The sequence below is a fragment of the Synechocystis sp. PCC 7509 genome (genome assembly GCF_000332075.2).
Classification (GTDB): domain Bacteria; phylum Cyanobacteriota; class Cyanobacteriia; order Cyanobacteriales; family Chroococcidiopsidaceae; genus Aliterella.
Map to the genome: position 1 here is coordinate 2,694,492 of NZ_ALVU02000001.1, position 461,373 is coordinate 3,155,864.

Sequence of the window (461,373 nt, forward strand, 5' to 3'; positions counted from 1 at the left end):
TCACTAAAATCCCTCCCTCAGATTTGAGAGAGGGGAGTTTGAACTAAAAAATGCGACCGCCGATGGGATTAGGGGAGGAGAGAAGTTTTAGTTAGTTGCCGTACAACAGGAAACTAAGGGTTCTCTAGCAATTTGATCTAATCCCACCGAATCTAACAAATCTGCCCATTCATTGACTAATGCGGCATTATTTGGACTGGATTTGCGGGTTTCAAAGAGCGCCGCGAGGCTATCATACCAAATACCATTAACAGCGTACAGAGAAGCGCGATCGCTAGGCGATGCTTGTTGCAATTCGGTTTGTAAGGCGGGGTCGGGTTTGATTCTTTGCACCCAACCATCTACAAATATATCTGCCGAACGGTCTTGAGTGTTACACACAATCGATAAATACCAGTGGTAACTTTTATTTACTTGCAAGGGTTTTAAACCAGGCAAAGTTGAAAAATTTATACTAGCGATACCCCCACTTTTATTCGGTGTGAGGTTTTTTTGATAAATCTCGTTATCGTTTTCATCTAGTAGTGATAGTTCTAAGGTATCGGCAGAAGTTTGTGGTACATAAAAGAAAATTACCGGATACTGGGTTGTGGTCATGCCTAAATTATTGGCAGGAACTAATGCTGTTAAAGTGCGATCACTACTAGAACACCCTCCTCTAGTTGCACCACCTTGTCTTGTGCCAGGTGCGCCTCGGTTTGAAGCGATAAATATAGTTTTTGATGTACCGCGACGAGCGTACTTACTGACATTATTGATTGCAGCCGTAGCATAGGGATCGCCAGGACGAGAACTTAAAGCGCGTCTAAAATTAACCAAAGCCTGGCGATAATTTCTTTTAGCCGTTGCTGAGTAGCCTTGCCGCATATACTTGTTATATTGCGATGAGGTAGATTGAGCAATTGCCGTTGGCAATTGGGGAACTGCCAAAGTTGGCACTATGGGCATTAAACAAGTTGTTGCTAAAATTGCCGGTAAGTATTTCAACCAATAATTGCGTTTCACGTGCGATCGCCTCTTAAATTATTTTTATTGAATTTATCTGTAATGATTATTAGAAAAGATTGTATTAATTCTTACCTTACTTTCATTATATCTTCTACCGAAACTTAGAATTTAGTTTCGTTAAGAGGGTGATATTAAATTAAACATTGTTGTCATCGCAAATTTCGGACAAACAGTATATTTAATCTCATATTATTTTGCAGGGCTATTTAATTGAAAGTTGGGAAAAAAGGCTCAAAGAGTTCTAGTTTGCCACTTTATCCAATCGGTAGTTAGCACTAAGGTAGAAGCTATTATACTAAAAATTGTTCCCGCCGTCGCTTAAATTAATAGTATAGAAGCGCCTAATCTAGCCTTAAAACTCAGTAATTCCTAAGTAAAACTTTTGTACTAATGTTTGGAGAAGGGATTGAGCCAAGGTGAAGTTGGATTGCTTTAGGTGTGAATGCTGGAGCAAAAAATACTTTGGCTAGTTTATGGTGTGTTAAAGTTCTAGCGATAACAGACATGATATGACTTAGGTTGCTCGGTATTTAATCCTAGCTTCCGTTCAGCCCAAGCTGCCGATTAAATACTGTGGGACAAGGGTTGCAAGACTCCGTCTCTGTTCTCAATTTTGGTCTTGTTTAAAGCTAATTATCAAGTTTTGGTAGCAGCAATGAAGAACCTTAAAATCTGCTTTTCACAAGGATTAACAAAATCTTTAACATTTAATCAAGGTTTATTCAACTAGACAACGGTATATTTTTAGTTTATACGTTGTTGTAGTGCGTTTAAGCTTGTAAACCTTGAGGATTTGAGGAGATTGATCAAAAACAATTAACAATCATTGCCTTTTAAAAAAAGACTATTGCAAGCAGCGCTGGGTCAAGTGCGATCGCAGTTTTTGGTTTATTTCAGGAATTGCCGCCCAGGTAGTTGAATAACTTAAATAACGAATAATCAATCACTGCCGATAACTTGCCCACATAAAAACACTTTTGGGAGCATCTCACATTATGCACAAGATAGCTTTGGAATGGGTAGAAGAAGGGCGCAACCGTTCTCAAGCCTTTTCTTTTGACAAACCAAACGAGCCGCCCATCCGCATTGGCAGAGATGAAAGTCAGTGTGATGTTATTGTCAAAGATCCAGCAAAAACCGTCTCTGGCTTGCACGTAGAAATATTTTTTGACTTAGCCAAACATACTTTTTACTTACGTAATCTGACTAAAAATAGAGATAAACCAAATCCTGCATGGGTAAACGGACAAAAAGTTGTGGGAGAGGATGCAGCGCTCTCTCGTCGCGCCATGATTCAACTAGGCAAGATAACACTAACGGCTAATGTTACTTCCGATGCCCCGGAAGATGCGCCCGTACACGGATTAAAGTGTCATGTATGCGGTCATGTTTCTCCCCAGGCAAGTTTGTCGTTAGTGTGCCAGTGGTGCGGAACTTCCTTAGCCTCAGCGCCAACGGCTGTTTACTTTCCCGACGAAAAACCCTAGTTAAATTTTTGCACTAATACACCCTTATGGAAATTCAATTAAGCTGGGAAGACCCCACTTCCGGGGAGTTATTTGAACCACGTTTATCAGCGCCGATTGCTTTTGGTAGAGAATCAAGTCAAATTCCGCCAACGATTAACGAGCAGCCAGTTTCGCCAATTATTCTTGCCAGCAAGCAAGTTTCGCGCTTTCATGCCTTAATTACCGCTAGTAACGGGCAACTGACCATTGAGGATCGCAGCGCCAATGGTACGCTAGTAAATGGACTTCGCATTACCCAATCGAGCCAGGCTTTAAATAGTGGCGATACCCTCAAACTAGGGGCTTACGAAATTACCGTAACTATTGAGTCGATGGTAAATAATATCGAGGCGACAGAAGTTGTCATCGGCGACCCCTCAGCGACGGAATTTATCGTTCCTTCTTCTACCATTGTTTTCAATCTAGAAACAGACATTCTAGAAGCTCAAGCTATTATCCCGCAAGAAATTAGCACTCCTGGGAGCGCTTTTCCGCCAGCGTGTTTTGCCGCCGAAAGAGTATCCATTGCTGATATTAATGCCGCCGGGCTACCCATTGAAGAAAGCGACTATGTAAGCTTAGGGGCGGGAATGGGTAGTTTTACTTGGGTTGATACCATGCGCTGCTTTGGTGTCAAAGCCGATCAAATTGTCGTGTTAGGGATTGAGCAAAAGCCCTACGGTCGCTATCAGCGTTTGTGTCAAAATTCGCAAATTCCCGCCCACGAGCGGCTGCGATCGGGTTCAGACTCTTGCCCAGACAATATTTGGGGCTGGCCAGGGTATGCGTGGAGAGAGTCGTTTAAAGAATTTTTTAGAGGACAAATTGGTTCGTCAATTAAACATCTGTGGCAGGTATTTTCTGAGCCAGTATTGGCAGATACTTATACGCCAAAGTCCGGCGATGTATTTGCCTCCGTAGACCGGGAAGCGACAAGAATTGGCTGGGAAAAAATGCTGCGTTACGGACGTTTCCGGGCAATTCGCAAAACCGAAGATGGGCGTTATGTTATTGCTTATTCTCGCACCCAGGGAGATCGCCAAGATCACCGCTTTTTAATCACTCGTTACATCCAGATGGCTCCGGGTTATCCAGCGATTAAGTTTCTCCCAGACTTGCAGGCTTACCGGGAAAAATATCGCGATTTTAAATCTGTAGTCAATGCTTACGAAGAACACGAACACGTTTACAAACATTTAACTACCAAAGGGGGTAGTGTAATTATTCGGGGTCGAGGCATTGTAGCCTCCCGAATTATTCAGCGCATATCAGAAATTCGCCGCCAAAATCCCAATATTACAATTTTGCACTTAATGCGATCGCCAAAACCTGAAGGTAATAAGTTTGGAGTTGCCCAGCGCAAAACCGAAAATCAGTGGGAATTTCAGCCCTACAACTGGCCTAAAGGTACTTGGGGGGGTGACATGAAGAAACGCTTAGAGGAAGGCAGTCCTGTCGAACGCCAGCGCTTGCTTACCGATTGGGGCGGGACTACTACCGCCGATCGCACAGACTGGAAAAAGATTGTGAGTGGTGGATTGCAAGAAGGATGGTACTCGATTGCGTTTGGTAAAGTTGACCGAGTTGAGCAAGACGATAAAGGGCGCTTAGTTACTTATTTAGAAACTAGCAATATTAAAGGTGAAAGCAAGCTCAATGCTGACTTTGTTATCGACTCTACAGGTCTTGATGCCAAGCCATCGGAAAGTCCTTTTCTCAACGATTTGGTTACTCATTACAACTTACCGCTCAACCCTTTAGGACGGTTGCACGTTGCTAATGACTTTGAGCTTGTAGAGATGCGAAATGATCGCGCGCGGATGTATGCAGCCGGGGTAATGACTTTAGGTGGACCCTACGCGCCCGTAGATACGTTTTTAGGGTTGCAGTATGCGGCGCAGTGTGCGGCGGATGGTTTAGCCAGAAATCGCGCACCAAAAGCAAGTCGCCTCAATGGTTTGGGTTCTTTCATTCAATGGATTAAGTGGGCAACTAATCAAACACCATGACACCTATTTTATTTGGACGTTGGCAAACGCGAATATTTCTGCTTGCCACAATTGGATTAATTGTTAGCTTACCTTTTGCTTTTGGCTTAATTGGCCCGGCGGCGGGTAACTATAGTTTTCACCCAATTTTCTTTTGGGTCATTTTTTGGGTAGGCGTTTTAGGCTTACTTTGGGATATTCTTTACAACTACTTGCAGCAGTATTTGTGGGATCACGACTGGCCCGGTGCTTTTCAATTTTTTGCCTGCATTGCCGAAGGCATTGTTTTAGGATTGCTACTCAAGTTTGTCGGCTTACCTTTTATAGACCGCACCGTATTTGACTTACCTTGGTTTATTGTCCACTATACGGCAGTTTCTATAGTCGCTTATTTCTTATCTTGGGCTGTTATGCGGATACTATTCCCCCGATGGCGGTTTAGAGGCGGTAAATGGATCTAAAAACAAGGTTTTAATACTTTGAAAGACGTACTACGGTGCGTCTTTTTTTCTATCCATAGCGGAGTAGTTACACGCCGCTATGTTAAAAAACCTTAACTATATTAAAGTTTTTATACTTTTATGTGTAGAGTTGCAAGTAATCTGATAATTTAATAATATCAGTAAAATTACTTAAAAGTCATCATGAAAACTACACAAAAACCAACCAACTTAGGCTCCACAATAGCTATGGGCGTTGCAGTGGCTTTAACAAGTGTCAGTATTATTACAATCATGGCTTCTTTTTAAAGCTGAACAGTCTAATATTATTAATAATGCTTTACAAAACCTTCTTATTTATGAGAAGGTTATTTTTTTAGAGAAGTCGTAGCATTTTTAAAGGCGCTGAAGTAAGTTGCGTCCGTGAGTATCAGTACCGCAAGTACTTAACAAGCCATGAATAGCAGCAAGGTTTTGTACTTGTTGGGTTTCGGTGGGGCTAGGTTTCCAAGGATTGGGGTTATTGTAAGCATAGTAGGTTTCTACTCCATCGATACCTAATTGGGCGATCGCCGGGATTAGCTCGAAGTGAGACTTTTTGTAACGCGCTGGGTGAGCAAGGACTGCAAGCCCTCCTGCTTGGTGAATAGAAGCAATAACATTCGCCGCTTGATAGCCCTCTCCTTTAACTGCGCCTCTTTGCAAATAAGGCTGTAAGCTTGGGTGGGATGGTTCAAAGCCGTAACCAAGAATATGTACTTCAATGTTGAGAATACGGGCATTAATTTCTACCCCACTCCACAACTGCGGTGCGGGATTCTGCGTTTGGGGGTGACTCCATTTCCAGTCTTCTAAATAACGTTGCGCCGTTTTATAGCCTAGAATCGTATGGTGATCGGTAATTGCTAAACCTTGCAAACCAATAGCAATAGCGCAATCAATTAATTCTTCTGGCTGAAATTTGCCATCAGAATATACCGTGTGCATATGAAAGTTGAAGTGATGGGGACAACTTTCAGCATCGATAGTCGTAAAAACTTGCTGCAAACATTGAATTGAAGTAGAAGTTCGGGCAAAATTGACCGCCATAACCGCCTCTGAAGGAATAAATACCTCCCTCTACTAGCTCTAACACTCTGCTTTCTGGCAAAGATTGGCGGGGTAATTATTCCGCCGCCCAACAAGTGCGTTGCAAACCTTTGTGGCAAAGGCTAAATACAAATAACTAAGTCATCTGAAAACGCGAAGTCAAGTATTAGGGTAAAGGTTTATATATTTTAATAACTATATCTATTCTAAGAGGTCTGATAAGCAACTTCTCAGGGTAGATGCGAAAAGTTGTCAGCCTCAATAGGCTTTTTTTGGTATGGGTGGGAGTTGTAAGCTAAAAAAATATGAAAATATTAGTATTAAACGCGGGTTCTAGCAGTCAAAAAAGTTGCTTGTACCAAATAGGCGATAATCTACCAGATTTGGCTTTAAAGCCATTATGGTCAGCTAAAATTGATTGGACTTACTTTGAAGGGATAGCAGAACTTAAAGTTAAAAGTAATCAAGGTGAGTATAGAGCAGAGTTATCAAGTAACGATCGCACGGCGGTAATGTCTCATCTGCTCGATACTTTATACAAAGGCGATACACGAGTAATTGACAATTTATCAGAAATTAATATAGTTGGTCATCGGGTAGTACATGGCGGGGAAGATTACCGTGAAGCAACGATAGTTACTCAAAGAGTGAAAGAAGCAATTTCTCGTCTTGCTAGTTTTGCACCCATCCACAACCCAGTTAACTTAGAAGGAATTACTACCATTGAGCAAATATTACCAGAAGTGCCGCAAGTAGCAGTATTTGATACAGCTTTTCATAGTCAATTACCAGCAAAAGCGGCGGTTTATCCGATTCCTTACTCATTTTTTGAGCAAGGTATTCGCCGCTATGGTTTTCACGGGATTAATCATGAATATTGCGCCCATCGTACTGCTCAATTGTTGAATAAAGATATAGAGTTTTTGCGTCTAATTACTTGTCATTTGGGCAATGGCTGCTCAATTGCGGCGATTCGCGGCGGAATAAGCATTGATACAACGATGGGTTTTACTCCTTTAGATGGGTTAATGATGGGTAGCCGCTCCGGTAGCGTCGATCCAGGGATTTTAATTCATCTACTACGCCAAGGTTATAACGCAGATAAGCTCGATGAAATGCTAAACATTGCTTCAGGATTAAAAGGTATTTCGGGCTTATCAAACGATATGCGCCAAATTATTGCAGCTAAAGATAATACTCGCGCTCAATTAGCTTTTGATATGTACGTGAACTCGCTTTGTCAGCATATTGGAGCTATGTTAGTTACTTTAGGTGGCGCTGATGCGATCGCTTTTACAGGCGGTGTAGGGGAACATCAGCCACCAATAAGAGCCTTAGCTTGTGAAGCCTTGGGATTTATGGGCATAAAAATTGACGCAGAAAAAAATGTTAATTCGCCTGTAGATGTTGATATTGCTACTAATGATTCAGTAGCGAGAGTTTTAGTTATTGAAGCTCAGGAAGATTGGGCGATCGCAAGTCAATGTTGGAAAATAGCTAATAATGTCTAACCAAAATAGTGGTGTATGAATGAACTACAAATAAAATTACCAATAGATACTTGGATTGACTGCACTTGGAAAGAGTTTAGCCAGCTTATTCAAGCGCCAGAGTATGAAAAGGCTAAATGTTACTACGACAATGGACAGTTAAGGATTGAAATGCCACCAGTTGGATCTGACCATTCCCGCGATAACGGAATAGTTGTAACTTTAGTCAATCAGTTTGCGATCGCTAAAAACATACCATTGAATTTACTGATTAACTGTAGCTATCAAAAACCAGGGGAAAAAGAAATTCAGCCAGATGTATCTTACTACTTGGGAGAACGAGCTAAGTTAGCTCCTACAGGAAGCTCAGTAGCAAATCTCGATAATGTAGCACTCCCCGATTTGGTGATTGAAATTGCCAATACTTCCTTGGCTGACGATTTGGGACAAAAACGTTTAATTTATGAAGATTTAGCCATTGCTGAATACTGGGTAGTAGATGTTAACAAGGCGCGAGTTACTGCCTTTAAAATCGTTCCTAGTGGTGGTAGTCAAAGAATTAGCAAGTCTGTGGTATTGCCAAACCTAAAATTCGCCTTACTCGAAGAAGGTTTACAACGTTCCCGTCAAACCGATCATACTTCTGTTGCTGCTTGGTTTTTAACCTATATTTGAGCAAAATTGCTAGGCTATTTACCAATGTTGCCAAAATAAACTCATGCTCTGTACTCAAGAGTTGTTAAAGCTAGAGTTGTTTCAAGTATTGCCTACTGAGCGAATAGATTGGGTATGTGATCGCGCTGAAGCGATTGAAGTGAAAAAGGGAGATGTATTAGTTCGAGAAGGGGATTCATCGCTGGGCTTTTATATTTTAACGGAGGGACGCATTGGGGTAACTCGTCACAGTGAAGGTGTGGAAATGCCCATCGGACAAATGGAAGCACCAGCATTTTTTGGGGAAACGCAGATTCTTACAGGCGAATTAGTCCCAGTTACGTTACGAAGTTTTACCGATGGTCGCTTACATCGACTTAGTGAAGAAGATTTCTTGAACTTATTGCATGAGTGTCGCGCTTTTGAAAGAATAATTTTTCAAGCTGTAACAGCACGATCGCGCGGGTTAGAGTCTTTTATCCGCAGTCGGGAAAAAATGGCAGCTTTGGGAACTTTGGCGGCGGGACTTGCTCACGAACTAAATAACCCCGCCGCCGCCCTAGTACGCGCTCTTAAAGACGTGACTCCGGCTTTAATTGAATTGCAACGGATGAATTTAGTTACTGGACAAGCAGGGCTTAGTGAGGCAGAAATTAAGCAATGGACTGGGGTACGCGATCGCGGTTATGAGGCAATTGTAAATCGGCTAGTCGATCCTGTAACACTAGGCGATCGTGAAGATAAGCTTTCACACTGGCTAGAAGACTACGGAATTGAAGACGCTTGGAACTTAGCAACACCCTTAGCCGAATCGGGGATTGAGATTAAGACTTTAGAACAATTAACCGCACCCTGGCGCAACGATCCCACCGAACTAAAAGACATGGGGGTGCGCTGGCTAGGACTATCTTTTGAGGTTATGTCTACTATTAAAGGCGGCTTACGGAGTGCTGAACGGATTTTGGAACTGGTGCAATCGATGAAATCTTACTCTCATCTTGACCAAGGAGCGCAACAACTTGTAGATATCCATCAAGGAATTGAAGATACGCTGCGGCTTTTTTCCTGCAACCTAAAGCAAGGCGTTACGGTGAAACGGTCGTATGACAACACAATTCCCAAAATTTTGGCGTATGGTAGCGAATTAAATCAAGTTTGGACAAATTTAATTGATAATGCCGTTGATGCGATGGATAACAAAGGCATTCTCGAACTAGCCACTAAAAATAAAGGCAACTTCTTAATAGTCACAATTACTGATTCGGGTACGGGAATTCCTGAAGAACTGCGATCGCGGATTTTTGAGCCATTTTTCACCACAAAACCCGTAGGTAAAGGTACAGGACTAGGATTAGAGATGGTGCGCCGCATTGTCGAAAATCGACATCACGGCTCAATTACTATAGACTCTAACCCTGGTAGAACTAGCTTTAACGTGTGTTTGCCTTTGCCTTAATAAATTTTGCTTGACACTTTTACTCAAAACTTATTACCATCAAGTTAACGTTAACGTCAATGTTGTTGACCAAGCAAAGTGACCGATAAGATGCGGATTGGAGAATTAGCAGCAATTGCTGGGGTAACTCCAAGAACAATTCGCTACTACGAAAACTTAGGGCTATTAAGTCCTAACGAGCGGGAAGGCAAAGGTTTTCGGTATTATACGCAAACTGAAGTTGCCAAACTGCAAAAAATCGATTGTCTGAAGTCGCTGGGATTGACACTAGAAGAAATTACCACCGTTATTGACTTGTATTTTGAAGACCGGACAGGTATAAAAGGTAAACAGAAAGTGTTAGAAATTCTGCAATTTCATCTCCAAGAAACGGATGAAAAGATTGCCGCCCTGGGAAATTTTCGTTCGGACTTAGAGACAAATATCCTTAGAATCAAGCAGCAAATTAAGGAACTTAGCAGCTAGTAATTTTTTTGAGGGCAAACTGACGTTAGCGTTAAGGTTAATAAAAGGTAAAGTACCAATGAAAGCATTTGAGATTCAAAACAGCTTCGGCTTAGACTCTCTAAAACTCATAGAACGACCCGATCCAAGTCCAGGATACGGACAAGTATTAGTTAAATTGCAGGCAGTTTCCTTAAATTACCGGGATTTAATGGTAGTAAAGGGCTTGTATAATCCCAACTTACCATTGCCGTTAATTCCTTTTTCGGATGGAATGGGGGAAGTTGTGGCGCTAGGAAAAGGGGTAATGCGAGTAAAAGTAGGCGATCGCGTAGCGGGGATATTTTTTCAAAAGTGGCTAAGTGGCAAATTTACCGAAGCAAAAGCGCAATCGGCATTAGGTGGAGTGATAGATGGTTTACTGGCAGAGTATGCAGTGTTAGACGAGGATGGAGTTGTTCCTGTACCCGAACATTTGACCGATGTTGAAGCAGCTACCTTACCTTGTGCGGCGGTGACAGCTTGGAATGCTTTAGAAGGAAACGTAAAAGCTGGGGATAGCGTTTTAATTCAGGGTACAGGGGGAGTTTCGATATTTGCCTTACAGTTTGCCCAAGTATTAGGAGCAAAAGTTATTGCAACTTCCAGCAGCGACGAAAAGCTAGAAAGATTGCAAAGCTTAGGAGTCACAGAAACCATTAACTACAAACAAACACCAGATTGGGGTAAAAAAGTCCAAGAAATAACTGGAGGCGTTGATCATGTAGTAGAAGTAGGCGGCGCGGGGACATTAAACGAGTCGTTAAAGGCGGTTGGTTATGGGGGACAAATTAGTATGATTGGCGTTTTGACAGGTGGAAAAGGAGAAATTAGTACCGGATCTATTTTAATGAAAAGCGTGAGAGTGCAAGGTATTTATGTAGGTTCTAGAGAGATGTTTGAGGACATGAATAGAGCTATAGCCTTGCACAAAATTCGTCCAATATGCGATCGCGTGTTTCCCTTAGAATCTGCCAGAGAAGCCTTGACATACATGGAAAGTGGCGCACACTTCGGCAAAATTTGTATTCAACTTTAAGAGGAGTAAATCAATGAAACAACGTAAACTAGGCAATCAAGGATTGACCGTATCGGAACTAGGACTTGGATGTATGGGGATGTCCGAGTTTTACGGAAAAAGAGACGAAAGCGAATCTATAGCGACAATTCACCGCGCTTTGGAATTGGGAGTAAATTTTTTAGATACCGCAGATATGTATGGACGGGGTGAAAACGAGGAATTAGTGGGGAGAGCGATTTCTCAGTATCGAGAGCAAGTAATACTGGCAACAAAATTCGGCATTCAACGGGGCGAAGACAATAGCTTTCGGGGAATTAGTGGAAGTCCTGAGTACGTTCGTAATGCTTGCGAAGCATCCTTAAAGCGTTTGAATACTGACTATATAGATTTGTACTATCAGCACCGAGTAGATCCCACCGTGCCAATTGAAGACACTGTAGGGGCAATGGCGGAACTTGTAAAGCAAGGGAAAGTACGTTACGTCGGGTTATCGGAAGCCAGCGCCGCCACAATTAGACGGGCTGCAAGCGTGCATCCAATTAGTGCATTGCAGTCAGAGTATTCATTGTGGAGCAGAGATATAGAAGACGAGATTATCCCCACAATTCAGGAATTGGGAATTGGGTTAGTAGCGTATAGCCCGTTAGGGAGAGGATTTTTGTCAGGAACAGTAACAAGCTTGGATGATTTAGCCGCCGACGATTACCGAAGAAACTCGCCAAGATTTCAGGGAGAGAACTTCAAAAAAAACTTGCAATTAGTAGAAAAAGTTAAAGAGATAGCGATAGAAAAAGGAGTAACCCCAGGACAACTAGCATTAGCGTGGTTGCTGGCAAAAAGTAAAGAAATTGTGCCGATTCCCGGAACAAAACGTCGTATTTATTTAGAGGAAAACATAGCTGTCACCAAAGTTGAATTGACAGCAGGGGAATTACAGAGTTTAGAAGAAGTAGCGCCAAAAGATAGTGTAATGGGCGATCGCTACTCAGACATGAGCGCAGTAAACGGTTAAAGCCCAAAGCACCGAAAGACCAGACTTACAGAGAACTCCCGTACCCACCAAAAAAAGAGGTCTATTGCCGACATTTGCCGTACACCAAGACAAGACCCTTGCTACTCAGACCTGAGCTTAGTAAACGGTTAAAGCACCAAGACACTACTAAAAACCAGAATTACAGATAACTCCCGTACCCACCGAAAAAAGAGGTCTATTGCCGACATTTGCCGTACACCAAGACAGAACACTTTTGCAGGGGGTTTGGGGGAGGCAACTCGTCCCCCAATGGGGGGTTTGGGGGGCAGACCCCCCATATTCGGTTTTTCCTAAGATAAACCTTGTAAAACAAACCCAAACACAAAAAGAACAATGACAAACCTATTCGATCCTTACAAACTCAAAGACATCACCCTCCGCAACCGCATCGGAGTTTCCCCAATGTGCCAATACAGTTCTATTGATGGCGTAGCCACAGACTGGCACTTAGTAAACCTAGGTTCTCGCGCCGTAGGGGGAGCAGGACTTGTTATCGCCGAAGCCACCGCCGTAGAAGCAAGAGGAAGAATATCACCAGGAGATGCCGGAATATGGGCAGACAAGCACGTAGAACCACTGTACCGCATCAACAAATTTATTAAAGAACAGGGAGCAGTCCCAGCAATTCAAATTGCCCATGCCGGGAGAAAAGCCAGCACCGCGCGCCCTTGGGACGGCGGACACTCCCTCAAAGACGACGAACAAGGATGGGAAACCATAGCACCAAGTGCGATCGCCTTTGGGGAAGAAATATGGCGTATTCCCAAAAAAATGACCATGGAAGACATTCTAGAAGTACAAAAAGCCTTTCGTTCTGCCACTGTGAGAAGCCTAGAAGCAGGTTACGAGTGGTTAGAGTTACATTTTGCTCACGGTTACCTAGGACATAGCTTTTACTCACCACTATCAAACAAACGCACCGACGAATACGGCGGTAGCTTTGAGAATAGAATTCGGTTTATTATTGAAACCACCCGCGCCGCCAGAGAAGTTTGGCCCGAAAGATTGCCATTTACTGCCAGGTTATCCTGCTCAGATTGGGTAGAAAAAGGCTGGACAATAGAAGACTCCGTAGAACTCGCCAAAAAACTCAAAGCCGAAGGAGTAGACTTAATTGATTGTAGTTCTGGCTTTAATTCTCCCGACTACAAAAACTATCCTATTGGGCCCGGTTGGCAAGTACCATTTGCCGAAAAAATCCGCACCCAAGCCCAAATAGCCACCGCCGCCGTAGGTTCGATTACCGAAGCCAACCAAGCCGAACAAATTATTCAAAGCAACCAAGCAGATATTGTACTTTTAGCAAGAGAAATGCTCCGCGATCCTTACTGGTCGTATCATGCAGCTTTACAACTGCAACCAAAAGAAACCGCCAAAGCCTTATTACCCGTTCAATACGGAGGGCGAGTATAAAACGAGATTGTAGGCAATAAGATTTGTATTGCCTACAATTTTTTCCCTAAAAATTCTATCTTAAGAAATATCTTGGTATGGAGGATGTTGAATTGCTAATTATCTGTAAAGATCGTAATGTGTGGCGCAAATTGTTAAATTGTTTATTTCTATCTTTTTTTTAAATTCCTCCTCACATCCACGAACTAAACTGATATGCACTCAAACTCCTTAAAAGTATTCGATCATCTACCAATAACTTTAGAGCCAATTCCAAAAGATAATATCGATATCCAACCGAATACTGACTTTCTACAATCCACACCACCAGCTAATATTGAAACTGCGTCTCATACAGGACAGCGTTGCAGCTTATTACCCAGCCAGAAAATAGACGCGCTTCGGCAAACCTTTGAAAGACATCAACACGATCGCCAGTTAGTAATTCTCCAAGATTTTCCCGATCCTGACGCTCTATCCTGTGCTTGGGCGTATCAACTAATCGCCGAACAATACGATATTCAGTGCGATATTGTCTATGCTGGTACTTTGAGCCATCAAGAAAATATTGCCTTAGTTAAACTGACAGGTTTACCCGCCCAACGGTGGACGCTACAAAACGCTAAAAACAAAGACTTATCGGTTTATAATGGTTACGCGCTTATTGATAACCAGGGAACAACTAGCCAATTAATGCCCTTGGTACAAGAAGCAAGAATTCCCTTAACAGTATTAGTAGATCACCATAGCTTGCAAGGCGAACTTAAAGCTGAGTTTAGCGACTTGCGCCCCTCAATTCGAGCTACTGCAACAATTTTTACTCAATACTTGCAGGCGGGATTGCTGACTTTAGATAGTAGTATCAACAATCACGTCAAATGTGCTACAGCTTTAATGCACGGTTTGCGATCGGATACTAATAGACTGATGCAAGCTCAAGAAGAAGACTTTTTAGCTGCGGGTTATTTAAGTAGGTTTTACGACTCTCAATTACTCAACGCCGTACTCCAAGCAAATCGCTCTAAACGAGTAATGGATGTAATCGAGCGCAGTCTGAAAAATCGGATTGTGCAAAATAACTTTTCTATTGCTGGCGTTGGTTACTTGCGCTACGAAGACCGCGATGCAATTCCCCAAGCGGCGGACTTTTTAGTTACTGAAGAAAACGTCCATACGGCGGTAGTTTTTGGCATCGTTCACGATGAAGATGAGGAATTAGAAGTTGTAATTGGTTCTTTGCGAACTACTAAACTAACTCTCGATCCCGATGAGTTTATTAAAGAAGCCTTTGGGCAAGATAGCCAAGGGCGATTTTTTGGCGGTGGACGTACTGGAGCGGGTGGGTTTGAGATTCCAATGGGCTTTTTATCTGGCTTTAATGAAAATTCTGCTTATGCGCGGATGAAGTGGGAAGTGTTTGACGCTCAAATTAAGCAAAAATTGTTGAGGTTAGTTAGTCCTAGAGATAATCCAATTCAAACCGAGTAAATGGAACTATATTTAATTCGTCACGGTATAGCCCAAGAAAGAAACTTGACAATTAATGATGACGATCGCACTTTAACAAAAGTTGGGCAAGATAAAACAAAAGAAGTCGCCAAACGTTTGTATAACTTGGGTTTGCACTTTGATGTAATTTTAACAAGTCCGCTCGTGCGAAGTCTTCAAACGGCGGAGATATTTAGCTTTTTGCAGCCAAAAGGCGAATTGCAAGTATCTACCGATCTTGCCCCCAATGGCAACATTCATGCTTGGCTCAATTGGCTAGAAGTACAACAATATCCATCAGCTACCAAACTAGCCTTAGTTGGTCATCAGCCAAATTTAGGGGAATGGGCATCAATGCTTGTTTGGGGGGAAGCTAGGGAAGCTTTGATTTTAAAAAAAGCCGGAATTATTGGTTTAAATTTACCAACAATGCGATCGCCTATCGGTAATAGTCAAATGTTTTTGCTGACACCACCTAAATTTTTGGTGGGTTAGTAGGGGCGCAATGTATTGCGCCTCTACTATTCTATCTATCTAGATTAATCTGTAACGACGGTGTAGTAGTTGTAGTTTTACTGTCTATCGTACCAACTTGATTGGGATTTTGAATACGCTGCTGTTGTTTTTTTCTAAACTCCGCCGCCGCATCGTTTAAACTTTGATTTTTTTCAGTGTTAAATTCCTCGGCGCTACGGGAACTTCCTAGTTGAGCGCGATGGATCAAATCAAACAAACTCCCCGTAGGATTATCATTTCTAGAGGAAAAAGGATCGCCCTGTTGGGGTTGAAAGTCTTGTAAAGGATTGACATCAGTTGATTGCGCCTTGGCTAATTGGGGCGTTATTAACGTAAAAAAGCCTAAAGCGGCTATAGCGACAAGTGGTAATTTAGCTGTAAGTTTCATAAGTTTTTAGAAGGTTGCTAAGAAAGTGATTTCTTTAATAGAGGTTGAATGCTAATTAACGCTATAAAACTAAAGCCTAGCAAAACTAGCATCGCTCCGCCAAAACTAACAGATGCCCAAGGAGTTTGCATTACTATACTATTCAAAGCCCAATCGTTATTTAGGTACAAGTAACGAATCGGCTCAATGGCATAGCTGAGAGGATTTAGACTTGCTATTACTTGTAACCATTGAGGCATAAATGATAATGGTGCAAGGGCGGTACTGGCAAATAATAAAGGTAAATTCGTTACAAAGATAACGGCAATTAATTCAATATGTCCGGGTAACGCAAAAGCTAAACCCAAACTAATAGCTGTTACGCCCAATGCTAGTAAAAAGACCATTAAGGCGATCGCACTTAACCCAGCTAGATTCGGCAAACCCGCCCCTAATAAGGCTGCTGCACCCACAATTACCGCCGCTTGCAACAAGCTTTGACTAACAATAAATAAAGCTGAAGCTAGAACAATAGAGTATCTAGAAGCTAAAGGCGCAACTAATAAGCGGTTCAAAAAACCAAACTCGCGGTCAAACATTACAGGTAAACCCGCATTTAAAGCCCCCGCAAAAGCTGTAAACACAATTACCCCCGCACCGAGAAACTGTCCGTAACTGTGACTGTTGCCAAATAATCCTGATGGCGCATTTTGAAATAACGCCCCAAATAAAACTAGCCACATTACAGGCTGAATAATTCCAGCGACTAAAGTTGATGGGCGACGCTGCAATTGAATAAACAAGCGGCGAGTTAAAGCTAAAGTTTCTTGAACTAAATCGGCAAAACCGTTAGAGCTTGCAGTATCTAATTGAGAAAATGCTCCTGGTTGAGCAATTATTTGAGGCTTAGGAGGTGTAATCGTACTACTCATTTATAGTTATCTCTACTTAGGAAAAACTTTTATCATCTACTTCATATTTTGCTTGCGTTCTGCTTTCAAATCCCGACTACCTGCCGCCGCAAGCTCTGCATCCATCAACGTGCGCCCCGTAGCTGCTAAGTAGACATCATCTAAACTAGGGCGCGATTGGGCAATGCCAAAAGTAGGTAAACCCGCCTCAAGTAGCGATTTTTGGATACTACTTAGTGCGTCCGCTTGGGGAGTAACGACTAAGTTTAAAGAATTACCTTGAGCGCTATTGATTATTACTTCTTGCACAAAAGGTAAGGCTTGCAGTAAATCTTTGGCTTTCTCAGCTTCAGGATTTGAGGAAAACTCTCGGATACGGAGTGTAATGCGATCGCCTCCTAGTTTATCTTTTAATTCTGTGGGCGTTCCTGCCGCAATTACCACACCGCGATCGATAATGGCTACTTTGTCGGCTAAAGCGTCAATTTCTTCTAAATAATGACTGGTAATTAATACTGTAGTTCCGGCGGCTTTGAGTTGGCGCAAAAAGTCCCACACTACAAAGCGGCTTTCAATATCTAACCCTACCGTTGGTTCATCCAATACTAAAACATCGGGAGCGTGAAGCAATCCGGCGGCTAAATCTATACGTTTTTTTACCCCACCAGAATAAGTACCAGTACGTTTATCCGCCCATTCCCCTAAACCTAATAAGCCGATTACGTCATTAATGCGTTGTCTTGCGGACTTATTGGGCAAATGATACAGCGATGCTTGCAATTGCAAGAGTTCTCGCCCTGTTAATACCTTATCTAAAGCTACTTCTTGAGCTACATAACCTAATTTTTGCCTAGCAATTCTGGGATTATCAACAACGGAAACACCCGATACTTCAACCTTTCCCGCGTCTGGAGTAGATAATGTACACAATACGCGCAAAGTTGTGGTTTTTCCTGCTCCATTTGGACCTAAAAGCCCAAATATTTCCCCTGGCTCAATTTGCAACGAAACATTTTTAACTGCTTCTACTGAGCCATAGCTTTTCTGTAAGTTTTCAATTTTTACGGCGGGAGCCATCAGCCTTTCTCCCTAAATATACATTTCTAAACAATTTCTATTTTAACGGGATTGGATATTTAATTTACGCTTTTTCTTTTCCGCCATCTTGACGGAGCTTGTTAAGAAACTCAGGAATATTGTCTAAATCTTCCACTGATGTTAAAGCTGGAAACGTTAACCAGTTGGATTCTACTCTCAATTTTTCAATATAAGCACTGACAACTTCGCTATCTTCTCGATGCTGAAGCAGGTAATCTCGCAATTCTTTTTTATTCATTGATTCAAAGTTTGGCTTCATAGTTCAAACCTCCATTTACCAGTACGATCGATCAAGATTTGCATTTCTTCGCCTGCTAAAATAAATACTTCACCCGTAGGCTTATCTAAACAGACAAGATAAAGAGGACGGTACATCATTGTCAGCCGTTGGCAAAGAATAAAACAAGTTAGTATCTGAGCATCTGTAGGAATAACTGTCTATCCTTAATATTTTAGATTTATTTTTTATGTAGAGCGATCGCACTTCCAAAATTAAAAGCGCGATCGCATCTCTCATTAAAAGGCTGTGGCTATTGCATTAACCAAGTAATGAGTAAAAGGTAAAGAGTCTACAATCATCGCCGCGCAAAGAGCCATCATGTAGATAATTGAGTAAAAGAACAAACTTCTAGCTAATTCTTTACTATCAGGTTCAAGCCGCAACGCCCAAGCTTTTTTGATAAAAATAGTTGCCAAAAATGCCGCCAAAGCGCCGTAAACTATCCCAGAAACATTTAAGGGATAAATGAGCAAAAAAGTAGCAGGGATCAAAACCAAGGTATATAACCAAATTTGCTTAGTAGTCTCCTCATTACCTGCAACCACAGGAAGCATCGGTACGCCAACTTTGGCATAATCATCGCGGATCATTAACGCCAGCGCCCAAAAATGGGGAGGAGTCCACAAAAACACGATCGCAAATATTACCCAAGCCGCCCAACTCAACGTACCTGTAACCGCCGCCCAACCAACTAAAGCAGGAATTGCCCCCGCCGCGCCACCAATGACAATATTTTGGCTGGTATGGCGTTTGAGCAAATGCGTGTAAATAGCCACATAGAAGACGATGCCAGACATCGCGAGTAGTGCGCTGAGTAAATTGGCAAATACTGTAAGTAGAGTAAAAGAAAGTATGGTCAGAGCGATCGCAAATATCAACGCATCGCGCGGCTGTACCTTACCGGAAGGCAAAGGACGATGGCGGGTACGTTCCATAGCATAATCAATATCGCGATCGTAAATGCAGTTAATAGTTTGAGCCGCCGCCGCCGCACTTGTACCACCACTAAGAGTTACTAGCAGCAATAAAGGATCTACTTCTCCGTTGCTTGCAATCCACATACTACTAGCCGTCGTGATTAACAATAGCGGGATAATTCTCGGCTTTGTCAACTGGTAGTAGCTGCGAACAACTTCGGCAAAATTTTCATGGCGGCGAGAAATGCTAGTCCCGATCATGCTCACACTCAATCCTTAATCATTGAAACAACAAACAGAAAGTAAATATCTAAATCAACGTGCTGTCACCAAAGAAGCGCGATCGCGCCATCCCAAAACGGCAAAAGTAACAAGAGATCCTAATAATGCTGCTCCTACAACTTGATGAGCTACTGTTAAAGGCTCTATTTGGAGATGTAAGCGCAAGGTAGCAATCCCTAACAAAATTTGCAATAGTAATAACCCACCCGCCATATTAGCCAATAGCCGTAAAGTGGGGTGTAAAGCCGGAGTTCGCCAAGACATCCACACTACAGTAATGATCGCCAAACTAGGTAAGACTACAAAGCCGATATGACTGTACATCACACTACACAAAGCTTTAACTGTTAAACACTGATGCAGCGCCCACCGCGACGCAACCAAAGCGCCGAGCAAACTTTGCAAATATATTAAAATCGCTGCCGTAAAGCCCAGCCAAGGCAATTTACCCGCCGTCCCCGTCCCTTGATACGGAGTTAGCGCCGTACCCATAACTAACAGCGTGATAAAAAATAATAATGCCGTGCCTAAATGGGCAGTTACGATATCAAAACGTAGTAATTGCGTAACTGTTAAGCCGCCGAGTACGCCTTGAAACATAATTAAACCCAAGGAGAAAGTAGCCGCCCAAGGTAGCCAATTGGGTAATTGACGGCGATTCCACCAAGAAGTAACGGTTAATGCGATCGCTCCCACCCCAATTAACGCCGCATCTAAGCGATGAAACCACTCTAAAAATACTTGTAGATTCATTTGCGCTCTTGGCACGAGCGTACCGTAACACAAGGGCCAATCAGGACAAGCTAAACCTGCATTCATCACGCGGGTAGCGCTACCAATTGCCATCAAAATTAGCGTAGCAATACACAACTTCCATACCCAGCGCCGGATTCGATCTTGCGGCGTTGAGCGGTTTTGCCTCTCAGCGCTAGTTTGCGGAACAATAAATTCTGTCATGGACGATACCTTCTGCCCATCTGTATAAGCCATTAAAGTTTATTATTTTAAGATTTCTGGCTTGCTTCCACCCTAACGCATAGTCTTTGAGAGGGTAAAAATTTATTTTGATTTTAAAGCTTTAATTTGCAGCTATTCAGGATCTTTTATATTTGCCTGCCTCCTCTAGGGCTGTAAACAATCTTTGCGTTTCTTAACAATAGCTCAAAGCAAGAGTTAGTAGGAGAGACAGGAAAAAAAAGTAGCGATCGCCAAGAAAATCAGTAAAAAGTATTTTAACCAACTCACTAAGCCCAATAGCTGCACTAACGTGGTAAGTGAGTAAAACTAGAAATAGTAGTAAATTCGTAAATATAAATTACAGACCCGTGAAAATCCCAAGTTCTATTTGGACTTTACTTATAGGCATCGTACTGACCTTATTCAGCCTCTGGTATGGTCAAAATCATGGACTACTACCCGTTGCTGCTACCGATGAAGCTGTACTTGTAGACGGTCTGTTTAATACGATGATGACCGTATCTATCGGTCTATTTTTGCTAGTTGAAGGCATTTTAATTTATTCAGCATTTAAGTATCGCCGCACTCCTGGCGACAACACCGACGCAGCGCCAGTATTTGGCAACGTCCCCTTAGAAATTCTCTGGACAGCAATTCCAGCGATCGTTGTACTAGGCATCTCAATTTATAGCTTTGATGTTTACAACTCCATTGGTGGGTTCGATCCCCACGATATGCAAGCAGCAACCCAGTCTCAAGCTGTGAAAATGCCTGGAAGTGCGATCGCGGCAACATTGAGCGACAACGCCAATCAACAAAAGTCTGACGCAGCGATGCAAGACCCCGCAACAGCAGCCGTTCGCAACTCAGACCAAATTCCGCAAAAAAATGATGCCCCTGGTTTAGGGATTGTTTCGCCCACTATTGGCGCAAGTCCAGATCGAGAAGGCAAGTCACCAGAATTTGCCGTAAACGTTACCGGGATGCAGTACGCCTGGATTTTTACCTATCCTGATACGGGAATTGTTTCTAGCGAACTGCACGTACCGATTGGGCGAGAAGTAATCGCCAACATGAGCGCCAACGATGTAATTCATGCGTTTTGGGTTCCAGAATTTCGTTTAAAGCAAGACGTGATCCCCGGTCGCCAGACTTCAATCCGCTTTACTCCCCGCGTGGAAGGAACTTATCCTTTAATTTGTGCGGAACTATGCGGACCCTATCACGGCGCTATGAATACTAAAGTTATTGTCGAACCGCAGCAAGTTTTTGACCAGTGGGTAAAAGAGCAGCAAGTCGCCCAGGTAGATACATTGAATAGCGCGATCGCTCTTAATCCTACAGAAAAGTCACCCAACGACTTTTTAGCACCTTATACTAGCGATTTGGGCATCAATTCAGAAATGCTTAACCAAGTTTCTAGCCACCACCACTGATGCAAAATTTGACATAAATTTCTATGACTCAAGCACAGTTACAAGAAAGAGCCAACATACCCGCTCATAATGAAGACGCAGCCAATAGAAATTGGCGCGATTTCTTTACCTTCAACACCGACCATAAAGTAATTGGCATTCAGTATTTAGTTACAACCTTTGTCTTTTACTGTATCGGTGGATTGATGGCGGATTTAGTTCGCACCGAATTAAAAACCCCAGACCTAGATTTTGTCAGCGCCGAAGTATACAACAGCTTGTTTACACTCCACGCTACGGTAATGATTTTCCTCTGGATTGTTCCCGCCGGAGCAGGATTTGCTAACTATCTAATTCCGCTCATGATTGGGGCGAAAGATATGGCATTTCCCAAGTTAAACGCCGTAGCTTTTTGGATGGTTCCCCCAGCAGGATTATTGCTAGTTTCAAGTTTAGCTATTGGCGATGCGCCCGACGCTGGTTGGACTTCCTACCCGCCTTTGAGCCTAGTAACAGGGCAAGTAGGCGAAGCCATCTGGATTATGAGCTTGCTATTACTGGGGACATCCTCAATTTTGGGTTCGTTAAACTTCCTAGTTACACTGCTGAAAATGCGAACCCCAGGAATGGGAGTATTTCAAATGCCCTTATTTTGTTGGGCAATGTTTTCTACTTCTGCCTTAGCTTTGTTATCAACTCCGGTATTAGCTGGCGCTTTAATCTTGTTGGCGTTTGACTTGCTGGCGGGGACAACGTTTTTTAACCCCACTGGTGGCGGCGACCCAGTAGTTTACCAACATATGTTTTGGTTTTACTCCCACCCCGCCGTATATCTGATGATTTTGCCGTTTTTTGGGGTAATTTCGGAAGTTATACCAGTCCACGCGCGTAAACCCATATTTGGCTACAAAGCGATCGCTTATTCCAGTCTAGCTATCAGCTTTTTGGGCTTAATAGTCTGGGCGCACCATATGTTTACTAGCGGTATTCCCGGCTGGTTGCGGATGTTTTTCATGATTACCTCCATGATTATCGCCGTACCTACAGGCATTAAAATATTTAGCTGGTTGGCGACCTTGTGGGGCGGCAAACTCCGCTTAAATAGTGCTTTATTGTTTGCAATGGGCTTTGTGGGAATCTTTGTAATTGGTGGAATCAGTGGCGTAATGTTAGCTGCTGTCCCCTTTGATATCCACGTCCACGATACTTATTTTGTAGTCGCTCACCTGCACTATGTACTGTTTGGCGGTAGTGTATTAGGCATCTATGCAGGTTATTACCACTGGTTTCCGAAGGTTACAGGGCGGATGATTAACGAATTTTGGGGTAAAGTTCATTTTGCCTTAACAATCGTTGGTCTAAACCTTGCCTTTTTACCCATGCACAAATTAGGCATGATGGGTATGAACCGCCGGATTGCCATGTACGATCCCAAGTACGAAACGCTAAATTTTATCTGTACAATGGGCGCGTATTTGCTGGCAATTTCTACTTTCCCCTTCATAATTAATGCAATTTGGAGTTGGCACTACGGGCCAAAAGCTGGCGATAATCCTTGGGAAGCCTTAACTTTGGAATGGATGACAACTTCACCTCCAGCCATTGAAAACTTTGATGGGTTTCCTGTACTAGCTACCGGCCCTTACGACTACGGCATGAACAACAAAAAAGCTGTAGATGTACCATTAGCCGATGAACGAGAGCCAGCTTTAGCAGCAGGGCCAAGCTCTGTATTACGAGCCGATCCCGATCCCTCTGTGGCTGCTAATCCAGAAGATCGCAAATAAATAAAAGCTAAAAGATGGATTCTTTATTAATCATCTTTTAGCTTTTAACTTAATTACCTTATTGAGTAAAAGATTCATGCAAATTCAAACTATAGATCCAGCTAAAACGGAACTCAATCATCACCATACGGCGGAAGTAGCCGGACACCACGCAGAACACCCCGACCACCGCATTTTTGGCTTAATTATATTTTTAGTTGCCGAAGGGATGATTTTTCTAGGAATGTTTGGCGCTTACCTAGCTTTCCGTTCTATATTACCTGTTTGGCCCCCCGCAGGAACACCGCGTTTAGAATTGTTGCTACCTGGAGTTAACACAGTTTTGCTAATTTCTAGCAGCTTTGTCATGCACAACGCTGATGTCGCGGTGAAGAAAAACGACGTTAAAGGAATGCAAAAATGGTTGGCAATTACCGCCGCAATGGGGGCAATTTTCTTAGTTGGGCAACTATACGAGTACAGCCATTTAGAATTTACCCTAACTACAAACTTGTTTGCTAGTGCCTTTTACGTTTTAACAGGGTTTCACGGATTGCACGTATTTATCGGCGTGAGTGCGATCGCCGCCGTATTATGGAGAAGTCGCAAGGCTGGACACTACAGCAGCGAAAAGCACTTTGGCGTAGAAGCTGCCGAAATTTATTGGCACTTTGTAGACGTAGTGTGGATTATTTTGTTCGGCTTGTTGTACTTGCTATAATCGCTGCAAAACTAACTATAAAAGAGCCTCCAATTGGGGGCTTTTTTAATTAATAAACATAGCTGATTTGGTCTATAGGTATTAGAAAAAATCTGCATATTATGCCTGTAAAGGAATGTGACACTTATACTACAGAAACATGAAGTAAAAGATTGTGTGGAGATTTTTATTATAATCAATAGTTACATGGCTTTGTAATTTATTATATTTACTTTGTAGCTAAGTATGAAAAAAATATTTATTGATGCAAACATATACTTGAATTTTTTTGATAGTAATAAGCCAGAGCTAAAAAAATTACTTTGTTCTCTTTTAGAGAGTAAAAATAGTTTATTTATAAATGCACAAATTGTTAATGAAGTCAACAGGAATAAGCTTGGAATAGCTCAGAAGAGCTTGATAAATCATTTTACTAACTTATCCAATATTAAATCAAGCAATTTGCCCGAACATTTAGAAATGGAAAGTACAAACTTACAAAGCTGGAACAGCCAAAGTAAGAAGATACATCAAGAACAAGAAGCTCTCCAGAAAGAGCTTGAAGCTCTAATACACAAAACGCTTGAAGAAATAATGTTTTCTAACGATCAAGTTTCACGCACTTTTTCCCTTCTTTTTGAAGGCGCTCTAGAAGCATCTGAGCCTGAATTTCAAGCAGCAAGGCTTAGAAAAGAGTTAGGTAATCCCCCAGGTAAACCTAATGATCCTTTAGGCGACCAAATATCTTGGGAGCAATTTTTGAATTTCTCAAGAGGCTCAGAAAAAATATGGATTATTACTAATGATTTAGATTACTACACAGTATTTAAAGGTAAGAGATACCTAAATTCATTTTTATATAATGAGTTATTTAAAGCTAAAGCTAATCCTCCCTCAATTTTTTGTTTTGCAAGTTTGGCAGAGGGATTAAGGCATTTCAACGAAAATAGCTTAGAAAAAATCGATAATTTGCCTACTGACGAGGAGCTTAAACTTATTACTGAAGAGGAACTTTCTAGCTCAGTAGCTCAAACAGAAGCTTCAAGGTTTTTTCCTGTTTTTGAACAAGGGAAGCTTACATATGTATATTTGCCACCTGGATTCAAATCTCCTAATCATTATATTCAGTATCTTAGAACATATGATTCAGAAGAATGGTAGCAGTAGCAATTCAAAGTTGCAAATCTTACTTATGATTTTATCAGATATTAAGTGATGAATATGCAATATAGCAAGCCTGTTGGAGTGGATATATTAATGGTATTACAAAGGTTACTTACAGCCGCTCAACAGGAACGTTAGTGTAAATACTTTCTGGGAAGAAGTGCGAAGTCTTTTTATAGTGCTTATTAGTTGCAAAGACTTCGCCCTACCATAAAACTATTTGATACTATCTAACTAAGGCGATTTGTGAGAGATGTTTTTCATCAAGTAGTTAAAGTTGCATTGCAAAAAGATGGATGGACTATAACTCACGATCCCTTGTCGATTAGCTCTGGTGGTGTGAATATGGCAATTGACTTAGGGGCTGAAAAGATGATTGCGGCAGAAAAAGATGATGTAAAAATAGCAGTAGAAGTCAAAAGTTTTTTAGAATATTCCTCAGCAATTTCTGGCTTTCACATGGCGCTAGGACAATTCATTAATTATCGTGGAGCATTGAGGAAAGAAGACCCAAATCGCTTGTTATATTTAGCTGTACCTCTAACTACATACAATACATTTTTTCAGTTAGATTTTCCGCAGTGGATAATGCAAGAAAATCAAGTCAAATTAGTTATTTACGAGCCAGAAAGTGAGGTCATTGTTGAATGGAGAGAATAAAAATATACCAGCAGCACGTACAACAGCTACTTTCAAAATATGCTCAATATAAGCCTGCTTATGGAGAAATTGAAGTAGAAACAATTTTTGATGTAGAACGAAACCACTATCAAATTGTGCATATAGGATGGCATCAACAACGCTGGATACATACTTGCATAATTCATATTGATATTAAAAACGATAAAATTTGGATTCAGTGGAATGCAACAGAAGCAGACATTGCCTCAGAGTTAGTAGAATTGGGCGTACCTAAAAAAGATATTGTCTTAGGATTTCAGCCGCCTTTCATGCGCCAATTTACAAGCTATGCGGTGAGTTGAAACTTTGGTTATAAAATGCGATCGCGCATCCAAAAATAAAAGTATTAAGTTGAGGATAAAGTCTTTTTAAAGTGCTGATTAGTTAAAATGCGATCGCTTAAACACTTCAAGCTCTATTACCGAATTTTTCCGTATAGTGAGAAAATAGGATGGAACACCAAAACAATCTCCACGCCCAGGAAGATTCGCGAGTTAAAATCTCAGATTGCGCGTGAAGGATTTATTTACTTGCCCAAGCGCGGTAAAGGTAGCCATGAGCGTTGGCGGCATCCTCAACTTAGAAAAACACTGACAATCTCTGGCAAAGATGGAGATGATGTGCCACTTTACCTAGAAAAACAACTAGCAAATTTACTTGCTGCACTAGAAGAGTTAAGGGAGGACGAGGATTTATGAATCGGTACAGCATGATTGTTCAATGGTCTGATGAAGATCGGCTTTTCCTAGTTACGATTCCAGAATTTGCCGATCTTGTTGTAATGCCTTGTACTCATGGCAAAAATCGTGAGGAAGCAATTCACAACGGTGAAGAAATTATTGAAATGTATTTGGAAGCTTGGCAAGCAGAAGGCGAACCTATTCCTGAACCTAGGACGCAACAGATTGCCTAATGGTTGCAGTTAATTTAATAAATATAGAAAAACTAGCAATACACTGATGGGAGAAGTGCGGAGTCTTTTTATAATTCTAATTAGTTAAAAAGACTTCGCCTCAACAGTTCAAGATTTATTAAATAAGTTTTCCGTATAACACCGCTTACAAGGTGGATACGCAGAAAAATTCCGTATACTTTCCAAATATGGATGTTATACAGACAATTTCTTCTTATCATGCCTAAAAATGACTAGGATGCTTGTATATTGTGCTTTGTCAAAAGATTATGTGCAAAATTTCAGTATAATGAATAGTTTTTCTGCCTGATTTTAGAAAATGTTACTGCTTAGTTAGTTTATTACAAGAATAATACGTAAGATTTATGAGTCGAAGCGGTGCTTTTTACGCAGAAATTTGGCGAAATGATCAATGGAAGCCGATTCCTACACCTAAATTCTCAAAAGGCAAGGAAATTCCAATTCCTTGTGTAAGCCCTGGGACAGCGTATGAACTATATGCTGCTCTTGCTGGATATGAGCGTTGGGGTATGTATCCACTCTGGCATACTGAACCGATAGTACCATTATCCGAACCTCGCGGCTTTCCTAATGATCTGAATCTTATTTATAAAAAATATTTTGGCTACAATGAATATCCAGAAAGTAATAAGTCGGCAATAAAAAATGCTCTATTCCATACCAATCAGCAGTATCTTACTTGGTTTCTAGTTCAAGAAGTCAATGATTATGATTGGGACAGAAAATTTCCCCCTTGGATAGGTTATGTAAAGAGTCAGTATGCTTTATTGTTTGGTGATTTATCTTCTTTTCCTGAGAACTTTCCAGAGGATGAGGGAATCTATATATTCGACGGGGAAGGCAGGACAGAAATTTCTTGGGTGGAAACTTATCGTGAGTTTGTTGGCTGTATAGATTGGTTTATTGAAGAACTCCTAAAATTAGGAAATCCAAAGGAGGTGAGGATTATTTTCTGGCTGGACTATTAGGGTACTAACTACTGCATAACAACACTATGCAAGAGACGCTCGAACGGCTCCTGTCAGTTGGACTTTTTCCAATTACTGTTCGCGCCCCTGATAGCTCAGTCGTTATGCCGCCAGAGGATTCAAGTATTTTGGTGAGGGTCAGTTTCAGTGCGATCTGTTAGTTGCGGCTGGGGTTGGGGTTGTTTGTGCTGGAATTAGTGGGAAGTTTAGGTCATTGGGGCGGTCGCGCTTGAGGTGCTAAAATTCACTCACCACCGCTAACTTTCAACGTTATACTTAACCGATACGCTTATTGAGTCCGCCCTTGATTATTTGAAGTGCGATCTGCTTGTAGTAGCGCTTCGCGATCGCAAATAGGTAAGCAAGACGCATCAACCGTTCCCAAATAGGCACATTTTTAAGAGGCTTGCGAGTTTTTTTAGTAAAATTGATGCGATCGTAGCAGAATTGTTGATTTCTTAGCTCTGTTACCCATAGACTTGAGATGTTGAAAGACGCTGCATAACAACACCCATACACGCCAACCGCCGAGAGTTAATTGGCGATAACAGAGGTTATCTGCGGCGGGTAATAGGCAACGTTTGTATAAATACTTTCTGGGACGAAGTGCGATCGCTTTTTCGGGTATGCAACGAGGAAGCCGAAATTTTAGTCTTGGTTGGAAATTACGGTAAACTCAAGTTGCTCAAAAGAATCTTTGGCAATTTATGAACTTGGCATGAGCGAAAGTATATATATTGAAACTAGCATTTTGGGCTATCTCACAGCTAGATGGACAAAAGACCTGATTATGGCTGCAAATATTGAAATAACTAAAGACTGGTGGGAGTCTCGTCGAAATACCTTTACCCTCTTCACTTCAGAGGCGGTTTTAGAGGAAGTAGCACTAGGAGATCCAGCGATTGCGGCTCAACGACTAGAAATTTTGCAGAGTTTTTCCTTGTTATCCCTAAATCTTGCTGTACAAGGTTTAGCGGCACAATTCCTGACTCGAAGCAACTTACCTCCAAAAGCAAAAATTGACGCAATTCACATTGCCGCCGCCACCATTCACGGCATGGATTATCTGCTAACGTGGAATTGTAAGCATATTGCGAATGCTCAAATCCAGGGAAAGTTGGCGGAGATTAGTCTCGATTCTGGCTATGTACTGCCTGTCCTCTGCACACCAAACGAACTGATGGGATATTAGGTCATGTGGCAAGATGAAATTGTTGAAGAAATCCACCAAATCCGCGAAGCGTATGCAAAGTCGTTCAATTATGACCTAGACGCAATATTTGAAGACTTACGCAAAAAGGAAACTGAAAGCGGCAGAGAAGTTGTACGTTTGTCGCGAAAGCGCGATCTAAAAACACGTTGGAGTGGACGAGCGAGAGATATTGGTGAGGATTCACCAGATACTAGCCGCCGCTCAACTTAGCCGTTAGCGTAGATACTTTTTAGGAAGAAGTGCGAAGTCTTTTCTCACTATAAAACCCTTTGATCTACCTTTAAGAGCGAAAAGCACACAGTTACTAAAAAGTCTCTAATTGGAGACTTTTTAACCAATATTTTTTGATCTACTGGCTTTTTATTCTACTTTGAGACTCAAACTCCCTTAAAATTAAAGTTGTTAGCTATTTTTTTGCGCCCAACCTATGGGCAATAAATCTTAACCAGTTGATAGAATTGCTGTTTGAGCAATACAAAAGCTAGTCGCTTTCATGGGCAAAGTAATTTTTATATGACATCAAAAGACCAAAAATCAATAGAAGCGCCTTTATGGCTACGGGTTTGGCGCTCCCAGCAAGAGAATTTTCAGCTAATTTTTATTGCTTTGTTTTTAGCGCTGCTAATCCGTGCCTTTGTTGCCGAACCTCGCTATATTCCCTCGGATTCTATGCTACCTACTTTGCACACAGGCGATCGCTTAGTAGTAGAAAAACTTTCCTATCATTTTCACCCACCCGCGACGGGAGATATTATTGTTTTCCATACTCCCCAACAATTACAAGCTGCCTATGATAAAGAACAAGCCTTTATTAAGCGCGTGATTGCCACTCCCGAAGAAACCGTAGGCGTTACCAATGGCAAAGTATATCTAAACAACCATCCCCTACAAGAAAACTATATTGCCGAACCTCCGGCTTATCGCTTATTACCCCAGCAAGTTCCCGAACATAGTGTTTTTGTGATGGGCGATAACCGCAACGATAGTAACGATTCTCACGTTTGGGGCTTTTTACCGGAGGAAAATATCATTGGGCGGGCAACTTTTCGTTTTTGGCCGCTTAGTCGCATCGGTTTTGTTTAAAACTGTAGGTAATACATCAACTGGCTAATTAAAGCCCCAGGTAGCGATAGCCGCCGTTGAAAATCTACTAAGTTGCGGTACGCACCTTGTAAATCTCGATTGTGAACTATAGATTGAGCTAAACGCAAATCAATGGCAGGAATTTCTGTTAATTGCTCAATGGTGGCAATATTTGGGCTAAGAGGGGCAATGGTGAGAATTTCATCGTAGTAACAAAACTTGAGTACCGGGACTAAAGGTTGCAAATGCTGGACAGAAATACTCAAAGCTGCGGCAATATCTTCTATACAGCAAAATTGTACTCCCGCTTGACATAATTGCACCAAGTTCCGCGCTTGATGAATAGACAACCCAGGAAGCCGCAACCAATCGTCTACCTTGGCTTTATTCACATCAATTTGAATGCCTAAATCTGCGGCGATCGCAATTTCTGCCCTTGACTGTAGCCGATAATAAGGATCGTTTAATAATTTAGTGCGAATTGATTGCGCTGAGGGTAGCCATTGCATGATTTGGTTGATTATAAATAGCTTCTCAATCAATTTTATCCAACATTTGGCGGCGTTTCTGCTCAAACTCGTATTCAGAAATTAGCCCGTCTTCCCGCAAACCGTCTAACTGACGCAGGTCCTCAGAAATTGTTTTAACATTATTTGGCTCTGTCACTACTTTAGATGAGTAATTTTGCCCATTTTGGTTAAAATTATCGTCAAATTCTGCTTCATTTTGCAACAAGTACCATAAACCCTCAATAGCACTAGCCGCACGAGGTATAGGTGTCCAAGATAGTAGCAAGTATACTACTCCCCACAAAGGCTGACCTAGATAAAACTTATGCCATCCAGCAATCGGGCTGATAGTTCCCGTCAAAGCTAAAACTGCGGCAATTTTTCGACTTTTTGACCGATCGCTCATGTTTCGGCAACTCTAAATTCTTCTCCAGCAAGATTGATTATACACAAAATTGTTTATTAGTCAAGTGTAGAAATCTCACCGATCGAGATATTTAAGCCAAACCTTAAGTCTAGACTAGAATGATATTAAACGCCAAAGTGAAAATATTTTGGGCGATCGCACCTTTGTTATCCAAAAGCGCTATGGGATTTTTTGATTCTGAGATAGTCCAACAAGAAGCCAAACAACTATTTGAAGAATACCAAGCTTTAGTAAAGCTGGGTAATAGTTACGGCAAATTTGACCGCGACGGCAAAAAGCTGTTTATCGAACAAATGGAATCAATGATGGAGCGCTATAAAATTTTTATGAAACGCTTTGAGTTATCAGAAGATTTTATGGCTCAGATGACGGTAGAACAACTTAAAACTCAGCTAAATCAATTTGGTGTTACGCCGCAGCAAATGTTCGATCAGATGAACTCTACTTTAGAGCGGATGAAAGCTGAGTTAGAAAAGGGAGTGTAGAGACGTTGCACTGCAACGTCTCTACGATTATCGAGGGCGATCGAAATCCGAAGCCGGACGGAAGTTTTGTGCGGGCGTACCTTTCAAAGCTTTGGTCATAAAGTCCCGCCAAATCGGAGCAACAAAAGTACCACCAGTAGAACCATAACCCAACGGACGATAGTTATCATTTCCTACCCATACAGCCGTTGCTAATTGTGGCACGTAGCCCACAAACCAAATATCCCGCTCGGAAGATGTTGTTCCAGTCTTTCCGGCGGCGGGGCGACCAATTTGGGCAGCTTTTCCCGTACCGTTATTAATTACGCCTTGCATGACACTGGTTAGCGAAGCGGCAGCCCAAGGTTCGAGGACTAATTGAGGTTTGGGGGTATTATCTAATAAAACATTGCCATTGCTATCGGTAACACGGACAATCACCGTAGGCTCTGATTTCCAACCATAATTAGCCAAAGTGGCATAAGCATTAGCCATCTCTAGAGGAGTTACACCAATTGCACCTAAAGGCAAAGAGGTTACAGGCTCCATCGGGCTATTAATACCCAAAGTCCGGCAAGTTTCGATCACTTTATTCATTCCTACCGCCCGCCCAATTTTGATCGCCGGAATATTGCGCGATACTTCTAAAGCTTTACGAATCGACATTGCGCCGCTAAAGGAACTATCGTAGTTTTTGGGATAGTAATAACCACTAGCTTCTCGATACCGGACGGGGGTATCGGAAACAATAGAATTAGGGGTGTATTTGCCTGTGGCAAAAGCTGTGTAGTAAACAAAGGGTTTAAAAGCCGAACCCGGTTGACGGATAGCTTGAATGGCACGGTTAAATTCGCTCTTCTTGGGATTTACACCTCCCACCAGCGCTTTAATAAAATGCGTGCGCGGATCGATGGCTACGAGCGCCATTTGGTCAGCACGGACACCTTGACGGCGCAATCGGCGATGGGAATTAACTACTGTTTCTTCTGCCATAGTTTGCATTTTGGCATCAATTGTAGTTTGTACCCGCATTCCACCTTTTAAAACTGCGTCACGCCCAAAACGTTTGATTAACTCGGTGGAAGCTGCATTAGTCACGTAAGGACTTGCACTACCTTGAAACGATTTAATCTTGCCTAGTGTAATTTTTTGGGCGCGGGCTTTGGCTTCTTCTTGGGGTGTAATCCAGCCTAAATCGCGCATTCGTCGCAACACCGTATGTTGTTGCTCAATGGCTTGTTTCCTGTTCACAAACGGACTGTAATCTTGGGGGGCTTTGATTAAACCTGCCATCATTGCTGATTCGGCTAAAGTTAAAGTTCCTGCCGATTTGTTGAAATAGCTACGGGCGGCAGTTTGTACGCCGTAGTTGTTGTGACCCCAATAAATTTGATTGAGGTACAATTCTAAAATTTGGTCTTTGGTCAAAATTTGTTCGATCCGGATTGCCAGCACTCCCTCGGCGAGTTTGCGGCTAAAAGTACGCTGGCGAGAGAGAAAGACATTTTTCATCAACTGCATAGTTAATGTTGAGCTACCTTCTCTAACCGAACCTTTTTGATAGTTGACTACGAGCGCCCGTCCTACACTAATGGGGTTAATGCCTTTGTGGTAATAAAAATTGCTATCCTCGATCGCAATTACGGCTCTTTTTATGTCCGGGGAAATTTTATCTAGGGGTGCAACTTCTCGGTTAGCTTCTCCATGAATACTAGATAAAAGCTTGCCTTTGATGTCGTAAATATAGCTCGTCTCGGCAGGAATATAGGTGCGTAAAACTCTGACATCGGGCAAGTTACGGAAACTGAGGGCTAAACCAACTAATCCCCCGGCGGCGATCGCACTTCCTAACATTGTTATTGCTAGGAGAGTTCCCCCCGTTACTTTGGTAATATCTTTAACAAACTTAAAACTAGGACTAGAACCTTTATCTTTTTTGTGAATAATACTAGATGACACAGTTATGTAACTTCCTCACTTTAATAATTAGGACGGGTAACGGTAGTAACAAAGGATTTTTTAATATTTGGGGAAAGAAATCTTCTTCAGATTTCCAGCGACAATAGAGTTAATTTTTGCAATTATAGTAGTTTGACGAGGCAAACAATATCAGTAAATTGCTAGTGAATGTACTTAATTTAGCTAAAAAATCGCCAATAAGTGATTTGGAAGTATTAAAAAAATTGACTTTTAGGCGGATGCAAAACCTAGAAACAACCAATATCAAAGCCATTTCCCAACTTGCAACCAAAAGTAATAATTGGCTGCGTCGGGGGACGAGTGAGATTTTCCCCGATCGCACCGATAGTAATAATCCCCAAGAGAACCTCGAAAAGCTGCTTAAAACTACTGGTACTTTGCGGATAAAATTGGGCATCGATCCAACGGGGGCAGATATTCACCTTGGTCATAGTATACCAGTGCGGAAACTAAGAGCTTTTCAAGATGCGGGACATACAGCAGTTTTGATTATTGGCGATTTTACTGCCAGAATTGGCGATCCGACGGGCAAATCTGAGGTACGCCGTCAGCTAACCGAGGAAATAGTAGCCCAAAATGCCCAAAATTATCTGGACCAAGTTCGACCAATTTTAGATTTTGATACGCCCGGAAGGTTGGAAGTACGTTACAACTCTGAGTGGTTGGCAAAACTAGATTTGGCAGAAATTTTAGGATTGTTGTCAACGATGACAGTAGGACAGATGTTGGCAAAAGAAGGATTTAGCGATCGCTTTACACAAGAAAACCCGATTTATCTGCACGAATTTCTTTACCCGTTGATGCAAGGCTACGATTCAGTGGCAATTGATGCGGATGTAGAATTAGGCGGGACAGACCAAAAATTCAACATTGCTGTAGGGCGAGACTTACAAAAACATTTTGGTAAAACTCCCCAATTTGGGTTATTAACACCAATTTTGTTAGGGACAGATGGCGTACAGAAAATGTCTAAGTCGCTGCACAATTATGTAGGCTTATCGGAAGATCCGTTAACTATGTACTCAAAGCTTGAAAAAACTCCTGATAGCTTGCTAGAGCAGTATTTTGAGCTATTAACAGATTTATCTTTAGACCAATTGCCAGCAAATCCGCGCGATCGCCAGAAACTCCTAGCTCTTGATATTGTTACTCAATATCACGGTAAAGAAGCCGCCCAGCAAGCTCAAAGCGCAGCTTTATCAATAACCAGTGGTAGTACGACGCGATCGGATTCTGTACCAGAGTTTTCCCTTTCCTCAATCCAGTTTCCCACCAAGTTAGCAAATATTTTAAGTGGGAGCAGCTTGTGTAAAAGTAATGGAGACGCTAGAAGGCAAATTCAGGGGGGCGCTATCCGCTTAGATGGAGAAAAAATCGAGCAAGCTGATTTAGCATTTGATGAACCCAATCTTTTGTATGACAAGGTTTTACAGTTTGGCAAAACCAAATTTATCCGCTTAGTACCGTAATAATTTACTATGCCTTTATCTCAAATCATCGTGCCGCTAGACGTTGCTACCGAAACAGATGCGATCGCATTAATCGACAAGTTGCCAGAAGTTACTTTTTGGAAAGTAGGTTTGGAGTTATTCGTTAGCACTGGCGCTAAAGTGGTAAAAATCCTCAAAGAACGGCAAAAACAAGTGTTTTTAGACCTCAAGCTGCACGATATTCCGAATACCGTTGCCGGAGCAAGTCGGGCGGCGGCGCGGTACGGGGTAGATTTACTCACTATTCATAGTACCTGTGGTAGAGAAGCGCTGAAGTTAGCCCACAAAGCAATTCAACAAGGCGCTCAAGAATCTGGGGTTGCACCAACTAGATTAATTGCCATTACCGTATTAACCAGCCTGTCATCGCGGCAACTTGCCTTTGACTTGAAAATTCCTTTAGAATTGCCAGAATACGCTTTGCAAATGGCTTTAATGGCGCAAGAATCGGGGCTAGAAGGGGCAGTTTGTTCGCCTCAAGAAGTAGCACAACTAAAAGATAGTTGCGGTAAAGATTTTTTGCTAGTTTGTCCTGGTGTGCGCCCAACTTGGGCAGAAACTGGAGATCAAAAGCGCAGTATGACACCCGCTCAAGCGATCGCATTAGGAGCAGATTATTTAGTTATTGGTCGTCCCATTACGGCGGCGGCTGACCCTAAAGCAGCTTGGCAGCGCATTTGTGACGAAATAGCCCAAGCATGAAATTACTAGGGATTGTAGCTTGTATTTTATCGCTTACAGATTGTGGTGCGAAGGCTCAAGTTCCTTTATCTAACTGCCAAAAACAAGATATAGAAACCCTCACAACCCAATTAGTCAAAGACTTACCCAGCTATACTAATCGCGTCAATCAAAAGTCTCGCCGTTTAAAACGCAGCGTAGATATTTATAGTTACGTGCTGATAGCTGGAAAAGCAGAATTTGCCCCTTTATCTCTTGGCCCTAGGGAGTATTTGCCAACGTTACCAGTTTCCGAGCAGCCCCAGCAAGTATTTATCACAACTCTAGAGCGCCAATACAGCACTGGAAAATTAGTTCAATTGCAACAGTATCATTGGCTATTTTTGACCCAAACAACGGGCGGTTGGCGGTTGGCATTTATGTTTTCGCGGACGGGGACTTATCCTAACTCTCAACCACCCACGCCACCAAGAGAAAGCAGTAATGGCTCTGTTGCTCAAGCTGTAAAAACTTGGCTGCGCGACTGCCAAGCAGGAACACTGAGATAATTAGGCGGAAAAAATAGGGTGTGGCTTTGCCTCCCCTATTGTTTTCCAAGAAAGGCGATGCTTGCTAAACTCAAAGCAGCAATCTGTACCTAAAAAGTAGTTATGTCTGTTGCCAAAGACTTTGAAATTATTGAAAGTACCGCCGAAGATGTTATCTTTCCTCCAGGAGAATTAGATAGCGACGAGCCACCATTGGAAACCGAATTGCATTTGCGGCAAATTATCCTACTGTTACAGTGCCTTGAATTGTGTTGGCAAGACCGAAACGATTTTTATGCTGTAGGTAATTTAACTATTTACTACAGCCAACGGCAGCGCAAAAGTGAGGATTTTCGGGGCCCAGACTTTTTTGTCGTTTTAGGCACAGAGCGCAAACCTCGTAAAAGTTGGGTAGTTTGGCATGAAAACGGCTTGTATCCTAATATAATTATCGAATTATTGTCTGACTCAACAGCTAAAGTAGATCGAGGCTTAAAAAAGCAGATTTATCAAGATACTTTCCATACTCCAGAATACTTTTGGTTCGATCCAGAGAGTTTAGAATTTGCCGGATTTCGTTTAATAGACAGCACGTATCAGCCTATAGAACCAAACGATCAAGGCTGGATGTGGAGTCAGCAGTTAGAACTGTATTTAGGTATTCACGAGCAAAAATTACGCTTTTTTACAGTAGTTGGGTTGTTAGTTGCGACACCGATGGAAGTTGCTCAACAACAAACTCAAAGAGTAGAAATCTTAGCCGCCAAATTGCGCGAATTAGGTATAGATACAGATAATATTTGAGCTAAATTAAACAGGCGATCGCGCTTTGGCGTTGCTGAAACAATGATTTTACGAAATCTTTAAACCAATGCTAGAGACGTTGCACTGCAACGTCTCTACTTAGATTAATATATTTAATCGGCTTATACTATTCTTCAGGATAAACCCACTTGGGCGGCTCGGTCATTTTTTTCCTCAGCCTTTCTTCGGCAATTTCTAACATCCGATCTAAGGAAGTTTCTTGAATAAATTTTGCTGACTCTTGCTTGTATTCTAAGTTGGGGCATTTATCGCCTAAAACACAGCCATTAATACAGGCGGTAGCACAGTCAATCGTAGTTTCTGGCATATAAAAGTACGAAAATTGTTGTATTGGTAACTGTTTTTGATTATAAAACTTCGTTTAACGCGATCGCACTTCGTCACTTATAGCTAGGATAGATATTTTAAATGCTGGCAACTAATGAAACTATAGCTGCGATCGCCACGGCGGTTGTTCCGACTCAAGGTAGTGTGGGAATTGTCCGCTTATCGGGAGTTACGGCGTACAAAATTGCTCAACAGATTTTTCAATCTCCCGGTACGCAAGTATGGGAATCCCACCGTATTGTTTACGGCTATATTCGCCATCCCAAGACGCAGCAATTAATTGATGAGGCATTGCTACTAATTATGCTCTCTCCCCGCTCCTACACCCGCGAGGATGTAATAGAGTTTCACTGTCACGGGGGAATTATGGCAGTACAGCAAGTTTTGCAACTATGTTTAGAAGCTGGTGCTAGGTTGGCGCAACCAGGAGAATTTACTTTAAGAGCGTTTTTAAACGGAAGGCTGGATTTAACTCAAGCTGAAAGCATTAACGATTTAGTAGGGGCAAAATCTCCCCAAGCAGCACAGGCGGCTTTAATGGGATTAGAAGGGTTCTTGCGATCGCCTATTATTCAATTACGCGCTACTTGCTTAGATATATTAGCTGAGATTGAAGCGCGGATTGATTTTGAGGAAGATTTGCCACCCCTTAATATTGAAGATATTACAGCCAAAATTAGCCAATTATTAGTAAAAGTAGGTGAAATTCTAGAAACAGCTAACCGAGGCGAACTCTTACGCAGTGGATTGAAAATAGCTATAGTTGGTAGACCAAACGTAGGTAAATCTAGCTTACTAAATGCGTGGAGTAAATGCGATCGGGCGATCGTTACAGATTTACCCGGTACAACCCGCGATGTAGTAGAGTCTCAGCTAGTTGTTGGCGGTATTCCGGTGCAAGTATTAGACACGGCGGGAATCCGAGAGACAAGCGATAAAGTTGAAAAAATTGGTGTAGAAAGAAGTCTTACCAGCGCTCAAGGTGCAGACTTGGTATTGCTGACAATAGATGCTTTTGCAGGGTGGACAGAGGAAGACGCAGACATCTACACCTCAGTACAACATCGTCCGGTAATTTTAGTAATTAATAAAATTGATTTAGTAGAAACCAAACCTCAACTACCCGACAATATTACGCTGACGGTAGAGACGGCGGCGGCGCAAAATAAAGGTATTGAGAGATTAGAACAAGCAATTTTGACTACCGTACAAACGGGAAGCGTCAAATCTGCGGATATGGATTTAGCAATTAACCAAAGACAAGCGGCGGCGTTGACACGAGCCAAAATTTCGTTACAACAAGTAATTGAAGCTGTAACTGACACCTTACCGCTAGATTTTTGGACAATAGATTTAAGGGGAGCAATTCAAGCCTTGGGAGAAATTACTGGGGAAGAAGTCACAGAATCAGTGCTTGACCGAATTTTCAGCCGTTTTTGTATTGGCAAATAATTTCTAAGGTGCAAACTCCCTCTTGTTCTGGCTGCAATACAAAACTAAAAGTGTAAATATAATAATTCCCACTAAATATTTAATGGCGGGGTTGACACTGGGACTAGGGGAAAAAAAACCCTCAATAGTACCAGCAATAACTAACATTGGCACGACAGCAAATAATAACTGTACTGCCTTAGAACCATAAAAGCGCAAAGCATCCAAGCGGCGATACTTACCAGGAAACAAAATGGCTTTAGCAATTAATAACCCCGCACCGCCAGCAAAAAATATCGCTGGTAATTCCAAAGCACCGTGAGGAAAGACAAACGCCCAAAAGGGATAAGCTAAATTATTTTGACCAACTAAAGTAGCGATCGCCCCAATACTTAAGCCGTTATAGCCCATAATATAGGCTGTATATAATCCGGCGCTCAATCCTCCAGTTATCGCTGCAAAGGATACAGAAATATTGTTGACTGTGATACCACTAGAAGCTAATGGCTCAATCCCTACAATTGAACCCATCCATAGCTCGTGTTTGTCTCGAACCTTAGTAATTAATTCCTGCGGCACTACAAGGGGCAAAAATGCCGGATCTTGCCAAGCATACCACCAGGCGATCGCACTCCCAAATAAAAATATCCCTGTCGCCAAGGCAATATAGCCTGATGTTTCCTGAATTAACAACGGTAAGCCAGTGCGATAAAACTCTTTTACCGCTTGCCATTCTTGTCGCCTTGAACCCTGATAAATTTGGTTGTAGGCGCGAGTTGTTAATGATTGTAAATTTTGGGTAATTAAAGTTCCCGCTTGTTGGGTACGAGCGCGGGCAAAATCTGCGGCTACCGAGCGATACAAGCTTGCTAAGGTGGCTATTTCCTCAGCTTCTAGCGATTTAATCCCTTTTTTCTCTGCCTGCCCTAGCAAGGCATCTAGACGCTTCCAGTCTGTTTCTCGTCTGGCAATCCAACGTTGAATGTTCATTAAGTTTGTGGTCAATAAGACTTTGCTAACTTAAGATAGCGCTATTCCCCTAGATAGATATAAAATTACCGGAGACTTGTTATGGCTTTGAGTTCTACGCAGCCTCTAAATGTTGGCAATGTTGTTACTACTGCCTTTCAACTTTATAAAAATCGTTTTAAGCCTTATTTTCTATTAGCACTAAAAGCTTACTTTTGGTTGCTAGTTCCGGTTTATGGTTGGGCGAAGTTTTGTGCAACTTCGGCGCTGATTTCTCGTTTGGTTTACGGCGAGTTAGTAAATCAACCAGAAACAATTAAGGACGGGACGAGATATGTCAATTCTAAGCTGTGGGAGTTTTTAGTTGCAGCTATAATTTTAGGCTTGATTGTTGTCGGTGCGTACATTGTGTTTGCGATCGCTGCGGGGATTGCGGCGGTGTTTGGTGGGTTAGTTTTCTCCACTGGAGGTAATGGTGCGCTTACAGGGATCGCTTTTGTTATTGCTGCGATCGCTTTTATTGCCCTTTTTGTAGTATTTTTGTTGATTTTAGTCCGCTTTTATGTGTATGAAGTACCTTTAGCAATTGAAGATAATATTAATGCGACTTCAACTATCAGTCGTAGTTGGGAGTTAACTAAGGGCTTTGTAGGGCGCATTTTATTAATTTCTTTTGTAGCGTTATTAATTACCCTTCCCATATTAATTTTAGGGCAGGTTGTTAGTGCAACCCTTCAATCTTCCTTTGCCGTCTTAATCGAACAACAATCAATTCTTAGCTTACCCCTGGTTATTTTGAATCTGGGCTTAAATTTTGCGCTAGGTGCTGTACAGTTGCCTTTTACACAAGCCGTTAAAGCCGTAATTTACTATGATTTACGGACTCGTAAAGAAGGCTTAGGTTTAAACTTACGCGATCGCAATATTTAACATAAAAACTATTATGGCTCAAAATTCATTGCAGCTTTTAAATGTTGGTAACGTTGTTACAACTGCCTTTCAACTTTTTAAAAATCGTTTCAAACCTTACTTTTTGTTGGCGTTTAAGGCTTATTTTTGGTTGCTAGTTCCGGTTTATGGTTGGGCGAAGTTTTTTGCAATTTCGGCGCTAATTTCTCGTTTAGTTTATAGCGAATTAACAAATCAACCTGAAACTATCAGTGGTGGGGAAAAATATGTAAATTCTAAACTATGGCAGTTTTTAGTTACATCCGTATTACTCGCCTTTATTGCTCTAAGTATCTGGATTGTTTTACTAATTGTACTTGCTATTATATTTACGGTTATAGTTTTAGTATTTAGTGGATCAATTTCAAGCTTGCAGCCAGGTGAAATTACTAATACAGTTATTAGTATAATCATGGTAATAATTAGCACTATTGGGTCGATGTTGCTCCTGATACGATTTGTTATATCTGAATTACCCCTAGCAATTGAAGATAATATTAATGCAACTTCAACTATTCGTCGTAGTTGGAAGCTAACTAAAGATTTTGGCAGTAACATTCTCTTGATTTATTGTGTAGCTTTTTTAATTACTTTGCCTTTATTAGCTTTGTCAGGGAGCGTTTACTATTTAATGTTTCAAGATTTTACTGGTAGTTTTTTAATTACCTATCCTTTATCAGCTTGGATACTTTTAGCGGTTATTGTTCGTAGGATATTTGAATTTTTGCTAGGCGGAATAATCAACAAAGCCCAAATAATTAATCTGCTACTTATTATTTTAAGTCTTTGCTTGAGTATCGTAGTAGGTGCTATACAATTACCTTTTTGGCAGACAGTTAAAGCAGTAGTTTACTACGACTTGCGAACCCAAAAAGAAGGGTTAGGATTAAATTTACGCGATCGCAATATTTAACTTATTTATGCACATTTTTAATCGAGTTACTCACCAAACGCCCGAAAGCGTAGAATTAGAATTTACTTTAGCAGGGATTGGTAGTCGGGCTTGGGCATTGGTAATTGATTACAATGTTTTGGCGGCGATTTTAATCGGCTTTTTGCTGATTATCTGGGTAATTTCTAGTTTATTAGTGGGAAGTTGGGGTAGTTTTTTTGGGACTCGGAATATAGAACTATGGTTAGGTGCGATCGCATTTATAACTATATTTGCAATTTACACTGGCTATTTTGTCTTTTTTGAGACTTTGTGGCAAGGACAAACGCCGGGAAAACGGTTAGCAAAAATTCGCGTTATTCAAGATGATGGCAGATTAATCGGACTGCAACAAGCCACTTTAAGAGCCTTAATCCGTAGTGTTGATGATACTTTTTTTGTTGGAGCATTGTTAATTATGCTGACAAAAAAAGAAAAACGGTTAGGGGATTTATTAGCGGGAACTATAGTTATTCAAACCGAAGTTTCAACCAACTCTGCAAGTTTTCCCGTATCTAGTAAGGCGCAGGAAATAGCGATGCAATTACAACAAAGTCAGGCTAATTTTAGTCAACTATTACCCGATGAATTTGCCACTATCCGCGACTATCTCCAGCGACGATCGCAAATGACCCCAAAAGCAAAAAAGGAGGTAAGTTTGCAACTCGCCAAGCAGACTAAAGCAATTATTGGCTTAGATAAACTACCTACACCCGTTGAACCGGATGTATTTTTGGAAGCCGTTTATTTGGCGTACCAACAGCAATAGGTCTAATAGATATCTCCAAATTTCAGGATTTGACCTAGAGTTTTCAAGGGTTTCAGACTCGTTTCTGGAGAAGTTTAATAGATATTTTCCCCCCTTTTTAAGGGGGGTCAGGGGGGATCGCACCCTCTACACTATCCGCCCATACCAGGAATCAAACTACCACTAAGACGCTTAAGAGCGCGTCCCGCCACTTCGCTGTAACCCATCTCTCCACAGAGAATTTTACCCATCCGTTGAGTAGCCGTAGGGCGTTTAACCCCGACTCTGTAACCAATTCCGGGAACTCGGTAAAATACCGCCGCCAAACGCTGCGCCCAAATCATTTCCGATCCCCATTCTTCGGTAATAACTTGGGTGTATTTTTCCAACGCATCCAAATCGCCACCAATAGCACGATCGATTGATTCTGCTGCCTTTAAACCGCTAAAAATTGAGGGACGAATCCCTTCGGCGGTCATCGGATCGACTACACAAGCCGCTTCCCCAGCTAAAACTGCATTTTGCGTATGCAATCTTTGATTTCCATCCCATAAACACAAAGGATGCCCGTATTGTTTGGTAGTTTTCATATCAATGCCAAACAAATGACTATATTCGCCTAAGATTTTCTTAAAATCTTGCCCTTCACCCCCGCGAAAAGTACCAATCCCAATCGAGTAACCGTCAGCTTTAGGGAAGTTCCAAATATAGCCATTTTTGACCATACCAAACTCAAAATGAGCAATATTACTGTTTTCTACCTTGGCTACAGCCTCCGCTTCTAAAGCTGCTCCCAAACGGCGCTGACGCTCTTTAAAGCCTAGTAACTTTGCCATTGGCCCTTTAGCGCCATCCGCCGCAATCAAAAATCGTCCGCTAAACTCGCCATTGCTAGTATTAACTTGCCAAGAATCGTTTTTAAACTCAATACTCTTAACTTCGGTACTGTCTTTGAGTTCTGCGCCTTGTTTTTGTGCCTGCTGGATCAAAAAATGGTCGAAAACATCGCGCCTTACCATCCACATTGGCTCTGGTGTATTTAATTGCGCTTGTACCGGATCGCCCATTTTCCAGGTGTAGCGAATAGTATTAACCTTGACAGAAATTGCTGGGGAAAAGTCAAAATCAAACCACTGGGCGATCGCCGGAGAAACCCCACCACCACAAGGCTTATATCTTGGGAGCGATTCTTTTTCTAACACTAAAACGGAACGCCCTTTTTTGGCTAAATGATAAGCAGCCGTGCCACCTGCGGGGCCTGCTCCGACAATAATGCAATCGTACATATTACTAAATTTAGCTCCAATTTATACTTAGACTGGTAGATAGCCTGAGAAGACTTTAACTAATTTTGTCTCCTTCTTCACAGACCTATTGGTAGCAAATAAGCATTTTACAAAATCAACACAATTGGTAAAAAATCGCTAAATGCTTCTATATCTTGGACGTGCTAAGGGCTGAGAGAATATTAATTATCCTGTTTTGAGTAAGATCGATTGTGAAATTGCCTATAAGCTCCCCCGACCAAACCCAAACCCGCAAAGCCGATCACCTGCGAATCTGTCTAGAGGAGGATGTGCAGTTTCGCGCCAATACTAACGGATTAGAATGCTATCGTTTTACTCATTGCTGTTTGCCCGAACTAGATCGCAGCGAAATCGATTTAACTACAACATTTTTGGGCAAACAACTATTAGCGCCATTATTAATTTCTTCGATGACGGGTGGTACAGAAGAAGCAGGAATTATTAACCAGCGTTTAGCTACTGTTGCCCAACACTATAAAATAGCTATGGGTGTAGGTTCTCAAAGAGTCGCGGTAGAAAAGCCGATGGTTGCTTCTACCTTTGCTGTGCGATCGCACGCTCCTGATATTCTCCTATTTGCTAATCTAGGTGCAGTGCAACTTAACTACAACTACGGTTTGGATCAATGTCTGCGTATAGTCGATTTGCTTCAAGCTGATGCCTTAATTTTGCACCTCAACCCCTTGCAAGAGTGTATTCAAACTACAGGCGATACTAATTTTCGTGGTCTGCTTGATAAAATTGGGATTTTATGCGAAAAGTTACCCGTACCAGTAATTGCTAAAGAAGTAGGTAACGGTATTTCGGCAGGAATGGCAAAAAAACTCCTAGAAGCGGGAGTAAAAGCAATTGATGTCGCTGGCGCGGGAGGGACATCTTGGGCAAAAGTAGAAAGTGAAAGAGCCGAAACCCCATTACAAAGGCGTTTGGGAATGACTTTTGCCGATTGGGGTTTGCCTACGGCGGAGTGTATTACAAGCATTCGCAGCGCCGCGCCAAAAGTCCCGCTCATTGCCTCTGGTGGATTGCGTCATGGTTTAGATATCGCCAAAGCTTTAGCACTAGGCGCAGATATTGGAGGGATGGCATTACCCTTTTTAGCGGCGGCGGCTCAATCGGAAGCGGCGCTTGATAGCTTAGTTGAGGTATTGATTGCCGAAATCACGACAGTATTATTTTGTACGGGAAATGCCAATATAGAACAGCTAAAATCATCGTCAGTTTTGCAAGCGTTAAGTTAGAGAAGTCGCCTAACCTACGAATTTGCAAAAGTTTAAGTTAGATTGGGAATCTATCTTACTTGAAGCAATCTGGGAAAATAAGGTTAGCTGTTAGCTACCTGCTAGGAATATCAAAAATGCGTAATTTTATTAAACAAACTTTTACAAGTGCGATCGGTAGCTTGCTAGGATTATTTATTTTCTTTGGACTAGGGACAATAGGACTGATTGGACTACTAATTGCTGTAGGTTCTCAAGATAACAGTCCGCAAGTAAAAAACAAATCGGTATTAGTATTAGATTTAGCGTTAAATATTACCGATTCTAAGCCCAACTCTACCAGCAGCGCCGCTTTGCAAGAAGCCCTATCAGGAGAAGATAGAAATAGAGTTACGCTGCGTACTGTCTTAAATACTTTAGAAAAAGCTAGGCTCGATCCGCGAATTATCGGTATTTATTTAGATGGCAGTAGAAGTAGTGAAGAAAGTACCACAGGGTTTGCCACCCTGAAAGAAGTAAGATCCGCTTTAGAGAAATTCCGCGCCGCCGGAAAAACGATTGTTACTTACAATGTGGAATGGAGCGAACGAGATTATTATCTTAGTTCCGTAGCTAACAAGATTGTGATCAATCCTTTGGGAGCAATGGAGCTTAACGGCTTAAGTTCTCAGCCGATATTTTTGGCAGGAGCTTTAGAAAAATATGGTATTGGGATTCAAATTATCCGTGTGGGTAAGTTTAAAGCCGCCGTCGAACCACTAATACTTACTAAGTTAAGTCCAGAAAACCGCCAGCAAACTGAGAGATTATTAGGCGATGTGTGGGGAGAATGGCAAAGTGCTGTTAGTACGAGTCGCAAGGTAAGTATAGATAAATTGCAACAAATCGCCGATAATCAAGGACTACTAGAAGCTACTGCCGCAAAAAGTAATGGTTTAGTTGATGAAGTAGGGTATTTTGACGAAGTTTTGGGCGAACTTAAAAAGTTAACGGGTAGCAAAGCGGACGAACGAACATTTAAACAAATTAATTTAGTAGACTATGCTGGCGTTTCTGGGAAATCCTTGGGTGTAGAGCGCAATTCAAAAAATCATATTGCCGTTGTCTACGCCGAAGGTACGATTGTGGATGGACAAGGTGGAGTTGGACAAGTAGGAGGCGATCGCTTTGCGCGTCTATTTCGCCAATTGCAGCAAGATAAAACTGTAAAAGCGATCGTTTTGCGCGTCAATAGTCCGGGGGGTAGTGCGACGGCTTCAGAAGTGATGCAGCGCGAAATTAAAATTGTCGGCAAAACTAAACCTGTCATTGTCTCTATGGGTGATGTGGCGGCGAGTGGTGGTTACTGGATTGCAACCGATGCTAAACGTATTTTTGCCGAACCAAATACAATTACTGGCTCTATAGGCGTGTTTGGAGTGTTGCCAAACTTCCAAAAACTAGCAAATAATAATGGCATTACTTGGGATGTAGTCAAAACGGCAAATCTTGCTGATAGTCAAACGGTTGCTCGTCCTAAGTCTCCTCAAGAATTGGCAGTTTATCAAAGTTCTGTCAATCGACTTTATAGTTTATTTTTGAGCAAAGTTGCCGAAGGGCGCAAAATCCCCGCCCAAAAAGTAGCCGAAATTGCCCAAGGGCGGGTATGGTCGGGGGTAGCAGCAAAAGAGATTGGTTTAGTTGATGAAATTGGTGGTATTGAGTCCGCGATCGCCTATGCCGTTAAACAAGCCAAGTTAGGCAACGATTGGCAAGTCACCGAGTATCCCACCGCCCGCAGTTTTGAACAACGTTTACTTGGACAATTGGGCAACGAAGCGCGGGTAAGATTAGGGGGTGAGGCTATAAGCAAGTCACCAGATTTGCTGACGGCGGAGTTTAAAAAACTCCAACAAGAGCTAGAAGTATTGCAATCAATGAACGATCCCAGAGGCGTTTATGCTCGTTTGCCGTTTACCTTAAAAATTGAATAAACAGCTATCCAAAAAGTAGTAAGTGAAAACACGGTTGCATTTTAAAAACATCCCGATAAGATTAGGGAAAGTTTAAATATATAAATGCGATCGCACACATCTACCTATGGACATAAAAACTAAGCGCCTTGCTCTTTTGGTCGTTTCCTGTAGTGCTGTGGGGGTAATTCTCGGCGGTAGTGCTAGTTTGGCAGACAGCAATCAATGTTGGGCAGCTAAAGAGGTTACAAATGATTGTCTAACTACTGAACCAGTAGTTAAAACTATGCAAGGCATGAGTACGGGTTTAATTGCTGGATTTACCGCCGCCATAGTAGCAGCTTGGCAAATCAAACACGACGAATAGTAGCTAACCTTTGACACTAATTATCCCCGCGATCGCTGCCGAGGCTGCGGAGGTAAAAGCCGAAGCAAATAACCACCAAACGGCGGTTTCTGCTACCTTTTGGGTAGCTTTTGCTTGAATAGTCGCTTGTTGTTTGCGGGTTTGCTCGATTAGTTGCTCTAATTCTTGGCTAAGTTGAATTGATTTTTCCTCTGATGAGGTAGGTTGAAGTACAGCAAGTACAGTTTCTGGGGCGGCTTTTAGCGGTTGTTGTCCCCAAAGCTGCTGCCAAAAAGTTTCTAACTGTTCCATCGCTTGATTGACATCGTTTTTAGAAAAGTCTGTGCGGCTGCTAACTAAGTCTACAAAAGTTTGTCGCCCGATATTTTGGATATGGTTATCGCGGGCGATGGTTTGCATTTCGGGTTCAACAATTAACTGTTCAAATTCTGCTTGGAGTTGATGGCGATCTTCTTCGGGGATTCTTAGCTGATTTAGGTAGCTTGAAATTGCTTCACGGCTGCGAGCGTGATCTATGGCGGTACTAAGTTCGCGGCGTACCGTAGTAGCGGCGGCTTCGGCGGTAGAAACAACGCGATCGCTTACTTGTTTTGCCCCAAGAGCGATCGCTGCTGTACCAATAATTCCTTGCAATCCAGAAGTTGCCGAATTAACTACTGTACCAATTACTGAACCTACCGTAGTTAAGCTAATCCAAACTAACAATGTAAAGTACGTTGCCCAAATTGTTAGCCCAAAAATTGCTCCTAAAATTGCATCGTTTACTAAGCTGAGTTTTACCGCCAAAAAACACGCCCCAAACAAGGTAATGCTAAGAGTTCCCAGTGTTCTTAAGCCTACTATTGTGCCGATTTTGTCAATAGTATCGTCTAAAGATTCTCCTTCCTTAGATTCCTCATCAGAATCTGAATAGGAAATACCCAAAGCAATAAAAAAGTTGGCTAGTAGTAGCTGAAAGGCAAAAGCTAAAACTAATCCCGCCACTAAGACTAAAAAGCCTTGAGAGCCTGAAAACACGGTATTAGAGACGCTTCCCAAAGGTAAATAGGCGAAGCCCGTAACCGGGCGCGCTGGCGGTATCGCCCCGTCAAAAAATTGAACTATTCCCACCCACTGAAACATAGATTTTTGTTAAGTTTGCTTCTATAAACTGATAATACTTTTGCCTCCTTCGATGTCTCTCTCTAATGAGCGAAAAATAGCTCTTAATTGCAAAGACTAGACTTTTAGCTGATTAAAAGCGGTAGTTGCGATCGCGTATCCATAGACTAACGGGTACGCCATTCCCTTGTTTATCAACTTTTATTTCCATTACAAGAAGTTGCGATCGTCCTCTTTGCGCTTGACTAACAGCTTGGTTAATTTCTTGCTGTTGAGATTCGGGAAAGTAATAAGTTTCTAACCCGTAACGAATCGAATTACCTGCGCCTCTGCCCTTCAGAGCTATCTGGTTGGCTGGTAACGGTGTCGGCGGGCTGCCACTTACTCTTACAGGTTTCCAAGCTAAAGGGGGCTGTTTTGCTCCATCTGGTGGCGATTCTAAGACTACATACAACTGTGTACTTGAATCTAGATAGTTGTCATTTGTAATTTTTTGCTGTTTTTTTATTTCTTGCCAACCTGGAAGCTTTCGTAAGTTTTCTAAGCGGGAAATGTCATAACTTAGGGTTTGCGAATAACCCCGTAATGGATCGTAAGGATCTACAGGAATCGTCTGCAATATCACAGTTTTGCCTGTAATGTGCGTATACACTGATTGGGCAGGTAGAGCTAAAATTAGCCCAACTTGAAATAGTAAAGGTACAGCAAACCGCCATATTGGTAAAGGCGATCGCGTTTCTTCATTTTGTGACATAAAAACCTCTTAACTTTTAATTATTTGTATTACCAAAAGTTCGGACGTACTTCTCAAACCAAAGTCCGATCGCAATTACGCCAACTCCACACAAAACAAAGACTAAAGATTTGAAAAACAATCCCGTATTAGCTAAGAAAAACCAATTCAAAATTCTTAAAACTAACAGCAACAATCCAAACCAAAAAGCCCGTCTTTGTCCGTGAGTTAAACCTTCGCGCATTAAACCAATAGATAAAATAAACAACAGCGCGTTAAAAGCAAAGGTGGCAAATTCAGGAATTGGTGCAACATAAGTATGCCAACTAGAAATTGAAACGGGAATAACTATTAATAAACCAATAACAATTGTTGTCAAGTCTTGAGATTGCATTGGGCGATGTCTAGATATTCTATTTGCTAGACGCAACCATTGCCAAACACCAATTACGATCAAAATCAAAAGGTTTATGAGCGGAAACAAACTTACTTTTTCTAAATCCGTTTCTGAAGATTCGCGCGACCAATTATTCCACAAACTATAGAATGAAAAAGAGTAAAATATACCTGCTAAATAGATAAGTGCAAGGTTTTGAGAAATAGCTTTAAAAGACTTTGATATTGCTCGATTTTCTCTAAAGTCGTCATAACTCCATAATAGTATTGGCGGTAGTGTAAAAAGAAGTGCGATCGCCCAACCGGAGATTTGTAGATTAGATAAATTAAATAGCCTTCCTATTCCATAAGCGTAGAAGTAGTGATTACTTATTAAAGCTGATATAATTGCGATCGCACTAAAAGCAAATACCCAGCGCGACTTGCATAAATAGGCTAAAGGTATAAACATTACACAAGCAAGAATTGGCATATGTTCCCCTAGCAAAGATGACCAAGAAAGTTGTTGATACAGCCAAGAATTATTAAATAAACTATCTATAGCAAATCCCCACTGACCGATCCAAATTAATAAAATAGATAGTAAACTTAATGATGTTAAGCGCAAGCTATAAGCCATTGCTAGTACACCAATTCCCCACGCAAGCATTAATTCATAAAAGGGATTATTGACTTGATAAATTTGCCCCATTAGTGCCATGTTTGCCCCTAGTATCAATGCACCTAGTAGCAACAATCCAGTACCGAGGCGCTGATTAGAATCGTGAGATTTTCTCCAAATATAAAAACCTGTAGTATTAACACTTACAAACAAGCTTAGTAACAATAATATCTTGGCAATTTTTGATAAATCTTGCCAGTTTGCAGCTACAAAAGTAATTATTCCTAACCCGATTAGAATACTTCCAAGTCCAATCAAAACCATTACAAATAGATTTCGAGAAGATGTATCAATAGCATTAAATTGATAGCGTTGTGCTAGTTGTTCATGTTGAGAATCATTAATTAATCCTTCGGTGCGCCATACTTCCGCTTCCCGGCGTAACTGGCTGCGAAACTTGTCTGTAATCAAAATAAGTGCCTCCTTTTTTATCAACAAAATATTAATAAATTAAAAGTTTTATTAAACTAAAGGCTATATCAGTTTTATTATCAAATTATAATTAGCAAACAAATATACTTGCTGTGACACTTTGTTTGTTGGTATGTTTTTTAACATAAATTATTTAATCGAAATATTCTTGAGTTGCTAAGATTTCTAACTCCTTGTATCCTGTTTGTGCATCTATGGTTCTAGCAAAAATAAAATCTTCACTTACGCCAATAACAATTTCTGCTGTTGTGTAGATAATGCAACCAGTTTCTAAATGTCCACCGATAGTTTTACCTTGGCAATCGGCTATTGCTATATGTAAATGAATGCCAGTTTTAGATAATGTGCCGTTTAGGGAAAGTATTTCAAATTTGTCTTGTAAAAATGCTGCTTTATTTTGATTGGCAAAACGAATATTTGCCTGTTTTAAACTACCTATTGCTGTTACTATAAATCCAGCTTTTATATCTTTTTCTTGAGTAAATGTTTCTAAAGCTTGGCGTAAATCTTGTTCGGGTTTTAACCTGATTGCAAAAGTTTTCATAACAGCTACAAGAGTATATATACGGGTAAATTTGAATAAAATATAAATATATCCGTATTTTCACTATAACTTGTCTCTAAATATGCTTCATAAAATAGTTGTAAATAGCTATTTTTAGGATTTATATAATGACTGAACCTTTAACACAGTGTCAAAATTTGCAAGCGCAAGTTGAAAGCATACTTCAGTTATCCCATCAAGAAGCAAGTTTGCGATCGCAAGATATAACCCCAGTACAATCTAGTTTGAGAAAAGCTGTTTCTCCTACCTTTGAAATTGTCTTTGCTGGTGCTTTTAGTGCGGGTAAGTCGATGCTAATCAACGCCTTACTAGAAAGAGAGTTATTGTACAGCGCAGAAGGACACGCTACGGGTACTGAATGCTACATTTTTTATGCTGAAGCGGAACAAGAAAAAGTTATTTTAACTTTTTTAAGTGAAGTAGAAATTAGAGAACAAGCAGTAGCACTATGTCAAAAATTGGGATTAACAGCACCCAGTAATATTAACGATACTGAAATGGTTAATTTGTTACGTCAAGGATGCGTATTAATTATTCAAAAAGAAGGCGGTGAGAGTAAATCGGAACGCGCCAAACAAGCAAAGGCTTTGATACTTTTATTAGAGGGATTTGAAACAAACCGCGATCGCATTCATTCGTTAAATAATGCTACATATTCGATGGAACAGTTTAACTTTGCCAATCTCAAAGAAGCCGCCAGTTTTGCGCGTCGTGGTAGTAATAGCGCCGTCTTAAAGCGGATTGAATACTATTGCACTCATCCCTTATTAAAAGATGGAAACGTAATTATTGATACACCCGGAATTGACGCACCCGTACAAAAAGATGCGGAATTAGCTTATCGTAAAATTGAACATCCCGATACTTCCGCCGTTGTCTGCGTATTAAAGCCAGCTTCTGCGGGAGATATGACGAAGGAGGAGACAGAATTAATTGAAAAAACTAACTCTAATATAGGTATACGCGATCGCTTGTTTTATGTATTTAACCGTATTGACGAAACTTGGTTTAAACCAGAGTTAAAACAACGATTAGATAGATTGATTAATAGCGAGTTTCAAAATACTACTAGAGTCTACAAAACCAGTGGTTTACTAGGATTTCATGGTAGCCAGGTTAAACAACATACAAATAAGAGCGATCGCTTTGGTTTAGATTCTATCTTTGCTGAGAGTGTTGGGGGTTTGGAGGGACAAGAAGAAACGCCACAATTTGTTAATGCTTTAATGCAATATTGCGCGTTGTCGGGTAAATTACCTCCTACATTTCGGATTGATGTGCGCGGATATGAAACGCCAAATCAAAACTACGAGCGGATTTTAAATGATTATGGAATGCCATTAATCGATCAATTGATTATCGATAGTGGAATTGAGGAATTTCGCTCGGCTATTACTCGTTATTTGACAGAAGAAAAACGTCCTCAATTGTTTTCAAACTTAGCTGACGATTTACAACCAGTTTGTATTAACTTACGCAATAATTATCTTGCAAAGCATCGAGAACTAGATAGCCAACCCCGCGAAATTGAAGCTATGAAGGCGCGGGAATTGGAACTATTAAGTAAAGAGTTGCAAGACTTGGGAGAGCATTTTTTTGAGCATATCGAATTAGAAGTTAATCAATTAGTAAACAATAAATGCGAGAATTTTGAAAAAGATTTTCTATTGCTACAAACTCGCATGATTGGCAAATTAGACGAGTTATTAAATACTTTTTCTGTAGCAGATGCTTATAGCCGCGCTACTCTCAGCCATCGCCGCAATGCTACAGCGCCATTAATTGCTATTTTAGTAGAAGCACTTTATTATCTATCTAACGAATTGGAAGATGTTTTAGTAAAATCTTGCCAAGAAGTGATTAATAGCTTTTTTCAACGCTTAATTGAAAGAGTACAAAAAGCAGAGTATTACAGTCATTTGTATAGGTTGCTAGGCAATGATGCCGGAATTGTAGAACAGATAAAAGCATTAGAAACTTTGGTACAACATTCTTTAATGGATGCAGCAAAAGTAGAGTGCGATCGCTTTGTGCGAGAAAGTCCCAGATTTTACGATGAGGGGACATTTTCTATCTATCAATTTCGTCAAACATTGGCGCAAACATCCCAAGGTTACGACAGCGAAAGTATGGTACAAGCACAGCCAGCAATTAGGCAATTATTGAAGTTAGATTTTGAGCCAAAAGTCTCCGAAACTATCCGCAAAAACTTCCGCGCTAATATTAACGCTGTTCTCAAAAATGGTTTATTACCCCTTGCAGAAAAACAAGCAAATCAGATTTTACAGCAATACAATAATGCTCGCAATCATTTAGAGCAAACGTTGGAGAAAGAGGCGGAAGAAAAGATTGCTGGTAATATGCGATCGCAAAAGGAAGTAGAAAGTAATATTTCTGCTTACAATCAAGCAGTTTCGGGTATTAACGGTTGCTTGCAAGCCATGCAATTACATACTCATTTATTACCTTTAATTGCAGATTCTGATTTTAAATCGGTTATTGTTGATACAGAAGTTGTAAGTCTTAGTCATTTTAAAGTTTTGGCGATTTGATTATTAACTTATTAGTGCGGTTACATAAGTGTTTGAGTATACTTTTGCAAACTTTGGCGCTTGTAGCCGCTAATGAAATTCGCTAAAAATGTCGAGTCACCTAAGTTAGTCAATTTATCAACATAAGGTATTGAGGAAAATATGCAAAACAAATTTAAGCCATTGAATGATGAATATCAAGATACTGTTTTATCATTTGCCACATCTATGTTTAAAGTAGGTGAATTGATAGCAGAAATCCGAAAAGTATGGAAAAACAACGGTTTAAATATACTAAGAAATACATTAGTCAATCGAGGTGATATACCAAGCAATAGTGAGGAATGGTGCAATCAAGGCGTAAACTGTGAAATCTTAAAGCCTGGTGATAAAAGTTGGAAAAAAGGGAAAATTAGAATCAATATTAGCTTTGAGTTTTGTCCTGATGAAATTGAGATTGAGGAAATAACACAAAGTAAAGATGCAGAAGTCAGTCAAATAAGTTCACCCCTTGATGATATTCGTCAAATGATGAATCAAAATAGCTAATATAACAGTTACAAAAAATATAAGTCAAAATGAATAATAGATTTGTGCGGCTAACTTTTGATGAGGTAATATCACCTACAATAACGGGTCTAAATTTATCTAGTACCTTCAAGGTGAAGGAGCTGCTTGCAGTAGTTAAAAATCAATTTCCTGGTGAAAGCAAAAAGTTGTTTGAGGAAGAAGGTTTAGAATTGGAAGTTTTGAAACTGGATGCTAAAGGTTGGAAGAAGGGAAAAGTTCGATTTAGCATAGAATTTTGTCCCGATGAGCCTGAAATTGAAGAAACAACACAAAGTAATAATGTAGAAATTAATCAGACAAGTTCACCCCTTGACGATATTCGCCAAAGGATGAGTAAAGATCAGCAAAATAATTCATGAGCAAAACGCCACGCATTCCCCTACCGCCAGAAGTGAGAAAATATGTTTTTGAGCGCGACTTACACCATTGCCAAAGTTGCGGTAAAACTGACACAGAAGCTAACCTTAATATCGATCATATTATTCCTCTAGCTCGTGGCGGCAAAAACGATCTTAGCAATTTGCAAACTCTTTGTATTACCTGCAATCAACGTAAACGCGATCGCCTAGATCCCCGATTTAGACGTTATTTTGACAAATGAGTTATCATCGAGTCTTGCTTTTACTAAGCTTATGTCTAAAAATTCTAGTAATAAATTAAACAGTAACTTTAACTACTCTGTAGAAAAGGCTCAAAAGCCTTACTCAAAAATATTATTTCGCCTGGTGTTAGCAGTAGCTATTTTAATCACAGCTTTTCCCCTACTTTATGAATTTAAGTCGAGAGTTGGGATTGATATAGTTCATGGAGTACACGCCGGAACTTTTTTTGAAAAACACACTGGCGGACTAATTAAGTGTCAATGATTGTATCCTTATCATTGTCCGAGCGATCGCATGACCTAAGATTGTTCTCATTCTACGATTAAAGCATTGTAGCGGCTTTATTGATGATATTTTTGTTAGCGCGATCGCACCGTCTATTTACAAAGACAAATTCCATCGCTGGCGCATTATCCACACCATTTTAAACTGCTTTGAAAACAGCATTATATAAGCTGTAACTCTTGATGTGTATGTCTAAATCCGTCTTTTGGCGTGACTGTAGATATAAATAAAGTATTAAGATTAGCTAAAAAGTGCGATCGCCATGACTTATCTTGAAACCGCCGCCCAGTTTTACAGTGACGTAGCCGAAACGCCCCAAGTCGGGCTATGCTGCGTTCAAAGTACCCCTTTGCAATTGCCAGGGTTAAATATTCCCGACCAAATGCAGGAAATGAATTATGGCTGCGGTACTACCGTCCACGCTGCCGAACTTACAAACCAACCAACGGTGCTTTATGTGGGGATTGGTGGCGGCTTAGAAGCCCTGCAATTTGCTTATTTTTCTCGTCGTGCGGGGGCAGTCATTGCTGTAGAACCAGTTGCTGCTATGCGCGAAGCCGCCGCCCGTAATTTACAAATTGCCGCTCAGGAAAACCCCTGGTTTGAAACAAGTTTTGTAGAAATTCGCGCCGGGGATGCTTTTAAATTGCCTGTGGCTGATGCTTCGGTGGATATAGTCGCTCAAAATTGCTTATTTAATATTTTTGAACCGGCGGATCTTTCTATCGCCCTGCAAGAAGCTTACAGAGTCTTAAAACCTGGTGGGCGCTTACAAATGAGCGATCCGATTGCGACACGTCCTATTCCTTATCATCTGCAACAAGACGACCAATTAAGGGCAATGTGTCTATCGGGGGCGTTGACTTACGAGGAATATACAGCCCGGATTATTGATGCAGGCTTTGGACAAGTGGAAGTGCGATCGCGTCGCCCTTATCGGCTTTTAGATAGTCATACTTACAACTTAGACGATCATTTACTTTTAGAAAGTCTTGATTCTGTCTCTTTTAAAGTTCCAATTCCTGAAGATGGTGCTTGTGTTTTTACCGGAAAAACTGCTATTTACACCGGAAATCAAGCAATTTTTGATGATAATGCGGGGCATATACTTCAGCGCGGTATTCCCGCCGCCGTCTGCGATAAAACTGCCGCAAAACTTGCCTCCAAAGACGTAATTGTTACTAATTCTACTTGGTATTATGACGGTGGCGGCTGCTGCTAGAAAACTTGAAATAGTTTAGAAAAATACGTTCAAATTGATATTTTTCCTTCTTGTTATGGGGGAGATTTTTCCACAGCAAACATACATAGCTTAAAAGCGATCTCTTCAACATCTAGTTAGAAATTATGGTACAAACACTCATAACACCCTTCAAAGATAAACTAGCTTTACCCTTAACTAAAAAAGCAATAAACACCTTACAAATTAATTTAGGTAAACGCTGTAACCTTGCTTGCAATCACTGTCATGTAGAAGCTAGTCCCAAAAGGACAGAAGAACTTAGTCCAGAAATTTGCAATCAACTAATTGAAATTATTAATACATTTCCTCAAATTGAAGTTATCGATCTTACTGGTGGTGCGCCAGAAATGAATTATGGATTTAAACCTTTAGTAGAAGCAGCTAGAAACCAAGGTAAAAAAGTAATTGTTCGCTCTAACTTAACGATTTATTTTGTAGATGGATTTGAAGAATTGCCAGAATATTGCGCTAAATATCAAACTCAGATAGTTGCTTCTTTGCCGTGCTATTTAGAAGATAATGTTGATAGAATGCGCGGCAAAGGTGTTTACAATGATTCAATTGCAGCTTTGCAATGTCTTAATCAATTAGGTTATGGGAACAATCCTAATCTAATCTTAGATTTGGTATACAATCCGCCAATACCATCTTCAGAAAAGTTTAGTCTAACCCCAGAACAAGCAAAGTTAGAGCAAGATTACAAAGCTTATTTACAAGAACATTTTAATGTTGTTTTTAACAATTTATATACAATTACAAACTTACCAATTGGACGAACTAAATTTCAGTTAGAAAACAAAAAATTACATAAGCCTTATTTACAATTTTTGGAGTCAAGCTTTAATTCCAGTACCGTTGAACATTTAATGTGTAGAAACGAGCTTTCCATTGATTATTTAGGCAATGTATACGATTGTGACTTTAACCAAATGGAAAATCTACCTGCAAAAACTCGCAATGGTGAAGTATTGACGGTTGCCAAATTACTAGAAGCGGGAAATTTAGACTTGATCAACAAAATTAAAACTGCGCCTTATTGTTACGGTTGTACGGCGGGAAGTGGTTCTAGTTGTGGCGGCGCTTTGGTATGATTTCGCTAAAATTTGTGACTATAGATAGAATAATTACGCCCAACAGAAATGTTATCTGTATATTGACAGTTAATAAGTAAGTTAAAAGCAATGAACGATCGCCAAGATAATATTGAAAAGCTGCACGACATGATTAAAGACATCAGGTTTGCCATGTTAACTACTGTCGAAGAAGATGGTACTTTACGCAGCCGCCCGATGGCAACTCAAGAATTTGAATTTGATGGCGATTTATGGTTTTTTACTAGCGCTGATGCGACCAAAGTCAATGAAGTAGAACACGAGCATCATGTTAATGTTAGCTACGCCGAACCAAAAGATCAAAAGTACGTTTCGGTATCGGGTACAGCCCAACTAATCCGCGACAAATCAAAAATAGAAGAACTATGGAATCCATTGCTTAAAGCTTGGTTTCCTGACGGTTTAGACGATCCTCAACTGGCGCTATTAAAAGTTAGTGTAGATAAAGCTGAATACTGGGACTCTCCATCAAGTAAAGTAGTGCGTTTGTTGGGATTTGCAAAAGCTGTAGTGACGGGTAAACCCATCGGTAATCCGGGCGACAATGCCAAAATTGAAGCCCTTTAGAAGTTGGGTATCACCACTTTTAAAATGACACAGTTGTTAAAGGTGATAACTGCGCCATTTTTTACAGCTATTAGACCTATTAAAAGTAAGATAGTAAACCTTTGATAGAAATCAAAGGTTTACTTTTTCTTAGCTATATTTACAGTTTGGAAGTCTTACTGATAGTTGTTTGTATAGATTGCAAGCCTGTCAATATGATTTCTTGATTAGGGTTAGAGTTTTTAAATTCGCCGTTTATTTTATCTAAACTTTCTTCAATGGCATTGTAATTGTCCTTAGACTTGGCTTTGATGCCATCTTCGACGGGTTTCCAATTATCTTCAAATTTGGCAAATTCTGTTTTTCCCTGAGCGTAATCGCCAGCTTTAACGGCGGCGGTAGTTGCAGACACTACTGCTAGCACTCCTGGATAACCTGCGCCGAAAGATGCGGAGACTGGAGAAGGGCTACTTTCTCCTGGTGATGATTGGGTAGTTTCGGCATTATTGCACCCAGTTAGGGCAAAAATACCAATTGCCCCAATTATCAAGACTTTATTAAAATAGCTATTCATAATTTTCTTAAAAAACAGTTGTTGTAAGTTGTAAATTATACTCGATCGCCATCCAGTAAGAAATATCACCTGGATGTCGGTTAAATTATCTAATGTTATGAACTAGCGTCTTGCAGTCGAAAAGGGAAATCAAGCGATCGCGCTCTATTGCAAGTTAAACTTAAAATTTCCCAACCCTATGAAACGTTTAGCCCGCAAATACCACCGAATTATAGCGCCCATTGTTGCGATACCCCTAATGTTAACGGTACTAACTGGAATGTTGGCAACAGTTGTTCGAGAATGGCCAATTAATACCGGACTCACATCTGGCTTGATTTTGAGCATTCATACCGGGGAATTATTTCATCTTCAAGCAGTTTATCCAATTTTGAACGGGCTAGGATTGATTGTATTAGTAGTAACAGGGATAAGTATGTCGGGGATATTTGGCAAAAAAAAGCGGGAAGGACAGCAGTAATATTGTTGAAATGCGATCGCAATTATTCATAATATATTTTAAACTATGCTAAATATCCGTGTTGGTAATGGCTACGATATCCACCAACTAAGCACCAATCGCCGCTTAATTTTGGGCGGGGTAGAAATTCCCCACGAGTTAGGTTTGCTAGGACATAGCGATGCAGATGTTCTTACTCATGCAATTATGGATGCAATGCTTGGGGCTTTATCTTTAGGAGATATTGGGCTATATTTTCCCCCTAGCGATGCTCAGTGGGCGGGGGCGGATAGTTTAGTATTACTGAATAAGGTAAATCAACTAATACGCGATCGCGGTTGGAAAATTGGCAACATTGATTCAGTAATTGTCGCCGAACGTCCGAAGTTAAAGCCGCATATTTCTAGTATGCGCGATCGCTTGGCAAATGTTTTGCAAATACCCGCCGATTGCGTCGGTGTTAAAGCCACCACAAACGAACAATTAGATGCAATCGGACGAGAAGAAGGAATTGCAGCCCATGCGGTAGTTTTATTAGTAGCTAGTTAACTATGTCTAACCCCTTGCGTCAGCTTAAATATTTACCTTGGCGATCGCTATTTATAATTGCTGGCATGACTTTTGTAATTGTCACAACGGTAGAATGGTTACTGTGGATGACTTACAATCAGTTAGACGAGGGGACGCAGTTTACAATCGTCAGGATATTAGCAGCAACTTTATATTCGCCATTATTATCGTTATTTACTGTTGGTGCGATCGGTGTAGGTGTTGGCGCTTTAGGTGTATTTTTACTAGAAAGATTAGAAAAGCGAGTTTTTATTAATGCTGGGATACTTTGGGCATTAATTTTATGTTTAATTGTTGGTTTAATAATTAGAAGTTACATCCCTATACCAGCCCTTTTCACTGACGTGAATCAACTACAGTTAGTTGGGATGATTTTAGGAGTGTTTTGGCAAGGTAAGCGTTATTGGAGGTAAAACAATGAATAGTACAAAAATAAAGTGCTGCAAAGATAACGGTAAGACAATTTATTCATTTCAAGATGAATTTTTGGTACATTGTCCTCGCTGTAATTCTTGTGCTATTGTCCGCCGCATCGATCCTGAAAATACTGATTGGTTTACTCCTCGCCGATTTTCCTGTATGGCTTGTAGTTTTACAAAAGATTGGACTGAAAAAGAAATTGCTAGACCTTGGTATGGTGAACCAGTAGATGACTATTTTCACTATCCTTTGTGGCTTCAAATGTCCTGTTGTAGTCAAACGCTTTGGGCTTACAATCTTACACATTTAGACTTTATTGAAGAATTTGTTAGCGCAAAATTAAGAGAACGCAAGCCCGATGAAAACTACGGCTGGTCAAATCGCAGTTTGTTTTCTCGCCTGCCAAAATGGATGCAATCTCGTAAAAACTGGGAAGAAATTTTAAGTGCGATCGCCAAAATCCGCAAATCAATATAAATAAACTTTGCAGTGTTGGATGTATTAAGCTTGATTTATAGATTTTCTAATGGACACCCAACAATATGACATTAGCTGAATTACTTCCTGCGGTGCGATTGCTCTCTGTACAGGAAAAACTTAAGTTAATTCGCCTTTTAGCAGAGGAATTAGATACGGCTGAAGAAATTGCACCCTTAGAACCCTATAAAACCTACAAATTACCAACTCCATACAATAGTTTTGAGACTGGTGCAATTTTGATAGAAACATTGAAACAGGTTGACTTTGAGCATTAAAGCCTATGATGTTTATGTATTCAACGATTAGCTCAAACCAGTATTGTATTGGTATTATTTAAAACTTTCTTTTAATAATATACCTATATTAAATAAGTTATGACTTTTTATAATTGGGGGCGTAAATGGATAGCTTTTATATTAACTGTAGTAATTGCGATCGCCTTTTCTGGCTGCAACCCTACAAACTTCAAGTCTCAAGCGGCGCAGACATCCCAATTAGTTCTTAGTGTCCTTAGCGATCCGCAGACCTTTAACTATGCTTTAAATCAACAATCACCGAATATTTTTGGCTTGACGTTTAAAGGTTTAACATCAATTAATGGCAAAGGTGAAATTGAGCCAGAGTTAGCCGAATCTTGGACGGTATCAGCAGATAAAAAAAGAATTGTTTTTAATCTCAGACCTGGGTTGAAATGGTCAGATGGCAAACCGCTAACATCAGATGATGTTGTTTTTACTTATAACGATATAGTTTTTAATCAAGAAATTTCTACCGATCTTAGAGATTACCTTAAAATTGGTGTAAGTGGAACTTTACCTAAAGTTCAAAAAATTAGCGATCGCCAAGTTGAATTTATTTTACCTGAACCCTTTTCGCCTTTTTTAAGTACCACTATCGGCGACTCTAGTAGCGCGATCGCAATTTTACCAAAACACGCCCTAGAAGCATCGATAAAAGCTAAAGATTCTGAGGGAAATTCTCGTTATATGTCTACTTGGGGAACAGATATCGATCCCAAGGAAATTGTCACAAATGGCCCTTATAAGTTAGAAAGTTATACCCCTAGTCAGCGATTAGTATTTCGCAAAAATCCTAACTATTGGCGCAAAGATAAACAAGGAAATTCTCAGCCATACATTGAAAGAGTTGTTTGGCAAATTGTCGAATCGACAGATACATCTTTACTTCAATTTCGTTCGGGTGGATTGGATATAGTGGGCGCGAGTCCTATTAGCTTTTCCTTGCTTAAAAAGGAAGAAAAACGAGGAAAATTTACAATTTATAATGGTGGCGCTGCTTACGGGCAAAGTTTTATTAGTTTCAATCTCAATAAAGGTAAAAGAAACGGTAAACCTTTAATAGATCCAATTAAATCGCGGTGGTTTAATACGGTGGAGTTTAGACAAGCGGTATCTTATGCTATTGATCGCCAAAGTATAGTTAATAATCTTTTTCGCGGCTTGGGACAACCTCAAAATTCCCCGGTTGATGTGCAGAGCAAATATTATCTTTCGCCCAAAGATGGATTGAAAGTTTATAATTATGAGCCAGAAAAAGCCAAGGAATTATTATTAAAAGCCGGATTTAAGTATAATGATAAAAATCAACTGCTAGATGCGGATAACAACCGCGTCCGTTTTACATTGTTATCAAACGCTGGAAGTAAGACAGGGGAAGCAATGAGCGCCCAAATTAAGCAAAACTTAAGCAAGATTGGCATCCAAGTAGACTTAAACGCGATCGCATTTTCAGTAATTGGCGAAAAACTACACAATACCCTCGATTGGGAATGTTATTTTGGCGGCTTAATTGGCTCAGGAGTAGACCCCAATGAGGGCGCAAATGTTTGGCTAACGGAAGGTGGATTGCATAGCTTTAATCAAGCTGCACAAGTCGGAGAAGAACCTATAGAAGGGCGCATCGTATCAGATTGGGAAAAAGAGATAGCTGATTTATATATCCAAGGGGCGCAGGAATTTGACGAAGCTAAACGTAAAGTTATTTATGATGAAACTCAGCGCATTACTCAAGAGTATTTACCTTATATATATTTAGTTAATCCTTTATCTATGGCGGCGATCCGAAACCGCATTCAAAACGTTAAATTCTCGGCTTTAGGTGCATTTTGGAATATCTATGAACTTAAAGTAGACGAGTAGTAGTCGGGAAACCTTGTAAACTAGAGAGATTTAGTAACTTTGCTAGAGATGTTTGCAATGTTTCCTTTGATGCGGCGGTGGTTGGTGGGATTATTCACAGTGGTAATTGCGATCGCTCTTTACGGTTGCAATCCCACAGATTTCAAGTCTCAAGCCGCGCAAGTAACCCAAATAGTTGCTCGAACTCCTGGCGATCCGCAGAGTTTTAATTATGCCTTAAACCAATCATCTCCTAGTGTTTTTGGGTTTATTTATGAGGGAATGACTGTAGAAAATGGCAAAAATGGCGAAATAGAACCAGGAATTGCTCAATCTTGGGAAACTTCAGAAGATGGCAAACAGATTGTTTTTACTCTTAGACCGGGCTTAAAATGGTCGGATGGAGAACCTTTAACCGTTGATGATGTTTTATTTACTTACAACGACATTTACTTAAACGAGCGGATTCCTACAGATTTTCGAGATGTTATCCGCGTTGGTGAAAGTGGCGCTTTACCAAAAGTCCGCAAAATAAGCGATCGCCAAGTAGAATTTACAGTACCCGAACCCTTTGCACCTTTTTTAAGAACCGTTGGTGGAGTGGCAATTTTACCTAAACACTCCCTGCAAAAATCTATAACTACAAATAATAGCGAGGGAAAACCTCAGTTTTTATCAACCTGGAGTACCGACGCAGATCCCAAAAAAGTTGTTGGGAATGGCCCTTATGTGCTAGAAAGCTACGCTACAAATCAAAGGGTAGTATTTCGACGCAATCCTTACTACTGGCGCAAAGATGCTCAAAATAATGCTTTACCTTATATTGAGCGATTAATCTGGCAAATTGTCGAATCCCCTGATACAGGTTTAATTCAGTTTCGTTCTGGTGGCTTAGATATTTTAGAAATTGGCCCCGCAACTTTCCAATTGCTCAAAAAGGAAGAAAAGCGCGGAAAGTTTACAATCTACAGTGGTGGCCCGGATTTTGGCACTAATTTTATTACCTTCAATCTCAATAAAGGCAGTAGAAAAGGTAAACCATTAGTAGATCCTATTAGATCCCGTTGGTTTAATACTGTAGCTTTTAGACAAGCTATAGCTTACGGACTCGACCGCCAAACGATGTTAAATAATGTATATCGGGGGATTGGTGACTTTCAAAATTCGCCCATTTCTGTGCAAAGCCCTTATTATTTTTCACCTCAACAAGGGTTGAAAGTTTACGATTACAACCCCGAAAAATCAAAAGAATTACTACGACTAGCAGGATTTAAGTACAACAATACAGGACAATTGCTGGACGCTAAGGGTAATAGAGTACGTTTTACAATGCTAAGTCAAGCGGGAAATCGAACTGTAGATGCGATCGGTTCTCAAATCAAGCGCGATATGAGCAAGATTGGTATTCAAGTAGATTTTAATCCAGTAGACTTTGGGGTACTTGTAGACAGAGTTACTAACTCTTTAGAATGGGAATGTTATTTTGGAGCAATTACAGGCGGTATTGAGCCAAATGGTGGTGCTAATGTGTGGCTACCCAATGGTGGATTTCACCCCTTCAATCAACAACCACAACCAGGACAACCACCCATAGAAGGACGAGAAGTAGCGCCTTGGGAAGCAGAAATTGGACGCTTGTATATTCAGGGTGCAAAAGAAGTAGATGAAACCAAGCGCAAAGCTATCTATGCAGAAACTCAGCGTTTGACGCAAGAGAATTTACCTTTTATTCATTTAGTTAATCCTTACGCTTTAGCTGCAATGCGCGATCGCCTAGACAATACAAAATTTACCGCTTTAGGGGGAACTCTTTGGAATATCTACGAAATGAAAGTTGCCGCAGATTAGTCGCACTGTGCGATCGCATCCAAGGAGTAGAATACACCGCTCTCGGCTCTCAAGGCGGTACATTGTGGGATAAATATAAACTCAAAGTAGTAACAAAACAACTAAATTAACTGTGACTCAAGCTAACAATCTGCAAAGTCTGCTCGAATCTGTAGCTGCGGGGGAAGTAGATCCCGCCGTTGCTTTAGAAAAATTCAAACACCTTGGTTATGAAACTGTAGGGGATTTTGCTCGAATAGATAGCGATCGTACTCGTAGAACTGGCTTCCCAGAAGTCATATGGGGTCAAGATAAAACCCCCGATCAAATTGCTCAAATTATGGAGACAATGCGCCTCCATAGCCCGGTAGTCATGGCTACGCGCATAAATAGTAACGTCTACGCACAGTTAGAAACTCTAGTTACAGGATTGCAGTATTACCCCGCCGCGAGAATTTGCGCCCTTTCACCAGAAACAGTTACACCCCAATATCCCGGAATTATCAGTATTTTAGCGGCAGGAACAGCAGATTTACCTGTAGCCGAAGAAGCGGCGGTTACAGCGACTCTTTGCGGCTTTCAAGTACAGCGTTTATGGGATGTGGGAGTAGCAGGGATTCATCGCTTACTCAACAATCGTCATGTAATTGATTCGGCTAATGTGTTAATTGCGGTGGCTGGAATGGAAGGGGCTTTACCAAGTGTAGTTGCAGGTTTAGCCGATTGTCCGGTGATTGCTGTACCTACTAGCATTGGCTACGGGGCTAATTTTGGTGGACTTGCACCTTTACTTACAATGCTCAATTCTTGTGCGGCGGGTGTAGGCGTTGTCAATATTGATAATGGCTTTGGTGCGGCAATTTTGGCAGGGCAGATTTTACGGACAGCGGCGAAGTTGAATAAACTTTAACTTGCCGATTCTATACTTGTAACCAAGGCATTAATTAGCGGTGCGATCGCATTTAAAGCCGAAGGTATTATCACCGCCGCCACCGCCGCTACAATTATCGTAGTTGCAAGGCGTACCATTGCATCCGACGCTTTTTGATAAGTGTCAAATTTATAATCGACTTTCTCAAGGTTTAATTCTAATTGGTCTAACCTCTGGTTAATTTGACGCAATTCCGATAAAACTGTTGCCTCAAAATTATTTTGTGCATCTGGTTGGTTTGTTGTCATTTTTTTTGCTGCAAAGCCTGTAATTTTATTATGACTTAATTAAAATATGCCAAAACGCATCATTTCTATGCCAAAACGCATTATTTCAGAACTATCACCGGAACAAGAAGCAATGCTTCCTAGCTATCGAGACAAGTGGCGATCGCTATCTATATTAACTGAACCGATTAATAAAGAAAAAGTTACAGCAGTTATTAAAGCCGCTTATGCGGTAAGTGGCTATGGTGAGCCTGAAATTTTATTTTATAGCAGTCCTATGGAGTCAATTAAAAAGGTTATTGCGGTTGAGAATTTTAAGGATTATTTAGGACGTAATATCAATATTAAATTTATTAAAAGAGTAATAGATCACCTTCAACATCAAGTTATGCAACAGTTTGAGGAGCAATTATTCATTAGTAGACTGCTTAATCAGATTAGCATTCCAGAATTTCCCCATTATTCAACCCAGAGTCATCCACGAGTTTCATACTTTCCGTCGTATAGTGTAACAAGCTGCACTGAACAACAATTAATTGCCGATTTCGACCAATCGAAAATTGAATTTACTGACTATTCATACTTTACACGCAACCTTACTAGACCAGCAGAAGGGGCAATTTGGGGTTGTATGTTTGATTTCTGTATCTCGGTTCTCAAACTACAGCATGATCGTCAAAAATGGCAAGTTCTTCAAGAATTAATGCAACACTCTGGTTTCATCTTTCAATATGAGAAAGTTTGCATAGTTTGCGATCGCCCTTATAAGTTATCTTTTGACCAAGAAAATAGACTTCATGCCGAAGGAGAACCCGCTATGCAATTTACTGACGGTTATAGTGTTTATGCTTGTCATGGTAGTAATCCTTTTGAATTGAGATGAGTTTAAAGCGATCGCATAACTTCCCACAACAAGCTTATACTTGTATTTAATAGTTAGACAAATTTGCAAGTAAATTTATGCTATTACAACTTAATCAATTCGTTGTAAAACCTGGGCAACAATTATTACTAAAAGATGTTCCTTGGCAGATGTATGAAAACATTTTAGAGGAATTGGGAGAAAGGCGTTCAACTAAAATTAATTACTTCCAAGAAATTCTAGAAATCATGACTCCGTTACCAGAACATGAAGATGACAAAGTAATAATTGGTGACTTAGTAAAAGCGCTGCTTGAAGAACTAGATATTGAAGCTAGAAGCCTTGCGTCTACAACATTTAAAAGTGAAAGCATGAAAACTGGAGTAGAAGCAGATGACTGTTTTTATATTCAAAATGAAGCAGCAATTAGAGGCAAAAAACGGATAGACCTAACTATAGATCCGCCGCCAGATTTGGCACTTGAGATTGATATTACTTTCCGCACTCGTCTTGATAATTACGAAGCTTTGGGAGTGCCGGAGTTATGGCGATACGATGGTCAAAGTTTAGAAATAAATGTGTTGGAAAACGGCAAGTATGTTAAATCAAATATTAGCCGCAACTTTCCTAGCCTGCCTCTAATTGATGTTATTCATCAGTACGTTGAGAAAAGTAAGATTAAAGGTAGAAACGCCACAATTAAAGCTTTTAGAAGTTGGGTAAGATCCCAAATAAAAAAATAAGTTTTCAGTGAAAAGATCCGCCGCGATCGCACCTTGTTACCCTGTAAAATTGACAAGGAGCGATTATCCAAGGGGTAGCGCCAGGGGCGATCGCATTAGACTAAAACCTACGCTGGACGATAAACGCGGTAATTGATTTCGGGGAAAATATTATCTATTTCTTCGACTTTTTCCAGCCAACCGCTATCAATTTTGCCGATGTTGATGTCTTCGTAGAGCTTATTAAACCGCATTAAGTGCGATCGCGTTCTGCGTACAGCATAAGGAACCATTGTCCCTGTCCGCATAATAAACGCCCAATCGGAAGATTGCGCGAGTAATACTTCTCTAGCGGCTTGATTTAAAGCTTTCCACTCCAACTCATCGGCGGGTTCTCTGCGCCCTAATTCAATCATCCTTTCGGCGGCTTTGTGCAAATGGGGATAAACCCAAGCATTAGTTTCATTTAGCCAATATTCGTGAAAGCCCTTAAAGCCCCAGCTAGATTGAGAAGGACGACAAACTTGTTGGCTGGGATTTTCCCGCAAGTAGTCTGCTAAGTGAGTCATTTTGTAAGTTCCCTGATCGTACCAAGACTTGCGGTACAAGTAATCAATAAACCAAGGGCCTTCATACCACCAATGACCAAATAACTCTGCATCGTAAGGAGAAACAATTATGGGTGGGCGTTGCATCATTCCATGCAAATTACTAACTTGCTGCTCCCGATTGTACATATAGTTGGCGGCGTGTTCGGCGGCTTTTTGTTTTGCCCAGTAAGGATCGTAAAGAGATTTATCCGATAGTCCCAAACCTCGCCCAGTAATTTTATGGTATTTGACCCCGGTATTTTTGCGCTGACCGTTGGGCATAATGAAGGGTTTAATGTACTCGTACTCTGCCTCCCAGCCCAAATCCTTGTAAAATTCGCGGTATTCCGCCGCGCCAGGATAGCCAACTTCAGACGACCATACTTGTTGAGACGATTCGTGATCACGCCCAAAAACTGCTACGCCAGTTTCGGTAAAAATCGGCGCGTAGCTACCAAAACGCGGACGCGGACGGGCGTAGAGAATGCCATGCCCATCGGTAAGGAAATATCGCAAGCCAGCATCGGCTAACATCCTTTCTAGCCCTTCGTAGTAGGCGCATTCGGGCAACCAAATACCTTTAGGAGGGCGACCAAAAGTTTGCTCGTAGTGTTCGCAAGCTACTTGAAGTTGCGCCCAAACAGCCTGGGGGTACATTTTCATGAGTGGCAAATAGCCGTGAGTCGCACCGCAAGTAATAATTTCTAGGTTGTTAGAGTCTTGAAATTGCTTAAAAGCAGTAACAAGATCGCCTTTGTAGCGTTCCCAGAGTTTACGAGCGTTGCCAAATTCTTTAACGTAGTATTCAGCTAGATAGCGGATATGACCATTATTGCTGTTGCGATCGCTTTCTAGGGCTACTAATTTCTCTAACTGGGCTAAATGTAGGTCATAGCGCTCTTGCAGCAGTTTATCGCGCAGCATGGATACCAAGGGCGGTGTCATGCTCATGGTAATTTTGAAATCGATGCCGTCTTGCTTTAAGCCTTCAAATACTTGCAGTAAGGGAATGTAGGTTTCGGTAATAGCTTCATAAAGCCATTCTTCCTCTAAGACATAATCGCTTCCAGGGTGACGGACGTAAGGTAAATGAGCGTGGAGGACAAGAGCGACATAGCCAGTAACCATAGGAATCTCAATGATGGGGTGTAATAGTTTGGTGCGATTACCCAGGGGGTAGCGCCAGGGTAATCGCGTTTTATAAACTAGATATTTTATGAATTTTATGCCGAAACAGGTAGCAGGAGAAATAGTAAGTTGCGAAGTTTCAAGGTCTTACTTTTGATAAAGGGTAATCAAGCAAAGTACAAGCATTAGATAGATGTTTTTCAGCTTACTTTTTTATTACAACTATGGCTAGAGATGTAGTCAAAGGCGATCGCCCCATTATGACCAATTTGCAAAAACAACCAAAAACTCCGCCTTCTTTATTCGATTATGTAACTAAAAGTGTTACAGAAACTTTCCGCATTGCTTTTGACGCGGGACAAGAAGCGGTGGATCGCACCCACGATTTGCTCTCCCAAGTAACTAAAGGGGCGGGAGAAACTATCGATAATGTCGGTAGTAATTGGTTTGTGCGGCGGTTAACTCGCTTTCTTAATCTCGATTGGCTTCTGGGTGCAACTGATAGTGTTGATGTTGCCAAAGCCCAAAGCGTGGTACAAAAGCTTAAGCAAAAATATCCTCACGAATCACATAGCCAACTCGCGCACCATATTATGGTAGAAAAAGCTACCCAAGCCGGGGGTATTGGGCTTGCTACCAGTTTTTTACCAGGAATAGCGATCGCTCTGTTAGCGGTGGATTTGGCAGCCACAACGCGCTTGCAAGCAGAGATGATCTATCAAATTGCCGCAGTGTATGGGCTGGACTTAAAAGATCCAGAGCGTCGCGGCGAAGTTTTAGGGATTTTTGGTTTAGGTCTGGGTGGGAGTCGATTACTAAAAGCTGTCGGTTTGGGGTTGCTTAGAAATGTACCTTTTGCTGGGGCAACAATTGGCGCAAGCACTGACGCAGCAATGGTTTACTCTTTGGGTTATGCTGCCTGTAGATTTTATGAAACTAAGTTAAAGTCCCCCCAAGAAGTTAAAGCGAAAACCATTAACGACTTGCAGAAACAAAGCCAGCAATATCTAGAAGTTGCGATCGCGCAGCAAGTTATTATGGATCGAATTTTAGTCCATACAATCTTAGTTAGTCATCCCGTCAAGTCTTGGGAAGAACTTTTACCCCAACTGCAAGCTATAAATATTAGCCCAACTTCGCTTCAAGTCATTGCTGAGGATTTCAAGTCGCTGCAACCTTTAAGTGAGCTACTCAATCAACTCAACCGCGACTTTGCAATTCCTTTATTAGCTCAATGTTACCGAATCGTTGAAGCTGATGGCGGGCAAACCCCTGTGGAAACTGAAGTTATAAATGCGATCGCGAATAAGTTCGATCTCGATCTTAATTCTATTAAGTCAATGGTTGACAATCCAGTAAATTGAACTTTAGTTTGTTGTCAACTTGGCTATATTTATAGCCAAGCCTATTTACTTATTGAGCGGATTTCTAATATTAATCTAAACATTTCATAAAACTCACAAAATTACTAATTAACCTCAGACAACTGACGAATAGTATTTAACCTTTTAAGTAATATTAGGTCGTAGGGCTTCCAGATAATCTTTTTTTCTTTAGTGTTAACTTGATTGTTCAGCTTTTCAATTTTTATTGGGGAGCGATTCTTAATTAAATTGTGTTTAAATTCTACCCAAGAGCGGTGATTTGACCATATTAAAGATGTAATTGGATTAACAGCAATTTTGATTAAGCAAACCACTATCATTATATATACTCCAGGGCGTACAAGAGTTGCCCAGTCTGACTTTACAGTTTTAAATAAGCAAAGCAATGTACTCCAGTGAGCGCCCGAAGCATAAACTTTTCCTAATAAATAATTGTAGTAAAAAGTATTAGATAGACGATAAATATTAACGGGGATGGCTGGGTGAATTCGCTGGACATCTGCCATCACTAAATTATAAGATTTTACCATTGACTTATAATTTCCCGCCATACTTCCTATGACTTGCCGATAACCGACTAAAAATTCTGGTACAACCCTAAATTCATAATATTCAGCAATTCGCAAATACATATCCCAATCTTCACAGCCTTGAGCAGCTTCTTGCTTTAATTGATAATTGTAGCCACCAATATGTTTAAAACAAGTACGTCGAATTAGAGGGGTACTAGCATTACCAACAAAGTTGGTACATAGTAAAGCTGTATAAACTTTTCCTTCTGGCTTAAATATAAAATTGTCAGAATACTGACCAATAATTAAATCATTTTCATCAATATTAGCCGACAAAGAATATACTAATCCTACAGATTCGCCTGCTTCTAATATACACTTGACTTGTTTTTCTATTTTACTAGGATACCAAATATCGTCAGCATCAATGGGTGCGATATATTCTCCTTGAGATTTTTCAATAGCTAAATTACGAGCGGTGGCAACCCCGGCATTTTTTTGTTGAATTAGCGTCACACGAGAGTCTTTTTGCGCGATAGATTGCACAAGCTCAAAAGTTTTATCTTTTGAGCCGTCATCCACAACTAAAACCTCTAGGTTGTTGTAAGTTTGACCGAGGACAGAGTTTAAGGTTCGTTCAATAAAAGCCTCGGCATTGTAAGCAGGGATAATTACAGAAACTAGAGGAAACTGAAAATTGATTTTACTCATATAGCAATCCTAAATTAGTCTTTAAAAAGTGAGACTTGTTCGCCCCTAGTCCCCTTGCGTTGAGGAAACCAGACTTTTAGCTACCTCCAATTGGGGGTTTGGGGGCAAGTAAATATTTCACTGGCTCAAAACAGATTGCTATATTTTTTGAGTTATTAAATAAAATAAATATTGCAATATTTGAGTAAATATAATACTTACTCAAAGGTTTTTTTGTAGGTGAAATAGATTAGAGCAATGTAAGTATAAATTTGAGCTTGTAATTGTATATTTTAATGCAAGAAGACAAAGTTGTATAAATATTTTATAAAGTTGCCGCTAATAATGATTAAAGTTATGACAAAGCTATTTAAAGTGGAAATACAAAAAAACTAAGAAATTGTTTAAATTTTTAGATAAAATATTTATTGAAAGTTTTGCTAAATATCTAGAGTCAAAACTGGAATTGCCTGACAATAACTTGAAGTAGATAAATAACGTTGAGTACCTGTAGAACTGAAAGCTTATTAATGGATACTGTGGAAGACTTAAGCTTAGAGATAGGAATTTTAAGCTAAGTAGTGCTAAGTTTTCCCCCCAAATTCCGCAACTACCTTGACAGACAGAAGTTATTGAAGGAATCATCATTAAGACACATCGGATTATTCCATTTGAGGAAACTATGAACGCAGTTGCTATTGTTCTAGTTGAGGTGCTGATTGTAATTGGACTTTCGCGGCTGGTGGGGCTAGGATGCCGAGCAATCAAGCAACCGTTAGTAATCGGCGAAATTATTGCCGGGATTATGCTAGGTCCTTCTTTATTGGGCTTAATTGCCCCCAGTTTAGCTACAACTTTATTTCCTGCCGAAACAATCCCTTACTTATTTGTCCTATCTCAGATTGGACTAATATTTTTTATGTTTCTGATTGGCTTAGAGCTAAATCCTAAATATTTAAGCGGTCAGCTTGAAATCGCAGTTTTAGTATCGCACGTTAGTATTTTAGCCCCTTTTTCTCTAGGAACTCTACTAGCGGTAGTGCTGTATCCTCAGCTTTCTAACGGGGATGTATCGTTTACTGCCTTTGCCTTGTTTTTGGGAGCGGCGATGTCAATTACCGCTTTTCCGGTACTAGCGAGGATTATCACCGAAAATAACTTACAAGGTACGCGCTTAGGGACTTTGGCGCTAACTTGTGCGGCGGTGGATGACGTTACCGCGTGGTGCGTACTAGCTTTAGCGATCGCTGTAGCTAGAACTGGGACAATTAACGGAGCCATCCCCACAATCATCTATTCGTTGATTTATATCGGCTTGATGGTGACGGTAGGGCGTTGGTTTTTAAAGCGTGTTGCTAGGTACTATCAACGTGTGGGGAAAATGAGTCAGTTACTTTTAGCAGGTATTTATGCTGGGGTAGTTGCATCCGCTTTAATTACCGAATTAATCGGTATTCACTTCATTTTTGGGGCATTTTTATTAGGCGCAGTCATGCCTAAAGATGAAGGGTTGGTAAGAGAAATAGCGGAAAAAACCGAAGACTTTGTATTAATTTTTCTGTTACCAATATTTTTCGCCTATAGCGGTCTGCGGACGCAAGTAGGATTGCTCAATCGTCCTGAATTGTGGTTGCTTTGCGCGGGGGTTGTCGCGGTGGCAATTAGTGGTAAGTATTTTGGTACTTACATCGCGGCGCGAGTAAGTGGAATTGAAAATCGCGAAGCTTCAGCCCTCGGTTGGCTGATGAATACACGCGGATTAACGGAACTTATCGTATTAAATATTGGCTTGAACTTGGGGGTAATATCGCCGCTTTTGTTTACGATGCTGGTAATTATGGCGCTAGTTACTACTTTTATGACTTCGCCCTTATTGGAGTGGACTTATCCCAAACGGCTAATTAGATTAGATACGGTTGAGCCAGAAACCGAGATCGGACTCAAAGCCGAAGTTACTTATCGGGTGCTTGTTCCTGTTGCTAACGTAGATACCCAAAAAGGACTAATTCAATTAGCGACAGCGATCGCTCTCAATAATTCCCAAAGTGCTGTAGTTCATCCCCTCAGCTTAGTGGAACTTGAGGAAGATTACGCTTTTCAAAGTATGCCCGCCGAAGCTGATAGGTTGATGGATAAACGCCGCCAACAGCTAGAGCAATTAATTACAACTTTAGAACCCCCAGATATCCGCGCCTTTGTGCAGCCTCTAGTTCGCGTTACTAATGATGTTGCACGAGCTACAGAACAAATTACAAGTCAAAATAAAATTGATTTAATGCTAGTAGGTTGGCATCGCCCAGCTTTTAGCACCAATCGTTTAGGCGGACGTGTGGGGCAAATTCTGAGTATGGCTCCGGTAGATGTAGGAGTTTATGTTGATCGCGGACAATCAGCTATTGAGAAACTGTTAGTAGCTTATTCGGGTAATATTCATGACGATTTGGCGTTAGAACTAGCTTTAAGAATGCTCGTTAGTTCCGAAAGCCGGACTTTATCAATTTTGCGGGTAGTCCAAGCGGGGCAAACCAATAGTGAATTGAGCTATGAATTAAGTGGAGTCATGCAAAACTTGTCCCGTAAAGTGCGCGATCGCATTGATATCCAAGTCCAACAATCCGCCGAACCCATTACTGTAGCGGTGGAAGCTTCCACCCACGTTGATTTAACTATTGCTGGAACAAGCCGCGCTTGGGGAATCGAGCGGCAAACTTTGGGGCGTTATACCGACCAACTAGCGATTCAATGCAAATCTTCCTTGCTCATAACTCGCCGCTACAGCCAAGTTACATCTCATTTGGCTTCGGTAGTTGCGCCTAGCACGGATACAGATAAATCAGGAGTTTAATTGTGAGTAGCCATTTTAATGTTAAATCCTTAAGCTTTTATGCGATCGCCATTGGTTCGGTACTATTACTGTTCAACGTCGTTACAGCCTATGGAGAAAGCAAGCTCAAAGCACCTAAAACTATTGGTGGTAGGTATCAACTTACTTTAGCTAATAGCTTGCCTGGTTGCCCGCAAATAGCGCCGTTAATGCTCCAACTCGATCAGTCTGGCACTTATGTTAATGCCGCCATTTTAAAAAAAGAAGTGCTTAACTCAATGTCCGCCGAAGAAAAACTGACGCTGACGGGTTTATTTAAAGAGCAACAGCTAAGTCTTACGGGTAATGTTGCTAATTCAGTGCTATGCGATCGCCCCCAAGCATCAGGAGAAAGTGCGATCGCTCTTACAAGTCAAATTGAAGGAGATGATTTAGTTGGGACGATTTCTGTCAATGGGGAAGCAGCAAAAACTCCCTTCACTGGCAAAAAAGCTGTCTTACCTAACGCATCGCCATCTTCTGGTCACTAGAACTGTTCGGTATTAGTGGGAGCATTAACTGCTCCTGGTTGATTAATAAAAAAGTTCTGTGCGTCTTCACTTTGATAAATACAGCTAATGGCGGGAGAATTCCCCAAATCTCCCGTAAACCCAAAGGTATTTAACTTTTGCCGACAATCACGCACTTGATCCCCTGTTACTAAGTTACGTTGCTCCAAAACTGCCCAGTTAGATTGGCGCAGTACGCAGCCGGGGCGCATATTTGGTTGGGAAACATAAACTTTAAAAGGTCGCAAAGTGACAAATAAACGTGCATCCATCACCATCGCACTAGCACCGTACTGGACACATATATCGGGGTTAGGAGCTTTTTGATCGATCTGAATACTGGAACTTACATTATTTTCTCCGCCGCCTGTATCCGAGGCAAACAGCGTACCAATCCCAATTCCCAGAATTAATGCCGCCGCCAAAATGGCGATGGTAGCGTAGTTAACGCTGGCGGGTAAGAATGCAAAGGGTTTTTTGTCTGTCACCGTAGACCTACCAGATTTACGTCTCATTTTTACTTAATCAATTTCATCTAGTTTTGTAGGGAGGGTTAGGGACTCTCCTGTTTTATTATTGCTTGATGTCGTAACAGCAATGGTTATTATGTAGCAAGTAAACTATTGCCTAAGTTAAATGCGATCGCCTTCTCTAACCAAAACTAACAATTCTTCTCAATGGCGAACGCTGTTTGCCGATAGTCTGACAATATTTTGGGGCGATTGGCTAGATTTGCGCGTCCGCATTACTCAAGTAGCAGCTTCGGGGCTAATTTCTCCGCTTATATATATTTTAGCTTTTGGCTTAGGTTTGGGTAGTTCTTTGCCTAAACCTGCTGTTGGTGACAGCTATTTAGAATTTATTTTGCCGGGAATGGTGGCGCTGTCGTCAATGACAATTAGTTTTGGGGGGACGACTTTTTCTATTTGTGGCGATCGCTTATTTACTAAAAGTTTTGAAGAATTGCTCTTAGTCCCCATTCATCCATTGGCTTTACAAGTGGGTAAAATGCTGGCAGGAATTGTCAGAGGCTTGATGACATCAGGATCGGTAATTTTAGTTGCGGTGCTATTTACAGGCAAAATTTGGAGCTTTATTAACCCGTTGTTTTTGCTGATATTGGTGCTAAATTGCGCGGTGTTTTCAGCTTTAGGGATAATTGTCGGGTTAAATGTGCAAAGTCTTGAAAGTGTAGGTTTGTATAATAATTTTGTGATTGTCCCCATGTCATTTTTGGGTGCAACCTTTTTCGATCCAGCTTCTCTACCTATTGCCTTAAAAGCCATAGTGTATTTACTCCCGCTAACTTATACAGCTATTGGGCTTCGGGCGGCGGCTTACTTACCTATAGCTCAGTTTCCTTGGTATAGTATCCCGATATTGCTAGTAAGTGCGATCGCGCTTTCTATAATTGGTGCGCGTCAGTTTGCCAGCCAACAAGACTAATAATTATAATTCTGGTTCTATCCCCAACGCTCTCAATTGCGCGGCTAGTTTTTCCGCCCTTTGAGCTTCAGTATTTGCTCTTTGAGCTTCAGTATTTGCTCTTTGAGCTTCAGCATTTGCTCTATGAGTTTCAGCATTTACCCTTTGTAACTCTATTTCTGCTCGTTCTGAGCCAGTTAGCAATAAATTGCCTTGAGGGTCCCACCACCGCAGCCAGGGTAACTCGGTATTAGAATAATGTCCTTGCCAGATGCCTAATTCTGCGCCTAACTGAGGGATAAAGTAATGTCCGCGATCGTTTGCTTCTAAAAGGTGGTAAGAATTTTCAATTAAATGATAGATTTCTACCGCAGCTTTTTCAACTTCATAAATGCCATAAAATGGCACTCTAATCCCTTGCTCGTATACCCAAAACTTGCCTGTAACGGGAGTGCGATCGCGTTCGGCTGCACCGTTTCCACTGACAAACTCTAAAACAATTAAGGGTGCAACGTATTCTTGCCACAATACATAAGAACGCCGCATTTGACCTTTAAGAGTTGGGGGTACACGAGGTACATAAAACCAGTCGGGGGCTAAAACACCTCTTTCTAATGGCTCTGTCAAGCGCCAATAGATGCCGCTATCTTGACCGATACAATATTGGTCATCGGGATGTATTTGTTTCAGTATTGGCTCGATTGAATCGGTCAGCAGTACGCTTTGAGGATGTTCTTGAAAGTTCTTCACAAATGTACCGTCAGATTCTGGTAGCTGCGTATGGTCGGGTAAAGTATTAGGAAAAGTTTGTGATTGGAAAAGCCCTGTCATAATTGGCATCCTCAAGCAGTGAACTTAAGTTTATTTTAGCGAGTGCGATCGCTCGTCTACTAATTAAGCAACCTATGTCTCTAATATTTGATTAAACAGTAGATTTTCTCTAATTGGGTCGAAAATCTTTTTAAACAAGAGAAGCGCACGTCTACAAAATTTATTTTATATTGGTAGGTAATTTGTTGGAGAATACTAAACTTACCAATTCTAGGCTCACCCCAAATCATATTAATAATTTGAGGTTATTTTTGATTGGATTATTGAGATATTTATCAAGTTCCTTAGAAGTAATTTTTAATTCTGTTGCTTATTAATGAGTTTTCCAAACAAGTGTTTGGGTATATTATGATTTTGAGCCAAATTATGGCGAACTTTCTTATTTTCATCGTTGACTAATTTTTGAAAGATCGCAACAGATAGATTTGGATTTAGTGCAAGTTTCCGGCGTACCCAAGAATCATCAGAATTTGATAACTTTTCTAGAATCTTAGTGGGAGTATTTAGATTTGCTGCAACTGAAGACATTAACAAAGGTATTTCTACTAAATATTCTAATGCGATTGCAGGAGTATTTAAGTGTTGAGCAATAGCTTCCAGAGTTCGAGTTTTTATGCCATGCGTATCTTAGCAAGTTTAGTTAACTCCAATGGTGAAGTATTTTTATTGGCGGCTAATTGTTCGGGAGTTAGTTTCATAAATACGATCGCTTTGTTTACCTTGCACCTAGACTCAAGTTACCCAAAAAGGCGATCGCTCTAACATATTATTGCGCCAGTTATTTCAGTTTTTATTTAGATTTATCTTGGCGCGATCGCATCTAATGACGTGCGATCGCCCTATTCTCCCTACAAAGTACCGAAACCTTTTTTCTTTTTCTCTTTCTTCTTCTTTTTACCCCCAGGATCGCTATAACCGCGCCAACCTGCCTGAGCCGGACGATTACCCACTGCTGCGGGGTTTTCCATCCCCCCAAACATTCCCGGCATCCCCGGAAAGCCGCCCTGAGTCATCTGTTGCATCATTGTCCGCATTTTTTGAAAATCGCTGACCAACTTCGCTACATCGCTTTCTTTATAACCCGACCCGCCCGCAATTCGCCGCCGCCGACTGGGAGAACTTGCCAAAATATCCGGGTCTTTGCGCTCCTTAGTTGTCATGGATTTAATCATCGCTTCGCAGCGTTTTAGCTGGGTTTCTCCCTGCTTTAACTGGTCAGAATTAAGCTTATTCATACCGGGGATCATTTTCATTAACCCCCCCAGCGAACCCATATTTTTCAACAACCGCATTTGCTTAAGAAAGTCGGTAAAGTCAAACTTTGCCGAGAGCATCTTCTGCTGCATTTGCTCCGCATCAGCAAGATCGATTTCTTCCTGGGCTTTTTCCACCAGGGTTAGCACATCTCCCATGCCCAAAATTCGCGATGCCATGCGATCGGGATAAAAGGGCTGCAATGCTTCTACTTTTTCCCCTACCCCCACAAACTTAATTGGCTGACCAGAAACTTGACGCACCGAAAGCGCCGCCCCACCTCGACTATCGCCGTCTAGTTTGGTTAAAATTGCTCCCGTAATCCCAATTTGCTCGTGAAAGGTACGAGTCAAATTTGCCGCTTCTTGACCCGTCATCGCATCTACTACTAGGAGCGTTTCTTGGGGTTGTACGGCGGCTTTAATCCGGGCTAATTCTCCCATCATGTCTACGTCAATTTGCAAGCGTCCCGCCGTGTCAATAATTACGGTGTCAACTCCTTGCTCTTTAGCTTGTTCTACACCGCGCTTGGCAATTTCCACTGGGTCAGCGTCGCTACCCATTTCAAAGACAGGGACTTGAATTTGCTTGCCCAAAGTTACCAATTGGTCAATCGCTGCGGGACGATAAATATCTGTGGCTACTAATAAGCAGCTACGATTAATTTTCTTGAGATGAAGCGCTAACTTGGCTGTGGCGGTAGTCTTACCTGTTCCCTGCAATCCAGCCATTAATACAATTGTTGGGGCTTGATCGGCTTTTGCCAAGGGGACGTTAGTTTCTCCCATGACTTCTAGCAGTTCGTCGTAGACAATTTTGATAAACTGCTGATCGGGTCTAACTCCCGATACTACTTCTGCTCCTTGGGCTTTGGTTTCCACCCCAGCAATAAAGTCTTTAACTACTTGCAAGTTAACGTCTGCTTCCAAAAGAGCGCGGCGGACTTCTTTCAGCGCTTCTTGAATATTTGCAGAGGTAATTTTGTCTTGACCTCGTAACTTTTTCCAAGCAGATTCTAAACGGTCAGATAGTGCATCAAACATAGTTCGTCTAATACGTTTATTAATAGGTATTTGGCAGGCATCAAATTTTTGCCCACTATATATAAGGTTAAATCCTTTGTTTGTCTAATTGTTGGCTGTGGGTTTATTGTAAAGTTTTGTTAAAGTTTTGATTTGGTAGTTTATGTTACAGAAGTTATTTGTTATATTTAATTTATAAGCAAAAAGTTAAAAACACTTCCCTAGAAAAAAGGAATCTCGATTATGTCTACACAAGAACAAGCTCGTGCTTTGATGATGCGTCACCACCACATCGTTAAGAACCGTCAGCAATCAATGCTCAATCGTACTGCCACTGAAGTAGGTCTTGACGCTCTAGAAAACTCCATTGACGATCGCAATAATTCTAATCGCAACAATAGCGATCGCCCTGGTACAGCTACAAATTAGATTTAGCCTGTTATTAGGCTTATAGATGTCATCAACAAAAATTAGTTTCAGTTATTATTTCAAAAAGCTTGTCGTCATAAGTTACCGTTGACGACAAGCTTTTTAGGTATATGTCCTGTCAAAGTTCTTGGTAATCCTCCTGTTTGAGAATTCCACAACTTTACTGTGTTGTCGTCGCTGGCGGTGGCAAAGGTTTTATTGTCGGGACTGATAGCTACAAACCAAATTCCTTTGGTATGACCGTTTAAGCTTTGACTTTGGATATTTTGCCAATTATTTATTATTGCCATTGGTATGTCCCGTAAGTGCCTGCACAAAGCAACAAAATACCTAATATACCCAGAGTAAGCGGACGTTTAGTGTTACGAATAGGAGTATTCCTAACATGATTGTGCTTGCTACTCAGCATAAATTTGTATCCTATGTTTGGTTTCAACTTGGTTTTAAAGGTGCTGTGTTTAAGGAAACTGTTTTTATAGTGGCTATTATAAATTTTGTAAAATAAAACTTGCGATCGCCTTCAATAATAAAAACTATATTTTGCTAACAAACTTAATGTCTATTTGAAGTTAATTTTTAAGTTGCAAATACATTTCAACTATCTCTGCATCTAGCTAACGAGGTATCTTTATCACACGCAAAAGAGGGAGAAATTATTTCTCCCCCTTTTTTTGTTATTAGCTTAAATTAGGTAAAGCGATCGCTCATTTCCAAGCAATTTTAGTTAGAACTTGCTTCTACAGGAATTTTACTGGAATTTGGCTTGTTACCGTCGGCGGAAAGGGCTTCACCTTCAATAAACGAGCGTAGCATCCAAGCCATTTCTTCGTGCTGCTCCATCAGTCCGGTTAAAAAGTCGGCTGTACCTTCGTCGCCGAATTTTTCCGATGATTGGTCTACGTGTTCGCGCAAGTTACGGATAATTTCCTCATGGTCATCTACTAGCTGAGATACCATTTCGGTTGCTAGCGGAATATTGTCGGATTGTTCTTTGATAGAACCATATTCTAAAAAGCCTGCTGCTGTACCTACAGGGAAAAATCCCAAGGTGCGGACGCGCTCGGCTAAAGAATCTATATTAATTGTTAATGCTTGGTATTGTTCTTCCCATAGTTGGTGCAAAGAACGGAATTGAGGGCCAACTACATCCCAATGGAATTTTTTGGTTTTGATTAATACTAGGTAAGCGTTTGCTAAATCACTGTTCAATAGTTCGCTTACGCCCGATCGTTGTTCTTCTGATAGACCAATATTGATTTTACGCATGGTTTGTTTTACTTTTTGCTTCAATATTTAGTGGAACAAATCTATCTATAAAACAACATCAGCCAAAGGGGAGATTGTCTGCTTTGAATGGGTAATTGGTAATTGGATTATTCAACTAAGCTCACTTTGGCTCGGTATAGTAGCTTCTCGCCTTGAATATAACCAGTGTAGCGGACGATAACTAAGTCACTAGGTTGGGCGTTTCCTGATAAAAGCTGGTGCAGTTGAGGGTTATAAGGTATTTTTTCTCCCACTGGCGCGATTTGTTCTATTCCCCATTGTTGTAACAATTGCTGCAACGGGCGGATTAATGGTAATAATTTTGTGGCGCTGATTTCGGGATGCTCTTTGACTTTAAACTCAAAGGTAGGTAATTGTAATAAGCAAGATTCCAAAACTTGCAAAGTTGATAGTTGAAACTCTTGCAACAAAGTTTGCTTTTGTTGTTCTAATTGATGTTGCAGTTTTTGGTATTCTTGTTTTAAAGTCGCAATGGTTTTGTCTTCTGTCGGTGGTTGTGCTATTTCAGAATTTAAAAATGTTCTCATAAGAACATTTATAGGCACTTTCAGCACTTGAGCTAACTTGAGTATTGTCTCTACTCGCATCTGTTCTACTTCTCCCCGCCGCAATCGCATTATTTGCTTTTGCGAAACTCCCGACGCACTAGCTAAAGCTTTAAAACTAGAAATACCGACTCGTTGCATTAATGTTTGCAACGAGTCGGTATAATTTGGCTTTGATGACTTAGACATCACTTGCGCCTAACAATGGTTATTCTTCTAACAAGCTTCTCAGCATCCAAGCATTTTTTTCATGAATTTGCATTCTTTGAGTCAATAAATCGGCGGTTGGTTCGTCGCTTACTTTGTCTACAGCCGGAAATATAGACCGAGCGGTTCTAACTACTGCTTCTTGACCTTCTACTAATAGGCGGATCATTTCTGTAGCTTTGGGAACTCCTGGAGTTTCGGGAATTGAACTTAGTTTGGCGTAATCGCTGTAAGTTCCTGGTGCTGGATATCCTAGCGCTCTAATTCTTTCTGCAATTAAATCTACTGCTAAAGCTAATTCTGTATACTGGGTTTCAAACATCAAATGCAAGGTTTGAAACATTGGCCCTGTAACATTCCAATGAAAGTTATGAGTTTTGAGATACAGCGAATAGGTATCAGCAAGCATCCGTGACAATCCTTCCGCAATTAGCTTGCGGTTTTCGTCATCTATACCGATGTTAACTGGAAAAACCGAACCTTGAGCTTGCATAAATTCTCCTAATTTAGGTCAAATATAAACGTATTTCGCTGTTTTCTGCCTATAATAATTGCCTAAAACCAGCTTACTGTAAATCTCTTTATGCTAGGTGCATTTTTAAGACGGCGCGAGGAGCTTTACGTACTCTAGCTAAAATTGTTTCTTTACCCAACCTCTGACAAGCTTCGTAACGATGACAACCCGAAAATCCGTAGTATTGCCCATCCACTTCTAGCACGTCTATGGGTTCTTGTTGACCCATTTCGGCGATGGATTCCATCAAAGACGCAACTTTTGCGCTGTCGTTGGCTCGCGGTAAAGGTCTATAAATCTGCTGTAGCGGAATCTCTTGTATTTTTATCATAAGAAAAGTGCGGGATGTTGGAAAACCCATAGGCTTCAGAGAAAGAGGGAGGAACGACGACACGAGCGGTTAAAACCGCCCACTGTCTTTAAACCTTAGAATATCCTTGTTTTTCAATAGTTTTCGCTATATATTAAAATAATAGCGAAATAATAACTATGTACTTAACTCAGAAAAACCAAATACGCGATCTTAGCAAGACCGAGTTCTTGGCTCTGAGAGAGTTGTGTCGATTGAGTAAGAACCTCTACAATGTGGGGCTTTACACCATTCGACAATACTATTTTCAAGAACATAAGCACTTGCGCTATGAATCTGCTTACTATTTGTGTAAAGACAATGAGAACTATCTTCTTCTCAACACTGACATTGCACAGCAAACACTGAAGGTAGTAGATAGAACGTTTCGCAGTTTCTATGGATTGATTAAGGCGGTTCGATTTGGAACATTTCAGCAGAAGGTGAGGCTTCCTTGCTACTTGCCCAAAGAGGGCTATTTCGTGCTGATAATTCCTCGAATTAAGGTTAAGGATGGTTCGTTTAAAGTACCAATGTCGAATTCTTTTAAGCAGAAATTTGGTGAGATTGTAATTAACTTTCCCGAACGTCTTGACAGTGCCAAAATCAAAGAAGTGAGAATTCACCCCAAGTACGATGCCAGGTTTTTTGAAGCTGAGTATATCTCCTCTGGTGAAATCGAAGCTGTAGAAACAGTCCCTGACAGTGCTTTGGCAATCGATTTCGGGCTTAATAATTTGGCTACTTGTGTTGACACCAATGGGGCATCCTTTATTATGGATGGTCGCAAACTTAAATCTATTAACCAGTGGTTCAACAAAGAAAATGCCAGACTGCAATCGATTAAAGATTTGCAGGGAATTAAGCAACTTACCTGCCGTCAATCGAGACTGTACATTAATCGTAGTAGTCAAGTTAGAGACTATCTGAATAAAGCGGCTAGACTGATTATTGACCATTGCATCAATACTAAAATTGAACGCCTGATTGTAGGATTCAATATTGGAATGAAGGATGGCATCAATATCGGTAGTCGGAACAATCAAAACTTTGTCCAAATTCCCTTTTATTCTTTGAGAAACAAACTTAAATCTCTCTGCGAGCGATACGGGTTGATCTATCTTGAACAAGAGGAGTCTTACACAAGCATTGCGAGTGCTTTGGATGGTGACGACCTGCCTATCTACAATGCTGACAAACCAGCTACCTACCAGTTCTCTGGCAAGCGGGTACGCCGTGGATTGTATAGAAGCAAGGAAGGACATTTGATTAACTCAGATACTAACGGTGCTGCGAATATCGGACGTAAAAGTAAGCAGAATGGTTTTACCGGACTGTCTAGAGGCTGTTTGGCACAGCCATTAAGAATCAAGGTCTACTAAGACTTTGCCGTCTTAATAATCTCCGTCTCGAAGAAGCGGGGAGTGTCAAAGTGATGCTACTTTATTTGTCTTCTTCTATATCGTACTCATTATGACTTTAAGTTGCAACCTTTTGCATCGGATTTAGTCGGAAAGCTTAGGATAGTTAGGAAAAAATATTTATATGAATTTTCAGCAACGGAATTTGGCATTTAGGGCTTTAACAGTATTTTGTGTACTGGGATTGACTGCAACATCGGTTAAAGCAGCGCCTTTAGTAGAGCAAGAGTTAAAGGTGGGTGTGGTACAGCGTTTTGGCGATGAAGCAACAGAAGAATTGTTGATAGAATCTCTACCGGGCGATCGCCTAACTCTAAATTTTACCACTGGTACAAAGCCACAAACTTTGCAAACAAAGAGTGTCAAGCTGGAAATAGCTATGCAAAGTTTGCCAAAACCAGAGTTGGCGGAGCGGGTAGTTTTGGGTGTATTTCGCAGCTTTGAAACCGCCGAAGAAAGCGCCCAAAGGTGGAAAGCGCAGGGTATAGAGGTAGAAGTTGCTCAACCGGAGCGTTGGGAAGTTTGGGCAAAAAGAGACGTTTACAATACGCCTTTATTGCGGCGGTTACTAATGGGGAGTTTGCAAACCAAAGGTAACAAAACTGCCTATTTGGATAGTAAAGTTGTGGAGCAATCACCAAAACTTAGTTGGATTGTAGGAGGAAACCGTTACAGTCGGGACAAGTTAGATATTTCTGCAACTAAAAATTTAATTCAAGTTAGTCAAGCTAAAAATAAATCTGATACGACTTCCTATCCGGGACGTTTGCGCTTGCAGGGGAACGCCTACGGTAGTTATACGCTAATTAATCATGTCCCCATTGAAAGCTATTTGCGGGGCGTAGTACCCAATGAAATCGGCGCTAAAGCCCCTTATAACGCTGTAGAAGCGCAGACAATTATTGCTCGAACCTATGCTTTACGAAATGTACGCCGCTTTGCAATTGATGGTTACGAATTATCCGCCGACGTTCATTGTCAAGTTTATAAGGGATTGAGCGGTATAGATCCAAATAGCGATCGCGCAATTTCGGCGACAAAAGGACAGGTACTTACTTATAACAATCAATTAGTAGACGCTTTGTATTCCTCAACTACGGGAGGAGTGACGGCAAAGTTTAGCGATGTTTGGAATGGACAAGATCGCCCCTACTTAAAGCCTGTAGTAGATTCGGCGGCGAGTGTGTGGAATTTGGCGCGTCAAAGTTTAGCCGATGAGCAAAACTTTCAGCAGTTTATTAATATCAATCGTGGATTTAATGAGGTGGGGTGGAAAACCTTTCGCTGGCGCAGAGAAAGCAGTATTGAGCAATTAACGACTGATTTGCAGAAATATTTAGAAGTTAATAGAAGTCCCTTTGCAAGTTTTCAAAAACTTAACAGCTTGAAGGTTGTAGAGCGAAGTCCTGGGGGTAGAATTTTGAAGCTATCGGTGCAAACAGATATGGGGACGTTTAATTTACTCAAAGACGAAGTTCGCAGCGCCTTTTCTGCACCTAGAAGCACATTGTTTTATTTAGAACCTGTCAAAAAAGATAACAATCCTTTATGGGGTTACGCCTTTGTGGGTGGCGGTTTTGGGCATGGAGTCGGCTTAAGTCAAACAGGATCTTATCGGCTAGCAGATTTGGGCTGGACAAGCAAGCGGATTTTAAACTTTTATTATCCGGGGACAACAATTCAGGTTCTAGATCCAATAGTCAAGTCTTAATAAAGAAGGCAGGAACAATAATTAGTAAGTCCTGCCTTAAAACTTTTTTTAATTAGTGCGATCGCATTAATTAGTAAAGTTCTTCTTCCTTGTGAGTTTCGATTGTGCAATCTGAACTTGGATAAGCTACGCAAGTCAAAACATAACCAGCTTCGATTTGATCGTCATCTAAGAAAGACTGATCGGATTGATCGACTGTACCTGACTTGATTTTACCAGCGCAAGTAGAACAAGCACCCGCACGACAGGAGTAGGGTAAGTCTAGTCCAGCTTCTTCCGCAGCATCTAAAATGTATGTGTCGTCATCAACTTCAATCGTTTGGTTTAAGCCTTCGGCTTCGCTGATTAAAGTGACTTTGTAAGTTGCCATTGGTGTATTCCTCTCTCGATCGCGGCATTAATAAGTTTTTCTAAAGCAAAATAATGATTCGCTAATCAAAACGAATGGTCTATTTATTTTGCCCCATTTTAGATACTACGAGAAAAACCGCCGATTTCAACCGCTCTATTGAAAGCAATTAGTAATGGAATTTAGGTATTTAATCCTGATTACTTATACTTATTTGACAATCTAGGGTTTAAAGGGTAACGTTTACTCAGTTTTGAGGCAATATTGCTTAACAACACTTTGTCCAACTCCATTGTCCATCTTCGTACCATTCTTTTTTCCAAATGGGGGCATTGTCTTTGAGGGCATCAATAGCATACTGACAAGCCTCAAACGCTTGTAATCGGTGAGGACAACCCACCGCAATCAAAACGCTGATTTCGCCAACTTGCAAGCGTCCAACGCGATGATGTATGACTATACGGTTGACATCGCTCCATTGGTGGCGAATTTCTGAAGCGATTTGTTTAAATACTTGAATTGCCATTGGTTCGTAAGCTTGATATTCTAAAGCAACCACTGGTTGTCCCCCCGTTTGATTGCGAACCATCCCACTCATGACTACAATTGCGCCATTAGCGCGATCGTCTGCCAAATCGTAGACTTCGCTTAAGGATAAGGGAGCAAAAAAGATTGCAAAATTATCCTTAGTGTTTGCGGTAATTGGATAGTTTAAAGACGTTGGGACTTTAGAAGTCATAAATAAATTCAATAAAAGGATTAATTCTATTGTGAAGGAGAAATTATTTTAAAATCCCACCGTAGGGGCGCAATGCATTGCGCCCCTACTACACCGTTTTATACGGTTATCTTGTGTTTGGTGCGATCGCCCATACCTTTTTAACCAATACCTGTAATTACTGGATGGTAATAGAAAGCCAAGCCCAAAACTACATAAGCGGCTAATAACATTGTGCCTTCTAGCCAATTGGAGCGCCCATCGGAACTAATAGAATTAGCAATTAGTACGGATACGGCTACAGCAACTAATTCAAAGGGATTAAAATTCAAATCCATTGGTTTACCCATAAACCGACCCGCTAAAACCAATACTGGAGCAACGAATAAGGCAATCTGCAAGCTCGATCCCACTGCTACGGAGACTGAAAGATCCATTTTGTCTTTCATAGCTACTGTAACTGCCGTAGTATGTTCGGCAGCATTACCAATAATGGGAACGAGGATAACTCCGGTAAATAGGGAAGTTAAACCTAGTTGAGATGTTGCAACTTCCAGCGATTCTACTAATAATTCTGATTCCACCGCTACAAGCAAAGTTGCTCCTAGCAATACGCCAACCCACAACCATAAATTGACCCCAGGAGCGCCACCAATTAAATTTGCCTCGGCTAACTCTACTTGGTCAGTTTCTACTAAACCCACATCGTAAAGGTAAGAGTGAGTTTTCATCGAAAATAATAGCGTTAAGCCGTAAACCAAAATTAAAACGATCGCCACAGCAATAGATAAGTTCTGCAAAACACTCTCAGGAATCCCCGAAGACGTAAAATTTACAGCAGTAGGCATCAAAATTGCAATTACAGCCAAGTTCATTAGTGAAGCATTTACCCGCGCCACGAAGGAGGGAAACTGTTGTTCTTTGTAGCGCAAACCTCCTAACAGCATTGAAAAACCCATAACCAAAAGTAGGTTACTAATAATCGATCCGGTAATACTTGCTTTAACTACATCGACAAGTCCAGCATTGAGGGCGATTAAAGCAATAATTAGCTCGGTAGCATTACCAAAGGTAGCGTTTAAAAATCCTCCTAAAGTTGGCCCAACTACTACGGCTATTTCTTCTGTAGCGCTACCCATCCAAGCGGCTAAAGGTAAAATAGCTAACGCCGACGTGATAAATACTGCTAGTTCTCCCCAGTGTAAAAAGTGAGCCGCCGCAGAAATTGGGATAAATATTAATAAACCTAAAAACAAACCATTTTTAAACGACATTGAGAATTTTGTCCCTAATTCCTTGTACTAACTACCTTTACCTCCCCATAGGTTAACCTCAAGCTTGGGAGAAAAGTTTGGAGACTTACAACTTGTAAATAAAAATGTAGCTTTGTAACGCGATCGCCCAAAATATTAAGTTGACTTAACTTAAGGCTTTATTTACGGTTTAATAATAAAAGTTGCGTTTGCGACCACAGGCTGAGGCAATCTCCCTAAATGAGTTACTAGAATAAGCCTCGAAAGATAAACAACGCAAACGTTAGAAATTTCTATCTTTCCCTAACTATCAACAGCCCCAAACTCATTGTTATTTAGATTAACCTTCAATACTTGGGTTTTAAGGAAGCTTGATTGACAACTATAATTTTGGACTAATAATACATGACTTCTGCTGCCGATCTCCCCGTTAGTGCTGTTACACAATACCAAGGTAACGATGTTATAGCGATCGATCCCCTAAAAACAGCGACAGGTGTTTACGTTACAGTTCACGGTCATTTTTACCAACCACCCCGCGAAAACCCTTATTTAGACGCGGTGGAGCGTCAAGCGGGGGCGGCTCCCTTCCACGACTGGAACGAACGCATACATCACGAATGCTACCGCCCTAATGCCTTTGCAAGAGTGCTAGACGAATGGGGCGATGTGGTGGGGATCGTTAATAACTACGAGTATTTGAGCTTTAATATCGGCGCAACGCTGATGTCGTGGTTAGAAAGATACGATGTTGAGGTGTATCAACGCATTTTGGAAGCCGATCGCAAAAGCTGCGAAGTCTTAAATGGTCATGGAAATGCGATCGCCCAAGTATACAATCACATCATCATGCCTTTGGCGAACGAGCGCGACAAACATACACAGATTCGCTGGGGTAAAGAAGACTTCAAATCCCGATTTAAGCGCAATCCCGAAGGAATGTGGCTGGCGGAGGCGGCGGTAGATTATGCAACTATCGTTGCATTAATTGCTGAGAAGATTCGGTTTATAGTCTTAGCACCTTCCCAAGCGCAACGTTGTCGGATGCTACCTAACTCTGAGCAGGGTATTGGGGAATGGTATGAAGTAGGAGGTAGTCAAATTGATGCTACTCGCCCTTACCGATGTTTCTTACCCGGCGGCGATCCCAATAGCGATTATATAGATATTTTCTTTTACGATGGCCCAATTTCCCGCGATATGGGCTTTAACGATGATTTGTACAGTGCCGATCGCTTAAGTGGCAGAATTGGGCAAGCAGTACGCGGGGATCATCGAGAATCGCAGTTAATTTCTGTGGCTACTGATGGCGAAACTTTTGGACATCACAAAAAAGGTACGGAAAAAACCTTAGCCTACGCCTTTTTAAATGAGTTTCCCCACCGTAATTGGACAGTAACCAATTACGCCCACTACTTAAGTATCAATCCGCCCAGTTGGGAAGTGGAGTTAAAGCCCGTCACCGCTTGGAGTTGCGCTCATGGGGTGGATCGTTGGCAAGATGATTGTGGTTGTGGTGGTGAAGGTGGCGTATGGCATCAAAAATGGCGGAAACCGTTGCGCGAGTCCCTAGATTGGCTGCGGGATGAATTAACTAAGGTGTATGAGGAGACAGGAAAGCTATTTTTCCGCGATCCCTGGTTGGCGAGAGATGAGTATATTCAGGTAATGCGCGATCGCTCGATTGCCAATGTTAGCCGTTTCCTCAATAACCACCAATCCCACAAACTCACCCCTTTAGAGAAAGTAGACGCTTTACGTTTACTGGAGATGCAGCGTCACGCTTTGTTGATGTATACAAGTTGTGGCTGGTTTTTTGAAGAAATTTCTCGCCCGGAAGGTACGCAAATTTTACGTTATGCGGCTCGTGCTTTAGAATTGGCGGGAGATGTAGCGGGAGTACAGCTAGAAAAAGCTTTTATTGGGCGCTTAACCCAAGCACCAAGCAATGTTGAACTGTTTAAGCACGGCGCGGAAATTTATCGACAATTGGTAATAACAGCGCAAATTGGGTTTAGACAAGTAGCCGCTCAGTACGCCATTAGTTCGTTATTTGGCGACAGATCGGCTAATCAATCCATCCAACGCATTTATTGCTACACCGCCCATCAAGTCAATTACCAAGTGCAACGGATGGGATCGCTAACTTTGGCGGTAGGACAGTTGCGTTTAGTTTCTGATATTACTTGGGAAAGCCAACATTTAGTATTTGCGGTACTGCATTTAGGTGGTTGGGATTTTCATTGTTGCATTCAACCCTTTACCGGGCGCAGAACTTACAGCCAGTTAAAAGAGAAAGTATTTGGCTCTTTAGAACAAGCTAGTGCGGCGCAGACTATTTTGGCAATCAATCAAGTATTTGGGGATCAAACCTTTAGCTTGCAAAATCTGTTCGCGGAAGAAAGACATCGGATTATGGAGCTACTAAGTCATGAAACTTTAACCAGGCTCGATCAGCTTTATACTCAGGTTTACCGCGATAATTACGGCGTATTGATGGCATTTCATCGAGATGAACTAACTGTACCCCAAGAGTTGCAAGTAGCGGCGGAGATTGCTTTAAAGCATCGTTGCGTCAATGTTTTAAAGCTGCTGTGGGAAGAAATCGGCGAACCGCAAGCAAGTTTGCATCATTTGGCAGAATTGGAAGCAACGGCGACAGAAGCCAAGCATCTGCGTTGTAATTTGCATATACCCGAAGGTAAGCAGACAATGGAGCAATTGATTTTGCGATCGCTTTGGCAACTATTGCACGATAACAATTTGGCTACGATAGAGGCAATTCAACAAGTTGAGCGCTTAATTAATGTCGCAAATCAGCTAAACCTTAGCTTGTGTTTGGGTAAATCTCAGGAGCTATATTTTAGCCAGTTACCGCAACTAATTAGTTTGTGTCGCCAAGCGGTTGCAAGTCAAAGTCAGGCAGCTGGCGATTTTGGTCAATTACAACAATTGCTGCATTTAGGACAAAAGCTCGGTATCGGTGTGAATAATTTGCTGGAACAACTAGCTTAGATAGTTAGTGAAAATGCCCCTAAGAGCGATTCTTAAGTAGAGATTGAGAGAAAGGGCAAAGATGCACCAGAAACAACGTTTATCTAAGGCTGATTAATTCATCCTTAGATAAACCTCCTAAGACAACTGGATTAAGGTTTAATTTGAAATGTCTTTTTAGTGTAAAAAGTGTCGAATTCCAGTAAATACCATAATTAACCCTAGTTCGTTAGCGGCTTTAATAGAATCAGCGTCGCGCATACTTCCCCCCGGTTGCGCGATCGCTTTTATCCCGGCGGCGGCGGCGGCTCTTACGGAGTCGTCAAAGGGAAAAAAACCATCGCTGGCAAGAAAACCACCCTTGGCGCTTTCGCCAGCTTGCTCTAAAGCAATTTTTACTGAGCCAACGCGGTTCATTTGCCCTGCTCCGATGCCTTTTGTAGTTTGGTTTCCAGTTACAACGATCGCATTTGATTTGACGTGCTTGCAAACATTCCACGCAAACAGTAATTCGGCTAATTCTGTAGAATTGGGAGTGCGATCGCTCACTACTTGCCATTTGCTAGAATCAGCAGTGTAATTGTCCGCATCTTGAACTAAAAAGCCACCAGCGATTACTTTTACGGTCTTTTCAATGCTAGTGCGATCGGGCTTAATTAAAACTCTAAGTTTAGATTTGGCGGCGATAATTTCTTTGGCTTCGGCTTCAATTTCGGGTGCCACCACACATTCAAGAAAGGTTTGAGTTAACGCTTTAGCTGTCGCCGTATCTATAGGACGATTTAACGCCACAATTCCCCCAAAAGCAGAAATAGGATCGGCGTTGAAAGCCTTGTTGTAAGCTGATTCTAAACTATCTGCCAAAGCTACCCCGCAAGGATTGGTATGCTTGATAATGACGGCGGCGGGGGTATCCGTAAACTCGCTAACTATACGCTGTGCTGCTTCTAAATCTACTAAGTTGTTATAACTAAGTTCTTTACCTTGCAATATAGTTGCAGTCGCCCAACCTGTAGGCGTATCGCCTCTTTGATACCAAGCGGCGGATTGGTGGGGGTTTTCACCGTAACGCAAGGGTTGTAATGTTTGTCCCGTAAGAGTAAAACTTTCTTTGGTTGGGTAAGACGCGAACTGACCAGTCAGCGCTTGCGCTATCGCACTATCATACCCAGCAGTATGTAAAAATGCTTGTTGAGCGCACTGTAAGCGAAATTCTAACGTTACTTCCCCTTGATTTTGGCGCAACTGTTCTAAGTAAGAATCGTAACTTGTGGGATTGCTGAGAATAGTAACATGAGCGTAGTTTTTGGCAGAGGCGCGAATTAAAGTCGGCCCGCCAATATCTATTTGTTCGATAGCTTCAGCTAAAGTTACGTCTGGAAGTGCGATCGTTTCCTCGAAAGGATATAAATTAACTACAACTAAATCAATCGGGCGAATTTGATTATTTTCTAAATCTGTTAGGTCTTGGGGTACATCTCGCCGCGCTAAAATACCGCCATGAATCCGAGGATGTAGGGTTTTGACTCTCCCGCCTAATATTTCTGGAGAACCTGTATAATCGGCAACTTTAGTAACGGGGATACCCTCAGCTAGTAAGGCTTTGGCTGTCCCGCCACTACTGATAATATCAAAGCTAAATTTTTCTACTAATGTTCGGGCAAATTCGATTAGTCTGGTTTTATCAGATACGCTGAGAAGTGCTAGACGTGCCATATATTAGGGTTTTTGTAATTGGTAATTGGTAAGAAAATCATCATACTTTCAGCAATGCTAAAAATACTTAGGGTGAAGAATTAGTTATTATTACAATAGATTAAGAGAATTTTTATAATAGGAGAAAGTCTCAGCCCATGCAAGTTATTAATATTGCGCCAACTACAGGTAAAAAACCTGCGGGTTTAGTTGTGGTTTTGCATGGCTGGGGTGCAAATGCTCAAGATTTGGCGACAGTTGTGCCTTTTTTGAATTTGCCTGATTATCAGTTTGTTTTACCAGATGCGCCTTTTAATCATCCTCAAGTAGCTGGCGGTAAAGCTTGGTACGATTTTCAAAAAAATAATCAAGGATATTATGAAAGCAAGCAATTATTAAACGATTGGCTGCAATCTCTAGAAAAAGAGACGAGTATTCCTTTGTCCAAGACAATTTTAAGTGGTTTTTCCCAAGGTGCGGCGATGACTTTGGATGTTGGGTTGCATCTACCATTGGCGGGTTTAGTCGCATTAAGTGGTTATTTGCATCCAATTACAGAATCACCAATTAGCCATATTTCGCCGATTTTGCTAGTACATGGTAGACAAGATTCGGTTGTTCCCCTGATTGCCGCCCAAAAAGCGCGAGATAGTTTGCTTACTATGGGCGCAAAAGTACAGTATCAAGAATTTGATATGGGTCACGAAATTCGCCCCGAAGTTATTGCTTTAATTCGCACATTTATTGTGGCGCAACAAAAAGTTTCTTAGCTGTGTTCTGGAAAACGGTCTAAGCCTTGATCTTCCCAGGATACCGGATCTTCTAAGGGTTCTAAATGGGTAATGATGTGCGTGCTAGGTAAAGCCCTACTAATTGCTAGTTCAATTTCTTCAGATAAGTCATGTCCGCGCTGCACCGTCCATTCTCCAGGGACAAGGATATGGAAAGAAACGAAGCGGCGCGAACCTGCAACGCGCGATCGCATAGCATGAAATAATATGCCTTGGCGGTCGTAAGGTGCTAGCAAATCGGTAATAATTTTTTGGTCGGATAGGGGTAGCGCAGTATCTAATAATCCATACCCAGTCTCTTTTAAAAGTCTAAACCCTGCCCAAACTATATTTGCAGCAACAATTATGGCAATAATTGGATCTAAAATTAGCCATCCGGTTAGTTGTACTAACAATAAACCAACTACCACCCCTACGGATGTCCAAACATCTGTAAGTAAATGGTGCGCGTCTGCTCTTAAAGTAATCGATCTTAAGCGTTTTCCCGCCCGTAATAAAATAAACGCTACTCCTCCATTAATAGCGGCGGCGATTAAAGAAAGAACTAAACCCAAGTCTACTTTTTGGATAGGTTGAGGGTCGATTAATCTACTTAAGGCAGCTACACCAATACTTAGGGCAGCAACTAGGATTAACGCCCCTTCTAAGCCACTAGAAAAGTATTCCGCTTTAGAATGACCAAAAGTGTGTTCTTCGTCGGGTGGTTGGGCGGCGAGAGTGAGCGCCCACACTGCTACAACGGCGGCGACTAAGTTTACAACTGATTCGGCGGCATCGGAAAACAAACTTACAGAGTTTGTAAGTAAGTAAGCGCCAAACTTTAAACCGATAGTTGCGATCGCCGCAGCAATCGATAAAATAGCATAGGAACGAGCAGATTTGTGACTCATAGCATTATCTACAATTTACGGGCAATTATCGTTCTATGACGGGGCGTATTGCTAACAATTGTAGGAGTTGCAAAGCCAGCAGCAGCTAAAGCGCTCTCAATATCTAAACTAAAATAATCGTCTAAATAGGGTTCGGTACTTTTGAGCAAAGTTAAGATATAAGGCGGCATTTTTGCATAGATTTCCGATTTAGGATTCATATCCATAATTGTCAAATACCCACCCGGCTTTAATAACCTTTGCGCCTCCTGGAATATTTGCCCTGTAGCCGATTGGGGCAATTCGTGAAACATCAGAAAACTCGTTACTAAATCAAAAGAATTAGCCGCTAATGGTGTGGCTTCGGCGGTGGAGTGAACCCAGTTTATATTTGTATCGCGCTCCAGCGCGGAGTATTTGGCAACGGCGAGAAAGTAAGGAGATAAATCTAACCCCGTAATTGCTGCATGGGGGTAAACTTCTTGTAATGCAAAGGTACTCATCCCCACACTACAGCCCAAATCGAGAATAGTTTGGGGAGTTGTGGGAATTTCCCTCGTAATAATTTCATGATAGCTAGAACGTAAAAGGCGATCGCCTTTAGCGCCAGATTCCTTCCAAATCCCTGCATGAACAGCATGGGCTGCAACTTCTACTTCTAAGGCTGCTTCCCAATTGAGATTTCCTTGTTCGTAAGCATGAAAAGATTTGAGGTAATAATCGGGGTAGGCAATTTGCGGATTTTGAACTTGGGCTAAATCAGTTTCCCAATCGCGGGTTTTTAATTCTTGTACTCTTTTTGTCCAAGGTACACCGATTTTTTCTGCCCGTTTAATCATCATTTGCCTTGCTTGGTGCTTGGCTAAGTTTGCCAAAGGTTTAATTGCCAGTACCCTATTTACCAAGCGCGAAGCTAACCCAGGATTATTATCTACAGTCGCCGTCATAATAAAAGCTGCTAAATTATCTGTTCTTATTTTGCAAGCATTAGCGCCTGTTTGCACAAAGAAAAATCCGCGATCTCTAAAAGCATCGCGGATTAAAAGCAGATTCATAATCATTTTCTGTAGGGGCGCAATGCCTTGCGCTCCCTACAACTCTACGAATTACTTGCCAAGAAATTAGTTAAAGGTGTACCACCATTACGCCCAACGGCGGGAATTTCTCGCATTTCTGTTATTGCTTTACCAGCACTATCTTTAATAATCGCTGTTCCCGTGCCAGAATGTCCATTAGTAACAAACAGTTGAGGATGGTCAAAGGGTGCTTTTTGGTAACGGACTCGCTCATCGGTTAATCCTTTCATAAAGGCAACAAGAGCATCTTTTTCCTCATTACTCAGTCCCAAGTTCTCAATATCTGGATCGAGATCGTCGATATTTTGCTCGTGGAAGTCACCACCGCGATTATAGAAATCAACTACTTGACGCAGTGTCAATTGTCCGCCGTTATGGAAATAAGGGGCTGTAAGCTCTACATTTCTTAGTCCTGGCGTTTTAAAAGCTCCATCGGCGGCTACGCGCTCGTTAGGACTTACTGGCGGTTCGAGGTGAGGATCGTTAAACTTTCCTTGTTGAGCTAGACGCGATTCCGATAAAGGATTGCCAAAAGGATCTTTACCTCCTACGCCTAAATCTTCTCTAGTTGGTCTTACGCCAATGTTATAAAAACCGTTGTCGTAAACTGCAACTTCATTGTTGCCCATGACCATGCGCTCAAGTCTTTCTTTTTTAACATTTTTGACGGAGGCGTTGGTAAATTCTGCGCCACCATGACAGCTAATACACTTAGCTTTGCCTTCAAATAGCTCTTTTCCAAGCTTCTGTTGGCTAGTTAAAGCATTAGAATTACCATCAAAGTATTTGTCAATCGGTGCATCGTTGGAAACTAACGTTGATTCGTACATCTGTACCGCTAGTCCAAAAAATAATGGAAAATTGTACTCCATTAACGAAAACTGCGTAGCCGAATTAGGATCGGATGCTCCCACTAGCCCCGTAAAGGTTGGCTTACCATTGGTATCAATAGTAATAATGCGATCGCTATTCCACCACTGAGGTCTAAAAGCAGCTTGCACTAAGGTTTTGTACTTCGACCTAACCCCTGGCATGGGCGACTTACTATAAGTACCTAGTATGCTGTCATCAGGATGTACTTTTTGCTTGTTCAAAGGAATTAAAGGCAGCATTTTCTTACCAAGTAAACTAAATGGCTTGCCTTTAAAGGACATTTCAACTTCACTTACAGGTGGCCCTACAGCTTGGGAAGCAAGACTAGCATTATTTAAACTAATCTGCACCTCTTTCAAGTCTCCAAAGGCTTCAGCTTTAATCACTTTGGCATTAACATCTCTAGCGCCAAAAGGGTTAACGCCATTAAAGTCATTTTGCGCTCTACCATCCCAGAAGTTGCGGAAGTTGAAGACGGCATTAATTGCACTAGGCGAATTGCGGGCGGTGACTCGTAGTAAGTTTGTGTTGTCAACGTTGAATACTGGATCTACTACTGGAACGCCTGCTTCTTGGGCTTTACGCAGAAAAATGTTGGAAAATATGAAGCCAAATAGCCCTTGGGAGCCTGTAACATCGTTACTATCAGATATTACTTCTGACTTGCGATTGTTGATGTCTGCAAGTTTGTGAAATGGGTAGTCACCGGGTTTAAGTTGGTAGTTTAGCCCGCCAATCTCAAAGTTGGTGTCTGGGTTAGGGCTACCATCAGCATTGACTCTCAGTAAACCAGGGCTAAGTTGATGTTTTGAGCGGTTGTCTGCGCCAGCGTGGAAGTGGCAACTAGCGCACGATTGAATGTTATCGCTGCCAGTTTGCATATCCCAAAACAGTGATTTTCCCAAAACCAAGGCTGCGGTTTTATCGCTAATAAATTCTCCTAAATTTGAAGGTTCGGGAATTGATACGGTTTTTAGGGATGTTAAGGGCTGTGATGGTGCTACTGAAGGCACTTCTTGCGCTTGTAATGCTGAAGACATACTTTGCCCCACGATCGCGGCGATCGCAAACAACACTACTATTTTTAGTCGTTTTTTGAGTAAATTTGATACTGCTATTTTTAGCCAATCGAAGATTGAAGTCCCTCTTAGAGGTCTTCTTTTTGGGTATTTATTCATGTTTTACTTTTACTTTTAGCTGATAGGTAGGTCTTGTGGCTTTATGTTGTTTTTACTCACAACCATTGCAGTTGTTTCAGATATCAAACTGTGAAACCTGTGTAAATCACAATTTTTGGCACTTAAAACTATTCAGTATTAATACTGGTAGCGCTCTATGTACTCTCCAAGTTCCTAAGTAATCGTTATTTACTCAAACCTAGTTTTAGGTTTGAGTGCATTTTTTGTATAAACCATGTAAAAAGTATTTTAACCGTCTCAGTAAAAATACTAGGTTTGTAAATTGAATGTACCATCAAGCATTTAAGTTTGAAAATAGTCTTTACAAAAAAAAGTCATAAAAACTACATTGTATTAATTAGATAAAATATTTTTTCAAAAAAGACAATTATATTTTTTAGTGCAACTGTCTGTAAATGAGTTTTTGGCGGCAAATTTCCTAACTAAAAACTGAAATTACTAAATAAAAGAATTAGCACCTCTTGTTTCCTAGCTATGCCAACGTAAATATTTATACTTTGCTTTAAGCTAACTTTATATAAGTAAGTATGTATTTAAGTACAATTTTTTACGTAAGCTCTAAGAGCAGTAAGCAATATGACGTAAAAAATTGAAGTATTATTAATAACTTAATTTATATTTTTTTAGTGAATTTACTTAGAAATACTGGCGGATAAAATCAAGGGTATGCCAAGCTGCTACACAGATGATTACTGAAGACATTATCTCAGCAATATCCGCAAATTTTAAGTATTTATTAATACCTTAAAATTTTTGCCGCACTAATTAGTTCGTTCCCATATACACCTATTTAGGGAAATTTTCGTATGCTTACTTTTAAATTTGTCCAGCATTCTGCCGTAGCAGGTATTGTGGGTTTACTGGGGCTATTGAATGCTCATAGCTCTCAAGCGGGGGTTATGAATGGTGATTTTGAAGATGGATTTGCAGGGTATAGCACCATCGGTGACACGATTGTTCATACAGGCTCTTTTGAGAGCAATTATGGCGGGGGACATTCTGAAGCCGTAATATCAAACACCCCAGGAGCGGAAGTTGATTTCACTTTTTCCGGTAATCCTGCTGTATCTACCGCCAACCTAGAAACATTCTTAGGATTGAGTGCAGGCAGTTTTGATGCGATCGCCAGTGATAGTGTAATAGAGGGTTCGGCAATCCAACAAACTTTCTATGGCAATGCCAACGATATTTTGTCCTTTGATTTTCAGTTTCTTACGGATGAAGATGTATTTGCAGGCTCTAACCGTCCCAACGCTAACTTCAACGACCTTGCCTTTTTTACAGTGCAATTTAACAATTCGCCAGCTTATATATTTCAATTAGCTGACACTTTTTCTAATTTTTCTAACTCCAATACACCTTTTATCTATGAAACCAATGGTCAAAATACAGCTTTGTCTCTAGCGCAAAGTGGGTACTACACAATAGGGTTTGGCGTTCTAGATGTAGGTGACGAAAGTTTTGCTTCTAGCTTGTTACTTGATAATATCGGAGTTACTTCTAGCGAACCTGTCCCCGAACCAGCTACTATGCTAGGTTTGACAGCTTTTAGCTTTGGGGCATTTATGAAACGTCGCCAAAAACAAAAAGCAAAAGCGTAATCAAAAGCAAAATTATTAAGCTTGTCGCGATTCGATAGTAGTTGTCAGTCTCTCTAAAGCGCTAGTTAATCTCTCTTGAGAAATCATTGCCGGATCGGGGGGGGCTGCTTCTGCGGCGGCGGCGGCTTCCCCACTGCGAACAAATTTTCTTTGGGCTTTTTCAAAGGCTCGAATGAGGAGGAAAATACAGAAAGCAATTACTAAAAAATTGATAATTGCCGCTAGAAATACACCGTATTTGATGCCATTGATTGACAAAAGCTGCAAGTCTTCAACCCTAGCAGCTTTCAATGCAGGGGTTAAAAGTACCGGGGTAATAATATCTTCTACTAAAGAAGTGATAATCTTACCAAATGCGCCGCCGATAATTACAGCAACGGCTAAATCGATGACATTACCGCGCATCAAAAATTTGCGAAAATCGGCTACAAATCCACTGTTAGCACTGCTCATAAGGTTTTGAGTCCTAATTTAGGTTCAATCAGGGGATTATACAGTTTTTTTGTTCAATCGCTAAAGAGATCGCAATAACTTAATATTTCCGCCTCCATAAGGCTATTTGCTACTTGGTTTTAAGGCTAACAACAGCTCAAATTGGCTAGTAGAATTATTGGGGCTACTGGCGCTCATGCCAATACCGCGAATCGAATCTAAAATAGCTTTGGCTTCTGGGGTAATAGCACCTGCTTGGGCGTTAGCGTTGATTAAGGCTACAGTTTTATCCATATCTAGATAAAAGTACCCAGCATTCGATTTAGGTAAAGAACTTGTAGCCGCCTTAAAACTATCGCTGGTAGTTAATAACTGACTTGGCTTGGTTGCCACTACATCGGCAATTGGCCCGCCAAAAGCAATAAACACTGTATCTTTATCTAACCATCCATGCCCTAATAGTGCGCCTTGTCCTGGTACTGTCCATTCTGTTACCGCCGTTGCCCCAATGTTTCTGGGTGCGATGCCGATAAAAGAGGTTTTAGCAATACCATCCAACTTAGTTAAAGTAGCTTCGGCGGTAGGGCGGTTTGTAGTATCAATTAATAATGCGCCACCAAAGCCAATCGGTGCGAGGAGTCCTTGTTTGGAAGCAATAGCGGCGATTGCAAACTCCCCATCCATCCAGCCAAAAATATCTTTATCTAAATCTAGATTGTAGTTTTGTAGTTGGACTCTAGCTAAATCTAAGCCCAAACTTACTTGAGGAATATCTTTTGCTTGTTTGCTAAAAGCCAGCCAACTTTTGCTAATTCCCGCGCCAGTAATTAAAGCTATGGTTTCGGCGGGTAGAATATTTACTAACTTTCCTGAAGACGCTTGATACTGATTTTTTAATAATTGCGAATCTACATCAGCAAGAACTTTTAGCCGCATTCCATCGTTATCTACTCCCACACCCGCAATTACAGATTTGATTTGTTTTAACTGCGCCAAAGTTTCGGGGGAAATTTGCGAGGCATTGGGGCTACTAGCAATTAGTTGTTCTACGACTGCGCCATAATCGGGAAGATAAACTTGCGCGATCGGGTTAGTTAAATCTATACCTTTAGCTAACAGGCTATTTGCACCTTTTTTAGTAGCAAAAGATGGTTCGCCCTTAAAAGTATCAATGGCTTTTTGTACGCCAATTTTCTCTGGGGCAACTACTACATACTCGTTATTTAAAATGCTGCTGTAAACTGGAGCGCTAGAACCTTCAATACTTTCAGTAATTTTTTGTCCTTTATATTCTGTCTCAGTGTTTTTAACGTTTTTGCGCTCTTTTAGCTTATTCGCAAAATTTAAGGCATTTACTTTGTCTTTGATTTTTACGACCATTAGCACATTAAAGCTTTCTGCTTTGGTCTGAGTTGGTTTTGTTGAATTTGGGGGCAAAACTGCAATCATTACACCACCAACCCAAGGTTTTAGGTCTTTTTCGTAATCGATGTTAGATTCGGCTAAAGCTTGTTTATTAGCGTCTTGTAAGCTTTTGTTGATTAAGTTTTTGGCTTCAGGAGTGCCAAATTTTTGCAATTGCTCCCAAGCTTTAGAATCGGGGGAGATAAAGCTTGCCATGAGCGCTTCATCGGGAACAATTTTTGCACTAGCTAAAGGACTTGCACCGTCTCCAAGCCCGCCACGAAAATAAACGTAAGCAGCGATTCCACTAGCTACAACTACCGCCGTAGCTAGGGCTGGAAATAAAAAATTAGATTTTTGTGCTGACATTTCAATTAAATTTAATAAGTTGTGACTACGCGACTATAGCTTTACTTCACAAGCCGCAGCCAAAAATCCGCAAACCATGAGCGATCGCTATTTTGACAGCTTGACTTTTAGCAGAGGCTCTTTAGTTTTAGTATTCCCGAATTATTTGTAAATCTATAGCGATGCTCAAGCAAATACTTCTCCTATGGGCGGCAAAAAGTCAAGACTTTTGGGTAGAGGCGAATAGAGAAAGCCTCTATCTATAGCGCAAAAATCTAAATATTTCAATTCTTGTCCGCTATATCTAAATGCCGTATAGTCTTAAGTCTGTCCTTCAAAATATCAGACTTTTCCTATGGTGAGAGATTTAGAGCGGGTGCAAAAAAGTAATAAGTTTCCTGAATCTGCCCCGGCTGGCGAAGCGGTATTTTATCGGACTTACAGCCGTCGTCAGAGTACCGGAAGGGAATCTTGGCAACAAGTAGGCGATCGCATTCTCGATGGATTAGTAAGTTTAGGTAAGCTTACCCCCGAAGAAGCCGCTTTAACTGCCAAAATGCAGCAACAACTCAAATCTCTCTCTAGCGGTCGTTGGCTGTGGGTAGGTGGGACGCAATGGCTAGAAAAGCCAGAGAATTTTTCCGGTGCGTACAATTGTACTAGCACAAATGTATTAGATTGGCGAGCTTTTGGGCTGATGATGGATTTGGCAATGATGGGTTGCGGCACGGGCGCAGTGCTAGAACCTAAGTATATTAACCAATTGCCAGCAATTCGCAATCGCTTGAAAGTTGAGTTACAGGGGAAAATCGGTACAACTCCAGCCTCATCACGGCGGGAGAAAACAGAAATTAATATTAATAACAATATTGTTACAATTTACGTCGGCGATAGCCGTGCTGGGTGGGTTAAGTCTTATCAAACTTTATTAGAACTTTCCAGCGATGAAAGATTTACAGGGGACGTAATAGTTCAAGTAGTTATTGATGATATTCGCGGCGAAGGAGAGCGTTTAGAAGGCTTTGGCGGCGTTGCTAACCCGGTTAAACTACCGACATTGTACGATCGCTGTGCCAGTATCCTCAACAAGGCTATAGGACGACAATTAAATTCAGTGGAATGCTGTTTATTAATCGATGAAGCGGCTGTAGTCGTTGTTGCAGGAAATGTCAGAAGATGTATCGCTTACGGGGAAAGGGTTTCAGCAATTTCGGGGATGAAGCCGATTCAAGATATTGCCATCGGTGAATTGGTGCTGACTTCTTCTGGAGAATACAAACCCGTTACGGATAAGTTTCTGCAAGGAGTACAAGATGTAGTCGAGATTCGGACTCCCGAAACTTCTATTCGTTGTACTGCCAACCATCGCGTTGCTGTTTACAATGGCTTGCAATCTTATACTTGGAAATATGCGGGTGAATTACGATCGGGCGATCGCCTAATTTCTGTTCCCCACCGCAAAGGAATACCCTGTTCTACGGCTGATTATGCTTGGCTGGTGGGATTCTTTATTGGTGACGGTCATGCAGATATTGCTTCTTTAAAGCGTCGTAACGGTGGCGGCGGATGCGTTACTTTTGCCTTTTCTAAAGCGCGACTAAACGGCGCTCTCGGTCAAAAATGCCTCCGTATTCTCCAAAGTCTGGGTTACACACCAGCGATCGCTCTAAACGAGAATCACGCCTGGATTAAAGTTCACCGCAAACAATTAGCTGACGAACTCATTGCGTACAAACAACCTTGGAAAACTCCTGTAATTCCCGAATTCGTTTGGTTGGGAACGGAAGAAATTCGGGGTGCTTTTCTGGCGGGTGTGTCCGATGCTGATGCTGGCCCATCGCGGAATGTTTTATTGCACTCCAACAAACTAGAATTTTTACGTCAAGTTCAAAAGTTAGCTTTATCTTTAGGAATTGCCACAACCTTACACGAACGCAGCCCAAAAAGGATCGGAGGTCGCGATACCGTTTATAAGGGTTGTCATTGGCTAAAAATTCGGGGAATTCAGTCTCAAGTCAATGCAGTTGCTCTCGTAAACCCATACATGGGGCGTACGGGATTCCAGATTTACGGACAGAAAAAAAACGGATTGAGTTTGCCCCATCAGTTCATTGAAGAAGCAATGGTTAGCGGTTGGAGAGCTACAACTGTTAGCGAAACTAAGAACATTATTAAACCCAGCCATCAAGGTGGTTCAATGCGCGATGCCAACTGGGATACTTTGCTCTCTGAGGGCATTGTTAATCCTCATTGGCTACCCTTAGAAGTGCAATTAGTTGTACCCGCAGGACAAGCTGAAACCTTCGATATTGAAGTTGAGAGCGATGGCGAATTTATTGCCAGTGGTTTGCTGGTGCATAACAGCGCCGGGATGCGCCAGGGGGTAAGCGAAGACGAGTTATTTGCTAATGCTAAGGGCAATTTATGGAGTCAAGATGAAAATGGTAATTGGCGCATAGATCCCGAAAGAGATGCGTTAAGAATGGCAAACCATACAAGAGTATTTCACCGCAAACCCACCGAGGAGGAATGTATTAATGCTGTAAGACAACAGTATTATTCAGGAGAAGGGGCGATTCAATGGGCGGGAGAAGCGATCGCACGGGCAAATGTAGATATAGTAAATACTCCCGAACTAAAAAAAGATTTTCTCAAAACCTACACAAATTCCGAAGCATCGGCGGCGGATTGGTTGCTTAGTCGCGCTCCCCAAATGCCAGCAACAGAAGTAGAACATCGGCTTTCTAGATATGCTTTAAATCCTTGCGTTACTTCAGATACTTGGATTCATACAGAAATTGGTGCAAAGCAAGTTAAGGATTTAATCGGCGTACAACATGGTACTTATGTTAACGGCGAATTATTTAGTACAACGTCTCAAGGATTCTTTTTTACAGGAGTTAAGCCTGTAGTTAAGTTGCGGACAAAAGAAGGTTATAGCCTGCGACTCACAGAAAATCATCAACTGTTAAAAATCACCGCCCAAACTCAAAATAGTCAGTATACAGAATGGGTTGAAGCGGGTGCATTGCAAATAGGCGATCGCATTTCAATCCACAATCACCGAGAATTGCGACCTTGGGATGGAAAAGGGACAAAAGACGAAGGCTGGCTATTAGGTAACTTGGTAGGCGATGGCTGTTTCAGTCATAATCCTGCAAATTATAGTTATCAGGCTCATTTGAGATACTGGGGTGATAGCCAAGTAGAGATGAAAGAGTATGCTCTTGGTTTGGTTAAAAACTCTGTTCAAAGTAGTAACAAATTACAGGGAGTTTACAGCAAACAACATAAGTATTATCAAGTAAGTTCTGCGGGTTTAGCCGGGCTTGCTCGTAATTATGGAATCACCATTAGACACAAAACAATTACACCCGAAATAGAGCAAGCAAGTTTTAATTTCTACTGTGGTTTTCTGCAAGGAATATTTGATGCTGATGGTAGTGTCCAAGGTACGCAAGAGAAAGGTACAAGCATTCGATTAGCTCAAAGCAATTTGCCATTACTTGAAGCTGTACAAAGAATGCTACTGCGCTTAGGAATTGCCTCTAGTATTTATCAAAATCGCCGATTAGAAGGCGTAAGAATGCTACCAGATTCTAATCGGGAACTAGCAGAATACTTTTGCAAGGCACAACATGAATTAGTTGTAGCTAATGATAATATTGTTACCTTCCAAAAGCTAATTGGATTTGCTGAACCCAAAAAAGCTGAACGTTTACAAAGTTTGTTGTCAGGATACAAGCGAAATATTAACCGCGAACGTTTTAGCGTCACAATATCCAGCATTGAATCTGACGGTCAAGAAGCTGTTTATGATTGTACGGTTCCTGGTGTAGCAAGATTTGATGCGAATGGTTTAGTTGCTCACAATTGCGGTGAAGTAATCGGCGCTAATTTTCACTGCGTTTCGGGAGAAACTCAATTAATTACCCGCGATAGCATCCACAAAATTAAAGATGTAGTCGGAGAACAAATCGAAATTTGGAACGGTAAGCGCTGGAGTAAAGTAGTACCTTTCCAAACCAATATAGAACAAAAGTTATATAGAGTTCGCTTTGCTGATGGTTCTTACTTAGATGCTACAGAGTACCATCGCTTCTTTGTCAAAGATAGATTTGGTAAAGAATACAAAGAGGTACAAACCAAAGACTTATTAAGTTACAGCAAGTACAGTATCCACACAGAACCTTTTACTATTGATTACCTTGATGGAGTTAAGGTAGATCCAGCCTATGCTTACACTCTAGGCGTAGCCGTAGGTGATGGCACAATAGATAGTAATGGTAATGCAAAAATCCGTTTTTATGAGAAAAAGGCGGAACTTGTGGTTGCAGGGAAAAAATCCCCCGCAAGAAACTACAGTTACTTACCTACCTTTGTAGATGTTACAGATTTAGGGTTTTCAGGGGAACTATTACAGCGATTAAAAAATGACCCAGACTCGTTAAATGCGATCGCGTGTTGGCACAAAAAAGCTATCCTGTCCTTTATTGCTGGACTTGCAGACACTGATGGCTCTAACACTGATAGCAACGGCATTAGAATCTATGTTTCCGATTACCAAAGGGCAAATCGTTTACAACTTCTCTTGGCTAAATGTGCGATTAGGTCGTCTGTAAATATCATGGCACGACGTGCAGATACAACAAATTTAGGTCAAAGAGCCAAAGATTTGTACTATTTGCAAATTACTGATTGTGGGGAAATTCCTTGTCAGCGTTTAGATACAACCAAAGGACATAAGCCTACAAATAAAGGCAAATGGCAAATTATTCAAAGCGTTGAAGAATTACCAGGACAACACGATACTTATTGTTTCAACGAACCAGAATTTAACAAAGGTGTTTTTGGCAATACGTTAACAGGAAACTGCAATCTTGCGGAAATTCACCTCAATCAAATCGACCCCCACAACTACCAAGAACAAAAAGATGCTTTTACCGCCGGAGCGCTTTCGGTTGCTTCTTTATTGAACCATCAATTTATTGAAGAAAGATACCAATCTTCGCGGGAATTAGATCCTATTGTGGGCGTATCTTTTACCGGATTATTTGACTTTTTTGTCAATGCTTTTGGTACGCAGTGGCTGCGCTGGTGGGAAGCTGGAAGACCGCAAACCGAGGCAGGATTGGAGTTTAAACAGCAAGAAGAAGCCTATTTAAGTCGGTGGAAAGAAATTGTTAATGAGGTAGTGTGGCACTATTGCGACGAGCATAATCTTAAGCGCCCAAATCGCTGTACAACGGTGCAACCATCCGGCACAAAATCTTTACTCACAGGCGCGTCTCCGGGCTGGCATCCCCCCAAAGCCCAACGTTTTATTCGCCGAATCACTTTTCGCAAAAACGACCCCGTAGCCTTGGCTTGTATTGATTACGGCTACAATATTGTGCCTTCGCAATCTGATAAAGATGAAAATGGCAACTTGCTAAACAATCCTTTTGACGATCGCTGTACAGAATGGCTTGTAGAAATTCCCGTTGCTGTACCTTGGGCAGATTTTCCTGGAGCGGATGAAATAGAGATTAGTCAGTTTAGCGCGGCGGCTCAGATGGACTTTTATATGCAGGTGCAAAAGTATTATGTCGCTCATAATACCAGCGCCACTATTGAGCTAAGAGAACACGAAATTGAAAGCTTGGGGACGCGCATTTACGAAGCAATCCGCGATGACGAGGGTTATATTTCTGCGGCTTTATTGGCTCGATTTGACGCGCATCAAACCTTCCCGCGTTTACCTTTTGAACCGATTACTAAGGAAACTTACGATCGCTTAATGCAGGAAGTAAAAAGCCGCCGCCAAACCGATGATTTTTACGCCGCGTTGAGTCGCTATGATTCTGGGGAAATGCCTGAAGCTGGTCCGGCGGGTTGCGATTCAGATAAATGTTTATTTGCGGCGGAAGAACCCAAGTAGATAAGCATTTTCCCTCAGAGGAGGAGTTAACGAGCCTTGCGAATACGTTAAAATTTCAGCCAATAGTACAAGGAGACTTAGATCATGTTTTTAGACGAACTAACACCCCTTTTTAAAGAATTGACTCAGCACCCAGTCTCGTTTTTAGGTGGGCTTTGCTCCGGCTTTTTGCGGCTCAACTTAAATGACGACCCAGTTAAAAGTTGGCTTTCTCAGCAAGGCGGCACTACAGCTTATAGTAGTTTTAGTGTTGATGGCGATCGCAATGGCAATAGTAAAGGGCCTCAGTCTATTTCTATTGACTAATTATTTTTGGCGGTAAGCAGACGTTGCTTACCGCAATCAGTATTTTTGTATTCCAGATAACCTTGGAGTCAGGTAAAGATAAGCTATTATGGGGCGGTATGTTTAAGTTCAGCCGCATCTTTGGTCAAAATCTAGACTTGCTGACTATTTAACTAGACAAAAATCTAGACTTGCCATTGATTAATTTAGATAGATTTTATTAAGGTGTTATCTATCGGTCTGAAGCTTTTGCTAATCGTCTAGACTAAACTTGCGATCGCGTTATGACTATTTACGTTGGAAACCTCTCTTACCGTGCTACCGAAGAAGACTTAAGAACAGTATTTGCGGAGTACGGCGCAATCAAAAGAATTGTTTTGCCTACAGACCGAGAAACCGGACGGCTGCGAGGTTTTGCCTTTGTTGATATGAATGAAGATGCCCAAGAAGACACCGCCATTACCGAGTTAGATGGCGCAGAATGGATGGGCCGTCAGTTGAGAGTAAATAAAGCCAAGCCGAAAGAGGACAACCGACGGGAGGGCGGCGGAGTTTCTAGGAGAAGCGAATATTAAGTAAAATAGTTTTTCTCAGCACAGACTAAAACGCCATAGTATTGCACAGCCGACTTGCTAGGACAAATTAAGTAAATGTCCCAGCGAGTCGGTATTTTTGATGGGTTGGCGCGATCGCACTTTTTCAATAATTCAACTACAGTTTAGGTTCTAGTTGATAGTATAAATTAAGAATTTTTAGACAGTAATAAATAACACAAAGTCTTACTTAAGAGATGAAGTTGCAGAGATAATCTTGATAAAGCGATCGCTTTATATATTTTTTGGGAATACTAAAATTGTAGTTTGATTTATTTTCAACGCAATGATGCGATCTGCAAGCGATGTGGTTAAGTTAATTGATAATACGCGTAGTCAAAAATTTTCTTCAGGGTCATGATACGCCAGAAGGTCGCGGCAAGAAAAGAGTCCGCAAAGCTGCTCTAACTGGGGTAGCAACTTTGGCTGTTAGGGGAGTAACTATTGGCGCAGGTCTAATTTCAATTCCCCTCACAGCCCGTTATCTTGGCACTGAGCGCTTTGGTTTGTGGCTAACATTAAGTAGCTTACTAAGCTGGATTAGTATCGCCGATCTGGGATTGGCAAATAGCTTAACTAATGCACTGGCAACCGCCGATGGTAAGCAAAATCAGCAGCAGGCGCGGGAAGCAGTTTCTAGTGCTTTTTGGTTAATGATGGGTGTAATGGGCATAGTTATTCTAGTTTTTACTCTAGCTTACCCCTTAGTGCCTTGGGAAAAAGTATTTAATGTCACTTCAGAACAAGCCAAGGTAGAAGCCGGACTTGCTGTTTTAGCTGGCTTTATATTTTTTGCTCTACGTTTGCCTTTGTCGATTCCCAGCCGTATTTATGGGGCTTATCAAGAAGGATATTTTTATCAAATTTGGAGCGGTATAGGTAGTCTTTTATCAATAGTGGCTTTGCTGATAGCTATCAATTTTAAAGCTGGCTTACCGCAATTAGTGGGGGCTTTTTTTGGTACTTCATTATTAGCAGATTTATTAGCAGCAGTGCATATATTTGGTTGGCAACGACGCTGGCTAAAACCTAATATTCAAAACTTTAACTGGATAACATCAAAGTGGTTGCTTAAAACTGGGGCGCAGTTTTGGATTGTGCAAATAAGTGCGATCGCTTTTCTCCAAACCGATCTAATTATCGTTGCTCAGTTATTTGGAGCTAGTGCTGTTGCCAGCTATGGCGTTTTGCTCAAATTATTTTCAATAATTGGTATTGTCCAAACTGCTTTCCTTGCTCCTTTTTGGCCTGCTTACTGTGAAGCATTAGCTAAAAAAGATACTAATTGGATTTTTCAAACTTTTAAAAAATCTATATTTTTGAGCTTGTTATGGTCATGCCCTATGGGTATTTTGTTACTGTATTTAGCACCAAAAATAATTCAAGTATGGATTGGCTCGGAGTCCGTGCCAAAGGAGTCTTTAATTATAGCAATGCTATTTACAGTTATAATAAGCGCTATTGCTCAGTGTATTGGCACACTTTTAACTGGGATGAATCAAATTATGATTCAAGTTATTTGTGCTTCACTAGCAGCGACATTTAATATAGTAATTGCTATATCTTTAGCAAAGTTAATTGGTTTACCAGGGGTAGCGATCGCCACAGGAATAACATTATTTATATTCTCAATTTTAATCGGCGGTCTTTATATAAAAATCAAAATTAAAAATTTTGTCACTACATAACTCAAAACATACATTTTTATTACACAAACAAAAGTAAATTCACACTTATGTTAGAAAAAATACTTGCTAAATTTAAGTCAAATGATAGTCAGCTTTGGTCTAAAACAGAGGAATTTGATGCAAGCTGGAAAACCCGTATTGCTTTAATGGCATCTTATATAGACGTTCCAGGTACTGTAGCAGATTTTGGCTGTGGCATGATGTGGTTAGAAGCATACTTAAGCAAAGATAATCCTTACCTGCCAATTGACTATATTCAGCGAGATAGCCGCACCATTGTACTTGATTTGAATCGCGATTCTATCCCTAATTTGAATGCTGACATAGCATTTTTAAGTGGAATTCTAGAATATATAGAAGATTTAGATAGTTTTTTACAGCAATTAATTGAGTGTAAGTTCAAAAAAATATTAGTCTCTTATTGTACTATTGAAAATCTCAGTAGTATCAAAATACGTAAAAAATTAAATTGGGTAAGTCACGAATCAATTTTTATAATTCTCTCTGTTTTTTGTAAAAAATATACGTTGGTTCACATAGATCGTATAAGCAATAACACTATACTTATTTTTAATAATAAACTATGAAAATTTGTTTGTTCGATCCAGGAATAGAAAATCATACTGGTAAACCAAGCTCAAATTTAGGAGATTTAATTATTCAAGAAGCTGTTAATAGGGAAATCAACAATATATTTCCAAATAGCAATATTATTCGCTACTCAACGCAGCAGTTTTTAGAAAAATCTCATGTAACTGATATTGTTAGCTGTCCTTTAATTTTAGTTGGAGGAACTAATTTACTATCATCGCATATATTAAAATATCAACAGTGGAAATTGTCCCTTATTGATGCTATCCGAATAAAAAACGTTGTTTTACTAGGAGTTGGTTGGTGGCAATATCAAAAATCCCCCGACTTGTATACAAAGTTTTTTTTAACATCTGTTTTGAACAAAAATAAATTTCATTCAGTTAGAGATGATTACACAAAATCTATGCTAGAAACAGCAGGAATCAGAAATGTAATTAATACTGGATGCCCTACTATGTGGGGTCTTACAGATATGAAATCCGATGATATTCCCACTACTAAAGCTGATAATGCTCTATTAATGCTTACGGACTATTCAAAAAATATTGACTTAGACAAAAAGCTGATACAGCTATTAATTAATAATTATCAAAAAGTGTATGCTTGGCCTCAAGGAAGAAGCGATAAAGAGTATCTATCTAATTTGGGATTTTCTGGAATATTTTTAGATCATTCCTTACCTGCTCTTGATGAATTTCTTAATTCAAAAATATCTTTTGATTACATTGGGACAAGATTGCATGGTGGAATCAGATGTATTATGAATAAAAGACGCTCCTTAATACTGGAAATAGACAATCGTGCTAAAGAAATAGCCAAAAATACTGGACTTCCTACAATCAATAGAGCAGATTTTGACTATATTAAAAATTGGATTATACAAGGTTCAATTACAAAAATAAATATAGATCCATTTCCAATTAAACAATGGAAACAACAATTTTTAGTTAACTAGGAATTAATTGATGTTTAAATTCATATTAGAAAAAGTAAAGATTTTTTATTTTAATGCAAAATGCAATATTTTATTGCGTAACCGTCAAGACGTTTTGATGGTAGTTAAAAAAGTTATTAAAGGGCATTTAACTTATTTAGATATTAATGCGCTTTATGATATTGTTCAGACAGTTTTTGCTATTGAACAAAAGAACCTAAATGGAATATTAGTTGAAACTGGCTGCGCTCTAGGTGGCTCGGCAATAGTGATAGCAAGTGCTAAAAACAAAGAGAGAAATTTGCTAATTTATGATGTGTTTGATAGGATTCCTCCTCCCTCAGAAAAGGATAGCCAAGATATTCACGATCGTTATGAAATAATTGCTAGTGGACAATCTAAGGGACTTGGAGAAAATCTTTATTATGGTTATGAAAACGATCTTTATCATAAGGTGTTGCAAGCACTTAGTAAATTTAGAGTTGAGGCTAATGAAAATAATATTCAGCTTATAAAAGGATTGTATCAAGATACTCTTAAAATTGATTCTCCAGTAGCTTTTGCACACATTGATTGTGATTGGTATGATTCGGTGCTAACTTGTTTGCAACAAATTGAGCCGCATTTAGTTAGTGGTGGAGTATTAATAATTGATGATTACTATACGTGGTCAGGCTGTAAAAAAGCAGTAGATGAATATTTTTTTAATAAAAACAACTATAAGTTTATTAATAAAACCCGTTTGCATATTATCAAACAATGAAGCTTTTAAATATTGGCTGTGGCTCGGTTTTTCATCATTCATGGAGCAATATTGATGTATTATCATCCTCGCCAGAGGTGCAAACTTATGATATTAAAAAAGGTTTGCCTTACGCCGATAGTTACTTCAATGCTTGTTATAGTTCACATCTGTTAGAGCATTTGACTCAAACTGAAGCTGAAAAGTTTTTGCTGGAATGTTGGCGTATTTTGCAGCCTCAAGCTGTTATTAGAATAGTAGTGCCTGATTTAGAAGCTATAGTTATTAATTACCTTGAAGTATTAGAAAAAAGCCAGACTGATAAGAGTGAAGAAGCAAACTATAAATGGATAATATTAGAGCTTTACGATCAAGCAGTACGATCATTTAGTGGTGGCGAAATGGGTCATTATCTAAGTAACAATAATATTGAGAACAAAGAATTTATAGTTGCTCGTATTGGTCAAGAAGCTGAAAAATATTGGTGGCAGCAGGAAAATAATATTAAGACTTCTATTTGGGAGAAAATTAAATCTAAAAAACCTGAGTGGTTTTTTAAAACTTTTAGAATTGGGGTAGCTAAAGTTTTAGTTAAATTAGTTGCAGGTCAAGAAGCAAAACAAGCTTTTGAAGAAGGTTTATTTCGTAATACAGGAGAAATTCATCGTTGGATGTACGATCGCTTCTCTCTAAAATGTATGCTTGAACAATCTGGATTTGTAGATGTGAAAGTTTGTCGCTCTGATGAGAGTCAGATCCCCAACTTTAATAGCTATGGCTTAGATATGGTTGATAATAAAATCCGCAAGCCAGATTCTTTATTTATGGAAGCAATCAAACCATGAAAACTTTAATTCTTAGTACCTCCGATATTGGTGGCGCAGGACGTGCGGCTTATAGACTGCATCAGGGATTGCGGGGAAAAGGGATTGAGTCTCAAATGCTTGTGCAAGATAAATTTGGCGATGATACAACAGTAATTGAGCCAAGTAATAAGGTAAACAAAGGAATTGCTAAACTAAAGCCAACTCTAGATAAAATACCTTTGCAATTTTATCAGCAGCGCGATCGCACAACTTATTCTGTACAATGGTTTCCAGATAAAATTGCTACCCAAGTTGCCCAATTTAATCCAGATATCGTCAATTTACATTGGATAAATGAAGGTTTTGTTCAAATAGAAACTCTAGCTAAATTAAATAAGCCTATAGTTTGGACATTGCATGATATGTGGGCATTTACAGGCGGATGTCATTACAATCAAGAGTGCGATCGCTTTACTAAGTCCTGTGGTGAGTGTCCTCAATTGCATAGTCATAAAAATTGGGATTTGTCGCGCTGGATTTGGCAGCGTAAAGCTAAAGCTTGGCAGAATTTGAAGTTCACAATTGTTACTCCGAGCCACTGGTTAGCTAAGGAAACTATTTCTAGTTCTCTGTTTCAAAATCAACAAGTAACAGTTATTCCTAATGGTGTCGATACGCAAATTTATAAGCCAATTGATAAAAAATTTGCCCGACAAATACTTAACTTACCTGAAGATAAGCAGCTAATTTTGTTTGGAGCAATGAATGCTACTAGCGATGTACGCAAAGGGTTTTATTTATTACAACTAGCTTTAAAAAACTTACGTCAATCTAGTTATGTAGATCAATTTGAATTAGTAGTTTTTGGAGCATCTGCGCCAGTAAATGAAGTTGATTTGAGTTTTAAAACTCATTACTTAGGGAGATTAAACGATGATATTTCCCTCTCGCTTGTCTACTCCTCTAGTGATGTTTTTGTTGCACCTTCATTACAAGACAACTTACCGAATACAGTCATGGAATCCTTAGCTTGTGGAACACCTTGTATTGCGTTTAATATTGGTGGTATGCCAGAGATGATCGAACATCAAAAAAATGGTTATTTAGCCCAACCTTTTGATACAGAAGATTTAGCAAAAGGCATTGTTTGGGTTGTAGAAAATAGAGAACGATATCAAAAATTAGCTGCTAGAGCGCGGGAAAAAGTACAGCAAGAATTTACTTTAGACTTACAAGCAAAACGCTATTTGTCTTTATTTAATGAAATTACGAAGATTTGATTACTATGCTTGACAAAGAACCTGTGTATGTAATTATTCCCGTTCATAATCGTAAAAGTATCACACTTAGTTGCTTAGATAACTTAAAAAAATCTGGTGATTTAGAGCGTTATTATCTAATAGTTGTAGATGATGGTTCAACCGACGGTACTACTGAAGCAATCAAAGATTTATACCCAAAAGTAATAATTTTACCCGGAGATGGTAATTTGTGGTGGACTGGCGCAATTAAAAAAGGAATGGAATATGCTTTTGACAAAGGAGCAGAATTTATTGTTTGGTTAAATGATGATTGTCAATTTTCTGAAGGTGCGATCGCTAAATTGGTCAATTGTAGTCAAAATAATCAAGGTGCGATCGCAGGTTGTCAGGGTTTTGAATTGAATCAGCCTACCCAACTTGCTTTTGGGGGAAAAATTAAAACTTGGAAAGGATACAAATTTATAAATGCTCCCTCTGGTGCAATTGTACCGTGCGACCTTTTGAGTGGTAACTTAGTTTGTATTCCTCGCGCTGTTATTACCCAAATTGGTTATCCTACTCCTGATGTTACGCCGCATTATGGTGGTGATTCTTTATATTTAATTAGGGCAAAACAAGCAGAATTTAGCCTTTTAGTTGATGCTAGAAGTACAGTTTTTAATCATCCAGGAGAACCAAGACTTTATCCTACTTCTTGGTTATTAACGGAAGGAGAACCCTTAAAAATAATTAAATTGGTATTTGTACCGCAGTCAGGTTTAAGTTGGCGTGTTTGGTGGAATTTAAACTACCAAGCTTATTCTTATTGGGGTATCTTCATGTTTTTAAAAAAATACTTATTTATTTTAGCAATTACAATAATTAGATTTTTACCAATCTCCTTTAGAATGAGTTTATTTAAAAAGACAACATAAAATGCTGAATAATAATACTATTAGTATAGTTATCACTTGTTTTAATGAAGGTTTACTAATCTCCGATGCTGTAACTAGCATTTTAGAACAATCATTATTGCCTTTAGAAATTATTATTGTTAACGACGCATCCAAAAATGAATTGACAATTAGCACTTGCAAAGAGCTTGAGCAGAATTCGTTAATTAAGGTTATTTGGCGCAGCCTTAACGGAGGTACAGCCGCCGCGAGAAACGATGGATTTCAAGCAGCAAAGGGAGAAATATTAGTGCCTCTTGATGCTGATGATGTTCTACCTAAAGATGCTTTGAAACTGATCTCTACATCCTTTGCAGCACACCCAGAAGCAGGGTTTGTTTATGGTGATTATATCAGGCAAGATAAACCCGATAGTCACTTAAAAATAAAAATGAAGCTCGTTTCACTAGCAACAATGCTAAGTAGTAAAAAGTTTTCCTTTAGCTCTCAATGGACATTAATCGGAACTACACCCTTAAAGCGAAGTTTATGGGAATCTATTGGTGGTTACGATCCTGATTTTGGCAATCAAGACTTACATGATGTAGAATTTTGGCTCAGAGCGCTGGCGACTAATTGCAGTTACTACTATATTCCAGAAAATATTTATACTTGGCGCAAATATTTGGGTAGTAATAGTCGTCGCGTTACTCTACTTTCTTGGGATCGAATAGTCAAAAAACACTTTGATATATATTGCCAATTAGGGCTAGAATATCGTGCTTATGAGTTACTATTGCTAAGTAGTAAGTGGTTGAATAACAAGGAAGAAGTAAAGCTATACACAAAAAGAATAATTGGCTGTGTCAGACAAGGAAAGTATCAACTATCGACTTTAATTGCCTTGGCGATTCCAACTTGGCTTTTACAATTTCTTGCTCAACGTGCTAGTTTGAGACGCTAAATAAGAATATGGATAGTCACAATATACCTACAAAATCTGTTCTTATTCTAGGTGTTGGCGTTCATGCAACAAGCTATAAAGATACTTGCGATCGCATTATCATTTGGGCTAGAAATAAAACTTCTTGCTACATTGTGGCGGCAAATGTTCATGTAGTGATGACAGCTTACTGGCAACCACGCTATCAACAAATTATCAATAAAGCAGAAGTCGTAACACCCGACGGAATGCCCTTAGTGTGGGCGTTAAGGCTACTGGGAGTCTCTGGACAGACGCGAGTGTATGGGCCGGATTTGATGTTGGCATTGTGCGAAAAAGCCGCTAATGGGGGGATTCCGATTTACCTATACGGCGGTACGGAGGCGGTGCTTATTAAATTACAAACCAATTTATTACAACGTTTTCCTAGTTTGGAGATTTCTGGCGTTCATTCTCCTCCTTTTCGAGCTTTGACACCAGAAGAAGAAACTTTTGATATTAACCGCATTCATGCTTCCGGTGCGGCGATTGTATTTGTAGGTTTAGGTTGTCCAAAACAAGAAGAATGGATGACAAGACAACAAGGAAAATTACAAGCTGTAATGGTGGGAGTAGGTGCAGCCTTTAGCTTTCATAGTGGCGACGTTTCCCAGTCTCCGCGCTGGATGATGAATTTGGGTTTAGAGTGGCTTTACCGCTTTGCTACCGAACCTGGGAGGTTGTGGCGACGATATTTAGTCAATAATCCAGCTTTTGTAGTTTTGTTTGGACTGCAACTGTGCAAACATCTTTTTTCTGCCAAAAAATCGGGTGTTGCTGATTGAACCTATGAATTTTGGCAAGGAGACGTTGCATTGCAACGGCTCTAATATTGGATTTGCAAAACAGTTTATTTCTAAGTCAGATTTTCTAAGCTTTTGGGGAATACTAAGGTAGTCGCTCCCAATAGTCAGCCATGCAGTTATGAATAAACTATGTAGTAAGCCGCGCTACAAAAATGATATTCGCGCCCCCGGTAAGTTTCAACTACAGCAAATATTTAACAGCTTTGCTTACCAAGTAATGGCATTGTTATTAAGCGATTTACTGGCGCTGGCTTTGGCGTGGCGATTTGCAGAACATTGGAATAAATTGTACTCTCCAGTTCCGCCTCAACTAGCTTGGTGGGAATGGCTGGGGTTGCCTAGTTTATTTTGGCTATTTGCAGCTTGTACATTTTTACTATTTGCTTACCGAGGGCTTTATAGCTTCTCTACCCAACAGAAAAACTATATCCTTTCTGGTCAATTGGTGAGCGTAGTTTACCTAATGTCTTTGGTGCTTTGCTACTTCTACGATCCTAAATTAGATCCACCGCGATCGCTCTTTTTTACGGCTTGGTTTAGTAGTATCTTTTTAGTAATTGGTTTGCGGCTAGTTACAACCTTGATTTTGCGGCAATTTGATAGGTATCATCCGCCAGTTTCTGTATTTTTGATTGCTAATGGCGATCGCCTTCCCATTTTGGGTAAAGTATTACAAAGGCGATCGCAATATATTGTAGTAGGGGCAGCTCTTGCTTGTACTGCCAATGCTACAACTACTATTGAAAAAATCAAAGCATCCCAAGCACGAGAGGTATTAGTTGAAAACTTACCGCCAACGGAGTTAGCTTCTACTTTATATTGGCAATTGCGGCGGCTAGGAATTACTATGCGTTTGATTCCCTCTAGCTTGGAAATGCTGCATCGGCGTGGAGTTCCTGAAGTTTTTGCCGGATTACCAACGTTACTATTAGAGTTTCCCTTAATTAGCGGTTGGGATTACAGGTTTAAGCGGTTGTTAGATATTTTTGGGGCGTTATTGGGCTTGATTATATTATCGCCGATATTTATTGCTAGTGCGATCGCTATCAAACTTTCTTCCCCTGGTTCTATCTTCTTTTGTCAAGAACGAATGGGTTTGCATGGCAAAGTATTTCAAGTCTGGAAGTTTCGCACTATGGTAGCTAATGCTGTTACTTTGCAACAAACTTTAGAACAAAATAATGAAGTAAATGACGGTGTGATGTTCAAAATCAAAAACGACCCGCGAATTACTTTTGTTGGTCGTTTTCTAAGACGCACTAGCATTGATGAATTACCACAATTAGTTAATGTTTTATTAGGGCAAATGAGCTTAGTCGGCCCGCGCCCTTTACCTTTACGAGACGTGGAACGTTTTGCAACTTGGCATCATATTCGCCATCAAGTTTTGCCTGGTATTACTGGACTTTGGCAAGTTTCGGGGCGTTCTAATATTAATGATTTTGCTGATGCTGTACGTTTGGATCTTTATTACATTGATAATTGGTCGTTTAACTTAGATTTAGATATTTTAGTCGATACTGTAAGAATTGTTCTGTTTGGCAAAGGTGCTTATTAGAGGTAGTTATGAAAGATGAAATGCGCCTTGATAGTCAAAATTCTGAAGGTAAAATAATTGGGTTATTAGTAGCGGTTTTTTATGGCATACTTACACTTTTACCTGATAGCAATACTCAATTTGTAACTTGGTCTTGGGTTTTCTTATGGCAAGCAGGTTTGATGATACCTTGCTTTTGGCTATTGTGGCAGTTATGGCAACAAAAAACAATTCAATTATTAGGTAATAAATTAGACTGGATTGTGGGGGTTTTAGCTATTATATTAATAGTTTCCGCAGCGATCGCAAATTATCCAAATCAAGCCCGATGGTATAGTTGGGCAGCTTTAGGTTTTTTGGCGGCTTTATACGCTGTTAATAATTGGCTAGGGCAATCATCAGGACGCTATTACAAATTATTAGTATTACAAGGTTATTTAAACTTAGCATTTATTATTATTAGTCTGCTTTTATGGTTCAGCCAAATAGTATCACCTGAATTAAACCGTTTAAGTGAAATTAACCAACAATATAACATCAGTTTGCCCTTTGATTTTTCGATAATTGAGTTACGAAATGGCTTTCCAATTGGACATCAAAATTATGTTGCTGGCTATTTAGTTTTAGTAATTCCTTTACTAATTGCTCTAAGTATGATTCAAACTGGTTGGCGACGCTTAACGTGGATAAGCGGCGTAATTTTAGGTTTAATCGATTTGTACTCTACCAGTTCTAGGGGTGGATGGCTGGGGTTAGTTGTGGTTGTTTCTATTAGTTTTATTGTTTTAATAATACATAGTAGATTACCGCGACTTTGGCTTGCTTTAGGTGGTGCGGTAATATTAGCTATACTGACGCTTTTGGTATTAGCAAACAATCGTTTAAATACTTTAATCACAGCAATATTTACTGGTTCAAGTAGTGGAGAATTTGCTTACCGAATAATTACAGCAACTACAGGCTGGAAAATAGGGACTAGCAATCTAATTTTTGGCGCAGCGCCGGGAAGCATACCCTTACTATATCAACAATATCGTCCTTCTTGGGCGGGACGAGAAGCAGAACTTGCTTATCAATTACATAGCACTCCGGCGCAACTTTGGGCGGAATTAGGATTAAGTGGAATTGTAATATTATTATGTGCGATCGCACTTTTATTTTATCTTGGTTGGAAATGGCTTCGCGCCTCCAATTCCTCAAATACCGAGCAAATTTTTGTTTATAGTATCTATGCTGGTTTAACTGCTTACGGCATAAATAGTCTCACAGATTATCAACTAGATAATGTTTGTATTAGCGGCACAATTATAATTTATATTGCCATATTAGCTACAATTTTTCGTTCAAGTTTAGTCAAAGAGCAATTATTAATTCAACCTCAAGTAGCTTACGGATTGACTTTAGGCGGATTGGGAATACTTGTAGCAATAATAGTTTGGTCATTTCCCATTCATGCTGCTTGGAATTCTTCTAGTATTGGATTTTTGGCTTTAAGTTCCCAAACAAATAATCAAACTCCTGAAAAAAGAGCGCAATTAGTAACAGAATTTACCCAGCAACTAACTAAAGCAAATCAACTAGCGCCTTGGGAATCTTATTACCCCTATCAACTAGGCTGGAATTTGGGCGATATGGGCTTACAAACTAGCAACCCCCAAGAAAGACAAAAATTAATTACTTCGGGAATTGATTGGTTTAATAAAGGCATAGAAGTTTCCCCAAATCAAGAATTTGGACATACAAATTTAGCTTGGTTGTTGATGGCTAAAGGCGATGTATCAACAGCTACAAAAGAATTTGCACGTTCCACTCAATTAATGAGTGCAAAGCGGGGTGTATTTTATGGATTGGGTTTAAGCTTATTAGCCCAAGGAAAAACCGATTTAGGCATTGAAGCTATTACTTTAGAAGCCTTGCGCGATCCAATTATTATTACTAGCCCAATTTGGCAATCACCACAGTTAAAACCAGTTTACGATCGCGTTCTTAGCAACCTAACAGTAAAATATGCCACCTTACTTCAAAAACCTTCCTCATTAAACAGTTACTTGCGTTATTGCTTAGGTGGATTGCATTGGTGGCAAGGCAATTATCAAGCATCTCGCGCTGATTGGGAAGCTTCCAAAGCAGTTTTAGGTTTGCAAGTATTAGATTTAGCCGAAGGTAAACCAATATTAGCAAACCAAGCAGCAAATAAAGTAATCGCCGCTTGGCTAGATCCACCCAACAGACAAACATTATTACAATCGGCTCTAATTACTGCTAGTTCTACTATTCCATCACCGCAATTAGTTCAACAATTAGCTGCTAGTATGGATGCTTCTACAACCTTCGAGCAGTGGCTAAAACAAAAAGCTCCAACTCAACAATATCGCCGCAGTCGTGCGGGTTTTGGAGTGATTAGCCGTCACAATGACGGCCCATCGCCAGTAGATTTTTTGCCCGTGGTTGAAAACGGAGTAGTAGCGAATTTATTTACTGAACTATTCCCCTCAACCGTATACGAACCCCAACTAGACAAAGCATTGCAGCCTTGGCGGGATACGTTACTAAAAAATATTTCTGTAAATCCTTAAATTTAGATAATTTGTCTAACTCCAGATTCCATCTTTAAAATAGAAATCAGAAACATAATAACGCCTACGCAAGTTCCGTAAATAAGCAAAGCGATCGCACTTGGAGAACAAAATAATGGCTGACGTGCAACAACTACAAGAGGATGGGTACGCCTTAGATCGCGACTGTACAACCTTATCGCGTCACGTATTAGAGCAACTGCAAAGTTTTGGCGCAGATGCTCAAGACCTTAGTGCTTTAATGAATCGGATAGCTTTAGCTGGAAAGCTAATTGCTCGTCGTCTCAGTCGCGCGGGACTAATGGAAGGGGTACTCGGATTTACTGGAGAAACCAACGTCCAAGGAGAATCTGTAAAAAAAATGGATGTTTACTCCAACGATGTATTTATCTCCGTATTCAAGCAGAGCGGGCTTGTATGTCGCCTAGCATCGGAGGAAATGGAGAAACCCTACTATATCCCGGAGAACTGCCCAATCGGTCGTTATACCCTTTTGTATGACCCTATAGACGGTTCTTCCAACACCGATATCAATCTAACTTTGGGTTCAATTTTTGCAATTCGGCAACAAGTCGGTACAGATAGTGACGGTACAGCCCAAGACTTGCTTCAAGATGGACATAAGCAAATTGCCGCCGGGTACATCTTGTACGGGCCAAGTACGATGTTAGTTTATTCTATTGGCAAAGGAGTTCATTCTTTTACCCTCGATCCCAGCCTAGGGGAGTTTATTCTTACTGAAGAAAACATTACAATTCCAAGTCATGGTGCTATTTATAGTGTCAATGAGGGAAATTTTTGGCAGTGGGATGAATCTTTTAGAGAATATATCCGCTACGTCCATCGCACGGAAGGCTATACCGCTCGTTATGGTGGCGCTATGGTAGGAGATATTCATCGAATTTTGGTACAAGGGGGTGTATTTCTCTATCCTGGTACAGAGCAAAAACCTGAAGGTAAGTTGCGATTGTTATACGAGTCTGCACCGTTAGCTTTTTTAATTGAGCAAGCTGGAGGGAGAGCAAGTACAGGGATTCAAGAAATTATGGATGTAGTACCCGAAAAATTACATCAACGCACGCCTTTGATTATTGGCAGCAAAGACGATGTAGCTTTGGTAGAGTCGTTTATTGAAAAACAAACTCAGCACCAAATGCGCGAAAGATCCCGCATACCTCAGTAAAACGTGACGCTAGAATTACAAAAACCAACTTAGGAATTAATTATGGCAACCAATCATTTATTAGAGATCAAGCAATTCGGTCAAAGTATCTGGATGGACAATTTGAGCCGCGACTTGGTAAAGTCCGGGGAACTCAAAGATATGGTAGAAAATAAAGGAATTTGTGGGATAACTTCCAATCCAGCTATTTTTGAAAAAGCGATCGCCGGAAATGTTATCTACGATGCAGACATCGAAGCTGGGATCAAAGCTAAGTTACCAACTTACAAAATTTATGAGCAGCTAGTATTTGACGATATCCGCAACGCCTGCGATATTTTGCACCCCGTTTATGATTCCTCGGAGAAATTAGACGGTTATGTAAGCATTGAAGTACCGCCAACTATTGCCCACGATACCGAAGCGACAATTAAAGAAGCCAAACGCTACTATGCAGAGCTTGGACGGGAAAATGTGATGATCAAAATCCCCGGTACAAGTTCGGGATTACCCGCCGTAGAGGAAGTTATCGCTGAGGGGATCAATGTCAACGTTACTTTGCTGTTTTCTGTAGAAAGCTACATCGAAACCTTTTGGGCTTACATTCGGGGTTTAGAAAAACGCGCCGCCGAAGGGAAAGATATTAGTAATATTGCCTCTGTTGCTAGTTTCTTCTTGAGCCGGATTGATAGCAATATTGATGCCAAAATTGACGCAAAACTCAAAGGCGTTGATGATGCTAATTTGAAAGAGAAGCTGACCGCCGTTAAAGGTAAAGTGGCGATCGCTAATGCTAAAGTTGCCTACCAAGAGTACAAAAAGATTATTAGTAGCGATCGTTGGAAAGCATTATCAGCTAAAGGCGCAAAAGTACAGCGCTTACTATGGGCAAGTACCAGCACCAAAGACCCCAGCTACAGCGATGTCATGTATGTAGATGAATTAGTCGGACCCGACACCGTTAATACCTTACCTCCAAATACTATCGAAGCTTGCGCCGATCATTGCGACGTTGATAGTCGAGTAGAAACTAAAGTTGATGAAGCTTATCAGCTAATTGAAAGCCTCAAAGATCCCGATATCAATATTGACATCGACAAAGTAATGGAAGAATTGCTCGTTGATGGGATTGATAAATTTGTCAAACCGTTTGAATCGTTGATGAGTTCTTTAGAAGATAAAGTTAGCAACTTATCACCCGTGTAAACAACCGAGGGAAGGAAAAAAACCTTCCCTTACCTTCCTTTGTCCCTTCATCACTCAAACAAATATGATTAAGTTGCTAGAAAATCCTTTGCGCGTAGGGTTGAAGCAAGAAAAACTACCCGAACCGCAAATAATCGTAATTTTTGGCGCTTCAGGAGATTTAACTCAACGCAAATTAGTTCCCGCCCTTTACAAACTACGTCAACAAAGACGTATCTATCCAGAAACTACCATTGTTGGCGTGGCGCGTCGAGATTGGAGCGATCAATATTTCCGCGACAAAATGCGCGAAGGAGTCGAACAATTTTCTGACGGTGTTGGCTCAGAAGATTTATGGCAAGATTTTTCTCAAGGACTATTTTACTGTTCTGGAGACATTGACAACCCGGAAAGTTATCAAAAACTTAAAAAACTCCTCAGCGAACTAGACGAGAAACGCTCCACCAAGGGAAACCGAATGTTTTATCTTTCGGTGTCGCCAAACTTCTTTCCCGAAGCAATTTCTCAACTGGGAAAAGCCGAAATGCTGGCAGATCCGGTTAAGACGCGCTTATTAATTGAAAAACCCTTTGGACGCGATTTGAGTTCGGCGCGAGTTCTCAACCGAGTAGTGCAGCAAACTTGCAGAGAAGAACAAGTTTATCGCATCGACCACTATTTAGGTAAAGAAACCGTCCAAAACTTGCTCGTATTTCGCTTTGCTAATGCAATTTTTGAGCCGTTGTGGAATCGCCAATTTGTCGATCACGTCCAAATTACCGTCGCTGAAACCGTCGGCGTAGAAGATCGGGCGGGATATTATGAAAGTTCTGGCGCATTGCGAGATATGCTGCAAAACCACTTAATGCAACTATTTTGTTTGACAGCAATGGAGCCACCAAACTCCCTAGATGCGGATAGTTTGAGAACAGAAAAAGTAAAAGTAATTCAAGCTGCTCGTTTAGCTGACGTAGAGAACTTACAAAAATCTGCTGTACGCGGTCAATATAGTGCTGGCTGGATGAAAGGTAAAAAGGTAGCTGGCTATCGTCAAGAACCAGGAGTAGATCCAAATTCTACTACACCTACTTTTGTAGCGATGAAGTTTTTGGTTGATAACTGGCGCTGGCAAGGCGTACCCTTTTATTTGCGTACAGGTAAGCGGTTGCCGAAAAAAGTTTCAGAAATATCAATCCACTTTCGGGAAGTTCCCCATTTAATCTTTCAATCGGCGGCGCAACAAGTAAATGCAAATATACTAGCAATGCGGATTCAACCTAACGAAGGTATTTCTTTGCGGTTTGAAGTAAAAATGCCAGGTACATTAGTTAGTACGCGATCGGTAGATATGGATTTTAGCTATGGTTCTTTTGGTATCCAAGCAACAGGGGATGCTTACGATCGCTTGTTAATGGATTGTATGATGGGAGATCAAAGTTTATTTACTAGAGCCGATGAAGTAGAAGCCGCTTGGCAACTGGTTACGCCAGCAATGACTGTTTGGGATTCCCCCAGCGATCCCGCTCAAGTGCCTCAATACGAAGCGGGAACTTGGGAACCAGCCGAAGCTGAACTACTAATCAATCAAGATGGTCGCCGTTGGCGCAGACTTTAAAAAATTGCCCTAGAAAACTTCGTAATAATTATAGTTTTACCATCGTAAAACTTGGCTAATACTCAATTTTTTTCAAGCTTTCCTACTCCTAACGCAGCAAATATATATGTCTACAAAATCTGCTCCTATTGTTTCCTTACAACCGCCTAAAGATGTTTCTTTAAGCGATATTGAAGCGGAATTGAGTCAAATTTGGCAAAGCTACGGGATGGCGGGGGACAATGCTGGAATTCCTCCCGCTACACGCGCAACTACTTTTAGCTTAATTGTTTACGAACCGGAAGAAACTCAACAATTATTAGCAGCTTTGGGCGTATATAGAGGACCCATTGATGGCATTCCTGGCCCGCAAACCGAGGCAGCACTAAGGGAAATCCAGAAAAAATATGGATTGTCGATAACGGGAACTGGAACCCCCGAAACTTTGCAAAAATTGCGCGAAGAAGTAGCTAAACGCGGTGGTAATGAAGATACCAATGACGGCTCAAAGGGTTCAATTGACCTAGCTTACAGCCTCAGCAATCAAAATCCTACCATTGCCGATGCGATCGCCCTGCGTAATCCTTGTCGCATTGTGGCACTATGTCCGATGGCTGGAGAAGATGAAGGGGTAAAAGTTCAAGTATCAGCTTATTGCCCTTTGCAAAAGCAAGCAACAAATACCTTAATTTGCTGCGAATACATTACCCTCAAAGGTACAGCCACCGCCTTAGAAAGAGTTGGGGGTTTAGTCTCTGCTTTATTAATTGGCGACTTGCCTAAGTTTTTGTGGTGGAAAGCAACGCCCGATCCCAATAATGAGTTATTTAAGCGTCTAGCCGAAGCTTGTAATTCAGTAATTTTTGACTCTAGCAACTTTACCGAAACCGAGGCTAATTTAGTCAGGTTGCAAGCATTACTCAAAGCGGGTACACCCCTTGCCGATCTCAACTGGCGGCGCTTATCGGCTTGGCAAGAATTGACGGCGGAAGCTTTCGATCCCCCAGAGCGTCGCCTAGCCTTAAGAGAAGTCGATCGCGTTACCATTGACTACGAAAAAGGCAACCCCGCTCAAGCTTTGATGTATTTAGGCTGGTTAGCAAGTCGGTTAAACTGGCATCCTACAGGGTTACAAGAAGAAAGCGGAGATTACGATCTCAAGCGCATTCATTTTGTTGCTGACGATCAGCGCCTGGTAGAAGCGGAGATTGCTGGAGTCCCAATTACCGATGCGGGGCAAATTCCAGGGGATTTGATGGCTTTGCGCTTGACTTCAACAAACATAGAAGCTGATTGTTGTACGGTACTGTGTTCGGAAACTAGCGGTTGTATGCGGATGGAATCGGGCGGCGGCGCTCAATCTTGTCGGTTTCAGCAAGTATCTTCTTTAGCTGACCAAAAAGCCGAACTTTTACTTAGCGAGCAGTTGCAACGCTGGGGTAGCGATCCTCTGTACGAGGAGAGTTTGGCGATCGCGGCGGAAATTTTGGCCCTGGGTAAGTATTAGGGTAGCGACTTCTAAATTATGGTCGTAATTGCTGGAGAACGCAGTGGGGTAGGGAAAACAACTGTAACCCTCGCCCTACTGTCTTTTTTGTGTCGCCAGGGTCATCGGGTACAGTCTTTTAAGGTTGGGCCAGATTACATCGATCCGATGTTTCATCAGCACGTTACCGGGCGCTTTTGTCGCAACTTAGATCCGGTACTTACTTCTATTGATTACCTTCAACAGTGTTTCGCCTTTCATACTCAACAGGTAGATTACGCCTTGGTTGAGGGGGTAATGGGCTTATTTGATGGCGCAAGTGGAGACTTTTTTGCTAGTACCGCTCATGTCGCTTTATCGCTCAATTTACCTGTTGTATTAGTTATTGATTGCAGCCGTTTGTCGGGAAGTGTCGCCGCGATCGCACATGGTTATCGATCTCTAGATCCGCGATTGCAAATAGCTGGAGTTGTGTTAAATCGGGTGGGTAGCGATCGCCACTTGCAACTACTTCAAGACGCGTTGCAGCCTCTAGACTTGCCCGTTGTGGGAGTTTTAAGACGGCAAGACGATATAACTATTCCCGATCGCCATTTAGGTTTAATTCCTACAGGTGAAATCAACAAAATTGATCGCATTATTGAGCGGTTGGCGACTATTGGCGAAACTTGTTTTGATTGGGAGAAATTATTACCTCTAGTACGAGCGCCACGTATTGCGCCTCTCCCCATTGCACCCCGGATTGCGCCCCTCCCCATTGCACCCCGGATTGCGATCGCCCGCGATCGCGCTTTTAATTTTTACTATCAAGACAATTTAGATATTCTGGTACAACTAGGGGCAGAATTAGTTTTTTGGAGTCCGCTTACTGAATGCGTACCCAATAATGTTCAAGGATTATATTTTGGCGGTGGTTTTCCTGAAGTTTTTGCCGCCGAATTAGCTGCAAATCGCCCAGGTTTAGAGTCGGTTAAGCAAGCAATAAGCGCAAAAATGCCTACTTATGCTGAGTGTGGCGGGTTAATGTATTTGTGCGATCGCCTTGTAGATTTTGAACAGACTGCCCACAACATGGTAGGAGTTATCCCCGCAACGGCAATTATGGGAAAACGCTTAACTTTAGGTTATCGCCACGCCACAGCCTTGCAAGCTACGCCTTTAGTCACTCCTGGCTCGGTAGTATGGGGACACGAATTTCATCGTTCTAGTTTGTCGGTAGAGCCACTAGAGCCATTGTTTCAAGCGCGAGGCTACGAGGCTTTATCACCGATTTTTACCGAAGGATGGCGATCGCCCGATCTCCATGCTTCCTACATTCATACCCATTTTGGCAGTAATTTAGACTTGCCTAAAAGATTTATCGAGCGCTGCATCCAAGGATAACAAAACTTTTTAGCAAATTTTCCGAAATTTCCTCAGTGCGAGTTGTATCTATTATCAAGCTTTGTAAGAGATAAATCCCTAGTTTAAGTAGGCGCTCTAGTAGCCAAAATTCCAATAGCTATAACTTTTGCTATCAGACGTATTAGGTAAGCTGTATCGGGGTATTGTTACTAATTTTTTTTAATTGAGCAACAAACAATGAATACTTCAATACTGGTTGTAGGTAGTTACGAATTTTACCAAGCATTGCCAAAGCAAATTCGTCAACAAACAAGTTTTAGTGTAGAAATCGCCACCAGTGTAGATGAAGCTTCATCGTGGGCGCAAATTCGCCCGCCAGATATTTTATTAGTGCAAGCAAGTGTACATAACAGTGAAAAATTTTGCCAGTGGAGCAAAGCTCAACCGAGCTTAACTTATTCTTACTGCGTATTGGTAGAAGATCGTTTTGAAGCGGATCTTTTAAACTGCACTGGGGAAATTGAACAAACCGCCGCCATGCTAGAAAATATTGCTGATGCTTATGTACACTTTTTTTGGTTAAAAAGCAACGAAGCCCAACAAATAGTAAACAATCGGCTGCTTTTAGCCCATATTCAAGTAGGACAACGCCATTGCCAGAAGTACAAAGAATTAATTGACAAAAACAATACTCTATCGACGATCGCTTTAGCCGATCCTTTGACACAATTAAGTAATCGTCGGGCAATGGAACGAGATTTACCAGCACAGATTTTAGAAAGCCGTACCAACACCAACCCTTTAAGTTTACTAATTTTAGATGTAGACCGTTTCAAAATAATTAATGATACCTACGGTCATTTAGTTGGTGATCGCGTTTTACAGTTGCTCAGTTATCGGTTAAAGCACAACTTGCGATCGCAAGATTTGCTATTTCGCTACGGCGGAGAAGAATTTGTAATTGTCTTGAACAATACCGATTGCCAACAAGCTCTATTTATCGCCAATCGTTTGCGTCGTCTAATCGAAGAGCAAGTTTTTACTTTAGACTCCGCACTCAACTTAAATATAACTATCAGTATTGGATCGGCTTGTTTGCAAAGCCTAGACGATCGAGGGGGAATCACCTTACTTACTCGCGCCGATCGCTGCTTGTTGAGTGCCAAAGTTGCCGGACGCAACTGTGTTATGGGTTGTACAGAACAATTGTGCGAACCTAAAAAATTGGCGATCGCCCGATAAGGCTTTCTAAAGAGCGTTTGGTAGCTCGTTGGTTGCTAAACGAAAAATCTTAACTAAATATCAACTACTGGCTAGGTGAGGTTTCTGTAGGTGTAGGTGTAGGTGGTGTTTCCGGCACACTTGGCTCAATTATTGGCTCCGGGGCTTTATCTTCTACACTCAAATTAAGCTGATAATCCATCGGTGCAGAAGCGTTTGTTACTACTACTATTTCGTAGTAACCATCTTCAGGTAAAGTTTCTGACCAAGCACGAATTGCTGAGTCTTCTAATAATACGGTTTTACCTGTAGGAGAATAAACAGAAATTAAAACTTGAGCCTCTGCTTGCAAATCAATTTGCATCAATTGCCCAAGAGCTAATTGAGCCACAAAAACCTTCCCTTCACCGGGGTTGAGGCTGCCACTTAATTGAACGCTGGTAGAGCCAGGAGCAAAAGCTATTTTTTCGTAAGCTGTACCAGCAATAATATTACTAGCTTTGTCTTGGGCGATCGCATTCCAAATTTGCCCAATTGGTTGATTTGCAAAATTTTTGCCTTTTTGGTCGGGAAATAAACCAAAAAAAGTAGCGTCAGTAAGATCGTACAACGAGCGACTGCCTACAAAGACTTGATTAATTGCTTGCACCGCGCGATCGCGATCGGCTTTAGTATAACTCCCCAATTTTTGCCGCGATGTCACGCTAATTGTTTCTAGTTTAGTTAGCAGTTGGTCAGCGATTTTGTACCATTGAACTCGGTTTTGAGAGTCGGCTGGTTCGTTCGTCAGCTTGCGCCCTTGCGAAGAAGTTGGGTATTTTGCCCAAAATAGCTGATTTATGACGTTAAAGTAATAGTTTTCATCAATGCCTAAATTCTGCCTTCTAGCAATTAAAGCATTGGCGATCGCGCTTTCGGCGGCGGATAATTGGGGTGATGGGGATGGGGTTGGTGTAATTGACGGGCTAATACTAGCTACTGGTGGGGGCGTTTCGATTATTGGTGATGGGGATACATTAGTAGACTGCAACAAGCTACCGACTCCCCAAAAAGTCGCACTTGCTAAACCAAATAACATTAAAAATCCGAGGATAGTTTTGCCAATCGGAAATCCGGCATCATCAGGAGCGCTACTAGATATTGGTGCTTGATAAGTATTAATTACCGACGCACCCGTATAAACTGGGGCAACAGCTAAAGTATGTTCAGGGGTAGAATTTAATGCTTGCCAAACTTCGCGCGCAGTTTGGTAGCGATCGCTCATTTTTGGCTGCAACATTTTATTTAATATAGTAGCTAAGGTGTTGCTTACATTTACCTCTTGTTCCCACTGCCAAGACAACGTGCGCGGATCTATCAAAGATTGGGGTTCAATTCCTGTTAGCAATACCAAAGCTGTCACTGCTAAAGCATACAAATCGCTGTGAGGGTAAACTGTACCCGTCCGCATTTGCTCGTTAGGGGCGTAGCCTACTTTACCTAATAATGTTGCTGGCGGTGCGGCTTTTCCGGCTTCTGACTGGGCCAATTGCGATACAGTAGCGACGATTTGCTTGACTCCACCAAAATCTATTAGCACCGGGCGCGAATCAGAATCTCGCAATATTAAATTATCCGGGGAAATATCCCGATGAATTACACCTCTTGAGTGGATGTACTCTAAAACTGGCAAAATATCTAGCAATAATTGCGTTACTTCCGCTTCCAGCAATCGCGGTGGTTGACGGGAGTGCAGCAAGGAAAATAAGTTTTTGCCTTCTACATAATCTTGAACTAAAAATAAGTAGTCTTTGGCTTCCACATTGACGCGGAACAATTCGCGGAAACGGGGAATTTGGGGGTGTTGCAGTTGATAAAGTACCCCAGCTTCACGGGCAAATAGTTCTTCAGCTTTTTGTAAAACTGCGCTAGTTTGGACTTGGGGAGCAAATTCTTTCAATACGCAGTATTCATTAAATCGATTGACATCTGCCGCTAAATAAGTTCGCCCAAAACCTCCCTGTCCTAATTGCCGAATAATTCGATAGCGATTGCCTAAAATTAGTCCTGAATATATACCTTGGGGTGCGGTTGCTGACAGCATTTGTTCGCCACAATGAAGGCAAAAGCGACTTCCTGATGGGTTTTCATGTCCTTTGGTGCAATATTGAGGAGTTGTGGGCGGCATTGGCAGTCAAGAAAACATCACTAATTTTTTATTATCGCTTTTCTAATTTGCTAACTTGATCAAAAGCGATCGCTTCCCAAATTTGACCATAAGTATAGGGATTAAGTTTCTTGCCTCGCCTTTGGGGAAACCATTGATAAAACTGGCGATCGATTTCTGGCTTTAACCGATGGCGGGTACTTTTACTATAAGTGCCAAGTTTTAGCCGCGCAGAGGGCGATAGACTATCTAATTTATTGAGCAAATCGTCTGCAATATTATACCAATCTGTCCTTAAGTCTGCGTCTTGGGGGGCAGGCTTCAAGCTTCTTCTATTTAACTGCGGATGTTTCTGATAAAAAGCCTCGTTGACAGTGGTATTAAAAAACCTAGAAGTAATTTTAAGGGCTTGGCGACGACGGACTAAGTTAGCAACTTGAGCGTCTGTAACCGTTGTAGTAGGAGTAACAACAGGTATTAAAGACTTTAAAGAACTTAGTAAAGGTAGAACATTTATAACTATTAACACTAATAAACCTGTGCCTGCTACTTTCAAAAACAGGGGTTTTAGCCAACCAAAACTTGGAGTAGCAACAAGCACTTGAGTATTTCCTTGAGGCTGGCTAGGAATTGGTGGTAAGGTTTTTCGCCCGATGACATTAACTGTAGCGATCGCCGATATATTACTTATTTCTGGTAAATTATTGGGTAACTTCAAAGCTTTGGCTACATCTAACGCACATTTGTAGCGATCGCTCGGTTTGTAAGCAAGCATTTTTTTTAAAACTTTTTCTAACTTGGCACTAACTTTAATTTCTTTCCCCCAGCGCCAAGTTCCCTTGTAGCTATCGTATAGTTCATCAGGTTCTTTACCTGTAACTAATACTAGCGCCGTCACCGCCAACGCATACAAATCGCTACTAGGCAATACTTCCCCCGATCTTAATTGTTCTTCCGGGGCGTAGCCTTGCTTGCCCAACTTAGTTAAAACCTGTCCGTTTTGGTTCAAACTAGCGGTGACTAATTGCTTGACACCGCCAAAATCAATTAAAACTGGAGTGCGATCGCTCTTGCGTAAAATTAGATTATCCGGAGAGATATCGCGGTGAATTGTCCCTTGGGAGTGAATGTAAGTTAATACTGGCAGTAATTGACTAATTAATTTAGTAATTTCTTCTTCACTCAAAGGCTTAGGTAAATCGCTGTAAGTTGTGCCTTCAATGTAATTTTGGGCCAAAAACAAGCCCGTTGCCCCCTTGCCCAAGTCGGCGGTAAAAAACTCCCGAAATGCTGGTAACTGACCGTGTGAGAGCTTATAGAGGGCGCTGGCTTCCCGTTCAAACAACATCTTAGCTTTTTCTAACTGACTACTTGCTTGTTCTTGGGGGGCAAATTGTTTGAGTACGCAGCGCTCGTTAAAACGATGCAAATCTTCGGCTAAATAAGTCCGTCCAAAGCCACCATGTCCGAGGTGTTGAACGATGCGATAACGGCTGGCGAGAGTATACCCAGCAAGCAGCCACAAAACTTCGCCGCAACTGGTACAAAAGCCGCTTCCTGACGGGTTTATATGGTTTTTGGTGCAATATAAGGGCATAGGTTAAAGAGATTAATTAACCAACAAGGGCGATCGCGCTGAAAGCTAACGTTATCCTATCAAGCGACAACGGTTAATTACCAAATTAGCAGCCTCACCTGATACTGAGCCAAAAGGAGGTGTTTATAAAATTAATATCGAAGTGATATGATATTGGGTCTAAGCAAACACAGGTAGATAAACAGGAGCTTGACGCTACTGTAGTTAACCCTTCCCCATGTCCTTCCCCCTACAAGACGACTACTGGGTTCAAGTTCGCGACTTTTTGAAAGCGCTTGTTCAGCCATTGGACGCTATTCTTGCTCCCAATGAGTTTATGGAGTTTTTTCCTGGGAACTACTCCTATAATGTCACCTATCGGCTGCGATCGTCGCATTTTGAGTATGTCTTGTTTCATAAGGCAATGCTGGCAGAGATTGAACCCCCCTTTGGGTTAGAGGTACTGCGGACATTTCAACCGATTTTTGCCAATGAGGTGTTTGTAGTATTTGCTAAACAGCTGCCAGAAACTCTGCCACCTTTGCCGGGGGTGCATTTGCAGCCACTGTTGGATCAATTTGTTGCCGTCGCGACACAGCAGCGAGGACTGGTAAAGCGCCCTCAATATGCGGTAACGATGACTACCTACAATCGACCGGAGTGTTTGAGGCGATCTCTCCCTCAAGTTTTGAAACTGGGTGCGCCAGTGTTAATTGTAGATGATGCCTCTAAGCCAGAAAACGCTGCCGAAAATCAACGGCTTGCAGATTTCCACCAAGTACCCCTAATCCGCATACCCCAAAACCGGGGGCTGCCTAATGCAATGAATGTGGGGATTAGCTACTGGCTAGCCGATCCTGAGATTGACTGGATTTCCTATTTTCAAGATGACGTAGATGTGCATCCCGACCTATTCCACATTCTAGAAACCATTCAAGATGCCACCGAGCGACCGATCCTCACCGGGCGTGATGCCGCCGAACACCCCACTTTTGCAACAGGCAACCTGGCTGGGCATAACGTATTATTTAAACGCTCCATGCCGGGTCCTCACCTCCATGCCCACCGTGATTATTGGACAGGAGTAATACCCATACCCACTCCTTACCTCGGTGCGCCTAAACCTGATGGTGGCAAACCAGGACAGGGCGCAGATGAAGACTGGTGGATTACGTCATGGTCGCCTCAGTCTATTGCAAAGCAGGGTAAGTATGGGGTCTGTGTGCCAGGGTTGGTAAGATGTTTCCAACTTACAGAGGAAGGTTCGACTTGGAACAACCTCGGCGTGCGGCGAGAGGACGAGCCACCCATCGTAGAACCCCACTAACTGATGAATTGCTGGCTTGGTACAATGCTGGGATGCAGCATCCATATTGATAAAATAGAAATTTTGTGTAAGGCAATAGCTTTAATTGTATATGGCAGTTTGCCGTATATGAAACCCTTTTCTACTCAAAAAACCGCCCCACAGAACAAGTAAAATCAGGCAACAAGGGCGAAATTAATTCATCCTCATTTGTTAGGGTTGCTACTAACACTAAGGCGGCATTTTCTCGGCGATAAATCTCCACTGTTTCCAACCGCCAGTCTGCAATCCAATACTCCTGTACTCCTCTTAAAGAATAGAGTTTGAGTTTAATTTCCCTGTCTCTACGCTCTTGTTCTGCACCAGGAGATAATACTTCTACTACTAATTCTGGTGCGCCTGTCAAATGTCCCACCTCATCTAGCAAAACTTCTAATCGTTCTTTACTTGCCCAAGCTACATCGGGAATTACGTTGTCAGCATCTGTAAATATGATGCCAGGATTAATAGTAGCTCGCCCTAAACCTTTAGCTCTTGACCAATTTTGTAACTCTGTGTAAATATTGCCACAAGTTTCTTGGTGCATCCAGTGTGGCGATTTAGTCACAAACAATTCTCCGTCAACAATTTCGTAGCGCGTACCATCGTTATTGGCTAAGAGGTCTATGTCTGCTGTAGTCCAGCGCACTCTATCGGTTGTAGTCTGGCTCATGGCGAAACTCCTGATCCTGGCATTCTATCTTCTAGGATAATGCAGTTAGCTTGTTGCTATTTGTACTCTATCCTCTACAACTCTCGCTGCATAGGTAGCTATGCTAACCGTTTCATCGTCTAAGCATTGTCCGGTTGCGAGGTTAAAGTTTTGCTTGTAGATTGGGGATGCTACTTTAGTTATGCCATTGCGATCGCCTACAATTCCTCTAGATAGCACAAACGCTTTGCTAAATGGATCGTAGTTACTTAGCGCGTACACATCGTTACTATCTCCCACTCTAAAAATTGCTACTTGTTCGCCGCTAACTAATGCACAGACCCCGGTATTTGGGGCGATGTCTGCAATTGAACAAATATCAACCCATTTGGTTTTGGGTAAAGCTTGAACCATTTTTATGTCTCCTCTAATTTTTCCTAACAATACTACGAGATTTGAGCTGTTAGTTTCTCCGACTCGTAAGCAGGGCGTTTTTGTTCTCTTTCTTCTACATAAACTAAGCTTGGATCTGGTGTGTCGGAATTAACAAAATGGCGGAATCTCTTGAGTTTTTCGGGATCTTCGATAGTAGCTTTCCACTCGCATTCGTAGGTATTTACTAAATGCTGCATTTCTTCTTCTAATTCGGCGGCGATTCCCAATGAGTCGTGAATCACTACTTGCTTAAGATAGTCAATTCCACCTTCTAGCTTGTTAAACCAAGTTGCAGTTCTTTCTAATCTATTGGCGGTACGAATATAGAACATTAAGAAGCGATCTAAATACTTAATCAAGGTTTCTCTTTCTATATCTTCAGCGAGTAAAAGTGCGTGTTGTGGCTTCATTCCGCCGTTACCACAGACGTACAAATTCCAACCTTTTTCGGTGGCGATGATGCCAAAATCTTTACTTTGAGCTTCTGCACACTCCCGCGTACAGCCAGATACAGCCGATTTTAGCTTGTGGGGCGATCGCAATCCACGATAACGTAATTCTAAATCAATTGCTAGTGTTGTAGAATCTTGTACGCCAAATCTACACCAAGTGCTACCTACACAGGATTTGATTGTTCTTAATGCTTTACCATAAGCGTGTCCCGATTCAAAACCAGCCTCAATTAATTTGCGCCAAATATGCGGTAATTGATCAACTCTTGCGCCTAATAAATCAATTCTTTGTCCCCCAGTAATTTTGGTATAAAGCCCATATTCTTTTGCTACTTCTCCTAAGACAATTAGTTTGTCTGGAGTCAATTCGCCGCCAGGTACTCTAGGAATTACTGAATAAGTACCATCTTTTTGAATGTTTGCTAAAAATGCGTCGTTGGTATCTTGCAAACCTAAATGAGGTTGATTTAAAATGTAGTCATTCCAGGTTGAGGCGAGAATTGAAGCGATCGCAGGCTTACAAATTTCACAACCTTTACCTTGTCCGTGCTTTTCTAGCAATTTGTCAAAAGTAATAATTTTGTGAGTGCGGACTAAATGGTAAATTTCTTGTCTAGAATAAGCAAAGTGTTCGCAGAGATAATTTTTTACTTCTATCCCGGCTTTTTTCATTTCGTACTTAAGTAAATCTGTTACTAATGGTACGCAACCGCCGCAACCAGTACCTGCTTTAGTACACTTTTTGACGCTACCTATATCAGTAAAGTCGTTTTCTTGAATAGCGCTACAAATTTGACCTTTACTAACATTATTACAAGAGCAAATCTGCGCTGTATCTGGTAAGTTTTCAACCCCCATTGCGGTTGTTGCTTTACCTTCGCGGGGTGGTAATAATAAATCTTCTGGGTGGGGTGGTAAAGCGATATTATTTTGCACAAATTGCAGCAAAGTACCATAATTCGCCGCATCGCCTACTAAAATTCCGCCTAGCAAACGGCTTCCATCAGAACTAACAACGAGTTTTTTATAAACTCCGGTAACTGTATCTGTAATTGCAATCTCTTTCGCATCGGAGGTTTTAGCAAAAGCATCGCCAAAACTAGCTACATCTACTCCTAAAAGTTTCAACTTTGTAGACATATCAGCGCCTTCAAAGGTGCTATTCGGAATATTGCTGATTACTTTAGCCGCTACACTTGCCATTGTATATCCGGGCGCAACTAAACCATATATTCTATTTTGATAAAGGGCGCATTCACCGATCGCATAGATGTCAGCATCGGAAGTTTGACAATACTCGTTAATTACAATACCACCGCGATCGCCCACTTTGATGCCGCACTCTCTAGCAATTTCGTCGCGGGGGCGAATCCCTGCCGAAAATACTATCATATCTGTCTGTAATTCCAAACCATCAGCAAAGGTCATTTTGGTAACTTTACCGTCAATGCTGACAATTTCTGTAGTGGATTTGTTGATGTGGACGCTAACACCTAATTCTTCTATTTTATTGCGAAGAACATTACCGCCAACATCATCTATTTGCATGGGCATTAATCGCGGTGCAAACTCCACTACATGAGTTTTTAAACCCATGTTTTTCAGCGCGTTAGCACATTCTAAGCCTAATAAACCGCCGCCAATTACTACCCCTGTTTGGCAATTTTTGGCATACGCAGACATGGCTTCTAAGTCTTCAATCGTGCGATAGACAAAAGTCCCATCAGTATCTTTTCCTTTAATTGGCGGTACAAAAGGATAAGAACCTGTAGCTAATACTAATTTGTCGTAACTAATTGCTAAACCGTTAGCACTATGAACTATTTTTTGTTGACGATCGATCTCTATTATGCGATCGCCTATATGAATGTTAATATTATTTGCTTGATATAAGCCGGGTGTAACTAAAGTTAAGTCTGCGGCGGTTTTACCAGAAAAATAACCGCTTAAATTAACGCGATCGTAGGCTACGCGGGGTTCTTCGCAGAATGTTATGATATTCCAAGAATCCTTTGCCCCATTAGCAATAATTTCCTCTAGAAACTTATGCCCTACCATGCCATTTCCAACTACAACAAGGTTCTTTTTGGCTATCATTGATTTTGTTTGTATTGACTTTTTCTTATCCTAATAAGACATTTAGAATAATTCCCTAATTAATTTGTATCAAAGACAACACAAAACCCTAATTGATGCAGAAGTTGAGATTTGTTAATTCGTTTTCTGCATTTTACCGATTTTTAAGAGTCTTCTAATTAGCATCTAATAGATTTTTTAAAATCACAATACATAAGTTCTGTCAGCAGTTTTTTATCATACAACTGTAAAATGTGCATTTTTTTGGGCGACTGCACTGGTAATTTATCGAATAAATGACTTTTTGCGCATTCATCCCGATAATGTGGTGGCGATGCAGTCATGTTTTCGGGAGCATTCTTTAGACTGTAAAGTTGTGGGAGAAGTGCAATCAGGTCAAAAACTCGTTCTCACTTCCTCTACAGAATCGATTAGACATCTCCAAAATCTATCAAACAGTTGCTGGCAAAGAGTTTCATCTAGAAATATAAGTTTAAGCAAATACCGAAAATCGACGCTACAATCGAGTCTTGAGATATTTAATGTTAATATCAAGCTAAAAAATAATCGGTTGCCTCCTCAATTATTCTTGTTCCTAACCTCAGAATTAATATTAGGTAATCTTAATCCTCCAATCCTTAATCTTACAATTCTACAAATGGTGAGAATTATTTGTTTGTATTTGTATATATTTAATCTAAATCTTTCTTTGGCTACGCGGAAGATTTGTACTAGACGAATTAAATGTTCCACAAATATTCTTTGATAAGATAGCTTTTTATTCTGGTTTTTTTGTCCAGCCGTTAACTCAAGTCTGGACTTTTTCTTTTGTGGAGTTCTAATGAACGGCTCTCCAATATAAGCCTTGTCTCCTTTAAACTTTTGCTCTCTGTTAAAATTCTTCTGCTGTTGCCATGAACAAATTAATATCACTTTTTGTTCCCGGACTTCCTGGGATAACATCTACTATATCTATTCCCGATGGTAAGACTATAATCGTAGTTTTTAAAGTATGGTTCTTCTTTTTACCTGAGTAATATTTCTTTTGTTCTTCCTGTTCCGATGGTTTCTCTTTTGGCTGCTCCCAGCTATCTACTATTAATTCATACTCTGCAAGAAGTTCCGTAACAATCTCTTTATCACCGGAGTTTTTTACCTGCTTTAATATACTTGAAGGTAATATTTCTCTAAGAATTGGAAACCAATAGTTAAATGTATCATTGGCGCTGGTTTCATTCACTCCAAACTTATACCGAATAGCTGAAAGGTTGTCAGGTGTCTTAGATAAATTAAAGTTAAAATTATTTGCTCTGACACGGAGAGCTTAATCTTTCCTCCTCCTCCTGCTTTTATAACTCTAGGGTTTTCCTGTTCAATTTCTGCTGTCTTTTTGTTATGAAGTTCTTTAGCATTATTTAATAGCTGTTGTAGTTGCTCGTACTTGAGACTTACTAATCTTTGTGATTTTTTGGGTTTTTGCTGACTGTACTCTACTATATTACTCATAGTTTCCTGGCGTTAAAAGCTCATTTAATATCCTTCTATTATAAAATACATATATTTCGGAGATGTCTAAATAGAAAGATAAAAAAACAAAAACAATATTTCAGTGGTAGAAAGAAAAAGCATACTTTAAAAGCCCAAATAATTATCAATCAAAAAAACAGACAAAATTTTATGTGCTGCTTATGGAAAAGGGAAAGAGCATGATTTTAAATTATACAAAAAAGCAAAACAAGCATCAAAAAAGAAATTAAATGTTTAGCAGATAAGGGATATCAAGGTATTCAAAAATACCATCTCTTTAGTCAAATACCTAAAAAGAAGCCGAGCAAAAGTAAGCTGTCTCCTTTAGATAAAAAAGCTAATAGAGAGCTAGCTATTGAACGAGTATTAATTGAAAACGTATTTACACAGTTGAAAAAATTTAGGATTTTACAGGGAAGATATCGGAACAGAAGAAAAAGATTTGAATTGAGATTTAATTTAATAGCTTACCTTTATAATTATGAGCTTACTCTAGGTTTAAATCCTATTCTAACTTAACTTTTGCAAGAGGTTTACTGTTGTAGTTTTGACCAGCATAATTCAATCGGTGACAAATCTGGTCAATAAGGAGGCAAAAAGACAACTCTCGTCTCTAATTTGCTGTTTTAAGTCTTCTAGCTCCTTCGGGGCTGGTTCTTTATCTTGAGAATAGGGGATAATAGGATGGGAGAAAGTAATCGCTCTCGGCTGCCAGTAATGCTCTTTTAGAGTGGATTCCTGAACTTGAGCCGCGTTGGCTGCGATACTTTGACCAATATCTAGCTTTACACCGTCAAATAACAAACGTAGAGGTTTGAGACTATCCGTTGAGGATACATCGCCCGACTTTAATATTGCCTTCGCTTGGGTAGTAGCAGTACAATCTGCTGAAAATGATCCTCGTTTGGTAAGTTGACACCCGCCCACTTTGCCAAAACCCATATAGCTTGCTGAACAATTATTAAGGCTATATTATCAGCGTCAGCTTGAGAATTTTTCATTTATGTAAAAAATATTTGTTGATAAAACTCTTTTCTAAAATCAGGGTAGCGCCTCTAAACCAAAAATCTCGTCACTAAAATCTGTCAACGCCAACACACACGGTTGTAGATTTAAACCAAATTTAAGTTCCCCTTATGATTTCCATACCTCAAGCTCCTAGCAATCAGCAAATCAAGCTTAAAGCCTTAGAAATTGGATTCCATAAAGTAGGAATTGCCAAGGTAGAGAATACGGATTTAGAAGTTTCGCACTTGCAAGAATGGCTAAACAAAGGTTATCAGGCAGAGATGGCGTGGATGAATAACCTCAAACGCCAAGATATTCGCGCCCTTATGCCTGAAGTTAAAAGTATTATTTGTGTAGCGTTAAACTATTACACCCCTCATCAACGCCCAAATAGTCCTGAATATGCCAAAATTTCCCGCTATGCTTGGGGACGAGACTATCATAAGGTGATGGATAAAAAGCTCAAAGCTTTAAATAACTGGCTGCAAACTTATCCCGATGTGCGATCGCGTTATGCTTGTGATACCGCCCCAATTCAAGATAAAGTGTGGGCGAAAAAAGCTGGGATTGGCTGGATTGCTAAAAATGGCAATGTTATAGCAAGAGAATACGGATCTTGGTTGTTTTTGGGTGAAATTCTCACAAATCTAGACTTAACGCCCGATATCCCTCATACTGAACACTGTGGTAGTTGTACTCGTTGCCTTGATGCTTGTCCGACAGGAGCTTTCGCCCAGCCTTTTGTAGTTGATGCCAATCGATGCATTGCTTATCATACGATTGAAAACCGCGCAGAAAAGTTACCCGAAGCAATTTCTGCTAATCTTCAAGGTTGGGTTGCTGGTTGCGATATCTGCCAAGATGTTTGTCCTTGGAATCAGCGTTTTGCTAAAGAAACTGATATAGTCGAGTTTCAACCTTACCCAGAAAATATTGCGCCGAAGTTAACCGATTTAGCAGAAATTTCTAATGATGAATGGAATAGACGGTTTACAGCTTCCGCATTGCGACGGATTAAACCCCAAATGTTGCGACGAAATGCCAAAGCAAATTTATCAACAGCCACTCAAACAAACGATTAACACCTTTTTTAACCACCATGAATCCAAAAGTAATTATTTTTGATTTTGATGGTACTATTGCTGACTCTTTAGAAGTGCTAGTAAACATTAGTAATCGTTTGGCTGTGCAATTTGGTTATAAACAAACTAGCATTGACGAACTTGCTCAAATTCAAAACTTAACTTCTAGAGAAATTATTAAGCAGTCTGGTATTTCTATTTTTAAAGTTCCCTTTTTAGTTAAAAAAGTTAAAGCTGAGTTGAGTTCAGAAGTTAAAAGTTTAAGCTTATTTCCGGGAATGAAAGAAGCTTTAATTGAACTACATGGATTAGGCAATAAGCTAGTAATTATTAGTTCTAATTCTAAGCCTAATATTGTGGCATTTTTAGAACACAATAATTTAGCAGAAATATTTTATTATATTTATTCTGGCTCTACTATTTTTGGGAAAGACAAGGTAATTAATAGATTCATTAGGCAAGAAAATATTGATGTCGATGATGTGATTTATGTAGGAGATGAGACTAGAGATATAGAGTCGGCTAAAAAAAGTAAAGTAATTGCGATCGCCGTTAGTTGGGGTTTTAATACTAAAGAGGTATTGGCAAAACAACAACCAGATTTTTTAATAGAGCAACCGTCTGAATTAATAGATATTCTGAAAAAGCAAGAAGTTACGGCTGGGTAATAATTGCGCTTAGTTTTTACGATCCATAGCGCAATTATTCACTAAAAGCTTACTTACCAGGTTGACCTTTTTCTAAAGCTTTTTGGATCAGATCGTCATCAACATTACCTGCCGCACCAGTGGAAGTGCCAACATCTTTTGCCATAGCCATGTAATCGCTAGGATCGCCGGTGGACAATGATTCTGTTGTGGTGTCAGAGGGAGTTGTAGTTGCAAATTGATTAGCAGTAGCTTTATCCGCAGCTTCTGCGCCTTCGTTAGTGCGATCGATATCGCTAACACTGAATTGTTGAGCAGCGGCGTAATCTGCATCAACGTCAACTTTAGGCATTTTTTCTTTACCTTCAGTCATACTTTCGGCAGCTAATTGAGCATCTTGAGTTGTAGCTTGGGTAGCATCGGGTTTTATTTCGTTGGTCATAGTAACAACTCCGAGAATGATTTTTGTGAGTGAAATTATCTTACAAAGCGATCGCCTCTGCCCATAACCCTACTAAGATAGATTTTTTGATGCTGGATAAAGTAATCGCCTAACTAATAAAATCTCTCTCTTGGAGGGGGAATTAAAGCATTAATCTCTGCTAATTCTAAGCTTAAGTAATTGAATGTAAAGTAGGAATAAATTATGGCTTCAAGTCATGCAGCAAATCAGCCTCAAGCACTTACGGGCGAAACTCAAGACGCGGTTAAAGCCTTTGAAAGCTTGGATACCGATCCTAAACTAGCTGTGTTTTATTATATTTATGAAAAGATGGGAGATTCAATTACTCCGGCTGCTCCGGCGGCAACAGAGCCAGAATTAGCGCCTAGATTGTTGGGTGATTATTACAATTTATCAAAAGATGAGCAATTGGCAATTATGCGGCAAATTGTCAATAGTGAAGACACAGAATATTCGCGGGCTTATGGAGCTTTGAAAGAGAATAATCAATTAATGGTTTGGTATGCTTGGGCGCAAGCGATGGGGGATTCCGTAGTAGGGATGCCCCAAAATCATGAGAAAACCCAAACTCTTAGTGGCGTATTGTCGCAGATAGAAGCATTGAACTTTGACGATCAAATTTCGGTCTTGCGAACCGTTGCCGGAAACATGGGTTGTAGCGATGTGCAGCCAATTGAAACTCAGGCGCAGACAGGGAAAACTTCGAGTTTTTAGGGAATTAGAAATTGGGAATTGGTCAATTGGAAATTGAAATTATTACCAGTTACCAATAACCCATTTACTAGGAAGCCGCAACTTGGGCAATATCTGCGGGGGTAAGGTGGGAGTGGACAACTTGTCCATCGCGAAACCAAACTATGCGCCGAGTTTGACGTGCTACATCGGATTCGTGAGTAACCATAACAATAGTGATTCCGGTAGCATTGAGTTCAGTGAAAATGTCCATTACTTCAGTAGTAGTGCGGGAATCGAGAGCGCCTGTAGGTTCATCAGCAAGGAGGAGGACAGGACGATTAACGATCGCTCTTGCGATAGCAACACGTTGTTGTTGACCGCCAGACAATTGATTGGGGCGATTATTGAGGCGATTATCTAAGCCCACACGTTGGAGAGCAACAGTTGCGCGATCGCGTCTTTCTTTACCATTAATGCCTGCATAAACCATAGGTAGCATGACATTTTCTAGGGCGCTAAGTTGGGATAAAAGGTGAAATTGTTGGAAAACGAAGCCAATTTTAAGATTGCGAATACTTGCCAAATCGCCGTCATCTAAAGCAGCGACATCGACAGTATCGAGGTAGTAATGACCGCTTGTCGGGCGATCGAGACAGCCAATCACATTCATAGCTGTAGACTTTCCCGAACCCGAAGCGCCCATAATCGCGCAATATTCGCCAGCTTCCACAACCAAATTGACATCCGCCAGCGCTCTTACTTCCGTTTCGCCAGCACCATAAATTTTAGAAATATTTTCGAGGCGAATAATCGTCGTCGAGGCAGAAGTAATTGGTGGTATTTGAGCTATAAATTTGTTGTCTAACATTAGTTTAAATAATTTTATTTACGACGGATTTTACTGATTCCCAATAGCCCTCACCTGAATACTGCTAGGACGCACAGGACTTGCCTCCTCACAGATATGACATTGTTTGCAGGGGGTTTGGGGGAGGCAACTCGTCCCCCAATGGGGGGTTTGGGGGGCAGACCCCCCAAGTCTTGGTTTTTCTTAGCAAAAGATATCAACTTCAAGCACTACGCAAAGCCACAATCGGGTCAAGTTGAGCCGCACGTCGAGCGGGAATAACGCCAAAAAATAAGCCAATCCCACCAGAAACCCCCACAGCTAAAGAAATTGCTACTGGAGAAATCCCCGCTTGCAAAGGAGTTAGCGCCCCAACCAACAAAATACCGCCAACACCCAAGCCCGTACCAAGTAAGCCCCCGGCGGCGGAGAGAATCACAGCTTCAATCATAAACTGCACCAAAATATCTTGTTGAGTAGCACCAATAGCTTTACGCAGTCCAATTTCTTGAGTGCGTTCAGTCACCGAAACTAGCATAATATTCATAATGCCGATACCACCGACAAACAGAGAAATAGAAGCGATCGCACCGAGCATAATAGTTAAAGCGCCAGTAACTTTACCCACCGTTTCTAGAGCATCTTTTTGGGAACGAATTGTAAAATCATCTTCCCCATTTAGCTTGTGGCGCAGCCTTAGTAAATTGCGTAGTTGAAACTCCGCCGCTTCCACGCTTTCGGTATTTTTGGCAGAAGCCACCAGATAAGTTAAGGGAATACCGTAGGGAGAAGTGCGCCCCACAATGCGATTTGCCATCGTGGTAATGGGGACAAAAGCTGCATCATCGTAATCTGTGCCAAAGCCCGATCCTTTAGACTCTAATACACCCACTATTTGATAGGTAGCATTTTTGAGGCGTATTTGCTGACCAATGGGGGAAGAAGTAGCAAATAGTCTAGCGGCTAAGTCTGAACCTAACACAGCTACTTGATTGCTGCGGTTGATGTCTATTTGGGTAAGAAATCGCCCTAACCGAGTTTCAAAATCGCGCACGGTGAGAAAGCTGGGGGTAGTGCCAATTACATTAACATCAGTGTTTTTGTTTCGGTAGGTAACTATAGCTCTACTATTGACTTCGGGGGCGACTCCTACCACTGTTGGGACTTGATCGGCGATCGCTTCTGCGTCAGCTAGTACCAAAGTTTTCGGCAAATCGAAAGTAATGCGCTGAGTTTCACGATTTCCAGGAATCACAAATAAAACATTTGGACCCAACGATTCTAATTCCCCAGCAATGTACTTTTGCGCCCCTTCACCAATGCCAATCATGGCAATTACTGAAGCGTTACCGATAATAATGCCTAGCATTGTTAGACTACTACGCAATTTGTTGGCGAGGAGAGTAGTCACCGCCATTTTGACGCTTTCTACAGGATTCATTTATTCGTTACTCTCTAGTTTGTAATTGGGGGGAGGAGAAAGAAAAATGCGATCGCCCGTTTTGACTCCCGATACAATTTGAGTTTTATCTTGAATTGCCGAACCAATTTCAATCGGGCGAAACTGAGCTTGGTTTTTCTCACCGGGAATTAGTACCCCAGTTTGTCCTTGCTTATCGGTAACAATGGCGGCGGTAGGAACTACCAAAGCATCTTTTACGGCGGCTCCCACAATAGTTAAATCGACATTCATGCCCGATTTTAATTGTTCTTGACCTGTCGTTAAGGCAATTCTGACTTGAAAGGAAGTTACATTTTGCTCTACTACCGCCTCTGGGGAAATTAGCCGTACTTGTCCTTTAAATATTTGATTTGAGTAAGCATCGGCGACAATTTCTACCATTCTGCCTTGCTTAACTTGTCCGATATCGACTTCGGGAACTTGGGCGAGAACTTCTAAGCCGCGAGATACGGCAACAATTGAGCTAGAAGTTGCTGAAGCTGTATTAGAGGCGGAAGTTGTGGGGGTAACAAACGCGCCCACGGTGGCGTATTTTTGGGTAATTATCCCAGAAAAAGGAGCGCGAATAATCGTGTCATCTAGCTGCACTTGGACGGCTTTAAGTTCGCTTTGGGCGGCGGCTACTGATGCCTCAAGTTGATCTATTTGTTCGGGGCGCGAACCATTTTGAAGTTGTTGCAATGCTTGCTCTTGTTCGGCTACGAAAGCTTGCCTTTGATCGATTTCTTCGGTGCGGCTACCGCTTTTTAGGTCTACAAGCCGTCTTTGAGCTTCAAGTAAGTTTGCTTTGGCGCTGCTGTCGTCGGCAATTACTTCCTCTAGAGCGTCTTGGGAAATCGCTCCCGAATTGGCTAAGTTTCTGTTGCGTTGCACTCGGCTAGAAGTCAGGTTTACTCGCGCTCTAGCGGCTTCTACTTGAGCTTGTGCCTGGGCTATTTCTTCAGGACGATTCCCTGCACGAGCTTGGTTTAGTTGCGCCCGCGCCCCGTTTAGACGCGCTCTAGATTGGGCAATTTCTTCGCTTCGAGTCCCGGCGCGAGCTTCGGCTAGTTGGGCTTGTACTTGGGCTAGACCCGCGCGGGCTTTGCTTAGTTGCGCTTGCAAGTTAGAGTCGTCCATCCGGGCGATAATTTGCCCTTGCTCTACGGTGTCTCCTTGCTCTACAAGTAGTTGTGCCAAAACGCCGGAGTTTTTGGGGCTGAGGTTGACGCTTTGGACTGGTACTACTTTGCCACTGGCGCTAATGCGAAGGGTGACATCGGCGGCGGCTACGGGGACGGTTAAGGCGGCTATATCTAGTTTGGGCGAGGCTTGCCTGTTTAGCGTCCAGTAGGTCAGTCCGCTTACTAAAATACCAGCGCTTAATAGCCCAATTAACCACCGGGACGGATGTTTGACTTTGCCAATTAAAGGAATTTGAATCGGGGTGGTCATGCAATAACTCACTTAAAAATGAGCAAGCAGTAGCGATTGCTGACTCCTCAAGGGCTTTTTAGGAAAAACCAGGACTTGGGGGGTCTGCCCCCCAAACCCCCCATTGGGGGACGGTTGCGTCCCCCAAACCCCCTCCAAAAGGGTCTTGTTTGTGGAGAGTTGAGGAGGGCTTGAGGTATTCGTATTGTTGCTTTGTATCTTTATTTTAACAAGTTGTACAGCCCTATGTGCTTTCTAGGCGCGATCGCACGAGAACGGTGATAACTATTTTTCTTTTAATAAATTGTGGTAGTTACAATAAAAAAAAGAACGTAGTAATGTGGTTGAATGACTATTTCTGAGCATTGGCAACAAAGGGTTGGTTTTCAACGCGATTGGATCTGGCGTGGCTGGCAAACTCGTTATACTTATGTGCGATCGCTTCAAAAAACAAGTACACCACTAATTTTGTTGCACGGGTTTGGCACTTCTATCGGTCATTGGCGCAATAATTTAACGGTTTTGGGTGAGTCTCATACCGTCTATGCTCTCGATATGCTGGGTTTTGGCGCTTCGGAAAAACCCACGATTAATTACAATGTCGAGCTTTGGGTTGAGCAAGTTTACGACTTTTGGCGGACTTTTATTAATACTCCAGTAGTATTAGTTGGTAATTCTACGGGTTCATTGGTAACTTTGGCGATCGCTCAAGCTTACCCGGAAATGGTTGCAGGTATCGCTATGTTGAGTTTGCCCGATTTGTCTGTGCGTGAGGAGGCTGTACCCAAATTTCTGCGCCCAATTGTTTCTACTCTTGAAAGTTTGGTGGCTTCAAAGCTGTTGTTTAAAACCGTTTTTCGCGTTGTCAATAGACCGGGAATTGTCAAAAAGTGGGCGGCTATGGCTTATTCTAATCCGGCAGTAGTGACCGATGAATTAGTTGATATTTTACTCGCTCCAGCCCAAGATCGAGGTAGTGCTAATGCTTTTGCAGGAATTTTAAAAGCAATGGTTGGCGCGGGGTTTGCTCCTAGAGTAAAAAATGTGTTGCCCAACTTAAAAGTACCGATATTATTAATTTGGGGTCAGCAAGACCGGATGGTTCCTCATAGTTTTGCGCGTCAGTTTGCAGATTACAATCCTCAATACGCCCAGCTAGTTAGTCTGGAAAATGTCGGGCATTGTCCCCATGATGAATGTCCTGATACTGTTAATCAAGCACTTTTAGACTGGATTACTGGTTTTAGTGATAAAAATGATCTTGGCGCATTGGTGCAAAGTGTACCTCAAGGAAATTAAATATTAGGCGATATTAGCTCTTTGGGTTTCGGCGACTTTTGCCGCAAGTAAAAGGCTGAGGCTGTCGATAATGTGGTTGCTTTCGGCTATAGCTTGATTTGCTCCTTGGGCAAAAGTGCCAGCAGTAGCTTCAAATTCACGCTTTAAGCCTGCCCCGTCTTTGTTTTCTACTAATTGCGCTAGACGAGTATAAGTTTCTACTAATCTCGAAATCGCTTGACGGCGTTCCTCGGCAGTGAGCATGATATCTACATACAAAGCCGGATCTTGAGCAAATAAGCGGCTAACTATATCAATTTCTAAGCGGTATAGCGGACTAGAAAAGTCTAGACTGCGATTAATATCAATGCCTTCTTCCGCTAAAAATACGCCTAAGCTAAAGGTTGTAAAATGACGGATTGCCTGAATTGCTACCATCATGCGATCGTGTTCTTCGGGCGTACAGGCGATTAGTTTACCGCCACTATTTTCAATTAAGTCTAGTAGCCATTTAAAGACTTGCTCTTGCCGACCTGGACAAACTATAACGTTTTGCGATAAAAATGATTGGACTCCTGGCCCAAACATTGGATGCAGGCTTAAAACTGGCCCAAGATGTTGCTTGAGTAATTCTTGAACTATGGGGGTTTTGACGCTGGTAATGTCTGCTAAAGCTGTATCTGCTTTGAGGTAAGGGGCGGCTTGTTGAATTACGCTGATGGTGTATTCGATGGGAACGCAAACTAATACTAATTCGGCTAATCCTAATAGTTGTGGGGCTTTGTCCCAGTTATCATGTTCGAGGATGCTAATGTTATGTCCAGCATTGGCTAGTTGTTGGCTAAAAAAACGTCCTAGTTTGCCATTACCACCAATTATCGTAACTTTTCGGGGTTTAGCTGGGAGAGAAGCAGTAGAGGAAGCGATCGCCGCCGCGCAGCTAATTGTAATACTTTTCCAGACAAATTCTGGTACTCCAGCTTGGTCTAAAAGTTTGGTTGTATCGCCCGATTCTGCTTGTAACGATAGGTTTGAGTTATTTAAAATCGCAATTCTTTTACTAAGTAAGTTAATTATTTCTCGATCAATTTCTTTGAGAATCAAAGGCATCATGATTAAATTGCGAGGCTATGGTGAATTAGCAGAAAAAGGGGAAATTAATCCCCTAATTTTCGATCTCTTTGAGCAATTAGTGCATAAACTTAACTAATTGCTCTAGTTTTGACCAGGCTGCACCACTGCGGAGAATATCACGCGCGATCGCAATTCCCTTGACATAATCCTCAGAAGTAATTGCTTTTCCTACACACAGTGCTAAGGCGGTGTTTAAAGCAACTACATTTTGTTGCGCTTCTGTGCCTTTCCCTTGTAATACGTCTTTGAGAATTTGAGCATTTTCGCTTACATTTCCCCCTCTAATCTCGGCGGTGGCGGCTTTTTGCAAACCGAGTTCTTCAACGTCTAACGTCATTAAGCGCACTTTATTGTTCTCTAGTATCGCTAAATCGTTAATGTCTGCTAACCCAGCTTCGTCTAGCTTTTCTCTACCGTGAACAACGATCGCTCTTTCTATCCCTAGCTGCGATAATGCAATAGCGATCGTTTCCACTAAATTAGGATCACAAACTCCAATAATTTGCCCCGTAGGTTGCATGGGATTAACTAATGGCCCTAGTAAGTTAAACACTGTACGCACTTTTAAGGTTTTGCGTAACCCTGCTACACTCTTTAACGCTGGATGCCACCCCGGTGCAAATAAAAATGTAATCCCTACTTCCTCTACGGCGGCGGTTACTTTCTCCTGTTCGGAATTAAGGTTTATTCCCAGGGCTTCTAATACGTCAGCAGAACCTGTTTTACTAGAAGCAGAGCGATTGCCGTGTTTGGCAACTCTCACCCCGGCGGCGGCGGCTACAAAGGCAACGGCGGTTGAAATATTGAAAGTAGATGCTCCATCTCCTCCCGTCCCGCAGGTGTCAATCAACGGTGTGGAATTGGGGATGTTTTTGGCAATGGCTGATTGAGCGTGTAAAACTTGCGCCATCCCTACCAATTCGGCGGCGGTTACTCCTTTAGTTTGGATGGCGGCGAGAATTGCTCCCGATAGTACGGGTGGGATTGCCTCGGTTAACCAACCTTGCATCAAATCCGCCGCCGTCGGAATGCTGAGACTTTGTCCTGCTAGTAATTGTTGCAGTAACAAAGACCATTCAATTTCGCTCGGTACAATTACATTGTCAACGGTTGCTTGGGTTACAGCTATCATGGCGCTTTTTTATTATTTAGTTAACCGTCTTTGTGTAAAGCTTTTGCTACTGTCTGTACGTCTTTGTCCCCGCGTCCGGAACAGTTAATCACAATTTTGGGGCTACCTGTTAGCTGAGGACAAAGAGTGTCTAAATAGGCGATCGCATGAGCGGTTTCTAAAGCAGGAATAATCCCTTCTCGTTGCGATAGTAATTGCAATGCGTCTAATGCCTGCTGGTCGGTAACGCTGTAGTATTCTACCCGTCCTAGTTCTTTGAGGTAACTATGCTCTGGGCCCACTCCGGGATAGTCTAACCCGGCGCTAATAGAGTGTGCCTCTATTACTTGTCCCTCATTGTCTTGCAACAAATAACTCATTGCCCCGTGCAGTACGCCAACTCGTCCTTTTGTCAAGGTGGCGGCGTGTTTATCTGTGTCTACACCTTCTCCGGCGGCTTCAACGCCAATCATTCTAACGCTGGAATCGCTGACAAATTCATGAAATAGTCCCATTGCATTAGAACCACCACCTACACAAGCAAGTAAAATGTCTGGCAATCCGCCCCATTTTTCCTCAGCTTGCCAACGAGTTTCTTGTCCAATTACAGCATGAAAATCGCGTACTATCATCGGGTAAGGGTGAGGGCCAGCTACCGAACCTAAAATATAGTGAGTATTTTCGACGTTTGTTACCCAGTCTCGGATTGCTTCGGAAGTCGCATCTTTAAGCGTTCCAGTCCCCGCAGTTACGGGGCGAACTTCTGCGCCCATTAGTCGCATCCGAAAAACGTTAAGGCTTTGACGTTCCATGTCTTGAACGCCCATATAAATTACGCACTCAAAACCAAACCGAGCGCATACGGTGGCTGTAGCAACTCCGTGTTGTCCCGCTCCAGTTTCGGCGATAATCCGCTTTTTACCCATGCGTTTTGCTAATAATACTTGCGCTAAAGCATTATTAATTTTGTGTGCGCCTGTATGGTTTAAGTCTTCGCGCTTGAGGTAAATTAACGGGTTGCTGTTTGGGCTGGCATAGTGGGCGGTAAGGCGTTCGGCAAAATATAAAGGTGTTGGGCGACCTACATAATCTTTGAGCAAACCTTGCAATTCTTCTTGAAAGCCTGATTCGTTGCAATACTTATCAAAAGCTGCTTCTAGCTCCTCCAAAGCAGGCATTAAGGTTTCTGGAACGTACTTCCCACCAAATTTACCAAACCTACCTAAAGCATCGGGTCTTTTGGGGTCGGAGGCTGTTACATTGTAAATTTCTTGAATGCTGACCATTAGTTAAAATCCTCTATATTTTTACTTAAAGTGATGCAACAGGTTGTTTTACGGGCGCGATCGCACTTTTTAATTCTTGACACAGTTTTTCTACGGCTTGCAATCCCTCTGTTGGCGTTCCGGTTTCTAACGCTCTAACAAAAGCACTACCAACAATTACCGCGTCTGCGCCCCATTCCATTACTTGCTTTGCTTGTTCGGGTTTAGAAATACCAAAACCAACGCCAATTGGCTTATCTGTAACTTCGCGCATTTCCACCAATAAATCTTTGACTCGGCTTTGGATTTGACTTCGCATTCCCGTTACTCCAGTAACACTAACTAAATAAATAAAGCCTTGAGATTTAGCTGAGATTGCTTTAATTCTAGTTTCCGAACTTGTCGGCGCAACTAACAAAATTACTTCAATTCCCACTTTAGCCGCAGCTTCTAATAACTCGTCTGCTTCTTCTAAAGGTAAATCTGGTACTACTAAACCTTTAACCCCCACTTTAGCGATTTGCTCTAAAAATGGTTTAATTCCCCGGTTCAAAATTGGGTTGTAGTAAGTAAATAAAATAATTGGCGCTTGAATTTCGGGGCTAACTTTGGCAACTATTTCTAGTACCTGTTCTAATTTTGTACCTTTGTGCAGAGCGCGAGTGGCGGCGGCTTGAATTACTGGGCCATCGGCTAAAGGGTCGGAATAGGGAACACCTAATTCAATTAAGTCTGCACCGTTACGATCTAGCACCTTTAAAGCTGCGGCGGTGGTTTCTAAATCTGGATCTCCTGCTGTAATAAAGGGAATTAAAGCGCATTGTTTAGCTTGGCGTAAAGTTTTGAGGCGTTGGGAAATAGCATTCATGGTCATAATTTACCTAAAAAGTAAGAAGTAATTAGAAATTACAAGACTTACGAACCTTCCTTTTCACAAACTTGATTGCTCAGAGACAAGACCCTTTTGCAGGGGGTTTGGGGGAGGCAACTCGTCCCCCAATGGGGGGTTTGGGGGGCAGACCCCCCAAGTCCTGGTTTTTCTTAAATAAATTTGTTAGCTTGTTTTATTGTCCAACAAACTCCGCACCGCTTGTTCAACATCGGGTTGTTTGATCAAAGATTCACCTACTAATACACTCCGAACCCCAGCAGAGGCGACAAAAGCCAAATCTGCGGACGAATACAAACCAGATTCACTAACAACAGTTAGACCTAAGCTTGTCAAAGGCTGGGATCTTTCTTGCATTAGCTGGCTAGTTGTTGCCAAATCAACGTTAAAGGTTTCCAAGTTTCGGTTGTTTATTCCCATTAAACGCAAATCAGCAAGCTTTAAAACGCGATCGCATTCGGCTAGTGTATGCACTTCTACTAAGGCATTCATCCCCAATGAATGAATTAAGTACAAAAATTCTTGCAGCTTTTGGTCGCTTAAAATAGCTGCAATCAAAAGCACCGCATCCGCGCCCGCTACTCGCGCTTTATAAATTTGATATGGGTGGATAACAAATTCTTTGCACAATAGCGGGACTGCTACAGTAGGGCGGATGTTTTGCAGATTTTCAAAGCTACCTTGAAAAAATTTGCTATCAGTAAGCACCGATAAACAAGCTGCGCCGCCACGCACATAACCTGTGGCAATTTCTACCGGATCGAAGTCTTGGCGAATTATGCCTTTACTTGGAGATGCTTTTTTTACTTCCGCAATTAAGCTGGGGTAGTTGGGACTATTTTGTAAAGCATGGAGAAAGTCGCGCACCGGAGGGGCAGCTTTTAACTGACGTTGCAAATCTCCGAGCGTCAACTGCTGGCGCATTTGGGCTATTTCTTGCTCTTTGTGTTGAACAATTTGGGCGAGAATCTGGCGTGGATTTATCTGCGTCGCAGTCACTTCATAACTCCTGTGGGATTGGCGAATAAAGGAAATAAACGGTGTGTTTTAAGAAGAATTTTTTAATTGGGCAGGGGCGCATATTCTAGGAATTGGAAAACACTATACCGTTTAATACTTGGTGTTGTGGAGGTCTGTCTTTGGCGTAAGTGCAAACAATATTGGCAATAATTGCTAATCCAACTTCTCCAGCTAGACTCATAATTGATTCTGGATGAAACTGTACCGCCGCAATGGGTAAGGTTTGGTGTTCAATGCCCATAATTACGTCGTCATGGGAGATTGCGGTTACTTTTAGTTCTGGGGGAAGTTTTTGCGGTAAAGCAAATAAAGAGTGGTATCTACCTACTTCAAAAGATTCTGGTAAACCTTGAAATGTCCCAGAGTCTGGATCTGTGACTATAATCCGCGATGATTTGCCATGTTGAGGATAATCTAAAACTCCCAATTCACCGCCGAAAGCTTCCACAATTCCTTGCAAACCCAAACAAACCCCAAAAATTGGCAATTGCCGACGAACGCAAGCTTTTACAGTATCTGGTACGCCAAAATCATCAGGTCTACCAGGACCCGGAGATAAGACAACTAAATCGGGATCTTCGTCGTCCAAAACTGACTCAGCAAAACCATGACGTAAGGTAGTTACTGTTGCCCCAGTTTGACGCAGGTAATTAGCTAAGGTGTGAACAAACGAGTCTTCGTAGTCAATTAATAAAACACGCTTGGTTTTTCCCTGAACCCCAGGATCGCTAATACTTACATATTCATTGTTAGGTAAGCTGCTGTTGGGGATAATCTTGGCGCGGCTAATTGTCTCAAATAAGGCGGCGGCTTTGGTTCTGGTTTCTTGTTCCTCTGCTTCGGCTATAGAATCATAAAGCACCGTAGCCCCGGCTCTAACTTCCGCGATGGAGTCTTTTAGTCTAATTGTGCGCAAAATTAAACCTGTATTCAAGTCGCCATTAAATGTCAAACAGCCTACCGCCCCACCGTACCACCGCCGGACGCTATGCTCGTGCTGTTCTAAAAATTGCATTGCTGCTCGTTTTGGTGCGCCGGTAACCGTCACTGCCCAAGTGTGGGTCAAAAAAGCATCTAAAGCATCAAATTCCGGTCTTAGTAAGCCTTCTACGTGGTCTACCGTGTGAATTAAGTGGCTATATAGTTCAATTTGTCGTCGTCCAATTACTCGTACTGAACCTGGTTCGCAAATTCTTGATTTGTCGTTGCGGTCTACATCCGTACACATGGTTAATTCGGCTGCGTCTTTGCCAGAGTTGAGTAAGATCAAAATTTGATCGGCATCATCGATCGCATTTTGTCCCCGGCTAATTGTGCCGCTAATCGGGCAAGTTTCAATTCTTTTTCCTTCTACTCTGACAAACATTTCTGGCGATGCGCCAATTAAATACTCTCCCCCCAAGTTAAATATAAAACCGTAAGGGCTAGGATTGATTTGCTGTAATGTTTGAAATAACTTACTGGGTGCTTCTTCACAAGCGGCGTAGAAGTTTTGACTAGGGACAACTTCAAACAAATCGCCTCGGCGAAAGTATTCTAAGGCTGTATGCACTTTGCTTGCATATTCGCCGGGTGCGTGATCGACGTTGCGCTCTACGATCGCGCGACTTCCTCTATAATCAATTGCTTCCCCTAATCTTGGCAACCCTGTTGTATTTCCGTACTGGGTTTCAAATTCGTACTGCAATAGATAAGCACTTTGCAAGTAGTAATCAACTATTACTAATTCATCGGGCAAATACAGAACTAAATCGCGCTGATCTTCTGGTCTAGTTTGGGTTTTGGGTACAGACTCAAATTGATAAACTAAGTCGTAACCAAACGCGCCGTATAGCCCCAAATGTTCGTCTTCGTGACTATAAAAAGCATGGAGAATTTCGCGGACAATGCTAAAAGCAGATGGTTGTCTGCTACGTTCTTCTTCAGCAAATAAGCGATCGCTTTGTACAATTGAACCTGCAATACAATTTGCGTCTACAGTAATAGTTTCAAGTTGGGACTTTTTGGTTAATTTCTCCGCTAAAAAAGCAATTAGAATTTTACCGCGTTTGTTTAGAGCTTTAATTGTAAAATTGCGATCACACGTACTTAATTCCAAGGGTGGGTTTACAAATCCCATCGCCCATCTTTTGTATCTTCCTGGATATTCGTAACTACTACCTAATAAGCCTCCTCTTTGAGAGTTGAGACTCCATAAAATATCTTCTAAAGCTGTCTCTAGCGCTACTTCAGTAGCTTTGCGCGATACATTAATGCCGCTTTTGGTTGTATAGCAGTGGGAGTCAAACATCATAGAAATTTTCTCACAGATTTACTGCTTAAAGGTATTGGCAATTACTTTTTTATAAAAATGCTGACAAAAAACGCAATTTACATAAATATTTTGTTCGTAATTATAATTTAATGACGATAACTAATTTGTTTTGCAGTCTTTTTGCAAGAGATCGGCTATAAAGTAGTTGCTCTCTTTGCCAGAATAATTGTTATCAATAAAGATTAACAATGAATTTTCTTTTGATTGACTTGCCAATTACTTTGATATTGAAAATTTAATCCTCTATCAAAGAATACAAAAAATAAAAACTGATTTTACATCTTTCTTTAGAGATATCTTAGTAAGAATAAATTAGTTTATAAGCTAGAAAAAATGCGATCGCACTTAATTATTTATTCGGTAAGATGCCGGATAAGTAACTTACATACATCGGTGGCAGCAATAGTATTTACATCTAACAAATTAGACTTTTGAGTAATAAATATTGGCTGATCTTGAGGGGAAACATTAATAGCACCATGAGAACCACGTACTAAATTAGCATCCATTGGTATAACATCCATTAAGTAGCGAAAACCTAGCTTTTTTTGTAATAGTTTTAAACCAACTTTAAGTTGAGGAACTTTGATTTGTGGATCGATAAATAATTCCACCGGATCGTAGCCTGGTTTGCGGTGAATATCGACAGTAGAGGCAAAATCAGGAGCGCAAGCGTCATCTAACCAATAATAATAAGTAAACCAACTATTTGAAGATGCGATCGCTACCAATTCTCCAGAACGAAAATGATTGAGATGATAAGCTGTTTTTTCATCTTCTAGAACCTGCGCCACACCGGGGGTTGATTCTAAGATATCGCGGACTTTGGGTATATAACTAGGGTCATTTACATAGATATGGGCAACTTGATGATCGGCAACCGCAAAAGCCGAACTAGCACCAGGATCGAGCAATTCGCGCCCTAATTCTTCTCTTACTGCTAATAAACCATTTTCTCGCAACACGCGATTTAGGTGGACTGGTTGCGAAACATCGGTAATACCATATTCTGATAGTACAATTACTTGAGCATTTCGAGCTTCATAGTAAGCAATCAAATCGCCACAAATAGCGTCAATTTCTTGCAAATCTTGGTGAATTAAGCTGTTTTTAGTGCCAAGACGCTGCAATACGTAATCTAAGTGAGGTAAATAAACTAAAGTTAGCGTCGGATTGTAACGTTCTTCCGTCCACTTAGCACTATCTGCAATCCACTGACTAGAAGTTATGTTTGTATTGGGTCCCCAGAAGTTAAATAAGGGAAATTGACCTAAATCATTGGTAATATGCGATCGCATTTCCCCAGGTTGGGTATAAATATCGGGAATTTTGCGACCATCGGCGGGATATAAAGGGCGCGGTGTAATAGCGTAATCTACCGAGGAGTACATATTGTACCACCAGAACAAATTAGCACAGGTAAAAGACGAATCGAGCGATCGGGCCATATCCCAAATTTTCGGCGCTTGGACTAATTTATTTGATTGTTTCCAAAATTTCACTTCGCATTCATCGCGGAAGTACCACCCATTCCCAACAATGCCATGTTCGTCAGGTAATTTGCCAGTTAAATAAGTTGCTTGTGCTGTACAAGTAACTGCTGGGAGTACGGGTTTAATATTGGCTAGTTGTCCATTTTTTGCCCAACGGGATAAATGAGGGGTGTGTTCTCCAAGTAAGCTAGGGGTTAAGCCAACGACATTTAAAACAACTGTTTTTTGCATAGTTTTTATGGGAGTTAATTTAAAAAATTGCGGTTTGTAGGGGCGCAATGTATTGCGCCCCTACGCTTTTTGGGGGGAAAACATGGAATAATCTTGTTTAGAAAATCCTTAGGAGATCGCAGCAGGTTGTGGTTGAATCGCCAAGCCTTTTTGTAATACCCACTCATACTCTCTTTGGATAGATGCGAGTATATCGATTTTCATTTCTGGTGGTAAAACATCCCAAGTATAGGTTTCAATTTCTAGATGCTGACAAACAGGATTTGCTTGGAGTAATTGCAAAACTGCCACAATATCATCTTGGGTAGATTGCAAAAGTTGATAATCGTGGATAAAAATAGGTACGTGAAAATGCGATCGCCATTCTTGAGCTTTTGAATTTTTTAGATGTGGTAAAGCTGTAACTAAATCGGGGTAATGATGCAATGAACCATCTGAGTAACGTTCGATAACTTGATGCAAGTAAGTAGATTCAGCAAAAGGACACAAACGTGCTAGTAAAACCTCTCTATTTGTAGGTAAAGCAACTTTTATTGCTGCACTTAGCTGAATTTTACCGATTTTGATGTCAGAGTCCTGAAAACGAGCAAAAACCGTAGCCGGGTTTTCGTATTCCACTGCAAAATGACAAGTATCGTAGCAAATACGAATATGTTCGAGTAATTGCGTCTTGGCTAATTTGGGAGAGATACCCAAAGATTTAGATAGAATTGCGCCGCTAACTGGGAGTAACCAGTTAGTAAAAAAATCAATTACTTCTGTTGTATTTTCGAGCAATCCATCGGGTTCAGGTTCTATATCTAGATGTATGAGTTTCCCGGTTTGCTGGCGAATTGTGATTAATTCAGCAGTGAGGGAAGCAAGATTAAGACAACTAGAATTGAAAATGTGACTTTCGGCAATGCGATCGCCTTTCCACCAGGGTTTGTAAGATATAGGTAAAGTAGAAATCCCCCCTTCCATACCTTGAGGTAATAAAGCGGAGAGAATTTTAGCTAAATTGATTGTGTAATCTAAACGTTCTTGTGTAGACCAATCCGGCGAATAAACGGCATCTTTGACAACTTGGTGATGAAATCCGCCATAAGGAAAGCCATTGAGAGTAAATACATACAAGTCTTGATTTGTTAACCAAGACTGAAATTGAGTTAAATTATCTTTTTCTAATAGTTCTTTTGCAGCAATGTTTGCTAAACGCAGTCCAATCCCAAAAGAGTTTTCTGGAGATAAGCGCGACTTTAGAACAGGGATATAATGCTTTAAATTGGCAAAAACTTCATTCCAACCTTCGCCAGGATGAATATTAGTGCAGTAAGTTAGATGGATATTGTCTTTACCGATTTGCATAATTTTTGTTTTCGATCGTAAAAAAGTCGATATAAAAGGCGGAAATTTTCTAAACCCTCACCTAACTACTGCTAGGACGCACAGAGATCGAACATTTACAGATAAGACATTAATTTTCTAAACCCTCACCTAACTACTAGCTAGGACGCACAGAGATCAAACATTTACAGATATGACATTAATTTTCTAAACCCTCACCTAACTACTAGCTAGGACGCACAGAGATCGAACACTTACAGATATGACATTGTTTGCAGGGGGTTTGGGGGAGGCAACTCGTCCCCCAATGGGGGGTTTGGGGGGCAGACCCCCCAATATTTGGTTTTATATTGAAAATTTAGAAAAGCATTTTAAAGCGCCAACAGTTCCCTAATAGCGTCCAAATAAATAGAGACATCAACCTCATGCACCTCGACCCCTTGACCGATTCCTTCTAAAAGCATCAAAGTCAATTCGCCCCCTAAATGCTCTCTAAACTCCATCAACCCGCCAAGTAAACACCGAGAAGTAGGAGGAGAATTTAGTTGTTCAGCAAGTTCTGGAACAGATAAAGTAAACCCAATAGCCACAAGCGTATTAATAATTTGTTGCCATTCGGTTCGAGATAGCAGCCCAGACAAGTAAGAATAAGTGCTATCAAGGGCAATACCAATTGCTACCGCTTCCCCATGCCGCAAGCGAAAATCAGTTAATTGTTCTAACTTATGCGCCGCCCAGTGACCAAAATCGAGAGGACGAGAAGAACCCATTTCAAAAGCATCGCCGCTAGTAGCAATATGTTCTAAATGTAACTGAGCGCAACGATAAATCAATTGCTGCATAACTTCCATGTCTCGCTGCGCTAACTGTTTGGCATTAGACACAATAAAATCAAAAAAGTCAGCATCTTTAATTAAAGCTACCTTAATTGCTTCAGCAATGCCCGATCGCCAATCGCGATCGCTCAACGTAGTCAAAAAGTTAAAATCATTGAAAACTGCGTAAGGTGCGGCAAAACTGCCTAAAAAGTTCTTCTTTCCAAAAGCATTAATTCCATTTTTTACCCCCACACTCGAATCATTTTGCGCCAATGCAGTTGTAGGAATGCGAATAAGCCTAACACCCCGATGAGCGGTAGCGGCGGCGTAACCTACCATATCTAACACTGCGCCACCACCAATTGCTAAAACGTAGGAATGACGACACAACCCAACATTGTTGATAACTTCGTGAATCTGCGTTAATAACTGGGGGTCATTTTTGGCTGATTCTCCTCCAGGAACTACCATTGGTTCGGTAGCTAAAGTTAGTACCTCGCCGTAAAAATTGATGTAGTCAGTGATTTGAGCAAGTATCTGGGGATGATGCTCCATTAAACCAGAATCTACAACTGCGATCGCTCTAGTGGTTTCCCCACCCTCAGCAACAATCGTTTGCGCTAGTAATGGATTTCCTACTTGAAATAGTCCATTTGTAAACAGAACATCATAACGAAAACTAACCGGGACGCATTGCTCAATTGGTTTTAAATTGTAAGAGATTTTTGATTTAGTATTAGTCGCCATAGTTATTAAATAGCGGAAAATTCCGGTTGCATTGCTTGGATAAATACTTCTACCGATTGCGAACCACTGATGCTAACTTTGTTGTTGATGACAAAAAATGGCACGCTGCTGATACCTCGATTTCTTGCGGCTTCTGCTGCTGTCATTACTTCAGCTAATGCCGCATCGCCGCTTAATTGCTGCTTTAGCTTGCTTTCGTCAAAGCCAAAATCTTTACCTATACGCGCTAAAACGTTAACATCGCCAATATTTAGCCCATCTTCAAAGTAAGCTTTATAAACGGCTTCAACAATGACGTTTTTATGGGTTTTTGGTGTCAGCGCAATTAGCTGATGAGAAAGCGTTGTATTGACAGCCAAAAGAACTTTGTCAAAATCTAGCTTGACTCCAGCTTTTGCCCCCGATTGGGTTGCATAGTTAAATAGCTGCGTCAATTGATTTGCACCTATACCTTTTCGCAGCTTCATAAAGGAGCGAAACCCTACACCTTGAGCCGGAATTGTGTCATCTAAAAGAAAAGGATGCCAACGTATATCTATTGTCTCGTGTTCTATAAGCGCGATCGCATCAAACAGTTGTTTTTTGCCAATCCGACACCAAGGACAAGCCGTATCGTGAAAAATGTCAATTAACATGATTTAAGTTACAGCAAAGACTTTTGCTAAAGCTATAGAACCAAAAGACAAACCCAGCACTAGCAAGCCGTAGACAAAGCCAGCAAAACCCGCCGCCATACTCGCATCTAAAATAATTAGCGACAAAACCCCAGCTTTTACAGCTTTACGGATAATATCGGCACTGGGATTGTAAGTAGCAGCAATAAAAGGCGGAAATACTCGCACTGTTAATAAAGCTAAAAATGGTAAAACTGCCAAAATAAAGTAGTTTGGCAACAATCCTAAAGCCAAAACTCCACAAAGCGCGATCGCCAGTAATAATAAAGCTAGTTTCCCTGTGCTACTTTTACCGCCATGTACTTCGCCGCGACTAATGGCTGTAACTGCGGCAATATAAAAAATAGGAATGAGTGCTAAAAACCATAGTTCCCCAACCATTGCAGGGGTTGCACTCACACCCAAGAGTAAATTGCCACCACGACAAAGACCCATATTTATAGGACTTGCGATCGCATTGTGTTTGTTCCAGGCATCATAAATTAATGCCCCCATTGCCACAAATGCCGCAATTACCGCGCTAATTAACGAAACTTGCGCCGCCGCCACTATACCTATAGTTAAAAGTACAACTCCTAATATAGTTGCCCCAAAAACCGAAGCTTTACCCGTAGGAATTGGTCTTTCGGGGCGCTCTATTGCGTCTAACTGGGCATCAAAAACATCATTAAACACCACTCCGCCGCCATAAAGTCCCGTTGTAGCCAGGATTAGCCAAGCTAGAGGAGTATCTATTGCTGCGCCGGAAGCTGCAAAACCTGTAAGAATATCCGCCCAAGCTGTAACAATATTTGCCGGACGCATTAGTTGCAAATACGCCCAAATACGAGTATTTAAGCGGTAATTAGGCTTTAATACAGTAGTCATTTAGTACCTCTACTCAATTAAGGCGTAATTACTCGCCGTTTCTACTACTGGCTCTTGTCCGCGCAGGACGGAGTTATCATTAAAAGATTGACGTTGATCTATTGGTTGCGGGTTTAACCAGTCCGATTCTTTCATTTGTCCGCTTTGACTGTAAGCTGTTAAAGCATTTTTGTAACAAACAGTATTGACATAGTCGGCAGAAATATCCCGATCTAACATTAACTGCGCTGTTTTTGGCACTGCTAAGGGGTCGCTAATGCCCCAATCGGCGCTGCTATCAACAATAATGCGATCGCATCCATACTGACGTACAACTTCCACCATCCGCGCATTACCCATCTTTGTATGCGGGTAAATTGTAAAAGCTGCCCAAAAACCCCGATCTAAAACTTCTTTGACCGTTTCCTCATTATTGTGGTCAATAATTACTTTAGTTGGATCTACCCCATGCTCTATGCAGACATCCATACTCCGGCTTGTCCCAGCTTTTTTATTGCGGTGGGGAGTGTGAATTAACACCACCATATCTAACTCTTTGGCAAGTTCTAATTGCGCTCGAAAACATTTATCTTCAGCTTGGGTCATGTCATCGTAGCCAATCTCACCAATGGCAACTACACCCTCTTTACAAGCAAATAAAGGCAATAATTCCAATACCTGCGCCGCCAAGGCTTCATTATTTGCTTCTTTGGGATTTAAGCCCATAGTGCAGTAATGTTGAATCCCAAATTGGTTAGAACGAAACCGCTCCCAGCCTACCAAGCTACTAAAATAATCTTGAAACGATCCGGCATTAGTGCGGGGTTGTCCTAGCCAAAAAGCCGGCTCAATTACTGCCACAATGCCTGATTCGCGCATAATCAGATAATCGTAAGTTGTCCGCGCGGTCATGTGGATATGAGGATCTATAAACATAGTTGTTATGGTTTTGATTTTATAAGTTCTACTAATTGCCAAAGTTCCGGCGATACCGTGCGATTAGCTGCCAATCGTTCGTTGGCGTAGTCGGTTAACATTTGACCAAGGGTTGGATTAGCGCGAAGTTCTAAGCCTTGAATATCTCGCAAAGGACTACCTACAAACAGCGCTTTGAGTACCATTTGATTCCACGCCAATTCGTCAAAATAATCTTGCGGGTAAGGATTGTATAATGCGATCGCATTAAATACGGGAATCATATTACTACGCACCCCTTCAGTTGCCCGAAATCGGTACTGTTCGGGGTATGGTAAAAGCGGCAAAGCTTGATAAAGGGCGACCAATTCCCCCATATCTGCGGTGGTAAAAAGCTGCTCCAAAACTTTTAAATATTCTGCCGCGTCATTGTGAGGTAGCGCTAATAATAGTAAAATTCGCGCCGCTCCGTCGCTAGTCCAAAATTGCGGATGCCAATGCGATCGCACTTTTTGGGCTGATTGTAATTGCTCCATTGTTAGCGATAACTTTTCTTTGCCTACATAGCGAGGTACAGCGCTAAAAGCTGTGAAAAATACCCGCAATGCTGCACCATCAACAATTGGTTGGCATTTACTATCTAGCCAAGCCAAACCTTGAGTAGTGGTATGCTGGGCAACCCAGTCACGAAGTAAATTGCTAGTGGTAGCGATCGCAGTTTTCATTAAAGTACCTCGAACTACTAAAATAGTTACTGTTTGGGCGCGTTTAAGTTAAAACACTAATTTTTATCAGTAAAAATTAGTGTTTACTCAACAAAATTCCTAACTCTTAGTTATTCAACTTAAGCTTTTCTTTTGCCTTAAACTTCTTCGCCCATAGAAAATAAACTAATCCCAACCCAAGAAGCGATAGCGCCGAAGATGGTTCGGGAACGGGTTTTGTCGGTACAGAACCACCGCTATCAGGACAGGCTATAAAGCACCTAGGATCGCCCTTGGGAAAGTCACCAGAAATCCCATTTAAGGAAGCAAAAAATTGTGACAAATCGCTTTCAGAAAAAGATTCTAGCGTCGAGCCATTACCTTGAGAAAGGATAAGTTGCTCCAAAGTTTTGCTTTGGGCGGCATCAAAATCAGTAGTAAAGCCAGTGAATTCTTTGCCAAATTCGCCCATTATCGAACCAACTAGACTATCAACATCTGACTTCAACTCTGGAAACAGTGTTTTTAAGGTGTCAATATTTTGACTTGCGGTAGATTTACCATCTAAAAACCAGTTGCCATTACCAATAATTACGTTGTTATCAGTAAATAACCAATTGCCATTACCAATAATTACGTTATTTTTACCAAAATTCCAATTACCATTGCCAATGGTTGAATTATCTTTGCCAAAACTCCAATTACCATTACCAAGAGTGGAATTTTTGCTACTAGAGTTCCAATACCAGTTGCCATTACCAATAGTTGAATTATAGCTTGCCTCATCTCGAAGCCAATTCCCATTACCAATAGTACCGTTGTAACTTGCTGAATCTATATTCCAATTACCATTACCAATAACGGCATTGTTACTACTCAAGTTCCAATTTCCATTACCAATAGTGGCATTGTTGCTGCCCAAGTCTTGGTTTGCCCCAAAAGGATTTTCACCATTAGTAAAGGGGTTTTCACCATTAGCAAAAAGGTTATAAATATCGCCGTTAGCAAAAGGATTTTCACCATCAGCAAAAAACTTAGAAATATCACCATCAGTCAAAGGACTGCCACCACCAGCAAAGGGATTACTACTACCCCCACCATTGCTGTAAGGATTGTTATTACCATTGCCAACAAAAAAGTTACTAATGCTAGATTCATTAGTTGCCATAAGTAAGAGTCCTCCTATTTGCCAATTATGTTATCGAACAAATCAAGATTAAAAAGACAAATTATTTATGTCTTTGGATACATTTATTATTTGTCTTTTAATCTTTTAGTTGCGTTTATTTATTAAAGACTCTTGCCGTCCGTCGTTGATGTTGCTTGAATTTAGTTGCAGCAATTCCTAAACCAATTACTGCTAAACCTAGTACAGAAGAAGGTTCGGGAACTGGGGTACTTGAGCCATTAGTAGGAAATCCTTGGGGGCTGTTACCACCAGCAAAAATAGGTATGTTATTGCTAGAAAATTCTGCTGGATTTACGCCGCCACCAAAAATCTCCCAAAAGCTGTCATCATTAGCAAAAGGATTGACTGGAGTACCATTACTACCACTAGGAATTCCACCGCCAGCAGGAGCGTTACCTGTAGTGTTAGAAGGGTTAACACCGCCAGCAAACAAGTTCCAGAAATTGTCACCCGCAAAAGGATTACCACCGTAGGGCGAATTTCCACCAAAACCAGCGCCACCAGCAAAAGGATTACTACCACCGGGCGCACCAAGATTACCAAAAATATCCCCTACTGTAACCTTACTACCATCAGCTTTTTCGATATCTAACAATGGGCCAAAGGGTGATTGCCGTAGGAGTTCATTTAAGTCTTGAGTATTGCTACCTGTAGTCGTGTTATCAGCCATTTGTCTTACTCCTATTGGGTTGGATTCAAAAAATTGTGCAGACAGTTAATTTGAGCGCAATAGACTTCTTGTATAAATCCAATATCGCCCCCCTAAATCCGGGACTTCCGATCCGATTCTCCCCAGAATTGGGGGGCTAGGGGGGCAAAAGATCGTTTACGCAAGAGGTCTAATAGCATCTGCTCTTTTTTGTCGGAGCAAAGGAATTCAAGTTATCTTAGGATGCTCCTCTTTTTGGATGGCGCTTAAGCTTTTACTGCTTTTTGCTTTTGACGTTGCTTTAATTTGCCCATTAATGCACCACCACCTAAAACAGCTAAACCTAACATCGAAGTAGGTTCAGGTACGGGTTCAGTTCTATTGACGTTTAATACTTGAACGCGACCTTGGAAGAAATCGCCTACATAAAGCTTGTCATCTACTAGGTCTGAACCTGCCGTCCAATTAAACTTCCCTGGTTCGAGGTCTAGGGGATCGCCATAGGGAGAGGGTGCGCCCAACGCTAAAGGTGGTACGACATTTCCTTCTGCATCACGGGCAGGTTCGCCAAAGGCACTCAGAAAGTTACCACTTTTATCGAATATTTGGACGCGGCTATTGATAGAATCCGTCACGTAGATGTTGCCTTCCTCGTCTACTTCAGCATCAATCGGCTGATTGAACTCTCCGTCTCCAGTGCCTTGTTTGCCAAAAGTTAGCAGCGCCTTGCCTTCTTGATCGATCACTTGAATGCGGTTGTTGAACTGGTCAGTTACGACTAAATTTCCATCAGGCGTGATTCCTACGCCTGATGGTCCTTGAAATTGTCCTGGCGCAGTGCCGTTGCTACCAATAGAACCAGTTACTTCGCCACTTGATGAATTAAATTTCAAGATGCGATCGCTACTATAATCACCCACGAATCCATTGCCGTTATTATCAAATACAATCCCCGATGGGCCGTAGAAAGGTCTGCCTTCAACTAATCCGCTAAATTGACCTTGAGCAATGGATTTGAGATAGTTACCTTGGGGATCGAATATATTAATGCGGTTGTTGACAACATCACCCGCATAGAAATTTCCAGTATTCGGTTCAAAGGCGATCGCTGATTGCCCGTCAAATTGCCCAGGCCCGCTACCCTTACCGCCAAAGGCTTGAAGAAAATTACCCTCAGAATTGAACACCTGGATTTGATCGGTTACGTCATTAGCCACGAAGACGTTTCCTGTTCCTTCCTGTACCGCAATGCCTTGGGGGATGGCAATCGTACCTGGAGTAAACGGATTTTCTCCGGCGGCGAAGTTAGCTGGTCTACCGATGGAACTATCGTAAGATAAACTTATTGATGCTGCTTGAGCTTGGGTTGTAACTAAAAACATTAGTCCCGAACTTACGATCGCAAATGAGAGATTTTTTACTAATTCCATGATTTTCAACTCCTATTTGTGTATGGTTTATGCGGACTAAGCCTAGTGCGATCGCCCAAAATTTATTAAGGGCGATCGCCAGTTATTGACTAGGCTTTGAATTTTTGCATTTGCATTTTCAACTTGCTCTTGAACTTAGAGCCAAGTCCCGCCGCACTCAAAGCTAATATTCCCAACACAGAAGTAGGTTCGGGTACGGGTTCTGCGCCTCTATTTACCCGCACGACGCTGCCGTTACTGGGTCCAACGCCACGAGTTGTAACGTAAATCTGGTTATCGGGCCCAATCGCCAAACCATCCGCCGATTCTAGTCCTTCTCCCGCCGATACTAAAGTTGTGCGCGTTCCATCGGGAGCTAGTTGGATCAAAGAACCTGGTAAGTTGGTGATATCTGGACTGCCAATTTGGGAAACGTCGCTAAATTGGAGAACTAGCAAGTTGCCATCCTTGTCAAAAGTTAGTTCCGTAATCGCGTTAAACCCTTCAGCAAAAACTTCGGGTACACCGTCTTCATCAATGCGGAAGATCCGCGCCTGGTCTTGGGGATAAGGAAAGCCTGAATATTCACCAACATACAATGCTCCATCCGGTCCAATCGTGCCACCAGTGGGTACAGATTGAATGGTGATCCGAGGATTACCGTTTTCATCAGGAGGCAAGAAGTTGATTAGTCCTGGTGGCAATTCTGCTCCTGGGGGAAGTTCTGGAAGTTGCGGGTTGGTAATAACGTTTAATGGTAGTGGGGTTGCTTTCACTTCACTGCTATCGAGCTTAATGTTGTAAGCCACGTTGCCGCCGCCATCAATCACGTAAGCTGTATCACCACTAATAGTTAGATCGTAAGGATTAGTAACTATATCCCCACCATCAGGATTATTAGCAATTTCGTATTTGGCAAAGTCAAATATTTCTGTCAGCGCTCCAGTTTCTAAGTCAGCCTTAAATAGTTTTGCTAAGTTTGGGGTGTTTAAAACACTGTCCGGTGTTGATGGAGGAAAAGTAACAAGTTGTGTTTCTGGGATGGGATATTTTGAACCTAAAGCTAAAGTTTCGGTGTCACGGTTTCCTGGATAGCCAGCAAATCCACTAAGTAAGTAAGCATTACCAAAAGAATCAAATTGTAGGTCTTGTGGCCCTGCTCCCTGGTTGCCCGAAGGTTGTTCGGCTAAAGACTGAAAACCATTAAATATGCGATCGGTTTGACCGTCAGTTTTAACTCTGACAACCGAACCAGAATTGCCCGCACAAATTGGCTGAAACAGCGTACTAGGAGAAGGTTGGCAATTTCCACTACCGCCAATACCTGGTTCTGCGACGTAGAGCGTACCATCAGGCCCAAAGCTTACACCCCGCGCGTTACTAACTCCAGAAACAATGGTAGTTAGAGAAACCGCTTGAGCTGTGGGTCCACTAACAACCGTAGCAAAACAGAAAGACAAAAAGGTAAAAGCAGATAACTTGAAGTTCATATTTTCAACTTTGATGTACTGATAGGTTGAGAAATTTGGTTAATGAGAAAACTTCTACAAAGCTATATTCGCCAGTGGCGATTAAAAAGTCGCTTTTTGTGCCACTGTTTAAGTCCCAAAGCGCTAAAAGCTAGTACGCCGAGAACGGACGTAGGTTCGGGAACTGGCTTCGGGTTGTCAAGTTTGAGAATTTGGCTTAAGCCTGGGCGATCGCTTTGATTGGTGATATAAACTTCACCATCGGGGCTAACCGCCAAACTAGAAGGCGACACTAGCCCTTCTCCACTCAGGAGCGTTGTCTGTGTCCCATCGGGGGATATTTGAATGACTGAGCCATCAAAATTCCCCTTCCAGGCTGACTCGTTGGCGTACTGCAAGGCATACAAGTTGCCTTCAGCATCAAATTCCAAGTCAGTCAGTTGAGTAAATCCGTCAGCATAGATGCTGGTTTCCCCCTCCGCATCGATGCGATAGATCCTCGCTCCACCTTCAGGAAAAGGAAAGCCAGTAAACTGACTGACATAGTAAGCACCGTCGGGGCCTTTGGCTACGCCAGTGGGTGTAGCTTGAATGGCAAATTCTGCGGCGGGTGGCGCTGCTTCCGGTGGTGGAACTTGAGTAGGATCAAACGGGACAGAATCCGTTGGGGGAAAGAGGGGATTAGTTAAGACTTCTTGAGCAAAAGTAGCAATTGGTTGTAAGTTGCTACCATTGATTCCGACGCTGAGTAGAGCGTTTGCTCCCGCATCAACGGCGATCGCACGGTTTCCATCAAGAACAAAAGCTGTAGGATTGCTGCCAACATCTGCGTTATCGGGATTATTAGCTAATTCGTAGTTAGAGAAATCGGCAACAACTTCCCACGAATTAGTAGTAAAGTCTGCTGCAACTAGCTTGCCCAAGTCAGGACTATTTAAAGCTGTGTCTCTCAAAGCTGGATCGGCGGCGTAGCCAATCAGCACATAAGGATTGCCCGTCAGAGAATCGAACTTAATGTCTTGAGCGCCAAAGGAGCTAGTACCATCAGCTAAAGCTATAGAAGGTAGATTTGTCAAAACGCGATCGCTTTTACCATTAGCAATTTTGGTAACGGCACCGCTAGTTCCGTAGCACAAATTGCCACCAGTGGGCGAGGGAACGCAAGCCCCCGTACCACCCGATCCGGCTTCAGTAACGTAGAGAGCGCCATCGGGAGCAAAACTCAAACCTCTAGCATTATCTAACCCCTCTACAACTACCGAGAAGGTTGCAGCTAAGGCATTTTGCGGAAACAAAGCCGCAAAGATAGCTAGAATGAGTAACTTCTTTCTGCTCATCATCCTACTTTGCACCTACTAAGGAGCGAGGAATATAGCTCATCCCACGCGCAAAAGTTTCGGTATTACCTGCTTTTGCTTCGAGAGTGCGCTTGATATTCATGCTTTCCGCGCCATAGTCTTCAATTTGAAGCTTGCCATGAGGCAGAGTTTCGCCTACTTTCCAAAAACTAATCCGATGCTGAATAAATCCCGATGCGGAAGGATCGTTAAAAGCATAAGCACAAGGAATCAAAATCGCTGGCGACTTCTGGTAATAGTTGTAGTCAGGATAAAAATATTCCTGTTCGAGTAGGTAGTATTTACTCAAATTATTTATACGGAATTTAACTTGGACTTTTTGCCCGTATTCATCGACAAATTCTCCTGATTCGGGCATAATTTCGCCCCTAGGATGCAATAAGTGCGCCCACTCGTCTAGATTGCGGACATCTTTTAAATATTCAGCTCCCATTTCTACGGGTGCATCAATATACATAGTGTCTACATCAATGTAGTAGCGCCCCTTGGCTGCTTGAGTAAGTCCAGCTTTGCGCTCTAAGTTGCCCTTCAAAGAACGACACTCGGAACTATGCACCGTATGAATCCCTTCCATAATCATCTGTGGGCGACGAATCGGATCGACAAAGCTCAACCAGTGAAAGTAAACTCCTTGCTCGTCAGTTCCCGGTTCTATATATTCGGGAGGAAAAAGCAACACGGGGTAAACTTGAAAGTATTGGTTGTACTCAACGCCACAGTGCCACTCAATGCCGTAAAAAAGCGGGTGCTGTAACTTTTTGATGTGATAATACAAATTGTTTTGATAGCCAGAAGCTGTACCCAGCCAGGTATCTGCGTCAATTTGTTCGATCATGCGGCTAAATAATGTCCACTCGTCTAGGTTCTCCAACTTAGACAGGTAGTCAAAAGCCGTTTCTGGGGTTGTGGCGATAAAAGCAGAGGTAGCAAATGTATTTTTTTCCACCGATCACTCCTGTGTTTTTAGACTTTTAGCTTTAGCAATCCGCTCCTGGGCTAAACGCCGAGAAGCTTCATAGGTAGTAATTTCTGCATGATGGGCGATCGCAAAAATCTCTGACAAGGTGTCGTAAATGTTGTTTAGTTGTTGAAAAGCTTTGGTTTCGTCATAACCAATCATTTCGTTGTAAACATTAATCAGTCCGCCGCCATTGATCACGTAATCTGGGCAATATAAAATGCCCATTAATCTCAATGCTTGGCTGTGCTGTTGCTCGTTTTCTAGCTGATTATTTGCCGCTCCAGCAACAATGGGCGCTTTGATTTGCCCGATAGTCTCGCTATTTAAAATCCCTCCCAAAGCACAAGGGGCAAAAACATCAACGTCTAAGCCATAAATTTCGTCAGGGTCAACAACTTTAGCTGCGTACAATGAAGCTGCTTGTTCTGCTTTTTCCCGGTTGACATCAGTAACGTATAGCTCCACCCCATGCTCGTGTAGGTACGCACACAGATTTCCTCCCACATTCCCCAAGCCTTGGACGGCAACTTTTAGCCCTTCTAGACTTCGGTTTTGCAAGCGAAAATTGACGGCGGCTTTGATGCCTAAAAGCACTCCTCTAGCGGTAATTGGCGCTGGGCCTCCAGATTTTTCGGAAGTCCCCACTACATAGCTAGTTTGGCGGCGGATTGTGCAAACATCTTGAGGGGTAATATTGACATCTTGTCCGGTGATAAAACGCCCGTTCAGATTCTCAATAAATCGCCCGTAAGCCTCAAATAACTCATCGGATTTTTCGGCGGGATTGGCAATAATTACCGCTTTACCGCCGCCGACAGGAATGTTGGCGCAAGCAGCTTTGTAGGTCATACCGCGACTTAGACGCAAAACGTCTTTTAAAGCGGCAGATTCATCAACATAAGGCAGCATCCGGGTTGCTCCCATCGCTGGCCCTAAGCTCGTATCGTGGATAGCAATAATTGCTTTGATGTTTGGGTTTTGTCCGTGGCAAAAAAGAACTTGCTCGTGACCCATTTCTTCAACAGTTTCAAAAAGCTTCACGATAGCTCTCCAATTAAAAGCAAAACGAATGATTAAACCAAGGGAAAGGAAACTTGTTTAGCAGTATTAGTTGCTTTAACGCCTTGCGCTGCTAATCCTTGATTGCGCCCTTTAGAGGGTGCGGGACGGCTCGGATCGATAAGGACATCAATTACAAATGGGCCATTGCCAGCGATCGCTTTTTCCAACGCCGCCGTCAAATCTGCTTCCCTGGTAACGCGCACGCCATCCGCACCCATTCCCCGCGCTATAGTTACAAAATCTGTTTCGGGAATTAAAGCATCCGCTCCTGTTAATCCCAAAAGCTTCATGCCTTGGAAGCACATATTGTAGCGAGCGTCGTTGAGGACAATCCAAATTGCCGGAACTTGGTATTTTACGGCGGTACTAATTTCGTTGTTCATTAGCATTGCCCCATCGCCAACAATGGCGACAGCAAGACCCTGACGCGCGATCGCTGCCCCCACTACTCCCGTTACCGCATGACCCATTGCTCCTACTCCCGTACTTACCCGGTAGCGCCCTGTTTGATCAAATCGCAACAAGTTAGTTGACCAAGTAAAGGAGTTGCCCGACTCTGCCATAACTACCGCATCTGTGCCTTCAACTAGGATTTTTTGAATCTCTGACATCAGCACTTCTGGACGCACTAAGTTATCTGTACCCGGTGCTATAGTTTCAATTTCGGGGTTTGGGAAACAGCTATCAGTTGTCTCTATTGCTGGCATTTGCGCTAGTAACTCTTGCACAAAAACCTCTATATCTGCCTGGATGGGCAAGGTTTCAACGTGAGGATAAGCTACTCCCGGAACTTGGGAATCGATATCTACATGGATAAATCCACTTCTAGGAATCATTGCTTGACTCCAAAATGAAGTTGGTTCTCCTAAACGAGTTCCCAGTACCAATACGTATAAAGGTTTATGCTCCTGCATATAGGTCATTACTGACGAATGACCGCCTAAGCCTGTGACTCCAATAAATTGCGGATGATTTTCTGGAAAAATACCTTTGGCGCGGGGCGAACACATTACCGCCGCTCCCGTTTTTTCGGCAAGGGCGAGAATTTCCTTGGCGGCATTTCTTGCCCCAAAACCTACCCAAATCGCAAATTTTCCCTCCGTTAATTTGCTGACGCACTTAGAAATTGTGTTAAGGCTGGGAATCGAGCGATCGCATTGCAAGTCTAATCTCGGCAACTCCTGCTCCACCAAGCTTGTTTGTACGGCGGTAGGAATGCTCAAATGCGCTACAAATCCCCCTGGTTGCGATAACCCTAAAGCAAGCCTACGGAAAATTTGCGGTAATTGTGCCGCGCATTCTACAGTCGTTGCATAGTTAAATAATGCTCCAGATGTAAAGATACCTTCACTAGGCAGGGTGTAAGCTGTTGTCTCTTGAATTGCCCATTTACCGCGTTGTGGCGCAGAGGTGCAAGCCGACAAAAAAATTACCTTCGCTCCTTCTCCACGAGCCGCAAATAGCCCCGTCAAAGCGTTAGTAATTCCTGGCCCAGCAGTTGTAAACACTACCGTTGGGCGATTGGTTGCAAAGTGAGCTTCAACGGCGGCAAAGGCTGCACCTCCTTCATGGCGAAAGTTCAATACTTGCATGAGGCTGTTTGACAAAGAACCCCAAAGAGTCGCCATTGCTCCCCCAGCAACTCCAAAGGCACAGCCTACCCCTAGTTCTTCTAACATTGCCACTACTGCCGCCGCTACAGTAAGCGATGCGTCAGATTGAGCTACATCATTGCTTACTTCTTCCGGTTGAATGTAATCATAAGTAGAATCGATTTGCGGGGATATTTCAAAGTTATTTGATTCAAATTCTTTGTAAGTTATATTGTCAAGTGGAGTTGCGTGAGTATAGTTTTCAGTCATTGCTTTTAATTACTCATAAAATTTGTAGCCGAACTTAGGACAGGGGCTAGTAGCACTTGCTAACATCGAAAATAAGTAATATCAAAAACTCAGTTTGAGGTTGAGTTACTGAGTAGTTTTGCTAATGCAAAATAGTTAACAGATGTCAACGGGTGTGACCAATGATTTTTACGGTAGAGGCAAATCTAACGCAGTGCTTCCGGTAACAAATTTACGGTATCTGCCTTAGTCGCGGCAATGAATATTTTATCGATCGCTATAGCAATTCTTTTGATCCTCTTGAGGCTGAAAACCTTGTCTATGCTTAAGTTTATGATTTATTCCTTTTGATAGATACTTAACAGAAACCATCGATTTTACGGTGTAATTAATTTGTATTTTTTACTACATAGAATCGCTACCAAGCTCAAATGTTAAGCTTTATAAGGCAATCTGCATAACATTTTTAGCGGTATTTGCAGATCCTCAACTAATTAATACTGTTTGCATCTTTAGAGAGACGATAGTTCTACTTTTAGTAGGATAAGTTGGTGAAAAAATTATGATTGTAAGTTTAAGTCTGTTAGGAGAATAAATTTAATCTTAATCGAAGCAAAAAGGGCAAATATCAATTTGGACAAAAGTCTTGGATACAAAGGGATTATTTAGTAACACAGAGTATTTATGACAGAAAACTTAATCCTTTGATCGAGCGAAACAAAGTAGGGGTAAAGCTTTCAATAAATATTGTCCTACGGATTTGCTAAAACTTATACTCATAGAACATTGACAAACCAACGCTTTATTGATAGGGTCAAAACTTTTAACAGAAGCGAATTTCTAAGTTACACACATATTAGACACAAGTTTTACTAAGAGAAAATAATTATATGTAAAGATTTATGAAATCGTAATAGGATAAAGGAAACAAATCAATTGGAGTTCATTGAGAGATAAATTAAAAACGCATTATTGCCCATTGAAATAATCCACAGGAGTGAATAGAACTGTGAACAGTAATTATATTTCAGTTCGATCCAACTCAAAAGAATTAAACCAACTGCAACTTATAAAAGCGTTGATAGAGCGATCGCCAAACGCCACTTTTTGTGTAGGAATAGAAGGACAATTGCTTTACGTCAATGAGGCAATGTGTAAGTTGACACAATACTCGCGCCAAGAGTTGCTATCAAAGACATTGGCAGATATAGAACCAAGTTTTGAACTCGCTCAATGGTCAAAATGCTGGCAATCTTTACAGCAAAAAGAGCGCCTAAATTTAACTTCTCGCTACAAAGCAAGAAGTGGGAAAATAATTCCGGTAGAACTTATCATCAACTCCGCTCAAGAAGATGGAGATTTTTGTTGCATCTTTGCTAAACAAACTATCGATGATAACTTAGCGCCGAAAGTACAAGAATGCACCACAAAATTACTGGAAACAAACCAATATCTGCGTCAGGAAGTTTCGCAACTAAAACAAAGCCAAAACCAATTAGCTAATTCTGTTTCCTTGCTGCAATCTACTTTAGAATCAACAGCAAATGGCATTGTCGCTCTCAGTTTTACAGGCGAAATTCTTAGCTACAACCAGAAATTTATAGATATGTGGCAAGTTCCCCAAGGAGTAATACTTTCAAAAAAATGCCCCCACAGTCTAAAGTTTTTTGAAAACAAAGTAAAAGATCCGGAAACCTTCCGTAAAGCCGTATGGGAAGCACCAATTCAAGACGATAGTGAGCGCTATGACATTTTAGAACTACTTGATGGTAGAACTTTTGCTCACCACTCAAAGCCGCAATTATTAGAAGGAGAAATTATCGGTAGAGTGTGGAGTATATGGGATATTAGCGAATTTAGCTTGACAATAGAGGCGTTAAAACAAAATGAAAATGGTTTTGCCACCTTAGCAGAAAAAACTGAGGCAATTATTTTTATAATCAGAAACTCACGCCTGTGTTATGTCAATTCGGCAACAGAAGCGATCGCTGGATATACAAAACAAGAGCTATTAACCGAGAAATTTAACTTATCACAGCTAATAGTTCGACTTACGCCTACACAGCAAAATGGTTATCCACAGTATCAAGAAATGAAGCTTGTAACCAAAAATGGTGACACGCGTTGGCTAGCTTGTTCTGTAGGATTACTGGAGTTTGAGGGCAAACCAGCCGAACTTGTAACCGCCATTGATATTACTAATTGCAAAAATGCCGAAGCAGAAGTTAAGCAAGCTTTAGAGCAAGCAAAACAAGTTAGCGAACTAAAAGAGCGTTTTGTTTCCATGTTGTGCCATCAGTTTCGCACACCATTAAACATTGTTTCTTTCTCCGCCGACTTACTAAAACGCCATATTTCCCAATGGAGTGAAGACAAAAAGCTCCCGTATTTGGCGCATATTCAAGTAGCCGTAGAACAACTAGATCGGTTGCTAGAAGAAATCATGACTTTTAGCAAGCTAGAAGTAGCAAAATTAAGTTTTGAGCCTACGGAGATAGATTTAGACCAATTTTGCCGCGATCTGGTGTTGCAGGCTCAATTAGCTAGTAACGATCGCCCGCAGATTGTCTTAATTAATAATTGCGATCGCCAAGTTTACTTAGACAAAAAATTGTTAGAGCCAATTATCACTAATTTGCTCTCGAACGCAACCAAATATTCACCAGCCAATAGCATCGTCAAATTAGAGGTGACGCAAATAGACGCAGAGATCGCTTTTCAAGTTACAGATTGCGGTATCGGCATACCAGAAGGCGACTTCACCCAACTATTCGAGCCATTTTATCGCTGTAGCAATGTTGGCAAATTGCCAGGTACAGGACTTGGATTATCAATGGTGAAAATGCTTGTCGAAGTGCATGGCGGGAATATCTCTGTAGTTAGCCAAATAGGTAAAGGAAGTACATTTACCGTTGTTCTCCCCACATAAAAAATACACACTAAATAACTTAAGTAATTTTATGAGTCAACAATCGTCAGCAAAAATATTAGTAATTGAAGATGATGCAAGTACCCGCAACATCTTTATGGACTGCTTAAACTGCGAAGGTTACTATACCATGGGTGCAGAAGATGGCTTAGAAGGAATTACCCAAGCTCAAAAGCACTTACCTGACTTAGTAATTTGCGATGTTGCCATGCCCAAACTTGACGGTTATGGAGTGCTGACAACCTTACGTCAAAATCCACTTACAGCAATTACTTCGTTTATTTTCTTGACAGCAAGTGTAAGCAAAGCTGAATTGCGTAAAGGCATGGAATTGGGCGCAGATGATTATTTGACAAAGCCAACCACTATAGGAGAATTGTTAAAAGCGATCGCGACTCGATTGGAAAAGCGGGCTTGTTTGCGATCGTGGTACGCCAATACTTCGGCTCAAAAGCCAGTAACAGAAAAGGTAAACCCGTCAATTTTTCCCTCAGCGCCCGAACTACAGGAAGTGTTTAAATTTATTGAAGCAAACTACCATCAGCCGATTACTTTATGCGATGTTGCTCAAGCTGTTGGTTATTCCCCAGCATACTTAACTAACCGAGTAGGGAGCCAAACAGGACAGACAGTAAATCGGTGGATTGTCGAGCGCCGCATGGTAGCAGCGCGTTCTTTACTCCAAAATACCGACCAATCAGTAGAACAAGTTGCTAACGCTTTGGGTTATCAAAACACTTGTCATTTTTCTCGCCAGTTTCGTCAGCATCACGGCGCACCACCCCAAGCTTGGCGCAAAGTCCAGCAAAAGCCTTCTGTACCAGTGTTGAGCATGGTTTAAGTAGTTATGGTCGCAATTATCCAACTGCTAGGGCTGTAGTCTGTCTGTATTGACTTTTTCCGGCACTATCCAAGTCTATTAGGCATTTTCCCTAAACCTCGTCTCCAAAGGTACACATTCTTTGGTACGACAGCGTTTGGGGAAATAGTTATTGCTACTACTATTCTTAATTAACTTAGTGTTGAAGTCCTCAATTTAACTTTTTTAACGTTTTTCACTAACTTAGCAACATAAGTTCAATATATGTGTTAGCTTCTTATAGAAGATTACATTCGGTTGTGCAGTTTATTTTTATCTATAATGATAAGTCTCTCTCCGAATCTAACTCTCATCAACCTATGATTCTAGAGACCTCTTATGTCAATTTACGTCGGTAATCTATCCTATGAAGTAGGACAAGATGACCTCAAACAAGTTTTCGCTGAATACGGAACTGTCAATCGCGTTCAAGTTCCCACAGATCGGGAAACTGGTAGAGCGCGAGGCTTCGCTTTTGTAGAGATGGGTACAGAAGCAGAAGAAACAGCAGCAATCGAAGCTCTAGACGGCGCTGAATGGATGGGTCGGGCATTAAAAGTCAATAAAGCCAAACCCAAAGAAGATAGAGGCGGTTCGTCTGGTGGTAGACAAGGTAACAATAGCGGTGGATACTCTCGCCGCTACTAAAAATTGCTTGAGTTAAATTAATGTACTTCGATTCCGACAGGAACTAGGACATTAATTTAACCCCATCACAGCTACAAATAATATCTGTGATGGGTTATATCTCACTCAAACAATTATTTTTAAAGAGCAGACTCCTAGTCTGCTCTTTGCGTTTGTACCCTTGCTTAAGCAAGTGCTACCAGCTTTGCACTTAGCTCCCACAAACGCTTAGATTTGAGATCGTCGCTAGCTTCGTTAGAGACTTCTTGCACAAACGATTGGCGATCCTTTTGCTGGCGATTCCCCCAACTCCAATAGACACCCGATTGATTGTATTGAGGTTGTGCCACGACGGCGGCTACTCTTTCCCCAGCTAGTTCCTCCGACACAAATCCACCAGTAATATTTTTTTGAAAAAGTGGGAAAAGTTTTTGAAATAAAGGATAGTGGTGGCGGAAAAGTCCTGTAGTTGCAACACAACCAGGATAAACACAACTAAAAATAATACCTGTAGATTCGTGATAGCGCCGATGCAATTCACGCATAGTCAAAACATTACAGAGTTTGCTATCTTTGTAAGCTTTACCCGGTTTGAACTTTTTGCCGTCAATCATCGCAATGGGATCTGTAAATCCTGCCTCAAAACCTTGAAGCGCTCCTAAGTCGGGAGGTGCAGGGATGGGTATTTTGCCACCTAATTCTTTGGGGTTAGCCGTGACTGTGCCTAAAATGATTAGTCTTGGTGCGAAAGAATCTGAAGAATTTTTGAGATCCTCAAGCAGAAGGTTACATAACAAAAAGTGTCCTAGGTGGTTAGTAGCAACACTCAATTCGTAGCCGTCAACGCTCCGCAAGGGTTCTTTTAGTAAAGGTAGGTAAACCGCAGCATTGCACACCAAAGCGTCTATGGCTTTACCGCTTTCTCTTAGGTTTTGGACAAACTGACGCACGCTTTCTAAATTAGCCAAGTCAAGTAGCATCACCGTGTAATTGTCTTGGGGCATTCCTAATGCTTGGGCGGCATCTTGGGCTTTGGTTAAGTCTCTACAAGCCATCACTACATCCCATGTTCCCATTTGAGCAAGAGCTTTGGCTGCTTGCAAGCCAACACCTGAAGACGCACCAGTAATAACAACTGTTGACTTTCGATCTTGTTCCATTGTGTTTAAAGTTTATTGACTGCCGTTGATTGTCTAATGGACGCTCGAAAAACGCACAGTCTCTATATTACCTACAATTAGCTAGTCTCCCCAGTAAATATATTTATTTTTACGCTCGAAAAGTAGGGGCAACGTAAATAAACACGAAGTAGATATTTTTAAGCTAATAAGTATTTCGGCAAGCAAATTATAATAAATACATCGATCGCCAGATTAAGGATTTTCTTGGGCTTGGAGTTGTTCTAAAGCGTAACGCGCGATCGCCAAACTAAACTTTGCTTGCTGAATTTCTGATAAATTTGCCCATTGTTCGGGTGTAATCTCTAGCGGCATAGTTCCATTGCTGGGATTGCTACGCATAGCATAAGCATAGGGACGAGCAAGGACTAGCAAATCTTCCTCTAAACAATTGGGTACTAACTCTTTTACACACTGTACCAGTTGTGCGCCTAGGGATTTTTGGTTGTTAATTACTTGACTTGCTTGCCGAGAGATTGCTTCTAACCACTTTTGCGGCACGTGGGCGGCAAATTGTGCAGATAACTTAGTTTGCAAATCTTGTTTTGGTGTATTTGCCAGCCAAAGCCCGTCTAGTTGACTTAAAAAGTTAGGTGCTTTGGCGATTAACTCTTGTTCTAGTTCATTGCTTATTGCTAATTGTTGTTCGGCTTCACTAAAATAAGCTTCGGCAGCCAATGTTGTTGTATCCCAAGGATAAATCTCATCTCCTGATTCTATTAATAGCGATAATATTTCTAGTTCTGCAATGGACATTGGGGGGTTTGTTGGTTCGTGCATCATGTGTTGTAACTCCTAATACATTCTTACTCTAAAAACATCCTAAGAATAGATACAGCGATGGTACGGCTATTTCCGTAACAGAAATGAAATCTTTAGGCAGATATTTAAGAAATTCTTTAATTATCCACTACCTCGCTATAAGTAGATGTATGTTATGGCTCAATTTTCTAGCGGTAATATGACTGACAATCAAGGATTTAGCTGGTTCACGTTTCGACTATAAATTCAAACGTCTCGCCTTGAGAGCAACCAAACTTTATTTGCATTCCCGATCGCAAAGGAACTTCTTGCCGATGAATGTTTTGCCAACCATCGCGATCAAAGATCAGTGTGCCGAAACGAGAATTATCGCTAATAAAGAAAGTTGGTACAGTTTTGCCATCTTTCTTTTCATTGCGGCAAAAAATTTTGGCGTGTTGTTTGCTAATCCAAGGTTCTTCAATCGCAATATCGTTGTTTTCATTAATTCGACCTAAAAGCGCAAACCCAGCTTGCAAAGACCAGGTTTTTTTGGGGACACTAAGCGATCGCAAAGAAGCTTTGAGGGGTCTTGTTCTAATTCCTGAAAGGGAATTTTCTGGGAGTTGAGTGATTTCCTCTTGTGCTGGGCGGACAAGTTCGCCGTCAAATTCTGGATGTAAGTACAGAATCGGCAACGTCCAAGCAGGGAAGTTAAATTTATAGATAGTTAATAGTTGCTGTCTGGCGATCGCTACGGCTCTATCAATGGAATGTCTAGCTGCTAAAGCTTGAGCAAAAGTTTGAATAAAAGTTAGCGCTTCTTCATCGGTAATTTGGTCGCGCATTCCCAAAACTGCGGGTACGCCATGATGAATTAATACTTCAGCTAGGGAACTATTTTGTAAGGCTTGGCGATTGCTAATTGCTGGTTGAGCTAACCAACAGGCATTAAATACACACAGTTTTACTTGGCAACGAGTTAATACTTGCCCTAGTTCTGTACCATTAATTGTTCGCTCTGGCTGTAAATATATGATGCCGCCATCGGGCCCACTAAGTCCATGACCTGCATAAAAGAAAATATTATAATTTTTAGTTTCTAACTGGGTTATTAGTTGTTCTGGGGTGGGTTGGATTAAGGTATCAACCTCGCACTTGACTCCTGCACCCCTACTATTCTCGTAGCCATAACCCGTAAGCGCTTTAATTAGAATATCGGCTTCTTTTTCTAAATGCAAGTACTGATTAGAGGCGTTTAGTTTGGTTGGGGCGGAAGTATTTGCGCCGATCGCCAGTAAAACATTTAAACTTTGACTAACAGGTAAAGTCGGTAGCGATTCAACATTATTGGTGGTGCGGCTAAATAATAAGTGCGGCGATAGTGATATTGATGGTTTACCAGGAAAAGATTGCATAATTTCCCAAGGTAAAGCAATCAAATCGGGATCGCGAATATCTAGACGCAACCTTAAAGGTTTATTTTTGCCGTTAGCTATGCCAATGCTGTGTTCTAAAGTATTTAAAATTGAGCCTTGAAATAGCCAATTCGATAGATTAATGCCCAAGTCTTGCATTAATCGACTGCTGTAATTATTACTTTGACCGTTTTTTGAGGCAACAGGACTAAGGGATGGTAGCATTTCGATTAAGGGATTAAAGGTATGATCAATTAATCGATCGAGAGCGAACATTTCTTGCCATGCTTGCCAGGACTGCGTTAGTTCTGGCGACCAAAAGCAGTCGTTTAAAATCGAGCCTGCCACGTAGGGAGCATTGACTACCCAAATAGCAAAGCTTTGATTGCCAATAGTAGAAAGACGGGCGATCGCCAAATTTAGGCATGGATCAGACACAGCCATTAGCACCCATTAAATTTATACTGGCATTTATAAACATTTTTTCTTAGTTTAACGAGTTTTTACTTAATTTTCCGAGAAACTTTTTGTTTATTTTGCAGGCAATTTAAGTTAACGGCGGTCAACCCAGGTTAAGCATAAAATTAAAATTTTTAGTTAATTTGGCAATTCTACGCTGGAATTATTAGCGGGGGATTGCTGGGTATTTGAGGAGACAAAACAGGTATTTGCGGGAGCTTTTTCAATAACGGCGACAAGCTCAGTTTCTGGAATCCAACCGCTCAAATCGTCTACTTGGGTAGTGCTGGCGCAGACTTTGAGCAACAGCCATTTTTGCCGATCTAAGGTGATTTTGCGATCGGCAACTTGGACGATATTACCAGGAGAAATCGCCCCTACTAAGGCGTTACTTGCAGTTGTTTCCGGTTCTTGGCGCAGTGGTAAGTTATTTACTTGGTCAACGGTTACTGCTGTTGATGTTTTAATTTGAAATACCGATTTTAAGTCTATTTCCAGCGCAGTCTCGGTAGGTGAAATCTTGTCCGTCTTCGTAGTTAGGGGATTAGAGCGAACTTCGGGTTTAAATAAGTTATACACTGGCTTCATAAATAAATAAGCTAATCCACCCAAGCCCAATAATAACGTTAGCCCCAAAATAATTTTTGTAGACGCGGATTTTTTGGGTGCGATCGCTAATATCTCTGTAGGAATGGTAGCAGGCTCGACAATTGGTTCGGGAGTTTCGGGAGTTTCCTCTGTAATAGCTTCTTCCTGCACCGGATTTGAGTCTACAAGCGCCAAAGAGGGGCTAAGGTGATCAGAGGGTTCTACAAAGTTGCTTTGGTAATGAATAATGCCTACGGTTACATTGTCGTGACCGTTGCGAGTATTAGCAATTTCAATTAGTCGGGCAGTGACGTTTGTAACTTGAAATTTGCCTTCAAGAATGGGGAGAATTTCTGTGTCCCAATATTGTTCGACGCGATCGTAATCGCTCAAACCATCCGAACACAGCAAAAATACGCAATCTTCGTCTAGGATAAATCGATTTACTGTCGGGTGCAGGGCTAAATTCATGCCGAGAGCTTGAATTAACGAGCCAGAGGAAGGCGCAAGCACAGCAGTGCTGTAAAGGGAATAGCCAAGACGCACTTCTCGCGCGGCTACATCGTCATCTAGAGTTACTTGATGGCAACCAGTACGAGTAATCAAGTAAGCGCGGCTATCACCTACATGAGTGATATACATTTGTTGCTGGTACGCTACAGCCATCACTAAAGTTGTTCCCATGCGTTGACGACCAGTGCGATATTCGCTATCGTTGCGATCGCTAATCCGGTCATTGGCGACGTGGGTTGCCTGTTCTAGAGCGCCAATTAGGGGGTGATCATCGCTTGTTGGGGCTAAACTTAGTTGCTCTGCTTGCTGGACAATAGTTTCAATAGCTAAGTTTGAGGCAACATTTCCACCTTCGTGTCCGCCGATGCCATCGCAGACAATTGTTAAAGTTGAGACAATTGGTGCGGCTTTTTCGTTAGTTTTTGTAGTCCCGCTCGCTGGAAAGCAAGCATCTTCATTGCGTTGACGGCTGGGACCTTGGTCGGTTAGGGTGCTATTAGTTATTTTGTAAGAGAGTGACCTTCCGCACTCAGCAATCGCTTTTTCTAAGCTAGTAATTAAATCGTCTGGGTGGCTGATTTCTCCCGTTATTAGCCCATAACAAACTCGTTCTAAATACTCGCTAATTGCTGGCTTGGCTTCGGGTATCAGTTGATGCCATAATTCGCCTAATTGAGATAGGGTTGGCGACTTTGTTTCCCCATCAACAAGTTGCAATTGCAAGAGGTGGACAATGGATTGTTCTACTCTGATTAGTTGAGAGTTAAGTAAGCTAGAAGCTACCCCTTCAGAGCTTAGAGGTTGCCATAGACCCGCAATTTGCCACAGCCAATGCAATTGGCGCAAAGAAGTAGCATCTTGCCATACTGCGCTTAATTGTGGCATTAGCTGCCCTGCCCTTTCGGCATCGCTATAAATAGCCGCGTTTTCTAGCAGCAATATTTTGGTTTTTTCTGGCTCTTGTGGTAGTAGCCAAGCGTAGACTTGAGGTATTTGTAGGCGATAGGAAACCAGTCTTAAGTAAGGTTTAATATCGTGAGAAATGTCTGTAGAGCGAGAGTCTGGGGGGTTACTGGGCAATGTATCCAAAAAAATGCGATCGCCTAGCAGCAAATAGCGTGATTGAGCCATGTCGCCAACTTTGTAGTCTGATCCTGCGCCTACAGCCCACAAGTAACGTTTGTTTATAGGCGTACCGCATTGCTGACAATATTTATCCGTGTCATTATTAGTTGCTTTGCAGGCTTCATTGGAACATTGAATTGTTATCGCTACATCATTTTGCATAGGTTTCGCATCGATCGGGAAAAAACATTCAGGTAAAAATCGCTCTCTATAGCTCTAGTTTTCTTGCCCAAGTCCCAAACTACTTATTATATTTACTACCTAGTTTTGTAGTTTAGCTATACTTGCCTCAACATCAATAATATTTTGGCAACAGTTTTAGCTATTAATTTGTCTTGTTTAGCAACAATTACAGTGGGTATCGCATGGGAGTAGGTAAACCAAGTAGGGGTAAAAGGCAGGTTTTTAGGAAAGTAAAGCAAGCGACATTGATTTTAATGGCGATCGCTTTAATTTGGCGATTTCTTCCTTATATCTTTCCCATTTATGCGACTAATCTAACTCAAGAAGGTCAAGCAATTGAACTAATAAGTCGGCAAAGGCTGCCTTTGGGAACTTTACTGACTCAAAGCCAAGACCAGACGGCGGTTGTCCCTCTTACTGACGTTTCCTCACACTTTATTCATGCCATTATAGCGGCAGAAGATGGACAATATTATCAGCATGGGGCGATAGAAATCCGGGCTATAGGGCGAAGTATGGTAGAGGCAATTCGCGCCCGCAAGCTTGTTTCTGGGGCTTCTACGATTACAATGCAACTGGCAAGGATGTTAGAGCCGCATCCACGTAATTTGTGGGGAAAAAGTCAAGAAATTTGGCTCTCTTGGCGATTAGCCGCAGGCATGAGCAAAAACGAAATTTTACACGCCTATATTAATCGTCTACCGATGGGAGGCAATATTTACGGTGTGGAAGCAGCCTCTCAAGTTTATTTTGCTGTGCCATCAAGGGATCTTAATCTTGCCCAAGCTAGTATTTTGGCGGCTTTGCCTAACGATCCTACGGATCTCAATCCTTATAGCCATTGGGAAAAGCTGAAAAAGCGTCAAGTATACGTACTTAATCGCATGGTCAAAGATGGTTATATTAGCCGCACTCAAGGCGATCGCGCTTACACTGAAAAAATCGCCCTTTCGCCCCGCCAGCAAGGAATTACTGCCGCCCCACATTTTTTATTTTGGTTAGCAAGTAAATTACCAAAAAATCACCCTTCTCAAATTCGCACAACTATCGACAGACCTTTACAGCAGTTTGTGGAAGCGCAAGTTCGCCAAGTAGTCCGCAATCTCGCCGCTCACAATGCTCATCACGCGGCGGCGCTAGTAGTTGATAATCATTCTGGGGAAGTTTTAGCTTACGTTGGTTCTCCAGACTACTTTGATTTGACAGCTACAGGGCGTAATGACGGCGTACAGGCATTACGGCAGCCAGGATCGACGTTGAAGCCGTTTTTGTATCAATTAGCTCTAGAAAAGCGCGTAATTCGCCCCAATACTGTGTTGGCAGATGTTCCGGCTCATTATGCCATTGATGGAGCAAGACTTTACAGTCCCAAAGATTACAGTGATTTTCAAGGGGCGGTTCGAGTCCGGGTAGCTTTGGCTAATTCTTTGAACGTTCCCGCCGTTAAAGTATTGCAAAAAGTAGGTGTACCAAATTTTTTAAACTTTTTACATCAGCTAGGTTTTAACCAGTTGAATCACCCGGCGGGTTATTACGGGTTGGGGTTGACTTTGGGTAGTGGGGAAGTAAGCCTTTGGGAATTAGCAAGAGCTTATGTAACGATGGCAAGACAGGGGCAAGCAATACCCTTGGTGACTACGTTTACAGACGCTGCGCCTGCTACTGTTCTGGCTGCGTCGCCTACTTGGGGATTAGTTACAGATATATTAAGCGACTTCCACGCCCGCGCCAAAGCTTTTGGGGTGGATTCGATATTAAGTTTACCGTTTCCGGCGGCGGTCAAAACTGGCACTTCATCCGATTTTCGCGATACTTGGACGGTGGGGTTTACTACCGATTACACTGTAGCGACTTGGGTAGGTAATTTTAACGGCGAACCGATGAAACAGGTTTCCGGGGTAATGGGTGCTGCGCCTTTGTGGAATCGAATCATGTTGCGCCTACACGAAAATAAAGAGCCTGCGGCTTTTGCGCCGCTAGTAGGTTTAGTAAAGCGTCCCATATGCGCTGTTTCGGGATTAAAGCCTACATCGGCTTGTCCTACAGTGGTGCAGGAGTATTTTTTCCCGGAAGATTTGGGGGAATACGATCGCAATTACGATACTTTTTACCGCCTTGTTAATGGCGAGTCTCAGCTTAATTTGCCTAGAGAGTACGATCAGTGGTTAGCATTGCGATCGCCTTCTACCATTGCAGATGGTTTAAAAATTGTTTCTCCTAGTAATGGCGACAACTTTTTAGTGTATCCAAATTCACCACAGCAGAAATTGGAATTAAAGTTAGCTGCTTTACAAGCACAGCCTGTAGAGTGGTGGATCAATGGCGAAAAGTTAGCAGATAATACAATGTTTTGGGCGTTGCGTCCGGGTAGTTGGACGTTGGAAGTTAGAAGCGGGGAAATGCGCGATCGCGTTACTTTTCAAGTAGAGATGGCGGGAAATACATCTATTCGGCGGGGTTTTTCTGTAGCACCGAAGTAAAAAATTCTACTTCTGCTTCTGCAACGCTGGAAATCTCAATTCGATAACTCATGAATCAACAGATAGGTTGTATTTATAGCGTTGTTCTTCCGCGAACTCCTCAAAGGAGCGCGATCGCCCTGTGGCAAAATCATCTAAGCCGCTTTGAATACCTTTAATTGCTTCAGTGGAATCCTGTAATTCCCACTCCAAAATCTGAGACAGCAATTGGGCAGCTACAACGCTGATATCTTGACCCTGCTGAATTGCTTTTTCGCGGAGTTGCGCTTCTATCTCTGGACTAAGAGAAATAACAATTGACATAAAGTCGCTTCCTGTGCCGAGCTATTAATTTGTTACTTTGTTGACAACTACAAGATTTCTAAAATACACGCCAAATCTCGATCGTTTGATCTTGATTGTAACTAGCAAGCCACTTTCCGTTTGGACTGAGAGCAATTAGTTCAATCTTTGCTGAACTTTCATCTAACGTACAAAGATGTTCATTATTTTCTATGTTTTGCAGAATAATTTTCTTCTCATCGTAACAATTTACCAAAAACCGACCATCAATCGACATGGCGATCGGCAGGTGTCCATCTACTGAACAGATAACATTGTTAGTATGAACATCCCATACCTGTACCTGTTGCGATCTCCAACCACAAGCAAGTACCTTCCCTAAGTTTTTTACTGCAAGGCATTCCGCGATTCCCGAACTTGAGTTAGCAAATGTACGAATCAATTTACCTGTTTGTAAATCCCACAAGCGATGAAAGCCGTAACGTATACTCACCGCTTGACTGAGTAGAATATTGCTATCTGGACTAATCAAAACCGATAAGTTGCACGATGGATATTTTTCCGGTTGCCACCTAAAACTTTGAATTGGTAGCCTTACTACACCTTTCTCTTTACTGATAGGTTTTGCTAGTAAGTTGTAAACTGCGACATTTCCTGTTTCAGGCGCTCTATAAACAAAATCTCCACAGACAATAATCGGTTCAAACGGACTAATAGCAACAGGCGTAACATTATTCTCCAGGTAAGATAAGCAGCGTGATGGTGCAGCATCAAGAATTAAATTGAATTCCTCCGTCTCTAGATTGAATGTCATAACTACATTCGCATTACTTACAATTCCGATAAGCCACCTTTCATAACAGCCAACGCCGATGCGATCGTGCAAAAAATCAATGGTTCTAATCAAATTACCTGTGGATAGATCCCAGAAATTTACCTTTGCATACCGCCCTTCACCATTATCCAGGCTGTGTGCATTGCTAATTAGAGTTGTGCTATCTGTGCTGATGGAAAAATAATTAGGTTTTAATTCACTTTTGCCAGAGATTACATGAAGGCGTTTCATTATTTAGCCGATCGCACTGTTACCCCATTTGCAAACCAGTATCAAATGTTCAGCGAACCTTGTGAGAGCGCAATACATTGCGCCCCTACGGAAAATGATTATGAATTAAATAGCGATCGCTATAGTCAAGACTGCCTTTGTTGACGATTTTGTTGCTTCTGCTGGCGCATCTGTTCTAATTCTTGTCTTTGAGACGCAGTTAAAACTGCATCCATCTTCGTTTTAGTATCGTTGCGAATTGCCTCAATTTGGGCTTTTTGCTCGGCGGTGAGAACTGCCTCCATTTGTTGACGGGTAGCAGTACGAATTGCTCTCATTTGAGTTTTTTGAGCATCAGTTAAGCCACTGATTTTAGGCATACCCCGACCTTTTCCTTCACTATTAGCTGGAGATTGTGCTAATTGTTGTCTTTGTTCAGCAGTCAAAATAGCTGCCATTTTAGTTCTGGCATCATTACGGATTGCTGCCATCCGGGCTTTTTGCTCGTTGCTTGGGATAGCTTCAATCTGTTGTCGACTGGCAGATTTAATTTGCTGTAGTTGGGTTTTTTGGGCTTCAGTTATGCCGCTTAGACGTTCAAACTTTCCCCCGCCTCGCATTCTTTCCCCTGGTTGTCGTTGTTCAGTAGGTGGCGCTGCATTTTGGGCTATTGCTTTGCTGGCGATAAAACCGCCGCCGCCAATCAGTATAGACATAGCAGAAACTATTAACAAGCGATTAATTTTCATGAGCGTCAAACCTTTTGATAAGTGTCATGTTTTAATTAAGCCCTATAAAAATTACAATTTGACCTAAATCTAAATTACATTTTTGTAATTTTTATGGGGAGTTGAGGAATATACAATAGTGAGATTATGCATATTCTATTTGTGGAAGATGAGGCAAAGATCGCTAACTTCGTCAATGCTGGACTGAGGGAATACGGGTTTGTTGTTGACTACTGCGATAATGGCGATGAAGGCTATAACCGCGCCATAGATAATGAGTATGACGCTCTGGTGCTGGATATTATGGTTCCCGGCAAAGATGGGCTGGCAATTCTCAAAAGCTTGCGTAGAGCAAAAAAGAATGTTCCGGTGATTTTATTAACTGCTCGTAATGAATTAGACGATCGCCTTGAAGGGCTAAATCTGGGCGCAGATGACTATATTGCTAAACCGTTTTTTGTTGAGGAACTGGTCGCCCGCATTCATGCAGTAGTACGTCGCAGCAATGGCGATCGCCAAAATGTCCTGAGTGCGGGTTCTCTAAAGTTAGATTGTATTACGCGAGAAGTAACCTGCGATCGCCAAGTAGTAGAACTAACTAGCCGCGAATTTAATCTTTTAGAATATTTAATGCGATCACCGGGACGAGTTTTTACCCGTACGCAAATATTAGAACACGTCTGGGGCTACGACTTTAACCCCACTACAAATGTCGTAGATGTCTGCGTCCAACGGATTCGCAAAAAGCTCGATCCAATTGGGGGAGCGCCTTGGCTTGAAAGTGTGCGAGGGGTGGGATATCGGTTTCGCCGAGGGGAGAATCCATAAAAGTGATGCGTTCTTTTCGGATTCGTTTAGCTTTAGCATCGGCGGTACTAGCGGGTAGTGCGCTGGTAGGATTTGGGATGACTTCTTGGTGGCTGATTTACCAAGCTAAAGTTAGTCGTCTTGACGAGGCGATCGAAAGCCAGTTAATGAGAGCAAGTCGTCCACTGCGGCGCTTTCCTTCCTCACCGCGAATATTTGGCATTGATGAGGATACGCCGACAGCTATATTAGTAACCGATCTAGAGGGAAAAACTGTTTACAAGTCCGATAATTGGTCAAGGGAAATTAAAGTTAATAACCTCTGGCGCTTACCTTCTAGACAACCAAGCCCAATAGAGCCGGATTTAGCAAAACCGCGATTTGGTTATGTTTCTCCACCTCGATTTAACACACAATATACCTCTACCCAAACCTGGCGGGTTGGGGCGGCAAGTTTTCCCTATACTCAAATTGCGGTTTCTGTTAGTCTCCAAACCATCGATGGCGAAATGGTAGCGATACGCAACATCTTTTTAATTTCTATACTTATTGTCCTATTTTTGATTACTGGGGGTGCATGGTGGCTATCTGGCAATGCTTTGCGCCCTATAGGGCAATTGACAGAGGCAATTAAGCAAGTAACAGTCAAAGGCTTGGATCGGCGTGTTCCTATGGGCGAAACTGATGTGGAATTTGTAGAATTAATTGCCGTATTTAATCAAATGCTGGAGAACTTGGAACGTAGCTTTAAGCAGGCGTCTCGCTTCAGTGGTGATGCTGCTCACGAATTGAAGACACCTTTGGCAATTTTGCAAGGAGAACTAGAACGCAACTTGCAGCAAGCTGAACCGGAATCTCAGATTCAGCAAAGTTTGAGCAGTTTACTAGATGAAGTGGGGCGCTTGAGTGGGATTGTGCGAAAACTTTTATTGCTTTCTTTAGCCGATGCTGGACGGATGAACTTGCATCGAGTGGAAGTAAACTTATCCGAGATTTTAGCGCAAGTAGAGGAGGATATAGAATTACTAGCGCCGCAATTAAAGGTACAAACAGAGATTACGGCTCAATTGCACGTAATGGGCGATCGCGATTTACTAATTCAAGTTGTCCAAAACTTAGTTAGCAATGCCATTAAATACAATCTTGCCAATGGCTGGATACGCGTTTATGCAATACAACAGGGAGCAACAGTATTAATTACGATTACTAATTCCTCCAAAAACCTCTTACAGGGCGATCGCGAACGGATTTTTGAGCGGTTTTATCGGGGCGACCCGGCGCGGACACGCACCAAAGAAGTTGAAGGTACGGGACTTGGACTTAGCCTAGCTAGAGAGATTGCCAGAGCGCATGGGGGGGATTTAATCCTTGACTTCACTCCCTCTAACCAGACGGCATTTACCTTGAACTTACTGGCTTTGACACGAGATCGCCCAACTTACTAGCGTCGGTGGATCTATTCCTTGTCTTTGCCCTTTGGCTATTAGTGATTACAGGTTGTTGTTCGCGCGATCGCTATTTATTGCCGTCTAAAAATAAAAAGCAACATCTTAAATATACGACGTTGCCTGTTATTTTTAAATTTTAGTTTTAATAGGCGAGAGTTTCCAATGTTTCGCGTAAATAAATACGTACTTGACGATCTAAGCTCAAAGATTGGAGTTGATTGTCAAGGCTTTGGCGTTCTAATTGCCAACGTTGAAAACCAGAACTAGATGCGATCGCAGATTTTAAACGCTCCCAGATATGGGGTTGCTGATCGTCAGGGTTTAGAAAACGAGCCATATATATTTAGTCCTCAGTTTTCGTATTTTGTCATTGAGTGGAGCAAAAATAGAGAAGTAATATTAAGTATTTACTTCTTTATTTTTGCTGTCATGCCTCTAGAGGCATGACAGCAAACTTTACTTACTAGCTGCCGCCACCATAGTTAGCGTCCGGCGCTTAGTTACCATTTGATAGGCATCAATGATGTCACCTTCTGCCCAGTCATTGAACTTATCAATTCCAATACCGCATTCGTAGCCAGCATTGACTTCGCGCACGTCTTCCTTCATCCGCTTGAGGGAATCAAGCCCGCCTTCAAATACAACTTTACTGCCTCGATTGACACGCACTTTGCAATTGCGCACTAGCTTCCCTGACAACACATAACAACCAGCCACCGCGCCACGTCCAACGGTAAATACCGCCCGTACTTCGGTTTGCCCAAGAGATTCTTCAACTAGCTCTGGTTCTAGTAGACCTTCCAAAGCACCTTGGATGTCTTCCAAGAGTTTGTAGATGATGTTGTATTCGCGCACATCTACCCCCGCTTCATCGGCGGCTTGTCTAGCACCACTTGCAAGAGTTGTGTTAAATCCGACAATTACGGCGTTACTAGCGGCAGCTAAGTCAATATCTGTCTCGGTAATTTCCCCCGGAGCGGCTAAGAGTAAGCGAATTTGAACTTCGTTTTGTGGCAGTTGCTTGAGAGAGCCAATAATTGCCTCTAATGAGCCTTGAACATCGGCTTTGACAATTAAGTTGAGTTCTTTGAGTTCGCCTTCTTGAGCTTGAGCCGAAAGGGTTGTGAGCGTGGCTCGTCCTTGCATCAAGCGTGATTGCCGTTGTTTGTCGGCTCTCACTCCGGCGATCGCTCTTGCTTCTTTTTCGTTCTCAAATACGTCAAATTCGTCACCCGCCGCCGGAACTTCGCTCAATCCCAATACTTCCACAGCAAAAGAGGGACTAGCCGCATCTACTCGTTTGCCTCGGTCATCAACCATAGCGCGGACTTTACCAAAGGCAGAACCCGCCACTAAAACATCTCCCACTCTCAAAGTTCCATTTTGAACCAAAAGTGTAGCGACCGAGCCTTTAGCTTTGTCTAAGTGAGCTTCAATTACCGTCCCTTTTGCCAAGCGATCGGGGTTAGCGGAAAGTTCTTCTACTTCTGCTACTAGCAAGATCATTTCAAGTAAAGTGTCTAAATTCTCGCCTTTAATCGCACTCACGGAAGTCATAACCGTATCACCGCCCCATTCTTCCGGTGTCAAGTTGAACTGAGTTAGTTCTTGCTTAACGCGGTCTGGTTGAGCGCCTTCTTTATCAATTTTGTTAATGGCGACCACAATTGGCACTTTAGCCGCTTGAGCGTGGCTAATTGCTTCAATAGTTTGCGGACGCACGCCGTCATCGGCGGCTACTACTAGCACGGCAATATCCGTTACCCTTGCTCCCCGCGCCCGCATAGCTGTAAAAGCTTCGTGACCTGGGGTATCTAGAAAAACAATCGGCATTTTCTTGCCATCATGCTCTACTTCCACATGGTAAGCGCCGATATGTTGGGTAATTCCTCCCGCTTCTCCTTGAGCTACTTTTGTTTTGCGAATCGAGTCTAGTAAAGTCGTTTTGCCATGATCTACGTGACCCATAATTGTGACTACTGGTGGACGACGCTGGAGAAAGTCTAAATCCTCAGCTTCGACCATTTCTGTTACTTTACGAGCTTCAGCTTCCGGCGCTTGAGTTTCAACTTCTGTGCCTAACTCACTAGCTACCATCTTAATTGTGGCAATATCCAAGTTTTGGGTGATATTAACCGCCATTCCTTTGATAAACAATATCTTGACGATATCGGTATCGGGAACTAATAATTCTTGCGCTAGTTCTTGAACGGTCAAGTTTCCCGTAACTATAATTTTTTCTGGACGTTCTTGTTTTGCTTCCGGTTCGTTGCGACGGCGGTTGTCACTACGAGAGGAGCTAGATTTTCTGCTTCTAATTGCGGCGCTAGTTGTTACCGGGCTACCCGCAGGGGATACACGGGCTGCTTTTTGTTTAGGTGGACGGGCAACGGAGAGGCTAACTTGAACGGGCGCGTCCAAATCGAGAGCGTCGTCTAAGTCTTCCTCGTCTTCTAGATCGATAATTGGCTTGAGGCGCTTAAGTTTTGTTGCTGCCTTGCCTGTTTTAACTGAATCTTGTCCGTCGTCGATGATTTCTTCTTCTTGCCATTTCTTCGCTCCGCCCTTAACTGGACGCGGTAAGGTGGGGCGCTTTAGCAATTCTTCGGCTTCATCGAGCAATGGTGCTGTATCGAGATCGTCTTCCGAGCGGTCTATATCGTCACCAATTGCTGTTGCTTTCGGGCGCATTGGTTTGGGACTAATAGCATCGCTACCCCTAATTGGTCTAGGTCTATTGAGTTCTACACCTGGTTGTCCTCTGGGGGTTAGGTCGGCTCTCGCCCCTACAGGACTAGAGCTAGTGCGCCGAGTTGGGCGCTCTGGAAGTGCGTCCGTTCTGCCGCCGGGGGTTGCGTCTAAGGCGTTTTGCTGTTGATGTTTTCTTAAAACTGGTCGCTCTGGTGCGTTTGCCGATAGGTTGGTTTGAGCTACTTTTTGGGTAGATGGTCGGCTGGGCGGTTCAAATTGTCGTGGCGCAGCGTTTAAACTTGGAGTTTCAGAAATATCTTGGGTTTCTGTCCCATCCGCACTCAACGACGACCTTGCTGGTCGCGCTTGTACGGGTCTAATCGGTACTGTTGGTGCGCTACTACGGGGTGCGGAGGGGTTATTTAGTTCTGATTCGGGTTCTGTCGCTTGCTGGTCTTGGTCATCGGCGTTGACACGGTCTATTTTGGGTTTACGAATTTCCAAAATTTGTTGTTTGTTAGGAGCAGGTTTTGGTTTAGTAACGTTGGACATTTGTAAATTTGCCTTTGAACTAGCTGTTGATTCTTTGCGTTGGGGAGCTATACCTACGGTTTGTTTTATTTGTTTTTCTGCGGCGGTCCTAATACGTTCTGCTTCATCTTCTGAGATCGTGCTACTGTGGCTTTTGACGCTGATATCGAGCTGTTCGCAAATGGCTAGTAGCTCTTTGTTATCCAAATTCAATTCCTTTGATAAATCGTAAATTCTAACTTTAATGTTGTTCATCCACTCTTCCTCTTTACTTAACAGGTGTAAATGAATGGTTGCCATAGATTTTGGCGTTGTTGCCATTCATTGAAGTTCTGGGTTATTGGTTGCGGTTCATTTTTTTGCCCGTGCCTCCAACCAAGAAAGAGAGATGTGTTCGTTGTTTGGCAGGCACACTGCCAAGCAATTTGTACCTATAATTTGTAAAGGTATAGCTTTGCTTGGGGTAACGCCTCCCGGAGTTGTTTTACCAAGTATTGAGCAATACTGCTCTTGGTGAGAGCTAGGTTTGCTTAATAATGGTAGTTGCTTCCGCTTTAGGGAACTTGTTTTGTATGTATGGCTGTTTTTATTTTCTTGCACTAGCCTACTTTAAAAAATTTGCTGTCAATTTGTTGATGTAAATCAATTTATCTCGATACTCTATTATTTTACTATTTTGGCACTAACCTACTGTGAAAGTGGTTAACATCTATTGACAAGTAATTCTGTGGGTGGGATGCCAAAATGCTTAGTGTCATTAATAAAATAATAGTTGGGCTTTTGAGGCTTAGTCAGTATTGGGCGTTGACTTGAAGACGTTGCAACAGGGTGTGATAAACCCCTGGTGGTATCGATGTCCGAAGACTTCGCCCTAATCGATTTTTCTTTTGCGCCGCTAAGAGACAATCCACTTGCGGGCAAAGATAGGCAGAACGCCCCATGCCTCGATCTAATTGTAACTGCCCGGAGGGATTGACGCGGATAATTCGCCAAAATTCTTGTTTTAGTGCCACACGGCGGCAACTAATACAACGGCGATAGTTGGGTTTCATGAATGTTGTTGTGGGGTCAACCGATAAGACAATTGTATGAGTGCTATTGTGTTTTAACTGGTTTATTTATCAGACGGGAATATCTGTAGGTTCAATTTCCTCAATTTGTAGATATTCTTGCTCCTCATCTTCGTCATATTCTTCCTCTTGTTCGGCTTGGGCTTGGTATTGGGCGGCAAGTTGGGCAAATTTAGCGTCTTCAGCTTCGCGATCGTATTTGTCGCGGTCTTTAATATCAATTTTCCAACCTGTTAATCGGGCTGCTAGACGGACATTTTGCCCTTCTTTGCCGATCGCTAAACTGAGTTGATCTTCAGCGACTAAGACGTGGGTTTGACGGTTATCGGTATTCATCAAACGTACTTCATCGACTCTGGCGGGGCTAAGGGCGTTAGAAATATAAGTAGAAGGATCGGGCGACCAACGAATCACATCGATTTTTTCCCCGCGTAATTCATTGACTACTACTTGAATTCGCGATCCCCTAGCACCAATACACGCGCCTACAGGGTCGACATCGCGCTCTAGAGTATCGACAGCAATTTTAGTGCGGGGTCCAACGTAGCGCGATGGGGGATTGGCTTCTCTTGCTACTGCCACAATGCGGACTACTTCATCTTCTATTTCTGGGACTTCGTTATCAAAAAGATAGACAACTAAGCCCGCATCAGCACGAGAAACCATTAGTTGCGGGCCTCTTTGCTGACCGGTGCTAACTTTTTTGAGGAAGACTTTAAACGTAGCATTGGCGCGATAGTTGTCGTTGGGGAGTTGTTCACGCTTGGGTAATTCTGCTTCAACTTCTGGCTGACCAAAACCGCTATTGACGGACATAATTACCGATTGGCGTTCAAAACGTAGCACTCTTGCTTGGAGTACCGCGCCTTCGAGGTCTTGAAATTCCTCTTGAATCATCTGGCGCTGGCGATCGCGCAATTTTTGGGCTAATACTTGTTTAGTTTGCATCGCCGCCATGCGCCCAAATTCTTGTTTGTCTGGGGTTACGTCTAAGATGACTTCATTGCCAATTTGCGCATCTGCTTCAAATTCCTGTACGTCACTTAAAGCGATTTGGTGGTCTGGCTCGCCAACTACATCGGCGATGGTTTTAGTTGCCAGCACCCGGAAGCCGCCGTACTCAACATCAAGTTCTACTTCAAAGTTGTCAAAGTATTCTTCATCAAAAATACGTTTATCAAAGTTTTGGGCGCGGCGATAGCGCTCGTAACCTTTAATTAAAGCTTCTCTTAAAGCTTCTTGGACAGAATGCTTGGGTAAGTTTTGTTCTCGACTGATATTTTCAATCAAGTCTTTGAGTCCGGGAATGCTAACCATTGACATAATAAAACCTTTATAAGGAACAGTTTTTACTTTTTAATGCCGCTCGTTTAGTTGTACTTTGGCGACTAAAGAGCGGGGAATTTCGACTTCTCGACCTTTGATATTTAGGTAAAGTGTGGTATCGTCGCGGCGAATTAATTGCCCTGACCACTCTTGTTGTCCTTTGTGGGGACTTGTGGCGCTAACAATAACAGCAAACCCTTTAAATGATATAAATTCGCGATCGCCCTTTAATTCTCTGGAAATCCCAGGGCTAGATATTTCTAATACATAGGCATCAGGAATAATATTTGTTTGGTCTAAAGTTGCCTCTATTGCCCGACTCATCCGTTCGCAGTCGTTTAACCCGGTGTCTTGCTGGGGATTGCGAATATCAATTCTTAGTACGGGCGGGTTTTGATTAGTATGAAAAACCACTCCAACTACTTCCAGTTGCAATTGTTCTGCTACTGGTGTCGCCAATTCGATAATTTGGGGAATTAAGGGGTGAGCCATTTTAGGACACAAAAAAAGCGGGCAAATACCCACTTCCTGAAACACTATTTGTGACATTCGCATCTACGCTGAAACAAGTATGCTTACAGCGAGGGTTTCTCAAGATTGCTCTCAAGACTTTGCTGCTTCACGGGAACCCCCTAGGCGGTCAACCTCCACAGCCAACACCACCGTCTGTCCAACGGCTGTTTGATTACCAGAGCATTTCCCGAATTATGGAGGTTCTTATGGTTTACTCTCAGTCGGCAGGCTGCTTAGACCATCTATACTATAGCACTTTTTCTGGCAATGACTGGCATTTCTTCTCCATCACCTCTCCTATTTGGCGAGCATTACACATCCTTTGGTAATTACCCAAAGTATTAGTAACGAATCCGGGGATCGATATAAGCATTAAGAATATCGATCGCAATACTGGCTAGGACTACTATAGTGGCAAAAAATACTAATATTCCCTGTACTGTAGGATAATCTCGCAAGGAAATCGCTTCGTAAAGTCGATTTGCTAACCCCGGCCACGAAAAGGTTACTTCTGTAAGCACCGCTCCCCCTAATAAAGATGCAAAGGTTAAGCCCAAAATTGTCACTACGGGAATTAAGGCATTTTTTAAGGCGTGAGCTATTAAAATTTGCCGCTCGGAAATGCCTCTAGCTCTTGCTGCTTCTACATAATCTGCGCGGAGGGTTTGCTTGAGATTGACGCGCACAATCCGCTCAAAAATGCCGCTTAATAGTACGCCCAAGGTCAAGCTAGGCAAACATAAATAGTACAATGCTGTAAAAAAACTGCCTAAGTCGCCATTGACTAAACTATCAACGGTATAAAGTCCGGTAAAACCTACGGGAGTAGCCGCAGAGGCGGGAAAGCGCGAACCTAAAGGAAACCAGCCTAGCTGTACGGAAAAGACTAATTGTACGAGCATTCCTACCCAAAATAAAGGTAGGGCGTAAGTAATAATGCCAAACAATCGCCCCCCCACATCTAACCAAGAATTGGGACGAGAAGCGGAGATTGCGCCTACGGTAATTCCTACGATTAAAGCTGTTGCCATACTAAAAACTGCTAGTTCTACCGTCGCTGGGAAATATTGTTTAATGGTGTCCCAAACTACTTCGCCTTGGCTGGTAATCGAAGTTCCTAAATCTAAGCGCAGCAGGCTACCTAGATAACGCACGTATTGCAGCCACAGGGGGTCTAGTAGCCCCAGTCGCTGGCGGTACTCTTGTTTGACGCTTTCAGGGGCGCGGACTCCTAACACCGCATCCACGGGATCGCCAGGGGTCGCACGCAAAAGTAAAAATACTACAGTGGTAATTGTTAGCAGCATGAGCGGTACTAACATCAGGCGGACGAGGATGTAGTATTGCAGGGATTTGGATCTTGACATGATTTTAACCTTTGCTCATTTGCCAGAGGGGAAGCTTTAAAATCGGGTCTATTTGCAAGCCTTGCAATCCTTGTTGAGCAAAAGCGTAGTCTTTCGTTTGTACTAAGGGAACGACGGGGACATCGGTGGCGACTAATTCTTGAATTTCAGTAAAGATTTTTTGTCTAGCTTCGGGGTTTTGTTCTTGGCGCTGTTGGGCGATAAGTTTGTTCATGCGATCGCTATAATAAAACGATCCTTGACTTTGACTTGCGCCTTCGCTGCAACCACCAGCTTCGCTACCTTTGGTGCAACCTAAAAAGGGTTGAATATAATTATCGGGATCGCCAAAATCGGGATACCAATCTAATAAAGCTATTTGATACAGTCCTTTACCGATATTGCCGAAAAATGCCGTTGATTCTGCTGCTTGTGGTTGAATTTCAACTATCCCGGCTAATTTTTGGCTGGCGTATTCTCTCAACGTACTGGCAATTTGTTCTCTAGTTAAAGAAGTCGCCGGATAAAATACTTCTAGCTTTAGCGGATTGCTGGCGTTGTATCCGGCTTGAGCTAAAAGTTCTTTGGCTTTAGCGATGTTGCCATCGCCGTATTTAGTTTGAAAAATTGGCTGGTAGCTGTCAAAGGTACTAGGAATCATACTGTACAGCGCTTCTGCTTGCTTTCTGTACACGCGATCGGTAATTAGCGATCGGTCAATCATGGCAGCTATTGCTTGTCTAACTACTAAATTATCTAAAGGTTTTTGTTTGACATTGAGCATCATGTGGGTGACAACGTTGCTTTTTTCTTCTAAAGCTTGCCATCCCTTTTGATTTGCTTGTTGTTTAAGACTTTCAACTTGATCGGGACTAAAGGCTAGGTAAGCAATATCTACCCCACCTTTGATAAAAGTATTGTACAAGTTAGCTGAACTACTAAGAATTTGAAAGTCAATGCCTGTATTGGGTGGTTTTGCTCCCCAATACTTAGGAAAAGCATCCATTTTGACTAATTGCGGCGAAAATTGTACTAATTTGTAAGGACCAGTACCGACAAAAGTACCGGGTTTAAACTTACCTACGCCTAGTTCGTAAGCCTTGGGAGAAACGGCGCACATTCCTGGAAAAGCGAGTAGGGAAGGAAAAGCTGCAAAAGCTGTTTTGAGTTTGATTGTTAGTTCGTACTCCGCCGATGCTGTAACCGATTGCACTACATCAGATAACAACGAAGCAGGTTTGCCGCCATTACCAATAAATCGATTTAACGAAAATGCCATTGCTTCGGCATTAAACCGCGTGTCGTCGTGGAAAATAACCCCTTGACGCAGGGGAATTACATAAGTTAATCCATCGGCGCTAATTGTGGGTAAAGCTGTGGCTAGTTGGGGTTCGAGATCGCTTGTACCTAGCTTGTAAGTGTAAAGGCGATCGCTCAAACTTGTCATCACGTTATTACCCGCAAGTTCGTAATTATCCGCCGGATCGAGAGTGCGCGGTTTTAAAGTTGTTCCCACGCTCAAACGATTGTTATTTGCAGCGCTGGGAGCGGTAGTTTGACTTGTATTTGGGCGACCATTACAACTAACTACAAGCAAACAGCATATAGACGCTAAACCTAAAACTTTGACTATAGATATCCATTTTTTAACAGACAAAGGCAGATCGATCATGTTTTAAATTAACTACTCAATTAAATACAAGCAACAGCTTAGTTAAATTGAATAGTACAACGGAAATGATTTAGCATCTTTGGGCTTGACGTAAACTCGCTGTTCTGGTTCTAGGTGCAGTTCGTCAAACCGTTCGCGGCTAAGGTGAGCAGTGACTACTTGACCGTCATCTAAAGTTAGTTCTACCTGAATTTCCCAGCCTAAATGAATCAGCCGACTAATTCTGGCGGGGACAGTAGTACCGTTAGGTTCTCTTTCGACAATTACATCTTGAGGGCGCAAAAAGACTTCTGGAGAGGCGGAGTTAAACCCGTTACCTTGAAACATTCTAGAGTTACTAGGCAATACATTCACCGGGCCGATAAAACTCATTACAAACGCTGTAGCTGGATGGTCGTAAATTTGGGCGGGGTTTCCTACTTGTTCGATACTGCCTTTATTCATAACCACAATTTCGTCGGCTACCTCCATCGCTTCTTCTTGGTCATGGGTAACAAATACTGTAGTTACGTTAACCTCATCATGCAACCGCCGCAGCCAAGCTCTTAAATCCTTACGGACTTTGGCATCAAGAGCGCCAAAAGGCTCGTCTAAAAGTAATACCTGGGGTTGGACGGCTAAGGCTCTAGCTAAGGCTACTCGCTGCCTTTGACCGCCGGATAATTGCGATGGATAGCGATCGCCAAGTCCTGCTAATTGGACTAATTCTAGTAATTCATTCACCCGCATTTTGCTTTTTGCTTTGCTTGTCTTGCGAATATCCAAGCCAAAAGCGATATTTTGACGCACTGACAAATGTTTGAACAAAGCGTAATGCTGAAATACAAAGCCAATATTGCGTTCTTGGACGCTTTGATCTGTCGCGTCTTTACCTGTCAGCCAAATTTTGCCGCGATCGGGCATTTCTAGCCCCGCAATCAGCCGCAGTAAGGTAGATTTTCCCGATCCCGATGGTCCTAATAAAGCAACTAAAGAACCACTTTCAATTTCTAGGCTCACTCCATCAACAGCTTGGAAATTGCCAAACTTTTTGGATACGTTTTCAACAACTATGCCCACGGCAATACCTCTTTATACAGTAGAAGAAGATTAAGTCTAAAGGCGCGAATAATATGATCCTTCAACTCGATACTGCGATCGCCTTTGAGCCTTAGCTTGTAATTCCCGGTTTATCTGTAGGGATACAGTAGTTTTTATAACATATATCCTGGAGGTGAAAAAAGATTAACCCTTAAAATATAAAATTTGCAACTTCAAACTACAGATCGTTACTTAACTTTTATATAAAGTTGTTAAGCTGTATTGCAAAATAGGCGGATTGGGGGCTTACATAGGTAGACAAGCAAAAAGTACGTGATACCATACTTTCCTAGCTGTAGAAGATTGGGAGAATGGCTTTGACTTTACGAGTTGCGGTGGTTGGCTCTGGCCCAGCAGGTTCCTCTGCTGCGGAAACACTGGCGAAAGCAGGAATTGAGACTTTTTTGTTTGAACGCAAGCTAGACAACGCCAAGCCTTGCGGCGGGGCAATTCCTTTATGTATGGTTAGCGAGTTTGATTTGCCACCACATATCATTGACCGCCGGGTGCGGAAAATGAAAATGATTTCCCCTTCAAACCGCGAAGTAGATATTAATTTAGTTAATGAAGACGAATATATTGGTATGTGCCGCCGCGAGGTACTAGACGGCTTTATGCGCGATCGCGCGGCGAGCTTGGGGGCAAAATTAATTAATGCCACCGTACATAAACTTGATATTCCCACTAATAATAACGATCCTTATACCATCCACTACATAGACCACAACGAAGGTGGTTCGCAAGGGGTAGCTAAAACTTTAAAGGTAGATGTAATTATTGGCGCAGATGGTGCTAATTCACGGATTGCTAAAGAAATTGACGCGGGAGATTATAACTATGCGATCGCTTTTCAAGAGCGCATCCGTTTACCTCAAGCGCAAATGGACTACTACAACGATCTTGCAGAAATGTATGTAGGCGATGATGTTTCTACCGATTTCTACGCTTGGGTGTTCCCCAAATACGACCACGTAGCCGTAGGTACGGGAACTATGCAGGTACACAAAGCTAGTATCAAGCAATTGCAAGCTGGTATCCGCGCTCGTGCGGCTAAAAAATTAGTCGGCGGCGAAATTATCAAAGTAGAAGCTCACCCCATCCCCGAACATCCCAGACCCCGCCGGGTAGTTGGTAGAGTTGCTTTAGTCGGCGATGCGGCGGGTTATGTTACTAAGTCTTCGGGGGAAGGGATTTATTTTGCAGCTAAATCCGGGCGGATGTGTGCCGAAACCATTATTGAAGTTTCCAATAGTGGCGCAAAAATTCCTACCGAAAACGATCTTAAGCTTTACCTCAAGCGCTGGGATAGAAAGTATGGCTTGACTTACAAAGTTTTGGATATTCTGCAATCAGTGTTTTATCGTACCGATGCTACCCGCGAGGCATTTGTTGAAATGTGTGCGGATATGGACGTACAAAAGCTAACGTTTGATAGTTACCTGTACAAAACTGTAGTTCCAGCTAATCCTTTTACTCAACTCAAAATTACTGCTAAAACTCTTGGTAGTTTGATTCGCGGTAATGCTCTTGCTCCTTAAACATGGAGAGTTTAGACCTGCGGAAAATTGAGCGATAAAAATAAATTTTTAATTGGGGTAGGCTTCTCGCCTGCCCTTTTTGCTAGTTAGTTTCTAGATAAAATAGCAAAGAGACTCAAACTACTAGAGCTTTTGTTGAAACACTTTCGCGGACATTTTTATTGCGGCAATCTAAATAATGTTGAACGTTACTGTTGATGAAATACAAAGCGACCCGTTGAAATATATACGTCAAGTAGAGGCAGGTGAAACTTTAGTTATTGTTGAAAATGATCAAGCGATCGCAGAACTTAAACCTATTATTAGCAATAAACTATTGCCGCAGGCACGAGCTGCGCAACAAATGATGGAAATAGAACTGCCACCTATTACTAGCGGTAAACAATTACGACCCTATGGTTTATGTGCGGGCGAGTTTACCGTTCCAGATGACTTTGACGCTCCTTTACCAGAGGATCTGCTCAGTGCATTTGAGGGCAAATGAGGATTTTGTTAGATACTCATATCTTTTTGTGGTTCATCAGTGGTAGTACCCAATTATCAAAAGATGTTCGAGATGCCATTCGCGATCCAGGGAACGAGGTTTATCTGAGTGCAATTTCAGTTTGGGAAGCAATTGTCAAGTATCAGTTAGGCAAGTTACCTCTGCCAGCGCATCCCGAAACGTACTTACCCAAACAGCGCGATCTTCATCAAATTGCTAGTCTTGAGCTTGACGAAAGTAGTGCGATTCAACTAGCTACACTGCCACCATTACATCGCGATCCATTTGACAGAATGCTTATTTGTCAAGCTTTACAAAATGGTTTGACAATTGCGACAGTAGATGCAGCAATTCGTGCTTACTCAGTCAGCATCATATAACAGCCCAAACTGGTGAGACATATACTTTTTAGAATTGCGATCGCTTTTCCCACCAATTCTTAGTAAAAAACCCTTATGGATGACTCAATATTTATTATTTTCATTGCTTTTGGCTGTCTTTGGGCAGTAATGGGGACGGCGATTGTATTTTTATTTTTTAAAAGTGACGGACAGCAAGAAGTTAAAATTGGCAAATGGGGATTAATCGTAGCTTTACCGATTGTAATTCCGATGGCGATCGCTTTTATTTATGCTGCCGTCCGTAGATAAGCTTGTGACATTAATCCATTATTGGTTGTCACTTGACAATTGATGACTAAAGTTTTAGCCTATATGTATAAGGCTATAAATATATAAAGTTGATATGGCAAGGAGAACTCACCCAAAGCCAGAAATTGAAGCGGCGCTGAGGTACGTCGAACAAAATGGATAGCGTGTGGCGATTGGGGGATCTCATGCTTGGGGCAAAATTTATTGCCCCTATAATGACAAAGATTGTAGATGTGGGACTTATTGTATCTCTAGTATCTGGAGTACCCCAAAAAACGCTGGCAATCATGCCAAACAGATTCGGCGCACAGTTGATAACTGTACAAACCACAAAAGTTTAGACGATCCTTGTGAACAAGAGGAATGAGAGATGAAAGAGTATGATTTTACCCTAAAGTTTAATCTTCAAGATCCCCAAGCCGATGCTGATGATTATATTGAGAGACTATATGCAGGCGGCTGTGATGATGCCTTAATTGGAGTTGGATTGAAAGGATTTATCTCGCTAAATTTTATTCGTGAAGCATCATCAGCCCATGAAGCTATTTCTAGCGCTATTCATGATGTGAAATCAGTGATTCCATCAACTATTTTGATTGAAGCATCACCAGATTTTGTTGGTTTGACAGATGCAGCTAAAATTGTTGGCTGCTCAAGGCAAAATATGAGAAATTTGATTGTGAACAGCGACGGGCAATCCCCGCTTCCTGTCTATGGAGGTACACCTTCGATTTGGCACCTAGGGGAAATTTTACGTTGGTTGCGCGTAGTCAAAATGTACTCAATTGATGACTCGTTATTAGAGGTTGCTGAAACCACTATGAATCTTAACATTGCTAGAAGTTATCAAAAAATCGCTCCTTCTATCCAGGAAAATATTAAGTCTCTAGTTTGTTAAACAATTTATTGAGAGTTTTGGATGTTGGTCTACCCTTGTGCAAATCAAGGGTAGATTTGTAGATAGTGCGATCGCTCTTACTATTTCATGACTACAGGTTTTGCGCCCGGAATAGTCACATCTATCGGCGTTACTTGGGTTGCTAGTTCATTTAAAGGCGGTTGAATTGCGGTAGTATTGCCTACAACTAATGTCACCAGATTTTCGGGCTTGAGATAGGTTTTAGCTACTCTTTGGACATCCGCCGCCGTTGTTGCTTCTACGCCGCGCTGGTAGCGAAAGATAAAATCTGCCGGATAGCCATAATATTCATAACGCATCAGGCGCGATAATGTTTGGGCTGGATCTTCAAAATTAAATACAAAAGAGTTTAAAGTTGAATCCTTTGCATAAGCAAGTTCCGCCGGGGTGACAAGTTTAGATTTTAAGCTGGCAATTTCTGCGCCGATCGCTTTAATAAAAGGTACGGTAGCATCAGAACGAGTTTGTCCGCCAGCAAGGAAAGTTCCGGGATAGTCGTACTTAGGACTCCAGACACCGTAAACAGTATAAGCAAGTCCTTGGCGCGATCGCACGGAATTAAACAATCGTCCGCCAAAACCGTTTAATACTCCACTTAGCACATCTAAGGCTGCATAATCTGGGCTATCTAATTTTCCGCCTAAGTGACCAATTTGCACGTAACTTTGGGTAAGTTGCGGTTGATTGACGACAAAAACACCGCCGGTTTTTGCTTGAGAAACTGTTGGTAAAGTGGGCTTAACTAGCTTGGGGTTAGCTTGCCAATCTCCCAAGTTTTTTTGAATAAGCGATCGCATTTGCGCCGAATTAAAGTCGCCTACAATCCCCAAAATCATATTATTGGGGTGAAAATATTTTTGATAAAACCCAATTAAATCATCGCGGGAAATATTATCGATAGTTGCATATTCAACTGTACGGGCATAAGGACTCGTATCGCCATAGAGCAGCTTTTGAAACTCTCGCCCTGCAATATCTTCGGGATCGTCATTACGCCTTGCAATCCCACCTTTTACCTGAGTTTTGGCTAATTCTAGCTGTTGCTGGTCAAAAACCGGAGTTTTTAATACCTCGCTAAATAACTCAAATACTGTGGGCAAATCTTCACTTAAAGCACTAAAGCTTGCACTACCAGACGTTGTATTAATACCCGTTTCTACACTAGCAGCCCGTTGTTCTAATAACTGATTGAGTTCGTCGGGGGAATGGTTTGTAGTCCCGCCAGTACGCATTACTGTACCCGTAAGCCCTGCTAAACCTATCTTATCAGCACTTTCAAAGCGATCGCCTGTGCGAATTAATGCCGTACCGCCGACTAAAGGCAATTCTCGATCTTCTAACAAGTACACAACTATGCCATTATCTAGGACAAATCGCTCGTACTTGGGCAATTTTATTTCTGGTAAGGGTGCAAACTTCAACTCGTCGTAATGTTGAGCTGTGGCTGCCATACTAGGCAAACCCAGCAATACAACTAGCAGCATTGAAACTACTGCTACTGTCCATTTAATAGTTATTTTCATACTTTCCTTTAATTCTCTTTTGGCAACAAACGCCCAATTGTGCGATTTTCTGGCTTAAAAGTAGCTACCGCAACTCTCTGCACATCCGCCGCCGTTACTGCGTTCAAACGCTCTAATTCTTTAAATAAATTGCGCCAAGAACCAGTTTTTACTTCGTATTCCATTAGCAACTGAGCCATGCCAGCATTAGAATCAAGACTTCTCAATAATCCGGCTTTTGCTTGGGTTTTTACCCGATCTAATTCTATAGCTGATACAGGCTCGGTTTTTAACTTCTCAATTTCGGCTCTTAAACCCGTTGCTACTTGATCTAGTGTCTTATTAGGAGCAGTCAGAGCATAAAACAACATCAAATTCGGGTATTTATCCCCAGGAAAACCGCTAAATCCTTGAGCATTGAGGGCTAATTGCTGCTTTTCTACCAAAGAACTATATAACCTAGAAGTCCGTCCATCACTTAGCAAACTGCCAATTAGTCCATAAATTACATTGTCTGGATGGGTAATTGCTGGACGGTGGTAAGCTTCTAAGTACCAAGGCTGAGAAGGTAATTTTAATTCAACTTCTCTAACTTCTGTTTGTTTTGGTTCTACAGCTTTAAGTTTAGGTGGTGAAGGTTTTGCTTTAAATCGTCCAAAGTAAGATTGAGCGAGTTCTTTTACCTGTTTGGGGTTTACATCTCCCACAAGGGCGATCGCAATGTTACTAGGAACGTAATAAGTATCAAAAAATTGTTGCACATCTTGCCGCGTTAGATTGCGTAAATCCTGCTCGTAGCCAATGGTAGGACGTTTATAAGGATGCGTAGTGTAAGCTTTGTCTAGCAACGCCTCAACCATTTTACCAATGGGAGAATTATCTACTCGCAGTCTTCTTTCTTCTAAAATTACATCTTTTTCTTTGTAAAACTCTCTAAATACTGGATCTAAAAACCGTTCTGATTCTAGAGACATCCAAAGTTCTAACTTATTGGAAGGAAAGCTATAAAAATACCGTGTAGCTTCTACAGAAGTAGAAGCATTTAAGCCTACTCCCCCAGCTTGCAATACAATTTGTCCTAATTCATTTTGTTCAACTAATTTCAGGGCTTCAGCTTGGACTTTATCAAACTCTGCTTGCAATGCTGGTACTTTGTCGCCGCCCACTTTAATTTGCTCTGCTAAAGTATCTAAGCGGTTAAGCAAAGGTTTTTCAGCTTTATAGTCTTTCGTCCCGATACGCTGCGTACCTTTAAACGCCAAGTGTTCGAGAAAGTGCGCTACGCCAGTTTTACCCGTTGGCTCATTTGCTCCCCCCACATCCGCGTAAGTGAGAAAAGATACTACTGGCGCTTGGTGGCGCTCTAAAACTAAAAATTTCATCCCATTATCTAGGCGAAACTCTGTTAGTCTATTGGCAACGCGATCAAAGTATGGTGCAATAGACTTGTTAGGAGCGGGAGTTTTAGGCAGGGCGATCGCACTATTTGACTCTAAACCGCATCCCAGCATTGTTACTACTAAAAAAATTATTAAAAGCCGATACCATATGTAAGGCATGGCTAATGGACGAAAACGACTAATCGGCTGACTCATAAGTAAATGTTTGCAGTACGATGTAACAATAAAATCCGTTGAGTTTGCGGCGACTTTAGCGCAATATTAAAATGCTTCTGTAGCATTGGGTAATCTAAACATACAACTATATGCAAGTTTTCCACCGTCCTTCTCAATTTGAAGATTCTTCGCGCGATCGCATCAAAAAAGCTGCTATCAAGTTGTCTGCTGCTAAGGGCTTTGATAGCACTACTACTCGCGAGTTGGCAGAGGCGGCGGGGGTTGGCGGAGATTTTTCTTAATGGTATTTTAGTCAAAAACTAGGCAGTACAAAGCTTACTATAAGAAAAACCAAGACTTGGGGGGTCTGCCCCCCAAACCCCCCATTGGGGGACGGTTGCCTCCCCCAAACCCCCTGCAAAAGTGTCTTATCTTTTTGTACGGCAGTTGTTGGGCAATAGACTTCTCTACAGATGGTGTGAACTAAATCTGTGTAAACTTGTAAATTCTGGTAAGTGTTGTAGTTGTCGCAATCATGACGTTAATTGATACTTTACGCGATCGCCGTCAAAAATTAGCTAAACTAATCGATTTTCCCGCTATTTTATGGTCTGGTAAAAGTACACCACGTAATTTTGCCGCGAATACCTTTCCTTTTCGCGCTAGTAGTCATTTTCTCTACTTTGCTGGGCTAAATCTAGAAAATGCGGCAATTCGTCTAGAAAATGGCAATTTAGAGCTATTTATGGACGATCCCCCTAGTAGTAATACTCTATGGCATGGAGAAATCCCAAAACGCGAGGAAATAGCGGAAAGAATCGGCGCAGATTCTGTCTATCCTTTTGCCAAATTAAGGCAAAGTATCTATAAATCTGCCACACTTCCGGTACAAAATATTGTTACACGGCAACAACAAGATAAATGGCTACAACGTAAGGCTAGTTTAGAAGGTGTTGATTTAAAGTTAGCAAGTGCGATCGCCCAATTACGTCTTATTCACGATAAAGGCGCAATAGCCGAAATCAAACAAGCAGCAAATGTAACTGTAAAAGCTCATCTTGCGGGGATAGAAGCAACTAAAAGCGCCAAAACTGAGGCAGAAGTCCGCTCGGCGATGGAGCAGGTAATATTAGCTCATAATATGACTTGTGCTTACTCTAGTATCGTTACAGTACGCGGCGAAGTTCTCCATAATAATCATTACGACAATAAGTTATCTGCCGGAGATTTGCTATTAGCAGATGTTGGGGCAGAAACCACTAACGGCTGGGCTTCAGATGTAACGCGCACTTGGGCAGTTTCGGGTAAATTTTCCCCTACCCAAAAAGATATCTACGATGTCGTATTAGCGGCGCACGATGCTTGCATTGCGGCAATTGCTCCTGACGTAGAGTATCAAGAAATTCATCTACTTGCAGCTTCAATAATTGCTCAAGGATTAGTAAATTTGGGCATTCTACGCGGAAATCCAGAGGATTTAGTTGCTATGGATGCTCACGCACTCTTTTTTCCTCACGGTGTGGGGCATCTGTTAGGCTTAGATGTTCACGATATGGAAGATTTGGGAGATGTTGCGGGATACGAAGCGGGAAGAAAAAGGAGCGATCGCTTTGGGTTATGCTATTTACGTTTAAATCGTCCTCTACGTCCCAAAATGGTAGTAACAATAGAACCTGGTTTCTATCAAGTACCCGCAATTTTAAATAACTCCGAAACTCGCACCAAATACAAAGATGTTGTCAATTGGCAACAGTTAGATAACTTTGCCGATGTACGTGGGATTCGCATTGAAGATGATGTATTAGTCACAGCCCAAGGTAGCGAAGTGTTAACAGCCCAATTGTCTACAAACATCAATGAATTTGCCTCCTAACAATGAACCTCCTGCACGAATTTTGGAAAGCCCCCTAAATCCCCCAACCTTGGGGGACTTTAAATCTAGTCCCCTCCAGAATTGGGGGGTTAGGGGGGCAAAAACTCGTTCGCCCAAGCAGTCTAACGAATTAATCTCCTGCGATGTCTTAGTTGTTGGCGGTGGTACGGGCGGAACATCCGCAGCAATCCAAGCAGCAAGGAAAGGGGTTAAAACTATCCTGGTTAGCGAATTTGAATGGCTAGGCGGAATGCTAACTTCGGCGGGGGTAGCAGCCCCCGATGGTAACGAATTACAAGCTTTTCAAACCGGGCTTTGGGGTGAATTTCTCCACCAGTTACAGCAAAGACAAGTAGGCGGATTAAATAACAGTTGGGTAAGTTTTTTTAGCTATAATCCCCGCTTGGGTGCAGAAATATTTAAGGGTTGGGTAAAAGAATTACCAAATCTTCACTGGATTGCGGGAAGTGTACCATTAGAAGTTATTAAGGATGGTAATGCAATTACTGGAGTAAGATTTAGCGATTTTACTGTTAAAGCCAAAATTACCCTAGATGCAACAGAACTTGGAGACTTATTAGAATTAGCCAAAATTCCCTATCGTTGGGGTTGGGAATTACAAGCTAAATGGGGCGAAGCTAGTGCGCCCGTTGCCGAAAATAAATTAACTAAAACTTACCCAGTGCAAGCGCCAACTTGGGTAGTAATTATGCAGGAATTTACAAGTGCGATCGCGCCCTTAATTCCCCCACCACCAAATTACAACTCCACAAAGTACACTGATGCTTGGGCAAACTATGGACAAGAGGAATTTCTAAACTACGGACGTTTGCCAGGTAATTTATTTATGATTAACTGGCCCTTGCATGGTAATGATTATGCTGAAGGTGTCGAACGTCTAATAGAGTCAGAAACATCAAAACAGGAATTTTTACAACATAGTCTTTGGCACACTCAAGGATTCGCCCACTTTATCCAATCTCAATTCGGGCGCAAATACGGACTAGCCAACAATATTTTCCCCGTTGGTGACGGTGCTTATGCTATACATCCTTACTACCGCGAAAGTCGCCGCCTAGTAGGAATAACTACCGTTACAGAACAAACTATTTTACCTATACCTGAAGGAAATGTCGCCCAGTTACAACCGGAAAGTATTGCAATAGGCAACTACGCAAACGATCACCATTACCCCGGTGTAGATTTTCCCCTCCAGCCTAAATCTATTCGTTGGGGAGGACGCTGGACAGGTACGCCTTTTACTATTCCTTTTACTTGCCTCATACCGTTACAAACTGATGGTTTGTTAGCCTGTGAAAAAAATATCTCTGTTTCTCACATTGCTAATGGTGCAACTAGATTGCAACCTGTAGTAATGAATATCGGACAAGCGGCGGGAATGGCGGCGGCGCTGTGCGTAGAATTGGACTGTCAACCGCGAGATTTACCTGTAAGAAAGTTACAAAACGCTCTATTGCAAACTAAAGCTTCTATTATTCCCTTATTCAATTTGCCTGCTAATCATCCTGATTGGTGGCACTGGCAAAGCTATTATTTAGACCATTTAGAAGCTTATCCTATTAGCGGCAACTGCCCTTGTAGTCAAAATGCCTCACCACCATTACAACCTGATTCTCGCAGCTTTGAAGGTATCTTTAACCATCATAGCGAACAAAATTATACGCTTACTTTAACCGAATCAATGCAGACATGGCAATTAGTCACAATGCGATCGCACATTCACGATCAATTACAGATATGTAGCGATAATCAACTTCTCAAAGTGTCGGGAACTATCAACTATTCAGGAAAATGGTTATTAGTTGAAGAAATCAGGTAAAAATGAAACAATTTATAACTCTAGAGTGCGATCGCCTTGCTACAGAACTATCTCAAGAAATACTTTTATCTCAATCATACCCAACACTTAAAATTGAAGGTTTGGAAACGATTCTCTATATAAAATTTCTCCCTAATTTGTTGCAGGAAACAGCCCAGTTTATCTATGGCGATGTAGAGGTTCAAAGCAGTAGAGGATTTGAGATTATTCCTTATTCAAAGCTTGGTAAAAACTCTAGTTTTAGATTATTTGATGTAACAAACAATCTCATTGGATTAGGGCGCGTTGAAAAGAGATGGAATCAATCAGCAATTGCAGAGCAATGGAAAACAGTTTTCATGCTGGAGAAAATGATAAAAATTGATTTTATACGAGTGTTTTCGTAATAGGAGTTTGAGCGAATAAAGCTAGGTATCTTACCACTATCTATGGATGATAAATGGTTTATTTATTTTGAGAGCGGACACTTGTATTGTCATCGTAGCTGGATGGGAATTTGTATTTTTGATGTTCAAATAGAAACTATTGGTAATGAATCTATAACTACTCAAGTTTTAGCAAATAATCATGAATTTCAAAAATCATCCATTAGTTTAGATCGGCATAATTATATTTTAAATTTTATTTTTAACCTAATGTGTGAGGAGGCAAAAGTGCTGTATAGCTGAATGCCATTTAAGAAATTCGGAGATGTTGTAAAATTGTTGATTAAGTATTAAATTAACAAACCAAACTCGTAGCGGTTAATAAATAGTCCAATTACAAGATCGTGCATAAGCACCGTCTTAGAAAAGCAAATCGTTTTCCGTGCTAAACGTTCAATTCGTGTTCGTAAATTCAAATGCTTGTTTTCTATTTTTTGAGTGTTTTGTTTGCCAATTTTATGCAATTTTTGGTCTAAATGCCGCGAATAAGCTCCCCAATCATCGGTGTAAAAACGGGTAATTCCAAAGGGATCTAATAAAGCTTTCAATTGTACAAAAGCTTCATCAGAACGTCTACCTCTGGCGGAGGCTAAAATTTTTCCGCTCTTACGCTCAATGGCGTGCCATAACAACCTCTGATTAGATTTATTGGTAACGAAACGACCCATCTTCATCGAGTTCAGATTCCAAATCTGATGATATTTTCAAAGCCTTAAGCAAGCAAATATCAATCACCATTGACTCGCAATTGCGTTGTTTTAAAACTGATAAATTCACTGATTGCAATTGGTTTTATTTTTTTTTATTTCTTTAATAACGGTGCTAGTGCTAACGTGTAATACTCGCGCTGTATCTCGAATTCCACTGCCGTTAAGTGCCATGTCCACAATCTGTTGTTTTACTTTTCGGGATTGACCCGGATAAGCATACTCTAAAATGAATGTTCGACCATCACAAGCTTGTTCTCGACATTGATAACGTTGCTTTCCTTGAGGAGTCTTTCCATTTTTTACAATATCTACTCCCTGACAGTAAGGACAATGTAATACTTGTGTAATCATAGCTACTCTTGATGCTGTTGATTCTACTATTTTTCTGAGTTTAGTTTAGTATATCAACAATTTTACAACAACTAATAGTTAAAGGAAAACGCTTATTTACAGTAAATATTTCGATGTTAATTTGCATAAGAAAAGGGAAAGTGCGATCGGGAGCATCTCACCTTTTTGATAAATATTTATACTTATCAAAATAAATCTTATATCAGGGCTTTTGGCAAAAATAGGGTTTTCAAATTGGGATTCCAAAACCAGATTTGTTTCCAACTGATACCTGAAAAAGCTTAATTTTGCGTTTGAGTATTTGTACTCATTGCAAAATTGAGATGCTCCCGATCGCGCAAAATTGAGATGCTCCCGATCGCACTTTCTAGGAAATATGCAGTTTTGCCTTTAGCGAAACATACTACTTACTGAAGTATCTTCATGAACCCGCCAAATAGTTTCTCCTAGCAAATTAGCCACCGAAAGCACCGTTAGCTGCTCAAAGTGATTTTCTAAGGGAACGGGAATTGTATTTGTAACAATTACTTCTTCAAATAAGCCACTCGATAGCCGCTCCACTGCGGGAGGAGAAAACACTGCATGAGTTGCACAAGCGTATACTTGACGCGCTCCTTCCTCTCGTAACAGTTTAGCCCCCGCCGCGATCGTACCACCGGTATCAATCATGTCATCTACTAGCACGGCAGTTTTACCCGCCACATCGCCAATGACGTTGAGGACTTCTGCGACATTATGAGCTTGACGACGCTTGTCAATAATTGCCAAAGGCGCATCATTTAGCTTTTTAGCAAAGGCTCTGGCTCTAGCTACACCCCCAACATCAGGAGAAACTACCACAATATCCGATAACTGTTTACTAGCTAAATAATCAATTATTACTGGCGAACCGTAAACATGATCGAAAGGTATATCAAAATATCCCTGAATCTGGGCTGAGTGCAAATCCATTGCTATAACTCGGTGTGCGCCGCCTTGAGTAATCAAGTTAGCCACCAATTTAGCTGTAATCGACTCTCGCCCCGCAGTTTTGCGATCTGCCCTAGCATAGCCGTAGTAAGGAATTACTGCGGTAATCTGCCGCGCGGAAGCACGACGACAGGCATCAATCATAATCAGTAATTCCATCAAATGGTCATTTACTGGATTGCAAGTAGGTTGAATAAGATAAACATCACAGCCCCGAATCGACTCTTGAATTTGAATGTAAAGTTCTCCATCGGCAAATCGCTTACGAATCATTGGACCCAAGTCCATGCCCAAATAACGAGCAACTTCTTGAGAAAATGGGACGTTGGCAGAACCAGAGAACAAACGCAAGCGGTTATTGTCAGTCATAACCGAACTTTGAGTTGACGGAAGCGTCAAAGTAGTTGCAGATCGTAGCACAACAGACCCTCTAAGCGGCTTCATGGCAATCCTATCATCACGAGTTTATATACTTCCTCAGCAATTGTAGGGAAATTTAATTATAAGCTTGGATAAAGTTATTAATTAACAATAGTTTAAGCCTTTTAGGCAAATACTTTGTATAACTAGCCTTTCCACCCGTATTTTGAATTTATTTGTTAAACAAGTATGTAAGCAAAATTACTTAGTTATAAAATAGCAGGAGACGGACTTAGTGGTTTTGAGACAACTTTAGAAATTTTAAGAGCGGTCAATTTATGTCTTTACAGCTTGAAAAGCTAATGCGATCGTACGATTAAAAGCAGAATCTCCAAATTCTTCTTAGTCTCATAACTAACTGTTGAACTAAATTTTTTTATATTCGTCGCAATGCAACCACCTATTTCCCTGCAAACAGTTCTCCAAAATCGCTATCGTTTAATCAAAATTTTAGGTGAGGGGGGATTTGGTCGTACCTATTTGGCAGCAGATTTAGGTCGCTTTAACGAGCTTTGCGCCCTTAAGGAGTTAATTCCTTTTCAAAATACACCGGAGTTTTTAGCCAAGGCAAAGCAGTTATTTCAAAAAGAAGCAAGTGTTTTATACAAAATTCATCATCCTCAAATTCCGCAGTTTAGAGCCACTTTTGAGCAAGATGAACGCTTAGTTTTAGTCCAAGACTACATAGAAGGTAAAAGTTATTTGCAATTACTCCAGGAAAAGCAGGCAATAAATAAAACTTTCACGGAAGTAGAGGCAATACAACTATTACAGCAATTATTACCTGTACTTGCTCACTTACACGTTAGGGGCATAATTCACCGTGATATCTCCCCCGATAATATTATTTGGCGCGAAATTGATTCTAAGCCTGTATTGATTGATTTTGGTGTAGTTAACGAAATAGCCAGCCGGATTCAAGCGATTAATCCTCAATCTGTGACAACAACGGTAGGGAAATTAGGCTACGCGCCCATCGAACAACTGCAAACGGGTAGAGCTTACGCCAGTAGCGATCTGTACTCATTGGCAGTGAGTATTATAGTTTTACTTACAGGCAAGCAGCCTTTAGAATTATTTGATGACGAGCAATTTATCTGGAATTGGCAAGGGTGGACAAAGGTAAGTCAAGAATTTGCTTGCTTGCTCAATCGGATGCTAAGTTACAAGCCAAGCGATCGCTATCAATCCGTTGCCGAAGTTGCCAAAGCCCTACAATTGATGCTAGAATCCGCTCCCCAAACGCCATTACCAAATAGTCTTCAACCTGTAGCTGCACTGCCACAAATAGAGCAAAATTCCCCTCCTCATCTCCCCGTTACTGCCCCATCTCAAATAAATACAATGGCAATTGGTCGTCGTCCCGATGAAATCAAACCCATTGCTACCAAACAATTGCAACCAACGGTTACTAAGCTTTCTATTTGGGAACGCTGGTGGGCGATCGCATTTATTTTTGTGGCGGTGGCTTTGATTGCTGGCGGTAGTTCTTTGTTATTTGTAAGTTGGTTATTAAATAATAATCAGAAAGGAGAACCGCAAACTTTCCCTTCGCCGCTAATTGCTGAACCACCTTCTAAATCTAATTAACAGGATATTTTGAACGCACTACTAATTACAGGTACAGATACCGAAACAGGTAAAACTGTTTTAACCACCGCTTTAGCTGCTTATTGGCAAAGGTTTGTTTCTCCAAAAAAGCTGGGGATAATGAAACCAATTCAAGCGGGAACTGGCGATCGCGAATTATACGCGCAATTATTTACTCTCCATCAATCTATCGACGAAATTAATCCTCTATACTTTGATGCCCCTTTAGCACCCCCCATTGCTGCCGCCAAAGAAGGACGCACTGTAGACTTAGGTATAGTATGGCAAGCGTTTCAGCAGTTGCAAAGGACACGAGATTGGGTGCTAGTAGAAGCTTTAGGCGGACTTGGATCGCCGATAACTTATGAATTTACCGTAGCTGACTTAGCTGCCGAATGGCGATTACCAACAGTTTTAGTTGTTCCGGTAAAACTAGGAGCAATTGCTCAAGCCGTTGCTAATGTTGCTTTAGCTAGAATGACGGGAGTTGATCTTAAAGGCATTATTTTAAATTGCGTACAGCCAGTTTCAAGCGAGCAAATTACCGATTTGACACCCATAGGCTTGATTCAATCGCTGACTAATATACCTGTATTAGGTTGTATGCCTTATTTAGATGATCCAAAAGATTTAGATAAACTGGTACAAGTAGCAGCAAATCTAGACCTAGAAATATTATTGCCGTTTACTCTAGCTAATACTAAGAGAAAATAAGTTATCAGCGATCGCCTTTTCATCGAGCAAATACAGTTGATTGAAAATTTAGTTAAATCTTTATTCAAAACATGGTTGCTACTTCAATAAATCCTCTTAATATCGATTTATCCAGCATTCGGGCGGAAATTCAAGCACTACAGCCGCAAATTGTCCAATGGCGGCGAAAAATTCATCAATACCCAGAATTAGGCTTTAAAGAACAATTAACGGCGCAATTTATTTCGCAAAAACTTCAAGAATGGGGAATTGAGCATCAAACAGAAATCGCCCACACGGGAATAGTGGCAACTATCCGCAGCCACAAAATCGGGAAAGTATTGGCAATTCGGGCGGATATGGATGCTTTGCCAATTCAAGAACAAAATCAAGTAGATTATTGCTCCAAACATGATGGCATCATGCACGCTTGCGGACACGATGGACACACTGCGATCGCTCTTGCTACAGCTTACTACTTAGCCCAACACCGCGATGATTTTGCAGGCAGTGTCAAAATCATCTTTCAACCCGCCGAAGAAGCCCCAGGGGGTGCTAAACCAATGATTGCCGCCGGGGTATTAACTAATCCTGATGTTGACGCAATTATTGGCTTGCATTTGTGGAATAATTTACCCCTAGGTACGGTAGGAGTGCGAGAAGGGGCATTAATGGCGGCGGTGGAGTGTTTTCGCGCTCGGATTCTAGGTAAAGGCGGACATGGTGCAATGCCGCATCAAACTGTAGATTCTGTTGTCGTTGGAGCGCAAATTGTCAGCGCCCTGCAAACCATTGTGGCGCGAAATGTCGATCCCATAGAGTCCGCCGTTGTAACAGTAGGAGAATTCCATGCAGGTACAGCTTTAAATATTATTGCCGACACGGCGCAGCTAAACGGCACAGTTCGTTATTTTAATCCAAAATTTGCTGGGTTTTTACAGCAAAAAATCGAACAAATTATTGCGGGGATATGCAGTAGTTACGGCGCTAAGTACGACTTAGAATATTGGCAACTTTACCCGCCAGTAATTAATAATGCCGAAATTGCTCAATTAGTGCGAAGTCAAGCTATGAAAGTTGTTGAAACTCCCCTGGGAATTGTGCCAGAATGCCAAACTATGGGTGGCGAAGATATGTCATTTTTTCTGCAAGAAGTACCAGGTTGTTACTTCTTTTTGGGTGCTGCCAATCTTCCTAAAAACTTAGCTTATCCTCATCATCATCCTCGCTTTGATTTTGATGAAACCGCACTAATGATGGGAGTAGAAATATTTGTCCGTTGCGTAGAAAATTTTAACTGTTTATTTGTTCAAAACTAACTGTTAGTACAACCGTAAGTAACACAGTCTGTTATCAAGCTATGTTGTGAACTAGGCGACAGGAAACGCCGACAAGAATAATGAGCAGCACTTACCGCCAAACAATCATCAGCGCTAGGCAACAAATTGCCAATACTAACAGTGCAGTCTGTGATAGTAAAAAGCGGATTAATAAAAGCAACGTAACTATGACTGCAAGCAAAGAAACTCTCACAGATAGTAATTGTTACTTTACTTTGCTTTAAGTATTAGCTTTTTAATTAGTAATCTCAAAGAACTTATAAGTTTTCTTGAGATAGAGAGTAAGCAAGTTCACCACAAAAATACTCAAGACAAATTTTACTTAACGCCTAAAGAAAATTTGCAACAAATTATGACTCACCCTTTTAAAACAAGTTTGTGTCCCACTTGCGGTCATTCTTTTCCCAAAACAAGCAATCTGTTAGTAAGTTGGAATTGTCTAGGTTGTAAATGGGTTGATAGCTTATTTGGCTGCTAAAATTTAGCAATGGTTGGGGTTAATAATAAAAAAAATTCTAGATTCTAGAGTTAGCATTAATCTTAGGGTTGCTCGAATTACTGAGTAACCCCAAACTTGAGGGAGAAATTGCGAGGATGATAATTGCGGACTTAATTAAGTGGTTTGAAGCTTGGGCAAATCCTGCTTGGCAAGAAAAATGGGATAATTGCGGCTGGCAAATTGAACCTGGGGTACTAAACCAGTCAGCACGAGTGTTAGTATGCTTAACACCTACTTTAGCAGTAGTGGAGGAAGCGATCGCCCTTTCCACTTCCGGTACAGAAGTCAATCTAATTTTCGCCCACCATCCGCTAATTTTTAACCCTCTCAAATCTCTACGCACGGGAGATGCAATAACTGAAATAACTCGGTTAGCTTTTAGCCATCAAATCGGCATTTATACCGCTCACACCAACTTTGACCAAGTACAGGAAGGTACAGCAGATATACTTGCAACTATGTTGAAATTACAAGAAGCCATGCCTATAGTACCAACTCAAAGCAATTTAGGCTATGGGCGAGTGGGAAAATTAAACCCAACTTTGACTTTAGCGGAGTTACTTGTACAAATTCAAACTCTTTTAAAGCCGCCAAACTTAATTATTTCTCCTACCGCCGATTTAGCGCAAATTATTCAAAAAGTTGCAGTGTTGGGCGGAAGCGGTGCTAGTTATATTTCTGACGTAGTCAAGACAGGGGCGCAAGCTTACTTAACTTCCGATTGTAAATTTCATCAATTTCAAGAAAGTCGCGATCGCGGTTTAATATTAATTGATGCTGGACACTATGCTACCGAACGTCCAGCTTGCGAGTCCTTGGTAACTAAATTTACAGCTTTGGGTCTAGATTGGGTAAAATTAAGCCAAAATGATGAAGATTTTCGCTGTTTTTTTCCAACCTAATAACTTTTTTTCTTAAATTCTTAGCTGTGCTTGAAAACCCTCTAAACTCCTCAACTTCTATATAGGAATTAGCTCCTAATTAATTTAAGAATGTGTTGTTGTTTTATTAAAAAAACACATCATCTTTATAAAAAAAACTTATTTATAAAGGTTACTAAGCTGCTTTTTAACTGATAATCGGTAAAGCAAAGCTAAAAATATACTTGTTTAACAATCAAGTACAAAACTGTGCGACCACTCAAAATTTAACTAACATCAGCAAAGATTTAAGTATGTCCTCCCCGGTATCAAGAGTTTTAGTTTTATCAATGAGTAACTTCGAGTTTCGTGTCGGTCGCACTACCTTATTTGAATTTGAGTATGCTGTAAATGATTTTGAAGACGTTGATATACTCGCTCCCAGTTACTCACAAAATAAGCTTAATAAATTAGCCAGGAACATTTCACGGTTTTCTTTTGCAAAGACAGGCAAAGCACTTCCTATTAGCCCTACATTTAATCAATTTTCCTTAGATAAAGAATACGATTTATTTTTGTTTATTTGTCAATATCCTAAAGAATTACGTTACTTAAATTCTATTAAAGATTGGCGTAAAAAATGCCGGAAAGCTGTTTGCTGGTTAGACGAAATATGGTCAAAAGATGTAACTAAGTTTAAGCCTCAACTAACAGCATTAAAAGACTTTGACCATGTTTTCATGAATCTAAGTTCTAGTATTGAAAAAGTTGCTGAGATTATTCAAAAGCCCTGTTCTTATATGCCTCCAGGAATTGATGCTATAAAGTTTTGTCCCTATCCTTTACAGCCACAAAGAAGCATTGATGTATGCAGTATAGGTCGCCGTCCAAAGTTACTTCATGAATCACTATTGAATTTAGCAGAGCAAAATAACTTCTTTTATATGTATGACACAATGAGAGAATTATTTGTACGTGATTACAACGAACATCGCAACTTATATAGAAATATAGTTAAAAGAAGTCGTTATTTTATTGCTTACAAACCCAAATTCGACTTATTAAATCAAACGGGCGGTCAGGAGGAACTAAATATTCGTTTCTTTGAAGGTGCAGCCGGTGGTGCAGTAATGTTAGGAATACCGCCAAATTGTCAGGCTTTCCACCAAAACTTTGATTGGTCAGATGCAGTAATTCCTTTGGCTGAAGATTCAACTAATATAGCTGAAATAATTTCTCAACTTGATTCTCAGCCAGAGCGTTTAAATAAAATTCGTACTGACAATGTCGTCAACTCCCTTCTGCGCCACGATTGGGTATATCGCTGGGAAAAAATCCTGGATACTATTGGTATACACCCTTCTAAAGGAATGCTTCAAAGAAAAGATAAATTAAAAGAACTAGCTGCAATTGCTACAAAAAATAGTAATATGAGTGAATAACTTTATAGAAAAAGTAACTTATTTTTAACTCGATTGCTCGTTTGCGAATTTTGCTTTTATCCCTGCGCTAACTGAACTTAAACTATCTTTTAAATAAACTTAACTAATTGTTTTTTAGGCAGCTCAAAAAAAGGTTGTTTTACTGCATATATTTTTTTAAATACCTGGTGCAATTTGTGAACTAAAACCATTTGTTTACGATCAAAATTATGAATTATTATCTATCTATTTTCTGTCAGTTTCCGAAGTAAGTCTTGCTTTAAAAGAGTTACAACCATTAATTGAGCAAGCTGATTTTTATTATTAAAAAACCGTGCTATTGCTTTCTCTAGAAGTCTTTTAGGATTCAGGCATGACCAAAGTTCTCGAAGCCTGACAGAAGATGGATAGTATTGATATTCAACTTACATAAGTAAGCTAAAAGATTGTATTCATCTTTGGAGTGAGAAAAATAAACTGAGTCGAGGAAGCTGAAAAAGCTACCGAATCGTTTTAATATTGAGTAAGGTGCAAACGACGATCGCACATTTTATTAAGCGCATCTTGGCATTAAAGCCGCTATTGTAGGCTATTGAAACTATTTTAAGAGTAAATAGAGCGTTGAATTTAGGCTATTACCCAAGTGTTGTGGTAGCATAATAAGTTGCTGCATTATCAAAATAAATTGAGTTTTTATGGCACTGACACAACAGCGCAAACAAGAATTAATCACCAGCTACCAAGTTCATGAGACTGATACTGGTTCTTCTGAAGTCCAAATCGCCATGCTGACTGATAGAATCACCCGTCTTAGCGAACATCTCCGGGCAAATCAACAAGATCACTCATCGCGCCGAGGATTGTTAAAAATAATCGGTCAACGCAAACGTTTGTTATCTTACGTACAGAAGCAAAACCGCGAGAAGTATCAAGCTTTGATTGCTAGATTGGGAATTCGCGGTTAAGGAGTAGTTATTATGGCTACCGAACCCGAACGCCAATCTTTACCCTTTGAACCAAGTAAAAAAGCTCCCAAAGCAGCTAAAAGCACCGAACAACCTGCGGCTAAACCAAAAAGCGTAAAAAGCAACTACAAGCCACAAAAAGCCCCGGTAAGTACCAAAAATCAAGCAAATAAGCCACCTTTTACAAAGGAAGAAATGGCACTACCAAAAGTAGTAAGCGATCGCATGGCGCGGCGAATGGTAGTATTTTGCGGCGTACCAACAGTTTTAGGGATGGCAACTTTAATTGGTGGCTACGTAGCTATTAGTCACGGCATTAAACCGCCGGGAGTATTAGTCTTACTATCGAGTATGGGTTTTTTGGGTTTAAGTGTTTTGGGGCTAACTTATGGCATCCTCTCTGCCTCCTGGGAGGAGGAAGTGGCTGGAAGCAAATTAGGGGTACAGGAATTTGTAATAAATTGGGGCAGGATGCTGACAGCTTGGAAATCGACACGACAGAAAAACCCTTAGTGATTCTGGTTTTAGCGTGCAAGTTATCAACAGAGCGATCGCAAACTTGAGACAATAAAAAATATCAATTTGCGCTTGCTCCCCTTTAAACAAAAGTGTTTCTAAAATTAAATAACTACCTTCGATCGAGGAATTTAACATGATTGTAGTCATGAAAGCTGGTTCGCCAGAAATTGAAATTGCCCGCATCAGTGAAGAATTAAGTAGTAGAGGACTCAGCGCCGAAAAAATTGTTGGCAAGCATAAAGTAGTTCTGGGCTTAGTGGGGGAAACTGCTAGTCTCGATCCGTTACAAATTCAAGAAGTCAGCCCCTGGATTGAGCAAGTAATGCGCGTAGAACAACCATTCAAACGCGCCAGCTTAGAATTTCGACACGGACAAGCAAGTGAAGTCGTAGTTGATACCCCAAATGGCGCGGTACATTTTGGGCAAAATCACTCAATTGTCACGATCGCCGGACCCTGCTCGGTAGAAAATGAAGCCATGATTATTGAAACCGCCCAGCGCGTCCAAGCCGCCGGAGCGCAATTTTTACGTGGGGGTGCTTACAAACCCAGAACATCGCCCTACGCTTTCCAAGGACACGGAGAAAGTGCGTTAGAACTATTAGCCGCAGCCCGCTCGGCAAGCGGACTTGGCATTATTACCGAAGTAATGGATACCGCCGATCTTGATAAAATTGCCGCCGTAGCTGACATAGTTCAAGTTGGCGCTCGAAATATGCAAAACTTTTCTTTACTCAAGAAAGTTGGAGCGCAACCAAAACCTGTATTTTTGAAACGGGGAATGTCGGCAACTATTGAAGAATGGCTAATGGCCGCCGAGTATGTTATGGCGGCGGGCAACCAAAACGTTATTCTCTGCGAGCGTGGCATCCGCACCTTTGACCGTCAGTATGCCCGCAATACTTTGGACTTATCAGTAATTCCTGTACTGCGAGGTCTTACCCACTTGCCAATTGCCATCGATCCAAGTCACGGTACGGGTAGAGCCGAATATGTCCCCTCAATGGCTTTAGGTGCGATCGCTGCGGGTGCAGATGCGCTAATGATTGAAGTTCACCCCAACCCTGCCAAGGCGTTATCTGACGGGCCGCAATCTTTGACACCTGATCGCTTTGATAGTTTAATGTCAGAGCTTGCCGTAATTGGTAAAGCTGTAAATCGCTGGCAGCGACCCACCGCGATCGCTAACTATTAAAATTATGTCTAAAGAATTTGTCATTGGTGAAAAAGTTAAAGTCACCACCTTACCGCCTTATCTCAAAACTGCCGATCCGATGCCAATGTTGCGTCCTCCTGATGTCGTGGCATTAGGGGAGGAAGGTATTGTTAGCGATCGCCGTCCCGCAAATTATTGGGCCGTACGGTTCACTAATGGTACTTTTTTAATTGATAGTCAGTACATTGAAACTGTAACCCACACTACCGAACAAGTCGATCTGGGTCTAAATCCTCAAGACTTATAAAAAGTAGACTGATATTAATTACTTTTGGTATATAAAGGCGATCGCATTTGTATACCAAAATTTTTCAGTTACCAATCTGTAGATTTATCTTAGGTTGAACTAACTATTGCTTGTGCTGTTTGCGCCTCAGATTCGTTATTAGCCAAATGTTGCACAACTAAAACTGAGCAAGAAGCATGATGAAGAACATAATTGCTTACACTTCCCAAAATTAATTCATTTATCCCCGATCTCCCCCTGCGCCCCATAACTATTAGATCGGCTTGCCAATTAATAGCAAAATCGCAAATAGTTTGACCTGGACTTCCATAATTTTGACTAAATTCGGCATTAACTCCAGCAGCAATTGCTTGAGTAGAAAGATTTTGTAATAGTTTTAAACCCCGCTCTTCAAACTCTTTATATTGTTGTTGATAAATTTCCAGAGCTTTGCTATTTAAGCCTGTATAGTATTCTCTACCAAAACTTGTAGGCAGATTGGGCATCCCTTCTTCATGGGATAGAACGTGCAGTAGCATGACACTAGCTCCGGTAGCTTTAGCTAGATCGAGAGCTTTATCGAAAACTGATTTATTAAGGGTAGAGAAATCAACAGCTACTAAAACTTTTGCAAACATAACAAATTGTCTCCAATTATTTTAATTGAATGTAGAATTTGCTCAGTAGATATGGGAAAATCTGACCATCATTACTAATAATCCCACTAACATACAAACCCAGATTATTAACGAACCCCAGCTAACAGACTCACCTAGCCAAGGTTGCTGTGTATTCCTAGTTGTTTTTTTGAGGATAGCCATTTGCATACCTCCGTACTTATATATTCTTAATTTTTAATTTAATCTAAAGGCTGTTCTGACAACGTTAATTGCAATGAAAATTAAATACTATCAACAATAATATAAATTTAGGCATTAAAATCACTCTCAATCAGCCCTATTGATACAAAAAAGCAACACTTGAACCTAACAGCCCTCTCAATTTGCTGGTTGAAGTGTCTAGCGGATTTGTTTAAATCTGGCATTTAGGAGCTTAATTTACGATCAATTATTGCGGTGGTTATTATCATAATGAACCCTCGCCCCTGCCCATTGGAGTTTTTCGCGCAGGGTGTGATAGTAAGAATAGTTTTCTTCCAAAATAATAAACTTAGCTTGATGCTCCGACATTCTGACATCTACCCGTTGTCCGGGCCAAATAGACGCGCCTAAAATACTATCAGTCCACAACTTAGTATTAAGCTCGTAATCGGCTAAGGGCCAAACGCTGACTACCGAACCTGCGGGTAAAATCAAAGGACGGCTAGAAAGACTCATAGGACAAATAGGCGTAACAATAATAGCTTTCATGCCATCATGCACTATCGGCCCGCTTGCAGAAACCGTATAACCTGTAGAACCTGTGGGCGTAGCAATAATTAACCCATCCCCTTGATACTGATCGACGACTTCCCCATCAATATCCATTTCCAAAATTGACGTGATTGTTCGGTCAGCCGAGGCGGGTTTGATGCACATTTCATTGAGGGCGAGGTATTTATCGCTCATCAATTGGGTGTTAGTGCGATCGCCTTCGTAAATTGCCGCCTGCAACATCATCCGTCTTTGAATAGCATAGCGATCGGCAAGTATTCGCTGCCATACTTGTTCGGAGTTTTTAAATTCCTCAAAAGCTTCCGTCAAAAAGCCTAAATGTCCCCCCACATTCACTGCCAAAATGGGGATATTATGCGGGGCTAAATGCCGTGCTGCCGTTAATACCGTCCCATCACCACCCAACACTATAGCTAAATCAATAGGCTGGCTTGCAGAGGCGAGAAACACCGGATAAGGGTTGTCTTTTGGCCCGCTTGGCCCCATGAGAATGCGGCAATTGAGACTTTCTAATTGCCGCGCACATTTTTCCGCCCATTGGCGACTTTGAGCATCGGCGGCTTTGTGAGCGATAATAACCTGCTTTAACTCCACCCGATTACCACTTCAAAAGGTTAAATTGCTCCATATCCACCGTATCGCGGTTGCGATAAATAGTCAGCACGATCGCAAGGCCCACCGCCGCCTCGGCAGCAGCTACCGTTAGCACAAATACTGTAAATACTTGACCTTTAATTTCTTGGGCATCTAAATAGTTAGAAAATGCCATCAAATTCAAATTCACCGCATTTAGCAGTAATTCAATAGACATCAACACTCTGACCGCATTGCGGCTAGTAATTAAGCCAAAAATACCAATACAAAATAAAGCCGCCGCTAATAATAAAAAGTATTCAAGTTGCATAATTTTCTCCTCCTTTTTTACTGATTTGTAGAGACACGCCTAACCGTGTCCCCACACCAATCTACCCGCGCTTACCATCATCAAGACTGCTAGTTTTATCGCTAGACACCCCAACAAGTTCCCTGGGACGTTCTGCTAGAGTCAAAATCGGCTGTTGTTTTGTAGGCGACATAGTTTGATCGGGCAAAAATTCGCGCCGTGCGAGGATAATCGCCCCTACCATTGCAATTAATAACAAGATTGAAGCAAGCTCAAAAGGCAATAAAAAGTCTGTAAAAAAATGCTCTCCAATGGTAATTGTCGAACTACTACCGGGTATCGTAGTCGGCGAAAGTTTCCAAGGAGTAGCCAAAATCATCACACTCAGTAAACTAAATATGCCTGCACTAACTATTGCTGTTAGCGTTGGACGCAACCAGGCATTTTTCATCGGCTTAAAAGTTTCACGTTTGTTTACAAGCATAATTGCAAACAAAATCAATACGTTTACCGCCCCGATGTAAATTAATACTTGAGCGGCGGCTACAAAGTCCGCATTGAGTAGTAAATACATCCCCGCAATGGCAATAAACACCCCTCCCAGCAGAAAGGCAGAATAAACGATATTAGATAACAGCACTACTCCTAACGCTGCGGCAATCATCATAAATGCGAGAATGCCGAACGAAACAATTTGTACGCCTTCTGCTAAATTCACTTTTGTATTAGTCTCCTTATTGGCTAATAGTTTTGAGCCTATGGACAATAGACTCAAAACTTAAAACTATTTCGTCGCTGGTTTTTCTTGCTCGGCAATTTCTTCGGGCATTTTACCAACGCGGCGGCTACCAGTGGGTAAGTTGTGGGGTTCTAAAACGCCTTTAGGTAAGTAGACAAATTCTCTTAGTGGTGTCACCATCGGGTCGTCGGTGACTTTGTAAGGCAAACGTCCCAAGGCTACGCTGTCATAATTTAACTCATGGCGATCGTAGGTAGAAAGATCGTACTCCTCGGTCATTGACAAACAGTTTGTCGGGCAATATTCCACGCAATTACCGCAAAAAATACAAACCCCAAAATCAATACTGTAGTGCTTGAGTTTTTTCTTTTTGCTGGCTTTATCAAATTCCCAATCAACTACAGGCAAGTTAATCGGACAAACTCGAACGCAAACTTCGCAGGAAATACACTTATCAAATTCAAAGTGAATTCGTCCCCGAAACCGCTCCGAAGGAATCAATTTTTCGTAAGGATACTGTACAGTTATCGGTCGTCGCTGCATATGGTCAAAGGTGACAGATAGCCCTTGACCAATGTATCGAGCAGCTTGTACCGTTTCTTTGGCGTAATCCCCAACTTGCTTAAGAAACTTGAACATAGGTAGTGTATCTCTCTAATTTTTAAGAAATCGCTTAACCGCCAAAAGCAACGGGAAAGGATAATTTCAAGGCGGCAGTTATGAGCAGGTTAACTAAACCTACTGGGAGTAAAAACTTCCATCCTAAATCTAACAACTGGTCAATTCTGACTCTAGGAACAGTCCAGCGCAGCAAAATCGCCACAAATATCAAAAAGTAAGCTTTTAGTACGGTCATAGTGATGCCTAATGAAGCATCAATTAGCTGCAACCACGAACTTGTTTCACTGACTCCGAACAAGTTGGCGAATAATTCAATCGGAATGGGAAAATCCCAACCACCCAAATACAAAACCGCTACTAGCAAAGAAGAAAGCAACAAGTTTACATAAGATCCCAAGTAAAAAAGCCCGAACTTCATACCAGCGTACTCGGTTTGATAACCTGCGACTAATTCCTCCTCCGCTTCGGGTAAGTCAAAGGGCATCCGTTCGCATTCGGCTAGTACCGAGATCCAAAAGATCATAAAACCGATAGGCTGTCGCCAGACATTCCAGCCCAAAATCCCGTAACCCGATTGTTGATTAACAATGTCTACCGTACTCAGGCTATTAGACATCATCACGATCGCAAGTACAGCCAATGATAGCGGAATCTCATAACTAATCGACTGAGCGGCGGCTCTTAATCCTCCTAGCAAGGAGTATTTATTATTAGAGGAGTAGCCAGCCATTAATAAGCCAATCGGCTGAATGCTAGATAAAGCAATCCATAAAAACACCCCCGTACCAACATCTGTAATTACAAGATTCTGTCCAAAAGGGACTACTAAGTAAGACAGAAACACGGGAATTACAACAATAATTGGGCCTAAAGTAAATAGCAGAGGGTCGGCTTTTGCCGGGACTACATCTTCTTTAAAAACTAATTTCAGTCCATCAGCTACCGGAGCAAGTAACCCAAAAGGCCCCATAAAATCCGGGCCAATACGTTGTTGGGCGGCAGCAGAAATTTTCCTCTCTAGCCAGGTAGTAACTAATACCCCTACCGTTGCACCAATAATCATTAATATCATTGGTAATGGCATCCAAATAGCTTTTGCTGTACCCGCAGGTAAGCCTAGCTGAATTAGAGATTCAATAAAAGTTCCTTGGAGGTCTATTCCTGAATTCATGTTTGCGCTCTTTACATCATTGATTCCGTCAGTTATTTACAAAGCGGTTGGGCTATTGCTGCAAGGCTTGTAAATTTCCTCTGTAAGGCTATCTAAAAATCACCGCTTGGGCGTAAAGATTTTTTACACATTCCACTGCTTAGTATATCGTTGCTTAGAACTCCGTTTATCTTTGCTCAATGGGAATGTAAGCTTCTTTATGCAAACCTTTATAAACTTGGCTAGGGCGAAAAATGCGGTTTTCGGCTAGTTGTTCTTTCCAGTGTGCCAGCCAACCAGCCACCCGTGCGATCGCAAATATTGGCGTAAATAAGTCTGTTGGGATTCCTAACTTTCCATACACTAAACCTGAGTAGAAGTCAACATTTGGATAAATCCCTTTATGTCCGAGTTTTTCGGACACAACTTGTTCCATTTCTAGAGCAATATCGTAGTATTTATCATGCCCAAACTTCTCAAACAGTTGCTCTACCAAGTTTTGCAAAATAGTTGCTCTAGGATCTTTGACTTTATAAACCCGATGACCAAAGCCCATAATCTTAGCTTTGCGTTGCAGGCGTTCGTCCAAGTAGGGGCGGACATTTTCTACAGAGCCAATTTCTTCTAGCATCCCAATTACTTCTTCATTAGCGCCGCCATGCAAAGTCCCGCCCAACGTACCAACGGCGGAAGCAACTACAGCATAAGGATCGGTCAAAGTAGAAGCGGTGACTCTGGCGCTAAAAGTAGAGGCATTCATTGTATGCTCGGCGTGTAAAGTAAGACAAACATCAAGAATCCGTGCTGATAAAGGGTCGGGTTCTTTTTCACTGAGCATATAGAGAAAGTTTGCCGCGTAATCCAAGTCATCGCGGGGACGCACGGGGTCGTTACCTTTACGCATGAGTTGAAAGGCTGCCACCATCGTCGGAATCGTTGCTAGGAGGCGCACTACCGCATCGCGGATGTAAATAGGGTTATCTAAGTCGCGGCGGGAGTAAAACAAGCCCAAAGCGGCGGCGGAGGCTTGCAGAGCATCCATTGGGTGTCCGCTTTCGGGAAAACTTTTCATCATATCCCGGATGCGATATTTGATCCGGCGGTGATAGCGAACTTCATGCTCAAACTCGGCAAGTTCTTGTTGGTTTGGCAGTTTTCCCCAAATTAATAAGTAGGACGTTTCCAAAAACGTACTTTTTTCGGCTAATTCTTCAATACGGATGCCACGATACTCTAGTATTCCCTGTTGTCCATCAACATAGCTAATACTAGATTCGGCGGCGGGTATGCCTTCCAATCCGGGCTTAAATTCGCATAGAGACATAGCTACACCAACAAAAATTAATAATTACTAAATAATACTCAGGCTAACTTATCAGAAACTGCTGCAACTATTGCATTTTTTCTTTTAAACTTCTAGGCGATCGCTCAAAGCAACCCATTGCGCTACACTCAAATCCTCCGCGCGAACTTGGGGGTTGATATCTAATTGTTCCAGCAATTGAGTAAATTTGTCTCGTTCTACTACAGAAATCAGATTATTTCTCAGCATTTTGCGCTTAGTTGCAAAACCCAGTTTTACCAGAGTCTCCAAATTTCGGGGATTAGTAGCGGCGGGTAATATTTGCCGGGGACGCAGCCTAACAACGGCGGAATCTACTTTTGGTGGGGGTGAAAAGCATTGAGCAGGTACGGGACAAACTAATTCGCATTCTGCTAAATACTGAACTCGCACCGATAGCGCCCCAAAAGCTCTATTACCAGGTTTGGCATACAAGCGCTCGGCGACTTCTTTTTGCACCAGTAGCACAATCGAATCAAAGCTTTGCACCGGTGGGGTTGAAATTTTGCCCAACAACTTTTCTAAAATTGGCCCAGTAATATTGTAAGGAATATTTGCCACCACTTTATTAAGATCCTTGCAGGCATCATAATCTGGCAATGCTAGGCTAAGAATATCTCCTTGCAGTAGTAAAAAATTACTAACTTTACCGAGTTGCTTTACTAATAAAGCGCACAAATCCCGGTCAATTTCCACCGCTACTACCGATTGCGCCAGGGGTAATAATTGACGAGTTAATACTCCTGTACCTGGCCCAATTTCCAAAATGCGATCGCTTTTTGTAATTTCTGCGGCTTTAATTATTTGGTGCAGTACCTTTTCACTTTTTAGCCAATGTTGGGCAAAAATCTTACGCGCTCTTACCACTTTGAAACCGCCGGACAATTTTCGATGTACCACCGCCAGGGTAACTCTACACCTTTAGAGATACCAATGCGGGTAGTTTGCACAAAATTAATCTCTTTTGTTGCCAATTTATTTATAAATTCCCCACCGCGATGCTCTAACCACAGCGCTGATCCGCTCTGCAACGGCACACCATTTAAACTGCGATCTATTTGCATCGCTCGACACAATTTACCTGGACCGGCGGCAAACTTTTGTAAATTTTCTCCTTCGGGTACTTTTTCCAACTGCAAAGCCCGAATTAGTACCGCACTCGGCACTCCATCTAAGTCTGTGACTACATTAAAACAGTGGTAAATGCCGTAAATTAGATAAACGTAACTTCTCCCTGGCGCTCCAAAAACAACATCATTGCGACTTGTACGGCTTTTGTAAGCATGAAAAGCTGGATCTCCTACTGCATAAGCTTCCGTTTCTACAATTGCGCCCCGGATAATTTGCCCATCTGGTAATTGACGTACCAGCACGCAGCCTAAAAGCAGTGGTGCAACTTCTATTGCGGGACGTGCTAGAAAGTTTGGCTCGACAATCTGATTGAATACCGTTGAATTAAACAAAGCAAATTAGCTAAAGTAACATTGCACTGGTCTAGCTCAATTGTAATAATTACAAGGCAAGCAGTACAACTATTTGGAGACGAGCAAAAATGGATGTCAAGCTGATATTGGTAGGGTTAACGGTAATATTTACAATCTCTTGCCTATTTTTTGGGACTAAAAATGGGTTCTATGACTCTAAAAACTATCATGGTAATGGCTCGGCTCACTAAATTAAAGCTAAATAAAATTTAATGTTTTTACCCCCTCACCTGTGCCAGTTTGGAGAAGAAAGGTATCTGCTAGAGTCATAATCTTATTTTCTCTTGAGCAGGTGTGGTAATGCAAAAAACCTCAACTTGGATGCATATATTGAAAAGACTTCGCGCCGTCAAACCCAGACGAGCGTTAATCTTTGCCATCTTAGTTTTTATTAGCAATGAGGAGTAATCATCCACCCTCCTCTAGCATTAATATGGGAGGCTCGGAACTAGAATGTTTAGCTTATGGCGTTCACCATCAAGATGAAGGTGTCTGTCTATTAGTGCGAATGGGCCCGTACCGGATTTTGCTTGACTGTGGAATAGAAGATATTTCGCCGCTCCAAGCAACGGAAAACCCCGCCGACTTAGTTTTATGTAGCCATGCTCATGCCGACCATGCTAGAGGCTTATTAGCCCTACATCAAGCTTTTCCTAATTTACCTATCTATGCTAGTGAAGCCACAACGAGGTTATTACCTTTAAATTGGCAAGGTGTAGATGCTCAAGAATTTTGTCATGCTTTACCTTGGCGATCGCCTATTGAATTTCATAATGGCTTAGTTGTGCAATTGTTCCCCGCCGGACACTTACCCGGAGCGGCGGCAATTTTACTTACCTACACTAACGCCCAACGCTCTTACAAACTACTTTATACAGGGGATTTTTTCTTATCAAATTCCCGCTTAGTGGATGGATTGGCTCTAGAGGAATTACGCGGCTTAGAGCCAGATGTACTAATTATTGAAGGCAGTTATGGTACTTCTCGTCATCCCCACCGCCGCACTCAAGAAAATACTTTAGCAGAACGCATTGATCGCGCGATCGCCTCAAACCATTCTGTCTTAATGCCTACCCCAACTCTGGGCTTGGGTCAAGAAATTTTAATGTTACTTCGCAGCCACCATAATTTTACTGGACGCGACTTAGATATTTGGGTAGATGGCAGCGTCGCCACTGGTTGCGATGCCTACTTGCAACTGCTGCCTTACCTACCAGCTTCCGTACAAAACTTTGCCCGTCATCAGCCCTTATTTTGGGATGAGCGCGTTCGTCCTCGGATGCGGCGTTTACAACCTAATCAGCAGCTTCCCAGTACACGACCTTATATAATTTTGACCGATGACACCAAAAATTTAAGCCAATATTGCCAGCCAGATCCTGAAGCTTGGCGCATCTTTTTACCAGAAAAACCTGGTTATTCCGGAATAAATTCTCTGACAACTAATCTATCTTCCGCCAGTATTGAAACCTACTTACTTGCCCAACATAGTGATGGACCTGGCACTACACAACTGATTCACAACTTACGCCCTCAAGACGTAATTTTTATTCATGGCTCTCCTACTTACTTAGCGGACTTAACAAGCTTAGAGGAATTACAAAATCGCTATCATTTACATTGTCCGTCGGCGGGTACTTTGATAGAACTAAGAATTGGTGAGATGTTTTTACAACCGCCAGCGCCGTCAGAAACTAGCTATGAAGGCGAACTTAATGAATTGGATAGTATAGTCACAATTACCCTCCCCGATAGCGTTACTACTGACCCCCGTTGGCGAAACTTTGCTGATACTGGTCTGTTATCGGCGCGTTGGCAAGGAGAAGAATTAGTATTGCGGGGTTTATCCTCTCGTGAATTGCTCAATACTACTAATAACGATATCTTCGCTTGTCCTAACTTAAACTGCTGCGGTACTTGTAAATTTCACTGGGGACAACGTTGTTGGAATCAAGCTTCTCCTCTATTTGGCTTTAAAGTAACACCCGAAGGCTATTGCCCTGTCTTTGAACGCCTTGAGAAACCTAATAACAATTTTTCTACAGAAATCGAGGAGTCAAGTGAGGAAGAAACATAGGCTCGAATAGTCAGGTTAAAGCAAAAAGTGCAAAAAAATTAAATTTTTTTGCACTTTTTTAATTACAGCACTTCTGCACTAAGTCCTTAAACAGGTAGCTTTGATTCCTCGATTTAAGAGAATTTAGGGGAAATCAAAGCTAATAGGGTATTCTTTGCATAAGTCTTAAATTAAATATTTTTACCTTACTCAGGATTTGAATCGTTGTGATGATTAGGAATTCGCTCTGCCTCTGGGCAGTCGTCAGAAATAAGAGGGTCAAAATTACCTCTAGGTACAGATGCTAGTTTTTGAGATATCGCACCAATACTTTCTAAACGAATCATTTCTTCCCAAGAAGAAACTTCATCCTCGTCATCAATTTCGTGACGTAAAGTTACTAAATCTCCTTCTATATCGATGATGCGGGCGCGTTCAATCCAGCGTTGCTGATCTCTTAAGAAAATAGATACTTCACGCCCATCGCAACACAGTTGATAAATCTTGCGGTGTAGCATGTATTGCTTCTGCCTTTTTAAATGTGGTTAATTCTGTGAGTTCGTGGAATTTTGACCAGGAAATTTTGCCTAGTTGAGGCTCATCTACCAATCGAATCCTCAGTAGCGATAGATATTTAGTTAGCGACTTGGCGTTTTTTAGATATTTCATGTAGATTTTGCGTCACCATCTATATTGTCGCTCCCGAATCTAAAACGGGTTCCCTAGCATGGATGCGGATAATTTTTTAGGACGTGCGACTTCAACTTATCTAAGCTGTAGAAAGCAAGGGTTGCTTTTCCTTTGTCCAAAATTCTCATCTAATTTTCATCCTGCCGCCGGGTGCGGCTGTTTGAGTGTTGACCTTGGCTTGGAGTACGGTTTCTCTAATAAAGTTTAACCCAACATAAACAATATTAACTTATTCTTTAGCGGAGTTTACAAATTAAGCGGCGGCTTAACTATTTTTTTGTAATGCTATATCGGCAATAATTTATAAATAAGCTTGTTTTTGCTGCATTTTAGGCGTATATCTCAGTTGTTCTGTATCTAAAAATTTGCTTCTAGCGATAGAGCTACTCCTGTTGGAGTGGAGCTGAATAACACTATCTTTACGTATTTCTTTTGGTCGCTCCGACTAGGTAGGGAGGTTGGCGATACATTCTGCTCTATTAGTTGCATCAGACCAATTAGATTTTTGGCATGAAGTTTCAGTTTATGGTGAGGCTACCAAAACTACCTTACTTCTAAAGGAGTCTTTAAAAAAGCTCAAATTTTACGCCTTTGGCTGTCTAACGTCACTTTTTTGATTAATAATAATTGTTCCTGTTTTTTGACATATTCCTCTTTTGTCACTTTCCGGAGTAAGTCTTGCTGTGAAAGAGTTGCAGCCATTAATTGAGTAAGCTAATTGTTGTTATGAAAAAATCGAGCTATTGCTTTCTCTAGAAGGCTTCTAGGATTCAGAAATGATCAAAGTTTTCGGAGTCTGACATAAGATGGATATATAAAACTTAAGCTAATTTGTGTTGGCAAATAGTTTATATACTCATTGTTTTGTTTTTGCTCTTTACTAAATAAATCTTTCTTTATAGCTTGGGCGAGCGTATAACTAAAATTGACAGAAACAACATTTTCAATCATTTTATAGGCTGCAATTATATTTTTATAATAAAAAATAAAGTTATCTGGGAAAGTTTGAACTCTTGCACACTCTCGAATAGTCAATTTTCTGTATTGTGCTGGAGATTTAGGGTCGAAAATCCACTTATCTAGTCCTACATCAATCATTTTACTTGCTTGCGGATGAATGGGAGCATAACGACCACCAGCTTGAATCGTGAAAGAGAGTTCATCCCAAGAACGAACTTGACTTCGTGACATAATAGTTGCCAGAAAATCCACTTTGCATATATTCATGATTTGCAATAATGTAAGTTTGATTTTTCAAACTATTCGCAGGTTATAGTGTTTATCATAGATACCATATTGCTTGTTGTAGGGTAGAAATATGAGTTATTTTTGCTATTGAATTAAAAAAAACTGCCTGTTTAAACTTTGATGATAGACAGCAAATAGAACTCGTTTTCTATCTTGAAAACGTTATAATTTAAGGCATTGAGTAGTTAGAAAGAGACAATATAGTTAGCTTTTTTAAAAAATAACAATATTTTCAATAGAGCTATGATATTTTTTATGAAGTATTCCTGAGACATTTTCAGCTAAGAAAAATAATGGCTGTTTATATTGCAAAATTTTTACATAATCTAAAATAAAAAAAGCTGTCCTCGGCAATCATCAATACCTCGTTGAGTGCCAGCTTCACACCAGCTTTGACAAGGAGTCCCGCCAATAAATCAAATGCAATCTGGTATTTCTTGAGAATCAATTTTTCTAATATCTCGTTTATCTATAAATAATGTTGTGTGATAATTTTTTTCATAAATTTCCTAAATATCTTTATCAAATTTATTTGCCCACATAATATTGAGTCCAGCTTGAGAAAAACCTAAGTCAAGCCCACCACAACCAGAAAAAAGTGATGTATTTTCATGATCGCTCATTTCGTCAATTTATGCCATTTGAATTGCAAACTTAAACTTTAGTTAGTACAAATACGCTGCCTTCATTGCCGCGCCCAATTCGCAAATCATTATCTAAGTACGTGATATCTAGCCATCCTTGTTGTTCGCGGCTATCTAAAGCAAAATCAACGGCGGCGAACTTTTGTCCCTGCTCAATTTGTTGAATAAAACTAGCCGGGGATTGGTAGCTAATTAAGCGTTGCAAACCCAAGATCGAGCGCTTGAATTTTACTTGCACTCGTCGTTGGGAGAGGGGTTCAAATTTCGCCGCTACGCTTACTAATCCTTCTAAATAAGGTAAGCCGTAGATTTCGGCAATGTTGTAAATACTGCTAGTTTGAACTCGAATTGATTGATAGATTTGACCAAGTTTTAATAAAGGAAATCGATCGATATTTAGTAAACCGGAACTTGTAGTATAAAGCAGTCGCCAGTCGCCCTCTAGTAGCTCAGAAGCCTCTACAGGACTCGATGTAGGGTTGCGCTCCTCTAATTGAGCGATCGCGCCTAATATTGCCACTTTTTCTGGCTCTGTTGCTAGTAACCCGCGATTTTTCCCTGCGATCGCTTCCATGAGTGCTAATTTTCCAAACATTGCTTTAATGATAATTTTCTGGGTTTATCCTAACTATTATCTCCTTTAGCCTTTTAAATTCAATTTTCTTTGCTCAACACCCAAAGTTTGGGATCGCGCCATTCTCCATTAGCGTTCAATTGGGCGATCGCCCAGAGCAATTAGTAACCAATAGATGCGATCGCTCTGTTAGTTTGGCTATTTACTAATATTACTGAAGGCGATCGCTGCCAGCACAATTAGACCTAACAGCACCAAAGGAACGAGCAGATTAGGAAGATCGGATAGGTGCATAGATTTAGATGAATTTTTAGACCATTTTCCCAGTGTTAGCTGAGAAAGTGCGATCGCAGCCCTTGAATTGGCTAAACATAAGTACAATCGGTAATTCAGGCGATTTTAATGCACAGATACTCAGCATAAGTTGGTGTATTATAGTTTGCTTCTACGATTTTAAAACCCGCTCTAGTTAACATTCCCTCAATAATCCATCCATAGGTGCTATGCTCATCGCGCACGTGCATCTCAAAGTCTCTGATTGTCCAACCTTCACCTTCAGGTTTTGCAACTTCCCTAATCCATTTATCAATTGAGGCTTCATAGTTTGCAGGTGAAAATGAGAAAACTACATCTCGCAAATAGAAAACACCTTTCAACTTGAGCATTGCAGCAATTCTGAGAAAAGCTGTCATCGGGATTCTCCGGGAAACCCCGTTGCTTCAGCACGGGGAGGGATAGGAGGGGAATCGATGGGGTTCAACACCCCGGAGATTCCCACATATTTTGTGTTATAATGTGAGGTATGCAAAAAGCTTACCGTTACCGCGTTTACCCAACTTCCGAACAAGAAACCTTGTTGCGGAGAACTATGGGTTGTGCGCGTTTGGTTTACAACCGAGCGTTGGCTTCCCGGACGGAAGGTTGGTACGAAAGGCAAGAAAAGGTTGACTACATCAAAACTTCTGCCATGCTTACCCAATGGAAAAAGCAAGAAGACTTGCAATTTCTGAACGAGGTTAGCTGCGTACCTTTGCAGCAAGGACTTAGACACTTGCAAAAAGCCTTTGCAAACTTTTGGGCGGGACACGCTAAGTATCCCAACTTTAAAAAGAAGCATAATGGTGGCTCTGCTGAGTTCACTAAGTCCGCTTTTAAGTGGAAGGATGGGCAAGTATGGCTTGCCAAGTGTACTGAAGCGCTGCCGATTCGTTGGAGTAGGCAACTGCCCAAGGGATGCGAACCGTCTACCATCACGGTCAAGTTGGATGCGAGTGGGCGATTCCACGTTTCTTTGCTCGTAGACACAGTGATTGAACCATTGCCAAAATCCAATAAATCTATTGGTTTGGATATGGGGATAACTAGCTTGATTGCTACCAGTAATGGGGACAAAATCGCTAATCCCAAGCACTTTAAACGCAGAATCGCAAAGCTTAGACGAGTCCAGAAATCTTTGTCTCGTAAGCAGAAGGGGTCGAACAATCGACATAAGCAAAGGCTCAAAGTAGCCAAAGTACATGGACAAATAACTGATAGTCGCAAAGACTTTTTGCATAAGCTAACTACTCAACTGGTGAACGAAAACCAAACCATCGTGGTTGAGGATTTGGCAATCAAAAACATGGTCAAAAACCATAAATTGGCGCTCTCGATTAGCGATGCTAGTTGGGGTGAATTTGTCCGCCAGCTTGCTTACAAGTGCGAGTGGCACGGGCGAGAACTGATTAAAATTGACCGATGGTTTCCTTCCTCCAAAAGGTGCGGAAACTGTGGGCATATAGTAGACAAAATGCCGTTGAATGTACGTGAGTGGGATTGTCCTAAGTGTCAAACTAACCATGACCGTGATATCAACGCGAGTAGGAATATACTTGCCGCAGGGCTTGCGGTGTCAGTCTGTGGAGCGAACATAAGACCCGATAGGCAAGAGTCTAAAAGGCAGTTGCAAAAAACCCGAAAGGGAAAGAAACAGAAACCTAAGTCGTGAGTCTTAGGAATCCCCGTACCTTAAGGTCGGGGAGGAGGTCAATTTCCAGAAATCAGGCAAAATGTGAAGTGCATTTTTGGTGACAACAAAATCAGCTAAATTGTTTTGATGTTCGTAACTTAAAAATCCTGCTTGATGAAAACTAATATTAGTAACACCTGCTTTTTGCGCTTTACTCTGAGCATAAGTAAGCATCGTTTTTGAGATATCAACAGCATGGACAGAAGCGCCAGTAAGTGAGGCTTGGAGGGCAAAATTACCTGTACCTGCACCCAAATCGATAACAGAATGCTCCGCAGCAATCCCTAATCGAGCAACTAAATCCTGCTCTTTATCTAATGTACTTGCAGTTTGATTGCGATCATAAGCTTCAACTTGCGCTGTATCCTCGAAGTCAACACCAGCCATATTGAACTCATTAAAATACCAAGCGGGGAAAGAAACCATAATCTAATTTGTTATAGTTGCCTAATTTAACTTATAAGTTATTTCCGATTTAATCCAACTGTTGCAAATACTCTGGTGGAACGCTATCAACTAGCCATACCCCATTAGCCGAACAGTAAAATGTATAACCTGACTGGTGCATCACCGTCGCATCTACCGCCAAAACTACAGGTTTACCATGTCTTGCGCCGACATTAAGCGAAGTCGCTCTATCTGTAGATAAATGTACGTGATGGCGAGACATTTTGCTCAACCCTGTCTGCATAATTTGAGCGATCGCACTCTCACCCGTACCATGATAAAGCACCTCTGGCGGAATCACAGGTTCTAGTTGCAAATCTACCTCTACGCTGTGTCCTTGATTGGCGCGAATTAGAGTACCTGTAGAATCGAAAGCAAAGCGTTGTTTATCGTTGGTGGCGACAACTTCCTCAAGCTGAAGACGGCTAATTGGGAAGGAATTTTTCTCACAAGCAGTTAATAATTGGTCTATAGAAACCCAACCACCAGGTAAAAGTTCAATCCCTAAGCGATCGGGTTGATGGCGTAGATGTTTGCTAAGATACCTACTGATTTTTACTAATTGAGAACCATTCATAAATGCTAGATTATATTTACTTGTTTAACTGATATAGTTAGTTTTACTTATGACTACAGTTACTCCAAAACGTTTTTCTTTAGCAGAATATCACCGTTTAATTGAGTTGGGTTTTTTTCAAGGAAACGAGCGAGTTGAGTTAATTAGAGGTCAAATTATCCAAATGGCAGCAAAAGGTACGCCTCATTCTGTTTGTAATACGCTGTTATTTGGTGAATTATTTACTCTTTTGCAAGGACAAGCAACTATACGCAACCAAGAACCAATTATTTTAGGTAATGATAGCGAACCCGAACCTGATTTAGTTATAGTTCGCAATCGAGGCGATCGCTATTTAGATAGTCATCCTGGTATTGCAGATATTTTATTAGTAATTGAGGTGTCAGATTCAACTCTAAAATACGACCAAGAAACTAAATTATCTCTCTACGCTGAATCGGGAATTGATAACTATTGGTTGTTTAATTTAGTGGCTAACTGTCTAGAAGCTTATAGCCAACCTTTTCAAATCACAGGTAAATTTGAGTATGCTAGAAAACAAGTTTATTTACCCAGTGCTGCAATTAATTTGCCTTTTTCAACTGTAACTCTCGATTTATCTAAAGTTTTTCCTTAAACTAAATAAAACGCTGAGTAAATTCGTAAATTAAATCAACTCTACCTTTACGTAACATAGCTGGATCTAGTCTTTCGGTAGTATTGCAAGTCATTAACACAACTAACTTTTGCTGTGATTGAATACCTGCTTCATCAATCACGCTTTGATACAAAGTACCGTCTAGTAAACTCAAAATATGCTCAGTTTTATTGTTAGATTGAGCAGCTATATTTGCTCTATTTTGAGCTAAATTATCTGCCTCATTAATAATTAAACAAATCCGCTCTAAATAACTAGGTGGTACAAAGTTTTCTACCGCATCATGGTCTAATATAAAAATTACATATCCCAAAGGCATCAAAATTTCTTTAGCTACCGCTTGCGTCCAAGCAGTTTTACCCGTACCTGGATCGCCTTGGACTAAAACAGCCAAATGATCTTGCTCTAAAATTGCTTGCTGTACTGTATCTGTAAAACTTTGAATATTTCTAGGAAATGTATTAATTGGAAACTGACTATTAACTTTTCCTACACGGCTTTGATAACCGCTTAACATGACTGCCAAATTGTAAGTAGCTTTGTTAACTATTTGCCCTAATTCTTTAGCAATTAAGGTAAATTGTCTCTGAGTTAAACCTGCATGACTTATTTGCAGCCAAAGCTCGTATTTAGACCAATAAGCTAAAACTACACCGACATTTTCTAAGCTTTTCCAATCAACAAATCGCTCTACAGGATAATAAAAATACCGATCTTGAAAGCGTTGAGTAATAGAATCGGGATGACCTAATATTTCTAGCACTTTAAGCACGGTAATTTCTTGCAAGCGATTGAGGACGTAATCAATCGGAATGCTGTCGCGGCTAACTTCTTGAGTGATAGGCGTTGCTGTACTCAAAACATCTTTGTAGTTATAATCTGGCGCTGGTGGTTCGGGGGTGATGTAGTCCCAAAATTCGTTTATATCCGAACGAGTGTAATCAGAAAAAACGTTTAAGATATTTGCCCACCAGCTATGATTAGTACGAGTAATAGCGTCCGCAAGATCGCTAACTAAATCTATAGTTTGGTGGGTAAGTTCGCCAGGATCGCTACTTGCAACCTGCCAAAGATAGCCTAAATCTATCTCCCTCTGCAATGGTTTCCAACCAGCGCCTAATAAATCTCGATCTTTGACTTCGCGGTATTGAGGATTGCTTTCATAATTGCTAAAGTGTCTAACGCCCATAATCTTGTTTTAGTGTAATTCCGTTCCGCCACTACGCAATAAATAGCGATCGCTAATTAACTTCAATACTACTCGACCAATTTCCGGGTGGGTTCTTTCCCTCACAGGTTGAACTACGACACCTTCCATAATCGATTTTTCATCTACAACGCTATCAGCATTGTTAAATTGCGATACTGCTTCCCAACTGTAAGCACCTCTATAAAGTACAGGAACTTGAGGTAAAGAGTATTGGTTGCAAAAAATTCTAAATTCTTCAAAATCTAAAAACTTGCCGTTATTTTTAACAGCAAATATAGCTATCCCTATTTTACCGTTAGACAAGCCGTATTTAATATCTTGAACGCCATATATCTCTCCAAATACTTGAGTGTTTATAGGCAGATTTTGCAAAAAATTTTGCTCGTTGTAAGCACGAATATAAACTAAGTTTTTATTTGTAGCATTATTTTCCCAAAAGTAATTATGGCTGCTGATATGAGTGCCATCTTCATCAACTAGCACGGTGAAATTAGTACCGTGAATTTTTTCTGTGATTACTACTTCTTCCCCTATTTGTAAAACATCTTGATAGCGTTTAAGATGTTCGGGACTAGGAAACTTGTATTGTCCGATAGCAGATTCTACATCCCCGTTCATATTTTGAGGGACAGGATACTCATACTTAGTTACGCCGAAATGTTCTGTAACATCATCTCCTATATTGCCTTTGAAATCCGTCTCAACAGGAATAAGTAAACCTTCAGAAAATATGCCCCTTAGTTTAGCAGCCCGGAGTTTTTTACTATAGTAAGAACGGATACCAAATTTATCTAAAAAGTCATCGGGAATGACGCTATCAATAGGAAAATAAAAAGCCAAGTCACCAATTTTAAAATTTCCTTTAGCAGTAATTACTTGATAAGCCATACCTTCAATACTGGAAATGTCTAGTCGGTCAGCATTGGGATGGGAATTAATATTACTAATTTTAACTACTTCTACTTTAAAAATACTCATGAACCACCTGGATAAAAAACGGAAGATAAGCGAATCTAACTAATATATTTTTCTGTGTATTTAAAGTTACCGACCATTTAGTAGCATCTTGCGAGGGTGTCTGACGGGAGTTGAACCCGCTATTACTGGCATCACAAACCAGCGTCGCCACCGCTTTGACTTCAGACACCATTAGGGAATAGAACTGGGGAGGCAGGAATCGAACCTGCGAGATCCTGAGTCAAAGTCAGGTGGCTTTGCCAACGTCGCCTACTCCCCAATAAATGGCTGCCTCTGTAGGAGTTGAACCTGCAACTCGCCCGTTAACAACGGGACGCTCTGCCATTGAGCTAGGAGGCATTCAACTTGATAATTTGGCATTTAATCAAGGAAGAAAGAGGGATTTGAACCAAGGGCAGATATTAAACCGTATTTTCTTAGCCGGAGGACACTATCAGATTTGAACCAGCAAAGCAATCAAGCGGCGCTTTACTGTTAAGCTACGCTGCGATACCTTCGGTAAGCTTCGATAACACATTTAAGACTGAGGTGATTGAATTTACGAATAAAGGCTTTGCACACCTTCCCCCCTAAACCACTTGGGTACTCAGTCTCAAGCACAGCGACGAGAATCAAAAAGAGCAACATTCCGGCAGACAACCGGACGCTCTAATCAATTGAGCTACACCGCGATTAATGGTGGAATTATTTAGTTTTTATGGTTTTAATGCTTAAGTTCTTTATCTTTTACATTACATTTATAATACAAAAATACTACAAGCTTGTCAAGGGGTAAAGGCAACGATTTTAAAAAATGCTACATTTGCCTTTACGTGCGATCGCGTATTCCAAAAAAGGCGCAGCCGTTGCGCCTCCCTCTCATCGGGTAATAGGTTCGTTACTCGCTCAATACCGAAGCACTAACTTGAGATTCTTGCCACAACTTCAGCAAAAAGAACTCAACCGAGTGAGACATTACAGCAACAAACACACCCTCATCACTGTCAGCTTTTGAGCTTACCCAAGTACCTTCGATACTGACTTCAAGATACTCAGCATCGCCAGCACTCAAACGAATAGACTCTAGATCAAGCCGTCTGATTTCAAGCGCCAATGTATCTAAACCTGGCAAATCCGCAGGGAGCAAAAACGAAGCCGTAGTTGGTTCAATGCACAAAGATTCGCCAACGCGCAGCGCCAAAATTACCCGCCCTTGTACCCACTCCTCTAAGGATTTGGCTAAGTATTCCAAATAAAAACCAGTCTCGATATAAGTTAGTTTCAGCATTGTCCTTGAGTTTCCACCTATGGGGAGTAGGCACTTTCGCCGTGCCAAAAATTTTCAGCAAAAGCCACCGTCGGGTGCATGGGGGCTTTTGGTTTGGTATGTAGCGGCATCCCCGCTTCAAGAGGGGTGCGATCGCGCTTGCGTTGATTGCAGGATTCGCAAGCTGTGACGACGTTATCCCACTTATGTTCGCCGCCTTTGGACACCGGAATTACATGATCCAATGTCAAACGCTTGTTGCTACCGCAGTATTGGCAACTTTGGTTATCTCGTTTCAAAACCTCGCGCCGATTTACTGGGGGAATTTTCCAAATCCGCTCAGTGCTGGCAATCGTTAAGCGGAGGTGCTGGGGGACAGCAATAACCAAATTAGGCGACCTTACAAACCAAGTCTCGCTGCCAAAATCTAGGGCTTCGGCTTTTCCCAATACTATCAGCGCGATCGCCCGTCTGATATTGACGCTGCTAATCGGTAAATAATTTCTAGAGAACACCACAACCGTTCGATCTAATATGTGCGCTGTACTCGTCACAACTAGGCTCCTCATATAAAAACCCCCGCTTCTACTATTTAGAGGCGGGGGCTAAAAATGACTAAAAGTCTTTTATTGCTATTTTGGCAAGGCTGTTTTTTGCCTGTACCCCCCACTTCGATGATTGCTTTGCAGTGCCAGATTTAGTTGGCTGCTGCCCGAATATGCCAAGTCATGATGATTTCCTGATGTAATTGTTCTTTGCTCTAGGCGATCGCTGCCTATAAATAGACACTCCACTAACATAGCCGTCGATTCCCAATTTTCTAGAAAATTGGGTAGCAATGATTGGGAGAGCAATAAATATTTCAAAGAAGATTTCACCTGTGACATCCGCGACTTGAACATTCCTTTAAACATACTACACTTGTATTACTATCCTGTCCAGATATTTAGGAGAAAAGACCCTGTGCATACACTAAATCGTACCACCACGACCGAAATGGAAGTTACCAGCATCCGCCTAGAGCGGGAACTGAAAGACAAACTTAAGGAACTTTCTGGCAATGTCGGCTATCAAGCATTAATTAGAGACATCTTATGGAACTATGTACAGCAAAAATCCGGTGATTATCAAACATCTATTTCGCCCACCGATATTCGAGCCAGTGTCGCAGCGATCGCCGAAAAAGAAGTTCGTTGCGCACTTACAGGACAATTAATTCGTCCGCAAGAAGCAATGTTGCTAGGATTTACCACGAATGGCGATTTAGTGCCTCTAAGTATAGAAAGCTTACCTAAGTAGTTTTTTGGCTTAAAAGGTACAAATAAGGCGAACAGAGGTAGATCATCTGTTCGCCTTCTAAGTAAATAGGTTAATAAAACCATAATTTTTAATCAAAACCTGCCTTAGTTACTGTACGTAACTTATTAAATAAATTCTTTCACAATCAGCAGAATTACCGATTCTATGAAACTAAAAGAAGGATAATCTAGAACATAGATAGCTGAAATTATATTGAGGTATTATTGCTAATTTAATTTTTTAATTCATAACACTTTAATTTAATTTGATTGCGAACGTGGACAGAGAGATAATATAAATGAGAAAGCGTGTTCAACAAAAAATAACTATAAACAAAAAGTCGACTGTAACCTACTCTATTAAAAGCAATAATCCAGCGATATCTTCAAAAAATATTGATATATCATCACCAGATTCGTTTTTTGTAACACAATCTTTACAACAATCAATAAATTGTTTGAATCAATTAGATTCCTTACAAAAATCACTAATTAAGTTAATGCACAGTCAAGAAGATTCCCAATCGTTAGGTCAAAAAATTAATCAAATCGTTGTGCATAGCTCCGACACAGAAACAATGCTACAACAAATTTCCCAAACGTTGGCAGAATCCTTTGGCGTAGATGGCTGCTTAACTACAGTTATAGATGAAGATGGACAGCCTCACCAAATTGGTTATTGGTATAAGGAAGAGTTTGTAACAGTATTACAACAATGGCAATCGAGGGAACTTATAGCTTTACTCCCAAATCAATCCGAGTTAATTGCAATTGAGCGCTTGCAAACTACGGAAACAGAGTATTTGACTCCATCCCAAAACAAACCTTTGCCTTTTCAGTCGGTTTTAAGCATCCCAATTTGTTTTCAAGGCAAGCAAAACGGATTAATTACTTTATGGCGACTTCATCCTTACCAGTGGAGCGATTACGAGCAAGAGCGCGTTCAAAAAGCCGCCGAATCTTTACCTATCGTCTTAGAGCAAATTAGCCAAGCTAATTCGATCGCCTCGTTAAAACAGTTTGTACACACCTCTACTCAGTATCAAAATGCGGTCAACCAGCTAACTATGGCAAGCCGAAACACGTTAGATTTAGACCAAATTCTTCAATTAGCAATCTCTGGAACATCTCAGTCTCTGCAAGTGGAGCGAGGCTTAATTATTACTTTAAAATATAGCGATTTACTTTTTAAAAATCGTCCTAAACACATTATTCCCAAAGCTAAAATTACTGTTATCTCTGAATGCAAAAATAATTTTGGTTCACCTACGCCTATTAATATAATTAATTTTTCAGATCAATTATGCGATGATTCAAGCACTTTAAATAAAACTTTTTGGTTGAGTGAATGTTTTTTATGTCAACAGGCATTAATAAACGCTCCAGAACCATTTATTTCTAATTTTAATAACGATATTGAGATTAACAAGCATCAATCTAAAATTAATCCAGTTTTAAATATTATCAATTTGCCTTCTGTACTAATGTTTCCTCTAGAAAATCAAGGAACTGTATTTGGATTTTTATTAATGCAAAATTCTTACTCTCGGACATGGAAACCCGAAGAATTAGCCTTATTAGAGTTGGTCAGCGTTCAAGTCAGTACAGCAATTATTCAAAACCAAACGCTGCGCCAAGTCCAAAATCTTGTAGAAGAACGTACTGCTCAACTGCAACGTAGCTTAGAAGTACAATCAAAATTATACGAAAAAACTCGGCAACAAATCGATCAGTTAAGGCAAATGAATAAGATAAAAGATGAGTTTATCGATACAATTAGCCACGAGTTGCGTACTCCTTTAACTAGCATGAATTTAGCTATTCGGATGTTGCGTACACCAGGAATTTCTGTAGAGCGCAAATCAAAATATTTAGATATCTTAGAACAGCAATGTACTCAAGAAATAAACTTAGTTACCGATTTGCTTAGGTTACAAAAGCTAGAATCTAATCAAACTCCGCTTAATCTACAAATTATTAAAATTAGCTCAAAGCTGAATGACTTAGTTCAAATTCATACCGAAACCTGGTCACAAAGGGGATTGAATATTACAGTAACTTTACCGGAAAGACCTCTAAGTTTACAAACTGATGCAGATAGTTTCGATCGCATACTGCATGAATTATTGACTAATGCCGGAAAATATGCAGACTCTGATACTAATGTAAGTGTACGAGCTATTCAACAAGGCGATCGCATTATCATTAGTGTTACTAATATTGGAGCAGCAATCGCTCCAGAAAATGCTACTGATATTTTTGATAAATTTCGTCGCGGTCATGGAGTTACAGACAAAGCTATTAAAGGTACGGGTTTAGGGTTAGCTCTTGTCAAAAGTTTAGTACAGCACTTAAATGGAACTATTGAAGTTGCTAGTACACCGATTGAGCAGTCATCCTCTGCTTGGGTTTGTTTCACTCTCACTTTACCTCAGCTACCTGTACCTAATTAAAAAACTTCTAAACTTTTGTGACTAAACAACCAAACTTTGAATCAACATCCGATTTATCTAGCGATGAAACTGCTGATATTGGAATTCTATCTAGTTTACCTCCCCAAGAACTATCATCGTTACTCGATACGGTAGACGTTCAAATAGAGCAAGTGTCAGCAAGACAAAGACAAATCTCTGCCAAAATTCCCATTTCTCAAGCTATTGAACCAATTTGGCAAGTATTGACAGATTATGAAGCTTTAGCTGACTTTATTCCCAATTTATCTATTAGTCAGCGCTTAGAGCATCCAACCGGGGGTATTCGCTTAGAACAAGTTGGGACGCAACGCCTACTGCGGTTTAACTTTTCAGCGCGTGTAGTTTTAGACTTAGAGGAACAATTTCCTCATGAGATACACTTCAATTTAGTAGAAGGTGACTTAAAAGCTTTCTCTGGGACTTGGCGGTTACAACCCGACACTCTGTCACCGCAAATTGTCACTAATCTTTTTTATACAGTATGTGTTTTACCCAAGCGGACAATGCCAATATCAATTATTGAACGTCGTTTAGCTAATGACTTGCGTCTAAATTTGTTGGCAATTCGTCAACGAGTCAATAATTTGTATGGAACTATTGGTAATCGCTAATTTAAACTGCGAATTTTATAATTAAATAGGGTGCTGTATCTTAGATACAGCACCCTATTTTTTATACCCCCAGGGGAATTCGAATCCCCGTCGCCTCCGTGAAAGGGAGGTGTCCTAGGCCTCTAGACGATGGGGGCCTCAAACTTGCACTTTTACAAATATAATAAATTTACGCGCTGGTGTCAACACTAAATTGGCTAAATATAAGAAATACTTTTTTGGCTGCTCCTTACCCAAGCTCGGAGGAGTTACGCAAGCGCATTAGCTGGCGGCGCATTTGGGGCGAAGCTTCAACTTCTGAGATTTCTTGAGTCTTAACTAGCGATTGTAGTGGTTCGAGATAGTCGTCTGCACCAATGATAAATGATTCAATGAGAAAGTCTAGTAGTTCGCTCGGATTCCTAAATACAGTTTTGTCTTCGATTAATCTAAACTTCAGATGTATTTCACACTCGTATACACCAACTTCTATTTTTGTTTGTTGTAGTGATGCTTTGTCCGACTTCATTTTAAATAAATCCTGATTTTGCAGCAAGTGGGCATTAGTTTTCGGCTAGAGCAAAAGTAATTTAGCTTTTTATGTATTTCAACTAAGACAAGCAAGTTAGACAAATTTACTTTGGGTTAATAGCATTGTCATCAAACTATCTAGCTGAATTTTGTTTGCAGCCAAAAATTACATTAATTGAGCTTACAATTACTATTATTCAGCTTTTAAAGGGAAATATAATAAAGCTTATGTAAGGAATTTGTAAGTCTTTGAAAATATTTTTAAAAGTGCTACTTTTATTGAGATGCTTGGGTTACAGTCATTACTAATTTATTATGTTTACTGGTATATATTGATGCTGCTTCGATAACATAAATATTTTGACAGCACCGATAAAACCCTTATTTAGCAATAATAGTGCTAGTTTTAGTCAAGTTATTAACTAGGAGCTAGAGCTATTTGATACTGCTCTTAAAAATAATTATTTTAAAATTCAAATAGAATAAAATCGCGTGTTTTTTCCAGCTATTAGTACCTCTTAAAACCAAATGAACAGGTGTTTCTATTGATTCATTAATTACAAAATTATGCCACAGTAATTACACGGAATTTGCTTGTAAATCAATTAGTATTTAACGCGATCGCCATAGCAAATTAATCCAGTGAATTCACTTACAGCAATAACAAAATTTTAAAAAAGATATAATGGAAAATTTAACTTGAGGTGAGACTTGATGAGCAACTCAATTCGTGGTGTGATTTTTGTTGTTGATGACAATATAGACACTGACCAAATTATTCCTGCCGAGTACCTAACGCTAGTTCCCTCTAAGCCAGACGAGTATGAAAAGCTAGGTAGTTATGCCATGATTGGTTTACCCGATCGCTTTGGTGAATTTATTGCCCCAGGCGCAACAAAAACAATTTATCCAATTATTGTGGCGGGCGAGAATTTTGGGTGTGGTTCTTCACGGGAACACGCGCCGATTGCTTTGGGTGCGGCGGGAGTTGCGGCAGTAATTGCTCAATCCTACGCGCGGATATTTTTCCGTAATTGTACGGCTACAGGCGAACTTTATCCGTGGGAATCCCTAGAGCGTTTGTGTGACGAGTTTGTAACTGGACAAGAAGTTACAATCGACTTTGAGCAAAATCGGCTAATTAACCATACTCTAAACAAAGAGTATCAACTCCAGTCCTTGGGAGATGTCAAGCCTGTAATTGATGCGGGGGGAATTTTTGCCTATGCTCGTCAAACGGGTATGATTGCCAAGGCTGAGTGATAGTTTAAGATAAGGTGAAGTGCTAAGGTTTATTAAGAATTTTTACCTATGGAAGAGCAATTACTCAAGTCTACAACTCGCCATATTCGGATTTTTTCAGCAGAAGTTAATACTGATGGCGAACTTGTTCCTAGCAATCAAGTTCTAACTTTGGATGTCGATCCAGATAATGAATTCAATTGGAACGAAGACGCTTTGCAAAAGGTGTATCGCAAGTTTAACGGGTTTGTAGAAGCCTCTAGTGGTGCAGATTTGACTGACTATAACTTGCGGCGGATTGGCTCGGATTTAGAGCATTTTATCCGTAGTCTTTTACAAAATGGTCAAATCAGTTATAACTTGAACGGACGAGCGATTAATTACAGTATGGGCGTACCCCAAGTGTCCGTTGATTAAAGTCTGTCCTAAGATAAATGGCAGCTTGCAAGCTGCCATTTATTGTAAAAACTTTTTTGAAATTAAGGCTGCTACTAATTACCAAACTCGTTCGCCGTTTTCGTCCACTCTTGCTTGACGAATCACATCCGAGATTTCTTCAGCATCTTTAACATGATGCAATGCTTTTTCTGCGCCGTCTGGTTCTTCAACGACAAAATAAGTCGGTACAGTAATATGATCGCCCGTAATATCAGGAGAATCTACAGCAATTTGTTTTGACTTTTCTTCAATACTTTCTGGTTTATCGCTAATTACATCACCAGGGTTTACTGAACGGTGTGTATCTTTTTCGTTACTCATAAGTTCAATTTGAGAAGTTTTTATCTTGATTTAAGAGTAGATAACGATCGCCTTAGTTCGCATCTTTCCAATGGTGTAATTAGTAGGCGATCGCAGTTTATACCCTTTCATTCCTAAGCTTGGAACATTCTGGCTATATTGTTAAAGTAAATTATTTTCGCCAAATAGTTTAATCGCTCAATAGTTAGCAATCAAATTACTCAGATTTAGAAATCGCCATAACGGCATTTTGACCGCCAAAGCCAAAACTAAAACATAAAACTTGTTTAGTTTGATTTTGGCGAGATTTAGTAACTAAATTTAGATTAAATTCCGGTAGTTGTAAGCCTACATTAGGCGGTAATACTTGTTGCTGCAATGCTTCTAAACAAAAAGCCGCCCCTATAGCTCCCGAAGCGCCTAAAGTATGACCTGTAGCGCCTTTTGTCGAACTAATAGCTACACTTTGGGGAAAAATATCTGCAATCAATTGAGCTTCATGGCGATCGCCTTTTTGAGTTGCTGTACCGTGGGCGTGAATATAATCAATGTCTGTAGGTAAGAGATGCGATCGTTCTAAACATTGCTTAACTGCTAACTTCGCACTTTGTCCTTGAGGTGAAGGTTGAGATGCATAATAAGCATCACTTGTCAAGCCAAATCCACGAATTTGTCCATAAATTCGCGCCGATCGTTTCCATGCCAACTTAGCTGATTCGAGTACCAAAACCGCCCCACCTTCTCCTAATACCAAACCCTGACGGTAGTGATCAAACGGAAAAGATCCCGTTGCTGCCATTGCTCCCATTTGCTTAAATCCTGCTAGGGTCAGGGGTGTAATTGGTGCTTCAACGGCTCCAGCGAGGACGCGCTGACAACGTCCGGTTTTAATTAGTTCAAAAGCTTGAAAAATTGACCAAATACCCGTTGCACAAGCTGCCATCGGTGCAAGCACGGGAACCAGAGACGCGCCAATTTGTCTAGCTACAGCGATCGCATTCATGTGAGGCAAAATCTCTAAGCAATCGCTGTCAAATTCATTATTAAGAGCAAACTTTTTAGCTAGTAATTCCCACGAGGCTTGATAGCTGCGACTAGAACCAATTACCACACCGCAATCAGTTAAGGGTATATTTAAGCCAGAATCGGCGATCGCATTGCTAACAACTTGGGAAGTTAAAGTTTTTAGACAAATGGGTTGATCGCCAATTAAACCTAAAGGGAGCGGTGGAAGTTCAGGAAAAGGCTGATGTAGTTTAATAGCAGAATTTCCTGCTATTAGCTGCTGCCAATTAGCTGCTAAATTATTCCCCAAAGCCGAAACTAAACCAATACCTGTAACAACAACGTCTTGATTGTCCACTTGATTAAAAAAAGACATGGTGTTTTGCCATGCCTTGATTAACAATTAGTTTTACTACTAACTTTACTTACCGCCGTTTTTTAAATTTTCCGCTCCAGAAGTGACTTTCGCTGAATCAATGCGATCGCCTTGTTGAATTTTATCTACTACATCCATACCGCTAGTAACATTGCCAAAAACCGCGTAACTGCCATCTAAAAAAGCTAAATCTGCTAGGGCAAAGTAGAACTGAGAGGAAGCCGAATCGGGAGATTGCGATCGCGCCATTGCTACAGCGCCACGAAGATGCTTTAACTGGGGCGAACTCGTAATCTCACTATAAAGCGGAGATTTTGCTCCTTGGGGAGTGATTTCTAAAGGAATCCGGCGTTCGCTGCCAGTATTGGGATCAATGAAACCACCGGTACCTAATCTTTCGGTGGGAAACTTAGGATCTTTGCCTTGAGGATCGCCGCCTTGAACTACAAAGGGTTCTGGAGTTCGGACAACGCGATGAAATACTAAGCCATCGTATACGCCTCTTTGAACGAGGTCTACAAAATTACCTGCCGTGATCGGCGCATTTGTACCATCAACTTCAATCGTAATTGGTGCGCCTTTAACGGTCATTACTACCGTTGCTTTGCCTGTGAGGGTTGGTAAATCTTTCATTAGTGGGCTAGTTGCTTGAGTAGGTAATGTTGGCGTTTCTGAGCTTGGGGTGCTGATTGTCTCTTGTGCTGGTGAGACTAGGGGAGTATTTTCCGATGCTACGCGATCGCTTGGCGTACATCCCCCGATGGCGATCGCCGCCAAGAGTATAAACGATATTAAACAGGATTGAATTTTTAGCTGCATTGCCATTGTTATTTAATCACAGTCTCAATTAAGTATTTTATAGCCCTTCAATTTGGACTTTCAAAAATCGCGCTAGTTCCGCCGCTTGATTTTCAAGTTCTGTTAATGATAACGGTTGACCCACACGGGATAAAGGAATGTCTCGCCGACCTTTGACACGCAGATACAAGCCTCGCCGGGGATTTATCCCTTCTTTGATATCTACCTTAACTGCTTGCACGTCTTGAGTTTTACAGTTGATTTCAATTTGACGGTTTTTCCCCAAAAATCCCCAACGAAAGATTTTAACAGCGCCCGTTTCAGTATTAAATTCGTTGTAACCGCCGCCGACATCTAAAATAATTACCATCCAGAGGTAGGAGGCTAAAAGCAATCCGGCGATACCGTAAAAACCCATTGCAATCCCTTGGGGGACAAAAACTAGCTCAGTGGGGTTAGCAAAAGGTAAAAAATTTACTTTCAGGTAACTAGAGAGCGATGCTAAGAAAAAGCCTGTAGCTCCTATAGAAACAACTGTTGCCCACCAGTAATTGCTAAATCGGCGCGATCCCAAAATAGTTTGACGGAGGACGGACGATGTTATATCCCCAACCGGGGAATTACCTGGATTAGCAGTAGATACGCTCATTTGGCTGAAAAAGGTATTTAAAATAGGATTCACTGCAAGTTTAGCGGCATAAATAGGGCGAAAGCTGGAGAAACTTGTGTCAAATTGTAAATATTTCTGATATTAATTATATTAATAGGCGGATGCTAAACACCTGATAACTACTGTGGGAATCGGGATATTAGCATAAGTAATGTGATAAATTAACAAACATTAAGCAGCGATACACTGGACTACCATTTGCTGGCAGTAGCAGTTAGGCAGACCGAAAGAGAAGATTTTTTTAATCTACTCATAAATCTCGAAAGCTTTTAGCAATTGAGAATGACTTAATGTTAATTCCTCAGAAACGTTGCAATTTTTAGTAAACGAGAGGATTTTAGATCGATGACAATTGCAGTTGGTAGCGCACCGAGTCGCGGCATATTTGATACCGTAGACGACTGGTTAAAGCGCGATAGATTTGTATTTGTAGGCTGGAGCGGAATCCTACTATTCCCCTGCGCCTACATGGCTCTAGGCGGCTGGTTAACAGGGACAACCTTTGTCACCTCTTGGTATACTCACGGCATCGCTAGTTCCTACTTAGAAGGAGCAAACTTTCTGACCGTAGCGGTATCAACCCCCGCCGACAGCATGGGACACTCCTTGCTGTTTTTATGGGGACCAGAAGCTGGATGGAACTTTACCCGATGGTGTCAGCTAGGGGGACTATGGGCATTTGTCGCCCTGCACGGAGCCTTTGCCTTAATCGGATTTATGTTGCGTCAGTTTGAGATTGCCCGCTTGGTCGGGATTCGTCCTTACAACGCCCTAGCATTTAGCGCCCCGATTGCGGTATTTGTGAGTGTATTTCTCATGTATCCCTTGGGACAATCATCGTGGTTTTTCGCGCCATCCTTTGGGGTAGCAGCAATATTTAGATTCTTGCTATTTTTCCAAGGATTCCACAACTGGACACTTAACCCCTTCCACATGATGGGAGTAGCCGGAGTATTAGGAGGAGCGCTATTGTGTGCCATTCACGGCGCAACCGTAGAAAATACCTTGTTTGAGGATTCCGAGCAATCCAATACTTTCCGCGCCTTCAATCCGACTCAAGCGGAAGAAACCTACTCGATGGTGACGGCAAACCGTTTTTGGTCGCAAATATTTGGGATTGCCTTTTCCAACAAGCGTTGGTTGCACTTCTTTATGTTGTTTGTACCCGTAACCGGATTGTGGATGAGTGCGGTGGGCGTAGTTGGTTTAGCCCTAAACTTACGCGCTTACGATTTCGTTAGCCAAGAATTACGGGCGGCGGAAGATCCAGAGTTTGAGACTTTTTACACCAAAAACATTTTGCTGAATGAGGGCATCCGCGCTTGGATGGCTCCTCAAGATCAGCCTCACGAACAATTCCAATTCCCTGAAGAGGTTCTACCACGTGGAAACGCCCTATAATGCTTCATTAAACCGCGATCTTGCCATGGGTGGCGGTCGTGACCTAGAATCATCAGGTTTTGCCTGGTGGTCTGGCAATGCTCGATTAATTAATTTGTCTGGTAAGCTATTGGGCGCTCACGTCGCTCACGCTGGTTTGATTGTATTCTGGGCGGGAGCAATGACTTTATTTGAAGTTGCTCACTTTATCCCAGAAAAGCCAATGTACGAGCAAGGATTAATCTTGCTACCTCACTTAGCTGCTCAAGGCTGGGGTGTAGGTGCCGGTGGTGAAGTTATTAACACTTTTCCCTACTTCGTTGTTGGTGTACTACACTTAATTTCCTCCGCAGTCCTTGGTTTTGGCGGTATTTATCATGCCGTGCGCGGCCCAGATACTTTAGAAGAATATTCTTCCTTCTTTGGTTATGACTGGAAAGATAAAAACAAAATGACTAGCATCATTGGCTTTCACCTAATTATTTTAGGTTGCGGTGCTTTGTTGCTAGTAATTAAAGCTATGTTTGTCGGCGGTCTATACGATACTTGGGCCCCTGGTGGTGGTGATGTACGGGTAATTAGTAACCCCACCCTCAACCCCGCAGTTATCTTCGGTTACGTGCTGCGATCGCCCTTTGGTGGCGAAGGCTCAATTACGAGTGTTGATAACTTAGAAGATGTAGTCGGCGGTCATATTTGGGTAGCTTTACTACTAATTACTGGTGGTATTTTTCACATATTGACTAAGCCTTTTGCTTGGGCGCGACGCGCTTTCATCTGGTCTGGAGAAGCTTATCTTTCTTACAGCTTAGGTGCTTTGTCGCTGATGGCATTTATTGCTACTTGCTTTGTTTGGTTTAACAACACTGTATATCCTAGTGAATTCTACGGACCCACAGGCCCAGAAGCCTCTCAAGCTCAAGCATTGACCTTCTTAATCCGCGACCAACGTTTGGGTGCAAACGTCGGTTCGGCTCAAGGGCCTACAGGGTTAGGTAAATACTTGATGCGATCGCCTACTGGTGAAATCATTTTTGGTGGTGAAACCATGCGTTTTTGGGATGTCCGCGCTCCTTGGTTAGAGCCATTACGCGGCCCCAACGGTCTTGACTTAGACAAGATCAAAAACGATATTCAGCCTTGGCAAGCTCGTCGCGCGGCGGAATACATGACCCACGCTCCTTTGGGTTCTTTGAACTCCGTAGGTGGTGTAGCAACGGAGATCAACTCGTTTAACTTCGTGTCTCCCCGTTCTTGGTTATCTTGCTTCCACTTTGTGATGTTCTTCTTCTTCCTAGTCGGTCACTTATGGCACGCAGGTCGTGCTAGAGCGGCGGTGGCTGGTTTTGAAAAAGGTATCAACCGCGAAAGCGAACCAGTAATGTTTATGGGCGAAATTGACTAACTGACTTTTTTTCGCTCTTAATTAAAAAATAGTTAAAAAGCTTCTGTGTAAAAACAGGAGCTTTTTTTTGAAAACATTTAAAAACTTTCCGAATAATAGTTTAAACCCACTGTATTAATAATAGTAAAGAGATTGCTTGCAAATATTAAATCAATAGCCTTAAGGATTAATTAAATGTCTGTATTTAAAAAGCTTTTAGCTCGTGTAGGTATCGGTGCGGCGCAAGTAGATACTCATCTATTCCAAAATTCCCTCGTTCCGGGAGAAACCCTTGAGGGTGAAGTTCATATTAGTGGTGGTGATGTAGCGCAGGAAATTGACGATATTTATTTAAAAGTTGCCACAGAGTACGAGCGCGAGTATAAACAAAATGATGAAGAACGGACTATTCATGAGGAGTGCATACTTATCAAATATCTTCTATCGGAGCGTTTCCTTTTGCAAACAAAAGAAAAAAAAGTAATTTCCTTTTCCCTGCAATTACCTTACGAAACACCCTTAACTATGGGTCGTCAGCCTGTCTACTTACAAACAGGATTAGATATTAAAAGTGCGGTTAATCCTAGAGATCGAGATGAACTTAAAGTGCAGCCACACCCATTAATGCAAGGAGTGCTAGAAGCAGTAGAAAACCTTGGTTTTCGGTTACAGGAAGTAGATTGCGAGTATACTACTCACTTTCATAGGTCTTACCCCTTTGTCCAAGAGTTTGAGTTTCGACCTACAGGCAAATACCGCCGTCACTTAGATGAATTGGAAGTAATTTTTTGTTTAAGTCCAGAGAAGTTAGAAGTATTGCTTCAAATTGATAAACGAGCGCGGGGTTTTAAAGGTTGGTTTAATGAAGCTTTCGATCTAGATGAACGCTACGATCGCTTTTATCTGACACAATCGGATCTAGCTCAAGAAAATATTGCCGCTACGATTGATAGCATTATTCAAAGTCATCTTCACTAAATTGTTTGTGGATTATAGCACTATGAACGACTCCCCTCTTACCAACGATCTGCAATGGACACCATCGGCTTTAGCTATGCTAAAAAAAATTCCCTTTTTTGTCCGTCCTCAAGCAACAGTGCGGATTCAACATCTAGCTCGTACGGCGGGGGTGGAAGTTGTTACTGTAGAACTGGTAGAGCAAGCAAGACTTGAATTTGGTCAGTAGAATCTTAGTTTCTATATTTAATTAATAAAGCTAATTTAATAACAACTATGGTAAGTTAAATTAGCTTTATTTAAGGTTTTCTTATTGAGATTTTAATTAGCTGCTATTGCTATTTTAATCAAACACTACTATCCTGTAGTTGGTTATCTGAGCGTTGCTAAAAAATACTAATTGGAAAACTATTTATTTAATAAATACTATGCTGTGTATTAAGCACAAAGATAAATCAACGGTTCTTTCAAATTTAATAATTAAACAATTTAAAAAAATATTACCTTTAGCTTTATTAATACTTCCGACTTGGCAAGCTAATGCTTTAGCGTCGGACTTACCAGAAACAAAATCGAGCGATCGCCTTTGTACAACTCTCCTAAATTCTGACAAAGTTGGTTTGACTACCGCCGTCAACAGGCTTGTACAAGTAGCTAGTTGGGTCGGTGGAGTAGAAACAATCTTCCAAACAATGAATCACAATTTAGCACCTCAATTAGCTGCCTACTTTAACCCTAGTATTTGGCCAAAAATTAGCGATCGCGCAACTAAGGCAAAAGTTCCGGTATTTATGTATCACGACATCTTACCGGAAAAAGAAGTATTTTTTGATGTCACAGTTAAAGAACTCGAACAGCATTTAAGTTTAATTAAAGCCCAAGGCTTAACGCCGATTAGTTACGACCAGCTAGTAAATCATTTACGTACAGGTTTACCCCTACCAGAAAAACCAATTATGTTGACTTTTGATGATGGCTACGGCGGTCATTACGAGTATGCTTATCCTTTGTTAAAAAAGTACGGCTATCCAGCAGTTTTTTCGGTGTATACCTCGAACATGGGCAAGGATACGGGTAGAACTCATGTAAATTGGGAACAGCTAAAAGAAATGGCTGCCAATCCCTTAATAACAATCGCATCTCATAGCGTAACTCACCCAAAAGACTTAAGGGCATTGGCTGATGACCAGCTAAAAATAGAAATTGAGCAATCAAAACAAACCCTCGAAGCCCAGCTAGGAATTAAGATTGATTACTTTACGTATCCCGAAGGAAAGTATGACCAAAGGGTAGCAAAGTTTGTAGAAAAAGCTGGCTATCGTTCAGCGCTGACGATGAGCGATACCGACGAGCGCTTTGCAGGAGAATCGGAAAGTCTGGTGGCGATTTCTCGTTTTGGACAATCGAGGTTGGCACAAGCCTTAGTAGACGTAGAAGCAAGCCCTATTTCTCAAGCTTGGGGAGGGGCAAAACTACCTAATTTTTGGGGTGGTGGGTTTGACTTCACTTCCGAAGTGCAAGTAAATAAAACAATTATTGACGAAACCAATTTCACGCTAATTTCTGGAGGGAAACCTGTTACTATCCACGCCAAAAGCCGCTACCAAGTACCAGAAATCATCGCAGGAACTGAGGCTGTAGCCGCCGTTGATGGCGGTTTTTTCTCCTTAAAGTTCTTAGACTCAAATGTAATGATTGGGCCAGTATTGAGCCAAATAAATAATAAATTTATTCCTGGTTATCGGGGGGAAACTCCTAAATTAAAGGGGCGACCTTTAGTGTTAATTAGTCCGCAAAGCGCAAGATTTATTGGTTTTGAGCCTTCTTTACACAACACCTTAGAGGGCATAGAAGCAGCAATGCCTAATGTTACGGATGCTTTTGTCGCCGCCGCTTGGCTAGTTAAGGACAATCAACCCCAAAGGGCTGAAACTTTTGGGAGTTTGTTTGATTATGATGCCATTCGCCATCGGGCTTTTTGGGGAATTAATCAAGCAGGACAGCCAACAGTTGGGGTATCTAACGATCCGATTGATTCGGTATCTTTGGGAAGCGCCCTAGCTAAAGCTGGATTAAGAGATGCGGTGATGCTAGATTCTGGGGCTAGTACATCCTTGGCTTATAAGGGAGAATCATTAGTTGGTTATATTCCCCGTCCCGTACCTCATGTAGTGGCGCTGATGCCACCATTGTCTACACTAAAATCGCCTGATTGTGTTGTAGCGCAAAGGTAAACTAGGGTTAGATTTAGATGATGGAGTAATGATAATGCGATCGCTAATTAAATTTTCTTCCGAAGACTGCGGTATCTGTCACAAAATGTCCTTCTACGACCAAAAAGTCAGCGAAGAACTAGGTTTACAGTTTATTGATGTCAAAATGCAAGATACGGCAACTTACCGCAAATATCGCAAAATACTACTTAGCCAATACCCCGATAAAGCCGAAATGGGATGGCCGACTTACCTTGTCTGCGATTCTCCTGAAGGGGAATTTCAGATATTGGGGGAAGTAAAAGGCGGTCATCCCAAAGGTGAATTTAGAAGTAAATTACAAGGGGTTTTAGCTGCGGTAGAACAAGCAAGTCTTAACTAATTACCTTAAAAGATTGTACTTCTAGGACAGGACCTATCATGGCAAAAGTCATGATATCTTCTTTAACCTGTCCAACAACGCTTACTTTTTGTCCGGGTTTGAGTAAGTCTTTACTCGCCCCTCTCAGGATTTCGTAAGTAGTACCATTGTCGGCAACGAGCGCCCAAGTCCCCGTACCCATTTCTTTGCGTTCAATTGTCCCAGTGACATTAATACTCATGCTGTTTTAGTTTCTCCCTTCATCGCTAACCATGCTAGTCCATAACAAAGAGCAGCGTTGCCAATTAAGAAAGTACGGGCAATAAAGCCTTCTCCCAACCACCATATATCCGGCGTAACTACCGCGCTGACAAGCAAGCAACTAGCAACTCCGAGCGATGTACCAATAGCAAACCATTTCCAGCTAGGATGTCCAAGAAATAAAGCAATTAAGGCAACAGGAATTAATACACTGGCAAATAGAGGATTGAGGACGCTATCGCCAGTTAAAGCATTACCTAATTCGGGAATAGAGCTACCCAATACGCGGAAGGGCCATTGAGGTAAATCGTAAACGTACAAACCGCGCAGGAAAAATAAACCCGAACTTCCCGCAATTAAACCGCTACTTAAAGCCCAACTCCAGGCAAAAGGAAAGTAAGCGCCTAAAAACCATGCTAGTAAGTAAGAGCCAAGTACCATGGCAATTTTAGGTAATAGAGCGATCGCACCGCCATCAATCCAAAAGCGTAAACTAAGGTAGCCATTTTCGCGCAACCAGCGAAAGAAGTGGGGAAAGCTAATTTTTCCGGCTTGAGCTAGTTTGACGGCGGCGGCGGCATCTAATTGTCCTGCACCGTAGTAATTCAAACCATCTTCTTGAATACCTCTCGAAGACTTTTGTAAAACCTCCAATACTTCCTCTGGTGGCGTGACTCCAGAGGCTCTAATTAAAGCTGCAACCCCTGCTACGTGAGGCGCTGCCATGCTTGTACCTTGAAAGCCCTGAATCGATGCTACGCCCGTTTCTGGGTCGATAGTGTCTTGTAAAATCTTGCCAGCATCGCTACCCCCAGGAGCGGAAATATCTACCCCCGCGCCAAAGTTAGAGTAGGGAGCTTTTATACTTGCGGCATCGTAGGCGGCTACGGCGATAACGTGGGGATAACGAGCGGGATAAGAAGCGGAATTTTGATTTTCATTTCCTGCCGCCGCTACAATTACGACACCTTTACCGTAGGCGTAATCTATGGCTTCCTTCATTATTTGGCTTTCACCACCGCCGCCCAAGCTCATATTAATTACATCAGCGCCGTTATCTGCTGCAAATTTAATCGCTTCGGCAATATCGGCGACAGTGCCGCCACCGTAACTACTTAATACTTTTAGGGGCATTAAACTAGCTTCGTAGGCAACACCCGCGACACCATAGCCGTTATTAGTAGACTGGGCAACAGTTCCCGCTACGTGCGTACCATGTCCGTTATCATCATCGGCAACGGTGCGATCGTTTACAAAATCGTAGCCCTCAACAAAAGTTGTATCTTTTAAGTCTGGTACACGGCTGATACCTGTATCGATTACAGCAACAGTGACATCTTTACCTTTAGTTTCAGTCCAGGCAGATTCGATATTGATACTACGCAAGTTCCACTGTTTGCTATAGTCAGGGTCGTTGGGAGCAACTAAAGCCGTGTAAATGTAATTTGGCTCTATATATTCGGTGTTTTTGGCTAGATTAGACTTTTTTAAACTTTTTAGCGTATTGCGATCGCCTTTAACTACATATACGCGATCGCTTACCGAAAAGGCACTATTAAGTTGCGGTGTAAAATTAAATTGGCTATAAACCTGATTAATTTGCTTGGTGATTTCCGTCGCAGGTATGTCTTCCCGAAAATCCAGCACAATTGACTCAAAATTACCTAGATTTGCCAGCCCTTTAAAATTAAATAGGGCGAAACTTATCCCAACTAAAAACAAGCACAATAGGAGAACCCTTTTCATATCAACATATAGTGGCGTTATTATACTGACCAAAATAACCTATAGGCTCTTGATTGGGAATGATTTATGAAAATAGTTACAACAAATTTATAATCTCGTATTTATACACAAATTTATAGCAGGAAATTAAATGGCAAGTGGTTTAGTATGGCTATCGTTATTATTGGTATTTGTATGGTTAGCCGGCTTAGGCTGGAACGAATACCAAAAAGTTGAAGCTTATCGGCGTTGGGCGGCAGAGGCGGAATTTGAAAAATCTAAGTATGATATTTACGCTGTTCTAGCTAAAAAAGGTAACAATTTGACTTGGGGAAAACCCACGAGAACTGGGACAATCAATCAATCAACTTTTTCCTTAAATGATGTCCAATCAATTAACTTAGTAGTAGACGATCGCTTAGTAGATATAGAATTGCCACCCAGTAAAGGGCGAAAAGTAGCGTTAGAATTTAGTTTTGCTCAACCCATACCCTCGGTGCGCGTTCCTTTTACAGAAATTCCCCTCGCCGCCGAATGGGGAAAATATCTCAGTTCGCAATTAACTAGCTTACGTATCTAAAAGTCGAAACGGCTCTAAAGAGAGTTTTGATATTGTTTTAGTAGTTCGCTTAGATAATCGTACCCATCTACACCAATGACTTGAATAATTTGCGCCTTGCATTGCTTAAGCATTGCTTGAAAAGCTACTTCGCCAATTTGTCCTTGCAAAATCGTCAATAATCCCGCCGATTGTCGCCATTGCTCCGAGCCAATTTGCTCTAATAAATACATTCCCAAACTTCCCGCAGTCATTGCCATTTCTATATTTTGAGTGCTGTAGTAAGCAGAGGCTAAGGAAGCAAAGTTTTGTCCTTGCAGGTATAAATCCCCCGAAATTCGCGCAGATTGTAAAGCCTGTTCTAAAAAAGGAATAGCACTTTGAGGTTGAGAAAGCACCAGATAAGCTACGCCTAAACTGCTACAGCATAAAGCCTGACTCTGTAAGTCTCCTAAGCGTTGGGATAATTCTAATCCTTGCTGGAGATATTGAATAGCACTTTCGTATACTTCTAGTTCGCTTTGGAGTTGCTGCGCTTGAAATACTTGGCTGTAGCCAAGATTTGTTAAAGCATTGGCTTCTCCTAATTTCTCCCCAGATTGACGAGCCAAAATTAACGCTCGTTGGCTGTAATTAATGGCGCTTTGATAATCTTTTTGGGTAACGCAAGCGCGACTAAGATGATTGAGATTGGCAATTTCACAAGGAATATCGCCTTGGGTTTGAGCAATTTCCATTGCTTGCTGGGCAAAAGCTTTTGCTGGTTCTATTTGTCCCAAAGCTTGGAGAGAATAGCCAAGTAAAGTTAAAATTCGCGCTTTTTCTTGCGTACCTTCAACTTGCCTTAAGGGTTCGTCAAAATAGCTTAAAGTAAAACGTAAGCGATCGCCACTAAGTAAAGCAAAAATCCCCCCATAAAGAGGAAAATCTTTCGTTTGGGCAAAAGTGCGGAGAATTTGCAAGGTAATTTGAAAACAGCTATCTAGATAATTGCTAGAAATTGATGATTTTTGCAAACCATTAGCTAGTTGCGACCAAATAGAGGCAAAAGTCAAAAAGGTAGAAAAAGCTAAATTAGCCCCAGCTTTGGCATTGTAAGCCTGTTTGTTGAACCAAGCGACTAAGCCTTGTTGCAAGCATTGCATGGTTACAGCAAGTTCTACCCAAGCGCTTAAACTGATATCGTTTTGCTTTGAAATCCATTCATCTATGGGCTGTTGTAATGCTAAGGTATTAAAAAGCGATCGCATTAAGGGACTATTTGTTTGTTTTGCCCATACACTCCAAGGGCCTTTTTGTCCGGGTACACCTACAAAGCCTAGTGGTTCGCGGTTGTCGTACATCCAGCTAATTAAATACTCTTGTAACTGTTGCCAAGAGGCTATTCCGGAAGTTAAACCTTGAGCTAATTGGTTAAATTCTTCTCTATCTGTCTGTTGCAGACTTTTAGCTAATTGCTGAATTTGGCTAAGAGTCAAAGCTGGGTTGCGATTGGGGTCAATTAGTTTTAGCAAAGCACCAAGAGCTTCGTCCTTCTGGGCGGCAATTATCGTTTCTAAGCCAGCATTTAGGGTACTAGAAACGGCTAAATCCTTCTGCACGCGCTCCCACTCGCCTTGAATAGTTTTGAGGGCGCGGAGGCTACGCATTGCTTTTGCTTGCTTTAATTCGTCAGTTTGGCTATTTTGTTGCTCGGCAGTTTGAATTTGTTGAGACAAAGAGCGCTCAAATAGTTCTCCTGTACCTAGTTCTACTTCTTGACGCAGTAATTGATAAACCTGCTCTTTAGAGCTTATTTGACCTTTTAAAGTAGTCTGTACAATGCGATCGATGAGGGAATTATAGCGACTTCCTAAAGATATATCTGACATAACCAATACCTGTAATTGCCAATCATTGCGAAAAAAAACCAGTCAGCAGCAATGGTAAAAGTAAAAGAGCGCAAATGACGATAAATAATGTTCCTGGCTCAACAGATAGCGTCTTTTTCTGGAGTTTAGGCATTGTTGCTAAAAATTACTTAGATTACTATTTTTTCCACGGTAACTTAGTCCCCATTTCTGTAGCAGCAGATAATAGCAGATAACCAATTAACAACCCCGCACCCCCAAGAAAAGTCAATAGATCGTTATCCATATACTCATGTCTAGTCATACTTCGCTAATATTAACGCCTAGAGAGTAAGTTTCTTGTGGAGACAGTAGCAGTAATGAGGACATTGTACTTTTTAGTCCCTGGTACGGGGGCTAAATTTGCCTGTGGTGGCTTATGGGCGGAGTTAAAAACCTTTAATCTTGCCAAACAAGTCTGCAACTCCGAAGTTGTTACTTATCGTCAACGAGAAAAAAACACCTTATTTATTGATCAAGTCCTCCAAAACAAAGATTTAGATGAGGCGATTTTTGTTATTAGCTGGGGCTTTGATATTGCTAAACTTGTTGCTAAATTGAAGCATCATCATGTCGTTTATCATGCCCACAGCGCCGGTTACAAGTTTAATTTACCTGCAAATATACCAATTGTTACCGTTAGCCGCAATACCATGGGTTATTGGGGGCAAAAGTCGCCTAATTCTTTAATTTACTATCTACCCAATCAAATCGGTGAAGAATTTAGCAATTTTCACCTCGAACGCGATATTGATGTTTTGGTGCAAAAACGCAAGTCTTCGCAGTATCTGATGCAACAATTAATACCAGCATTGCAAAAGCAATGTAATGTATTTGTCGTTGATTCTTATGTAGAAAATTTAGCTAAATTATTTAATCGTACCAAAGTTTATCTCTATGATTCTGCTGAATATTGGGCGGTGCAAGGAGTTAGCGAAGGTTTTGGACTGCAACCATTAGAAGCAATGGCTTGTGGATGTCAAGTTTTTTCCAGTATCAATAATGGATTGTCGGATTACTTAGATCCAGGTTTTAATTGCTACAAAATTGCTGGTTACTCCCAACAATACGATGTTCAACGTATATTAAAAGTGGTAGCAAGTCCTTTAACATTTGACTTACCAGAGCAGATTTTAAAGGAGTATAGAGTAAAAAATATTACTCAACGCTTGCAAATAATTCTTGAAGATATTAATAGCTTCTTTGATGGCAATTACAACGCTGATATAAAAAGTTTGACACGAATTCAAACTACTAAGCTGCTGGTACAAAATAACCTTAATAAGCTGAAAAAAAAGTTATCTAAATAAATATTGCTGCTATGACAAAAATTCGTACCCGTCTGTCTCAAACCCTCAGAAAAACTCGTAAAGATTATTTTCACGAACAACCAGGTAGTTTGCCAGGAACTTTGACTATTGCGGCGGATGCGACGCTGCCACAAATTGAATTAATTGATTACAAAGATACAGATTATGTTCACCAACAAGTAGCTTTGCCAGAAGATTTGATTCCGTACCTTGATAGTGAATCTGTTTCCTGGGTTGATGTTCAAGGGTTGGGTAGTGAAGATATTTTGCAAAGAATTGGTAAAATATTTGAACTACATCCACTGGTTTTAGAAGATATTGTTAATGTCCCCCAACGCCCAAAAGTAGAAACCTACGACGATCAGTTAGTGATTATTACCCAAATGGTACTGCCACTAAACAAAGTTGGATTTCATCGCGAACAAGTGAGTTTTGTATTGGGAAAACATTACTTACTGACGGTGCAAGAAGAAGCGCAGTATGATTGTTTTAATCAAGTGCGATCGCGCATTTGCAATAATAAAGGTATACTCCGCAAGCACGGAGCGGATTATCTAGCTTATACGCTAATTGATGCGATCGTTGATGGGTTTTTTCCGGTACTAGAAGCCTACGGCGAACTTATCGAAGAATTAGAACAAGAAGTAGTCGCAAATCCTACCCGAAAAACTTTACAAAAAATCTATCACATCCGCCGAGAATTATTAGCGTTGCGGCGGGCAATATGGCCCCAACGAGACGCTATTAATTCGTTAATTCGTGACGATAGCGACCTAATTAGCGACCACGTGCGCGTTTACTTTCGCGACAGTTACGATCACGCGGTTCAAGTTATGGATATGGTAGAAACCTACCGTGAGTTGGCATCAGGCTTAATGGACGTGTACTTATCCGCCGTTGGTAATCGGATGAATGAAGTTATGAAGCTACTGACGGTAATTTCGTCAATCTTTATTCCTTTAACTTTTGTTGCAGGAATTTATGGCATGAATTTCAATACCGAAAAATCACCCTGGAATATGCCAGAATTAAACTGGTATTTGGGTTATCCAGCTTGTTTAGCTTTGATGGGAGCGATCGCCTTTGGTTTAGTATTTTTCTTCTGGCGGCGCGGCTGGTTTGAAAATTTTTCGACAGTTCCTAGCAACTACAATAAAGAAAACGTTGTCCAGGAATTAAAGCAAAGTCAACCGAGTCATCCCAAACAACTCCGGCGTTAATAGGATTAATTAAGTTCTATCTGAAAATAGTTATAACTGTATGCGCGTGATGATTTACGAGATATATTGTTAAAATTGGTAACGAAGCTGAAAAGATTAGAGCGTTGTAACTGTTATGGGTCGTATTGGGGTATTACTACTTAATCTTGGTGGGCCAGATCAACTAGAAGATGTGGGCCCGTTTCTATTTAATTTATTTGCTGACCCGGAGATTATTCGCCTCCCCTTTACGTGGTTGCAAAAACCTCTAGCTTGGTTTATTTCTACTCGGCGCACTAAGACATCTCAAGCCAATTATCGGCAAATCGGCGGCGGTTCTCCCTTAAGACGGATTACCGAAGAACAAGCTGTTGCTCTCAAACAAAGATTGATAGAATCGGGACACGAAGCCTATACCTATGTAGGAATGCGTTATTGGCATCCTTTTACCGAAGAAGCGATCGCCCGAATCAAACGCGATCAAATTGAAAAATTAGTTATTTTACCGTTATATCCTCAATTTTCAATTAGTACCAGTGGTTCTAGCTTTCGTTTACTAGAAAGAATTTGGCGAGAAGATCCAAAACTTGCCCAGATTGAATACACAGTTATTCCTTCTTGGTACAAGCAACCGAACTATCTTCAGGCGATGGCAGATTTGGTTGCTGGAGAATTACAAAAGTTTCCCGATCCTAATCAGGCGCACATATTTTTTAGCGCTCATGGCGTTCCTCGCAGCTACGTTGAGGAAGCTGGCGATCCTTATCAGCAAGAAATTGAAGAATGTACTAGCTTAATTATGCAAACCTTGGGGCGACCTAATCCCCATACTTTAGCCTACCAAAGCAGAGTTGGCCCGGTAGAATGGCTGCAACCTTACACCGAAGATGCCCTCAAAGAACTAGGAGCAAAAGGCGTAAAGGATCTAGTTGTAGTCCCAATTAGCTTTGTTTCCGAACACATCGAAACACTACAAGAAATTGATATTGAGTACCGCGAAGTAGCAGAACACGCAGGTATTCACAACTTCCGCCGCGTCCCGGCTTTGAATACTCATCCAATATTTATTCAATCTTTGGCAGATTTGGTAGAAGAAGCGCTTAATAGTCCGGCGCTAAAATTGTCTCAAGTCAAGCAGATTAAGAAAAATCTCAAAATGTATCCTCAAGAGCGTTGGCAATGGGGAATGACAACGACAGCAGAAGTTTGGAATGGTCGAATAGCCATGCTGGGCTTTATTGCTTTGGTGTTAGAGTTAATCACTGGTCGCGGTTTGCTGCATTTTGTGGGAATTTTAAATTAGCGATCGCGTAATTAGTGTTTGCTGTACCATTTAGCTGAAGCTTGGTAACTCCGAATTGCCCACCACAATAGGCTTAAGGAGATAATTCCTCCTAGTTGAGGCTGCTTGACCGCCAAAAATACCAATAAAATTGATAAAATGTCTTGGGCAAAGACAAACTTCAAGGAACGTTTGTGTTGGCGATAAAACCAAGCAGTTTGAACGCTTTGCAATAGCAAGGCAAATAAACCGCCCAGTATAGCAATTATCCAAACTGGTAAAAACTTCGCGATCGCATTGGCAGCAATTGCGCCCGCAATGGGGCTACTTACTAGCATGACAATTTGTAGCAATCGTTGACCAAGCAAGTTTTTGGAAGCCAATAGTTCCAGCATTGACCAACTGCAAAGAAAAGCTAACCTAATGGAGGGGTTGATATTAGACAAAATTGGTATCCCCAACCACAAAGCCTCGCCTTGTAATATTTCTAAACCCAAAAGAGGCAAAGCGATTCTGATTCCTACAGCCGCCGAAGCGGAAAGCGCAGCTAGAACTTCAATCATAGGGAAATTAAATCAGCGCTCCCAAATCAATTAATACTTAGACGATCTTTCGAGGGTTTGGTTTCCTCTAAATACTAAGTCTTTGGTAAATTTCGTCTAAATGTTTGAGATGATGCTTTGGATCGAAACAGCCCTTAATTTCGGACTCTGATAGTACATTTATGACGCGGGAATCTTTGCAAATTAAGTCTTGAAAGTTTCCTTGCGGCTGATTCCAAGCTTGATGAGCGCAAGATTGCACCACTGTATAAGCATCCTCTCGACTCATCCCTTTATCTACCAAAGTTAGCAGTACCCGTTGACTGAATACTACACCCCCGTAGCAATTCATGTTACGTTCCATATTCTGGGGATAAACCAACAAATTTTTAATTAAATCTGTGGTTTCGTGCAGCATGAAATGAGTCAAAATGCAAGTATCGGGAAAAATAACTCTTTCTACCGCACTATGAGAAATGTCTCGTTCGTGCCATAAAGCGACATTCTCTAAAGCTGCAACAGCATTACCGCGCAAAATTCGCGCCATCCCCGTCAACCGCTCGGAACGGATGGGGTTGCGCTTGTGAGGCATCGCTGAAGAGCCTTTTTGACCTTTAGCAAAAAATTCTTCGACTTCCAGAACATCTGTTCTTTGCAAATTGCGAATTTCTACAGCAAATCGTTCTAGAGACGAACCGAGTAATGCTAATTGTTGCACGTAGTCGGCATGGCGATCGCGCGAAATTACCTGAGTGGAAGCAGTATCTGGTTGCAAACCTAACTTTTGACAAGCGAGTTCTTCAATTTTTGGTTCAACATTAGCATAAGTTCCCACCGCCCCAGAAATTTTGCCTACAGCAATATTTTGACGCAAATTAATTAAGCGCTCTTGACTTCGCAATACTTCCGCCAGCCAGCCAGCTAATTTAAAGCCAAAAGTAATCGGTTCTGCATGAATTCCATGCGACCTGCCAATCATGATCGTATAACGATGTTGCCTGGCTTGGCTTCTAATTGCCGTAATTAATTCTTCCAGTTCTATTAGCAACAAGTCTAAACTAGCCACTAATTGCAACGCCAAAGCCGTATCTAAGATATCGGAACTCGTTAAACCCAAATGTATATAACGTCCCGCATCGCCCACATATTCATTGACATTAGTCAAAAAAGCAATCATATCGTGGCGGACTTCGGTTTCAATTTCTAGCACCCGTTGGGGGTCAAAATTTGCTTTAGCTTTAATTTCCTCTACAGCTTCAGTAGGAATATAACCTAGTTCCGCCTGTGCTTCACAAACGGCTATTTCTACTTGCAGCCAAGTTTTAAGTTTGTAGGTTTCTGTCCAAAGTTCGCCCATTTCAGGCAAAGTATAACGCTCAATCACTCGTCCGCCACTGTAATACAACTGTCATATTTTACAGCTTTACTTAACCTCCTGCTGTTACAGCTTGAAACCTATAACCTATTTACTTTTTTTGGGCTATGTGACACATCGTCCGTAGACTGATAGTCAGTAAGATTTCACAATCAGCACATGAATGGAGCAAAAAAAAAGATTCTTGTTGCCTTGGGTCAACTTGTTAAGCAACGCAGGGTAGCATTGAAAATTTCTCAAGAAGAATTAGGGCTACGCGCTAACTTAGATCGTACTTACATCTCAGGAGTAGAACGAGGCTTACGCAACCCTTCTTTAACGGCTCTTACAAGTCTTGCTAGTGGATTAGGTATTACTGTTGCAAATCTTCTAGACAATTTAGAGATAGAAGTGGAAAAAATAGAGTGAGTAAGGGAACTTTAGCAGAGACGATTAAATCGCAACTAAAAGCAGACTCAAGCCAATATAAAGTTTTTAATCTTCTATCCGACCAACAATGGCATTGTCGTCAGTGTGAAGGAAAACAAATAGCTTCAGGTCAGTATGCTGGTGGTGGCGGAATCCAAGGTTTACAACGTGGGGAAAGCGCCCCGGTTGTGTGATAGAAACAATATCGCAGTATTGCGAGAACTGTGATCGCAAAACAAAACAAGATCGCTGGACAGGAGAAATACAATCGGCAAATTCTGCTGCTAATATACCAGAAATTTTAGCTCAAAGAATTTTGCAGGTATACGACTACACAGATATTATCGAACAAAGAAAAAGGGCAGCCCATGAATTAGTCATCGATCATCGGTTTCCAATGGAGCGATGGGGAGAGAGTGAACCACCACACCTCAGTTCTATGAGTGAAGATGAAATTAAAAAAAAGTTTCAGTTGTTCAAGAAAGATACGTCTGGCAATCATAATCTTTTAAAATCAAGAAGTTGCGAACGCTGTATCAAAACCGACAATAGAGGTACGCCCTTTAACATCAAGTTTTGGTACGAAGGCGGCGAAAAATGGTCTTTGATCCATAAAAAAGGTGCAGAAGCTGAAGTTGGTTGTGTAGGATGTGGCTGGTATGATTTTGCCGCTTGGCGCAACGCTCTTAATCAAAAACTAACTTCTCCTCACAAGGATTGACAACAACTTGAGTTGAAGATGCGATCGCATTCAAATATGGTACAAGTGCATAACCTATACACTCTGCTAACCGGGGAGGTACAGCATTGCCAATTTGCCACATTGCCTTTTTCATTGAGCCTTCAAAAATAAAACTATCGGGAAATGTCTGTAATCGAGCCATTTCACGGGCGGAAATTACGCGGTTAAGATACGGATGGATGTGAGTACCACCGTGATTTTCTTTAATAGTCATGCTAGGTTTGCCTGGATATTGGCGCTTAAAAGCATCAATGTAGGTTTCGTACAACGAACCGCCGGGGGGAACTTTTGCCAACCGTTCCATGTATTCTGGTGAATGCCGAGTCCACTGGTGATTTATTTCAGGAATAGACTTATATGCTGGAAGATCGCAAATAGATGACTCAATAGGATTGTAGTCTTTAGGTATTAATTGAGCTTTCGGATACGGGTTGTGTATTCCAAATCTGTTAGCAATAAAAATGGCTCTTGGACGAATTTGCGGTACTCCATAATCGGCAGATTCAAGAATTGCAATGGAGATATTAGGATAACCGATGGCAGTAAAAGCATCACAGATTGCTTTTTTGACAGAGCCATTTTTAATAGTTAAAATTCCTGGTACATTTTCCATGACAACATACCAAGGTCTGATTTCAGAAACGATGCGTACAAATTCTTGAAATAAACGATTTCGAGCGTCATTTGGATTGCGTTTTCCTGCAACCGAAAAACCCTGACATGGCGGTCCACCTACTACAAGATGAACTTCGGCAGAATAGATATCCTTGAGCCAATTTGTGGGATTGAAAGTTTCTATCTCACCACAAAAATGATGGCATTTCCGAAAGTTTCTTATATAAGTTGCTGAGGCAATTGGGTTAATTTCTACACTTGCTATTGGTTGCAATCCTGCTGCTACTAAACCTTGTGTCATTCCTCCTGCACCGCAGAAAAGATCGACAAATGTATAGGGAATTAATGGCGAAGATGTAGATTTAACTTCGACAAATATTTTATATAAATCTTTGTTACCCTCCTCTAATTCGCGTTTAATACGTTCATAACGACCCAATTTTGCTTTTTTTTGCTTCTTAACTCCGTCTTCTTTGATTTCAGAAAACAAAGATAGCTGTATGTCTTGCATTGATGTTGTCATAGATATATTTTATTGTGACACATCGTCTACATATTTTCAAGAATGTACTGAAGTGCTACTATGTTAAGGATTGATTTATAAACCAGAATTGTTGACCCCCAGGCGATCGCTAAAAATTAGCGGTAACTTGAAAGGAATCAAAAAAAGTCTCTCAGGATTTATACTAGCTATTGCATTCGGTCTATAGTTCGGTATTGAACCGCCTCGGCAACATGACTAGCACTCAAATTTTCTTCCCCAGCAAGGTCAGCAATAGTTCTTGCTACTTTAAGTATGCGATCGCTGGCTCTTGCTGATAGTCCGAGTTTACGAATCGCTACTTCTAATAAATTGCGGCTAGAGTCGTCAAGCGCACACCACTGCTGCAAATGGCGGCTTTGCATGGCAGCATTACAACGAATAGTAGTTTCTGCTTTAAAACGATTAATAGCCAGATCGCGGGCTTGTTTGACCCGGATACGGACAGGTTCAGACGCTTCCCCCTTGGGTTGAGCCGTGATTTCTTCCGGCTTTAACCGATTAACCGCAACTTGCAGATCGATTCTATCCATCAACGGCCCCGAAAGCTTTGCCCAATACTGTTCTCTTTGCCGAGGCGAACAACTGCAAGCTTGGATAGTATCGCCAAAATAGCCGCAAGGACAAGGGTTTGTGCTGGCGATTAACGTAAACTGCGCCGGAAACATCACCGATTGACGAGTGCGCGACACTGTTACATAGCCGTCTTCTAAAGGCTGACGCAAAAATTCCAACACATCGCGCTTAAATTCGGTTAACTCGTCTAGAAACAAGATCCCCCGGTGAGCTAAAGATATCTCTCCAGGACGGGGAAAACTACCGCCACCAACTAGCGCTGGGCCAGAGGCGGAGTGGTGCGGACTGCGAAAAGGGCGATCGCGTACTAATAACCCGCGATTTTTTAATAGTCCAGCTACTGAATGAACTTGAGTTACTTCCAATGATTCCTCAAAACTTAAAGGTGGCAAAATTCCCGGTAAACGCCTAGCTAACATAGTTTTTCCACTACCAGGCGGCCCGACAAAAACTAAATTATGCCCTCCCGCCGCCGCTATTTCTAAAGCTCTACGGGCGTGAACTTGTCCTTTGACATCTTTCAAGTCTGCAATGTGTAATAGCGACGTTGCTAACTGGTTTTCCTCCAATTTTACTGGTTCGTAGCGCTCTGGTTGATTTAAAAAAGTTGCGACTTCTGTTAAATATTTGAAACCATACACATCTAGTCCGGCAACGACTGCCGCTTCTTGAGCATTGTCAAAAGGTACAACTAAGCTCGTAATCCCTAGTTTTTTCGCCGCCGCCGCAATCGGCAAAACTCCCGCCACTGGGCGCAATGTCCCATCAAGGGAAACTTCACCTAAAAATAGATGATCTCCCAATAACTGAGCGCTCACCTGCTCGGAAGCTGCCATAATACCGACACTAATTGGCAAATCAAAGCTTGGCCCTTCTTTGCGTAAATCTGCGGGTGTTAGGTTAATAATTATTTTTTTAAGGGGAAAAGCGTAACCAGCATTTTTAATTGCTGCTTTTACTCGTTCGCGAGATTCTTGAACGGCGGTATCTGGGAGTCCTACCAGTACAATTGCTGGTAAACCGCCTGATACATCAACTTCTACCCCGACTTTGACGGCATCAATCCCAACAATTGCCGCACTCCATACTCTTGCTAACATTTATTTCATTGCCATAACCATTTAGAATCTCTAGCAGAAATACCTGTGAATCTGCATGAGTGAAACTACAGAGACAATTTTTAGTAAAATTATTCGTCGGGAAATACCCGCAGATATTGTTTATGAGGATGAGTTGGCGATCGCTTTTAAAGATGTCCATCCCCAAGCACCCGTTCATATCTTAGTAATTCCCAAGCAGCCGATTAAATCTCTAGTAGATATTACATCTGGCGATCGCGACCTAATGAGTCATTTATTATTAACGGCTCAACAAGTTGCTATAAATGCGGGGCTAAATAATGGCTATCGCTTAGTTATTAATACCGGTAATGATGGCGGTCAAACCGTTTCCCACATTCACTTACACATTTTGGGCGGTAGACAAATGACTTGGCCACCCGGTTAAATGTTATAAGATAAACTAATGACCCCCATAACTTGAGTAAACTTAAAAAGCTTTACAAAAGTAAATATAGGGGTTAAGTTAAGTATAAGGAAGCAAAAAACTTCTGATACATTCCAAAATCAAGCACTTATAAAACAATGACAACAACCTTACAAAGACGCGAAAGCGCCAACGTATGGGAACGGTTCTGTAGCTGGGTAACCTCCACAGAAAACCGTCTATACGTAGGCTGGTTCGGAGTATTGATGATCCCCACACTACTCGCCGCCACCACTTGCTTCATCATCGCCTTTATCGCCGCACCTCCCGTAGACATCGACGGCATCCGCGAGCCGGTAGCAGGTTCATTAATCTACGGAAACAACATCATCACTGGTGCAGTAGTACCATCATCGAACGCGATTGGTTTGCACTTCTACCCAATTTGGGAAGCAGCTTCCTTAGACGAATGGTTATACAACGGCGGCCCTTACCAATTAGTAGTATTCCACTTTTTGATCGGAATATTCTGCTACATGGGACGTGAGTGGGAACTATCCTACCGCCTCGGAATGCGCCCTTGGATTGCCGTAGCATATTCAGCGCCCGTAGCCGCAGCCACCGCAGTATTTTTAATCTACCCAATTGGACAAGGTTCATTCTCCGACGGAATGCCCCTAGGAATCAGTGGAACATTCAACTTCATGTTAGTATTCCAAGCGGAACACAACATCTTGATGCACCCCTTCCACCAGTTAGGAGTAGCCGGAGTATTCGGCGGTTCATTATTCTCCGCCATGCACGGTTCTTTGGTAACTTCTAGCTTAGTTCGTGAAACAACTGAGACCGAAAGCCAAAACTACGGTTACAAATTCGGACAAGAAGAAGAAACCTACAACATCGTTGCCGCCCACGGTTACTTTGGTCGATTGATCTTCCAATACGCATCCTTCAACAACAGCCGTAGCTTGCACTTCTTCCTAGCAGCATGGCCAGTAATTGGGATTTGGTTTACATCCTTGGGCATCAGCACCATGGCGTTCAACCTCAACGGGTTCAACTTCAACCAGTCAGTAATCGATTCTCAAGGACAAGTAATTGGCACTTGGGCAGACGTACTCAACCGCGCTAACCTAGGTATGGAAGTAATGCACGAGCGCAATGCTCACAACTTCCCTCTAGACTTGGCGGCCGGTGATGCGACTCCTGTTGCTCTTACTGCTCCTGCGATCAACGGTTAATTTTTAACCCTTCTAGCTAAAATAAATTAAAAGGCGCTCTCCACTTGGAGGGCGCTTTTTGCGTAATAAAATGCGATCGCACTTCCTAGATTCAAGGAGTGTCATTATATATAAAGAACGTCATGGAGATAAAACAACGGTTTACGCACGCCCTTTAGCTCGTTTAATTGAGCAATTACAGCGCTTACCAGGAGTAGGACCTAAAACCGCTCAACGCTTGGCTTTACACATTCTTAAGCGCTCCGAATCCGAAGTACAAGCTTTAGCACAAGCCTTGATTGAAGCCAAACAACAAATCGGTTTATGTTCAATTTGCTTTAATTTATCTGCCGAGCCAACTTGTGAAATTTGCCGCAATTCCAACCGCGATCGCCATATAATTTGTGTGGTTGCTGATGCTCGTGATGTAATTGCTTTAGAAAAAACTAGAGAGTACAACGGCAAATATCATGTATTAGGCGGAGTGCTGTCGCCGATGGAAGGGATTGGTACAGAGCAACTTAATATCCAACCCCTAGTGCGGAGAGTTAGTCAAGAGCAGCCTAAAGAAGTTATTTTAGCCATTAGTCCCAGCGTCGAAGGCGAAACTACAACTTTGTATGTAGGACAATTACTTAAGCCGTTTACAAAAGTCACTAGAATTGCTTTTGGTTTACCTGTGGGTGGAGATTTGGAGTATGCGGACGAAATAACTTTAGCAAGAGCTTTAGAAGGTCGCAGGGAGTTAGATTAATCTTTATTTAGGAGAACCAAAAAAACGAGTAGCAAAATTTTGACTTCGCGTTGGCGATAAAGTCCGAGCTTTAAGAATCGCCGCCGTCAAAAAAGCGTAAGACAATACTCCTACTACTGCTAATAATAAGCCGCTCAGTAAACCTGTGACATTCCATAACGCATGGAGAACCGCCGCCGTTAGGTATCCCACGCCTAAAATTTGCCAACGTTTGCGTGGCTTTAATACGCTTAGACCAATGAAATATCCCAAATAGCCACTATACGCCATATGTCCGGCTACCGAGCCAATAATCCGAGGAATTAGTAACTGAAATCCTACCAATTGACCAATACTATCACCCGATTGCAAGCCTACATTCCGGCTAATTTCCGGGACGTACTGACCGAGAGTTTCTAATAGCGTAAAGCCAACCGCCGAAGCTGTACCCAACAAAATCCCATCCAAAGGCTCCCAAACACCAATTCGCTCTCGCCAAGGACTGGGGAGCTTTTGACCAATAAAATAAGCTGCTAAAATTGGCAAAGCTTTAAGTAATTCTTCCATCAAACCCGCGCCGAAGAACATTCTTAACAACAATTGCGGAAAACTAACAGTTTCATCCGGTAGGGGTAAGCGACCAGGTAAAATATTACGGAAAATTAAAATAAATAGTGGCAATAGGGGACTAAGTAGTATTAAACCTGTACTTAATGCCATGCTAAATAGTACCCACCAGGGCTTATGCTTGCCACAAAGTTGATAAACAAAGTAGTAGGCAATCCCCGCTAAGTAGGTAGCTACGAGCATTTGATTAAAAAACGCCGTCTCTGGTTGTCCTACCGTCGCAAACATTAAGACAACAAATACGACAGTAAATATACCTGGGATCAAATAACCTTTTTTGGTTAAATCTTGTCCTGTAGACAGGATAGGAAATAACTGAGTAAAACTTACTCCTTGTTCGGCTTCGGAGATTGGAGTTAAGTTAATAGATGATACAGGCGAGGATTTTGGTAATAATTGAAAAATAAATTCTGGCCCATTGTCACCCAGAATTAAGCGATCGCCCGCTTGCAATATTCGACATCCGAGTAGCGATTCTGCATTAATATACGTGCCATTGGCGCTATTTAGATCGCAAATTAGCCAGCCATTGGGGTCGCAAGGACGAATTACCGCATGGCGACGGGAAACTACACCATAGGAGCCATCTATAGCAATTTGGCAACTTGGATCGCGTCCAATGACGATCTCTTGGCTGGTGGACAGGAAGTAGCGCTCAAAGAGTGGAGACGAATTTGTTACGCCTGCATTTGTAGGCAATTGCTGTAAATAACCCTCACCAAACTCTTTTTCTTTCATCTTGACGGGTGCTGTACTTGGCAACAGCATATAGCTAAGGCGCGAATTTATTGGACGCAAATAAGGCAGTTTTTGCTACTGTTTATTAGCATCGCGCACGGCAGCAAAGAAAAAGAACACTGTTAAAGGAATAGCCACAGCTAAAATAATACTTGTATTTAAGCTGCCTAAATCGGGATTGCCTGAAGCTAGTTCAAAAATTGAGCCAACGGACGCGATCGCAGTTATGCAACAACCACCTAAAAATAAGCCGCTTTTGGGAGTCATTGCATTCATAATGCTTCACCGGGAGCGATTGGTTTTACAGCTTTTGCCGAAAAGCCTTGTTTGGTTAATTCTTGAGTTACCGCTAAACTATTTTGAACTCGATCTACAAATAATACGCCATTGAGATGATCGATTTCGTGCTGAATGCAGCGCGACAATAGTTCTGTAGCTCTTAAAGTCTGAGGACGACCCTGTTCGTCTTTGTAGGCTATTTCTACCATTTGCGGGCGGGTTACGTCCATATAAACATTGGGAATGCTGAGACAACCTTCTTGAGCGATGCAAAGCTCACTGCTAAGGTGCTTGATGGTAGGATTGATCAAAATTAAAGGCGGATTAGCGGGATTGTCTGGTTCGCAGTCAATTACAATTAGCTGTTTTTGTACGGCTACTTGGGGAGCAGCTAAACCGATCCCATCAGCAGTGTACATGGTTTGCAGCATTTCTCGTGCTAACTGACGAATTTCTGCGTCTATTTTAGACACCCTTTTATTATTTTGCCGCAAAGCGCGATCGCCCAAATACCGAAGCTCTAACGGGGGATTGGTTAGTTTTTCTTTCTCAACTGCAACTATAGAAGCCATGAACAATACCTATAACTCGCTCTTTTAGCGTTTCCCGAACCTATTTATTTATACTTTAACAATTGTTGGCAAATTCAGGTTACTTTGACAGTGGTTGAGGAGCAATAGCAGAGATACTTTTTTTTATTTTTACTGACTAAACCATTCATCGCCAGGAGCGCTCGGCTTGTTAAGCTAAGATATTTAGGGAGTATAGTCGCCAAAGTATCAGTAATTGAGTTGCCCAAAGGTAAACTAAATATACTTGAATATTTTATACTAGAGAGCGATCGCCTAGGCAGCGCATAAAATTAAGTTATTTCTAGAACTCCTTTGATCCGCGATTGCGCTTCAGACAATATATTTTTCTAAACTCGTTATAACTAGCTAAAACAGCAATTTGGATCGCAAACAGTGGAAAGTTCTCAAGCTAACGAAGCATTATTGCAAGAAATAGCCCAAAGACAACGCCTAATCGCCGAATTAGGTCAACAAACCGAGCGCGAACAATTGATGAGTGCGATCGCCTTGCTAATTTGCTCCTCTTTAAACTTAGAGGAAATACTTAATACTACTGTTATTGAAGTTCGCCAATTTCTCAATTGCGATCGCGTTGTAGTTTATCAAGTTGAAGCAAAAACAGGTGTAGCTACGGTAGTGGCGGAATCAACTCAACCAAATTATCAATCTTTAATAAATGTAAAAATTCATACACCTTTGTTTGCAGAACGTTTAGGAGACTACAAGCAAGGTAATATCCGCGTACTTAATGATATTCAACAACAGGGAAGCCTTACAGCTATCAACCAACTGTTGCAGCAACAACAAGTCAAAGCCGCCTTGATTATGCCTTTACTGTACGGAGGTAAATTTTGGGGGTTACTAGCTATCCATCAGTGTTCTGGAGCGCGTCAGTGGCAGCAATTAGAGATAGATTTGCTCCAGCAATTAGCCACCCAAGTATCAATCGCGATTCAGCAATCGGAGCTATACCAACAAGTTGTCCAGCTAAATACTAATTTAGAAAATCAAGTTCAAGAGCGTACCAAACAACTACAACAGTCTCTTGAGTACGAGGCAATTCTCAAGCGCATCAGCGACGACGTGCGCGATAGTCTAGACGAAAATCAAATTTTGCAAGTAGCAGTATGGGAATTAGCTGTAGCTTTAAATATTGATGGTTGCGATAGTGCTTTGTACAATATCTCGGAAGCGACAGCCACAATTTGCTACGAGTATACGATTTCTTTACCCACTTCTCAAGGAAAAGTCATGCAAATGGCAGGATTTCAAGAAGGGTACAACCAATTGTTGCAAGGTCAATATTTTCAGTTTTGCCAGTTAGTACCTGGTTATAGGGGTACAGTGGCGATGCTGGCTTGTCCCATTTTTGACGATCGCGGAGCTTTAGGCGATTTATGGTTATTTAAGCAACAAAATTGTGATTTTAGCGATCTGGAAATTCGTTTAGTCCAACAAGTAGCCAACCAATGCGCGATCGCCATGAGACAAGCAAGATTGTATCAAGCATCCATGGTTCAAGTAGAAGAACTAGAAAAATTAAATAATCTCAAAGATGACTTTTTAAGCACCGTTTCCCACGAACTGCGCACGCCTCTAGCTAACATGAAAATGGCAATCCAGATGCTAGGATTAACTTTAAATCGTTCTCAAGAGTTGTTTGCTGAACTGAGAAAACCAGCAAAAGAACAAAATAAAGTTGCTCGTTACTATCAAATATTGCAAAACGAGTGTGAACGAGAGTTAACTTTAATCGACGACTTGTTAGATTTGCAACAAATGTATGCGGGCGTACAACCTTTGCTATTGACATCGATTAATTTACAAACTTGGTTGCCGGAAATTGCCGAAGCTTTTAGCCAACGTCTTAAAAATCAACAGCAACATTTGACTATAGAAGTTGCTCCAGAAGTCTCCAATTTGGTTGGGGATTCTGCTTCCTTAGGGCGGGTTTTGACGGAATTGCTAGATAATGCTTGCAAATATACGCCCCCAGGCGAAAAAATTGCTATTAAAGCCGTTTCTGACGGACAAATAATGCAAATAAGTGTAACAAACTTCGGCGTAGAAATTCCCCCTAGCGAACGCGAACGTGTATTTGACCGCTTTTACCGCATTCCTAATAGCGATCCTTGGAAGCAGGGAGGTACAGGGTTGGGACTTGCTTTAGTTAAACAAATACTTACGCGCATAAAAGCAACAATTACAGTGGCTGATGGCGATCGCGGACAAACTTGTTTTATGGTAGAAGTACCGTTGATGCCTACATTATGAAATCCCAATGGCAATGTTTCTTAGAAAATCTAGGCGAATGGCATGGTTCTTTTACTCGCTTTTCTCCTCAAGGTGAGTTGCTAGAAGATACGCCAACAATGGTTTCTTTTACAGGAATCAACGATAACCAAACCATTGCTCAAATCGTCCGCCGCTTACCGCCAAATTGTCCCCCAGAAGAACAAGCTTTTGAATATACTTCAAGTTCGTTAGGACGGGGAATTTTATTTTTTGAAGATGGTGCTTTTTCAACTGGTTCAATTCAATTTTCGCCTCTTGCGGACTTTGGTGCAGAATTGGGCTTAATACACAATAATCGCCGCTTGCGATTAGTCCAAATATTTAACAAAAGCGGTGAACTAGCAAGATTAACTTTAATTCGCGAAAAACTTGCGGATGCTACAGAACCAGAAAAAGCTCAACTAACCGTAGATGATTTAGTCGGTACATGGCAAGGCGAAGCTGTTACTTTGTACCCAGATTTGCGATCGCCTGATACTTATTCTGTAGGACTGAAAATTGAGCGCGGAGGGGAAAACGAACTATTACAGCAACTAACTATTGGCGATCGCAATATTACATCCAAAGCTACCATCACTGGTACAGTTATTTGCTTTGATAGCGGATATCAAGTATTGCTGCTTCCTGATGGTGCTTCTTCTACTTGCCCATTGCAGCTAAAAGCGCAAACGGGATTTTTTCTCGAAGTCGGATGGCTAAAGTCGCCCTTGGAACGTCAAAGACTAATTCGTACTTACAATAACCAAGGAGAATGGGTTAATCTTACATTAGTTACTGAGTACCGCGTTTCTGCTGACTTACCGTAAAATTACGCACATTGATAGATGAAACGATATAAATTTTTAGATATAATCTAGTAAAAATACTGAGCAGCATCGTGAAATCATTTGCTAAGTCAATAAATTTACAAAGTTTTCAATTGAGCAAGTCAGAAAACCCAGTACGGGAAGGGATAAAAACCATTGGGTTAACTCTAAGTTTAGCTTTTGGCGTGCGGATAGCCGCCGCTCAATGCTACTTAATTCCGTCTGGCTCAATGGAACCAACTTTAGAAGTAAACGATCGCTTATTAGTAGACAAAATTAGTTACAGTTTTACAAGTCCTCACCGGGGGGATGTAGTCGTATTTAATCCACCGCCCGCAGTAGTGGAAAAAGAAGCATCAACCGAGCCTTTTATTAAACGAGTTATTGGCTTACCAGGAGAGCAAATAGAGGTTAAAGGTGGGCGAGTGTACGTTAATAATCAACCCTTGCAAGAAAATTATATTGCCGACGAACCAAACTATAACTGGGGCCCACAAATTGTCCCTAGAAACTCCTATTTAGTTTTGGGAGACAATCGCAATAAAAGCTACGATGGACATATTTGGGGATTTTTAAAGCGCGATCGCCTAATTGGTAAAGCAGTGGCTCGTTTTTGGCCTCCCGAACGCTTTAGTAATTTTGCTAGTAAATAAGTCCTCCTATCGGGCGATAAAATGAAAGCATGAAAATTTGGCAAGCTGACTTTTATCGTCGTCCTCTGCAAAACGAAGCAGGGGAAGTGTTATGGGAATTATTAATATGCGATCGCGATCGCCTATTTACTTACGAGGCTTTGTGTCCTCAGTCTCAAGCAAATAGTAAGTGGCTTATAGAGCAGTTGCAAATAGCCGCAAAAAATCAAAAACCGGACTTGATACAAGTATTTCGTCCGCAATCTTTAAATTTAATTCAATTAGCCGCCGAGAACTTAGGAATTGCTGTTGAAGCAACTCGCCGCACGTTTGCTTTAAAACAATGGCTAACTGAGCGTCAATATCCCTCTAATAATGGAGAACCTTATAACCCTTTAGCCATCGATAAAGCCCCACCTACGCCACTTACAGAAAACTTGTGGGGGGAACAGTGGCGTTTTGCAAGCCTGAGTGCTGGAGACATTGTAGAAAGCTTTAAAGAGCGTCTCATTCCTATTAAAGAGATGCCGGAATTTTTGTTACCGCTTAACCTAGGGTTAGCTTCTACTATTACTATTCCAGGGGTTGTAATTGATGGGGGAAAAAAATCAATGCAACTAGCAAGGTGGTTGCAAAGTATACATCCGGTGGCGCTTAATTATATTGCTGGCGATCCTAGTGGGCTGGTTTTAGAAGCAGGTTTAAGCGAGCGATGGGTTGTGAATACCTTTACCGACAAAGAAGTAATTGCGGCGGCGGTTACTTACACCCAGCGCCAACAATTAACTAAAGGATTACATTTTTTATTAGTACAGCCTGATAACTCAGGAATGACTTATAGTGGCTTTTGGCTATTAGGTAAAGAGTAAAGAAACGTATATTTTTTTGTCTATTTCTTAATAGTTGAAAAGCTAAAAGTAAGAGTTAAGACTGAAGGTAGATACATCTAATTTGAAATAGTTTTAATCTCAAGAACATAATAAATTAACCTTTCTTAAGGCAAAATTCATGAGTAACGAAGCTTCTTCAAAGAAAAAAACCACTAGAAACGACGAAATGGATACATCCAGCGCCGATCGGGGAATTATCCCGGCGGAAGTAGCCGCACGGATGGATCGAGAAGGTAGCAATTATCGAGAAACCGCCCACGAACAAGCCGCCGATCGCAGCCTTGATACTACTGGTGGTGCAACGGTAGATCAAGAAGGTTTGGCAAACAATTACGCTGTTGAACCAGAGATGTACTACGATGAACCTGGCGATCGCCAAGCAGAAGCAGCACAAGACAAAGCCGATCGCGCGGAAGAATTAGCAGAAGTCAACCACGATAAGGAAGGGGAACTAACAACCGAAGGCGATCGCCGTGGTAAAGGTACGGGAGTAATTTAAAAGATTCCTTTAACTACTTAAATATTTAACCAAACCGCTTATAAAATTCTTGCCAAAGAAAGTTTAGACGGTTTTTTTGTGTTGTCAATAAATTATTAATTTTTACATAATTAGCTTGACTTTTTAACTTGCTTATTAATAAAGAAATAGAAATATAAAGAAGCTCTTTTTCCAGTAGAATAGCTGGACGTTGCAGCGAAATATAAGGAAAAGTAAGATGGCGGAAGCAAAAATTGGCATCATTGGCGGGAGCGGACTTTACAAAATGGAAGCCCTCAAAGATGTAGAAGAAGTGATAGTTTCTACCCCGTTTGGTTCGCCTTCTGATGCTGTAATTATAGGGACTTTGGCAGGAAATTCCGTTGCATTTCTAGCGCGTCATGGGCGCAATCATACATTGCTACCGTCAGAAGTACCTTACCGGGCTAATATTTATGCAATGAAGCAGTTGGGAGTAGAATATATAATTTCTGCTTCTGCTGTTGGTTCTTTGAAAGCTGAGGCAAAACCTTTAGATATGGTAGTCCCAGATCAATTTATTGACCGGACAAAAAACAGAGTTTCGACATTTTTCGGTGAGGGAATTGTTGCCCACATTGCTTTTGCCGATCCTGTTTGTTCGCAATTGGCTAAAGTTTTGACTGATGCGATCGCTGCTCTCAATTTAACAGATGTGACTTTGCATCGTGGCGGTACTTATGTTTGTATGGAAGGGCCAGCATTTTCAACAAAAGCGGAGTCTCATCTTTATCGCAGTTGGGACGCTACAGTTATTGGCATGACCAATTTACCAGAAGCAAAATTGGCTAGAGAAGCCGAAATTGCCTATGCTACTTTAGCTTTGGTTACAGATTACGATTGTTGGCATCCAGACCATGACAGCGTCACGGTAGAAATGGTAATTGCTAATTTACAGCGCAATGCAACTAATGCTCAAAAAGTAATTCAAGAAACTGTTAGGCGTTTAAGCGAAAATCCACCGCATTCGGAAGCACATTCAGCTTTAAAGTATGCGATTTTAACTCAGTTGGATAAAGTTTCTCAAGAAACTAAGCAAAAGTTAGAGTTGTTGTTGAAAAAGTATATGTAAAGTTTCGGAAATCCCCCCTAACCCACGTCAACAGTGTAGGGGCGCAATGCTTTGCGCCCCTACACCGCTATTCTGCGCCTTCGATGGGTGCGAAACCTTGGCGTTGAATGTTCTCGGTAATGGTGCGCGGTTCTAAAAATTGGAGTAAATAATCGGGGCCTCCGGCTTTTGAACCTACGCCAGACATTTTGAAACCGCCAAAGGGTTGTCTAGCAACGATCGCTCCCGTGATTGTGCGATTGATGTAAAGGTTTCCTACTTCAAACTCTGCTTGCGCTTGTTGAATGTGGGAGGGAGTACGAGAATAGAGTCCACCCGTAAGGGCGAAATTTGTCCCGTTAGCCACTGCGATCGCTTCGTTAAAGTCTTTTACCTTAATTACGGCAATTACTGGTCCAAAAATTTCTTCTTGAGCGATCGCGCTATCTGGTGCAACTTGACTAAAAATTGTCGGACTAACAAAATATCCTGTATCAGAAACGGGCATTTCTAACGCAAGTTCGGCGGATTGCTTACCTTTGGCGATGTACTCTTTTATTTTGTCTCTAGCATTAGCATCAATTACGGGCCCAACTTGGGTGCTAGGCAATTCAGCTAAACCAATATTGAGACTGCGCGTAGCTTCTACTAAACGCTCTACAAAAGCATCGTAAATAGGCTCTAAAACTATTACCCGCGAACAAGCAGAACATTTTTGTCCGCTATAACCAAAAGCTGATTGGACAACGCCAACTACCGCTTGATCTAAATCGGCACTTTCATCAACAATTAAGCCATTTTTTCCGCCCATTTCGGCAATTACGCGCTTGAGATGTTTTTGTCCTGGTTGTAAAACGGCTGCATCTGCATAGATCCGACAGCCAACTTCTTGAGAACCTGTAAAGGCAATTAAATGGACATCAGGATGCTTGACTAAATAAGCCCCAACAACCGATCCTACTCCTGGCACATACTGAAATACACCTTTAGGAATGCCAGCTTCTACAAGGATTTCGGCAAATTTAGCCGCAATTACACAAGATGTCTCCGCAGGCTTGAGTAAAGTACAATTTCCCGCTACTAAAGCTGCTACTGTCATCCCGGCGGCGATCGCTAAGGGAAAATTCCAAGGAGAAATTACAACGGCAATTCCGCGCGGTTGATAGATATAACGGTTGGTTTCTCCGGCGATATCGTAGTTAAAACCTGCGTCTAACCTTTCCATCTCATCAGCATAATAGTTGCAAAAATCGATAGCTTCGGAGACTTCGCCATCAGCTTCTTTTACTGGCTTCCCAACTTCTAAAACTATCCACGCTGATAGCTCTGCGCGTCTTTGCTCCATCAAATCGCCAGCGCGTCGCAATATCCCCGCGCGTTCTTTTACAGGAGTCTTGCGCCACGCGGGAAAGGCAGCTTTTGCCGCCGCCATTGCCATAGTTGCTTGTTCTACCGAAATTAGCCCAACTTTACCAATAACTTCGCTGTAGTTAGAAGGATTTACCGAATCAACGGTTTGTTCTGTTTGCTGATATTCGCCGTTAATTAGCGGTAAATAATGCTTACCTAACTGTTGGCGGACGTTAGTAAATGCTTTACTAGATGCTTCTCTTAATTCCATGTCTGCATAGTCCGTATCTGACGCATTGGCAAAACCTAAAGTATGTTTGGGAGTAGTGAGATTATCTACAATTGGGGGTGCTAAAAGTTCCTCTATCGGGCGTTCTTCCATACTTTGACGTAAGAAAGAGCTATTAGCAGTATTTTCAAGCAAACGCCGGATTAAGTACGCCATTCCGGGCAATAGTTCGCCATAAGGACAATAAACCCGCACTCGATGCCCTCTAGCTACCAAAGCCGAGGCTAATTTGTCGCCCATGCCATACAATACTTGCATTTCAAAGCGACGGCGGGGAATTTTTAAGGTTTCTGCGATCGCAATTGCCAATGCTTGACTTCGCACGTTATGACTACCAATGGCTGAATAGACATATTCGTGATTTTCTAGCAATAACTGAGTAATGGTTTCAAAATTGGCATCTGTTGCCGCCTTATCGTTGTAAACTGGCTGTTTCCAGTCTTTTTGCATCGCCTTAATAGTCTCTTGATCCCAATACGCGCCCTTAACTAGCCGAATTGTCAAAGGATAACCGCGCTGTTTTGCCCAAGCAATCAATTCTTTGGTATCTTGTTCGCTATCGCGCAAATAAGCTTGAATTGTCATCCCGACATCAGTACGCGATCTAAACTCATCTTCCATCAACAGCTTTTTCAATATCGACAAAGTTAAATCTTTGTAGGCGTATTGTTCCATATCAAAATGGACGCTTGTCCCTAATTCTTTGGCGCGACGTAGTAATATGCGAATGCGATCGCTTACTTTTGCCTCACTACCCGCCGCATCTAAGGGATCGAACTGAGAATAAAAAGCTGTAAGCTTTACTGATACTTGTACTTGAGGTATTTGTTCGCCATCAGCGCTATCAATACTAGGTATCTGCGCCCACTTTTTAGCCGCTTCTACAAGTTGCGTCATTAAATCCTGATAGCGATCTAAATAAAATTGCGCTTCGGCTTCCGTAATTACCGCTTCTCCCAGCAAATCGAGAGTAAACGCCATTTTATTTTTGCGTAAACGCTCAATAGTTTTCAGCGCTTCTTTCATACTGTCGCCAGCAATATATTTATGCGCTAGAGTTTCCACCGCCGTCGAAACCGTTGTTGCGGCAACTTGTCCGGGAATTGAGTCAGGAGCGGCAAAATTGAGCAATCCCTTAAGCGCGGAAGGAAGTTCCACCGAATCATCTTGCAAATACTCCTGCATATGGGCCGCAATTTCTGGCTTATTGTGCAAAGCAGGTAAGCAGTCAATGAAGCGAAATAACTGCACCCGTAAACCTGGATTGCTCATTGTCCAAGCTAATAACTTGTCATCCCAACGCATTTGATCGCGTAACGAAGACAAAAACGAGCGATTCTCCCGCGTAGCAGCTAGGAGTTGTTTGGCGATTTCTTGAACTTTAGCTTCGTAGGTGTTTTTTTCTACTTGTAATACCACTATGAACTGACTCCCAGTTTTCGGCGCTTTAGACGAGAATTACTTATAGTTTAATATTCTTGCTGTTCTCGCAAGGCTTGGAAGTATTGTTTTTATCAGAAAATTATTAAGCGATCGCGCAACTGCCTACTTTTATTCAAAAATAGACAGCAAAAGTAACTATATAAATGCGGATGAAAGGACTTGAACCTTCACACCTTGCGGTACTAGAACCTAAATCTAGCGCGTCTGCCAATTCCGCCACATCCGCTTATTTGGCTTAACTAGCATAGCAAACATTTAATTAAATTGCTACAAATATTACATTAAAAAAATTTGTGTCTACTTACCATCCAGAAATACCACCAGATGCTAGTTGCCAGCATTCCGACAAAAGACGATCGCGTCAAAGTAATCCTAGGAGAAATTGTAACAGTGCGATCGCCCCTAATTATTCGCCCGCAGCAAATCTAGATATAGCGATCTTTTTTGAGTTATGAAATATGGATACCCCCCAACCCCCAATTGGAGGTGGCACAGAAGTCTTGTCCCCCCAAGGTTGGGGGTTAGGGAGCGAAACCCTCAAAGCTGTTCACGACTGATTTAAGATTGCTATATGATTAAAAAAAATACTAAGTAAACTTAATCAGCCATAACAGGGAAAAATACAAGCTCATGCGAACTAGCGCGGAAATTCAGGCAGAAATAGAAGAAAAGTTTGGCTTTTTTCCGCCATTTTTTAGTCCAGCGCTGCAAAATCCCCAGGTATTAGAAAACCTTTGGCAACAAACACTAATAGCTTACGTAAGCAATCCTTTATCGGCGGTATTTAAAGAAAAGCTTGCAGCGTACCTTTCCCGCTTTTGCTCAGTTCCCTACTGCATGGTTTCTCATAGCTGTACTTTACGCCCGTTAGGACTAAGCGCTCATCAAGTTTTAACTTTACTAGAATCATCACCACCCACTCAAGAAGATATCGAGCAACACTTAAATATACTAGCGGCGCAACCTGTATTTACAAAACTACCAGCACCGCATTCAGATTTAGAAGAAAGTTTACTTATCTGCTCAATATTTATTTTTCTAGAACGAGAAGATGCTGATCGCTATCGTACTCAATTGCGGCGAGTATTGGGGTGGGAAAATTACCAGCATTTAGCCGCCTACGCCGCTTATGTCAAAACTTGTCATGTCTGGATGGAAGCTAACCCGGAAGTAAGTTATGAATCAGACAAACGAGTTCAAGACAATTTAGCCCAATTAGTAGCCCAAGAACCAGCAATAGCAGAGTTTTTTCGTACCTATACAGGCAAAGTTAGACAAGAGCGCTTGAATAAAGCTATAAAACAAGCTCAAATCGCCGAGCGCGATCGCAATCATACAGCGCTACAAGAGAGCGAAGATCGATATAGACGCTTAGTAGAGTTATCGCCCGATACAATCTTAATTCAATGTCAAGGAAAAATTCTGTTTGTCAATAGCGCCGGAGCAAAACTATTTGGCGTAACCAGTCCCGAACAGCTAGTAGGTAAATTGTTGATAGACTTTGTCCACCAGAGCGATCGCCAAGCCGTAATCGAGCGAATGCAGCACGTAGACTTAGGAAACTCTGTCCCCCTTAGAGAAGACAAGTTTATCCGCCTAGATGGGACTCAAATAGAAACTGAAGTAGTTGCGTCTCCCTTTAACTATCAAGGCAAAATCGCCGCCCAAGTAGTAATCCGCGACATTAGCTTGCGTAAACGTTTAGACCGAGAACGCAGTAAATTATTAGCTAGAGAACAAGCCGCTAGAGCTTTAGCTGAAAAGGCAAATCGTTCTAAAGATGAGTTTTTGGCGATTGTTTCCCACGAATTGCGATCGCCCCTCAATGCTATTTTGGGTTGGGCAAAATTATTGCGATCGCGTACCTTCGATACTATTACCACCAATCGAGCGCTAGAAACTATTGAACGCAACGCCACCGCCCAAACGCAGTTAATCGAAGACTTATTAGATATATCAAGAATTATTCACGGCAAAATTCAACTAAAACCCCGTTCGACTAATTTAGTCAAGGTAATTGAGGCAGCAATTGATACCGTAAACTTAGCTGCCCATGCTAAAAAAATTCAGATAATATTTGAGCCGGATTCAGCCATTAAATCAGTTACCGGCGATCCCGAACGTTTGCAACAAGTAGTATGGAACTTGCTATCTAACGCGATTAAATTCACTCCTGCGGGGGGACAGGTAAAAGTAAACTTAGCTACCGTAACAGAATCGGTTTCACTTCTCGACTACGCACAACTTGCCATTAGCGATACAGGAATGGGAATTGATGCCGAATTTTTGCCCCAAGTATTTGATCGCTTTTTACAAGCAGATAGTACCAGTACAAGGTCGCACGGCGGGTTAGGATTGGGACTTGCGATCGCAAGTCAACTGGTAGAAATGCACGGCGGTAATATTAGTGTTGCTAGTTTAGGACTAGGACTTGGCGCAACATTTACCGTAAAACTACCCCTAGAAACCGCTAATAGTCAGCAACAACCTACGGCTAATAGCCACAATGCAAACCTTACCCTAGAAGGCGTAAGAGTCCTTATAGTTGATGATGAGCCAGATATCCGCGACTACGAAGTAGCAGTTTTAGAACTATTTGGGGCAAAAGCAATAGCCGTCAATTGCGCCGCCGCCGCCTTAGAAGCATTACAAACCCAAAAATTAGATGTTTTATTAAGTGATATTGGGATGCCTGGAGAAGACGGCTATAGTTTGATTAAAAAAGTCAGAAACTTAGCTATTGCCATTCCCGCGATCGCTCTTACCGCCTACGCCAGAGAAGAAGATCGTACTATGGTGATTTCTGCGGGCTTTCAAATGCACCTAACTAAACCTGTAGAACCTACTCAACTGGTTGCAGCTATTGCTAGTCTGGTACAATACCCCACTATTGAGCAACATCAAATAAATTCCTCTATTTGACAAAAGGTTAGTAGTGTGCTATGGCTAAACCCGTAATCATGACCGTTGACGACGATCCAGAAGTCTTAAGGGCTATTTCTCGTGATTTGCAAAAAGAATATGGAGACAAATTTCGTGTCTTGCGTGCCGATTCTGGGGAGGTAGCGCTGGAAGCCTTGCAACAGGTCAAACTCCGCAACCAGACTGTAGCCTTGTTTCTAGTCGATCAACGGATGCCGCAAATGTCGGGGGTAGAATTTCTCGAACAAGCACTGGAACTATACCCGAATACCAAACGCGCCTTACTTACAGCTTATGCAGACACCGATGCAGCGATTCGCGCTATTAATAGTACGCAAATAGATTACTACTTGATGAAACCTTGGGACCCTCCCGAAGAAAAGCTGTTTCCCGTACTGAATGATTTATTAGACGATTGGTTAGCAAACTTTCATCCTCCCTTTGAGGGTATCCGCGTAATTGGCAATCGCTGGTCGCCGCGCTCTCACGAGGTTAAAGACTTTTTGGCTCGCAATCAAGTACCCTATCAATGGTTAGATATAGAGTCGTCAGAGGAAGCCCAACAGCTAGTTGCTTTTGCGGCTTGCGATCGCCTGCAATTGCCTTTGGTACTATTTACTGATGGTTCTAGCCTATTACAACCGACAAATATTCAAGTAGCCGAAAAAATTGGCTTGCAAACTCAAGCTGGAAGCCCTTTTTATGACCTAATTATTGTCGGTGGCGGGCCTGCGGGTTTAGCGGCGGCTGTCTACGGGGCATCGGAGGGACTCGATACAGTCATGATCGAACGCGAAGCCCCAGGGGGACAAGCCGGGACAAGTTCGCGGATTGAGAACTATTTGGGCTTTCCGGTGGGTTTAAGCGGCGCAGATTTGGCACGACGGGCGGTAACTCAAGCCCGACGTTTTGGGGTAGAAATTCTCACGCCTCAAGAAGTAACAGGAATTCGTGTCGAAGATCCTTATCGCTTTGTGCAACTACCCGATGGTAGTGAAATTAGCTGCCACTCCTTAATTTTAGCTTTGGGGGTATCTTGGAAACGCTTGGATGTACCGGGATTAGAAAAATTGACGGGTGCGGGGGTGTACTACGGCGCAGCCCAAACTGAAGCCATGTCTTGTCAAGGAGAAGAAGTTTATATTATTGGCGGGGCAAATTCTGCCGGACAAGCAGCAATGTATTTTTCTAAATACGCCAGCCAAGTAACGATATTAGTACGGGGCGAATCTTTAACTAAAAGTATGTCTCAGTACCTAATTGACCAAATTAACGAGACACCAAACATTAAAGTTATGGTGCATTCTAGCGTAGTTGAGGCGAAAGGAGAGACAAGCTTAGAAGCGATTTCTATTGCCAATTCTCAAACGGGCGAAACCAAAACTGTAAGCGCAACTTCGCTATTTATTTTTATTGGTGCAGTCCCGCGTACAGATTGGCTAGATGGAGTTATAGAACGAGACAGTCGCGGCTTTATTTTAACAGGACAAGACTTAAAACATGGCGATCGCCGTCCGAAGGGATGGACATTAGAACGCGACCCGTTTTTGTTAGAAACGAATATTCCTGGAGTCTTTGCGGTGGGCGATGTTCGGCATAATTCTATTAAGCGCGTGGCTTCCGGTGTCGGCGAAGGTTCGATTTGCGTTCAATTTGTGCATCAATACCTCAGCAAAGTTTTGTAATCTGCGTCAACTAAAGAGGTCTATTTTTTTGTTACGTTGAGGTTTTGTTATGCTCCACGATCCAAACCAAACTACACTATTTCCTAAGTTACCCGATGAAGCTTTGCAGGAAATGCGATCGCATGGTACAGAGATTCAACTAGCGGCGGGAGAGGTTTTATTTGCTGAAGGCGAGGAAAACTACGGCTTTCACGTTGTTTTAGATGGTGAAATTGAAATTACAAAAGTAGTAGGTAATGAAAAAAGATTGCTTGCTATTCATCATCGCGGCGAATTTATGGGGGAAGTTTCGATGTTGAATCACTCGGCATCAATTGCTAGCGCCCATGCTACGATTGCAAGTCGAGTCCTTCGGATTGAAATCGCAGCTTTTAAACGACTATTGATTGAATGTTCTGTCGGCGATACAATTTTGGCGGCAATGGTGGGAAGGACTATCGATGTAGAAGGACAGCTAAGACAGCAAGAAAAACTAGCCGCCTTGGGTAAAATGTCCGCAGGTTTAGCTCATGAATTGAATAATCCCGCCGCCGCCGGAAAACGAGCAGCAAATGCTTTAAAAGAGCGCTTTAACAGTCTGCAAGCTTTAACAGTGCAGTTAAATCAGCATTGTTTGACTACAGAGCAATTAAAGTTTTTAGCAAAGGTGCAAATAGACGCAATTCATTACCTTGGTAATTCCCCTCAGTACGATACTTTAACTCAAAGCGATCAAGAAGACGAAGTTACGGACTGGTTAGAAAACCACGATGTAAGCAAAGCTTGGCAACTTTCTCCTACACTCGTAAACTTCGGTATAGATTCGCAAAAATTAGCGGAGATTAAGAACAATTTAAACAGTAAATCTCTAAATGATGCCCTAATTTGGTTAGAAGCAAACTTAGCCACTTCGGGATTAATTAACGAAGTTGAGCAAAGTACAACGCGAATTTCGGAGTTGGTCAAAGCTGTAAAGGGCTATACCTATATGGACACAGCGCCTTTGCAAGAAGTAGATATTCATGAGGGAATTGATAATACTTTACTGATCCTTGGCCATAAACTTAAACAGGGAATTGTTGTAACTAAAGAATACGATCGCACTATTCCCTTAATTAACGCCTACGGCAGCGAACTTAATCAAGTGTGGACGAATTTAATTGATAATGCCATCCATGCTATGAGTGGGAAAGGGGAACTAAAAATTCGTACCTTTCAAGAAAATAATAATGCGATTTGCGAAATTGTCGATAATGGTGCAGGTATTCCCCCGGCTATTCAATCGCGGGTTTTTGAACCATTTTTTACAACAAAAGGTGTGGGAGAAGGTACAGGTTTAGGCTTAGAAATTGCTTACCGCATAGTTGTAAACAGACACGGCGGCAATATTTACTTTGAATCGCAACCCGGCAAAACTTGTTTTAGAGTCTATTTGCCTTTAGTAAAAAGCTAAATTAACGTACTGATTCCATCCAAGTTACACACTGCTGCATTTGCTGGTGCATTTTTACTGTATCCGTATGGTAGCGCCGACCGTGACCAGGCAAAACCCATTCAAAAGAATAATTGAGTAATTGTCGCATTGATTCAACTTGCTTTGACCAAGAGTACCAGCAAACATCGGGAAAACCTACTAACTGAGCTAACTTTTCTGACCAAGCTAAATGATCTCCGGTAAATAAAAAGTTTTTGTACAGCAAAACTGTGTGACCTTTACTGTGTCCAGGGACGGGGATAATTAATAAATCGGTATCTATTGTAAAAGGTTCTAAACCAGTGAGTTGAGTTTCAATATTGCTAGTATCTGTTGTAATATCATCACTGTGGAGAATGCGATCGCATTTAAAGTATTCGTGAAACTTTTGATGGTCGGCAACATCATCTCTATGGGTCAAATATAAGTAACGAATCCCCCCCATTTCTTCTAAACGCTTAACTAAAGGCGGTGCAAATCGAGGCGAATCTACTAAAACATTACCTTCTGGGCGCACAATTAGATAACTCGCCGCACCATAGGAGTTTTCAGCATGATAGCCGCAATGGTAGATGTTTTCAGCAACGGGAATAGGAAAAGAGGCGATCGCATTTTTTATATCTACAGGCTTTTCTACTGTACCAATGGAACTTGTAGGACAAGCTAAAAGCGCTTGCAAGCTGCTTAATCTTTCTGTTTGATTTGTTGGTTGATGGTACACCACCGACTGTCCCGCCGCGCGATTAAATACGGATGGAGTCATCCAACGGCAAGTATCGCAGTCAATACAACTGCTATCAACGTAAAAGTCACCGCTAATATTTTCAGTGCGGCGCAGAGTTAGTTTAGCCATAATGCCACCTGCTTTTCTATTCTTCTAGTTTAGTTTGGGCATAGGGCTGATTGCGATCGCGCTTGTTAAACGCTAAGAAGTAAATAATTGCGATCGCGCCTTAGTTTATAAAAGAGACTATTATAGAAAACATTGCCATTTGGAAGAAAAAAGACACGCCTATAATTATGAGAGTCCCTGCTGCCACAATGAGGTAACCCTCTGACCATTGGACTTTAAAATCTTTTATAAAAATACCAATCACCCCTAAAGCCAAACTTTTTATTGGTAGTCCCAAAATAAGCATTAAGATAAACGGAATAACTAAGGTTATGCTTTCTAAAATTCCTAATAAAAAAGCGGCTTTATAAATTGTTTCCAAAGCAGTAACTCGTATTCCTATGCCAAATAGAGATACTATGTACAAACCTATAGCATTAAACAAAGTACCAGCACCTAGTATTAGAGCAACACTATAAACGGTAGTAGTTCTGCGAAATTTGTCTGGTGTAAGTTTCTCATTTTCAAAAGGTTGCTTTGGCCAATTTGTAGGAATAATTGATTGACCAAGGATTTCTGCGTCTCTACCAGTATTTACGAGTAAGCACCCGGTTCTAACAGGTTGTCCTGGTGGCTTAAAGTCAGTTTGGCTGATATCGGCGAAAAACATACCAGGGAAAATTTCCTCCCCATAGGTAGACAAAGGCAGGACTTCAATGTTTGTACCTTGTCGCCGACTTCTACCGGCGTTAGAATTTGCTTTATTCAAACATAATTCTATACTTTCTTTTTGGAGAATCGAATTCATTGGAAACGTAAAAATTTTTGCTGCCTGCTTGAAAGTTGTCTCTCCCACCATCTGTACTGCTAATCGACAATACTCTTGTTTGCCTGTAGTATTTTTGCAAGCGGCTTTGAGTGCTTGTTCAGGATCGAAAGAACTAATAGTTAAACTAATGACAATGAAAGTAAAAATTAGCCATGCGATCGGCAATGCTAAAGGATGAAATTTTGCTGTTGATACTATTTTCTGTTTTTTAGAAGTGTTTGTTTGACTAGGATGTTTTTGAGTAACTCTAGTGGGGGAGAGGTTTGTTATGTGTTCTCCACTTGTTGTATTTTGAGGAGGTGCTACTTTTACGGGTTCTGGTTCAATAATTACCATTACTTCGGTCATTGTCTTTTCAGGATTGAAGCAATAACGACTAAACCAAATAGACGCTTTACGAATTTGGGCGTTGTCTAATTGTGTAAGTTGCTCAAACCATTGCTGTATTTCATCCTCAAATTGCTCGGTTGATGAAACAACAGAACTAGCAAAAAATATTTCTAACAGAGGCAGAATATCGGCTTTTGAGCTATCAGGTACATTATGGAAAAACTGAATAAGTTTACACACCGTTTCGTCGGGAGGCAGAACTTGGAATGTTAATAAGCCTTTATTGCTGATAAAACAGTAGTTGGCAAAGGGAGATTTTTCTACTTCGGGCGTTGAGATAGGTTTTACTTCTTCAATATTGGGTTCATTAGTCACAGATGCGTTCTTATTTTCGCTATCTTCAGTTTCGGTATCAATATTTTGTTCTACGGGAGACGGGGAAACAAATTCAAACTGAGTTTGCCAGTCTGTATCATATTCTCCTAAAACACGACTAGACAAAACTAAACTATGAATTTCTCCAAGGGATAAGGTTTTGATTCGATCGATAATAATATTAGCGATCGCACTGTAATCAATATGCTCCTTTGCTGGACGATTTAGGACAACGTTCAGACACTCATCTTGCTGGGTAGCTTGCACGACAAGATTATAAGAGGCTAAATCTTGTTCTAAAAGCTGATTGAGATCGGAGGCTGTCATAGCCAAGGGTGGGTTGGGCGAACTTTACCAATTTATTATTCCCAATTTGACAGCATAGTTAACGGAAATGTCTATATTTTTTTAAGAAGGTAGGCTACTATAGCTCTTTTGCCCATTGTTCGCGCAACTTTAGAGCATGAAATAAACTAAGTACGTCGTGCGTCCATTGGGGCAAAATTAGGGTCATAATAATTTCTTCAATACTGTTAATTAAACAAAGAGCGATCGCACCCCACAATCCCCCACTCCAGCCAAAGCCAAACAATCCCACCACCGCAATAAATAACGAAATCCCCCAAAGCTTGGCAGTGTAAGTGTGAAAGCTGGGAAACTTACCAAATTTAATTAGACTAACAGCAAAAAGAATAAGTTGAAAGGCGATCGCAATTAATAAAGGAATTTGAAAAGCAATAATTACTGTTGGATACACTAACCAAAGACTGATAGCAACGCAGACATATAAACTAATATCTGCCCAACTATCTGCTTGGCGTAGTTTAACAGTGCTAACTTTTAGTTTACGGGCAATTATGCCATCAAAAATATCTGAGAGAAAGGCTACTACATAGCCGAAGATGAAAGCCTTTCCGGTACTGCCATCTAAAGCATCTAACAATAATAAAGGTGCGATCGCACATCGTAAACCTACTAATAGCCAAGGAATACTTGTTAATTTCAACACTAAGCCTCGCAAAGTCGAACAGAAGTAAGCAAGTAACGATAAAAGTCATGTTTTGCTCTGCCATACTCTAATGTATTTATAAAAGTGAAATAATCCTCTAACCCATAACAGGTGTTGAGGAGCAATAAAACCTATCAATTAACTAAGTTGGGGAATACTTTTCGCACCGCCGGATGCTTTGAGAAAAAACACCGGATTTTTGTCAAAAAACAATTCCTAAATGATTTGCGATCGCCCTTGGCGCTGCCCCTTGGGCAATCGCCCCTACTTACTTCTGAATCCTAGCTAGTCTTGAATTAACGTCTAGCCTATCTTGATTGTTATTTGCAGTCGTTCCGTCAATTCGAGCGGCTAGATTATTCATAGAATTAGTGTAATTTCTCAATTCTTGACTGAAAGATTCTAGAAAACGATTGTTTGACTCTACTGTTTGTTCAATCCGTCCTAAACCTTCTTCTATCCTGGTCATTCGTTCATCGCTAGAGATAACTGCTTGTTGCACAATAGAAGCAAATTTATCTAGCTTGTCATCATCCCATCGTTCTATTGTCATACTTCTGTTACTCTTTTGAATGTTTTAGCATTTCGTCAACACTGATTTAAAAACCCATCAATTAACTAAGTCTGGGAATACTTCTCGCACCGCCGGATGTACTAATCTATGTTTGGTTATATTTACCCCTAGCGCCAAAGCTGAGTTGATTTCTAAAGCTTTTTCTCCCAGATTGGCTAATTGCAAAACATAGGGCAATGTACTATTATTTAGCGCTTGGGTTGCCGTCCAAGGTACTGCGCCGGGCATATTTGCAACTCCATAATGTACTACTCCTTCCTCTACATAGGTAGGCTGTGTATGCGATGTTGGGTGCATTGTTTCAATGCAACCGCCTTGATCTACCGCCACATCAACAATAACTGAACGCGATCGCATTTGTTTAACTAAGCTGCGGGGGACAAGAATCGGTGCTTTACGTCCCGGTACTAACACTGCACCAATTAGCAAATCGGCATCCTTTACCGCCGTTTCAATTTGAGCAGAATTGCTATAAAGTAGCTCCACTCTAGAGCCAAATATAGTTTCAAGGTAAGCTAAACGCTCAACATTTACATCAATTATTTGTACTGTAGCGCCCATTCCTACGGCAATTCTCGCCCCTTCTGTACCGACAATACCGCCGCCTAAAATTACTACTTTTCCTGGTTTAACGCCTGGGACACCGCCTAAAAGAATGCCTCTACCGCCTTGTTGACGTTCGAGATACCGCGCCCCAAATTGCACCGCCAAACGTCCTGCAATGATGCTCATGGGGGTAAGCAAGGGTAATTTATTAGCGCCCGAAAGTTCTACAGTTTCGTAGGCGATCGCCGTTATCCCCGAATCAATCAATTGCTCGGTCAACGGACGGTTTGCAGCTAAATGCAAATAAGTAAACAATAATTGCTCTTTAGCTAAAAACTCATACTCTGATGCGACGGGTTCTTTAACTTTAACTACTAGCTGACGATTCCAAGCATTTACAGCATTAACAATTTGCGCTCCAGCTTGCTGATACTCCTCGTCTGTAAAGCCCGATTCCATACCTGCAAGAGTTTCTACAGCTATGTTGTGACCATTTTCTTTAAGGACACGAACACTACTGGGGGTTAAACCTACGCGAAACTCTTGGTCTTTTGTCTCTTTGGGAACGCCTATTTCCATGTTTTTTCTCTTACTTCTATCTCTAGCTTACGTTCCAAATTGAGTGAGGTAACGGACGGCTTTCACAACTAAAGCCGCACAAACTCTAGGAGAAGTATTGTAAAACTCCTGCCATGCAGCAGCTTTATACTCATCATAGACTTCGCTCTTTTCGGCATTCTTTTCTAGCCATCCCAAACGCACCGCATGACCGACTAATACATCTAAAACAATATATTCTTCAATTTGCAATTTTGGGTTACGTTGGACAATTTCGGCTAGTTCCATTAATGCTTCAACATTTACTTGTCGGTACGCTGGCGCTTCAATTTTGTTTAGCAGATGCTCAACTTGCAGGGCAAAATTTTTCTCCCCCGGTGTCATCGCTAAAATTAAGTCACTATCTAAACGATTGCGTCGCTCTAACTTGTCGCCAATAACTACACCCTTGCAGTGTTGCAATAATTGCCATACCCCTTGATAAAAATCCTTTGGTACGCGGTTCATTGAGCCGTCCCATTCTCTCTGTTGATGCCAACCCCCCCCAGGCAAAATTTGACTATCTTGGGCGGGTATTACTGCCCAATCTATATCGCTTTCTTGTTGCTTGACGTGCAGAGATTCTTGCTGGCGTAATAGTTGATTCATCCCGTCATAACCAACTAATACTTGACGCAGGCGCAACTTAACTTCAAAAGGGGATAGTTGCATCAAATGTTCGTAAGCCTCATCTTGAGTAACTCCCAACTCCCGCGCTAGTTCGCTAGTCATGAGTAAAATTAAATAACCTATCCTCAACGTTAGTAAACCCTTAAATAATTGGGGTTCGGTTTGAATGAGTAAACCGCAATAGATAAGGATTTCTTGAGTTAAAACGCGATCGCGGATATCTTCCCCACAAAAACGATCTATTTTTGCAGCAATCTCTTGATTAGATAAGGGGCGAAAAATTAGCGACTCGATACTATAAGACTTCCCGACAGAGATTTGTTTTCCCCTTACTAGCATCCTTGTCACGCGATCGGACAAGCCAATATCTACCATTTGCCGCAAACCCGCTACTTTCCTAACTACCGCCCAAATTCCCGCCTTTCCAGCTTGAGTATAAACTTCGTCTAACAAGTCTGCGATCGCTACTTTTTGACCTGCACCACCAAAACCCGTATCAAACTCTACTCCCTGCAAGCTTTTCAATCTCTGCAATAACTCAATCTGCTCGTAAAGATTATGAGAACCGCGCAATTTATCTAACAATACTTTAGGATTGGTTTCTCGCTCAATCTGAAACTCCTGAGTATTACCTAAAGGCTGACTTTTTTCTGGATTGCAAGCTAAATAATATTGCCTTGGTGTAGCATCGGTAAGGGGTTGAGCAAAATTAAATTCTTCATGCAGAAAATCTATGCGCTGGGTAGCCGCCGTTAGCATCAATTGATTCAAACGTCCTAACTTTACTTTTACACCATTGCAAAGCCCCGCTTGAAGTTCCTGCATGAGTGCAAGCATTGCCTCGCTACCCGTTTCAAACATAGTATGGGTCAATTCCCAAGTTAGAGTCGGACGACCCAATTCGCGCCAATGCTGCTGAATGTAAGCGAGTTCTCCTTTAAACTCCTCTACTAAAAAGTGATAGTCAAGGGTTAAATAAAACTGTTGCAAGTCTAGAAAAGACGGTAAAAATACAATAGTTTCGCCGCGAATTTTAAAGATCCTTGATGCAATCAAACTCCGCAACCGCCGCACCGGACGACCAGTTAAGCCTAATTTATCATTGCGTCCAATTTGGGTAAAAATTGCCGATAAATCCCCTGCTAGTCGCACCTGAATCGGCTCTAATTGCTGTGGTGTCTGGGTTTGAATCCCATAAACTTCTAACTGCGCCTGGAGGTCTTCATCCTCCGCTAATAGGGCAATTTGTACCAACGCTTGGCGATCGCGTCCCAATCTTAAATGCTGTCCCAAGGGGTCAATATCCCCCACTGACAACAGTTTCTCTCTCAGCATTTGACCGAGTAAATACAAGCCTTGCGCCCAAACTAAAGGGATATTTTCGTTAGGCAAACGCTCTTGAGAATGGGGATCTTTTTTCTCCGCCTCAACGTTTTCTTTCGGCACATAATAGAGTTCTGGCAACAATTGCAAACCATCTTGTTCAACTAACAATGGTTGCAAACGCTGTTGATAATCGTTAACTTGCTCCCCATCTCCTCGAAAAATGCCATCTAATAGCAAATAGGTAAAAAATAAGGGCCATTCAGACTCTATATGCTCAAACTGTTTTAATTCCCAAGGTTCATAATGTAAGCGATCGCTATTTTCTAAAACCGTTTGATGTCCATCGCGTAAAAAGCGCTTGCAACCATACTTTCCTTGCAATTTATTAATAATGTCATTTCTAGTACGTTCTACTAATGAAACATCTTCCACCGCAAACGCCGGAAAACTAATTATACTCAGCAGCGCCGCATCAATTTCTTTTGAGCCAGATTCGCGCGGTAATAGGTTTTCTAACGTAATTCGAGCGCGGGCAATTTCATCGGGTAAGACGTGAATTACCGAGGCTTGGCTACCCCGTACCCCAAATAAATCTAGTCCGGCGATCGCTTCTAAGGCGGCTTTAGACATCCCTACAGAACTCGCATTTAATTCCGAATTGCCATGATTAATCTTATTTCCTCGCTCCCAAATGCCGTAATCAGGAGTACGATAAGCTCTGCCAATGTAATAAACCAAATTTTGAATAAAATTAACTTCGTCCAGGGTATAAACAATGTGCAACCCCGAAGCCGTCATTTGCGCCAACATCAAAATAAAAATTGAAGTTGCGTCTAGTTGCAAGTGTCCCCAATCGCCATCTCCCACAACAATATCGCCCGTCTGGGTGTTGTACTTGGCGTGTAAGGCATCAATTGCTGCTTGACTGTGTTTAAATTGCTCAACTTTGCTTGCTTGGCGCATCATGGCAAACAATAACCCGCGCATCAACTTAATTACACTATGTTCTAACTCATAGGTGCGCCCCATATCTTCATCTATTTTACGATAGGCGATCGCCAGTCCCCACACTGCCAAAATGCTATAAACATTGTCTCTCACCCAAGCATCGGTATAATCTCCGTGAGCAGTAACCGCCGTACTAGCTGGTAATAAGCCTGTAATCGGATTTTGCCGAGCCAAAATAATAGTTTTAACTTGAGCGTAGTAGTAATCGAGGCGAGAAGGAGCGGCGGGTTTATCCATATTTTTAACTATTTGAATATTTAATTAGATAGTGACAGATGGGATATAAGCGTTTCTGTAGTCCAAGTTGGTAAACCACATCCCAAAAAATCCCCATCATTCGTCCAAATGCCTGCGGGTAAAACTAAAGCCAAGGCAACAGTAAACCAATCATTAGGATCGCGGGGAATACGCAGTCTAGCTATAGTTTCCCATGAAGCGTAAATTTCGTGAGGTACTATAATTAATTTACTCTCAGCAAGAGTAATTGCATCACTTAATAAATTTTGCCCGGCTACCTGAGAAAATACTTCCTTGCGTACCATCTTTTCAATTCGTTTACCCAACTCATGACAAGTTTCTTCCCAAGCCATCTGTGCTATGTATAGTTCTAAAGTTGGATGAATAATTAATTCTCGTCCTCGTTTGCGTGTTAACTCAGAAACCAAAATATTTGTATCGACAACTAAGCGCATATTATTCAGGTTGAGACAAGTCTAAAGCTCGACTTAATGTTTCCTCATTCCAACCGCTCTGTGTCAATGCTTCATTTACTGATTGAGAAAGGCGAGTCAATGCTGCTTGAACTTCTGTTTCATCTGACTCTTTAACTGGAACGTAAAAGCCTACTGTCTTACCGTGACGTTTGACGGAGATCGTTTCACGACTGTCTAGATAGTAAGCAGCCTTATCTCTAAATTCCTGTATGCTTATACTTTTCACCTTTAACTCCTAGTCAGCGATCGCTCTAATGCTTATATTTCCTAGATCCAATAATAAGGAAAAATGTATCCAGTCAAGGGAAGACCATGCTTCCGCGCTCCAAAAAGGTCAGACCTCTTGACTGTATTCTTAGTTATATCGCTTTCTTCTGTGCGATCGCCTCGATCAAGGTATGTCACTTGAGAATAAATGCGATCGCACTTTAACAACAATGTAGTTCGCTTGTTACTCTAAATCCATGAAAATATTACAAGTCTAGGGCTATTTATATGTCAGGACATTAAGGATTGAAACATTCTATTGTCAGAGCCAAGCTTAATCCAAGCCAAATGAGTAGCGAGGATATAGCCGCGCTCCTTGAAAATATTTCCGATCGGGCTAGGCGACATATTAACGATACATCTCAAGGCGACTGGTTTTTACGAGAAATAGCTCGCGCTCAAAAATTTGACGGACTACCACACGTTATTAGCAAGCAAGAGATGGATGAATATGTAGCCTCTGGAGAGCAGGAGTTGTTTAGAGGGCTAGATTCTTATAGGATGAAACGCAAGACTGGGGAAGATTTAGCCGAGCAGTTTCGTTCGGGCAATATGTCTGTAGGTACAGGATTATTTGGTAACGGTATTTATGTAGCTTATGGTAAAAATAAATTTGACGCGGAAGGTTACATCGGTATAGGAGCAGAAGGTTCAATGTTGCGTATGACTTTGAAAAGAGAAGCAAAGGTTACTAGCATCCAAGAGCTACGGCAACTACAAAAGAAAGATATGGCTGTTGAATCGCATTTTATATATTTAACTTAACGGATTTGGGACGTTATGCTGCTTTTAGAGGCTACGATGTAATTGATATAGGTGCAGATCCAGACGAACCTAAGTATATGGTTATTTTCAATCGTACCGCGCTACGAGTTCAAAGTGAATCGGTTAAAGGAGTTGATTAAATGAATATTCAACTTGATAAAAGGCTAGGCAAAATTTGGATGCAAGTAGAACAACAATTAAAGTTTGACTTGGATGAAATTGAAAATTTTAGAAAAGCAGCAGTTAAAGCCAAAGATTTTGACGATCTGCCTCCTAGTTGCAAAGATTTAGTATTAAAAATTGAAGGTGGAGCGAAAGAAAAAGTTGCCTAAGAAAGTGTGCTAAAGATACTTGTCACTATCATGGATTAAACGTAAACGCGATCGCCCAATGACTCAAATAGACAAAATAATCAAACTCGACCAATTTTTAAAATGGGTAGGCGTAGCGCCCACTGGCGGACAAGCCAAGCTAATGATACTTGATGGCAATGTTTTAGTTAATGGTGAAATTGAAACTCGGCGGGGAAGAAAATTAGTTACAGGCGATCGCGTTACCATTGCCAGTGAGACTTTTACCGTTAATTTAGACAATCCTTGAATATTTCAGTAATTAGCACAACAAATATATGAATATCAAGCTAGTTAATTCTTTAGTTCAAGTCATTATCTCTCTTTCTCCCGAAGAACGGCTTGCTCTAGAAAAACAGCTATTTTTCAACGACTCAGAACCATCAACACAAGAGTTAATGCAATTAGCTCAAAACAGTAATTCCTTTGACTTTCTCCATAACGAACCTGACATATATACGCTCAATGACGGAAAAGCTGTTTAATGTCGCTTAGTAAAGGTGATATTGTCTTAGTTCCATTTCCTTTTACAGATTTGAGCCAAACTAAGCTAAGACCTGCTGTAGTGCTACACATAGATAGTGTAGGTAATGATATAACATTATGTTTTATTTCTTCTCAATCTCTGACTAATTTAAGCCTAGAAGAATTTGCTATTAATCCTTCCGACCCAGAATTTACAGGTACAGGATTGAGAATTGCGTCTAAAGTTAGAGTTTCTAGAATCGTTACTCTTGAGAAAAGCTTAGTAACTAGACGTATTGGAAAATTAGGAATTAATCAAATTCAACAACTAAACAATATTCTCATTCATACATTCCAGCTTTGAAGATTTGCTTAAAATTTGATATTATTTTACATCTTTAGCTGGTAATCTTAGATACTTATGAAGCATAAGAACTTGACATTATATCTTGCAATAAAAGCATATGTATTAAGTGTAATTCAGGTAGTCAGAAACCGCCCTCAAGAACAATTTTTTCACTCTCCAGATAAATCAGAAAACCAGCCTTATACTTTTTTGTCTAGTAACGAGTTGAGATTGCTTCCTGATTATAATAAATGTATTGAAATTATCTCAAACGATTCAGATTTAAGTAATCATACAGATAGATTTGTTGGCACATCTGTAATGGGAGGATATCATATTTCTGCTTCTGAGTTGCTTGAGAAGTTTGTCAAATCTGGTGAATTATCAAAAAAATGTATGTTTAATAATGAGGCGTTTGACAAAGCCTATATCCAGTTTGAGAATGAGATTTATAGCGATTTTATCTTATGCGAAGCTATTGCCCCTTTACAAGGACTATTTGCTAATAATATAGAAGTAATTAACTTAGCTGACAATCTTGAAATCAGCCAGTTAAGCCAAAAAGAAGAACAGCTTCTTCAGACAACAGATTTAATAAGAAAATATGGTTCTCGCTGGAGTGACAGCTTGTACGCAGTTAGAGCTAAGTATCAGCTTCCAAAAGTAAAAACAAATAATGTATCAGAAATTTCTGATTGTCAACGACAGGAGGGAGAAAAAAGGCAATTAGAAATTGAAAATCTTGTTAAGCAAGTTATACATATAATGAAAGTTTTTAAGCGAGGTACTATTCATTACGGTGGCATTCTTCACTGGAAAAAAGATGATTATTTCAGTGTTATGAATATATCACCAAAATCCTTAGAGTTGGTTCATGGAGTATATTTCCTTGAAAATGATGAAGAAATTAATAATTTGAAAGAATTTTATAAAAAAGTAAAACAATTAATAATTGATTCACAAAATAATGCCGTTGAAAAAGCTATTAGAATTTACGGATATTGTGAAATTAATTGGGTCGATCTTTACAAAATTTATGAAATAATTGAGTCAGATATAGGTGGGATCAACACAATAGTAAACAAAGGGTGGAGTAGTAAAGCAGAAATCAATCTTTTTAAACATACTGCGAATAGTCCAAGCGCTGTTGGAGATGATTCACGACATGGTAAAGAAAACACTTCTCCTCCTGTAAATCCTCTCTCGCTGTCAGAAGCTGGATTTTTAATAGAAAATATGCTCAAGCATTGGATTGATTCCAAATAAGCCATATACTCAGCAATTTGAGCCTCTAGCCGATCGATTTCTGTGTATCGACTGCCGACAACGCGCAAATATTCCCGCTCAAAAGCGTGTAACTGGGCTTGATTTGTTGCCAAATCTAACTCACGTCCCGCTAGTGTGGTTTCCAGCGCCGCTAATTCGGCTAACTTCTTTTCTAATTCTTGTTCTTCAGGGGTTTGGGTAAGTGCGATCGCATTTTCCACTTTTGACGCTGCAACTTTAAAGGTTATAACTCTAGGTTTCCCAAAAACCCCCAATAATCTCTATTGCCTGCTCAGTGCGATCGCCCTCGTATAAATTATCATACAAGTAGTATTACTTTTAACCTCATGACTCAACCCGTCAGCAAGCAACGAATCTCCATTACCGTAGATGCTAAATTACTTCAAGATATCGACCAAATGACAGAAAATCGTTCGGCGGCGGTAGAAGAAGGCTTACGATTGTGGCATAGACAGCAGATAGAAAATCAGTTACGCACCTTCTACCAAGCTCAAAAACCAACAGATAGGCAATTTGACGAAAACTGGGGAGAATTTGCTCAAACCCAAATGGAAGAAATTTTAGACTCCGAAGGACTCTAAAAGTGAAAGACAATAGTTATCCCCGCCAAGGAGAAATCTATCTAATTCGCGCTCTAAAAGCTTTAGGAGATACCAAAAAACGCCCCGCCGTTGTCGTTTCAATCAATGTTAGAAATCAGCTTTCTAGTAGTATTTTGGTTGTTCCCTTTACCAGCGATTTAACAAACGGGGAAACTCCCACCCGCATTTTGGTCAAAGCTGGCGAAGGCGGACTTCTAACAGACTCTTTGGCTTTGTGCGACAACATCTCAGCAATTCGCAAGTCTTATCTCGAACAAGATGCTTATGGCACGATTTCGCCGGAATCTTTGCAAAGAATCCAACAGGGAATTCAAATTGCGATCGCACTTATTTAATAAGCTGCTTTTAAACCTGCTACTGTTCAGTTAGAAATTTTTGCTCTATTTAGCTATATCTAACTCAATATTGCTCGGTTTAAATTTGCCCCTGTAAGGTCAGTATCGCTCAAATTAGCATCGCTCAAATCTGCTTGCGTTAAATCGGCGTTGCGGAGATTTGCGCCACTTAAATTAGCTCCCTGCAAAGAAGCCCAACCTAAATTAACTTGACTTAAATTCAAATTACTTAAGTCTGCACCCCTTAAATTAGCATTGATAAAATGCCTCTCTCCCATTGCATAACGTCGTTTTAAAACTTGAACGCTCAATCTAGGTAATAAAGTGCTGGACTTACCTTCGTAACACCATCTAGCGTCAACAATTTTGGCAGCCGTTGCGATCGCTATTTCGTCTACTACAGATATTACAACTCCATTACACTCGTCCCACTCACCGCCAAGCATAAAAGCAACATTTTCGGCTGCGTAACACGAATCAAATAAGACAGTGTAACTTTTCTTAGCCCCGTTACTCAAGCCAGCGATTTTGTCTTTAAGAAATGACAATTTTTGTTGTAAGTCTTTCATACTTTCAAAGCTCTCTTTCTTGGCGATCGCCAATTTCTGTTCCTTCTATTATTCTAGTAGCGAAAAACCCACCATATATTGAGTTTTTGCGATCGCCCCCTCACGCATAATTGACAAATTGCTTGTTAATAAAAGGCGAAGTCATTGCCGCTAGAAGTCCACCATAATCTAGGCTAAACTTCACTTCACTGCCAACTTGCAAATCGTAGTTATTGCTGTCGAGAACAACATGATCGCTGCTAGACCCTAGTATTTCCAAGTCGTCACTAGGTTTTAAACCAGATACTAAAACGTCTTGTCTGCCCAAAGCTACAATAATTCTCCGGCGCAGACCTCGATCTAGGAAGGTGGGGACACTACCAAAAGCATTTTGACAGATTTCGCCAAAAGGTAAAGAGGGTTTTTCTTTAGATTCAATTACTTCAGCAATCAACTTAAAGGCGTTGGCGTGCAAACCTGGAATGAGCTTGCGGTTGACGGTTTCACAACCTAAAAGGATCAATTCGCCCAAACGTAGATTGTTAATTCGACCAACTTTTTGTGCAGCTTTATACCATTCATAGTTTGCTGAGTTTCCACCGGAAATTATTTCTAAATTAATTGAAAATTCTCTCTCAATCGCATCAGCTAATTGGGATAACTCTCGCATTTTGTTGTTATCTGGCTTGATTCCCCCAAAACACGCCAAATTGCAGCCAATGCCGATAATTTTGATATGGGACAAAGCAAGAGTTTTTTTAATAAATTGAGAAAGATCGCCTTTAAGTACCCCTTCTCGCAAATCGCCTAGCTCTACCATCACAACTATTTGATGGATTTTGTTATGTAAGCTTGCATAACGATCAAGTGCTGTAATAGTAGCAAGTTCTGTATTGAGACTAATATCTACATTCTCAATTACCGATTCTGCCTGACTTAAAGCAGTGCGGAGAAGCACAAATTGAGCCGATACCCCGGCATTTTTCATTCTTTGGATGTTTTCTAAGCGAGAGTCGGCAATAAACTTTACTCCGCCTTCTATCATCGCCTGAGCGATCGCCGGATCTCCCAATACGGCTTTGGAAACTCCCATTAAGGAAATTCCCTGTTGTCCGTAAAGTTCCGATAGTACCTGCGCGTTATGCCTTATTTGAGATAAACTAATCTCTATTCTTGGCATTAATGCTTTCATTTGTAGATTTTTAGCTCATTGCCAATAAAGGAATAGGTTGTAAATCTTTTTTAATTTTTTGATTCAGCTTAGGAAAGCGATCGCATAATGCTTGAACGAGTTTTTGGCATCCGTAGTTCAATACATCGGTAGTAGGCAATTGCAAACGGTTTTCGTAATCTGCGATCGCTTTTCTGACAGCTTCCTCGGATAGGTTTTCGTGACTTAGTGCGATCGCAATTACCTGAGCTTGGGAGATAGCTTCGATCAGTTGAATTTCACTTTCAACAGTAGGCATATTTAAAAGCGGAAAATCACACCGAACTTTCCTCGCTGGAGGGTGTTGGAGAATAACGCCATCGGGCATACTTCCTTTTAAAATAGCTATAGAACTCATAAAAGCCGGATGACTAACCGCGCTTTGTCCCTCAACTAAAATAACATCGGGATTTTCGCCATCAAAAGCCCGAACAACAGCATTTTCGATTTCACCGATCGCAAATTGGGAAACCAGCGCGTCCATTGCTGCGCCGTACTTTGACCCCTGCATTAAGCTAGTTTGCCCAGTCGCCACCATTACCGATTTTATTCCCAAGCTATTTAAAGCTTTGTTCAATTCCACTGCGGTAGTCCTTTTTCCGCAAGCGCAATCCGTACCCAGCACGGCAATTACAGGAATATTTACTTTAGCTATTTGACCCGTAAAAACGTGTAAATCTTTTAATTGTGGCGGCTTTCTAATATCTTTAATTTGGATACCACACTTAACAGCCATAGCTACAAATTCTCGATCATCCGAGAAGAATTGATGCAGACCGTTAACAATATCCATCCCTTTTGACATAGCTTCTAAAATTAGCAGCTTTTCATCAGCAGAGATACAAGCATCTAAGGGAGCTTTGCCATAAATGTAACAATTAGGAACTTCTGCAAGTTTATTTAAAGCTTGAGCTAAATTAGCAAAAATAGGAATATTATTCTTTTTATCTCCTAATTCTTCCCCAGCATCTTTACCAGCCAAGGAACTATCAATAATTCCCACAATAGTATAAGTTTCTGAGTGTCTAACCAAACCTGCGGCAGTTTTTCCGTCTACTAAGCCGAATTGATTTTCGCAGTAAACTAAAGCCGTTTCTTTAACAAACGCCATGAAATTAATTTCCTTTAAGTTATTTCCGAATCAATGGAATTTCTGAAGTTGCCAAGCTTATCGAAAATAAAGCTTTATGTATATACGAATTTTTCGCATAAACCTTATCAAGTATGAGGTTTGTAAGTTATTTGCAACTATTAAAAATCTCAATTCAGTAAAAAATAGATAATCTAATTAAGTCTTCGCAAAGCCTAAGTAAAGTTGATTTTGTGGCGGAAATCTCAGGCTCAAATTGAGTTTTGATCTAAACTTAGCTTGAATTAATTGTAGCACACGCTACTGTTTTACTTAAAAAGCCGCCATACTGTGTAAAACTCAATTACCACAGTTTATAAAAACTATTTAATGCTTAATCTAAGTAAGTCTATTAAGCATCAGTCTAAAGAAGTAAAAATAATTTTAACTATAAAATTGCGATCGCCTAGTATCTGTGCAAAATATCATCCTGATTGCGATCGCTCCTGACTTTAGAGATTTTAGCTAGGATTCAAACCCTAGCTAAAAAAACAGCAACTACTCTTTGTCTAAACGCAACACTGCCATAAATGCCTCTTGCGGTACATCTACTGTCCCCACCGACTTCATGCGCTTTTTCCCTTTGGCTTGCTTTTGCAACAGCTTTTTCTTGCGGCTAATGTCGCCACCGTAACACTTGGCTAATACATCTTTTCGCAGTGCGGGTATTTGTTCGCTGGCAATAACTTTACTGCCAATCGCGGCTTGAATTGGCACTTTAAATTGATGGCGCGGAATCAACTCTTTTAGCTTTTCTGCCATCGCCCGTCCCATATTGTAAGCTTTGTCTCGGTGGACAATCATTGCTAAAGAATCTACAGGATCATTGTTAATTAATAGATCCAAGCGGACTAGATGATTTTCCCGATAGCCAATTAGGTGATACTCCATACTGGCATAACCCCGCGTCCGCGACTTCATTTGATCGAAAAAATCCGTCACAACTTCCGCTAAAGGCAACTCATAAGTTAAAGTTGTTCGCCCTTGGGTAAGATACTTCATATCTTTGAATATTCCTCGCCGATTTTGACACAACTCCATTAAAGTACCAACGAAGTTTTCCGGGGTAATCATGTCTACTTTGACGTAAGGCTCCTCAATTTTTTCCCGCTCGTTTGGCTCTGGTAAGGTACTAGGGTTGTCAATATGCAGAATTTCCCCCTTATTAGTAGTTACCCGATAAACCACCGAGGGAGCGGTTGTAATCAAGTCTAAGTTATATTCCCGCTCTAGCCGCTCTTGCACAATTTCCATGTGCAGCAATCCCAAAAACCCACAACGAAAGCCAAACCCCATCGCACTAGAGGTTTCCGGCTCGTAATGTAACGCCGCATCGTTTAGTTTCAGCTTTTCTAAAGACTCCCGCAAATCTTCAAAGCGATCGGCATCAATGGGGAACAAGCCACAAAAAACCATTGGATTTGCTTCTGTGTAGCCCGGCAATGCCTCTTTAGCTCGATTTCCCGCTAAAGTAATGGTATCACCAACTCGCGCGTCTGCTACCGCTCTAATCGAGGCGGCTAAATACCCTACTTCCCCGGCGTGGAGTTCGTCTATTTGTTTTTGGGTGGGTGAAAGTACGCCTAATTCGTCAATTTCGTATTCCTTACCCGATGCCATTAAGTGAATGCGATCGCCTTTTTTAACCGTACCATCCATCACCCGAAAGTAAACTATCACTCCCCGGTAACTGTCGTAATAACTATCAAAAATCAATGCTCTTAACGGCTTATCAACCGTATCTTTAGGCGGTGGTACGCGCGCAACAATAGTTTCTAATATTGCATCTATACCTATCCCTTCTTTCGCCGATGCCAAAATTGCCCCACTACAATCAAGCCCAATAATTTCCTCAATCTCCCCCGCTACCCGCTCTGGCTCTGCTCCGGGCAAATCAATTTTATTTAAAACTGGGATGATTTCTAAGTTATTCTCCAAAGCTAAATAAACATTCGCTAAAGTTTGCGCTTCCACGCCTTGAGACGCATCGACTACCAATAACGCCCCTTCGCAAGCCGCCAAACTCCTCGATACTTCGTAAGAAAAATCTACGTGTCCGGGAGTATCAATTAAATTTAAAACGTAAGTTAGCCCGTCTTTGGCTTTATAATTCATCCGCGCCGCTTGCAGCTTAATTGTAATGCCGCGTTCGCGCTCTAAATCCATATTGTCCAAAAACTGCTCTTTCATTTGCCTTTGCTCTACTGTGCCAGTAGTTTGTAGCAAGCGATCGGCAAGGGTCGATTTTCCGTGATCGATATGTGCTATAATAGAGAAATTGCGTATTTGCGATACGGGAACATCAGTCATAATTTTTTAATTTAACGGCAATAAGTTAAGAATTGAACATACTTAACGCATTTTAATCCTTTCTGCCCTAATAGCGATGGACAAACATTTAGGAGACAATACTAGCTTTCCCTTACTACATAGTGCGATTAAACTAGGTTGCGATCGCTAAGATATGAGATTTTCATATAACTTTTATATATTTAACTGCCTTTTGATGTATAAATATTATCTAAAATTGCTATGGTAAAGACTGGAAATATCGTTGTAGTGAATTCTCCGATGATTACCAACGACTGCTAAAGCAATTAAATTAAGTATAGAAAAGTTAAATTACAAGCAAAAAAGCCAACTACCCTACATGAATGAAACTAACATTGATTCAAATTCCTTTGACGATAAAGTAGAAATTTCTATTCAACTCGATTCAACTCTCCTAGATCAATTACAACACTTAACAAAAGAACCAAGCAAAGTTATAGAAGTAGCAATTCGTCAATGGTTGCGCGGTGAAACCCAACGAGATGACGAATTAACTCGCACCATTGGACGCACGCCTGTACCACCTCGCGGCGAATGGAACGATTAAAACTCACGGGAAGGAATTTTTAGGCGTTGTTTATATATTTACGAAGATAATACTTTTCAGTTTCATGATTTTTGTGCCAAACTCGAAGCAATGCTCGATTAAATATTATTATTAACTGCTTGTCTACAAAACAGCCCGATAAATGAGTGTCTATGCTAGCTCTGAACCGCCTACAGTGTTTAACAACTTAGAATCTAGTGCTAAAGATAGCTGTGGGCTACAAGTTCTAGGTTCAGATTTGACTTTTACACAGGAAGCAACTGGAAAATACTTGTCATTTCATTGGCAGCAAGCTGATACTTATGGCTTGAGCGCTGAACAAGTAATTGGGAAAACGCTAACCGAAACTTTTGCTCCTGTAGACGTAGCTGCATATTTGCAACGGGTACAGCGAATATTAGCAAGTATGACCCCCGAACATTGCCGATGTTTGTTCAAATATCAGCAAAAACTCTGGAGTTTTGAATTAGTCATTAGTCCAGTTCCTAGCGCTAACTCCTCAACAGTCGTATTGGTCATGGGGCGACAGCTAGAAGCTCAATCGACAAGTTTAGCAATTAGTTCTCATGCTATTAGTAGTACCCAATCAAATACCATCGCTGCGGTGGAATCAAAAAAACTACTGATTCATATTGCCCGAAATATTCGCAGAACTTTAGACTTAAATACAATTTGGCAGCAAACTGTTGATAGTTTGGGCGAAGCTTTGGGAGTGAGTCACTGCATTGTTTGTGCTTATACAGAAAAGTCGCATCTAATCAAAGTAGTAGCAGAATGCAGACAAATAGCTGTCCGCTCAATGGTAGGTAATGAGATATTAATTGCTGATGATGCGGGATTTAGTCAAGCGCTAAAAACTTTAGAACCTGTAGTCGTAGACCAAATTGATAATCCTTCTTTTCAGCAGTCTTTACTTGTAGTTGCTACTTATTACCAAGGCAAACCGAACGGGTTAATTAGTTTAAGGCAATGTATTCGTTTGCCATTACTACCAAACAGAGACAATAGCTATCAAAAGGCAAGTCCTCCGCGTCAATGGACAGCAGATGAAATAGAATTAGTGCGCGAAGTAGCAGAACAAGTAGGAACTGCGATCGCTCATGCTACTTTATATAAAGAATTAGAAGAAGCAAGGCTACAAGCAGAGGAAGCTTCTCGGCTCAAAAGCGAATTTTTAGCAAATACTTCTCACGAAATCCGCACCCCCTTAAATGGGATGTTAGGCTTTTTGAAGCTAATTCTAGAAGGAATGGCGGACGACCCCCAAGAACAAGAAGAATTTATTAAAGAGGCTTACAGTTCAGCTATACATTTACTGCACATTTTGAATGATATTTTAGATATTGCCAAAATTGAAGCTGGCAAAATGGAGCTAGAACTTGGGCGAGTCAAACTAGACGAGTTGTTTAGTCATGTAGAAAATTTTACTAAACCTCAAGCGGAGCAAAAAAAACTAAGCTTTCTGCTGCAAAAACCCGACACGGCGGATGAAATTGTTGTTTATGGCAACTATAAGCGACTATTACAAGTAATGCTGAATTTAGTTAGTAATGCCCTTAAGTTTACTGATGAAGGCGGAATTACTATTAGTGCTGATGTTGTGCGCAAAAAAGTTATATTTCAAAACCAAACACTTCCAGGGATAGTTAAAATTCGCGTTGTAGATACAGGGATTGGAGTATCTTTAGATAAACAAGAAAAGCTATTTCAAACTTTTAGTCAAGTAGACGGTTCTCTCACTCGTCCTTATGGTGGTACAGGTTTAGGGTTGACTATATCGCAAAAACTTGTAGAAGCAATGGGTGGCGAAGTCTATTTCTTTAGCATGGGTGAAGGCTTAGGTTCTACAGTCATGTTTACAGTGCCACTATATCAAGAACCTGTAATGTCATCCGCACCCGTAGATAATTCTAACGAGCAATAATTAATTCTCCCGTTCAATTTTGATGATTTTAAAAAAAGTTATTTACAGGGCTTATTTTTACCTGTAATACTATTGTTTATTTTGCATAATTATACTTTTTATTTAATGGCTCAAATCTTAATTGAGTTGCAATATGAAAATTAACTTTCATGCTCGTAGCTTGCTTTATATTTTGATTTTAGCTGTTTCTGGCTGTAGTCAAAAACAAGACTTTAATCAAGCAACAAAATCTATTCCTATTGGCGTCGCAGTGGCACAAACTAGCAATATTGCTTTATTTGGTCAAGAACAAATAGCTGGAATAAAAATTGCCGAAAATTATTTTAATAACAAAGGGGGAATTAACGGAACTCCTATTAAAATAATATTTCAAGACACTGGGGGAGATGAAGCAGGAGCAATTAATGCTTTCCAAACTTTAATTGCTAAAGATAAAGTTGTAGGTATAGTTGGGCCTACTCTATCACAACAAGCTTTTAGTGCTGACCCCATTGCAGAAAGAGCAAAAGTTCCAGTTATTGGCGCATCTAATACTGCTAAAGGAATTCCCCAAATTGGTGAATATATTACTCGAATTTCTGCACCTATTTCTGTAGTAGCACCTAATTCTATCGAAACAGCAATTAGCACTAATCCTCAAATCAAAAAAGTTGCGGTGCTTTATGCTCAAAATGATGCTTACAGTAAATCAGAAACAGAGATATTTCAACAAGTAATCAAAAAGCGACAGTTAAATTTAGTTACTGTGCAAAAATTTCAAACTACCGATACAGATTTTCAAACTCAAGGGACAAATATTATTAACTTAAAACCAGACTTAGTAATTATTTCTGCTTTAGCAACTGATGGGGGAAACTTAGTTAAGCAATTAAAAGAACTGGGTTATCAAGGTTTAATTGTCGGTGGTAATGGCTTCAATACTTCTAATATATTTTCTGTTTGTAAAGCCCTTTGCGATGGCGTAATAGTAGCTCAAGCTTATAGTCCTGAATATCCCGGAGAAATCAATCAATCATTTCGTAAAACTTACCAACAACAATATAAAAAAGAACCTCCCCAATTTAGCGCTCAAGCTTTTACGGCGGTTCAGGTATATGTAGATGCTTTAAATGCTATAGATAAGGAAAAGAAAATTAGTTCTTTATCTTTAGAACAAGTACGGATGCTACTAAATAAGCAATTGCTAAGTGGTAATTATAAAACTCCTTTAGGAGAAATTGCTTTTACTCCAGAGGGCGACGTAATTCAAAAAGATTTCTATGTAGCGCGAATTGTGATGAATGCAGATGGAAATACAGGTAAATTCGTGCTTATAAAATAGCTAGGATTATCAAAGCAACTGTATCATTAAACTTACAAGTATTGCATAGGTGAGTTTTGTCGGCGGCGATACTTTTAAAAATTTATAATTATTAGCTTCTTGTCAAGCGTAGCAAACAATAGTAATATTTATAACAATTTAATTTATACTCTTAGTTGCTTCTAAATACTCATCAAGAGTATAAATATCGCTACTAATTTAGTTTGACTATGAAAATTAATCTTGGCAAGTACAGTTTATTTATTACTTTTGTTCTACTAATTTCTGGCTGTAATCAAACCCAAAAGACAACGACGACAGCTACAACAACCCTTGCAACGACCTCCTCATCAACTCCAATAGTAATAGGAGTTGCTGTAGCCCAAACTAGCAATGTCGCCTTACTCGGTCAAGAACAAGTCGCTGGTGCAAAAATTGCGGAAAAATACTTTAATGATAAAGGTGGTATTGATGGGACACCTATTAAAATAATATTTCAAGATACGGCAGGAGATGAAGCAGGAACAATTAATGCTTTTCAAACTTTAATTACTAAAAATAAAGTTGTTGGTATCGTTGGGCCTACTCTATCACAACAAGCCTTTAGTGCCGATCCTATAGCAGAAAGAGCAAAAGTTCCAGTTTTAGGGCCTTCTAATACTGCCAAAGGAATTCCCCAAATTGGTGAATATATTGCGCGGGTTTCTGCTCCAGTTTCTATCGTAGCTCCTAACTCCGTTGCGGCGGCACTAAAAATCAATCCCCAAGTTAAAAAAGTTGCAGTGCTATATGCACAAAATGATGCTTTTAGCAAGTCTGAAACAGAGATTTTTCAGCAAACGGTTAAGGAGAGAAAGTTAGACTTAGTCACGGTGCAAAAATTTCAAACTACAGATACAGATTTTCAAACTCAAGCTACAAATACTATTAAATTAAAACCCGACTTAGTTATTATTTCTGGTTTAGCAGCCGATGGCGGAAACTTAGTTAAGCAATTGAGAGAACTTGGTTATAAAGGTTTAATTATTGGTGGTAATGGCTTAAATACTTCTAATTTACTTGCTGTTTGCAAAGCTCTTTGTGACGGTGTACTAATTGCTCAAGCTTACAGTCCCGAACATCCGGGAGAAATTAATAAAAACTTCCGCAGTGCTTACGTGGAGCAGTATAAGAAAGAACCACCTCAATTTAGCGCTCAAGCTTTTACGGCGGTTCAAGTATATGTAGATGCTTTAAATGCTATGAGCAAAAAAATGAAATTTAGTAGTTTACCAATCAATCAATTGCGAACTGAATTAAACACAGAGTTGTTAGCAGGTAAATATCAAACACCTTTAGGAGAAATAGCTTTTTCTCCCGAAGGTGAGATTATTCAAAAAGAGTTTTATGTCGCTCAAATCGATATGAATACTGATGGAAATAGTGGAAAATTTGCTTTTATAAAGTAGATGTAATATGGACACGACCGTATTTTTGCAATCATTTTTAAATGGTTTGTCGATAGGTAGCGCCTATGCTATTTTTGCTTTAGGTTACACTTTAATATTTTCTATTTTGGGAATTATTAATTTTGCTCACGGCGCAATATTTACCCTGGGTGCTTACTTTACTTATGCTCTGATGGGTAATGCTTTCGGCTTTAGTGGCTTGCTGGCAAATGCAGTTTTACCGATACAATTACCTTTTGCTTTAGCATTAATTATTGGTAGTATCCTAGCTGGACTTGTGGGAGTTGCTATAGAACGTTTAGCTTTTCGACCTTTAAGAAAAAAAGGTTCAGAACCTTTATTAACGGTAGTTTCTAGCTTGGGTGTAGCGGTGGTGATTGTGAATTTGATTCAGTATTTGGTAGGGGCAGAAAGCTACACTTTTCCCGCCAATACTTATGGTAATTTACCCCCAGCAATTAACTTTGGTAGCGCTATAAACCCGATTCCAATTCGTAGTGTTCAAGTAGTAATTTTTGGCGTGTCGGTAGTAGTTTTACTTTTGCTTACCTACTTTATTAATCACACAAAACACGGCAAAGCAATGCGGGCGATCGCCGAAGACGCAACTACCGCTAGTTTACTAGGGATTAACAGCGACTTTTTTATTGTGGTAACATTCTTCACGAGTAGCTTTTTAGCGGGATTAGCGGGAACGTTAGTGGCTTCTAGCGTGAGTATTTCTGGCCCTTTTTTCGGTATTAACTTCGGCTTAAAAGGTTTAGCTGTAATTGTTCTAGGTGGACTGGGGAGTATTCCCGGTGCGGTACTAGGGGGATTATTAATCGGCTTAATTGAGGCTTTTGTCCCTGCCGACTACTCAGCTTATAAAGAGGCTGTTGCCTTTGCGATATTATTTATTATGCTTGTAGTTCGCCCCCAAGGTTTGCTAGGACGGCGTTTAATCCAAAAAGTTTGAAATCCTAGTAATATATGACTTTAATTTTGACCAACGATGATGGGATAGATGCGCCAGGGATTCGGGCGCTACTCAAAGCTGTAGCAGGGAAAAAAGTAATCGTCGCCGCTCCTACAGACCATTTATCCGGCTGCGGACACCAAGTAACGACAACTAAAGCTATCAACGTTCATCGCCGCTCAGAAACAGAATATGCGATCGCCGGGACTCCCGCCGATTGTACGCGCATTGCTTTATCGCACCTGTGCAACGAGGTAAAGTTTGTTCTTTCGGGCATTAATGCTGGGGGAAATATGGGAGCGGATGTTTATATCTCTGGTACGGTGGCGGCGGTGCGAGAAGCCGCTTTTCATGGAGTTCCAGGGATTGCGGTATCGCGCTATCTTAAAGGCAAACGCAATGTAGATTGGGATACCACCGCCCGATGGACTAAAAATGTTTTAGCAGATTTAATGAATCGCTCCCTAGAAGTTGGCAGTTATTGGAATGTAAATCTACCGCACTTAGAACCTGGAGATCCCGACCCAGAAGTAGTATTTTGTCAGCCCTCTACCCAACCATTACCAGTAAATTACCGCGTAGAAGGGAACGATTATTATTATGTGGGGGAATATGCCCAGCGCGATCGCACTGCGGGGACAGATGTTGATGTTTGTTTTGCTGGAAAAATAGCTGTAACTCAGCTACGGTTGTAACTTAGGGTTATATAGTGCGATCGCGCCTTGGGCTAGAGCGAGTAGACTTAAAAAAGTCTTTGATATAATTCATGAGCGATTATCCCTCCTCTAAAGGTGACTCAGGCAAGCTTTTAGAGCCACACTTACGCACAGCACCACCATTAAAAATGGTAGAAACAGCCTTTTTAGCTAGTGCTGCCAGCTTGATTTATTTTATTAACTATTATTTTCCCCTCGGGCCATTGTTGCAAATATTTTTTCCTGTACCCATTGCTTTACTTTATTTGCGTTGGGGAAATCGTACAGCCTGGATGGGAGCTTTGGTTTCGGGATTACTGCTTTCGGTACTCATGGGGCCTACTCGGAGTATTGTTTTTGTTGTACCTTATGGCTTGATGGGGGTGCTACTAGGTGCAACTTGGAAACGCCGTTCGCCCTGGGTTGTTTCTATTGGTTTAGCAACTTTATTAGGCGCTTTTGGTGTATTTTTTCGCCTGTGGTTATTGCTAGTTTTATCGGGAGAAGACGTTTGGGTATATTCCATTACTCAAGTAACCAATTTACTAGAATGGCTATTTCTTAAAGCTGGATTACTAGCGCAGCCAAGTATAGTTTTGGTGGAAGCGATCGCGATCGCGATAATTTTTATTAATAATATGATTTACTTGTTCGCCGTCCATCTAGCCTCGTGGTTTTTGCTAGATCGTTTGGGTAATCCTATTCCTCGTCCTCCCCGTTGGGTACAAGTCTTGATGGATTATGAAGAATAACGCTTATGATTCGCGTTTACACTCAATTAGAACAAGGATCGCAGTGGTTGCAACGCTACCAAGGCAGTAAACCAGTCTTTGCTTGTGTTTTGGGCTTTACAGACACGGGTTTAATTCCTGGAATTTCTGCGGCGGGTGCAACTCCAGGCGATCGTCAGTATACTTGCCTTGCCGATGCGGAATTTTTATATAATGGAGTGCGATCGCATCCTAGGTATCCCTTACCCCCTCTCCATGCTGGCGCTTCCCCGGTATTTATTTCTCGCGCGGTGGTAGAAGCTCTCAATATCCCTATCTATTTATTTAATGCCGGATTACCCCAGCCTCCAGTTGTCCCTACTATAGATTTAGGCGGTACTCCAGCGAAATGTTTGTCGGCTGGCTGCGCCTTAGAATTAAAAACTGTGCAACATCTACTAGAGCAAGGTTTGATTTGGGGTGAAAAGCTGGCAAAAACTACGCCAAAGGGCTATGTAATTATTGGTGAATGTGTTGTAGGAGGGACTACCACCGCCCTTGCTGTTTTAACAGGGTTAGGGATTGCAGCTACAGGAAAAGTTAATAGTAGTCATCCAATTTGTAACCATGCCCAAAAATGGGAAATAGTGCAAGCTGGACTTAAACAAGCAGGAAAAAATAATTTTAGCGATCCTCTCCAAGTAGTCGCTTCCGTAGGCGATCCCATGCAAATTGTCGTTGCGGGAATGGCAATTTCTGCCAGCCGCTATGGCGGTGTTTTACTGGCTGGTGGAACGCAAATGTTGGCGGTTTATGCTTTAATTGCAGCTATTGTCAAAGCTTACGATTTGGTTTGGCAACCAATGCAAGTTGTAGTGGGGACAACTCGTTGGGTAGCAGAAGATCCAACAGGAAATACCGTTAAATTAGCCGCAGAAGTCGGTAGTGTACCATTACTAGCTACGCAATTGAGTTTTGCTCTTTCTACTTACGAACAACTTCGAGCTTACGAACAAGGATTTGTAAAAGAAGGTATGGGCGCAGGTGGGGCTTGCATTGCTGCGAATTTAACTCAAGGTTGGCAGCAAACAAAAATGCTCCAAGCGATTGAAAGCTTGGTAGATAAGTATTTAGCAAGTTTTGGGCAATTCTTTTTCTAGTGGATTCTTTGCGCAAGTATTTGTTCTTCTAAAGCCGCAATTCTGTTGTAGGCGGCGGTTAGTTGGGCTGTCAGTCTGCAAATTTGAATTTCTGGGGTTAATTCCTTTTCCCCAGACTTGGGGGCGTATTTAGAACTATTATCGGCAAGAACATCTTTATGTTCCATCGTTGGTTTATAACTCTAAACTTGGGTAGCGCTCAGTATTTTCTGCGGCTAAAAAATTACCATCTCCATCTTGCATTGGTGTTAAACGGCATTCTGACAAAGCATCAGCAACTTGACAATTTAGTTGCTCTACTACTTGATACAGGGCATCTACTTTTTGACTTAATGTTGTGACTTGTTTTTGTAATGGTTCCATTTGACCCCCTCACTGCCTGCATCGCTACTATTTTAGGATGGTAATCAATAATTTGAATAAGTATAATTTGCGGAAGAAGTATTTAACTCTCCCAGGCTTTGTTTCTAGTTTGATACATTAATAATTACCTCCAAAGGAAAGTAAATATTATAGACTATTAGTATTTTAGTAACTTTACCTTGTTTGTATAGCTACAAACAAGTGTCTTATTTCCACCCCCCTTTGTTGCTCGGAGGCTATGGGTTGCAGCTTGGTCGTTTAATTTTTCGCTACTGTGCTGAAGCTAAACTAAAATTAGGTTTTTTAGGCGATAGTCTAATTGTATAGTTCGCGTAGCTTGTAAAAAAGCTGCGATCGCATCTCGTCTGCTAAAAAATTTCTCTTGATTTCGCCATTGAGTATTTACTGCATAAGTCAAGATGACGTGATTAGGGGAGCTTGTAAAGGGTTTCATTATCTCAGGAGAGTAAAAATATGAGTTCTTTAAAATCGGTTGTAAAAAATAGTATTCCAGAAAATTATCTCCCTAGCATGATAGGAATGTATTACAACTTACGTTCGTTGTTATACATTGGCAATGAAGTTAGCTGCCCTTGTTGTGGTGGTAATTTCAGTAAATTTCTTGCCTATGGGGGTGATAATCCACAAGAAGATTCTCAATGTCCAAGATGTGGGGGTGTAGAGAGACATCGGATTTTATGGTTGTATCTGCAAAACAAAACTAACTTTTTTAAAGATAAGTTAAAAGTTTTACATTTTGCTCCTGAGTATTGGTTTCAAGAGAATTTTAAAAAATTACCCAACTTAGAATACATCACTACAGATTTATTCGACAGGTTAGCAATGGTAAAAATGGATATAACTAATATTACCTATGAAGATAATCAATTTGATGTAATTTTATGCAGTCATGTATTAGAACATATACCTGACGAAGCAAAGGCAATCAAAGAATTACTTAGAATTTTAAAACCGAGCGGTTGGGCAATTTTACAAGTTCCCCTTGACACTAGACGAGAAAAAACTTTTGAAGATCCAAGTATAGTTTCTCCAGAGGACAGAAGAAGAAACTTTGGACAAGAAGATCACGTAAGATTACACGGACTTGACTATAAAGACAGGCTTGAAAAAGCGGGATTTAAAGTAAAAGTAGAAGATTACGTACAAGAATTGGGACAAGAAAAAGCTAAAAAATATAAATTAGAAGAAACAAGAAATGGACATATGTGTAATAAAATCTATTACTGTACTAAATGAACCCTAAAAAAGATTAAAGATTTTAGCTAGAGGTTTTTTGACTCTGTAGTTTAAAATCCGTCTTAGCGAAAATACTTATAAGTTAAATTTATGCCTTACTAGCAGGCACAATTGCTGTTTGGGCGATCGCACCAATTGAAGCAAATATAAGTTGCCATAAGTTTAGCAATAGTGAAGTGCGATCGCGTCTTCTAGATTAATTAGTGCCTGTGGTTACTTGAATGTGTCTCTTATTTTCCAAATTTAAAGCTCAAGAATTTGACCAATTTTGCCAATTGTTGTGTTCTGTGTTTGAGACAACTCCAGAACAGTTAGCGGAACTGTACCAAGATATTGACGATAAATTTGATCAGCCAGGTTGGCCTTTGCACTTTGTCCGCCGAGATTTTTTTAAGTCTGTAAATGAGGAGTTTTGCTTTACTTACCAAAAATCTCCCGTCATTGCGGTGGATTTGCCCAGTCTTATGGAGTTGGATGATGGAAGAATTGATAAACCAACAGTGGCGATCGTTGGTCAAGATTCTAAAAATGACAGAAACCATGAACACTTGGTAGTTGGTACACCTTATGGTTTACATCACAAAGGCTCCCGTGAAGATTTGCCTCGGACAAAATTGTATTTTGAAATGATTCAAGTTTTGCTCAATTTAGGATATCGAGTTTATCTCACAGATTTACTAAAGATATGGGTTTGTAATCCTGACCGACCTTACAATGGAATTAACCTGCCAGAGGAAGATAAGCAGAGGTTTCTAAAACTGATCAAGCTAGAACTAGATATAGTAAAGCCAGTTGCTGTGATAACTTGGGGCAAATTCGCTAATGATGGTGTAGGCAAATTGCCTTTAAATATTGAACACCTAAAGTTTATTCATCCGAGCGGCGCTGCTAATGGTGCTTTCAAAAGATTCACAGGTGAAAGTCCGACCTATTCAAATAAGCTGAATTACTGGCGCAGAGAAATTATTAAGCGTTTGCCCGGTCAGTTTAATGTTTAACGAGCGTATCAATATCATTAAGTGTTCTTACTTTTTATTATGTTGCTCAATCTTTCAGTAAGTACATATAGTCATTAATCAGTATGAAACAATATTTTGCAACCGTTGCTAGAGGCTTAGAAACCCTAGTAGCTCAGGAATTGGAGCAATTAGGCGCTCACGAAGTAGAACCAGGATTTTGCGGCGCAAGCTTTAAAGGCGATCGCACTTTGCTTTATCGCGTCAACTTATGGGCGAGGCTACCATTCCGAATCTTAGTCAAGTTGCAAGAGTTTCCGTGTCTTGATACCCAGGATCTTTATAACGGTATTCAAACTATTGATTGGTCAGAATATCTCAATCCAGACTCAACTTTGGCGGTAAATGCTACGGGAAAGAGCGATCGCCTCAATCATACTCATTTTACGGCTTTACAAGTTAAAAAAGCGATCGTCGAACAACAGCAAGAACAGTTTGGCGATAGATCGAACGTAGAAACTCAAGATCCAGATTTGCGAATAAACGTGCATATTGACCGCGATGTTTGTACTGTAAGCCTTGATAGTTCGGGAAATAGCTTGCATCGCCGGGGTTATCGTCCAGTAATGGGCGCTGCTCCCTTAAAAGAATCACTAGCGGCGGCTTTGATTCAACTATCTTCTTGGCAGCCAGAACAGATGTTTTACGACCCCCTTTGTGGTTCGGGTACTTTACCTCTTGAAGCTAGTTTAAAGGCGCTTAACATTGCGCCAGGGCTGTTTCGAGAGCGTTTTGGGTTTGAAACTTGGCTCGATTTTGATTTGACGTTGTTAGAAGAATTAATAGAAGCTGCTAAAAATAGTCAAAAAGACGCGCTTCCCGCGCCGATTTGGGGAAGCGATAAAGATGAAAAAGCTATTGAAAATGCGATCGCCAACGCGACAAGCTGCGGCGTTTTAGATCGGGTTTGGTTTTCGCAAATGGATTTGAGCGAAGTTGTCGCTCCCGCCGATAGTGGCGTATTGTTTTGCAATCCACCTTATGGCGAAAGGTTGGGACGAGACAGCGACTTGGGGGCATTTTACAAACTTTTAGGGGACGTGCTAAAACAACGCTTTAAAGGTTGGACTGCTTTTGTGTTGAGTGGAAACAAGGAATTAGCTTTGTGTATAGGGCTAAAATCATCTCAACGGACGGCAGTATTTAACGGCACTTTGCCTTGTCAGTTAATGAAATATGATCTGTATTAGGCTAGAAGAAATCCCCTAAAGAGCGAAAAATAATTTCAATATTGACTATGTTGCGACTAACTGAAGTGAAGCTTCCTCTCGATCATCCCCAAGAAGCGATTGAGACGGCTATCCTCAAAAAGCTTCAAATCGCTCCCACTGATTTGCTCGGCTATACAATTTTTAAGCGCAGCTATGATGCTCGTAAAAAAGGCGAAATTGTGCTTGTTTATATTTTGGATGTAGAAACAACTAAAGAAAAACAGATTTGCGATCGCCTTAAAAAAGATCCGCACATCAGCATCACCCCAGACATGAGCTATCGTTTGGTAGCCAAAGCTCCAGATTCTAACACCACCCGACCGATTGTAATTGGTACTGGCCCATGTGGAATGTTTGCGGGCTTATTATTAGCACAAATGGGTTTTCGACCGATTTTGTTAGAAAGGGGTAAAGCAGTACGCGATCGCACGGTGGATACTTTTGCATTCTGGAAAAACAAAGAACAACTAAACCCAGAATCTAACGCTCAATTTGGTGAAGGGGGAGCGGGTACTTTTTCTGATGGCAAACTCTACAGTCAAGTTAAAGATTCTCAGCATTATGGGCGCAAAGTTCTGACTGAATTTGTCAATGCTGGTGCTTCCCCAGAAATTTTGTATATAAATAAGCCCCATATCGGTACTTTTAAATTAGTGGGTATAGTTCAAAGCATCCGTGCCACGATTGAAGCATTAGGCGGCGAAATTCGGTTTCAAAGTCGGGTAGAAGATATTGATATTGAAAATGGACAAGTGCGGGGAGTTACCCTTGCTAGTGGAGAATACATTGCCAGCAATCATGTAGTTTTAGCCGTCGGACATAGCGCCCGTGATACCTTTCAAATGCTGTATGAGCGGGGAGTTTACATCGAAGCTAAACCTTTTTCGATTGGCTTTCGCGTTGAACATCCCCAACCAATTATTGATGTCGCTCGTTTTGGGGAAAATGCAGGTCATAAACTTTTAGGTGCAGCCGATTATAAACTGGTTCACCACTGCCAAAATGGGCGCTCTGTCTATAGCTTTTGTATGTGTCCGGGGGGACTTGTAGTAGCCGCCGCCTCTGAACCCGGACGATTAGTTACTAATGGGATGAGCCAATATTCTCGCAACGAACGTAACGCCAATAGTGCGATCGTTGTGGGGATTACTCCAGAAGATTATCCGGGTCATCCGTTAGCCGGAATTGACTTTCAACGCCGTTTAGAAGAAAGAGCTTTTGAGTTAGGTGGGAAAACTTATTATGCTCCCGGACAGCTAGTAGGAGACTTCATTGCTAATCATCCTTCTACAGCGCTAGGTACGGTTCAGCCATCTTACACACCAGGGGTTAATTTAGGCGATTTGAGCCAAAGTTTGCCAGATTATGCCATTTCTGCCATCCGTGAGGCGCTACCAGCTTTTGCTAAAAAAATTAAAGGCTTTGCGATGAACGATGCAATTTTGACAGGGGTAGAAACCCGCACTTCATCGCCAATTCGGATTAAACGCCAAGAAAACTATCAATCTTTAAATACTCAAGGTCTTTATCCTGCTGGAGAAGGAGCGGGATATGCGGGGGGAATCCTCTCGGCTGGTATTGACGGTATTAAGGTTGCCGAGGCAGTAGCATTAAATATATTGCGGCTTGCTATTTAAACTTTATTCTAAAGAACTCGGTAAGCCAGCATCAAAAACTTCTTGAGCGGTTAAATTTAACTCAGGAAATGTTGGTGATAGAATGCGATCGCTTTTCCTAAACTGACTAACTTGATATTCGCCTTCCACAAGTTGATAAATTGAAATAGTTGGTTGTTTAGGATTGCCTATAAAACGCCTTCCACCTAAACCCAGATAATCAACGATCCAATATTCAGGAATCCCAATTTCTTCATAATCACCAGCTTTATCAAGGTAATCGTTGCGCCAATTTGTGCTTACAACTTCTACTACCAATGGAATTGATTCAGCATAAATAACTGTTGATTGATTTTGCCATCTCGGTTCTGTTGCTAAATTAGAACGGTTCAATAGCATTACGTCTGGTGAGTAAGCTGTTTCACTTTCAAGTGGTTTAATCAAAACTGTTTTGGGAACACCGTAGGGCAGGTTAAGACGACTATATTCTAAAGTAAATTTCTCACCCAAAAACGCTACGATTTCTTCATGTTTGCCTAACGGTTGTGACATCTCAACAATTACCCCATTATGTAATTCATAGAAACCGTTGCTAGGTTTCCAATTTACAAATTCTTCAAAGCTTACTAATTTAGGTAGAGCTTGAGTCATACATCCCTCAAAATTGATACCTGAACTGGAAATTAACTTTTTCTTTAATTTTATCTATATTAGTCCTCTAAAAAAAATCCCCCACCGTTAGGCAGGGGATTTGATTTATTCAACTACACTTTAATTGAGATTATCAACCAAATTTACCAGCAGTTGAAGCAATCAAGAAGGCTGCGTAAGTTAGAACATAGCCTACTGTAAAGTGAGCAAGTCCAATCAAACGACCTTGAACGATAGACATAGCAACAGGCTTGTCTTTCCAGCGAATTAGGTTAGCAAGCGGTGTCCGCTCATGCGCCCAAACTAGAGTTTCAATCAACTCTTGCCAGTAACCTCTCCAGGAGATCAAGAACATGAAGCCCGTTGCCCAAACTAGGTGTCCAAACAAGAACATCCAAGACCAGACAGCCAAGTTATTCATCCCGTAAGGGTTGTAACCGTTAATCAACTGAGCAGAGTACAGCCAGAGATAATCTCTTAGCCAACCCATGAGATACGTTGACGACTCGTTAAACTGAGCGACGTTGCCTTGCCAGACCCCCAAATGCTTCCAGTGCCAGTAGAACGTCACCCAACCAATAGTGTTGAGCATCCAGAACATAGCAAGGTAGAAAGCATCCCAAGCTGAGATATCGCAAGTACCGCCACGACCAGGGCCATCGCAAGGGAAGGAGTAGCCAAAGTCTTTTTTGTCGGGCATTAGCTTAGAACCACGAGCATCCAAAGCACCTTTGACCAAAATCAAAACAGTGGTGTGAATACCCAAGGCGAAAGCGTGGTGAACTAAAAAGTCGCCAGGCCCAATTGTCAAGAATAAAGAGTTAGTACCGTTATTAATGGCATCTAACCAACCCGGAAGCCAAGCCGCACCCGCCGTCGAAGCGATGCTATCAGGGTTAGATAGTAGGGTGTCAAAACCGTACAATACCTTACCGTGAGCGCCTTGAATGAACTGGGCAAATACTGGCTCGATGAGGATTTGCTTTTCAGGAGTACCGAAAGCCACTACTACATCGTTGTGGACATACAAACCTAAAGTATGAAAACCCAAGAATAGCGACACCCAACTGAGGTGAGAAATAATCGCTTCCTTATGCTTCAGTACCCGGTCTAAGACGTTGCCTTTATTTTGTTCGGAGTCATAATCGCGCACCCAGAAGATTCCAGCGTGGGCAAATGCTCCAACCATCAAGAATCCAGCAATGTACTGGTGATGGGTGTATAAAGCCGCTTGGGTTGTGAAATCCTGCCCTATAAAAGCATAGGGAGGCAAGGCGTACATATGCTGCGCTACTAACGATAGTGCTGTACCTAAAGCTGCTAAGTGAATAGACAACTGAAAGTGGAGCGAGTTGTTGTAGGTGTCGTACAAGCCTTGGTGAGGCAAGTTAAATTGACCTTCGGTTTTAGTGCCAAAAAAGTTTTTGGCGTTGAGCATTTCTTTAATGCTGTGACCAATACCGAAGTTGGTACGGTACATATGACCCGCAATAATAAAGATTACTGCGATCGCTAGGTGGTGGTGAGCCATATCGGTCAGCCACAGCGATTGAGTCTGAGGGTGGAATCCACCTAAAAAGGTAAGAATTGCTGTACCAGCGCCTTGAGACGTACTAAATACCTGACTTGCGGTATCTGGATTTTGGGCGTAAACACCCCAGTCACCAGTAAAGAAAGGACGCAAGCCTGCGGGGTGAGGCAAGGTTGTTAAGAAGTTGTCCCAGCCTACGTGCTGTCCGCGAGATTCGGGGATGGCAACGTGGACTAAGTGACCAGCCCAAGCTAAAGAACTAACTCCAAACAAACCTGCCAAGTGGTGATTCAAGCGTGGCTCGGCACTCTTGAACCAAGACAAACTAGGACGGAACTTTGGTTGCAAGTGCAGCCAACCAGCAAACAGAAACACTGCTGCCATTAGCAACAAGCCCACTGCTCCGGTATATAGTTCGGTATTTGTCCGCATCCCAATGGTGTACCACCAGTGGTAAACACCAGAATAAGCAATATTAACTGGATAGGTCGCCCCAGCTTGAGTAAAGGCATCGACTGCGGCTTTACCAAAGTGAGGATCCCAAATAGCATGAGCAATCGGACGAACGTTGAGGGGATCTTTAATCCATTGTTCAAAGTTGCCTTGCCAAGCAACGTGGAACAGGAGGCTAGAGGTCCACAGGAAGATGATTGCCACATGACCAAAGTGGGTTGCGAAAATCTTTTGGTAAAGATTTTCTTCTGTCATGCCATCGTGGCTCTCAAAGTCGTTGCCTGTAGCAATCCCGTACCAGAGCCGACGAGTTGTCGGATCTTGGGCAAGATCCTGGCTAAATTTTGGAAATTTTGTTGCCATAGGTTTTATGAATTTGCTTCCATTTAGCGTTCAGTTGCCAGCACTTGCTGAAATGCTGACCCCTGAACGCTGACCGCTAACCTACCGAGATGATCCGAGCTTCAAAGAAAGCCCAGATAGTGACGATCGCTCCTAAGAGGAAATGCGCCACTCCCACCGCTCGACCCTGAATAATACTCAGAGCGCGGGGTTGAATTGCTGGGGAAAAATTCAGCTTATTATGCGCCCAAACAATTGATTCGATTAGTTCTTGCCAGTAGCCGCGACCGCTAAACAAGAACATGAGACTGAATGCCCAAACAAAGTGAGCGCCCAGGAATATCAAGCCGTAGGCTGATAATGACGTGCCGTAGGATTGAATTACTTGCGCCGCCTGCGCCCACTGGAAGTCGCGCAACCAACCATTAATGTTGACTGCACTTTGGGCAAAGTTGCCCCCAGTGATATGCGCTATCGTCCCATCGGCATCTATAGTTCCCCACACATCCGACTGCATTTTCCAACTAAAGTGGTAAACGGCGATCGCAATGGTGTTGAACATCCAGAACAAGCCTAAGAAAACGTGATCCCAACCGGAGACTTGGCAAGTGCCACCTCGTCCTGGCCCGTCGCAAGGGAACCGGAAACCCAAGTTCGCCTTGTCTGGAATCAAGCGGGAGTTACGGGCAAACAAGAAGCCCTTGAGGAGAATCAATACTGTGACGTGGATTTGGAAAGCGTGAATATGGTGGATCATGAAATCCGCCGTACCCAACGCCATTGGCATCATGGCAATTTTGCCACCCACCGCTACAATTCCACCACCCCAGACGTAGCTAACAGGTTCTAATAGGTTTGGAGCCGTTGTTCCTGGAGCTAAAGTTTGAATGTTTTGGATGAACTGCGCGAATACAGGCTGCAATTGAATTGCTGTATCCGAAAACATATCTTGAGGACGACCCAAGGCTTGCATGGTGTCGTTGTGAACGTACAACCCGAAGCTGTGGAAGCCCAAGAACATACATACCCAGTTCAAATGGGAGATAATCGCGTCTCGATGACGTAGCACTCGGTCTAAAACGTTGTTGCGGTTTACGACGGGGTCGTAGTCGCGCACCATAAAGATCGTAGCGTGGGCTGCTCCTCCAACAATGAAGAAAGCGCCAATCCACATATGGTGGGTAAACAACGATAGCTGAGTAGCGTAATCTGTTGCTATGTAGGGATACGGAGGCATCGCGTACATATGATGCGCCACGATGATCGTTACCGATCCCAGCATTGCTAGGTTTGTTCCCAACTGGGCGTGCCAAGAGGTGGTCATATTTTCATATAGACCTCTATGACCGTCGCCTGTGAAGGGCCCTTTATGATTTTCGAGAATTTCTCTAATGCTGTGTCCGATGCCCCAATTAGTGCGGTACATATGACCAGCGACCAAGAATAACACTGCCAACGCTAGGTGATGGTGTGCTGTATCGGTCAACCACAAACCGCCAGTTTGTGGATTTAAACCACCTTTAAAGGTGAGGAAATCGGCGTATTGACCCCAATTTAGCGTCCAAAAAGGTGTTAACCCTTGGGCAAAACTAGGATACAACTCTGCCATTAAACGACTGTTCAAGATGAACTCGTGAGGCAATGGGATATCTCCCGGAGCTACACCCGCGTCTAATAGCTTGTTTACTGGCAAAGCAACGTGAATTTGATGACCAGCCCAAGATAGGCAACCCAAACCGAGTAAGCCTGCTAGATGGTGGTTCAACATCGACTCTACATTCTGGAACCATTCCAGTTTGGGAGCGCGTTTGTGATAGTGGAACCAACCAGCAAACAGCATTAATGCTGCTGCCACCAGACCGCCAATGGCAGTCACGTAAAGTTGAAATGTACTTGTAAAACCCGCAGCCCGCCAAACGTGGAATAAGCCGGAGGTTATTTGAATCCCGTGGAAGCCACCGCCCACATCGGCGTTTAAGATGTCTTGACCAACAATGGGCCAAACCACTTGAGCGCTAGGTTTGATGTTTAGGGGGTCTACTAACCACGCTTCATAATTTGAAAATCGAGCGCCGTGAAACTCCATCCCGCTAATCCACAAGAACACTACCGCCAGGTGGCCGAAGTGTGCCGCGAAGACTTTACGGGATATATCTTCTAAATCACTCGTATGAGTATCAAAATCATGAGCGAGGGCGTGGAGGTTCCAAATCCAAGTGGTGGTTTTTGGGCCTCTAGATAAGGTGCGGTCGAAGTGACCTGGTTGCGCCCACTTCTCAAAAGAAGTAGGAACTGGGTCTACATCAACAACAACTCTTGCCTTTTTCTCCTCTCGCTCAGGAGGACTTATCGTCATTCAGACTCTCCTCTCTAGACAAGGAACCAGGAATTATAAACATTACCAACTGTTTTTTGACTGACAAAACTATTTTTAGGATTTGCATCCAAAGCTTTACAGTCATGAACAGCGATGATGTGAATTTGCTTTCTGATGAATTATAGAGCCTTAACTGTAGGGGTTTTAAGAGTTTGTTAACAATAATTCAAAGTCGGCGGCGATCGCACTTTTTTTATGGCAAATAATTGAAGTTTTTGAATAGAAGTCAAGAGATTTTTTGGAGTTTGTTGTAAAAATTTACCATTTGACAGCGATCGCTCGTATTTCTGTAGCAGCGATCGGCGTTTAAGATGATGGAAAGCAACAAAAATAAATAATTTGATAGCTGAGGAGAATTTAGGGTGTTAGGCAGATTGGGGCAGAAGTTAGGGAAAGCTATAGGAATTGCGTTGATAGCGATCGCATTATTAAGTACGGTAAGTTGTAGTAGAGGTAACGCTACAACGACATCACTAGCAAGAGGCAGCAACAACACTGTCCAAAGGGGAGATATTGTAGAAGTTTCCCCTCCAGAGGTAATCCAAACCCTGCGGCAGGATTTGGAAATTTACCAGCCACAGGTAACTATAGTTAGTCCTGAAGCGGATGCTGTATTTGAAGACGATAAAGTTAAAGTCCGTTTGCAAGTTCGAGACTTATCTATATTTAAGAATCCACAATTAGAGCTAGGCCCGCATCTACACGTTATTCTTGATAATCAGCCGTATATAGCTGTGTATGACCTAAATAAACCTTTGACATTAGAAGGTTTAGAGCCTGGTACTCACACAATGCGTGTTTTTGCTTCTCGTCCTTGGCATGAAAGCTTTAAAAATGCTGGCGCTTATGCTCAAACAACATTTCACGTTTTTACGAAAACTCAAAATAACAATCCCGATTCAGCCCTGCCGCTTTTAACCTACAGTCGCCCCAAAGGTACTTACGGAGCAGAGCCTATTCTATTAGATTTTTATCTAACTAATGCTCCTCTGCGTCTAGCTGCTACGGATAGCAATATTGCTGACTGGCGGATTCGTTGCACAATTAACGGTTACAGTTTTGTTTTAGATAGCTGGCAAAGTGCTTATCTTCAAGGCTTCAAACCAGGTAAAAATTGGGTACAACTAGAATTTATCGATAGCCAAGGTAATTCGGTCAAAAACGTTTTTAATAATACCGTGAGAACTATTACTTACGAACCAAACAGTAAAGATACACTTGCTAAGTTAGTTACAGGGGAATTATCCGCCGAATTGGCGCGGGGAATTGTTGACCAAAATTACACTGTTAAAATACCTGAGCCGCTACCCACTCCTACAGAAACACCCATCCCTGAGCCATCTTTTGAGCCGCTACCCACTCCTACAGAAACACCCATCCCTGAGCCATCTACAGAAATACCTAGTCCTGAACCCGTTATTGAGTCGCTACCTATTCCTACAGAAATACCCAGTCCTGAACCACTTATTGCGCCGCTACCCACTCCTACAGAAACCCTAACAGAAGATAAAGTTAAACTTTCAGGAAGAAAACAACTAGGAGACTATTTTAATCGTCTCCGCCGTACCAGTATTAAGACTGCTCCTAATTTACCCTCAATACCAGAAACTACTGATATTCCAGTAGAAACACTCAGCCCCAATTTAGCCCCAGAAATTGATTAATTATTATGAATACCCAACCCCAATCATCGCAGTTTTTAACCTTAGAAGATTCAGCCCAAGTAGATGCGGCATTGCTTGCTTCTAACGAAAAGTTTTTAGCAAGGCTTACAGTTTCGTCGCTGAACTTGTTAAAGCATATTGCTCAAGAATATGCAGTTAATATTGAAGACTTAACGACTCGACAAATAATTGCTTGGTTTGAAAAAGATGGCAAAATTCGACGAGAGCAAGGTTCTGAATCGGCTTATTTGCAGTGGTGAGATAGTTTATTTTTACGATAAACATAGTTTAAGTTGATGATAAATCGACCTATTGGGTAAAGACAATCAATCAAGGGGACATCGATCCAGGCATCCTGGAAGAGAACACGGCTTTGATCAAACAAATACGTATCCGCGATCGTAAATTGAGTTATTGGTTAGCAGAAGAAAGTTTAGGAAGCAGCCTCAAAATTGGCATAGGTAACACGGAGGCGATCGCATTTTTAATCAATATAATTCGTACTTCTGATCGTGAAGATACCCGTAGGCAAGCGGCAAGAAGTTTAGGGTTAATTGACTCAGGTAACTCAGAGGCGATCGCATTTTTAATTAATTTAACTTCTACCTCTGAAAGTGCAGATGTTTGTAGAGAAGCGGCAAATATTCTAAAGGAAATAATGCAAGATGACCAGATGGCGGGGGTTGTCACAGCATTTAAGGCTAATTTATCTAATGAAACTTGGGAGATTAACCGAGATTAATTTTTTAGATGCTACGAAATAATCTGGGATTGCGCCGAAACTTTAACCTACCCGGAATTTTATCAAGCTTGGCACAATCTACCCAACCCAACTTAACAGAAACGGTGAAAAATCAAAGTTACACTGAAAAACATTGGAGTAATAATACTAGATAATAGCTGGCACGTCCTTAAGAATTTTTATAGAGGGAAAAGTGACTTTAACGCTTTACTTGCTCCGTCATGGACAAACAGAATGTAGTCGAAACAATGCTTTTTGTGGCGCTGTTGACCCCGAACTAACGGAGGATGGACTTGAGATGGCACAAGGGTTTGCGGTGGCTTACCAGTCTTTAGAATGGCAGGCTATTTATGCTAGTCCTATGCTAAGAGCGATCGCAACGGCTAAACCATTAGCTGAAAAACTGGGTATAGAATTAGAATTGCGCGACGGTTTAAAAGAGATTAATTATGGCTTGTGGGAAGGACAAACTGTAGAAACAGTATCTAAGGAATATCACGATGACTATATCCGATGGACAGCAGATCCGGCATGGTATCCGCCTACTGGGGGAGAATTAGCTGTAGCGATCGCAAATCGCGCTTTAGTTGTAATTGAGGAAATCAAGCAGCGTTACACTAACGGCAATGTTTTGATTGTTTCCCATAAAGCAACAATTAGGATTACCTTGTGTAGCTTATTAGGTATTGATGTCGGGCGTTTTCGGTTTCGGCTGGGGTGTCCAGTTGGATCTGTAAGTAAGGTAGAATTTGGTGCTAATGGCCCTTTGCTGCATAGTTTAAGCGATCGCACTCACTTAAGCGAAAAGTTAAGAACATTACCGGGAACTTAGCAGCGCCAAGTTTTAGTCTCCCAAACAGGTGCATAGGACCTAAAACTGTTTTACTTGCCACGGAGTCGGCGAGCAATACCAGAACGCAAGCGTCTTAACCCATTGTATAAAGCTACTGAGAATCGTTTTTGATGGGTTTTCGGTGGCAATAAAAAGGAACCATTATGACCAGTCATATCAGCTAGAACTAAAGGCAGTTTGGTAGTAGAAGCTCGATCGAAAACAGTCTTTAGTTCTGCCGCTAAATCAGAAAACCCTAATACTTCTGCTAATTCTACAGAAATATAATTTTCATCTTTAATATATTTATCTTGTCTGCCATGCCCGCTATAGAGCATTCCTAAATCTAAATATTCTTCTAAATGATTTGCTAAACGGATTAACAATACATCCTTCTCTAAAGCAGTAAGTGTATTTACATAATCCGTTGCGGAAGTTGGTATTTGATCTTCTTCCGGCCAAAGAGTATAAGTATGTATGTATTCTTCTACTTTTTGCCCAACAGTATCTCTTAACTGGGAGCGCTTTGCTTGGTTGATACCTCGCGATCCGTCGCCAAATTCGCCACTAGCATAAGCAGCGTGTAATAGACCGGCATTTACTACTTCCACCGATGCTTTTAAGTCAACTAAAATACTAGCTGTACCTACTAAATGAGCAACAAATGTTTTGCCAGAAGATCGGAAAACCCCTGTAAATAAATTCATTACAAGTTTATAAGCATTTAATACGCGGGCAAGCTCTGGTTCTGAGTACCCGTTACTAATTAGTTGATTGAATAACTGAATATTAGATTGTGCATAAGTAACTTTCATTGTTGTTTTCATAAAAATTCTGTGCCACTATTTGGCGCTCTAGATTACTCGCTTGAATTTGGCTTACTTTAATTAGCAATTCAGCCTGTGAGCATTGAATTAATAAAATATATAGTAAATTTAGCTTTTTAACTTTGGCTCTGTGCAAAAAAAGCATTGCGCCACTGTTTTTTGTGGGAGGCAATGCTTTTTTCTACGCTTGCTTGCTTGCTCTTCTAACTAGCAATCGGTCAACAAACTGTTGTATGGGAGAAACGATGTAGCGTTTGAACTTGGAGTCGCTTTTCCAACGCCAAACATTACGTACTGCATCTCGCAAGGGTTTAAAAGCTAAATTGCGATGGTGTTTCAACCACAAAAACTGACCGGGAATAAAAGGATCGTCTTGAGCGACATCCCATTTTTGACACAGTCGTTCTGTACTAGCTTGACCCCAAGCTTCGCCCCAACGGAGAAAATAGAAAGTGTAATCTGAAAGTGCCAGCATTTTTGGTGGAACGTAAGCAGTTACTGAGTCTGGCTCAAAATAAACTTTACCTCCAGCTTTACGCACTGACATACACAAATCTATGTGTTCTGCCACACTCATAAAGCCCTCGTCTAACATCCCTATTTTTTCAAAGGTATCAGTACGAGCAAAAACGCAGTGCCACTCTATCAATAAAATTTCTTGCCGTTTGAGTTTGGACTGGACTTTAGCAAGTTGTCGCCCAGCTAATAGATGCCGCTCATATAAGCGCGGTATTCCTCGCTTGATATGAAAGCCTGTTGCACCTCCTGCCATGTGGATAATGCCTTTTTCGGGTTCTCCTTCTAGGTAAAGCGGCCCTACTACCCATGCACCAGTTTCTTCAGAACACTGAATTAGCTTCTCTACCCAACCTGGCGCGACCAAAACGTCGTTATCAATAAATAAGACGTATTCAGTATCGACTTTAGCTAGACCTAAATTTCTTGCTTGGTTTGGGAACAAATATTGCTCAGAACGAATTAGATCGAATCCTTTTGACTGAGATTGAGTTTCTAGATATCGCTTAATGTGCTTAGGCGAATTGCCATCGACATAAATTAACTTAAATGGAACAGTTGTATTTTTGTATATACTTTCTAGCGAGTTCTGTGTATAACTAAATCGTTCGCGGGGAACAACAACAATCGTAACTTGCGGCTCTGAGGCAATGTTTGTCATACCTATAAGTGGGAAGCTTGAACTTATCTCTCAACCATATCTCTACTTACATAAAGAAAACATAAAGTAATCTCAAAATTTACGTGAATTTAAGTATATTTTTAGATTTCTTAAAATAAATTAGTTAGTTATAAATCGCAATATTTCAGTGTAATTAACGATCCTTGAGCTAAAAAGGCAAAAAATTAAAGCATCTGTCGAGACAGTGCTTTATTGTGATTCCATTGACCGAGAACTAACTACCAATGGAATTGAGATGGCACTAGGCATTGATGTTGGGCGCTTCGGGTTTCGGTTGGGTGTGTTATTGGCTGTAAGTAAAGTAGAATTTGGCGCTCACTATTCTTTGCTGCACTCACTTAGGCGATCGCTTGCGAACTTTACGAGGAATGTAGGAGCGCCAAGTATTAATCTCCCAAACAAATATCCAAACCACGAGCAGTTTTAACTAATGTACCGTTAGGATCGACGGCGCGGTATTGGGCGATCGCTTCGGTAATGGGGACGCTAACAACTTGACGATTTTGCCAAGTTACCATGCGATCGTACTTTTGCTCGGCAATTAAATCGACGGCGGCGACTCCAAAAGCGGCGGCTATCAAGCGTTCTAGGGGTGAAGGTGTCCCACCCCGTTGAATATGACCTAAAACTGTAACTCGCGTTTCTGCACCGCTACAATGACATATCTGATCGGCTAAATACTGCCCAATACCACCATAGCGAGATTGACCTAAGCGATTGGTATTCATTACTGATTCGCCAGTTTCGGTACGCACGGCTTCGGAAACTATAACTAAACAGTAGTTTTTCCCTTTCTCTTGACGCTCTTTGATTTTGAGACAAATTTGTTCGACGGTGTAAGGAATTTCGGGAATTAAAATTACATCCGCACCCCCAGCTATTCCCGCACTAATAGCAATATGTCCCGCATCCCGTCCCATAACTTCTAAAATCATTACCCGACTGTGACTTGCGGCGGTAAAATGCAAGCGATCCAAGGCTTCTGTTGCAGTATTAACCGCCGTATCAAACCCAATTGAATGCTCTGTAACTCCGACATCGTTATCAATAGTTTTGGGGATAGCAACCATATTGATATTGCCTTGCTGTGCTAAACGGCGGAGAATTGCCGCACTACCATCGCCGCCAATTACGATTAATGCTTCTAAGTCTAATTGGTGGTAATTAGCAATAATTTCCTCAGAGCGATCGCACAAAGTACCATCTGGCATAGGATAAGCAAAGGGATCGCCTTTATTAGTAGTACCTAATACTGTCCCACCCGCCGTTAGTAAAGCATCCATTTTTTCAATTTCTAACGGCATTACTAGCGGCGGATTTGCAAGTAAACCTAGGGTTGCTTGACGAATTCCCAATACTTCCCAATCGTAAGTTCCTGTAGCTCTATATACTACTGCTCGAATTGCCGCGTTTAAACCCGCACAATCTCCGCCGCTAGTCAAAATCCCAATCCGCTTACGTCCCATTTGGATATTTTTTAGTTAACAGACAGTAGATTAAACTGAAAGATACGCTAGTTGTGGGAAATTGCAACTTTTATTTAGCTTCTATTAAAAAAAGTATGTCAGAAATTAATATCGATTCCCAAACACCTAACAAAATAGACTTGTTGGGGATAGCAACTATTCCCCAAGCACCCCCCGGTTTTAAGTCGGGTTTTATTGGGATTATTGGTCGCCCAAATGTCGGTAAATCAACGCTGATGAATTATTTAGTCGGGCAAAAAATCGCCATTACTTCCCCCGTTGCTCAAACTACTCGTAATCGTTTACGGGGAATTTTAACAACTCCTGAAGCCCAGTTAATTTTTGTCGATACGCCAGGGATTCATAAACCTCACCATCAATTAGGGGAAGTGTTGGTACAAAACGCCAGAATTGCCATTGATTCGGTTGATGTAGTGCTATTTGTGGTGGATGGAGGTGTAGAAGCTGGAGGAGGCGATCGCTATATTGTCGATATACTTAGTCAAAGTCAAACTCCAGTTATTTTAGGCATCAACAAAATTGACACGCAACCTGCTGATGATGCCCAAATGTTAGATACTACTTATGCGCGAGTGGCAGAAGCTAACAATTGGAAAATGGTTAAGTTTTCGGCTTTAACGGGTGATGGATTAGTAGACTTGCAGCAGTTGTTGGTTGAAAAACTTGAATTGGGCCCTTATTATTACCCACCGGATTTAGTCACCGACCAGCCAGAGCGGTTTATTATGGGGGAACTGATCCGCGAACAGATTTTACTGCTAACTCGTGAAGAAGTGCCGCATTCAGTGGCGATCGCTATTGAAAAGGTTGTTGAAGAACCAACTATTACCCGTGTATTTGCGGCGATAAATATTGAGCGCGATTCTCAAAAAGGCATACTAATCGGTAAAGGTGGAAGTATGCTTAAAGCTATTGGTAGCGCAGCACGGGAGCAAATTCAAAAATTAATTGCTGGGAAAGTTCATTTAGAATTATTTGTTAAAGTTCAACCCAAATGGCGACAATCGCGGACAAGGTTGGCAGAATTAGGTTATCGAGTGGAAGAATAGTTGTAATCAGATAATTATCTGATTATTATTTATTTTTAGGAGCTTTAAAATTAGGTTGATTCAAAAATTAGCAAACAGATAGGCTTCTAGCATATCTAAAATCTTAGTATCTTGCTCAAACTTTCTAGCAAAGTGAAAATTTCCATTGGTCAAAATTTCGTAATCTTGATTTGTAAGTAGCCGGGGGCGACCTTCATTAGTTCCCGTAAAATCTATATAGCGTTTATGATCGTTACAAAAATTGAAACTTTGATTATTAATCAAAATTGTTTGAATAAAAGACTCATCAGGTACTAAGGTTTTTTGATAATATTTAACAAAACTTTTATTATTGGCAATAAAAGTTTTTATATAACCAACGCATTTTCTAGAGAGAGTGTGCCATTGAGAACCTCCGTAACATAAAAAATTATCGTGAAACGGTGTTTTCTTTGCCAGCATTCCTACGACTAAATCATCAAAGAAAATAGAGATTGTCATGGGGATAAATTTATGAAATCTCAAGACTTTTGCCAGGAATTTTTTAACCCATTTAGGTAGGCGATAGTGCTGGTAAAAGTAACGTTTAATTACCTCCTCTTTTTTCCAGGGAGATGCGGGACTAAGGAGATTAGCGTAATGAATGAAGCCATCATAATCAGTTTTATCGAGAAAATTCTCTACTTTAGATAAAGGTTGAGTAGGATAATCTTGACCGGAAAGATAAAAAAGCCAGTCAAAATCGGAATTGTTGGCAAATAACCAATCAATAGCTTGTAAATAAGGCTGCAATAAAGAAAAGTCCCCGCGAATTCCTGGGCGACGGATCTTCAACAAATGAACATCCGATAAATATCGTAAAGGAGTGAAATCCAAAAAACAGCTTGTGAAATCATGACCAATGAGAACTTGAGCATGAGGACTCAAATTTTTGATAGTTTGCACAAGTCGATAAATTTGCGCAGGGTTTCTGTGAGTTTGAATAAAATAACAAGCTTTCATAACTTAAAGATTGTTGAATAACTCATGTTTGTAGTGGTAAATAATAAAAGCATACAAACTATAGCAAGGAAAAATTAATGTATTTCAAGGTGCAGTTTTTTTACAATGCGATTGCACTACTCGGAAATTGGCGCTTTAATGCCGGAAAAACTGGACAAGGCGCTCGATTATCTAAACTATTGGGCTTACTCCAAAGAAAAGGGGCTTTTTGTGCCGCCGACATCCATAAAAGGCGTTTAGCTCTAGTCATTGCTACATAAAGTAAGCGATATTCCTCAGCAGTTTTTAGTTGTTTTGCGTCTTCCCAAGCTTGAGCAATATCTGGTAAAGCGGTTTGTTCATGAAGATGGGCGCGAATTTGGGCGCGGGCGACTTCAGACAAGCTAAATTCACCTAAAAAATGAGTTTGTGGCGGAACCCACAAAATACCAGGAATCATATTTTCGTGCAAAAAAGGGATAAAAACATAGTCCCAATCAAGCCCTTTGGCTTTGTGCATAGAAATAATTGTTAGTTGACCAGGAAGTGTAAAACGCTCTTCTGCGTTATCGGTTTCTACAGGTTCAAACCTCTCCGAGCTTACAATTTCACTCAGTACGGTTAGCATAGCCGAGAGAGAACTATTACCCGCCGTTTGTTGGGCTACTCTTTCGGCTAATTTATCGGCGGTTGCAAGTTCCGCCCCATCATAATTTAAAGTTAAAGCCAAAAAGGAAATTAGTTGATAAGGTGGCAATTCTAAACGAGCGCGGAGTAATTGACGGCATAAATTGCGCGGTTTAATGGCGGCTTCTTTGGTGGGTGGATCTAGGGGAGAAGGATAAATAAATTGTTCGGGAAGTAAAGCTAAAGCATTGAGGTCTTGACGATCGATTAGCTGACGTTGGACGAGGACGGCTAAGGCGGCTTTGAGATAGTCGGGGGAGTGGGGACGGTCGAGAAACTGCAACCATGCTAGAATCTCCGCCGGGACGTGAGAGCGGCGATCGCTTTCAGACACTTCATATACACTAATGTCATGCTCTTGACATAAGGGCGCGAGTTTTTCCGCTAACCATTGACCTTGTTTATTTTCCCTAACTAAAATCGCGCAAGAGCGATCGCGGTTTTCTGTTAATAAACTAATGACGCGATCGCCAATTAAACTAGCTGTATGGTGAATGTCTCGCGGCGTATACAGTTCTAAACCTTTACCCCAAGGAGCGGGATTAGCCTCCGGTTGCGGATCGTTTGCGTCTACTGGGTGAATTTTTTGGACTCGAAAGGGAGCTTTACTACTTTTATAAGTCCGATTTACCCATTCCAACGTAAAGTTAGCCGCATCAATAATGATTTTGCTACTACGTCCAGCGCGATCCATTGTGGCTAAATGTCCATGGCGATCGCATTCTTCGCAAAATTGACGAAAATAGATTGGATCGGCGGGAGTAAAAGTAGAATTTATTGCCTGATTGGGATCGCCGACGCGAATTAAATTGGTTGAATAATCGGAATTAATCGCCAGAATTTTAAGCAGCTTAGATTGCAGTTGGCTGGAGTCTTGCGCCTCATCTTCAAACACCGCAAAAACTTGGTTTTGTTCAATTTGACGAGCGCTATCGTTTTCTAGCACCCTCAGAGCGCCTAAAATCATATCGTCGTAGTCAATCAGATCGCGCGACTTCATAACCGCTTGATACTGCTCGTACAATCCCGAAGCGACTTCCAAAATATTGTAATCATCATCAGATTGACTACTAATTTGTCGTAAAGCGGCGGGTAAAATCCCCGAACTTTTGGCTTCACGAATAACGCTATGAGCTAAACCTGGTAAAACTTCAGTACGCAACACCGATTGACGGCGCAAACGCTCGGTTTCTTCACCGTCAAATTGCCGCCCTTGTAATAATTTTGAATAACTCTGCGGATTATTACCAATCCATTGTTCTACACAAGTCCGAATCAGGCGATGACTTTGGTTAGGAGTAATTAAAGTAGAATTATCTAGCTGTAACCCAGACAAATCGGGGTGACGACTGGCAATATTCAACGCTAAACCGTGCAGAGTATGAACGCTAAAACCTGTAGGTGGTAGAGATAGTTTTTTTTGTAGATAGTTGCGAATTTTGCCTTTAATATTTGCTGCTGCCGAGCGCGTGAAAGTAACTACAATTAACTGATGTCGAGCATGAAGACCATAACGAGCGATCGCAACGGCGGCGGCGGCTGCCATTCCGGTAGATTTTCCCGCACCAGGGACGGCGGAAACTGCCATTTCTCCACCGTGCCATTGTGCCATTTGCTGCTGTCCGGGACGCAGACTTTGTTCAATTTGGTTACAAGCTTCTTGCCGGAGTGGAGATAATTGGTTGTTAATATACTGATTCATGAATTAAAGTTTTTAATGATTGCCACTGGATAATCAGGGTTATCAGGATTTGGGATCAATCTTTGATTTTTGCAATCGGGCAGTAAGTCAAGTAATTCCAACACAACTTGACCTAGCAAAATTTCGTCTCCAACTACTAGCGCTTCTACCGTTGTTATTCGTTCTTGACAGACAATCTTAACGGGTTCTGTAATGCCAATCGGTTCTTCAAATCCATTGGCATATCTAGCTATTTGTTGACCGCGAATTCGTAAGCCCAATTGGTCAACTACACTTGCTGGAATCACTAAAGTTAATGCACCTGTATCTACTAAAGCCGGAGCTACATATTCTCTTAGTAGATGAGGCGCAAGCAATCCTCGGTTAACTAACGCTTCATCAATCGCGTTGATTAACTTAACTTCAACTCTGACTGCGCCCACTTTCAATGTCTCCATAAAATTACCAATTTTAATGACGTGCCATTGTAAGAGTTGAATAGGCATTGCAAAGTCTTATCTCTTGACAATATAGTTTCAATATAGACTGCGATCGCCCGTAGGGAGTAAAACGATGGAAGCTGAGGAATTGCTCAGACGTTACGCTGATGGGGAAAGAGATTTCGCTGGAGTCGATCTGAGCGTTGCCGATCTGACTGATGCCGATTTGCAGGGATATCAAACTCTCCAGCCTTAAACTCTATAATTGGACGATTAGATAATTTGCCAGTAACGCGATCGCCCCAACGATCCATCTATCAGCAGTTAGTAGGCGATCGCACTTCCTTCCTCAATGCTTTAATTGTGATTGATAATATCTCTAAGTTTCTCATCGAACGATACTCTACAGATTTTGCCGCTTGGTTGTTAGGTGCATCAACTCCTTTAACTACAATTAATCCCACTGAACTTAATGTTGAACCAGTTAGAGCCGATTCGGTGATGTTATTGCAAGGGAGGAATGTTATTCTCCACACCGAGTTTCAGACCGTTACTGACTCCTCTATGCCTTTTCGGATGGCGGATTATTATTTGCGCTTGAGACGCAAGTTTCCCGAAGTAACTATTCAACAAGTAGTTATTTATCTCAAAAGGACAAGTTCGGATTTAGTCAGACAAACACGTTATACAACCCCTGTGATGACGCATGAGTTTCGAGTAATTCGGCTATGGGAAGAACCAGTGGAGGGGTTTTTGAGTACGCCAGGATTGTTGCCTTATGCGGTGTTGAGTCGTGTCACAGATAAGGAAGCTGTGTTAACACAAGTATTGGGAGAATTAGAGCAAATCAGCGATCGCACTGAGCAGAGTAACTTAGTAGCGGCAACAAGCATCTTGGCGGGGTTAGAATTGAATGAGCAAGTAATTAGGCGATTGATGAGGAGTCCGGTGATGCGCGAGTCTACAATGTATCAATCTATTTTACGGGAAGGTCAGGCTGAGGGATTGGAACAGGGACTGGCAAGAGGACTAGAACAGGGATTGGCAAGGGGACTAGAACAGGGTCGCACTGTTGGAGAAAGAACATTAGTTCTCAAGTTGCTGAACCGCAAATTGGGGAATCTATCACCTACGCTGATTACAAAAGTAAACGCTTTGAGCCTTGAATCTGTGGAGGCTTTGGGTGAGGCAATGTTTGATTTCACCAGGATTGAAGATTTAGAATCTTGGTTGGGCTAATCCGATAGCGAAGCGCTGCTGCGAAGCGCAGATCGCACCTTAGATTCTCCCAAAACATTCAACCACCGCCATAATTTTTCTCCCCATTAGGTAATCTGTTTTTACTAAATCCCAGGAAGTTGTCCTAGCGCGATCGCCTGTAGGGATTATGTAACAGGATTGCCGCTTACGTTCAATGGCAGTAGGGCGATCGCATTTTGTCTTCGGTTTTAGTCCAACATTTATAACTGGTGCGGTGTTGTCTATATTTTATAGATACCAGTTAGTAAATTCGGAGATAAGTTATGGCTGAGATTACTAGAGAAGAGTTGTTGGCTCGCTATGCTGCTGGTGAAAGAGATTTTAGTGGGTTGGATTTGGATCGGTTGGACTTGAGTGGGTCTGATTTGAGCGGAGCCAACTTCACTCAAGCCATACTTAGTCAATCCGATTTGAGCGGAGCTAACTTGAGTGGAGCTAACTTCAATAAGGCTAACTTGAACAGCGTTACTGCTGAAAATACCAACTTCAGGAATGCCGACCTCAGAAATGCTCAGATCAGCTATGCCTATATGACTGGTGCTATTTTTGAAAGAGCCAACTTGTATGATGCGTCCCTTGCTGAATCTAACTTGAGGAGAGCCAGTTTTGAGGGAGCTATCCTGAAAAACGTTTGTCTCATTAGTACTGGATTGATCGATGTCAACCTTAAAAATGCTGATATTGAAGGGGTTAATGTAAGTGACGAAACTGTTCTCGATGGAACTAAATACTGGGAAGCTCTTAATTATACTATTTCTGGCATCGACGATTTTATTGAATGAAGACCGTCAATTTGCCTATATTGACGGTAGCAAGATTTGACTTTGTTACTTAACTATCCCTAAAACCTTTGCTGTTTCTACTTGAGCAATTCTTTTAGATGCTACTAATCTATTGGCATAGATTCCGGGGTTTGTTTGAGCTATTTGGGTGTAGGATTGACGAACTTGAGCGTTAACGGCAACGGTTTTGACATCGTACATTTGCATTGTAAATTTAGGGTACAAGCCAATGCCAATAATTAAAACAATAAAACTAGCTGCAATGGATAGTTCGCGCCAACTTGCATCTCTGTAAACCGCTTGAGTGGGAAGAACGCAATCTGTACCAAAACAAGATTCTTCGTCTTCTTGATTTTGAACTTGATCGTCGCCAATATTGCAGTTAAGTTCTGCCCCAGTTCCGTAAAATACCTGTTTCAACATTGATAATAGGTAAATTGGGGTGAGAATTACACCAACGGCGGCAAGAAATACCGTCACCGTGCAGAAGGTTGAACTATAAATATCGCTGGTTGTTATCCCAACAAATACCAAGATTTCACTAGCAAAACCGCTCATTCCGGGGAGTGCTAAAGATGCCATTGCACTAATTGTAAACAGCGCGAATACCTTGGGCATTACTTGACCAATTCCAGACATTTCACTCATTGCCATTGTTTGAGTGCGATCGTAGGTTACACCAGCTAGGAAGAATAATACTGATGCAATCAACCCATGAGAAATCATTTGCAGCATCGCACCGTTAATTCCTATATCGGTGAAGGATGCAATACCCAACAGTACAAAACCCATGTGGGATACTGAGGAGTAAGCAAGACAACGTTTCATGTTTGTCTGTCCAAAGGAGTTTAACGCGCCGTAGATAATGTTAACTACACCCAAAATTGCCAGCAACGGCGCAAAGTAAATGTGAGCGGCGGGGAGAAGTTCTAAGTTTAGGCGAATTAATCCATATCCACCCATCTTTAAAAGTACCCCAGCTAGTACCATTGATACAGGTGTGGAGGCTTCCCCGTGAGCATCGGGTAGCCAAGTGTGCAATGGAAAAATCGCCAGTTTGACACCAAAAGCAATTACCAATCCTGCATACAAAAAGAGTTCTAGGTTAAGAGGATAATCTTTGAGGGCAAGTTGGGCGATATCAAAAGTTATATCACTACCCCCAGAGAATGCCATCCCCAAAGCAGCTACAAGGATAAAAATAGATGCTGCGGCAGTATAAATAATAAATTTTGTGGCGGCGTAACGACGCTTTTTGCCACCCCAAATACTAATAAGTAAATAAACTGGGACGAGTTCAACTTCCCACATGATAAAGAACAGTAGCAAGTCTTGAGCAACAAAAACTCCTATCTGCGCTGAATATAACAGCAACATCAGCATATAAAAAAGTTTGGGTCTGCGGTCAACTTGCCAAGCTGAAAAAATCGCTAGAGTTGTTACAAATCCAGCCAAAAGAACTAGAGGCGCTGATAACCCATCGACAGAAACAGCCCAGTTGAGTTTCAATTGAGGCATCCAAGCATAACTTTCTGCTAGTTGAAAAGTTGCGTTGCTGGGGTCGTAGTTCTGCCAAAAGGCGTAGCATATCAAAACCAAATCTGCGATCGCAACACACAGTGCATACCACTTTACCCGCTTACCGTCTTTGTCTGGTAATACTGGAATTAGTAGAGCAGCGATCGCAGGTAGCAAAATTATTGTAGTTAGCCAAGGAAATTGTGCTGCCATTGCAGTTAATAAGTATATTTGCTCATTGTGTTCAATGACACTATACTACAATGTTTTGTGAACAATTATGAACAATTATTTAGCACCGATCGCACTACTTAGATGAGGGATAATCGCAAATTACACTACTTAGCACTAGCTGCGGCGCTTTGTTTGGGTGCTATTTTGCGGTTAGGAAACCTAGACGGCAAGTTTTTGTGGCTAGATGAAGTAATTACAGCTATTTTCAGTTTTGGGCGCAACTATAATAATGTACCGCTAAACATAGTTATTCCTTTTCATCAGCTACAGCAAATTTTTGTGTTTCAGCCAGAAGTTAGCTGTACTCAAATTGCGGAAAATCTTGCTATTCAATCAACTCATCCACCGTTATTTTTTTGCTTGCTGCATAACTGGTTTAGTTTAGTTAATCCAGTTTCCCCTAGTTGGGTATGGACTTTACGCGCCTTTGGCGTTTTTTGGGGTGTAGTAGAGATCGCAGCACTTTATCTACTTAATACTAAAGCTTTTTCTCCATCGGCGGGACTAATGGCGGCGGTAATGATGGCGGTTTCTCCTTTTGGCGTATACCTTTCTCAAGAAGCGCGTCATTACACTTTGCCTGTATTTTTGATTACCTCAGCATTGCTAGGACTAATTTTAATTCAAAAAGATTTGCTCTCTAAGCGTGTCAGGGTTTGGGTTTGGGCATTTTGGACGACGATTAATATTATCGGGTTATACGTCCATTACTTTTTTATTCTGGCTTTGGTTGCAGAGATCGTGACTTTGTTAGCCGTAATGTACAGATATCGGCGCAACTTACCTCGTTATAGTAAACTTGCTTTGACTCTGGCAATATTAGCGATTATTGTTAGCTATATTCCTTGGCTACCTATCTTAATTGGTCATTTCAGCCGCCCGGAAACTAGCTGGATACCCTCACCTCACAACGTTGCACCACTTTATCAAATCTTTGCTGCTTGGTTACTTGCGATCGCCGCTTTCCCTGTAGAAAATCAACCGATTGCGATCGCAACTTTATCAGGTTTAGGGATATTAGTTTTTGGTAGTTGGGTATTGTGGCTAAGTTTCAAAGGAATCAAGCAATTATGGAAATCGACGAATCTATCAGTTTTTACCCTTGCTAGTTTTACGATTATAGTTTTGCTAGAGTTTTTGGCGATCGTCTACTTTTTGGGTAAAGATATCACCATTACGCCGCGTTATAACTTTGTTTATTACCCAGTTTTTTTAGCTTTAGTAGCTGCCGGATTGAATAAGAGTTTAAAGCGCTCTAAACAAACTTTTAGCTTAATTTTCCTTGGCTCATTACTAAGCTGTGTCTTTGTTATTTCTAATTTAGCCTTTCAAAAACCCTACAATCCCCAACAAGTTGCTCAAAACATCAATTTAGAGCCTTCTGTACCAATGCTAGTTGTTATGGGTTACAGAGATTATCAAAATGTAGCATTAGGTTTAAGTTTTGCTTTAGGGTTAGAAAAGGTGAGAGATTCGGGGGACTTTGTGTTTTTAGAGCGATCGCCTAACGGTTACAATTCTGTATGGCAAAAACTAGCATTGTTACCGCCCTTAAAATCCCCATTACTCAATTTATGGGTAATTGCGCCTGATTTAAGACAGCGAGAATATCCCCCACAATTGGCGCTTTCGGAGCATTCTTGTCTTATAGATACAAAGCAGCATTATCGCATCGGCGTACCTTACCAACTTTACAGATGCAAAAATTAAGGACATCCCGACGACGTAGGGGCGCAATGCATTGCGCCCCTACAATACAATTAATGTTTTGCGCCCCGTAACAATTTTATTCGTCTATTTGCCAAACATCCTTATTAATTTCTTCATCAAAAATCTTCTTAGGACGGATTAATACAATAACTTTACCTAGCAATTGCAAATCTGGCTGGGTTTCAAACCATTGCAATTCTATTTGTCCAGAATTATCCACTATAAAGTAACTGTGTGCATCCCATTCGCGCTCGGAACGATCTACTACTACTAATACAGGCTCAGTAGAACTATTTGGCGCTTCTGGTAAAAATTCCGCCCTAGATAGTATGACGATAGGATCTTCAGCTTTTAATATTACCTGCCATCCTGGTAAAGTAACCCAGGCTTGCTCTCCAGCAAACTTTACCATCCCAAAAGGTTTAATTTCTTCCACCATCGGTACAGCTTTTACATCCGCCGTACTCAAAGGCATTTCTCCAGCTACGGGGACAATTTTGGCTATTTCTTCCTCAGTTTGCAGCCTGTAAAAGGGTAATTTGGGTGCAGGGCGCGTTTGTACTACACTAAAATCCATTAATAGATTTTCAATTTGCTGTCTAGCACTGAGAGAATGAGCAAATTTTAAACCTCTAGCAATTAAACGCGATCGCTCTTGCATATCGTTTTTTTGCCGAATCAAGCGCCAGTAGTGGTAAGCGACAGCATCGCCGCGATGATCGGTAAAGCCGTTAGGTAAGGATGATAAACGGGAATAATCTTTAATAGCTCTAGCAACTTCCCGCGCATCATCAATATTTAACTGATGAGTAACAACCAAATCCGCCGCCGCCGCGCGATCGCCATGATCTAATAGCCGCAATTCGTATAAAATATCGCTACCACGTCCTGTAAAATGCGATCGCACATTTTCCGAAGCCTCAGCTTTTTCTATGGAAGCATAAACTTGAGAGCCTACAATTACCTGGTTTTGCTGGATTGGCTCAAATCCTGTAGCTTCAAAAATAGTTTGCGGACTTAACCCAGATTTTTGTAATCTTGCACAAGAAATTCCCCATTCTACCCAAGTACCTTGTTTCTGCCTCAAGTTTCGGATCAAGGTTTCGCTTTCTTCGTTTGATAGCTCGTCATTATTAGGTGTTAGTTCAGTCATAATTATAGATTTTTTAAGGAAACGGACTAAACATAGAACCCCTAAAAAGAAACTGGGGCTAAATTTATTTTATGTTTGCTTACCTATTCTAGAACGGCGCAGAGCGATCGCACTAATCCGTTAATCTATAAATAAAGCCTAAAAGCAATTACAAAATAATTAGCACTTAAGTATGCTCTGCACAAAATATGGGTAGTGCATTAGAGGAAAAATGAGGTAATAAGTTTTTTACAATGTGATGACAATTGTAGGAAGGGCAGACGATTTAAAGGTCAGACATAGCAATTAGTGCAAAGCAACTGATTCTATTCTTACATCTTTGGAACTACCACATTTAGTAAAAAAATTAGCATTTTCTCGCTCAATTTAAACCTTGACATTTAAAAAAAAGCGTACTTAATGTTTTGAAAATTACATTTTTACATTTATTTATAAAAATAAACTGAAACTTTTTATTACAAAGATTTTGAAAAAAAAACAACAAGTAATTGTCATTAAAGCTACTTGCAAACTTTTATTTGTTTAAGTATAGTCAGTAACTAATTGTTTTAGTTAGAAGACAAAACTAATGTTTATCTACTTTTGAGTAAATAAAGCTAGTAAGTTATATATTTTATTAGCTTCATAACTACAAAATGCTCAACTTTTATCAAACTTTGATTAACTAAACTTTTTTTACATAAATTGCTCTCAGTAAATTTGGAAAGCATATTTTCTAAAATATGTAAAGTTATATGAATTTTTTTATTTTTGAGGTAGAGTTTGTATCAAGTTTTTGATTTGGTGTGAAGAATGATCGACAATAAAAAACAGCATGATAAGTTTATGCTGTTAGCATTTTGTTTTAGAGGCAAAAAGCTGATTGACTCTAAAATTTTGATGGGCTTGGGATTAAACCTATTGTTGTTAATTACAACAATGCGCTCGGTAGAAGCCGCATCAGAGAATGCTCGGCGTGCTGATGATTTTGTAGATTCAATTGGTGTTAATACTCATTTGTTCTACGATTCATCGGTCTACCACCAAAAATATAGTTCGCTGATTAAACCTAAGTTGTTAGAGTTGGGAGTACGCCATATTCGCGATGGTTGTGTACGCAATCTCAACGGCTATATGGATAGACTCAGAGAATTAAAAACCCTTGGGATTCGCTCCACATTAGTTTGCGATCCGCGTTATATTACACCTCAAGCCGCCGTCAATTTAGTTAAAGAACTTGGTACAGATGTAGTTGAAAATGTACAAGGGCCAAATGAGTATAATTTAAGCGGTGATGGTAATTGGGTTAACAATTTACGTAGTTACCAACAACAATTGTACCAAGGACTGAATAATGACTCTGTGACGCAAAACGTGCCAGTATACGGCCCATCACTGACAGATGAACGCGCTTTTAATGCTATTGGCGATCTAAGCGCTTATATTGATTATGGCACTATAAATCACTACTTTTCTGGTCGGCATCCGGGAATTAGCGGTTGGGGTGGTGACGGCTACGGTAGTATTGATTGGAAGGTGCGAATGGCAAAAAAAGCCAGTGTTTCCAAACCCGTTGTAATCACAGAAACAGGTTACAACAACGTTATCTACACCTCCAATGGACATAAAGGCATACCAGAAGATGTTGCTGGCAAGTATATGCCTCGGATGTTGTTGGAAATGTTTAATTATGGTGTTCCTCGGACTTTTGTTTACGAGTTAATTAATACTTATTACTCGCCTAACTCCGTGGATTATAACCTTGGTTTGCTGCGTAATGACGGTTCTGAAAAGCCTGCATTTGTAGCTCTAAAAAATTTGATTGGCTTATTAAAAGACCCAGGTTCTAGTTTTACTCCTGGCTCTTTGGATTATTATCTGGGAGGTAACACTACTAACATTCGTCGTACCTTGTTACAAAAGCGAGATGGACGATTCTATTTGATTTTGTGGCAAGAGGTTTCTAGTTTTAATATTGACACCAAACAGACTATTAATGTCTATAGTCAAAAAGTGAATATAACCATAAATACAGCGATCGCCAAAGCAACTATTTATGTACCAAACAATTCCTCTGGCTCAGTTTTTCAGCAAACCTACCCCAAACAACTAAATATTGATGTTGGCGATCGCCCGGTGGTGATCGAACTTGCGAAAAACTAAGCAATAGAGGCACACAAGCTTTGTGTGCCTCTAAGTTAAGCTATGTAGTTTTGCACGGCGATTACTAATTGTTCCGTCCAATATTGAGTTAAACCTGCGTCGGCGGCTTCTACCATGACGCGAATCACAGGTTCTGTACCAGAAGCGCGAACTAAAATTCGACCTTGGTTTCCCATTGCTGTTTCAGCAGTAGAAATCGCGCTTTGCAAGCGATCGCTTGATTCCCAATTTAGGCGGCGATCGCGGTTTTCAACTCGGACGTTTTTTAGGATTTGCGGGTAGGTGGTAAAGCTCTGGGCGGCAAGTTGTGATAAGGTTGTGCCAGAGCGCTTAACTAAAGCCGCCAAATGCAATCCTGTGGAAATCCCATCGCCTGTAACGCCGTAGTGGGGGCAAAGAATATGTCCCGATTGTTCGCCCCCTAGCATTGCGCCAGTAGTTTGCATTTGAGCTTGAACGTAGCGATCGCCAACGCTAGTACGATATAACTTGCCTCCTTGTTTTTCCCAAGCTCTTTCAAAGCCAAGGTTAGCCATGACGGTAGAGACGATTGTATTTTTGGGTAATTGTTGCGCTGCTTGCAAGCTTTTACCCCACAGGTAAAGGATGTAATCGCCATTGATGGGCTTGGCGCGATCATCCACTGCTAAAACGCGATCGGCATCGCCATCAAAAGCCAAACCTAAATCGGCTTTGTGTTGTAAAACTGCTGCTTGTATGGGGGCTAAATGTGTAGAACCGCAGTTAACATTAATCAAGTCGCCATCGGCTTTGTTGTGCAGGCAAATTACTTCAGCGCCCATCTCTGTAAATACGGCGGGGGCAATTCCTACGGCAGCTCCCCAAGCCAAATCTAAAACAATTCGCATCCCTTGAAGATTGATGCTGTTGGCAAAGGGTTGTTTGATACTTTCTAAATAATCTCTAATTAATTCCGGGCGATAGTAGTGCTGCCCAATAATAGCTTTGTTAATTGGTAATGTACTTTGTCCTCTTACCCCAGCTTCAATTTGATTTTGCAAAGCTTCTGTTAACTTGCCACCATCAGCACCAAAAAACTTGATCCCGTTATCTTCGGGGGGATTGTGGCTTGCGGAAATCATCACTCCACCTACAGCATTGCTAAATCCAGTAAGGTATGCGACGCAAGGAGTTGGGCATAAGCCTAAATTCCAAACTTCTAAGCCGGAAGCCGTTAAACCTGCGGCTACCGCACTTGCTAGGAAGTCGCTAGAGTTTCTTGAATCTTGCCCAACAATTACTACACCGGATTTGTAAGCCTTTTGCAATACTAGCCCTGCCCAAAAACCTACTTGCAATGCCAAAGGAGTATCTAAGATATCGCCCACCCGTCCCCGGATGCCATCAGTACCAAACAAAGGAGATTGGGGAAGGACTAATCTATTGTTACCTGCAAAAAAATCAAAATCCCAAACCAAAGCCTGAGCAACCGTACTTTGGATTTCTACGGGAGATGCGACCATAATTTATTTACTCCACACACAACACACTCATACGGGTAGAGAATAACACTTAATGTTAATTTTGAAAAAGTTATTCGCTAATTTCACCAACAATATGCTGATTTTTGCTGTGTTTGAGAGCCAATACAAGTAGCCGAGGGAGTAAATATATTAAACTCCCACTGCTTTTAATAAAAATTCCATACTCTCCCAGGTTAGTCCTTGTTGGAGGTAACAAGGAGAGTCAGGATTGTAGGGACTAGAGAGGCGATCGATACTAATAATTTTTGCTTGCTTGGGAATCATTGGCACATCGGGATCGAAAGCCGTTGGACGAGTTAAAGAGCTAGAAAAGCCCTTGAAAATAATTATTAAGTCTCTTTCTCCAGCAATTTCCACTTCGACAATTAAAACTTCTTGAGGTTTTTTGAGCGTGTACTGCTCTAAACGCTGACTGGGGGGATAATTCATCAATTATTTTACGAAAGTGCCGAGCGTCCTTGTTTGCCCAACTTAAAAAATACAAAATATACTAAGCAGCCAACATAAAATATTAAACCTACCATCCCCAAAAAGCCTAAAAATCCGGCTTGGGTGTTTGGGTGAAAATACTCTTTAAATAGTAAAGGTGGCTCTAAAAAGGCACGGCACAAGGGAGATCGGATTGCTTCGGTAGAAATCGCACATTGTAAAAATGGCAAAGTGGCGATCGCACCAATAAAACAATAAACTGATATTGCCCACCGCCAAGCATTGAAACTTAAGGTTAGCGCCCCAGGAGAGCGATCGGCAATTTCTTCGTTGAGATCCGCCCAAAACCACAGCGAAATCGGGATTAAAATTCGCGCCATTATTCCTGATCCAAAACCGACAGGAAAGGCAGCTATTAGTAAGTATACAGAAATTGCCAGTAAGCTAGACACGCGCCAGTAGATAGTTAATAAGCGCATTATGGCTTCGGCTTTTTGTGCCAATGCCCAAAGGAGAAGGATTAATGGCAAAATTACTGTAAAGATGACAGCTAGACGGTAGTCTGTCCAGATCAAAGAGCGAAGCCAGTTTTCAGCAAGCATAGATTAAATAAAATAAGCGTGATTAAGGGAAATGCGATCGCCTCTGGTGCTGCGCTCCGCGCGATCGCACAAAAAAGCAACGAAGTACACTTCTTAGCTTAGTGTCCTACGTTGCCAAAATTGAAGTCAGCTTTACTACTTATTCTTCGTACAAACGACATTCATCAGCGCCTGGGTTATCATCGCAGTATCTTTCTAAAGAAGTTTTTGGCTTCACTTGGCGTTGGTGGGCGGCTTCAGCTTGCAATTCTTCTACCACATCCCAACCTGCGGCGCATTCTGGGGAGGTTTCACCCTCAATCGCGCAAGTGTTACGGGCTTGTTCTCTTTCTTGTTCGATTTGTTGATTGATGTTGCTCATAAATTTTATTGCAAATGTATTCCTGTCTTTATTATAAGAAACCTTTGATTTTGAAAGCTTCTTAAGAGCGATATCAGCAGCAAAGATGCTGTTTGCTTACTCTCAAGGCTAACACGCGCCAATGCACGTTTTCAGAGTTAACAGATTATCATACTATTTTCTCGCATTACGGGCAACAAAGGAGTTTTTAGGTGACGGTAAAGGTTTTAAAAATCTTATCAAGGGGAAAAGTTTTACTAATAGTTGACTTTAGTACAGAACAACAACCGATTGCACTTTGGTATGTTGGTGATAGCACCACAGGGTAGAAATCATGACAAAAATGCAGTGGGCAAATGCCCTATCAACTCATTCTTCTTTAGAATCTGCGGTGGCGGAGGTTGTAGAACGTGCTACTTCTATATTGCAAGCACCCGCCGATTTAGCCATAGTATTTATTTCGGCAGCTTTTACTAGCGATTATCCCCGCTTGCTACCTTTACTGCACGAAAAACTCACAGATATTAAAGTATTAATTGGCTGTGGTGGCGGCGGAATTGTGGGGGTATCTCAGTGGGGAGAAATGCAAGAATTGGAAGATTCTCCAGCTTTGAGCTTGAGCCTAGCACACCTTCCAGATGTTGAGATTCAAGCCTTTCATATTGTGCCGGAAGAATTGCCCGATCTGGATAGTCCTCCCCATACTTGGGTAGACGTAATTGGAGTAGAACCCGATTTGATGCCGCAATTTATTTTACTATCCGATCCCTTTTCTAGTAAGATTAACGATTTATTACAAGGTCTTGACTTTGCTTATCCAGGTTCGGTAGTTGTGGGCGGATTGGCTAGTGGTGGCTCAAATCCTGGAGTTACAGGCTTATTTTGCAACGGATGTCTTTACCGCGAGGGAACAGTAGGAGTTGCTTTAAGTGGCAATATTGTTTTAGAAACGATTGTAGCTCAAGGCTGTAGACCCATTGGCAAGCCTTATCAAGTAAGTTCGAGCGATCGCAATATTATCTTAGAATTAGACGAAAAGCCGCCTTTGACGCAACTGCGGCAATTAATTGAAAGTTTGAACGAAGAAGACCAACGCCTGGCGCAAACAGCTTTATTTGTTGGCGTGACGCGGGATGAATTTAAGCAAAATTTGGGACAGGGAGATTTTTTGATTCGTAACTTGTTAGGAGTAGATCCTAACGCCGGAGCGATCGCAATTGGCGATCGCATTCGTCCAGGTCAACGAATTCAATTCCACCTGCGCGATGCTCAAACTTCGGCAGAAGATTTAGAATGGTGGTTGCAAAAATATCAAAAGTCTCATCAATCCCAGCCTAGCGAAGCGGGTGCTTTGATGTTTGCTTGTTTGGGACGCGGAGAAGGTTTGTATGGAAAGCCAAATTTTGATTCAGGACTATTTCAACGCTATTTAAGCGATATTCCTTTGGGTGGTTTTTTCTGTAGCGGTGAAATTGGCCCCGTTAGTGGCAATACTTTTTTACATGGCTACACTTCGGTATTTGGTATTTGTCGTCAACCTTAAAAAATAGAGAGTTTTAATTGTCACCTGTTCGAGTTCGTCAGCACGTCAATCCGTTAGCTATCAAGTATATAACGCCAATTTTGCCTCTAGATTGGCAGCAGATATATACAAATCCTACTCAACCGTTACATTTAGATATTGGTTGCGCTAGAGGACAGTTTTTGCTAGATATGGCAAAACTAGAACCTAATTGGAATTATTTGGGGTTAGAAATTCGCTCTGTTTTGGTAGAAGATGCGATTTCAACTACTCGTAAGCTAAATCTAACTAATTTGCATTATTTATTTTGCAACGTTAATAACTCCTTAGAACCCCTACTAAAATCTCTCTCTCCAGGCACGTTACAGCGCGTCACCATCCAGTTTCCCGATCCTTGGTTCAAAAATCGTCACGCCAAAAGGCGAATGTTGCAGCCGCCATTAGTGGCAGAATTGGCAACTTATTTAGCTAGTGGTGGCATGGTGTTTTTGCAATCAGATATTGAGGGATTATTATTAGAAATGCGCGATCGCTTTGCTAGTCACCCAGATTTTACATTGCAAAGTCTAGAACCCTTACTAACACCTAATCCTTTACCTATAGCCACCGAAAGAGAACAGACGACTTTATCGCGCGGTGAACCTGTTTATCGGGCAATATTTAGCCGTCGTTAAATCCAATTAGGTAGCAATTGCTTTATCCATAACGGTAGTTGCGAGTAATCAAAGTAAGGTAAACGCCAGCGATATTCTTGTAAAGATAAGGGTAAACCCAAATAAACGGGCATCCAGAAGACAAAAGCTAAAAGGATTAATAAAATAGTTGTTAATCCTAGAATGCGGACGGAGGAGCGATAACTTTGCAGCCAGTTATTTATAAAATACGCGATCGCCAGTCCCGAAAATACCGAAGCGCCCATATAGTGATAAATAAACGTACAGCGCGTTACTGGAATCCAAGGTAGCAAATTAGCCAGCCAGTTGAGGACTAAATATAAAATAATCCAGTTGTCGGTAACTTGGCGATCGCTAATTTGGGAAAATAAGCTAAATTTTTGCGTAGACGGGCTATGGCGCAGTACCAACCACAGCATATAAAAAATCGCGGCGGTAGACAGCCACCACAACACCGGATTGCCCATCGCATGAACATCATAAATTATTTTTCCGGTGGTTGCAGGCAACGATGGACTATTAAAGGACAATGGTTCGCTAATACTTCCCGCCGTGCGATACAAGTAGGCGACAGGACGCAACATCAATAGCCAGGTGTACCAATCGGAACAATAAGGATGTACTTTTGCGCCATCGCCGATTCTTTCGTGATAAGACAAAATTTGTTTCTGCATATCCCAAAAGTTGGGCGTAGGATTTTGTTGCAGGTGAGGTATCCAAGCTAGGCTATAAACGGCAACGGGGATAATTGCTAAGTAAACTAAAAGGTGTCCAATTTTAAGCTGACTGAGGTTTTGTAAAGGTGTAGTGTTACGGCGACCTATATAAGCATTTTTGAGCGTATTTAGCCATTTAATCGCTAAAGCTGCCAGCCAAAGCAGATAAATTCCCAGTAAAAACCATAATCCATTCCACTTAACTGCTGCTGATGCACCAAACCACACGCCAGCGAGGGCTAGATAGAGGCTGCGTTTAATGCCATGATGTTTTAGTCCAAATAATACAAACAACTGCCCTAGTAGCCCAAAAATCACTAGATAGATGTTATTTAAAGCGTAACGGGACTCTACTAAAAATAAGCCATCGGTGGCGGCAAATAAGGCAGCAATTAGCGCGTAACTACGGCGTAAACTAATTTGATAAGCGATCGCCGCGATAACTAAAGGAATAAACGAGCCTGTAAACGCGTTAATCCAGCGATAACTCCAAGTAGAACGCACTGAACCCGTTAAATTATTTACGGTATCTTGACCAATGGGAAGATGAGTACCGATCCAAATCCCAATCGCAATAATATACTGACTTAAAGGTGGATGAGCGTTGAAAAACTTGGTATTTGTTAGATAGTTGTTGGCAAACTTAGCATAGTAAACCTCATCAAAGACAAGAGTATTAAAGCGCCCTAATCCCCAAAATCGCAGGATAATTGAGAGTAAAAATACCACCGCTAAACCAATCCAAAACCAAGGAGTTGAGTTAGGGCGCTTGTTAGATGCAAACATATTACAAGGATTCTTAGCTCAAAGGATATTCAAACTAAGATACCTTTTCTGCGTCCGCTACTATCAGCAATGTCTTAAGTACCGAATCGGGATTGAGACTAATTGAATCAATACCTTGTTCGACTAGAAACTTAGCAAACTCTGGGTAATCGCTGGGTGCTTGACCACAGATACCAATTTTGCGATGATTTTTTTTAGCTGATGCGATCGCTAATTGAATCATTCGCTTTACTCCCTCGTTACGTTCGTCAAATAAATGAGCAACTAAAGATGAATCTCTATCTATACCTAAAGTGAGTTGCGTTAAATCATTTGAACCAACCGAAAAACCGTCAAATACTTGACTAAATTCGTCCGCCATAATTACATTACTGGGCAATTCGCACATTACATAAACTTCTAACCCGTTAACTCCTCTTTCTAAACCGTGTTTTGCCATCTCTGCAATGACGCGCTTCCCTTCATCGGGGGTACGACAAAAGGGAATCATCGGAATAACGTTTGTTAAACCCATTTCATCCCGTACCCGTTTTAAGGCGTGACATTCTAGCGCGTAAGCTTCCCGGTAACGTTCATCATAGTAGCGACTTGCACCACGCCAACCAAGCATTGGGTTTTCTTCTTTGGGTTCAAACTGTTTTCCACCCAATAAATTAGCGTATTCGTTGGTCTTAAAGTCACTCATCCGCACTATGACAGGGTTGGGATAAAATGCTGATGCGATCGTTGCTACTCCCCGTGCTAATTTATCGATAAAATACTGGGGTTTATATTCGTATAGTTGCGTTAGCTGGGCAATTTTTGCTTTAACGGTTTCATCGTCTAACTTGTTGTAGTGAATCAAAGCCAGTGGATGTACTTGAATATAGTTAGCAATAATAAATTCTAACCGCGCCAATCCTACGCCATCGTTAGGAATCGCCGAAAAACTAAAAGCTTCGGCGGGATTTCCCACATTCATCAAAATTTTAGTGCGAGTATGGGGTAAGTTTTCTAAAGGTACTTCCCTAACTTCAAAAGGTAATAACCCCGCATAAACTCGTCCTTCTTCCCCTTCAGCGCAAGAAATAGTTACTTCTTGACCAGGTTTTAAAACTTCTGTGGCATTATTAGTACCAACGATCGCCGGAATCCCCATTTCTCTAGCAATAATCGCTGCATGACAGGTTTTACCACCAGAATTAGTAACGATCGCACTAGCTTTTTTCATTATTGGCTCCCAATCGGGATCGGTGCGATGGGTAACTAATACTTCTCCCGCGCGAAATTGGTCAATTTTATTAATATCTACAACGATCCTAGCTTTTCCTTGACCGATTGCTTCTCCCACACTACGACCGCTAATTAAGGGCGATCGCGCATCTTTTTCTGTAAAATGATAACTACGTAAGATATTTTGGGATTTTTGTGATTGTACGGTTTCTGGTCTTGCTTGAACGATAAATAATTCCCCAGTAATCCCATCTTTCGCCCATTCCATATCCATCGGTGTATATTGATTACGGATTTGGCTGTAATGATCTTCAATTTCGCACGCCCATTTTGCTAGTTGTAAAATCTCCTCATCTTCTAAGGCATATTTGGCGCGGCTTACTTCATCTACCAATAGATTTTTAGTAAACTTAGAACCGTCATCGTAGACCATTTTTAGCTCTTTGCTACCAATTCTTTTTTTTAAAATTGGGCGGAATCCTTGCTTTAAAGTCGGCTTAAATACATTGTATTCATCGGGATTGACAGCGCCTTGAACGACATTTTCCCCCAATCCATAAGCCGCAGAAATTAGTACAGCGTTTTTAAAGCCTGTTTCGGTATCAATAGAAAACATTACCCCCGAAGCCGCTAAATCGGAACGTACCATTTTTTGTACGCCCACTGAAAGCGCTACTTCTAGATGGTCAAAACCTCTATGATGGCGATAGGAAATTGCGCGATCAGTAAATAAAGAAGCAAAGCAACGATGGCAAGCGGCTAAAACTCCTGGGGTAGTATGGACATTGAGATAAGTTTCCTGTTGTCCCGCAAAACTCGCATCGGGTAAATCTTCCGCCGTCGCGCTAGAACGTACCGCAACATCTGTTTCGATACCATAGATTTGACATAATTGCAAGTAGCTTTGAGCGATCGCCTCTGTTAGTTCTACAGGAAAGGCGGTTTGCATAATTAGACTTCGCGCTTGTTTTCCTGCTTGCTGCAACTTATGCACATCATCTATATCTAAGGTTGCAAATAAGCTGCTTAATTTTGCTTTTAACCCAGCTTGCTCAATAAAGTAGCGAAAAGCATAAGCTGTAGTTGCAAATCCGTCAGGAACTTTTACGCCACTCGGAACTAATTGCTGGATCATTTCTCCTAAAGAGGCATTTTTTCCCCCTACTAAAGCAATATCACTAATTCCGACTTGATTAAACCATAAAATTAGCGATCGCTCTTTAGAGGATAAAGAATTTTCTTGCATCACTACAACCATATCTTTCCTCTACTTTGATTTTTTATGCTCATAATTACCAGTTTAAGCAAGAATAATTAAAACTATTTGACTATTTATTACTTCTTTTATAAAAATATGTAACAAGTAACATTTTTAAACTATCTTAACAATAAAAAAAAGTGCCAATATTTAGATTTGACACTCATGCTTTATTTAGTAGCTTGATAGTATGAAAAAATACTATAGCAATCCTAAATAAATTGGTAATGTGGTAGAGGTGCAATGCATTGCGACCCTACTATTAAATTGTGATTTAAACTACAGACAAAACTACTTTACCAAAACAAAAATGTACGCCACCAAGGAGTAGATGAACTTTCGGGAACATTATTTCTTTTGCGAATATCTTGAATTTTCCATCCAGTCAGCCTCGCTAGAGTTTGCGATTCTTGTTCAAATCTGCGAGACAAAGACCTTTGATACTGTCTTCCAGCATCGCATTTAGCTTCGCCTTGAAAAGGATGATGCAAAACATATCTACCTTGAAAAAATTGATTATTGGCGGTTTCTTGAAACATCAAATCTTCAGGAAACTTATCACGGCTATAACGAACGTGTAAGCGAGTAAGAAATACATTACTATTAGCCGATGAATCTAACCAAAAAACGCCAGCTTTTCGCAACTCCTCCGGGTTTAAAGGTTCGGCTGAACAAGGATCGCAACTATTCATATTCCAAGCATATTCAAGAAAAGCTACTTTTTTATCTTCCTTAGTATAAGCTGTTTGAAACATTGACTTATAAAAGCCACCAAATTCATCTTTAACAAACAAAGGAATATCCGCATCGGAAGGAATATTTACAGTACGATAATTTGTTAGTTCTGCTTGTCCTTTTGGCGACAAAATATAAACAAGTAAATCTTGCTCATTTGTAGAATTTATCATACCTAAACGAATAGGCAACATAAATTTAGGCGACTCAAAAGCCATCATTAATGGTCGGAGAAATTCGTAACCAGACTTATCAAACTCTGCTAAGTTTACCTTGGCAACAAAAAACTTCATTTTTTGGCGAATGTAAGGTTGCAATAGTTGTTTTGCACCTTGAGGAAGTTTGTAACCATTAATATTTAACCAAGTTTCTAAACCATTAGATTCTTTGGCACTAAGAACAACAATATCGTACTCGCCGACAGTAAACTTAGCTTCTACTGTAACTCCTAAAGAGCGATCGCGTCTTCTACTAACGTTAGATTCTAACGCTGCTGGCGCTTGTGCTGATTGTCTAATCGAATCCCCTTCAAAATAGTTAGTTGCACAAGGATCTTCATCAAAGTATTCTACTAACCTAGGAGCGCTAAAAGCATCTAATCTTTCGATAACTTTACTGTCTCCAACCCGGACTTGATCGGCTTTTAAAACTACGGGTACAGGGACAACCAACGCAAAATCTTTGACATCGCCTTGATAGTCATTTGCCATAGTTAAAACTGTGCGGTTGCCATCACGAGCAATTACTACTTGAGAAGCTTTATTATAAAGCTTGGCATCGGCTTTAGAAACATAAAATCCGCAAAATGCCCATGCACTAGGAACAAAACAAATAATAGTTATAAGAACTACTATTAATAACTTTGATAATCGTTTAAACACAAACACCTCCAAAAGAATTACAAAACATTAGTTTTTACTGTAAGTAATGAACTATCATTTGCTTGTAGCCAAGTAAATCTTGGTGCAGTCCAAATAATATCTAAAATAACTGTTAATGGCGCAAGGGCAAATAATGCCCAAAAAATAGCCGTAGGAAGAAAGAATTGATTTCGCAAAATAAAAGTTAACCCCGCAATACAAACTACCCAAATATAACGACCGCTTTTAGTATTAGGAATTGAACGCGGATCGGTGAGCATAAACAAAGCAAATAACAATAAAGAACCGCTCATTAACCGATGTAAAAATACATCTGAAGTCCAGCCTAACCAAATATTTCTAACCGCTTCTAAGCCAGCGTAAGTACCTAAAAAAACAACACTTGTATCCCATCTTCCTACTTGTTTTAAAATAATTCCACCCGTACCAAAAAACAACAGCGCATACCACCAATCGTCACCCCATTGTCCCGGTGAAACCCAAGCGTCTGAGGTTAGAGTTAAAACTGAAATAATCCCAAAATTAGCAGGATTGAAAAAATGTTTGTCATTAGCTTTAAAAATGAACTTACTAGAAATTGCTAAAAATCCTGCTAATACCATTGTTAAGTAACTATCAGCACGTAACAGCAAACTTAATCCCAAGGCTGTAATTATTGCACTTCTCAGCGAAGAAAGCTTTAAAGGATTAGATAAACTGAGCTTTTTAGTGGATAAATAGGTTTTTAGTTCTTCATTAAACCACTGACTAATCAAGCAAGTTAGTAGCAATACTATAATTAGTTCGGGTTTTAACGTCCAATCTTTGGTACTAATACCTAAAATCAGGAAACTAGACAAAAATAATATTTGATAGTCGCGGACATCTTTAAAAAGCATGAGTTGTACAAGTAACAAAAACTTAGCTTAAAAATGTAATTGTTGCTAGTATGGCTGGTAAAAAAATAGATTAGCTAACTGTTACACAAAATGTAACACCCTAAGTAAAAATACATATTAATGCTGATTGAGGCGATCGCGCTTATACCATGATGCCAAGCTTACAGTTATATTTATTAGACAGTGATAAGGACTTTACGATCCTTCATCGCCCAATCTTCTATGTAACTATCAAGAAGCATAGTATCCCAAGAATTGTATAACTTTTACCTCAGCAAAATTACTCGCTGTCCTACCCGAATCTAGAGATTTGCTTACCTAGTCGTGTCTACTTGGGATTCGACTTTCCCTAGACTATACCTTTTGCAACAATAGGCTTCAAGATTAATTTGCATTTAAGTTAAGCTCATAATTATAAATAGTAGCTATTAAATTAAACCTTAATCCAAATCGTTTCCTTCTATTTCTATATCGCCCTTGTAAAATCCTAAATCTTTTCAGATGGGCAAAAACATTCTCAATAATTATTCTCTCTTTCGCTAATTTTCTATTCTCTATTCTCTCTGCTACAGAAAGCTTACCTTCTCTTGGCTTCTTTTTAGGGGGTTGACTAAAATGATAATACTTTTTAATTTCTTTATATCCTTTATCTGCTAGACATCTAACCTCCCTTTTAATTCTGATTAAACTTCTTTTATATAACTTAAAATCATATTCAGAACGTTTGCCATAGTGCGGCATCTTTTCGGGGGAATCCTTCCTCCGAAAAATGCTTTCTGCACATAGCATTTCTCCATTTTTTTGCTCGACAACTACTTGAGCTTTCAAAGTATGGATTTTTTTCTTGCCGCTATAATAGCTTTTTTGTTTTTTTGGGTCTTTCTATGGGAGTTTCACTTACATCTATTACTACCGTTTCTAACTGACAATCATCAGAAATTAAACTTTTTTGCCTAGGAGTCTTAGTTGAGCGGCTTTAATTAATATGTTTTCTATTTTTTGAGTAATTCGGTAGGCTGTAGACTCGTTTATTCCCCAAGTAGCACCTAAATGAAAAAAAGTTCTGTCCTCTCGTAAAGCTCTGTGGGGGAAGCTTCCACTCGCGTGACTTTACGTAAATATTCTAAAACTATTAAGATTTTGTCTTCTATCCTTAGTTTTGGCGGTCTACCAGTTTTCTCCCGTAATTTTTCCGATGACTTGACTATTTATACTATTTGATTAAAGGTATCAAAATGTACTCCATTCAAACGTTTAAAGTCTTTCGCCTTTAAATTCTTTACTTTTTTATAAGTCACTTTCACTTCTACTTAGTCACTTCTCTATGAACCTATCCCACTAAGGTCAAAAATGTGATAATTTAATTGTCAGGCGATTAAGTTACCAGAATATGGCGGGAAGATTTGAGGGATTGAGCGATCGCATTGATGGAAGCTGTTTGAGGATGTGATAACAAAGGTTGGAGAAAAACGGGAACGGGGAATGCCCCATGCGCCTTTGCGTCATGTACTGAACACCTGAATGTATGTATTGATTACGCTCCTGTTGTTGGTGTGATGTCCCTAGAGGAGAAATCTGGGCATCAAAAAGTTCAGCGCACAGATGTTTAAAGCGTTGGCAAACGGATGGAACATTAGAACTCCTGCAAGCAAGGATATTAGGCATCGCCTCCGGAAAAGGATTAATTAACTGGAGTCATGGCGCGGTCGATGGCTCTTTTTCCTCCTGGGAAAGGAGGAGGTGAGGAGGTAGCTTATGGTTACAAGGGTAAAGGAATTTTAATTCATACCCTGACCGACGGCAATAGTATGCCTCTTTCAAGTATCACTACATCAGCTAATAGTAGTGAACGCCAGCAAATAATGCCGTTAATCGACCGCATCCTTGTCAAAAATAATCAACCCGGTAGACCTCGTAAACGAGTTAAAGTGCTGGCAGCGGATAAAGGTTATGATGCAAAAAATTTGCGTCGGGCTTTACGCAAACGTGGTATTAGACCAGAGTTACCAAAACGAGTCAGGAAAGCTAAGAAAAATCGGGGTAGACCAATAAAGATTTCTGTCCCACGTTTTCAGGCTTGGGCGTTGCTTTGCTTGGTTTCAACACAAATATCGCCGACTCGTTGTTCGATGGGAGAGAATCTCTGCCTGTTTCAATGCTTTTGTTTCTCTGGCAACAATTCATATTTGAATTAACAGAATTTTATTACTGGGATAGGTTCGCCAGTGTCAACCCGCAACGGTTGTCTGATTGCACCTTGTTACCCGCTTCAGCCTCTAGGAATCGAGCCTAGTCACTGGGGTCAGAGGAGGAGTCAAGTCTGAGTCTGACTGGTAGGATTTACACCTACATTTCTCTGAGAGTTCAGCTAGTCTTGGGATACTTGGCTGGAGTGCTTATGTACGGTCTTTCACGTGATTCACACTCAACGAATCGCACCAGTCCCTTCAGGGCTGAGAATATCAAGACAGAGATTCATTTACAAGTTTAACTTTGATAACAAGCCTCAAAACCTTGTATGGGTTATGGTTCAAAATAAGCTGGTGACAAGATTTGAACTTGCGACCGGCTGATTACAAATCAGCTGCTCTACCCCTGAGCTACACCAGCATAAGAACCTAATATATCTAAATTGTGACTTTTTGGCAAGCTGGTAGAAAAAAGGTGACAGAAGCATAGGCAAGCTTGAATAATGTTTGATACTGTGATTAAAACAGTCATTTTGTGGCGCAGGTGGGTAAACGAGCAATGGGTTCTCACCCTAGGTCAAAAAAAGACTCAAAAAATATTTACTCAATCTAAAACAAACATGGCAGCGTTGAAAGGACGAGATTTATTAAGTTTGGCAGATTTGACGGCTGATGAAGTGCTTGAACTCTTGCTCCTTGCAGCACAGCTAAAATCTGGACAGATAAGTATTCGCTGTAACAAAGTTTTGGGATTACTTTTTTATAAAGCTTCGACTCGCACAAGGGTAAGTTTTTCTGTAGCCATGTATCAATTAGGCGGACAGGTAATCGATCTCAATCCAAATGTTACTCAAGTTAGTCGTGGCGAACCTGTTGAAGATACTGCTAGAGTTTTAGACCGTTATTTAGATATTTTGGCAATTCGCACTTTTGAGCAGCAACAATTAGAAATTTTTGCTAACTATGCCAATATTCCGGTAATTAATGCTTTGACCGATTTGGGTCATCCCTGTCAGATTTTGGCAGATTTGCTCACAATTAAAGAATGTTTTGGCGAACTTTCGGGGCTAACTTTGACTTATTTGGGCGATGGAAATAATGTTGCTCACTCCCTACTATTAGGTTGTGCTTTGGTAGGTATAAATGTAAGAATTGCTACACCTAGTGAGTATAAACCAGATCCTACAGTTGTCGAGAATGCCTGTAGTATTGCCGCAAACAAAACCGAAGTAACTGTTACTGAAGATCCCATAACGGCGGCGAAAGGAGCAAATATACTTTATACCGATGTTTGGGCAAGTATGGGGCAAGAATCGGAAGCATTGGCACGGATACCAGTATTTCAACCTTATCAAATCAACGATCAGTTATTGAGCGTTGCCGATAAAAAAGCGATCGTTTTACACTGTTTACCAGCCCATCGCGGTGAAGAAATTACTCACGAAGTAATGGAAGGTTCTCAATCAAAAATTTGGGATCAAGCAGAAAATCGAATGCACGCGCAAAAAGCACTACTTGCAAGTTTATTAGGTGCAGACTAGCAAGATTTTTTGTTATAAAACCTAATTTTCTTTTGATTATTTTGTCAAGAATGGCATTTATGTAGTACGAATGTTCTAGAGGCATTATTATTTTCCGCCCCTTGTATATTCATGGAACCTTTAACTGAAGCTCAACAACAATTGTATAACTGGTTGGTGGACTATGTCCGCACTTACCAGCACTCACCATCAATTAGACAAATGATGCAGGCGATGCAATTAAAGTCGCCTGCACCCGTACAAAGTCGTTTAGAACATTTACGCGCTAAAGGATATATAGAATGGACAGAAGGTAGAGCGAGAACAATTCGGATTAGCCAAAATATTAAACCTGGAATTCCGGTTTTAGGTGCGATCGCCGCCGGTGGTTTAATTGAACCCTTTACTGATACCGTAGAGCAAATAGACTTCATGCACCAGTTTGTACCACCGCAAACTTTCGCGCTGCGCGTTACAGGCGATAGCATGATTGACGAACATATTACTGAAGGTGATTTAGTATTAATGCGTCCGGTATTAGAGCCAGATCAGCTAAAAAACGGTACTATTGTCGCGGCGATGGTAGATGGACATACGACATTAAAACACTTCTATCGGCAGGGAAGTCGCGTCACCCTAAAACCCGCTAATGCCAAATACAAACCTATAGAGGTAGAGGCAATCCAAGTAGAAGTACAAGGCGCACTAATTGGAGTTTGGCGCGGTTATAACTAAAGGTATGAAATACTACCTTAAATATCCGTACTAAAATGTACCTAACGCCGAATCCAACCCAGCGACTGCCCAATTTACTCCAGCGATTAGTTACGGAAAATCGTGGTAATTACCGGGTTACACCCCAACCAGGATGCCCGCGAATACCGTCAACAATTCAATTGCGACAGTATCAAAAGCAAGCTGTTGCTAACTGGTTTGATAATTCTGGTCGGGGAACGCTGAAAATGGCAACGGGTAGCGGTAAGACTATTACGGCTTTAGCGATCGCCTGCGAACTATATCATAAGATTGGCTTGCAGGTATTGCTAGTAGTATGCCCTTACCGCCATCTAGTCAGCCAGTGGGCGCGTGAAAGTGAAAAATTTGGACTCTCCCCCATTTTAGCTTTTGAAAGCGTCCATAACTGGCAAAGTCAGCTATCCACCCAACTGTACAATGTCCGGGCGGGAAACCAAGCTTTTGTTACTGTCATCACCACAAATTCAACTTTAATGGGCGATGGTTTGCAGTCGCAGCTAAAATACTTCCCGGAAAAAACTTTAATAGTTGGCGATGAAGCGCACAATTTAGGCGCACCAAAACTCGAACAAAGTTTACCTCGTAATATTGGCTTGCGTCTGGCTTTATCTGCTACTCCAGAGCGCTATTTTGACGAAATTGGCACAGAATTTATTTTTGACTACTTTGGCAAGGTATTACAACCGGAGCTTACTTTAGCTGATGCGATTTCTCAAGGGGCTTTAGTTCACTACCAATACTATCCAATTCTCGTAAACTTGACAGAACCGGAAGCTTATGCTTATGCGCGATTAACTACGAGAATTGGTTGGATATTAGCCTCGAAAGAAAATATCAAAAACAACGAGGCTTTAACAGCATTATTGATGCAGAGAGCTAGATTAATTGGTTGCGCGTCTAACAAGTTAGTAGCATTAAAACAGTTGATGTGCGATCGCCTCCATACACATCACACTTTATTTTACTGCGGAGATGGGACAATTGAAGGTGCTGTTAGTAACGAAAATACCCGCCAAATTGCCGCCGTTGTCAAGCTTTTGGGTGCAGAATTAAATTATCGAGTCAATACGTATACCGCCGAAACACCGTTAGCGCAGCGCGAAGAATTGCGCCGACAGTTTGAAAACAAAAACTTGCAAGGATTAGTAGCAATTCGCTGTTTAGATGAAGGGGTAGACATTCCCGCCATCAAAACCGCCGTAATATTAGCTAGTAGCAGCAATCCGCGCCAATTTATTCAAAGGCGAGGAAGAATTTTGCGCCCCTATCCTGGCAAACAACGCGCTACTCTATTTGACATGATAGTTATACCACCGCAATTAGATCGGCAAACTTGGGAGGTAGAACGCAATTTATTGAGAAAAGAATTAAAAAGATTTATAGAGTTTGCCGATTTAGCCGACAATGCAGGCGAAGCAAGAAGCACTTTACTAACGTTACAAAAAGAGTACGGATTGCTAGACTTGTAAGCTCAATTAAAATAATATATTTATTTTTTGTGCGTTTAGATACCAACATGAATCAAGAAACTAATATCGACGACATTCAAGCACCAATTACAACCGCGCCTCCTGAAGTTAAAAACATTATTGAAAAAGTATTGCAAGCTGAGAAAGATAAATTATATATGAAAAGTCCTTGGAATATTAATGACGATATTCTCAAAATTATCAAGGAAGAAGTGCAATGAGATTGATGTCAATTCAATTAAATAATTTTCGTCAATTTTATGGCATGACACCAGAAATAATCTTAGCAGGTGGAGAGCGCAACACAACGATTATTCATGGTAACAACGGCGCAGGGAAAACAACCTTACTCAATGCTTTTACTTGGGTATTGTATGAAAAATTTACCGCCGCCTTTGCAGTAGAAGATCAATTAGTAAATAAACGTGCAGTTAGCGAAGTACAAATAGGTGAATCTGTAGAATGTTGGGTAAATCTTGTCTTTGAACATGATGGTAAACGTTATCGTTTTAGACGCTCTTGTTATGGTTATAGAACTAACGATAAAATCGAGCATACCAAAAGCAAACTAGCTCCTTACATAGCCGCCGATGATGGAAGATGGGTAGTATCTCACCAACTAGCTGAAGATATAATTGGGCGAATTTTACCTGAGACACTATATCAATATTTCTTTTTCGATGGCGAAAGAATCGAACGAATTGTTAGAGATGAAAAAAAGGGCGAAATTGCTGAAGCTACCAAAGAATTATTAGGAATAAAAGTATTAAATCGGGCAGTAGAACATCTAAAGGCGGCGAGAAGAACTTTAGAAGATGAACTAAAAATAATTGGCGATTCCGAAACCAAAAAACTATTAAAAGAGCAGGAAAGTCTAGAAACCAAAATTAACGAACTTTTAGCACGACAAAAGGAAATATCTACAGAATCCCAATATCAAGAAGAAATTAAAAAACAGATAGGCGAGCGCTTATTAGAATTGAGTGGCGCGGGAGAATTACAAAGACGACGCGACCAACTAGAACAACAAATTAAGCTACTTAAAGAACAATTAAAACAAGCAAAAGATGTTTTAAAAAGAGTTATTTCTACCCGCGGCTATACAGTTTTACTATCTGATGTTACTGCTGAATTTAGAAACATTATTGATGGTTTGAGAGCAAGAGGAGAATTGCCTACAGGAATTAAGCGCCAGTTTGTCGGAGATTTGTTAGCACAACAACGTTGTATTTGTGGCGCAGAGTTAATAAATGGTACTCACGCCCATCATTTAGTAGAATCTTGGTTAGATAAAGCAGGTTCTTCAGATGTAGAAGAAATAGCGATTCGTATGGGAGCGCAAGTAGATGAAATTGATAAACAAGTCCCGGAATTTTGGCAAGAAGTAGATCGTCAGCAAGATAATATTAAGCAGTATAGAACAGATATATCAGCGCTAGAAAATGAGTTGGATACTATTAGAGAAAAACTAATAAATTATCCAAATGAGGATATCCAACAGTTACAAAAACGCTTAGATATTACAGAAACAAAAATCAGGGAATTAATTTTAGAACAAGGAGCAAATCAGCAAAAAGTAAACGATTTAACTATCGAAGTAGGAGAATTAGTTAAACAAGTTTCTAAACAGAAAATGAACGAACAAAAGCAAGCTTTAGCGCAACGGAGAATTACAGCAGCGCAAGATGCTACCGAGCGTTTAATTGAAGTTAGAAAAAGATTAGAGCAACAATTTCGTTTGTTATTAGAGCAGAAAGTACAACAAATATTTGCTCAAATATCCTTTACTCCTTACATTCCTAAACTTAGCGAAAAATACGAATTAACATTAATAGAAAATACCACTTGGAAAGATGCAACCGTTGCAGCTTCTACAGGGGAAAATCAAATACTTAGTTTATCTTTTATTGGCGCAATTATCGACCGAGTGCGAGAATGGAGCGAAAATAAATTACTAATGGTTTCTGATAGTAGTACCTTTCCGATAGTAATGGATTCTCCTTTTGGTACTTTAGACGAAATGTATAGACGGCAAATTGCGAAGACAATTCCTAACTTAGCAAATCAATTAGTTGTCTTAGTGACTAAAACTCAATGGCGCGGCGAAGTTGCCGAGGAAATGGCAAATTATATCGGGAGAGAATACATACTTACCTACAATTCGCCTAAGTTAGATTGTGAAGAAGATTCAATGCAAATAAATAGCGATCGCTATTCTTTAGTTAAGCAAAGTCCTAACGAGTTTGAATATACTGAAATAACCGAGGTACAACGCCATGATTAGTACAGCACCTACACAAGTATTAACAAACATCTGGATAATAGGAAGCTGGGAAGAATTTGTAAACTTAGCCAATAATCAAGAGTATGAAGGTGGTAAATTTTATTATGACCAAAAATACTTAAAAATCGAAATGCCTCCAATTGGTTCTAGCCATAGTCAGGATAATCATATAATTTCTAATATCATTAGCTTGTACGCAACTGTAAAAAATATTAGAATTAAAGGCTTAACTAATTGTAGTTTTCGTCAACCAAATGTTAGAGAATTTCAACCAGACTTAGCTTTTTATATTGGTGATGAGTTTAATTTTCCACCTCGTAACAATTCTCCTGTCAATCTATCAGAGTTTAATCCACCTAACTTAGTAATAGAGTTTGGTGCAACATCGCTAAATGACGATTTAGGGCGAAAACGGTTATTATATGATCGCGCAGGAATACAAGAGTATTGGGTAGTAGACGTTAATAGCAATGATATTATCGCCTTTTCTATATCCGAAGGACGTAGCGGTACAATTACAGAATCGTTAGTATTACCAAAACTTGCAATTTCTCTTGTAGAAACCGCTCTAAAACGCAGCCAAACCAAAGATGATGGCGCAATTAATCGCTGGCTATTGCAAATTTTTAGTTAGCTTGTTCTTAATAAATCAACTAAGCGCAATCAAAAATATAAATTGATTAAAGTTTGAATATATTGAAAATAATTGAAAATATCATGGTTATAGCTCCTAATTTACAATTAGATACAGATGTTTGGGTAAAATATAGCTGGGAAGAATTTTTAGCAATCGCTGACAAAATAAGTCACTTAAAGGCTAAACTTTACTATCACCAACAGTACATGAGGATTGAAATGTCACCAGTTGGGCCGCTTCATGCTAGACAAAATTCTATAATTTCTAAAGTTATTAGTCTTTATGCAACTGTCAAAAATATTCGCATTGTTGAGTTAGTTAATGCTAGTTTTCGCCAGCTAAATAAGAGTGAATTTCAACCAGACTTAGCTTATTACATTGGTACAGAGTTTGAGTTGCCACCTCGGACAAATATACCAATTAATTTGAAGGAATTTAGTCCACCTAGATTAGTAGTAGAAATTGGTGCATCATCTGTAAATGATGATTTGGGAGCAAAAAGGCTACTTTACGAAAATGCAGGTACAGAAGAATACTGGGTAATTGATGTAAATAAGGATGATGTTATTGCCTTTTCTATATCAGAAGGAAGAAGCGGAGAAATTCAAGAATCGTTAGTATTACCAAAACTTGCAATTTCTCTTGTAGAAACCGCCTTAAAACGCAGCCAAACCGAAGATGATGGCGCAATCACTCGCTGGCTATTGCAAACCTTTAGCTAATATTAGCTGGCTAACCCTTGATAGTTCAACCAAGCTCGATAAAAAATATAAATTGATAATATTCCCAAAAAGCTGCGAAATACGATACTAACGACATTATCGGGCAACTTTGGTAAAACTCGCGTACTAATTTGCGCCCCCAATAACCCGCCACAACCTAAAATTATCCCTTGAATAAACAATACATTTCCTGCATAAGCTTGGGTTACAGAAGACGATACCGCCGTACTGATAATTACTCCTAAGCTAGTTTGAATTGCGACTTTGATATGTTCCCCTAAAAGCAACATTTGCAAAGGAACCATAATTACCCCTCCACCAACACCAAATAATCCGGCTAAAAGACCTCCTGCGCCTCCCGTTGCTATGCTACAAATAGTTGGATTAAATGGCTTTTTATCTGGGTTTTCTTGAATAAGTAATTGTTTCCGCAATTGCACTAAATAAATGTTAATAAGTAGTAAAACTCCAAACAAAGCTAGTAATACGTAGGATGGAATATTAATTGCTATAAGAACGCCTAATTGAGCAGTTATTAAAGCTGGAATTCCTAAATACAAGACTTTTTTTAAGTTGAAGTAACCCATTCGCCAATTTTGAATACTGCCAGAAACCGAAGTAATCACAATTGCTAAACTACTGGTAGCTGTAGCTTCAATCGGCTTATTACCTAAAGAGACTAAAAGCGGTACTAACAACACACCGCCGCCAATACCTAATAAACCTGCCATAATTCCTGAAACTAGCCCACCAACAGCTAAAACGAAGATATCTGTTGTAGTCATATACGTTAAAAAAGAGCATCAGATAAATTTAATGCTCTTTCTATTTAACTTAATTTTATTATTGAGTAATGCGATCGCACTTTTATCTAGTTGGTGGCATTGTCACCTTTTTAGCTAACCCCAGTATCTGTAAAGTTTTAATCGCCCACCAAGTTACATCGATTTCCCACCAACGCAACCCAGCTTTAGCTACTTTGGGGTAAGCATGGTGATTATTGTGCCAGCCTTCGCCATAAGTTAGAATCGCCGCCCACCATAGGTTGCGGGAATCGTCTTTAGAGTCAGGGAAATTACGGTAGCCGAAAATGTGCGTTGCGGAATTAATTAACCAGGTGCTATGCCACAGTAATACAGACCTTAAGAAAATGCCGTAAACAACGAAAGGCATTCCACCACAAACGTATAATAATCCAGCTAAAGGAATTTGCAAGAATAAATGGTAGCGATTCAACCAACGGTAGAATGGATCGCGGGCTAAGTCTGGAGCAAATTTGCTGTACTGTTTATAGTCAAAAAACTCTGGACGCGGGTAGAAAAGCCAAACTATATGACTCCACCAAAAACCACGCCTTGAAGAATAGGGATCTTTTTCTTCGTCTTCGGTATGGGCGTGATGCAAGCGGTGTCCGGCTACCCAAAAAATTGGACCCCCTTGAATTGCCAATGCGCCGATAATTGCGATCGCATATTCTAATAATTTTGGTACTTGAAAGCTACGATGGCTTAGTAATCGGTGATAACCCAAACAAATCCCAATACTACCAAACAGCCAATGTAAAAATAATGTTACTCCCAAGGCTGACCAAGAGAAACACCCCACCGCCAACACTGCTAAAACGTGAAAAGCTGCAAAAAAACCGATACTAATCCAGCTAAGAGCAAGCGGTGGCTTACCCTCAGTTATTACTGATGCAGTCATAAATTTCCCTGTATATAAAAATTGTCAGCGCCAAAAACGCTATATTAATTAAAGCCATTGCAAGTGCTACTTACATTTCTAGTCTAACAACAACTTTCTCAAAATGCAAGCAACACTTACATTTTTATGTCTATTCAAAATTCCACCAGACAGAAATTAATAGACGCAGCCTTGAAGTTGTTTACTTCCCTTGGAGTTACAGAGACTACAACCAAAGCCGTAGCAGAATTAGCGCAAGTAAACGAGGTAACCTTATTCAGGCATTTTGGCAATAAGCAGGGATTGATGTTAGCGGTAATGGAAGAATCCGCAGCCTTTAAGCAACCAGGGGAATTGTTACAAATCCCTGCTCAAGAAGTAGATAGTTTAGGAGAAGCTGTAGCGCAATATGCGATCGCGTTTCTTGAATCTGTAACCCAAGCACCGGAATTATTACTATCTTTAATTGGTGAAGCTAGGCATTATCCCCCCCAAAATCGCCAAGCCCTAAGCAAAGGAATAAACGAAGCAAATAGCTCTCTTGCAAAGTATCTCGCCCCCGCAATAGCAAAATCCCCCGATTGCGGATTAGCCCCAGAAAAATTAGCAAGTATGCTCCTTGCAGCGTTATTGGGTTACTTCGTGATTGAAAATACTTGCATCGAACAGCAGTTGTGGAGCGATCGCACTGAATTTATCGACAACTTGGTATTATTGCTAAAAGCTGAAACTACAGCCACCGCCATCAACGATTTACAACCGTCTATAGTCCACGAGATTTTACATAGAGCTAAAAAAGCGCGCTTGCGTGACTACGCCTTGATGTACGTTTTATTTGGTGCTGGTTTGTCGCAACAAGAAATAGCTAGTTTAGAAAAATCCCAGCAAATTAATGATAGCGATCGCCACTTATTACAAATAAACTCAAGACAAGTCCCCGTCAATCAATGGATTATGGGTAAACGCTACGGATCTTATAGTCGAAATCCTTTAACCGGGTGGCTTAGAAGCCGCACTGATGAGCATCCGGCGTTGTTTCTCAATGATGCAGGGTTGCCAATGACTGCTACAGATATAGATTTACGTTGGCTGGAATTAACTGAGGGCTTGTTGACACCAGAAGGGCGATCGCCAATCATTGAGCAAGCAGCACAGACATGGCGAGTAGAAATGTTGAGCAAAGGCATAACGCTCGAAAATTTGAGTATGATTACAGGTTTGCATTTAAAGCTTCTTCAGCCTTATGCTCGTAAAGTTAAAGAAAAATTAGCCTTAGAACAAGCCATTAGTCTCGATCGCAAGTCTTAAAGTTCCTTTAATTATCAACTTACTTAAAACCAATGAAAGCTATCAATAACTCTCCATCTCCTTTTATTGCTCAGACATTGAAACTGGTGGGAATAGTATTAATTTTGTCTTTTCTCCTAGATTTTGTGATTCTGGGTTTTCCGGCGGGAGAGAGAGATACTCTGTGGCAAATTGGTTTTATTACCGCCACCATTGATCGGGGGATTACACCCGTAATTGGCTTGGCTTTTTTGCTTGTAGGTTACTGGTTTGAGCGCCGCAGCGATACTTTGACTCAGCCGCCACTTTGGTTAAGCTTAAAATTTTGGGCGTTATTATTGTCTAGCCTTTTAGGATTGCTATTTTTGGTGATGATTCCTTTACACATCAATAATGTAAATACTGAAAGCGTTAGAGCCGTAGAGCGCATCAATCAAAATTCCCTGCAACAAGAAGCCCAGTTGCAAAACGAACTCAACCAAGCCCAAGCTCAGTTAGGCGATCCCAACGTCCGCGCTAAAGTAGACGCAGAAAAAAGTAGATTTAAAGCCCAAGTTACAGCTTTGCTACAAAACGAACAACAGTTTAATCAAGCCCTCAATAGCGATCGCACTCCTGAAGCAGAGAAAAAATTACTACGCCAATTTAAAGCTAATCCTAAAGCCTTAGAAGAATTTTTGGCACAGCAAAGCGATCCTGTTGCTCTTGGTGGCAAAAGACTAGCCCAAATACAAACCCAAAAACAACAGTTGGTAAACCAAGCAAAACAAGAAGCTTTACAGTCTAGTATTAGAATGACTATCCGCAGCTTGCTAATCTCGACTGCTTATATTTTTATCGGCTGGATGGGCTTAAGAAGTCTAATTAGCGCCAATAAATCGGTACAAAACCCAAGCTGAACTCAATCTACCCTACAATAAAAATAATTGTTACGTAGGGCGATCGAGAAAGTAATTATATGCTGAGTAATTCTTCGCCTATTGCCTACGGGACTCAAAGTGAGAACATAGATTTTATATAGGTTGAGGTTTAAGCAAGTGTCTGTAAAACCTCAAAAGCAATTATTAAAGGAGAGTGAGCAATTAGTGCTCGAACGCTTCAAACAAGACTTAAAAAATGACTTAATTGCCGGGTTATTGGTAGTAATTCCCCTGGCTACTACAATTTGGCTAACGATTACGATCGCCAACTGGGTTGTAAACTTTCTGACGCGGATTCCCAAACAACTAAATCCGTTTGACGATATGAACCCAATTTTAGTCACCTTGCTAAACTTGGGAGTCGGGTTAGCAGTACCGTTACTGTGTATTTTGGTAATCGGTTTAATGGCTCGCAACATCGCGGGGCGGTGGTTGCTAGATGTAGGGGAAGATGTATTAGAAGCAATTCCTTTAGCCGGAGCCGTATATAAAACTTTAAAGCAGTTACTGGAAACTTTACTTAAAGACACTAATGGCAGATTTCGCCGAGTGATTTTAGTAGAGTATCCCAGAAAAGGGATGTGGGCGATCGCTTTTGTAACTGGAAGCATGAGCAATGAAATTCAAGCGCAAATGGTTCGCCCGGTACTGAGCGTATTTATTCCCACTACTCCTAACCCCGCTACGGGATGGTACGCGGTAGTCCCCGAAGACGAAGTAATCAATTTATCAATGTCCATTGAAGATGCTTTTAAAGTAGTAGTATCTGGGGGAATTGTCGCCCCCAATAGTTTAGTCACTTCTTTACCCGCCGCCAACGAGCTAAAAATCGAAACACCCCACACCGAAAAAATTTAGACATCACGCTCTTGTAAATCCTCCCCACCCATAAAAATTGCTATGCAAACCCAAACACCTCGCCGAATTGCCCGCGAACTAGCCCTATTGAGCTTGAGTCAACGCCCACAATCACTAGAAAAGCTAGAAAATCAAGAAATATCAGATTTACTATTAGCCGCTATCCGCACGCTGACAACCGAAGCCCAAGACGCGCTAACAAATGCTTCTTCGGAATTACAACGGAGTAGCGATCGCTTACTTGCTAGCGAAATTCGTGCCGCCGATGTAGAATCAGCGCGGGTGATGGTAAGCGAAGCGGTGGAAGTTACGACAAGCGCCATCAATCGCTTGGGTGTAGCTTTGGAAATGCCAGAATGGATACAACTAGCAAATCAGCAAGAAGTCCGCAGCTATACCATTAGTGTTGTGGGGACAGTCAGCGCCAAAGTCAAGCAAATAGATGAAATACTAGGGAATGCTTTAGTAGATTGGCAAGTACATCGATTAGCTAAAATTGACCGCGATATTCTTAGAATTGCGATCGCCGAAATCTTATTTTTGGGTATACCCGATCGCATTGCCATCAACGAAGCGGTAGACATTGCCAAACGTTACAGCAGCGATGAAGGACATAAGTTTATTAACGGTGTAATGCGCCGCGTTACTGAGCAACTAAAAGCTCCCACCGCTCCAGTTTCTTAATCTGTGCTGGATTTATTCAAAAATACCCCTAATTTAAGTAAGTTAGTCCAATGGTTTTTAATTGGTTTCGCCGTCAATTTAGCGATAAAGATGCCTCTACCCCAGAAGAAGAAGCTACTATTACCCCGGCGGAGGTAGAACCCGAAGCTGAAACTTCCTCAGAGGAAGACACGGCGGCAGAATACTTAAAATGGGCTAAGGCGGCTTACCAAAATATTCAACAACAGCAAGCACAATCTACCCCACAAAGCATTGTTGAGAATGTCATTGCCGAACAAGGAACGGCGGAAATCGCAGAGCCAGAAACGCCAGTTGTTCCCCAAGCAGATGAACCAGACGCAGAAACGCCAGTTGTTCCCCAAGCAAACGAGCCAGACGCAGAGCCAGAAACATTAGTAGTTCCCCAAGCAAACGAACCGGACGCAGAAACGCCCCTAGCTCCCTCTGAGGAACTCAGCAACAATCTAGAAACAGAGGAAACAACCCCCCTGCCATTTTGGGCGCAAACTGAAGCTGACAGACTAGCAAGAATAGAAAGGCTCAAAGCTACAGCAATTGAAGAAGTTGAACCCGAAGGATCGCCACAAGTCCAACCTACACAAGAATTATTAGTTGCTTTTGATGAAGGGTTTTTGTGGTCGGCGGAAATTTTAGCATCTCAAGGTCGTCGCCCGGAAGATATTTCCCTTGAAGAAATCACTTGGCTCAAAAAACTTCGGCAAGGATTAGATAAAACCCGCCGTAGTATAGTTAATCAGCTAAAAGCCATAGTAGGTCAAGGTCCACTCAATCAAGCGGCGGTAACGGAAATAGAAACATTGTTATTGCAAGCAGATGTAGGAGTTCAAGCGACCGATTATATTATTAATGCCCTGCAAGAGCGGCTAAAACAGGAAGCCTTACCCGCCGACGAAGCGATCGCCTATCTTAAGCAAATTCTCCGCGATATGCTCGATCGCCCTTTAGAAACCTATTCCCGCACCTTTATACCCGAAAAAGACACCCTGAATATTTGGCTGATGACGGGAGTAAATGGTGCAGGTAAAACTACAACTATCGGCAAACTTGCCCATATTGCCCAAAAATCCGGCTATAAATGCTTAATTGGCGCGGCGGATACCTTTCGAGCGGCGGCGGTGGAACAGGTAAAAATTTGGGGTGCAAGAAGTGGGACGGAAGTAGTAGCTAATCCCGGACAAAATACCGATCCCGCCGCCGTAGTGTTTGATGCGATCGCGGCGGCTCAGTCTCGTTCTATAGAGCTATTATTAGTAGACACAGCAGGACGACTGCAAAATAAGAAGAATTTGATGGACGAACTAAGTAAAATTCGCCGGATTGTAGACAAAAAAGCCCCCGATGCTAAGGTGGAATCGCTTTTAGTTTTAGATTCTACTCTCGGTCAAAATGGACTGAGACAAGCGGAAGTTTTCGCCGAAGCCGCGCAGTTAAGCGGTGTAGTTTTAACTAAACTTGATGGTACAGCTAAAGGAGGAATTGCCTTAGCTGTAGTACAGCAGCTTGGTCTACCAATTCGGTTTATAGGTGCGGGGGAAGGAATAGAAGATTTGCGCCCCTTTTCTAGCTACGAATTTGTCGAAGCATTACTCAGTAATTAGAAATTGCCTAACTTTAGATTTAAACTAAAAATTGCGAAGCCCTGCGTGCGCGCTTGCGCTATCGCCAAACAAAGATAGGTTACGAGCAATGCGACTTTCAAAAATGTTATTTGTTACTCTGCGGGAAGATCCTACAGAAGCAGAAATTCCCAGTCACAAATTATTACTCCGAGCGGGTTATATCCGTCGCATTGGTAGCGGTATCTATGCTTATTTACCCTTAATGTGGCGCGTATTGCAAAAAGTCTCCCAAATTGTGCGCGAAGAAATGAACGCCACAGGGGCGCAAGAATGCTTATTACCTCAAATCCAACCTGCGGAATTGTGGCGAGAGTCTGGGCGCTGGGATACCTACACTAAAGCCGAAGGAATTATGTTTTCCCTTAAAGATCGTCAAGATCGCGAATTAGGTTTAGGGCCCACCCATGAAGAAGTAATTACTACTGTAGCCCGTGAAACTATCCGCTCTTACCGTCAATTACCCGTACATCTCTATCAAATTCAAACTAAGTTTAGGGATGAAATTCGCCCCCGTTTTGGACTGATGCGCGGACGAGAATTTATTATGAAAGATGGTTACTCTTTCCACACCGATACTGAAAGCCTGAAAAAAACCTACGACGATATGCACCAGGCTTATAGTAATATGCTTCGCCGTTCGGGTTTGGCATTTCGAGCCGTACAAGCAGATTCAGGAGCGATTGGCGGTTCTGGTTCGCAAGAATTTATGGTACTAGCGGAAGCTGGAGAAGATGAGGTACTTTACACCGAAGATGGACAATACGCCGCCAACGTAGAAAAGGCTGTATCTTTACCACCAACGGCGGAAACGTCCCCTTTTACAACCTACGAAAAGCGAGAAACTCCAGGGACTGAAACTATAGAGAAAGTTTGTAAGTTACTAGATTGTTCGCCAACAACCTTAGTTAAAAATGTCCTATATCAGGCAGTTTATGACAATGGCATGACAGTTTTAGTTTTAGTTAGCATTCGTGGAGATAGAGATGTTAACGAAGTTAAGCTACAAAACCATTTAACTAATTTAGCTAGTCAATACAGCGCCAAAAATGTTTTAGCTTTAACTGTTCCCGATACCGAAGCACAAAAAAAATGGGCGGCTAAATCTTTACCATTGGGTTACATCGCGCCGGATATTGGCGATGATTATATAAAGAGCGATCGCACTATCCATCCCAAGTTTTTACGCTTAGTCGATGAAACTGCTGCTTCTCTGCAAAACTTTGTCACTGGCGCAAATGAAGCTAATTACCACGTAGTCGGCGCAAATTGGGATCGACAATTCCCCAAACCCTCACAGGCTATAGATTTACAAAAAGCAAGATCCGGCGACTTCTCAACCCATAATTCTACTCAAATCTTACAAAGTGCTAGAGGTATTGAAGTCGGGCATATTTTTCAACTAGGAACTAAATACTCGCAAGCCTTGGGAGCTACCTACACGAGCGAACAAGGGGAGGAATTGCCCTTAGTAATGGGTTGTTATGGTGTGGGGGTATCGCGTCTAGCACAGTCGGCGGTAGAGCAATCTTATGATAAAGATGGGATTATTTGGTCAGTTGCGATCGCGCCTTATCACGTAATTATCTGCATTCCCAATATTAGCGACACTCAGCAAGTAGAAACAGCAGAAAAACTCTACACAGATTTAAACGCCGCCGGAATTGAGACTTTACTAGACGATCGCAACGAACGAGCGGGAGTTAAGTTTAAAGATGCTGATTTAATCGGTATACCTTACAGAATCGTTACCGGGCGCAGCCTGAAGGAAAATAAAGTAGAAGTTGTAGACAGAAAAAGCCGCCAATCTCAAGAGATCCCAATTGATGAAGTAGTAGCTACTTTGAGTCAATGGATTAAAGCCGCCTTGACTGCTTGAAATATTCGGCAATTTGCCAACTCCTAAGCTTGCACTTTTACGGGTGCTTTCAGGAGTTCAATATTTTGACTTCAAGTAGACGAAATTACGGTTGTATATGTATACTCATTGTATATATGTAGAAAATTAGATAAATATACATAAAATCAATTGGAGTCTTAATTATGGCTGCTCAAGTTGCTAAATGGGGGCATAGTTTAGGTATCCGTATACCCGCACCAATAGCAAAACAAGTCCATCTAGAAGAAGGGACTGATATAACTTTCGCTGTTGTTGGCAATAGCCTTGTAATTCGACCAAAGCGGCGTAAATATACTCTTGACGAACTTCTTGAGGGGATGACTCCAGACAATCTTCAATCCGAAATTGATATGGGAATGCCTGTAGGTAATGAAGTCTGGTAAGCCAACAAAAATTTACGTTCCAGAACGAGGTGATATTGTAAAACTAGACTTTAGCCCTCATCTGGGACACGAGCAGGGATTTAAACGCCCTGCTATTATTTTGTCACCGAGTCAGTATAACAAGCTGGCATCCTTAGCCGTGATGTGTCCAATAACTGAGCATTCAAAGGGCTATCCCTTTGAAGTCGAATTACCAGAAGGAATGAAAACGATTGGTGTTGTTTTAAGCGATCAAATTAAAAGCTTTGATTGGAAAGCACGTCGAATTAGATTTGCTGAAAAAGCCCCAACAGAATTACTTGAGGAAGTATTAGCCAAGCTGGAAGCTTTACTATCTTATTAACCTTTGGCGCGATCGCTTCTTTGCTCTAAGCTTAAAATATCACTTCATTATCTCCCACTTCCACACCGTTCGATCTTCTGGATTGATACTTTTCGATAAAGTAGTTGAAAGAAAAATCCGCCAATCTCAAGAAATCCCGATTGATGAAGTAGTAGCTACTTTAAGTCAGTAGATTAAAGCCGCCTTGATTGCTTGAAGTATTGTGGAGGGCTTCAACTTCTAAGCTTGTACTTTTACGGGTGCTTTTAAAAGCTCAATGTTTTTAATTGCAAGGATACCACTACTTTCAAAAGCAACAACAATCTGAACTTTCGTAGGAGTAGTATCTTTTTTAAAATGGGCGCGAACTTCAAAAGAACGCCAATTTTCAGTTTGTGAAATGTTTGTTGACCAAAATCTCATTATTTTAATCCCTTGCTGCTTGCACAAACCCAAATTTAGTGCGATCGCTTTTTCGGTATTTAGTGCCTTTGCTTGAAATCGACAAGCAAGCACGCATTCTGCGTCTGTTGGTTCGGCAATTTCAAATAAAATAACTTTCCGTAGCGGATCTGTTGTATTGAGGCGAAAAGAATTATCATCGTAGGCTTCAATCTGCCAGCTTTCGCCTACAACTGCAATGCCTCCCTTAGTGATGGTTGGGTCGGCGATTGTAAATTGATGAATGAGTGTAAATGGTTCTTTGGCTTCAGGAACAGCAAAACGTTTTTCAAGCTCCTTTGTAGCTTCCTGGACTTTAGAACCAATCAGGCTTGTGAAGTTCTTAAAAAGATCGTCAAACATAGGAATCTATTGGAACAATACTTGTATTATTCCCAAATTGCAGGCTAAAACTACAGTGGAATTTATCACAATCTTGCTATCTAGCCTCTTAGGTTTAGTTGCGCCTACAGGCTTAGTTGTGGAAAAAGTGGCAACTAATGCCGTGCGATCGCAATTTACCCAAGTAGAAAAGCTACAAGTCCGCATAGATAACCCACCCAGTCATCAACTATTGGTTGGTAAAGTTCAAAAAATCCGCATCGCTGCTAGAGGTTTGCTGCTTAAACAGCCAGCTATTCGCCTAGCAGTATTGGAAGTAGAAACCGATCCGATTAACTTAGATATTTCTAGTATCCGAGGAGGAAAGCCAACTTTAAAGCAACCTTTGCAAGCCGGGATACGTCTAGTTGTCAATTCCCAAGACATCAATCAATCTTTAAAATCTCCTGCGGTGGTAGACAGGTTGCAAAACTTAGGGCTTAATATCCTTCAAACCCCCTCTAGCGACCAACAACGCTATAACGCCGTCAATCCCTGTGTAAAATTTTTACCTAATCGATTGCGATTGCAAGTAGAACTAACCGAAGCTAATGCCCCACCTTTAGCAATTAAAGTAGAGTTAGGACTAAATATTGTTGCTGGGACGCAAATTCAACTTGTTGACCCCGTAGTATATGTAAACCAGGAGAAAGTACCACAACAAATTGTTGATGCGATCGCCAATAATTTCAATAAACAACTCAATCTCGTTCATCTAGAAGCTTACGGTCTTCAAACTAGAATTTTAAAATTAGCCGTAAGTCAAGAAAAGTTAGAAATTGCTGCCTTTGTGCGAGTAGATAATTCTTCACCCTTTTTTAAAAAGTCTTAGGAGACAGCCAAAATGACACGACAACAAAGAGTTAATGGTATTTCTGGAGGTGCGATCGCTTTTGCCACTACCGCCGCCTTAGCGGCGGGTGGTGGGCTTGCTTGGTGGAGTTTTCAACCCACTAATACTATTACACCAAACATTACGCCCAATGTAGTCCAAAATTCCCCACCGCCAGCTACAGTACAATCTACTACGGCAAGAATCTACTTACTTAAAGATACGGGCAAAAATTTAGAGCTTGTCCCTACGCCCATAGAAATCAATGCCGAACAGCCAAATGCTGTTTTAACCGCAGCCTTTAATAGTTTACTTACACCTGCTGAGAACGCCACAGTCAGCAGTACGATTCCTGAAGGTACAAAACTTCGCAGCTTGAAAATTCTTAATGATGGTATTCACGTCGATTTATCAACAGAATTTACAACTGGAGGCGGTAGTGCCTCTATGACTGGTCGTTTGGCACAGGTTATTTACACGGCAACAACCTTACAACCAGAGGCAAAAGTGTGGATAGAGGTGGAGGGCAAACCATTAGAAATTTTAGGCGGTGAAGGCTTAGAAATAGAGCGACCTATGACACGCCAAAGCTTTGAGGAAAACTTTTCGCTCTAATTCATGAATAAGGCAAGCCTCTTGCCTCTTGCCTTTTGCTTGCTCCCTGTCCCTTGCCATTGAGAACGCGAAATTGATGGGCTTGCTGTTCGATTCGATTAGCCAAGCGATCGCATACTTGATTACATAATTCAAAAATCATTTCGTCTTCTACCCGGTAATAAGCACAAGTTCCTTCGCTGCGACGGCTCAAAATGCCTGCCTGCCACATTATTTTTAAGTGCTTCGAGACATTAGCTTGACTTGTATGAGTCGCCTCTACCAGTTCTTGGACACATTTTTCGCGATCGCGAAGCAAATTTAGCAGACGCAAACGCATCGGTTCGCTTAGGAGGCTGAAGTATTCAGCTACTTGTTGCACAATTTCTGATGGACCAGATATTGCTGATTTCATTAAGATCACCCTAAAAGCACTGATCCCAAGATTTTAGCAAGGAATTGGAAATCCAACCGTTTATATTCTTTCAGTTTGGATTAATTCGCATCAAAGGTTGCCCGTATTCTATCGGTTCGCCATCTTGAACGAGGATTTGGATCACTTGTCCAGATACCTCGGTTTCAATCTCGTTCATCAGTTTCATTGCTTCAATAATGCAAACGGTTTGACCGAGACGAATGCGATCGCCAACTTCCACAAAAGCGGCTTCTCCCGGAGCCGGGGCGCGGTAGAATGTGCCGACCATTGGCGAAATCACCTCTACAGATTTTTGCTCCATTGGTGGCGCACTCACGGGCATCTGTACTTCTGCTGCCGCATCGGTGGCGCGGCGCTCGACTAATTCTTGGGAATTGGTAGCCGTTACCGATGGCAAAGTCGCCTTTAAGCCCTCTGTTGCCGCTAATCCTGGAGAAATTTCTTCCCTCACACTAGAATTTTTGCGAATTGTCAATTCAAACTCATCGCTTTTGAGGGCAAACTCGGTAATATCGGTTTGAGAAATTGTAATTAAAAGTTGGCGCAGTTCGTTAAAATCGAGTAGCACAGCAAGTATTGACCTCATTTATTCGCGATCGCAATATTTTTCTATTCCAGAAAAATGTTGCCATTAAACCAATTTATCTTTATTCTCGCCCTTGGTAGCTATCGGTACGAGTATCAATACGAATGCGTTCGCCAGTAGTGATAAACAACGGCACCATAACCATTGCCCCCGTTTCTACCGTAGCGGGTTTTGTCCCACCTGTTGCCGTATCGCCCTTAAGTCCGGGATCGGTTTGGGTGATTTCTAAAACTACTGTATTTGGCAATTCAACTTCTAATATTTGTTCGTCCCAGCGTACGACGTTTACTTCCATGCCTTCTTTAATATACTTAACGCGATCGCCAATTTGTTTTGCGCTCAAGCGGCTTTCTTCGTAAGATTCCATATCCATAAACACGTAGTCATCACCTTCTTTATAGGTATGCTGCATAGTGCTTTTTTCTAAATTCGCTTGAGGTACGGTTTCCCCTGCTCTAAAGGTGCGTTCAATAACACTGCCAGAGGCGGAGTTTTTTAGTTTCGTGCGCACGAAAGCTGAACCTTTACCCGGCTTAACGTGGAGAAATTCTACCACTCGCCAAACGGCACCATCTAATACAATTGTTACACCCGGTCTGAAGTCGTTACTAGAGATCATGAGGAAATTGGCTGAAATTTTTTGCAGTACAATCGGCATATATTGTACCGCTTGGAGGGGACAAGGGCTGAGATAACTAAAAATTCAAAATTTTTAGTTGCAAACTTAACTTGGCTAAACTAAATTTTCCTTCGAGTATTTTGGGGTTAAGCATTTGGCACAATTTAGCTTTTGGGAGCAGATACAAGTGTTAATTCTCGTGCAAAGATATCTTTCAATCCACTGTCTTTGGCGCGGCTAAAATCCTAGGGTTGCTAGAACTCCCGGCTAATCATGAAGTGGCGACAATAAAAAGCATAAAAAAGCTGAGTTTAATTTAGGTTGGATAGCACTTTTTCCCATAAAGTCAAAAATACAACAGTTGAAAACACGCCTTTACTTTTTCGCTTAACAAGCAACCAAAAGGTTTTAGCTAGTGATTGAACTAAACTATAAAATCTTTTAAGGTGAAAACTAATATAGAATTTTAGGGTTGTAAATTTTATGTGTGGAAGATTTACTTTAAGTCAGCCAATTGATGCGATCGCATCGGCGTTTAATCTCCGCCAAGTTCCACCTTTAGAACCACGCTATAATATTGCTCCTACTCAGCTAGTCCCTGCTATATTGCAACCATCCGCACAAAATGAAAAGCAATTACAAATGCTTCGTTGGGGTTTAATTCCCTCTTGGGCAAAAGAGCCGAATATTGGAGTCAAACTAATTAATGCTAGGGCGGAAACCGTCAGCGAAAAACCATCTTTCAAAGCTGCTTTTAAGCGGCGGCGATGTTTAATAGTTGCGGATGGATTCTATGAATGGCAACGTCAAGAAGGCAAGAAGCAACCTTACTATTTTCGGCTAAAAAACTTACAAGCGTTTGCCTTTGCAGGTTTGTGGGAACACTGGCTTTCGCCTGATGCACAAACAATTACTTCTTGTACTATCTTAACTACCGAAGCTAACGATGTATTACGTCCTATCCATGACCGAATGCCAGTAATTATCGATCCGAAAGACTATCTTCTTTGGCTAAATCCAGCGATACAAACTGAGCAGTTATTGCCTCTTTTGCGCCCATATCAAGCCGATTTAATGACAAGTTATGCTGTTAGCAACAAAGTTAATAGCCCTAAAAACAATACTCCCGAATGTATTAATAGTTTATAAACTTAGCGATGGAGTTTTAAATAACTTAGTAGCCAGTTAGCTGCCGTAGCTCGGCGAGTGTGTCTAGGGGTAAATTCTCCTATTTTGTAACCTTTAAAACCTAGTTCTTCTTTAAGTAATTGTTTATTTTCTGGAGGAATAGAGCGAGTTAGTTTTACTGTAGCTGGACGGTTTTCTAAAAAGTTTGGTGGCTCAGGATATTCATCGCGCCAATCGGAAATGACATTATTATTATTCCAAGCTGCTGTTTGCTGGTTGTAGCTATAACCCAAGTAATGCCAAACTAACTTGTTGACAGTAGCATCATCAATTTCATCATTTAAAATAGCCCAAATAGTATTTGTATTTAGGGAGGGTAAATCAGTCATAAGTTTTTTATAGAGCTAAAGGTTACTATTAATAGTAATAACTTAGTAAAGAAAACAAAATAATTAACTTTTTTGAATAACCAATTAAAAACTCTTGTGTCTACCAAAACCGTTGAGACAGACTACTGGATTGTCATTGCTACGGTAGAACTGTTAAGTTAAAGAGAAGTGCCTATTCGTAGTAGTTTTGACGGATTAGTAGCAAAAGGTGCGATCGCGTTACAAAACTGCAACAATCTACTTAAATTCATGCCAAATTCACCCCCTCAAGCTCAACTAATTCGATATCATGTTTTAGGATCGGGAAAAGTACAGGGCGTTGGTTATCAAAGGTCAGTTATGCAAGCAGCCAAGAACTTTAACCTCAAGGGGTGGGTAGGAAATCTACTAGCTGCTATTGAGGCGGTTTTTACAGGAAATATCCGCGATACTGATCAAATGCTTGGCGGGTGTCGTCAAGAAAATTCAAGGGTGCAAGTTAAAGGTATTACCGTCAAACAAGAAAAGCCAGAAGGAATACAAAGCTTGAAAATTCGCTGTTAGTGCCGTTTTAGAGGTTGACTGCTAAAATGAAAAGTCCGAAAATATTTAATCAAAATCCTATATTTTTTTCATGTACTTAAACTTTTATGATTTCGCCAATCTCTAAAATAATAGTATAGCGATCGCCCTCTATCCAAAAGTCAGGAATTACTCACAATGCACAATCATTTATCTAACACTCACATTGAAAATTCTCATACTTTGATTACTCCCGAACAAATTAGAAAAATTTTGCCTATAAACGAGCAACTAGAAGAAAGTATTTTGAAGTTTAGGCGGGAAATTGAGAAAATTTTAGAATTTCAAGATAGTAGAAAATTTATAGTAGTTGGACCCTGCTCAATCCACGATACCAAATCCGCCGAAGAATACGCCCACAAATTAAAACTTTTAGCCCAAAAAGTTGAAGACAAACTCTTGCTAATTATGAGAGTTTATTTTGAAAAGCCACGGACAACAGTTGGTTGGAAAGGATTAATTAACGATCCAGATTTGGATGATTCTTTTCAAATTGAAAAAGGCTTGTTGACGGCGCGGAGATTGCTAATAAAACTTGCAGAATTAGGCTTACCCACAGCTACCGAAGCCCTTGATCCAATCATACCTCAATACATTGGTGAATTAATTTCTTGGTCAGCTATTGGAGCGCGTACCACTGAGTCACAAACTCATAGAGAAATGGCAAGCGGGCTATCTATGCCTGTAGGTTTTAAAAATGGTACAGATGGCAGTATTAAAGTAGCTTTAAATGCTTTAGAATCAGCTAAAAATCCGCACAATTTTCTAGGGATTAATCCTAAAGGTCAAGTAAGTAGTTTCAAAACTAAAGGTAATGCCTACGGTCATGTTATATTACGTGGCGGTGGTAGTAAGCCTAATTTTGAAGCTGAAAGCGTCAAAGATGCGGAAGAAAAATTGAAGCAAGCAAATTTACCTCCCAGAATTGTTATTGATTGCAGTCATGGCAACTCAAACAAAGATTATAAATTACAATCTGGAGTTTTTGAAAATGTAATTAAGCAAGTTTTAGAAGGCAATACTTCTATTGTAGGGATGATGTTAGAATCCAATTTATATGAAGGAAGCCAATCAATTCCTAGCGATTTACAACAGCTTAAATATGGCGTTTCTGTAACAGATAAGTGTATTAATTGGACAGAAACCGAGCGAATTATTTTGGCGGCTTATGAAAAACTGAAGTAAATATTTATATAGATGCGATCGCACCATTGCGGCGGCGATCGCCAGCTCCGGTAATAATACCTTCAAGTTCCATCGCTGTATGTACTCCACCGAAAAACATATTTTGCCTGTTCCATAGAATAAGGCGATCGCTTTCTAAGTCTGCTACTTTTTGAGTAAATCCTGGTTCTACATTTAATACCTTATTTTCCCAGTGTATCCGAGGACTATTTACAGCCAAGTCTACAGGCATTTTAAAATCAATTATATTAGATATTACTTGTAAAATCGCGGTTCTAATCCGGTTAGAACCGCCCGATCCTAGAGCAATTTCTGGTTGATTGTTTTTAAGTACAATTGTGGGAGACATCATCGAGGAAATTCTCACATTTTCTTGCCATTGATGAAATCCGTAAGGATTCAAATCTTCTTCTCCTAGCATATTATTCATCATTATGCCTGTACCAGGAATTACATAACCGCAACCTTCACCGTGAGAAGTGGTGGTACTTGCAGCATTTCCTTCGGCATCAATAACACTAATATGAGTAGTGCTGCCCCACTTATTTACAGACTTAGTTAATTGCTGTTCGTATTCACTAATATGTTCAGTATCTAAAAAGCTTTGTTCAATTTCTCTATCTTTTCTAGCAGCATTTGTAAGCCGCATTACTTCTGTTAGTATTTGTAAATGCTTAGGCGTACCAAATTCAATATTACTTAAATCAATTTTTGCTAGTAATTCTAAAGCAAAAGCAATTAATGTTCCGCCAGAACTAGGATAAGGATTAGTTAAAAATAGATTATTTCTGTAGTTTATTTCTAAAGGTTCTCTCTCGATAACTTGGTAATTTTTTAAGTCTTCTAAAGTTAAATAACCGCCAGATTCTTGACAGTCTTTTACTAATTGATGGGCAATTGCACCTTGATAAAATTCTTCTACGCCCGCCTCTACCAAATAAGCTAAAGTATTAGCAAAATCTTTCATAAAGAACGTTTCACCAGTTTTAAGCATTTGCCCTTTTGGTGCATATACATTCTTCATTTCTGAAGACGCAAAAATAATCGGTTCAAGAATACTTGCAGAGTAATGTTGAAAGTTCTCTACTTTTATGCCATTTTGTGCATAGTGAATGGCGGGTTCGGCTACAACTTTAAAAGGTAACTTACCCAATTTCTTATGTACGTGAAAAATTCCGCCAATATTTCCTGGTACAGCCATCGCACCTAAACCGATATGAAATTCTTGAATCGCATCACCAAAGTTGATATCAATAGGATAAAAATCTAGCTTAGTATGCAGTTTTTTGGAACGGGGAGTTTGCGAGAAAAAGTCAAATAGAATATTTTTGTTAGCTTGAGTATGAGCTAATAAAAAGCCCCCACCCGCCGCCGATGTCAGGGTAGATTCGGTTACAAAAGACGCTAAAACTGCCGCCGCCGCCGCATCAAAAGCATTACCGCCTAGTTGCAACATTTCAATCCCTGCGGCAGCCGTTTTTTGATTGCCCGCCGCAATTGTACCGCGTGTAGGTTTGAACATAAATTAACGCAAACTACTAACAAACTTATCTAACCTATCCATGCCCTTCTCAATAGAGGTCATGTCGGTAGCATAAGATAAACGAACATGGTCATCTGCGCCAAAGGCTACACCAGGAATTGCCGCTACTTGCTGAGTTGCCAATAGTTGTTTGCAAAACTCTAGAGAAGTTAACCCAGTTTTGCTAATGTTAACGAACATATAAAAAGCACCATCGGGTTTAGCACAGGTAAGTTCGGGAATATCGTTGAGGCGGTGCAACATTACCTTACGCCGTTCTATAAAAGCTTGACGCATTTGTTCAACGCAATCTTGGGAACTTTGCAACGCAGAGATCGCGCCATACTGAGCAAAGGTGCAGACATTAGACGTGCTATGTCCTTGAATTGTACTTACAGCTTTAATTATTTCTGTCGATCCTGCCAAGTAGCCAACCCGCCAACCAGTCATAGAGTAGGCTTTAGCAAAGCCACTACTAATAAAAGTGCGATCGCCTATTTCTTTACCCAAAGAAGCAATGCTAATGTGTTTTGCCTCATCGTAGATAATTTTCTCGTAAATTTCATCAGAAACAACTAAAATGTTTCGTCTTACTACAACCTCTGCGATCGCCTCAATTTCCGATGGTGTATATACAACACCTGTAGGATTAGAAGGGGAATTAAGGACGAGTAACTTAGTTTTGGGTGTAATGGCTAAATTTAACTGTTCTGGCGTGATTTTGTAGCCTGTATTTGCCGTATTGACAATAACTGGTGTTCCAGAAGCTAGTTTAACCATTTCGGGATAACTCAACCAGTAAGGCGCGGGGATAATTACCTCGTCTCCTACTTCTATCAGCGCCAACATGAGGTTAAACAAGCTATGTTTACCGCCATTAGTGACAATGATATTTTCTGCTTGGTAGTCAAGATTATTGTCCGTTTTCAACTTTTGGGCGATCGCACTTCTTAATGCTGGTTCTCCCGCCGCCGCGCCATACTTAGTTTTACCTTCATCTAAGGCTTTTTTTGCCGCCGCTTTAATATGTTCTGGTGTATCAAAATCTGGTTCTCCAGCACTAAAACTATAAACCTCAATTCCCTCCGCCTTCATCGCCTTGGCTTTAGCCGCGATTTCTAAAGTTATTGACGGCGTTACCTCACCTACTCTTGCTGCCAGCTTCATATCTGCTTTACTGATGGCTTATTTCTAATCTATTTAGGATAGCCCAGAGTTGCAGTCTGAGTCTGTGTTTTTTACTGCGGTAATTGGAGAAGTGCGATCGCAGGAGCAAAAATTTGTAGTAACAGGCAGACTAACATTCTGATAATGTGATTTTGGTGTGTTTTAGAGGTTTATTTTTTGCCAACCCAAAAACAGGCAGATACAGCGATTTTTCTTTGTCAGTTACTTTCCAATTTATATCAACCTATCCAGATTTTTCGCTACGACCGAAAGCTAAGAACAATTTACATTCAAGCTGGCAGAGGCGATGAGCTTGCGGTCATAATTAATTTAGATGGAAATTGGAACTTTGTCCTATGATTGAAAATCTCAGCAAAATGACCAATCTTGAACTAAAACGCTATCTCTCAGAACATCGTAACAATGAGGAGAAGTTTCGGACGGCATTAGAAGTTTTAATGAATCGTCAAGATCCAGCTACAGAACAGCCTTATCCCTTTGATCTTGAAGATCCCGAAACTCAAGTAGAAGCTTTATTAAAAGAGAAACTTAGCCAATCTGAGTAAATATTACACTTGGTCTTTAAGTTTAACTAAGTTTTTCTACCAATTCCTCTACTCTTTCTTTGACTTGATCGCGCACTCTGCGAAATGTCTCTATAGGTTGTCCTTCGGGATCTTCAAGTTGCCAATCTTGAAAAACCTCTCTAAGTACCCATTCTTGAGGCAAATTTACGCCACAACCACAAAGAGAAATTACCGCGTCGTAGTCCTCAGCTTGAAAATCGCTTAAGGCTTTAGAAGTCTGATTGCTAATATCAATCCCAATTTCCGCCATGATTTCTACAGTTTTGGGATCTACATGACTTGCTTCTAATCCCGAACTTGTAACGCCAACTTTCCCGTATCCCAAGGTACGCGCGAATCCTTCCGCCATTTGGGAACGGCGAGAGTTTTTTTTGCAGACAAACATGATTTTTTTCATAATTTTGCAGTGAGTTCTAAGGCTTTTGTTGCTTCTTTGCGTTCGCTATAACGGTCTGTAAGGTGGTCGGTTTGGTCGCGTAGCAGGATGGTAAATTTGTATAATTCCTCCATTACGTCAATTACGCGATCGCGGTAAGCTGAATCTTTCATCGTCCCATCTTCGTTAAACTCCTGGTATGCCTTGGCTACAGACGACTGATTGGGAATTGTAAACATCCGCATCCATCTACCCAAAAGCCGCATCGTATTTACCGCGTTAAAAGATTGCGAACCCCCACTTACTTGCATAACTGCCAAAGTTCGCCCTTGAGTTGGTCTAACAGCGCCCATAGCCAAAGGAATCCAGTCTATTTGATTTTTTAAAATGCCTGTAATATTACCGTGCATTTCTGGAGATGTCCAAACTTGACCTTCAGACCACAAACTTAAATCTCGTAACTCTTGTACTTTGGGGTGTGTCGCCTCTACACTACCTTGCAAAGGGAGTTCGCGGGGGTCAAAAAACCGCGTCTCTGCGCCAAATTCAGTAATAATTCGCGCCGCTTCTTCTGCTAAAAGACGGCTATAAGAGCGATCGCGCAAAGAACCGTATAAAAATAAAATTCTTGGTTTATGAGTGCTAGACATCTTGAAATCCTTGAGAAAGTATCTGATAAACAACAACTGCAAGCTGTGCGCCTAAAATAGGTGCAACCCAATAAAGCCATTGGTGCTGCATATTTCCGCCAACTATTGCGGGTGCAAGACTTCTTACAGGGTTCATACTTGCGCCCGTAATCGACCCCATAAAAGCAGCCTCAAGTCCTACCGTCAAGCCAATTGCTAAACCTGCAAAACCAATGTGGGCGCGGCGGTCGAGTCCTGAACCTAAAATAATTAACATTAAAATAAAGGTTAAAACTGTTTCCAAAATCAAAGACTGCAACCAGTTATCATTTAGCGGTAAAGTTGCCCCTAATTTGGCGATATTTCCTAAACTTAGGAGTAATAAAGTTGAAGCTGCGATCGCGCCTACACATTGCGCCAATATATAAGGCAAAACTCGCTTAGTGGGAAATACCCCACTTGTCCAAAAAGCTAGAGTTACAGCCGGGTTAAAGTGTGCGCCGCTTAAATGTCCCATGCTATAAATTAAAGCCGCAACCACTGCCCCAAATACAAAGCTAATGCCTAAATGAGTCACTGCACCGTTACTGATGGAGTTGGTCATAACAGCGCCTGTACCTGCAAACACTAAAATAAATGTGCCTACTCCTTCGGCTAATGCTTCCCGCCAGCAATTAGTAAAAGATATCTGGAAAGGAAGTTTGATGCCGTGCTTAAGCATGGGCGTAACTCATTTCAATAAAAATTGATATAAGTCTATTATTTCAATAAAAGTTGATTTGTCAAGTACAAGGTATATCTTGACAAGGACGGGCGGGTAATAATTGACTAAAACGGCGGTACTCAGATAAATATTGCTCTAAAGTAACAAATTGAGCCAAATTTAGACGGTAATAAATCCAGCGACCTTCTTGGCGAGAATGCACTAACTGAGCATCTTTAAGGGTTTTGAGGTGAAAAGAAAGTTTAGATCCCGTTACTCCCAAAGCATCGGAAAGTTCGCACACACAAAGTTCTTGCTTTTTGAGCAATTCTAATATAGCAATCCGCAAGGGGTCGCTAAGGGCATGAAATCCAGAAATAATCGTTGGCTGAACTTCTGAGGAAATTTCTCGCATCAATTTTTATTGAAATGTTGGGGTTATTTATCTTATTTTGCCTCAAGGGCGATAATAAATAAACATCTTGCCGTTTACTTATGTTATTCCGTCCTGCGATCGCACAAATGACAGGCTACACTCCTGGCGAACAACCAAAACCAGGAACATCAATTATTAAACTCAACACCAATGAAAACCCTTATCCGCCTTCTCCTCAAGCTGTTGAAGTATTACGTAATGTAGATAGTGAATGGCTGCGACGTTATCCTGATCCCTACGCGCGAGAATTTTGTAATGCTGTAAGTGAAGCTTTAAACGTGCCTTCAGATTGGGTAATTGTTGGCAATGGTAGCGATGATATGCTCAATTTGCTAGTACGGGCGTGTGCTGAAGGAGGCGATCGCCCTTGCGTATACCCGACCCCTACTTACGTCTTGTACCGCACTCTAGCAGCCATGCAGTCTGCGGAGGTTGTAGAAATTCCTTACCCTGAAGATTTTAAATTACCCGTTGATGAATTAGTTGCAGCCAAAGGAGCAATTACCTTTATAGCTTCTCCTAATAGTCCCTCTGGTCATTGCGTACCGTTAGAAGATTTGCGTCAACTAGCAAGCCAGTTATCGGGGGTGTTAGTAATTGATGAAGCTTACGTTGATTTTGCCCAATATTCCGCGTTGGCTTTGGTGCGAGAATTTGAGAATGCGATCGTACTGAGGACTTTATCAAAAGGCTATTCTTTAGCTGGGTTGCGCTTGGGATTTGGGATTGCTAACCCGAAATTACTATCAGGGTTATTTAAGGTTAAAGATAGTTATAACGTAGATGCGATCGCGCAATTAGTAGGTACGGCTGCAATACGCGACCAAAATTACAAAAACCTCTGCGCCCAAAAGGTCAAAGTATCAAGAGCAAAATTAACTGTAGATTTAAGAAAGTTAGGCTTTACAGTCAGAGAGTCTCACGGTAATTTTGTCCTAGCTACTCCGACAAGTTCCGCCGAGGAGATTTATTTATCATTGAAACAGCGCGGTATTTTAGTGCGGTACTTTAATCAGCCAGGATTACAAGACAAACTGCGGATTACGATAGGAAATGACGAGCAAAACCAGCTATTGATAGAGATTTTAGAGACAATCTTAAGCGATTAGCCTCCGTAACTATATTTTTGAGTGTTAAATATAATACTTAAATATTATGCTATCGATGGAAATTTTCAGGTATCAAAACAGCCCTTTTTAGCGGTTTGGTTTCACTTTGCACCTAGAGGAAAATTACGATTTATATCGCATCTATTCTAAATTCAATCAATCTCAACCGCTACCCTCTACAACTGCTTTATTATTTATTTTGACTTTATTAAGCCAAAATTGAGCTTGTTCAGGATCTTTTGGTAATCCGAGCAATCCTTCTAGATAAGCTTGAGCAAGTATTTTTTGAGATACTTCATAATGATTACGGGCAGCATTTTGATACCATTTAACGGCTTCTTCTTCATTTTTGGCTACACCTTGACCACTAGCATACATCTCGCCTAGACGATGACAAGCTAAAGGAAAGCCATGCTCCGCAGCCTTCTGATACCACTCAACTGCTTGAGAATAGTCTATTACACGACTAGACCGACATAATCCTCCAGAATATATATCGCCTAAAACTTCTTGAGCAAATGGAAAGTTTTGTTCTGCCGCTAAAATATACCATTTAATTGCTTCTGCTGGGTTTTCATCAAGAAGAAATGAGGCAAGGTTGTTCTGTGCAACCACATCTCCTTGTTCGGCTGCTAAATGATACCACTTGATTGTTTCAGCCGTATTGCTTTCAACCCCCTGTCCTAGTTCATACATATTAGCGATTATTTTTTGGGCTTGAATATGCCCTTTTTTGGCGACTCGCATTAGGATCTCAAAAGCTTCATAAAAATTCGAGTCATCGTAAGCAGCTATTCCTAGCTCAAAATCAGACATATACAGGCACTTTTGTTAGTTTAATTATTTAAAAATGTTCGGTAAATCCTCAACTATAGCTACCTGTACGTTTAGTTTCAAAAATAAACCTTTTGCAAATAAAGCAGCCATTTTTAGCAGTCTGGTTTCGCTTTTCACCTAGAAGTAAATTGCGATATAGATCGCATTTATTCTAAATTTAACCAATCTTCCACCGTCACGCCTACAACTCTCAACATATCTGAATCATTAGAAACTAAAATCAAGCTTTTTACTATTGCGGTAGCCGCTATCAATATATCTGCATCTTGAATAGGTGTACCCTTTCGTTTTAAATCTGCATGAATTTCTGAAGCTTTTTCAATAATTTGTAAATCGTCTAACAGTACAACGTTATATTTTCTGCAAAATTCATTAAATGCAGACAACTTGTTTGTAGCATTTATAGCTAATAGCCCTCTTTTAATCTCGTAATAACTTATGCAGCTTATAAATATTTTCTGAGCTTAATTTTCTATTTCTTCTAGTTTTTCCTTTATCCTTTGATTATTTTTTAAATGTGCCGTAACTATATTTGTATCTAAAAGATAACTCATTTATTCTGTCATCTACCTTCAACCGCCGCATCAAAAGTTTCTAGTTCTTCTGACGTTAGATCATTTAATATTCCAGCAGTCGCATTTATTACTAGCATCCCATCTATTCTGTCTTTTAAATCTTGATTATCAATATTTATAAACTCCTCTGCGGATAACTTTTTAAATAAATTAGTTATATGTTGGCTCATATCGTTTTTGTCTAGTCTTTCCTGAAAAAAACTATTGTTTGCAAACAGAGTGTCAATTATTGGTGATATACGAACCGGAAATATATCTTTCTCTTGGGAAACTTCGTACATAACATCCTCCAAGGTTTTTATTTATACTTTTACTCTATCAAATTTTTTTAGTTGTAGATATCTGGCGATATAAAGTTGTAATGCGATCGCGCAAGCGTGCAGGGCTTCGCATTAGTTCCTGAATCCAACAACAAAGATATCACTGCCAAAATTCTAAAACAGCATTATTTGCCGCAAATCTTACCATTAACCAGATTTCTAGCTGAAAACCCTTCCCTTGGTCTATGCGTTGGGTGGGGAAGAAATGGTAAGTCTAGATTAACAACACGCAAAAAAGGTAAATTTAACTATATGGCTGAACTTAGCCTACAAGATATTTCCTCGCAACTGGAAAGTCAAGATTCGCGCGATCGCATGATTGCCTTAGCTTCGTTACGCCGCTTCCCGTCGGCGGATGCTGTACCCTTGATTAAAAAGGTTTTAAATGACGAAATCTTGCAAATTCGCTCCATGGCGGTATTTGCTTTAGGCGTTAAACAAACCGATGAATGTTACCCGATTTTAGTAAAATTGCTCGAAAATGACCCAGATTACGGCATTCGGGCAGATGCGGCGGGGGCTTTAGGCTATTTAGGCGATATTAGAGCATTTGAGCCATTAGTTAGAGCTTTTTATGAAGATACTCAATGGTTAGTTAGGTTTAGTGCGGCGGTGTCTTTAGGCAATCTCAAAGATGTTCGCGCTCACGACTTGCTAGTACGGGCGCTAGATAGCGACGAAGTAGTATTGCAACAAGCAGTGATCGCTGCTTTAGGTGAAATTAGAGATATAAACGCGATCGATCATATTTTGCGCTTTGTACCTTCCACCGATTGGCTGACTCGTCAGCGTTTGGCTGAAGCCTTGGGTAATCTTCCTAGCGACAAAAGTATTTCAGCTTTGAAATATTTAGAAAAAGATAGCCATCCTCATGTGGCGCAAGCTGCAACAATTTCCTTAAGTCGCCTAGGTGCTTAAGTAGGGGTGAAATCAGCGAGGCTTTCATTTGCCGCCACTTGATAGCTGAAAAGTTGATTATTAGACGACATTGTTAATGGCGGGTGATGACAGAGTATTGGCGGGTAGGTGAGACAAAGAAGCGATTCTGTACGAAGAACGACGGACGCGGAAAAAACCAAAAGTAGAATCAAAGCCAATCAAAAAGAAAGACACTAGAAAATCTCCCAGCAAAGAGAAAAAGTCTAGTGTCAAGAAAAACTATCCATTTATACCAAAAAAGAGCGTATATGAACGCAAAAGAAATTGGCTTGAATCAAGCCAAAGCAGCTTACATTGCGGAAATATCTGAACGAAATCTTCAACGCATCGAAAAAGTGAAACCACCAGCCGAATCGGGGAAAAGTAGCCGACCGTCGCAGTACCCAAGATCCATTAGGGGAGGTGTGGGATAAAAAACTAGAGCCAATGCTCAAACTTGAACCCCGGCTCAAACCGATGACATTATTTGAATATCTACAAGACACTTATCCCGGTAAATATCCACAAGTACTGCGGACGATTCAACGACGAGTCCAAACGAGCGAAAGCTCTGCATGGGCCGAGTCCAGAAGTGATGTTTGAGTTACTTGCGCGTACCAGGCACAATGGGACTGTCAGACTTCACCCAACTCAAAGGAGTGGAAATAACCATTGCTGGCAAGCCGTTCGAGCATTTGCTCTATCACTATCGACTGGCTTACAGTGGGTGGCAATAGGCCCAGATTATTCAATGTGGAGAAAGTTTCATCGCCCTTGCCGAAGGATTACAAAATGCGCTCACAGCTTGCGGTGGCGTACCCAAACAACATCGGACAGATAGTTTAAGCGCAGCGTACCGAAACCTGGGAGGAAACAAATCCTTAACCCATTTGTACGATGAACTGTGCGACCATTACCGAATGCAGCCAACCCGAAACAATACGGGTGTTGCTCATGAAAATGGCGCAATCGAATCTCCCCACGGTCATCTCAAGAATCGGATTAAACAAGCGATCTATCTCAGAGGGAGTAATGATTTCGGGAGCTTGAAAGAATATCGATTACTCATCGAAGCAGCAGTTACCAAGCTCAATCAGCAGTGCCAGCAGAAATTTGAACAAGAGAAAACCTATCTCCAATCACTACCAAAATATCGCATCCCCGATTATGAAATTTTAACCGCTTGCGTCAGTACCAGAAGCACGGTTGAAGTTCGTTGCATTAGACCTCTTGCAAAAGTAGGTGTTAGAATTGGGAGAAAAAGATGAGATAAAGACAATAATGACTTATAAACAAGTAAAAAAGCTGACTTCTGAAGAATTCAAACGATTATCTGGAGTGCATTATGAGACATTTAATCAAATGGTGGAAATAGTTAAAAAAGTATATTGCTCACGCAAGATAACAGGAAGACCGCCAAAATTAAAAGTAGAAGACCAAGTATTAATGACTTTGGAATACTTAAGAGAATACAGAACTTATTTTCATCTAGGAGCAACGTGGGGAATTAATGAATCTACAGCTTATCGAATTGTCAAAAAGATTGAAGATATTTTAATTCAAGCACCGGAACTAAGATTGCCAGGGAAAAAAAGACTAATTATTCAAGAGGATTATCAGCTAGAAACGGTAGTAATAGATGTGAGGGAAACTCCGATAGAAAGACCTAAAAAAAACAAAAAAAATATTACAGTGGTAAGAAAAAAATCCATACATTGAAAGCTCAAGTAAGTATCAGTCAAAAGGATGGGCAAATCCTATGTACGACTTATGGAAAGGGTTCTGAACATGATTTTAAACTATATAAAAGAAGTAAGGTAAAAATCAATCAAGAGGTTAAATGCCTAGCAGATAAGGGATATCAAGGAATTAAAAAGCATCATCCTTTCAGTCAAACACCCAAAAAGCGGAAAGTTTGTGGGGAAGGTTTCCTTCCACAAAACTTTCTAAGACAGAAACCAAGAAAAAGCAAGTTTTCCGTAGCAGAGAGAAAAGAGAATAGAGAGTTAGCGAAACAGAGAATAATTATTGAAAATGTTTTTGCACATTTGAAAAGATTTAGGATTTTAAAAGGGCGATATAGAAATAGAAGGAAACGATTTGGATTAAGGTTTAATTTAATAGCTTCTATTTATAATTATGAGCTTTACTTAAATGTCAATCAACTTTAAAGGCAACTTTTGCAAGAGGTCTAATAACTGGGATGCACCCGATTGTTTTAACCTATCTTTTTCTGTCTCTCTTGGCTCAAACCCTTTCTCCGCCAGACACGATCGCCCTTTTGTCACCCCGTCAGGCAAGATTGGAAAAGTTTTAGCTTCCGCGTTTGGGAATCGTAAAGATGAAGTTTTTCTTCAGTTAAAAGCACTATTATTACTCTTTAGAATTAGTCGCTTTTATACTGATGATTGGGGAGTATATAAGCGATACTTAGACGCATCAAAGCATGAAGTCGGCAAACAGAATACACAAAAAATAGAAAATAAGCATTTGAATTTACGAACACGAATTAAACGTTTAGCACGGAAAACGATTTGCTTTTCTAAGACGGTGTTTATGCACGATCTTGTAATTGGAATATTTATTAACCGCTACGAGTTTGGTTTGTTAATTTAATACTTAATCAACAATTTTACAACATTTCCCTCTTTTTTACGTTTGATAATTACGACTAGGGCGATCGCACCTACAATTATTAGCATCCATTCGGCGGGTTCGGGAACGGCGGAAACGGCTAAGGGATTGTTAAATGTGGGCATTTGTTTGTCTTCAATTTCGCGCTTAAAGCGATCGCTCTTTTGTTCAGCTTGTTTTAAATCGTTCTTCTGTTGGTCGTTGACAAGGACGATCATTGAAGAATAAGGCGTAACAATTTGCGATGCTTTGGCTACTTGGTGAATCCCGTCAAGATTTGCAATCTCTTTTAAATCTCGATCTTGACCTAAGTAGTTAATCAATTGTCTAGCTGCAAAGGGGTTAAATTCGTTGTTGGGATCGGCGGAAATATTGTTTTTTTCGGCAAACCAAGCATAATTATCTTCAACTCCAATGACTCCCGGTGCTAACGCTTTTTGGGTGGCGAAACGCTGCATTACTTCCTGTACTTGGGTAGCTACTCCACCACCGCTTGCTTGGATGGTTTCAAAAATAGCATCATCATAAGCACTCTGCACTCCGCCTAAATGCACTATCCACAATGGTGCGGGTAATTTTAAAGCTTCAGTATCGCTTCCTAATTCGTAACTACCGCGATCGCTTATTAGTAAAATTGCATCATAATTACTATCGCCGCGTAAGTTTTCAAATTGTCGCAACATCTCTAATGGCTGCATTGTGCCGTAAAACGTTGCCCTTTCAACATCAAATTCGGCTAAATCATCGAGCTTTTTGGGTGCAACTCCGGGTGCTGAAGTTATATAAACATCAAAATCGTTGCTAGAAATAGCTTGCTCTTTTAACCATTTAAAGGTTTTAACGGCTTCTTTGCTATGCTGTCCCATACTGTAAGACGTATCTAAAACTATGGCAATGCGATCGCCTTCTGGTAAACGGTAATCTTTGTTAGATAAGGGTTTTCCAGTAATTTGATAGCCGTTTAAGTTGATTTGGTGCAGTAAAGGTGTTGTTGGCTTAGTTGCGATCGCACTTGTAAACCAATTATCTTGAGAAGCTACAGTTTTGCCATTATTTAGCCGCTTGGTGTCTTTTGTCCAAAAAATATTACGTCTTTCGCTTAGTTGTGGTAAAGCAATCCCGTCTTTTGTTTGCAATACTTGGTAAGTCATCCATAGGTGCAATGGTTTGTCGTTGCGAGGTAAAACGGGAAAAGCTCGTAAACGGTAGCTATTTGGGCCAATTTGCTCTAATAAAGCTGGATCTACATTGCGTCTAACTTGCTCAGTATATACTTTTTGCGCCGCGCCACGAGTTGAAACCGTGAAGGGAAAACGCGCGGATAAGTCGCTACTATTTCCTAACCAAACTCCAGTAATTACAGCGCTTGGAGGTAAAGAAAAGGAATAAACTATCTCTTGACTATCAAAAGTTTGATTTTCGTAGATTTCATACAATTCTACCTCTGCCCAATCGCCTTGAGGTGTAACTTTTACTTGTTGTTCGGCTAACCAAACTTTTTTTTCATTAATATCTAGCAATCCGGCTTTAGCTTCGCTGCGATTAAAGGTAGCTTGGACGGCTTTTTGGACGGCTTTTTGTTCTCCGCGCAAAATTGGGACATCAAAAAAATCTGAGTACAACTTAGTGGCGGTATCTCTGTCTGTGCGTTTACCATCGTATAAAAAGGGTGAAACCAATACATTGTAAGTATTTTGCAAAGATTGGCTAAAATCTATACCCAAAGGAAAAACGCTGTTGTAAAGATCGCGGATATTAGTATTTTCTTGTCCGTAATCTTGATAGCGGTAAGTTGCCAAGTAAGCATTGAGTAAGCCTTTACGGATTTGTTCGGACTTCTGTAATAGTAAAAAGCGATCGCGTTCAGTGGTTATAGGCTTTTGCAACGCCGCAAAAACTTCAACTTGAGGCTGTTTTTGCACGGCGATAACGGCTATCAATCCTGACATGATTACAGCAATTGTGCCTATATAGGCTTTAGTCCAACCGTACCTCAAGGCAAAATCATTTAAGTTTGACTGCCAAGAACGAATATAAATCCAAGCCATCCCAAAGGGAATAGTAGCGCTGAGGATAATAACTACACCTATGGGAGACAAAATTATTCCGTAAACCACCACTAATAATAGAGTCTCTAAGGGTGTATGCAACAATCCGTACAAAATAGCGGCGCTGATAGGAATTGCATAAAACAATGACAGAGTTAGGACATAAAGTGCGATCGCAAATATTAAACTATTACACGCTAGTTTTATCCAAGCACCGCTAACAGTGGTCGGTTTGCCATAAATTAGCTGATGCAAGTAAGCACCAATACTTACACAGCCAGCCAATAAAATAATTGTGCTACTGGGATTAAGTTCTTTTAGCCAAAAAAAGCGTACCAAACACAGCACAAGTAAAGGTGCTTCTACACCATAAAACAGCTCAATGGTAGACAAGGATCGAAAACTAAATTTGCGTTCCTTAGTCTCCACGTTTTCTAAAGCTTGGGGTTTAGCTTTCGTCAGACTCAGTAAGCTTGTAGTAGTAGGTACGCCAACTAAACCAACTAAAGGCAAAAGCAAGTCAAAAGGTACTTCTCCTTTCAACGCATCGGTAATAATCGCTGTACCGAGAAAAGGTAAGATCCCCACGTAAGCAATTAGTAGCAAAGTTAAGTTAAATAGCCAAAAGAAAACTGAAAACAAAGTTTCCCCAGCAGATTTTGTTTGCATAGTTATACTCCAGTTAAAGAAGATGCGATCGCATCGTGAATATTAGTTGTAAAAGCTCTGATTTCTGGCGTATCGGGCTGTTGAGAGCGGTCAAACAGCACTGAAACCATCACCCATAAACGGTCTTTGCGCGTCATTCCTCCCCACAGACGAGTTAAAAAGTCATCGGTTGTCCGTTGGGGTGATTGAAACCAATAAGTAGCCGCCATTGTCCCGTTATTAATGGAAAGCCAACGCCCTAAAACCTTCGGTGATAGCTGTTTAGATTGCATCGTGTCTACTTTCAAACCATTACCTAAAAGGCACAATTCGGGCGCATGATAAGCTTGAACGGAGTTACTACTAACTAGCAAGATAGAACCGGGGATATTTTGCCACTCAAAACGGGATTTTTGGGCGATTACCTGGGAGGTAGCGCCAGAGGCGATCGCACCCTCGTAATTAGCAAAAAAGTCTTTTTCTATCGCCGAAAGCTGCAAAGGCTCTAAGTGCATCTGTGCAGGTAAATTAATTGAAGTGATCGCACTGGTTGTAACCTTTTGGGGGTGAGGAATTAAAGCCAGTCCCAAAATACAGCTACCTACTACAATTTGCTTAGTTAAAGGTTTCAAACTCTTTCCCAAAGGAGGAATTTTAGATGTTTCGGCTTTGAGTAATGTCTTTTTGTGGTGAGGAACAGTTTGTAATAGCAACCAAGTAAACAACCCCGCCGTAATAAAACCAACTAATCCTAGCGGTACGTGGAGTATAGCCGCCAAATCTGGGCGATCGCCTACATTGCTAATTAAAACTAAAAGTAATATCCTGCCTGTATTAGCGGCAATCAGCAGCAAAATATTTGCAACGCAAACTAGCAACCATCTAAACTTAACTTGGCGATTTTCTAGCCAAGTAGCCGCTAGTAAAAACAAAGTACCAGTCCACAAGCTTTTTAACCCACTACAGGGCAAATCTACTTGAGCGACGCTATTTTCTAAAACAATAATATCGTGGGAAGAAATCGCCGCAATATGCCAAAAAGTAAGGATATGTTCAACTAACCGCGCGGTAATTACGCGAACGGGAAAACCCAAACCCGTACCAAATTGAACGCTAAAAGGTAAAATACACGAGGCAAAAATTGCCGCCGGAAGTCCTTTGCGCCAGACATTAGGAGCAGTAAATAACCCAATTAAGCCATAAGTTGCGATCGCAAATAGCAATACACTGATTTGAGGAACATCTAGCAACCATTGCAACCCAATTCCCGTTACCGTACTCCCAAACATTAATATTAAAGGTGCGGAGTGCAAACTAGGCGTAAAAGATAAGCCTAGTTTGCGGCGATGATGAATAGCTTGAACTAATAAAACCGTTGTTACTATGCTAATGATGATGAAGTTAAAAGCGGAAGTATCTCTAAAAGACTCAAGTAGCCACTGCAACAGCGAATAGTTCAGCACTAACCAAGAAAATACAATTAAGCTAGTAGCAATCTTGCTTGACCAACTAGCCATATTAGGAGGCGCATTGCTGCGAGTTAAAGTCATAGTTTAATCAAAAATCTATACCTATAGACTGACTGGTATAGTTTAATGTTGCCAAGCTCATTTTTTATTTGTATTTGCCCCAATTCAGGTTAAAACTGATCGTAAAGCGATCTAAAAGTCTGAATTTACAAAAAAATAATCAGTGCTGACTTTCAAAGCGTCCGAAGCAGGACTAAAAAGAATCAAACAAGCGAGAATTTTGTCAGGATGGGCGATCGCCGATTCGCGCTGGTTAGTAGCTGCAAGTCAAATTATAGATGCAACTACCAATTGGCAACAAACAGACTATTACGCTGTGGGTATTTCTTCCGGTACTTGGGGACGTTTTTTAGGCGGAAAAGAACCCATTAAAGCTCCAGCTTTTAAAGCTTACTGTCAAATTTTAGAGTTAAATTGGCAAGAAATTTGCGAACCAAATGTTAATAAATCTAGATCGGATAAACCCTTTTATGTAGAACGTCAACCTTACGAAAGCGAATGTTTCCAAGAGATTGTTAAGCCTGGGGCTTTAATCCGCATCAAAGCGCCGCAAGAGATGGGTAAAACCTATTTTATGCAAAACATTTTAACTTATGCCAAAGCAAAAAAATATCAAACCCAAGTTTTTAGTTTTGAGCTATCTGACAGTACAATATTTACCGATCTAACTAAATTTTCTCGATGGTTTTGTGCGGGAATTGGTCAAAGCTTAGGATTAGAAAACAAATTAGCCGATTATTGGGATGATATTTTTGGATGTAACTACAACACAACAATTTACTTTGAAAAGTATTTATTAGCTAATCTAAGTAACCCTTTAGTTATTGCTTTAGATCGGGTTGACATAGTTTTTGAACACCCACAAATTGCTAATGATTTTTGCACTTTATTAAGAGCATGGAATCAAAGAGCAAATCAAGGTGATGATATCGGTAAAGTTTGGCAAAATCTCCGATTAATTATCGTTCATTCTACCGAAGTATATGGAGCATTAGATATTAATCATTCACCTTTAGGAGGTGTGGGGTTAGTTGTAAAGTTGTCAGAATTTAGTTTTGAACAAGTCCAAGAATTAGCAAGCAAGTATCAATTGTCTTGGAGTAACTTAGAAATAAAGCAACTGATGGCGCTAGTTGGGGGACATCCAACATTAATAGCGCGAAGTCTCGAACAAATTACTCGTAATAATATTACTATCAGCCAATTATTGCAAACTGCCGCCACCGAATCAGGATTTTACAGCGATTATTTGCGCCGTCACTTAGTAACGCTGCAACAGCAACCTTTGTTAGCAAAAGCTTTAGCAAAAGTAATTAATTCAAAGCAGCCAATACAACTAGAATCAATCCCCGCTTTTAAGTTGGAAAGTATGGGTTTAATTCATTTAGAGGGAGACTACGCAACGCCAAGGTGTGAATTGTATAGACAATATTTTGGCGATCGCTTATAGCCCTAAGTTTAGGATAATTGTAGGTGTCAGTAAGTGTAGTGTTAAATTCGGAATGTAAGTTTTTTAAGTAAAGCAAAATGGTGAATGAAAACTTGACTAGCAAGACTAACCAAACAATGGACGATGGGCAAGTAGAGTTGTACAAGCGAATTCAAGCATTTTCGTTAGATCGACCAGATGCCCAATTGTCTTTCAGTAAACGCCTAGCAAGAGATAATGGCTGGTCATTAGACTATGCCCAGCAAGTCATTAAAGAATACAAAAAATTTGCGTTTCTGGCTGTAACAGCAGAGCATCCAGTCACCCCTTCAGACCAAGTAGACCAAGCTTGGCATTTGCATTTGACTTATACGCGATCGTATTGGGAAGAATTCTGCGAGCAGATTCTACAAGTACCATTGCACCACGCTCCGACTCTTGGCGGACAAGCTGAAAACCAGAAATTTGATAATTGGTATAGCAAAACTTTAGAAAGCTACGAACAATTTTTTGGTCAAATTCCGCCAATAGAGATTTGGTCTACACCAAAGGCTCGTTTCGGACGCGATTTACATTTTGTGCGAGTAAATAATCAGCAAAATTGGGTGTTATCAAAGTTGCAAGTTCAAAGAGGAGTAATAGCAAGCATAGCCATTCTTTTTACTTTGACATTAAGTGGTTACTATGTTAGCAGTTCTGAAAGCAACATCAATCCTTTTGCAGGGACTCTACTAGCTATTATTTCCGTTGCAGCAGGATTTGGGGCGTTGCGGATTCTTGTCGGGATTGTAAATTTCCTCAAAAATCCATCATATCCCAAAATTACAGGTGGTTGGGATGGTATTGGCTATGGGGATGGGGGTTGCGGCGTATCGGACTGGGGTAATTCTGGTAGTCATGGTTTTAGTGGCGATTCTAGCAGTAGTGACGGCGGCGGTTGCGGTGGTGGCGGTTGCGGTGGTGGCGGTTGCGGTGGATAGCTTTTGACAATTCCGTTGGAGCAGATTGCGGGAAGCTTTTAGTGTAGATGCTGAGGTTTTTTCTAAAACAAGTCCCCAACTGCATAAGTTTTATTTACGGGGAACACCATGTACTTGCAGCACATCGCTAAAAGTAGCACAATAATTCGGCAATCCTAAACTTTCGGGATTAACGGGGTTTTCATAACTAAAATGTCTATAGGTTAAGCAAAACCTATCCCAATCCGCCATTTGAATCCGAAACAACGGAATCAAAATGTTAGCTAAACCTAAAGATATAGGAATGCGAAAATAAATCTTTTTATTGAGATATTTACAAGCTTCCTCAATTGCTTCATCGGCAGTTATTCGCTTTTGTCCTAATACTAATTGCCGCGATTCGTTAGCTTTTGGTGGATTGTCAATTAAATAACTCACAACTTGAGCGACATCTTTACCATGAATAAAGTGAAAACTACCATCGGCTTTAAAAAAACGAATTAAATTGATTAACTTAGTAATTTCTGGGATTCCTGCCGACAAATGAGAGTAAGGTTTAGTGTTATCTCCTCCCAAAACTAACGTCGGGAAAACTTTAGTTATTTTAGATATAATCCCACTATCAGCCAATTTCTGAAAACATTGGTACTTAGAACGTATATAATCTGTACCAATTTCTCCCGCTTCCTTCAGTAATTGGTTATGACTATCTAAAATACTTGCTGTAGAAAAGTAAATAATTTGCTGACAAACTTCAGGATCTAACAAATTCATCAACTCAATAGTTTTGGTGACATTAATATCAAAAATGTCATCACCGCCCCATACGGTCGCCGTGAGTACCGCCGTATCGATAGTTTTGAGTAAATCGGCAAACTGCTCGATTTTGCCCATATCACCCTGTAAAACGGTAATTCCTGGACGAGAATTTGTATCTACTTTTAGCTTGAGGGGATTTCTAACCAGCAAATATAACTGGTGGTCTGTTTGGTTAATTAAGGCTTCGGTAATGTAGTGACCGATGCAACCACTAGCACCAGTCACTAAAATCCGCTTGGGGGTCATCGGAAACCTCCGAGAAACCCTGTCGCTTCAGCGCAGGGAGGGATAGGAGGCGATTGAGGAGCTTCACCCTCTTTAAAACCGATAAGCAAAGCTCTCGGAAAGAAGGGGGTGACTGGCGTTTGAGCAAATATTTTGTGCATAATAGTTTCACAATGAATGTGCTATAATGTGAGAATGCTCAAAGCCTTCAAGTACCGTTTTTATCCCACTCCCGAACAAGAAATACTCTTGCGTCGGACAATGGGGTGTGCGCGTTTGGTTTACAACCGAGCGTTGGCGGCAAGAACTGAAAGCTGGTACGAACGGCAAGAAAGGATCGGTTATGCCGACACTTCTACCATGCTGACCATCTGGAAAAAGCAAGAAGACTTGCAATTTCTCAATGAAGTTAGCTGCGTACCTTTGCAGCAGGGACTTAGACATTTGCAAAAAGCCTTTGCTAACTTTTGGGCGGGAAACGCAAAGTATCCCAACTTCAAGAAGAAGCATAACGGTGGCAGTGCGGAGTTTACTAAATCCGCTTTTAAGTGGAAGGATGGCAAAGTTTGGCTTGCTAAATGTGCTGAAGCCTTGCCTATTCGTTGGAGTAGACAACTGCCAACTGGATGCGAACCGTCTACCATTACTGTCAAGCTGGATGCGGCTGGGCGTTTTCACGTTTCTTTGCTTGTAGATACGGTAATTGTTCCACTGCCCAAAACTGATAAAACTATTGGTTTGGACGTGGGGATAACTAGCTTGATTGCTACTAGCAATGGGGACAAAATCGCTAATCCCAGACACTTTAAACGACTGCGCTCTAAGCTTAAACGAGTCCAAAAATCTTTGTCTAGCAAACAAAAAGGGAGCAACAACCGACAGAAACAGAGGCAAAAAGTAGCGCGAGTACACCGCAGAATAACCGACAGCCGTAAGGATTTTTTGCATCGGCTTTCAACTCAACTGGTGAGAGAAAACCAAACCATCGTGGTTGAGGACTTGGCAGTCAAAAATATGGTGCAGAACCCTAAGCTTGCGCTTCACATTAGCGATGCTTCGTGGGGTGAATTTGTCCGCCAGCTTGTCTATAAGTGTGAGTGGTACGGACGAGAATTGATTAAAATTGACCGATGGTTTCCTTCCTCCAAAAGGTGTGGGAACTGTGGGCATATAGTGGATAAGATGCAGTTGTTTGTACGTGAGTGGGACTGTCCTAAGTGTGGGATTAACCATGACCGTGATATCAACGCGAGTAAGAATATTTTGGCGGCAGGGCTTGCCGTGTCAGTCTGTGGAGCGAACATAAGACCTGATGGGCATAAGTCCAAAGGGCAGTTGCAAAAAACCCCTAGGGGAAAGAAACAGAAACCTAAACAGTGATGTTTAGGAATCCCCGCACCTTCAGGTCGGGGAGGAGGTCAAAGTTTAGTATTTCAACTGCTTGGCGGTTTCAAAGAAGAAAGCAACATTTTCTTCTGGAGTCGTGGGTAAAACACCATGACCGAGATTAAGGATATGTCCGTAATTGCCAGCTTTTTTCACAGTATCGTAAATGCGATCGCGGATAAACTGTTTAGAACCAAACAACACGCCGGGATCTAAATTACCCTGCACTTTCATATCCTGTCCTAATCTAGCGCGCGCATCTGCCATATCTACCGCCCAATCTACCGTAACGATATCAGCACCCGAAGTCGCCATACGCTCTAATACTCCCGCACTACCACTAACGAGCAGTATTAAAGGTGTATCGGGGTGAGTTTGTTTAACTTGCTCAAAGACCCGCTTTTGATAAGGTAAAGCAAAGGTATCGTAATCTTGGGGGCTAAGTTGACCCGCCCAAGAATCAAACATTTGTACTACTTGAGCGCCGCAATCTATTTGATAACGGGCATAAATTGCGATCGCATCGGCTAATTTTGCCAGTAATTGGTGCAACACTGTAGGATCGGAAAATGCCATCCCTTTAATTGCTGAGTAGGTTTTAGAACCTTTCCCTTCTACCGCGTAAGCAGCTAGTGTCCAAGGAGCGCCCACAAAGCCGAGGACGGTTGATTTGTCTCCTACTTCGTGACTAAGAGCTTGCAAAATTGTTTTGATAAATGGTAGCGATTCCTCTGGTTGCAAAGGACGCAAATTATCAACTTGAGCCAAAGTGCGAATGGGCGATTCGATAATTGGGCCCTTTCCTTCGGCGATATCCATCTCAATACCTAAGCCAGGTAAAGGGGTAACAATATCAGAAAATAAAATTACTCCGTCGGGTTGAAAGGCTTTCCAAGGTTGCAAAGAAACTTCTACAGCTACTTCGGGAATTTCGGAGCGATCCCGAAAGGATGGGTATTTGTCCCGGAGTTCCCTATAGGCTTTCATATAGCGTCCTGCTTGGCGCATCATCCACACAGGAGGACGATCTACTTTTTCACCACGAGCAGCGCGTAAAAGATGGGGAACTTGCGTGGAAACGACCATTTTAGAGTTTTACCTTAAGTTAGTTTTATGCTTTTGTTAGCTTATCATTTAGCTCTACTCGGTTTAACTCCATCTCAGTTATAGTTAGGAAACCATGTTTGGGTCTAGAGCGCTCGATTGGGCAACTTGACGAAATGACTCAATCGATACTAGGCGACTTGTTCCACCATCCCACAAAATAAATTTTGAACAGGCAAGCATATCACCCATCCTCAATGTTTTTACGTCTTTGAGCAGGTGAATATTTTTATGATGACAAGCTTCGAGATTGTAATTAGGGATTCTTTCAGAAAGATGATGAATGTTGTGGTAGCCGATGTTTGCGGTAAACCACTTGAGAATTGTTGGTAATTCTAGGTAACTACTACCTTCAATAGCTCCACGCAGGTAGTCCCAACCTTCAGTATTGTGGGCATAGGAGTCTTCAAAAATATGTTGTACGAAGAATACCCAGATAAAAATCACCGCAGCAAAAGTTAAGACGCTTAAGTAAATACTTAAAAAGAAAACCGCTCCCAGAAGATTGCTCAGGATAATAATGCTGCTAATTACGCAAATGTTATTAAAGAGCAAATCCCAAAACTCGGTTGCTGTTTGCCAATGTTTGGATTTATGAGCAGAGACGATCTCTGATAAACCCATACTGGGATTGTTCTTCAAACAAGTAAATAGCTCGGCAACAAAATCATAAATTCCCATTATTAGGACAAGCCTAGGCTGGAGCGCAAGGTAGAAAAAACCTCCGGGAAAAGCCATTAATGGATGTCTGAGTAATTCATAAAACCTTTGGTCAGAGGAATTGAGCTTAGAAAACTCCTCCGTTGAGATAAAGTCAGCAACACCGCGATACTCCTCCCAATTACCATTAGTTTTGTGATGGAAGGCATGATCTCTTGACCAGGGGTATTGAGGAATAGCGTTAAGGATACCGAGAAGAAAACCTACACACCGATTAACCTTCTTTGAACTAAAAAGTGAATAGTGTCCGCAGTCATGCATTAAAGAAAAACACCGGATTGAAAATAGCGTCATCAAAACGATGATGGGGGGAAGAAACCAAACAGAAATTGCTACCGCCTTAACTGCCAAAAACCATAACAATACGTAAGGCACAACGGTATTTAAAATCTGCCAAGTTGCTAGAAAGTCGTTGCTCTTCATGTAAGGATTTAGCACGAAGTCAGACTTTTTGATCGTAGTTCTCATTCAAAAAAATTATCTTAATAAAATAACTATGATGAACCTCTTTTTCAATTCAAGCAAGGGTCTTAGGGATAAAATTCTGTTTGCTTAACTCCTGTAGCTATAAGTAATGCGATCGCCAAAAACTGATAAAACCATTACAACTCCTAGATAAAGTGCTTTGAGCGCTAGTTAATACTGATTAATTTGCGCCAGCTAATACAGGTTTTCCTGTAGATACAACTTGTTCGATGATATCCGCAGCCCTACTTACTCCCCCGCTTGCTGGTTGGCGGTTTGCAATCTAATTGCATTATCTCGATAAGATGCTTGGGTAAAGACTCGCTCAATAGCAGTTTGCCGTTGAGGAACATTTAGTTTTGACAGCTTTATCATCTCGCCGCAACCAGTCCAAACAATTCGGGCTGCAACTCCTGGTTGGTCGTTTGTAATAGGAATAGCCACCATTGGTACGCCATGAATAATTGATTCTAAAGCCGTATTTAACCCCGCGCAGGCTTCCGCAATAGTCTTGAAAATTCCTATCAAGCGATTTTGCAATGTTCCCATCGAAGCGTAAATTAAGGGTTGACCTGTTAGTTTTTCAAAAGGGAAGTCAACTTTCGCCCTAGACATTAGATTATGGTATGCCCCAGTAGAGTGAAAACAACTTGGCAAGTTTTCGCGGGGAAATTCAAACTCCGCAGGCTGCTGGCACAACTGAGCTAATTTTGAATAAGCATCGTTTTGACTATAGTGTGAGGATAAATTCCATTCGCGTCGGTATTGAGCGATAGTTTTCCGAATCGGTTGGCGCAATTGACGTAACAAACGATAACCGATTCTATTGCGAAGTTTTCCCCGCCAAGTGCGATCGCATTTCCAAGCTGTATTAAAAGGAGGAACGCTAATATCTTCGTTTATCATCAAGGCAGCAGACACGCTGGTAACTTTATGTCCTCTTCTTTGTAGTTCGTAGCCCAAAGTTGTCATCGGATTGAGATGACCTGTTACAGGAGGACAGATAATACCAAAGTGCGTCATAGGTTTAAGGATAAATATCTAAAATACCTCTCTCTGCATCTAATTGGGCTAATAATCCTACCGGGAGAGCAGCGTTGCAACCATCGTGTCCAAAGCTTAGGTTAGATACTATGGGAATATTTAGGTCAGATAAGCGATCGCGCAATACTTCCTCTATATTCATACTAGGTATATTTGGCGGTGCTTCGCAACGGCTAAATCTTCCTAATGCAATCCCGCTAATTTTTGTCAAAACTCCACTTAAACGCCATTGAGTTAATAATCTATCTATCCGATAAGGTGCTTCGGTTACGTCTTCTAAGGCTAATATTACGCCGTCTAACTTGGGTTGTAGTGGTGTACCGAGTAAATGAGTAGCTACAGTCAAGTTAGCGGGTAAAAGTATTCCTGTAGCAATTCCTCCTCCCCATCCTATACCTTGAAGTGGTGCTATACGACGACCTTCTACTAAGTTAAATAAACGCTCTATTGACCAATCGGGTTCGGAAGCTAAAGTTGTTAATACCGCACCATGTACGCTTGATTTGCCTTGGTTGTACAAGCTCCACAATAAACAAGTAATATCAGAAAAACCAATTAACCATTTATTACCATTTCCCCAAGTCCAATTTTCTAAAATTCTGGCGCTACCATAACCACCCCTAGCGCACAAAATGCCCTTACATTCTGGATCGTTCCAAGCTTCAAATAATTGATTAGTGCGATCGCAATCTTTTCCGGCTAAATATCCGAAGCGATCTTTTATACTTTCACTTACTTCTACTTTATAACCGTGCGATCGCCATATTTCTACACCTTTTTCAAATGCCTCAATTTCTCTTAATGCACCACTGGGAGCAATTACTTTTAATAAATCTCCTGGCTTTAGCGGTGGTGGCATTTGGCAATTCATATTTTTGAATCTAACTTAAACTAAAGGAACAAGCTAATTAAAAGCTGCACGTCCTCAATATAGGCTAGGTTGGTACAAAGGAGGAATATATAATTATGCAATTGACTAGCATTGAGCAAATGGAAAAAATTACTACAACCTTAGTTATTACGAACAGGCTAGACCAAGGTTTAGCAGAACGAGGACTAATGCCTACAGAGGATATACGCACAATTACTCTAAAAAATGTATTAGTCGATACTGGTGCTACTACTTTATGTCTCCCAGCTAATGTAATTGCGAAGTTAGGATTAACGGATTAACCTTACTTAAAGAGGTCGATGTTGCTACAGCTAAAGGTTTTAGTAAAGCTCGAATTTTTGAAGATGCTAAAATTACTCTAGGCGAAAGGGAAGGAACTTTTGAATGTCTTGAACTTCCTGGCGGAACAGATGCTTTATTAGGCGTAATTCCTTTAGAAGCGTTGGGAATTGAATTAGATTTGCAAAATCAAAAGCTGATTGTTTTGCCGATTAGTCCTAATGCCAGCTATTTGAGAATATAGTTACTATTTCAATTTTTTGTAATTCCAGTAATTTGAGTAACTAATTTTGAAGCTTGGTTAATTAGAGAAGTATTAACATTAGTTCGATATTCTTGAGAAATTATCTTGACAACTTTCTCTAAATCTGCATTGCCTTTTCTCGCACCCAACCCATTAATAGAACATTCAATTTGTCTTACTCCACAACTTAAGCCGACAATTGAATTATCTACCGCCATACCTAAATCATCATGACAATGTACGGCAACTATAGCTTTATCAATATTAGAAACGCGGTGAAAAATAGTTTCAAGCAATTGCAAAAATTCCTCCGGTTTTGCCAAGCCTAAACTGTCAGGAATAGTAATAGTTGTAGCTCCACTATTTATAGCAACTTCAACGGCTTTACCTAAAAAATCTGTTTCGGTTCTAGTAGCATCAAAAGCATTCCATTCTACATCTTCACAGTAAGTTTTTGCAAAGGAAACACTAGCATTTATTTCTGCTAAAGTTTGCTCGTGTAGTTTACTATTTACGTTTACAGGTGTGAAAATATTGATTCTACCTCTATTTGCGGGTTTAATTGCTTCCGCCACCGTGATTATCTCTGCTGAATTTGAACTTGCAAGTCCGCAAATAATAGAGTTTTTAATAATTTTAGATATGCTAAATATTTCCTGAAAGTCTTTGTTGTATCTGCCTGGATAACCGACTTCAATAACATCTACTCCCATAGCTTCTAAAAGGGTGGCGATGCTTGTCTTTTGTTGCAGATTCATAGATACGCCAGGAGCAAGTTCGCCGTCGCGTAAAGTAGTGTCAAAAATTACGATTTTATCTTGTAGCATAAATTAGGCTTATAAATGCGATCGCACATATAGCAATCCTAAATCAATTGTGAAAGTAGGGGCGCAATGCATTGCGCCCCTACGGGTAATGTTCATAAATCAAATGCGATCGCACATTCATCCTATTAAACTCCCTCAATGTTGACAATTGTAGATAAAATTGAGCCTGTGCCGTTTTTGCCATAGTCGCCATGTCCTTCACTCCCGAAGAAATTGCCAAAGAAGGTTTAAAGCCTGAAGAATATACCGAAATAGTTAATAGACTAGGGCGCGAACCCAACAAAGCAGAATTAGGGATGTTTGGGGTAATGTGGTCAGAACACTGCTGTTACAAAAATTCCCGCCCTTTACTTAAACAATTTCCCACCACGGGAGAGCGAATTTTAGTAGGTCCTGGGGAAAACGCTGGCGTAGTAGACTTAGGCGACGGAGTGCAACTAGCTTTTAAAATTGAATCCCACAACCACCCCTCAGCCATAGAACCCTTCCAAGGCGCAGCTACAGGCGTAGGCGGCATTCTTAGAGATATATTTACAATGGGGGCGCGTCCCATTGCCTTACTAAACTCTTTGCGTTTTGGCTCTTTAGACGATGCGCGAGTTCGCCGCTTATTTAATGGTGTAGTTTCAGGCATTTCTCACTATGGCAACAGTGTAGGAGTTCCCACCGTTGGCGGTGAAGTTTATTTTGATGGGGCTTATTCTGGCAATCCTTTAGTAAACGTTATGGCGTTAGGCTTAATGGAAACTCCCGAAATTGTCAAATCAGGAGCCGCCGGGATTGGAAACCCAGTTTTATATGTAGGTTCAACTACTGGGCGCGATGGCATGGGAGGAGCGAGTTTTGCAAGTGCAGAACTAAGCGAAGAATCAGAAAAAGACCGCCCCGCCGTGCAAGTAGGCGACCCTTTTTTAGAAAAGTCTTTAATTGAAGCTTGTTTAGAAGCTTTTAAAACTGGCGCAGTAGTAGCAGCGCAAGATATGGGAGCGGCGGGGATTACTTGCTCAACTTCAGAAATGGCGGCAAAAGGTGGAGTGGGAATTGAGTTAGATTTAGACCTAATTCCCGTGCGTGAAAGTGGGATGAGTCCCTACGAGTATCTACTTTCAGAATCTCAAGAGCGGATGCTATTTGTCGCTCATAAAGGACGAGAACAAGAACTTATTGAAATATTCCATCGCTGGGGATTGAGCGCAGTAGTAGCGGGAACAGTTATCGCCGAGCCAATTGTCAAAATTCTGTTTAAAGGCGAAGTTGCTGCCGAAATTCCTGCCTTAGCTTTAGCAGAAAATACACCACTTTATCATCACCAATTATTGAGCCAGCCGCCAGAGTACGCCCGTAAAGCTGCTGAATGGACGAGCCAATCCTTACCAACTTGTAACTTAGAAGGTATTGAAATAACAGGTGACTTTCACTCTTGGCAAGAGATTTTAATTACTCTCCTCGATACTCCAAATATTGCCTCTAAGCGCTGGATTTATCGCCAGTACGACCACCAAGTACAAAATAATACAGTAATTTTACCGGGGGGTGCTGATGCGGCGGTAATTCGCTTGCGATCGCATAATAAAGGAGTAGCAGCTACAGTAGATTGCAATCCCCGCTACATATACATAGACCCTTACGAAGGCGCTAAAGCTGTAGTCGCCGAAGCCGCCCGAAATCTTAGCTGTGTAGGTGCAGAACCGATTGCAGTCACCGACAATTTAAACTTTGGTAGCCCCGAAAACCCGATTGGATACTGGCAATTATCCGAAGCTTGTCGAGGCATAGCTGAAGCTTGCAGAGAATTAAAAACACCCGTTACAGGTGGTAATGTCTCTCTTTACAATGAAACCCTTGATGCTAATGGCACTCCTCAACCAATTTATCCAACTCCTGTTATCGGAATGGTGGGTTTAATTGCCGATTTAACTCATATTTGCGGACAAAGCTGGCAAAATGAAGGGGATTTAATTTATTTATTAGGAAGCGATGAAGGTATAACCCTCGGCTGTTCTGAGTATTTAGCCACCATTCACGGACTTGTAGCCGGAAAACCACCCCAAGTAAACTTTGATTTAGAACGCCGCGTACAGGCTGCTTGTCGCGGGGGAATTAGCAATAGTTGGGTGCGCTCGGCTCACGATTGCGCCGAAGGGGGAATCGCTATTGCGCTTGCGGAATCTTGCATTTCTGGAAACTTAGGGGCAAAAGTTCAATTACAATCATCTACTTATCGCACTGATGAAATACTCTTTGGAGAAGCTAGTGGGCGGATTCTTGTTTCTATCTCTCCCACCCATGCAGAAGCTTGGGAGGCTTATCTACAGCAACAACTAGGAAATAATTGGCAAAAAATCGGTGTGGTTAGCGACACTAAGGCTTTACAGGTTTCTACTACAAGAAGTCGCCCTTTAATTGACGTTACTATCAAAGAAATGAGTCAAGCTTTCTATGATGCTATTGAACGCCGCCTAAATACTTAAAACAATTTTGTTGTCAATGAGCATAATTACGTTAACCTTGTAATTAGAGCTTGTTAACGTTTTATTAAGCCGAGTTAAAAATTATCAAATAATCTTTTCAAACAAATAAGCGATCGCAACTGTTTTATCACCAGAACTTACAAACTTTTCAGGAGTAAAGCCCAAGCATGAACCCCAACTATCCCCCTGTAAACATCGTCAAAGATGAGCTAATGTCCGAACAGTCCAATCATTCTACGGATAAGCCAGAAGAAGCTTGTGGCGTGTTTGGTGTATTTGCACCAGGGGAAGATGTAGCCAAGCTAACTTACTTTGGTTTATACGCGTTGCAGCATCGGGGTCAAGAATCGGCGGGAATCGCTACTTTTGACGACAATGGAGTTCACCTGTATAAAGAAATGGGGTTAGTATCCCAAGTTTTTAACGAAACAATCTTAAATAAGTTGCCCGGCAATTTAGCTGTAGGTCATACTCGTTACTCAACAACAGGCTCTAGCCGGGTTGTCAATGCTCAACCCGCAGTTTTAGAGACTCAACGAGGGGCTTTGGCGCTAGCACACAATGGTAATTTAGTCAATACTTCTGCTTTGCGTGAGGAGTTATTGCACAAACATAACTTACTAACCACCACAGATTCGGAAGTAATTGCTTTTGCGATCGCTGAAGAAATCGATGCAGGTAAAGAATGGTTAGATGGGGCAATTAGTGCCTTTCAACGTTGCCAAGGAGCTTTTAGTTTAGTTATTGGTACGCCCGTAGGCATAATGGGAGTACGCGATCCTAATGGTATTCGTCCCTTAGTAATTGGCACTTTAGACACCAAAGAGCCGCGCTATGTACTCGCTTCAGAAACTTGCGGTTTAGACATTATTGGCGCTACTTACTTGCGCGATGTAGAGCCAGGAGAATTAGTCTGGATTACCGAAAAAGGATTAGCCTCTTTCCACTGGGCGCAACAGCCGCAACGTAAATTGTGCATATTTGAAATGATTTACTTTGCCAGACCCGACAGCATTATGAACGATGAAAGCTTGTACAGCTATCGGATGCGAATCGGGCGGCAATTAGCAAAAGAATCTTTTGTAGATGCAGATATTGTAATTGGCGTACCAGATTCCGGCATCCCGGCGGCGATTGGATTCTCGCAAGAATCCGGCATTACTTACGCTGAGGGATTAATTAAAAATCGTTATGTAGGTAGAACATTTATTCAACCTACGCAAACGATGCGCGAGTCTGGTATCCGCATGAAACTAAACCCGCTTAAAGATGTGTTAGTAGGTAAGCGAGTAATTATTGTTGATGATTCTATCGTGCGGGGAACAACCAGCCGCAAGCTAGTAAAAGCTCTGCGTGATGCTGGCGCAACGGAAGTACATATGCGCGTATCTTCTCCCCCTGTAACTCATCCTTGTTTCTACGGTATTGATACCGATAATCAAGATCAACTAATAGCTGCTACCAAATCAGTAGAAGAAATAGCTAAATTATTAGAGGTCGATTCTTTAGCTTATCTAAGTCAAGAAGGTATGCTAGAAACAACAAAACAAGATCCGACTAATTTTTGTTCAGCTTGCTTTAATGGCGATTATCCGATCACAATTCCCGAAACTATCAAGCGTTCTAAGTTAATGTTAGAGCCAACAAAAGTTTAAAATAGCTTGTATTAGAAGCGATCGCGTTAGTCTCCAGTGCGATCGCCTAAATCAAATTCTACATTCTCATAAATATCTTCAACAGTTATTTCTAGGTTGATTGAAGGAAAAACTATCTTGTCTGTCATAGCTTCATAAGCTCGAAACAGCCAGGAATTTCCGTCAGCTTTTGTATAATGCTCAATTTCTGTTTTGTACTGGTTAATTAGTACATATTCTTGAAGTTCAGCAATAGAGCGGTAATAACGAAACTTATCGGTGCGATCGTAGTTTTTGGTAGATTTTGATAAAACTTCTACAATCAAGCAAGGATTTAAGATTGTATCAGTACGCCGCTCTTGAAAAACGGGTTGACCTTGAATTAAAAAAACATCAGGATAAGTATATTGTCGATACGGAGGAATCCACAGCCGTAAATCGCCGATATAAGGCTTGATGTCTGTCTTCCGCAGCATAAACTTTAAAAAAGCATAGACATTTCCGGCAATTTGATTGTGGTTAATCGAAGCGCCCGTCATTGATACAATTTCTCCATTGCGGTACTCGCTGCGAAACTCGGCAACTTCTTCTTGTGTCAAATATTCTTCGGGAGTGTAGTATCTTTGCTGGGCTTGCATTTATCACCACCCTTTATTTTTACTCTAACAAGTGCGATCGCCTTTCTCAACTTCACTTATCTAACTGCATTGCGCCCAAATACTTAGTTAAATACGGCGAAAATACTTCATAAATTAACGTTAACGGCTGTCCATGATGCCAAAACAAATAATGTCGCCCCCAAAATGGGCCTGGTTGTTCAAAAGCTGACTCTAACGCCGCACAATTGCCGTAATAAATCCCTTGAACGTCTCTATATAACTCTGTTCGCAAGCGAGTTAAACTAGCCCAAATTGGTAAAGAGCGGTTTTGTAAATACTCATCTACATGACTTGCTTCCCACCAAGAAGTAGCATAAGCTAGGCGCTGTCCTGAAGCCGTCCGCAGCCATACTTGTCTTCTTAGTCTTGGTTCAGGTACAGCTTGAATCAAATCCGGCGCACCGTCCAAATCTACCCCAATTAACGACATATCAATTACATCTACTTCCGTCGGTTCACCCGTCAGCAATTGCAAATGTCTCGTTGGCGAACCATCTCCTAATAACAGCAATTGCCAAGCTGGGGCTAATTGAGTATGAGATAAACCTTTTTGCACGTCTACCTCATTTCCCTGCCATAGGGGTATAAGATTATGCCAGGTTGACGGTAAAATTACGCTGTTTGCCTTAGTAATTGCAGTCAATTTTATTTACAAAACTTCATCACTTATCTTAAATATAAACAATTCCTGGAAAAAAGCCTAAAAATGTTAAAAGTCCTGAGTAAATTAATACCCAGGACTTTTAACTTAAAAATGCGGAAGGCGAGACTCGAACTCGCAAGGGCAAGCCCACACGCACCTCAAGCGTGCGCGTATACCAATTCCGCCACATCCGCACGATTTGTAGGCATAAACTAATGTAACACCTTTTGGGCAAGCCGGAAAAAATAGTTATAAATTGCCGTTATTTAAGAATTTCAAACTCTAGTTTGAAATTAAATATAATTATTTGACTCAAAACTACTTTAAGATACTTGTTGCAGTTAGTCCTCAAAGGATGGCAACCTAACTGATACAGACATTATTTTTAAAAAATGCAGTTCGATAAAATATTAATTGCCAATCGTGGAGAAATTGCTTTACGCATCCTGCGCGCCTGCGAAGAAATGGGCATCGCAACTATTGCTGTACATTCTACCGTTGACCGCCATGCCCTCCACGTCCAACTCGCCGATGAAGCGGTTTGTATTGGTGAAGCACCCAGTAGTAAAAGTTATCTAAATATACCAGGAATAATTGCCGCCGCTTTAACTCGCAATGCCACAGCAATTCATCCTGGTTACGGCTTTTTAGCAGAAAATGCCCGATTTGCCGAAATTTGTGCTGACCACAAAATCGCTTTTATTGGCCCAACTCCGGAAGCAATGAGGGCGATGGGGGACAAAGCCACCGCCAAAGCAACGATGATTGCGGCGGGTGTACCTACTGTACCGGGTAGCAATGGGTTATTACAAGACGAAAAAGCCGCTCAAGAACTTGCGGATTCTATAGGCTACCCAGTGATGATTAAAGCCACAGCAGGAGGTGGTGGGAGAGGAATGCGGCTAGTACGCGATCGCAATGACCTAGTTAAGCTATTTTTTGCCGCTAGAGGTGAAGCGGAGGCTAGTTTTGGCAATCCAGGACTATATATAGAAAAATTTGTCGAACGCCCCCGCCATATAGAGTTTCAAATTATTGCCGATAATTACGGTAATGTGCTGCACCTAGGCGAACGGGATTGTTCAATTCAACGCCGCCATCAAAAACTACTAGAAGAAGCCCCTAGCCCCGCTTTAGACCCCGAATTAAGAGAGAAAATGGGTGCGGCGGCGGTACGGGCGGCTAAATCCATTAATTACACCGGAGCGGGAACGGTGGAATTTCTACTTGCACCCAATGGCGAGTTCTATTTTATGGAGATGAATACTCGCATTCAAGTAGAACATCCCGTAACAGAAATGGTGACTGGTTTTGATTTAGTTGCCGAACAAATTAGAATCGCTCAAGGGGAAAAATTGCAGCAAACCCAAGAGCAAGTAGTGTTGCGGGGTCATGCGATTGAATGTCGAATTAATGCCGAAGACCCCGATCGCGATTTTCGTCCCGCACCGGGCAGAATTAGCGGCTATTTGCCCCCTGGCGGCCCTGGAGTTCGCATAGATTCCCACATTTACACCGATTATCAAATTCCGCCTTACTACGATTCTTTGATTGGTAAACTCATTGTGTGGGGAAGCGATCGCCCTAGTGCCATTAAGCGGATGAAAAGAGCCTTGCGAGAGTTTGCGCTTACAGGTGTACCAACTACGATTGGCTTTCACCAACGAATTTTGGAAACACCAGAATTTTTATCTGGGGAAATTTACACCGACTTTATTGAAAAAGTCATGTTTCCCCCCAAGGAATAATTTATTGCAACTGGGCAAACATTCGTAGCAAGCCTTGCTGACCAATAAGTATTTCTCTAACTAAGCTAAAAATCCCAATCCAAATAATCGGCGTAATATCAACGCCACCAATGGGGGGTACTAGCTTGCGCACTGGGACTAAGAAAGGTTCTGTTGTCCAACCTACTAAGTTAAAAGGTAGGCGATTGAGGTCTACTTGGGGATACCAGCTAAGGACGATCCGAAAAATGAATAATAAAATCATTAAACCCAAAAATATCCCCAAAACCCAAGTAGTAATAGTAATAGCACTCATAATCTGTGGTAGCGATCGCCAAAATTAAAAAAATCTTTTAGTTTGTCAATAAACCTATACATTATTTTAACGTAACGGTTCTATGTCAAACAAATATAACTAGCGCCCGCAAACTTCTTTGCAAGGGTGTAACAGACGATTAAAATTAAAGTGCAGTATGTAAACAAAGGTTGATAATAGATGACTCCTTCTTTAATGAATTTCTTTTATAGTTTGCTGGCTGGGGCTGTAATTATTGTGATTCCCGCCACCGCTTTTCTAATTTTCATTAGCCAAAAAGATAAAATTGAACGCTCTTAAGCTTAGGGGGAGTTCGGATCGTCGGCTCCCAAATAAATATGCTTAAATAACTCCTAAGCTACTTTTACCCTCGGTATGCTGTCAATTTTTCTAGACATAAACCGAGGCTTTTTATTTCGGACTGCGCGATCGCCATGGCAATTAGACTAGAGATTTTAATCACAAGTAGTTAACATAGATTTGAGTCTTGGTAAAACAGTAATGGTAAATTTTGGGCTGAACTGGGCTAGTACGCTCGCCCAGGTAAATTTTGGGGGTGGGACGCACACCCTTTTAGGTATTTTATTGGCAGTAGCCGGGGCGGCGTTGTACTTCTTGCGATCGGTTCGCCCAGAATTATCGCGGGATCACGATATCTTTTTTGCGGCTATAGGTTTAGTTTGTGGGGTCATTTTAATTTCCCAAGGATGGCGACTAGACCCAATTTTACAATTTGGTCAGGTGCTATTAGTTGGTTCTACAGTATTTTTTGCCGTTGAAAGTATCCGGCTTCGAGGTATCGCTACGGAGCAAGCCAAGCGCAATACAAAGATTGTTGATGACGATCGCCCAGTAAGCAATTACTATCAGCAAGCAGAAATAGACGAATTAGAAGTTGATTACGATCGCCCAGCGCGTCCTCGGATTCCTGGAAGCCGCGATCCAAGAGCAAGTCGCCCGGATTTATCTTACGAAGAAGATGAAACTCCTCGCCGTCGTATCCGCAACGATAGTTATGAAGACGAACAACCTCGGCGCACCTCTAGTCGGGACAGCGATAACCCTGGACAGGTGAATAAACCCAACCAAAGGCGCTCGTCCTCTAAGCGGGTGGAAACTCGCTATCAAGATGAATGGGATTCCCCCAAAAATCCAGCGTGGGATGAGCCTAAAAATCCAGAGGAAGAATGGGGTACGTCTTCTAGCAGCCCTAAAAAGCGATCGCGCCCTACAAATAATCCCACCGGGCGATCGGAGACAGAAAATCTTGACAAGCCCTCTCCTAGACCGCGCAAACGCCGCCCTACTCAAGAACCTGTACAACCACCTTCTAGAGATGATGAAGCTATCCCCACAGACTATGTAGATTACAAACCTATTGATCGCTCTAGGGATGACGATCCAGATAATTCCACAGATTTTGACCAGTTTTAAGCGGTATACAGAACTCGCCCCAATGGCGATGGGAAATAGATAGAAATGTGAAAAAGTTTTCGATAAAATCATTACTCCAACGCTGCTGGCGTTGGAGTTTTAGCTTGGGTTTAATTGTTTTAATAGCTGCTTGCAGTCCGGGAAGCGATACTATTATTAACACCGGAGCGCTCAATAGTCGCTATACCGAAGAACAACCAGCCTTAAGCGGTAACGGGCGCTACTTAGCCTATGTTTCTAACCGCGCCGGAAGTCGCAATATTTTGTTATACGACTTGCAATTGCAGCAATTAGTCGCTTTACCTCGCTTAAATCGACAGAAAACCATTGTCGAAAATCCCAGTATTAGCTATACAGGGCGCTATATCGTTTATATCACTAGCAATCGAGGGATACCAGTATTGGCGCTATACGATCGCGTTACTCGTACTCCCCAAATTCTTAACCAGTGGTATCAAGGGTTGGTACGCAATCCAAATATTAGTCCTGATGGTCGTTTTATTGTCTTTGAAGGTAGCCGTCGCGGACAATGGGATATTGAAGTATTAGATCGAGGTACTAATGTAGAATTGGATCTTCCTGATTCGCCTTTGCCTGGGATATCGCCTTAGTTAGCTAGTATGATGCGATTTGTTTTGCCTTTAATAATTGTCTTAGTTAGCTTATTAAGTGGTTGTACGGGCTATTATGGCTTATTAAACTATCCTTTCGAGCCGGGAGGAAAAAGCTTAAATAGTCCGAGTAGCGATCTTACTGCGCAAATTGCCGGGAGATATATTACTTTTACAAGCGATCGCGCTGGTCGTCAAAATATCTATTTATTTGATACTGTTTCCCAAACTTTAATTGATTTACCGCTCTTGAATCAGCTTGATGCAATTTCTGCTCATCCCGATATTTCTAGCGATGGACGCTACATTGTTTTTTCTGCTAGTCGTCAAGGACGTACAGGAATTTTTATTTACGATCGCCAACTTCGTCAATCGCGCAACCTCACGCCCAACTTACAAGCCCAAGTCCAAAATCCGACAATTAGTGCCGATGGTAATACTATCGCTTTCGAGTCTAACGTCAATGGTCAGTGGGATATTTTAGTTTATAACCGTTCTGGAGAGCGCTTAAACATCCCTGCCGAACCCCGTTAGCGATCGCCAATTCCCTACTCTTTTAACGCCTGTACCGCTTCAATTAATCCCTTTACTTCCTCCGTCCCCTCTGAAGGCTCAAATGATAGCGGAAACTTGCCTCTAGCCAGCATTCTCAGTCCCAAAGGAGCAATACTAAGTAAACCTTTAACATCCCGTAAATAATTGCCAACTACTTGCAAGCCAAAGGCGCGTTCGTCAATCCAACCACCTTGTTTGACTAATTCAACTAATACTTGGCGGTGGCGAATTTGGCGGCTATTTTCTACCTCTTTATCTGCCAAAATTTCTTGTTTGATTTTGGTAATTTGATCTAGTGGTGCCACTTCCATCGGACAAACGGTATTACAGTTAAAACAACGAGTGCAACCCCAAACTCCTTGAGTACCTTCGTTATAATCCGCTAATCGGCTTTTGGTTTCTGTATCGCGGTTGTCTGCTACCATACGGTAGGCTTTCGCTAAAGCATGAGGACCCACAAATTGGGGGTTTACTTCTCTGGCATTGCAATCGGAATAGCAAGCACCGCACATAATACAATTGCCGTTGGCTTCTATAAGACTTCGCATTTGTGGCGTTTGCAAATATTCTCTTTCAGGAATTTTTTCTTCTGTACTTACGTAAGGTTTTACTGCTTCATAGTGATTCCAGAAGCTACTCATATCTACGACTAAATCTTTAATTACAGGCATATTGCCCATTGGCGCGATAGTTATTTCTGGTATGACATCGTTACCTTGGTTAGTTGTGCCATACAATTGCTTTATTTCACTACCAATATTTTCTTTACAAGCTAAAGCTGAACGCCCATTAATTCGCATTGCACAACTGCCACAAATAGTATTGCGACAATTTTTACGAAAGGCTAAAGTTCCATCTTGCTCCCACTTAATCTGGTTAAGACAATCTAAAATGGTATTGCCAGCTTCTACTTCTAACTCGTAACTTTGAACTTGGGGCGCAGCATTGCTGGCTTGCCTAACAATTTTAAAAATAACTTGCATTTTTACAGGAAGATATTGGTATTTTTATCTACTGAGGAGCGAAAATCATTTTTACCGCTTACATTCAAGGCAGTCTGTGATTGCACGCGATCGCTGCTTATTCTAGTTCTATCTTTCTAGAGTTTCCCCGGCAATTATTTCTATTTTAGGACTTTATCGCTAAATTTTTCCAAAGTAACTTCTATTTTTGGTTAAATATTCAAGTTCAATAACTAGCTTTTACCCTAAGTCTATACTTACAGTATTGTTTTTTAGCGCTATTGTTTATTAGCCGTCGTGCTTAGTACAAGCCGAACGACACGATTAAAGGCATCTAAACAAGTAGTGTTGTCTGGCTTATAGGTAGCTTTTTTAAACTAATCTCATTTGTTTTTAGTGCCAGCAATGACAATTGTAATAACTAATAGCAAACAATTTTGTAGCTATAGTTATATCTTGAGGCGGATATTTATCTATAACTTCCCTTCTGGCAGCTAACCTGTAGTAATTTAATTCCTTGGTAGTTTTAAGTACAATTATCCAAGTTGTAAAATTAGCCAGCTAGGAAAAATGGATGGAGAAGCTTAGAGCAGCAAGTAAAAATTTTAATGCAAAACTTCTAAGTTGCTATAAATTGACTTGTATGGGGTAAACTTTATAAACTATCAATTGACTTAATAACTTTAGTAAAAGCAGACTAAAATGTAAATAAAATAGAAAAGATGTGTAAAAGCATAGATTTGAGGCTATATTTTTTATAAGTGAATGAAATAGCATAAGCTGCTGTTTGTTTGTTTGAAAATTGTAAGGATATTTGAGTGAGATGACTACTGAAACTTCACCATTAACAGGAAAAGCACTACTGCAAAAGGTTAAAGAACTTTCCGACTTACCACGTCGAGAAAGAGCCAAGCGTTGTGGATATTACACCGTAACTAAAAATAATCAGACTCGCGTTAATCTAACGGACTTTTACGACGCATTGTTAGCCGCTAGAGGAATTCCTCTTAGCCCCGAAAAACCAAAAGATGGTCGTGGACGGGAACCAACCAATAAAGTTAGCGTTCACAAAAACTATCAAATTGTAATCGGCGCAACCTATACCCAGCAAATGGGTTTGAAAAGCGGAGATCAATTTGAAATCAAGTTAGGTTATAAACATATCCACTTGATTCAGATTGACAGCGACAAAAACGGTAGCGATGGCGACGAAGATGAAAAATAAATAAGTTGAAAAGTAGTTAAGGGAACAACTACTAGAATAGTGCTGAAAAATTTGCTAGAGGAAAAAGGGGAAGTAGTAGCTCCTGCTAGATTTTATTAATTTCAGCTTGGAAAACTATTGCAGTGTGATTATAGTTGCAAAATCCGATCTAAACTTGTCAAAGATTTTTTTGCCAGAGTTTTTGAATGCAATACCTTCATCGCTGCTTCAAGTAACAATTTTTTTTGTTGCTTGGGTTTGTTTATGGTTGCCATTAGGAGTCGTCAGCACAATTATTTTACAGAAAAATAAGGCGATTTCTGTTATTTGGCAACCTTTCAAACCGATAACCGCAGACCAAAAAATTCCTTTACTAGCATCACTTTATCTAATAGCTCCTTTAATTTTGTGGGGAGCTAATAAGGCACTTGGTAACTCTTTTGCTAATTATGGCGTAATTTGGGACTGGTCAATTCTACGCTCAAACGGGATAGGATTTATAATTGGCACGGTGGGTTTGGCCCTATTATTTGGAGTGCAAACACTGCTAGGGTGGATTAAGTGGCAGATAGCAGGAAAAAAAATAATCTCCGTAACGCTACCCATTTTATTATTAGCAGTTTGGATTAGCGCTATTGAGGAATTAATATTTCGCGGTTTTGTATTGACGCAGTTGCAGCAAGACTACTCAATATATTTAGCCGCCGTAATTGCCAGTGTGATTTTTGCTTTACTACACTTAGTTTGGGAACAAAAAGAGACGTTACCTCAATTGCCCGGATTGTGGTTAATGGGGATGGTTTTAGTATTAGCAAGATATATAGATAAGGGAAGCTTGGGTTTAGCTTGGGGATTGCATAGTGGGTTGGTGTGGGCGATCGCTACAATTGATACAGCCGAATTAATAACCTATACAGGAAAAGTCCCCCAATGGGTAACAGGGAAGTATGGAAAACCGTTAGCGGGATTGATGGGGATGAGTTTTTTACTAGCTATTGGGGCGGTTTTGTGGCTGGGGTTGCAGTAATAATTGTGACGGGATTTAGGGGCGAAAAGCGTGTTAAGTGGGCGACGGGTACAGAGCGAGATAACTGTACTTGTAATAGCCAGTAATTCCAAGCGCGATCGCCTAGCCATGATAAAGCGGTGGTTAAATGCTCCAAAGTTGCTATGGCTAAAACTATTACCCCTTGGGGTGAAAGGCGATCGCACTGGTTTAATATTTCAGTTAAATTCCCGCCACTACCACCAATAAAAATGCGATCGGGATTAGGTAAAATCTTTAAAATATCCGGCGCATCGCCTTGAATTGCGGTAATGTTCTCTACCTGAAAACGGCGGCAATTTTGAGTAATTAACCCGTAACCAACCGCCGTTTTTTCAATTGCGTACACTTGGCTATTGGAACATAAACGGGCAATTTCGATAGAAACTGAGCCTGTACCCGCGCCAATATCCCAAACTATTTGTTGAGATTGTAAAGCAAGCTCTCCCAGTACCAATACTCTGATTTCGCGCTTCGTCATTAATCCAGGGCGATCGCTAAAACCCAAAAAATGGCGATCGCTGATGCCAAAAAGCGGTAATTTTGTGATGTCTAAATCGGTGGCTGTTTCCTGGCGCAGTAAAACAACTACGTTTAACGGTGCAAAAGTTTGTTCAACTAATTCTGAAGCCCAAAAACAATTTACTTGCTCAGTTTCGCCGCCTAAGTTTTCGCATACCCAGAATTTATAATTGGTGGGTAAATCTAGAGCTAAATACAATTGCGCGATCGCCCTTGGAGTATTAACCCCGTCTGTTAATACGGCGATTTTTTCCTTACCTTGCTGCAAAACTTGAACTAATTGGTCGCTAGAGCGCCCGTGAATGCTGACAAAACAAGCATCTTGCCAGGGAACTTTAATGGCGCTAAAAGCTAACTGTACGGCGCTTAGATGAGGGTGAAAAGTTAGAGTTTTGGCAGGTAATTCTAGTAAAAGCAGCCGCCCTAAACCAAAAAATAAAGGATCGCCCGAAACTAGAATTGCTATACATTCTTCTACAGAAGTGCTAATTAGATTAATTGCTTGGGTAAAATCTCCAAGAATTAGGCGCTGGGCGGGGTGTGTCGGAAAATAACTTAAATGGCGATCACTACCTATTAATAATGTGGCATTACTAATTATCTCCCGCACTTGCTCTGTAAGCCCCACAGCACCATCTAAACCAATCCCGATTATGTGGATACTCATATTAATTTCTTGTCTATTATTAGAGACGTTGCACCGCAACGTCTCTACGATTGGTTATAGGCGATCGCAATTAAAGCATTAACTATCGCTGCGGCGACAGGAGATCCACCTTTACGCCCTTCAACCCGAATTTGATTGATAGACGTATTTGCTAAAGCGGCTTTTGATTCGACAACCGAAATAAACCCAACAGGTGCGCCAATGATTAAAGCGGGATTAATAGAACTAGATTTTAACTCGTTGCATAATGCCAAAAGCGCGGTGGGAGCATTGCCAATTACATATATTGCTTCAGGAAACTTTCGCCAACATTCTAATAACCCTGTTTCGGTGCGAGTTTTGCCGGGAAGCGCGACAGAAGCCTGCTCTACAGCGCTAATTATGGGATTATTAAACGTTTGAGCAACTAAATTAACTATTCCTTGCTTCACCATGCTGACATCGGTAATAATCGGTACGCCACCACGTAAAGCCGCAATTCCTGATGCGATCGCATTTGGGCTAAAGTAAATCAATTCTTTAAAATCAAAATCCGCCGTTGAGTGAATTACTCGCCGGATAATTGCATACTCCAAAGTAGTAAAATTGTGCACGCCAATTTCACGCTCGATAGCGGCGAAACTTTGCACCATAATGGGATGAATAGGCAGCATACCGCAATTAAAAGGTCAAAATTGACCAATCAGATTGACGATAATAGCGCGTCATATCGTCAAACTTCCTTAGCTCGGCTTGAGAGATTTTAAACTCTGGAAATTCGGACAATTGTTGATTTAGTTGGCTAATTGTATTACAGAGGCGATCGCGTTCCAGTTCTGGCGTAACTTCCCCAAAATAGCCTAACGTAATATGGGGCGTAAAGTGATAGTGCTGTTCTAACCCTAAAGCTGTTAAATCCGGGCTTTGATAAATTGCTCGACGGAGGTTTAAAATTTGGTTGTAAGCACTTTCAGTTTTTGGTACTAAAGAAACACCAATCGCTCTTGGCATTACTATTACTCCCAAAACTTGCCACTCAATCGGTGTTGCTATTTTTGATTGCTGATACTGCTCAAATATTTTAAAAATTGCCTTATGTAACTGCTCGTCAAAATTTTCTACCTTTTCTTGAGCGTAGTGATAAGCACTTTCCCAGATTAAATCTGCCAAGGTAATATGAAAGCTACTAGGCGGTACGGGTACAATTAAATTATTGGGGGTAAGTTCAATTAGCTGCTTTTGGAAGCTATTGAGACTTTGATAAAACTCAATATTTTGATTATCTTCTTCGGCGGGTGGCGCAATTATGGTATAACCCGCAAACGATACAGCTTTCCTTCCACCTTCGGGAAGCGATTTAAACTTTGGCGATGAGTGGATGTGCTGCACCAGCGATTTATAATTTTCTGGCATCGCCAACTTTGCCACTCGATTCAAATAAGTCTGATAATTGTCATCCAAGATCCGTCGCCTCGCTAGAACTTACGTTATTTAAAATTTGTATAGCTAACAAATACTTCCTTATGCCAATTTACTACTATTGGGGGGACGATGAATTTGCGATCGCATCAACTGTAACTAAATTACGCGATCGCACTGTCGATCCCAACTGGGCTAGTTTTAACTATACCCAACACTTTGATACTCAAAATGCTGCTATTGAAGCGCTAAATCAAGCCATGACTCCAGCTTTTGGGAGCGGTAGTCGTCTAGTTTGGCTGGTAAATACTACCATTGGTCAACAATGCCCGGAAGAATTACTTATAGAATTAAAGCGGACTTTGCCTGTAATTCCCAATTCCTCGGTTTTGTTACTAACTAGCCGCCATAAACCTGATGGCAGGCTTAAATCTACAGCTTTGTGGAAAGAGTACGCAGAAATTAAAGAATTTCCGCTAATTCCACCTTGGGAAACCAAACTTTTAATACAACAAGTAGAAAAAATTGCCCAGGAAGTCGGCGTAAAACTTACAGATAGTAGTACAACTTTAATGGCCCAATCTGTAGGTAACGATACACGCCAACTTTATAATGAGTTGACAAAATTGCGGTTGTATGCAGGAGAATCTCAAACGCCTATAAGTACAGAGGTGGTAAATAATTTAGTTCAAGCCACATCGCAAACGAGTTTAGACTTAGTAAAGGCGATCGTCTCTGGAAATACCGCCCAGTCTTTAACCTTAGTAGCTCAACTATTAAATCGCAACGAGCCAGGTTTAAAAATTGTTGCTACCTTAGTCGGACAATTTCGGACATGGTTATGGGTAAAAATTATGACCGAAGCTCAAGAGCGCGATAAAAAAGTAATTGCTCAAGCGGCGGAAATTGGCAACCCCAACCGTGTTTACTTTCTTCAGCAAGAAGTAAAAATTCTCAGCGTCAAGCAACTGGCGGCGACATTACCTTTATTGCTGGAATTAGAAGCTAATCTTAAGCTTGGAGGCGAAGAAATGGCTTTGTTGCAAACCAAAGTTATACAGCTTTGTCAGCTTTTCCTTTAAACTTTCTTTTATAACAATTAATCGCTGGAACTTCTAACGCCTAAAATACTTCAAAACAAATGATACCCTTCCGGTGTTTTAGTTTTGTTAAGATCCGAAAATATGCTCAAATCTCATCTACCAATCAATGCTTACCCAAACCGGATGTTGTCGCGGAGTCTCGTTGTAGTAGTTCTCTCTGCGTTAGGTTTGCTTTGTGGGGTTGCTCCCGATGTTTCTGGGCGCTTTGGAAGTATAGTTTTTAGTAGCGCCGCCTACGCCCAAGAATTCAGTGATAGCGATATTGCCAAATTTGCTCGTGCAGCGTTTTCTATAGAAGTAGAGCGCCGGAATACCCAGCAAAAAATCAGAACTATGACTGGGGGAAATGCACCAGAAATTAGTTGCGATCAACCGCAAGCTTTAACTAACCTTTCGGAAAATGTTCGCAGCGAATTTGTAGATTTTTGCAAGTTTTCCGCCGATAAAATTAAAGAAAACAATTTAGAAGTAGGTCAATTTAACGCGATCAAAACTAGGTATAATAGCGATCCCGCCGTTAAAAAACGAGTAAATGAGCAATTGCGCCGCCTGCGTAGTTAAAGTTTATGCTAACTTTGACGCAAATTAAACCACCAAATGGGAATATTTCAGTCAATCTTACCTTAGCGCTAACGGCGGAAGACCGTACTCGCAGCCGCCACCGCTTTGAAACTGTAGAAGGACAAGTTGTATACTTATCCTTACCCAGAGGAACGGTATTGCAAGACGGAGATTTGTTGCATGATGAAGATAAAACCACGTTAGTGCGAGTTAGCGCCAAATTAGAGCAAGTTCTTACCGTTACCACTGCCAACTCTTTAGAACTACTAAAAGCTGCTTATCACTTAGGCAATCGTCACGTCCCGATAGAAATTTCCGCCCATTACTTACGCCTATCGCCCGATCTGGTGTTGCAAAAAATGCTAGAAGGACTACATTTTCAGGTAATTTACGAGCTTCAGCCCTTTAATCCTGAACAAGGGGCATATAAGCATCACGGCTGAAGGTCAACTTGACTAAAAATCTTTTCGCCAAGTACCGCCAAAACCCCTTTTGGTATTTATCTACATCAATTATTATGGATTTTGAGCAATGGGCGATCGCCAACAAAGTTTAGTTATAGTTCGCTCCGTTTGAAAATTATTAAGGGATTTTACAAGTTTGAGATGACAACTTGCTAAATATTTAACCTCCTCAAAGAACTTGCACTTGTCCTACATAATTTGTAAGGCGCGATCGATTGCTTGCAAAAGATTTGACTATTTAGAGGAAGTAATATAAATACTTCTACTTTTCTTTGATTAAAATGTACGTTTCATCTATTTGCCACGAGTCATTTGTCGGACGCAGTGGTGGTCGGCATCGCTTATCTATTTCTGGATTATATTCCTGTACCCAACGAAACACCGTTGTAGGATGTACCTCCCGCGCTCCTTTACTATCTCTGCTACTTGGCGATAGGAAAGCTGATATCTTAGTTATCCGCTTTCCTATCGCAAAATGATTTCGGAATAATAGTACCGCTACTTAAAGGGGGAAAATGAGTTTATTAGAGGTAGGCAGAATAATTTTCTCTGTTGGAATTATTTAGCTTACCATTTTTTGCAACACAACCTGTCCTTGCGCCTCATAAAGACTTCTTTATGCAATTAAAGGCACTACTTCCACCCTTTGGAATCACAGGATTTTTTATGGATTAAGGGGCTTGTTATTAACGATACTTAGACCAACAAATACATACTATTGGGAAGTATAACACTCAAAAAATTGCACGCAAACATTTAACACTAAGGACAAAAATTAAACGTTGAGTATCGTAAGACAATATGCTTCTCCAAATCTATTGAAATGCACGATCTAGTAATGGGGTTATTCATCAACCGTTATAAGTTTGGACTACTAATTTAATCCCTTATCTACATATCTGAGCCATTACCAAAACTAACTTTTTCCATCAAGGCGATCGGAGTAGTTATCCCAGATCGCGGCATAAAAACATCAATTAATCAAGGCTTTGAGGGATTTTCTAATGAATCTAAATGAAACAAACGTTGCTCAACATTATAACCAAGGCAACGTTGAGTACGAATTGGTACAACTTCAACACTATAGTCCGGTAAAATTGGCGATGACTTCACGATACCTCCATTGATGGATTCGCCAAGGGTCAACAGTCAGGGATAATTCATTCTAGAAGGGAAAATAATTTATCGATATCATGAGCAAGACATCGTTCGGCTTTGGTAAGAGAATCATAGCCAGACCTCCGCGCGATATTGCGGCTAATAGACCAATTGGTGGCAGCATTGTAGTTACTAAATGGAGCAGCATCTTCTCCAAAAATTACATCTTTCACGAGCGTGCAAACGATTTTCAATTCCCCAATGCTGACGAATTCCCTTCGCAAAGGTAATTGCTTTTGAGACTAAGGAGCTAATGTAATAGTTAGTCTGTAGATATTTCTTGCCTACGCGGATACCGATGCGTTCGATTTGAATAAGGCTTTGCACTCCTACCCAATCGAGGTCAATGTTCTTAAGTTCACTAAAGACCTTGACGATGCGACAGGTAATTCATCCGTGAGTTTTCTCAATATCAACAAACTGTTCCCAGGGTTTTTGACCAGTGGCAATAGTTTTAAGTTGTGTCAATAGTCGAGGTTGATTACTTTTGACGGTAATCACATAATAGACCTCTTGCAAAAATAAGCTTTAAGATTGATTTGCGTTTAAGTTAAGCTCATAATTATAAATAGAAGCTATTAAATTAAACCTTAATCCAAATCGTTTCCTTCTGTTTCTATATCGCCCTTGTAAAATCCTAAATCTTTTCAAATGGGCAAAAACATTTTCAATAATTATTCTCTCTTTTGCTAGTTCTCTATTCTCTTTTTTCTCGGCTACAGAAAGCTTATCTTTTCTTGGCTTCTTTTTAGGTATTTGACTAAAATGATGATGCTTTTTAATTCCTTGATATCCCTTATCTGCTAAACATTTAACCTCTTTTTTAATCCTGATTTTGCTTCTTTTATATAACTTGAAATCATGTTCAGAACCCTTGCCATAGTACGTACACAGTATTTCTCCATTTCTTTGATCGATAACTACTTGGGCTTTCAACGTATGTCTTTTTTTCTTGCCACTATAATAGCTCTTTTGTTTTTTTTAGGTCTTTCTATGGGGGTCTCACTTACATCTATTACTACCGTTTCTAGCTGATAATCATCGTCAATCAATCTCTTTTTCCCTGGTAGTCTTAGTTGAGGAGCTTTAATTAAAATATTTTCTATTTTTTGAATAATTCGGTAGGCTGTAGATTCGTTTATTCCCCAAGTAGCACCTAAATGAAAAAAAGTTCGGTACTCTCGTAAATATTCTAAGACCATTAAGATTTGGTCTTCTACCTTTAGTTTTGGCGGTCTGCCAGTTTTCTTCCTTGATTTTTCCGCTTCCTTGACTATTTCTACCATTTGATTAAAAGTGTCAAAATGCACTCCAGTCAAACGTTTAAATTCTTCCGCCTTTAATTTTTTTACCTTTTTATAAGTCACTTTTACTTCTACTTAGTCACTTCCCTACGATTTTATCATTAACTTTTGCAAGAGGTCTAATCATTACCGCCCTCAATGATCAGCTTAGTATTTTTTTTGGCAGTGCAAAGCATCCATGGTGAATACTACTCTTTCTAAATTCAACGCCTCCAGCATTGCTTGTACCACTTTCAACTCACTGCTCTTTTTCGATTCAAATTGTGGGCTGGAAAGTAATACTCCTTGTTGATGACTGTAGACCGAAACCAAATTCACGAAGTTCTGATAAGTTGTTCCTGGCAAGGTTTCAGTTCCTTTAATACTCTTACCATCAATTGCTACCCACTCTTGGGGTTGAATATCAATAGTACGACTGACCCAGGCTTCAAACTGCTGTGCCAACGTTTGAAAATCTAGCTTCTCTAAAATGCGGCGAAAGGTAGTGTCTGAGGGTAAGCGAGTTACTGTTAGTCCTAGTTACTCACTGACTGCTTGATAGTGGCGCGCCCCAAAGTCTTCCAATGCGTAGTAACTTCGGCATCCACTGATTGTTCCCATGACAACTAATAGCAAAATCAGCCACAGATGTTCGGAAATCTTTTATTTCCTGCAATGATTGAATTAAGTTGACCGCCATCAAAATTTCCAAAACTTATTTGTTTTCATCATTCTAATATTTTTCTCATCAACGAATTATCCCTAGGGTAATGGGTAGTAATTTTAATTAGCTATTTCCAATACGGTATAAAAAAGCGTGATCTAGGACAAGTTGCCAACGTCGGGAAAATTATCGCACTTTCAGCAACGCCCTATTTTAGAGTTTTACAATACCGCGCTACCGCTTCCTTGAAACATTACTAACGTTAAAAGAAAATTACTGATAAAAATAGCCAACAAAGCAGTAACTACGGCGGCGGTAGTAGATTGTCCTACCCCTTTAGCGCCTCCAGTGGTTGTTAAGCCCCAACTACAGCCGATTACGGCAATTAAAGCTCCAAAACACGTGGCTTTAATTACCGCGCTACATACATCCCAAACGCTGACGAAGTTTTGCACAGAATCAAAAAATACATTTTGAGACAGGTTATATAAGTTATTTGCAACCAAAAAGCCCCCCGCTAATCCAATTGTTAGAAAGATCAGTGTTAAAACTGGCATCATCAAACAGCAAGCAATGGTGCGGGGAACTACCAAGTAATCGATGGGATCGGTTTTGAGAATATAAAGCGCGTCAATTTGTTCTGTAACTCGCATCGTGCCAATTTCTGCGGCAAAAGCCGAACATACTCTACCTGCCAGCACTACCGCCGCAATTACGGGAGCAAGTTCCCGTGTTAACGCCAGGGCTAAAACCCCTCCTACTGCCTGCACTGCCCCAAAATTAATAAATTCCCTAGCTACTTGAATTGTAAAAACCATGCCCACAAAAGCGGCGGTAACAATAACAATTAGTAAAGAGTCTGGACCCACGGCAGCCATTTGTTCGATGGTATTGCGGCGGTGAATTTTGACTTTGAGCAAGTGAAATAATACTTGTCCGCCTAGCAAAATCGCTGCTAGTAAGCGCTGACTCCATACTCTTAAGCTTGAGCTTTGCACAATTTCTGCCTGCTGCAAAAGCTCAATTGTACCTATTTACGGACGCGTACTTTTCTATAATCTATGCTTTTAATAGTTCCGGCTTGAAAACTGCTAATTTTTCGCAAAATTGTCTAAATGTATCCCAAAAGACTTTTATTAGTAATCTATATGCTTAATGTAACTGATACGCTTCATTACATTGCTTTGGAGTAGTTTACAAAACTTTTAATAAAAACTTAAGATTGTTGAAGACATGGTTAGCCATAGCGCGATCGCGCTTATTGTAGAAAATAGTAGTTGTCAACAAACATTTGCATTGAGTTAACTAACGAAAATATGCACCAAATGAGCATTTTACCAAGTTTTCGCCCCACTCTGGCGCTAACAATCGTTTTTAGCTTCTTAGCTCCGATATTCTTAGTATCTGGACTGCTGGTTAGTTTTTCCTTAATCGGTCATCTTCCAGGATTAGCAGCATTTTCAGCCGCCATGAGTCAAGGCATAACCGAGTTTTTAGCCGCCTTCGGTAGTGGTAATTCCTGGAGAGGAATTGCAATTATTGGTTTAGCTTGTAGTTTTGTCGGCGCATTATTTGATACCTATACGTTTTACCGCTATCGCAAGCTGCGTAATTAGTTTAATCCTTCAAATCTATTCAGCCTACACAACTAAGTGTAGAGTCTAAAGTTGCGGCTAATCTCACGCCGTACTCTGCCTCAAAAATGGCTTTTTTGGTATCCAAACTCCATAACTCTAAAGCACAGTCATCATCAGGATTTGCGGCTTGTAGATAAAGGTGAAGTTCTGGAATTATCGGATTGTACTGGCAACGTAACTGACTAATCGCGCCAATTTGCCGCCGATCTAAAGCCACTGCCAAGCGCAAAAATGCACTAACTTGACTGATTAGCTGGCGGGAGTTTTTGGCTAGATTGCGATAATTTTCATGTTTTTTCTTGGGAGGGCTACGGCGATGGTAACGGGCAATATTGGCAATAATTTCTAGCTCAGTTTCGGTGTAGCCAAGTAATTCGCCATGGCGAATTAGATAGTAAGAATGTTTGTGATGGGCAGAATGATTGACATGGTAGCCGCAATTATGCAACATAGCCGCCGCCCACAATAGCTGTTTTTCTTCTACTCCCCAATTATGAAGTTTTCCTTGGAGTTGGTCAAATAGAGCGACAGCAAAAGTGGCAACGCGATCGCTATGCTCTAAGTTAACTTGATATTTTTGCGCCGTTTTAATCACATTTCTTTGGCGAATTGAGCTTTGGTAGCGCAAACGATCTTCAATTAAGCCGCGAGAAAGCATCCAGTTAACGATAATTCCTTCCCGCAGACTACGTTCGCAGACGGTAAGCGTATCTATGCCCAAAAGCTTCATAGCTTCGAGTAAAATAATTGCCCCAGCTAGGATAATTTCCGAGCGGCTTTCCGAAATTCCAGCAATGGCGGCTCTTTCTACACAATTTAGCTTACGCAGGCGATTAACAATTTCTTGCAAGTCTTTGAGACTAAGTTGGTATCCAGTAAGAGGTGAAGGAGTTAGCCCTAGTTTTTCTCTCGCATGAACGGTTGCAAGCGTCTCTATCGTGCCAGCCGTACCTACCAAGCGGGCAACTTCACCGGGCTGCAAACAGGCGCGTAACTCGTCAACAGGACGCTCTAAAGCGCCGCGCACATGAGCAGTTAAATACTCAAACTCGCGATCGCTAATGGGATCTGTAGTCACACGTTCAGTAGTTAGACGCACCGCGCCAATTTTAGTGCTGCTAAGACTACGGGCTTCGTGACTATCACCCAAAATTAACTCCGTAGAACCGCCACCAATATCAATAATAATATGGGGTTGATCGTTAAATTCCATCCCCGACAATACGCCAAGATAGATACGTCGAGCTTCTTCTTGACCGGAAATTAAATCAACTTGTAGTCCTAATTGTGCCTCTACTTGCTGCAAAAAATCTCTACCATTAGGAGCTTCGCGCACGGCGCTAGTAGCTACAGCAATTGTGGTGTGGGCGTTGTAAGTTTTAGCAATTTCTTGAAAACGGCTAAGGGTGGCGATCGCCCGATCGATTACTTCTAGTTTTAAGTTACCCGATATTAAATCGCGATCGCCTAGTCTTACCGAATCTTTTTCTCTAGCAATAATTGTAAAAGCTGGTAGCGTCGGTTCGACTTTGACTACCACCATATGTAAAGAATTTGTCCCCAAGTCAATAGCGGCAATAATTTGTTGCTCAACTTGAGTTGGAATTAGCCAACTAGCAGAAACAGAATTGACCATGTAGATTTACCACCAAGCACCCAGCATCATAAATAACGATATTCTATAAATGGCAAACAAAAGCTTACTTTTATAGTTATTTTTTCTCATGACGATCGCCCAAAAAGAACAAACCCCCGTACCAATTTGGCTGGCTATTGTCAGACTTCTACGCTGGGATAAACCCGCCGGACGCTTAATATTGATGATTCCGGCTTTGTGGGCGGTGTTTTTAGCCGCCAAAGGTTCGCCACCAATACCTTTAGTAGGCGCGATCGTTTTCGGTACTTTAGCCACCAGTGCGGCGGGGTGCGTAGTCAATGATTTGTGGGATCGAAACATTGATTCCCAAGTAGCTAGAACCCGTAATCGTCCTTTAGCAGAGCGATCGCTTTCCGTTAAAGTAGGGTTTGGAGTAGCAATAGTTGCTTTAATTTGTGCATGGGCGATCGCATCCTATCTCAATCCTTTAAGTTTCTGGCTTTCCGTAGCAGCAGTTCCGGTAATTGTTCTCTATCCTGCCGCTAAACGAGTGTTTCCCGTGCCGCAATTAGTTATGGCAGTTGCGTGGGGTTTTGCGGTTTTAATTAGCTGGAGCAGCGTTACAGCAAGCTTAGATAAGGCAATGTGGATGCTGTGGGGGGCAACAGTGTTGTGGGCATTGGGATTCGATACAATTTATGCAATGAGCGATCGAGAAGACGATCGCAAACTAGGGGTAAATTCTAGCGCTTTGTTTTTTGGCAACTATGCACCAATAGCAGTGGCAATTTGTTTTGCGCTTACAGTTTTACTTATGGGTTGGTTAGGCGTAACTATGCAGCTAAACGTTGCTTTTTGGCTGACCTTGGGACTTGCGGCGTTAGGTTGGACTTGGCAATATCTGCGGCTAAATAGTCCCTCAATGCTTTCTAGTGCTTACGGAGAGATGTTCAGACAAAATGTTTGGATTGGGTTTATTTTACTTGCGGGAATGATTGCCGGAGTATTGTAGATAATTCTAATTGCACTGATTCCCAAATAAACTTATATTTTTATAGACTACAAAGCACCATTTCCGTTTAACTCATGAAGTCTTATCTTGCCGCCGCAATTCAAATGACGAGCCTGCCCGATCTAGAAAAAAACTTAGTTCAGGCTGAAGAATTAATCGAACTTGCCAGGAGACAGGGCGCAGAGTTAATTACATTACCAGAAAACTTTTCATTTATGGGAGAGGAAGAAGACAAAATCGCTCAAGCCGAGGCGATCGCCCAAAAAAGCGAAAAATTCCTCAAAACAATGGCTCAACGCTTCCAAGTCACAATATTAGGCGGGGGTTTTCCCGTTCCTGTAGACGCGGAGAAAGTTTACAATACAGCCTTACTAATCGATCCCAACGGTCAAGAAATTGCTCGATACAAAAAAGTTCATTTATTTGATGTAAATTTACCCGACGGTAATACCTATCGAGAATCTAAAACCGTCATGGCTGGTACAACTATGCCACAGGTTTATAACTCAAAAGAGTTAGGCAACTTAGGTTTATCGGTATGCTACGACGTACGTTTCCCCGAACTTTATCGTCATTTAGCAGATAAAGGAGCAGACGTAGTATTTATTCCGGCAGCTTTTACGGCATATACAGGCAAAGATCACTGGCAAATTCTTCTCCAAGCAAGAGCGATTGAAAACACTTGCTACGTGATTGCACCTGCCCAAACAGGACAACATTACGCGATGAGACAAACCCACGGTCACGCTATGATTATCGACCCCTGGGGCGTTATATTAGCCGATGCCGGAGATAAACCAGGCTGTGCGATCGCCGAAATTTCTCCAAGTCGCCTAGAACAAGTCCGCCGTCAGATGCCATCCTTGCAACATCGAGTATTTTTGTAGAGGAATATCTGGCGTTGTTGAATGGGTAAAGGGTAAAGGGTAATTGGTAATTGGTAGATAGTTTCAATAACTAGGTCTACTACCCAAAAACTTGCGGATACAGGATAAGACCCTTTTGCAGGGGGTTTGGGGGAGGCAACTCGTCCCCCAATGGGGGGTTTGGGGGGCAGACCCCCCAATTCTTGGTTTTTCTTACAGGAGTTTACTGAAATATAAGGTTTGCATCCAACAAAAAACCGGGCATCACTACCCAGCTTTTGGTTGAAAATTGCCAATAACTAAGCTTTTACAGCTTGCTTAGAGATTGCTTTTAGTTCGCCTTTAGCGTACTTAGCGGCAAAATCATCTAAGGAAATTTGCTTAATTTTGCTACCTTGACCAGCCGATTCAAATTGCTTGTAGCGATCGCCACAAATTCTCTGCATATAGACAATCGAAGGCTTAAGGAAGTGACGAGGATCGAACTCCTTGGGATTGCTCATCAAAGCTTCCCGCACCGCCGCCGTAATTGCCAAACGGTTATCAGTATCGATATTTACCTTACGCACGCCGCACTTGATACCCTTTTGGATTTCTTCCACAGGAACACCGTAGGTTTCAGGAATTTGCCCACCGTTTTGGTTAATGATGGCAAGCAAATCTTCAGGAACAGAAGAAGAACCGTGCATAACCAAGTGAGTATTGGGTAAACGGCGGTGGATTTCTTCAATCCGGCTAATAGCGAGAATTTCTCCAGTAGGCTTGCGAGTAAACTTGTAAGCGCCGTGACTTGTACCGATAGCAACAGCCAAAGCATCTACTTGCGTTTGTTCTACAAATGCTACCGCTTCATCAGGGTCAGTTAGTAGCTGATCGTGGGATAAAACGCCCTCAGCACCGTGACCGTCTTCTTTTTCACCCATACCAGTTTCCAAAGAACCCAAGCAACCAAGTTCACCTTCAACGCTAACGCCGATGGAGTGAGCAACATCAACAACTTTGCGAGTTACTTCAACGTTGTACTCAAAACTAGCAGGGGTTTTAGCATCAGCTTCCAAAGAGCCATCCATCATCACGCTAGTAAAGCCGTGACTCATTGCCGAGTAGCAAGTTGCAGGACTATTGCCGTGATCTTGGTGCATAGCAATGGGAATATGGGGGTAAGTTTCTACCGCCGCCAAAATTAGGTGACGCAAAAAAGACTCGCCTGCATACTTACGAGCGCCGCGAGATGCTTGCAAAATCACGGGGCTATCCAGTTCATGGGCAGCCTGCATAATTGCTTGAATCTGCTCCATGTTGTTAACGTTATAAGCTGGGATACCGTAGCTATTTTCCGCCGCGTGATCTAGAAGCAGCCGCATTGGTACGAGCGCCATAGAAATTCCTCCTAATTTGGTTATAGACAAGCGTTTGCATTACGCTAATCTTAAGATGATTTTCAACTTTATAAAAAATTATATCTAGGGATGCTACAAAAGCTTGCACTTAAATGAGTTTTTGGCGGGTAGCAGTTTTACCATAGATATCTTTTAGAGTTTATCTGCAATGTGCTGGGCAGCTTCGGCAGAAGTGCGTACTGGGATAATCTCAAAATGAGCTAAATCGCTCCAATCTGCGATCCAAGTATCAAACAAAGTGCGATCGCTTGTCCGCATCAGTTGAAAACACCGAAAATAGTCTAAGTCTACCCAACTATCAACATACTCAAGACCTGGTGGCAATTGACGAGTGCGATCGCGCAGGCGACGATATATATCAACAGCCGCACCTGCATTGAAATACTCAATCACCATATACAGCATAGTTTTGACTGAAAAACACTTATTTCAATAATATATTTATGCTTTGGAGAGCGGCAAATTTATTGCCTGCGCCCTAGGTGCGATTATATTTATGATTCATAATAAAGTCATTGAGTTTAAGGTTTAACTGTGACTGCAACCTTACTTACGTCCTCTACGGAAATAATTCATCTTTCGGGGATTAGTTGGCAAACCTACGAAACATTGCGGTCAGAATTGAAACTTCGCCGTCTTCGCCTTACTTATAATCGTGGAACTTTAGAGATTGTGGCTCCCTCCCCAGAGCATGAATTTAACAAAAAGGTTGTAGGACGCTTTGTAGAAACTTTAGCTGAAGAACTAAATATCCAAATTTACCCGTTGGGTTCAACAACGTTACAAAGTCCAGAACTAAGCGGTGCAGAACCAGATGAATGTTTCTATTTCCGCAACATTGCCCTAGTTAGAGGCAAAAAGCGACTGGATCCTACTACCGATCCAGCACCGGATTTGGTAATTAAAATTGATATTACTAGCAGTTCGCCTAATCGCCTACAAGTTTATGCAGATATAGGGGTAGCAGAAATCTGGATTTACAACGGCGATTCATTAACAGTTAAACAATTACAAAATGGAATTTACATCACCTCTCAAACAAGTCAATTTTTTGCAAGCTTACCGATTCCAGAGATTGCCGGGTTTTTACAACAAGCCCAAACAATAGATTATCTGGAATTAGTAAAAGCTTTTCGCCGTTGGGTAAGAAGTCAAATTGAAGATTAATATGCTCTTTTATCAAACTAAGGTTTGAAGTGGTAACTCGCGGTCGAATAAAAATTTTCCAAAGTTATTCAAGTATGCTGTTTTGACCAACTCATTATTATCTGAATCTAGGAGAAATATCTTTTTTTTAAGCTCGGTGGATATTCGCCCAACACAATTAAAAACATCTTTATAATTAAGGGATTGCAATCGCAATCCCTTGTCTTCAGCTACTCTACTATTTTTATGGGTCGCCCGGGATTCGAACCCGGAACAAATCGGTTAAAAGCCGAGTGCTCTACCGTTGAGCTAGCGACCCGTGACTTGGTGTCGTTTTTTTGACACCGTTTATAACAGTAGCATGACTAATTCATAAACACAAGGGGTCTACAAAAAAGTTACGTTCATACTCACCCAGGTTTGCAAACTGTCTCCTGGTGGCAGAGAGATCAAGCCATCACCAGTATTTAGCGCATTGCGAGGGGCTGTCCAAGGCTCTAAACAGTAAAAGTCTTTGTCTTTGACTGTCCAAAAAACTACCGTGTTGTAGTAGTCGTTATTCCACTCTAAGTTTAACTGCAACTGGCGGCTGGTATCTTTGACTGAAGCAGATTCACTAGACAATTGCATAAAAGCAGCGTCTATTTCGTCAAGGTTGTAATCAAATTCGCCATGAAAAGCCTCCGTTGTTTGAGATTTTTGGTCGTAAAACTCGGTAGAGGGAATTTGTACCTGCAATGCACTTTTATCTAGGGCGGAGAAATAGGGATGCAATCCTACCGAAAAAGGCATGGATTCGCTGGAGTTGTTTTGAAAGTTTTGATGGATAACTAAGCTATTTCCCCACAGCCTGTAAGTAAAACTCACTTCAAAGTCAAAGGGATAGACGGCTTTTGTTTCATCGTTGCTAGTTAAAACTAAGGTAATGCTGGCACAATCATTTGTTGATTGGTCGGTGACAAGCCAAGGCAAATCGCGGGCAAAACCATGTTGTTTTAAAGTGTAAGTGCGATCGCCATGAGTGTAAGTATTGTCAGGTAAGTTGCCGCAGATGGGAAATAGTATGGGAATTCCGCCTCTAACGCTTAATTTGGGATCAGTAAAGCGACTTTCATCCAAATAAAACATTTCTTGCCCTTGAATTTGCCATTTAGTGACAATTCCGCCTCTTTCTGGCACTACTTCAATGGAAGATTGGGCGTAAGAATCAGAAAGAGTGTAGGTCTTATACTGTTGCTGGTTAAGAGCGACTTTAAACGTCATATTTTTCCTATTACTTATCTTCGGCAAATATAAACCGATACAATTCTTCTGGCGAAGGCTCTGGACTTGTTTCTGCAAACTTTACCGCTTCATCAATAACTTGGTTGATTTTGCCCTCAATTTCTTTAAGTTCTGACTCGGAAGCTAAATTATGTTCCGTCAGGTAAGCTGCCAATTTTTTAATCGGATCGCGACTGAACCAAAAATCTTTTTCTTCTTTAGCTCGTAGTTCGTCAGGATCGGCTAGAGAGTGTCCGCGAAATCGATAAGTAAGGGCTTCAATCAATGTCGGACCTTCTCCCGCACGAGCGCGTTCTACGGCTTCTGTCGCCGCCGCACGGACTGCTAACACATCCATCCCATCTACTTCTACCCCAGCCATACCAAAAGCATGAGCTTTTTTATAAATTTCTGGGTGGGACGTGGCGCGTTCGTGAGCCATGCCGATCGCCCATTTGTTATTTTCTACTACATAAATAATTGGCAGTTTCCACAACGCCGCCATATTTAAACATTCAAAAAACTGCCCGTTATTTGCCGCGCCATCGCCAAAAAAGCAGGCTGTTACTTGATCTGCAAAGCTTTCATCGCCCAAAGCTTCCCGACGATATTTAGTTTGAAAAGCTGCCCCTGTAGCTACGGGAATCCCCTCTGCCACAAAAGCGTAGCCTCCGAGTAACTTATGTTCGCTAGAAAACATATGCATCGAACCACCCCGCCCTTTACTGCAACCCGTGGCTTTACCAAATAACTCAGCCATTACTTCTTTGGCTGGTACGCCAGCACTTAGAGCATGGACGTGATCGCGGTAAGTGCTACAAACATAATCCTCCCCTGGTCGCATGGCTTGAATGACCCCGGTAGACACCGCCTCTTGACCGTTGTATAAATGAACAAAGCCAAACATTTTACCTCGGTAATACATTTCGGCGCATTTGTCCTCAAAATAGCGTCCCAAAATCATATCTTCATAAAGTCGCAAGCCTACTTCTGAAGATATTTTCACTGCATTAGTATTAAAAACAGGTAATGCTCGTTCTTGAACCATAGTGGAATTATCCTTGTAATTTTAATTTATATGGGAGAATGTGTTAAACAATATTGTGATTACCCATGCTGCACGTAGGAAGGTCACAAATTATTATCTTGTCACGGTTTAAGCGATTTTGATTGTAGGTTAAATTTTATTATTCGCGGTGTATAGGGAAATTAAGGGTGCGAATTCCACTAGATTATTACCGAATACTGGGTTTGCCAATTCAAGCAAGCGTAGAACAGTTGCAACAGGCTTACCGCGATCGCCTATTGCAATTACCTCGGCGCGAGTATTCCGAAAAAGTAATTGCCACAAGAAAACAACTTATAGACATAGCTTATAAAGTTTTAATCCATCCCCAACAAAAACAGCGCTACGATAATAACTATTTTGTAGCAACCTATGGCGATCGAGTAGATACTTTAACTGAAGCTCCACCCAGCACAACGGAGTCTCTAGCTCCTAGTATTGAGATAACCGACGATCAATTTACTGGCGCGTTGCTACTTCTCCAAGAGCTAGGAGAATACGAGCTTGTCCTTAATTTAGGTCAACCTTATCTAAATTTAGAAACCTCACTAAGTAATAACGATCCGGATCTGGTTTTGACTGTTGCTCTTGCTTGTTTGGAGTTAGGGAGAGAACAATGGCAACAAGGTCAGTACGAAAAAGCAGCTTATTCTTTAGAAAATGGCTACCAGTTGCTCACAAATGCCGGATTATTTGCCAAAACTAGCCAAGAAATTGCCGCCGATCTCAATAAACTCCGCCCTTATCGTATTTTAGAATTATTAGCACAACCTCAAGAGCGGATAGTTGAACGCAAGCAAGGTTTGAAGTTGTTACAAGATATTTTGCAACAACGAGGCGGTATTGACGGTACGGGAGAAGATGGATCGGGATTAGGTTTAGATGATTTTTTAAGATTTATCCAGCAACTACGCAGCTATTTAACCGTTAGAGAGCAGCAAGAACTATTTGAAACTGAAAGTCAACGCCCTTCGCCTGTTGCTAATTATTTGGCGGTGTATGCTCTAATGGCGCGCGGATTTGCCGAACGAATGCCGATCCTAATTCGCAAAGCCAAATTGCACTTAATGCGATTGGGCAAGCGTCAAGACGTACATTTAGAACAAGCGGTGTGTTCGTTGCTACTTGGTCAAACTACGGATGCCAGTCGATCGGTAGAATTGTCTCAAGAACAGGAATCTTTGTCTTTGATTCGAGAAAATTCTCAAGGATCTCCTGATTTGTTGCCTGGTTTGTGTTTGTATAGCGAACGATGGCTACAAAACGAAGTGTTTGCTCAATTTAGAGATTTAAGAAGTCGCTCAGTTTCCTTAAAAGATTACTTTGCAAACGAACAAGTACAAGCTTATTTGGAAGCTTTACCTACAGAAATTGAAGCTACTAATGAATGGGGTGCGGTAACGGAGGACATTCAAAGTAGTCAAGTTACAGCGCCTACACAAACTGTAGCAGTGGGCAAAAGTCAAGTTACAACTTCTTCCAATCCTCCTGAAGAAGTCGCTTTAGCTACTCGTAATCAGGCAAATTCAAACAGCATTGTTCATATTCAGCCTAGGAAACGTGCCAAAAAACGCCCTCGTCGTTTTTCTGAGGGGATTTTTCAAAATCAAAAATTAGTTCGCCTAGCTTTATTGGCGCTAGTTGGTTTAGGTGGAATATTATTTTTAGGCTTTGTGGCAGGTAAAACTTATAGTTGGGTACAAAGTAGGAGTGTTTCACCACTGGCTTTAGCAGGAGAGCAACCGTTAGTAACGTTAAACGAACCGTTATTCGATCTTACTGAAACAACTACCGAAATACCTGCTGATAGTTTATTAATAGAAGCAACTGCCCAGCAAGTCATTCAAAACTGGCTCTCCACGAAAGCTGTAGCCTTTGGTACTACTCATGCAACGGAAGAATTAGCACAAATTTTAGTCAATCCAACTTTATCTCAGTGGCAAAAACGAGTTAGTAGCGATCGCGCTGATAATCGTTATCGCCAATACAAACATACTTTGAAAATAGATGCGGTAAAAACTGACGCAAAAAATCGCGATCGCGCGATCGTTACCGCTACCGTTGAAGAAGTAGCTCAAGTGTATATTGATGGCAAGCTAAGTCAAAGTTTGTCTTACGATGAGAAATTACAGGTAAATTACGATCTAGTTAGGCAAGCTAATCAGTGGCGAATTCGGGAAATGGTAGTTTTGAAGTAGCCCAAGTAGTAAGATCGGGTACAAGCAATAAATATTTACTAATTTTTTAGGAGATTACTGTGGTTGAACCCTTATTAGATGGAATAGTTTTAGGAACGATAGCTATAACTCTAGCAGGCTTATTTTTTGCCGCTTACAAACAATACAAGCGCGGTAAGCAATTAGGTTTATAAAGCGACTTATTGCCCTTCTTAACTAGGGGAAGGGCAATAAAAAGTTACGGCGGTATGCCCGTAAACTTTTTGTAGGCAAATTTCTAAAGTGGTAATTTGGGGTAATTCAAAACTGGGAGAATGTTCTACAGCAAGTTCGCCATCAGGGTGTAAAAGCTTGTAAACAGCGATTTCTTCTAGCACTGGTTGATATAAATTGCTGGCGTAAGGTGGATCGAAGTAAATCCGGTCAAACTGCTGTCCAGCAAGGCTTTTTAAGCGCTGTAATACGTCTCCCTTCAATACTTGAAAGGTTTGATTAATCGCTATTTGTTGCAGGTTTTGCCCAATAATCGTACAAGCACGGCTAGATTGTTCGATGCAAGTTACAGATTTTGCACCTCGACTTAAAGCTTCGGCGCTCATTGCGCCACTACCCGCACACAAATCTAGCCACGAGCAATTATCTATTTCTCCTTGCCAAATATTAAATAATGCTGATCGCACGCGCGAACTTGTGGGGCGAGTATCAAGCCCTGGTAAAGTTTTTAGTTGACGATTGCCGGAAATTCTTAAACTCATAGCTTAAGCGGGAATTTTGGCGTTTACTTGGGCAACAAAGTTAGCTAAAATTTGCAATCCCGCACTGGAAGATTTTTCGGGGTGAAATTGTACTGCCATTAAGTTATCAAGAGCGATCGCGGCGGTCACAGTTTGCGTCCCATGAGTGACCGTTGCCGCGCGAATGGCAGTATCTATAGGGTCAACATAGTAGGAATGAACAAAATACACCCATTCCCCACCTTGTAGCCCTTGCCAGAGTCCGCATTTTGGTTGAGTAAGTTCCAATTGATTCCAACCCATGTGGGGGATCGTAATTCCTGGCTCGTTAATAAATCTTTTCACCATACCAGGAATAATCCCCAATCCCGGCTCTTTGCCTTCTTCGCTACCATCAAATAACATTTGCAAACCTAAACAAATGCCTAAAAATGGTTTGCCACCAGCAATTAATTTTTTGATAGGATCTTCTAAAGCGCGCGATCGCAAGTGTTGCACCGCCGGATCGAAAGCCCCCACTCCTGGCAATACAATCGCGTCGGCTTGCTCTAATTCCCGGATTGAATCGGTAATTTTTAGCTTTGCTCCGGCTTTTTCCAAGCCTTTACAAGCAGAGTGCAGGTTTCCCATGCCATAATCTATAATCGCTATTTCTGTCATTGTTTTACTCATTGACCCTTTTTTATTTTAAGGTAGGCGATCGCAAGTGCATGGATAGAAAACTCCTATTCACATCTTTTACTACCTGGCTACCTGAGCAAAAATCTAATTCGTCAGACGACTTGCTGCAAGAAATATCGCCTTTACACCCGCAAGATTCATTTTTAAGACATTTACCTGTAGATATAGAGCTTGCAAGTAACTTAACAATTACCAAAATTGCCGAACTTCAGCCTGATATTATTGTTTGTTGTGGGATGGCTCAAAAACGTAGCCAACTTACTATAGAGGCAAAAGCCAGCCGTGGAGATGAGTGGTTAAATGCTCAAGTAAATTTACACCAGTTAATAGCTGGCATTGATGGGATCGAAATTAGTTATGATGCGGGTAAATTTGTCTGCGAAGGTCTTTATTACTCGGTATTGCAGTATCTACAAGAGTCGCAACTATCTAGTCATTGTATATTTGTTCATATCCCAATTCTCAATTCAGATAATTTGACGGAAATTAAAAACAGTTTCTTAGCTGTTGTCCAACGATTAACCTTTGTCTAAATTTTTTCATGCTGCCATTTTTACCATTAGCTCAAGCAACGCCTCAAGAAATAGTCCAAATCCAACAAGTACGAGAATTACCGGGCAAATTAGACAAAGTGTTGGTGTTTAACAGCAATAGCCCTGAATTAGTCCAAAAAGCAGGTGTTTTACTCTCAACTTTTCCCCCAAATGGTAAAAAATCGCGGGGAGCGCATCTAAATTTTCCCTTGCAAGGAAGATTTGATATATTTGCTCACCATGTAGCCAAACCACCTACAGCTAATAATTTGCGCTCGCTTTATTTGGGGATACTTCTTCACAACCCCAGCAACAAACCCTTGCAAGTCAATATATTGCAAGCGGCGACTTATCTTAGTCAACCGGATGCACCGTTTATAGAATTACCAGCTTTAAGCGAAAATCCATTAAGTAAAATATTTGCAGGTCCCGGCGATCGCGTTACCAATGCCATACTACGAGGACAAAGGCATCGTTTACCCCCCTATATCGTCCTTCCCCCTCGTCAAAGCCGACTATTAATTAATTTACCCATCCCGGTAAAGACTCTAGATCCGCCTATTAACGGGCGATCGCTACTTATGCGATTGCAAAGCCCCCGCCCTATTTATGCCGCTAGTTTAGCCATGTACGCGCCTCTGAAAGCAAATAAAAAGGAAGTCGCGCCAACTTTAACCCAATGGCAAAATTTGTTATTTACTGGAAATTTGGTTTCACCGCGCGATCGCGCTCCCACGCCGCCGGAACAAACTACTAATAAGATTATCTATGGACGGGTAGCCGGGATAGCTCAAGGCTCTCAATGGACGGCGCAAATAGTCGATTCTCCGTCGCCATACTTAACCATTCCGCGATCGCGTCAAGCATTTTCCTACGGTTTGAGTACGCTTCCCTTGGGCAAATTAGGCACAAATCAAGTACAAAGTGCGCCCTTATTGGCTCGTTACCCGGATACAGCTTACAGCGCTCATGGCAATTACGGCATTCAGTACAATCTCAATTTACCTTTGTACAACAATACTGATAGTCCTAAAACCGTTTCAGTATGGTTGCAAACACCGATTAAAGAAGACACTTTGAGTAAAAGCGGATTGCGGTTTTTGCATCCGCCAGCAAGTCAAGTTTTCTTTCGCGGGACTGTGAGAGTTGCTTATAAAAGCGATCGCGGCTTACCACAGACGCGCTACATTCATTTAGTTCAAAAACGTGGCGATCGCGGCGCTCCCTTGGTACAACTCAATATCCAGCCGCAAGCTACGCGTTTGGTACAGGTAAACTTTCTTTATCCTCCCGATGCTACACCGCCGCAAGTTTTAACGATCGCGACAAACGGATAATCTCATCACCAAAAAATGATTAAACGTATTTTCAAAAGTTCTTTTTTAATTGGAACATTGCCTTATATCAGCTTATTTGTTTGGCTTGTTCCCCTATTAGTATTTAATTCCGAGCAGCAAAGTTTAATCGCTCACGATGAAGGAATTTATGCTTGGCGAGCGAGATGGATTGTAGAATCCGGCGATTGGATGAATCCGGCGATTATTCATTATGGTAAAACTCCGGGAATATATTGGTTAATAGCGAGTTCTTTTTCTTTATTTGGTATTAATGAAATAACCGCTAGACTTCCGAGCATGGTTTTTAGTGTTGTTAGCGCTTTATTAATCTATGAAATTGGCAAGATTACTATTAGCAAACAAGTAGGCTGGTTAGCGGCGGCTATTTTGAGCATAGAGTTTTTCTGGTTGCAATATAGTCGAATGTCTGTACCAGATATCCCTTTAGCAAGTTTTGTATTGTTAGGTATTTGGTGCTTGTTAAAAGCGGAGTTACAACCAAATAATCGTTTACTTTGGGGTTTTGGAGTTGGCTTAAGTTTTGGCTTAGGCTTTTTAATTAGAAGCTACATGATTTTTCTGCCAATGCTGGCTTTAATGCCTTACTTAATATGGGAACATCGCCGCCATCGTCATTTTACTAATCCGGCAATTTACTTAGGTTTGTTATTAGGTTTAATTCCAACAATTTATTGGCTTTTTACTAGCTGGGCTTTTTATAAATCAACTGAGTTTACAGAAATGTTTGATTTTATTGTTCATTTAAACTCAGAAGAACGTAACGGCAATAATATCTTTTATTACTTGTGGAACATACCAGCCAAAGCTTTTCCTTGGGCTTTTATGGGGTTATTAGGCTTGAAAGTTGCTTTAACTAATCCTATTCCTCGCTACCAGTTAATATTAGTTGGATTTCCGATTATTCTATTTATTGAAATTAGTTTATTTTCGACTCGAATACCTCATTATGCACTTTCTCTTTATCCCTTTATTGCTTTACTAGCAGGTTTGGGTTTAGATTGGCTAGGCAAAAATTATCAAACAAAAAGTCTACCGCGTATTCTTAGTTATGTTATTGGGGTTTTGAGTTGCTTGTTATTAGTAGCAAGTTTAATCCTACTTACGGGTGTAGCAATTCCTGTAGACGCAGAGATTCAAAAATATGCCGCGATCGCATTTGTATTAGGATTAGGTTGGTTAACTGTTCCCCTAGTATGGATTGGGTATCATAAATTAGGTAAGCATTTTTTGACGGCTAAGTATTGGGTAGCAGGTTGGTTATTAGCTCCTTGGTTAGCTTTATCTGTAGCTGGAATTACGGGTTTGCTAGGAGATTATAACCCCGAAGTTAAAGCATTTTTTCAACAACCAAATATCGCTTCTATAGTCCAAAATCATCCAATCAACTTTGTGGAAGGTGGCGGAAAAACTGGAGTCTTGTTGCGTTTTTATACGCCTCGTTTAGGAAAAGTAGCAAACAGTATCTCCGACTTACCAAAAGCTAGTTATGCTTGGGTTGAGTCGGAAATAGCTAGTAAATCAAAGTCTGATTACAATGCGATCGCAACTATTCGAGATGTGCAGTTAGTTCAGGTACAAGAAACTGCTAATACTTCACCACAAAAACCTTCTAGTTTAGGTCAAGGTTTTTGAAACCCAGAACCTACTTTTTTAGAAGTTTTAGTCTTTTTAGACTTATTAACTTCTGCTACAGCTTCCTCAAATAAATTGTTTAAGTGTACTGGTACGCTGGCAGTTTCTGGCAATTCTGGCTCTAAAGGTTTATCAAAATTGTCCTGTAAAAGTGTTGATAATTGGTCAACTTTAAAGTCTGGAAGTTCTAAAAACTGTTGCAATATTTTTTCTAATTGCTGAGGGTATTGTTGGGCTAATCTCTGCCAAATAAACACATTTATTGTCGGATTCTCTAAATAATAGCGAATAAGTTTTTCTGCTCCTTCAATACTTTGCCACTCTGGAGCTTCAATAATAGTTTTAAACTTACTATAAGTAGGTAAAAATATTTGTCCCCAACGCGGATGAGACAAAGATGTTACTTGTTCAGCTTTTTTTAATTCGGCAGGTAATTCGATTTTAGGCGCTACCATTTTTGTAGGGCTTTTTTTATCAAATAGTTGCGCGACAACTTTAGTATCTGCGCCAGATTCTTTAGCCGCAGCTTCAATTTCTGATTGCTCCAAACCCGCATCTTGAGCCAGTTCTGCCAGAGATTTAGTATCATCAAGACCTGCGGCGCTTAGGTTTTGCTTCATTAATAGCTCTTGAAACTCAGCAACTTTTTTATTAAGGTGATATCCTGACATCGTGATTTCATCGCTACCGAAAAATTCGATAAATTGCTGATGATATTCGTCTACAGATTGCCAAGCTTGTTGTAATAATTCTGGTGCATCGCCATAAAGAGAATGTTTGTAATTGTCTTTAAAGTTGCCAATGGCTACCGCTAATTTGGGTTTACCTAACTTGCCCAAAATTGTAGATTTACTAAAAAATGTCCAATAATCAGCAATCGGCGCAATTCGAGTAAGTAAAATATCTCCTACTTGACAGCGCAACAGTTCTTTAATGGTTTGAGGATTGTTTGGTTTAACAATATAGTTTTTAGTTGTCAGCCAGTTTTGGAGTTCAAAACCATCGCTCAATACTTCAACTACCGTAAATAAACCTATAAAACTACGTCGCCAGTCACTAATTAAATTGCGATCGCTCTCTGTCAATTTTGGCTGACTAGCAATAAATAATTCTATAGGTATGCGATCGCCAACTTTACCTTCAATAATAAAACTATCAACGATTAAGTCTTGCTGATTATCGCCGCTTTTGCGCCGTGATTGCTCGGCTGCATAGGCTTCTAGGCTAGTTGCAAGTTCCCCTTCTGCATCCAAAACAAAGTCAACTAAAGCCTGTTTTAGTTGGTAAGACTTTTCTAATATTGCGTCCACAATTTATTCTCACTGATATTATTTCTTTAGGTTAAACGGCTTGGGTTGGCAATTGTTCTCAATAAGTTTGGCTTGTTGACACTTGCTGCCTAAATTTATTAGAATTAGCAACTACAAAGCTTTCTTGAGAATGTCGTTATGACTGTTTACACGGCTGGCTCCCTCAAAGCAGAACTCCACGATCGCGGTTGGCGATTGACTCCGCAACGAGAAACTATACTGCAAGTTTTTCAAAAACTCCCAGAAGGAGAACATCTCAGCGCCGAGGATCTGTACCATCAACTAGAAACCAAAGAGCAAGCAAAAGGTATTAGCCTATCTACCATCTATCGAACATTGAAGTTGATGGCAAGAATGGGTATTTTGCGCGAACTAGAATTAGGCGAAGGACATAAACATTACGAACTAAACCAACCTTATCCCCATCACCATCATCATTTGATTTGCGTTCGCTGCAACAAAACTATTGAATTTAAGAACGATTCAATTCTAAAAATAGGTAGTAAAACTGCCGAAAAAGAAGGTTATCACTTATTAGACTGCCAATTGGCAATTCATGCGGTGTGTCCCGCTTGTCAGAGGGCTTTAATGCCTTTGTGAACCGATTTACTCTGGTTTTACTCGCTCGGTATTACCTGCTTTTACCCACCCTTCCAAATCGCTATCTTCTAAACGGACTTTTTGCCATTTTTCGTCTTGACTTTGTTGCAAAACTATAATTTTTTGGTTGTAATCTAGGCTACCAGTACGTTCTGCTTCTAAACTGGGTTCAGAGCGCAAGCTTAAGCCTTGATTCCATGTAACCCGCGCTGGATAAGTATTAGAAGCTAAAGGTGAAGGAGAAGGTTTACTACTTTTGGCGACAGTTGGTTTCTTCGCGGTAGGAGTAGGCTTTTTAGGTTTAGATATATTTGCCGCTTTTTTGACGGCGTTAGTGTCGTTAGCAAAAATGGGCTTAGGTGGTAAGGAAGATCGGTTGATAAATATGAGCGCTAAAGCAACGCTACCACTAACAATTAAAGCGATCGCAATTATAAATCCTAAAATTAATTTAACTAAGCCTGACGTAAACCTCATTACTCATACCTCCTATCAATTACGGCAATTGTCGCCCAATGCGATCGCTTAACGGATTGTGTTTTGATGCCAAACGAGCTTTACCCGCTTTCGCCCACTCTTGCAAAAATTCAATTTGTTCTTGCGCGGTACGAGCTAAGGGGATAATTTGACTAGCCGCTTCTAAAATGTCATCGCTACTAAAGTCGCGGTTTTGGCTAAAGCCGATGTGCATGGCTTCTACTAAAGTTTGCTCAATTTCTGCGCCCGAAAAGTCGGGAGTTTCGTAAGCTAGGCGTTGCAGATCGTAATTGTTGAGGTTGTGCGATCGCAATCTCGATAAATGCACTGTAAAAATTTCTTGTCTTTCTTCCTGACTCGGTAAGCCGACAAAAAATATTTCATCAAACCGCCCCTTGCGCAACATTTCTGGCGGGAGCGCTTGAATATCGTTGGCTGTAGCCACCACAAACACCGGGGAGGTCTTTTCCGCCAACCAAGTAATAAACGTGCCAAAAACGCGGCTAGTAGTCCCAGCATCGCCTTTACTATTTAGTCCCGAAAATGCCTTATCAATTTCATCAATCCATAAAATGCAAGGGGCGAGGGCTTCGGCTACTTGGATCATTTGCCGAGTACGGGACTCTGATTCGCCTACCAAACTCGCAAATAATCGCCCTACATCGAGCCTTAGTAAAGGTAAATGCCAATGATGAGCGATCGCTTTAGCGGTAAGAGACTTCCCTGTACCTTGAATTCCTACTAGGAGCAGCCCGCGCGGGTAGGGTAAACCGTAGGCTCTGGCTTTTTCGGTAAATCCACCACCCCGCCGCAGCAACCAGTCTTTAAGGTTGTCTAATCCGCCGATATCGGAAATTTTTTCAGTGGTGGGGTAAAAGTCTAATATTTGAGTTTGGCGGATAGTTTGGCGCTTTTCTTCTAAAACTAATTCCACATCTTCCGGTTGCAATTCCCCGTGAGAAGCGATCGCTCTTGCTAGTACCCGGCGAATCCGCTCCATTGATAGCCCTTGACAAGAGCGGACTAATTCATCTAAAAATTTTGTGCCAATTGATTGTCCCGTCGCCACTAATAAGCGCTCAATTTCGATTTTTATTTCTGGAGGCGCAGGTAAAGGAAACTCTAACACCGTCAGCACTTCCCCTAAATCTTCGGGGATGGCAATTTTTGGCGATAGTATAACTATGTTTTTCGGTTGAGATTTGAGCAACTTTGCTAAATTGCGGAGTTTGCGCGACACCGATACATCTTCCAAAAAGCGGTGAAAGTCTCGTAGTATAAACACGGCGGCAGCGCTGGCGGGGATTTTTTCGACAAATTCTAATGCCTGTACGGGGTTGCGCCGACCAAATCCCGCATCGTTGGGGTTTCCCTGATAGCCATCGACAAAATCCCAAGTGTATACCGCTCGATTGCCTTGCTTTTGTGATTCTTCTTTAATTGCTACTTCTACTCGTTCCTCCTCGTAAGTGGGAATATAAATCAAAGGATAACGGGCGCGTAGGAGTAGTTCAAATTCATTGCGGAAGCTCATTATTAGGGTATTTGCTTTTTTAACGCTTCCAAAGAAGCCCAACGGCGATCGCCTATTTTTTCGCTACTATTGCTAATATCGGCAGCTAAACCCGCGCAGTCACTTTGACACAACTGTTTTTGAGGCATTTCTAAACACAATTGCTCGTACAGCCACTCTGTAGGATTAAAGTAGCCTTGCGGCGGTAAAGTTTCGATTAAGTCTTCTACAGCCACCTCTTTATCGATCGCACCTTCGTAGGGAAGACTTGCCGATTCATCTAACCAAATCATTTCTGAAGTATCAATGCTTAAGCGATGATTGTATTGATTCAAGCAACGATGACAAGTTAGGGTAACAATGGTTTCTGCTTTACCCGACACCTCTAAATAGTTGCCTTGATGCTGAATTTTTACCTGACCTCGCACCGGAGTTAAAGTTTCTAATCCTGAGATAAACTCTTGAATTGCTATAACCTCAGTTCTCTCTGGTGCTTTTGTCAGTTCGGGAATGTAAATTGCCTCCATCGGAAGTTTGCCTCACCCTCAATAAACGCTAATTAATTTGATTGTGGCAAAAATTAAAGTTTTTTAGCCGGGATTGTCTTCACCAAGTCGCCTGACAACAAGATGACGGTGCGGTTCTTTCCCACGACTAAAAGTTTCTAATTCTGGGTATTCTTGCAAAATAGTATGAATTTGGCGACGTTCGGCGGAGGATAAAGATTTAATTTCTACTTCCTCCGTTGATGTTAGTACCTTTTCTTTGGCTTCTAGAGCGATCGCACTTAGTTCCGCTTGTCTTTTAGCTCGATAGCCGTTCAACTCAATAATATAAAAGCCGTGTGGCTCTGTTTGGTTTAAGTTTAAAGTGGCATTAGCTAAGTATTGAATGCCATCCAATACCTCACCAGAAGAACCTATCAGCGTTTCTACTTGTTCTTTACTCAAGTTTGTTTCATCAATAGTCAACCAGTAGCTATCTACTGACTCCTCCCCTGGTTTATGGGCGCTACTATTATCTACGTTTGCTTTCACATCCGCAGGTATTCCAGATAATTGCAGCAGCGTTTTTAACCACTGCTGACCCTGCTCCATTGCACTATCAGTCATTTTTAACCTGAAGCTTTTTTCTTACTACGATTTGGCTCAAAGGGGAGTGATTCTCGATCTTTTGCCTCTGCTACTTTTGCGTCTGCTTCCACAATTTTTTGTAGATTTTCGGGCAAAGGTTCACGCGAAACGATCGCCGTTTGCAATGTCTGAAATATATTGGCAATCAGCATATACATCAAAACTCCCGCCGGAAGTGGGAAAAATAGAAACATCCCCGAAAAAATAATCGGTGTGATTTTATTTACGGTTTCTTGCTGAGGATTTCCCCCCGTTGCACCTTGTCCCGATAAAGTTTGGCTCAAATAAAGACTCAAACCAAAACCGACAATCATACCGACAATATCCCAGTGAATTGTCCCATCATCATCAAAAGCACCAACTCTGCCCAAGGCATCAATAAACAAGAACCCTTTATTGCTGGCAAGTCCCGGAATTGTGCCTTGAATTGTGGCTTCTCCCGGTGCTATAGCTTCGATGTTGCCATTGGCATCAATTTTTACTCGATCTTCGCCTTTGGTCACTTTTAAAGTGGGTACAAGGCTAGTATCGGGATGTTCGGCTTCTAGGGCGGTTAAAGTTTTACCTTCTACGGTTTGAAACTCAACTTTTGTTTTTTCACCAACGCTTAAATTATTTCCACTCGGTAAAACGGCAATAATTGGCGCGTGGACTCCATCAGCAATGTAAATATTTTGGGGTGGAGTTGTAAAAGCGACGGGTTGAACCTGCTCAATTTGTGCTTGAGGCAGAATTTGCAAATTGACGTTGTAATTGATATCAGAAAAGGGTGAACCTCGTAAAGTTGCAAACAAAGCAAATAGTACGGGCATCTGCACCACTACGGGCAAACAGCCAGCTAAAGGATTGCCAAATTCTTTATAAACACCGCTCATTTCCTCCTGCAATTTGGTCGGATTGTCTTTGTAGCGCTCTTGAAGTTCTTTAACTCGTTTTTGCATCAACGGTTGAGTAACTCTCGTGCGCCGCATATTCCGAATTGATCCGGCGCTTAAAGGATAAAGCGCAAAGCGAATTACTAGCGTTAACGCGACAATTGCTAGTCCATAACTTGGCACGATTCCGTAGAAAAAATCTAGGATCGGCAGCATCACGTTGTTAGAGAGAAACCCTATACCAAAATCCATTTAAGTGAACTTAACCTAAGATATGTTAATTTGTCTGAATTTAATTTATCCGATACTGGTGGACAAGTACGGGTAGCATTTACCGTATATGTTTTAGTAACGATTGGCTTGTAAATATTTAGCCAATCATAAATATAGTTTAGTTGTCCGCCGTTGCACTTACTTTAGGATTTTTGAGAGCTACTTTATCATTAATGTATTCGTAAATCTCCCGAAACTTGGGTACGGCTCGCAGTTCCAAACGGCTACCATCTCGTAAAGTTAATACCATATCTCCCCAAGCGCCAAGTCCGCGAGGGACTTTAGCTATTTTGACGATTTCTGAATAAATAATATCCGTGCGATCGCGTCCTAGCCAACCCCCAGTAATGGTAATCCGACGGTTTGTAATTCGGTAGCGCAACCACAAAGCCCGGACAATCGC

461 protein-coding genes, 8 tRNA genes and 7 pseudogenes (1 of these 476 cut by a window edge) are annotated in these 461,373 nt (G+C 41.2%); 245 read left to right on the forward strand and 231 right to left on the reverse strand.

Annotation, left to right across the window (positions count from 1 at the left end):
• Positions 1-87: 87 nt before the first annotated feature.
• Entirely contained in the window at positions 88-1,005 is a 918-nt protein-coding gene (locus SYN7509_RS0213450; RefSeq protein ID WP_009631365.1) for a DUF928 domain-containing protein, read from the reverse strand.
• A gap of 998 nt (positions 1,006-2,003) precedes the next feature.
• On the opposite strand from SYN7509_RS0213450, the gene SYN7509_RS0213455 reads away from it, so the two are divergent.
• From SYN7509_RS0213455 to SYN7509_RS0213465, 3 genes are read left to right on the forward strand one after another with little or no spacing between them, the layout of a single operon-like run.
• Positions 2,004-2,495, forward strand: coding sequence for an FHA domain-containing protein (locus SYN7509_RS0213455; protein ID WP_009631366.1), 492 nt, complete (start codon positions 2,004-2,006; stop codon positions 2,493-2,495).
• A 26-nt stretch (positions 2,496-2,521) separates the two neighbouring features.
• A complete protein-coding gene (locus SYN7509_RS0213460; protein WP_009631367.1) occupies positions 2,522-4,525 on the forward strand; it encodes an FHA domain-containing protein in 2,004 nt (667 codons plus the stop codon).
• Complete coding sequence (locus tag SYN7509_RS0213465) at positions 4,522-4,965, forward strand: hypothetical protein (protein ID WP_009631368.1); 444 nt, start codon at positions 4,522-4,524, stop codon at positions 4,963-4,965. The genes SYN7509_RS0213460 and SYN7509_RS0213465 overlap by 4 nt, the downstream gene beginning before the upstream one ends.
• 375 nt (positions 4,966-5,340) lie before the next feature.
• Here the strand turns inward: SYN7509_RS0213465 and SYN7509_RS0213475 are convergent, their stop codons facing one another.
• Positions 5,341-6,033, reverse strand: coding sequence for a PHP domain-containing protein (locus SYN7509_RS0213475; RefSeq protein ID WP_009631369.1), 693 nt, complete (start codon positions 6,031-6,033; stop codon positions 5,341-5,343).
• A gap of 305 nt (positions 6,034-6,338) precedes the next feature.
• Here SYN7509_RS0213475 and SYN7509_RS0213480 point away from each other — a divergent pair, with 305 nt between their 5' ends.
• The 6 genes from SYN7509_RS0213480 to SYN7509_RS0213505 all read left to right on the forward strand — a co-directional run bounded on the left by SYN7509_RS0213480 (position 6,339) and on the right by SYN7509_RS0213505 (position 12,149).
• Positions 6,339-7,544, forward strand: coding sequence for an acetate kinase (locus tag SYN7509_RS0213480; protein WP_009631370.1), 1,206 nt, complete (start codon positions 6,339-6,341; stop codon positions 7,542-7,544).
• A 15-nt stretch (positions 7,545-7,559) separates the two neighbouring features.
• A complete protein-coding gene (locus SYN7509_RS0213485; protein ID WP_009631371.1) occupies positions 7,560-8,198 on the forward strand; it encodes a Uma2 family endonuclease in 639 nt (212 codons plus the stop codon).
• A gap of 43 nt (positions 8,199-8,241) precedes the next feature.
• The gene (locus tag SYN7509_RS0213490) at positions 8,242-9,633 is read left to right on the forward strand and encodes a sensor histidine kinase (RefSeq protein WP_009631372.1); all 1,392 of its coding nucleotides are present in this window, start codon (positions 8,242-8,244) and stop codon (positions 9,631-9,633) included.
• 78 nt (positions 9,634-9,711) lie between these two features.
• A complete protein-coding gene (locus SYN7509_RS0213495; RefSeq protein WP_304412698.1) occupies positions 9,712-10,098 on the forward strand; it encodes a MerR family transcriptional regulator in 387 nt (128 codons plus the stop codon).
• A 58-nt stretch (positions 10,099-10,156) separates the two neighbouring features.
• Positions 10,157-11,155, forward strand: a complete 999-nt coding sequence (locus tag SYN7509_RS0213500; protein WP_009631374.1) for a zinc-dependent alcohol dehydrogenase family protein — start codon at positions 10,157-10,159, stop codon at positions 11,153-11,155.
• A gap of 13 nt (positions 11,156-11,168) precedes the next feature.
• Positions 11,169-12,149: an aldo/keto reductase gene (locus SYN7509_RS0213505; RefSeq protein WP_009631375.1), complete on the forward strand. Its 981-nt coding sequence runs from the start codon at positions 11,169-11,171 to the stop codon at positions 12,147-12,149.
• A gap of 128 nt (positions 12,150-12,277) precedes the next feature.
• On the opposite strand, the gene SYN7509_RS30150 is transcribed toward SYN7509_RS0213505, so the two are convergent.
• Positions 12,278-12,448: a hypothetical protein gene (locus SYN7509_RS30150; RefSeq protein ID WP_158506153.1), complete on the reverse strand. Its 171-nt coding sequence runs from the start codon at positions 12,446-12,448 to the stop codon at positions 12,278-12,280.
• Between the two features lie 55 nt (positions 12,449-12,503).
• Here SYN7509_RS30150 and SYN7509_RS0213510 point away from each other — a divergent pair, with 55 nt between their 5' ends.
• From SYN7509_RS0213510 to sixA, 3 genes are all read left to right on the forward strand, one after another.
• Positions 12,504-13,583 carry an NADH:flavin oxidoreductase/NADH oxidase gene (locus SYN7509_RS0213510; RefSeq protein WP_009633231.1) on the forward strand — a complete coding sequence of 360 codons (1,080 nt, stop codon included), beginning with the start codon at positions 12,504-12,506 and terminating at the stop codon, positions 13,581-13,583.
• A gap of 195 nt (positions 13,584-13,778) precedes the next feature.
• Positions 13,779-15,050 carry a DHH family phosphoesterase gene (locus tag SYN7509_RS0213515; RefSeq protein ID WP_009633232.1) on the forward strand — a complete coding sequence of 424 codons (1,272 nt, stop codon included), beginning with the start codon at positions 13,779-13,781 and terminating at the stop codon, positions 15,048-15,050.
• The gene (sixA, locus tag SYN7509_RS0213520) at positions 15,051-15,545 is read left to right on the forward strand and encodes a phosphohistidine phosphatase SixA (RefSeq protein WP_009633233.1); all 495 of its coding nucleotides are present in this window, start codon (positions 15,051-15,053) and stop codon (positions 15,543-15,545) included. It begins immediately after the preceding gene.
• 31 nt (positions 15,546-15,576) lie between these two features.
• Here sixA and SYN7509_RS25920 read toward each other — a convergent pair whose 3' ends face one another.
• From SYN7509_RS25920 to SYN7509_RS0213555, 7 genes are all read right to left on the reverse strand, one after another.
• Positions 15,577-15,954, reverse strand: coding sequence for a hypothetical protein (locus SYN7509_RS25920; protein ID WP_009633234.1), 378 nt, complete (start codon positions 15,952-15,954; stop codon positions 15,577-15,579).
• Positions 15,955-15,971: 17 nt separating this feature from the next.
• The gene (locus SYN7509_RS0213530; RefSeq protein WP_009633235.1) at positions 15,972-16,865 is read right to left on the reverse strand and encodes an ABC transporter permease; all 894 of its coding nucleotides are present in this window, start codon (positions 16,863-16,865) and stop codon (positions 15,972-15,974) included.
• A gap of 36 nt (positions 16,866-16,901) precedes the next feature.
• A complete protein-coding gene (locus SYN7509_RS0213535) occupies positions 16,902-17,921 on the reverse strand; it encodes an ABC transporter ATP-binding protein (RefSeq protein WP_009633236.1) in 1,020 nt (339 codons plus the stop codon).
• A 64-nt stretch (positions 17,922-17,985) separates the two neighbouring features.
• On the reverse strand, positions 17,986-18,201 hold the full coding sequence (locus SYN7509_RS0213540) for a DUF6887 family protein (protein ID WP_009633237.1): 216 nt from the start codon (positions 18,199-18,201) through the stop codon (positions 17,986-17,988).
• Entirely contained in the window at positions 18,198-18,374 is a 177-nt protein-coding gene (locus tag SYN7509_RS31335) for a DUF6888 family protein (protein WP_432205686.1), read from the reverse strand. The genes SYN7509_RS0213540 and SYN7509_RS31335 overlap by 4 nt, the downstream gene beginning before the upstream one ends.
• Before the next feature lie 84 nt (positions 18,375-18,458).
• Complete coding sequence (locus tag SYN7509_RS0213550) at positions 18,459-19,400, reverse strand: heme o synthase (protein ID WP_009633239.1); 942 nt, start codon at positions 19,398-19,400, stop codon at positions 18,459-18,461.
• 54 nt (positions 19,401-19,454) lie between these two features.
• Positions 19,455-20,378, reverse strand: a complete 924-nt coding sequence (locus SYN7509_RS0213555) for a COX15/CtaA family protein (protein WP_038020944.1) — start codon at positions 20,376-20,378, stop codon at positions 19,455-19,457.
• 368 nt (positions 20,379-20,746) lie between these two features.
• Between SYN7509_RS0213555 and SYN7509_RS0213560 the strand changes: the two genes are divergently transcribed.
• The 12 genes from SYN7509_RS0213560 to lepB (SYN7509_RS0213615) all read left to right on the forward strand — a co-directional run bounded on the left by SYN7509_RS0213560 (position 20,747) and on the right by lepB (SYN7509_RS0213615) (position 30,302).
• Positions 20,747-21,814: a cytochrome c oxidase subunit II gene (locus tag SYN7509_RS0213560; protein ID WP_009633241.1), complete on the forward strand. Its 1,068-nt coding sequence runs from the start codon at positions 20,747-20,749 to the stop codon at positions 21,812-21,814.
• Positions 21,815-21,837: 23 nt separating this feature from the next.
• Positions 21,838-23,580, forward strand: coding sequence for a cytochrome c oxidase subunit I (ctaD, locus tag SYN7509_RS0213565; protein ID WP_009633242.1), 1,743 nt, complete (start codon positions 21,838-21,840; stop codon positions 23,578-23,580).
• A gap of 76 nt (positions 23,581-23,656) precedes the next feature.
• Positions 23,657-24,280, forward strand: coding sequence for a cytochrome c oxidase subunit 3 (locus SYN7509_RS0213570; RefSeq protein ID WP_009633243.1), 624 nt, complete (start codon positions 23,657-23,659; stop codon positions 24,278-24,280).
• Positions 24,281-24,505: 225 nt separating this feature from the next.
• On the forward strand, positions 24,506-25,420 hold the full coding sequence (locus SYN7509_RS0213575) for a PIN domain-containing protein (RefSeq protein ID WP_009633244.1): 915 nt from the start codon (positions 24,506-24,508) through the stop codon (positions 25,418-25,420).
• A gap of 249 nt (positions 25,421-25,669) precedes the next feature.
• Entirely contained in the window at positions 25,670-26,083 is a 414-nt protein-coding gene (locus tag SYN7509_RS0213580; protein WP_009633245.1) for an element excision factor XisH family protein, read from the forward strand.
• Positions 26,071-26,406, forward strand: coding sequence for a XisI protein (locus SYN7509_RS0213585; RefSeq protein ID WP_009633246.1), 336 nt, complete (start codon positions 26,071-26,073; stop codon positions 26,404-26,406). Before SYN7509_RS0213580 ends, SYN7509_RS0213585 begins: the two co-directional genes overlap by 13 nt.
• 87 nt (positions 26,407-26,493) lie before the next feature.
• Positions 26,494-26,802, forward strand: a complete 309-nt coding sequence (locus SYN7509_RS0213590) for a type II toxin-antitoxin system HicA family toxin (protein ID WP_009633247.1) — start codon at positions 26,494-26,496, stop codon at positions 26,800-26,802.
• Entirely contained in the window at positions 26,799-27,017 is a 219-nt protein-coding gene (locus SYN7509_RS0213595) for a type II toxin-antitoxin system HicB family antitoxin (RefSeq protein WP_009633248.1), read from the forward strand. The genes SYN7509_RS0213590 and SYN7509_RS0213595 overlap by 4 nt, the downstream gene beginning before the upstream one ends.
• A 365-nt stretch (positions 27,018-27,382) precedes the next feature.
• Positions 27,383-28,006: a hypothetical protein gene (locus SYN7509_RS0213600; RefSeq protein ID WP_009633249.1), complete on the forward strand. Its 624-nt coding sequence runs from the start codon at positions 27,383-27,385 to the stop codon at positions 28,004-28,006.
• 718 nt (positions 28,007-28,724) lie between these two features.
• Positions 28,725-29,198, forward strand: a complete 474-nt coding sequence (locus SYN7509_RS0213605) for a type II toxin-antitoxin system VapC family toxin (RefSeq protein ID WP_009633250.1) — start codon at positions 28,725-28,727, stop codon at positions 29,196-29,198.
• Positions 29,199-29,201: 3 nt separating this feature from the next.
• Positions 29,202-29,429, forward strand: coding sequence for a hypothetical protein (locus tag SYN7509_RS0213610; RefSeq protein ID WP_009633251.1), 228 nt, complete (start codon positions 29,202-29,204; stop codon positions 29,427-29,429).
• A gap of 303 nt (positions 29,430-29,732) precedes the next feature.
• Positions 29,733-30,302: a signal peptidase I gene (gene lepB / locus SYN7509_RS0213615; protein WP_009633252.1), complete on the forward strand. Its 570-nt coding sequence runs from the start codon at positions 29,733-29,735 to the stop codon at positions 30,300-30,302.
• On the opposite strand, the gene SYN7509_RS0213620 is transcribed toward lepB (SYN7509_RS0213615), so the two are convergent.
• Complete coding sequence (locus SYN7509_RS0213620; protein WP_009633253.1) at positions 30,299-30,811, reverse strand: ComEA family DNA-binding protein; 513 nt, start codon at positions 30,809-30,811, stop codon at positions 30,299-30,301. The genes lepB (SYN7509_RS0213615) and SYN7509_RS0213620 overlap by 4 nt on opposite strands.
• 25 nt (positions 30,812-30,836) lie before the next feature.
• Entirely contained in the window at positions 30,837-31,217 is a 381-nt protein-coding gene (locus SYN7509_RS0213625; protein WP_009633254.1) for an NINE protein, read from the reverse strand.
• A 182-nt stretch (positions 31,218-31,399) separates the two neighbouring features.
• On the opposite strand from SYN7509_RS0213625, the gene SYN7509_RS0213630 reads away from it, so the two are divergent.
• Positions 31,400-31,723 carry a DUF1825 family protein gene (locus SYN7509_RS0213630; RefSeq protein ID WP_028954306.1) on the forward strand — a complete coding sequence of 108 codons (324 nt, stop codon included), beginning with the start codon at positions 31,400-31,402 and terminating at the stop codon, positions 31,721-31,723.
• A gap of 27 nt (positions 31,724-31,750) precedes the next feature.
• Here SYN7509_RS0213630 and SYN7509_RS0213635 read toward each other — a convergent pair whose 3' ends face one another.
• A complete protein-coding gene (locus SYN7509_RS0213635) occupies positions 31,751-33,661 on the reverse strand; it encodes a transglycosylase domain-containing protein (RefSeq protein WP_009633256.1) in 1,911 nt (636 codons plus the stop codon).
• Between the two features lie 239 nt (positions 33,662-33,900).
• On the opposite strand from SYN7509_RS0213635, the gene tyrS reads away from it, so the two are divergent.
• The 4 genes from tyrS (at position 33,901) to SYN7509_RS0213655 (ending at position 37,184) form a co-directional block, all read left to right on the forward strand.
• The gene (gene tyrS, locus SYN7509_RS0213640; RefSeq protein ID WP_038021675.1) at positions 33,901-35,151 is read left to right on the forward strand and encodes a tyrosine--tRNA ligase; all 1,251 of its coding nucleotides are present in this window, start codon (positions 33,901-33,903) and stop codon (positions 35,149-35,151) included.
• A gap of 9 nt (positions 35,152-35,160) precedes the next feature.
• Positions 35,161-35,874 (forward strand): orotidine-5'-phosphate decarboxylase, encoded by a 714-nt coding sequence (gene pyrF, locus SYN7509_RS0213645; protein WP_009633258.1) that lies wholly within the window; start codon positions 35,161-35,163, stop codon positions 35,872-35,874.
• Entirely contained in the window at positions 35,871-36,401 is a 531-nt protein-coding gene (locus SYN7509_RS0213650; RefSeq protein WP_009633259.1) for a hypothetical protein, read from the forward strand. The genes pyrF and SYN7509_RS0213650 overlap by 4 nt, the downstream gene beginning before the upstream one ends.
• A 102-nt stretch (positions 36,402-36,503) precedes the next feature.
• The gene (locus SYN7509_RS0213655) at positions 36,504-37,184 is read left to right on the forward strand and encodes a Uma2 family endonuclease (protein WP_009633260.1); all 681 of its coding nucleotides are present in this window, start codon (positions 36,504-36,506) and stop codon (positions 37,182-37,184) included.
• A 127-nt stretch (positions 37,185-37,311) separates the two neighbouring features.
• Here SYN7509_RS0213655 and SYN7509_RS0213660 read toward each other — a convergent pair whose 3' ends face one another.
• Complete coding sequence (locus SYN7509_RS0213660) at positions 37,312-37,512, reverse strand: hypothetical protein (protein ID WP_009633261.1); 201 nt, start codon at positions 37,510-37,512, stop codon at positions 37,312-37,314.
• Positions 37,513-37,616: 104 nt separating this feature from the next.
• Between SYN7509_RS0213660 and mnmE the strand changes: the two genes are divergently transcribed.
• Complete coding sequence (mnmE, locus tag SYN7509_RS0213665; protein WP_028954309.1) at positions 37,617-38,984, forward strand: tRNA uridine-5-carboxymethylaminomethyl(34) synthesis GTPase MnmE; 1,368 nt, start codon at positions 37,617-37,619, stop codon at positions 38,982-38,984.
• A gap of 3 nt (positions 38,985-38,987) precedes the next feature.
• Here the strand turns inward: mnmE and SYN7509_RS0213670 are convergent, their stop codons facing one another.
• Complete coding sequence (locus SYN7509_RS0213670) at positions 38,988-39,953, reverse strand: stage II sporulation protein M (RefSeq protein WP_009633263.1); 966 nt, start codon at positions 39,951-39,953, stop codon at positions 38,988-38,990.
• 81 nt (positions 39,954-40,034) lie between these two features.
• Here SYN7509_RS0213670 and SYN7509_RS0213675 point away from each other — a divergent pair, with 81 nt between their 5' ends.
• Genes SYN7509_RS0213675 through SYN7509_RS0213685 form a run of 3 tightly spaced genes read left to right on the forward strand, consistent with a single transcriptional unit; the run spans position 40,035 to position 42,580 of the window.
• Complete coding sequence (locus tag SYN7509_RS0213675) at positions 40,035-40,862, forward strand: hypothetical protein (protein ID WP_009633264.1); 828 nt, start codon at positions 40,035-40,037, stop codon at positions 40,860-40,862.
• Between the two features lie 13 nt (positions 40,863-40,875).
• Positions 40,876-41,793, forward strand: coding sequence for a hypothetical protein (locus tag SYN7509_RS0213680; RefSeq protein ID WP_009633265.1), 918 nt, complete (start codon positions 40,876-40,878; stop codon positions 41,791-41,793).
• A 7-nt stretch (positions 41,794-41,800) separates the two neighbouring features.
• Positions 41,801-42,580, forward strand: coding sequence for an RDD family protein (locus SYN7509_RS0213685; RefSeq protein WP_009633266.1), 780 nt, complete (start codon positions 41,801-41,803; stop codon positions 42,578-42,580).
• Positions 42,581-42,711: 131 nt separating this feature from the next.
• On the opposite strand, the gene SYN7509_RS0213690 is transcribed toward SYN7509_RS0213685, so the two are convergent.
• Positions 42,712-43,845, reverse strand: coding sequence for a geranylgeranyl reductase family protein (locus SYN7509_RS0213690; RefSeq protein ID WP_009633267.1), 1,134 nt, complete (start codon positions 43,843-43,845; stop codon positions 42,712-42,714).
• Positions 43,846-44,057: 212 nt separating this feature from the next.
• On the opposite strand from SYN7509_RS0213690, the gene fni reads away from it, so the two are divergent.
• From fni to SYN7509_RS0213705, 3 genes are all read left to right on the forward strand, one after another.
• Entirely contained in the window at positions 44,058-45,107 is a 1,050-nt protein-coding gene (gene fni / locus SYN7509_RS0213695) for a type 2 isopentenyl-diphosphate Delta-isomerase (protein WP_009633268.1), read from the forward strand.
• 116 nt (positions 45,108-45,223) lie between these two features.
• Complete coding sequence (sppA, locus tag SYN7509_RS0213700; RefSeq protein ID WP_009633269.1) at positions 45,224-47,059, forward strand: signal peptide peptidase SppA; 1,836 nt, start codon at positions 45,224-45,226, stop codon at positions 47,057-47,059.
• Between the two features lie 106 nt (positions 47,060-47,165).
• Positions 47,166-47,405 carry a hypothetical protein gene (locus SYN7509_RS0213705; RefSeq protein WP_009633270.1) on the forward strand — a complete coding sequence of 80 codons (240 nt, stop codon included), beginning with the start codon at positions 47,166-47,168 and terminating at the stop codon, positions 47,403-47,405.
• 3 nt (positions 47,406-47,408) lie between these two features.
• Here the strand turns inward: SYN7509_RS0213705 and SYN7509_RS0213710 are convergent, their stop codons facing one another.
• The 4 genes from SYN7509_RS0213710 to SYN7509_RS0213725 form a co-directional block, all read right to left on the reverse strand.
• Complete coding sequence (locus tag SYN7509_RS0213710; protein WP_009633271.1) at positions 47,409-48,527, reverse strand: hypothetical protein; 1,119 nt, start codon at positions 48,525-48,527, stop codon at positions 47,409-47,411.
• 112 nt (positions 48,528-48,639) lie between these two features.
• A complete protein-coding gene (locus SYN7509_RS0213715) occupies positions 48,640-49,260 on the reverse strand; it encodes a GDYXXLXY domain-containing protein (RefSeq protein ID WP_009633272.1) in 621 nt (206 codons plus the stop codon).
• Between the two features lie 16 nt (positions 49,261-49,276).
• Positions 49,277-50,707, reverse strand: a complete 1,431-nt coding sequence (locus SYN7509_RS0213720; RefSeq protein ID WP_009633273.1) for a DUF2157 domain-containing protein — start codon at positions 50,705-50,707, stop codon at positions 49,277-49,279.
• Between the two features lie 154 nt (positions 50,708-50,861).
• Positions 50,862-51,272, reverse strand: a complete 411-nt coding sequence (locus tag SYN7509_RS0213725) for a PPC domain-containing DNA-binding protein (RefSeq protein WP_009633274.1) — start codon at positions 51,270-51,272, stop codon at positions 50,862-50,864.
• Positions 51,273-51,400: 128 nt separating this feature from the next.
• On the opposite strand from SYN7509_RS0213725, the gene SYN7509_RS0213730 reads away from it, so the two are divergent.
• From SYN7509_RS0213730 to SYN7509_RS0213765, 8 genes are all read left to right on the forward strand, one after another.
• Positions 51,401-53,845, forward strand: a complete 2,445-nt coding sequence (locus tag SYN7509_RS0213730) for a dynamin-like GTPase family protein (RefSeq protein ID WP_009633275.1) — start codon at positions 51,401-51,403, stop codon at positions 53,843-53,845.
• Positions 53,846-53,986: 141 nt separating this feature from the next.
• Positions 53,987-54,373 carry a KGK domain-containing protein gene (locus SYN7509_RS27680; protein ID WP_009633276.1) on the forward strand — a complete coding sequence of 129 codons (387 nt, stop codon included), beginning with the start codon at positions 53,987-53,989 and terminating at the stop codon, positions 54,371-54,373.
• A 29-nt stretch (positions 54,374-54,402) separates the two neighbouring features.
• Positions 54,403-54,753, forward strand: a complete 351-nt coding sequence (locus tag SYN7509_RS25930) for a KGK domain-containing protein (RefSeq protein ID WP_009633277.1) — start codon at positions 54,403-54,405, stop codon at positions 54,751-54,753.
• Complete coding sequence (locus SYN7509_RS0213745; protein ID WP_009633278.1) at positions 54,750-54,995, forward strand: HNH endonuclease; 246 nt, start codon at positions 54,750-54,752, stop codon at positions 54,993-54,995. The genes SYN7509_RS25930 and SYN7509_RS0213745 overlap by 4 nt, the downstream gene beginning before the upstream one ends.
• A 31-nt stretch (positions 54,996-55,026) precedes the next feature.
• Positions 55,027-55,260: a hypothetical protein gene (locus SYN7509_RS25935; RefSeq protein ID WP_009633279.1), complete on the forward strand. Its 234-nt coding sequence runs from the start codon at positions 55,027-55,029 to the stop codon at positions 55,258-55,260.
• A 283-nt stretch (positions 55,261-55,543) separates the two neighbouring features.
• The gene (arsM, locus tag SYN7509_RS0213755) at positions 55,544-56,503 is read left to right on the forward strand and encodes an arsenosugar biosynthesis arsenite methyltransferase ArsM (RefSeq protein WP_009633280.1); all 960 of its coding nucleotides are present in this window, start codon (positions 55,544-55,546) and stop codon (positions 56,501-56,503) included.
• A 125-nt stretch (positions 56,504-56,628) separates the two neighbouring features.
• Complete coding sequence (gene arsS / locus SYN7509_RS0213760; RefSeq protein ID WP_009633281.1) at positions 56,629-57,615, forward strand: arsenosugar biosynthesis radical SAM (seleno)protein ArsS; 987 nt, start codon at positions 56,629-56,631, stop codon at positions 57,613-57,615.
• A 90-nt stretch (positions 57,616-57,705) separates the two neighbouring features.
• Positions 57,706-58,203, forward strand: coding sequence for a pyridoxamine 5'-phosphate oxidase family protein (locus SYN7509_RS0213765; protein ID WP_009633282.1), 498 nt, complete (start codon positions 57,706-57,708; stop codon positions 58,201-58,203).
• A 139-nt stretch (positions 58,204-58,342) separates the two neighbouring features.
• On the opposite strand, the gene SYN7509_RS0213770 is transcribed toward SYN7509_RS0213765, so the two are convergent.
• Complete coding sequence (locus SYN7509_RS0213770) at positions 58,343-58,756, reverse strand: hypothetical protein (RefSeq protein ID WP_009633283.1); 414 nt, start codon at positions 58,754-58,756, stop codon at positions 58,343-58,345.
• 178 nt (positions 58,757-58,934) lie between these two features.
• Between SYN7509_RS0213770 and SYN7509_RS0213775 the strand changes: the two genes are divergently transcribed.
• From SYN7509_RS0213775 to larB, 9 genes are all read left to right on the forward strand, one after another.
• The gene (locus SYN7509_RS0213775) at positions 58,935-59,216 is read left to right on the forward strand and encodes a hypothetical protein (RefSeq protein WP_009633284.1); all 282 of its coding nucleotides are present in this window, start codon (positions 58,935-58,937) and stop codon (positions 59,214-59,216) included.
• 45 nt (positions 59,217-59,261) lie between these two features.
• Positions 59,262-59,744 (forward strand): 2-C-methyl-D-erythritol 2,4-cyclodiphosphate synthase, encoded by a 483-nt coding sequence (gene ispF, locus SYN7509_RS0213780; RefSeq protein ID WP_009633285.1) that lies wholly within the window; start codon positions 59,262-59,264, stop codon positions 59,742-59,744.
• Between the two features lie 2 nt (positions 59,745-59,746).
• Positions 59,747-60,178 (forward strand): hypothetical protein, encoded by a 432-nt coding sequence (locus SYN7509_RS0213785; protein WP_009633286.1) that lies wholly within the window; start codon positions 59,747-59,749, stop codon positions 60,176-60,178.
• 4 nt (positions 60,179-60,182) lie between these two features.
• Entirely contained in the window at positions 60,183-60,662 is a 480-nt protein-coding gene (locus SYN7509_RS0213790; protein WP_009633287.1) for a hypothetical protein, read from the forward strand.
• Positions 60,663-60,727: 65 nt separating this feature from the next.
• Positions 60,728-60,940, forward strand: coding sequence for a hypothetical protein (locus SYN7509_RS0213795; RefSeq protein ID WP_009633288.1), 213 nt, complete (start codon positions 60,728-60,730; stop codon positions 60,938-60,940).
• A gap of 99 nt (positions 60,941-61,039) precedes the next feature.
• The gene (locus SYN7509_RS0213800) at positions 61,040-62,824 is read left to right on the forward strand and encodes an ABC transporter substrate-binding protein (protein ID WP_009633289.1); all 1,785 of its coding nucleotides are present in this window, start codon (positions 61,040-61,042) and stop codon (positions 62,822-62,824) included.
• A gap of 48 nt (positions 62,825-62,872) precedes the next feature.
• Positions 62,873-64,651, forward strand: a complete 1,779-nt coding sequence (locus SYN7509_RS0213805) for an ABC transporter substrate-binding protein (protein WP_051482584.1) — start codon at positions 62,873-62,875, stop codon at positions 64,649-64,651.
• Positions 64,615-64,761, forward strand: coding sequence for a hypothetical protein (locus SYN7509_RS30155; RefSeq protein WP_158506154.1), 147 nt, complete (start codon positions 64,615-64,617; stop codon positions 64,759-64,761). The genes SYN7509_RS0213805 and SYN7509_RS30155 overlap by 37 nt, the downstream gene beginning before the upstream one ends.
• A gap of 2 nt (positions 64,762-64,763) precedes the next feature.
• Positions 64,764-65,540 (forward strand): nickel pincer cofactor biosynthesis protein LarB, encoded by a 777-nt coding sequence (larB, locus tag SYN7509_RS0213810; RefSeq protein ID WP_009633291.1) that lies wholly within the window; start codon positions 64,764-64,766, stop codon positions 65,538-65,540.
• Here larB and SYN7509_RS0213815 read toward each other — a convergent pair.
• The gene (locus SYN7509_RS0213815; RefSeq protein ID WP_009633292.1) at positions 65,537-65,809 is read right to left on the reverse strand and encodes a ssr2422 family thylakoid membrane protein; all 273 of its coding nucleotides are present in this window, start codon (positions 65,807-65,809) and stop codon (positions 65,537-65,539) included. The two genes, larB and SYN7509_RS0213815, sit on opposite strands and share 4 nt — an antisense overlap.
• Positions 65,810-65,855: 46 nt before the next feature.
• On the opposite strand from SYN7509_RS0213815, the gene SYN7509_RS0213820 reads away from it, so the two are divergent.
• Together SYN7509_RS0213820 and SYN7509_RS0213825 are read left to right on the forward strand one after the other, a co-directional pair.
• Positions 65,856-66,671 carry a DUF6745 domain-containing protein gene (locus SYN7509_RS0213820; protein WP_028954311.1) on the forward strand — a complete coding sequence of 272 codons (816 nt, stop codon included), beginning with the start codon at positions 65,856-65,858 and terminating at the stop codon, positions 66,669-66,671.
• 77 nt (positions 66,672-66,748) lie between these two features.
• Complete coding sequence (locus tag SYN7509_RS0213825) at positions 66,749-67,393, forward strand: Uma2 family endonuclease (protein WP_009633294.1); 645 nt, start codon at positions 66,749-66,751, stop codon at positions 67,391-67,393.
• A 107-nt stretch (positions 67,394-67,500) separates the two neighbouring features.
• Here SYN7509_RS0213825 and SYN7509_RS0213830 read toward each other — a convergent pair whose 3' ends face one another.
• Complete coding sequence (locus SYN7509_RS0213830) at positions 67,501-69,090, reverse strand: glycoside hydrolase family 57 protein (RefSeq protein ID WP_009633295.1); 1,590 nt, start codon at positions 69,088-69,090, stop codon at positions 67,501-67,503.
• Between the two features lie 224 nt (positions 69,091-69,314).
• On the opposite strand from SYN7509_RS0213830, the gene SYN7509_RS0213835 reads away from it, so the two are divergent.
• The gene (locus tag SYN7509_RS0213835) at positions 69,315-70,454 is read left to right on the forward strand and encodes an EcsC family protein (protein ID WP_009633296.1); all 1,140 of its coding nucleotides are present in this window, start codon (positions 69,315-69,317) and stop codon (positions 70,452-70,454) included.
• 104 nt (positions 70,455-70,558) lie between these two features.
• Here the strand turns inward: SYN7509_RS0213835 and SYN7509_RS0213840 are convergent, their stop codons facing one another.
• Positions 70,559-71,698: a glycosyltransferase family 2 protein gene (locus SYN7509_RS0213840; RefSeq protein ID WP_009633297.1), complete on the reverse strand. Its 1,140-nt coding sequence runs from the start codon at positions 71,696-71,698 to the stop codon at positions 70,559-70,561.
• A gap of 661 nt (positions 71,699-72,359) precedes the next feature.
• Here SYN7509_RS0213840 and SYN7509_RS0213845 point away from each other — a divergent pair.
• Together SYN7509_RS0213845 and SYN7509_RS0213850 are read left to right on the forward strand one after the other, a co-directional pair.
• Positions 72,360-74,522, forward strand: a complete 2,163-nt coding sequence (locus tag SYN7509_RS0213845) for a cation:proton antiporter (RefSeq protein ID WP_009633298.1) — start codon at positions 72,360-72,362, stop codon at positions 74,520-74,522.
• A gap of 2 nt (positions 74,523-74,524) precedes the next feature.
• Entirely contained in the window at positions 74,525-75,031 is a 507-nt protein-coding gene (locus tag SYN7509_RS0213850) for a hypothetical protein (RefSeq protein WP_009633299.1), read from the forward strand.
• Here SYN7509_RS0213850 and SYN7509_RS0213855 read toward each other — a convergent pair.
• Complete coding sequence (locus SYN7509_RS0213855) at positions 75,028-75,564, reverse strand: DUF3172 domain-containing protein (protein ID WP_028954312.1); 537 nt, start codon at positions 75,562-75,564, stop codon at positions 75,028-75,030. The genes SYN7509_RS0213850 and SYN7509_RS0213855 overlap by 4 nt on opposite strands.
• Positions 75,565-75,685: 121 nt before the next feature.
• Here SYN7509_RS0213855 and SYN7509_RS0213860 point away from each other — a divergent pair, with 121 nt between their 5' ends.
• Positions 75,686-76,495 (forward strand): ABC transporter permease, encoded by an 810-nt coding sequence (locus SYN7509_RS0213860; protein WP_009633301.1) that lies wholly within the window; start codon positions 75,686-75,688, stop codon positions 76,493-76,495.
• Between the two features lie 3 nt (positions 76,496-76,498).
• Here the strand turns inward: SYN7509_RS0213860 and SYN7509_RS0213865 are convergent, their stop codons facing one another.
• The gene (locus SYN7509_RS0213865) at positions 76,499-77,305 is read right to left on the reverse strand and encodes a Uma2 family endonuclease (protein WP_009633302.1); all 807 of its coding nucleotides are present in this window, start codon (positions 77,303-77,305) and stop codon (positions 76,499-76,501) included.
• 297 nt (positions 77,306-77,602) lie between these two features.
• Entirely contained in the window at positions 77,603-77,833 is a 231-nt protein-coding gene (locus SYN7509_RS0213870) for a hypothetical protein (RefSeq protein WP_009633303.1), read from the reverse strand.
• A gap of 90 nt (positions 77,834-77,923) precedes the next feature.
• Between SYN7509_RS0213870 and SYN7509_RS30160 the strand changes: the two genes are divergently transcribed.
• The gene (locus tag SYN7509_RS30160) at positions 77,924-78,067 is read left to right on the forward strand and encodes a hypothetical protein (protein ID WP_158506155.1); all 144 of its coding nucleotides are present in this window, start codon (positions 77,924-77,926) and stop codon (positions 78,065-78,067) included.
• A gap of 86 nt (positions 78,068-78,153) precedes the next feature.
• Here SYN7509_RS30160 and ffh read toward each other — a convergent pair whose 3' ends face one another.
• On the reverse strand, positions 78,154-79,602 hold the full coding sequence (ffh, locus tag SYN7509_RS0213880) for a signal recognition particle protein (RefSeq protein ID WP_009633304.1): 1,449 nt from the start codon (positions 79,600-79,602) through the stop codon (positions 78,154-78,156).
• Between the two features lie 222 nt (positions 79,603-79,824).
• Here ffh and SYN7509_RS0213885 point away from each other — a divergent pair, with 222 nt between their 5' ends.
• Entirely contained in the window at positions 79,825-80,010 is a 186-nt protein-coding gene (locus tag SYN7509_RS0213885; protein ID WP_009633305.1) for a glutamine synthetase inactivation factor IF7A, read from the forward strand.
• Positions 80,011-80,084: 74 nt separating this feature from the next.
• Here the strand turns inward: SYN7509_RS0213885 and SYN7509_RS0213890 are convergent, their stop codons facing one another.
• The 5 genes from SYN7509_RS0213890 to SYN7509_RS0213915 form a co-directional block, all read right to left on the reverse strand.
• Complete coding sequence (locus SYN7509_RS0213890) at positions 80,085-80,300, reverse strand: WD40 repeat domain-containing protein (protein ID WP_009633306.1); 216 nt, start codon at positions 80,298-80,300, stop codon at positions 80,085-80,087.
• Positions 80,301-80,730: 430 nt separating this feature from the next.
• Positions 80,731-81,276 (reverse strand): Dps family protein, encoded by a 546-nt coding sequence (locus SYN7509_RS0213900; RefSeq protein WP_009633308.1) that lies wholly within the window; start codon positions 81,274-81,276, stop codon positions 80,731-80,733.
• A gap of 107 nt (positions 81,277-81,383) precedes the next feature.
• Positions 81,384-82,031, reverse strand: coding sequence for a nucleotide exchange factor GrpE (grpE, locus tag SYN7509_RS0213905; RefSeq protein ID WP_009633309.1), 648 nt, complete (start codon positions 82,029-82,031; stop codon positions 81,384-81,386).
• A 19-nt stretch (positions 82,032-82,050) separates the two neighbouring features.
• A complete protein-coding gene (locus SYN7509_RS0213910) occupies positions 82,051-82,542 on the reverse strand; it encodes a Dps family protein (RefSeq protein WP_009633310.1) in 492 nt (163 codons plus the stop codon).
• Positions 82,543-82,630: 88 nt separating this feature from the next.
• Positions 82,631-82,894, reverse strand: coding sequence for a ParB N-terminal domain-containing protein (locus SYN7509_RS0213915; protein WP_009633311.1), 264 nt, complete (start codon positions 82,892-82,894; stop codon positions 82,631-82,633).
• Between the two features lie 158 nt (positions 82,895-83,052).
• Here SYN7509_RS0213915 and SYN7509_RS0213920 point away from each other — a divergent pair, with 158 nt between their 5' ends.
• Complete coding sequence (locus tag SYN7509_RS0213920) at positions 83,053-84,294, forward strand: RNA-guided endonuclease InsQ/TnpB family protein (RefSeq protein ID WP_009633312.1); 1,242 nt, start codon at positions 83,053-83,055, stop codon at positions 84,292-84,294.
• A 163-nt stretch (positions 84,295-84,457) separates the two neighbouring features.
• Complete coding sequence (locus SYN7509_RS0213925; protein WP_009633313.1) at positions 84,458-86,044, forward strand: SpoIID/LytB domain-containing protein; 1,587 nt, start codon at positions 84,458-84,460, stop codon at positions 86,042-86,044.
• Between the two features lie 70 nt (positions 86,045-86,114).
• Here SYN7509_RS0213925 and SYN7509_RS0213930 read toward each other — a convergent pair whose 3' ends face one another.
• The 3 genes from SYN7509_RS0213930 to cax form a co-directional block, all read right to left on the reverse strand.
• Positions 86,115-86,414: a ferredoxin gene (locus SYN7509_RS0213930; RefSeq protein ID WP_009633314.1), complete on the reverse strand. Its 300-nt coding sequence runs from the start codon at positions 86,412-86,414 to the stop codon at positions 86,115-86,117.
• Positions 86,415-86,661: 247 nt separating this feature from the next.
• On the reverse strand, positions 86,662-87,132 hold the full coding sequence (locus SYN7509_RS0213935; RefSeq protein WP_009633315.1) for a molybdenum cofactor biosynthesis protein MoaE: 471 nt from the start codon (positions 87,130-87,132) through the stop codon (positions 86,662-86,664).
• A gap of 140 nt (positions 87,133-87,272) precedes the next feature.
• Entirely contained in the window at positions 87,273-88,385 is a 1,113-nt protein-coding gene (cax, locus tag SYN7509_RS0213940) for a calcium/proton exchanger (protein ID WP_009633316.1), read from the reverse strand.
• Positions 88,386-88,769: 384 nt separating this feature from the next.
• On the opposite strand from cax, the gene SYN7509_RS0213945 reads away from it, so the two are divergent.
• Positions 88,770-91,379, forward strand: a complete 2,610-nt coding sequence (locus SYN7509_RS0213945) for a DUF3536 domain-containing protein (protein ID WP_009633317.1) — start codon at positions 88,770-88,772, stop codon at positions 91,377-91,379.
• Between the two features lie 156 nt (positions 91,380-91,535).
• Here the strand turns inward: SYN7509_RS0213945 and purH are convergent, their stop codons facing one another.
• Complete coding sequence (gene purH / locus SYN7509_RS0213950; RefSeq protein ID WP_009633318.1) at positions 91,536-93,074, reverse strand: bifunctional phosphoribosylaminoimidazolecarboxamide formyltransferase/IMP cyclohydrolase; 1,539 nt, start codon at positions 93,072-93,074, stop codon at positions 91,536-91,538.
• Positions 93,075-93,211: 137 nt separating this feature from the next.
• On the opposite strand from purH, the gene SYN7509_RS0213955 reads away from it, so the two are divergent.
• Positions 93,212-93,823 carry an alpha/beta hydrolase gene (locus SYN7509_RS0213955; protein ID WP_009633319.1) on the forward strand — a complete coding sequence of 204 codons (612 nt, stop codon included), beginning with the start codon at positions 93,212-93,214 and terminating at the stop codon, positions 93,821-93,823.
• On the opposite strand, the gene SYN7509_RS0213960 is transcribed toward SYN7509_RS0213955, so the two are convergent.
• From SYN7509_RS0213960 to SYN7509_RS0213970, 3 genes are read right to left on the reverse strand one after another with little or no spacing between them, the layout of a single operon-like run.
• Entirely contained in the window at positions 93,820-94,734 is a 915-nt protein-coding gene (locus SYN7509_RS0213960; RefSeq protein ID WP_009633320.1) for a cation diffusion facilitator family transporter, read from the reverse strand. The two genes, SYN7509_RS0213955 and SYN7509_RS0213960, sit on opposite strands and share 4 nt — an antisense overlap.
• A gap of 8 nt (positions 94,735-94,742) precedes the next feature.
• Positions 94,743-95,774, reverse strand: a complete 1,032-nt coding sequence (locus SYN7509_RS0213965) for a class I SAM-dependent methyltransferase (RefSeq protein WP_009633321.1) — start codon at positions 95,772-95,774, stop codon at positions 94,743-94,745.
• A gap of 38 nt (positions 95,775-95,812) precedes the next feature.
• Complete coding sequence (locus tag SYN7509_RS0213970; protein ID WP_009633323.1) at positions 95,813-97,840, reverse strand: cytochrome-c peroxidase; 2,028 nt, start codon at positions 97,838-97,840, stop codon at positions 95,813-95,815.
• A gap of 827 nt (positions 97,841-98,667) precedes the next feature.
• Between SYN7509_RS0213970 and SYN7509_RS25940 the strand changes: the two genes are divergently transcribed.
• Entirely contained in the window at positions 98,668-99,462 is a 795-nt protein-coding gene (locus tag SYN7509_RS25940; RefSeq protein ID WP_009633324.1) for a PEP-CTERM sorting domain-containing protein, read from the forward strand.
• A gap of 15 nt (positions 99,463-99,477) precedes the next feature.
• On the opposite strand, the gene mscL is transcribed toward SYN7509_RS25940, so the two are convergent.
• Together mscL and SYN7509_RS0213985 are read right to left on the reverse strand one after the other, a co-directional pair.
• On the reverse strand, positions 99,478-99,915 hold the full coding sequence (gene mscL, locus SYN7509_RS0213980; protein WP_009633325.1) for a large conductance mechanosensitive channel protein MscL: 438 nt from the start codon (positions 99,913-99,915) through the stop codon (positions 99,478-99,480).
• Between the two features lie 102 nt (positions 99,916-100,017).
• Positions 100,018-101,667, reverse strand: a complete 1,650-nt coding sequence (locus SYN7509_RS0213985) for a DUF3352 domain-containing protein (protein WP_009633326.1) — start codon at positions 101,665-101,667, stop codon at positions 100,018-100,020.
• A gap of 334 nt (positions 101,668-102,001) precedes the next feature.
• On the opposite strand from SYN7509_RS0213985, the gene nrdJ reads away from it, so the two are divergent.
• The 20 genes from nrdJ to SYN7509_RS0214090 all read left to right on the forward strand — a co-directional run bounded on the left by nrdJ (position 102,002) and on the right by SYN7509_RS0214090 (position 129,256).
• Positions 102,002-107,566, forward strand: coding sequence for a ribonucleoside-triphosphate reductase, adenosylcobalamin-dependent (gene nrdJ, locus SYN7509_RS30710; protein ID WP_009633327.1), 5,565 nt, complete (start codon positions 102,002-102,004; stop codon positions 107,564-107,566).
• Between the two features lie 84 nt (positions 107,567-107,650).
• Positions 107,651-107,872, forward strand: coding sequence for a hypothetical protein (locus tag SYN7509_RS0214000; RefSeq protein ID WP_009633328.1), 222 nt, complete (start codon positions 107,651-107,653; stop codon positions 107,870-107,872).
• Positions 107,873-108,135: 263 nt separating this feature from the next.
• A complete protein-coding gene (locus SYN7509_RS0214005; protein WP_009633329.1) occupies positions 108,136-108,426 on the forward strand; it encodes an RNA recognition motif domain-containing protein in 291 nt (96 codons plus the stop codon).
• Positions 108,427-108,764: 338 nt separating this feature from the next.
• On the forward strand, positions 108,765-110,132 hold the full coding sequence (locus tag SYN7509_RS0214010; RefSeq protein ID WP_009633330.1) for an MATE family efflux transporter: 1,368 nt from the start codon (positions 108,765-108,767) through the stop codon (positions 110,130-110,132).
• 47 nt (positions 110,133-110,179) lie between these two features.
• A complete protein-coding gene (locus SYN7509_RS0214015) occupies positions 110,180-110,719 on the forward strand; it encodes a methyltransferase domain-containing protein (protein ID WP_009633331.1) in 540 nt (179 codons plus the stop codon).
• A complete protein-coding gene (locus tag SYN7509_RS0214020; protein WP_009633332.1) occupies positions 110,716-111,681 on the forward strand; it encodes a polysaccharide pyruvyl transferase family protein in 966 nt (321 codons plus the stop codon). The genes SYN7509_RS0214015 and SYN7509_RS0214020 overlap by 4 nt, the downstream gene beginning before the upstream one ends.
• Before the next feature lie 10 nt (positions 111,682-111,691).
• Positions 111,692-112,423 carry a TylF/MycF/NovP-related O-methyltransferase gene (locus SYN7509_RS27685; protein WP_009633333.1) on the forward strand — a complete coding sequence of 244 codons (732 nt, stop codon included), beginning with the start codon at positions 111,692-111,694 and terminating at the stop codon, positions 112,421-112,423.
• Positions 112,420-113,247 carry a class I SAM-dependent methyltransferase gene (locus SYN7509_RS0214030; protein ID WP_009633334.1) on the forward strand — a complete coding sequence of 276 codons (828 nt, stop codon included), beginning with the start codon at positions 112,420-112,422 and terminating at the stop codon, positions 113,245-113,247. The genes SYN7509_RS27685 and SYN7509_RS0214030 overlap by 4 nt, the downstream gene beginning before the upstream one ends.
• A complete protein-coding gene (locus tag SYN7509_RS0214035) occupies positions 113,244-114,488 on the forward strand; it encodes a glycosyltransferase family 4 protein (protein ID WP_009633335.1) in 1,245 nt (414 codons plus the stop codon). The genes SYN7509_RS0214030 and SYN7509_RS0214035 overlap by 4 nt, the downstream gene beginning before the upstream one ends.
• 5 nt (positions 114,489-114,493) lie before the next feature.
• Positions 114,494-115,384 carry a glycosyltransferase family 2 protein gene (locus SYN7509_RS25955; RefSeq protein ID WP_009633336.1) on the forward strand — a complete coding sequence of 297 codons (891 nt, stop codon included), beginning with the start codon at positions 114,494-114,496 and terminating at the stop codon, positions 115,382-115,384.
• Position 115,385: 1 nt separating this feature from the next.
• Positions 115,386-116,306 carry a glycosyltransferase family 2 protein gene (locus SYN7509_RS0214045; protein WP_009633337.1) on the forward strand — a complete coding sequence of 307 codons (921 nt, stop codon included), beginning with the start codon at positions 115,386-115,388 and terminating at the stop codon, positions 116,304-116,306.
• Between the two features lie 8 nt (positions 116,307-116,314).
• Positions 116,315-117,109 carry a WecB/TagA/CpsF family glycosyltransferase gene (locus tag SYN7509_RS25960; RefSeq protein ID WP_009633338.1) on the forward strand — a complete coding sequence of 265 codons (795 nt, stop codon included), beginning with the start codon at positions 116,315-116,317 and terminating at the stop codon, positions 117,107-117,109.
• A 139-nt stretch (positions 117,110-117,248) separates the two neighbouring features.
• On the forward strand, positions 117,249-118,688 hold the full coding sequence (locus SYN7509_RS0214055; protein ID WP_009633339.1) for a sugar transferase: 1,440 nt from the start codon (positions 117,249-117,251) through the stop codon (positions 118,686-118,688).
• 8 nt (positions 118,689-118,696) lie between these two features.
• Positions 118,697-121,243: an O-antigen ligase family protein gene (locus SYN7509_RS0214060; RefSeq protein ID WP_009633340.1), complete on the forward strand. Its 2,547-nt coding sequence runs from the start codon at positions 118,697-118,699 to the stop codon at positions 121,241-121,243.
• 115 nt (positions 121,244-121,358) lie between these two features.
• Positions 121,359-122,426: a class 1 fructose-bisphosphatase gene (gene fbp, locus SYN7509_RS0214065; protein ID WP_009633341.1), complete on the forward strand. Its 1,068-nt coding sequence runs from the start codon at positions 121,359-121,361 to the stop codon at positions 122,424-122,426.
• A gap of 42 nt (positions 122,427-122,468) precedes the next feature.
• Positions 122,469-123,611 carry a transaldolase gene (gene tal, locus SYN7509_RS0214070; RefSeq protein ID WP_009633342.1) on the forward strand — a complete coding sequence of 381 codons (1,143 nt, stop codon included), beginning with the start codon at positions 122,469-122,471 and terminating at the stop codon, positions 123,609-123,611.
• Positions 123,612-123,675: 64 nt separating this feature from the next.
• Positions 123,676-125,205, forward strand: a complete 1,530-nt coding sequence (gene zwf, locus SYN7509_RS0214075; RefSeq protein ID WP_009633343.1) for a glucose-6-phosphate dehydrogenase — start codon at positions 123,676-123,678, stop codon at positions 125,203-125,205.
• Between the two features lie 106 nt (positions 125,206-125,311).
• Positions 125,312-126,691: a glucose-6-phosphate dehydrogenase assembly protein OpcA gene (gene opcA, locus SYN7509_RS0214080; protein ID WP_009633344.1), complete on the forward strand. Its 1,380-nt coding sequence runs from the start codon at positions 125,312-125,314 to the stop codon at positions 126,689-126,691.
• Positions 126,692-126,709: 18 nt separating this feature from the next.
• Complete coding sequence (locus SYN7509_RS0214085; RefSeq protein ID WP_009633345.1) at positions 126,710-128,053, forward strand: cobyrinate a,c-diamide synthase; 1,344 nt, start codon at positions 126,710-126,712, stop codon at positions 128,051-128,053.
• Positions 128,054-128,251: 198 nt separating this feature from the next.
• Complete coding sequence (locus tag SYN7509_RS0214090) at positions 128,252-129,256, forward strand: GGDEF domain-containing protein (RefSeq protein ID WP_009633346.1); 1,005 nt, start codon at positions 128,252-128,254, stop codon at positions 129,254-129,256.
• 64 nt (positions 129,257-129,320) lie between these two features.
• Here SYN7509_RS0214090 and SYN7509_RS0214095 read toward each other — a convergent pair whose 3' ends face one another.
• Together SYN7509_RS0214095 and SYN7509_RS0214100 are read right to left on the reverse strand one after the other, a co-directional pair.
• Positions 129,321-131,402, reverse strand: coding sequence for a serine/threonine-protein kinase (locus tag SYN7509_RS0214095; RefSeq protein ID WP_009633347.1), 2,082 nt, complete (start codon positions 131,400-131,402; stop codon positions 129,321-129,323).
• Positions 131,403-131,433: 31 nt separating this feature from the next.
• Positions 131,434-132,978, reverse strand: a complete 1,545-nt coding sequence (locus SYN7509_RS0214100) for a serine/threonine-protein kinase (RefSeq protein ID WP_009633348.1) — start codon at positions 132,976-132,978, stop codon at positions 131,434-131,436.
• Between the two features lie 217 nt (positions 132,979-133,195).
• Between SYN7509_RS0214100 and SYN7509_RS0214105 the strand changes: the two genes are divergently transcribed.
• Positions 133,196-134,284 (forward strand): glycosyltransferase family 2 protein, encoded by a 1,089-nt coding sequence (locus SYN7509_RS0214105; RefSeq protein WP_009633349.1) that lies wholly within the window; start codon positions 133,196-133,198, stop codon positions 134,282-134,284.
• Between the two features lie 121 nt (positions 134,285-134,405).
• Here the strand turns inward: SYN7509_RS0214105 and SYN7509_RS0214110 are convergent, their stop codons facing one another.
• The 6 genes from SYN7509_RS0214110 to SYN7509_RS31030 all read right to left on the reverse strand — a co-directional run bounded on the left by SYN7509_RS0214110 (position 134,406) and on the right by SYN7509_RS31030 (position 139,423).
• Positions 134,406-134,975: a Uma2 family endonuclease gene (locus tag SYN7509_RS0214110; protein ID WP_009633350.1), complete on the reverse strand. Its 570-nt coding sequence runs from the start codon at positions 134,973-134,975 to the stop codon at positions 134,406-134,408.
• Between the two features lie 45 nt (positions 134,976-135,020).
• A complete protein-coding gene (gene nirD, locus SYN7509_RS0214115) occupies positions 135,021-135,368 on the reverse strand; it encodes a nitrite reductase small subunit NirD (protein WP_009633351.1) in 348 nt (115 codons plus the stop codon).
• Positions 135,369-135,400: 32 nt separating this feature from the next.
• Positions 135,401-137,938: a nitrite reductase large subunit NirB gene (gene nirB / locus SYN7509_RS0214120; protein WP_009633352.1), complete on the reverse strand. Its 2,538-nt coding sequence runs from the start codon at positions 137,936-137,938 to the stop codon at positions 135,401-135,403.
• A gap of 558 nt (positions 137,939-138,496) precedes the next feature.
• Positions 138,497-138,880 carry a transposase family protein gene (locus tag SYN7509_RS31340; RefSeq protein WP_255327311.1) on the reverse strand — a complete coding sequence of 128 codons (384 nt, stop codon included), beginning with the start codon at positions 138,878-138,880 and terminating at the stop codon, positions 138,497-138,499.
• A complete protein-coding gene (locus tag SYN7509_RS31345) occupies positions 138,810-139,157 on the reverse strand; it encodes a transposase family protein (protein ID WP_009630010.1) in 348 nt (115 codons plus the stop codon). The genes SYN7509_RS31340 and SYN7509_RS31345 overlap by 71 nt, the downstream gene beginning before the upstream one ends.
• Entirely contained in the window at positions 139,154-139,423 is a 270-nt protein-coding gene (locus tag SYN7509_RS31030) for a helix-turn-helix domain-containing protein (protein WP_009630011.1), read from the reverse strand. Before SYN7509_RS31030 ends, SYN7509_RS31345 begins: the two co-directional genes overlap by 4 nt.
• Before the next feature lie 246 nt (positions 139,424-139,669).
• On the opposite strand from SYN7509_RS31030, the gene SYN7509_RS31755 reads away from it, so the two are divergent.
• Positions 139,670-139,963, forward strand: a complete 294-nt coding sequence (locus tag SYN7509_RS31755) for a transposase family protein (protein ID WP_227501560.1) — start codon at positions 139,670-139,672, stop codon at positions 139,961-139,963.
• Positions 139,964-140,005: 42 nt separating this feature from the next.
• Here the strand turns inward: SYN7509_RS31755 and SYN7509_RS0214135 are convergent, their stop codons facing one another.
• Entirely contained in the window at positions 140,006-140,386 is a 381-nt protein-coding gene (locus tag SYN7509_RS0214135; RefSeq protein ID WP_009630012.1) for a hypothetical protein, read from the reverse strand.
• A gap of 194 nt (positions 140,387-140,580) precedes the next feature.
• Here SYN7509_RS0214135 and queG point away from each other — a divergent pair, with 194 nt between their 5' ends.
• Positions 140,581-141,534 carry a tRNA epoxyqueuosine(34) reductase QueG gene (queG, locus tag SYN7509_RS0214140; protein ID WP_009630013.1) on the forward strand — a complete coding sequence of 318 codons (954 nt, stop codon included), beginning with the start codon at positions 140,581-140,583 and terminating at the stop codon, positions 141,532-141,534.
• A gap of 17 nt (positions 141,535-141,551) precedes the next feature.
• Positions 141,552-142,202 carry an HAD-IA family hydrolase gene (locus tag SYN7509_RS0214145; protein WP_009630014.1) on the forward strand — a complete coding sequence of 217 codons (651 nt, stop codon included), beginning with the start codon at positions 141,552-141,554 and terminating at the stop codon, positions 142,200-142,202.
• A gap of 49 nt (positions 142,203-142,251) precedes the next feature.
• On the opposite strand, the gene SYN7509_RS0214150 is transcribed toward SYN7509_RS0214145, so the two are convergent.
• Positions 142,252-142,623, reverse strand: a complete 372-nt coding sequence (locus SYN7509_RS0214150; protein WP_009630015.1) for a hypothetical protein — start codon at positions 142,621-142,623, stop codon at positions 142,252-142,254.
• Between the two features lie 204 nt (positions 142,624-142,827).
• Here SYN7509_RS0214150 and SYN7509_RS0214155 point away from each other — a divergent pair, with 204 nt between their 5' ends.
• Positions 142,828-143,358: an orange carotenoid protein N-terminal domain-containing protein gene (locus SYN7509_RS0214155; RefSeq protein WP_009630016.1), complete on the forward strand. Its 531-nt coding sequence runs from the start codon at positions 142,828-142,830 to the stop codon at positions 143,356-143,358.
• Between the two features lie 67 nt (positions 143,359-143,425).
• Here the strand turns inward: SYN7509_RS0214155 and SYN7509_RS0214160 are convergent, their stop codons facing one another.
• The 3 genes from SYN7509_RS0214160 to SYN7509_RS0214170 form a co-directional block, all read right to left on the reverse strand.
• Positions 143,426-144,187 carry an ABC transporter ATP-binding protein gene (locus SYN7509_RS0214160; RefSeq protein ID WP_009630018.1) on the reverse strand — a complete coding sequence of 254 codons (762 nt, stop codon included), beginning with the start codon at positions 144,185-144,187 and terminating at the stop codon, positions 143,426-143,428.
• A gap of 202 nt (positions 144,188-144,389) precedes the next feature.
• A complete protein-coding gene (locus SYN7509_RS0214165; protein ID WP_009629907.1) occupies positions 144,390-145,607 on the reverse strand; it encodes an ABC transporter permease in 1,218 nt (405 codons plus the stop codon).
• On the reverse strand, positions 145,608-147,062 hold the full coding sequence (locus SYN7509_RS0214170; protein WP_009629908.1) for an efflux RND transporter periplasmic adaptor subunit: 1,455 nt from the start codon (positions 147,060-147,062) through the stop codon (positions 145,608-145,610).
• A gap of 327 nt (positions 147,063-147,389) precedes the next feature.
• Here SYN7509_RS0214170 and SYN7509_RS0214175 point away from each other — a divergent pair, with 327 nt between their 5' ends.
• Positions 147,390-148,340 carry an alpha/beta fold hydrolase gene (locus SYN7509_RS0214175; RefSeq protein WP_009630376.1) on the forward strand — a complete coding sequence of 317 codons (951 nt, stop codon included), beginning with the start codon at positions 147,390-147,392 and terminating at the stop codon, positions 148,338-148,340.
• Positions 148,341-148,343: 3 nt separating this feature from the next.
• On the opposite strand, the gene tyrA is transcribed toward SYN7509_RS0214175, so the two are convergent.
• The 21 genes from tyrA to scyA form a co-directional block, all read right to left on the reverse strand.
• Entirely contained in the window at positions 148,344-149,432 is a 1,089-nt protein-coding gene (gene tyrA, locus SYN7509_RS0214180; protein ID WP_009630375.1) for a bifunctional chorismate mutase/prephenate dehydrogenase, read from the reverse strand.
• A gap of 76 nt (positions 149,433-149,508) precedes the next feature.
• Complete coding sequence (gene trpD, locus SYN7509_RS0214190) at positions 149,509-150,585, reverse strand: anthranilate phosphoribosyltransferase (protein WP_009630374.1); 1,077 nt, start codon at positions 150,583-150,585, stop codon at positions 149,509-149,511.
• Positions 150,586-150,605: 20 nt separating this feature from the next.
• Positions 150,606-151,850 carry a tryptophan synthase subunit beta gene (gene trpB, locus SYN7509_RS0214195; RefSeq protein ID WP_009630373.1) on the reverse strand — a complete coding sequence of 415 codons (1,245 nt, stop codon included), beginning with the start codon at positions 151,848-151,850 and terminating at the stop codon, positions 150,606-150,608.
• Between the two features lie 25 nt (positions 151,851-151,875).
• Positions 151,876-152,697, reverse strand: a complete 822-nt coding sequence (gene trpA, locus SYN7509_RS0214200; protein WP_028954316.1) for a tryptophan synthase subunit alpha — start codon at positions 152,695-152,697, stop codon at positions 151,876-151,878.
• Positions 152,698-152,883: 186 nt separating this feature from the next.
• Positions 152,884-153,753 carry an indole-3-glycerol phosphate synthase TrpC gene (gene trpC / locus SYN7509_RS0214205; protein WP_084610676.1) on the reverse strand — a complete coding sequence of 290 codons (870 nt, stop codon included), beginning with the start codon at positions 153,751-153,753 and terminating at the stop codon, positions 152,884-152,886.
• Positions 153,754-153,802: 49 nt separating this feature from the next.
• Positions 153,803-156,031: an anthranilate synthase gene (locus SYN7509_RS0214210; RefSeq protein WP_009630370.1), complete on the reverse strand. Its 2,229-nt coding sequence runs from the start codon at positions 156,029-156,031 to the stop codon at positions 153,803-153,805.
• A 374-nt stretch (positions 156,032-156,405) separates the two neighbouring features.
• Positions 156,406-157,776: an alkaline phosphatase family protein gene (locus tag SYN7509_RS0214215; protein WP_009630369.1), complete on the reverse strand. Its 1,371-nt coding sequence runs from the start codon at positions 157,774-157,776 to the stop codon at positions 156,406-156,408.
• Positions 157,777-157,884: 108 nt separating this feature from the next.
• Positions 157,885-159,123 (reverse strand): metabolite traffic protein EboE, encoded by a 1,239-nt coding sequence (eboE, locus tag SYN7509_RS0214220; RefSeq protein ID WP_009630368.1) that lies wholly within the window; start codon positions 159,121-159,123, stop codon positions 157,885-157,887.
• A gap of 350 nt (positions 159,124-159,473) precedes the next feature.
• The gene (locus tag SYN7509_RS0214230) at positions 159,474-160,667 is read right to left on the reverse strand and encodes a 3-dehydroquinate synthase (RefSeq protein WP_009631709.1); all 1,194 of its coding nucleotides are present in this window, start codon (positions 160,665-160,667) and stop codon (positions 159,474-159,476) included.
• Between the two features lie 5 nt (positions 160,668-160,672).
• Positions 160,673-161,302: a DsbA family oxidoreductase gene (locus tag SYN7509_RS0214235; protein ID WP_009631710.1), complete on the reverse strand. Its 630-nt coding sequence runs from the start codon at positions 161,300-161,302 to the stop codon at positions 160,673-160,675.
• 3 nt (positions 161,303-161,305) lie between these two features.
• A complete protein-coding gene (gene eboC / locus SYN7509_RS0214240) occupies positions 161,306-162,208 on the reverse strand; it encodes a UbiA-like protein EboC (RefSeq protein WP_009631711.1) in 903 nt (300 codons plus the stop codon).
• Positions 162,209-162,217: 9 nt separating this feature from the next.
• Positions 162,218-163,123: a TatD family hydrolase gene (locus SYN7509_RS0214245; RefSeq protein WP_009631712.1), complete on the reverse strand. Its 906-nt coding sequence runs from the start codon at positions 163,121-163,123 to the stop codon at positions 162,218-162,220.
• A 5-nt stretch (positions 163,124-163,128) separates the two neighbouring features.
• Positions 163,129-163,827: an EboA family metabolite traffic protein gene (locus SYN7509_RS0214250; protein WP_009631713.1), complete on the reverse strand. Its 699-nt coding sequence runs from the start codon at positions 163,825-163,827 to the stop codon at positions 163,129-163,131.
• Between the two features lie 106 nt (positions 163,828-163,933).
• A complete protein-coding gene (locus SYN7509_RS25970) occupies positions 163,934-164,974 on the reverse strand; it encodes a PEP-CTERM sorting domain-containing protein (protein WP_009631714.1) in 1,041 nt (346 codons plus the stop codon).
• 115 nt (positions 164,975-165,089) lie between these two features.
• Complete coding sequence (locus SYN7509_RS0214260; RefSeq protein ID WP_009631715.1) at positions 165,090-165,665, reverse strand: PEP-CTERM sorting domain-containing protein; 576 nt, start codon at positions 165,663-165,665, stop codon at positions 165,090-165,092.
• A gap of 245 nt (positions 165,666-165,910) precedes the next feature.
• Complete coding sequence (gene scyF, locus SYN7509_RS0214265; protein WP_009631716.1) at positions 165,911-167,074, reverse strand: scytonemin biosynthesis PEP-CTERM protein ScyF; 1,164 nt, start codon at positions 167,072-167,074, stop codon at positions 165,911-165,913.
• A gap of 89 nt (positions 167,075-167,163) precedes the next feature.
• Positions 167,164-168,543 (reverse strand): ScyD/ScyE family protein, encoded by a 1,380-nt coding sequence (locus tag SYN7509_RS0214270; RefSeq protein WP_009631717.1) that lies wholly within the window; start codon positions 168,541-168,543, stop codon positions 167,164-167,166.
• A gap of 62 nt (positions 168,544-168,605) precedes the next feature.
• Positions 168,606-169,862, reverse strand: coding sequence for a ScyD/ScyE family protein (locus SYN7509_RS0214275; RefSeq protein ID WP_148297991.1), 1,257 nt, complete (start codon positions 169,860-169,862; stop codon positions 168,606-168,608).
• Position 169,863: 1 nt separating this feature from the next.
• Positions 169,864-170,826 carry a scytonemin biosynthesis cyclase/decarboxylase ScyC gene (gene scyC / locus SYN7509_RS0214280; RefSeq protein ID WP_009631719.1) on the reverse strand — a complete coding sequence of 321 codons (963 nt, stop codon included), beginning with the start codon at positions 170,824-170,826 and terminating at the stop codon, positions 169,864-169,866.
• 3 nt (positions 170,827-170,829) lie between these two features.
• Positions 170,830-171,882 (reverse strand): tryptophan dehydrogenase ScyB, encoded by a 1,053-nt coding sequence (gene scyB, locus SYN7509_RS0214285; protein ID WP_009631720.1) that lies wholly within the window; start codon positions 171,880-171,882, stop codon positions 170,830-170,832.
• A gap of 32 nt (positions 171,883-171,914) precedes the next feature.
• Positions 171,915-173,765 carry a scytonemin biosynthesis protein ScyA gene (gene scyA, locus SYN7509_RS0214290; RefSeq protein ID WP_009631721.1) on the reverse strand — a complete coding sequence of 617 codons (1,851 nt, stop codon included), beginning with the start codon at positions 173,763-173,765 and terminating at the stop codon, positions 171,915-171,917.
• A gap of 988 nt (positions 173,766-174,753) precedes the next feature.
• Here scyA and SYN7509_RS28565 point away from each other — a divergent pair.
• The 3 genes from SYN7509_RS28565 (at position 174,754) to SYN7509_RS0214305 (ending at position 178,180) form a co-directional block, all read left to right on the forward strand.
• Complete coding sequence (locus SYN7509_RS28565; RefSeq protein ID WP_009631722.1) at positions 174,754-176,673, forward strand: PAS domain-containing sensor histidine kinase; 1,920 nt, start codon at positions 174,754-174,756, stop codon at positions 176,671-176,673.
• Positions 176,674-176,704: 31 nt separating this feature from the next.
• Positions 176,705-177,514 (forward strand): response regulator transcription factor, encoded by an 810-nt coding sequence (locus tag SYN7509_RS0214300; protein ID WP_009631723.1) that lies wholly within the window; start codon positions 176,705-176,707, stop codon positions 177,512-177,514.
• Positions 177,515-177,871: 357 nt separating this feature from the next.
• A complete protein-coding gene (locus SYN7509_RS0214305) occupies positions 177,872-178,180 on the forward strand; it encodes an RNA recognition motif domain-containing protein (protein ID WP_009631724.1) in 309 nt (102 codons plus the stop codon).
• A 164-nt stretch (positions 178,181-178,344) separates the two neighbouring features.
• On the opposite strand, the gene SYN7509_RS0214310 is transcribed toward SYN7509_RS0214305, so the two are convergent.
• From SYN7509_RS0214310 to SYN7509_RS25985, 4 genes are all read right to left on the reverse strand, one after another.
• Positions 178,345-179,319 (reverse strand): protochlorophyllide reductase, encoded by a 975-nt coding sequence (locus SYN7509_RS0214310; protein ID WP_009631725.1) that lies wholly within the window; start codon positions 179,317-179,319, stop codon positions 178,345-178,347.
• Between the two features lie 213 nt (positions 179,320-179,532).
• Entirely contained in the window at positions 179,533-180,120 is a 588-nt protein-coding gene (locus SYN7509_RS25980; protein ID WP_009631726.1) for a hypothetical protein, read from the reverse strand.
• A 206-nt stretch (positions 180,121-180,326) separates the two neighbouring features.
• A complete protein-coding gene (locus SYN7509_RS0214320) occupies positions 180,327-181,940 on the reverse strand; it encodes a CHAT domain-containing protein (protein WP_009631727.1) in 1,614 nt (537 codons plus the stop codon).
• A 153-nt stretch (positions 181,941-182,093) separates the two neighbouring features.
• On the reverse strand, positions 182,094-184,343 hold the full coding sequence (locus SYN7509_RS25985) for a protein phosphatase 2C domain-containing protein (protein ID WP_009631728.1): 2,250 nt from the start codon (positions 184,341-184,343) through the stop codon (positions 182,094-182,096).
• A gap of 173 nt (positions 184,344-184,516) precedes the next feature.
• On the opposite strand from SYN7509_RS25985, the gene pbpC reads away from it, so the two are divergent.
• Complete coding sequence (gene pbpC, locus SYN7509_RS0214330) at positions 184,517-186,844, forward strand: penicillin-binding protein 1C (protein WP_227501501.1); 2,328 nt, start codon at positions 184,517-184,519, stop codon at positions 186,842-186,844.
• Positions 186,845-186,892: 48 nt separating this feature from the next.
• Here pbpC and SYN7509_RS0214335 read toward each other — a convergent pair whose 3' ends face one another.
• The 3 genes from SYN7509_RS0214335 to SYN7509_RS27700 form a co-directional block, all read right to left on the reverse strand.
• The gene (locus tag SYN7509_RS0214335; protein WP_009631730.1) at positions 186,893-187,147 is read right to left on the reverse strand and encodes a hypothetical protein; all 255 of its coding nucleotides are present in this window, start codon (positions 187,145-187,147) and stop codon (positions 186,893-186,895) included.
• A gap of 58 nt (positions 187,148-187,205) precedes the next feature.
• Positions 187,206-188,192, reverse strand: coding sequence for a WD40 repeat domain-containing protein (locus SYN7509_RS0214340; protein WP_009631731.1), 987 nt, complete (start codon positions 188,190-188,192; stop codon positions 187,206-187,208).
• 125 nt (positions 188,193-188,317) lie between these two features.
• A complete protein-coding gene (locus tag SYN7509_RS27700) occupies positions 188,318-188,920 on the reverse strand; it encodes an LTXXQ motif protein (protein ID WP_009631732.1) in 603 nt (200 codons plus the stop codon).
• Positions 188,921-189,046: 126 nt separating this feature from the next.
• Here SYN7509_RS27700 and SYN7509_RS0214350 point away from each other — a divergent pair, with 126 nt between their 5' ends.
• Entirely contained in the window at positions 189,047-189,727 is a 681-nt protein-coding gene (locus SYN7509_RS0214350; protein ID WP_009631733.1) for a response regulator transcription factor, read from the forward strand.
• Between the two features lie 5 nt (positions 189,728-189,732).
• Entirely contained in the window at positions 189,733-191,151 is a 1,419-nt protein-coding gene (locus SYN7509_RS0214355) for a sensor histidine kinase (protein ID WP_009631734.1), read from the forward strand.
• Between the two features lie 145 nt (positions 191,152-191,296).
• Here the strand turns inward: SYN7509_RS0214355 and SYN7509_RS0214360 are convergent, their stop codons facing one another.
• The 6 genes from SYN7509_RS0214360 to rimP form a co-directional block, all read right to left on the reverse strand.
• Positions 191,297-191,491, reverse strand: coding sequence for a hypothetical protein (locus tag SYN7509_RS0214360; RefSeq protein WP_009631735.1), 195 nt, complete (start codon positions 191,489-191,491; stop codon positions 191,297-191,299).
• A 119-nt stretch (positions 191,492-191,610) separates the two neighbouring features.
• Entirely contained in the window at positions 191,611-194,631 is a 3,021-nt protein-coding gene (gene infB / locus SYN7509_RS0214365) for a translation initiation factor IF-2 (RefSeq protein WP_028954319.1), read from the reverse strand.
• A 96-nt stretch (positions 194,632-194,727) separates the two neighbouring features.
• Positions 194,728-194,976, reverse strand: coding sequence for a hypothetical protein (locus SYN7509_RS0214370; protein ID WP_028954320.1), 249 nt, complete (start codon positions 194,974-194,976; stop codon positions 194,728-194,730).
• 191 nt (positions 194,977-195,167) lie between these two features.
• Positions 195,168-195,428, reverse strand: a complete 261-nt coding sequence (locus SYN7509_RS28570) for a YlxR family protein (protein WP_009631737.1) — start codon at positions 195,426-195,428, stop codon at positions 195,168-195,170.
• Positions 195,429-195,497: 69 nt separating this feature from the next.
• On the reverse strand, positions 195,498-196,769 hold the full coding sequence (nusA, locus tag SYN7509_RS0214375; RefSeq protein ID WP_009631738.1) for a transcription termination factor NusA: 1,272 nt from the start codon (positions 196,767-196,769) through the stop codon (positions 195,498-195,500).
• A 33-nt stretch (positions 196,770-196,802) separates the two neighbouring features.
• A complete protein-coding gene (rimP, locus tag SYN7509_RS0214380) occupies positions 196,803-197,264 on the reverse strand; it encodes a ribosome maturation factor RimP (protein ID WP_028954321.1) in 462 nt (153 codons plus the stop codon).
• Between the two features lie 50 nt (positions 197,265-197,314).
• On the opposite strand from rimP, the gene SYN7509_RS29760 reads away from it, so the two are divergent.
• Positions 197,315-197,614: a hypothetical protein gene (locus SYN7509_RS29760; RefSeq protein WP_148297993.1), complete on the forward strand. Its 300-nt coding sequence runs from the start codon at positions 197,315-197,317 to the stop codon at positions 197,612-197,614.
• Positions 197,615-197,626: 12 nt separating this feature from the next.
• On the opposite strand, the gene SYN7509_RS0214385 is transcribed toward SYN7509_RS29760, so the two are convergent.
• Genes SYN7509_RS0214385 through SYN7509_RS0214395 form a run of 3 tightly spaced genes read right to left on the reverse strand, consistent with a single transcriptional unit; the run spans position 197,627 to position 201,362 of the window.
• Positions 197,627-198,652, reverse strand: coding sequence for an ABC transporter permease (locus tag SYN7509_RS0214385; protein WP_028954322.1), 1,026 nt, complete (start codon positions 198,650-198,652; stop codon positions 197,627-197,629).
• A 4-nt stretch (positions 198,653-198,656) separates the two neighbouring features.
• A complete protein-coding gene (locus SYN7509_RS0214390) occupies positions 198,657-200,303 on the reverse strand; it encodes an ABC transporter substrate-binding protein (protein WP_009631741.1) in 1,647 nt (548 codons plus the stop codon).
• Positions 200,304-200,345: 42 nt separating this feature from the next.
• Positions 200,346-201,362: a sulfate/molybdate ABC transporter ATP-binding protein gene (locus SYN7509_RS0214395; protein ID WP_009631742.1), complete on the reverse strand. Its 1,017-nt coding sequence runs from the start codon at positions 201,360-201,362 to the stop codon at positions 200,346-200,348.
• A 338-nt stretch (positions 201,363-201,700) separates the two neighbouring features.
• On the opposite strand from SYN7509_RS0214395, the gene chlP reads away from it, so the two are divergent.
• From chlP to SYN7509_RS0214425, 5 genes are all read left to right on the forward strand, one after another.
• Positions 201,701-202,921 carry a geranylgeranyl reductase gene (gene chlP / locus SYN7509_RS0214400; protein WP_028954323.1) on the forward strand — a complete coding sequence of 407 codons (1,221 nt, stop codon included), beginning with the start codon at positions 201,701-201,703 and terminating at the stop codon, positions 202,919-202,921.
• Between the two features lie 178 nt (positions 202,922-203,099).
• Positions 203,100-203,405: a type II toxin-antitoxin system Phd/YefM family antitoxin gene (locus tag SYN7509_RS0214405; RefSeq protein WP_009631744.1), complete on the forward strand. Its 306-nt coding sequence runs from the start codon at positions 203,100-203,102 to the stop codon at positions 203,403-203,405.
• Positions 203,402-203,785 (forward strand): type II toxin-antitoxin system VapC family toxin, encoded by a 384-nt coding sequence (locus SYN7509_RS0214410; RefSeq protein ID WP_009631745.1) that lies wholly within the window; start codon positions 203,402-203,404, stop codon positions 203,783-203,785. Before SYN7509_RS0214405 ends, SYN7509_RS0214410 begins: the two co-directional genes overlap by 4 nt.
• A 75-nt stretch (positions 203,786-203,860) precedes the next feature.
• Positions 203,861-204,055, forward strand: coding sequence for a hypothetical protein (locus tag SYN7509_RS0214415; protein ID WP_009631746.1), 195 nt, complete (start codon positions 203,861-203,863; stop codon positions 204,053-204,055).
• 370 nt (positions 204,056-204,425) lie between these two features.
• Positions 204,426-204,953 (forward strand): helix-turn-helix transcriptional regulator, encoded by a 528-nt coding sequence (locus tag SYN7509_RS0214425; RefSeq protein ID WP_009631747.1) that lies wholly within the window; start codon positions 204,426-204,428, stop codon positions 204,951-204,953.
• Positions 204,954-205,033: 80 nt separating this feature from the next.
• Here the strand turns inward: SYN7509_RS0214425 and SYN7509_RS0214430 are convergent, their stop codons facing one another.
• Together SYN7509_RS0214430 and SYN7509_RS0214435 are read right to left on the reverse strand one after the other, a co-directional pair.
• Positions 205,034-206,497, reverse strand: a complete 1,464-nt coding sequence (locus SYN7509_RS0214430; RefSeq protein ID WP_009631748.1) for a M16 family metallopeptidase — start codon at positions 206,495-206,497, stop codon at positions 205,034-205,036.
• Positions 206,498-206,505: 8 nt separating this feature from the next.
• The gene (locus tag SYN7509_RS0214435; protein ID WP_009631749.1) at positions 206,506-208,071 is read right to left on the reverse strand and encodes a M16 family metallopeptidase; all 1,566 of its coding nucleotides are present in this window, start codon (positions 208,069-208,071) and stop codon (positions 206,506-206,508) included.
• A gap of 110 nt (positions 208,072-208,181) precedes the next feature.
• On the opposite strand from SYN7509_RS0214435, the gene SYN7509_RS28575 reads away from it, so the two are divergent.
• From SYN7509_RS28575 to SYN7509_RS26005, 5 genes are all read left to right on the forward strand, one after another.
• The gene (locus tag SYN7509_RS28575) at positions 208,182-208,334 is read left to right on the forward strand and encodes a TetR/AcrR family transcriptional regulator (RefSeq protein WP_009631750.1); all 153 of its coding nucleotides are present in this window, start codon (positions 208,182-208,184) and stop codon (positions 208,332-208,334) included.
• 233 nt (positions 208,335-208,567) lie between these two features.
• Entirely contained in the window at positions 208,568-209,905 is a 1,338-nt protein-coding gene (locus SYN7509_RS0214445; protein WP_009631751.1) for an aminopeptidase P family protein, read from the forward strand.
• Positions 209,889-211,745 (forward strand): FAD-dependent oxidoreductase, encoded by a 1,857-nt coding sequence (locus SYN7509_RS0214450; protein ID WP_009631752.1) that lies wholly within the window; start codon positions 209,889-209,891, stop codon positions 211,743-211,745. Before SYN7509_RS0214445 ends, SYN7509_RS0214450 begins: the two co-directional genes overlap by 17 nt.
• A gap of 2 nt (positions 211,746-211,747) precedes the next feature.
• Positions 211,748-212,131, forward strand: a complete 384-nt coding sequence (locus SYN7509_RS26000) for a hypothetical protein (RefSeq protein WP_009631753.1) — start codon at positions 211,748-211,750, stop codon at positions 212,129-212,131.
• Between the two features lie 42 nt (positions 212,132-212,173).
• The gene (locus tag SYN7509_RS26005) at positions 212,174-212,413 is read left to right on the forward strand and encodes a hypothetical protein (RefSeq protein WP_009631754.1); all 240 of its coding nucleotides are present in this window, start codon (positions 212,174-212,176) and stop codon (positions 212,411-212,413) included.
• Between the two features lie 47 nt (positions 212,414-212,460).
• Here SYN7509_RS26005 and SYN7509_RS30715 read toward each other — a convergent pair whose 3' ends face one another.
• From SYN7509_RS30715 to SYN7509_RS0214470, 3 genes are all read right to left on the reverse strand, one after another.
• Positions 212,461-212,844: an IS1 family transposase gene (locus tag SYN7509_RS30715; protein WP_038020951.1), complete on the reverse strand. Its 384-nt coding sequence runs from the start codon at positions 212,842-212,844 to the stop codon at positions 212,461-212,463.
• A 99-nt stretch (positions 212,845-212,943) separates the two neighbouring features.
• Positions 212,944-213,231: an IS1/IS1595 family N-terminal zinc-binding domain-containing protein gene (locus tag SYN7509_RS30720; protein ID WP_028954328.1), complete on the reverse strand. Its 288-nt coding sequence runs from the start codon at positions 213,229-213,231 to the stop codon at positions 212,944-212,946.
• Between the two features lie 390 nt (positions 213,232-213,621).
• Positions 213,622-214,644, reverse strand: coding sequence for a ribose-phosphate pyrophosphokinase (locus SYN7509_RS0214470; protein ID WP_009631006.1), 1,023 nt, complete (start codon positions 214,642-214,644; stop codon positions 213,622-213,624).
• A gap of 366 nt (positions 214,645-215,010) precedes the next feature.
• On the opposite strand from SYN7509_RS0214470, the gene SYN7509_RS26010 reads away from it, so the two are divergent.
• From SYN7509_RS26010 to sipA, 10 genes are all read left to right on the forward strand, one after another.
• On the forward strand, positions 215,011-216,210 hold the full coding sequence (locus SYN7509_RS26010) for a serine/threonine-protein kinase (RefSeq protein ID WP_009631005.1): 1,200 nt from the start codon (positions 215,011-215,013) through the stop codon (positions 216,208-216,210).
• A 9-nt stretch (positions 216,211-216,219) separates the two neighbouring features.
• Positions 216,220-216,924 carry a dethiobiotin synthase gene (gene bioD / locus SYN7509_RS0214480; protein ID WP_009631004.1) on the forward strand — a complete coding sequence of 235 codons (705 nt, stop codon included), beginning with the start codon at positions 216,220-216,222 and terminating at the stop codon, positions 216,922-216,924.
• Between the two features lie 71 nt (positions 216,925-216,995).
• Positions 216,996-218,222 carry a M20 metallopeptidase family protein gene (locus tag SYN7509_RS0214485; RefSeq protein ID WP_009631003.1) on the forward strand — a complete coding sequence of 409 codons (1,227 nt, stop codon included), beginning with the start codon at positions 216,996-216,998 and terminating at the stop codon, positions 218,220-218,222.
• 80 nt (positions 218,223-218,302) lie between these two features.
• On the forward strand, positions 218,303-218,467 hold the full coding sequence (locus tag SYN7509_RS30165; protein ID WP_158506156.1) for a hypothetical protein: 165 nt from the start codon (positions 218,303-218,305) through the stop codon (positions 218,465-218,467).
• A 370-nt stretch (positions 218,468-218,837) separates the two neighbouring features.
• Positions 218,838-219,644 (forward strand): Nif3-like dinuclear metal center hexameric protein, encoded by an 807-nt coding sequence (locus SYN7509_RS0214500; protein WP_009631002.1) that lies wholly within the window; start codon positions 218,838-218,840, stop codon positions 219,642-219,644.
• A gap of 203 nt (positions 219,645-219,847) precedes the next feature.
• Complete coding sequence (locus SYN7509_RS0214505) at positions 219,848-221,044, forward strand: glycosyltransferase (RefSeq protein WP_148297996.1); 1,197 nt, start codon at positions 219,848-219,850, stop codon at positions 221,042-221,044.
• Positions 221,045-221,718: 674 nt separating this feature from the next.
• Positions 221,719-221,988, forward strand: coding sequence for a 30S ribosomal protein S15 (gene rpsO / locus SYN7509_RS0214515; protein WP_009631000.1), 270 nt, complete (start codon positions 221,719-221,721; stop codon positions 221,986-221,988).
• A 12-nt stretch (positions 221,989-222,000) separates the two neighbouring features.
• The gene (locus SYN7509_RS0214520) at positions 222,001-222,501 is read left to right on the forward strand and encodes a PAM68 family protein (protein WP_009630999.1); all 501 of its coding nucleotides are present in this window, start codon (positions 222,001-222,003) and stop codon (positions 222,499-222,501) included.
• A 139-nt stretch (positions 222,502-222,640) separates the two neighbouring features.
• Positions 222,641-223,702 carry a 3-deoxy-7-phosphoheptulonate synthase gene (aroF, locus tag SYN7509_RS0214525; protein ID WP_009630998.1) on the forward strand — a complete coding sequence of 354 codons (1,062 nt, stop codon included), beginning with the start codon at positions 222,641-222,643 and terminating at the stop codon, positions 223,700-223,702.
• A gap of 4 nt (positions 223,703-223,706) precedes the next feature.
• On the forward strand, positions 223,707-223,970 hold the full coding sequence (gene sipA, locus SYN7509_RS0214530; protein ID WP_009630997.1) for a regulatory protein SipA: 264 nt from the start codon (positions 223,707-223,709) through the stop codon (positions 223,968-223,970).
• A gap of 89 nt (positions 223,971-224,059) precedes the next feature.
• On the opposite strand, the gene SYN7509_RS0214535 is transcribed toward sipA, so the two are convergent.
• The 9 genes from SYN7509_RS0214535 to SYN7509_RS0214575 all read right to left on the reverse strand — a co-directional run bounded on the left by SYN7509_RS0214535 (position 224,060) and on the right by SYN7509_RS0214575 (position 231,541).
• Complete coding sequence (locus SYN7509_RS0214535) at positions 224,060-224,587, reverse strand: universal stress protein (protein ID WP_009630996.1); 528 nt, start codon at positions 224,585-224,587, stop codon at positions 224,060-224,062.
• 426 nt (positions 224,588-225,013) lie between these two features.
• On the reverse strand, positions 225,014-225,937 hold the full coding sequence (locus tag SYN7509_RS0214540) for an NAD(+) kinase (protein WP_009630994.1): 924 nt from the start codon (positions 225,935-225,937) through the stop codon (positions 225,014-225,016).
• Between the two features lie 4 nt (positions 225,938-225,941).
• On the reverse strand, positions 225,942-226,247 hold the full coding sequence (gene nuoK / locus SYN7509_RS0214545; RefSeq protein WP_009630993.1) for an NADH-quinone oxidoreductase subunit NuoK: 306 nt from the start codon (positions 226,245-226,247) through the stop codon (positions 225,942-225,944).
• 61 nt (positions 226,248-226,308) lie between these two features.
• Entirely contained in the window at positions 226,309-226,944 is a 636-nt protein-coding gene (locus SYN7509_RS0214550) for an NADH-quinone oxidoreductase subunit J (protein ID WP_009630992.1), read from the reverse strand.
• A gap of 66 nt (positions 226,945-227,010) precedes the next feature.
• Entirely contained in the window at positions 227,011-227,604 is a 594-nt protein-coding gene (ndhI, locus tag SYN7509_RS0214555; RefSeq protein WP_009630991.1) for an NAD(P)H-quinone oxidoreductase subunit I, read from the reverse strand.
• 34 nt (positions 227,605-227,638) lie between these two features.
• A complete protein-coding gene (gene nuoH, locus SYN7509_RS0214560; RefSeq protein WP_009630990.1) occupies positions 227,639-228,757 on the reverse strand; it encodes an NADH-quinone oxidoreductase subunit NuoH in 1,119 nt (372 codons plus the stop codon).
• Positions 228,758-228,923: 166 nt separating this feature from the next.
• Positions 228,924-230,060: a citrate synthase gene (locus SYN7509_RS0214565; RefSeq protein WP_009630989.1), complete on the reverse strand. Its 1,137-nt coding sequence runs from the start codon at positions 230,058-230,060 to the stop codon at positions 228,924-228,926.
• Between the two features lie 84 nt (positions 230,061-230,144).
• Positions 230,145-230,945 carry a 16S rRNA (adenine(1518)-N(6)/adenine(1519)-N(6))-dimethyltransferase RsmA gene (gene rsmA, locus SYN7509_RS0214570; RefSeq protein WP_009630988.1) on the reverse strand — a complete coding sequence of 267 codons (801 nt, stop codon included), beginning with the start codon at positions 230,943-230,945 and terminating at the stop codon, positions 230,145-230,147.
• Positions 230,939-231,541 (reverse strand): DNA-3-methyladenine glycosylase, encoded by a 603-nt coding sequence (locus SYN7509_RS0214575; RefSeq protein ID WP_009630987.1) that lies wholly within the window; start codon positions 231,539-231,541, stop codon positions 230,939-230,941. The genes rsmA and SYN7509_RS0214575 overlap by 7 nt, the downstream gene beginning before the upstream one ends.
• A gap of 418 nt (positions 231,542-231,959) precedes the next feature.
• Here SYN7509_RS0214575 and SYN7509_RS26020 point away from each other — a divergent pair, with 418 nt between their 5' ends.
• Positions 231,960-233,639 carry an MBL fold metallo-hydrolase gene (locus SYN7509_RS26020; protein WP_051482585.1) on the forward strand — a complete coding sequence of 560 codons (1,680 nt, stop codon included), beginning with the start codon at positions 231,960-231,962 and terminating at the stop codon, positions 233,637-233,639.
• A 185-nt stretch (positions 233,640-233,824) separates the two neighbouring features.
• Here the strand turns inward: SYN7509_RS26020 and SYN7509_RS0214585 are convergent, their stop codons facing one another.
• The 7 genes and pseudogenes from SYN7509_RS0214585 to SYN7509_RS26030 form a co-directional block, all read right to left on the reverse strand.
• Complete coding sequence (locus tag SYN7509_RS0214585) at positions 233,825-234,136, reverse strand: DUF6679 family protein (RefSeq protein WP_009630985.1); 312 nt, start codon at positions 234,134-234,136, stop codon at positions 233,825-233,827.
• A 952-nt stretch (positions 234,137-235,088) separates the two neighbouring features.
• Positions 235,089-235,499, reverse strand: coding sequence for a DNA cytosine methyltransferase (locus tag SYN7509_RS30725; RefSeq protein ID WP_028954332.1), 411 nt, complete (start codon positions 235,497-235,499; stop codon positions 235,089-235,091).
• A 270-nt stretch (positions 235,500-235,769) separates the two neighbouring features.
• Positions 235,770-235,910, reverse strand: a complete 141-nt coding sequence (locus SYN7509_RS31760; RefSeq protein ID WP_202807235.1) for a DNA cytosine methyltransferase — start codon at positions 235,908-235,910, stop codon at positions 235,770-235,772.
• Positions 235,883-236,179: pseudogene (locus SYN7509_RS31765) on the reverse strand (DNA cytosine methyltransferase). Before SYN7509_RS31765 ends, SYN7509_RS31760 begins: the two are co-directional and overlap by 28 nt.
• Positions 236,180-236,210: 31 nt before the next feature.
• Entirely contained in the window at positions 236,211-236,795 is a 585-nt protein-coding gene (locus SYN7509_RS0214605; protein WP_009630980.1) for a PAP/fibrillin family protein, read from the reverse strand.
• Positions 236,796-236,972: 177 nt separating this feature from the next.
• Complete coding sequence (locus tag SYN7509_RS29765; protein WP_148297997.1) at positions 236,973-237,155, reverse strand: hypothetical protein; 183 nt, start codon at positions 237,153-237,155, stop codon at positions 236,973-236,975.
• 8 nt (positions 237,156-237,163) lie between these two features.
• Positions 237,164-237,466, reverse strand: a complete 303-nt coding sequence (locus tag SYN7509_RS26030) for a hypothetical protein (protein WP_009630979.1) — start codon at positions 237,464-237,466, stop codon at positions 237,164-237,166.
• 110 nt (positions 237,467-237,576) lie between these two features.
• Here SYN7509_RS26030 and SYN7509_RS0214615 point away from each other — a divergent pair, with 110 nt between their 5' ends.
• Positions 237,577-238,761, forward strand: a complete 1,185-nt coding sequence (locus SYN7509_RS0214615; RefSeq protein WP_028954175.1) for an RNA-guided endonuclease InsQ/TnpB family protein — start codon at positions 237,577-237,579, stop codon at positions 238,759-238,761.
• Between the two features lie 3 nt (positions 238,762-238,764).
• Here the strand turns inward: SYN7509_RS0214615 and SYN7509_RS26035 are convergent, their stop codons facing one another.
• Together SYN7509_RS26035 and SYN7509_RS0214625 are read right to left on the reverse strand one after the other, a co-directional pair.
• The gene (locus SYN7509_RS26035) at positions 238,765-239,208 is read right to left on the reverse strand and encodes a class I SAM-dependent methyltransferase (RefSeq protein WP_009630554.1); all 444 of its coding nucleotides are present in this window, start codon (positions 239,206-239,208) and stop codon (positions 238,765-238,767) included.
• A gap of 49 nt (positions 239,209-239,257) precedes the next feature.
• A complete protein-coding gene (locus tag SYN7509_RS0214625) occupies positions 239,258-239,806 on the reverse strand; it encodes an RNA 2'-phosphotransferase (RefSeq protein ID WP_009630555.1) in 549 nt (182 codons plus the stop codon).
• A 49-nt stretch (positions 239,807-239,855) separates the two neighbouring features.
• On the opposite strand from SYN7509_RS0214625, the gene SYN7509_RS0214630 reads away from it, so the two are divergent.
• Positions 239,856-240,422, forward strand: a complete 567-nt coding sequence (locus tag SYN7509_RS0214630; protein WP_009630556.1) for a Uma2 family endonuclease — start codon at positions 239,856-239,858, stop codon at positions 240,420-240,422.
• Between the two features lies 1 nt (position 240,423).
• On the opposite strand, the gene SYN7509_RS0214635 is transcribed toward SYN7509_RS0214630, so the two are convergent.
• The 8 genes from SYN7509_RS0214635 to SYN7509_RS0214665 form a co-directional block, all read right to left on the reverse strand.
• Positions 240,424-241,632, reverse strand: coding sequence for an AAA family ATPase (locus SYN7509_RS0214635; RefSeq protein ID WP_009630557.1), 1,209 nt, complete (start codon positions 241,630-241,632; stop codon positions 240,424-240,426).
• A 9-nt stretch (positions 241,633-241,641) separates the two neighbouring features.
• Positions 241,642-242,631 carry an RNA ligase (ATP) gene (locus tag SYN7509_RS0214640; RefSeq protein WP_009630558.1) on the reverse strand — a complete coding sequence of 330 codons (990 nt, stop codon included), beginning with the start codon at positions 242,629-242,631 and terminating at the stop codon, positions 241,642-241,644.
• A 95-nt stretch (positions 242,632-242,726) separates the two neighbouring features.
• Positions 242,727-242,800: transfer RNA gene (locus tag SYN7509_RS29770), tRNA-His, on the reverse strand.
• Positions 242,801-242,815: 15 nt separating this feature from the next.
• Positions 242,816-242,890 (reverse strand) — tRNA-Gln (locus SYN7509_RS0214645).
• Positions 242,891-242,895: 5 nt separating this feature from the next.
• Positions 242,896-242,970 (reverse strand) — tRNA-Asn (locus SYN7509_RS0214650).
• A 538-nt stretch (positions 242,971-243,508) separates the two neighbouring features.
• Positions 243,509-243,898 carry an alr0857 family protein gene (locus SYN7509_RS0214655; RefSeq protein ID WP_009630559.1) on the reverse strand — a complete coding sequence of 130 codons (390 nt, stop codon included), beginning with the start codon at positions 243,896-243,898 and terminating at the stop codon, positions 243,509-243,511.
• Between the two features lie 17 nt (positions 243,899-243,915).
• A complete protein-coding gene (locus SYN7509_RS0214660) occupies positions 243,916-244,431 on the reverse strand; it encodes an HNH endonuclease (RefSeq protein WP_009630560.1) in 516 nt (171 codons plus the stop codon).
• A 78-nt stretch (positions 244,432-244,509) separates the two neighbouring features.
• On the reverse strand, positions 244,510-244,791 hold the full coding sequence (locus SYN7509_RS0214665; RefSeq protein WP_148298000.1) for a hypothetical protein: 282 nt from the start codon (positions 244,789-244,791) through the stop codon (positions 244,510-244,512).
• A 49-nt stretch (positions 244,792-244,840) separates the two neighbouring features.
• Here SYN7509_RS0214665 and SYN7509_RS0214670 point away from each other — a divergent pair, with 49 nt between their 5' ends.
• The 3 genes from SYN7509_RS0214670 (at position 244,841) to SYN7509_RS0214680 (ending at position 248,260) form a co-directional block, all read left to right on the forward strand.
• Complete coding sequence (locus tag SYN7509_RS0214670; RefSeq protein ID WP_009630561.1) at positions 244,841-245,176, forward strand: hypothetical protein; 336 nt, start codon at positions 244,841-244,843, stop codon at positions 245,174-245,176.
• A 499-nt stretch (positions 245,177-245,675) separates the two neighbouring features.
• Positions 245,676-247,628, forward strand: coding sequence for a GAF domain-containing sensor histidine kinase (locus SYN7509_RS0214675; protein ID WP_158506157.1), 1,953 nt, complete (start codon positions 245,676-245,678; stop codon positions 247,626-247,628).
• Positions 247,629-247,645: 17 nt separating this feature from the next.
• Positions 247,646-248,260 (forward strand): SRPBCC family protein, encoded by a 615-nt coding sequence (locus SYN7509_RS0214680; RefSeq protein WP_009630563.1) that lies wholly within the window; start codon positions 247,646-247,648, stop codon positions 248,258-248,260.
• Positions 248,261-248,324: 64 nt separating this feature from the next.
• On the opposite strand, the gene SYN7509_RS0214685 is transcribed toward SYN7509_RS0214680, so the two are convergent.
• Together SYN7509_RS0214685 and SYN7509_RS0214690 are read right to left on the reverse strand one after the other, a co-directional pair.
• A tRNA-Glu gene (locus SYN7509_RS0214685) sits at positions 248,325-248,397 on the reverse strand.
• Positions 248,398-248,489: 92 nt separating this feature from the next.
• A complete protein-coding gene (locus tag SYN7509_RS0214690; protein ID WP_009630564.1) occupies positions 248,490-248,768 on the reverse strand; it encodes an Npun_R1517 family heterocyst differentiation transcriptional regulator in 279 nt (92 codons plus the stop codon).
• Between the two features lie 716 nt (positions 248,769-249,484).
• On the opposite strand from SYN7509_RS0214690, the gene SYN7509_RS0214695 reads away from it, so the two are divergent.
• A complete protein-coding gene (locus SYN7509_RS0214695; RefSeq protein WP_009630565.1) occupies positions 249,485-250,033 on the forward strand; it encodes a LeuD/DmdB family oxidoreductase small subunit in 549 nt (182 codons plus the stop codon).
• Positions 250,034-250,081: 48 nt separating this feature from the next.
• A complete protein-coding gene (locus SYN7509_RS0214700) occupies positions 250,082-250,429 on the forward strand; it encodes an NAD(P)H-quinone oxidoreductase subunit M (protein WP_009630566.1) in 348 nt (115 codons plus the stop codon).
• Between the two features lie 78 nt (positions 250,430-250,507).
• On the opposite strand, the gene SYN7509_RS0214705 is transcribed toward SYN7509_RS0214700, so the two are convergent.
• From SYN7509_RS0214705 to SYN7509_RS0214720, 4 genes are all read right to left on the reverse strand, one after another.
• Positions 250,508-250,771 (reverse strand): hypothetical protein, encoded by a 264-nt coding sequence (locus SYN7509_RS0214705; RefSeq protein WP_009630567.1) that lies wholly within the window; start codon positions 250,769-250,771, stop codon positions 250,508-250,510.
• A gap of 196 nt (positions 250,772-250,967) precedes the next feature.
• Positions 250,968-252,131, reverse strand: a complete 1,164-nt coding sequence (locus tag SYN7509_RS0214710; protein WP_009630568.1) for a beta-ketoacyl-ACP synthase — start codon at positions 252,129-252,131, stop codon at positions 250,968-250,970.
• Between the two features lie 45 nt (positions 252,132-252,176).
• Positions 252,177-252,956 (reverse strand): peptidylprolyl isomerase, encoded by a 780-nt coding sequence (locus SYN7509_RS0214715; protein ID WP_009630569.1) that lies wholly within the window; start codon positions 252,954-252,956, stop codon positions 252,177-252,179.
• Positions 252,957-252,987: 31 nt separating this feature from the next.
• Positions 252,988-253,578 carry a photosystem I assembly protein Ycf4 gene (locus SYN7509_RS0214720; RefSeq protein WP_009630570.1) on the reverse strand — a complete coding sequence of 197 codons (591 nt, stop codon included), beginning with the start codon at positions 253,576-253,578 and terminating at the stop codon, positions 252,988-252,990.
• Between the two features lie 366 nt (positions 253,579-253,944).
• Here SYN7509_RS0214720 and psbD point away from each other — a divergent pair, with 366 nt between their 5' ends.
• The 6 genes from psbD to SYN7509_RS0214750 all read left to right on the forward strand — a co-directional run bounded on the left by psbD (position 253,945) and on the right by SYN7509_RS0214750 (position 259,915).
• Positions 253,945-255,000 carry a photosystem II D2 protein (photosystem q(a) protein) gene (gene psbD / locus SYN7509_RS0214725; RefSeq protein ID WP_028954285.1) on the forward strand — a complete coding sequence of 352 codons (1,056 nt, stop codon included), beginning with the start codon at positions 253,945-253,947 and terminating at the stop codon, positions 254,998-255,000.
• A 25-nt stretch (positions 255,001-255,025) separates the two neighbouring features.
• The gene (psbC, locus tag SYN7509_RS0214730) at positions 255,026-256,384 is read left to right on the forward strand and encodes a photosystem II reaction center protein CP43 (RefSeq protein ID WP_038021742.1); all 1,359 of its coding nucleotides are present in this window, start codon (positions 255,026-255,028) and stop codon (positions 256,382-256,384) included.
• Between the two features lie 174 nt (positions 256,385-256,558).
• Positions 256,559-257,341, forward strand: coding sequence for a sporulation protein (locus SYN7509_RS0214735; protein WP_009630825.1), 783 nt, complete (start codon positions 256,559-256,561; stop codon positions 257,339-257,341).
• Between the two features lie 22 nt (positions 257,342-257,363).
• Positions 257,364-257,549, forward strand: coding sequence for a PCP reductase family protein (locus SYN7509_RS0214740; protein WP_009630826.1), 186 nt, complete (start codon positions 257,364-257,366; stop codon positions 257,547-257,549).
• A 199-nt stretch (positions 257,550-257,748) separates the two neighbouring features.
• Positions 257,749-259,554 (forward strand): polysaccharide deacetylase family protein, encoded by a 1,806-nt coding sequence (locus SYN7509_RS0214745; RefSeq protein ID WP_009630827.1) that lies wholly within the window; start codon positions 257,749-257,751, stop codon positions 259,552-259,554.
• Positions 259,555-259,588: 34 nt separating this feature from the next.
• Positions 259,589-259,915, forward strand: a complete 327-nt coding sequence (locus tag SYN7509_RS0214750) for a hypothetical protein (RefSeq protein WP_009630828.1) — start codon at positions 259,589-259,591, stop codon at positions 259,913-259,915.
• On the opposite strand, the gene SYN7509_RS0214755 is transcribed toward SYN7509_RS0214750, so the two are convergent.
• Both SYN7509_RS0214755 and SYN7509_RS0214760 read right to left on the reverse strand, forming a co-directional pair.
• The gene (locus SYN7509_RS0214755; protein WP_009630829.1) at positions 259,908-260,135 is read right to left on the reverse strand and encodes a hypothetical protein; all 228 of its coding nucleotides are present in this window, start codon (positions 260,133-260,135) and stop codon (positions 259,908-259,910) included. The genes SYN7509_RS0214750 and SYN7509_RS0214755 overlap by 8 nt on opposite strands.
• Entirely contained in the window at positions 260,132-261,802 is a 1,671-nt protein-coding gene (locus SYN7509_RS0214760) for a S8 family peptidase (RefSeq protein WP_227501503.1), read from the reverse strand. Before SYN7509_RS0214760 ends, SYN7509_RS0214755 begins: the two co-directional genes overlap by 4 nt.
• 229 nt (positions 261,803-262,031) lie before the next feature.
• Here SYN7509_RS0214760 and SYN7509_RS0214765 point away from each other — a divergent pair, with 229 nt between their 5' ends.
• Positions 262,032-262,460: a hypothetical protein gene (locus SYN7509_RS0214765; RefSeq protein WP_009630831.1), complete on the forward strand. Its 429-nt coding sequence runs from the start codon at positions 262,032-262,034 to the stop codon at positions 262,458-262,460.
• A 14-nt stretch (positions 262,461-262,474) separates the two neighbouring features.
• On the opposite strand, the gene SYN7509_RS0214770 is transcribed toward SYN7509_RS0214765, so the two are convergent.
• Positions 262,475-264,310, reverse strand: coding sequence for a tetratricopeptide repeat protein (locus SYN7509_RS0214770; RefSeq protein ID WP_009630832.1), 1,836 nt, complete (start codon positions 264,308-264,310; stop codon positions 262,475-262,477).
• 74 nt (positions 264,311-264,384) lie between these two features.
• Between SYN7509_RS0214770 and SYN7509_RS30485 the strand changes: the two genes are divergently transcribed.
• The 4 genes from SYN7509_RS30485 (at position 264,385) to hemH (ending at position 268,140) form a co-directional block, all read left to right on the forward strand.
• Positions 264,385-264,525 (forward strand): hypothetical protein, encoded by a 141-nt coding sequence (locus SYN7509_RS30485; RefSeq protein WP_009630833.1) that lies wholly within the window; start codon positions 264,385-264,387, stop codon positions 264,523-264,525.
• Between the two features lie 123 nt (positions 264,526-264,648).
• Positions 264,649-265,638 carry a glycosyltransferase gene (locus SYN7509_RS0214780; RefSeq protein WP_009630834.1) on the forward strand — a complete coding sequence of 330 codons (990 nt, stop codon included), beginning with the start codon at positions 264,649-264,651 and terminating at the stop codon, positions 265,636-265,638.
• A gap of 11 nt (positions 265,639-265,649) precedes the next feature.
• Positions 265,650-266,858 carry a magnesium/cobalt transporter CorA gene (gene corA / locus SYN7509_RS0214785; protein WP_009630835.1) on the forward strand — a complete coding sequence of 403 codons (1,209 nt, stop codon included), beginning with the start codon at positions 265,650-265,652 and terminating at the stop codon, positions 266,856-266,858.
• Positions 266,859-266,973: 115 nt separating this feature from the next.
• The gene (gene hemH / locus SYN7509_RS0214790) at positions 266,974-268,140 is read left to right on the forward strand and encodes a ferrochelatase (RefSeq protein WP_009630836.1); all 1,167 of its coding nucleotides are present in this window, start codon (positions 266,974-266,976) and stop codon (positions 268,138-268,140) included.
• Positions 268,141-268,151: 11 nt separating this feature from the next.
• On the opposite strand, the gene SYN7509_RS0214795 is transcribed toward hemH, so the two are convergent.
• Both SYN7509_RS0214795 and purB read right to left on the reverse strand, forming a co-directional pair.
• On the reverse strand, positions 268,152-268,682 hold the full coding sequence (locus SYN7509_RS0214795) for a DUF4126 domain-containing protein (protein ID WP_009630837.1): 531 nt from the start codon (positions 268,680-268,682) through the stop codon (positions 268,152-268,154).
• A gap of 67 nt (positions 268,683-268,749) precedes the next feature.
• Positions 268,750-270,045, reverse strand: coding sequence for an adenylosuccinate lyase (gene purB, locus SYN7509_RS0214800; RefSeq protein WP_009630838.1), 1,296 nt, complete (start codon positions 270,043-270,045; stop codon positions 268,750-268,752).
• Positions 270,046-270,195: 150 nt separating this feature from the next.
• Between purB and SYN7509_RS0214805 the strand changes: the two genes are divergently transcribed.
• The 3 genes from SYN7509_RS0214805 to SYN7509_RS26045 are packed head-to-tail and all read left to right on the forward strand — an operon-like array spanning position 270,196 to position 271,165.
• Positions 270,196-270,444 carry a helix-turn-helix domain-containing protein gene (locus tag SYN7509_RS0214805; protein ID WP_009630839.1) on the forward strand — a complete coding sequence of 83 codons (249 nt, stop codon included), beginning with the start codon at positions 270,196-270,198 and terminating at the stop codon, positions 270,442-270,444.
• Positions 270,441-270,638 carry a hypothetical protein gene (locus SYN7509_RS30745; protein WP_009630840.1) on the forward strand — a complete coding sequence of 66 codons (198 nt, stop codon included), beginning with the start codon at positions 270,441-270,443 and terminating at the stop codon, positions 270,636-270,638. Before SYN7509_RS0214805 ends, SYN7509_RS30745 begins: the two co-directional genes overlap by 4 nt.
• Positions 270,635-271,165, forward strand: a complete 531-nt coding sequence (locus tag SYN7509_RS26045) for a hypothetical protein (RefSeq protein WP_202807236.1) — start codon at positions 270,635-270,637, stop codon at positions 271,163-271,165. The genes SYN7509_RS30745 and SYN7509_RS26045 overlap by 4 nt, the downstream gene beginning before the upstream one ends.
• On the opposite strand, the gene SYN7509_RS0214815 is transcribed toward SYN7509_RS26045, so the two are convergent.
• Positions 271,131-272,324, reverse strand: coding sequence for a DNA cytosine methyltransferase (locus SYN7509_RS0214815; protein ID WP_202807237.1), 1,194 nt, complete (start codon positions 272,322-272,324; stop codon positions 271,131-271,133). The genes SYN7509_RS26045 and SYN7509_RS0214815 overlap by 35 nt on opposite strands.
• Before the next feature lie 167 nt (positions 272,325-272,491).
• Positions 272,492-274,018 carry a YifB family Mg chelatase-like AAA ATPase gene (locus SYN7509_RS0214820; RefSeq protein WP_009630843.1) on the reverse strand — a complete coding sequence of 509 codons (1,527 nt, stop codon included), beginning with the start codon at positions 274,016-274,018 and terminating at the stop codon, positions 272,492-272,494.
• A 55-nt stretch (positions 274,019-274,073) separates the two neighbouring features.
• Here SYN7509_RS0214820 and SYN7509_RS0214825 point away from each other — a divergent pair, with 55 nt between their 5' ends.
• The 3 genes from SYN7509_RS0214825 to recR all read left to right on the forward strand — a co-directional run bounded on the left by SYN7509_RS0214825 (position 274,074) and on the right by recR (position 276,377).
• Positions 274,074-274,424 (forward strand): histidine triad nucleotide-binding protein, encoded by a 351-nt coding sequence (locus SYN7509_RS0214825; RefSeq protein ID WP_009630845.1) that lies wholly within the window; start codon positions 274,074-274,076, stop codon positions 274,422-274,424.
• 137 nt (positions 274,425-274,561) lie between these two features.
• On the forward strand, positions 274,562-275,644 hold the full coding sequence (psbA, locus tag SYN7509_RS0214830) for a photosystem II q(b) protein (protein WP_028954100.1): 1,083 nt from the start codon (positions 274,562-274,564) through the stop codon (positions 275,642-275,644).
• 70 nt (positions 275,645-275,714) lie between these two features.
• A complete protein-coding gene (gene recR / locus SYN7509_RS0214835; RefSeq protein ID WP_009632972.1) occupies positions 275,715-276,377 on the forward strand; it encodes a recombination mediator RecR in 663 nt (220 codons plus the stop codon).
• A gap of 3 nt (positions 276,378-276,380) precedes the next feature.
• Here recR and SYN7509_RS0214840 read toward each other — a convergent pair whose 3' ends face one another.
• The 3 genes from SYN7509_RS0214840 to def are packed head-to-tail and all read right to left on the reverse strand — an operon-like array spanning position 276,381 to position 278,572.
• On the reverse strand, positions 276,381-277,751 hold the full coding sequence (locus SYN7509_RS0214840; protein ID WP_009632973.1) for a PrsW family glutamic-type intramembrane protease: 1,371 nt from the start codon (positions 277,749-277,751) through the stop codon (positions 276,381-276,383).
• Positions 277,752-277,796: 45 nt separating this feature from the next.
• Positions 277,797-277,997 carry a hypothetical protein gene (locus SYN7509_RS0214845; RefSeq protein WP_009632974.1) on the reverse strand — a complete coding sequence of 67 codons (201 nt, stop codon included), beginning with the start codon at positions 277,995-277,997 and terminating at the stop codon, positions 277,797-277,799.
• Complete coding sequence (def, locus tag SYN7509_RS0214850; protein ID WP_009632975.1) at positions 277,994-278,572, reverse strand: peptide deformylase; 579 nt, start codon at positions 278,570-278,572, stop codon at positions 277,994-277,996. The genes SYN7509_RS0214845 and def overlap by 4 nt, the downstream gene beginning before the upstream one ends.
• A 393-nt stretch (positions 278,573-278,965) precedes the next feature.
• Between def and SYN7509_RS0214855 the strand changes: the two genes are divergently transcribed.
• The 6 genes from SYN7509_RS0214855 to SYN7509_RS0214880 all read left to right on the forward strand — a co-directional run bounded on the left by SYN7509_RS0214855 (position 278,966) and on the right by SYN7509_RS0214880 (position 284,784).
• Complete coding sequence (locus SYN7509_RS0214855; RefSeq protein WP_009632976.1) at positions 278,966-280,846, forward strand: GAF domain-containing protein; 1,881 nt, start codon at positions 278,966-278,968, stop codon at positions 280,844-280,846.
• Entirely contained in the window at positions 280,843-281,673 is an 831-nt protein-coding gene (locus SYN7509_RS0214860) for a DUF3598 family protein (RefSeq protein WP_009632977.1), read from the forward strand. The genes SYN7509_RS0214855 and SYN7509_RS0214860 overlap by 4 nt, the downstream gene beginning before the upstream one ends.
• Before the next feature lie 71 nt (positions 281,674-281,744).
• On the forward strand, positions 281,745-282,326 hold the full coding sequence (gene lepB, locus SYN7509_RS0214865; RefSeq protein WP_009632978.1) for a signal peptidase I: 582 nt from the start codon (positions 281,745-281,747) through the stop codon (positions 282,324-282,326).
• 29 nt (positions 282,327-282,355) lie between these two features.
• Complete coding sequence (locus SYN7509_RS0214870) at positions 282,356-283,174, forward strand: Tab2/Atab2 family RNA-binding protein (RefSeq protein WP_009632979.1); 819 nt, start codon at positions 282,356-282,358, stop codon at positions 283,172-283,174.
• 139 nt (positions 283,175-283,313) lie between these two features.
• Entirely contained in the window at positions 283,314-283,694 is a 381-nt protein-coding gene (locus SYN7509_RS0214875; protein ID WP_009632980.1) for a hypothetical protein, read from the forward strand.
• Between the two features lie 217 nt (positions 283,695-283,911).
• Positions 283,912-284,784: an S-methyl-5'-thioadenosine phosphorylase gene (locus SYN7509_RS0214880; protein ID WP_009632981.1), complete on the forward strand. Its 873-nt coding sequence runs from the start codon at positions 283,912-283,914 to the stop codon at positions 284,782-284,784.
• A gap of 67 nt (positions 284,785-284,851) precedes the next feature.
• Here the strand turns inward: SYN7509_RS0214880 and pruA are convergent, their stop codons facing one another.
• Together pruA and SYN7509_RS0214890 are read right to left on the reverse strand one after the other, a co-directional pair.
• The gene (gene pruA, locus SYN7509_RS0214885) at positions 284,852-287,821 is read right to left on the reverse strand and encodes an L-glutamate gamma-semialdehyde dehydrogenase (RefSeq protein ID WP_009632982.1); all 2,970 of its coding nucleotides are present in this window, start codon (positions 287,819-287,821) and stop codon (positions 284,852-284,854) included.
• Between the two features lie 168 nt (positions 287,822-287,989).
• Positions 287,990-288,071 (reverse strand) — tRNA-Leu (locus tag SYN7509_RS0214890).
• Positions 288,072-288,136: 65 nt separating this feature from the next.
• Between SYN7509_RS0214890 and SYN7509_RS30170 the strand changes: the two genes are divergently transcribed.
• From SYN7509_RS30170 to SYN7509_RS0214915, 4 genes are all read left to right on the forward strand, one after another.
• Positions 288,137-288,274 (forward strand): hypothetical protein, encoded by a 138-nt coding sequence (locus SYN7509_RS30170; protein ID WP_158506158.1) that lies wholly within the window; start codon positions 288,137-288,139, stop codon positions 288,272-288,274.
• Positions 288,275-288,475: 201 nt separating this feature from the next.
• Positions 288,476-290,767: a hybrid sensor histidine kinase/response regulator gene (locus SYN7509_RS0214905; RefSeq protein WP_009632984.1), complete on the forward strand. Its 2,292-nt coding sequence runs from the start codon at positions 288,476-288,478 to the stop codon at positions 290,765-290,767.
• A gap of 20 nt (positions 290,768-290,787) precedes the next feature.
• Positions 290,788-292,452, forward strand: a complete 1,665-nt coding sequence (locus SYN7509_RS0214910; RefSeq protein WP_009632985.1) for a response regulator — start codon at positions 290,788-290,790, stop codon at positions 292,450-292,452.
• 49 nt (positions 292,453-292,501) lie between these two features.
• Positions 292,502-293,884, forward strand: a complete 1,383-nt coding sequence (locus SYN7509_RS0214915) for an ATP-binding protein (protein WP_009632986.1) — start codon at positions 292,502-292,504, stop codon at positions 293,882-293,884.
• 1 nt (position 293,885) lies between these two features.
• On the opposite strand, the gene SYN7509_RS0214920 is transcribed toward SYN7509_RS0214915, so the two are convergent.
• The 8 genes from SYN7509_RS0214920 to SYN7509_RS0214955 all read right to left on the reverse strand — a co-directional run bounded on the left by SYN7509_RS0214920 (position 293,886) and on the right by SYN7509_RS0214955 (position 302,900).
• Positions 293,886-294,758, reverse strand: a complete 873-nt coding sequence (locus tag SYN7509_RS0214920) for an MBL fold metallo-hydrolase (RefSeq protein WP_009632987.1) — start codon at positions 294,756-294,758, stop codon at positions 293,886-293,888.
• Positions 294,759-294,858: 100 nt separating this feature from the next.
• Complete coding sequence (locus SYN7509_RS0214925) at positions 294,859-296,598, reverse strand: phage holin family protein (RefSeq protein WP_009632988.1); 1,740 nt, start codon at positions 296,596-296,598, stop codon at positions 294,859-294,861.
• Positions 296,599-296,695: 97 nt separating this feature from the next.
• Complete coding sequence (locus SYN7509_RS0214930) at positions 296,696-297,280, reverse strand: CDP-alcohol phosphatidyltransferase family protein (protein ID WP_009632989.1); 585 nt, start codon at positions 297,278-297,280, stop codon at positions 296,696-296,698.
• 268 nt (positions 297,281-297,548) lie between these two features.
• Positions 297,549-297,833, reverse strand: a complete 285-nt coding sequence (locus SYN7509_RS0214935) for a hypothetical protein (RefSeq protein WP_009632990.1) — start codon at positions 297,831-297,833, stop codon at positions 297,549-297,551.
• Positions 297,834-297,890: 57 nt separating this feature from the next.
• Complete coding sequence (ald, locus tag SYN7509_RS0214940; protein WP_009632991.1) at positions 297,891-298,979, reverse strand: alanine dehydrogenase; 1,089 nt, start codon at positions 298,977-298,979, stop codon at positions 297,891-297,893.
• A gap of 27 nt (positions 298,980-299,006) precedes the next feature.
• Complete coding sequence (locus tag SYN7509_RS0214945) at positions 299,007-302,198, reverse strand: glycoside hydrolase family 15 protein (RefSeq protein ID WP_009632992.1); 3,192 nt, start codon at positions 302,196-302,198, stop codon at positions 299,007-299,009.
• Between the two features lie 20 nt (positions 302,199-302,218).
• Entirely contained in the window at positions 302,219-302,653 is a 435-nt protein-coding gene (locus tag SYN7509_RS0214950; protein WP_009632993.1) for a putative toxin-antitoxin system toxin component, PIN family, read from the reverse strand.
• Between the two features lies 1 nt (position 302,654).
• Entirely contained in the window at positions 302,655-302,900 is a 246-nt protein-coding gene (locus tag SYN7509_RS0214955; protein ID WP_009632994.1) for a hypothetical protein, read from the reverse strand.
• 287 nt (positions 302,901-303,187) lie between these two features.
• On the opposite strand from SYN7509_RS0214955, the gene SYN7509_RS0214960 reads away from it, so the two are divergent.
• The 10 genes from SYN7509_RS0214960 (at position 303,188) to SYN7509_RS0215000 (ending at position 307,091) form a co-directional block, all read left to right on the forward strand.
• Positions 303,188-303,706: a hypothetical protein gene (locus tag SYN7509_RS0214960; protein ID WP_009632995.1), complete on the forward strand. Its 519-nt coding sequence runs from the start codon at positions 303,188-303,190 to the stop codon at positions 303,704-303,706.
• Positions 303,707-303,711: 5 nt separating this feature from the next.
• Positions 303,712-303,846, forward strand: coding sequence for a hypothetical protein (locus SYN7509_RS31355; protein ID WP_255327312.1), 135 nt, complete (start codon positions 303,712-303,714; stop codon positions 303,844-303,846).
• Complete coding sequence (locus SYN7509_RS0214970) at positions 303,847-304,038, forward strand: hypothetical protein (RefSeq protein ID WP_009632996.1); 192 nt, start codon at positions 303,847-303,849, stop codon at positions 304,036-304,038.
• A 19-nt stretch (positions 304,039-304,057) separates the two neighbouring features.
• On the forward strand, positions 304,058-304,306 hold the full coding sequence (locus SYN7509_RS0214975; protein WP_227501505.1) for an RNA-binding S4 domain-containing protein: 249 nt from the start codon (positions 304,058-304,060) through the stop codon (positions 304,304-304,306).
• A gap of 28 nt (positions 304,307-304,334) precedes the next feature.
• Positions 304,335-304,541: a hypothetical protein gene (locus SYN7509_RS0214980; RefSeq protein ID WP_009632998.1), complete on the forward strand. Its 207-nt coding sequence runs from the start codon at positions 304,335-304,337 to the stop codon at positions 304,539-304,541.
• A complete protein-coding gene (locus SYN7509_RS0214985) occupies positions 304,541-304,885 on the forward strand; it encodes a type II toxin-antitoxin system PemK/MazF family toxin (RefSeq protein WP_009632999.1) in 345 nt (114 codons plus the stop codon). The genes SYN7509_RS0214980 and SYN7509_RS0214985 overlap by 1 nt, the downstream gene beginning before the upstream one ends.
• 57 nt (positions 304,886-304,942) lie before the next feature.
• Entirely contained in the window at positions 304,943-306,133 is a 1,191-nt protein-coding gene (locus SYN7509_RS27705; protein ID WP_009633000.1) for a hypothetical protein, read from the forward strand.
• Positions 306,134-306,268: 135 nt separating this feature from the next.
• On the forward strand, positions 306,269-306,448 hold the full coding sequence (locus SYN7509_RS29775; RefSeq protein ID WP_148298002.1) for a hypothetical protein: 180 nt from the start codon (positions 306,269-306,271) through the stop codon (positions 306,446-306,448).
• Positions 306,449-306,480: 32 nt separating this feature from the next.
• Positions 306,481-306,735: a ribbon-helix-helix domain-containing protein gene (locus tag SYN7509_RS0214995; protein ID WP_009633001.1), complete on the forward strand. Its 255-nt coding sequence runs from the start codon at positions 306,481-306,483 to the stop codon at positions 306,733-306,735.
• Between the two features lie 2 nt (positions 306,736-306,737).
• Positions 306,738-307,091 carry a type II toxin-antitoxin system PemK/MazF family toxin gene (locus SYN7509_RS0215000; protein WP_009633002.1) on the forward strand — a complete coding sequence of 118 codons (354 nt, stop codon included), beginning with the start codon at positions 306,738-306,740 and terminating at the stop codon, positions 307,089-307,091.
• Between the two features lie 59 nt (positions 307,092-307,150).
• Here the strand turns inward: SYN7509_RS0215000 and SYN7509_RS31555 are convergent, their stop codons facing one another.
• From SYN7509_RS31555 to lepA, 4 genes are all read right to left on the reverse strand, one after another.
• Positions 307,151-307,660: a pentapeptide repeat-containing protein gene (locus tag SYN7509_RS31555; protein WP_071994161.1), complete on the reverse strand. Its 510-nt coding sequence runs from the start codon at positions 307,658-307,660 to the stop codon at positions 307,151-307,153.
• 100 nt (positions 307,661-307,760) lie between these two features.
• Entirely contained in the window at positions 307,761-308,831 is a 1,071-nt protein-coding gene (locus tag SYN7509_RS0215010) for an alanine/ornithine racemase family PLP-dependent enzyme (protein ID WP_009633004.1), read from the reverse strand.
• Between the two features lie 10 nt (positions 308,832-308,841).
• Positions 308,842-309,960: a DUF1611 domain-containing protein gene (locus tag SYN7509_RS0215015; protein WP_009633005.1), complete on the reverse strand. Its 1,119-nt coding sequence runs from the start codon at positions 309,958-309,960 to the stop codon at positions 308,842-308,844.
• Between the two features lie 516 nt (positions 309,961-310,476).
• Positions 310,477-312,288, reverse strand: coding sequence for a translation elongation factor 4 (gene lepA, locus SYN7509_RS0215020; protein ID WP_009633006.1), 1,812 nt, complete (start codon positions 312,286-312,288; stop codon positions 310,477-310,479).
• A gap of 340 nt (positions 312,289-312,628) precedes the next feature.
• On the opposite strand from lepA, the gene SYN7509_RS0215025 reads away from it, so the two are divergent.
• From SYN7509_RS0215025 to cobT, 8 genes are all read left to right on the forward strand, one after another.
• Positions 312,629-312,856 carry a hypothetical protein gene (locus tag SYN7509_RS0215025; protein ID WP_009633007.1) on the forward strand — a complete coding sequence of 76 codons (228 nt, stop codon included), beginning with the start codon at positions 312,629-312,631 and terminating at the stop codon, positions 312,854-312,856.
• 142 nt (positions 312,857-312,998) lie between these two features.
• Complete coding sequence (locus SYN7509_RS0215030; protein ID WP_009633008.1) at positions 312,999-314,780, forward strand: ATP-binding protein; 1,782 nt, start codon at positions 312,999-313,001, stop codon at positions 314,778-314,780.
• A gap of 133 nt (positions 314,781-314,913) precedes the next feature.
• On the forward strand, positions 314,914-316,101 hold the full coding sequence (locus SYN7509_RS0215035) for an ABC transporter substrate-binding protein (protein WP_009633009.1): 1,188 nt from the start codon (positions 314,914-314,916) through the stop codon (positions 316,099-316,101).
• A gap of 209 nt (positions 316,102-316,310) precedes the next feature.
• The gene (locus SYN7509_RS0215040) at positions 316,311-317,528 is read left to right on the forward strand and encodes an ABC transporter substrate-binding protein (protein WP_009633011.1); all 1,218 of its coding nucleotides are present in this window, start codon (positions 316,311-316,313) and stop codon (positions 317,526-317,528) included.
• 7 nt (positions 317,529-317,535) lie between these two features.
• The gene (locus SYN7509_RS0215045) at positions 317,536-318,486 is read left to right on the forward strand and encodes a branched-chain amino acid ABC transporter permease (protein ID WP_009633012.1); all 951 of its coding nucleotides are present in this window, start codon (positions 317,536-317,538) and stop codon (positions 318,484-318,486) included.
• 14 nt (positions 318,487-318,500) lie between these two features.
• Entirely contained in the window at positions 318,501-319,181 is a 681-nt protein-coding gene (gene surE, locus SYN7509_RS0215050; RefSeq protein WP_009633013.1) for a 5'/3'-nucleotidase SurE, read from the forward strand.
• Between the two features lie 71 nt (positions 319,182-319,252).
• Positions 319,253-319,933 carry a DUF2232 domain-containing protein gene (locus tag SYN7509_RS0215055; RefSeq protein ID WP_009633014.1) on the forward strand — a complete coding sequence of 227 codons (681 nt, stop codon included), beginning with the start codon at positions 319,253-319,255 and terminating at the stop codon, positions 319,931-319,933.
• Between the two features lie 5 nt (positions 319,934-319,938).
• Positions 319,939-321,051, forward strand: a complete 1,113-nt coding sequence (gene cobT / locus SYN7509_RS0215060) for a nicotinate mononucleotide-dependent phosphoribosyltransferase CobT (protein WP_009633015.1) — start codon at positions 319,939-319,941, stop codon at positions 321,049-321,051.
• On the opposite strand, the gene SYN7509_RS31045 is transcribed toward cobT, so the two are convergent.
• The 3 genes from SYN7509_RS31045 to SYN7509_RS28595 all read right to left on the reverse strand — a co-directional run bounded on the left by SYN7509_RS31045 (position 321,048) and on the right by SYN7509_RS28595 (position 321,868).
• Positions 321,048-321,218, reverse strand: coding sequence for a hypothetical protein (locus SYN7509_RS31045; protein WP_009633016.1), 171 nt, complete (start codon positions 321,216-321,218; stop codon positions 321,048-321,050). The genes cobT and SYN7509_RS31045 overlap by 4 nt on opposite strands.
• 7 nt (positions 321,219-321,225) lie before the next feature.
• Positions 321,226-321,414 (reverse strand): hypothetical protein, encoded by a 189-nt coding sequence (locus SYN7509_RS31050; RefSeq protein WP_009633017.1) that lies wholly within the window; start codon positions 321,412-321,414, stop codon positions 321,226-321,228.
• A 283-nt stretch (positions 321,415-321,697) separates the two neighbouring features.
• Entirely contained in the window at positions 321,698-321,868 is a 171-nt protein-coding gene (locus SYN7509_RS28595) for a DUF1348 family protein (protein WP_009633018.1), read from the reverse strand.
• Positions 321,869-321,888: 20 nt separating this feature from the next.
• Here SYN7509_RS28595 and SYN7509_RS0215075 point away from each other — a divergent pair, with 20 nt between their 5' ends.
• From SYN7509_RS0215075 to SYN7509_RS0215090, 4 genes are all read left to right on the forward strand, one after another.
• Positions 321,889-322,671 (forward strand): class I SAM-dependent methyltransferase, encoded by a 783-nt coding sequence (locus SYN7509_RS0215075; RefSeq protein WP_009633019.1) that lies wholly within the window; start codon positions 321,889-321,891, stop codon positions 322,669-322,671.
• A 221-nt stretch (positions 322,672-322,892) separates the two neighbouring features.
• Positions 322,893-323,669 carry a uracil-DNA glycosylase family protein gene (locus SYN7509_RS0215080; RefSeq protein ID WP_009633020.1) on the forward strand — a complete coding sequence of 259 codons (777 nt, stop codon included), beginning with the start codon at positions 322,893-322,895 and terminating at the stop codon, positions 323,667-323,669.
• Positions 323,670-323,752: 83 nt separating this feature from the next.
• Positions 323,753-324,877: a THUMP domain-containing class I SAM-dependent RNA methyltransferase gene (locus tag SYN7509_RS0215085; protein WP_009633021.1), complete on the forward strand. Its 1,125-nt coding sequence runs from the start codon at positions 323,753-323,755 to the stop codon at positions 324,875-324,877.
• A 47-nt stretch (positions 324,878-324,924) separates the two neighbouring features.
• Entirely contained in the window at positions 324,925-326,535 is a 1,611-nt protein-coding gene (locus tag SYN7509_RS0215090; protein ID WP_009633022.1) for an NAD(P)/FAD-dependent oxidoreductase, read from the forward strand.
• Positions 326,536-326,538: 3 nt separating this feature from the next.
• On the opposite strand, the gene SYN7509_RS0215095 is transcribed toward SYN7509_RS0215090, so the two are convergent.
• The 3 genes from SYN7509_RS0215095 to psaA all read right to left on the reverse strand — a co-directional run bounded on the left by SYN7509_RS0215095 (position 326,539) and on the right by psaA (position 331,847).
• The gene (locus SYN7509_RS0215095; RefSeq protein ID WP_009633023.1) at positions 326,539-327,165 is read right to left on the reverse strand and encodes a Uma2 family endonuclease; all 627 of its coding nucleotides are present in this window, start codon (positions 327,163-327,165) and stop codon (positions 326,539-326,541) included.
• A gap of 133 nt (positions 327,166-327,298) precedes the next feature.
• Positions 327,299-329,512: a photosystem I core protein PsaB gene (psaB, locus tag SYN7509_RS0215100; protein WP_009633024.1), complete on the reverse strand. Its 2,214-nt coding sequence runs from the start codon at positions 329,510-329,512 to the stop codon at positions 327,299-327,301.
• A gap of 76 nt (positions 329,513-329,588) precedes the next feature.
• The gene (gene psaA, locus SYN7509_RS0215105; protein ID WP_009633026.1) at positions 329,589-331,847 is read right to left on the reverse strand and encodes a photosystem I core protein PsaA; all 2,259 of its coding nucleotides are present in this window, start codon (positions 331,845-331,847) and stop codon (positions 329,589-329,591) included.
• Positions 331,848-332,230: 383 nt separating this feature from the next.
• Between psaA and SYN7509_RS29235 the strand changes: the two genes are divergently transcribed.
• The 5 genes from SYN7509_RS29235 (at position 332,231) to SYN7509_RS0215130 (ending at position 335,106) form a co-directional block, all read left to right on the forward strand.
• Positions 332,231-333,532 (forward strand): hypothetical protein, encoded by a 1,302-nt coding sequence (locus SYN7509_RS29235; RefSeq protein ID WP_028954343.1) that lies wholly within the window; start codon positions 332,231-332,233, stop codon positions 333,530-333,532.
• A gap of 5 nt (positions 333,533-333,537) precedes the next feature.
• The gene (locus SYN7509_RS0215115; RefSeq protein ID WP_009633028.1) at positions 333,538-333,792 is read left to right on the forward strand and encodes a hypothetical protein; all 255 of its coding nucleotides are present in this window, start codon (positions 333,538-333,540) and stop codon (positions 333,790-333,792) included.
• 113 nt (positions 333,793-333,905) lie between these two features.
• A complete protein-coding gene (locus SYN7509_RS0215120) occupies positions 333,906-334,274 on the forward strand; it encodes a HEAT repeat domain-containing protein (RefSeq protein ID WP_009633029.1) in 369 nt (122 codons plus the stop codon).
• 21 nt (positions 334,275-334,295) lie between these two features.
• Positions 334,296-334,370: a hypothetical protein gene (locus SYN7509_RS31915; RefSeq protein WP_432205687.1), complete on the forward strand. Its 75-nt coding sequence runs from the start codon at positions 334,296-334,298 to the stop codon at positions 334,368-334,370.
• 97 nt (positions 334,371-334,467) lie between these two features.
• Positions 334,468-335,106, forward strand: a complete 639-nt coding sequence (locus SYN7509_RS0215130; protein WP_009633030.1) for a histidine phosphatase family protein — start codon at positions 334,468-334,470, stop codon at positions 335,104-335,106.
• 50 nt (positions 335,107-335,156) lie between these two features.
• Here SYN7509_RS0215130 and SYN7509_RS0215135 read toward each other — a convergent pair whose 3' ends face one another.
• The 3 genes from SYN7509_RS0215135 to SYN7509_RS0215150 all read right to left on the reverse strand — a co-directional run bounded on the left by SYN7509_RS0215135 (position 335,157) and on the right by SYN7509_RS0215150 (position 338,597).
• On the reverse strand, positions 335,157-335,933 hold the full coding sequence (locus tag SYN7509_RS0215135; protein WP_009633031.1) for a DUF6817 domain-containing protein: 777 nt from the start codon (positions 335,931-335,933) through the stop codon (positions 335,157-335,159).
• 181 nt (positions 335,934-336,114) lie between these two features.
• A complete protein-coding gene (locus tag SYN7509_RS0215145; RefSeq protein WP_009633033.1) occupies positions 336,115-337,110 on the reverse strand; it encodes a glycosyltransferase family 2 protein in 996 nt (331 codons plus the stop codon).
• Positions 337,111-337,517: 407 nt separating this feature from the next.
• On the reverse strand, positions 337,518-338,597 hold the full coding sequence (locus SYN7509_RS0215150) for an ATP-dependent 6-phosphofructokinase (RefSeq protein WP_009633034.1): 1,080 nt from the start codon (positions 338,595-338,597) through the stop codon (positions 337,518-337,520).
• Positions 338,598-338,692: 95 nt separating this feature from the next.
• On the opposite strand from SYN7509_RS0215150, the gene era reads away from it, so the two are divergent.
• Positions 338,693-339,667 carry a GTPase Era gene (gene era / locus SYN7509_RS0215155; RefSeq protein WP_009633035.1) on the forward strand — a complete coding sequence of 325 codons (975 nt, stop codon included), beginning with the start codon at positions 338,693-338,695 and terminating at the stop codon, positions 339,665-339,667.
• A 60-nt stretch (positions 339,668-339,727) separates the two neighbouring features.
• On the opposite strand, the gene SYN7509_RS0215160 is transcribed toward era, so the two are convergent.
• The 3 genes from SYN7509_RS0215160 to SYN7509_RS0215170 all read right to left on the reverse strand — a co-directional run bounded on the left by SYN7509_RS0215160 (position 339,728) and on the right by SYN7509_RS0215170 (position 343,501).
• Positions 339,728-340,591, reverse strand: a complete 864-nt coding sequence (locus SYN7509_RS0215160) for a beta-1,6-N-acetylglucosaminyltransferase (protein ID WP_202807238.1) — start codon at positions 340,589-340,591, stop codon at positions 339,728-339,730.
• A gap of 157 nt (positions 340,592-340,748) precedes the next feature.
• On the reverse strand, positions 340,749-343,016 hold the full coding sequence (locus SYN7509_RS0215165) for an ATP-dependent helicase (protein ID WP_009633037.1): 2,268 nt from the start codon (positions 343,014-343,016) through the stop codon (positions 340,749-340,751).
• Complete coding sequence (locus SYN7509_RS0215170) at positions 343,013-343,501, reverse strand: retroviral-like aspartic protease family protein (protein WP_009633038.1); 489 nt, start codon at positions 343,499-343,501, stop codon at positions 343,013-343,015. Before SYN7509_RS0215170 ends, SYN7509_RS0215165 begins: the two co-directional genes overlap by 4 nt.
• Positions 343,502-343,568: 67 nt before the next feature.
• On the opposite strand from SYN7509_RS0215170, the gene SYN7509_RS31360 reads away from it, so the two are divergent.
• The 3 genes from SYN7509_RS31360 to SYN7509_RS26065 all read left to right on the forward strand — a co-directional run bounded on the left by SYN7509_RS31360 (position 343,569) and on the right by SYN7509_RS26065 (position 345,477).
• Positions 343,569-343,691 carry a hypothetical protein gene (locus SYN7509_RS31360; protein ID WP_009633039.1) on the forward strand — a complete coding sequence of 41 codons (123 nt, stop codon included), beginning with the start codon at positions 343,569-343,571 and terminating at the stop codon, positions 343,689-343,691.
• Positions 343,692-343,717: 26 nt separating this feature from the next.
• Positions 343,718-344,674: a DUF4351 domain-containing protein gene (locus SYN7509_RS0215180; RefSeq protein WP_009633040.1), complete on the forward strand. Its 957-nt coding sequence runs from the start codon at positions 343,718-343,720 to the stop codon at positions 344,672-344,674.
• A gap of 284 nt (positions 344,675-344,958) precedes the next feature.
• Positions 344,959-345,477, forward strand: coding sequence for a pentapeptide repeat-containing protein (locus SYN7509_RS26065; protein WP_009633041.1), 519 nt, complete (start codon positions 344,959-344,961; stop codon positions 345,475-345,477).
• A 45-nt stretch (positions 345,478-345,522) separates the two neighbouring features.
• On the opposite strand, the gene SYN7509_RS0215190 is transcribed toward SYN7509_RS26065, so the two are convergent.
• The gene (locus SYN7509_RS0215190; RefSeq protein WP_009633042.1) at positions 345,523-347,208 is read right to left on the reverse strand and encodes an NAD(P)H-quinone oxidoreductase subunit 4; all 1,686 of its coding nucleotides are present in this window, start codon (positions 347,206-347,208) and stop codon (positions 345,523-345,525) included.
• A gap of 102 nt (positions 347,209-347,310) precedes the next feature.
• Between SYN7509_RS0215190 and SYN7509_RS0215195 the strand changes: the two genes are divergently transcribed.
• A complete protein-coding gene (locus tag SYN7509_RS0215195) occupies positions 347,311-348,939 on the forward strand; it encodes a glycosyltransferase family 39 protein (protein ID WP_009633043.1) in 1,629 nt (542 codons plus the stop codon).
• 76 nt (positions 348,940-349,015) lie between these two features.
• On the opposite strand, the gene SYN7509_RS0215200 is transcribed toward SYN7509_RS0215195, so the two are convergent.
• Complete coding sequence (locus SYN7509_RS0215200) at positions 349,016-350,092, reverse strand: RuBisCO accumulation factor 1 (RefSeq protein WP_009633044.1); 1,077 nt, start codon at positions 350,090-350,092, stop codon at positions 349,016-349,018.
• 792 nt (positions 350,093-350,884) lie between these two features.
• Between SYN7509_RS0215200 and SYN7509_RS0215205 the strand changes: the two genes are divergently transcribed.
• Positions 350,885-352,234 carry a hypothetical protein gene (locus SYN7509_RS0215205; protein ID WP_009633045.1) on the forward strand — a complete coding sequence of 450 codons (1,350 nt, stop codon included), beginning with the start codon at positions 350,885-350,887 and terminating at the stop codon, positions 352,232-352,234.
• Positions 352,235-352,269: 35 nt separating this feature from the next.
• On the opposite strand, the gene glmM is transcribed toward SYN7509_RS0215205, so the two are convergent.
• The 4 genes from glmM to SYN7509_RS0215225 form a co-directional block, all read right to left on the reverse strand.
• On the reverse strand, positions 352,270-353,718 hold the full coding sequence (gene glmM, locus SYN7509_RS0215210; RefSeq protein WP_009633046.1) for a phosphoglucosamine mutase: 1,449 nt from the start codon (positions 353,716-353,718) through the stop codon (positions 352,270-352,272).
• Between the two features lie 150 nt (positions 353,719-353,868).
• Complete coding sequence (locus SYN7509_RS0215215; RefSeq protein ID WP_009633047.1) at positions 353,869-354,168, reverse strand: DUF7734 family protein; 300 nt, start codon at positions 354,166-354,168, stop codon at positions 353,869-353,871.
• Between the two features lie 8 nt (positions 354,169-354,176).
• On the reverse strand, positions 354,177-354,770 hold the full coding sequence (locus SYN7509_RS0215220) for a DUF3177 family protein (protein WP_009633048.1): 594 nt from the start codon (positions 354,768-354,770) through the stop codon (positions 354,177-354,179).
• A gap of 139 nt (positions 354,771-354,909) precedes the next feature.
• Positions 354,910-355,131 carry a Calvin cycle protein CP12 gene (locus SYN7509_RS0215225; RefSeq protein ID WP_009633049.1) on the reverse strand — a complete coding sequence of 74 codons (222 nt, stop codon included), beginning with the start codon at positions 355,129-355,131 and terminating at the stop codon, positions 354,910-354,912.
• A 322-nt stretch (positions 355,132-355,453) separates the two neighbouring features.
• On the opposite strand from SYN7509_RS0215225, the gene SYN7509_RS0215230 reads away from it, so the two are divergent.
• Positions 355,454-356,653 carry an FIST signal transduction protein gene (locus tag SYN7509_RS0215230; protein WP_202807329.1) on the forward strand — a complete coding sequence of 400 codons (1,200 nt, stop codon included), beginning with the start codon at positions 355,454-355,456 and terminating at the stop codon, positions 356,651-356,653.
• Between the two features lie 17 nt (positions 356,654-356,670).
• Positions 356,671-357,306, forward strand: a complete 636-nt coding sequence (trmB, locus tag SYN7509_RS0215235; protein WP_009633051.1) for a tRNA (guanosine(46)-N7)-methyltransferase TrmB — start codon at positions 356,671-356,673, stop codon at positions 357,304-357,306.
• Here the strand turns inward: trmB and SYN7509_RS0215240 are convergent.
• The 6 genes and pseudogenes from SYN7509_RS0215240 to SYN7509_RS31775 all read right to left on the reverse strand — a co-directional run.
• Positions 357,303-358,808, reverse strand: coding sequence for a dolichyl-phosphate-mannose--protein mannosyltransferase (locus tag SYN7509_RS0215240; protein WP_009633052.1), 1,506 nt, complete (start codon positions 358,806-358,808; stop codon positions 357,303-357,305). The genes trmB and SYN7509_RS0215240 overlap by 4 nt on opposite strands.
• A 34-nt stretch (positions 358,809-358,842) precedes the next feature.
• Complete coding sequence (gene ppsA, locus SYN7509_RS0215245; protein WP_009633053.1) at positions 358,843-361,278, reverse strand: phosphoenolpyruvate synthase; 2,436 nt, start codon at positions 361,276-361,278, stop codon at positions 358,843-358,845.
• 296 nt (positions 361,279-361,574) lie between these two features.
• Positions 361,575-362,894 (reverse strand): DUF2330 domain-containing protein, encoded by a 1,320-nt coding sequence (locus SYN7509_RS0215250; RefSeq protein ID WP_009633054.1) that lies wholly within the window; start codon positions 362,892-362,894, stop codon positions 361,575-361,577.
• A 17-nt stretch (positions 362,895-362,911) separates the two neighbouring features.
• Positions 362,912-363,772, reverse strand: a complete 861-nt coding sequence (locus SYN7509_RS0215255) for an RnfABCDGE type electron transport complex subunit D (RefSeq protein ID WP_009633055.1) — start codon at positions 363,770-363,772, stop codon at positions 362,912-362,914.
• Between the two features lie 384 nt (positions 363,773-364,156).
• A pseudogene (locus tag SYN7509_RS31770) lies at positions 364,157-364,636 on the reverse strand (transposase family protein); the annotation flags it as partial.
• A gap of 75 nt (positions 364,637-364,711) precedes the next feature.
• Positions 364,712-364,837: pseudogene (locus SYN7509_RS31775) on the reverse strand (transposase family protein); the annotation flags it as partial.
• A 644-nt stretch (positions 364,838-365,481) separates the two neighbouring features.
• Here SYN7509_RS31775 and SYN7509_RS28610 point away from each other — a divergent pair.
• Positions 365,482-365,967 carry a transposase gene (locus SYN7509_RS28610; protein ID WP_009633056.1) on the forward strand — a complete coding sequence of 162 codons (486 nt, stop codon included), beginning with the start codon at positions 365,482-365,484 and terminating at the stop codon, positions 365,965-365,967.
• A 343-nt stretch (positions 365,968-366,310) separates the two neighbouring features.
• On the opposite strand, the gene SYN7509_RS0215270 is transcribed toward SYN7509_RS28610, so the two are convergent.
• A tRNA-Thr gene (locus SYN7509_RS0215270) sits at positions 366,311-366,382 on the reverse strand.
• A gap of 199 nt (positions 366,383-366,581) precedes the next feature.
• Between SYN7509_RS0215270 and argF the strand changes: the two genes are divergently transcribed.
• From argF to SYN7509_RS0215305, 7 genes are all read left to right on the forward strand, one after another.
• Positions 366,582-367,502 (forward strand): ornithine carbamoyltransferase, encoded by a 921-nt coding sequence (gene argF / locus SYN7509_RS0215275; protein WP_028954348.1) that lies wholly within the window; start codon positions 366,582-366,584, stop codon positions 367,500-367,502.
• A gap of 111 nt (positions 367,503-367,613) precedes the next feature.
• On the forward strand, positions 367,614-368,216 hold the full coding sequence (gene lexA / locus SYN7509_RS0215280) for a transcriptional repressor LexA (RefSeq protein WP_009633058.1): 603 nt from the start codon (positions 367,614-367,616) through the stop codon (positions 368,214-368,216).
• A gap of 35 nt (positions 368,217-368,251) precedes the next feature.
• Positions 368,252-369,706 carry a DNA phosphorothioation system restriction enzyme gene (locus tag SYN7509_RS0215285; protein ID WP_009633059.1) on the forward strand — a complete coding sequence of 485 codons (1,455 nt, stop codon included), beginning with the start codon at positions 368,252-368,254 and terminating at the stop codon, positions 369,704-369,706.
• A gap of 47 nt (positions 369,707-369,753) precedes the next feature.
• Complete coding sequence (locus SYN7509_RS30490) at positions 369,754-369,927, forward strand: hypothetical protein (protein WP_192819838.1); 174 nt, start codon at positions 369,754-369,756, stop codon at positions 369,925-369,927.
• Positions 369,924-371,990: an AAA family ATPase gene (locus tag SYN7509_RS0215295; RefSeq protein ID WP_009633061.1), complete on the forward strand. Its 2,067-nt coding sequence runs from the start codon at positions 369,924-369,926 to the stop codon at positions 371,988-371,990. Before SYN7509_RS30490 ends, SYN7509_RS0215295 begins: the two co-directional genes overlap by 4 nt.
• Positions 371,983-372,624, forward strand: coding sequence for a Uma2 family endonuclease (locus tag SYN7509_RS0215300; protein ID WP_009633062.1), 642 nt, complete (start codon positions 371,983-371,985; stop codon positions 372,622-372,624). The genes SYN7509_RS0215295 and SYN7509_RS0215300 overlap by 8 nt, the downstream gene beginning before the upstream one ends.
• Positions 372,625-372,707: 83 nt before the next feature.
• Positions 372,708-373,349 (forward strand): Uma2 family endonuclease, encoded by a 642-nt coding sequence (locus tag SYN7509_RS0215305; RefSeq protein ID WP_009633063.1) that lies wholly within the window; start codon positions 372,708-372,710, stop codon positions 373,347-373,349.
• Positions 373,350-373,351: 2 nt separating this feature from the next.
• Here the strand turns inward: SYN7509_RS0215305 and SYN7509_RS0215310 are convergent, their stop codons facing one another.
• Both SYN7509_RS0215310 and SYN7509_RS0215315 read right to left on the reverse strand, forming a co-directional pair.
• Positions 373,352-374,134 (reverse strand): sulfite exporter TauE/SafE family protein, encoded by a 783-nt coding sequence (locus tag SYN7509_RS0215310; protein ID WP_009633064.1) that lies wholly within the window; start codon positions 374,132-374,134, stop codon positions 373,352-373,354.
• An 82-nt stretch (positions 374,135-374,216) separates the two neighbouring features.
• Positions 374,217-375,053, reverse strand: coding sequence for an acyl-CoA desaturase (locus SYN7509_RS0215315; RefSeq protein ID WP_009633065.1), 837 nt, complete (start codon positions 375,051-375,053; stop codon positions 374,217-374,219).
• A 126-nt stretch (positions 375,054-375,179) separates the two neighbouring features.
• On the opposite strand from SYN7509_RS0215315, the gene SYN7509_RS0215320 reads away from it, so the two are divergent.
• The 8 genes from SYN7509_RS0215320 to SYN7509_RS0215355 all read left to right on the forward strand — a co-directional run bounded on the left by SYN7509_RS0215320 (position 375,180) and on the right by SYN7509_RS0215355 (position 383,044).
• Entirely contained in the window at positions 375,180-376,340 is a 1,161-nt protein-coding gene (locus SYN7509_RS0215320) for a TetR family transcriptional regulator (protein ID WP_009633066.1), read from the forward strand.
• 32 nt (positions 376,341-376,372) lie between these two features.
• A complete protein-coding gene (gene hpsJ-B, locus SYN7509_RS0215325; protein WP_009633067.1) occupies positions 376,373-377,218 on the forward strand; it encodes a hormogonium polysaccharide biosynthesis protein HpsJ in 846 nt (281 codons plus the stop codon).
• Positions 377,219-377,404: 186 nt separating this feature from the next.
• Positions 377,405-378,097, forward strand: a complete 693-nt coding sequence (locus SYN7509_RS0215330) for a DUF502 domain-containing protein (RefSeq protein WP_192819839.1) — start codon at positions 377,405-377,407, stop codon at positions 378,095-378,097.
• A 42-nt stretch (positions 378,098-378,139) separates the two neighbouring features.
• Positions 378,140-378,781 carry a transcription antitermination factor NusB gene (gene nusB, locus SYN7509_RS0215335; protein ID WP_009633069.1) on the forward strand — a complete coding sequence of 214 codons (642 nt, stop codon included), beginning with the start codon at positions 378,140-378,142 and terminating at the stop codon, positions 378,779-378,781.
• A gap of 50 nt (positions 378,782-378,831) precedes the next feature.
• Complete coding sequence (gene ftsY / locus SYN7509_RS0215340) at positions 378,832-380,400, forward strand: signal recognition particle-docking protein FtsY (RefSeq protein WP_009633070.1); 1,569 nt, start codon at positions 378,832-378,834, stop codon at positions 380,398-380,400.
• Between the two features lie 88 nt (positions 380,401-380,488).
• Positions 380,489-382,297, forward strand: coding sequence for a proline--tRNA ligase (gene proS, locus SYN7509_RS0215345; RefSeq protein WP_009633071.1), 1,809 nt, complete (start codon positions 380,489-380,491; stop codon positions 382,295-382,297).
• A 164-nt stretch (positions 382,298-382,461) separates the two neighbouring features.
• A complete protein-coding gene (locus SYN7509_RS0215350) occupies positions 382,462-382,701 on the forward strand; it encodes an AbrB/MazE/SpoVT family DNA-binding domain-containing protein (protein ID WP_009633072.1) in 240 nt (79 codons plus the stop codon).
• The gene (locus SYN7509_RS0215355) at positions 382,688-383,044 is read left to right on the forward strand and encodes a type II toxin-antitoxin system PemK/MazF family toxin (RefSeq protein WP_009633073.1); all 357 of its coding nucleotides are present in this window, start codon (positions 382,688-382,690) and stop codon (positions 383,042-383,044) included. Before SYN7509_RS0215350 ends, SYN7509_RS0215355 begins: the two co-directional genes overlap by 14 nt.
• Before the next feature lie 219 nt (positions 383,045-383,263).
• Here the strand turns inward: SYN7509_RS0215355 and SYN7509_RS0215360 are convergent, their stop codons facing one another.
• The gene (locus tag SYN7509_RS0215360) at positions 383,264-383,827 is read right to left on the reverse strand and encodes a hypothetical protein (protein ID WP_009633074.1); all 564 of its coding nucleotides are present in this window, start codon (positions 383,825-383,827) and stop codon (positions 383,264-383,266) included.
• 37 nt (positions 383,828-383,864) lie between these two features.
• On the opposite strand from SYN7509_RS0215360, the gene SYN7509_RS0215365 reads away from it, so the two are divergent.
• Both SYN7509_RS0215365 and SYN7509_RS0215370 read left to right on the forward strand, forming a co-directional pair.
• Complete coding sequence (locus SYN7509_RS0215365; RefSeq protein WP_202807239.1) at positions 383,865-384,677, forward strand: LmeA family phospholipid-binding protein; 813 nt, start codon at positions 383,865-383,867, stop codon at positions 384,675-384,677.
• A gap of 12 nt (positions 384,678-384,689) precedes the next feature.
• Positions 384,690-385,292 carry a GerMN domain-containing protein gene (locus SYN7509_RS0215370; RefSeq protein ID WP_009633076.1) on the forward strand — a complete coding sequence of 201 codons (603 nt, stop codon included), beginning with the start codon at positions 384,690-384,692 and terminating at the stop codon, positions 385,290-385,292.
• A gap of 1 nt (position 385,293) precedes the next feature.
• On the opposite strand, the gene SYN7509_RS0215375 is transcribed toward SYN7509_RS0215370, so the two are convergent.
• The 3 genes from SYN7509_RS0215375 to efp all read right to left on the reverse strand — a co-directional run bounded on the left by SYN7509_RS0215375 (position 385,294) and on the right by efp (position 386,912).
• On the reverse strand, positions 385,294-385,686 hold the full coding sequence (locus SYN7509_RS0215375; RefSeq protein WP_009633077.1) for an ArsR/SmtB family transcription factor: 393 nt from the start codon (positions 385,684-385,686) through the stop codon (positions 385,294-385,296).
• Positions 385,687-385,756: 70 nt separating this feature from the next.
• Positions 385,757-386,293, reverse strand: a complete 537-nt coding sequence (gene accB / locus SYN7509_RS0215380) for an acetyl-CoA carboxylase biotin carboxyl carrier protein (protein ID WP_009633078.1) — start codon at positions 386,291-386,293, stop codon at positions 385,757-385,759.
• 61 nt (positions 386,294-386,354) lie between these two features.
• Positions 386,355-386,912, reverse strand: a complete 558-nt coding sequence (gene efp / locus SYN7509_RS0215385; protein WP_009633079.1) for an elongation factor P — start codon at positions 386,910-386,912, stop codon at positions 386,355-386,357.
• Between the two features lie 483 nt (positions 386,913-387,395).
• Between efp and SYN7509_RS0215390 the strand changes: the two genes are divergently transcribed.
• A complete protein-coding gene (locus SYN7509_RS0215390; protein WP_009633080.1) occupies positions 387,396-388,061 on the forward strand; it encodes an SOS response-associated peptidase in 666 nt (221 codons plus the stop codon).
• A gap of 2 nt (positions 388,062-388,063) precedes the next feature.
• On the opposite strand, the gene SYN7509_RS0215395 is transcribed toward SYN7509_RS0215390, so the two are convergent.
• Entirely contained in the window at positions 388,064-388,429 is a 366-nt protein-coding gene (locus SYN7509_RS0215395; RefSeq protein ID WP_009633081.1) for a DUF1823 family protein, read from the reverse strand.
• A gap of 168 nt (positions 388,430-388,597) precedes the next feature.
• Here SYN7509_RS0215395 and SYN7509_RS0215400 point away from each other — a divergent pair, with 168 nt between their 5' ends.
• Both SYN7509_RS0215400 and SYN7509_RS0215405 read left to right on the forward strand, forming a co-directional pair.
• The gene (locus SYN7509_RS0215400) at positions 388,598-388,972 is read left to right on the forward strand and encodes an acylphosphatase (protein ID WP_084610680.1); all 375 of its coding nucleotides are present in this window, start codon (positions 388,598-388,600) and stop codon (positions 388,970-388,972) included.
• 156 nt (positions 388,973-389,128) lie between these two features.
• Positions 389,129-390,175: a 3-deoxy-7-phosphoheptulonate synthase gene (locus SYN7509_RS0215405; RefSeq protein WP_009633083.1), complete on the forward strand. Its 1,047-nt coding sequence runs from the start codon at positions 389,129-389,131 to the stop codon at positions 390,173-390,175.
• Between the two features lie 4 nt (positions 390,176-390,179).
• On the opposite strand, the gene ggt is transcribed toward SYN7509_RS0215405, so the two are convergent.
• Positions 390,180-391,697: a gamma-glutamyltransferase gene (gene ggt, locus SYN7509_RS0215410; protein WP_009633084.1), complete on the reverse strand. Its 1,518-nt coding sequence runs from the start codon at positions 391,695-391,697 to the stop codon at positions 390,180-390,182.
• A 3-nt stretch (positions 391,698-391,700) separates the two neighbouring features.
• Positions 391,701-392,864 (reverse strand): pyridoxal phosphate-dependent aminotransferase, encoded by a 1,164-nt coding sequence (locus tag SYN7509_RS0215415; RefSeq protein WP_009633085.1) that lies wholly within the window; start codon positions 392,862-392,864, stop codon positions 391,701-391,703.
• Positions 392,865-393,041: 177 nt separating this feature from the next.
• Here SYN7509_RS0215415 and SYN7509_RS0215420 point away from each other — a divergent pair, with 177 nt between their 5' ends.
• A complete protein-coding gene (locus tag SYN7509_RS0215420; RefSeq protein WP_028954351.1) occupies positions 393,042-393,224 on the forward strand; it encodes a DUF6888 family protein in 183 nt (60 codons plus the stop codon).
• Entirely contained in the window at positions 393,221-393,430 is a 210-nt protein-coding gene (locus tag SYN7509_RS0215425) for a DUF6887 family protein (protein ID WP_009633086.1), read from the forward strand. Before SYN7509_RS0215420 ends, SYN7509_RS0215425 begins: the two co-directional genes overlap by 4 nt.
• Positions 393,431-393,452: 22 nt before the next feature.
• On the opposite strand, the gene arsC is transcribed toward SYN7509_RS0215425, so the two are convergent.
• The 4 genes from arsC to SYN7509_RS0215445 all read right to left on the reverse strand — a co-directional run bounded on the left by arsC (position 393,453) and on the right by SYN7509_RS0215445 (position 395,574).
• On the reverse strand, positions 393,453-393,848 hold the full coding sequence (gene arsC / locus SYN7509_RS0215430; RefSeq protein WP_009633087.1) for an arsenate reductase, glutathione/glutaredoxin type: 396 nt from the start codon (positions 393,846-393,848) through the stop codon (positions 393,453-393,455).
• A complete protein-coding gene (gene arsH, locus SYN7509_RS0215435; RefSeq protein ID WP_009633088.1) occupies positions 393,845-394,477 on the reverse strand; it encodes an arsenical resistance protein ArsH in 633 nt (210 codons plus the stop codon). The genes arsC and arsH overlap by 4 nt, the downstream gene beginning before the upstream one ends.
• Positions 394,470-395,177 carry an MIP/aquaporin family protein gene (locus tag SYN7509_RS0215440; RefSeq protein WP_009633089.1) on the reverse strand — a complete coding sequence of 236 codons (708 nt, stop codon included), beginning with the start codon at positions 395,175-395,177 and terminating at the stop codon, positions 394,470-394,472. Before SYN7509_RS0215440 ends, arsH begins: the two co-directional genes overlap by 8 nt.
• A 61-nt stretch (positions 395,178-395,238) precedes the next feature.
• Entirely contained in the window at positions 395,239-395,574 is a 336-nt protein-coding gene (locus SYN7509_RS0215445; protein WP_009633090.1) for an ArsR/SmtB family transcription factor, read from the reverse strand.
• Positions 395,575-395,654: 80 nt separating this feature from the next.
• Between SYN7509_RS0215445 and hisC the strand changes: the two genes are divergently transcribed.
• The gene (gene hisC, locus SYN7509_RS0215450; protein WP_009633091.1) at positions 395,655-396,704 is read left to right on the forward strand and encodes a histidinol-phosphate transaminase; all 1,050 of its coding nucleotides are present in this window, start codon (positions 395,655-395,657) and stop codon (positions 396,702-396,704) included.
• Between the two features lie 162 nt (positions 396,705-396,866).
• Here the strand turns inward: hisC and SYN7509_RS26080 are convergent, their stop codons facing one another.
• The 3 genes from SYN7509_RS26080 to SYN7509_RS0215470 all read right to left on the reverse strand — a co-directional run bounded on the left by SYN7509_RS26080 (position 396,867) and on the right by SYN7509_RS0215470 (position 398,397).
• A complete protein-coding gene (locus tag SYN7509_RS26080) occupies positions 396,867-397,520 on the reverse strand; it encodes a tetratricopeptide repeat protein (RefSeq protein ID WP_009633092.1) in 654 nt (217 codons plus the stop codon).
• Between the two features lie 167 nt (positions 397,521-397,687).
• Positions 397,688-397,996 (reverse strand): PIN domain-containing protein, encoded by a 309-nt coding sequence (locus SYN7509_RS26085; protein WP_202807331.1) that lies wholly within the window; start codon positions 397,994-397,996, stop codon positions 397,688-397,690.
• Between the two features lie 107 nt (positions 397,997-398,103).
• On the reverse strand, positions 398,104-398,397 hold the full coding sequence (locus SYN7509_RS0215470; protein ID WP_009633094.1) for a hypothetical protein: 294 nt from the start codon (positions 398,395-398,397) through the stop codon (positions 398,104-398,106).
• Between the two features lie 291 nt (positions 398,398-398,688).
• On the opposite strand from SYN7509_RS0215470, the gene SYN7509_RS0215475 reads away from it, so the two are divergent.
• A complete protein-coding gene (locus SYN7509_RS0215475) occupies positions 398,689-399,354 on the forward strand; it encodes a HEAT repeat domain-containing protein (RefSeq protein WP_028954353.1) in 666 nt (221 codons plus the stop codon).
• 60 nt (positions 399,355-399,414) lie between these two features.
• Here SYN7509_RS0215475 and SYN7509_RS31365 read toward each other — a convergent pair whose 3' ends face one another.
• Entirely contained in the window at positions 399,415-399,549 is a 135-nt protein-coding gene (locus SYN7509_RS31365; RefSeq protein WP_255327313.1) for a hypothetical protein, read from the reverse strand.
• 74 nt (positions 399,550-399,623) lie between these two features.
• Between SYN7509_RS31365 and istA the strand changes: the two are divergent.
• From istA to SYN7509_RS26095, 3 genes and pseudogenes are all read left to right on the forward strand, one after another.
• Positions 399,624-400,577, forward strand: a pseudogene (gene istA, locus SYN7509_RS26090) (IS21 family transposase); the annotation flags it as partial.
• Positions 400,578-400,635: 58 nt separating this feature from the next.
• Positions 400,636-401,525 (forward strand): IS5 family transposase gene (locus SYN7509_RS28615; protein WP_202807332.1). Its coding sequence is split into 2 segments (ribosomal slippage): positions 400,636-401,029 and positions 401,029-401,525, totalling 891 coding nucleotides; the frame shifts between segments, so codons are not numbered across the junction.
• A 133-nt stretch (positions 401,526-401,658) separates the two neighbouring features.
• Positions 401,659-401,970, forward strand: a pseudogene (locus SYN7509_RS26095) (IS1 family transposase); the annotation flags it as partial.
• Here the strand turns inward: SYN7509_RS26095 and SYN7509_RS0215505 are convergent.
• Both SYN7509_RS0215505 and xrtO read right to left on the reverse strand, forming a co-directional pair.
• Entirely contained in the window at positions 401,967-404,705 is a 2,739-nt protein-coding gene (locus tag SYN7509_RS0215505; RefSeq protein ID WP_009631160.1) for a TIGR02921 family PEP-CTERM protein, read from the reverse strand. The pseudogene SYN7509_RS26095 and the gene SYN7509_RS0215505 overlap by 4 nt on opposite strands.
• A 2-nt stretch (positions 404,706-404,707) precedes the next feature.
• A complete protein-coding gene (xrtO, locus tag SYN7509_RS0215510) occupies positions 404,708-406,234 on the reverse strand; it encodes an exosortase O (protein ID WP_009631161.1) in 1,527 nt (508 codons plus the stop codon).
• 142 nt (positions 406,235-406,376) lie between these two features.
• Between xrtO and SYN7509_RS26100 the strand changes: the two genes are divergently transcribed.
• Positions 406,377-407,663 (forward strand): AAA-like domain-containing protein, encoded by a 1,287-nt coding sequence (locus tag SYN7509_RS26100; RefSeq protein WP_009631162.1) that lies wholly within the window; start codon positions 406,377-406,379, stop codon positions 407,661-407,663.
• Positions 407,664-407,740: 77 nt separating this feature from the next.
• Positions 407,741-408,622 carry a glycine-rich domain-containing protein gene (locus tag SYN7509_RS0215520; protein WP_009631163.1) on the forward strand — a complete coding sequence of 294 codons (882 nt, stop codon included), beginning with the start codon at positions 407,741-407,743 and terminating at the stop codon, positions 408,620-408,622.
• Positions 408,623-408,712: 90 nt separating this feature from the next.
• Here the strand turns inward: SYN7509_RS0215520 and SYN7509_RS0215525 are convergent, their stop codons facing one another.
• Positions 408,713-409,666: an NAD-dependent epimerase/dehydratase family protein gene (locus tag SYN7509_RS0215525; RefSeq protein ID WP_009631164.1), complete on the reverse strand. Its 954-nt coding sequence runs from the start codon at positions 409,664-409,666 to the stop codon at positions 408,713-408,715.
• Between the two features lie 174 nt (positions 409,667-409,840).
• Here SYN7509_RS0215525 and SYN7509_RS0215530 point away from each other — a divergent pair, with 174 nt between their 5' ends.
• Positions 409,841-411,025 (forward strand): RNA-guided endonuclease InsQ/TnpB family protein, encoded by a 1,185-nt coding sequence (locus tag SYN7509_RS0215530; protein ID WP_009631165.1) that lies wholly within the window; start codon positions 409,841-409,843, stop codon positions 411,023-411,025.
• A gap of 45 nt (positions 411,026-411,070) precedes the next feature.
• On the opposite strand, the gene hemE is transcribed toward SYN7509_RS0215530, so the two are convergent.
• From hemE to SYN7509_RS0215550, 4 genes are all read right to left on the reverse strand, one after another.
• Complete coding sequence (gene hemE, locus SYN7509_RS0215535) at positions 411,071-412,117, reverse strand: uroporphyrinogen decarboxylase (protein WP_009631166.1); 1,047 nt, start codon at positions 412,115-412,117, stop codon at positions 411,071-411,073.
• 84 nt (positions 412,118-412,201) lie between these two features.
• The gene (locus tag SYN7509_RS0215540) at positions 412,202-413,323 is read right to left on the reverse strand and encodes a fatty acid desaturase (protein ID WP_009631167.1); all 1,122 of its coding nucleotides are present in this window, start codon (positions 413,321-413,323) and stop codon (positions 412,202-412,204) included.
• 246 nt (positions 413,324-413,569) lie between these two features.
• A complete protein-coding gene (locus tag SYN7509_RS26105; RefSeq protein WP_009631168.1) occupies positions 413,570-414,343 on the reverse strand; it encodes a glycosyltransferase in 774 nt (257 codons plus the stop codon).
• Between the two features lie 4 nt (positions 414,344-414,347).
• The gene (locus SYN7509_RS0215550; protein WP_038020972.1) at positions 414,348-415,235 is read right to left on the reverse strand and encodes a S66 peptidase family protein; all 888 of its coding nucleotides are present in this window, start codon (positions 415,233-415,235) and stop codon (positions 414,348-414,350) included.
• Positions 415,236-415,330: 95 nt separating this feature from the next.
• On the opposite strand from SYN7509_RS0215550, the gene SYN7509_RS31055 reads away from it, so the two are divergent.
• Positions 415,331-415,537, forward strand: coding sequence for a hypothetical protein (locus SYN7509_RS31055; RefSeq protein ID WP_009631170.1), 207 nt, complete (start codon positions 415,331-415,333; stop codon positions 415,535-415,537).
• Between the two features lie 250 nt (positions 415,538-415,787).
• On the opposite strand, the gene SYN7509_RS0215560 is transcribed toward SYN7509_RS31055, so the two are convergent.
• Positions 415,788-416,606 (reverse strand): beta/alpha barrel domain-containing protein, encoded by an 819-nt coding sequence (locus SYN7509_RS0215560; protein WP_009631171.1) that lies wholly within the window; start codon positions 416,604-416,606, stop codon positions 415,788-415,790.
• A 191-nt stretch (positions 416,607-416,797) separates the two neighbouring features.
• Between SYN7509_RS0215560 and purL the strand changes: the two genes are divergently transcribed.
• Both purL and purF read left to right on the forward strand, forming a co-directional pair.
• Positions 416,798-419,077 (forward strand): phosphoribosylformylglycinamidine synthase subunit PurL, encoded by a 2,280-nt coding sequence (purL, locus tag SYN7509_RS0215565; protein ID WP_009631172.1) that lies wholly within the window; start codon positions 416,798-416,800, stop codon positions 419,075-419,077.
• 212 nt (positions 419,078-419,289) lie between these two features.
• A complete protein-coding gene (gene purF, locus SYN7509_RS0215570) occupies positions 419,290-420,732 on the forward strand; it encodes an amidophosphoribosyltransferase (protein ID WP_038021786.1) in 1,443 nt (480 codons plus the stop codon).
• 26 nt (positions 420,733-420,758) lie between these two features.
• Here purF and SYN7509_RS0215575 read toward each other — a convergent pair whose 3' ends face one another.
• The 3 genes from SYN7509_RS0215575 to SYN7509_RS0215585 form a co-directional block, all read right to left on the reverse strand.
• Positions 420,759-421,349, reverse strand: coding sequence for a Uma2 family endonuclease (locus SYN7509_RS0215575; protein ID WP_009631174.1), 591 nt, complete (start codon positions 421,347-421,349; stop codon positions 420,759-420,761).
• A 52-nt stretch (positions 421,350-421,401) separates the two neighbouring features.
• On the reverse strand, positions 421,402-422,013 hold the full coding sequence (locus tag SYN7509_RS0215580) for a chorismate lyase (protein WP_028954359.1): 612 nt from the start codon (positions 422,011-422,013) through the stop codon (positions 421,402-421,404).
• A gap of 112 nt (positions 422,014-422,125) precedes the next feature.
• Positions 422,126-422,207: transfer RNA gene (locus SYN7509_RS0215585), tRNA-Leu, on the reverse strand.
• A gap of 198 nt (positions 422,208-422,405) precedes the next feature.
• On the opposite strand from SYN7509_RS0215585, the gene accC reads away from it, so the two are divergent.
• Complete coding sequence (gene accC / locus SYN7509_RS0215590) at positions 422,406-423,761, forward strand: acetyl-CoA carboxylase biotin carboxylase subunit (RefSeq protein ID WP_009631176.1); 1,356 nt, start codon at positions 422,406-422,408, stop codon at positions 423,759-423,761.
• A 1-nt stretch (position 423,762) separates the two neighbouring features.
• On the opposite strand, the gene SYN7509_RS0215595 is transcribed toward accC, so the two are convergent.
• Entirely contained in the window at positions 423,763-424,056 is a 294-nt protein-coding gene (locus tag SYN7509_RS0215595; RefSeq protein ID WP_009631177.1) for a YggT family protein, read from the reverse strand.
• A gap of 180 nt (positions 424,057-424,236) precedes the next feature.
• Here SYN7509_RS0215595 and psbX point away from each other — a divergent pair, with 180 nt between their 5' ends.
• From psbX to SYN7509_RS0215615, 4 genes are all read left to right on the forward strand, one after another.
• Positions 424,237-424,356 carry a photosystem II reaction center X protein gene (gene psbX / locus SYN7509_RS0215600; RefSeq protein WP_009631178.1) on the forward strand — a complete coding sequence of 40 codons (120 nt, stop codon included), beginning with the start codon at positions 424,237-424,239 and terminating at the stop codon, positions 424,354-424,356.
• A gap of 201 nt (positions 424,357-424,557) precedes the next feature.
• Positions 424,558-425,490: a Ycf66 family protein gene (locus tag SYN7509_RS0215605; protein WP_009631179.1), complete on the forward strand. Its 933-nt coding sequence runs from the start codon at positions 424,558-424,560 to the stop codon at positions 425,488-425,490.
• A 47-nt stretch (positions 425,491-425,537) separates the two neighbouring features.
• Complete coding sequence (locus SYN7509_RS0215610) at positions 425,538-426,101, forward strand: TolB family protein (protein WP_028954360.1); 564 nt, start codon at positions 425,538-425,540, stop codon at positions 426,099-426,101.
• A 9-nt stretch (positions 426,102-426,110) separates the two neighbouring features.
• A complete protein-coding gene (locus tag SYN7509_RS0215615; protein ID WP_009631181.1) occupies positions 426,111-426,635 on the forward strand; it encodes a TolB family protein in 525 nt (174 codons plus the stop codon).
• A 14-nt stretch (positions 426,636-426,649) separates the two neighbouring features.
• Here SYN7509_RS0215615 and SYN7509_RS0215620 read toward each other — a convergent pair whose 3' ends face one another.
• Complete coding sequence (locus SYN7509_RS0215620) at positions 426,650-427,639, reverse strand: succinate dehydrogenase/fumarate reductase iron-sulfur subunit (protein ID WP_009631182.1); 990 nt, start codon at positions 427,637-427,639, stop codon at positions 426,650-426,652.
• Between the two features lie 802 nt (positions 427,640-428,441).
• Between SYN7509_RS0215620 and SYN7509_RS0215625 the strand changes: the two genes are divergently transcribed.
• On the forward strand, positions 428,442-428,843 hold the full coding sequence (locus SYN7509_RS0215625; RefSeq protein ID WP_009631183.1) for an AbrB family transcriptional regulator: 402 nt from the start codon (positions 428,442-428,444) through the stop codon (positions 428,841-428,843).
• A 181-nt stretch (positions 428,844-429,024) separates the two neighbouring features.
• Positions 429,025-429,849: a CPBP family intramembrane glutamic endopeptidase gene (locus SYN7509_RS0215630; protein WP_202807240.1), complete on the forward strand. Its 825-nt coding sequence runs from the start codon at positions 429,025-429,027 to the stop codon at positions 429,847-429,849.
• Here the strand turns inward: SYN7509_RS0215630 and SYN7509_RS0215635 are convergent.
• From SYN7509_RS0215635 to SYN7509_RS0215645, 3 genes are read right to left on the reverse strand one after another with little or no spacing between them, the layout of a single operon-like run.
• Entirely contained in the window at positions 429,815-431,056 is a 1,242-nt protein-coding gene (locus tag SYN7509_RS0215635; RefSeq protein WP_009631185.1) for a bifunctional cobalt-precorrin-7 (C(5))-methyltransferase/cobalt-precorrin-6B (C(15))-methyltransferase, read from the reverse strand. The genes SYN7509_RS0215630 and SYN7509_RS0215635 overlap by 35 nt on opposite strands.
• 44 nt (positions 431,057-431,100) lie before the next feature.
• Positions 431,101-431,709 carry a cobalt-precorrin-8X methylmutase gene (locus tag SYN7509_RS0215640; RefSeq protein WP_009631186.1) on the reverse strand — a complete coding sequence of 203 codons (609 nt, stop codon included), beginning with the start codon at positions 431,707-431,709 and terminating at the stop codon, positions 431,101-431,103.
• 7 nt (positions 431,710-431,716) lie between these two features.
• Positions 431,717-432,496 carry a DUF1868 domain-containing protein gene (locus SYN7509_RS0215645; protein WP_009631187.1) on the reverse strand — a complete coding sequence of 260 codons (780 nt, stop codon included), beginning with the start codon at positions 432,494-432,496 and terminating at the stop codon, positions 431,717-431,719.
• 62 nt (positions 432,497-432,558) lie between these two features.
• On the opposite strand from SYN7509_RS0215645, the gene holA reads away from it, so the two are divergent.
• The 5 genes and pseudogenes from holA to SYN7509_RS31920 all read left to right on the forward strand — a co-directional run.
• Complete coding sequence (gene holA, locus SYN7509_RS0215650; protein ID WP_009631188.1) at positions 432,559-433,536, forward strand: DNA polymerase III subunit delta; 978 nt, start codon at positions 432,559-432,561, stop codon at positions 433,534-433,536.
• Positions 433,537-433,638: 102 nt separating this feature from the next.
• On the forward strand, positions 433,639-434,118 hold the full coding sequence (locus SYN7509_RS0215655; protein WP_009631189.1) for a DUF4168 domain-containing protein: 480 nt from the start codon (positions 433,639-433,641) through the stop codon (positions 434,116-434,118).
• A gap of 5 nt (positions 434,119-434,123) precedes the next feature.
• Positions 434,124-434,561 carry an urease accessory protein UreE gene (gene ureE / locus SYN7509_RS0215660; protein ID WP_009631190.1) on the forward strand — a complete coding sequence of 146 codons (438 nt, stop codon included), beginning with the start codon at positions 434,124-434,126 and terminating at the stop codon, positions 434,559-434,561.
• 302 nt (positions 434,562-434,863) lie between these two features.
• Positions 434,864-435,061: a hypothetical protein gene (locus SYN7509_RS29790; RefSeq protein ID WP_148298006.1), complete on the forward strand. Its 198-nt coding sequence runs from the start codon at positions 434,864-434,866 to the stop codon at positions 435,059-435,061.
• 232 nt (positions 435,062-435,293) lie between these two features.
• Positions 435,294-435,465, forward strand: a pseudogene (locus SYN7509_RS31920) (IS1 family transposase); the annotation flags it as partial.
• A gap of 98 nt (positions 435,466-435,563) precedes the next feature.
• Here the strand turns inward: SYN7509_RS31920 and SYN7509_RS31370 are convergent.
• The 5 genes and pseudogenes from SYN7509_RS31370 to SYN7509_RS0215685 all read right to left on the reverse strand — a co-directional run bounded on the left by SYN7509_RS31370 (position 435,564) and on the right by SYN7509_RS0215685 (position 438,685).
• A complete protein-coding gene (locus tag SYN7509_RS31370) occupies positions 435,564-435,695 on the reverse strand; it encodes a hypothetical protein (RefSeq protein WP_255327314.1) in 132 nt (43 codons plus the stop codon).
• Between the two features lie 47 nt (positions 435,696-435,742).
• Positions 435,743-435,913 carry a hypothetical protein gene (locus SYN7509_RS30180; protein ID WP_158506160.1) on the reverse strand — a complete coding sequence of 57 codons (171 nt, stop codon included), beginning with the start codon at positions 435,911-435,913 and terminating at the stop codon, positions 435,743-435,745.
• 355 nt (positions 435,914-436,268) lie between these two features.
• Positions 436,269-437,107 (reverse strand): IS5 family transposase gene (locus SYN7509_RS28630; protein WP_202807208.1). Its coding sequence is split into 2 segments (ribosomal slippage): positions 436,269-436,717 and positions 436,717-437,107, totalling 840 coding nucleotides; the frame shifts between segments, so codons are not numbered across the junction.
• Positions 437,108-437,191: 84 nt separating this feature from the next.
• Positions 437,192-437,530: pseudogene (locus tag SYN7509_RS27720) on the reverse strand (ISAs1 family transposase); the annotation flags it as partial.
• Between the two features lie 378 nt (positions 437,531-437,908).
• Positions 437,909-438,685, reverse strand: a complete 777-nt coding sequence (locus SYN7509_RS0215685) for an MlaE family lipid ABC transporter permease subunit (RefSeq protein ID WP_009630022.1) — start codon at positions 438,683-438,685, stop codon at positions 437,909-437,911.
• 318 nt (positions 438,686-439,003) lie between these two features.
• Here SYN7509_RS0215685 and SYN7509_RS0215690 point away from each other — a divergent pair, with 318 nt between their 5' ends.
• Positions 439,004-439,303, forward strand: coding sequence for a hypothetical protein (locus SYN7509_RS0215690; protein ID WP_009630023.1), 300 nt, complete (start codon positions 439,004-439,006; stop codon positions 439,301-439,303).
• Between the two features lie 19 nt (positions 439,304-439,322).
• Here the strand turns inward: SYN7509_RS0215690 and SYN7509_RS0215695 are convergent, their stop codons facing one another.
• Positions 439,323-440,960, reverse strand: a complete 1,638-nt coding sequence (locus SYN7509_RS0215695) for a Ppx/GppA phosphatase family protein (protein ID WP_009630024.1) — start codon at positions 440,958-440,960, stop codon at positions 439,323-439,325.
• Between the two features lie 88 nt (positions 440,961-441,048).
• On the opposite strand from SYN7509_RS0215695, the gene SYN7509_RS0215700 reads away from it, so the two are divergent.
• Both SYN7509_RS0215700 and SYN7509_RS0215705 read left to right on the forward strand, forming a co-directional pair.
• Positions 441,049-441,933: a 4-hydroxybenzoate solanesyltransferase gene (locus tag SYN7509_RS0215700; protein ID WP_009630025.1), complete on the forward strand. Its 885-nt coding sequence runs from the start codon at positions 441,049-441,051 to the stop codon at positions 441,931-441,933.
• 74 nt (positions 441,934-442,007) lie between these two features.
• Positions 442,008-442,820, forward strand: coding sequence for a carbon-nitrogen hydrolase family protein (locus tag SYN7509_RS0215705; RefSeq protein WP_009630026.1), 813 nt, complete (start codon positions 442,008-442,010; stop codon positions 442,818-442,820).
• Positions 442,821-443,098: 278 nt separating this feature from the next.
• Here the strand turns inward: SYN7509_RS0215705 and fba are convergent, their stop codons facing one another.
• Positions 443,099-444,178: a class II fructose-bisphosphate aldolase gene (fba, locus tag SYN7509_RS0215715; protein ID WP_009631805.1), complete on the reverse strand. Its 1,080-nt coding sequence runs from the start codon at positions 444,176-444,178 to the stop codon at positions 443,099-443,101.
• Between the two features lie 153 nt (positions 444,179-444,331).
• Positions 444,332-444,604, reverse strand: a complete 273-nt coding sequence (locus SYN7509_RS0215720; RefSeq protein ID WP_009631806.1) for a DUF3303 domain-containing protein — start codon at positions 444,602-444,604, stop codon at positions 444,332-444,334.
• A gap of 129 nt (positions 444,605-444,733) precedes the next feature.
• On the opposite strand from SYN7509_RS0215720, the gene SYN7509_RS0215725 reads away from it, so the two are divergent.
• Positions 444,734-445,366, forward strand: a complete 633-nt coding sequence (locus SYN7509_RS0215725) for a Uma2 family endonuclease (protein WP_009631807.1) — start codon at positions 444,734-444,736, stop codon at positions 445,364-445,366.
• Between the two features lie 226 nt (positions 445,367-445,592).
• On the opposite strand, the gene SYN7509_RS0215730 is transcribed toward SYN7509_RS0215725, so the two are convergent.
• From SYN7509_RS0215730 to pdhA, 3 genes are all read right to left on the reverse strand, one after another.
• Positions 445,593-445,664: transfer RNA gene (locus SYN7509_RS0215730), tRNA-Lys, on the reverse strand.
• Positions 445,665-445,732: 68 nt separating this feature from the next.
• Positions 445,733-446,608 carry an aldose epimerase family protein gene (locus tag SYN7509_RS0215735; RefSeq protein WP_009631808.1) on the reverse strand — a complete coding sequence of 292 codons (876 nt, stop codon included), beginning with the start codon at positions 446,606-446,608 and terminating at the stop codon, positions 445,733-445,735.
• Positions 446,609-446,618: 10 nt separating this feature from the next.
• Positions 446,619-447,656 carry a pyruvate dehydrogenase (acetyl-transferring) E1 component subunit alpha gene (gene pdhA, locus SYN7509_RS0215740; protein ID WP_009631809.1) on the reverse strand — a complete coding sequence of 346 codons (1,038 nt, stop codon included), beginning with the start codon at positions 447,654-447,656 and terminating at the stop codon, positions 446,619-446,621.
• Positions 447,657-447,823: 167 nt separating this feature from the next.
• Here pdhA and SYN7509_RS0215745 point away from each other — a divergent pair, with 167 nt between their 5' ends.
• Together SYN7509_RS0215745 and petG are read left to right on the forward strand one after the other, a co-directional pair.
• Entirely contained in the window at positions 447,824-449,872 is a 2,049-nt protein-coding gene (locus tag SYN7509_RS0215745) for an IMS domain-containing protein (RefSeq protein WP_009631810.1), read from the forward strand.
• A 59-nt stretch (positions 449,873-449,931) separates the two neighbouring features.
• Positions 449,932-450,045 carry a cytochrome b6-f complex subunit V gene (gene petG, locus SYN7509_RS0215750; protein ID WP_009631811.1) on the forward strand — a complete coding sequence of 38 codons (114 nt, stop codon included), beginning with the start codon at positions 449,932-449,934 and terminating at the stop codon, positions 450,043-450,045.
• Positions 450,046-450,063: 18 nt separating this feature from the next.
• Here the strand turns inward: petG and rsmD are convergent, their stop codons facing one another.
• Both rsmD and hisH read right to left on the reverse strand, forming a co-directional pair.
• Complete coding sequence (gene rsmD, locus SYN7509_RS0215755; RefSeq protein WP_009631812.1) at positions 450,064-450,606, reverse strand: 16S rRNA (guanine(966)-N(2))-methyltransferase RsmD; 543 nt, start codon at positions 450,604-450,606, stop codon at positions 450,064-450,066.
• A 3-nt stretch (positions 450,607-450,609) separates the two neighbouring features.
• On the reverse strand, positions 450,610-451,245 hold the full coding sequence (gene hisH / locus SYN7509_RS0215760) for an imidazole glycerol phosphate synthase subunit HisH (RefSeq protein WP_009631813.1): 636 nt from the start codon (positions 451,243-451,245) through the stop codon (positions 450,610-450,612).
• Positions 451,246-451,295: 50 nt separating this feature from the next.
• On the opposite strand from hisH, the gene SYN7509_RS0215765 reads away from it, so the two are divergent.
• Genes SYN7509_RS0215765 through SYN7509_RS26130 form a run of 3 tightly spaced genes read left to right on the forward strand, consistent with a single transcriptional unit; the run spans position 451,296 to position 454,789 of the window.
• The gene (locus tag SYN7509_RS0215765) at positions 451,296-451,799 is read left to right on the forward strand and encodes a pyroglutamyl-peptidase I family protein (RefSeq protein ID WP_009631814.1); all 504 of its coding nucleotides are present in this window, start codon (positions 451,296-451,298) and stop codon (positions 451,797-451,799) included.
• Between the two features lie 8 nt (positions 451,800-451,807).
• Positions 451,808-453,136 (forward strand): DUF3370 domain-containing protein, encoded by a 1,329-nt coding sequence (locus SYN7509_RS0215770; protein ID WP_009631815.1) that lies wholly within the window; start codon positions 451,808-451,810, stop codon positions 453,134-453,136.
• Between the two features lie 15 nt (positions 453,137-453,151).
• Positions 453,152-454,789, forward strand: coding sequence for an ArnT family glycosyltransferase (locus SYN7509_RS26130; RefSeq protein ID WP_009631816.1), 1,638 nt, complete (start codon positions 453,152-453,154; stop codon positions 454,787-454,789).
• Here SYN7509_RS26130 and SYN7509_RS0215780 read toward each other — a convergent pair.
• Positions 454,777-456,099 carry a hypothetical protein gene (locus SYN7509_RS0215780; RefSeq protein WP_009631817.1) on the reverse strand — a complete coding sequence of 441 codons (1,323 nt, stop codon included), beginning with the start codon at positions 456,097-456,099 and terminating at the stop codon, positions 454,777-454,779. The two genes, SYN7509_RS26130 and SYN7509_RS0215780, sit on opposite strands and share 13 nt — an antisense overlap.
• 138 nt (positions 456,100-456,237) lie before the next feature.
• On the opposite strand from SYN7509_RS0215780, the gene SYN7509_RS0215785 reads away from it, so the two are divergent.
• The gene (locus SYN7509_RS0215785; RefSeq protein ID WP_009631818.1) at positions 456,238-456,699 is read left to right on the forward strand and encodes a transcriptional repressor; all 462 of its coding nucleotides are present in this window, start codon (positions 456,238-456,240) and stop codon (positions 456,697-456,699) included.
• A gap of 6 nt (positions 456,700-456,705) precedes the next feature.
• Here the strand turns inward: SYN7509_RS0215785 and SYN7509_RS0215790 are convergent, their stop codons facing one another.
• The 6 genes from SYN7509_RS0215790 to SYN7509_RS0215815 all read right to left on the reverse strand — a co-directional run.
• Entirely contained in the window at positions 456,706-457,176 is a 471-nt protein-coding gene (locus SYN7509_RS0215790) for an SH3 domain-containing protein (protein ID WP_009631819.1), read from the reverse strand.
• A 19-nt stretch (positions 457,177-457,195) separates the two neighbouring features.
• On the reverse strand, positions 457,196-458,710 hold the full coding sequence (locus SYN7509_RS0215795) for an AAA family ATPase (RefSeq protein ID WP_009631820.1): 1,515 nt from the start codon (positions 458,708-458,710) through the stop codon (positions 457,196-457,198).
• Between the two features lie 2 nt (positions 458,711-458,712).
• Complete coding sequence (locus SYN7509_RS0215800) at positions 458,713-459,216, reverse strand: YceD family protein (RefSeq protein WP_009631821.1); 504 nt, start codon at positions 459,214-459,216, stop codon at positions 458,713-458,715.
• 63 nt (positions 459,217-459,279) lie between these two features.
• On the reverse strand, positions 459,280-459,801 hold the full coding sequence (locus tag SYN7509_RS0215805) for a Jag family protein (RefSeq protein ID WP_009631822.1): 522 nt from the start codon (positions 459,799-459,801) through the stop codon (positions 459,280-459,282).
• A gap of 2 nt (positions 459,802-459,803) precedes the next feature.
• Entirely contained in the window at positions 459,804-460,949 is a 1,146-nt protein-coding gene (gene yidC, locus SYN7509_RS0215810; protein WP_009631823.1) for a membrane protein insertase YidC, read from the reverse strand.
• A gap of 139 nt (positions 460,950-461,088) precedes the next feature.
• Positions 461,089-461,373, reverse strand: the 3' portion of a protein-coding gene (locus SYN7509_RS0215815) for a PH domain-containing protein (RefSeq protein ID WP_009631824.1). The gene runs 108 nt beyond the window's last position; only the last 285 of its 393 coding nucleotides appear in the window; the start codon falls outside the window, past its right edge — the gene reads right to left on this strand; the stop codon is at positions 461,089-461,091.

Excerpts from the sequence above, each read along its gene's own strand:
- SYN7509_RS0213455 (WP_009631366.1), top strand. The coding sequence starts at position 2,004 with ATGCACAAGATAGCTTTGGAATGGGTAGAAGAAGGGCGCAACCGTTCT.
- SYN7509_RS0213460 (WP_009631367.1), top strand. The coding sequence starts at position 2,522 with ATGGAAATTCAATTAAGCTGGGAAGACCCCACTTCCGGGGAGTTATTT.
- SYN7509_RS0213465 (WP_009631368.1), top strand. The coding sequence starts at position 4,522 with ATGACACCTATTTTATTTGGACGTTGGCAAACGCGAATATTTCTGCTT.
- SYN7509_RS0213475 (WP_009631369.1), bottom strand. The coding sequence starts at position 6,033 with ATGGCGGTCAATTTTGCCCGAACTTCTACTTCAATTCAATGTTTGCAG.
- SYN7509_RS0213480 (WP_009631370.1), top strand. The coding sequence starts at position 6,339 with ATGAAAATATTAGTATTAAACGCGGGTTCTAGCAGTCAAAAAAGTTGC.
- SYN7509_RS0213485 (WP_009631371.1), top strand. The coding sequence starts at position 7,560 with ATGAATGAACTACAAATAAAATTACCAATAGATACTTGGATTGACTGC.
- SYN7509_RS0213490 (WP_009631372.1), top strand. The coding sequence starts at position 8,242 with ATGCTCTGTACTCAAGAGTTGTTAAAGCTAGAGTTGTTTCAAGTATTG.
- SYN7509_RS0213500 (WP_009631374.1), top strand. The coding sequence starts at position 10,157 with ATGAAAGCATTTGAGATTCAAAACAGCTTCGGCTTAGACTCTCTAAAA.
- SYN7509_RS0213505 (WP_009631375.1), top strand. The coding sequence starts at position 11,169 with ATGAAACAACGTAAACTAGGCAATCAAGGATTGACCGTATCGGAACTA.
- SYN7509_RS30150 (WP_158506153.1), bottom strand. The coding sequence starts at position 12,448 with ATGGGGGGTCTGCCCCCCAAACCCCCCATTGGGGGACGAGTTGCCTCC.
- SYN7509_RS0213510 (WP_009633231.1), top strand. The coding sequence starts at position 12,504 with ATGACAAACCTATTCGATCCTTACAAACTCAAAGACATCACCCTCCGC.
- SYN7509_RS0213515 (WP_009633232.1), top strand. The coding sequence starts at position 13,779 with ATGCACTCAAACTCCTTAAAAGTATTCGATCATCTACCAATAACTTTA.
- sixA (WP_009633233.1), top strand. The coding sequence starts at position 15,051 with ATGGAACTATATTTAATTCGTCACGGTATAGCCCAAGAAAGAAACTTG.
- SYN7509_RS25920 (WP_009633234.1), bottom strand. The coding sequence starts at position 15,954 with ATGAAACTTACAGCTAAATTACCACTTGTCGCTATAGCCGCTTTAGGC.
- SYN7509_RS0213530 (WP_009633235.1), bottom strand. The coding sequence starts at position 16,865 with ATGAGTAGTACGATTACACCTCCTAAGCCTCAAATAATTGCTCAACCA.
- SYN7509_RS0213535 (WP_009633236.1), bottom strand. The coding sequence starts at position 17,921 with ATGGCTCCCGCCGTAAAAATTGAAAACTTACAGAAAAGCTATGGCTCA.
- SYN7509_RS0213540 (WP_009633237.1), bottom strand. The coding sequence starts at position 18,201 with ATGAAGCCAAACTTTGAATCAATGAATAAAAAAGAATTGCGAGATTAC.
- SYN7509_RS0213550 (WP_009633239.1), bottom strand. The coding sequence starts at position 19,400 with ATGATCGGGACTAGCATTTCTCGCCGCCATGAAAATTTTGCCGAAGTT.
- SYN7509_RS0213555 (WP_038020944.1), bottom strand. The coding sequence starts at position 20,378 with ATGACAGAATTTATTGTTCCGCAAACTAGCGCTGAGAGGCAAAACCGC.
- ctaD (WP_009633242.1), top strand. The coding sequence starts at position 21,838 with ATGACTCAAGCACAGTTACAAGAAAGAGCCAACATACCCGCTCATAAT.
- SYN7509_RS0213570 (WP_009633243.1), top strand. The coding sequence starts at position 23,657 with ATGCAAATTCAAACTATAGATCCAGCTAAAACGGAACTCAATCATCAC.
- SYN7509_RS0213575 (WP_009633244.1), top strand. The coding sequence starts at position 24,506 with ATGAAAAAAATATTTATTGATGCAAACATATACTTGAATTTTTTTGAT.
- SYN7509_RS0213585 (WP_009633246.1), top strand. The coding sequence starts at position 26,071 with ATGGAGAGAATAAAAATATACCAGCAGCACGTACAACAGCTACTTTCA.
- SYN7509_RS0213590 (WP_009633247.1), top strand. The coding sequence starts at position 26,494 with ATGCGATCGCTTAAACACTTCAAGCTCTATTACCGAATTTTTCCGTAT.
- SYN7509_RS0213595 (WP_009633248.1), top strand. The coding sequence starts at position 26,799 with ATGAATCGGTACAGCATGATTGTTCAATGGTCTGATGAAGATCGGCTT.
- SYN7509_RS0213600 (WP_009633249.1), top strand. The coding sequence starts at position 27,383 with ATGAGTCGAAGCGGTGCTTTTTACGCAGAAATTTGGCGAAATGATCAA.
- SYN7509_RS0213605 (WP_009633250.1), top strand. The coding sequence starts at position 28,725 with ATGAGCGAAAGTATATATATTGAAACTAGCATTTTGGGCTATCTCACA.
- SYN7509_RS0213610 (WP_009633251.1), top strand. The coding sequence starts at position 29,202 with ATGTGGCAAGATGAAATTGTTGAAGAAATCCACCAAATCCGCGAAGCG.
- lepB (WP_009633252.1), top strand. The coding sequence starts at position 29,733 with ATGACATCAAAAGACCAAAAATCAATAGAAGCGCCTTTATGGCTACGG.
- SYN7509_RS0213620 (WP_009633253.1), bottom strand. The coding sequence starts at position 30,811 with ATGCAATGGCTACCCTCAGCGCAATCAATTCGCACTAAATTATTAAAC.
- SYN7509_RS0213625 (WP_009633254.1), bottom strand. The coding sequence starts at position 31,217 with ATGAGCGATCGGTCAAAAAGTCGAAAAATTGCCGCAGTTTTAGCTTTG.
- SYN7509_RS0213630 (WP_028954306.1), top strand. The coding sequence starts at position 31,400 with ATGGGATTTTTTGATTCTGAGATAGTCCAACAAGAAGCCAAACAACTA.
- tyrS (WP_038021675.1), top strand. The coding sequence starts at position 33,901 with ATGCAAAACCTAGAAACAACCAATATCAAAGCCATTTCCCAACTTGCA.
- pyrF (WP_009633258.1), top strand. The coding sequence starts at position 35,161 with ATGCCTTTATCTCAAATCATCGTGCCGCTAGACGTTGCTACCGAAACA.
- SYN7509_RS0213650 (WP_009633259.1), top strand. The coding sequence starts at position 35,871 with ATGAAATTACTAGGGATTGTAGCTTGTATTTTATCGCTTACAGATTGT.
- SYN7509_RS0213655 (WP_009633260.1), top strand. The coding sequence starts at position 36,504 with ATGTCTGTTGCCAAAGACTTTGAAATTATTGAAAGTACCGCCGAAGAT.
- SYN7509_RS0213660 (WP_009633261.1), bottom strand. The coding sequence starts at position 37,512 with ATGCCAGAAACTACGATTGACTGTGCTACCGCCTGTATTAATGGCTGT.
- SYN7509_RS0213670 (WP_009633263.1), bottom strand. The coding sequence starts at position 39,953 with ATGAACATTCAACGTTGGATTGCCAGACGAGAAACAGACTGGAAGCGT.
- SYN7509_RS0213675 (WP_009633264.1), top strand. The coding sequence starts at position 40,035 with ATGGCTTTGAGTTCTACGCAGCCTCTAAATGTTGGCAATGTTGTTACT.
- SYN7509_RS0213680 (WP_009633265.1), top strand. The coding sequence starts at position 40,876 with ATGGCTCAAAATTCATTGCAGCTTTTAAATGTTGGTAACGTTGTTACA.
- SYN7509_RS0213685 (WP_009633266.1), top strand. The coding sequence starts at position 41,801 with ATGCACATTTTTAATCGAGTTACTCACCAAACGCCCGAAAGCGTAGAA.
- SYN7509_RS0213690 (WP_009633267.1), bottom strand. The coding sequence starts at position 43,845 with ATGTACGATTGCATTATTGTCGGAGCAGGCCCCGCAGGTGGCACGGCT.
- sppA (WP_009633269.1), top strand. The coding sequence starts at position 45,224 with ATGCGTAATTTTATTAAACAAACTTTTACAAGTGCGATCGGTAGCTTG.
- SYN7509_RS0213705 (WP_009633270.1), top strand. The coding sequence starts at position 47,166 with ATGGACATAAAAACTAAGCGCCTTGCTCTTTTGGTCGTTTCCTGTAGT.
- SYN7509_RS0213710 (WP_009633271.1), bottom strand. The coding sequence starts at position 48,527 with ATGTTTCAGTGGGTGGGAATAGTTCAATTTTTTGACGGGGCGATACCG.
- SYN7509_RS0213715 (WP_009633272.1), bottom strand. The coding sequence starts at position 49,260 with ATGTCACAAAATGAAGAAACGCGATCGCCTTTACCAATATGGCGGTTT.
- SYN7509_RS0213725 (WP_009633274.1), bottom strand. The coding sequence starts at position 51,272 with ATGAAAACTTTTGCAATCAGGTTAAAACCCGAACAAGATTTACGCCAA.
- SYN7509_RS0213730 (WP_009633275.1), top strand. The coding sequence starts at position 51,401 with ATGACTGAACCTTTAACACAGTGTCAAAATTTGCAAGCGCAAGTTGAA.
- SYN7509_RS27680 (WP_009633276.1), top strand. The coding sequence starts at position 53,987 with ATGCAAAACAAATTTAAGCCATTGAATGATGAATATCAAGATACTGTT.
- SYN7509_RS25930 (WP_009633277.1), top strand. The coding sequence starts at position 54,403 with ATGAATAATAGATTTGTGCGGCTAACTTTTGATGAGGTAATATCACCT.
- SYN7509_RS0213745 (WP_009633278.1), top strand. The coding sequence starts at position 54,750 with ATGAGCAAAACGCCACGCATTCCCCTACCGCCAGAAGTGAGAAAATAT.
- SYN7509_RS25935 (WP_009633279.1), top strand. The coding sequence starts at position 55,027 with ATGTCTAAAAATTCTAGTAATAAATTAAACAGTAACTTTAACTACTCT.
- arsM (WP_009633280.1), top strand. The coding sequence starts at position 55,544 with ATGACTTATCTTGAAACCGCCGCCCAGTTTTACAGTGACGTAGCCGAA.
- arsS (WP_009633281.1), top strand. The coding sequence starts at position 56,629 with ATGGTACAAACACTCATAACACCCTTCAAAGATAAACTAGCTTTACCC.
- SYN7509_RS0213765 (WP_009633282.1), top strand. The coding sequence starts at position 57,706 with ATGAACGATCGCCAAGATAATATTGAAAAGCTGCACGACATGATTAAA.
- SYN7509_RS0213770 (WP_009633283.1), bottom strand. The coding sequence starts at position 58,756 with ATGAATAGCTATTTTAATAAAGTCTTGATAATTGGGGCAATTGGTATT.
- SYN7509_RS0213775 (WP_009633284.1), top strand. The coding sequence starts at position 58,935 with ATGAAACGTTTAGCCCGCAAATACCACCGAATTATAGCGCCCATTGTT.
- ispF (WP_009633285.1), top strand. The coding sequence starts at position 59,262 with ATGCTAAATATCCGTGTTGGTAATGGCTACGATATCCACCAACTAAGC.
- SYN7509_RS0213785 (WP_009633286.1), top strand. The coding sequence starts at position 59,747 with ATGTCTAACCCCTTGCGTCAGCTTAAATATTTACCTTGGCGATCGCTA.
- SYN7509_RS0213790 (WP_009633287.1), top strand. The coding sequence starts at position 60,183 with ATGAATAGTACAAAAATAAAGTGCTGCAAAGATAACGGTAAGACAATT.
- SYN7509_RS0213795 (WP_009633288.1), top strand. The coding sequence starts at position 60,728 with ATGACATTAGCTGAATTACTTCCTGCGGTGCGATTGCTCTCTGTACAG.
- SYN7509_RS0213800 (WP_009633289.1), top strand. The coding sequence starts at position 61,040 with ATGACTTTTTATAATTGGGGGCGTAAATGGATAGCTTTTATATTAACT.
- SYN7509_RS0213805 (WP_051482584.1), top strand. The coding sequence starts at position 62,873 with ATGTTTGCAATGTTTCCTTTGATGCGGCGGTGGTTGGTGGGATTATTC.
- SYN7509_RS0213815 (WP_009633292.1), bottom strand. The coding sequence starts at position 65,809 with ATGACAACAAACCAACCAGATGCACAAAATAATTTTGAGGCAACAGTT.
- SYN7509_RS0213820 (WP_028954311.1), top strand. The coding sequence starts at position 65,856 with ATGCCAAAACGCATCATTTCTATGCCAAAACGCATTATTTCAGAACTA.
- SYN7509_RS0213825 (WP_009633294.1), top strand. The coding sequence starts at position 66,749 with ATGCTATTACAACTTAATCAATTCGTTGTAAAACCTGGGCAACAATTA.
- SYN7509_RS0213830 (WP_009633295.1), bottom strand. The coding sequence starts at position 69,090 with ATGGTTACTGGCTATGTCGCTCTTGTCCTCCACGCTCATTTACCTTAC.
- SYN7509_RS0213835 (WP_009633296.1), top strand. The coding sequence starts at position 69,315 with ATGGCTAGAGATGTAGTCAAAGGCGATCGCCCCATTATGACCAATTTG.
- SYN7509_RS0213840 (WP_009633297.1), bottom strand. The coding sequence starts at position 71,698 with ATGAGTAAAATCAATTTTCAGTTTCCTCTAGTTTCTGTAATTATCCCT.
- SYN7509_RS0213845 (WP_009633298.1), top strand. The coding sequence starts at position 72,360 with ATGAACGCAGTTGCTATTGTTCTAGTTGAGGTGCTGATTGTAATTGGA.
- SYN7509_RS0213855 (WP_028954312.1), bottom strand. The coding sequence starts at position 75,564 with ATGAGACGTAAATCTGGTAGGTCTACGGTGACAGACAAAAAACCCTTT.
- SYN7509_RS0213860 (WP_009633301.1), top strand. The coding sequence starts at position 75,686 with ATGCGATCGCCTTCTCTAACCAAAACTAACAATTCTTCTCAATGGCGA.
- SYN7509_RS0213865 (WP_009633302.1), bottom strand. The coding sequence starts at position 77,305 with ATGACAGGGCTTTTCCAATCACAAACTTTTCCTAATACTTTACCCGAC.
- SYN7509_RS0213870 (WP_009633303.1), bottom strand. The coding sequence starts at position 77,833 with ATGTCTTCAGTTGCAGCAAATCTAAATACTCCCACTAAGATTCTAGAA.
- SYN7509_RS30160 (WP_158506155.1), top strand. The coding sequence starts at position 77,924 with ATGCGTATCTTAGCAAGTTTAGTTAACTCCAATGGTGAAGTATTTTTA.
- ffh (WP_009633304.1), bottom strand. The coding sequence starts at position 79,602 with ATGTTTGATGCACTATCTGACCGTTTAGAATCTGCTTGGAAAAAGTTA.
- SYN7509_RS0213885 (WP_009633305.1), top strand. The coding sequence starts at position 79,825 with ATGTCTACACAAGAACAAGCTCGTGCTTTGATGATGCGTCACCACCAC.
- SYN7509_RS0213890 (WP_009633306.1), bottom strand. The coding sequence starts at position 80,300 with ATGGCAATAATAAATAATTGGCAAAATATCCAAAGTCAAAGCTTAAAC.
- SYN7509_RS0213900 (WP_009633308.1), bottom strand. The coding sequence starts at position 81,276 with ATGCGTAAAATCAATATTGGTCTATCAGAAGAACAACGATCGGGCGTA.
- grpE (WP_009633309.1), bottom strand. The coding sequence starts at position 82,031 with ATGTCTAAGTCATCAAAGCCAAATTATACCGACTCGTTGCAAACATTA.
- SYN7509_RS0213910 (WP_009633310.1), bottom strand. The coding sequence starts at position 82,542 with ATGCAAGCTCAAGGTTCGGTTTTTCCAGTTAACATCGGTATAGATGAC.
- SYN7509_RS0213915 (WP_009633311.1), bottom strand. The coding sequence starts at position 82,894 with ATGATAAAAATACAAGAGATTCCGCTACAGCAGATTTATAGACCTTTA.
- SYN7509_RS0213920 (WP_009633312.1), top strand. The coding sequence starts at position 83,053 with ATGTACTTAACTCAGAAAAACCAAATACGCGATCTTAGCAAGACCGAG.
- SYN7509_RS0213925 (WP_009633313.1), top strand. The coding sequence starts at position 84,458 with ATGAATTTTCAGCAACGGAATTTGGCATTTAGGGCTTTAACAGTATTT.
- SYN7509_RS0213930 (WP_009633314.1), bottom strand. The coding sequence starts at position 86,414 with ATGGCAACTTACAAAGTCACTTTAATCAGCGAAGCCGAAGGCTTAAAC.
- SYN7509_RS0213935 (WP_009633315.1), bottom strand. The coding sequence starts at position 87,132 with ATGACTTCTAAAGTCCCAACGTCTTTAAACTATCCAATTACCGCAAAC.
- cax (WP_009633316.1), bottom strand. The coding sequence starts at position 88,385 with ATGTCGTTTAAAAATGGTTTGTTTTTAGGTTTATTAATATTTATCCCA.
- SYN7509_RS0213945 (WP_009633317.1), top strand. The coding sequence starts at position 88,770 with ATGACTTCTGCTGCCGATCTCCCCGTTAGTGCTGTTACACAATACCAA.
- purH (WP_009633318.1), bottom strand. The coding sequence starts at position 93,074 with ATGGCACGTCTAGCACTTCTCAGCGTATCTGATAAAACCAGACTAATC.
- SYN7509_RS0213955 (WP_009633319.1), top strand. The coding sequence starts at position 93,212 with ATGCAAGTTATTAATATTGCGCCAACTACAGGTAAAAAACCTGCGGGT.
- SYN7509_RS0213960 (WP_009633320.1), bottom strand. The coding sequence starts at position 94,734 with ATGAGTCACAAATCTGCTCGTTCCTATGCTATTTTATCGATTGCTGCG.
- SYN7509_RS0213965 (WP_009633321.1), bottom strand. The coding sequence starts at position 95,774 with ATGATTATGAATCTGCTTTTAATCCGCGATGCTTTTAGAGATCGCGGA.
- SYN7509_RS0213970 (WP_009633323.1), bottom strand. The coding sequence starts at position 97,840 with ATGAATAAATACCCAAAAAGAAGACCTCTAAGAGGGACTTCAATCTTC.
- SYN7509_RS25940 (WP_009633324.1), top strand. The coding sequence starts at position 98,668 with ATGCTTACTTTTAAATTTGTCCAGCATTCTGCCGTAGCAGGTATTGTG.
- mscL (WP_009633325.1), bottom strand. The coding sequence starts at position 99,915 with ATGAGCAGTGCTAACAGTGGATTTGTAGCCGATTTTCGCAAATTTTTG.
- SYN7509_RS0213985 (WP_009633326.1), bottom strand. The coding sequence starts at position 101,667 with ATGTCAGCACAAAAATCTAATTTTTTATTTCCAGCCCTAGCTACGGCG.
- nrdJ (WP_009633327.1), top strand. The coding sequence starts at position 102,002 with ATGGTGAGAGATTTAGAGCGGGTGCAAAAAAGTAATAAGTTTCCTGAA.
- SYN7509_RS0214000 (WP_009633328.1), top strand. The coding sequence starts at position 107,651 with ATGTTTTTAGACGAACTAACACCCCTTTTTAAAGAATTGACTCAGCAC.
- SYN7509_RS0214005 (WP_009633329.1), top strand. The coding sequence starts at position 108,136 with ATGACTATTTACGTTGGAAACCTCTCTTACCGTGCTACCGAAGAAGAC.
- SYN7509_RS0214015 (WP_009633331.1), top strand. The coding sequence starts at position 110,180 with ATGTTAGAAAAAATACTTGCTAAATTTAAGTCAAATGATAGTCAGCTT.
- SYN7509_RS0214020 (WP_009633332.1), top strand. The coding sequence starts at position 110,716 with ATGAAAATTTGTTTGTTCGATCCAGGAATAGAAAATCATACTGGTAAA.
- SYN7509_RS27685 (WP_009633333.1), top strand. The coding sequence starts at position 111,692 with ATGTTTAAATTCATATTAGAAAAAGTAAAGATTTTTTATTTTAATGCA.
- SYN7509_RS0214030 (WP_009633334.1), top strand. The coding sequence starts at position 112,420 with ATGAAGCTTTTAAATATTGGCTGTGGCTCGGTTTTTCATCATTCATGG.
- SYN7509_RS0214035 (WP_009633335.1), top strand. The coding sequence starts at position 113,244 with ATGAAAACTTTAATTCTTAGTACCTCCGATATTGGTGGCGCAGGACGT.
- SYN7509_RS25955 (WP_009633336.1), top strand. The coding sequence starts at position 114,494 with ATGCTTGACAAAGAACCTGTGTATGTAATTATTCCCGTTCATAATCGT.
- SYN7509_RS0214045 (WP_009633337.1), top strand. The coding sequence starts at position 115,386 with ATGCTGAATAATAATACTATTAGTATAGTTATCACTTGTTTTAATGAA.
- SYN7509_RS25960 (WP_009633338.1), top strand. The coding sequence starts at position 116,315 with ATGGATAGTCACAATATACCTACAAAATCTGTTCTTATTCTAGGTGTT.
- SYN7509_RS0214055 (WP_009633339.1), top strand. The coding sequence starts at position 117,249 with ATGAATAAACTATGTAGTAAGCCGCGCTACAAAAATGATATTCGCGCC.
- SYN7509_RS0214060 (WP_009633340.1), top strand. The coding sequence starts at position 118,697 with ATGAAAGATGAAATGCGCCTTGATAGTCAAAATTCTGAAGGTAAAATA.
- fbp (WP_009633341.1), top strand. The coding sequence starts at position 121,359 with ATGGCTGACGTGCAACAACTACAAGAGGATGGGTACGCCTTAGATCGC.
- tal (WP_009633342.1), top strand. The coding sequence starts at position 122,469 with ATGGCAACCAATCATTTATTAGAGATCAAGCAATTCGGTCAAAGTATC.
- zwf (WP_009633343.1), top strand. The coding sequence starts at position 123,676 with ATGATTAAGTTGCTAGAAAATCCTTTGCGCGTAGGGTTGAAGCAAGAA.
- opcA (WP_009633344.1), top strand. The coding sequence starts at position 125,312 with ATGTCTACAAAATCTGCTCCTATTGTTTCCTTACAACCGCCTAAAGAT.
- SYN7509_RS0214085 (WP_009633345.1), top strand. The coding sequence starts at position 126,710 with ATGGTCGTAATTGCTGGAGAACGCAGTGGGGTAGGGAAAACAACTGTA.
- SYN7509_RS0214090 (WP_009633346.1), top strand. The coding sequence starts at position 128,252 with ATGAATACTTCAATACTGGTTGTAGGTAGTTACGAATTTTACCAAGCA.
- SYN7509_RS0214095 (WP_009633347.1), bottom strand. The coding sequence starts at position 131,402 with ATGCCGCCCACAACTCCTCAATATTGCACCAAAGGACATGAAAACCCA.
- SYN7509_RS0214100 (WP_009633348.1), bottom strand. The coding sequence starts at position 132,978 with ATGCCCTTATATTGCACCAAAAACCATATAAACCCGTCAGGAAGCGGC.
- SYN7509_RS0214105 (WP_009633349.1), top strand. The coding sequence starts at position 133,196 with ATGTCCTTCCCCCTACAAGACGACTACTGGGTTCAAGTTCGCGACTTT.
- SYN7509_RS0214110 (WP_009633350.1), bottom strand. The coding sequence starts at position 134,975 with ATGAGCCAGACTACAACCGATAGAGTGCGCTGGACTACAGCAGACATA.
- nirD (WP_009633351.1), bottom strand. The coding sequence starts at position 135,368 with ATGGTTCAAGCTTTACCCAAAACCAAATGGGTTGATATTTGTTCAATT.
- nirB (WP_009633352.1), bottom strand. The coding sequence starts at position 137,938 with ATGATAGCCAAAAAGAACCTTGTTGTAGTTGGAAATGGCATGGTAGGG.
- SYN7509_RS31340 (WP_255327311.1), bottom strand. The coding sequence starts at position 138,880 with ATGTTATCCCAGGAAGTCCGGGAACAAAAAGTGATATTAATTTGTTCA.
- SYN7509_RS31030 (WP_009630011.1), bottom strand. The coding sequence starts at position 139,423 with ATGAGTAATATAGTAGAGTACAGTCAGCAAAAACCCAAAAAATCACAA.
- SYN7509_RS0214135 (WP_009630012.1), bottom strand. The coding sequence starts at position 140,386 with ATGGGTTTTGGCAAAGTGGGCGGGTGTCAACTTACCAAACGAGGATCA.
- queG (WP_009630013.1), top strand. The coding sequence starts at position 140,581 with ATGATTTCCATACCTCAAGCTCCTAGCAATCAGCAAATCAAGCTTAAA.
- SYN7509_RS0214145 (WP_009630014.1), top strand. The coding sequence starts at position 141,552 with ATGAATCCAAAAGTAATTATTTTTGATTTTGATGGTACTATTGCTGAC.
- SYN7509_RS0214150 (WP_009630015.1), bottom strand. The coding sequence starts at position 142,623 with ATGACCAACGAAATAAAACCCGATGCTACCCAAGCTACAACTCAAGAT.
- SYN7509_RS0214155 (WP_009630016.1), top strand. The coding sequence starts at position 142,828 with ATGGCTTCAAGTCATGCAGCAAATCAGCCTCAAGCACTTACGGGCGAA.
- SYN7509_RS0214160 (WP_009630018.1), bottom strand. The coding sequence starts at position 144,187 with ATGTTAGACAACAAATTTATAGCTCAAATACCACCAATTACTTCTGCC.
- SYN7509_RS0214165 (WP_009629907.1), bottom strand. The coding sequence starts at position 145,607 with ATGAATCCTGTAGAAAGCGTCAAAATGGCGGTGACTACTCTCCTCGCC.
- SYN7509_RS0214170 (WP_009629908.1), bottom strand. The coding sequence starts at position 147,062 with ATGACCACCCCGATTCAAATTCCTTTAATTGGCAAAGTCAAACATCCG.
- SYN7509_RS0214175 (WP_009630376.1), top strand. The coding sequence starts at position 147,390 with ATGACTATTTCTGAGCATTGGCAACAAAGGGTTGGTTTTCAACGCGAT.
- tyrA (WP_009630375.1), bottom strand. The coding sequence starts at position 149,432 with ATGATGCCTTTGATTCTCAAAGAAATTGATCGAGAAATAATTAACTTA.
- trpD (WP_009630374.1), bottom strand. The coding sequence starts at position 150,585 with ATGATAGCTGTAACCCAAGCAACCGTTGACAATGTAATTGTACCGAGC.
- trpB (WP_009630373.1), bottom strand. The coding sequence starts at position 151,850 with ATGGTCAGCATTCAAGAAATTTACAATGTAACAGCCTCCGACCCCAAA.
- trpA (WP_028954316.1), bottom strand. The coding sequence starts at position 152,697 with ATGAATGCTATTTCCCAACGCCTCAAAACTTTACGCCAAGCTAAACAA.
- SYN7509_RS0214210 (WP_009630370.1), bottom strand. The coding sequence starts at position 156,031 with ATGATGTTTGACTCCCACTGCTATACAACCAAAAGCGGCATTAATGTA.
- SYN7509_RS0214215 (WP_009630369.1), bottom strand. The coding sequence starts at position 157,776 with ATGCAAAAAACAGTTGTTTTAAATGTCGTTGGCTTAACCCCTAGCTTA.
- eboE (WP_009630368.1), bottom strand. The coding sequence starts at position 159,123 with ATGCAAATCGGTAAAGACAATATCCATCTAACTTACTGCACTAATATT.
- SYN7509_RS0214230 (WP_009631709.1), bottom strand. The coding sequence starts at position 160,667 with ATGGCGACTAATACTAAATCAAAAATCTCTTACAATTTAAAACCAATT.
- SYN7509_RS0214235 (WP_009631710.1), bottom strand. The coding sequence starts at position 161,302 with ATGTTAATTGACATTTTTCACGATACGGCTTGTCCTTGGTGTCGGATT.
- eboC (WP_009631711.1), bottom strand. The coding sequence starts at position 162,208 with ATGACTACTGTATTAAAGCCTAATTACCGCTTAAATACTCGTATTTGG.
- SYN7509_RS0214245 (WP_009631712.1), bottom strand. The coding sequence starts at position 163,123 with ATGTTTATAGATCCTCATATCCACATGACCGCGCGGACAACTTACGAT.
- SYN7509_RS0214250 (WP_009631713.1), bottom strand. The coding sequence starts at position 163,827 with ATGAAAACTGCGATCGCTACCACTAGCAATTTACTTCGTGACTGGGTT.
- SYN7509_RS25970 (WP_009631714.1), bottom strand. The coding sequence starts at position 164,974 with ATGGCAACTAATGAATCTAGCATTAGTAACTTTTTTGTTGGCAATGGT.
- SYN7509_RS0214260 (WP_009631715.1), bottom strand. The coding sequence starts at position 165,665 with ATGGCTGATAACACGACTACAGGTAGCAATACTCAAGACTTAAATGAA.
- scyF (WP_009631716.1), bottom strand. The coding sequence starts at position 167,074 with ATGGAATTAGTAAAAAATCTCTCATTTGCGATCGTAAGTTCGGGACTA.
- SYN7509_RS0214270 (WP_009631717.1), bottom strand. The coding sequence starts at position 168,543 with ATGAACTTCAAGTTATCTGCTTTTACCTTTTTGTCTTTCTGTTTTGCT.
- SYN7509_RS0214275 (WP_148297991.1), bottom strand. The coding sequence starts at position 169,862 with ATGATGAGCAGAAAGAAGTTACTCATTCTAGCTATCTTTGCGGCTTTG.
- scyA (WP_009631721.1), bottom strand. The coding sequence starts at position 173,765 with ATGACTGAAAACTATACTCACGCAACTCCACTTGACAATATAACTTAC.
- SYN7509_RS0214300 (WP_009631723.1), top strand. The coding sequence starts at position 176,705 with ATGAGTCAACAATCGTCAGCAAAAATATTAGTAATTGAAGATGATGCA.
- SYN7509_RS0214305 (WP_009631724.1), top strand. The coding sequence starts at position 177,872 with ATGTCAATTTACGTCGGTAATCTATCCTATGAAGTAGGACAAGATGAC.
- SYN7509_RS0214310 (WP_009631725.1), bottom strand. The coding sequence starts at position 179,319 with ATGGAACAAGATCGAAAGTCAACAGTTGTTATTACTGGTGCGTCTTCA.
- SYN7509_RS25980 (WP_009631726.1), bottom strand. The coding sequence starts at position 180,120 with ATGATGCACGAACCAACAAACCCCCCAATGTCCATTGCAGAACTAGAA.
- SYN7509_RS0214320 (WP_009631727.1), bottom strand. The coding sequence starts at position 181,940 with ATGGCTGTGTCTGATCCATGCCTAAATTTGGCGATCGCCCGTCTTTCT.
- SYN7509_RS25985 (WP_009631728.1), bottom strand. The coding sequence starts at position 184,343 with ATGCAAAATGATGTAGCGATAACAATTCAATGTTCCAATGAAGCCTGC.
- SYN7509_RS0214335 (WP_009631730.1), bottom strand. The coding sequence starts at position 187,147 with ATGTCAATTGTTATTTCTCTTAGTCCAGAGATAGAAGCGCAACTCCGC.
- SYN7509_RS0214340 (WP_009631731.1), bottom strand. The coding sequence starts at position 188,192 with ATGAAACGCCTTCATGTAATCTCTGGCAAAAGTGAATTAAAACCTAAT.
- SYN7509_RS27700 (WP_009631732.1), bottom strand. The coding sequence starts at position 188,920 with ATGAAAATTAATCGCTTGTTAATAGTTTCTGCTATGTCTATACTGATT.
- SYN7509_RS0214350 (WP_009631733.1), top strand. The coding sequence starts at position 189,047 with ATGCATATTCTATTTGTGGAAGATGAGGCAAAGATCGCTAACTTCGTC.
- SYN7509_RS0214355 (WP_009631734.1), top strand. The coding sequence starts at position 189,733 with ATGCGTTCTTTTCGGATTCGTTTAGCTTTAGCATCGGCGGTACTAGCG.
- SYN7509_RS0214360 (WP_009631735.1), bottom strand. The coding sequence starts at position 191,491 with ATGGCTCGTTTTCTAAACCCTGACGATCAGCAACCCCATATCTGGGAG.
- infB (WP_028954319.1), bottom strand. The coding sequence starts at position 194,631 with ATGAACAACATTAAAGTTAGAATTTACGATTTATCAAAGGAATTGAAT.
- SYN7509_RS28570 (WP_009631737.1), bottom strand. The coding sequence starts at position 195,428 with ATGAAACCCAACTATCGCCGTTGTATTAGTTGCCGCCGTGTGGCACTA.
- nusA (WP_009631738.1), bottom strand. The coding sequence starts at position 196,769 with ATGTCAATGGTTAGCATTCCCGGACTCAAAGACTTGATTGAAAATATC.
- rimP (WP_028954321.1), bottom strand. The coding sequence starts at position 197,264 with ATGGCTCACCCCTTAATTCCCCAAATTATCGAATTGGCGACACCAGTA.
- SYN7509_RS0214385 (WP_028954322.1), bottom strand. The coding sequence starts at position 198,652 with ATGTCAAGATCCAAATCCCTGCAATACTACATCCTCGTCCGCCTGATG.
- SYN7509_RS0214390 (WP_009631741.1), bottom strand. The coding sequence starts at position 200,303 with ATGATCGATCTGCCTTTGTCTGTTAAAAAATGGATATCTATAGTCAAA.
- SYN7509_RS0214405 (WP_009631744.1), top strand. The coding sequence starts at position 203,100 with ATGTTGAACGTTACTGTTGATGAAATACAAAGCGACCCGTTGAAATAT.
- SYN7509_RS0214410 (WP_009631745.1), top strand. The coding sequence starts at position 203,402 with ATGAGGATTTTGTTAGATACTCATATCTTTTTGTGGTTCATCAGTGGT.
- SYN7509_RS0214415 (WP_009631746.1), top strand. The coding sequence starts at position 203,861 with ATGGATGACTCAATATTTATTATTTTCATTGCTTTTGGCTGTCTTTGG.
- SYN7509_RS0214425 (WP_009631747.1), top strand. The coding sequence starts at position 204,426 with ATGAAAGAGTATGATTTTACCCTAAAGTTTAATCTTCAAGATCCCCAA.
- SYN7509_RS0214430 (WP_009631748.1), bottom strand. The coding sequence starts at position 206,497 with ATGAAAATAACTATTAAATGGACAGTAGCAGTAGTTTCAATGCTGCTA.
- SYN7509_RS0214435 (WP_009631749.1), bottom strand. The coding sequence starts at position 208,071 with ATGAGTCAGCCGATTAGTCGTTTTCGTCCATTAGCCATGCCTTACATA.
- SYN7509_RS28575 (WP_009631750.1), top strand. The coding sequence starts at position 208,182 with ATGCAAGTTTTCCACCGTCCTTCTCAATTTGAAGATTCTTCGCGCGAT.
- SYN7509_RS0214445 (WP_009631751.1), top strand. The coding sequence starts at position 208,568 with ATGACGTTAATTGATACTTTACGCGATCGCCGTCAAAAATTAGCTAAA.
- SYN7509_RS0214450 (WP_009631752.1), top strand. The coding sequence starts at position 209,889 with ATGAATTTGCCTCCTAACAATGAACCTCCTGCACGAATTTTGGAAAGC.
- SYN7509_RS26000 (WP_009631753.1), top strand. The coding sequence starts at position 211,748 with ATGAAACAATTTATAACTCTAGAGTGCGATCGCCTTGCTACAGAACTA.
- SYN7509_RS26005 (WP_009631754.1), top strand. The coding sequence starts at position 212,174 with ATGGATGATAAATGGTTTATTTATTTTGAGAGCGGACACTTGTATTGT.
- SYN7509_RS30715 (WP_038020951.1), bottom strand. The coding sequence starts at position 212,844 with ATGAAGATGGGTCGTTTCGTTACCAATAAATCTAATCAGAGGTTGTTA.
- SYN7509_RS30720 (WP_028954328.1), bottom strand. The coding sequence starts at position 213,231 with ATGATTACACAAGTATTACATTGTCCTTACTGTCAGGGAGTAGATATT.
- SYN7509_RS0214470 (WP_009631006.1), bottom strand. The coding sequence starts at position 214,644 with ATGAAGCCGCTTAGAGGGTCTGTTGTGCTACGATCTGCAACTACTTTG.
- SYN7509_RS26010 (WP_009631005.1), top strand. The coding sequence starts at position 215,011 with ATGCAACCACCTATTTCCCTGCAAACAGTTCTCCAAAATCGCTATCGT.
- SYN7509_RS0214485 (WP_009631003.1), top strand. The coding sequence starts at position 216,996 with ATGGTTGCTACTTCAATAAATCCTCTTAATATCGATTTATCCAGCATT.
- SYN7509_RS30165 (WP_158506156.1), top strand. The coding sequence starts at position 218,303 with ATGAGCAGCACTTACCGCCAAACAATCATCAGCGCTAGGCAACAAATT.
- SYN7509_RS0214500 (WP_009631002.1), top strand. The coding sequence starts at position 218,838 with ATGATAATTGCGGACTTAATTAAGTGGTTTGAAGCTTGGGCAAATCCT.
- rpsO (WP_009631000.1), top strand. The coding sequence starts at position 221,719 with ATGGCACTGACACAACAGCGCAAACAAGAATTAATCACCAGCTACCAA.
- SYN7509_RS0214520 (WP_009630999.1), top strand. The coding sequence starts at position 222,001 with ATGGCTACCGAACCCGAACGCCAATCTTTACCCTTTGAACCAAGTAAA.
- aroF (WP_009630998.1), top strand. The coding sequence starts at position 222,641 with ATGATTGTAGTCATGAAAGCTGGTTCGCCAGAAATTGAAATTGCCCGC.
- sipA (WP_009630997.1), top strand. The coding sequence starts at position 223,707 with ATGTCTAAAGAATTTGTCATTGGTGAAAAAGTTAAAGTCACCACCTTA.
- SYN7509_RS0214535 (WP_009630996.1), bottom strand. The coding sequence starts at position 224,587 with ATGTTTGCAAAAGTTTTAGTAGCTGTTGATTTCTCTACCCTTAATAAA.
- nuoK (WP_009630993.1), bottom strand. The coding sequence starts at position 226,247 with ATGCAACTTGAATACTTTTTATTATTAGCGGCGGCTTTATTTTGTATT.
- ndhI (WP_009630991.1), bottom strand. The coding sequence starts at position 227,604 with ATGTTCAAGTTTCTTAAGCAAGTTGGGGATTACGCCAAAGAAACGGTA.
- nuoH (WP_009630990.1), bottom strand. The coding sequence starts at position 228,757 with ATGAATTCAGGAATAGACCTCCAAGGAACTTTTATTGAATCTCTAATT.
- SYN7509_RS0214565 (WP_009630989.1), bottom strand. The coding sequence starts at position 230,060 with ATGTCTCTATGCGAATTTAAGCCCGGATTGGAAGGCATACCCGCCGCC.
- SYN7509_RS26020 (WP_051482585.1), top strand. The coding sequence starts at position 231,960 with ATGAGGAGTAATCATCCACCCTCCTCTAGCATTAATATGGGAGGCTCG.
- SYN7509_RS0214585 (WP_009630985.1), bottom strand. The coding sequence starts at position 234,136 with ATGCTACACCGCAAGATTTATCAACTGTGTTGCGATGGGCGTGAAGTA.
- SYN7509_RS30725 (WP_028954332.1), bottom strand. The coding sequence starts at position 235,499 with ATGTCACGAAGTCAAGTTCGTTCTTGGGATGAACTCTCTTTCACGATT.
- SYN7509_RS0214605 (WP_009630980.1), bottom strand. The coding sequence starts at position 236,795 with ATGTTTGGAAAATTAGCACTCATGGAAGCGATCGCAGGGAAAAATCGC.
- SYN7509_RS26030 (WP_009630979.1), bottom strand. The coding sequence starts at position 237,466 with ATGACAGCTTTTCTCAGAATTGCTGCAATGCTCAAGTTGAAAGGTGTT.
- SYN7509_RS0214615 (WP_028954175.1), top strand. The coding sequence starts at position 237,577 with ATGCAAAAAGCTTACCGTTACCGCGTTTACCCAACTTCCGAACAAGAA.
- SYN7509_RS26035 (WP_009630554.1), bottom strand. The coding sequence starts at position 239,208 with ATGGTTTCTTTCCCCGCTTGGTATTTTAATGAGTTCAATATGGCTGGT.
- SYN7509_RS0214625 (WP_009630555.1), bottom strand. The coding sequence starts at position 239,806 with ATGAATGGTTCTCAATTAGTAAAAATCAGTAGGTATCTTAGCAAACAT.
- SYN7509_RS0214630 (WP_009630556.1), top strand. The coding sequence starts at position 239,856 with ATGACTACAGTTACTCCAAAACGTTTTTCTTTAGCAGAATATCACCGT.
- SYN7509_RS0214635 (WP_009630557.1), bottom strand. The coding sequence starts at position 241,632 with ATGGGCGTTAGACACTTTAGCAATTATGAAAGCAATCCTCAATACCGC.
- SYN7509_RS0214640 (WP_009630558.1), bottom strand. The coding sequence starts at position 242,631 with ATGAGTATTTTTAAAGTAGAAGTAGTTAAAATTAGTAATATTAATTCC.
- SYN7509_RS0214655 (WP_009630559.1), bottom strand. The coding sequence starts at position 243,898 with ATGCTGAAACTAACTTATATCGAGACTGGTTTTTATTTGGAATACTTA.
- SYN7509_RS0214665 (WP_148298000.1), bottom strand. The coding sequence starts at position 244,791 with ATGTTTAAAGGAATGTTCAAGTCGCGGATGTCACAGGTGAAATCTTCT.
- SYN7509_RS0214675 (WP_158506157.1), top strand. The coding sequence starts at position 245,676 with ATGCACAGTCAAGAAGATTCCCAATCGTTAGGTCAAAAAATTAATCAA.
- SYN7509_RS0214690 (WP_009630564.1), bottom strand. The coding sequence starts at position 248,768 with ATGAAGTCGGACAAAGCATCACTACAACAAACAAAAATAGAAGTTGGT.
- SYN7509_RS0214695 (WP_009630565.1), top strand. The coding sequence starts at position 249,485 with ATGAGCAACTCAATTCGTGGTGTGATTTTTGTTGTTGATGACAATATA.
- SYN7509_RS0214700 (WP_009630566.1), top strand. The coding sequence starts at position 250,082 with ATGGAAGAGCAATTACTCAAGTCTACAACTCGCCATATTCGGATTTTT.
- SYN7509_RS0214705 (WP_009630567.1), bottom strand. The coding sequence starts at position 250,771 with ATGAGTAACGAAAAAGATACACACCGTTCAGTAAACCCTGGTGATGTA.
- SYN7509_RS0214710 (WP_009630568.1), bottom strand. The coding sequence starts at position 252,131 with ATGTCTTTTTTTAATCAAGTGGACAATCAAGACGTTGTTGTTACAGGT.
- SYN7509_RS0214715 (WP_009630569.1), bottom strand. The coding sequence starts at position 252,956 with ATGGCAATGCAGCTAAAAATTCAATCCTGTTTAATATCGTTTATACTC.
- SYN7509_RS0214720 (WP_009630570.1), bottom strand. The coding sequence starts at position 253,578 with ATGAGCGTATCTACTGCTAATCCAGGTAATTCCCCGGTTGGGGATATA.
- psbD (WP_028954285.1), top strand. The coding sequence starts at position 253,945 with ATGACAATTGCAGTTGGTAGCGCACCGAGTCGCGGCATATTTGATACC.
- psbC (WP_038021742.1), top strand. The coding sequence starts at position 255,026 with ATGGGTGGCGGTCGTGACCTAGAATCATCAGGTTTTGCCTGGTGGTCT.
- SYN7509_RS0214735 (WP_009630825.1), top strand. The coding sequence starts at position 256,559 with ATGTCTGTATTTAAAAAGCTTTTAGCTCGTGTAGGTATCGGTGCGGCG.
- SYN7509_RS0214740 (WP_009630826.1), top strand. The coding sequence starts at position 257,364 with ATGAACGACTCCCCTCTTACCAACGATCTGCAATGGACACCATCGGCT.
- SYN7509_RS0214745 (WP_009630827.1), top strand. The coding sequence starts at position 257,749 with ATGCTGTGTATTAAGCACAAAGATAAATCAACGGTTCTTTCAAATTTA.
- SYN7509_RS0214750 (WP_009630828.1), top strand. The coding sequence starts at position 259,589 with ATGCGATCGCTAATTAAATTTTCTTCCGAAGACTGCGGTATCTGTCAC.
- SYN7509_RS0214755 (WP_009630829.1), bottom strand. The coding sequence starts at position 260,135 with ATGAGTATTAATGTCACTGGGACAATTGAACGCAAAGAAATGGGTACG.
- SYN7509_RS0214765 (WP_009630831.1), top strand. The coding sequence starts at position 262,032 with ATGGCAAGTGGTTTAGTATGGCTATCGTTATTATTGGTATTTGTATGG.
- SYN7509_RS0214770 (WP_009630832.1), bottom strand. The coding sequence starts at position 264,310 with ATGTCAGATATATCTTTAGGAAGTCGCTATAATTCCCTCATCGATCGC.
- SYN7509_RS30485 (WP_009630833.1), top strand. The coding sequence starts at position 264,385 with ATGACGATAAATAATGTTCCTGGCTCAACAGATAGCGTCTTTTTCTGG.
- SYN7509_RS0214780 (WP_009630834.1), top strand. The coding sequence starts at position 264,649 with ATGAGGACATTGTACTTTTTAGTCCCTGGTACGGGGGCTAAATTTGCC.
- corA (WP_009630835.1), top strand. The coding sequence starts at position 265,650 with ATGACAAAAATTCGTACCCGTCTGTCTCAAACCCTCAGAAAAACTCGT.
- hemH (WP_009630836.1), top strand. The coding sequence starts at position 266,974 with ATGGGTCGTATTGGGGTATTACTACTTAATCTTGGTGGGCCAGATCAA.
- SYN7509_RS0214795 (WP_009630837.1), bottom strand. The coding sequence starts at position 268,682 with ATGATTGAAGTTCTAGCTGCGCTTTCCGCTTCGGCGGCTGTAGGAATC.
- SYN7509_RS0214805 (WP_009630839.1), top strand. The coding sequence starts at position 270,196 with ATGAATGGAGCAAAAAAAAAGATTCTTGTTGCCTTGGGTCAACTTGTT.
- SYN7509_RS0214815 (WP_202807237.1), bottom strand. The coding sequence starts at position 272,324 with ATGACAACATCAATGCAAGACATACAGCTATCTTTGTTTTCTGAAATC.
- SYN7509_RS0214820 (WP_009630843.1), bottom strand. The coding sequence starts at position 274,018 with ATGTTAGCAAGAGTATGGAGTGCGGCAATTGTTGGGATTGATGCCGTC.
- SYN7509_RS0214825 (WP_009630845.1), top strand. The coding sequence starts at position 274,074 with ATGAGTGAAACTACAGAGACAATTTTTAGTAAAATTATTCGTCGGGAA.
- psbA (WP_028954100.1), top strand. The coding sequence starts at position 274,562 with ATGACAACAACCTTACAAAGACGCGAAAGCGCCAACGTATGGGAACGG.
- recR (WP_009632972.1), top strand. The coding sequence starts at position 275,715 with ATGCGATCGCACTTCCTAGATTCAAGGAGTGTCATTATATATAAAGAA.
- SYN7509_RS0214840 (WP_009632973.1), bottom strand. The coding sequence starts at position 277,751 with ATGCTGTTGCCAAGTACAGCACCCGTCAAGATGAAAGAAAAAGAGTTT.
- SYN7509_RS0214845 (WP_009632974.1), bottom strand. The coding sequence starts at position 277,997 with ATGAATGCAATGACTCCCAAAAGCGGCTTATTTTTAGGTGGTTGTTGC.
- def (WP_009632975.1), bottom strand. The coding sequence starts at position 278,572 with ATGGCTTCTATAGTTGCAGTTGAGAAAGAAAAACTAACCAATCCCCCG.
- SYN7509_RS0214860 (WP_009632977.1), top strand. The coding sequence starts at position 280,843 with ATGAAATCCCAATGGCAATGTTTCTTAGAAAATCTAGGCGAATGGCAT.
- SYN7509_RS0214870 (WP_009632979.1), top strand. The coding sequence starts at position 282,356 with ATGAAAATTTGGCAAGCTGACTTTTATCGTCGTCCTCTGCAAAACGAA.
- SYN7509_RS0214875 (WP_009632980.1), top strand. The coding sequence starts at position 283,314 with ATGAGTAACGAAGCTTCTTCAAAGAAAAAAACCACTAGAAACGACGAA.
- SYN7509_RS0214880 (WP_009632981.1), top strand. The coding sequence starts at position 283,912 with ATGGCGGAAGCAAAAATTGGCATCATTGGCGGGAGCGGACTTTACAAA.
- SYN7509_RS0214905 (WP_009632984.1), top strand. The coding sequence starts at position 288,476 with ATGCGAACTAGCGCGGAAATTCAGGCAGAAATAGAAGAAAAGTTTGGC.
- SYN7509_RS0214910 (WP_009632985.1), top strand. The coding sequence starts at position 290,788 with ATGGCTAAACCCGTAATCATGACCGTTGACGACGATCCAGAAGTCTTA.
- SYN7509_RS0214915 (WP_009632986.1), top strand. The coding sequence starts at position 292,502 with ATGCTCCACGATCCAAACCAAACTACACTATTTCCTAAGTTACCCGAT.
- SYN7509_RS0214920 (WP_009632987.1), bottom strand. The coding sequence starts at position 294,758 with ATGGCTAAACTAACTCTGCGCCGCACTGAAAATATTAGCGGTGACTTT.
- SYN7509_RS0214925 (WP_009632988.1), bottom strand. The coding sequence starts at position 296,598 with ATGACAGCCTCCGATCTCAATCAGCTTTTAGAACAAGATTTAGCCTCT.
- SYN7509_RS0214935 (WP_009632990.1), bottom strand. The coding sequence starts at position 297,833 with ATGACAATAGAACGATGGGATGATGACAAGCTAGATAAATTTGCTTCT.
- ald (WP_009632991.1), bottom strand. The coding sequence starts at position 298,979 with ATGGAAATAGGCGTTCCCAAAGAGACAAAAGACCAAGAGTTTCGCGTA.
- SYN7509_RS0214945 (WP_009632992.1), bottom strand. The coding sequence starts at position 302,198 with ATGGATAAACCCGCCGCTCCTTCTCGCCTCGATTACTACTACGCTCAA.
- SYN7509_RS0214950 (WP_009632993.1), bottom strand. The coding sequence starts at position 302,653 with ATGCGCTTAGTTGTCGATACAAATATTTTGGTTTCTGAGTTAACACGC.
- SYN7509_RS0214970 (WP_009632996.1), top strand. The coding sequence starts at position 303,847 with ATGAATATTCAACTTGATAAAAGGCTAGGCAAAATTTGGATGCAAGTA.
- SYN7509_RS0214980 (WP_009632998.1), top strand. The coding sequence starts at position 304,335 with ATGAATATCAAGCTAGTTAATTCTTTAGTTCAAGTCATTATCTCTCTT.
- SYN7509_RS0214985 (WP_009632999.1), top strand. The coding sequence starts at position 304,541 with ATGTCGCTTAGTAAAGGTGATATTGTCTTAGTTCCATTTCCTTTTACA.
- SYN7509_RS27705 (WP_009633000.1), top strand. The coding sequence starts at position 304,943 with ATGAAGCATAAGAACTTGACATTATATCTTGCAATAAAAGCATATGTA.
- SYN7509_RS0214995 (WP_009633001.1), top strand. The coding sequence starts at position 306,481 with ATGACTCAACCCGTCAGCAAGCAACGAATCTCCATTACCGTAGATGCT.
- SYN7509_RS31555 (WP_071994161.1), bottom strand. The coding sequence starts at position 307,660 with ATGAAAGACTTACAACAAAAATTGTCATTTCTTAAAGACAAAATCGCT.
- SYN7509_RS0215010 (WP_009633004.1), bottom strand. The coding sequence starts at position 308,831 with ATGAAAGCATTAATGCCAAGAATAGAGATTAGTTTATCTCAAATAAGG.
- SYN7509_RS0215015 (WP_009633005.1), bottom strand. The coding sequence starts at position 309,960 with ATGGCGTTTGTTAAAGAAACGGCTTTAGTTTACTGCGAAAATCAATTC.
- lepA (WP_009633006.1), bottom strand. The coding sequence starts at position 312,288 with ATGACTGATGTTCCCGTATCGCAAATACGCAATTTCTCTATTATAGCA.
- SYN7509_RS0215025 (WP_009633007.1), top strand. The coding sequence starts at position 312,629 with ATGAATGAAACTAACATTGATTCAAATTCCTTTGACGATAAAGTAGAA.
- SYN7509_RS0215030 (WP_009633008.1), top strand. The coding sequence starts at position 312,999 with ATGAGTGTCTATGCTAGCTCTGAACCGCCTACAGTGTTTAACAACTTA.
- SYN7509_RS0215035 (WP_009633009.1), top strand. The coding sequence starts at position 314,914 with ATGAAAATTAACTTTCATGCTCGTAGCTTGCTTTATATTTTGATTTTA.
- SYN7509_RS0215040 (WP_009633011.1), top strand. The coding sequence starts at position 316,311 with ATGAAAATTAATCTTGGCAAGTACAGTTTATTTATTACTTTTGTTCTA.
- SYN7509_RS0215045 (WP_009633012.1), top strand. The coding sequence starts at position 317,536 with ATGGACACGACCGTATTTTTGCAATCATTTTTAAATGGTTTGTCGATA.
- surE (WP_009633013.1), top strand. The coding sequence starts at position 318,501 with ATGACTTTAATTTTGACCAACGATGATGGGATAGATGCGCCAGGGATT.
- SYN7509_RS0215055 (WP_009633014.1), top strand. The coding sequence starts at position 319,253 with ATGAGCGATTATCCCTCCTCTAAAGGTGACTCAGGCAAGCTTTTAGAG.
- cobT (WP_009633015.1), top strand. The coding sequence starts at position 319,939 with ATGATTCGCGTTTACACTCAATTAGAACAAGGATCGCAGTGGTTGCAA.
- SYN7509_RS31045 (WP_009633016.1), bottom strand. The coding sequence starts at position 321,218 with ATGGAACATAAAGATGTTCTTGCCGATAATAGTTCTAAATACGCCCCC.
- SYN7509_RS31050 (WP_009633017.1), bottom strand. The coding sequence starts at position 321,414 with ATGGAACCATTACAAAAACAAGTCACAACATTAAGTCAAAAAGTAGAT.
- SYN7509_RS28595 (WP_009633018.1), bottom strand. The coding sequence starts at position 321,868 with ATGAAACCCTTTACAAGCTCCCCTAATCACGTCATCTTGACTTATGCA.
- SYN7509_RS0215075 (WP_009633019.1), top strand. The coding sequence starts at position 321,889 with ATGAGTTCTTTAAAATCGGTTGTAAAAAATAGTATTCCAGAAAATTAT.
- SYN7509_RS0215080 (WP_009633020.1), top strand. The coding sequence starts at position 322,893 with ATGTGTCTCTTATTTTCCAAATTTAAAGCTCAAGAATTTGACCAATTT.
- SYN7509_RS0215085 (WP_009633021.1), top strand. The coding sequence starts at position 323,753 with ATGAAACAATATTTTGCAACCGTTGCTAGAGGCTTAGAAACCCTAGTA.
- SYN7509_RS0215090 (WP_009633022.1), top strand. The coding sequence starts at position 324,925 with ATGTTGCGACTAACTGAAGTGAAGCTTCCTCTCGATCATCCCCAAGAA.
- SYN7509_RS0215095 (WP_009633023.1), bottom strand. The coding sequence starts at position 327,165 with ATGACTCAAGCTCTACCTAAATTAGTAAGCTTTGAAGAATTTGTAAAT.
- psaB (WP_009633024.1), bottom strand. The coding sequence starts at position 329,512 with ATGGCAACAAAATTTCCAAAATTTAGCCAGGATCTTGCCCAAGATCCG.
- psaA (WP_009633026.1), bottom strand. The coding sequence starts at position 331,847 with ATGACGATAAGTCCTCCTGAGCGAGAGGAGAAAAAGGCAAGAGTTGTT.
- SYN7509_RS0215115 (WP_009633028.1), top strand. The coding sequence starts at position 333,538 with ATGAATACCCAACCCCAATCATCGCAGTTTTTAACCTTAGAAGATTCA.
- SYN7509_RS0215135 (WP_009633031.1), bottom strand. The coding sequence starts at position 335,933 with ATGAAAACAACAATGAAAGTTACTTATGCACAATCTAATATTCAGTTA.
- SYN7509_RS0215145 (WP_009633033.1), bottom strand. The coding sequence starts at position 337,110 with ATGACAAACATTGCCTCAGAGCCGCAAGTTACGATTGTTGTTGTTCCC.
- SYN7509_RS0215150 (WP_009633034.1), bottom strand. The coding sequence starts at position 338,597 with ATGGGACGTAAGCGGATTGGGATTTTGACTAGCGGCGGAGATTGTGCG.
- era (WP_009633035.1), top strand. The coding sequence starts at position 338,693 with ATGTCAGAAATTAATATCGATTCCCAAACACCTAACAAAATAGACTTG.
- SYN7509_RS0215165 (WP_009633037.1), bottom strand. The coding sequence starts at position 343,016 with ATGAATCAGTATATTAACAACCAATTATCTCCACTCCGGCAAGAAGCT.
- SYN7509_RS0215170 (WP_009633038.1), bottom strand. The coding sequence starts at position 343,501 with ATGCCTATTCAACTCTTACAATGGCACGTCATTAAAATTGGTAATTTT.
- SYN7509_RS31360 (WP_009633039.1), top strand. The coding sequence starts at position 343,569 with ATGGAAGCTGAGGAATTGCTCAGACGTTACGCTGATGGGGAAAGAGAT.
- SYN7509_RS26065 (WP_009633041.1), top strand. The coding sequence starts at position 344,959 with ATGGCTGAGATTACTAGAGAAGAGTTGTTGGCTCGCTATGCTGCTGGT.
- SYN7509_RS0215190 (WP_009633042.1), bottom strand. The coding sequence starts at position 347,208 with ATGGCAGCACAATTTCCTTGGCTAACTACAATAATTTTGCTACCTGCG.
- SYN7509_RS0215195 (WP_009633043.1), top strand. The coding sequence starts at position 347,311 with ATGAGGGATAATCGCAAATTACACTACTTAGCACTAGCTGCGGCGCTT.
- SYN7509_RS0215200 (WP_009633044.1), bottom strand. The coding sequence starts at position 350,092 with ATGACTGAACTAACACCTAATAATGACGAGCTATCAAACGAAGAAAGC.
- SYN7509_RS0215205 (WP_009633045.1), top strand. The coding sequence starts at position 350,885 with ATGATCGACAATAAAAAACAGCATGATAAGTTTATGCTGTTAGCATTT.
- glmM (WP_009633046.1), bottom strand. The coding sequence starts at position 353,718 with ATGGTCGCATCTCCCGTAGAAATCCAAAGTACGGTTGCTCAGGCTTTG.
- SYN7509_RS0215215 (WP_009633047.1), bottom strand. The coding sequence starts at position 354,168 with ATGAATTATCCCCCCAGTCAGCGTTTAGAGCAGTACACGCTCAAAAAA.
- SYN7509_RS0215220 (WP_009633048.1), bottom strand. The coding sequence starts at position 354,770 with ATGCTTGCTGAAAACTGGCTTCGCTCTTTGATCTGGACAGACTACCGT.
- SYN7509_RS0215225 (WP_009633049.1), bottom strand. The coding sequence starts at position 355,131 with ATGAGCAACATCAATCAACAAATCGAACAAGAAAGAGAACAAGCCCGT.
- SYN7509_RS0215230 (WP_202807329.1), top strand. The coding sequence starts at position 355,454 with ATGCAGTGGGCAAATGCCCTATCAACTCATTCTTCTTTAGAATCTGCG.
- SYN7509_RS0215240 (WP_009633052.1), bottom strand. The coding sequence starts at position 358,808 with ATGTTTGCATCTAACAAGCGCCCTAACTCAACTCCTTGGTTTTGGATT.
- ppsA (WP_009633053.1), bottom strand. The coding sequence starts at position 361,278 with ATGGTTGTAGTGATGCAAGAAAATTCTTTATCCTCTAAAGAGCGATCG.
- SYN7509_RS0215255 (WP_009633055.1), bottom strand. The coding sequence starts at position 363,772 with ATGCTTTTTAAAGATGTCCGCGACTATCAAATATTATTTTTGTCTAGT.
- SYN7509_RS28610 (WP_009633056.1), top strand. The coding sequence starts at position 365,482 with ATGGCTCTTTTTCCTCCTGGGAAAGGAGGAGGTGAGGAGGTAGCTTAT.
- argF (WP_028954348.1), top strand. The coding sequence starts at position 366,582 with ATGGCAGCGTTGAAAGGACGAGATTTATTAAGTTTGGCAGATTTGACG.
- lexA (WP_009633058.1), top strand. The coding sequence starts at position 367,614 with ATGGAACCTTTAACTGAAGCTCAACAACAATTGTATAACTGGTTGGTG.
- SYN7509_RS0215285 (WP_009633059.1), top strand. The coding sequence starts at position 368,252 with ATGTACCTAACGCCGAATCCAACCCAGCGACTGCCCAATTTACTCCAG.
- SYN7509_RS30490 (WP_192819838.1), top strand. The coding sequence starts at position 369,754 with ATGAATCAAGAAACTAATATCGACGACATTCAAGCACCAATTACAACC.
- SYN7509_RS0215295 (WP_009633061.1), top strand. The coding sequence starts at position 369,924 with ATGAGATTGATGTCAATTCAATTAAATAATTTTCGTCAATTTTATGGC.
- SYN7509_RS0215300 (WP_009633062.1), top strand. The coding sequence starts at position 371,983 with ATGATTAGTACAGCACCTACACAAGTATTAACAAACATCTGGATAATA.
- SYN7509_RS0215305 (WP_009633063.1), top strand. The coding sequence starts at position 372,708 with ATGGTTATAGCTCCTAATTTACAATTAGATACAGATGTTTGGGTAAAA.
- SYN7509_RS0215310 (WP_009633064.1), bottom strand. The coding sequence starts at position 374,134 with ATGACTACAACAGATATCTTCGTTTTAGCTGTTGGTGGGCTAGTTTCA.
- SYN7509_RS0215315 (WP_009633065.1), bottom strand. The coding sequence starts at position 375,053 with ATGACTGCATCAGTAATAACTGAGGGTAAGCCACCGCTTGCTCTTAGC.
- SYN7509_RS0215320 (WP_009633066.1), top strand. The coding sequence starts at position 375,180 with ATGTCTATTCAAAATTCCACCAGACAGAAATTAATAGACGCAGCCTTG.
- hpsJ-B (WP_009633067.1), top strand. The coding sequence starts at position 376,373 with ATGAAAGCTATCAATAACTCTCCATCTCCTTTTATTGCTCAGACATTG.
- nusB (WP_009633069.1), top strand. The coding sequence starts at position 378,140 with ATGCAAACCCAAACACCTCGCCGAATTGCCCGCGAACTAGCCCTATTG.
- ftsY (WP_009633070.1), top strand. The coding sequence starts at position 378,832 with ATGGTTTTTAATTGGTTTCGCCGTCAATTTAGCGATAAAGATGCCTCT.
- proS (WP_009633071.1), top strand. The coding sequence starts at position 380,489 with ATGCGACTTTCAAAAATGTTATTTGTTACTCTGCGGGAAGATCCTACA.
- SYN7509_RS0215350 (WP_009633072.1), top strand. The coding sequence starts at position 382,462 with ATGGCTGCTCAAGTTGCTAAATGGGGGCATAGTTTAGGTATCCGTATA.
- SYN7509_RS0215355 (WP_009633073.1), top strand. The coding sequence starts at position 382,688 with ATGAAGTCTGGTAAGCCAACAAAAATTTACGTTCCAGAACGAGGTGAT.
- SYN7509_RS0215360 (WP_009633074.1), bottom strand. The coding sequence starts at position 383,827 with ATGTTTGACGATCTTTTTAAGAACTTCACAAGCCTGATTGGTTCTAAA.
- SYN7509_RS0215370 (WP_009633076.1), top strand. The coding sequence starts at position 384,690 with ATGACACGACAACAAAGAGTTAATGGTATTTCTGGAGGTGCGATCGCT.
- SYN7509_RS0215375 (WP_009633077.1), bottom strand. The coding sequence starts at position 385,686 with ATGAAATCAGCAATATCTGGTCCATCAGAAATTGTGCAACAAGTAGCT.
- accB (WP_009633078.1), bottom strand. The coding sequence starts at position 386,293 with ATGAGGTCAATACTTGCTGTGCTACTCGATTTTAACGAACTGCGCCAA.
- efp (WP_009633079.1), bottom strand. The coding sequence starts at position 386,912 with ATGATCTCTAGTAACGACTTCAGACCGGGTGTAACAATTGTATTAGAT.
- SYN7509_RS0215390 (WP_009633080.1), top strand. The coding sequence starts at position 387,396 with ATGTGTGGAAGATTTACTTTAAGTCAGCCAATTGATGCGATCGCATCG.
- SYN7509_RS0215395 (WP_009633081.1), bottom strand. The coding sequence starts at position 388,429 with ATGACTGATTTACCCTCCCTAAATACAAATACTATTTGGGCTATTTTA.
- SYN7509_RS0215405 (WP_009633083.1), top strand. The coding sequence starts at position 389,129 with ATGCACAATCATTTATCTAACACTCACATTGAAAATTCTCATACTTTG.
- ggt (WP_009633084.1), bottom strand. The coding sequence starts at position 391,697 with ATGTTCAAACCTACACGCGGTACAATTGCGGCGGGCAATCAAAAAACG.
- SYN7509_RS0215415 (WP_009633085.1), bottom strand. The coding sequence starts at position 392,864 with ATGAAGCTGGCAGCAAGAGTAGGTGAGGTAACGCCGTCAATAACTTTA.
- SYN7509_RS0215425 (WP_009633086.1), top strand. The coding sequence starts at position 393,221 with ATGATTGAAAATCTCAGCAAAATGACCAATCTTGAACTAAAACGCTAT.
- arsC (WP_009633087.1), bottom strand. The coding sequence starts at position 393,848 with ATGAAAAAAATCATGTTTGTCTGCAAAAAAAACTCTCGCCGTTCCCAA.
- arsH (WP_009633088.1), bottom strand. The coding sequence starts at position 394,477 with ATGTCTAGCACTCATAAACCAAGAATTTTATTTTTATACGGTTCTTTG.
- SYN7509_RS0215440 (WP_009633089.1), bottom strand. The coding sequence starts at position 395,177 with ATGCTTAAGCACGGCATCAAACTTCCTTTCCAGATATCTTTTACTAAT.
- SYN7509_RS0215445 (WP_009633090.1), bottom strand. The coding sequence starts at position 395,574 with ATGCGAGAAATTTCCTCAGAAGTTCAGCCAACGATTATTTCTGGATTT.
- hisC (WP_009633091.1), top strand. The coding sequence starts at position 395,655 with ATGTTATTCCGTCCTGCGATCGCACAAATGACAGGCTACACTCCTGGC.
- SYN7509_RS26080 (WP_009633092.1), bottom strand. The coding sequence starts at position 397,520 with ATGTCTGATTTTGAGCTAGGAATAGCTGCTTACGATGACTCGAATTTT.
- SYN7509_RS0215470 (WP_009633094.1), bottom strand. The coding sequence starts at position 398,397 with ATGTACGAAGTTTCCCAAGAGAAAGATATATTTCCGGTTCGTATATCA.
- SYN7509_RS0215475 (WP_028954353.1), top strand. The coding sequence starts at position 398,689 with ATGGCTGAACTTAGCCTACAAGATATTTCCTCGCAACTGGAAAGTCAA.
- SYN7509_RS0215505 (WP_009631160.1), bottom strand. The coding sequence starts at position 404,705 with ATGCAAACAAAATCTGCTGGGGAAACTTTGTTTTCAGTTTTCTTTTGG.
- xrtO (WP_009631161.1), bottom strand. The coding sequence starts at position 406,234 with ATGACTTTAACTCGCAGCAATGCGCCTCCTAATATGGCTAGTTGGTCA.
- SYN7509_RS0215520 (WP_009631163.1), top strand. The coding sequence starts at position 407,741 with ATGGTGAATGAAAACTTGACTAGCAAGACTAACCAAACAATGGACGAT.
- SYN7509_RS0215525 (WP_009631164.1), bottom strand. The coding sequence starts at position 409,666 with ATGACCCCCAAGCGGATTTTAGTGACTGGTGCTAGTGGTTGCATCGGT.
- SYN7509_RS0215530 (WP_009631165.1), top strand. The coding sequence starts at position 409,841 with ATGCTCAAAGCCTTCAAGTACCGTTTTTATCCCACTCCCGAACAAGAA.
- hemE (WP_009631166.1), bottom strand. The coding sequence starts at position 412,117 with ATGGTCGTTTCCACGCAAGTTCCCCATCTTTTACGCGCTGCTCGTGGT.
- SYN7509_RS0215540 (WP_009631167.1), bottom strand. The coding sequence starts at position 413,323 with ATGAGAACTACGATCAAAAAGTCTGACTTCGTGCTAAATCCTTACATG.
- SYN7509_RS26105 (WP_009631168.1), bottom strand. The coding sequence starts at position 414,343 with ATGACGCACTTTGGTATTATCTGTCCTCCTGTAACAGGTCATCTCAAT.
- SYN7509_RS0215550 (WP_038020972.1), bottom strand. The coding sequence starts at position 415,235 with ATGAATTGCCAAATGCCACCACCGCTAAAGCCAGGAGATTTATTAAAA.
- SYN7509_RS31055 (WP_009631170.1), top strand. The coding sequence starts at position 415,331 with ATGCAATTGACTAGCATTGAGCAAATGGAAAAAATTACTACAACCTTA.
- SYN7509_RS0215560 (WP_009631171.1), bottom strand. The coding sequence starts at position 416,606 with ATGCTACAAGATAAAATCGTAATTTTTGACACTACTTTACGCGACGGC.
- purL (WP_009631172.1), top strand. The coding sequence starts at position 416,798 with ATGTCCTTCACTCCCGAAGAAATTGCCAAAGAAGGTTTAAAGCCTGAA.
- purF (WP_038021786.1), top strand. The coding sequence starts at position 419,290 with ATGTCCGAACAGTCCAATCATTCTACGGATAAGCCAGAAGAAGCTTGT.
- SYN7509_RS0215575 (WP_009631174.1), bottom strand. The coding sequence starts at position 421,349 with ATGCAAGCCCAGCAAAGATACTACACTCCCGAAGAATATTTGACACAA.
- accC (WP_009631176.1), top strand. The coding sequence starts at position 422,406 with ATGCAGTTCGATAAAATATTAATTGCCAATCGTGGAGAAATTGCTTTA.
- SYN7509_RS0215595 (WP_009631177.1), bottom strand. The coding sequence starts at position 424,056 with ATGAGTGCTATTACTATTACTACTTGGGTTTTGGGGATATTTTTGGGT.
- psbX (WP_009631178.1), top strand. The coding sequence starts at position 424,237 with ATGACTCCTTCTTTAATGAATTTCTTTTATAGTTTGCTGGCTGGGGCT.
- SYN7509_RS0215605 (WP_009631179.1), top strand. The coding sequence starts at position 424,558 with ATGGTAAATTTTGGGCTGAACTGGGCTAGTACGCTCGCCCAGGTAAAT.
- SYN7509_RS0215615 (WP_009631181.1), top strand. The coding sequence starts at position 426,111 with ATGATGCGATTTGTTTTGCCTTTAATAATTGTCTTAGTTAGCTTATTA.
- SYN7509_RS0215620 (WP_009631182.1), bottom strand. The coding sequence starts at position 427,639 with ATGCAAGTTATTTTTAAAATTGTTAGGCAAGCCAGCAATGCTGCGCCC.
- SYN7509_RS0215625 (WP_009631183.1), top strand. The coding sequence starts at position 428,442 with ATGACTACTGAAACTTCACCATTAACAGGAAAAGCACTACTGCAAAAG.
- SYN7509_RS0215635 (WP_009631185.1), bottom strand. The coding sequence starts at position 431,056 with ATGAGTATCCACATAATCGGGATTGGTTTAGATGGTGCTGTGGGGCTT.
- SYN7509_RS0215640 (WP_009631186.1), bottom strand. The coding sequence starts at position 431,709 with ATGCTGCCTATTCATCCCATTATGGTGCAAAGTTTCGCCGCTATCGAG.
- holA (WP_009631188.1), top strand. The coding sequence starts at position 432,559 with ATGCCAATTTACTACTATTGGGGGGACGATGAATTTGCGATCGCATCA.
- SYN7509_RS0215655 (WP_009631189.1), top strand. The coding sequence starts at position 433,639 with ATGCTCAAATCTCATCTACCAATCAATGCTTACCCAAACCGGATGTTG.
- ureE (WP_009631190.1), top strand. The coding sequence starts at position 434,124 with ATGCTAACTTTGACGCAAATTAAACCACCAAATGGGAATATTTCAGTC.
- SYN7509_RS29790 (WP_148298006.1), top strand. The coding sequence starts at position 434,864 with ATGTACGTTTCATCTATTTGCCACGAGTCATTTGTCGGACGCAGTGGT.
- SYN7509_RS0215690 (WP_009630023.1), top strand. The coding sequence starts at position 439,004 with ATGCACCAAATGAGCATTTTACCAAGTTTTCGCCCCACTCTGGCGCTA.
- SYN7509_RS0215695 (WP_009630024.1), bottom strand. The coding sequence starts at position 440,960 with ATGGTCAATTCTGTTTCTGCTAGTTGGCTAATTCCAACTCAAGTTGAG.
- SYN7509_RS0215700 (WP_009630025.1), top strand. The coding sequence starts at position 441,049 with ATGACGATCGCCCAAAAAGAACAAACCCCCGTACCAATTTGGCTGGCT.
- SYN7509_RS0215705 (WP_009630026.1), top strand. The coding sequence starts at position 442,008 with ATGAAGTCTTATCTTGCCGCCGCAATTCAAATGACGAGCCTGCCCGAT.
- fba (WP_009631805.1), bottom strand. The coding sequence starts at position 444,178 with ATGGCGCTCGTACCAATGCGGCTGCTTCTAGATCACGCGGCGGAAAAT.
- SYN7509_RS0215720 (WP_009631806.1), bottom strand. The coding sequence starts at position 444,604 with ATGCTGTATATGGTGATTGAGTATTTCAATGCAGGTGCGGCTGTTGAT.
- SYN7509_RS0215735 (WP_009631808.1), bottom strand. The coding sequence starts at position 446,608 with ATGACGTTTAAAGTCGCTCTTAACCAGCAACAGTATAAGACCTACACT.
- pdhA (WP_009631809.1), bottom strand. The coding sequence starts at position 447,656 with ATGGTTCAAGAACGAGCATTACCTGTTTTTAATACTAATGCAGTGAAA.
- rsmD (WP_009631812.1), bottom strand. The coding sequence starts at position 450,606 with ATGAGTTTAAGAATTTCCGGCAATCGTCAACTAAAAACTTTACCAGGG.
- hisH (WP_009631813.1), bottom strand. The coding sequence starts at position 451,245 with ATGACAGAAATAGCGATTATAGATTATGGCATGGGAAACCTGCACTCT.
- SYN7509_RS0215765 (WP_009631814.1), top strand. The coding sequence starts at position 451,296 with ATGGATAGAAAACTCCTATTCACATCTTTTACTACCTGGCTACCTGAG.
- SYN7509_RS0215770 (WP_009631815.1), top strand. The coding sequence starts at position 451,808 with ATGCTGCCATTTTTACCATTAGCTCAAGCAACGCCTCAAGAAATAGTC.
- SYN7509_RS26130 (WP_009631816.1), top strand. The coding sequence starts at position 453,152 with ATGATTAAACGTATTTTCAAAAGTTCTTTTTTAATTGGAACATTGCCT.
- SYN7509_RS0215785 (WP_009631818.1), top strand. The coding sequence starts at position 456,238 with ATGACTGTTTACACGGCTGGCTCCCTCAAAGCAGAACTCCACGATCGC.
- SYN7509_RS0215790 (WP_009631819.1), bottom strand. The coding sequence starts at position 457,176 with ATGAGGTTTACGTCAGGCTTAGTTAAATTAATTTTAGGATTTATAATT.
- SYN7509_RS0215795 (WP_009631820.1), bottom strand. The coding sequence starts at position 458,710 with ATGAGCTTCCGCAATGAATTTGAACTACTCCTACGCGCCCGTTATCCT.
- SYN7509_RS0215800 (WP_009631821.1), bottom strand. The coding sequence starts at position 459,216 with ATGGAGGCAATTTACATTCCCGAACTGACAAAAGCACCAGAGAGAACT.
- SYN7509_RS0215805 (WP_009631822.1), bottom strand. The coding sequence starts at position 459,801 with ATGACTGATAGTGCAATGGAGCAGGGTCAGCAGTGGTTAAAAACGCTG.
- yidC (WP_009631823.1), bottom strand. The coding sequence starts at position 460,949 with ATGGATTTTGGTATAGGGTTTCTCTCTAACAACGTGATGCTGCCGATC.